Here is a 461,373-nt window from a genome sequence, read left to right as displayed (position 1 = left end):
AAATTGATCATTACCTGTATAACCTATAATGTCTATTGTTCTGTTTGCTCCAGTTACTAGGTTAAAAGTTCTAAACTGGCGCTGGTCGTTAACCTGCATTTGCTGAAGTTCTTTCTCTGTAGTAACAATGTCATCACCTATGTAGATACGCTGCTCTACAGTACCATCTGGAAGGTGGAAATCTCCTTTTGTGATAGCAGCTATATCTATAGCCATACCACGCACTTGATCAATAATAGCTTGATCTGTAACCTCAACACGATTGTTTTCGATTACTACTTCTACATTTGCTTGATCGTCTTGAATAGCATCTGCCTCGTCTTTTTCACAAGAGGTAAATGATACCGCTACTAGCGCTAGTGCCATCGCACTAAATTTGAATTGATTTTTCATTTTGGGTTGCATATTTTAGGATTAATATATGATCCAAAATTAACTTATTTTAACATTAATAATCACCAATAATCAAGACTACAACGTTTTCGTAACTATTTTTATCATATAACTATGTTATTTATTGCATTATTAACAATTCAATAAAGGAAATCCTTTATTGAATTTTAACAATCTGATTAACAACAACTTCAAGGATAATGAAGTCGTGATTAATCTAGTAAATTGGTAGAGATTAGCCCCGTTAACGTCAATAATTACATTAAGATGAGTGTAAAGTGACTATTAAGAAAGTGCTAAGAAAATATCATTTTTAAGGATTTGATAATTTATCAGACATTTTATTATAATCCTGTATATTCAATAAGAAAAACCTATTCTAACTTATAATCTTTAAAGTCTAATGGATCAAAGTTTTTAAAATGTCCATTTAGTTTAATAAGCTCTTTTGTTCTATTTACAGATTTAAGTGTAGGTATAGCCGCTTTTAAATGTGCTATGAGGTAATTAAAGCAATCACTTTCTGAAGAAATTTGTAATAATTCATATTGCTGCTGCATATCGAGTCCCATTTTTTGTGCAAACCTAAAAGCACTTATAGTTTGTACAGCAACCTCTGGTGTTTTTACATCAAGTAAGTCATAAAATGTAGTAAGTAGTTTTACAAATTCTTTTTTGAGATCTAGAGATGCATTATGCTCAAAAGGTACGTATACCACTTCACCTCCAGCATAGAGCCGCTCACCTAGCGTGCTGTAAAAGTCCACTAGTTTAAACACGCGCAGTCCTTTACATATAATATCTGCAGCCCCAGATGGGTATCGCTTTACAACCTGCATTACCTGCATCTCTGTACCATAAGATAAGGTGTTATTAATATAAGTAGGAATCCCAAAGGTGATATTACTCTCCTCACAGTCCTTAAGTAATTGCTGGTATCGCTCTTCAAAAATATGTAAAGAAAGTAGCTCACCTTGATAGGCAACCATCTCAAGAGGAAACATAGGTAAAACAGCTGTAGTCATTGTTTTTATTTTGAAATGTACAAAAGCCTATGCAGGCTGTTATATAATGAACATTTTTTAACCTTATTGTTCAACATTTATAACAAAAGTATTCTCTCTATTTATAGAAGACAGTTAATTTTACTTTAAATATAAAGTGATGACTAATAAAGACCTTTTAAACGTAGTAAAAAACTACGGAAGCCCTGTGTATGTGTATGATGCAGACACAATTACAGCACAATATAATAGACTTACAAACGCCTTTAAAAGTGTAAAACAGTTACGCCTTAACTATGCAGTAAAAGCGTTAAGTAACTTGTCTATTCTTCAACACTTAAAAGGACTGGGGTCAGGCCTTGACACGGTATCTATACAAGAAGTGCAACTTGGTCTTAAGGCTGGCTTTACACCAGATCGTATCATTTTTACTCCTAACGGAGTATCTCTGGGAGAAATAGAAGAAGTTGCAGCAATGGGCGTGCAAATCAATATAGATAACCTTTCTATATTAGAGCAGTTTGGGACAAAACACCCAGAGACACCTGTATGTATACGTATCAACCCTCACGTGATGGCAGGAGGAAATACAAATATCTCTGTAGGACATATAGATAGTAAATTTGGGATTAGTATCCACCAGCTACCACACGTACTACGCATAGTAGAAAACACGGGTATGAATATAAACGGTATACATATGCATACCGGTAGTGATATACTAGACATTGATGTCTTTGTGTATGCTACAGAAATCCTTTTTGAGACGGCAAAGCAGTTCAGCGACCTTACTTTTATCGATTTCGGAAGTGGTTTTAAGGTACCTTATAAAGAGGGAGATATTGAAACTAATATTGAGGAGCTAGGAGAAAAACTAGGGAAACGTTTTAACGCTTTCGCGAAAGCGTATAAAAAACCATTAACCCTCACCTTTGAGCCAGGTAAGTTTCTCGTAAGTGAGTCTGGTAAATTTCTGGTACAGGTAAACGTAGTAAAGCAAACTACCTCAACAGTATTTGCACAAGTAGACAGTGGTTTTAACCATCTTATACGACCTATGCTGTACGGTAGCCAGCACGAGATACACAACATAAGCAACCCTAACGGAAGAGAGCGTTTTTATAGCGTGGTAGGCTACATCTGTGAGACAGATACCTTTGCAAACAACAGACGCATCGCCGAAATTTCTGAAGGAGACATTCTCGCTTTTGATAACGCAGGTGCCTACTGCTTTACAATGGCAAGTAATTACAATAGCCGTTACAGACCTGCAGAAGTACTCATAAAAGGCGGTAAAGCTCACCTTATACGCAAGCGAGAAACCTTTGATGATCTTATTGCAAATCAAGTTCTCATAGAAGAATAGTAATGATATATTTTATAAAAAGACCAGCCCTAAGCTGGTCTTTTTTATGAATACTAACTACATTTATAATATGAGATATGTACTTATATTATGTTTATTTATGGCAAGCTGCTCTACACCCATAGAGAAAGCCCTTAACTCATCTAGCCCGCTTATCACAAGGGTTACAGATAGTATAGATAAATACGAAGTCCAGATTCTTTTTACTCAAATTGATACTACAGATAACGGTGATTTACAATTTAAAGATTACAGTTATGGACTCAATGAACAGAACTACTTTTACCCAGCAAGCACTGTAAAACTTCCAGTTGCTGTACTCGCCGCAGAATATGCAGATGCTAGAGAAGATATAACCCTAGATACACCTTACATCATAGACGGTGATAAGGAGTTGCATAGCATAAGTGATGATCTACGACAGATTTTTGCCGTAAGCGATAATAAAGCTTATAACCGTCTTTATGAATTACTAGGTAGAGATTATATAAACTCCCGCTTACGCGAAAAAGGCTACACACAAACTACCATACAACATAGACTAGCTACACCTGAAGCAGCGGTTAATGCTAGAAAAACAATTCAATTTTTCCCAAGCTATACAGCCGAAAGTGTTATTATCACAAATAAAGAAGACAGTGACCTCATTGCTAACAATGTGGTAGGTAATAAAAAAGGACAGGGCTATATAGAAAATGGAAAACTTGTAAATGAGCCTATGGATTTTGGTTTAAAAAATCACTTCCCATTACAGGAGCAACATCATTTTGTAAAAAGTCTGGTATTCCCCAACTCTTTTGAAACCTCAAAAAAGTTTGAATTATCTGAAACATCAAGACAAAGAGTACTTAAGGCTATGAAAACGCTCCCGCGTGATGCAAAGTATAATCAAGAAGAATATTACGACAGCTTTGTAAAATTCTTTATGTACGGAGACGTAACAACGCCCATCCCAGATAATATACATATCTATAACAAAGTAGGGTTTGCATACGGCACGCTTACAGAAACAGCATATATTGAGGATACTCAAAATGATATACGCTTTATAATCTCTGCCACCATACTTGTTAATGACAATCAAATTTTTAATGACGACACTTATGAGTATGAGCAAATAGGTATTTCCTTTCTCGCTCAATTAGGACGTGAATTTTACGAGCAAGAAAAAGAGCGAAAGGAATAACTAGCTTACGGCTAAATTTTGTTTCTTCGCGCTATTACTCTACATATTCTTTTTATCAATAAAAACTAATTGCCTTGAGCTTAAGAGAACTTAATAAACGTACCATCATTTGTGAACTTTGTAGTAGTGAGTATGACCTCTCCCCTTTTATAGTAGTTCCTAAAGAAAAAGATATACTCGCTTGCAAGACTTGTATTACTCAGATAGAAAATCCTGAGGAGGTAGATTTAAATCACTGGCGCTGTCTTAATGATAGTATGTGGAGTACTGTACCAGCAGTACAGGTCGTGGCGTGGCGTATGCTTACTAGACTTCGTAAAGAAGGCTGGCCACAAGACCTTCTTGATATGATGTATCTAGAAGAAGAAACCTTAGAGTGGGCAAAAGCCACAGGTGAGCATATAGAAGAAGATGAGAATACAGTAATACACAAAGACGCAAATGGTACACGCCTAGCAAATGGTGATAGCGTCGTGCTCATAAAGGATCTTGATGTAAAAGGAGCAAACTTTACAGCAAAGCGTGGAGAGTTTATGAGAAACATAAGTCTAGTACACGATAATGCAGAGCATATAGAAGGTAGAATACAAGGACAACAAGTTGTTATTGTAACAAAATATGTAAAAAAGAGCAACTAGTAAATAACAAGGTTAATACATATCAAAAGTGTATAAAACCAATAAAAAAGACCAACTATCACATTAGATAGTTGGTCTTTTTTTAATCTATAATAGTAGTTTTACCAGTTATCAAAATTGAGTAATGCATTTTTTGCCTCCGTATACTCAGCTATCATATCGCTTACTATAGTGGCAGCAGGTTTTATGTCGTTTATAAGTCCAGATATTTGTCCTATTTCAAGTTCTCCTTGTTCTAGGTCTCCCTCAAACATTCCTTTCTTTGCTCTTGCACGACCTAATAGTTGAACTAGTTGCTCTTTAGTAGGTGCAGTAGTATATAAGGCTGCTACCTCTTCATAAAATTTATTTTTTATAAGTCTTACAGGCGCCAGTTCTTTAAGAGTTAATACCGTATCTCCCTCTTGCGTATCTATGATGGCTTGTTTAAATAATTGATGCGCGCTAGACTCATCACTTGCTGCAAACCTACTTCCTACCTGTACACCATCTGCTCCTAGTGTCATTGCAGCAAGCATACCTCTACCCGTAGCAATACCACCAGCTGCAATAAGAGGTACATCTATCTTATCTTTTACCATAGGGATGAGTGTAAAAGTTGTTGTTTCCTCACGACCATTATGACCACCCGCTTCAAAACCTTCGGCTACAACGGCATCTACACCAGCTTCTTGAGCCTTTAATGCAAACTTCACACTACTTACTACGTGTACAACTTTAATACCGTGCTTCTTTAATTCTTTAGTCCAAAGCTTTGGATTGCCTGCGCTTGTAAAAACAATAGGCACCTTATAATCTACCACAGTCTTCATATGCTCTTCTATGTTAGGATACAACATAGGTATATTAACCCCAAAAGGTTTGTCTGTAGCTTTCTTGCACTTCTCAACGTGCTCTACAAGCACATCTGGATACATAGAAGCAGCACCTATGATACCAAGACCGCCAGCATTACTTACAGCACTAGCAAGACGCCATCCAGAGTTCCAAATCATTCCTCCCTGTATAAGAGGATATTTTATTTTAAATAACGAAGTAATTCTATTCATTAGGACTTTATAAATTTTTGTGTAATAAGCGTGGTACCATCATTAATCTGTATGAGATACACTCCTTTTTTTAGATTTGCTACAGGTAGATAACTTGCCTGAGACTCTACTGTTTTTGTCGCTACGAGTTTTCCAAGAATATCATAGATATGTACATCTACTTTGCTTACATCTTCAGGAAATACTATCATCGCGATCTCCGAGGCAGGATTAGGCACGATATGATACGTGCTGTTATTATTATAATCTTCTAGAGTTAATAAATCATCTAGTGCTGCGCCAAAATCTGGTATTCCGTACCCAAGCTGTGCTGTAGGGTTTGTATATAGAGAAGCAGACTGCCTCACTATTTGCATAACATCTGCATTAGTACGTTGCGGGTTTGCTTGCCAAAAGCTTGTGATAGCACCAGCCATTATAGGTGAGCTAAAGCTCGTACCATCGTTTGTAGTTATGTTATTATTTTGATCTATCACAGCGCTACCAGCACCCTTTGCAACCACATCTGGTTTGATACGACCATCACTAGAAGGACCTATACTACTAAAACTCGCATAATCGCCGTTTTCATCTACAGCTCCTACCGTAAAAGATCCCAAAGCATCTGCTGGAGCACTTATCATCCCATTGCCACTGTTGCCAGCACTAGTTACCACGAGCATTCCTTTCTCAAAGGCAAGATTTGCACCGCGCGATATAAAGGTAGTCTGACCATCCATATCTGCATATGTATAATCATAATCTGGATTGTCAAAAGTGCGATAGCCTAGTGAGGTGTTTATAACATCTACACCCAGACTATCTGCTCGCTCTGCTGCTTCTACCCAGTAAGACTCCTCTACAGGATTTTCACTAGCTACATCTTCTGTACGGAAACAATATACAGCAGCATCTGGAGCTGTTCCCACAAACTCATCTTCTACAAAACCTACAATATCGCTCAACACTCGTGTACCGTGACTGCTATTTGAAAATGCAAACTCATTATCTTCTCTACTTACAAAATCATAACCATCCAGTAACTTTCCTGCGTCTCTCAATCGTGCAAAACCTTCATTTTCATCAACTCCAGGAAAACCAGAATCCATAACGGCTATAACCATCCCCTCACCTGTATAATCTTGTAGATGTAACTCATCTACCGATAGCATAGTAACTTGATTATCTGTCGCCCCATAATTAAAAACTACTCTACTTTGAGATTGTAAAGGATCTTCTTTAGAAAAAAGTAATGGTGTCGCAGCTCTGGTAATGTTCTTATTTGCATACTCAATAGTACTAACAAATGATAGGTTTTCAAGAGCAGCTACCTCCGTTTCTGTACCACGTACGTGTACACAGTTCATCCATTTTGATTTTGCAAGCACTGTAATACCTGTTTGTGATTTTATCTCAGTAATGTAACTTTCATTCACAGGGACATCACGCTCATCTATAATAACACCGTGTAGTTCTTTGCGATCAAGTGCTTCTTGTGAAAGTATTGTTATGGGGTTTTCTAGGCTTTGGGTGACATTTTCCTTATCAACAAAATAAACCCAAGCATCTTGCGCCTCTTGGGCATTTGTGTAAAAGCATACAAACAGTAGACTAAAAAATAATAGGGATCTCATAGCGACATAGTTTATGAGCCAAGGCTCGTAGGATTTCGTACGTAAGTTACGAAATAACCCCAGAACCAAGACACTCCTCACTGTGATGCCAGGCTACAAATTGCCCCTCGGCTATGGCTGTTTGTGGGTTGTCAAATATGACATACATACCTCCATCTACTCTATATAAAGTGGCTTTCTCAAGAGGTTGACGGTAACGTATACGTGCCGCTACCTGCATTGTCTCATCTACCGCAAGTGTAAGATCCTCTCGTATCCAGTGTATCTCTTCTTCCTTTACAAAAAGTCCTTTACGATATAAACCTCTATGGTTTTTACCTTGACCGGTGTATATCACATTATCCTTTACATCTGTATCTATTACAAAGAGTGGCTCTACCGTTCCGCCTACGCCTAGTCCTTTGCGCTGGCCTATGGTAAAATAATGAGCCCCTTGATGCTTCCCTACTACTTTTCCTTCGGCTATGGTATATGATGGTTTTTTTACAAGGTTTTCTAATTCCGCTTTCGCGAAAGCGTTACTAGCCTTCTCCCCACCCGCAACTTCAGGTATAACGGTCTCTGGCACCTCAACGATTACACCTTCCTTAGGTTTAAGCTGCTGCTGAAGAAAATCTGGCAGACGTACCTTACCTATAAAACAAAGTCCTTGAGAATCTTTCTTAACTGCAGTAACGAGTTCTTGTTGTAGTGCAATGTCACGTACCTCTGGCTTTTGTAAATGGCCTATAGGAAACAACGTTTTTGCCAGTTGCTCCTGCGATAGCTGACATAAAAAGTAAGATTGATCTTTATTATTATCTGCCCCAGCGATAAGTTGGTATACTGTCTTACCATCTACCTCTATAGACGATTTCTGACAGTAATGTCCCGTTGCGACGTAGTCTGCACCCAGTGAAAGTGCAATTTTCATAAACACGTCAAATTTAATCTCGCGATTACATAGAACATCTGGATTAGGCGTGCGCCCCATCTCGTACTCTCTAAACATATAATCTACAATGCGTTCTTGATACTGCTCACTAAGATCTACCGTTTGAAAAGGGATTCCTAACTTTTCGGCAACAAGCATCGCATCGTTACTATCATCTAGCCACGGGCACTCGTCAGAGATTGTTACAGAGTCGTCGTGCCAGTTTTTCATAAAAAGGCCTATCACATTGTAGCCCTGCTCCTTAAGCAAGTATGCTGTAACACTACTATCTACTCCTCCACTTAGACCTACTACTACCGTTTTCATAACTTTTACTTAGATATTGTATACTCAATAGTCCCTCTTGAGACTCGCATAAAGTGCCTAGAAACACTCAAAAAAATTGTGGCGCAAAATTACAAAATAACAAGCCATTATAAGAATGACAAAATGTTACTTTTATACGCACTGTATAACTACTTATATACTCTAGTCTATTGTAGTAGTAACTGCTATGATTTCCTTACAGAACAGTACTATTGTACGCCTATTTTATTACGAGGATACTTAATCTCCTTGTCTACTTGACCATTTTTGTAATACTTCCAGAGGCCGTGTTTTCTATTATTCTTATAATTACCCGCTACTTCTTTCTCTCCATAACCGTTATAGAAGATGGCTGGTCCTTCTAGCTTATCTTGTTTATAGGTTAGACTTTTAAGCACCTTTCCTTCCTCTGTATAGGTGATAGCCTTTCCTTCTTTATTTCCATCTACGTATTGCTCGGCAAGTGCCGGAAGTCCGCTTATAAAAAAGACATTGCGCTGTCCATCAAGAAGCCCATTTTTATACTGCTCTTTTATCATAATTGTGGAGCCGTCTTGGTGATATGACAGCCACTCACCTTGTCGTTTACGGTTCTTCATCTTACCTGAACTTACTTTCTTTCCCTCTGTTGTATAAAAAGTAACATCTACAAAGGGTGAATCTGTCGTATATTCTTTTATAGCCGTGGGATGCCCACCACTAGAATCAAAAAATTTAAATACGCCTATTTCTTTACCGTGGTTAAAAGATCCAGTATATCTTAATTGTTTTGAACTCTCATAGGTTTTTTGCCATACGCCGTGACGCTTTCCAGCAGCGTCATATTGATTAATCTCCTGAGCGGCTGTAACACACTGAAAATGAACTACTACTAAGAATAAGCAAACTGTTAATTTTGACATTTTAACTATTTATTGGGATTATTTTTTGTTTATCTATTTTAGTTTTACATTAAACAAAAACTACAAACTATGAAAAATCTATTTAATCTTACAAAATTAGTATTTCTTGCTTTAACGCTATTTGTCTCAGTATCGTGTGATGATGATGATGATAATGGAAATATTATCGAAGGAGAAAGCAACACTATTGCAGACTTTGTTGCAGCAAATGAGGACTACAGTTCTTTACTAGCTGCACTTCAACAAACAGATCTTGATGCAACACTTGCTGGTAATGGAACATTTACAGTATTTGCTCCTAACAATGCGGCTTTTGAAACCTTCTTAGACGGAGCAGCCTTAGAAGACGTAGATACAGACGTACTAAGACAAGTATTACTTAATCACGTTCTTAACACGACACTTACATCTACAGACCTAACAACGGGTTATGTAACAAATCTCGCAACAGAGCCTTCTTCTAATGCTAATATTAGTCTATATGTAGACACAACAGATGGGGTGGTTCTAAATGGTCAATCATCTGTGACTACACCAGATATTGAAACTGATAATGGTGTTATACACGCTGTAGATACGGTAATAGCCTTACCTACCATAGCAACATTTGCCACAACAAATCCTGCCTTAACCTCACTAGTTGCGGCACTCACAGATGAGGGAAATACAGCGTTTACAACACTACTAAGCGACACAGAACAAGACTTTACAGTTTTTGCTCCTACTAATGATGCGTTTGACACATTTCTTGATGGTTCAGCACTAGAAGATGTAGATAATGATGTACTAGCACAAGTATTATCTAACCACGTGGTACCAGGCGCAGTTGCCATCTCTGGGACACTTACTAATAGTTATGTAAATACTGCAGCTACCTTTAATGGTGAGGCAGATGCACCTTTAAGCTTATATATTAATACAGATAACGGTGTTACTCTTAACGGTGGGTCTAATGTAATCGTTGCAGATATTGTTGCAGTAAATGGTGTTGTACACGTAGTAGATACTGTAATAGGGTTACCAGATGTAACAACATTTGCTACGGCAGATCCTAACTTTTCTACATTAGTATCAGCGCTTACTGCAGATGCATCATTTGGATACGTAGGTGCTTTACAAACTCCAAATGGAACAGATCCTGCGCCCTTTACTGTGCTTGCTCCCGTAAACACGGCTTTTGAAAATTTACTTACTGATCTTGGTGTAGATTCTCTAGATGATATTGATACTGCTACACTCGCTGCTACACTAGAACTACACGTTATTGCTGGAGCAAATGTAAGAGCAGAAGGTCTTGCTGGTCTTGATGGAATGATGGTAGAAACACTAGGCGGTACAAATATTACTATACAGGCAGATCCTGCAGCGGCAATTGATCCAGATAATGGTGAGAACCCAATAGTTGCTACAAATGTACAGGCCGCAAATGGCGTTATACACGCTGTAAGTAGAGTATTAAGAGATTTATAATATCCCTCAAAACTTTGTTTAGATAAGCTCCATTGTACTTCTCATACGGTGGGGCTTTCTTTATTTTATGAATTAAAAAAGGCTCTCTTTTCAATGTTGAAAGAGAGCCTTTTTACTTTTTTCGAAAGCGTTATAACACTATTTTAGTGATCCATACTTAGATGCATACTCTAGCATTTGTGACTCAAAGCTTTCTGGCTGCTGGATAGAAAAGCCAGTGATTTCCTCACCATCCATAGTAGGCACAATAGCTGGGTTTACAAAACCGCTGTAAGGTGCGCTTTTAAACTGGCTGTTACGAGCGAGTACTTCTTTATGAATATCTTGATCTACTTGTACTCCATAATCTTCTACAAGATTTTTTGCAGCTTCATAATCTCCTTCAGAAGTGATGCGTTGTGTCTCTCTAAGAAGTTCTCCAAAAATCTCACGCAGCTTTACATAGTCATTTATGTTATAGTACGTCTTACCATCTCTAGTAACTTTTTCTATCACATTATCTTCTAGACCGCGCTCGTAAGACCAAGCACTCACCCACTGGCGATTTACCATATGTGCTTCTTCTACCATATCACCAAGCTCTAAACGTATAAGTTGCGTCATAAGACCGTTACGTATGTAACCGTCATAGGCCGCCTTACCCGTTTTCTCCCAGTCTTCTACAAGACCTAGTTCTTGAAGTTTTGGATCCATAAGGTAGTATAGCCCAAAAAGGTCTGCTCTACCCTCTTCTATGGTAGATTTATAACGTTTAAGCGTTTCCTTAGGTGTCCCTACTCCTTTATTAATTTGTCCAGAGGCGTGACCTACTACTTCGTGTAGCGCTGTGTGAAGTTTATCTCCTAGTTGACCATACTCCTCCTCTAGCGCAATCTCTTCTTCATCGTGTGCAAATTCTTTAAGACGTCCAGAACCTCCCGCATTGTTATATGCGTTTATAATGTTACCTAGCGATACAGACTTACTACCGTGCGTCTGGCGTATCCAGTTATTGTTAGGTAAGTTTACTCCTATAGGTGTAGAAGGTGATGCATCTCCGGCCTCACCAGCAACAATTACTGTTTTATAAGAAACACCTTTTACAGTTTCCTTTTTATGCTCTGGCATAAGTGGTGAGTTATCTTCAAACCATTGTGCCTCTGTAGAGAGTACAGCCATCTTTTTTGACATATCAAAATCTTTGATTTGTACGATGGTTTCATAAGATCCCTTATATCCCTTAGGGTCATTATATACTTCTATAAAACCGTTTATCCAGTCTATATTTCCCTCGGTAGAAGTTGCCCAGGCAATACAGTAATCATCCCAAGTGTCTAGACTTCCAGTCTGGTAGTACTCGATAAGTAAACCTAAGGCTTTTTCTTGTTGCTCATTTTCGGCAACAGTTTTTGCCTTTTCTAGCCATCCTATAATATTATCTATCGCCTCTCCATAAAGACCACCACTTTTATAAACTTGCTCTACAAGTTTTCCGTTTTCTTTTACTAGACGGGTATTAAGTCCTTTTTCTATAGGCTCATTTGCATCTACTTTTATGGCGTCATAAAACTGCTCTGCCTCTGCTGTGGTAACATCTGGGCCATAAAAATTTATCGCACTCTCAAGTACAATATCTGCATCTTTAGAGAGGTTTACTTTCTTGCTGTCTTTATCATTAAAAAGCACATCAAAAGCTTCACCTTCGAGCGTAGCGCCGCTCTCTGCGAGTACTTTTTTAAGATATTCTGGTGAGAAGTCAGGTTTCATCTTTGCATTACTATAGTGGTGGTGTATCCCGTTTGCAAACCAGATTCTCTTTAGGTATGTTTCAAACTGTGCCCACTCTTCGCCTGTTTTTTCAACCTTATCTGATGTATATACAGTCTCAAGAGCCTCTCTAATAGCAAGATTATGTCGGTAGTTTTGTGCCCACATAATATCACGACCAGCAAGACCAGCCTGTGTCATATAGTACACTAGCTTTTGCTCTTTTAGTGTAAGATCTTCAAATCCTGGTATTTGATAACGTAGTATTTTAATATCTGCAAACTGACCTACTGTAAAATCAAAGCCTGTGGTGGCGGTTTTTTCCGCTTTCGCGAAAGCGTTATCACCCTTCTTTTCTTCTGCGCATCCTACTGCCACCATAGCGGCAATGGCAAGTGCGTATACTCCTTTATATTTCATATGTTTTGTGTAAATAATGGTCGTAAATATAACGAAATTCCACACGATGAATTTTATTATCTTTACCCATAAACCAAAACATCACCAATGAAATTTTTAAAATTCTTCCTCTTTCTTATTCTTATCGTAGTTATAGGAGGTGCTATTTATTTTGGTACACAAGACGGCACCTATCAAATAGAATCTACACGCACGATGAATGCACCAAAAGAGGTGATTTATGATATTGTAAACGAGTATAAAACTTGGGAGGACTGGGGACCTTGGAAAAAAGAAGAGCCTACAATGGTTTTTAACTATGCAGATAAAACATCTGGCGAGGGAGCTTCATATAGCTGGCAAGGTGAGATGGATGGCAGTATGACTACTACAGAGGCTATACCTCATACTTCTATAAAACAGGATATGACTTTACAAACTCCAGGTGGAGAGCGCAAGCCAGAGGTTTACTGGACTTTTGAAACTACACCAGAACTAGCAACCATCGTTACCTGGGGAATACAAGGAGAGCATACACTTATGGATAAGGTATACTATGCCATCACAGGTATGGACTTTGATGGTGATATGATGGCGATGTATGATGAAGGGCTTACAGGACTGGAAGCTGCAGCCAGAAAAGAAATCTCAAAATACACTGTTAATGTAGATGGTATCACGCAATACAGCGGCGGTTTTTACCTTTATAGAACTACCTCTGCAAAGGCTAATAAAGTATCTCAAATAATGGGTGAGAATTATGGTGGTATTACTGCTTTTATGAATGAAAACAACATTGCAATAAGTGGGATGCCATTTACTATATATAATGAGACGCTAGATAATGGTGATGTTATTATGACTAATGCCTTACCGGTAAGAGAAAAAATAATTGTTGCAGGTGATGCAAACGTCTTTAGTGGTTATATGCCTACGGTTACTGCTGTAAAGGCAACCTTACGTGGCAATTATGTAAACCTAGGTGAAGCCTGGGCAACAGCGATGCAATATGTACAAGATCAAGGATACACCTTATCAAGCGAAAAGCCATTTGAGGTGTACGTAACAGATCCTCAAAATCACCCTAACCCTGCAAACTGGGTGACAGAGATTTATGTACCTATAGAAGATATAAAATAAACCAATTTGAAATCGCTCTTACTCGTTTTTATAGGTGGTGGCACTGGCAGTGTAGCCAGATATCTATTAGGTAAATACCTCAACAGCCCAACGACGGGAATACCTTATGGGACCTTTGCTGCAAACGTGCTGGGTAGTTTACTTATAGGCATCATTTTAGGGTGGGCGCTTAAAAACAATTCGCTTTCTAGTAATACAGCTTTGCTACTAGCTACAGGATTTTGTGGCGGGTTTACGACTTTCTCAACCTTTGCTTATGAGAACCACGTATTTCTTAAATCTGGAGACTTTATGACCTTTGCACTTTATGCTATCGCTAGTTTTGCGCTAGGGATACTTGCGGTCTTTGGAGGTATGGAAATTACTAAGGCTTTATAGCTTTAAAGTTATATTATTACAACTTAATACGCTTTTTCATTTCTTCTACGATATTAAAGGCAGCTGGGCACATTTTTACGTTTTCTAACGTGAGCTTAGAGATTTGCTGAAACTTTTTTCTATCCGTGTGTGGAAACTCTCTGCAAGCCTTAGGGCGTACCTCATATATAGAGCAGTAATTATCTGCTCCTAGAAAAGTACACGGGGTTTCCTGTAGCACATAGTCCTTATCTTCATCTACTCTCAAATAAGTTTTAATAAAATCAAATTCCTTCATTCTGAAGTGTTTTGAAATACGCTGTATGTCCTTATCTGTAAATAAAGGTCCCGTGGTTTTACAACAATTTGCACACGTAAGGCAGTCTGTTCTTTCAAACTCCTCTTCGTGCAATTCTTGCATTATGTAGTCAAGTTTTTTTGGCGGTTTATTACGCAGCTTTGCAAAGAATTTTTTGTTCTCATTCTGCTTATCTTTGGCCAGCTGTGGGAGGCTTTTTAATACTTCTTCCATCGCGCAAAGGTAATAATAAAGGTATGGGTACAAAGGCAGATATTTTTGGGGCAGCGCTTCTTGATTTTATGAATGATGAGTATACAGAAGATATTGTGGTACACTCCTCTATAGCCGAAGATGATGTGATACCCGTTCCTTATCTATTCAGAGATTTTAAAGCAATGCCCTTACTTGAACAGAAAGCTTTAGAACTTTCTAATGGTAAAACGCTTGATATAGGCAGTGGTGCCGGTAGCCATAGTCTCTGGTTACAAGAGCAAGGTCTTGATGTCACTGGTATTGATATAAGTGAGGGGGCTGTTACGCTTTCGCGAAAGCGTGGTCTTAGAAATTCTATACACGAGGCTATACTTGATCACAAGGGCACTTATGACACGTTACTATTACTAATGAACGGCACGGGAATATTTGAAAAAGTGCAGAAAATAGATAGCTACTTAAAACATCTCAAATCACTTCTATCGCCTGAAGGGCAAATTCTCATAGATGGTTCTGATATAGCCTATATGTTTGAAGACGAAGATGGTGGTTTCTGGGTAGATACACATCGTGATTATTATGGTGAGGTCACTTATAGTATGAGTTACAAGGGTGTACAGGGAGACACTTTTGACTGGTTATATCTAGATTATGCAAAGCTTGAGTGGTATGCAAAAAAAAATGAGCTCAAGTGTGAGCTCATTTTTGAAGGTGATCATTATGATTATCTTGCAAGGCTATCGCTTACATAGAGTATCCCTTTTCGGCAAGTTTATCTACCATAGAGCGATATAAATCTCTACTCCATATTTGAGAAATCTCACCTACATTTTGTGCGATATCTGGTTCTACCATTAATATTTTTTGACCAGTAGGTGTATTGTAAAATACAGAGGCCTCTTTTTGCTGCTCATAGCTTAAGGCTGTTCTGTCTGCAAGTAACTGTCGTCCCGTACCAGTTTCATAAAAGGCAAGCATATTTTGTATATCTTCTTGATTATAGCTACCTCTGTATGCAGATACGAGCATATTTAAAATGCGTTCTACTTGTTTTGGAGTTTCTGCTTTTAGTTCTGTCCAGACTGTTTCTGGCACATTCTGACTTTCGTATTGCTTTTTAAGAAGATCAAAAAGACCATCTGTAGCATTACTATATTGCGCCTCTGTTCCGTTTACTTTAAAATAAGCAAGTACATCTTCGTGATAACTAGTATCTTGAGCCTGAATAGTCAGAGAAGAAATAAAAAATATGGCTAAAAGTAATTTTTTCATCATTTTTACGATTAAATTATAGCCATAAATATAGAACATATAACATATGAAACCCTCACAATATCTCACATTTTTAATACTTATCCTTACTATCGCATTAGGTTGTAGTGACGATGAAACAACAACTGTTCCAGAAACAAATGAAAATGCCGCAAACCAACAACCTCTAGGAAGCTCTGCTGCAGAACTACTATCTAGTGAGGACTTTACAAGTGTGCGTGTAGAGATAGCTTACCCACAAGGTTTTAGACCTACACAGCAAACCCTAGATTTACTCTTACCATTTTTAGAAGAAAGACTGGATAAACCAGACGGCATTACAATGGTAGAATCTATTATAACAACAGATGAAACTGGACCTTATGATATAAACGAGATAGTAGCTATTGAGGATGCGAATAGAACGGTGTTTAACAATGGTGATGAACTAGGCGTGTGGCTTTTCTTTTCTGACGAGCGCAGTGAGGGAGACAGCGGTAACTCTGTAGTACTAGGCTCTGCGTATAGAAATACTTCTATGGTTATTTATGAGAAAACTTTTATTGAACTTGCAAATAACTCTACTACACCTATTAATAGAACACTTATAGAGACCTCTACTATACGTCACGAGTTTGGACACATATTTGGTCTTGTGAATATAGGAACGCCAGATTTATCTGGTCACGAAGATTTAGATAACACTAGACATTGCAATGTAGAGGACTGCCTTATGTATTTTCAGACGGTAACAAATTCCTTTAATACAAGCTCAATAGAAAGCATACCAGATTTTGATGATTTATGTATTCAAGATCTACAGGCCAACGGTGGATTATAGATTGTACTACATAAAAAAATAAAAGGGCGATTGATAACTCAATCGCCCTTTTATTATAGTTTATAATCAACTTCAACTAGTCTTCTAATAAAGATGTTGTCACGACTTCTTCAAGTTGCAACGTGTCTGTATATTTTATTAAGTACACTGCCTGGTTAGAAAAACCACCTGCACCTCTTCTATCATACTTAAATTTATTCTCTACGTAGTCTGTCTCTACTCCAGAAGAAGCTGCACTATATAAGTCTTGAGCATAAGCTAGACGTAGTAGTGTGTCATACATAAGATCATAACCACGTATGGCTTCTTTACTTGGACTCACTCCATACTTAGTCTCATAATTATCTACAAAGGCTTTTACATCTTTATACTTATATTCCTTCTCTACTGATGGAAAGTGAAATGAAAGATTTTTTAAGTGCTCGTGTTGTATCTCGTCACTATTATATGCACTACCTCTATTTGTTGTGAGTAATACGATCTTACGAACCCCCACTTGAGCATTTAGGTTAGTCGTAACATTACTTATTAATGGTACATCGTTAGACTCTAAGAACACCCAGTTTTCAAGCTCGTCTGAGAGTTGACTCGGGATATCATCTGGATATAAAAAGTAACCTTTATCTCCAGATCTAGGGGCAACAGTCTTAGCATTTGGGAAAAGTACCTTAATTTTAGATTTTGTACTTCCGTTTTTAGCATCTGCAATAATGACAATATTTTTGCCCTCTCCATTTTCTTTGAGGAATGATAGCATTTTGTCTCTTAACAATACATCGTTAGGTTTTGAGACAAATATATTACCGCGCCCGATTACCTTATTAGATATAGGGGATATTACAGGAATATTACGCGAGGATAACATAGAAGAAACGCGATCTATATTACTTCCTAAAAGAGGTCCTATTACGGCATTTACACCATTAAAATCATTAGACTGTATAATAGTCTCTACTTTTCTAGCATTTACTGCCTTCCCATCCTTACGGTTATATGCTGTGTCATAAGTATCTATACTTGCAGATATACCTAACTTTTTTGCATCTTCTGCAGCCATAAGGATACCGCTATATAAATCTAATGATAAACGTAGTATACGATCATTTTTAAGTAAATCCTCATTAGTCTCTATATTATCACTTGAAACACGGTTTATACCAAAAGGTAACATTACCGCTATTCGTTTTGTCGAAAAATCTGTTAGGCTAGTTTCAAGACTACCCTTCTTTCCAGGTGCTATCATTACCTCTGGTTGCGTAAAGGTATCGCCATATGCAGGTGTAGGATTATCTGACCCTGGGCTTCCCTTAGGTACTTTAAGTATCATACCTTCCTTAAGACCTTCATCTAATGCTGGGTTAAGCGTTAAAAGTTCATCTGCTTCAAGGTTCAAAGAACGTAGCAAGCTATACATTGTATTGCCTTTCTTAACTTCATAAAAAGCATACTTTTCATTATTAATAATAGTACTTTCTGCAAAGTTTGCCTTAGGCACATTAATCACGTCGCCTATTTTAAGACCATCTTTTACTTGTGGGTTTGCCTGCTCCAGTTCTGCTATTGTGATACCGTACTTTCTGGCAATACCGTATTTAGTCTCTTTTGCAATTACCTTATGTGTGGTTCGCTCTAGTGCGGCTGTTGTAGACTCTGGAAGTGATACTACAGACTCGGTAACTATTTCTGGTTTATAGTTAGTTGGGATACGTAGTTTATCGCCCTTTCTAAGAGTCTCACTATATAAACGCTTGTTATATCTCTTTATAACATCTTGAGGCACACCATAACGTTTTGATAAACTATAAAGCGTCTCCTTTCGTTTTACTTTATGTGTCTTAAAGGTAAGATTATCTTGTTCTACAACTTGCGTGGTTACTTGTGAAGAGGCTGGTAAAATAAGAACTAGACCGTCATAAATTTCCTTCTTGGCATCTGGGTTGAGCTTTGTAATTTCCTTCTCACTTATACCGTACTTCTTTGCAATATCCTTTACAGTCTCACCTCCTTTTACTTGGTGAGATATAAATTTTTGAAAAAAGCTACTAGATGCTTTTGAAACTGCTGTGGTTGAGTTCGCTTTCGCGAAAGCGAAACAAAAAACAACCGCTATTGCTGCAATATATTTAGTCATATTCATATTTTATTCCCACTCTATAGTGGCTGGTGGCTTAGAGCTTATGTCATATACTACTCTATTAACGCCTTTTACCTTATTAATTATATCGTTAGACACTTTTTGTAAAAATTCGTAAGGAAGATTTACCCAGTCTGCCGTCATACCATCTGTACTCTCTACAGCTCTTAATGCTACACATTTTTCATAGGTACGCTCATCACCCATTACTCCTACAGAGTTTACTGGGAGAAGCATTGCTCCTGCTTGCCATACCTTATCATATAATCCCCACTCACGAAGACCACTTATAAATATATGATCTACCTCTTGTAGTATGCGTACTTTCTCTGCAGTGATACCACCTAGTATTCTAATAGCTAGACCAGGTCCCGGAAAAGGGTGTCTCCCTAAAAGCTCTGGAGATAATCCCATACTTGCTCCTACTCTACGCACTTCATCTTTAAATAACATTCTAAGAGGTTCTACTACCTCTAGTGTCATATAATCTGGTAAACCTCCTACATTGTGGTGAGATTTTATGGTAGCGCTAGGACCTCCTGTTGCACTTACAGACTCTATCACATCTGGATAGATGGTTCCTTGCCCAAGCCACTTTGCATTTTCTACGAGCTTGCTCTCATCATCAAAAACTTCTACAAAAACACGACCTATAGCCTTACGCTTTGTCTCTGGGTCGCTTTCTCCCTCAAGTGCTTCCAAGAAGCGTGCCGAAGCATCTACTCCTTTTACATTGAGCCCCATACCTTCATACTGTTTAAGTACTTGAGTAAACTCATCTTTACGTAATAGACCGTTATTTACAAAGATGCAATACAGGTTTTTTCCTATTGCTTTATGTAGTAGTGTCGCTGCAACAGTACTATCTACACCTCCTGAGAGACCAAGTATCACGCGATCCTCTCCAAGTTTATCCTTAAGATCTGCCACAGTGGTATCTACAAAGGCATCTGGTGTCCAGGTTTGTGCTACACCAGCGATTTTTACTAAGAAGTTTTCTAATATTTTCTTCCCATCTGTAGAGTGATATACCTCTGGGTGAAACTGTATACCATAGGTATCTTCACCTTCTATTTTATACCCTGCATTTTCTACATCGTGGGTAGAGGCTATGCGCTTTGCTCCTGCTGGTAATTTTTTTATGGTATCACTGTGACTCATCCATACTTGACTACCCGTAGATACTCCTTCTAAAAAAGTTTCGCCCTCTTCTACCTTAGACAGTTTTGCACGACCATACTCACGTGTGTTAGACTGCCCTACTTCTCCATCAAAAAATTGTGCTAAGTATTGCGCTCCGTAACATACGCCCAGTAAGGGTTTTTTCCCTTTTATCTCTGAAAGGTCAGGATGCGGTGCATCTTCACTACGTACAGAGTGTGGAGACCCAGATAAGATTACTGCCTTGTAAGAAGATAAGTCCTTAGGCTGATTATTAAATGGTTTAATCTCGCAGTAGATATTTAACTCACGCACACGTCGTGCTATTAACTGCGTATATTGAGACCCGAAGTCTAAGATGAGAACGTTATTTTGCATAGGCAAAAATAGCATAATTATACAAAGATACCGGCTATATAATTCGACAAAAAATAACGGAGTTTTTAACAGTATTAATCTGTTGTATTTTTTACTCTAGAGAGCTGCAGGATATCATATTTACATAAATTAAGTAGTTACAACTGTGTCGCAATACGTACAAATACTTTTTAAAATAGAAAAAGCTATCCGCTCATCGGGTGTTTATATCTACTTGTCGAAAAGTACCTTACATACGGCATTACAAGAAACTTAGAAGCCAAATAAGCCGTACATTTATAAGGAACCTCGAGGTAATTATCACCGATTGGATCTAATATTACCAACTTTACTAGCCAATTTATGATAAATGACGAAGATGAACGTTTTAACAGTGAACTAGACGAGTGGCGAAAACTACCTGTTTTTAAACAAGCTCTTGTAATACTGCACCTTGTAGAGCATATTATAGAGGGCATACACCTTGACGACCCTCATCCTAGCACTCACTATAAGCTTAGATTGTACGAACGATACACGAGACAAATGATGGAAAATGCACTTCTTATTCCGTCAGAAATCGCTACGGCAGATAGTACTGATCTTTACGATCATAAAATGGAAAATGCGACCATAATACGCAAAGCAGCAAAAGAAATTATTGCAGATAGTAAGGGATTACAAGCCTCTGGTTATAAAGAAGCAGAGTACTTAGAACTACTTTATGATGCAGTCGAAGAGTTTAGACCACTCTTTGCAAAGTGGGTGCAGTCTTTTAGTACAAAAAACTTTATCATAGATCGCTGGGGATTATTTAATCCACCTGGAGTATCTTATGATGATCCTGTAGATACAATGAGTTTTGACAGTAAGTCCTTCTTAAGAGACTTAGAAGACGACTGGGATGATGGAGATGATGATGACCTTATTTAACAATAGGATTATAAGACACTACGTGAGATAATACAATCTGGGTTTTTGACTCACCATAGGTAATCACTCTATCTATAAGCTCTTCTAGATGCTTCTGGTTACGTAGTACAACTTCCATCACTATATTCTCATTACCAGTAATACGATAACAGTTTACTACCTCTTCCCATTTTTTTACATTTTCTATAAATGGCTTAAGCTTACCCATAAATGCTCGTATCGTTATTATAGCCTTAAGTTGATAGCCCATTGCCTCTGGATTAACTATTGCTTTATACCCTTGTAAAATACCTGCATCTTCCATTTTACGTATGCGCTCACCCACTGCTGGGGAGCTCACGCCCACCTTTTTTGCTATAGCAGTATTAGACTGCCTAGCATCCTCTTGCAAACATTGTAAAATGCGATTATTTAAAGAATCAATCATAGTATTTAAAGTTTATAGTTAAAAATACACTTATTATTAAGTAAAACAATTTTTTCACTTAAAAATCTAAATAGAGTTATCAACTCAAGCTTGTATTTTTACCTTACTGATGGTAACTTTTAAAGACATACAACTTGCAAACACTAAGGATGTTTCTAGATGCACGCTGTATGCAGATGCAGTAGCATTTTTTATGCTTTCGCGAAAGCTGTCTAAAAACAATTTATGCGCCAGTAAATGGAGATGCTTGAAGCAAAGAAAGCTAGCTGCACACCTTACAGAAAATATTTCTACCAGCGCATTATCATTACCTATGACCATCGCCGAAGCTTCTATTACAGTAGATTATGGCAAAAAATTGTTTTTTAAAAACACCATAGAAGAACGTGTAGAAAAGATATTATCTCTATGTAATACCCTTGAGGACTTGTATCAACCTAAAGACAAAAGAGCAATGCAATTGTATAGAGCCGCAAATAAACTACAAGCTGGTGTAAAAAAATGGTCGCTACATCTAACATCTCAAAATTAAAGATGGTAATAAGGCTAGCATTTACCTTGCTAGCGTCTTTTTTATTTTTTTATGATTTTGATGTTAAATATCGTTAAGTCAAAACGGGTTGCTCAAAAACCAATGTACTTTTAATTCAAGATAATGAATGACAACTTCCTTTTACATAGAAGAACATTATCAAAAAAAAAACAAGTAACCATTAAAATCAAACATTATGACAAAGAAATTTTTAACACTAGTAGCCGTAGCCATATTTACACTTTCATTCTCTAGCTGTAGAGAAAAAACAACTGGAGAAAAAGTAGGTAATGCTGTTGAAAATGCAGTAGACGATGTTGAGAACGCAGTAGACTAATCATCTATACATATAAACAAAAAGCCTTTCTATAATAAGAAAGGCTTTTTTATGGTTTAAAATTAGAAAAGGTCTTAGCATATTGTGCTAAGACCTTTTGTTATCCAGAGGAGGGTATAGATAATGATGGCTATTTATTAATCTATTATAAACGAAACCTTATACGCTCAAATAGCATTTACAATTATTATACGATACAAACACCTGTTATGGATCTTACATTTAAAAAAAATAAAAATTAAATACACTCATTTTAAATAGGTTACAGCGTTTTACTCTTAAAGTTCTATAAAACTTGTAAGTGCATTGTAAAACCAGCGTCAAAGAGGTTATTAATAACAAAGCTTCCTAATTGAAGGCTAAAAATCAAAAAAAGAAAAAAATTGCTATGAAAAAATTAATCTCAATGTTCGTTTTACTTTTATCTGTAACATTTGCAGCACAAGCGCAAGATAAAATGATGAAAGACGCTCCTACAAAAGTTATTGCCTTAGAGCAAACTAAAGGTGAGTTTACTCAAAAACAAATTGTTGTAAATGAGGGAACTTACACCTTCTCTATTGCAAATAACAACGTAGGTACAGATGTAGGGTTTGTTTTAGTACCAAAAGGTAAAGACATTTCAAATCCAGAAAATCACATTAAAACGGCTTATGTAACTGCCGTTGTACCCAACAATACGACAGGTAGCTCAAACGCAACTACACTTAAAAAAGGTGAGTACGTATACTTCTGCCCACTTAACAAAACAGCTACAGATAACGTTCTTATAGTAGAATAAGGTACACTACAGCTATCAAAGCCCCATACATAAGGTATGGGGCTTTTTTTTTGATTATTTTTGAACCAGAAAACTACCACTATGAAAAAATACATCGCATTACTATCTCTTTTTGCTATAACGATAAGTTGTAATGAAAATTCAAAAACAGCAACAGCTACTCAAGATGAGGCAGAAGCAACATTTACACCCACTACCGAAGCCGAAAAAATTGCTTATGCAAACGGTATAGAAAACTGGGATAAGGTAACACAGCTAGACTTCACCTTTAATGTAGATCGCGGTGGTAATACCGTCGCAAAACGTTCTTGGTCCTGGAAACCAAAACAAAATGAAGTCACAATGACCGCTGGCAGCGATACCTTTACTTACAATCGTGCAAGCGTAGACAGTACCTCAATGGCGGCAGATCAAGGTTTTATAAATGACAAATACTGGCTACTAGCACCTTACCAGATATTATGGGATGAAGGGACAACAGTAACTGTAAATGATAGTGCTATGAGTCCGCTTTCGCGAAAGCGTAGCAATAAACTTACCTTACTTTATGGTGATGAAGGTGGTTATACACCAGGAGATGCTTATGATTTTTACTACGGTGATGATTACCGTATCACAGAGTGGGTTTTTAGAAAAGCAAATGCTAGCGAGCCGTCTATGATTACCACTTTTGAAGGCTATGAAGATATAAATGGCTTACAGATTGCTACAGATCACAAAAGTGAAGATGGTAGTTTTAGGCTCTACTTTACAGATGTAAAAGCTTACAATTAATATGAGTTTTAGTCAAAAAAGCAAAAGCCCAAAGTGGAATCTAATCACCTTGGGCTTTTTTATATTTCTAAGTTCCTTAATGCTATCATACAGCGATTATGGAACGCTACAGAAGTCTTCACAGTCTATTGTATACATACCTGTTATTATAGGCATTGCAAGCATTACTATTTATGCGCTATCTAGGCTGTTTACAAAGCGTTACAACTGGATTGCAACGCTACTGGGCATTGCTACTATGCTTATGATTGCTATCCCCATATTTTTTGGAGCAGCAAAGCATAATTAATTATTTACTTTTAGACATTGCTCTGTGACGCTCTCTTGCTAGTAATGTATTTTTAAGCAACATAGCAATAGTCATAGGTCCTACTCCACCAGGTACTGGGGTAATAAAACTAGCTTTCTTACTTACAGCATCAAAATCTACATCACCTGTGATGTAATACCCTCTCTCTCTAGACTCGTCTGGCACACGTGTGATACCTACATCTATAATTACTGCATCATCTTTTACCATCTCTGCCTTAAGGAAACCAGGGACACCTAATGCGGTAATAATAATATCTGCTTGCGAGGTAATCTGAGTTATATTTTTTGTGTGACTGTGCGTTAATGTCACCGTAGAGTTTCCTGGAAAACCTTTACGCCCCATAAGGATACTCATAGGTCTTCCTACTATATGACTACGACCTATTACAACAGTATGTTTACCCTTAGTCTCTACACCATAACGATCCATAAGTTCTAATATACCAAATGGTGTTGCAGGTATAAACGTACTCATATCTAGTGACATCTTTCCAAAGTTTGTAGGGTGAAAACCATCTACATCCTTATCTGGATTTACTGCTAGTAGTACTTTTTGAGTATTAATTTGTGGTGGTAATGGTAACTGTACGATAAAACCGTCTATATCATCATTATCATTAAGTTCTTCAATCTTGTCTAGCAACTCTATCTCACTAGTGGTATTAGGCATACGCACCATAGTAGACTCAAAGCCTACACGCTCACAAGCGCGTACCTTGCTACCTACATAAGTAAGAGAAGCACCATCATTACCGACAATTACTGCAGCAAGGTGAGGTACCTTCTCGTTATTTGCCTTCATTTTATCAACGTCGGCTTTGATTTCGTTTTTAATGTCGTTTGAGGTTTTTTTACCGTCGAGAATTACCATAAGTGACTACTTATTATTTTGATTAGTTAGGTATATAAAAGAGCAAAGGCATCCTTTAAGGATGCCTTTGTCTATAATTTATTTCATTTGATTCATCATCTGCATCATCTTTCGGCCACCGCCGCCTTGCATCATTTTCATCATTTTGCTCATTTGGTTAAACTGCTTGAGCAACTGGTTTACTTGTTGTACAGAGGTACCAGATCCTTTTCCTATACGTTTTTTACGACTTGCGTTTATAGTAGAAGGGTTTTCACGTTCTCCTGGTGTCATAGAGTGTATGATTGCTTCTATATGTTTAAAAGCGTCGTCATCTATATCTACATCCTTAAGCATTTTTCCGGCACCTGGGATCATCCCCATTAGGTCCTTCATATTACCCATTTTCTTTACTTGCTGGATTTGCTTTAAGAAATCGTCAAAACCAAACTGGTTCTTTGCTATCTTCTTTTGAAGCTTTCTAGCTTCTTCCTCATCAAACTGCTCTTGTGCTCTCTCTACTAGTGAGACAACATCTCCCATACCTAAGATACGGTCTGCCATACGAGAAGGGTAGAAGACATCTATAGCCTCCATCTTTTCTCCTGTACCTATAAACTTAATAGGTTTATCTACTACAGATTTTATAGAGATTGCGGCTCCACCTCGTGTGTCACCATCTAACTTTGTAAGTATAACTCCGTCAAAGTTAAGAATATCATTAAAGGCTTTTGCTGTGTTTACAGCATCTTGACCTGTCATTGAGTCTACTACAAAGAGTGTCTCTTGTGGTTGTATAGCATTGTGTACATCTGCTATTTCTTTCATCATTGCTTCATCTACTGCTAGACGACCTGCGGTATCAATGATTACTACGTTGTGACCGTTTGCTTTCGCGAAAGCGATACCATCTTGAGCAATTTTTACAGGATTCTTCTCATCACGGTCTGAGTATACATCTACCTTAATCTGGTCTCCCACTACGTGTAGCTGGTCTATTGCCGCTGGACGATATACGTCACAGGCTACTAGAAGTGGTTTTTTAGTTTTCTTAGTTTTAAGAAAGTTTGCCAGTTTACCAGAGAAGGTTGTTTTACCAGAACCTTGCAGTCCAGACATAAGGATAATAGACGGAGTTGCAGAAAGGTTTATGCCTGCAGCATCACCTCCCATAAGCTCTGTAAGCTCATCCTTTACTATCTTAACCATTAATTGACCCGGTTGAAGAGTCGTTAATACGTCAGATCCTAGTGCCTTTTGTTTTACACGATTTGTAAATTCTTTGGCAGTTTTAAAGTTAACATCTGCATCTATAAGCGCACGACGTACTTCCTTAAGAGTTTCGGCTACATTTACTTCTGTAATGCTTCCGTGTCCTTTTAAGACGTGGAGGGCTTTATCTAACTTATCACTTAAATTATCAAACATAGTTTTCTGGTAGTATGTAAAGGTTGCAAATTTAAGAATTTGAAGCGGTTTTGCACAGATTAACAGATGTAGATTCTATAAAAAAGAACCAAAAAAATATGGCTACCTATAAAGATAGCCATATCATATATGTCGCTTACTCAGTACTGCTATAGCCTCACCTATTCACAATCTCTTGGAATTAAGTTTATAGTAGCAACTGTATACTCAAGTGTATCTGGGTTTTCAATACGGGCATAAACTACTTGAGTTCCCGCTATAGCACTTATAATATATTGATCTGCAAGTACATTAATTGCTGCATCTGCATCACTTTGAGAAGCATAGTAGGTAATACCCCACTCTACTAGTGGTGATACTTCACCCGTAACCTCATCTACTTCTTGTTGTGGTGCCGCTATAATTATGACACAATCATCATAATCTGATAATGTAAATGAAGCTTCTCCATCTATAATACAACTCTCAAAGTCTAAAGTTTTACAATAGTCTGCCTCATCACATTCTTTATTGAGCACAAAGGAGACACCCTCATCATTTGTAATTGTCATAGTATCGTTGCTCTGGATGACTGTTTTCCAATCAAAATTCCAAGCAGACTGCACATCACCTTCACCTTGAAGGTTAATGTTTATATGAAGTTCACCTTCTATTAAATAGACCGTCCAAGTACCATTATAAGAGACTCCTCTGTAATATAAATCTGTAGTACCATCATCTTTATTATCAAAAACAGCATTTGTATATGTACTAAAAGCTACATCATCTGGTAATGCTACCTCCCATACGCACTCTAGGAATAACCCAGTACACTCATTTATGAGTTCTTCCTCCTCTTCTGCCTTGCAAGCAAGTATAGCCGCTTCTAGCTCTTCTTTATTATTTACTTGAAAAGTAGTCCCGTCTTCTAGCTCACTCGTGATAGGAAAACTGACATTTATAAACTGATTTGCTTCAATATTGCCCAGTATAGTACTAAACTCTCCATCATTAGATACTGTTTGCGATGATATTATCTGCAAGTCTTCATTATACACTATTACAATAAAAGAGTATATAAAGTCGATACACGTAATGTCTACTTCATTGGGATCATCTTTTACTACCTGATCTAAAAGGTCAAAAAGATTTGATTCTTCGGCAATAAGATCTGCTGTTGTAGTTTGACTTAAATCGTCTACATCTTCATTATCGCAACTAGCAAAAACTAGAAGTGCAAAAATTGAGAGTATTATGTGTGATAGTTTCATAGATAAAATTTAATTGATGATTATTGAATGTTTGTTTATATCTATAAGACTACTATCTACCTATAAGTTGCGTTATTTTTACTATTATCTATAGAAAAATATTATTGTGCAGAATATGTTAATTTTTTACACAAAAAAAAGCCTCCTTGAATAAGGAGGCTTTTTTTATAAATTAAAGTATAAGAATTACTTCTTAAACTTAGCATATTTGTTTTTGAACTTATCAATACGTCCAGCTGTATCTACTAGCTTAGCTTTACCAGTGTAGAATGGGTGTGACGTTCTTGAGATTTCAAGTTTGATTAAAGGATACTCAGTTCCTTCTATCTCAATTGTTTCTTTTGTATCTGCAGCAGACTTAGTTAAGAACACCTCATCGTTAGACATATCCTTAAATGCTACTACTCTAAAATTTTCTGGGTGTATTCCTGCTTTCATCTTAATTCAGTGCTTTAATATTCGATTTTTCGAGGTGCAAATTTACATAATTTTTAAAAAAATACAACTATTATTTAAAATAATTCTCACCTATTATACGAAGTTACGATTTTTATAGGCTCGATGTAACGATATCGTATATTTGTGTACTAACTAGCCATAACCAAACCATCATACTATTATGAAAATTGAAACTACAAACACGACTACTATCAAAGATGTAATGATTAAATTCGGTGTCGTACTTGGTGTAATATCTATACTCTTCAATGTTGTACTTTATGTCACAGATAATTTTCTTGCACCACACTGGTCACTAGGTGTTTTAAACTTTGTTATTACAATCATTATAATTGTAATGGCTCTAAAAGCTTTTAAAGAAGGTAATGGTGGCTTTATGAAGCTTGGCCAAGCGATAAAAATTGGACTTGGCGTATCACTTATAGCAGCACTACTAGGAGGTATATGGCTTCTTATACTCACCCAAGTGCTAGAGCCTAATTATTCTGAACTTGCACTAGATGCGGCTCGTGATCAAATAATCGAGATGTATCCAGATATGAGTGATGCACAATTAGACCAATCTATTTCTTTTCAAGAGCCTTTCACAAAGATTAGCTTTATGTTACCAGTAGCTATAATGATGTCTCTGTTTTTTGGTTTTATCATATCGCTTATAGCTGGATTAATATTAAAGAAAGAGAACCCGCACGCAGACGCTTAGAAAATACATATGCAAATATCTGTTGTTATCCCTCTACTTAACGAGGAAGAATCACTAAATGAATTACACCATTGGATTTCAGAAACCCTGGATTCCAATGGTTTTTCTTATGAAATCATATTTGTAGATGATGGCAGCACAGATGGTTCTTGGGAGGTGATAAGTACGCTTTCGCGAAAGCGTAACAACATAAAAGCGATACGTTTTAATCGCAATTTTGGGAAATCGCAAGCGCTACACGCTGGTTTTAAAGCTGCCGAAGGTGATGTAATTATCACAATGGATGCAGACCTTCAAGATAACCCCGAAGAGATCCCTGAGCTCTATAAAATGATTACAGAACAAAATTATGATCTTGTCTCTGGGTGGAAAAAGAAACGCTACGACTCTGTAATTGCAAAAAACTTACCTTCAAAACTCTTTAATGCCGCCGCTCGCAAAACAAGTGGTCTTAAACTACACGACTTTAACTGCGGTCTTAAGGCTTATAAAAATGAAGTTATAAAAACGGTGGATGTTTATGGCGAGATGCACAGATACATCCCTGTACTGGCAAAAAATGCTGGTTTTTCAAACATAGGTGAGAAGGTTGTACAGCATCAAGCTCGCAAGTATGGGGAGACTAAGTTTGGGATGGAACGTTTTTTAAACGGTTTTCTTGACCTATTGACTATTTGGTTTTTAGGTAGTTTTGGTAAGCGACCTATGCACCTTTTTGGAGCGCTGGGCGTGGTGATGTTTATAGTAGGTTTTGGCTTTGCAGCCTATCTAGGTATTGATAAGCTATTCTTAAATAAAGCCGGGAGACTCATTACACAAAGACCACAGTTTTATATCTCTCTTGTATCTATGCTTATAGGTATCCAACTATTTATAGCTGGTTTTATAGGAGAACTCATCTTACGTACTAAGAGAGAAAAGCAGCGATACCACATTAAGGAAACATTATAAATCACCTCTTGTTATTAAAGTAAAAAAACCATACGTAGTTCTTTCTTCATAGGTGATTTTATACCAGTAGGTATTGGTTTCTAGCTTTTTACCATTGTGGGTACCATCCCACCCTGGGGAGTTACTTGTGAGTGAGGTCATTTGTTTTCCAAATCTATCAAATACCTCTACGGTCAATCCTGGATAATTTTGAGCATTTATAACGTGCCAAGTGTCATTGTAGCCGTCGCTGTTAGGCGTGAAGAACTTAGGTGCACCCCTTACTTCTACCTCTCTTGTAATATAATTACAACCCACCTCATCTCTCACAGCAATTTGATAGATACCGGGAGGCAAATCTGTAAACACATTAGACGTACTAAAAGTACTACCTCCATCTATACTGTAATAAATAGTCCCTTCTGCAAGGTACGCATCTACAGTAATCGTGTTACTCTGTAAAAAATCCTCTACTTCTACCTCTACTTGTAGTTCTAGCCCTGCTACAACTTCATAATATAGTGAACCACTACAACCTGCAAATAAGGTGACATCTAGTGTATAAACTCCAGCTTCTGTTATAAATAAATCTTTTGTGGTCTCTCCTGTACTCCACTCATACTCCATAAACCCTTCTGGACCTTCTAATACAGTACCCTCTTCTGTAAAACAAACCACTAGTTCTTGGTTTTCTAGGTCTAGGGGGTCACTAAGTGTTATCATAATTTTACCTATACCTATACACTCATCTGGCTCACCTAATCTATAATACAAAATGTTAGGATCATTAAAACTAAACAACACAGAACCCACAATTTCATTAGTTTGTAATCCTGCAAATTCTAGAGATTCAAATAGCCTTACTAGAGTATTGGGATATATATCTTGTAAAGCATCGAGAATGTTTTCTACTTGTACGACCGATGAGTTTTCTCCCTCTACAGATGGACATATAAGCAGCTCTATATCCTCTAGAGGCTCACCTAAAACTACATTTAAGGTTACTTCTGTAGTTCGCGCACAGTCTAATGATGGGGCAATGCTAGCGTAAATTACTTGACCATTAGAGAGGTTAACATAATTTGTTGGGTTTGTAATTGGATTTTGAGCAAGTATTGCATCTGTTTCGCTTTCGTAAAAAGTCAAGTTAACACCACCAGTAACGTTAGTATTTTGTATAAATAATACATCAAGAGCATCAAATAAATTAAATTGAGAAATTCCATCAATGTTACCATCTACGTCACATTGAAATAGTTCACCAGGCATAAGATCTGGCGCTACAATACTCTTTACTATAACCCTATAAACTTCAACCTCTCCAGATGCAAAAGTAACTTGAGCCGTGACTGTATATGTACCTACATCAGAAAAAACGTGAGAAGGGGCCAGCTCAGTACTTTGGTTTGCAATGCCAGATGCTGGGTCACCAAAATTCCATTGTACGCCTGTAATAATTTGAGGTGTATTAATACTAAATAGTGTACTATCTCCTCCACATAGGTTTTCATATTCAATAATATTTCTAAAATACTCCTCATTGCTAGGAGGCAAACCTAATGAAGAGGTATTAAGACCTAGCCCCACTGCTCTGTATTGGAAATTACAATCATCACCCACTCTATTTGGTAATGATATAGCAGAGAGTCGTATTCCACTAAAACTATGATACAATTTACCATCTATAGCTAGTTGCAGCAACCCTGCAAGGTTAACAAATGGACTTGATAGATAATCTGCTAGTTGTATACGTGATGCAGGTATATCTGCAGCTTGAAGATTATATTGAAATATACGAGAATTACCGGTCTCTTGGCCTCCATTTATTGGAACTTTACCTGAGGTATACAATACTTGAGAGTTAGGAGAAAAAGACGCTCCGTAGTACACCACGTCATTTCCTAGTAATTGTTCGTTACTTAGAACACCAGTATTTATATTAAAATCATATAATAATAACTCTCCAGAGAGCACTGGCTCAAAATATGAATGACATATAGCAACCTTAGATCCGTCTGGAGAAAATTTTATAGCTCCTCTTATGTTTCTAAAATCTGAAATATCTGGTCCTATAGTTGTAATAACTGGTGTCCCCACTCCTGCTGCTGTAACAGGGTATGCATAAAAGCTATTTTGAAAGTGAGTAAGCAACCAGTAGCCATTGGGACTTTTAACCGCAGTAAGTTTTTCAGAGCCTTGATTTAAGATATTGACATTTTTTTCTATAACAGCTCCATTTCCTCCTCCAGCATTCATATCAACAATTGAGTAATTAATACCATTACCCACGCCATTAACAAAATAGTTTTGAGCAGCGTCTGCTGTAAATATGTAATATCGGGTGAAACTTCCAGGTGCAGGTAGAATTAATGTTCCGTTTGTAGAAGAAAACTCTCCTAGCAATTCCTCTCCATTTTCCATTATCTGGTTGTCTGCTCTATACACTGTGCGACCATCACTATAAAAGAGTAGTGCCCCTAGTGAAGTACTAATAGCACAGCTACTTTCAATGGTATTTATAACACTACCATTAAAAGACATTGCACAACCTTCAGAAAAGTCTAACCCTGCTCCATTACCAAAATACCATTTAGATGCCTCTAGTTGACTAAACGCAACAGTGGTAAATAACAGAAAAACTAATGTCAGACTTTTAAGTGGCATCTTTCAAATATCAAATCTATTTATGAGAAATTGGTATTTCCCGATAAAAATTAACACAAAACCGTACTTTTGTTACTCTAACAAATAGAATATTATGGTATACCACGATCCTGCAATTTTAGAAAAGGCAAATGCCTGGCTTACTGACACTTTTGATGCACAGACACAGCAAAGCATTAAAGATAGCATAGCTCATAACCCAGAGGAGCTAGCAGATAGTTTTTATAAAAATCTAGAATTTGGTACAGGAGGTATGCGCGGTGTTATGGGCGCAGGAACCAATAGAATTAATAAGTATACCCTAGGTAAAAATACTCAGGGACTCTCAGATTACCTATATACTCAGTTTACAGATGAGCGAATAAGTGTCGCCATAGCTTATGACTGTCGTCACAATAGTAAAGAACTAGCACAAGTTGTAGCAGATGTATTTTCGGCAAATGGCATTAAGGTTTTCTTATTTTCAGACCTAAGACCCACACCAGAGCTTAGCTTTGCTGTGAGACACTTAAACTGTCACTGTGGCATTGTACTCACTGCGAGTCATAACCCACCAGAGTATAACGGTTATAAAGTATACTGGCAAGATGGAGGACAACTAGTGCCACCACAAGATGCTGCAATAATTAAAACCATAGATGCATTAGACTTTAGTGATATAAAGTTTAAGGGTAATGATGATCTCATAGAACGTATTGACACCGCAGTAGATAAAGCTTTTATAGACGCAAGTGTTGCAAAGGTATCTTTTGGTCTTGACAATAAAACCAAAGAAGATTTAGGTATCGTATTTACTTCTTTACACGGGACTTCTATAACATTAGTACCAGACACGTTAAAGCAGGCTGGTTTTACAAACCTATCTATTGTAAAGGAACAAGAAGTACCAGATGGTAACTTCCCTACCGTGGTATCTCCTAACCCAGAAGAGACTGCTGCTCTTAAAATGGCTTTAGAGCTAGGAGAAAAAGAAGGAGCAGATATAGTGATAGGTACAGATCCAGATTGTGATCGCCTAGGTATAGCCGTGAGAGGTGATAATGGTAAACTCACTATACTCAACGGTAACCAGACTATGGTCTTAATGACAGATTATCTTTTAGAACGCTTTCGCGAAAGCGCAAACCAGCACCCACAACCATTTGTAGGAAGTACAATAGTATCTACACCTATGATGGACGTACTTGCTGCCTCTTACGATGTAGAGTGTAAAACTGGACTTACTGGCTTTAAGTGGATAGCAAAAATGATTGAAGACTACCCACAGCAACACTTTATAGGTGGTGGTGAAGAAAGCTTTGGTTTTATGGTAGGTGATTTTGTGAGAGATAAAGACGCCGTAACTGCTACCCTACTCGCTTGTACCATTGCAGCAGAAGCAAAGAAAAATGGACAAACACTGTTTGAAAAACTTAAAACGCTTTACCTAAAGCACGGCTTTTATCAAGAAACGCTTATCTCACTTGTAAAAAAAGGACAATCTGGCGCAGCCGAAATAAAACAAATGCTCAAAGACCTACGTGAGAACCCTATGCAAGAAATAAATGGCAGTAAGGTAACTCGCGTAGAAGACTATCAAGCGTCTACATCACTTGATCTAACCACTGGAAAGACTACTACCATTGACATACCTAAGTCTAACGTGCTTATTTATTACACTCAAGATGGTAGTAAAGTAGCTGCTAGACCAAGTGGTACAGAACCCAAAATCAAATTTTATATAAGCGTTCATACACCGCTTACTACACTAGGAGAGTATGACAGTGTTTCTGCTATACTAGAAAAACGCATTGCTGGTATAAAAACTGCATTAGGGGTTTAAACTTTTTTAGCTTTCGCGAAAGCGCACACATACTTTATGGAATATTTTAAGAAGATTATTTCTTACGCAATGCCTTACAAGGGATATGGGATTCTCAATATCATTTGTAATATCTTTTATGCATTATTTAGCACCTTAGGATTTGTAGCACTTATACCTATGCTACAGGTCCTTTTTGATAAAACAAAAACAGTTACCGAAAAGCCAGAGTGGAACGGCCTTCTCAAAGCAAAAGACTTTATGGAAGACTCTCTGGGATATTATGTCACAGAAATTGCAAAAGATGATAAAGTCCAAGCCCTCACGCTAATGATAGGATTTGTGATTGCGGTGTTTTTACTCAAAAACCTTTTCGGTTATCTAGCGATGTACTTCATTACCTTTTTAAGAAATGGCGTCTTGATGGATATTAGAAATGCAATGTATGAGAAAATTGTCTCACTACCTGTGGCATACTTTACAGAAAAACGCAAGGGTGACACCATTGCTCGTGTCACATCAGACGTGCAGGAGGTACAGCATTCATTTTTAAGCATACTAGAGCTCATTGTAAGAGAGCCTCTTACCATCATATTTGCGCTGGGAACTATGTTCTTACTCAGCCCGCAGCTGGCAGTATTTGTGCTTACGTTTATACCTATTATGGGATTTGTAATATCACTCATAGGCAAGCGTCTTAAAAAGAAGTCTGACCGTGTGCAACGTGAGCAAGGAGAGATTTTATCAAAGCTAGAAGAAACTCTTGGCGGACTCAAAATCATAAAAAGTTTTAACGCCGAAGATCGTTTTCAAGATAGTTTTAACACGAGCACAAAACGTTTTAATGATTATGCAAACAGTTTAATGCAACGCCAAGCCCTTGCCTCGCCTACAAGTGAGTTTTTAGGAATTGTGGTGATAGGTGTTTTACTATGGTTTGGTGGTAATATGGTGCTTACAGAAGAAACTCTAGATGGCCCTACATTTATTGCATTTATGGGACTCGCTTATGGGATATTAACGCCAGCTAAAGCATTTTCTAAAGCTAGTTACAGTGTAAAACGTGGTAATGCCTCTGCGCAACGTATTCTAGAAATTCTTGAAACAGAAAATACGATTACAAATAAAGATATCACAACACCAGTAGAAGGCTTTGCAAAGGCTATTGCAATTAATAATATTTCATTTAAGTATGAAGAGCAACTAGTCCTTAAGAATTTCACACTTAACGTCCCAAAAGGTAAAACAGTTGCACTAGTAGGCCAGTCTGGTTCTGGTAAGAGTACCATTGCAAACCTACTTACCCGTTTTTATGATGTCGTTTCTGGTGATATCACAGTAGATGGGGTAGACATACGCGATATGTCTCTTAAAGACTTAAGAAAAAATATAGGTATTGTAACGCAAGATGCCATTCTATTTAACGATTCTCTACGCAATAATATGATTGTAGGTAAAGCAACTGCAACAGATGAGGAAATTATAGAATCACTTAAAATTGCAAATGCTTGGGAGTTTGTAAAAGAGCTTCCAGAAGGTCTTGATACTAATATAGGTGATAGTGGTAACAAGCTAAGTGGAGGACAGAAGCAGCGACTGTCTATCGCGAGAGCAGTGCTTAAAAACCCGCCTATTATGATACTTGATGAAGCTACCTCTGCTCTTGATACAGAGAGTGAGCGTCTCGTGCAAAAGGCGCTAGAAAATATGATGAAGAATCGCACCTCTATTGTGATTGCTCACAGACTCTCAACTATTCAAAATGCAGATGAGATTGTGGTTATGCAAAAAGGTGAAATTGTAGAACAAGGAAAACATCAAGAATTAATAGATCAGAAAGGAATGTACCACAAACTGGTATCTATGCAATCTTTTGAGGAGTAGACTACTCTTCTTTTACTATAATAACGGTTGCGGTAAATCCAGAAGCAAGAAACCAAGAGTTTGACGAGATGACCTGTCGCTCATCATCATACATTACAAACTGTGCAGTATTTGCTCCTACAGAACCTTGATTTAAAGCTTTTACTTCTATTTTATTAAACCCTTTTACAAGATCAAGATAAAAACCTTGAAACTCTCCTTCTAAAAAGATACGAGGGTGAATTACTGTACCATTAACGCTTACACTCACAAGGTCACCATCTACAGTACCGTGATCACGATATGTAAAGTTTACAAACTTAGAACCACTTTTAAAATCTCCTAGATATTGATCTCTATAATACTCTGGCCTTAACTTTTCTTTATCTTTTGCATTTGAGTTATTCATTTTATTCTCAAGTGCACTAAAGTCTTTTTTTGCAAAATCGTCTCCTTTTATAAGATTGATTTCACGTTTTTCTTTTGCAGCAAAAGGGTCGCTTAATTTTATCTTACTCTTAAAAACAAGAGATCCAGACTGTATCGTGTTATCCTTTTTTGGAGCTGTAGGTGAGATAAAAACCTCTGTAGGCACCTCATTGGGTTGTTCTCCTTTTATTTCTATAGAGGCTCTGGGCGCATCTATCTGTGCTGTGGCAGTGGTTGTAACGCATACAAGTAGCAATGCTACAATGAGAGATAACGTTATGGGAGAAAAGGTTTTCAAGGGATGTAATACGTTTTTACAATATGACTTTATGTAATTAGGGTATTACACAAAGTGTGCCATTAGTTACTATTAGTACGCTTTCGCGAAAGCGTAATCACTTTTACCAACATTCAAATATAAAATATTTACAACTCATTAGCCCTTAATTGAGTAGTGAAAAAGATGCATACATTACAGAAAGGAAGAAATAAATAGAAAAGTAAGACGTTCTCTAAGCATCAATCCCAAATGAATAATTATGAAATTATACATCGCAATTTTTGCCCTTTTAAGTATTTCAATTTTAACCTCTTGTAGCTCAAGAGACGATGACGGAGGTGGTGATGATAGCATAGCCTGTCTTAATTTAGGCTCTCAAGAATTAGATATTACAATTCAAGAATCTTACACAACCTTACCCTCTAAGGTTTCTGTGTTTTTTAAAGTAAATGGCTCAGATGGAAGCCCTGTGGCCGGATTAACTCCTTCTAACTTTACCATATTTGAACAAGGTCGTAATGATGATTGTTATAATGAGATTTCTAGCTCAGAAGCATCTGCCGCGATATCACCCAGTGCTCAAATATTTTCAAACAACACACTCCTTGTACTGGATTTAAGTAACAGCGTGTTGAGTTCAAGTCTACAAGAATTAAAGCAGGCCTCTACCAGTTTTATTACTAATGTGATGCCAGCCGTACCTACAGAATCTTTTAAAATGGCTATTTATTGGTTTGATGGAGAAGATGTACTACACGAGTTACAACCACTCACTACGAGCGCTACTCAACTTCAAGAGGCTATAGATGGCATTACAGATGATATAAGTAATGACCCCTCTACAGACTTGTATGGAGCTGTAATAAAAGCAGCTACAAATGCCGAAAATATAGTAGATACCTTAGAAAATGAAGATTTATTTGCAGCTGCATCTGTCGTAATATTTACAGATGGAACAGATCAAGCTGCTAGATATAGTGAGCAAGAAGCACTAGATGCCGTAAGTAACGCCGGAGAAGATATAAGTTTTTTTACCATAGGTTTAGGCTCAGAAATAGATGAGGAGGTTCTCACAGCTATAGGTAAAACGGGTAGCGCTTTTGCAGAAAACAGTAACGAACTGGAAGCTGTTTTTAATGACATATCAAACGGAGTCGCTGGGCAGGCAAATAGTTTTTATCTTTTTGAATATTGTAGCCCAAAACGCGATGGTAGTGGTGAGAATGATCTTATTATACAAGTCATAACTGGTGACAGAGATGGTGTTGTTCAAACATCTTTTGATGCAACAGGGTTCACTAGTGGTTGTGAATAATGTAATATTTCACTCATTTATAGCACTTTATCGGGTTTTTTAATCTTGTTATCTATTGACACATTCATCATAAATTTTTAAATTTGAGATTATTACTAAAGATTTAATTTTGACATATGTTAGTATCCGAATCAAATCTTAATTACGAATTACAAGACATCTATATTCTAGATAATGGCACTTTTTACTTCTTTGATAATTTTATCATATCAGAAGTTAAAGAAGGGGTGTTGTTTGACTGGGAGATGGCTCAAGAAATTATTGCTATTGCAGAGTCATACTATGGAGTAGGTCAAAAGATAGCTTATATTTCTAACAGAGTACATCCATACTCACTTGTTCCTCAAGACTGGCTTAAGTTTTTTAAAGCTAGAAACTCTATTAGTGCATTTGCTGTGGTATCATACAGCCAGCAAGAACGATCTAATATTTTACTAGAACGTTTATTTTTCAAATCAAAAATTAAAAAATTCTTTGATTTAGAAGAGGCTGTAAAATGGGCTATAAGTGAGCAACTAAAATATGATAATCGCAGAACTACTGCTTAAGAGAAGTTTGAATAAGTGAAGATTTATAGAAATTTATTCCTAGTATTTCCATTCTAGCATAGTGTTTTTGTAATCTCACTCGGTAATTATCCCAATTATAATTTGCTGCATTACTCCAGCCTAATTCTGCGTGTCCTATAACTCTAGGAAAGGCCAGATACTCAATATCGTCTGATGTTTGTATTGTCTCTGCCCATAATGGTGATTCTAAACCTAGTAATTGCGAGGTATCTATATCCTTAAAAATAGAAGACGGTTGCCAGATGTAAGCACTATCTACCTCTACCATACCCGCCCAAGTAAGACCTATGGGAGACAGTTTTGTATATTTCATATCTAAGTACATCTTCTTAGCCGGTGAGAGAATCACTTTTGCCCCTTTATGGATTCCTTTTTGAGCGGTAGCTTCTTTTTGCCAGTGCTGTATTACGTAGGTACTATCTATATTTGCACTTTGTATTTCTTCCCAGCCCACAACACTTTTACCATACTTTTTTACGATAGGAAAAACCTTATTTAAAAATATATTATAGTCCTTTTTTGAAGTAACGTGAGATTCATCACCACCTAGGTGTATATACTCTCCAGGAGTTATTGCTGTTACTTCTCTTATTACATCATCTATAAACTTATACGTGATATCTTTATCTACACATAGCGTACTAAAACCTACACGCATACCTCTATAAAGTTTTGTCGCTTTGCCATTGCAATTAAGCTCTGGGTATGATGCAAGAGCTGCATTAGTATGACCTGGCATATCTATTTCGGGAATAACCGTAATATATTTACTTTGTGCATAAGCCACAATTTCCTTGTAATCTTCTTGTGTGTAAAAGCCTGGACTCTCATCACGTACAGATGAGCTTCCTCCTATCTCTGTAAGTTTGGGCCAAGATTTAATTTCAATACGCCATCCTTGATCATCTGTAAGGTGCAAGTGTAGCTTGTTGAGCTTATAAGACGCCATTTGATCTATGACACGCTTTACTTGGTTTACGGTAAAAAAGTGTCTGGCTACATCAAGCATCATCCCTCTATATGCAAATCTAGGCTCATCTACAATACGTATACCCGGTATAACAAGACTATCCATAGGCTTAGCAGCTATAAGACTGTCTGGAAGTAGCTGGGTTAATGTTTGCACACCTTTAAAAATTCCCGCTTCTGTAGATCCTGCAAGAGCAATTTTATGATGTGATATGTCTAGCACATAACCCTCTTCAGATTGAATACTATCTGGAGAGACCAGAGAAAATGAGATAACATTTTCTTCTTTCTGTGTGGTTTGTATGGCTTCTTTTAAAAATGGTGTTGTTTTAAAGTACTTTTTAAAATCACTAGCCATCTTTCTAACTTCTGTGAGCGTGTCACTTACTATTACTGTTTCTATATCAAAAAGAAAACCATAGGGGTGCGCTTTTACCTCATTAGGTATAGGGATAAAATTTACATCTTCTATAGTGGTTTCTAAAAGGGGTTTTTCTTCTTTACAAGAAAGTATAGTTATCGATATAAAAAGAACCAGTAGGCAACGCATATGTTTATTTTTAGTGTAATTAATTAAGCCTATAGTAACCACATTTGAGATAAGCACCTTCTGAAAAACCTATAGGATGATCTATGTCGTGGTAGGTTTTATCTTCTACATTAAAAGTTCTATTAGACTTTCTTATATGTGCCTCACATATATCAAAAAATACCTGAGCCTCCACTCTAGAAGAGCAAGACGCTAGTACCAATAACCCATTTCTCTTAGTGAGCTGCGCTCCCAGTTGTGCCAGTCTTGCATAACTATTTCTAGCAGTAGGCACTTCTCTCGCACTTTTTGCAAAACTAGGAGGGTCTATCACTACAATATCAAACTGCTGTTGCTCATCTATGAGTTGCTGTAATCCCACAAAAGCATCTATAGCCATCGTTTTATGTGTACCCTTATGCGGGTTTAACTTTCCGTTTTGTACTGCCACTTCTAGAGCCTGTGCGCTTATGTCAAGACTCACTACCTCTTTTGCTCCACCAGCAAGCGCGTGTACAGAAAATCCTCCGGCATAACTAAAAACATCAAGTACGCTCTTTCCTCTAGAAAGTTCTCCCACACGCTTACGGTTGTTGCGATGATCTAAAAAGTAACCTGTTTTATGACCATAAATCACATTTGCCGAAAATTTTACACCGTGCTCCACAAAAGTGACAACCTCGTTTTTAAGTACGCCGTGTATCACCTGTCCATCTGTAAGACCGTAAGTGTTGCCTTTACCCACATTACGACTCAACCGTAACACCATAGTCTCAGTATGAGAAATAGCTAGTAAATGTGGTAATACCATCTCTAGATATGGAAACCAGATAGCGCTATATACTTTTACTACAATTACGCTATCGTACACATCTGCAATGAGACCCGGAAAACCATCATTCTCACCAAAAAGAAGTCGATAACTATTAGTGTCTGTACGTAAGAGTTTAGCTCTTTTTTTAAAAGCTTCTTGAATTTTATCCTTAAAAAATGCTTCGTTTGCTGTTGCTGGGGTACTACTTAGTACCTTAAGACGTATGGGTGAATCTGGATCATAAAGAGCTATACCATACACCTTATCTGCCCTGTTATCAAAAAGAATAGCAAGATCTCCAGCTTGACCTTCCTTATTGAGTTTTGCAATACTATTATCAAAAACCCAAGGGTGCCCTTGTTTAACAAGCTTTTCGGCTCTAGCAGTGAGCTTTACGGCAAGACGTTTGGTTTCAATTTTAGGTAAATCAATCATTAAGGAGCGTTGTATTATTAAAATTACGCTTTCGCGAAAGCGTAAAAAACCAAATTAATCGTAATTTTCCAGTATGAAGATATATCGCACGTTTTTTTTAGTACTATCAGCACTTTTTTTTCTTGCAATGCAAAGCGACCAAAAAAGTCCGCTGGTTAATATAGCCGAATTTGATTCAAAATTTTCATATGATGTACGCTATGCTACAGATGATAATTTTCTAGAACAAACCGTTTACGACTGTGTGCAATGTCTCCTTATACCAGAGGTTGCAGAGGCGCTCGTTGAGGCAAATAATTACTTTTGCGAGCTAGGATATATGATACAACTATATGATTGCTATCGCCCACTCTCTGTACAAAAAAAGATGTGGGAGATTTACCCTAACCCTGGCTACGTGGGCAACCCATACGGTAGTGGGTCTATACATAACCGTGGTGCAGCGATAGATATGACCATTGTAAAGCTGGATGGCACACCGCTAGATATGGGTAGTGACTATGACTTTTTTGGAAAAGAAGCTCATATAGACCACCCACATAACGATACCATTACGGCAAATAGAAAACAGCTCTGGTCTGTGATGAAAAAATTTGGCTTTTCACCTATACGCACCGAATGGTGGCACTTTAACTATGATGCAAAAAATTACGGGTTAAAAGTGCTTGACATAGACTTTGACTGTGAGTAATTATTTTGGATCAAGTAATTGATCTATACGTGCAATTGCATCTTCATAATGATACTTAGTCATTGTATCTACACTTGCATTGCGCGCTGACCTTAATGTCTTTTTAAGTTTTTGTAACTCTCCGCGTACAAGGGGTCTTACATCTGATGCGCTTACATCATAACGTAAAGCTCCTTCAAAACCTGGTCTTCCAGATCTTGATTTTGGCCCTTCGTCTGTCATTAAAAACGCCATACGATCTAAGTATGATCGCTGTAAGTTACGACGATAAATGTCTACAGAAGTACCTCTTCTTGTCTCAGACCAGATACCAGACCTCAGGTCTGAAAGCATCTCTAGAGCGCTATAATATTCTGTCTGTGTAGTCTCTGCATCTATTAATCTCCCTAATCTATCAAAACTTAAAAGTCTATTTAAGTATCTAGATTGTGTTCTTCTTATTTTTTCTGCATAACCGGCGTGGTCTATATTTTGTAAGATAGCAGGGTCTACAAGCCAGGTAGGTGTTTCAAAAAGGTTATTCTGTAACCATTGCATAGACTCCTTTTGTGATGCTTCATCTAGGTGCGTGTACACCACGCCACCCTGTGCAGGAGTTTTTATATTTTCATATACACCACCTATGTTAGTCACCACGTGACCTACAAATCTACTATACACCCCTATAAGTTCTCCATAGAGTTCTTCTAGGTCTTGGTAATCGTTTGTTTTGCTAGATGTCCACGACGGTAAGTTTTGCGCTACGTAGCGTAGGTTTTTAATACCATACGTACTTGCCTTTACAGGATCATTACCTATCGCCTCCGTTTGTGATTGTGGGTCAAAGCTACTAGACTGTCTCCCGAATTTATAGATTGGATCTCCTGCTTTTTCCTGAATCCACTGGTTAAGGGTTGCTTTCTCCATTAACGGTGAGGTAGCATCTGGTATCCATCTATAACCCCAGTTTGTAGCATAGTGATCATAAGGTCCCATCTGTCTCACAAAGCGAATGTTTGTGTCTCCCGGCTGTGCGATATAGTTATAACGAGCATAGTCCATAAGACTCGCTGCGATACCATTTTTTTGAGTAAATGCCCCATCACGGTATGACTCTACATTATATGCATAACTTGCCGCCATATTGTGAGGAAAACCAAGTGCGTGGCCTACCTCGTGAGCTATCACCATACGCATCATCTCCCCTATCTCCTCTTCTGGAGTATCTAGTGTGCGTGCGCTTGGATTTGCTGCTCCAGTCTCTAGTAAATAACGGTTTCTATAACTTCTTAGGTGATTGTGATACCAGATAATGTCACTTTCTATAATCTCCCCGCTACGTGGGTCAGACACGCTAGGGCCTACGGCATTACGAGTTGTACTGGCTACGTAGCGCACTACAGAGTAACGTATATCTTCTGGACTAAACTCTGGATCTTCTCCTGGTGTAGGAGCATCTTTTGCTATAATGGCATTTTTAAAACCAGCAGTTTCAAACGGTTTTTGCCAGTCCTCTATACCTTGTTTTATATACTCCTTAAGTGACTCTGGCGTTCCAGGATCTAAATAATATACAATAGGTTTTACAGGGTCTACAAGTTCTCCTCGCTTATATGCTTCTACATCACTAGGCTCTAGTCTCCAGCGACGTATGTATGTTTTTTGATCTGCCTTGAGCGCCTCACTACCGTAATCATATTGCTTTACTGTAAAGAAGCCTACTCTTGGATCATACAATCTAGGTTGCATAGGTTGCTCTGGCAGTAATATCATAGACTGGTTTACCTGAAGGCTTATACTCTCTGCAGCCCTCTCTGTAGGTGGCTCTGCCGCGTCATATGTAAAGTCTTGTTTTACCTCTATATTTTCTGGAAAACTCTTAACACTGTTTATAAAACTACGATTAGCATCTAGCTTTTTTACTTTATACTGTTTACGTAAACGACCAGAGAGTGCACTTATACCCTTTACATCAGACGAGAATAGCTTTGTTACATTAATGACTGCTGCTGTAGAGTCTTTATCAAAAGCCTTGATATCAAAGGCGTAGAGTGTAGGCTCATAATTATTTACACGTACAGAATTACTTATTGCCTTTGTACTATCTGCTACACTGGCATACGATTTAATTTTAATAAGTATTTTATCTTGAAAACGCTCCCACTGCACTACTTGCTCATTGGTCTTTGAGCCAGCATTTATATAACCTCCTCCTAATCCATTAGGAATTTGAGCAATACGGGTTACCCACAGCATATCTTTGTTAAGCTGTGAGAAAGGAACCTCATAAAAGAACTCATCCTTAACTTTATGTACTTGAAATAATCCAGAATCTGTAACCGCTTCTTTTGTGATTACTTTGTTGTATGGTTTAAAACCACTCTTATCTGGCTTTTCTTCTGGAGCCTTCGTTTCAGTCTTATTTTTAGATTTTTTACGGCGTGTTTTTTTGCCTTGTGCAAAGGAATCTTGTGCTGTAAAAAAAGTGGCTAGTAAACAAAGGAGTAGTATTCTTTTCATCGATAGTGTATTTCTACTCGAAAATAAGAATTGACTGCTGGGAGTTAATTTAATTTAGATAATATTAACAATTGGGTATTACGCTTTCGCGAAAGCGTAAACATATCATTGCTTTGTAAATCTATAAGTAAACTCTCTCACGTTATTGCCTAACTGTCCATCCCAGCCCTCATAACCTATCACAATAGTCATATCAAATACGGTATCATCTATAAGGTTAAGTTGCCCGAAGGATGTCTCGCTAGGTCCAGTAAGAAGATGCAGTGTAGAGTCCCTACAAAAACCATTATATGATCCATAAATTTTTGGATAAATAGAAGTTCCAGCAATAGTAAATTCTAACGCATCTGTATATAATGGCATAGTGCGTACATTAGGCATAGTCGTACTAGATATTGTAATAAAACCTTGTTTAGGAACTCCATCGGCATCATCTCCACCTATTATTTCATAAAAATAGGTACCTGTAAAATCTGCATCTGCGATGGGTTCTATCACATTAATCACATAACGATATGGGGATTTAAAAAAACAAAAGTCTGTAAGTATAGAAGCAGAGCCACTATCATTACTATAACTACGACCGTCTGTTAAGAAAACTTCTAGCCTTACCTCAAACTGATCTCCAGGCTCTATATTATCCAGATCTAAACTATGTGCATTTATCATCTCCTCATAGCTTACCTCAATGATATCTCTAGGCAAACCAAAAAGACCGGCAGTAAAACTCAACGCTTCTATATCTGACAGTATAACCTCTGCTGTACTATCGTTGCCATTAGACAAATCTCGGTCTATAAACTTTGTGTAGACGCGCACAAAATCTAATAAAGCTCCGTCTTCTTCATCTTGCTCCTCAATCTCAACTGCAAAGGTGCTGGTAAGATCTCCATCTACAAAATTCTTTTCTATGCGATTTATGTTTCTCAACACAGCACCACGTTCTATTCCCTCAGTAACAACCTCTATCGCCTTTTCATCATCACTACAGGCCGTTAAAATGCCTACTAAGATTATAAAGTATATTTTTTTCATAATTTATTGTTTTGTAAATCTATATCTAGATGGTGCAGTGTTAAATCCACAACCCCCATCAAAGTTAAGGTAACCCTCTACAAACCAGAGTTCAAAAACAGTATCATCTATAATATCTGCACTCCCATTTTCTATATCAGGCCCTAGTAAAATAGGCGCTGTAGAGCTGCAATAACCTTCTGGTGAAGACAGCTGATTTTTACCAAAAACAATCTCATCTCCCACTACATTAAACTCCCATCTTCGTTTTTGCTCTATTCCCCTATGATACCTCCAGTGCCAGGCATAAAATTGCCTTGTGGTATTAGAGCGCCCTTTTGTAATTTCTACCGTATAGCAATCTACAAAGGTTTCTCCATCTGGACCGGGTCCATCCAGAATAGACTCTACGGCATACACCCCCGTATATGCCGTGTCATCTATGGGTGATACTACATTAATAGTATAAAGAAATGGGGAACTATAGAACGTATCATAAGCGATAATTATAGAGCTAGAAGTGCCGGTGGTAAAGTTTCTACCATCAGTAAGTTTTAAATTAAGTCTGTATATAAATTGATCTTTTACAGCAACATCACTAAGCTGTAAGTCTACAAAGGAAAGTGCCTCTTGAAATGATATATTAAGTTCATATCGAGGTAAACCAAATTCGCCTTCATAAAAATCTGAAGCCGGTATAACATCATATAATACCTCTTGTGTAGAAAGTGCCTCTGTGACCGAAGTATTACCTATGTACCGTATATAAACCTCAACCTCCTCTAGCAAGTCTCCATCTTCAAGATCTTGCTCTTCAATTACAACGTGAAAATCACTTTGCACATCTGTAATTAAGTAGTCATTATTTATATATTCCTGCGTTCTTAAAACAGCACCTCTTGTAATCTCCTCTGCAATAGTTTCGGTAGAGACGATATCTCCCTCATCACAAGATGTGATAATAATAAGTAATACAAGTAGTACTAGTTTTTTCATTTAGTAAAGCATCATTTTGATACTATAAAACTAAACGTAAAATATTCATTTATAGGTGCAACCGATAAGAGTTAACCCATTCTTAAGAAGAATTACCTTCTCTACTCTGTAGATGCACCCAGTCTATTTTTTACATACTCTATTTCTGTCTTACCGTGTGGTTGGGGCTTACCTTCTTCATCTAGCCCTACCATCACAATACGTTCTATAGTAATAATAGTCTCTCGTGTCATTTTATTTCTCACCTCACACTTAAGAGTAACAGATGCTGTCCCAAACTTAGTAGCCTCAAGACCTATCTCAATAATGTCACCTTTTTTTGCGCTTGCGCGAAAATCTATCTCACTCATATACTTTGTGACAGATCGAGGGTTTTCTATCTGAATTATAGTATATAATGCGGCTTCTTCATCTATCCACTCTAATAACCTTCCTCCAAACAAAGTTCCATTTGGGTTTAAGTCTTCTGGTTTAATCCATTTACGTGTGTGAAAATTCATAGGCTTTTCTTTTTTATATTTTTAATCTACTCGTATAAAACTAAGATAAAATGGAGCTTAAAGATCTAGCATCTTCAAGACTTTTAAAACGCTCGTGAGACACTTCTATATCTACCTGCTCGTGAGCCCAAGTAGTATGAAAAGGAATATGCACCGCATAACTACCTACCTCAAGCACCGGCAACACATCAGACTTTAAAGAGTTCCCGACCATTAGAAATGAAGTAGGGTCTATATCTAGATGTTTTATAAGCTTTAGATAATTTGCCGGTTGTTTATCAGACATCACCTCTATGTGGTGAAAATACTTTGATAGACCAGATTTCTCGAGCTTACGTTCTTGATCTAGTAAATCACCCTTAGTAGCAACTACAAGCTTGTAATGCTTTGATAGCTCCTCTAGCACTTCTTCTATATGAGGCAGTAAGGTAACAGGCGCGTTGAGCATATCCTTACCTAGATCTATAATATCACCTATAATGGCATTAGAAACTTTTCCGTCAGACACCTCTTGAGCACATTCTATTAGTGATAATGTAAAAGGCTTGATACCATAACCATACAGTGCTAGATTGCGCATCTCCATTTCAAAAAGGCGCTTCTGGCAATTATCGTAGTCTATATAATCGCTTAGCAGTTCACAAAACGTATGTTCTGCATCTCTAAAGAAAGTTTCGTTTACCCATAGAGTATCGTCCGCATCAAAAGCAATAGTCTTTATATTCTTCATTAGTTTACAATCATCTTAGTGACTATAAAAGTACAGAATACAAGAAGAAAATCTCCTAAAACTACAATACTAGACTCGCAAAAAACGACGCAATAAACCTTCTTAAATTATGATATTGATAATGACAAATAAAAGCTAGTGCTTCTACCCCTTATAGTTGTCATCCCAGTCTTTTACCTTAGGATCACCTAGCTTATCTACAGACTTTGCAACTACCATAGATACCGCAGCATCACCAGTCACATTTACTACTGTACGACACATATCAAGAGGTCTATCTACCGCAAAAATAAGTGCAAGTCCTGCCTCAGGTATTCCTGCATAACCTAGTACACCCACAAGCATTACCATACCTGCACCAGGTACTGCAGCACTACCTATAGAAGCCAGTGTTGCTGTTGCTATTATACCTAGCTGGGTTCCCAGTGTAAGATCCATTCCAAAAGCTTGTGCTATAAATACTGCCGCTACTGCTTGATATAAACTAGTACCATCCATATTGATAGTCGCACCTACAGGTAATACAAAACTAGCCACCTCTTCCTCTACACCTAAGTGTTCTGTAACTCGCTCCATTGTTACTGGTAATGTAGCTGCACTAGAACTTGTTGAGAATGCTAATAATTGTGCCGGAGAAATACCATTAAGAAATGATGCTGGACTTCTTTTTGTAAAGATGATAACGATGAGGATATACACGCCTATCATAGACAATAAACCAAGTACGACTGTAAATGCATACCAGCCCAGAGCTTTAAAAAGATCTGCGTTAGGCGACTCTACCACAAGGGCTGCAAGAAGTGCAAACACACCGTAGGGTGCTGCGAGCATAATGAGATCTACCATTTTAAGTATCACTTCATTTACACCATTAAAAAAGCTTTTTACCGTCTTACTCTTTTCTTCAGGTATTAAAATAAGCCCTATACCAAAGAATACTGCAAAAAAGATTACCTGCAGCATATTACGATTACTAGTCGCTGCCGAAAATATATTTTGTGGAACAAGATCTTCAAGAGCTTGCAATGGTCCTGTTTCTTTCTGTGCCTTTGCAGTTTCTTTATATTTATTTGTACTATCTGTATAACCGTCTACAAGCTCTGTACGCGTCTCATCAGAGATAGATTTACCTGGAGATACAATATTTACTAACACAAGCCCTATAGAGACTGCAATAACCGTAGTGACAACATACGTCCCTATAGTACGCCCTCCCATCTGTGAGAGCTTAGATATATCTTTAAGATCTGACACTCCTTTGATAAGTGCGGCAAGTATTAATGGTATTGCAATTAACTTTAAAGAGTTAATAAAGATGGTTCCAAAGGGTTTTATCCAGTCACTTACAAAGTCCTTTCCCCACTCAAAATTTGTCATAATGAGAGCAAAAACAACTCCTAAAACCATTCCTATTAATATTCTCCAGTGTAACGCAAGTTTTTTCATAAAGGTCTTAATATTTACTAAGCGTGATGTAAAGCCACGCTATATCGATATAGTTTATACAAAAGCCTACTTTTTAGTAAGTGAGCTTTTTATTAAATAAATGAATTATGCTACAATCTAACAGATTTATCTCGTAGTACAAAATCTGCAATCACAAGTGCTGCCATCGCTTCTACTATAGGCACCGCTCTAGGGACTACACAAGGATCGTGACGGCCTTTACCTTGCATCTCTACAGTTTCTCCAGCGGCATTAATCGTTTCTTGCTTTTGCATTACTGTTGCTACCGGCTTAAACGCTACTTTAAAGTAAATATCCATCCCGTTTGAGATACCGCCTTGCACGCCGCCACTAAGATTGGTCTTTGTGGTACCGTCATTATTAAAATGGTCGTTATGAGCTGAACCCTTCATCTTTGCCCCCTCAAAACCGCTTCCATACTCAAAGCCTTTTACAGCGTTTATAGAAAGCATAGCCTTGCCTAACTCTGCGTGTAGTTTATCAAACACAGGCTCTCCTAACCCTGTAGGTACATTTTGTATCACACAGGTTATAACACCTCCTATGGTATCACCTTGCTTTTTTATTACTTTAATTTTTTCTTCACACGCTTTCGCGAAAGCGGGATCAGCACATCTCACATCATTTTTTTCAATCTCATTGAAGTCAAGTTCTTGATATGGAGTATCCATAGATAGATCTCCTACCGCACTTGTAAATGCGTGAAAGGTTATGCCTTTTAAAAATTGCTTTGCAATCGCCCCAGCTACTACTCTACTCGCAGTCTCTCTAGCCGAAGATCTCCCACCACCACGATAATCGCGGTTACCATATTTTTTATCATACGTATAGTCTGCGTGGCTTGGTCTATAGGTGTCTTTTATATGACCGTAATCTTTAGATTTCTGATTTGTGTTTACAATTTGAAAACCTATAGGAGTCCCTGTAGTCTTTTCTTCAAAAATACCAGATAAAAAGTCTACCGTATCTGGCTCCTTACGCTGGGTTACAATTTTAGATTGTCCTGGTTTACGACGATCAAGATCTCTTTGTATTGCATCAAAATCTATCTCAAGACCTGCAGGACATCCATCTATGATTCCTCCTATTGCCTTACCGTGAGACTCGCCAAAAGTGGTGAGTTTAAATATCGTTCCGTAGGTATTACCAGCCATTGTACTTGTTTTCAACAAATGTAAATTGAAAAGCTCATAATCAAAAACTAATAACTCACTTAATGATTAATTAAAGTAGCTCAAAAATCATAACAAAAACTTTTTGAGCACTTAACCGCTTATTAACAACTACATTATGTTTTATAAAGAACTTGCATTCAAAACGATACATTGAAGAGACCTGTAGAAATAGTTGTACTTTCAGACATACATTTAGGCACTTACGGCTGTCACGCTACAGAGGTTTTTCAATATCTAAACTCAATAAAACCAGAAATTCTTATCCTTAACGGTGATATTGTAGACATCTGGCAGTTTAGAAAACGGTTTTTCCCAAAAGAGCATCTTAAGGTTATTAAAAAGATTATCACACTCGCCTCAAAGGGTACCAAGGTCTATTATATTACGGGTAATCACGATGAGATGCTTCGTAAATTTAGCGATGCTGTGATGGGTAATATCCATCTCATAGACAAGTTAGTACTTAACCTAGATGGTAAAAAAGCGTGGTTTTTTCACGGAGATGTTTTTGATGTTTCCATACAACACACCAAGTGGATTGCAAAACTAGGCGGATGGGGTTACGACTTTTTAATACTATTTAATAGACTACTTAATAAATGGCTTGTAAAAATGGGAAGAGAGAAATACTCGCTTTCTAAAAAAATAAAGAATAGTGTAAAAGGAGCTGTTAAGTTTATAAACGATTTTGAAAACACGGCTACAGATCTTGCTATAGAAAACAAGTTTGATTATGTAATATGTGGCCACATACACCAGCCTGCTATACGTAAGGTAAAAAATCATAAAGGAAGTACCTTATATCTTAATAGTGGAGACTGGATTGAAAATCTTACATACCTAGAATATCACGATAAAGAGTGGAGTCTCAAAAACTACAGAGCAGAGTTTGATAAAACCTCTTACGTTGAAGAAGCTTTAGACCCTATGTATGATCTTAGCGCGTTGTTACCTAATGTTCTAAAATAGCAGCAAGGCATTGTTTACTATATTTGTTTTAAAGCAAATAAGTACATTATGAAATTTTACACACTACTCGCCTTATCCCTTTTTATAACTTTTATAAGTTGCAGTGACTCAGATGAGGATACTCAGAGCACTACAGATATGGGTGAGAGTGAGGACCAGATGGAAGATGCTCTAGTATATAGCTACTACTCTTTAACCACTGGAGATAACTGGCAGTATGACGTCACCACAGATGATATGGAAACTACACAAGACAATCTTGAGGTAATAGGACTCACCGAAATTAATGGAACAAGCTTTACAGATTTTGAGTCAAATGTAGATAGCGCAGGCTTTATTACAAATCTTATCGCTGCTGGTGGACTTATAGAAAGTGAAGGTACCTTACGTTACTCTGGCGAAGTGACTATACCACTAGATGAGACTAATAATATCTCACTGCTAATACCAGTAATAAAATTATATGATCAATCCATTACGACAGCAGGCACACAAGTAGATCAGATTACACAAACTATTACTCAAGAAATAGAAGGAATCCCTGTTACTATAGATGCACTTGTTACATCTACTAGTGGTAATACAATAGAAAATAGTAGTATAAATGGAGTGACATTTCCGCGTGTTCTGACGGCAACACTTACCATTAATGCTACTATAAGTGCATCTATACTAGGTGTACAAGTAACGCTTCTTGAGTCACAAGATGTTATAGTAACTACAAACACCTATGCTCAAAATATTGGTCTTGTAAATTCTGATCTTGATTTTCAATATGAATTTGAGGACTTAAGCAGCTTTGGTGTAACACTGCCATTTCCTGAGAGTGCTTCTAGTTTTACTAATCAAGTAATTACTACCTATGATGTCGCTGGTGATGATTAAATAAGCGCTTGTCTTAAAACTGTAACAGGATGTAAAGCTACACGTTGTGTACCATCCTTAATTTGGTGTCTACAGCTAGTCCCGTTTGCAACTATAACAGTGTCATTACCTGCCTTACGCACTGCGGGAAATAAGGTTTGCTCACCCACCTTCATACTCACTTCATAATGCTCCTTCTCATACCCGAAGCTGCCCGCCATACCGCAGCAGCCAGATGGTATAATGGTAGGCACATAGTTTACCGGTAAATTAAGTATTGCAAATGTGTGTGATACAGATGAGAGTGCCTTCTGATGGCAATGCCCGTGTATTTTGAGTTTTTTCGCTTTCGCGGAAAACTGCTCTGCGGTAATGACTCCTTTTTTAATTTCATTATGTAAAAACTCTTCTATAAGAAAAGCCTTTGCAGCTATTTGTGTTGCTATCTGAACGTCATCTGCCAGTCGAATATATTCATCTCTAAACGTAAGCAACGCCGAAGGTTCTATACCCACTATGACAGTTTGATCCCCAATATTTTTAAACGCCGCAATGTTCTTATTTGCCAAAACTTTTGCTTCATCTAAAAATCCTTTTGAGATGTAAGAACGACCACTATCGTGGTTTGTAATTACCTGCACGTTGTATCCAAGCTTAATTAAAAGTACAACAGCATCTTGCGCTATTGATCCATCTAGATATTGAGAGAATTCATCTACATAAAGAACAACTTTAGTTTTGGATATAGCTGGAGTACTCAAATTAGTATAGCTAGCTACATTACTCTCTTGAGGATTTAAAAACACCTCAAGTTTAGGCAAACTACGCTTTTTTGCAATACCTAAAGTGGCTTTTGCAATACCACCAGTTACCGCTAGCAATGTATTATAAAACCTAGGAGCTGCAGCTCCTAACTTATTAATCTTTGTGTTATGCGCAAATAATTTGGTACGTAAACTACTCCCATTAGATTTTTGATATTGATACTCAAACTCTGCTTTGAGCGTAGCAACATCTACATTACTTGGACACTCACTTGCACACGCTTTACAACTAAGGCATAAGTCAAAAACATCCTTGAGTTCCTTGTGATTATACTTATTTGCCTTCTCTGAAGTTGTTAAAAACTCACGTAAGGTATTGGCCCTCGCTCTAGTTGTATCCTTCTCATCACGAGTTGCACGGTAACTAGGGCACATAGCCCCACCAGCGCTAGGCATCTTTCTACAGTCGCCACTACCATTACATTTTTCGGCTAGGCGTAGTATACCTTGATTGTCATTAAAATTTAATAGCGTCTCTACCTCTGGTTCTTGACGACCTACTTCATAGCGTAAATTTTGATCCATAGGGAAAGCATCTATTATCTTTCCGGCATTAAAAATATGATGAGGGTCAAAAGCACTTTTAACTGCTTTCATCATCTCATAGTTTTTTTTACCCACCATAAGTGGTATAAACTCTGCACGTACAATACCATCACCGTGCTCACCACTCATTGAGCCATTATATTTTTTAACCAGATGCGCAACATCTGTAGTAATCTGTCTAAAGAGCGATACATCTTCCTTTTTCTTTAAATCAAGTATAGGTCGTAAATGCAACTCTCCAGCGCCCGCGTGTGCATAATACACTGCATCTTGCTCATAACGGTCCATAATAGCTGTAAACTCGTCTATATAAGCCGCAAGATCTTCTAGAGCCACTGCCGTGTCTTCTATACAAGCTACTGCCTTTTTATCTCCTATTATATTTCCTAAGAGACCCAGGCCTGCTTTACGCAACTCCATAGCTTGAGCTATTTCTGGTCCTTCTAGTATTGGGAAGGCATAACCTATTTGCTCTTTTTGTAAATCTGTAATAACAGCACTTGCTTGTGCTCTTGCTCCTTCTAGTGTATGGTCACAAACTTCTAGCATTAATATTGCTGCCGGATCACCATCTACAAAAAATCTATTTTTGAGCTGATCACGATTGTTTTTTGTACAGTCTAAAATCACTTTATCCATCATCTCGCAGGTAAAGAGATTATGACGCATCGCAGGTACAACAGCTTTAAGACAACTAGTTAAATCCTCAAAATGCGCGGCTACAAGTACATTATATGCAGGAGGTAACTCGTCAAGTTGTAAAGTGATTTCTGTAGTAAAAGCAAGCGTGCCCTCACTTCCTGCCAGTAAACTACACATATTAAAATCTTTTCCACTTACGTGAAAAGGGTTCATTTGTGCCAAGTAATCTAAGGCATAGCCCGTATTTCTTCTATGTATCTCAGGTTTTGGAAAATGTGCTGCTACCTCAACTCTTGATTCCTCGTCTTTTAGTGATGTATAAATTGTGTTGTATATACTTCCTTCTAGGGAGTTGTGTGTTAACTTTTCGCGAAAGCGTACTTCATCTAAATTTTCAAAAGTAGCCTCACTCCCATCAGATAATATAGTTTTAAGTTTTATCGTCTTATCTCTGGTCACACCGTACTGAATACTAGTGGTTCCAGAAGAGTTATTACCTACCATACCCCCTATCATACAGCGGTTTGCAGTAGATGTATTAGGTCCAAAAAACAAGCCGTGAGGCTTTAAAAATAAATTAAGCTCATCGCGTATCACTCCGGGCTGAACAACAACCTGTTTCTTTTCTTTATCAAAAGAGATGATGTTTGTAAAGTGTTTTGACACATCTACCACAATCCCATCTCCCACGCACTGTCCCGCTAGGGATGTTCCTGCGGTGCGCGGTATGAGTGTGATGTTATTTTGTAAAGCAAACTCACATAAAACTTTAATATCCTGCCCTGTTTTAGGAAGAGCAACAGCTAGCGGAATTTTACGATATACAGATGCATCTGTCGCATAAATAGTTTTATGAAGGTTATCATAGTGAAGTTCTCCTTCTAGCTGCTGCTGTAGTTTTTGTAATAGTAAGTTCACAAGATTAAAAATAGATAAAATTTTATGCAGTCGTTAACGTTATAGAGGTAGTGTTCTTAATAATTTTACACTTAAAATAAATAACTATGAAATATACAATATATACCCTACTTCTCTTTATAGGACTTAGCGCTACAGCTATAGGGCAAGAGATCTCTCCAAATGCTATAGGATTAAGACTAGGCGATAATAACGGTTTTAGTACAGAAGTAAATTACCAGCGAGCATTAAGTGAGAATAATAGACTAGAGCTAGGCCTCTCGTGGAGAACGGGTAATAACTTTGATGCTATAAAAGGTACAGGTATTTATCAATGGGTATGGAATATAGATGGTGGCTTAAACTGGTATGCCGGAGCAGGTGCATCTGTAGGATCTTTTGATGTAGATGACGATTTTCCTGGATTTGACAATAACGACAGTGAGTTTTTTCTCAACGCGGCTGGTGATATCGGGATTGAATATAGGTTTGACTTCCCACTACTACTCTCTCTAGATTTTAGACCAGAGGTAGCAATACTTAATGACTTTGATGATAGTCTTGAGTTTGATGTAGCACTAGGTATTAGATACCTTTTTTAATAGAAATCTAAGCTTTTACTAAAGCTCTTTCATATAACTCCTCATAAAGCGGTACAATGTTTTGAATATCAAACTTGGCCGCTTCTTTTTTGGCATTAGTTTTAAACTGTTCCAAGGTAGCATCATCCTCAAGTATGCGTATAGCATTTTGAGCCATATCTGCAATGTTACCTACGTTACTTAAATAACCGGTTACACCATCTACATTTACTTCTGGTATACCACCGGCATTACTTGAAATAACTGGTACACGGTTTACCATAGCCTCTAGCGCTGCAAGCCCAAAACTCTCTGCCTCAGATGGCAGTAAGAAAAGATCAGAAAAGCAAAGTATTTTATCTACCTCATTACTATTACCTAAAAATCGTACTTTCTCCTCTATACCTAGTTCTCTCACGCGCTGCTCTGCCGCTTCACGTTCTGGTCCCTCACCTACCATAAGAAGCTTAGAAGGAATCTCAAGTTGTAATCGATAAAACACTTCAATAACATCAGAGATACGCTTTACCTTCCTAAAGTTACTTATGTGAGTTACTATGCGCTCATCTTCATTTGCCATAAGGCTGCGCTGGCAGTCTGTAAAACTATCATCTACAGCGGTATAGTCTATAAAGTTAGGCACTACATCTATTTCTTTTGTGATATCAAATAAGCGTAGTGTATCCTGCTTTAAACTTTCTGATACAGAGGTAACAACATCACTATTATTAATACTAAAACTTACTGCTGGTCTATAAAAAGGGTGACTCCCCACAAGAGTTATATCTGTACCGTGAAGTGTGGTTACCATAGGCACTTCTATTCCCTCTTGCTTGAGCATTTCTTTTGCCATATAACCCGCATATGCGTGTGGTATTGCATAGTGCACGTGTAAGATATCAATGCTCTCTTTTTTTATAATACGTACTAACTTACTAGACAAAGCAAGCTCGTAAGGTTGATAATGAAACAGCGCATAGTCTGGTACATTTACCTCGTGAAAATGAATATTGTCATTAAGCAATGCAAGTCTCACTGGCTGCTTGTAAGTAACAAAGTGTACCTCGTGACCTCTTTTTGACAAAGCGATTCCAAGTTCGGTTGCTACTACACCACTTCCTCCAAAGGTTGGGTAACAGACAATTGCAATTTTCATAGTACGGTTTTTTGGGTTGTTTCTTTTACGCTTTCGCGAAAGCGGACTCATACACTTTATAAGTAGTATAAGTAGCTCATAGCCTTACAAATTTAATCAATTAAAGATTGATAAATCACCTCTTGAATGGTGGTTCTCAATCCTGATTTTATAAGTGCTCTATTCTCCATAGTAGGGAATGTTCTGTTAGATAAGAACACGTAAACTAACTCATTTTCTGGGTCTGCCCAGGTGTATGTCCCTGTAAAACCACTATGTCCAAAACTCGTCATAGGGACACACCCGCAAGTAGGACCTCCACCACTAAGTTGTGGTTTATCAAATCCTACACCTCTGCGCACTTCATTATCACAATAATTACAGGTGTTAAAACGATCCATAGTTTCTTTTGAGAAGTAGCGTTTACCTCCATAATAACCATCTTGAAGATACATTTGCATCAACTTTGCTACATCATTTGAATTTGAAAATAAACCTGCGTGGCCACCCATATTGCTTTGCATCGCTGCTCCCATATCGTGCACGTAACCTTGTACTTTCTGGTTGCGCCAGTAAGTGTCATTTTCTGAGGGTACAATCATTTCTTTCTCAAATTTTCTAAGGGGTCTATATCCAGTGTAGTTTGCACCTATTGAGTTATAAAAATGACTGCTTGTAATCTCTTGAAGATTCTTACCATAGTAATCTTCTAGAAATTTTTTCATCAGGTAGTAAGGCAAGTCGCTATACTTATAAGATAAGCGAGAGCGCAAGTCACTGTCTGCTATTTTCTTTATGATGGTGTCTGTGTATCCGGTGCGCAGGTACATCTTCTCTGCCACTTTAATGTTATAATTAGGCGAGTATGAGGTACTGTAGTAATCATCTAGCGGTTTTTTTGTAACCGAGTCTAGCGTGCTCACGTAAAACGGAATCCACGCCTTGAACCTACCATAATGAGAAAGCGCCTTCTTAAGTGTTATGTTTGCTTTATTACTACCCTTTAGTTCTGGTATAAGCGTTCCTAATTTATCTTCTAGATCGATACTTCCCTCGCTCTCAAGCTCCATTAACAGCGGTAAAGAGGCAAGAATTTTTGTCATAGAGGCGATGTCATACATACTCTCTGGACGTACAGGTTGTTTTTTATTATAGGTGTGATAACCAAAACTTTTATCATATATCACCTTACCCCTGCGCGCTACAAGCACCTGTGCTCCAGGCATCATTGCTCTTTTAATTCCTAGATTAACAAGAGAGTCTATCTTAATATTGAGCGTGTCTGAGTCTACACCTACCTCTTCTGGTATACCGTAAGACATTCTTCTTAAGGTTCCAGACTGTAACCCTGTGCGTATAGGTGTTTCCCCTAGCGATACGGGTAATCTTCCTTTACTGGGGATTGCTCCAAAAATGAGCTGTGCACTTTTTTCTTGTGCGAGTTTACTGTTCTGGTAACTATGTATTATCGCTTCTATATCTTGTGTGTCTTGCAAGTCTAGCATTGCATACGGACGCACAAAAAGGTCTAATACTACCGTTTTTGTTTTGGCTATCTCCTTAATCCAGCGTATGTTTTCTTTTGTAAACTTATAGGACTTCCAAGGGTTTGCATTAGATCTATGATAACCAATAATTACATAGTTAAAATCGGTTAGTTTTTCTTGAGTGGCCTCTAGGGTTTTTGTAGTAATATTTTCAATAGAAGCATACTTGCGTAGTTGCTGTTTAAAAGCCGAACCGTCATCATCACCAAGACCTACATAAGCTATCTTTTTCTGATCAATATTTGTAACTGGGATAACGTTATTATTGTTTTTTGTAACGGTAATTGCATTTTCGATTGCCTCGCTATATACGATATCGTCATATCTAGAATTCAGGTCATTTACTAGATTTTTAGTTGAGACAGGTGTATAATTATGTAGTCCTACTTTGTATTTTGCATATAGTATCTTCTTAACAGAATGGGCTAACCGTTCTTCTGTAATCTCACCTTGTTGTAATGCATTTAAAATTTTGGCGGAAGCCGAAGGAACATTTTCACTTATAAGTAAGATATCATTACCTGCCTTAAAGGCTGCAAGATCAATATCTCCAGGTTCTTTAAAGTTTGCAGCGCCTTTCATATTAAGGGCATCTGTAAATATCAAACCGTGGAAGAGGTAATCTTCCTTGAGCATTTTTGTAACCACCGTAGGTGATATACTTGTGGGTACACCTTCTTCTGGAACAAGTGCTGGTACATTGAGGTGTGCTACCATAATGCTGGCAATACCATTTTCTATAATAGGTTTATAGGGATACATCTCTACACTCTGAAGTCGTTCTTTTGTAAAATTGAGAGTAGGAAGCGTTTTATGACTGTCTTTATCTGTATCTCCGTGACCAGGAAAATGCTTTGCACTGCCTAAGACACCCGCCTCTTGCATTCCTTCCATAAAGGAAATTGCCTTTTCTGTAACATTTATTTTATCTTCTCCAAAAGAGCGGTTACCTATAATAGGATTTGCAGGGTTTATATTTATATCTACTACAGGAGCAAAGTTAATGTGTACACCAAGACGCTTTGAATGCTCGCCTATGCGTCTTCCCACTTTCTTTACAATATTATTATCTTGTATGGCACCTAGTGTCATATTCCAAGGGAAAGCATATGTGCTATCTAGTCGCATTGCAAGTCCCCACTCTGCATCCATACCCACGAGGAGTTTTGTTTTTGACATTGCTTGAAACTCATTATTGAGTTTTGCCTGTCGCATAGGGCCACCTTTAGAGAAAATAAGACCGCCTATGTGCTCTTCTTTAATGAGCTTTTTGATTTTATCTATCTTGACTTGAGGATCACTTGAGAATATGTCCACCATAAATAGTTGACCTATTCGCTCTCTTGGAGTCATTTGTTGATAGACAGAATCAACCCAAGCGCGTTGAGCCACAATATCATTTGCATATAAGGGGTATCGCTCTTGACCGAAAGCAAAGGTGGTAAATAAAAGAAATAATAGTATGGTAAGATTGCGTGTAAACGCCATATAATCTAAGTTTTTAAGTTGTCTTGTAGAAATCAAAAATAACGCCAAGGAGTGCTTTCTAATTACTAATATAAAAATAGGGGGTTTATTGTAACCCTGTTCTTAAAAATTAGAAATCTTAACAACATCTTATGAACTAAGAGAGACTAGCTATTTTCCTTTTTTAAGAAAGCGAGAATGCCAGCTATCTTTTGCAGCAATCTCCCAGTTTACTTTATACTCACCTACAGTAGCTACAAGATTATTAAACACTATAGTGTTCTTACCTACGGCACCGTCTTTAATCATTTTTTTAAAATCAAGAAGTGTTTTATAGTGTATGCGATCATTTTGATAATAGGTCACATTCATTTTATCAAGAAGATCTACACCGAGCTCCTCTTGTAATGATATAATAAATCGCACCTGGCTATCTATAGAGCATCCACTAGCGGCAGCTTCTGTTTGATCAAGTCCTATCGCTATAAAACGATTATATTTTATTTCAAAACCTGCCTTAAGACTTGCTCCGTGCGCTGTCCAGCCAGTTAAAAATGTACTCAAATCTTTCTCTAGTTGAGCTACTTGCTCATCTGTAAATTTTTGATCAGACTGGTATAACCAGATTCTTGATGTGTCTGAAAGTGAATTAAAATCTACAAGCATACTATTCTATTTAAAAGTAAAAAAAGCGGATGTCACATCCGCTTTGAAAATAAATTGATATTAAAGTGCACGTTAAAACGATACCATAACCGCACTCTTATTTCTTGAAATGCCAGGTGCTCTACAATTCTTCTGCAGAGGCAATCATCTCTGCAACATCCATTACCTCGATGCTATCTTCTTTTTCTTTATTCTTAACACCGTCTGTCATCATTGTGTTACAAAAAGGACATCCTGCTGCTATCACGTCTGGCTTCACCTCTAGTGCTTGCTCTGTACGCTCTATGTTTACATCTTTATTACCTGGCTCTGGCTCTTTAAACATTTGTGCTCCACCAGCTCCACAACATAAACCATTAGTTTTACACTTGCGCATTTCTACAAGCTCTACATCAAGTTTGCGTAGTAATTCTCTAGGTGCTTCATAGACTCCATTTGCACGTCCTAAATAACAAGGATCGTGGAAGGTGATACGCTTTCCTTTAAACTTACCTCCCTCTACTGTAAGACGACCGTCATCAAGTAGTGATTTTAAGAACTGTGTATGGTGTACCACTTCATAGTTTCCACCTAGTGATGGATACTCGTTTTTAAGTGTATTAAAACAGTGCGGACAAGCCGTTACTATTTTTTTTACTTCATAACCATTAAGCACTTCAATATTTGTAACTGCTTGCATCTGGAACAAGAATTCATTTCCTGCTCTTTTTGCTGGATCTCCAGTACAACTTTCTTCTGCGCCTAAAACTGCAAAATCTACGTTTGCTTTATTTAATATACGAGCAAATGCTTTTGTAATTTTCTTTGCTCTGTCATCAAAACTCCCTGCACAACCTACCCAAAAGAGTACTTCTGGCTGCTTTCCTTGCGCCAGATATTCGGCCATTGTGGGTACTTTAAGTGTCTCACTCATATGCGTTTATTACTATGTAATCTAATTATAATTTAATCTTCAAAGACCTCTATGGTCACTTTCTTTTCTACTAGGTCTGTAAATTTACCTTTGTAGCGTGTTGCTTTTACTAGGTGATTATCTACCCAGTGATAATTTCCTCCTCTAGGTTTCCCCATCAAAAGGCTATGAAATTTAAACCCGTGACGATTTAACCACTCTGTAGTTACATCTCTGTGCTCTTCTGTTCTTGAAGTAAAGAAACAGATAATGTGACCCTCATCATACCACTTATTAAGTGTTTTTAATGCATCTGGAAAAGGCTCACAAGTACCCATACGCTCTGGCTCCTCATTAGGAACATCTTCGGTAATGGTACCATCTATATCTATAAGATAATTTTTAACCCCTTCTGGAAGTACTGGACTTACGTGCTCTCCATCTTCTAACTTCTCGCTTAATAGCTTGTCTACGTCTTCTTTATTCATTGGTATCGTTTAGGTTTTTAAAATCTTCTTTACTAAATCTTACGTAGAGGGCCAGTCTATGCTCTCCAGGTTTTTTATATCTAGGGTTGTGACGCTCTATCATAGATTGTCGCATTGCCTCATCTCTTAAGACTTGCATCTGGGTCTCTGTACACCAATCACAAAATATCTTTTTGACGGTAATACTATCTACTTGTAACTGCGGCCCTACGAAGAGACGTGTGTACATCTTAAACTGTAAACTATCTATTTTATAATTTTTTGTAGGGGTTTGCGCTTTCGCGAAAGCGAAAAAAAACACTCCAACTATTATAAAAAGTTTACGCCTCATTGATCCAGTTTCCTCTATCTAACTGATTAAACGGCCACGGTGCACCATTATTCTCTATGTTAGTCATTGCATTATTTAAATCTGTAGGTGCTGCACTTTCTTCCATCACCATATAACGTCTCATATCTACAATGATACTCAATGGATCAATACCTATAGGACAAGCCTCAACACAAGCATTACACGTAGTACAAGCCCAAAGCTCCTCTTTTGTGATATAATCATCTAGCAACTGCTTGTTATCTGGTACAAACACGCCATTATTGCTATCTATATTTTTACCAACTTCTTCAAGACGATCACGGGTATCCATCATAATCTTACGAGGGCTTAGTTTTTTTCCTGTTTGGTTTGCAGGGCACTCACTCGTACAACGTCCACACTCTGTACAACTGTAAGAGTTCATAAGCTGTACCCAATTAAGATCTGTCACATCACTTGCTCCAAATTTTCCTACCTCTGCCTCTTCTGCTCCTTCTGGTGGTGCGGCAAATGGGTCTGCATTAGGATCCATCATAAGCATTACTTCATCTGTAACAGCTTGTAGATTATTAAACTCACCTTGTGGTTTAAGTTTTGCATACCAAGTGTTTGGGAATGCAAGTAAGATGTGTAAGTGTTTTGAGTAGTATAGGTAATTTAAGAAAACTAATATTCCTAGGATGTGTATCCACCAGGCAGCACGCTCTACGATAATAAGAGCACTCTCAGACATTCCTTCAAAAAGTGGTGCTATAAAACTACTTATTGGGAAAGAACCCATTATACTACCATCTGCAGATGCATAGTGAGCAGCTCCCATAGTTTGTAATTGTAAGTCGGCAGCGTTCATAGTGAGGAAAAGCCCCATTAATACTACTTCAAAATATAGTATGATATTACCATCAGACTTAGGCCATCCCTTCATCTCTGGTTTTAAGAATCGCTGTATTTTAATCACATTACGACGTAACCAGAAAATGATAACCGCTACAAGTACTAAAAATGCAAGAATCTCAAAGCTACCTATAAGAAAATCATATAACCCTCCTAAGAAGCTAAATACTCTGTGTGTACCAAAAAGACCATCTATAATGATCTCAAGCACTTCTATGTTTATGATGATAAAACCTACGTAAACAACAACGTGTAGAATACCAGATACTGGTCTTTTTACCATCTTGTACTGGCCTAAGGCAATCTTTGCCATATTCTTCCAGCGCTGTGGCTTGTTATCAGAACGATCTACATCTTTTCCCAGATTTATATTACGGGAAAGCTTTTTAATGTTTTTTACAAAGAAACCAACCCCAAGAACTAGGGCTACAAGGAAAATAAAATTTTGAATGTATTGCATAAAATTCGTTAGTTAAGCTCGCGCCTACTGTAACGAATCTTTAGGCGGAGTGTACGCTCCCGGTTTTTTACCAAAAAGCGAAAAATGAACATATCTCTTAGGGTTGAGCTTCATATCCTGAAGTAAGTCCCCCATCTGATTTGCTGTACGATCCAAATTTAAGTAAAGTTGCTCATCATTCAAAAGTTTACCTACGGTTCCTTCTGGAGAATTTAACTTATTAGAGATTTCTTGAAAATCTGCTATAGTCTTTTCTAAATCTGCAACCATTGTCCCCATTTGTATCTGTGACAACGAATCTGATAATGTTGCAAAATTACCACTCATTTTGTCAAGATTTGCTATGGTACGGTCTAATTTTACTTGGTTTTCTGATAATAAAGCATTTACAGACCCAGATATTCCTTTAAGCTCTCTAGAAGCTGTTGTAAAGTTTGCAATCGCGTCTCTTAAGTTTGCTCTTGTATCTCTATCTAGTACAGAATTTACGTTTACTAGAAGAGAATCTGTGTCACCTATTACCTTCTCAACTTGATTTTGTAATGGCGTAAGGCGCTCGTTTACCAGCTCCATAATTCCTTCTCCCATCTCACCTGGCAGTGTATCTCCAGTTTTTGCATTTTGTCCCTTCTCATAGGTAGGAACTATCGCTAGTGACTTACCTCCTATTAAGCCTCCACCGTAGACTCTAGCAAGACTCTGGTTTGAAAACTCAAAATCTTTCTCAACCACAAACTTTACGACAAGCTTACCAGAACTGTCTGCAAAGTCTATAGATAGTACTCTACCTACTGGCAACCCATTAATAGTCACTTGTGATGAAGGTGCAAGACCTTCTACATTATCATACTTTGCGTAGAGAATTTTACTCTTATCTAGTAGATTATTTCCTTTAAGATAATTGTAGCCAAAAATAAGTAACAGCAATGCTGCAATTACTAGTATGGCGGTTTTGATTTCTTTAGACATTAATTGAGATGATGGTTATGTACACAAATGTAGGTGAATTGTTAAAGCTCTCCCTTACAGATAAGACTAATTTAACACTTGCTTAAGCTGTAACTTGTTGTTACTTTTATCAAAAGGTACAATAAAAGCTTCCTTATACCCCTTTGCTTTTGCATCTTGTAAAAATCTTCTAGCCAGCGTATAGTCTGAGGTTGCTTCATAAAAATATTTATAAAGTCTCCCATCTTTAATACGGCTCACATTCTTAAGTCCTTTAAAATTGTAAGATTTAGTCTCAAGCTTGCGCTTACTTGCCGCTAGCTGTACTTTAAAAGTAACATCTTTATAAACCTTAGATTTTTCAACACGTACTGGTTTATTTGCCACAGGCGCATCTGCCGCCACGGTAATACTTTCTGTCGCTTGTATAGCCTTCTTATAATTAGTCACCGCGGTACTTATAGCCTTTGCCATCTTAACTCTACCAGCATTTGAATTTAAAAATCTTCCCTCTTCATTGTTAGTAAGAAAGCCAGTCTCTACAAGCACACTAGGCATTACAGACCTGTGCAGTACCCAGAAAGGTCCTTGCTTTACACCTCTACTGCTTCTTTTTACAGCGCTCGTAAATTCTTTTTCTATAAAACTCGCTAGATTTAAACTCTGGTCAAGATACTCCTCTTGCATAAGCTCAAGGCCTATCATTGTTTCTGGTTTATTAGGGTCAAAACCGGCATAGCGCTCCTCATAATTATCTTCTAGAAGGATTACCGCATTTTCCTTTTTGGCGATGCGCATATTTTTTTCATTCTTATCGATACCCATTACAAACGTCTCTGTACCCTTTGCCTGGCTAGAGTGCGAGTTGCAGTGCACACTTATAAAAAGATCTGCATTTGCCTCGTTTGCAATATCTGCTCTGGTTGCTAGTGGTATAAAGACATCCTTCTTTCTAGTATAGATTACTTCTACGTCTTTTTGCTTTTCAAGTTCGGCACCTACGGCAAGTACAATGTCTAGCGCAATATTTTTTTCATAATACCCATTACCACGGTTTCCGCTGTCGTCACCACCGTGACCGGCATCAAGCACGACCTTAAATTTCTTACTGGTTGAGGATGATTGCGCTTTCGCGAAAGCGCCATTAAGACAACTCCACACGAGTAGCCCAATGGTTAAATAAATCTTAAATGTGTCTTTTTTACGCATCCTTTGTATCAAATCTTACTCTTTTAAGCGTTAGGTATAAAATTAAACTCGTTTACTGATGTAACGTACTGAATACGGGTGTTATTTTCAAAAAATATTTTCTAAGGCAAAAGCCGAAAAAAATATACGTAATTTTGGCACTTTAATTGATTGATATTCGCACAAAAATAGGCTAATCCCATTGCAAACAAAAACTGGACTCCTTCTTATTATCTGCTCACTTTGCTTGCTGCCGCTTCTTACAGTAAATGCTCAGGACGTTCCACCCAAGAATGATGCCAGACGTGTACCGCCTCAAGACACCACGCTTATGCAGAGTGCTACAGAGGGTTTTCAAACTCTTGCTAAACCAGTAGACACTCTAACGACAAAAGACATCACCGTAGAGGAACTACTCTCAACACCTCAAGATTCTATAAAGAAAAAACCAGAAACACTCACAGATAAGGTAACCTATAAGGCTACAGACTACCAGCGTATCTCACAGCGCAAAAAGAAAATATACCTATATAACGAGGCAGAGATTCTTTATGAGGATATGAAAATTAATGCCGGAGAGATTATACTTGATTATGAGTCTAACACGGTTTTTGCAAAAGGTATAAAAGACTCTGCTGGTAATTATTCTCAAATACCAGTCTTTATACAGGGTGTGAATGAAGTACAGCCAGACTCTATAAAATTTAATTTTGACACACAGCGCGCCCTCATCTATGGCTCACGCGTAGAAGGTGCTGGAGGGCAACAAATAAACCTCAAAGCCGAACGTAGTAAACGTGTAAACGACTCTGTGGTGTTTATGAGCAATGTAAAAATCACCACCTCAGAAGATCTAGACAATCCAGAATATTACTTTTATGCAAGGCGTGTAAAGTTTGTACCTGGTAAAAAGCTAGTTGCGGGTCTTACTAATATGTACATCGCAGATGTACCTACACCCATTGGGATTCCTTTTGCATTTTTTCCTATGGAGAAAGAGCGCAGTGTGTCTGGCTTTATTGTGCCTGGTGTGGGTGAGAGTAATGAGCGCGGCTACTCTGTAACAGATGGTGGTTATTACTTTGCGCTAAGCGATTACTTTAACCTTGCACTTACTGGAGACTATTATACAAATGGTAGTTATGCCCTACGTGCAGATAGTGAGTATAAGGTGCGTTACAAATTTAGTGGGCGTTTTAGTTTTAGCTCTGAGCGTATTCTTTTTAGTGAGCGAGGCTTACCAGACTTTTCTGAAACAAATACCTATAACATACGCTGGAACCACTCGCAAGACACAAAGTCTAGTCCTAACAGTAGATTTTCTGCCTCTGTAAACTTAGGTAGTAGTAATTTTTACAGACAGTCGTTAAGCCAGGCCAACACGGGTAACTTTTTAAATAACAACTTTAGTTCTTCAGTCTCTTACTCACGTACCTTCCCGGGTACGGTGCCTGTAAATCTTACGGTAGCAGCAACACACTCCCAAAACTCACAGACAGAGCAAATTACAATGTCGCTACCTACCACACAGCTCAACGTAGATAGAATCTATCCCTTTGCAGGTAAGTCTGGGTCTAAAAAAGGACTTATTAAAAATGTAAACCTAAGCTATGCTCTGCGAGCAGATAACCGTTTTAATACCACAGATGATGAGTTTTTTACCTCAGAGATGTTTGAGAGTGCTCAGACAGGTATAAGGCACAGCATCCCGATCTCTACTAACTTTAAGCTCTTTAATTACATAAGTGCTTCTGTGAGCGGTAATTTTGAAGAGAGCTGGGTTTTTAAGACTATAGATCAGCGTTTTGATCAAGACACAAAAACTGTGGTGCGCGATACTGTAAACGGGTTTGATGCCTACCGCACTTATAGAGGAGGTATAAGCTTAGGTACAACGGTATATGGTACTTTTAACTTTAAAGAAGGTAGTAAAATACAAACCATACGCCACGTAGTAAGGCCTTCTATAGGGTGGTCATATACTCCTGCCTTTAGCCAGTTTTATGACACCTATCAGCGCAATGACCCTAACGACCCATTGAGTGACGTTTTTGATGAAACAGTTGAGTACTCGCGTTTTGATGGAGGTTTTTTTGGAGCACCTAGTAACCAGATATCTAACTCACTTTCTTTTAGTCTAGCAAATACACTTGAGGCTAAGGTGAGAAGCAAAGACAGCACAGCTACAGAACCCCGTAAAATTAATCTTATAAACAACCTTAACATAAGGACCTCTTATAATATTGCGGCAGATAGTCTCAGGCTTTCTCCTATAAATATTAATGGCTCTATACCTATTATACAAGACAAGCTCGATATCAACTTTGGTGGAAATCTAGATATCTATGCCCTTAATAGTTCTAATAGAAGAATAGACAGACTCAACATAAATAATGGTGGTAGTCTTTTTAGACTAACTTCTGGGCAAGCGAGTTTTGGTTACAGTTTTTCAAGTAGAGACTTTGAGAAAGGCGGTAAAAAAGATCCCGGTCGTAATACAGATCGTACAGAAAACTCAACCTTTGCTGGTGGTGGCCGTCCAGATGACTTACTGGGTCAAGGAGTAGATATTACCGGAAATAGAAATGCCGGAAGAGATGAACCAGATGAGGAAGAGGAAGAAAAAGAAGTAGAATTTTACACCTTTAAAGTGCCGTGGAATTTACGTTTTGGCTATCAAGTAGGTTATGCAAACAGTGCCAGACAAGACCAGATAAGCACCCACTCTATTGTAATAAGTGGTGATATAAAGCTAGGTAACCGCTGGACCGTAGGAGGATCTACTGGGTATGACCTTGCAAACCCTGGTATTACTTACACCTCACTTAACTTTGCGAGAGATCTTGAGAGTTGGAATATGCGCTTTAGCTGGGTACCACCCGTAAATAATGACCTGAGTAGAACCTCGTGGAATTTCTTTATTGGGATTACCGGTAACCTGCTTAGTGATATAAAATATGACAAACGTCGTACCCCAGACCAGCAATTATAATAGAGATAGCAGTAATTACGCTTTCGCGAAAGCGTTCTAAAAACCATACTAATGAAAAAAATAATCACAACTTCAAACGCCCCAGCACCTATAGGACCGTACAATCAAGCAACTCTTGTAAACGGAATGTTATATACTAGCGGGCAAATTGCCATCATACCAGCAACTGGCGAACTTTTTAAAGGAAGTATAGAAGAGGAAACTGAGCTTGTAATGCAAAGTGTAAAAGCGATTCTTACCGAAGCAGGAATGACCTTTGAAAATGTGGTAAAGACTTCCATCTTCATAAGTGATATGGAAAACTTTGGGAAGATAAACAGTGTGTATGGTAAGTACTTTAACGAGGCAACAGCACCTGCTAGAGAAACCGTAGAAGTAGCAAACCTACCTAAATACGTAAATGTAGAAATAAGCGTAATCGCCGCCGAATAATAGGTTGCTAGCCCTTAGTTCATAATCTTTACGAGCAATTCTTTGAGTAAATCATTACTTGCAAAGGCACTTGCTCCTACTCCTTTACTTTTTACATCTACCTCTCTTATGAGGGCGATGCAGGCGCTCACCTTTTTCATAGGGTAGTTACGAGCGGCAGTGATGTACTCACCTACAAAAAAGGGAGAGACTCCTAGCGTTTTTGCCACAGTTGCTTTATCCTTTTGCGGTAAGCCGTGATATTTTAATATACTTGAGAAAAGGCTAAAAAGTTGGCCCACGGTAAGTACTAGCGGGTTATCTTTTGGGTTTTGTGTAAAGTACTGTGCGATGCGCTGTGCTTTTACAACGTCTTTTTCTGAGATGGCTTTACGAAGCTCAAAAATATTAAAGTCCTTACTTATCCCTATGTTCTCCTCTATGGCTTGTGGGGTGATCTCACTTCCCTTAGGTAAAATAAGCATCAATTTATTGAGCTCATTTACTACTTTACTTAAATCGTTACCTAGATAATCTACTAGCATTTGTGCCGCCTTAGGCTGTATGTGGTAGCCTTCATCTATAAGTACACGGCGCAGCCAGTCACCTACTTGATTTTCATAAAGCTTCTTACTCTCATAATGCACTCCGTGAGTTTTAAGTGCTTTTGAGAGTCCTTTGCGCTTGTCTAGTTTCTTATACTTATAAGCCACAACCAGTACTGTAGTAGGCTGTGGATTTTTTACATAATCTGCAAGCTTTTCTATTGTACGAGAGAGGTCTTGTGCTTCTTTTACAATCACCACCTGTCGCTCTGCCATCATAGGGTATCGCTTTGCATTGCTCACAATATCTTCTATAGAGACATCACGACCATAAAGTACTACTTGATTAAACCCTTTTTCGGCTTCATCAAGGAGGTTATGCTCTATGTAATCTGTGATTTGATCTATAAAATAGGGTTCCTCTCCACTTAAAAAATAGATAGGTTTTATGATCCCATTTTTAATATCGTCTACTATGTTTTTTGCGTGCTTCACCTTTGGCTTTTCCCGTAGAACTCGTACTATTGTGGTATGCAACAGCTCTCTTTTCCTGCATACTCCTTTAGGCTCAAAAATAGCGAAAACAAACCGTATATATTTGACCTCATACGCAAAAAATTCTTGGTGTTAACTCCAGAAGAATGGGTGCGACAGCACGTACTTCAATGGTTAACAAACGATAAGGGATATCCCATAAGTCTCATTAATGTAGAAAAAGAGATATGCGTAGGAAATACTCGTAAACGTTATGACATTGTCGTTTTTAAACCAGATGGATCTCTGTATATTATAGTAGAGTGCAAGGCGCCAAAAGTGCAAATCACACAAGCGACCTTTGACCAGATAGCCAGGTATAATCTAGAGTTGCAAGCAGACCTGCTTATGGTTACAAATGGTCTCTCACATTACTATTGTAAAGTAGATAGCGTTGCAGAGCGTTATGACTTTTTAAGAGAACTACCAGATTATAAATAACTTAATGGCTTTTATTATGCTTTCGCGAAAGCGTATTAACATAAAAAAGCTTTTATTTGCACCGTGAAAATTGCAATCGTCATCCTCAACTGGAATGGTAAATCGCTACTAGAACGATTTTTACCTTCTGTAATAGCCTATAGCCCAAACGCCGAAATCTATGTCGCAGATAATGCGAGTACAGATACTTCTGTTGCTTATGTTCAAGAGCAATTTAAAGAGGTAAAAATCATCCAAAACTCAGAAAACGGTGGTTATGCGAAGGGGTATAATGATGCCCTTAAACATATTATGAGTGATGTGTATGTCTTGCTTAACAGCGACGTAAAGGTTACCGAAGGCTGGTTAAAACCTATGATTGCATTATTTGATAATCCGCTAGTAGGTGCTGCACAACCTAAAATAAAAGATCTTAAGAAGCCTACACACTTTGAGTATGCTGGCGCGGCCGGCGGCTATCTAGATGCATTTGGTTATCCATTTTGTCGCGGGCGAATTTTTGATACCTGTGAAGAAGATACAGGGCAATATAATGACACAAGGGAGGTACAGTGGGCAAGCGGAGCTTGTCTTTTTGTACGAGCACCTTACTTCTGGCAAGCAGGGGCGCTAGACGAAACTTTTTTTGCACATCAAGAAGAGATAGATCTTTGCTGGCGTTTACGTAATATGGGGTATCAAGTGCTCGCAAGTTGTGCTAGTGAAGTATTGCATCTAGGTGGCGCTACACTTCCATCAGAAAATCCTAAGAAGACATTTTATAATTTTAGAAATACCTTGTTTAACGTGATGAAGAACGTAAAGGGAATAAGAGCTTTCTTTATCGTTTTCTCACGACTTATATTTGACGGTATTGCTGGTCTTAAATACCTATTTGCAGGAAAGCCCAAGCATTTACTTGCCATTATAAAAGCGCACTTTAGTTTTTACTACCACCTACCTTCCTTGCTCGTTAAACGTATGACGCTTAAACATCCTACACCTTACGCGCAGACCTTCTCAATAGTCTGGAAGTACTTTGTTCAAAAAAAGCAGTACTTTAAGGACCTGTAAGAAATCTATAAATAAGTGTTAACAATGATCCACAAGCAAGTGGGTTTCGTACATTTATCAAACATTTAAAAGTTATACAACATATGAAACGATTATTGATTGCTGGTATCACCAGCGCTTTACTCTTAACTTCTTGCGTTTCTAAAAAAGAATATGCTGCGCTAGAAGCAAGACAGCAAGAAACTCAAGACCTTTTAAACTCTGCTACGGTTAAGCTCAACGCTTGCCTTGAAGAAAAAGCTAGTGCAACTACTCGTGTAAAATCACTTGAAGAGCGTGTAGCCGAGATGAGAAAAGATAAGAACAATCTTATACAAAGTTCTAAAGATCTTACAGTTCTTACTAAACAAGGCGCTGTAAATCTTGAGAAATCACTAGAGAGCCTAAAAGAAAAGGATCTTAAGATTAATAGATTACAAGATGCACTTACTAAAAAGGACAGTGTAACCCTTGCTCTAGTAACTAGCCTTAAACGTGAGGTAGGTATAAATGATCAAGACATTGAGATTAATGTAGAGAAAGGAGTCGTATTTATATCGCTTTCTGACAAAGTACTCTTTAAGAGTGGTAGCTACCAGATTACCTCTAGAGCAGAAGAGATTTTAGGCAAAGTGGCTACAGTTATAAATAGTAAACCAGATTTTGAAGCGTTAGTAGAAGGTCACACAGATAACGTACCTTATAATAGAGGTGTCCTTATAGATAACTGGGACTTAAGTGCAAAAAGAGCAACAGCTATTGTGCGTAAGCTTGTTGAGCTAGGTGCAAACCCTGCACAACTTATTGCAGCTGGACGAAGCGAGTTTGTGCCACTTGTACCAAATGACACACCAGAAAATAAATCTACAAACAGAAGAACTAAGATTTATGTACTTCCTAAAATTGATCAATTTTATAATATGATCGAGGAGGAAATGAAAAATATGTCTGAAGAAGAAGGGAACTAATTCACCTTCATTTTAACAAGATTTCATCAAAGGCTACCGATTAACGGTAGCCTTTTTTCGTTTATATACACAGTTCTTACTCGATAAAAGACACTGTTAAATCCAAAATCATCGATTAAATACACAAATTATACGATTAAATGTTAAAATTTTGTGCTTTTCGTCGATAATCGAGAAAATGGTGTTGTTTACCGATTAAACATACTTACATTTGAGTAACCCAATCATAAACAAGAGAACTATGAAATCAATTACACTAACGATCCTTTGCTTCTTTTTTACAGCTTTTGCAATTGCAGAAATTACTCCTGCTCAAAAACAAGCGCTTGTAGATTTATACAACAGCACAAACGGTAATGAGTGGACAAACTCTTGGGATCTTAATGATTCTCCAGAAAACTGGAAAGGTGTAACTATCTTTAGAGATCAAGTTCTTGCAGTAAGTTTAAGAGACAATAACTTAACGGGTACATTACCTACTTCTTTAAGTAACTTAACTTCTCTTAAAGTACTTAATTTACACAACAACAAACTAGAAGGAACAATACCAGCAAGTCTTGCTACTATAAAAGGGTTAAAAACAATTAACTTATCTCTTAATAGACTAGAAGGAACAATACCAACAAATATTCTTGCAATGGGTTCGCTTGAGTATTTAGATCTTTTCTTTAACCGTCTTGAAGGTTCTTTACCAGCAGATCTTTCTGGATTAAAGAAACTGAAAAGATTAAGTATTTACAGCAATGATTTAGAAGGTGAGTTACCTAGTTCTATCACAAGCCTTACTAACTTAAAAGAATTACAAATTAACAGTAACAAGTTTACTGGTGAGTTACCAGAAGGAATCGCAATGTTACCATCATTAAAGAAATTAAGTGTTTTTGATAACGATTTTAGCGGTGAATTTCCAAACAGAATCAACACATTAAGCTTAGATGAGTTAGTTTATCACGATAACAACTTCTCTAAAATAGCAACAGACGCCCTAGCTGGCGGAGAATAATTTACTAGCTTACGAGCTAGTAAGCCCCCCAAATCTTTTTATTAGATTTAGTTAAGAGCCTCTTCTTTTGAAGAGGTTTTTCTATTTATAGCTCTGGGCTTCCTTTTCCTTCTCTTATAAGAATAGGCTCATCACCAGTAAGATCAATTACGGTAGAAGGTATATTACCACCATAACCTCCATCAACTATTACGTCTACCCTATTTTGCCATTTCTCAAAGATGAGCTCTGGATCTGTGGTATATTCTATTACCTCATCTTCATCATAAATAGAGGTAGATACAATAGGATTACCTAGTGCACGTACAATGGCTCTTGTAATCTCATTATCTGGTACACGTATCCCCACTTCCTTCTTTTTCTTAAAAGAGCTAGGCAAGTTATTATTACCAGGTAATATAAAGGTGTACGGTCCCGGCAGGGCACGTTTTAATATTTTAAAGGTCTTTGTATCTATCTGTCGTACATAATCTGAGAGATTACTTAAATCTTCACATACAAAAGAAAAGTTTGCCTTTGCAAGCTTTACGCCCTTTATCTGCGCCACCTTTTCTAGTGCTTTTGCGTTTGTGATATCACAGCCCAATGCATATACAGTATCACTTGGGTAAATAATAAGACCACCAGCTTTTAAGATCTTTACAATTTGCTTGAGATCTTTAGGGTTTGGGTTTTCTTCGTAGAGTTTTATAAACTGTGACATAGCATAACATTTAGATAGGTTAAAATTACAAAGAATAACAGCGCCATAAAGACGCTGTGTATAATTAAAAGATGTTATGCGTCTGCGCGCTCTACTTCACTTTCTAGCTTGAGTACATTTGTACCGTCTTCTTGCTCTATGTAGAGGGCTTTATTCCCTTCTTCGCCGTCGCGGGTGACCTCGTTTCCTTTTATGGTGCGGGTGACACTCTTTGTAAATGTAGACTGTACTTTACCCTCTGCTGTGCCGTTTCCCCAGCTCCATTTTACTTTTGTTCCTTCTTTAATCATCTTCTTTTTTATTTAAAGTTAGGGAGTTTGCCACAAACTCTTTAAAAAACTAACGCAACCTTAACATAAAAAGTACATCTACACGTTAATACTTAAAACTATCTTAATGAGACCACTACACACACTCCTACTTGCTGTATTACTATCGTTCTTAACGATAAACTGTTCTGATAGCGAGGAGCTAGCACCAGAGGTTATCACAGATGATGTTGTTGCCACAGATGACGGTCCTACAGAAGAGGCAGACCTAGAAGCCGTAGTACTCACAGATGTATCGTATGGTGATGACCCATTACAGGTGTATGACATCTACCTCCCTGCTGGTCGTAAGGCTACTAAGACTAAAACCATTATCCTCATACACGGTGGGGGCTGGGTAGAAGGAGATAAGGAAGATGTAACTGCTTTTATAGACCTTGTGCAATCGCAACATCCAGACCACGCAGTGGTAAATATGAATTATGTACTGGCAGACCCTCCTAGTGTGCCTGCGTTTCCTAACCAGTTTCTAGATGTGCAGGCGGTGGTAGATCAACTAGACGACACCCACGAGGAGCTAAGTTTTCTTAACGAGTATGGGTTTATAGGCCTTAGTGCTGGGGTACATCTCGCTATGATGTATGATTATACCTATGATACACAAGACCAAATAAAATTTGTAGCAAACATAGTGGGACCCGCAGATTTTACAGATCCTTTTTATGCAGATGAGCCTGGTTTTGAGCAATATCTAGATGCACTTACAGATGAGAGCGCATACCCGGCAAATACAAACCTTGCCGAAGCATTAAGTCCTGCCATCGTAGCAAATGTAGATAGCAGCCCTACCCTACAGTTTTATGGTAATGAAGACCCGCTGGTACCCCTCACAAACGGGCAGCGACTAGACACGGCATTGTCTAACAATAATGTACCTCACATCTTTACAGTATATGATGGTGGTCACGGTAACTGGGACGAGACAAGTTACCTAGACGTACGTACCAAGATAGGGCAATACATAGATATCTACCTTGCTATAGAAGAATAAACAACGGTGTTGCGAGTAAGATGTAATGAGGCTGTTTACGCTTTCGCGAAAGCGTAACAAAAACCCTTATCACTCCTCACCTACTACTCTACAATCTTAAGTTTTGCAAAGCGCAGAAGCAGTTTTTTAAGTCCGCCGTTTTCAAAATTGATTTCGGCTTTTTGATCTTGACCTTTACCTTCTATACCGGCTACAATCCCTTTTCCAAAACGTATGTGCTCTACGACAGTACCTGGTTCTAGGCTACCTGCCAGTGATGGAGTAGCGCTATCTCCTGCGGCTGGTCGTATCTTTCTGAGTTTGCGTAGTTGGTCTTGTGTAGGTGTTCCTACCTTAGGCGGTGTGCCACTTACCGGCTTCTTGAGACGCAGTTTACTCTTATCTACATCGCCAAAGATATCTGCATCTATAAGCGGTTTATAGCGGTAACTCTCCATAGGTGTCTGGTAGTCCAGATACTTGTCATCTATCTCCTCTATAAAGCGGCTAGGCTCTGCATCTACCAGTTTACCCCAGCGATAGCGAGACTCTGTGTAGGTAAGGTATGCTTGCTTCTCTGCTCTGGTGAGTGCTACATAAAAGAGACGTCGCTCCTCCTCTAGCTCACTACGTGTGCTCATACTCATACCAGAAGGAAAGAGATCTTCTTCCATCCCCACGATGTATACAAATGGGAACTCCAACCCCTTTGCAAGGTGTATAGTCATAAGTGCCACACGATCATCATCACCCGTATCATTATCTAGAGTGGTAGCCAGCGCTACATCTTCTAGAAACTCTGCCAGCGAGCCAGTGGCATCTGCCAGCTCTTTTTGCTCTTCTACAAAGTCGCGCATACCGTTAAGAAGCTCCTCTATATTTTCTATACGAGCAATTCCCTCTGGGGTACCGTCTTTTTTAAGTTCTTGTAATAGACCTGTCTTTCTTGCAACCGTCTCTGCTACAGTAAAAGCGTCACTCTCTTCATTAAGAATCTGGAAACTCTTAATCATCGTGACAAAGTTTTTAAGCTTGGTCTGTGTACCGCGATTTATATTCATCGAGGGACCTAGCTGTTCTATTTTATCCATCACCTCAAAGATGGAACGGCCATAATGCTTTGCCGCCACCGTAAGTTTGTCTAAGGTGGTACCGCCTATACCACGGGCAGGGTAGTTTACCACACGCTTAAGTGCCTCCTCATCTTTTGGGTTAACCAGTACACGCAGGTAGCCCAGTACATCCTTTATCTCCTTGCGCTGATAAAAGGAAAGTCCACCATAAATACGGTATGGGATGTCACGCTTGCGCAGGGCATCCTCCATTGCACGAGACTGTGCATTTGTTCTGTACAGTATCGCAAAGTCACCATTGTTAAGCTGGTGGTTCATTCTATTTTCAAAAATGGAACTTGCCACATAGCGTCCCTCCTCACCATCTGTAGGCGAGCGGTGCACGATAATCTGGCCTCCATCTTCGTTTGCCGTCCATACGGTTTTATCAAGACGGGTTTTATTTTTTTCTATCACGCTGTTTGCCGCCTCCACAATATTTTTTGACGAGCGATAGTTTTGCTCCAGGCGGTACATTGCCACATTCTCATAATCCTTCTGGAAGTTCAAAATGTTATTAATGTTTGCGCCTCTAAAGGCATATATACTCTGCGAGTCATCACCCACCACACAGATGTTTTGAAACTTATCTGAGAGTGCCTTTACAATAAGGTACTGGCTATGGTTTGTATCTTGATACTCATCTACCAGTATGTATTTAAAACGGTTTTGGTATTTATTAAGCACCTCTGGAAAGCGGTTGAGCAACTCATTTGTGCGTAGCAGTAAATCGTCAAAATCCATTGCGCCAGCTTTAAAACAGCGATCTACATACTCTGCATAGATCTCACCCATACGTGGGCGTTTTGCCATTGCATCTGCCTCTACCAGCTCTGGATTATTTGCATAGGCACGCACGGTGATCAAGCTATTTTTAAAAGAAGAGATACGGTTTTGTACCTGCTTGTACTTGTAGATATCCTTATCTAGCTGCATCTCCTTGATAATGGCACTTATAAGACGTTGTGAGTCTTGGGTATCATAAATAGTAAAGTTAGACGGGTAGCCTAGCTTATCTGCCTCGATACGCAATATTTTGGCAAATATGGAGTGGAAGGTTCCCATCCATAGGTTTTTTGCCTCATTGTTACCCACAATACTGGCAATACGTTTTTTCATCTCACGTGCCGCCTTATTTGTAAAGGTGAGCGACAAGATATTAAAGGCATCTACCCCTTGTGACATCAAGTATGCGATGCGCATTGTGAGCACACGTGTTTTACCAGAGCCCGCGCCCGCAATCACAATAAGGGCACCATCTTTATGTAGTGTAGGTGCACGCTGGGCATCATTTAAGCCCTCAATATATACTTCTAATTTTGAATCCATAGCAGGGATCTAAATTACGGACTCCACCCGTGAATTAAAACCCAAAAAGAGACTTTTATAGCCATTTTTTTAACAATGGATATGGGTACGCTTTCGCGAAAGCATACACCCCACAACCCCACCTACCCCGAGACAGATGGCCGCACCACCGGCTTGCTTGTGCCCAAAAAAATGATGATCTTTAAACCTCACAATCATCACCTATGCATACATTTACCTTTAACCATATAGCGCTCTCTGTGACAGATGTGGCGGCGGCTGTCGCTTTTTACCAAAACGTTTTTGGCTTTACCGAGATAGAAAACACCGCCTCTGTCTCTCCCACCCGCTGGCTCGCGATGGGTAATGGCAAACAACTACACCTCATACCGCGCCCAGATGCCGAAATAAAAACCAATAAAGCAGTACACTTTGCCCTAGCCACAGATGACCTAGGCGGTTTTATCACCCACCTCAAAACCCTCGCCATAGATTACTCAGACTGGCGCGGCACACCTACTAAAGATTATGTGCGCAATGACGGCATACAGCAGGTGTACTTTCAAGATCCAGATGGCTACTGGGTGGAGGTAAATGATGATGTGTAACCTCTCCGTTTTTTACTAATACTTATTTTAAAGAAATATTAAGACCCGCTTTACGGAAATCCGTAACAGTGAGAGAGTTGTATGGGGTATATTAGCTTTATAGAAAGTGAATGAGTGATTTTACTTTTTAAAATTGAAGACTTAACAATTAATAAAATAGGTCACCTTGCTCTTGGTTTTACTGGACTTAGGTGATGTAAAAAACAAACTTGCTTATAGACGCAAGTTGTAACCAATACCAGAAAAACCCGAACTGAAAATGACTCTAGGATTAATAATTTCAATTTTAGCTTTATGTATTGCTCTTTTTATTGTCATAAATCAATGTAAAAAAGCGAAAATTAAGCTTAACGCAGAAATTGAAAATAAAAAGGGAGAATTATCTACAAAGATTGAAGAAAACAACAAACTGAATTCTGATTTAGAAAGATTTAGCGGAATTGTATCAATCGAAAATGAAATTGAATCAAAGAACAAAGAATTTTCAAAAATTCAAGCGAGTGCAACTGAATTGAACGATAAGTTTATTAATGCTAAATCAATCTTCAAAGAATTGGAGAAAGACATCAAACTTTATCAAAACGATTTAGAATTTATTGAGCTCGGAATTTATGAACCGATTTTTGATTTAGAAACGTCAGAAGAATACAAAGAGAAAATAACGGATGTTGTAAACAAACAAAAACAACTTATAAAAGGAGGAAATGCTTGTGTTTGTAATACAGAATGGGTAGTTGGAAATAGTCGAAAACAAGGAGAAATAATGACTCGAAGATATATTAATTTAACTTTGAGAGCATTTAATGGAGAATGTGATTCCTTAATTTCCAAAGTCCGCTGGAATAATATAAAGCGTTTTGAAGAAAGAATAAAAAAAGCTTTTAACGCAATCAATAAACTTGGGAAATCGAATAATACATTTCTTACTGATAAATATTTAAAGTTAAAGATCGATGAACTTCAGTTAGTTTATGAGTTAGCTCACAAAAAATATCAAGAAAAAGAAGAAGCAAGAGAAATAAGAGCTCAACAGCGAGAAGAAGAAAGAGCACAACGTGAATTCGAAAAAGCTCGAAAAGATGCTGAAATGGAAGAAAAGCGTTATCAAAAGGCATTAGAAAAAGCAAAAAAGGATTTAGGACTAGTAAGTGGTGAAAAGTTGGACGAACTAAATTCTCAAATCGTACGATTGGAACAGAATCTAAAAGAGGCACACGAAGCTAAAGAAAGAGCTATTTCAAGAGCGCAAGAAACAAAATCTGGACACGTTTATATAATTTCTAATCTTGGCTCATTTGGAGAAAACGTGTATAAAATAGGAATGACAAGAAGGCTTGAGCCAATGGATAGAGTAAAAGAATTAGGAGATGCATCTGTTCCTTTTACTTTTGACTTACACGCAATGATATTTTCAGAAAATGCACCTGAACTTGAAAACCTTTTGCATAAGGAATTTGATGACAGACGCATAAATAAAGTAAATTACAGAAAAGAGTATTTTAAAGTTACATTAGATGAAATCGAACAAGTAATAAAAGAAAAGTATGAAAAAGAAGTCGATTTTATAAAAGTTTCAGAAGCGCAACAATTTAGAGAAACACAGTCAATAATAAAACAAATCCAACAAGCAAAAAATGAAAAAACTGAAAGTGAAATTGAAAAATATCCTGACAGTTTGTTCTGAAAAAAGTACTGGCTACAACAACTTATATAACTCATAGATAAATAGTTGCTTAATTGAAATTAAAGCATATTTGGAAAGTCGTCAAATATTTAAATTTGACGACTTTCCAATAAAAAGATAAATAGTAAAATTTAAAAATCTGACTTGTGCTTAACCGAAAACGATTTAATATCTTGATAAATTAATATAGAAGACTAAAAGATGAAGAAAATAGTATTCATAATTATATCCATACTAATTTATAACAGCGGCTTCTCTCAAAATTTGACCGAAGATGATTTAATAGGAGAATGGGAATTCATAGAATTACAGGATGAGAATGGAGATAAGCAAACCAAAATTCCGCTTATCCGTTTTGGAAGAGATATGGGTATTGAAAATGTAAATAGAGATAGTTACATTTTTAAAGAAGACGGAACTTATAAAAGTTTTAACCCATTAAATGTCTCTGTGGGTACTTGGTATTTCGATAAAAAAACAAAAGAAATTAACCTAGAACTTCAGATTGCACCAGACCATAAGTTTCTACCTTCACTTAAAAAAGCAAAACTAGTAAAAAAAAGAAAGGACGGTTTTTACTACCAGAAACCAGTTATACGTAAAATACTTATGTACTCAGATGACGCAATGACAATTGCTGATAGAGAAAAATATGTCTTGATTTATAAACGAAAAGAGTAATATAAATTAGTAGGTAAACTTCTACCCCATAAATGCACAACAAACCATCTACAGTACCACTTGCCATCTACGGTGTCACAGCGCTTCTGGCACTTGTGACGCTCTTAGACTTTGCGCTACCAGGTACGGTGTATACAGAAGAGGTCACTCGTGTTCAAAAAAAGAAACAGCGGTACTATAACGCGGGTGGCAACTCACACAACTCTTATGAAGTTGTAACGCCAAAACACCAATTTTCGGTAGCAGAGGATATTGCAAAGTCTGCAGAAGGTACATCTGTGAGCTATACCGTCTCTTTACTATGTAAAGAAGTAAACAGCTATAGCATACTCCCCTCGGAAGATCGCACCATTTACTCGTTTAGGCTTGTCTCTGGGTTTGTGCTTCCGCTGCTGTTGTTGCTAGTCATTGGTATCAAATTTCGCTTTAAGAAGGACCTCAGCATCTTGCTTTTTGTGCTTCAGCTGCTTGTGGTGGGTAATTTTATATGGCTACTCTTCTGGTAAATGAGTTTTAAGGGTGTGAATCCTGCTTTCGCGAAAGCGTAATATCCCCTATTATACAGCTTGTAAGCAGTGCTTAGCCTCGCCGCCCAAATACGATTTATTAAAAAAACACTATCTTACATATTAATATACAGAATTTTAGCGTTTGTATATGAAGTAACATCCCTATGTACTACAATTTTTATCCAAACATCTAAGTTGTAGTTAGTAATACCGAGATCTATACCAAGGGTCAATCAAACAAATATGTCCATTTAAAATGTGCGCACTGCTACGGCAAATGCGATGGGCTATTAGTTTGTAATCTTTAAAAACCCTTATATATGAAAACTTCACAAATCAAAGTGATAGCGATCTTGCTATTTCTCTTTCTGTATGCCTGTGCAGATGATGATGACAACACCACAACAACCACCACTACCCCAGCCGATGATGATCCCATAGCCCTTACAGATCAAACCGCACAACTCATTACAGAGTGGAGCGACCTCTGGGTGAGCATAGACCAGTTTACTAATAATATGCGCCCTAACACCATCACACGCTCCCTGGCCTACATACACCTTACAGGCTACGAGACCGCCGTACCGTTTATGGATGGGTATACCTCAAATAATGAGAGACTAGACGAACTAGATGTAGATGTAAACGAGCTAGAAGATAATGTAGATCTAGATCTAGCACTTAACCGAGCGTATGCGATTGCGTTTGACCACTTTATGTTTAGCATCGCGCCAAATGCCAGAGAAGATGTCTTTAGATTTAGAAATAACAAAGAAGAAGAGCTGGAGCAAGGCCTTAGTGAAGATGTGATAGACAACTCTAGAAGATGGGGAAGACACGTGGCAAGACGTGTTATTGCATACAGCGAGACAGATGAGGCTGGTGAAGAGCAAGTGCGAGATCAAACTCCGGCAGACTATGTAGCTCCCGTAGGTGATGGCCTCTGGGCAGCTAGTGATGATGAGGATGCGTGGTTTCCTTACTGGAGAGAGGTGCGCGCCTTTGTGATAGAACCAGAAGAAACGAGTAGTACAGACTTTAGCTCCTTACTTACTTATAGTGAAAACGCAGCAAGTGATTATTATACGAGTATGACTAACGTGTATGACGTTGCTACCGCCGCTGCAAATGGGGATGATGAAAACCTATGGATTGCCGAGTTTTGGGCAGATGATGTAGAGGGTATTATGATAAGCCCACCTGGAAGACAATTTTCTATCGCAAACCAACTTATAGAGCAATATGACCTTGATTTTGATCAAACTCTGGAGTTATTATTGCGTCTTAGTTTTGCTATAAATGACGCAGCCGTGTCTGCTTGGGATGATAAGTACACCTATAACACGCAGCGACCTAGCACCTACATTAATGAGTTTATAGATGAAGACTTTACGACTAATCTTGCGAGATTTGTGGTGGCACCTAATCCGGCTTTTCCTAGTTATCCTTCTGGCCACGCAACATTTGCAGGAGCAGCTGGAGGGGTTTTTATAGACTTTTTTGGCACAGATGCTATAGACTTTACAGACAACACCTACCTAGGTTTTGATTACATTACAGACTTTATAGGCACCCCACGTAGTTATACCTCGTTCACCGAGATGGCTTCAGAAAATGCTTTTTCTAGAGTACCGCTGGGAGTACATATACAAGAGGACTCTACAGAGGGATTACGCCTAGGCTATGAAATTGCAGATGCTGTAAATGCACTAGATCTTTCTAATTAAAAAACAGCCGCTGGCTTAGCACTATATCATACTACAACCACTGTGATGTACTATTGCAGTGGTTTTTTTACGCTTTCGCGAAAGCGGATACCTACACAATACTAAAAAAATGCTAAACTCCCTTTAAAACAACCTCACCACTACACCGGCTATTACATTTGCCCCTTATAATCACAGCAAACAACAACCTTATGACTTTAAAAACGACGCTAGGCATTCTTATTGCCCTCATATCCATATCGTGTAATAACACAACGAAGCAAACCCCAACAACAACCGAAAATGTTGTAAAAGAAGAAACACCCACGTTTACAAATAAAGGCCACGAACTTGTATATACAATGATGCAAGAAGTAGGTGACTATGCAACGCTAGCTGCAAAAAATGATGTTGTTTATACCTACACGTATCAAACGCCAGACGGGCAAAAGGACGTCTCTACAGAAAAATACATCTTTGACGGTGAGTACTCTTATGGATTATATAACACCCACCAGCGCACACTTCCAGAACTAGAAGGCACCATAGAGCAAGGGTATGATGGTAAGGAATACTGGCTTAAAAATGAAGGAACCATAATTACAGATGAGGCTGCGCTTAAGCGTGTAGCCTTTAACAGACCTACTAACTACTACTGGTTTACAATGATGCAAAAACTAGGAGATCCAGGTCTTGTGTATGAATATGTAAAACAACAAACGGTAAACAACATTAACTACGATGTGGTAAAAGTAAGTTTTGAAAGCACTGGAGATAAACCTCAAGATATCTACCAAGTGTACATCAACCCTGAGACAAAACGTGTAGATCAATTTTTATTTACAGTGGTAGACTTTGGCGTGACAGACCCTTACCTTATGGAGATAAGCTATGAAGAAGTAGATGGTTTACAAATCCCTACAAAACGTCGTTATAAAAAATCAGATTGGGACGCTACGGTTACAGATGCACCGTGGATCACAGTAGACTGGACAGATATCACCTTTGATAATGGTCTAGAAAAAAGCTTATTTGTAAAATAATCGATAAGTAGTCAAGTAGGATTTGACACTTTTTTGACAGTTGCAAGAGCGCATTGTTTAAAGTTTGGCTTACATTTAATGTAAATCTCTTTAGATGATGCGCTTTTCTATTTACCTACTTATAACCTCACTAGCCATACTAAGCTATAGCTGTACCTCTCAAAATAAACAAAGAGATATACAAGAAGAAGCACCATCGCAAGAAGCTAGCCGTATCTCCACACAAGCTCCTGCACAGGATTATAACTTTAATTTGAGTCCGCCTCCATTAAGCCAATTTATACGCAGGATCTTTCAAGATTCTCAAGGTAGCTTATGGATGGGAACTAATGGTGATGGCGTGATACGATATAATGGAACGAGCGTAGACTACTTTTCTATAGACGACGGTTTTAATGGCGAGGCAGTGCGAGCAATTCTGGAGGATAAAGATGGTACACTTTGGTTTGGGACCAATCGAGGGCTTGTAAGTTATGATTTGAATACAGAGAAATCTAGCGATAAACCTTCTTTTAAAAACTACGCAGAAGCGCAGGGACTCACAGGAAATAATATCTGGAGTATGTTACTAGATTCAAAAGGAACCTTATGGATAGGCGCTGTGAGTGGCATAAACACCTATGACGGAACAACTTTTACTCCTTTCCCGCTACCAGAAACCAGCGTAGATAATTCTCGTGGTGTCTCAAGTACGACCATTGTGCATAGCATAATGGAGGATACAAAAGGACAGCTTTGGTTTGCCTCAAATGGTGGTGCTTTTATATGGGATGGCAATATGCTAGATACCTTGAGCACCAGAGACGGTCTCGCAGGTAATAATGTGAATGATATGCTAGAAGACCGCACGGGTAATATCTGGTTTGCAACACACCATAAAGGCGTGAGCCGTTATGATGGAACAAAGTTTACAAACTTTACTACAGATGGAGCGATTACAGGAGAAGAAGTGTGGAGTCTCTTTGAAGATTCAAAAGGGAACATCTGGTTTACTGCCGAAAATGCAGGCGTATACAAATACGATGGTAATAGCTTTACAAATTATAATGAGAACGATGGCTTACAAAGCAATGCTATCCAGACCATTTATGAGGATGCTACAGGCACCATCTGGCTAGGTGGATATCAAGGCCTTTCTAGATTAAAAGGTGATAAGATCATACCCGTCACAGAAAGTGGCCCGTGGAAGGATTAAGCAGGTCATAGATTATTCAAAAACAAAAAAGGCGACCATACGGTCGCCTTTTTAATAACTATCATCTCGTAGTATTACATATTACGTCTGTACTGCCCTCCTACTTCAAAGAGCGCACTTGTGATTTGTCCTAATGAGCAAACTTTTGTTGCTTCCATAAGTTCTTCAAAAATGTTGCGGTTATTAATCGCTGCATCTTGAATTTTTGCAAGCTCTGCTTCTATTTTATCTGCTTTTTCCTTGTGGAGGTTTTCTAGCATTTCGATTTGATATTGCTTCTCCTCTTCGGTAGCTCTTATTACTTCGGCTGGACGTACTGTAGGACTTCCTTTTGAACTTAAGAAGGTGTTTACTCCTATAATAGGGAACTCACCGTTGTGCTTAAGCGTTTCATAATACAAGCTTTCTTCTTGTATTTTAGAACGCTGGTACATTGTCTCCATCGCTCCTAGTACACCACCACGCTCTGTGATTCTGTCAAATTCTAGTAAGACTGCCTCTTCTACAAGTTCTGTAAGCTCTTCTATAATAAATGATCCTTGTATTGGGTTTTCGTTTTTAGTAAGTCCTAGCTCTTTATTGATAATAAGCTGGATTGCCATCGCACGACGTACACTCTCTTCTGTAGGCGTTGTGATAGCCTCATCATAAGCATTTGTGTGTAGCGAGTTACAGTTATCATAAATCGCATACAAGGCTTGCAAGGTTGTACGTATGTCGTTAAAGTCAATCTCTTGTGCGTGTAAACTACGCCCAGATGTCTGGATGTGATACTTAAGCATCTGTGCACGTGAGTTTGCTTTATATTTCTCCTTCATTGCCTTTGCCCAGATCTTACGAGCAACACGACCTATGACCGCATATTCTGGATCGATTCCGTTTGAGAAAAAGAATGATAAGTTAGGACCAAATTTATTGATATCCATTCCACGGCTTAGGTAGTACTCCACATACGTAAATCCGTTAGATAATGTAAGTGCAAGTTGTGTGATAGGATTTGCTCCTGCCTCTGCAATGTGATATCCAGAGATAGACACACTATAGAAGTTACGCACTTTTTGCTCGATAAAATACTCTTGTACATCACCCATTAATCGCAGTGCAAACTCTGTAGAGAAGATACACGTATTTTGCGCTTGATCTTCTTTAAGAATATCTGCTTGTACCGTACCACGCACTTGTGTAAGTGTCTCTACTTTTATACGGTTATACACATCTGCTGGGAGTACTTGGTCACCTGTTACGCCTAGTAACATTAATCCTAGACCATCATTTCCTTCTGGAAGATCACCTTGGTATGCAGGACGTGTTTTTCCTTTATAGATAGCTGCAATCTTTGCTTCTACCTCTTCTTCTAGTCCATTTTCTTTAATGTACTTCTCACAGTTTTGATCTATAGCGGCATTCATAAAGAAACCTAACAGCATAGGCGCAGGTCCGTTTATGGTCATACTTACAGAGGTCATTGCGTGACTTAAGTCAAAACCAGAGTACAATTTCTTTGCATCATCAAGACAGCAAATACTCACTCCCGCGTTACCTATCTTACCATAAATATCTGGACGGTGACCTGGATCGTTACCATATAAGGTTACCGAGTCAAAAGCGGTACTTAATCGCTTAGCCGGCATTCCTAAACTCACGTAGTGAAAACGCTTGTTTGTGCGCTCTGGTCCTCCTTCTCCTGCAAACATACGTGTAGGATCTTCTCCCGTACGTTTAAAAGGATAGAGTCCCGCAGTGTATGGGAATTCTCCCGGTACATTTTCTTGTAAACACCAGATTAAGATATCTCCCCAAGCTTGATACTTTGGCAAGGCTACCTTAGGTATTTCTGTATGTGATAATGAGGCACTGTGCGTAGGGATTTTAATCTCCTTGTCTCTTACCTTAAAGGTATACACAGGCGCCTTGTATCTATTTACTTTCTCGTCCCAACCCGTAATAATCTCCCAGTTGTACGGATCGAGATCCATTTTTTTACGGTCAAACTGTGCCAGCAACAACTTGACAAGATCTTTATCTTCTTCGGTAGTTTCGGCGGCAAAGTCTGTGATTTGTAAACCTGCTTTGTCAAGTGCTGGAGTAACTCCTGCTATGGTCTCGATGGTTTTAAATATTCCGTAGAGACGTTGTGCTGTTTCTTGTTGTGCTTTCGCGAAAGCGTCATACCCTCTATTGCTCTCTGCAATCTCGCTCAGGTAACGTGTACGCGCTGGAGGTATTACAAAGATCTTCTCACTCATCTCCTGGCTTATCTCAAAAGTACTCGTAAGATCTGCCTCGTTTACCGTGTTTACCTTTTCCATTATACGCTTGTAAAGCGTGTTCATCCCTGGGTCGTTAAACTGGCTTGCAATGGTTCCAAAAACTGGCAACTCATCTTGCGGTGTATCCCACAAGTTATTGTTGCGCATATATTGTTTCTTAACATCACGTAGCGCATCTAGCGACCCACGCTTGTCAAATTTGTTTATCGCAACGAGATCTGCAAAGTCTAGCATATCTATTTTCTCGAGCTGCGTAGCTGCGCCAAATTCTGGTGTCATCACATAAAGCGACACATCACTATGCTCTAGTATCTCTGTATCTGACTGCCCAATACCTGATGTCTCAAGGATGATTAAATCATACTCTGCTGCTTTAAGTACTTCTATGGCTTCCCCTACATACTTAGATAGTGCGAGGTTACTCTGTCTCGTAGCCAGCGAGCGCATATACACACGCTCATTGTTAATCGCATTCATACGGATGCGGTCACCTAGTAAGGCTCCACCCGTTTTACGCTTAGAAGGATCTACAGAAATAAGACCAATGGTCTTCTCTGGAAAATCGATAAGAAATCTACGCACCAGCTCATCTACTAGTGAAGATTTACCTGCACCTCCAGTACCTGTAATACCAAGTACGGGTGTCAGTGAAGATTCATTCTTTTTATGAATTGCATCAAGGGTATCTTTTGCAACCTCAGGAAAGTTTTCGGCAGCAGAGATTACTCTGGCTATAGCCGTAGGTACTTTATCACTAAGTTGAGACGCTTGGTTGTCTAGCTTATCTCCTATGGCATAATCAGACTGCTGTACAAGGTCATTAATCATTCCTTGTAACCCCATCGCACGGCCATCATCTGGAGAGTAAATACGAGTAATCCCGTAATCCATAAGCTCCTTAATCTCTTCTGGAAGTATCACACCACCTCCTCCACCGAAGATTTTAATATGTCCCGCACCTTTCTCTTTAAGAAGGTCGTACATATATTTAAAATACTCATTGTGCCCTCCTTGATAAGAGGTCATTGCAATGGCATTTGCATCTTCTTGTATGGCAGTATTTACTACTTCTTCTACACTGCGGTCGTGACCTAAGTGTATTACCTCAACACCGGTACTTTGTATAATACGGCGCATAATATTTATCGCGGCATCGTGTCCGTCAAAAAGGGAAGCAGCAGTTACTATTCTAACTTTATGCTTAGGAGTATAAGGAGTGGCTTGTTCCATCTGTAATTTTAAGTATGTATAACGATGTAAATTTACGTAATATTCAATAATAAAGCGAGTTGAATATGAATTACACAAAAAGTAATCTACATAACAGATTTATGTTATAATATGTGCAATTTAGGGGTCACAAAACCAATGATATGGCACATCTTACCTTACTGATACACTGCAAAGACCAAAAGGGAATTATCGCCTCGGTGACCAATTTCATTTTAGAAAACGAGGGAAACACCACCTATATAGATCAGCACGTAGATGCGGTGGCAAATGTATTTTTTATGCGCCTTGAGTGTGTATTTACAAATGCTTCTTTTAACACTGCACAGTTTAAAGCAGCTTTTAAAGAAAAGCTGGCAACTCCCTTTGAGATGCAATGGCAACTTTATCCTGCTACACAAAAACTCAAAATGGCCATTTTTGTGTCAAAATATGATCACTGCCTCTATGATATACTAGGCCGCTACAACGCTGGCGAGCTTAACGTAGATATCCCTTTTATCATAAGTAACCATAGTGATCTCGCACATATTGCGGCAAATTTTGACATCCCTTTTTATCACATCCCAGTGACAAAAGACACCAAAGCTGCCGCAGAGCAAGAACAGCTCAAACTACTCAAAGCACACCAGGTAGACTTTATCGTACTAGCTCGCTATATGCAAATTGTCACGTCTACGGTAATAAATGAATTTCCGCATCGCATTATAAACATACACCACTCTTTCTTACCTGCCTTTGTAGGTGCAAAACCTTATCACGCTGCCTTTGCTCGCGGTGTAAAAATTATAGGCACCACCAGTCACTACGTCACCGAAGAGCTAGACGCAGGTCCCATCATCGAGCAAGACACCATACGTGTGACCCACAGCCACACCATTCCAGACCTCATTGCAAAAGGTAGAGACCTAGAGAAAATCGTACTCTCAAGAGCGATAAAATTACACGCTCAACATAAATGCTTTGTGTATGGCAATAAGACGATAATTTTTACTTAAAAGAAATGAATAAGCAGGGTTACGCTTTCGCGAAAGCGTAATTATCAATTATATTTACCACAATACTTAAATAACATTATTATGAAAAAGATCATCGCTGTACTCGTTTTATTTTCACTCGTTTCTTGTGCCGAATTACAAGGCGTTATAGACGGGCTTCCTGGTGAGTCTGGATTGCCTGGCATAGATAACCAGATGATAGGTAATGGACTTAAACAAGCGCTTGATTTTGGGATTGATAAGCAAGTGACAAAACTTACTTCTACAGATGGTTTTTATAAAAACGAACTCGTAAAAATTTTGCTTCCAGAAGAATTACAAAAAGTAGATAATACCTTAAGAGCTATAGGCCTAGGTAAACTAGCAGATGAAGGTATAAAAGCCCTTAATCGCGCTGCCGAAGATGCTGTAAGTGAGGCTACGCCAATCTTTGTAGACGCGGTGAAGCAAATTACCTTTAATGATGTGCGTACCATTTTACTAGGTACAGATGATGCGGCAACTCAATATCTAGAAGGAAAAACAAACGCTGCACTGTATAATAAATTCAACCCTGTAATTAAAAATAGCTTTGCAAAAGTAGGGGCAGATCAAATCTGGACAAACCTCATCACAAAGTATAATGACTTACCTCTTACAAATAATGTAAATCCAGATCTTACAGATTATGTAACGCAACAAGCGCTACAAGGTGTGTACACAATGATTGCTGTAGAGGAAAAAGAAATAAGAACAAAAACACAAAGCAGAACTACAGATTTACTTAAGCGCGTGTTTGCATTACAAGATTAACAAGTTTAATCCTACATTAATTACTTGATTTTTACATAGTTATAACATTTTGGTTTGGATTTTTTTTTTACATTTAATGTGTGTATAAAAATCCCCTTAACTAATTAATCAATTATGACTAATGTTGCCTCAAAACACAAGCGCCTCAAATCTTTTATGCAACGTAAGCACAAGAAACTCGTAGAGGAGTCTTATAATATAATGTATACAGATCACGAAAAAAGTGACGTACTCACCTATGAAGCCTTACAACTGGATAAAAAGATTAAGTTTTTAAAGTTTTAAGCGCTTAGATAAGCTCGTAAAATAGGGAAAGGCTTTTATGAGCCTACTCCCATACCAAGAAAAATACTCACCATCTACAAGTACAACTTGTGCGGTGGTCTTTTTTTGAAACGCTTCTATATGCTTTTCTGAGAAAGGAAATGGCTCCGAAGACAAGAACACATAATCTAAGTCTTTGAGATCTTGTTCGGTAACTGTAGGATACCTTCCTTCTTTATTTTTAAATGCGTTTACAAAACCGAGTTCCTCTATTAGGTGATCTATAAAGGTATCATCACCTACAACCATAAGCGGCTCTTGCCATATAAAATAGCCTACTTTAAGGGTGTTAATGGGGTTTGTTATGCTTTCGCGAAAGCGTTCTTGCTCTTCTTTAATGCGAGTTGTGATTGCTGTAGCACGTTGAGTCACATTAAAAATAGTACCATATTGTATAATCAGATTGTGAGCATCTTGAAGCGTCAAAACATCAGATAGGTGTACAGTTGCAATGTCTTGCAGTATACGAACCATCTCCTCTGTATTTTCTTCTTTATTACAAAGTATGATATCAGGTTGTAGTGCCTTAATTTTATCAAAATGCACTTGCTTTGTACCTCCCACAACGCTTACTTCATTGCGTAAAGTCACTGGGTGAACACAAAATTTTGTAATACCTACAAGTGAAGATTGTAAACCGAGATCTACCAGCAGCTCTGTCTGGCTAGGCACTAAGGAGACGATGCGCACAGGCGTATGATCAAAAGTAAGGGATCGCCCCATCTGATCTACTATCTGCATCTCTAGCTGTTTTGAACTAAAATCTCTTGCATTTCTGACTGCATTTGCTGGGCAACATTACGTGCTGCAATGGCAAAATCTTCTCCTTGAGAATTATAGATAATCCCTCTTGAAGAATTAACTAGAAGCCCAATATCTTCTGTCATACCATATCTACATACTTCACGCAAGCTACCTCCTTGTGCTCCTACACCAGGTACAAGTAAGAAAGCTTCTGGTATGATGGCTCTTATATCTGTAAGATACTCTGCTTTTGTCGCACCTACTACATACATAAGTTGGTCACTATTTTCATAGCTCTTAGAAGTCTCAAGTACGTGTTTATATAGCTCTTGCCCATTAATAGTCTGGGTCTGAAAGTCAAAAGCACCTTGGTTAGACGTAAGGGCTAGTATTATGGTATGCTTATCTTTAAAAGCGAGAAAAGGCTCTACAGAGTCTTTACCCATATAAGGCGCTACGGTAACTGAGTCAAAATTAAGATCTTCAAAAAAGGCTTTTGCATATCGTGTAGATGTATTACCTATGTCACCACGCTTTGCATCTGCTATGGTGAATTGCTCTGGGTAGGTTTCATTAATATAATTAATGGTTTTCTCTAGCGCCTTCCAGCCCTTAAGACCATAAGCCTCATAAAATGCCGTGTTAGGTTTATAACCTACACATAGGTCTTGAGTCGCATCTATAATGGCTTTATTAAAAGCAAAGATGGGATCTTCTTCTTTTAATAAGTGCTTAGGTATTTTATCAAGATCTGTATCTAGACCTACAATAAGAAAAGATTGTTTCTTTTTAATCTGCGAGATAAGATCTTCTGTCTTCATTGTGTGCTTATAATTCTCCTTCGGTGAACTTGAGTTTTTCTGTATTTTCTACAAGTCTTAACTCTTCTAGTATTTTTTGAATATCTCCATTTATAATGTTTTGGAGATCGTATAATGTAAGTCCTATACGGTGGTCTGTTACACGTCCTTGTGGATAGTTGTAGGTACGTATTTTTGCACTACGGTCACCACTACTTACTTGAGAGTTACGCTTTGCAGCATCTTCTTCTTGTTTTTTTGCAAGTTCAAGATCATATAAACGTGAGCGTAGTACTTTAAAGGCTTTCTCTTTGTTTTTGTGTTGTGATTTTTGATCTTGACACTGTGCTACAAGTCCTGTAGGGATGTGTGTTAATCGTACTGCAGAGTAGGTTGTATTTACAGACTGCCCTCCTGGCCCTGATGAACAGAAAAAGTCAACACGTACATCTTTAGGCTCTATTTGCACATCAAACTCTTCGGCTTCTGGAAGTACCATTACTGTAGCAGCACTGGTGTGCACACGACCTTGAGTTTCTGTCTGAGGTACACGTTGTACACGGTGCACTCCAGCCTCAAACTTCATTGTACCATATACATCTTGACCTGTAATCTCAAACTGGATTTCTTTAAATCCTCCAGAGGTACCCTCTGAGTAGTCTACCGTACTGTGTTTCCACCCAGGTACGCTATCTACATACTTAGTGTACATTCTGTAAAGATCTCCTGCAAAGATACTTGCCTCGTCACCACCGGTTCCCGCACGTATTTCTACTACGACGTTTTTGGCGTCTTCTGGATCTTTTGGGATAAGCATCATTCTGATTTTTTCCTCTAGTTCAGGAATACCAGATTTTGCTTCTTCGTATTGCATTTTTGCCATTTCAACCATCTCGGCATCACTACCGTCTGCTATGATTTCTTCGGCTTCTTTAAAATTATCTGTAAGTTCTATATATTCTTCACGCACATCCATTAGTGCCTTTAAGTCACTATACTCCTTGTTAAGAGAGACATAACGTTTTTGATCTGATATAATATCTGGCTGTATGATAAGGTCACTTACCTCATCAAAACGCTGCTTTACTATCTGTAATTTTTCTAACATCTACTTTCTATAATAAGAAGCGAATTTACGATAATTTAAGCAAGGTATGAAAGGGAAATGGGCGTTAGTATGCTTTCGCGAAAGCGTAAAAAAAAGAAAATCAATATCTAGAGCATACTTTTGAGGAGTTCCTTATCCTCACGTTCTCCACGTACATTTAAAACGGTATGTATAAAAAATGATAAGCCTAGTGTTGCACCTACAAAGTTTATATAGTAGAAAAAGCGCATATTAAAATAATATCCTAAAAGAGAGGACACGTCTGAAAAGATCATACAGAAAACAAAAAACAAAAATGTGAGTGATCTATCACTATTTACGACTTGATTGTATAAAACAGCTACCGCCCCTAGTAAGGTGATGATAATGCCTAAAAGAAATGTTAAACTTGCCTGAAACGATCCATCATAACTATCTTTAACCATACTAATAAGTTCGTTGATCATAAACAGGTTAAGTATCACGAAAAGAAAAGTACAGACAATAGCAATTTTATCCCTGGCTAATACTTGTATCGTATCTAAACGCTTGACACAAATGAGACCATATACTAGACACCCTAAAGTTAAATAGGCAATTTGACCAAGACTATTACCGTAGTAAAAAATAGAAATTTCTCTTAGCAAAAACATCCCGAGTATAATAACTATGAGTATGCGCACTTTTAATGTATGGACAAGGTAGTATAGTATAAAGATAACTATGGTGAAAATCTGGACATACCTGAGGAATCTAACCTCTCTCATATAGTAAAGAGAAATCACATTGAGAGCTACCAAAAAGATGGTTAATAGCGGTAATTTACTCCACAAGTCACTTAGCGAGAATTTCATTTATTTCTTAATTAGTAGGGAACTTAGATGCCTAAAAATTAAACACTAAGCGTATTAAATATACTAATTTTAGTTTCAAAACAAACGAATCTTCCTACACTATTTAACTATTAACTAGCTAGTAACCTTAATATTACAAATTATTAATATGTAAAATCACCGTGAGCACTATGTATACTGAGTTTTTTACCAGAAGGTGAATCTTCTACCCTACCTACTATTTGTGCATCTACATTATAAGATTTTGATATGGCAATAAGATCATCTGCCACCTCTTGAGGGCAATAAATCTCCATACGGTGACCCATATTAAAGACTTGATACATCTCTTTCCAGTCTGTGCCACTCTCCTCTTGAATTAATTTAAACAAAGGTGGTGTGTCAAAAAGGTTATCTTTTATAATGTGTAGATTTTCTACAAAGTGTAAAATTTTAGTTTGTGCTCCTCCACTACAGTGCACCATACCGTGTATGCTGTCTGACTTATATTTAGATAGTATATCTTTTATAATAGGTGCATAGGTTCTAGTAGGTGATAATACAAGTTTACCAGCATCTATGGGACTATCTGTAACAGCGTCTGTAAGTTTTTTTGAACCACTGTACACTAGATATTCTGGTACTGCTGCGTCAAAGCTTTCTGGATACTTTTGGGCCAGGTAGTTATCAAAAACGTCGTGACGAGCAGAGGTAAGACCATTACTTCCCATCCCACCGTTATATGAGGTCTCATAACTAGCTTGACCAAAAGATGCTAGACCTACAATTACATCACCAGGAGTGATATTTGCATTATCTATCACATCGCTACGCTTCATTCTTGCCGTTACTGTAGAATCTACTATAATTGTGCGCACAAGATCACCCACATCTGCCGTTTCTCCACCCGTACTGTGTATGGTTACACCGTATGACTTAAGCTCTTCTAGTAACTCTTCAGATCCATTAATAATAGCCGAAATTACTTCGCCCGGTATTAAGTTCTTATTACGCCCTATGGTAGAAGATAACATTATATGGTCTGTAGCACCTACACATAGTAGGTCATCTATATTCATAATGAGCGCATCTTGAGCAATACCTTTCCATACAGAGATGTCTCCCGTTTCTTTCCAATACATATATGCCAGTGCAGATTTTGTCCCTGCACCGTCTGCGTGCATCACGAGGCAATAATCATCATCTCCTGTAAGTGCATCTGGTACGATTTTACAAAATGCTTTAGGAAACAAGCCCTTGTCTACATTTTTAATCGCGTTGTGTACATCTTCTTTACCAGCAGATACTCCGCGCTGTGCATATCGTTTAGAAATTTCTTGGCTCATTAGGTAGATTTTATGGCGCAAAAATAGGGATTAATTAATGAGAGGTAAAATAGACTAGCCTGCAGTTATAAACTATTTGTAAAATGTGGCGGGTTGTTGTTATTACGCTTTCGCGAAAGCGTAAAATAGACGCTAAAAATCAGTTTTTTCTTACAGCAATATTTTACCAAACTCTCTTCATTCCAGTAATTTATGCCTTAGTCTATTTGAGTTTTTTCTTTGCTTATTTATGTCTACTTTCAAGGTTCATTAACCATTCTATTTATTAAATCTTATACACCTTGAACAACTTTCTTTTTAATAAAAGTTACTACATATTACATATCGCCCTCCTTTTAAGCTCACTCTCTGCGATGAGCCAAGATGATGGACCCAAACGACAAGATGTTTTGGGGCACGGCTTTGATGTGCGCTATGTAGATGCCCTAGACTGGGGCTCCTCATCAAAAGGTAAACTCCTTTTTAAGGGTGGCTCCTCTACAAGTAAGATTACCTCATCTCCCGCTGTATCTTATCATTTTGTCACCACACCTTATGAGTATGAGAAGGAACTCTTGCGCACAGACTCTCTAGACAGCCCTTTTCAGGCTATAAATAGTCACGCATATTATGAAGCCTTTGAGGCAGACGGCAGCGACAAGCTACTCTTTGTATATACTCAAAAGAGAAAACCTATAGAACGTAAATCTCTACGTACAAGCTCTACAAAAACATTAGACAGTGCGATGGTGGCAGATTTTTCAAGACTGGGGCGTGATATTACACCAGAGGGTTTTATACACAGATACGGGACTCATTATGCAGACCAAGTTGTATACGGTGGTATATTTTTAAAAAGAAACCTCATTAAAAACACAGATTATATTTACTCACCCTATGAGAAAGATGAGTTTCAACAACAGGTTGTAAAAGATATTATTGCAACTCATACAGGTGCTAGTGATCCAGATCCTTATATAAATGCTGGGCAAAGCAACACCTATACCATAGGAGGAACAAAAGATGCCCAGTGGTTTACAGACTGGGAAGGTACCGTATCTCAAAATAGTAAGCCCATAGAGGTCACATTGCAAACGTTTTCAGAACTCTTTAGAACGGTATCTATGCCAGAGGTTGAAGACAAGGCAAAAAAAGTGAGAATGCTAGATAGTGTTATAGAAGTCGCAACTGCTTATGCTCAAAAGGCCGTACAGCGACCAGTAGCAAGTAAATATTATAAAAAGTACTCCCTACGCTTTAAGCAAGATCTCACTAAGATTATAAAAAAAAATATGGGCGGTGAGAATGCAACGAGCACAGACTACACGGGAGATATATTTTTTGGTGGCTTTTCAAAAGACGATGCTATACTTGATATAAAACCGCTTATTGAGTTGGGTGGACTCCGTCTTGAAACCCTTATTACAGACGAAGAAGTGCTTCTAGATAGAAACGTCATAATAACCATAAAAGCCGAAGACCTAAAAAGAGGCTACCTAAGTGTATGGGATGATGCAAAAAAACTAGTAAAAGGAGGTGGTAGGACACGCTTGCGAGTTTCTGGTACAGAAGACGCAAAGACCTATTACAAAGACATATTAAAGCAAAAAGTAGAAAAAACCATCGAGCTAGAAACGATTGATAAGGACATCTATGATATCACCTACACTGCAGAGCTTATTAAAGACGAGGGACTTATTGAGAACATCACAACTACTTATAATTATGTACTAGATACAGAACTTGTTGCTGCTGCTGCGACCGGTAATATCCCGTTACTAAAAGACTTATTTAAAAAAAATGGAAACGTAGGAGCAAATGGATTACTACAAGCCATCATTACTAATAAACAAGATAACGATGTTCTTAACTTTGTACTAGATAATGGCGTGGTACCTACTACCGAAGATCTGGATGTAGCTTTTGAACCTAGAAATTTTGAGAGAGAAAAAGCACTCATTCTCTTAGAACGAGGAGCTAAGCCTAAAAATAATATGATTTATAAAGCGGTTGCTTATAAAGAGGCAGATGTAATTTATGCACTCTTTAGAGAAGGAGCCATACCGAGAAATAACGATCTAGCTTATGCACTCGAGCTCTACCACTACCCTACTGTAAAAGCGTTAATGAGTGAAGAGTTTGAAGAATTTGTAGCTGGTAAAAACGAACTACTTCTCGCTGCCGAAAATAATGATGAAGATCTCGCTCAGAAATTTGTGAAGCTAGGCTCTACCGCAGATGCCTACATACTAGACAGAGCTACCCAGCACGATAATATGGCTTTGCGTAATGTTATTGTACCTGTTACCGAAGCAAGCGGAGAAACGCTTGAGGTCGTAGCCAAACTAAATGACACAGATCTCTTTAATTATTTCGTTAAGAAAGAAGCAAAACTTGATTCTAATCTTGCAGCAGAAGTTGCGGTAGATAACAGTAACACAGCCATACTTGATATGGCGCTTAAAAATGGAGCTCAAGCCACAGAGATACTCACCTATGCAATTGAGAAAGATAACAAACCAGCAATAGAAGTGTCATTAAAAAACAAAGCCGTTGCAGATGAGGTTTTCTCATATGCCGCAAAGTCTCAAGATACACAGCTCTTTAATGATGCCCTTAATACGTACAACGGTACTCCGGCTGTAGCGCTAGAGGCTGCTGTACAAGAAGACCGTGTGATGCTGGCGCAATCTGTGATAAGCACAAAAAGTGCCTCTATAGACGCCACTCAAACATTAGACCTTGCCGTTTCAAAGGAAAATCTAGAGATGGTTGAATTACTTGTGCAAAACGATGCAGACCCTTCTCAAGGTATTAAAACGGCCGTATCTAGAGAAAATGAATCTATTACCGCTTTTCTAGTGACCAAGGGAGCAGCTACTGCCGACCCAGCGCTATTACAGGAAGCTGTAAAAAAAGAGAACCTAGCCATATCAAAAATCCTTATAGAACAGGGACAGGCTAATGTAAGCGAGGCTATTGTAGATGCTACAGAGACTGGTAATAAAGAAATTACTGGCTACTTACTAGAGAAGGGTGCAGATACAGAAGAGGCTCTAAACGCTGCGATGGAAACTAAGGACGAAGACATCATTCTTCTCATCTTAGCAAAAACAGAGCATATCGACCCGTCGTTTATCTCTACTGCTGCAAGAAAAGGAAATCTTAAAGTTGTACAAAAACTTATAGAACGAGGTTTAAGTACAAGTATCGCTCTAGAAGACGCGATGCGTTACAAACAACTAGACGTTGCAAAGCTATTGCTAGAAAGTGGAGCAAAACCCACACAATATGACTTAGAACTAGCTATCAAATTTAACTTCATAGATGGCACCAAGTTAGTTCTAGAAGAAGGTGTCACACCTACCCAAGCCTTTGGGAATGGATACTACCCATTACATCTAGTTACAGAAACGTATGAAGCAACAGATAGTGCATTAATAGCGCTATTAGTATCCTACGGAGCAGATGTAAACGCACAAAACAAAAGAGATGAGACTCCATTACACCTAGCTGCTAGTGGCAACGAGAATGCACTACCCACTGTAATGGCTTTACTTGAGGCAGATGCAAATGCACTACTCACAAATAAGAACAATCTTACTGCTTTGGATTACACCACTAACAAAACCCTAAAAAACGTTATCAAGAAAGCACAAAAAGAGGCGCGCAAAAAGTCTTAAGGTGATATTGTATTTTAATGTTTATAGGTGCGCTTTCGCGAAAGCGTAATTATATTGATAATACGAAATGAATCACCGCAAGGTTTGGTTAGCGAAAACACCATAAGAGAGCTAAATAATCAAAACAAAACTCTTTGATTTTACTTGAACAAAAAAAGCTCCTTTATAATGATATAAAGGAGCTTTTAGTATAATATCTCTAGCTTATTGCCAGTCTGGCATAGCGCCATCCTCTACAAGGGTTGTTCTGGATGCATCGCCTAGTTGTGATGTTACAATATCACGTACAGATACCTCATCATTAGGCGTATTGGTATAAACAATACCCGCATTAGTAGGTGTAAAGCGAGGGTCTAGATCATTTGTTCCGGCAGGTTTATCTCCAGACTGGTCTACTGGAGCATTGCCCGTGCCTAACTCGTAGGTAAATACACGTGTGTCTAGTTGTAAATAGTTAGGATTTTCAAATTCTGAAATGTCTCTTGTAAACACGATAGTACTACCGGTGATAGAAATATCAAGGCCTCCTAGCGCTCCTTGAAAACCGGTTACAGCAGTCTCTATAAGGTTACCATCTAGATCTAGCACAAGAATCTCTGCCGCATAACCAGATACGTTATTAGTTTTTATAACGAAAAAGTCGTCAAATCTCGCTCTTTCTACCTCTGTGATAAAACTACCATCTGGTGTGGTATAAACGAGCTCTAACCCTCCTCCATCTGTGTTTATAGAAAATAATTTATCAAAACTAGGGAAGTATAATTTCTCTCCAGTAGGCTCCCAGGAGAAATCTACTTCTTCTAGATTAAAACCATTTACGGGTTGTGATGCTGTTACTTGAAAAACGTCACTCCCATCCTCATTCATTGTAAATAGTTGTGTCTCTCCTCCTACGGTGCGTAAGAAAGCGATTTTATTTACTTCTGTATTACGTCTAGGTCTAAAACTATTAGACGATTGCGAGGTAAGAGCGAGGGGGCCTAATCCTGTTTCTGAACCGTCATCTGTAGAGTAGATTACATTATTACCGTTACTCTCTTTACGTACAAATACTAATCTATTATTAGGCTCATCAATGGTATTAAAAGAGCTAAACTCACTATTTACATCTGGATTTATACCATCGTTTACGGTTACTTGCCAGAAGTACTTAGTAGAAAATGCAAGATCATTTACTGATAAGAAGGTATCACTCAAGTTTTGAAAATTGAGTATTTCATTAGTCATATCATTACGTAGTTCTAGTTGATACACTAGCTCATCAAAAGGATCTGGATCTGTTACTGTCCAGGTAAAAAGAACGTCTTGAGCCACATCTTCTGCCTCATCTGCCGGAGTGACTAAAATTGGTATAGACGGTGCTACATTATTGGCTGTTTCTGGTTGTAATTCAAAAATAACGTTTGTAGTAGCTCCCTCTGTAACCGTTGCAGGCTCAAAAGCGGTTATAAAATCACTCTTTTCTGCTTGCACAGAATAATCTCCTACTACTACTTCACCTAGATCAAAGCTTCCATCTTCACCTGTAAAAACAGTATTTGATGGTGGATTTGTAGATATTTTTACATTTGCCTGTGGGGCATTATCTCCTTCAAAGACTACCACCCCCGTTATATTACCGATACCTGTTTCTCCTAATGTGTCTTCACTACAACTTACTAGTAAGCTTAGTGTACAACATAAAAAGAATATATATAAACCTGTTTTCATTTTGATTAATTTAATGGGATTACCTCGTCTTCTACCTCTTCTTTTTTATCTTTTAAAATGCTATATCTCAAACCAAAACCAAAGTTGAAGTGAAAATCATTTCTTCTACCATTTATGGCAAGGTCTACATCATCTACAAAAGTCAAGTTCTGTTCGGCAAATAACTTGAGCCCTACTCTATCACTTACTTTGTAAAGTACGCCGCCACCGTACTGCATTTTGGGAGCGCTTACATCATTATCTCCAAAAAGGTAACCACCTCCTGCATAGATAAAGGGTGTAAAATTATCTGTAGGTAAAATTTCATAAGTAAGATTGAGGTTAAGACTTGTATATGCTTGCTCAAACTCATTACCCGCTTTAAATCTTTGATACCTCCCGTTAAAATGTAACCCAAATGTAGAGCCAAGAGCGGTCTCGTAACCGAGCTGTGCAAATTCACCAAATTTCTTATCTGCCAGATCACCATCAAAAAGGTTTGCTCCTATAGCAAAGTCAAAATGTGAGTTTGCAACATTAGGCTTATACACTCTATCATATAAACGTGTAGATTCTTCTAGCTCTTTTTCTTTATAATATTGTGCTACTACCTTTTCATTAAGTTCTCTACCCTTACTAGTAGACCATAAATTATCTTCTATACCTTCTATAATAAGACCTCTTACAGACTTTTCTATAGCCTCCTTTATTGCTAGTTGTACAGGTTCATTACGTGTAAAACCAGTCTCTACCTCTAGCAGCCTCTGAAAGTTTACATATTTAAACAAACTAGCATCAAGTGATTGTGACAATATGGTTTTTGACACGTAAATAGTTTTTAAAATCTCACCACTTTGAGTATTTATTGCTCGTAAATAAACTGTGACTCTATCCTGACGGTACTGTGTAGAACCACTTATACCAAAGTATCTTGCACCTAGTCCTCCTGTTACAATATTTGTATCATAAGAAACGATACCTCCTTCAAGCAATATACCTGCAAATAAGAGACCTGGTAATCTAGGTTCGTTTGGGTTTGTGGTTTTTCTAGCTTCTTCTCTGGTTTGCTTTATGATATTACGCTCTTGTAATAAATTACCCAGGTTTTCCCTTTCTAAGGTTCTAAACCACTTAGAATCTTCAAGCGCTTTTAATAATATAGCGGTTGACCCTTGCGTTACCGCTGTACTGAATGTACTTGCAGTCGCACTTGCCTTAAATTGCCCTGTAAGATCTCTAAAATTATATACACCTACGTCTATCCTTCTAGATGTAGGAGGTAACGCCATAAGAGAATCTGTAGTTGCGAGTTTTTCTCCAGTTCTTGCCTCTTCTGGACCCAATGGCTGGTTGAAATAAGTACCACAGCTTGAAAGCGTGCTAAGCATTAAAACTAAAAGACCTGTTTGTAAGATATACTTCATAATTGCTTTTAGTTAGGAACAATAACCTGTGTGGTCTCCCCTGTATTTATATCTAATATGTTTATAACAAGTCCTTCTGCAGTTTGAAAAGCCTCTACTTCTAGACTACCAAATGTAAACGTACCTTCTTGTAGCTCTCCATCTTCTCCAAATAGTGACCTTGTGATACTATTACTTATATTGTTAAGTAGTGTTCTATTAATATCTTCTGTAAATCGCTCAAGGTCGGTTTGTTGTGCAAATGGATCTACCGCATTAGGATCTGTAAATGAGTTTTGAGCATCTGCAGATGATTGTAGCCAAGCATAGTTAAATGAGCTTCCTCCAAAGTTCGGGTTTTTAGGAGTATATACAAGCTGCTGTGAGAAGCAACCACCTGTTACAAACAGTCCTGCGATAAGTATAAAACTTTTCATAAGTAGTCTGGAATTAATATGATGTTAAGAGTTGTTTTGTTCTTGCTAGTTGATTAAAATGTCCTTGAACCTGTCGTATGCACTCCTCTGAGGCTTTCCTCAAAAACTCATCTCTAGGCTGTGCATTAAACTTTACAATTGTAGTCGTTCCTTCTATTACTTTGATAACGGTACTCCTACCTAGTCCAAAATCTTCTTTTATAATAATATCCTTAGACCATTTTATATTATCGATACTACACTTTTGAAAAAAGTATCTATAAAAATCACGACCTGCTTTTGTTTTAGTATCTTCTATAATTAAACCCGTGAGACCTATAGATTGCCCTTGTTGTAATGCCTGGCTTAATATAGTACGCTCTCCTACTTTGGGTATCTCATCCATAATTTCGGCAACGATGACGCGATCCTTACCTATTAAATTTTCTCCATCGTAAACGAGAAGTAGGATAAGTGCGTTCTTACTTTTTTCAATAAGCATTGCATAGTCATTGAGTATGACTTTTTGTGAAGGCTCAATTACAAACCTTCCTTCTGCCTCTTCTTTTTTGGGGTTATTTGTACCATCTCTTTGTATAATTGAGAATTTGTACCGTATGCTTCTGTTTAAACCTGTTAGGTTAGAAGCATTTGCTGTTATTAAATAAAGTCCATTAGACTCAACTATTTCAATTTTTGCAGCAATTTCTGTATTGTAGAATTTTTGCGCCTTCACCGTATCTGTTAAGAATATGAGCGCAATAAGTAATATGTATGTACTATAGCGTAACATCATTAAAGTATGCTATTATGAGCTAAGTAATAAACTAGTTAAACTGACGAACTATCACTGCTTGACCTGAACCATTACCTGTCTGAGTTACTTTTATAGGTCCAGAGGTGCGGCTGGTGCCATATCTTTCTAATTCTAAATTATTTCCTTTTTGAATCACTTGCATACCAGATCCAGATGCATTGCTTGTAGAAACATCTATTACTGAATTTCCATTTCCTAATTGATACACGCTCTCTGAAATATTATTACCTCTTAAGGCAATTGCAACATCATTACTATTACCATTTTGAGAAACTGTAACAGAAGAACTAGATGAAGCAATATTTACATATGATGAGTTAGCTTGACCTACTTGTTGAATCAATACGCTATTATTAGGAAAATTATTATTTACTCTAGGTAATTGCTCTGTAGCTACAAGGTTAACAATATTAGAACGAGTTATAGTTTCTGGTGCAGCCTCATTAGTCTGAGCAGCTAGTGACACAGTAAAAAGAAATGCGAAAATTAATAAACTATAGATTTTCATAATTTTTTATATAAAGAAAAGGGTGTGTGAGATTTATTGATCACTACACCCTTTTCAGGTTATTTTTAATCACTCTTAAATGTAGTGATTATTTGTGTCTTAAGAAATATTATTTCTTAGAATCCAGCTTGAAGTGTAATAGATCCGTTTCCAGCTCCTAATTGCTTAGTATCTGCGTTGTGACCAGTTCCTAACTGTCCAGTTACTTGACCGTTTAAGAAACCATCTTGATCAACATTTGAAGTGTTTCCAGCTCCTAATTGTCCAACTGCAGATCCATTAAGAATACCGTTCTGATCTACTGTAGATGTATTAAACCCACCAGCTTGACCTACTAATGATCCGTTAAGCGCTCCTGTTTGAGTAACTGAAGAACCATTTCCAAGACCTAACTGCCCTACTATAGAACCATTTCCAAAACCTGTTTGAGCAACAGTAGATCCGTTTCCAAGACCAGCTTGTGCTACTAGAGAACCGTTTGCAACACCTGCTTGTGCTACTAGTGATCCATTAAGGCCTCCTACTTGACTCACTGTTGAATTGTTAAGAGCTCCTGCTTGTAATACTGCAGATCCGTTACCACCTCCATTTTGTGATACTGTAGAACTGTTTGCAGCTCCTAATTGTGCTACAAAAGATCCATTAGAAGTTCCTACTTGATCAACATCAGAATTATTTGCAACTCCTAATTGTAATACTAAAGAACCGTTTGTTGTTCCATCCTGCTTTACGTCAGAAATGTTTCCTATACCAGCCTGCGCTACAAAAGAACCGTTACCTGTTCCATCCTGCTCTACGTCAGAATCATTTGCAGAACCTAATTGAGCTGTAATAGCACCGTTACCTGTACCATCTTGATCAATACTACTGTCATTAAAAGTTCCTGTTTGCGTAGTAGATGCAAAGTTAGAATCACCTTTCTGTGCGTGATCTGTCATATTATCATCTCCTAACTGTGTATTAATAGAAACGTTTAAGTTTCCATCTTGACTTTCTAAAGAAGTATTACGGTTACCTGTTTGAGTACTAGTTGCAGAGTTCATATCTCCAGTTTGAGTCTGTGTAGCATCATTACGGTTTCCATCTTGAGTAATAAATGCATCATTTGCCTCTCCTCTTTGTGTTTGAGATGCCATATTACGGTTACCATCCTGATCAATATCTGCAAAGTTTCCAGGAGCATTCTCACTCATACTAGATTGATCTTGCATAGCTGTATTACGATTACCATTAGAGTTTATAAACGCCTGGTTATTATCGTAACGTTGTTTTTGTGAAGCAGTGTTTCTGTTTCCAGTTTGGATAGTAGAAGCAATATTATCTTCTGCATAACCTACTCCTTGATCTATAGTAGCACCGTTACGGTTACCTACCTGTAATACACCTGCAGCGTTACGATCACCTTGAGAAGATACGTCTGATGCATTACGATTACCTAGTTGTACTACAAGAGCACTGTTTGAATCTCCACCAGCTGCATTGTTTCTACCATCTTGGTCAACTACAGAAGTGTTGTTTCCTCCTACTTGAAGAACTCCAGATGTGTTAAGTGTTCCTCTTTGATCTACATCACTGTCATTGTTTTGTGCAAAACCTACAGTGCAAAATGCGAGTGCCGCAGCACTTAATAATAATTTTTTCATAATAAAAAGGTTTAATTAAAAAATATATAAATGGTTAATAAATACAGTTTAATAATGGCCATACGCGTCAACAGCATCATCTATAATGTGCGCTATACCAATACTTTTATTACGGGGGAGTTATATTACGTGGGGGAAGATCGTTTTGTAATACAGTGCTAAATTATGCAAATTGTTGTCTTAGTCAACATCGAAACCTAAGTTTTCGACAAAGGGAAGCCTACTGTATAACTTAAATCTTTAAACCACCAGTAAAAACAGGGTCTCACAAAGAAGGGGCAAATACCCTTTAATAAACACGGTCTAATGAGATTAAGATAATTCTTACAGATACAACTGTTTTTTATTATTCAAAATCAATTAGTTACAAGTTAAAAATTCACTTCACACAAGTGACATATTGTAAGTTATTACCTTACTTATAGCACTTATTTTATTAATCATTACATATACTCTAAGTCTATGGACCTACTCCAAAGTACCTTGCAATGAATTACGCTTTCGCGAAAGCCTAAATAAACAATATAAATTCTTAACTAGGCTTTCCAACTTAAATGAAAAAAGCACCGCGAGGCGGTGCTTTATCCATTCATATAATTATTATGAAATAATTATGTAGTTGGGTACGGAGATTCTAAGGGTATACTGCGCATACCCACGCAGTATGCGATTATCATTTATTAGAACCCAGCTTGTAGTGTTATAGAAGTGTTACCTGTTCCCACCTGAGTAGTAGTAGCTGTGTTACCAACTCCTAACTGGCCAGTTGCCTGAATATTAAGCACCCCTGTCTGGCTAACTGTTGAAGTATTACCCATACCAAGTTGACCAACTAATGAAGCGTTTGCACTCCCGTTTTGTGTTACTGTAGATGTATTGTTCATACCATCTTGCAATGTGATAGACGCATTACCAAGACCTAAAAACACTCCTGTAGATGTCTGACTAACTGTAGATGAGTTTCCTGTACCTACTTGACCTGCATAAGAGAAGTTTACATCACCAGACTGATCTATATCTGCCACGTTTGATGTACCGTCTTGCGCTACTTGAGAAAAATTTAAGTTACCTACTTGATCTACATTTGTAAGGTTTGCATCTCCATCTTGATCTACATCAGAAACGTTATCGTCACCAGTTTGTACAATGTACGCTTGGTTACCATCTCCCATTCTTTGTAAGACATCAGAATCATTATTATCTCCTGTTTGACTAACTGTAGCAGTCTGATCATCTCTAAACTGACGTACCACTGAGTTGTTACTTTCTCCATTTTGAGCAACTATAGCGCTGTTATCATCGCCAAAACCTGCACCTTGTATAATTCTTGAGTTGTTATCATTACCTATCTGACTAGCATCTGCATAATTATTGTTTCCTCTCTGGCGTGTATATGCTGTATTATCATCTCCTAAAAAGTTATCTGCAGCATAACCTACTTGTCTATTTGAAGCAAAGTTTCCATTTCCTACTTGCTCAATCTCGGCATCATTGCTACCTATCTGGTAAGCTCTAGCAGTGTTACCATCACCTGTACTTTGTGATAATGACACGTTATCACTACCATATTGCTGTGTAGCTGCAAAGTTGCCATTTCCTGTCTGGCGAGTTATCGCATCTGCTCCATCACTCTTAAAGAAAGATGAAGAAGGATCTCCTTGTAATGTAACTGCAAAGTTACTATTTCCATTTTGGTCTGTTACAGAACGGTTAAGATCTCCATCTTGTTCAACTATAGATGTATTCATATCTCCTCTTTGACGTGTCCAAGAATAATTGTTGTCTAGTAATTGTAAAGTAGAAGAGTTGTTTCCATCCCCTTTTTGAATAGCTACTGCTTTGTTGCTAAAACCGTTTTGATCTACACTTGCAATGTTCATATTACCATCTTGATCTACACGAGATTCATTCTCGTCTCCCATCTGGTCAACATCACTATCATTTCCATCACCTACTTGTAGCACATCACTGTCATTACGATCACCTGTCTGGTTTTCTGTACTTGTGTTATCATCTCCAAATTGCACAAGAGTTGCTAAGTTTTCTTCACCTCTTTGTACTTGTGTACCCGTATTATCATCACCGTCTTGATCTATAGTAGCTGTACTACCCATAGCGCCGTTTGTTAATGTAGACTGGTCTTGTGTTGCCGTGTTATCATCTCCTACTTGAAGAATTCCTGCAGTATTGTTATCATAACGTTGCTTTTGTGAAGCTGTATTATCATTTCCTATTTGAAGTGTTCCAGCAACGTTATCTTCAGAATAACCTACACCTTGATCAATATTTGCACTGTTACCTAACCCAAACTGAGCAACCCCAGCTAGGTTACGATCTCCTAGTTGAGATATAGTAGATGTACTAGCTCCTACTTGCAGTACTCCTGCCACGTTACTGTCTCCTCCTGCCGTAGCCCCAGAGTTTAATCCATCTTGTGTAATTGTAGATGTGTTACTTCCTAATTGTAAGGTAAGTTGTCCGTTTGTTGTTCCCGTCTGGCTTACTGTACTAGTATTCTGTCCAAAAGTAACAGAACAAATAGCAAGTGCAGCAGCGCTCATTAGAATTCTTTTCATAATAAAAAAGTTATTGATTAATATATAAATGGTTAATAAAAACACGTCAATATAGGCCAACAACAAAAACGTCATCATCATCAAAATGTGAAAGCCAAAACTTACATACTACGGGGGAAGAATACTCAAAGAGGGAAAATATAGATAAAAGTATATGTGCAAGTTAAGAGTGATTTTATAATATATGATTATAAAATGCAATGTTTTCGACTAAGTGTAAATTATTCATTTACAAGCACACCAAAAACTCAGTAGATATGCTAAGTCTCAAAAACACAAAGCTTATCACCGAGAAATAATTTCAAAAAATAATTGAAAAATCTTACAGAAAACTATACTTAATTTACAAAAAGAAGCTCTCTATATTTTGGTAAAGGCCACAAATCGTCTTCTACAAGTAATTCTAGCTTATCACATTGTTTCCTTATAAGTTCAAAATAAGGCTTTACTTTATCGGCATAGTCAGCTGCTTTTTTCTCTAACTCAAGACCATTAGATTTTTTACGTACATCAATCATTTCTGTAATAAGTGTATTAACACTAGCAATGTGATCTGATAGGGCTTTTATGATGGATGTTTGCGCTTTCGCGAAAGCGGAAAACTCTTCTCCATAAATACTTTTAAGTCCTTGTACATTATCTATAAGTACATTTTGATAACGCAAGGCTGTAGGGATAATATGATTACGCGCTACATCTCCAAGAACACGGCTCTCTATCTGTATGCGTTTTACATACTCCTCGAGCTCTATCTCATAACGCGCTTGTATTTCAACCGTATTCATAATTTGTAGCGAGTCAAAAAGCGCTACACTAGCTTTACTTACTCTAGCCTTTAGAGCCTCTACTGTTGTTCTGTTATTACTAAGCTTACGTTTTTTTGCTTCCTTTTCCCAAGAGTCACCGTACCCGTCACCTTCAAATCGTATCTTCTTGCTGTCCTTAATATACTCGCGCAGTACATTAAAGATGGCATCATCCTTTTTCATATCCTTCGTATCTACCAGAGTGTCTACTTCTTTCTTAAAAGCTATAAGCTGTTGTGCTACTATAGCATTAAGAACTGTCATAGGGTTTGCACAGTTTGCAGTAGCTCCTACTGCTCTAAACTCAAACTTATTACCTGTAAAAGCAAAAGGTGAGGTACGGTTGCGATCTGTATTGTCAAGTAAAATCTCGGGTATTTTACCTATAACATTCAGTTTAAGGTCTGTTTTCTCTTGTGGAGAGAGTTTTCCATCTGTTACCTTCTCTAGTTCGTCTAGTACTCTAGTAAGTTGTGACCCTATAAAGACAGAGATGATTGCCGGTGGCGCCTCGTTTGCTCCCAGTCTATAATCATTTCCGGCACTGGCAATAGATGCTCGTAGTAGTGCCTCGTGTTCATAAACAGCTTTTATAGTATTTACAAAAAAGGTTAAAAACTGTAAATTCTTCATAGGTGTGCTACCTGGGCTTAAAAGGTTGACACCCGTGTCTGTAGCTAGCGACCAGTTATTATGTTTACCACTACCGTTTATACCATCAAAAGGTTTCTCGTGAAAGAGCACCTTAAAATGGTGACGCTGGGCGACCTTTTGCATAATATCCATAAGTAGGGCATTATGATCTACCGCAAGATTTGCCTCTTCATATACCGGAGCCATCTCAAACTGATTAGGCGCTACCTCATTATGTCTTGTTTTTACAGGGATACCTAGCAGGAGACATTCTTGCTCTAGCTCTTTTAAGTATGCTAGCACACGAATAGGAATGGAACCAAAGTAATGATCATCCAGCTGCTGGCCTTTTGCCGCGGCGTGACCTAGAAGCGTTCTCCCTGTAAGTGTTAAGTCTGGTCTCGCAGCGGCAAGTGATGCATCTACAAGAAAAAACTCTTGCTCCCAGCCTAATGTGGCAGTTACCTTATTTACGTTTTTATTAAAATAGCGAGCAACATCTGTCGCGGCCTCATCTATTACATTAAGTGCTTTGAGTAGCGGAGTCTTAAAGTCAAGAGCCTCTCCAGTATAAGCTACAAAAACTGTAGGTATACAAAGTGTGTTATCATATATAAATGCAGGCGACGTAGGGTCCCAGGCGGTATAACCACGTGCTTCAAAAGTATTGCGTATTCCTCCGTGAGGAAAACTTGAGGCATCTGGTTCTTGCTGTGCAAGCTGTGCCCCGTCAAATTTATCTATGACGTGCCCCTCTGGTGTAACTTCAAAAAAAGCATCGTGCTTCTCTGCAGTAGCACCAGTAAGCGGTTGAAACCAATGTGTGTAATGAGTTGCTCCTTTTTCTAGCGCCCAAGATTTCATACCCGTCGCTATAGCATCTGCAGTGATGCGATCTATATTATCTCCTTTACGTATAGCCGTTTGCACACTATCAAATGTAGATTTTGATAAATACTGTCGCATAGCTTGCTCTCCAAAGACACTTGACTTATATAAAGACGATGGTCGTCCTAGTGATTCAAAAGTAACTGAAGGTCGATGTTGTACATCGTGTAGTGCTTGAAAACGTAATTTTGACATAACTTTTTATGACTATATGATAGTGGTTCTCATTAATATAGGTCACTATCGTGTTTATTTAAATTGTTTATACTATTAAGATTTACTCTTCTGCATTAAATAAAGAGTTTACAGATTCAACCATTTGAGACCTTAAAAGCATTGCAAATATAAGGGATTTACAAAAATATGTCTCTTTTTTTACATACCCCCTAAAATTTAAGGGGTTGTTAATAAGATGGTGTAATTTTTAATAAATCAACCCTATAAATAGCACTGCATTTCAAAATTATTTTATCTTTGCCCTCGTTAACTCAAAACATTAATGCTATTATGAGCAAGTCAAAATTAGAATACATTTGGTTAGACGGGTATGCACCGACACAAAATATGAGAAGTAAAACTAAGGTTGTAAATGACTTTAGTGGTAAACTAGAAGATTGTCCAGTATGGTCTTTTGATGGTTCTTCTACAAAACAAGCTTCTGGAGGAGATTCAGACTGTCTTTTAAAGCCAGTTGCAATTTACCCAGATCCACTACGTATAAATGGATTTTTAGTAATGACTGAGGTTTTAAGTGCAGATGGTACTCCGCACGAGTCAAACCATAGAGCAAAAATAGATGATAACGATAATGACTTCTGGTTCGGTTTTGAGCAAGAGTACTTCATTATGGACACGGCTACACAACTACCATTAGGATTTCCTATAGGTGGATACCCTGGACCACAAGGTATGTACTACTGTTCTGTAGGTGGTAAAAACACTCACGGTCGTGACTTTGTAGAAGAGCACGCAGATCTTTGTATCGAGGCTGGTCTTAACTTTGAAGGAATTAACCAAGAGGTTGCTTCTGGACAGTGGGAATTCCAACTTTTTGCAAAAGGAGCAAAAAAAGCAGGAGATGAGATCTGGATTGCTCGTTACCTACTAGACCGTCTTACTGAGCAGTACGGATGGTACATAGATTACCACCCAAAACCAATAAAAGGAGACTGGAATGGTTCTGGAATGCACGCAAACTTCTCAAATACAACATTGAGAACGTGTGGATCTGAAGAGACTTACAATACAATATGTGAGGCTTTCCGTCCATTTACAAAAGAACATATAGAAGCATACGGAGCTCACAATGAGCAGCGCCTTACAGGAGATCACGAGACTGCATCTATAAATGACTTCTCTTACGGAGTATCAGATAGAGGAGCATCTATACGTATCCCTATTATCACTGTAGAGCAAGGATGGAAAGGATGGCTAGAAGACCGTCGTCCAGCTTCAAACGCAGACCCATACAGAGTAGCAGGTCGTATTATCGAGACTGTAAAAACAGCAAAGGTTTAATTCTGATTTAATTATATTGTGAAAAATGCTCAACTTAGGTTGGGCATTTTTTTTTGCGCTTTCGCGAAAGCGTAAACACGTCTTATATAATAAAACAAGGAGTTTTATCTATATCTATAGACAGTATACAATAACTTAAAATTGCCTATAGAAGACAATGTACATTCATTATAATCAAATAATTGAGAAGCCTGATATTTACTTTAGAAACGAAGCCAAGAAACTAAGCCGCAAATGCAAGCGCAATAAATAAGATATAGGCACCTACAAGAAATAAGCCCTTAAAACGACCTATTTGTAATGTTTTTGGTATAAATGCTAGTGGTAAGAGTACAATAGCAAAGCCTAGCATCCAGTAAATATTAGTCCCTAAAATAGCATCATCAACAACATTTATATCCTTTATAAGCGATGTAATGCCTAGTACAGAGGCAATATTAAAAATATTAGAACCTATAAGGTTACCTAGTGAGATTGCTTTTTCCTTTTTGAGCGCAGCGATTACAGAAGCCGCAAGTTCTGGCACACTCGTGCCTATGGCAATCACGGTAACAGAGATTGCATACTCACTTATACCTACTGCTGTAGCAAGATCTTTTGCTCCAGAGACTAGCCATTCTGACCCAAAATATAGCGCAAGTGCACCTATAAATAGCCATATAAAAATTTTGAAATAAGACGCCTGCCCTAGTCCTTCATCTACACCATCTGCATCTTCTTCTTCTCTACTTTTGCGAGCGCGACGTATTAAGAAAAACAAGTACACACCCAGCGCCGCAAGTAAACCACCACCCTCTACTGCTGTGAGCTTACCATCATTAGAAAGTAAGAAGTAAAGTGCAAGTGAGAATAGCACCATCACCGGCCAGTTAAACCTGTAAAAATCTCGGTCTATCGCCAGTGCAGATATTACCGCGGTTATACCTAGCACAAGCCCTATGTTTGCAATATTAGACCCTATTACATTACCAAGTGCAATGTCTGAGCTCCCATCTAGCGCTGCCTGCACGCTTACCAGTAGTTCTGGAGCAGAGGTTGCAAAAGATACAACTGTAAGCCCTATCACCATTTTAGAAAGGTTGAGTTTAAAAGATAACCCTACAGATGCTCGTACCAAAAACTCCCCTCCTACTACTAACAGTACTAATCCAACTAGGATAAAAAATATGCTCATATAATGTTTTTTATTACGGCGAAGATAATAATTATACTCGCTCAGTATGCTGTCATTTATAAGTAGGTGATGTGGTATTATTGTTACGCTTTCGCGAAAGCGGAAAAAGATACTTTTTGAAGAATTATCAAATAATCGGCAATTTTTAAAACTACTCAAGATGTCGTAAAAATGTGTTGTTCATAAAAGAGAATTTGGTACTTTTAGTATATCATATGGAGTTAACCGCAGAATTTATAGAAGCAGAGAATAAAGAGCTGACAAGACAGTACAAAAAGCTCTTGCGCATAAGTTATCAAACCTTGACCGATGAGGACAAGAAGATGATAAGAAAAGCGTTTGAGGTGGCGGTAGATGCGCATAAATCGCAACGCCGCAAGTCTGGTGAGGCTTACATCTTTCACCCACTTGCTGTGGCTCAAATAGTTGCAAGTGAGATAGGACTTGATGCTACCTCTATAGCGAGTGCACTACTACACGATGTGGTAGAAGATACAGAGTACACCCTTGCAGATCTTGAACAAATGTTTGGCGAGACGGTTGCCCGTATTGTAGATGGCCTTACAAAAATATCAAGTCTTAAAAAGGATAGGGACGTATCGCTGCAAGCAGAAAACTTTAGAAAAATGCTCCTAACTATTAATGATGACCCGCGTGTGATCATCATTAAAATAGCAGATAGATTGCACAATATGCAAACTATGGATGCTATGCGTGCAGATAAGCAATCTAAAATTGCCAGTGAGACACTTTATATCTACGCTCCACTTGCTCACAGAATGGGCTTGTATAATATTAAAACAGAGCTAGAAGACCTTAGTCTTAAATATACAGAACCAGATGTATATAAAGATATTGCGAGTAAAATCACAGAAAGCAAAGCGCAGCAAGATCAATATATCAAAGACTTTAAAAAAGTTATAGAAGACTCTCTAGATGAAGAAGGTCTTAATTATGAGATAAAAGGTAGACCAAAATCTATATACAGCATACGACGTAAAATTCTTGCTCAAGGAGTTACCTTTGAGGAGGTTTATGACAAGTTTGCTATACGTATTATCTATAAAAGCGATAAGGCTAATGAAAAGTTCCTTGCTTGGAAAATTTACTCTATTGTTACAGACCACTTTAGACCTAACCCTACGCGGCTACGCGACTGGATTTCTTCACCAAAATCTACGGGATATGAGGCCTTACACATTACTGTAATGGGGCTTAAAGGTAGATGGGTAGAAGTACAAATACGCTCTGACCGTATGAATGAAATTGCCGAAAAAGGATATGCGGCACACTATAAATATAAGGAAGGTAAAGAAGGAGAATCAAGCCTAGATGAGTGGATAAACAGACTTCAAGAAGCACTAGAAAATCCGGACCAAAATGCGGTAGACTTTGTAGAAAACTTTAAACTCAACCTTTACAATAAAGAGATTTTTGTATTTACCCCACAAGGAGATCTTAAATCTTTACCTAAAGGCGCTACACCCCTTGATTTTGCTTTTAGTGTTCATACTGAGGTAGGCTTACATACACGTGGCTCAAGAGTAAATGGGAAGCTAGTGCCACTTAGTCATACACTTAAAAGTGGTGATCAAGTTGAGATTATTACTTCTGAGTCTGCGCAGCCTACAAACAACTGGTTAGACTATGCAACTACGGCTAGAGCGAGAGCAAAGATAAAATCTTCACTCAAAGACGAGAAAAAAGAACTAGCAGATGATGGAAAGGCGATACTCTCCAGAAAACTAAAATCGCAAAAAATCCCGCTTAACGAAAAAACTATAAATGAGCTCGTTTCTTACTTTAAACTCAATACGAGCTTAGACCTCTTTTACCGTGTAGGTAATGGAACGATTGATAATAAAATGATTAAAGAGTTTGCAGCACAACGCAGCAATGCCTTAATGAGTTTTATTAAAAGTAAGATCAGAAAACCTAACACTCCGCCAGATATTCACAAAGATGAGATTACAAATAATTTTGACTCTCTTGTTTTTGGACCGGAAGATCAAAAACTAGATTACACCTTTGCAAAGTGCTGTAGCCCTATACCGGGTGATCCGGTTTTTGGGTTTACTACTATAAAAGATGGTATAAAGGTTCATAAGAATAACTGCCCCAATGCAATTGCTATGCGTAGCAACTACGCCTATAGAATTATAAAAGCAAAGTGGGTAGACTCATCAGACACGGGTTATCAAACAGATATCGTACTTACAGGGATAGATAATCTTGGTCTAGTAAATACAGTTACAGCAGAGATATCAAACCATCTTAATGTAGATATAAAAGGCCTGAGCTTTACCACACAAGGAGGTATTTTTAAGGGTAAAATAACCGTTGTTGTAAGAAACAATGCATTGTTGAAAACCTTAATAGAAAATCTCAAAAAAATAGATGGTATCGATCAAGTGACTAGAGTTTAAATCCGTAAATTCGTCCTTTATTATAAACGATGCCACTAAAAGCTACTATCAATAAGGATCAAGACGTTGTAAAAGGCGTTTTTACAGCCTATCTAGAAGAAAAAGGCCACCGCAAGACGCCAGAGCGTTTTGCCATACTACACGAAATATACAGCAATGAAGAGCACTTTGATATAGAAGCGCTTTACATTAGTATGAAAAATAAGAACTATCGTGTGAGCCGTGCAACACTATATAACACTATAGAACTTTTATTAGAATGTGGACTCGTGCGCAAGCACCAGTTTGGTAACAACCAAGCGCAGTATGAGAAATCATATTTTGACAAGCAGCACGATCACGTAATTCTAACAGATACTGGAGAGGTTATAGAATTTTGTGACCCTCGCATACAGTCTATAAAAAAAACCATAGAAGAGGTTTTTGATATTACTATAGACAAGCACTCCCTATACTTTTACGGAAAGAAAAACACGACTAACTAATATAACAATGGCAGTAGATTTACTACTAGGCCTCCAATGGGGCGACGAAGGAAAAGGAAAAATTGTAGATGTCCTTACAAAAGACTACGATATCATTGCACGTTTTCAAGGAGGACCTAACGCTGGTCACACCCTTGAGTTTGATGGTATAAAACACGTACTACATACAATTCCTTCTGGAATATTTCACGACAATGCTATGAATGTCATAGGTAATGGTGTGGTGATAGATCCAGTGATTTTTAAGAAAGAGCTACAAAACTTAGACAAGTTTGAAGGTCTTGATTATAAAGCAAAAATGGTAATCTCGCGTAAAGCTCACCTTATACTTCCTACCCACCGCTTACTTGATGCTGCTTCTGAAGCCTCAAAGGGAAAAGCAAAAATAGGATCTACTCTTAAAGGAATAGGACCTACTTATATGGATAAGACAGGTCGTAACGGTATACGTGTAGGTGATCTAGAACTTGCAGACTGGAAAGATCGTTATGCAACTCTTAGAGATAAGCATATCTCTATGATAGACTTTTATGATGCAAAAATTGAGTATGACCTAGAAGAACTAGAATCAGAATTTTTTGCAGCAATAAAGACGCTTAAGACCTTACAATTTATAGACTCAGAAGAGTACCTATACCAAGCTCAAAAAGGCGGTAAATCTATACTTGCAGAGGGAGCACAAGGATCACTTCTAGATATTGATTTTGGTACATATCCTTTTGTAACTTCTTCAAACACGACTGCGGCTGGTGCTTGTACCGGTCTTGGAGTTCCTCCTAATCAAATAGGGGAAGTATTCGGGATATTTAAAGCATACACTACTCGTGTAGGCTCTGGACCGTTTCCTACAGAACTTTTTGATGAGGATGGTGAGACTATGGGGCGTGTAGGTAACGAGTTTGGAGCAACTACAGGTAGAGCGCGTCGTTGTGGATGGCTCGATCTAGTAGCACTTAAATATGCTGTGCGCGTTAATGGTGTAACACAACTTATGATGATGAAAGGTGATGTGCTTTCTGGTTTTAAAACCTTAAAAGTATGTACGGCTTATAAATATAAAGGAGAGACTATTGAGCACCTTCCATATAACATAGAGCCAGAAAACGTAGAGGTTGTTTATAAAGAAATGCCAGGATGGTCTGAAGACCTTACAGGTATGACTAAGGCAGACCAACTACCTAAAGAGCTTAATGACTATATAGACTATCTAGAAAAAGAGCTAGAGACTCCTATCAAGATAGTATCTGTAGGACCAGATAGAACACAAACTATCCTTAGATAGTAAGTATTTACAATACGTAAAGAGCCTTCAGACACAAGTCTGAAGGCTCTTTTTATATATAAACACATTGCTACATACGCTTTGACTTATAGCAACGTTTTAATCTTTACAATCTATTTTTTGATAAAGCGCTAACGGTTAAGGCTAGCAATTTGATTATTTTTGGAATTAATGAACTACAAGCACTACATCTTACTAGCTGGGATTATATTTTTTTCCGCTTTCGCGAAAGCGCAAGAACAACCCTCAAAGCTCATCTATATAGAATCTCCCATAGAGCGTATAAATGAAGAGGAGTTTCCTGGGGCAATCCTTTTACTGAAAAACAATAATGAGCAAGTTTACATAGAGCACGAAGGTGCAGAGATGTGGTGTGATCTTGCCTTTTTTTACAAAGAAGAAAACTTTGTAAAGGCTTATCGAAATGTAAGGCTCAAACAAGGCGACTCTGTCTCTATGCGTAGTAAATACATCGAGTATAATGGTAAAACAAAATTTGCCTATGCCGCCGGCGATGTATTTCTAAAAAAGGATACAACCACCGTCACTACAGATACAATGTATTTTAACCGTACTACACAGCAGGCATATTACAGAACTGGTGGTGTTGTAACCTCTCCTAATAGCAAGATTACAAGCCGTGTGGGCCGTTATTATATAGAGCAAGATAAAATCTCATTTATAAGCGATGTGGTCGTAAAAAACCCTGAGTATACTATAAACAGTGAGCAACTAGATTTTTATAGTGTGCCAGAGCACGCTTATCTATACGGCCCTACAACGATTACAAGTAAGACTTCTAAGGTGTATTGTGAACGTGGGTTTTATGATACCGCAAATGATTATGGCTATTTTGTAAAAAACTCTCGTATAGATTATGATAACAGGCAAGTATATGGGGATAGTCTTTATTTTGATAGAAACCGCAATTTTGCCAGCGCTACTAATAATATAAAAGTACTTGACACCCTTAATAGAAGTCTAGTAAAAGGGCATTATGCAGAGGTTTATAGAGCAAAAGACTCCGTACTCATAACGCAAAGAGCCGTTGCTATTACTGTAGAAGATAATGACTCTGTATATGTACACGGCGATAAACTGCTACTTACAGGTAAGCCAGATAATCGTATACTCAGAGCTTATAAAAATGTAAAGCTCTATAAGAGTAATATGAGTGGTAAGAGTGACTCACTACACAGTAACCAGCGCACAGGTCTTACACAAATGATTCGTAAACCTATCTTATGGAGTGAAGAAAGCCAGATCACGGGTGATAGCATACACCTCATAAGCAATACAGAGACAGAAAAAATAGATTCGCTTAAAGTTTTTAATAACGCTTTTATTGCTCAAAAGGATACTATCTCTGGTTTCAATCAGATTAAGGGCCAGAAACTTTATGGTTTTTTTGATGATGACAATGCACTTAAGCAGGTAGATATTATAAACAATGCCGAGACCATAATGTATATGCGTGAAGATAATGGAGATCTCACAGGGATAGATAGAGGCAAATCTGCAAGGATAGAAATCACTTTTTTTGAGAACACCATAGATGAGATTAATAAAATAAAGAGTCCTGGCGGGAATATTTTTCCTGAGTCTCAATTTTTAGACGAGCCACAAACCTTTGAAGGGTTTAACTGGCGTGGCGATGAGCGACTTCTTAGTAAAGAAGATATTTTTAAAGGTGAGGCACCTTTTACACTTACAAAAATACAGGGAATACCTCTTCCAGAAATAGATGAAGGTTTCTTTAGCACACCAGATGATGGCGAGAAACCTCCACTTTCAGAAAACTCTGATATAGATGAAGGCACCTTGCAAAACAGAGAGGAAAACAAACCACAATACGGTACTGAATCTTCTGATGATGAAAGCACAAAACAAAGAGAGTCATTAATAGAACGTAATCAAAAGGCAGCGCTAGAAAGAGCAAATACTGACAAACCAACCAAAAATAAACCAAATGTGTCTCCTCTTATAAAAAAGGGCGGGAACAACTAAACCCCTTGACAAATATCATATTCTTAATAAAAATAGATTTCACCAGCTATTTATCACTATTTTGATTAATTAAGTGCCAAAAATTTACTTGTTAACCCGATTTTTGAGCGCTTGAGCGAAAAAATTTCTTTTTTACATCCTACTCACATACCTTGCTAGTATAAAGGTATAATTATGGGAAGATTATTACTTACACTCCTTCTTACTGCGCACGTTACACTATCGGCTCAAAACTCTCAACTGTTTTTTTCTGATGTGCTAGACACGCACCTACCTGCCTATCTTTTACAAGCCGAAGACGCGATTAGAAATTTAGAACAAGACAAAGTCAAAGTACTTTTTGATAATCTTGTTCAAGATAAAATCGCAGGGTCTCTAATGGACAATTTTACGGTGACTAAACTTTCTAAAAAAGCGGTAACACTTAATGACTATACAAAACCAGTAATGCTACTCACCTACTCTAGCTGGCGTATAAATTGTAAAGGAGAACAAGCAGCTCTTAATGAACTAGCAGCCCAGTATGGAGATGACATATCTATAATATTACTGCATTGGGGAAACAACAAGGAGGTAAAAAAACTAGCAAAAGGATATCATCGTAACATTGACGTGCTTTATGTAGATGACTCAGATAACAAGTACACACAGATTATTAAAAATCTTAAGCACTCCTTAGGCCTGCCTCTTGCTTATACCATCACATCAGACAAGACAATTATTAATATAAAAAGAAGACTCTCTAATAAAATGGCAAAAGATGAAAAAGATGCCGCCCTTGAGAATTATGACCTTTACAAAAACTTACTCACAGAGCTTCTTTTTAAACAAGAAACACTGAGCGAGGCTCCCATCGTGATAAACAAATAACACCTTCATTATATCTTGAATAATAGAAAAAGCCTGACAGTAATATTTCTGTCAGGCTTTTCATTTACAACGATGTGTTATTACATTGTTATCTCCCTAAAGAGTATGCTCCTTGTTTAGGTATCTCTATATAATATTTCTTTCTTGAGCTATTATTGAGCTTAGGCTCCCTCAACCAAGGGTTATGTATTTTTAAAATCTTATAATTAATCCCAAAACGCTCAGCAAATTTTACAAAATCTGTGACTGCTGTATCAACTTCTACCTTGTATGTAGGTACAGCGGTATATAGGTCTTCTGTTCTAAAATTAAATCCATACTTTTTTGGGTTATTAAGAATCTCCTTAAGCGCGATAATTCTAAAAACATATCTACCTGTCTCTTCACCTAGAAGTAAGTCATAATAATCATCTACATTTTGCTCCTCAAAGCGACGTGACACACCATAGTTACCTGCATTATATGCAGCAGCAGCAGCCGTCCAGTTTCCAAAACGCTCTTTAGACTTCTTTAAGTACTGGCAAGCAGCCCTTGTAGACTTCTCTATGTGGTAACGCTCATCTACATTGCTGTTTACTTCTAGACCGTACTCTTTACCCGTTTCTTTCATAATTTGCCAGAAACCTGTAGCTCTTGCAGGTGATACCGCCTGTGTAAGACCACTCTCAATAACTGCAAGGTATTTAAGATCATCTGGTACGCCCTCTTCGGCAAGTATGGGCTCTATGATAGGAAAGTATTTGTGCGCTCTTTTAAAAAGCAATAACGCATTAGACTGCCAGTAGGTATTTACCAGAAGTTCGCGATCCATACGTTCCTTAATGTCTGGATTTTGTACAGGCACTTCCTCTCCAGCAAAGTTGAGTCCATCTGGCATAGGGATGGCATATACGTTATAGTCGTTTACAAGTTTTTCGGTTTGTACTTTTTCATCTTTTACGGGTACTTGTTCTTCCTCTTGCTCTTGTGGAGCTTTTGCAGAGTTTATAACAAGACCGGCAACTGCGACTATCGCCACACCTGCAAAAATTTTCTTCATCATTATCATCGTCTTTTCTATTTTAAATCAATTTACTCATTTTCAATGAGTTTTGGCAAATGTTCATTAAACCATTTTGCACGAGTTATCACCATTATATGTGTTCCCTCTTGAACCTTTATACAATTATCTATATACTTGACTGGAAACACTTTATCTGCTGTGCCGTGTATATGTATTGCATTTTCTGTAGGGGTTTCTTGATCCCAGCACACCATTTCTTTTACTGCCCACTTCATATATCTTCTATCATTCATAGATAGATATTTCTGATACAAATCTAAGCGGTTTTTTATGGTTTCTCCAAAGGCATATTTAGCAAGTTTATCAACATCTTCTATAAGACTGGCTGGAAGTGCTTTGTAGAGTTTTAGCTTTCGCGAAAGCTTCATTCGCCTCGGTAATTCATACTTACTTTTTACAGTGCTTACTAGTATGAGCTTGCGCACATTGATGTGCTTTGCCATCTCTTGTACGAGCACTCCACCAAAACTCACGCCTAGCAATACAATATCATCGTGCTCTATAAACTGTGTCATACGGAGGGCATACTGTGATAGTGACTCCCCAGGTTCTGGCAGCTGCCATTCTAGTAAATGCGTAGTATAAGAAGCACTCGGTAAGCTTATATTTTCAAATATAGAAGGATTTGCAGCCATACCAGGCATCAAATACACGTGTATCATCTTACTTAGGAATAAGGGTTTAACATAGAAGTAGTGGCCTATTTCGGGAATTTTTTGTAAATTTGCAACACTTTCTTATTAAGAAATTCATATGTTTTAAAAATATTCTCAAATACCAGCGTTTACAGCGCATAAAACTAAAGACTGATTTCTTATTACGTGTTAATTATATTACAAATACTAAATATTTTTCAAAATTTATGGAGGCTACAACAGCAATTGAATTGACAGACAATGAGTTTCTAAGACAATTCGAAACTACCTTTGACGGAAAGCTTGCAAAAATGGAATATTCCTTACAAGAGCGTAAGATCTTCCTCACTAAAATATTTATGCCAGAAGGCACAGAAGACCATATGAACGAGTTTATAGTAGCCGTTTTTAAGGAAGTAGCAGATAGAGAGATTAACCTCGTCCCAACAAGTCCAGAAATTGCAAAATTTATGCGCTCTAACCGCCGTAAGTACAAAAAGCTACTACCAGTAGGTATTAACATATAAGTTGCTCTCAAAGCAACCTAAAACCACTCTATCGAGTGGTTTTTTTTATGCCTTATTACTAACAAGATTCTACAAGCTTTTCTACTTTTATCACCTATGGAAGAAAATAGTATAACCTACACACATACTAATACGTATACCACACTTAATGATGTAACCTCACAGACTAAAAATGTATGGATAGCACTACACGGTATGGGGTATTTATCAAAATATTTTATCAAGTACTTTAAGGCTCTAGATACTACTGAGAATTATATCATAGCACCACAGGCGCCTAGCAAGTACTATCAAGATAAACGTTTTAAATACATAGGTGCAAGCTGGCTTACTAGAGAAAATATAGAAACCGAGAAGGAAAATCTCTTTGCCTATCTAGATGCAATGTGGAGCAAAGAACTTGAGAAAATAGGAAATCAAGAAGTACGCTTTATCTTTATGGGTTACTCGCAAGGAGTCTCTATACTCACCCGCTGGATGGCACACAGAGCGCTATCTTGTGATTATCTACTGCTACACTCTGGTGCGATACCTCAAGAACTCGAAGCAACAGACTTTAATTTTCTACCACAAAGCACTACGGTAACTTATCTCTATGGAGATGAGGATGAGTACATCACAGAAGCCCGTAAGACAGAGCAACAACTTAAAGGCTCCGCACTTTTTGGAGAAAGGTTAAATGTGCAGGTTTTCAAAGGAAAGCACGAGGTGCACGTTCCGTTTATAAATGAGATAAGTACTCAACTTATGTAAGTACTGGTTATGAGTACGCTTTCGCGAAAGCGTAAACCCAAAAAAAAAGCAACATAAACTGTTGCTTTTTTTATGAATGATTATATCTCTAGTAACCTGTTATCTCAAACTCACTACGCCTATTGAGCTGGTGCTCTTCTTCTGTACATTGCCCCGCTGGACAATCTACTATTGGCTGGCTGTTACCATAACCTTGATACTGTATGCGAGTAGGGTCTATTCCTTTTTCTACAAGATAATCAAATGTAGCTTTTGCTCTGTTTTGTGATAACGGAACATTATATGCCTCTGGCCCACGACTATCTGTATGAGATTGTATTTTCATTTTGATACGTTTATACTTTATAAGCTTTGCAGCAAGCTCATCGAGTACAACTTGAGAATCTTCTCTTATACCGTATAGATCAAAATCAAAGTAAATAGGAGCTACATCTATAAATAGCTTACCTTCTTTTTCTACCACTTGTGGCGACTGTGTGTCTGTGAGTAACTCAAAACGGCTAGGGTCTTTATCTTTAAGATCTTTTGCAAGATTCTTTTGTTTCATCATCGTGAGTTCTGACTCGGTAAATATGCGATTTACTTTAATCACATAAGGAGCCTCTTGCACGCCTCTTATCTGGAAGTCTAAGCTACCTTGATCGTGGTTAACTCCAGAGCCTATAAATGTATAATCATCTACAGTAAGTGGCACGGTAAAAGTGCCCGCAACGGCTTGTGTCTTCTTGTAAATTTCTTTTCCTTGATATCCTATAATCTTAATAGTTGCATCACTTATTAACTCATTTGTTACAGCATCTCTTATTTCAAATCGTGTGTTAAACTTTCTAGTAATAAGCTCACCTGTCTGGACAAAACTATAAATATCGTCATCTTTTCCGCTTCTGCTTGTTGCAAAAAGACCTTCATTTTGAGCGTAGTATGTGAGACTAAAGTCATCATAAGGCGAGTTTACAGGTGCGCCTAGATTAATAGGTTCTGTAAATCCTTTTACGGTAAGTGGGGCTACAAAGATGTCTAACAATCCTAGTCCTAATCTTCCGTCTGTAGCAAAGTATAAGTCCCCACTGTCTGACACATAAGGAAATTGCTCTCTGTGAACTGTATTTATAGTAGGTCCTAAATTTACGGGTGTACCATAAGAGCCATCAAGATGTACCGTGACATAATAAATATCATAACCACCTAGACCGCCATCCATATCTGAAGCAAAGTAAAGTCGCTTACCATCTTTAGTGAGTGTAGGGTGCATATATGAAAATTGCTCTTTTACAAAAGGTAGACGCTCTGCTTCTCTCCAAATCTCGTCTATGCGCACACTTTTATATAAGTGAACACGATTCGTCCCTTCTTCATCAAAAATTCTTTTTGAATCACTTTTTTCATAAGCACTACGCGAGATGTACATCTCATCACCTGCTGCGTTAAAGCTTATATTACCATCGTGTAATGAAGAATTTACACCTTGACCTAAACGAACGGCTTCACCAGCTAGTTCATTTTTATCATTAACACGTACTCCATAAATATCAAGAAAAGGTCTTTGTGTAGACTTAAAACGTTTTGCAAATAATGTTTTAAAAACATCATCATTGAGACGATCTGAGGTAAAGAATACACTATCACCTACACGTACAGGTCCAAAATCATCTGCCTCAGAGCTTATGTTACTCTTTGTAGCATCAAATTTAGGATTACTGCTAGATAAGGCTTTGACTGTTTCTAGCGCTTTAGTTTTATCAAAATCTTCTCCTTTGTTTTTATAATAAGCTTCAAGGTAGTTTAATGCTTCTACGCCCTCACCGGTGACCGTTAGTGCGTGGTACATTTTAAAATTAAATTCATTATCAAACGTTCTATTTTGATCATTAAAACGCTCATTTACAAGTTGATTAAGATATAAGGCTGCGCTTTTATAATCTTGACCTAAGTAGTAGGCATCTATTACTTTACTTAAATTTTCTTTAGAGTTATTATCCTTAAGTGCTTGCTCATAATAATGTGCAGCACCTATATAATCTCCTCTCTTAAAGAACCGATCTCCTTTTTTAGATTGTGCAATGACTGTTGTACTCAGGCACAGTATTGCAAGTAGTAGGTATATATTTTTCATCTTAATAAAATCTAGGTGAGATGTATCTTTTCTGTAAGCCTAATATGTCAAAAGTGTATAACAATACAATCTCGTGACTCCCATTATTAAAGCTGTTAAGATCACTTACATTAAAATCGTAGCTATAACCTAATTTGAGACTGTTTGTGATATTAAAGCCGGCAAGAGCTGCGATAGCATCTTGATGTCTATATGAGACACCTAGCTCAAATTTATCATCATAAAGTGCGTTTACAGAGAGGTCAAAAGTAAGTGGTGCACCACTCACCCACTTTGCTACACCAGAAGGCTTGATCTTGAGCATATCTGTCACCTCATAAACATATCCAGCCATTAAGTAAGCAGTAGGATCCTTTTTATAAAGTACAGAGCTTCCTCCATCTTCAAATCTATTTTCTATCTTATAAGGAATTACACTAGGAGAACTTAAGCCTACATAATAATTTTCTTTAAAGAGAAATACCCCAGCACCTACATTAAGAGATGTTGTCTGGCCATTTTGAAAGGCTTGGTCACTAGTAATATTTTGCCCCGTAAAATCAAGACTCTGGTTATCTACTCCTAGTTTTAAACCAAATGATAGATTAGTACTTTCTGCTACATTAATTCTGTAAGCAAAGTTTACATTAAAATTATTTGTAGTAAGTACATCTCCTATCTGGTCATTTACATAATTAACACCTATCTCTACGCGCTCGTTGAGTGGGATGTTTGCAAAAACATTTGCTGTGGTAGGAGCTCCTTCAAGACCTACCCATTGCGATCTGTATAGACTCCCTATACGTATGAGTCCTGGCTCATTAATCATATATGCAGGGTTTACCACACCCTGATTGTACATATACTGTGTGTACTGCGGTTCTTGTTGTGCGAGCGTAGATAAACTACAAAATGCCGCTAGTATGAATAATCTAAATTTCATAATATGCTTTTTATTTTATCTACTTAAGTAAAAATTACCGTCTATAGGTTCTGTCTCCGAGTCGTTTGGATACAGGATATAGAAATACACACCCGTAGGTAATTGATCTCCTAGTCCTGAGCCAGTGTTTGCACTTCCGTCAAAGGCTGGAGTATTTTTATTTCCTCTATACACAATGGTACCGTATCTATTAAAGATTTGAATATCAAAATTTGGATATAAATCTGGGTACGTTCCTAAGTCTAGAAAATCGTTTTGACCATCACCATTGTCAGACACCCCGTCAGATATCTCTTGCTGGCAGCTACCATCAGTAAGTGGCAAGATATCGGCTAGGTATGAAACTCTTTCAGACTCACAACCATTTTCATCTATGGCAGCCACATAATACGTGACATTATTTTCTAGCAATGTGGATAATGGTAAGGGGGAGCCCGCTTCCGCGAAAGCGTACCAATTATAAACTGCCGCTCCAGTAACTAAAATATCTCCCAAAGTCTGATCATCATTAATACAAAACGTCTCTGGATCTGCTACCGAAGGCGCATCTATCGCTGTTATAGTAAAAGTGATAGTCGCATCATCATCACCACAGTTGTCATTTTCTACGAGGTACATATATGAAAACGTCCCAGGTTCAAAATCGACTATAGATAGTAGCCCATCCTCTATGATGAGCGATGTATCAAGATTTATAAACTGTCCCGTTACATCTGCCCCTTCACTCAAAAAGTCAAAAAGCGAGAGTGTATAATCACCAGGACAAACAAAGGTGTCTAGATCTTCTCCTGCATTTGCGATTCCGTTTACAGTGACATTTACCCAAGCAAAAGCCTCTGGACACACATCTGTAGCAGCAATGGTATAAATATAATCTCCGTCTAGCGCAGTCATAGGGTCTAATATCGCCTCGCTTGAAGAAGAAAAATAACCACCAGGGCCTGTCCAAGTTCCTGTTGTATCTGGAGTACCAGAGAGTGATAAAAATAAATCAAGTGGCGCATCATCTTGGCACAGTACAATACTTGATGTAATACCCGGATCTTCTTGCTCAAAGACTGTAAAGTCTAATGTAGCTTGGGCATCACAACCATTTTCTGTAGTGGTCGCATAAATAAAACTAAAATCCTGCTCACCATCTATCTCCGGAAAGAAAAAGAAGTTATCTACCACTTCACCTGTTACCGCATCTGTAAACTCACCTAGAGGTCCAGAATAAATAACCTCAACACCGTTTGTTTCTAGCAAAGAGATAAGACTCACAAATCCAGCCTCGTCACAAATAGTAACACCAGCAGTATCTTCTCCAGGATAATTATTTTCAAAAAAGGAAACCGTAACTGTTGCACTTAACGCTTCGCAAACACCATTTGCTGGTGTAGTATATATATAGTTACCCTCGGCGTTTATTGTAGGGTCAAAAATTGCTTCATTATCTGTGGTTATATATCCCTCAGGACCTGTCCAAGTTCCCGTTGTAGCAGGAGTACCTTCTAAAAAGTCAAATAAGTTTACAACATCATCTACAGCACAGGTCTCATAAATTGCGTCTACACCTGGACTTACACTTTCAAATATGGTAAACTCTAGTGTCGCAATATCTATACAACCGTCGTCTGATGTTGTCGTATAAGTAAAATTAAAGGTTGCTTGCCCATCTATTTCTGCATATAAAAATGGATTTGCAACTTCCTCGCCACTTACCGTATCTGTCCACACTCCTTGTGTTCCTTCATAAATAGTATCTGTACCATTTGTATCTAATAAATTGATAAGATTAATAGGAGACTCTGCATCTACATCACATATCTCTACGCCTGCAGTATCTTCTCCTGCATACAGAAACTCGAGTAGCGTTATACTTAATGTTGCCATATCTTCATCACAACTTTCATTGCTAGGCACGGTGTATACATAATCTCCTGCGGCATTAGTCGCTGGATCATAATTTGCAACATTATCTGTAGTAGTGTATCCTTCTGGACCCGTCCAAGTTCCATTAGTATCTGGACTACCTTCTAGTAGTGTAAAAAGATCTACCTCTTCACTATTTGCACAAATATCTACTAGAGTATCTTCCCCAGCATCATATTGCTCATAAATAGTAAAGCTCAATGTAGCGCTATCTGCACAGTCACTAGCGCTAGTTGTTGTGTTGTATACAAAATCAAAGGTTTGTGAACCTCCAGTAATTTCAGGAATAACAAAGTTATTATCTATCACAGTAGATGTTGCTGTGTCTGTCCATACACCATCTGGCCCAACATATACTGTTTGTACACCATCTGTCTCTAGTAAATCTGTAAGTGTAAGTGTTTCTTCATTCTCACAAAATTCAAGATCTGCAGTGTCTTCTCCTGCATAGTTTGGATTTGTAATAACTATAGTAATTTGAGCGGTTTGAGTATCACAAGGGTGATTCTCATTTATTTCTGAAGAACAACCGTCAGGAATATCAAAAACTTGTTCTTCTATTGCCTCTGCATTATACTCCTCATCTACAGTAAACTCAAAAACATATGTTCCAGCAGCGGTGAGAGGATCGAGATTTGATAAATCTATAGTACCTTGACTTGTATACCCTGGATCTTCTGTCGTTGTAGCGATATCACCTGTGTTAGAAACTAATCCTAAATCTGAAGGTCCAGAAATCAATGTCCAGTTAGTGTAATCATTATTAGGATAATCATAAAGCACTCCATTTTCTGTAGTAAATTCTACATAATCATATAGATTAACACTTCCTAATGTTTCATCTGTAGTACAAAATGTTGCTTCATTTTCGTTTTGACTAAACGGTCTTACAGATTCATAAAATGTAAAACCTATGGTACTTGTCGCATCATTACAAACGGTAGACCTACTTTCTACAAAATATTGGTACTCGTAAGTTTGTGATCCAAACCTAGGGTTACTCATTACAAGATCTGCATACACCTGAGCAAGATTAATTACAGAATCTCCTGGACCCGTGATTTGACCTGTAGGGTCTGTCGCATCTAGCCATATTCCTTCTATATTTTCGTTTACTAGAAACTCATCTTCTAGTAAATCAATATCTCCATCATAATTACCAGCTATAAGTTCTGTATCACAGATATTAAATTGATTTGCAAATCCAGCAAAAGGCTCCCTAACCACAGATACTGTAACGGTTGTAGATTGCTCTGCATCACAAGGTGTTATACCTGGCACTGTATAAACTAGCTCAAATGTCTCTTCATCTACTAGCGGTGGACCCTCTTGATATGGAATGTTTACGTTAAGAAAACGGTTGCCACTTATAGAAACAAAGTTAGCACTCGACCCAGTATATGTCCACTCCCCATTGCTATGCGGACTAGGGTTAGAAAGCATAGTTTGAAACAAGTCAATCTCTGTAAACTGCATACACTCTGCTGGTGGAGCTGGTTGACATACCTGTAAGTTTATGGCACCATCCATCGTGTTTGCAACAGTTCCAGAATAAGGACCTAGTACGATATTAAATAAGTATTGCACATCTTCTGGACAGCCAGATGTACCGCTCAAAAATTCAAATTGATAATCTGTATCAAGTTCCGAAGAGCTATCAAGATCCCATAAATAAAGCTCACCAGTAACTACATCTAGGGCAAAGTTAAAGTTTGGATCAAACCACATACCATCTGCAGCAGTAATCGTTGTACCGCTCAGTGTAGAGAACTCTTCATATAGATTTATGATTCCATCTGGAGTACCGTTGTTATCACCGTCTACAACAGTCATATCACAAACAGTAAAAGTCTCTGTGTCACCACATTGTGCAAATGTTGTTGTAGTTACGGTTACAAAAAAGATAAGAAACAGGTATAATTTCCCCATAATTAGACTGGTTTAGTGTCGCAAATATAGGTGAGACCTCTATAAAAAACTCGTTATAGTGCATATTTATACAGCTGTACTACACTATTGTATGATTTATACTACAAAAAGCTATACATTATCTTCTATAAATTAGATTTTGTAAAGATGCGTGTAATACCGCTTTCGCGAAAGCGCAAAAAAAATCCCTTTAACTTCACGTCAAAGGGATTTCATTATATATAGTGTCTCAATAAATTACCGATTTTTGTTAAGCAAATATTTTACCTCTTCAAAATCTATACTTCGACTACACTTAGTAAATAGTACTTAACTTCTTCGAAGTCTATACTTCGACTACGCTCAGTACAGGCTACTTGACTTCTTCGAAGTCTACGTCTTCTACATCACTAGCAGTATCTCCACCAGCATCTGGTCCAGCTTGTGCATCTGGTCCTGGTTGCCCAGCACCATCTGCTTGCGCTTTGTACATCTCTTCAGATGCAACTTTCCAAGCTTCGTTGATTTTATCTAGTGCTGGAGTAATCGCGTCTACAGACTTAGTCTCGTAAGCTGCTTTAAGCTCTGCAAGTGCATCTTCGATAGGCTTCTTCTTATCGTCAGATAACTTATCACCAAACTCAGTAAGTTGTTTTTCCGTTTGGAAAATCATACCATCTGCCTCGTTTATCTTATCTGCGGTTTCTTTTGCTTTTTTATCAGACTCTGCATTTGCTTCTGCCTCTGCTTTCATCTTTGCAATTTCTTCTTCAGATAGTCCAGAAGATGCCTCGATACGGATATCTTGAGATTTTCCAGTTGCTTTATCTACTGCACTTACTTTAATGATACCATTTGCATCAATATCAAAAGTTACTTCAATTTGTGGTACACCTCTTTGTGCTGGTGGGATATCAGTTAACTGGAAACGACCTATCGTTTTGTTATCTGCCGCCATAGGGCGCTCACCTTGTAGTACGTGTATATCTACACTAGGCTGATTATCTGCCGCTGTAGAGAATACTTGTGACTTCTTAGTAGGTATTGTAGTGTTTGCTTCTATAAGTTTTGTAAATACGTTACCCATAGTCTCAATACCTAATGAAAGTGGTGTTACATCTAGTAGTAATACATCTTTTACATCTCCAGTAAGTACTCCTCCTTGTATTGCTGCTCCTACGGCAACAACCTCATCTGGGTTTACTCCTTTTGATGGTGCTTTACCAAAGAACTTCTCTACCGCTGCCTGTACTGCAGGGATACGAGTAGATCCTCCTACAAGAATAATCTCATCGATATCTCCTGTACTTAATCCAGCAGATTTAAGTGCTGTCTGGCAAGGCTCTATTGTTCTTTTTACTAGGTCGTCTATTAACGCTTCAAATTTTGCACGGCTTAAAGTACGTACTAAGTGCTTAGGCCCAGAAGCCGTAGCAGTTACATAAGGAAGGTTAATTTCTGTCTGTGTAGAAGAAGAAAGCTCAATCTTAGCCTTTTCTGCAGCTTCTTTAAGACGTTGTAAAGCCATTGGGTCTTTACGTAGGTCCATATCCTCATCTGCAATAAACTCTTCTGCTAGCCAGTTTATGATTTTTTGATCTACGTCATCACCACCTAAGTGTGTATCACCATCTGTAGATAATACTTCAAAAACGCCATCTCCTAGTTCTAGTATAGATACATCGTGTGTTCCTCCTCCAAAGTCAAAAACAACGATTTTTTGATCTGTATCTTTTTTATCAAGACCATAAGCAAGTGCTGCTGCTGTAGGCTCATTTATGATACGCTCTACTTTAAGACCTGCAATCTCTCCAGCTTCTTTTGTAGCCTGACGTTGAGAATCGTTAAAGTATGCTGGAACTGTAATTACAGCTCTTGTTACATCTTGTCCTAAGTAATCTTCTGCAGTTTTCTTCATTTTTTGAAGAGTCATCGCAGATAATTCTTGAGGTGTATATAAACGGCCATCTATGTCTACACGTGGTGTATCATTGTCACCTTTTACTACTTTATATGCTGCACGCTCTGCCTCTTTGCTAGATTCAGAAAACTTGTTACCCATAAAACGCTTTACAGAAGCGATAGTCTTTGTAGGGTTTGTTACAGCTTGTCTTTTTGCAGGGTCTCCTACTTTAATCTCACCACCTTCTACAAAGGCAATGACAGATGGAGTAGTTCTCTTACCTTCTGCATTAGGGATTACCGTAGGCTCGTTACCTTCCATTACAGCAACGCACGAGTTGGTAGTACCCAAGTCAATTCCTATTATTTTACTCATTATATATGTATTTAAGTGTTATTTAATTTTTTCAACACTCACAAATAGACAAGGAGTATGCCATCGGTCAAAGTATGACAAGGTGTCATTATTAAAAAATAAAGGTTTTAATTACGCTTTCGCGAAAGCGTAAAAATACATAGCACCACCCACTACTCTAATCAACCAACTATTAAACATCACAAAGCAAACATCTTACAAGCAACTACAAAAAGGGATTTCATATAATTTGAAATAATTTTAACGTAACTTTTGTTTAATAGTATTGTTGCAAGGTTAAACATAATGTATCTTTACATAAAACAACAAATATTATGGCAACTGTAAAGAAAACGACTAAAAAGACTACTGCCAAGAAGAAGACAGTAAACGCTCAAATGCTCATTACAGCATATATGGAGTATGTGCTAGAGCACGGAGAAGAACCAAAAACGATTTACAAGTTTTGTAAAGAGCACAATATAGAAGAAGCAGAGTTTTATAAATTCTTTGGCTCTTTTCAAAATCTTCAAGCAGGTATATGGAATGCTTTCCATACAAATACTGTAGGTGTGCTTCACAAAAACAGTGATTTTGAATTGTACACCAATAAAGACAAAATGCTCTCATACTTTTTTACAATGTTTGAGATGCTTACTGCAAACAGAAGTTATGTGCTTGTAGCACTAGACCAGCATAAAAATATGCTCAAAAATATGAGCCAGCTCAAGGAGTTGAGAGGTCACCTTACCTCTTTTGCAGCAGACCTTATAGAGGCTGGTAATGATGATAAAAATTATAAGATTACAAAAAATCCTGTACGTCTTTTTAAAGAAGGAGCTTGGGTACAGTTCTTATTCTTACTTAAATACTGGATGGAAGATAACTCTCCAGCCTTCGAAAAAACAGATGTGGCTATTGAAAAATCTGTAAATGCAATTTTTGACATTTTTGAAACCACACCGCTAGAAAGCATCATAGACTTTGGAAAATTTCTTTTTAAAGAAAATTTCACAATGGCAAAGTAGTACTATAAGTACGCACGAGGTTTTACCTCAACTCAACAAGATAATAAGCCCTATGGGCATCAATATATGAAAACAATAGACCACATACCTACTAACAAACTCCAGAGAGCCTCAAAGCTTGTAAAGACTGGCGTAAAGGTGGGTGCAAACTATGCAAAATATTACGGTAAGAAGGTCGTTAACCCATCGCTCACAAAAGAGCAACTTAATGAAGATAATGCCGAAGATATTTATGATGGCTTAAAAAGTCTAAAAGGTAGCGCACTTAAGGTGGCGCAAATGCTTAGTATGGAGAAAAACATTATGCCTAAGGCATATGTAGAAAAGTTTTCTCTATCACAATTTAGTGTTCCTCCCCTATCTCCACCTTTAGTGCGTAAAACCTTTAAAAAATATTTGGGTAAATACCCAGAAGATCTCTATGATACGTTTGCGGCTCAGAGTGTTAACGCGGCCAGTATAGGCCAAGTGCACCAGGCGACATTAAATGGGAAAAAACTTGCTGTGAAAATCCAATATCCAGGAGTCGCAGACAGTATCAGTAGTGATCTTGCTCTTGTAAAACCTATTGCAAAGAAGATGTTTAATCTTCAAGGCGAGGGTAAAGAAAAATTTTTTCAAGAGGTAGAAGATAAACTACTAGAAGAAACAGATTACAATCTAGAGCTAGCACAAAGTATCGCAATGACAGAAGACTGTGCTACCATACCTAATCTTGTATTCCCAAGGTACTATCCAGACCTATCTAGTGAGCGTATACTCACTATGGACTGGATGGATGGGGAACACTTAAGTGAGTTTGTAGCACATAATACAGATCAAGAAGCGGCAAACAAACTGGGACAAGCGCTATGGGATTTTTATATGTACCAGATGCATATTTTAAAGCGCATACACGCAGACCCTCACCCAGGTAACTTTATGGTAGATAAAGACCACAATCTTATTGCCATAGACTTTGGTTGTATTAAGCACGTACCGCAAGACTTTTACATACCTTACTTTGACCTTGCAGAACCGTCAAATATAAATGACCCTAATATTTTTAAGCAAAAATTATATGAGCTAGAAATATTACGAGATGATGATGATGCAGAGACCGTAAAGTTCTTCTCGGCACTATTTCACGAGATGCTCAGCCTCTTCACACAGCCTATGCATCAAGAAGAATTTGATTTTAGAGACAGTACATTTTTTGATCAGATTGCCGTATTAAGTGAGAAGTATAGTAAGGATACAGAAATACGTAAGATGAATGGTAATAGAGGTAGTAAACACTTCTTATATATAAACAGAACATTTTTTGGACTTTATAACTTGATGCACGATCTCAAAGCACAAATAAAGGTCAATAATTTTAAGAACTATGTACCCACAGACTCTGTGGCATAAAGGTTAATAATTGTGTTACTTTTTGTGACATGTTATTGGTTAGGTTGTTTTTTGAAAAGAGCGCTTTTAGTCGGGCGCTCTTTTTGTGTTTATATGTTATGCTGTGCGTGCATACTAAAATTATGAGAGACACTTTATCTACCCCTTAAGATAAAGTATATTTACACGCTGAGAGTTTTACGCTTTCGCGAAAGCGTAATTACCCTCAAACAATTTTCAAACACAGCTTATGTATAATTCTAAAATTACCGGACTAGGTAAATATGTCCCAGAAAATGTGGTGACAAATGATGATCTATCAAAACTGATGGATACTAATGATGAGTGGATACAAGAACGCACCGGAATAAAAGAGCGTAGACATATCAAAAAAGGAGATGGTAACTCTACCGCAAAGATGGGTGTAAAAGCAGCAACCATTGCTATAGAGCGTGCTGGACTTACTAATAAGGATATAGATATGATAGTCTTTGCGACACTCAGCCCAGACTATTACTTCCCTGGCTGTGGTGTGCAAGTACAGCACTTAATGGGTATGGAAACCGTACCTGCACTAGATGTAAGAAACCAGTGTTCTGGATTTATCTATGCACTTGCAACGGCAGACCAGTTTATAAAATCTGGTATGTATAAAAATGTACTGGTTATAGGATCTGAAAATCATAGTGGAGGTTTAGATTTTACCACTAGAGGACGTAGTGTGTCTGTAATATTTGGTGATGGTGCAGGTGCTGCAGTACTTTCTAGAGAAGAAGATACGACTAAAGGTGTATTATCATCTCACCTACACAGTGAGGGAGAGCACGCACTAGAGCTATCTCTTAAAGGACCAAGCACAGAGCAATGGGTACCAGAACTTATAGAGACTAACCCGCAAGAAGATATCCCTTACTACCCGTATATGAATGGGCAGTTTGTATTTAAAAACGCCGTGGTACGCTTTTCTGAGGTGATTATGGAAGGTTTACAGAAAAACAAACTTGATGTAACAGATATCGATATGCTTATACCGCATCAAGCTAACTTACGTATCTCACAATTTGTCCAGAAAAAGTTTAAGCTTAGTGATGATAAGGTGTATAATAACATCCAGAAGTACGGAAACACAACGGCTGCTTCTATCCCTATTGCCCTAACAGAAGCTTGGGAGAATGGGAAGATAAAAGAAGGAGATACTGTAGTGCTAGCTGCTTTTGGCAGTGGGTTTACGTGGGCCAGCTCTATTATAAAGTGGTAATATAACCTCGTATTGAGATTTTAATAAAAAAAAGTCCGCAGTAGTATGATACTACTGCGGACTTTCTTTTTGTGCTAGGTCTATAATTATTTCCAGCCTTTCTCTTTCACTAGGTTTGCAATGTGCATATAGTGATGCATACTGTGCCAGGCATATTGCCCTACATTTTGTTTCAAGTTATAGGTTTTATCACCTGCAGGGTGAATAAATGTTTTAGACAGTTGCTCATCTGTGAGCGTTCTTAATAATCGTACCAGTTTATAATGAACCACTTCAAGGTGACGTAGTGACCACTCTACTGGCATCCCTTCTAGATCTGGGAGTGCCGTCCAAGCATTTTCATCATAGGGTTTTATAACTGGGTTTTCTTCTGTGAGTGCCCATTTAAAACGCGTATAGCTGTTGTGATGACTATCTGCTAGATGATGTACTACTTGTCTCACGTTCCATCCTTCTGGTCTGTAAGGTGTGTTTAACTGCTCATCACTCATCTCGCTTGTCATATCTCGTAACTGAGCTGGCATTACTTCTAGAATGTTAATCCACTCTGTAAGCTTCTCGTTTGAGATATCTGTGGGCATCGAATATTTTCCTATTGGGTATCTTAACTTTTCCATAGTCTCAAAAATAGAAAAGTCTCTGCGCCTTTACACATAATTGTTATCACACCTTATTAACAACCACGAGGCTATGTAAATATAGAAGCTATTAAAAACAAAAAAGGTCTGGCATAACACCAGACCTTTTAAAACTATTATAAGTGTACTCCTTACTTTACAGCAACAAGCTCTACATCAAATACGAGTGTAGCGTTAGGTGGTATTACACCACCAGCTCCTGCACTACCGTAAGCTAGATCTGAAGGGATTACTAAACGTGCTTTATCTCCTACATTTAATAAAGCGATACCTTCATCCCATCCTGGGATTACTTGACCTACTCCTAGTTGAAAATCTATAGGTTGGTTTCTTTTAAAAGAACTATCAAAAACAGTTCCGTCAGGAAGTGCTCCTTTATAGTGTACAGAAACTGTTTTACCTTTTTCTGCTTTTACACCATCTCCTTTTTGAATAATCTGGTAGCGTAGTCCGCTTTCAGTAGTATCAAATCCTGTTGCTAGTGCTTCTATCTCTGCTGCTTGTGCTGCTCTCTCTTCTTCTATACGCTTAGCTCTAGATCCTTCAAAGGTTCTAAATGCTTCTACCGCGTTCCAAGCCTCTGCCTCTGCTCCTACACGTATGATTTCGATTTTTTCCATCTCATCACCTTGTGCTACGCTATTTACTACGTCTTGCCCTTCTACTACGTTTCCAAAAACAGTGTGCTTACCGTCTAACCAGTCTGTAGGGATGTGTGTTATGAAGAACTGAGTTCCATTTGTTCCTGGTCCAGCATTTGCCATAGATAATTTCCCTGGAGCATCGTGCTTAAGATCTGGATGAATCTCATCGTCAAATTTGTATCCTCCATCACCAGTTCCAGTTCCCAGTGGGCAACCTCCTTGGATCATAAAATCAGGAATGACACGGTGAAATTTTAATCCGTCATAGTAAGGTGTTCCTTGAGGTTTTTGAGAGTTCTCTAGGTTTCCTTCTGCTAGGGCAACAAAGTTTCCTACTGTTCCAGGAGTTTTCTCGTGCTCAAGCTTAAGTGTTATTTCGCCCTTTGGCGTATGAATTTTTGCGTAAATACCGTCTTGCATTATCCTTGTTTTTAATGAGGTGCAAAGATACTATTTACCTTTGGGAAGGCAAATGAGCAGGTTTAAAAATATACTAAGTTTAATATAATCTTAGCACTTACCTTAAAGACTGGTACTCTTATAATTACCTAGCAACCTCTATTACTTCAAGATTCTCAATGCGACCCTCGTGTATGGTAAACCTGAGCATTGTGCGCACTTTATGAAAACCGTGCTTCCCTATTGCACCCGGATTCATATGTAATAGTCCCAGTTTTTTATCTGGCATCACCTTTAAGATATGACTATGCCCGCATATAAACAGTTTAGGCGGTCGTGCATAAATTTCTTCCCTTATAGCAGGAGAGTATCTACCAGGATAGCCTCCTATATGAGTAATTAATACTTCTACGCCTTCACAAATAAAACGATTGTTAAGCGGGAATTCTTGTCGTGCTTCTGTGGTATCTATATTGCCATAAACGGCACGTAGCGGCTTTAATTTTTTAAGCGTGTCTGTTACTTTTAGATCACCTATATCACCCGCGTGCCAGACCTCGTCTGCCCATTTTACGTGGCCTAGAATGTGGTCATCTATATAACTATGTGTATCGCTAAGGAGGAGGATTTTTTTCATTTGAGTGCGCTTTCGCGAAAGCGTATATTTGCTACAAAAATACAACACGGTGCGCTATTTTATTGAGCTTTCTTATTTTGGAAAAGACTACCACGGCTGGCAGCGGCAACCTAATGCTGTTACCGTGCAAGAAACCATAGAAAAAGCACTGAGTACCATCTTAAGAAAACCTGTACTCATAATGGGTGCAGGACGTACAGATGCCGGGGTGCACGCTACGCAGATGTATGCCCACTTTGACTGGGATGATGATTTAAGTCTTGATAATAAATTAAAAAACCTCACCTATAAACTCAATAGGTTTTTGCCTCCAGACATTGCCATAAATCGCATTTTTAATGTGCGTGATGAGGCTCACACACGTTTTGACGCGACATCGAGATCTTATCTATATCGCATTGCAAAATGTAAAAATCCCTTTAGTACAGAACAAGCACACGCTATAGCATATGATATAGATCTAAGCCTTATGAATGAAGCAGCGGTAGCGTTACTAGATTATTCAGATTTTGAATGTTTTTCTAAATCAAAGACAGAGGTCAACACGTATCTTTGTGATATTACTAGAGCGCAGTGGCTAGAAACCGAAGATGAGTACCACTTCCATATTACAGCAAACCGATTTTTGCGCAATATGGTACGTGCCATTGTAGGTACATTACTAGAGATAGGTCAAGGCAAAAAACCTGTCTCGTGGATACACGAAGTAGTAAAAGGAAAGAGTAGATCACAAGCAGGGTCCTCTGTACCGGGACACGGCTTATATTTAACAGAGATTATATATCCAGAAACAATTTATATAAACAATGGGAGAGACTAAAGGAAAAGCTTTTGACACACAGTTGTTCAAACGATTACTTGCCTTTACGAAACCTTATCGTAGCAGGCTTTACATAGCCGCAGCGGGAGCGATTATCTTATCTGTTTGTGCAGCGCTACGCCCTTACTTTTTAAAGAACGCCATAGATCTAGGGATCTCACAACGCTCTGCCACAGACTTATTTTTTTACTTACGCCTTATGGCGGTTGTACTGGTAGGTGAGGTCGTTTTCCAGCTTATGTTTATCTACTTTTCAAACTGGATAGGCCAGCAGGTTATAAAAGATATACGTGTTAAACTCTTTGACCATATGCTTGGGTTCAAAATGCAATATTTTGACAAATCTGCAGTGGGTCGTCTAGTGACTAGAGCTGTAGGTGATATAGAGACCATCTCTAGTATTTTCTCACAAGGACTCTTTATGATTATTGCAGACTTACTTAAAATGAGCGTAGTCTTAGGTTTTATGTTTTATGAGAGCTGGAGACTCACACTTATTGTACTTGCGGTATTCCCCATTATATTATATGCCACCCGCGTTTTTCAGCGAGCGATGAAGCTTGCCTTCGAAGAAGTGCGCACACAGGTTTCTAACCTCAACACCTTTGTACAAGAGCGCGTGACAGGTATGAAAATTGTACAAATTTTTAATCGAGAAGCCATAGAGCACAAAAAATTTAATGCAATTAATAACAAGCACAGAGATGCCTGGAACAAGACGGTGTGGTATAACTCTATTTTCTTCCCTATTGCAGAGATTTGTACAGCCGTGACTATAGGTCTTATTGTGTGGTATGGCGGTCTTAAAGCAGCACAAAGTGATATTGTAACGATAGGTTTAATTACTGCTTTTATAAGTTACATACAGATGCTTTTTACACCACTACGCCAGATAGCAGATAAGTTTAACACCTTACAAATGGGTATGGTGGCCGCAAATAGAGTATTTACCATACTAGATACAGAGTCTTCTATTACAAATACAGGTACTCTAGAATTAAACGATGTAAAAGGTGTTATAGATTTTAAGGATGTACACTTCTCGTATGTACCCGGTGAAGAAGTACTTAAAGGAATATCGCTAGAAGCTGCTGCTGGAGAAACCATTGCTATTGTGGGCTCTACTGGTGCAGGCAAATCTACAATTATCAACCTGTTGAGTAGATTTTATGAGATAGATAGCGGGCAGATATTACTAGACGGCACAGATATAAAAGACATAAAGCTTACAGATTTACGTAAGGAAATTGCTGTGGTATTGCAAGATGTATTCTTATTTGCAGATACCATTCTCAATAACATCACGCTACAAGACCCATCTATCACAGAAGAGGAGGTTATAGAAAGTGCTAAGGCTATAGGCGTACATAAATTTATATCTAGTCTACCAGATGGATACCACTATAACGTAAAAGAGCGTGGCTCTATGCTCTCTAGTGGCCAGCGACAGCTTATTGCTTTCTTAAGAGCTTATGTAAGTAATCCATCTATACTTGTGCTAGATGAGGCTACCTCATCTGTAGATTCACACAGTGAGCAGCTTATACAGAAAGCTATTAAGAAAATAACAAAGGGACGTACCTCTATCGTTATTGCACACCGTCTAGCAACCATCAAAAAGGCTGACCAAATTATCGTGATGGAGAAAGGAAAAATCATCGAGCAAGGCACACATAAAGAGCTACTTAAAAAAGAAAACGGTCATTATCGCAATCTTTATGAAGTACAGTTTATGCAGGCTGAGGCAAGCTAAATCAAACTACACGTTACTTTGCAGAAATATCTCTGTCAAATGTAACGAGCGATACTTGCTCAGACTTACCCTTGAGAAGTTCATCTCCTACTTTTACCACTCTTGTGTTTTTAGGTAGTTTTTTAAGCAAGTCTGCAAAGGCTTTAGACGCCAGTATATCTACGCCTTTATCATTACACATACCTTGTATACGTGCTGTTGTATTGAGTACGTCTCCAGAAAATGCAATGTCACGCTTTATCTTGCCCAGCTCCCCTACCATTACTTGACCATAGTGAAAACCTACCTTAAAATCTGGTAATGCATTATAGCGTTTATAATAGCGTACAGATTTCTTATAGATAATATTTTTCATACGGTAATAGCAACGTAGCGCATTTGCGTTTTTAACACCGTTTTTCATCTTCCAGGTGATAACCACCTCATCACCCACATATTGATACACTTCGCCCTTTGTTTGCATTATAGCAGGAGCGATATCATTAAAAAAATCTTTGAGAAAGTTAAAATACTCTTGCTCGCCTAGCTTCTCTGCAATGCGTGTTGCATCTCTTATATCTGCAAACATAAAGATACGGGTTTCGTTTTTTGGCAAGAAGTAACGCCCCATCAAGTAGTCTGGAAAAACGCCTGGACCATACTTATCATTTATCATTAAAACGATAAGTGTGAGCAATACGATAAACAACCATATTACAAAGTTCTTTATAAATATGTGCTCTGTATAAAACTGTAATACTCTATCTAAAAGCTCTTGACTACCTACGGCTAGACCTAGCGAATCACTATAAAAATAATAAGCCCCTATGGTACCCACTACCATAGCAATCACCACATAAAGTATGGTGATAAAAATAAGCGCCTTCCAGAAGGCATACTTACGTAGCCAGAGCTCCATTATATTTACCGTAAAAATGCCACCAAAAAGTCCAGCAACGATAGACACAAGCAAGTTAGCCTTAAATGACACTTCCAAATCAAAATTAGACGTAAGCGCATTTGCAGATACTAGCGTCGCATAATCATACAAGAAAATAATATTTGATATAAGTGTCCACGCAAGCAAGATCCACAGTGCTCTACGCACATAAAATATGATCTCATTATTAGTTAACTCTTTTCTAAAAATCTTCATACTACAATATCTGGTATCAATATAGGTATACTCCTATCAGAATGGTCTACTTATTAAGAGAGATTTATGAAGTTTTAATAACGCTTTCGCGAAAGCGTACTCCTACTGCGGTCTATTTTTAATCATATCTGGAGTGATCTCCAGTATATCTTCAAGTCGCTTTACACTGTCCTGCTCAATAGAGTCTTTGACTTTCTTCTTTCTAGACATTTCTTCACCTTTTCTTTTACCCTGCTCAAAGGACTCTCTCATAATTTTTACAAATGACGATTCATTTTCTGTCGGTTGCCCATCATTTTTGAGAAGATTAAAAATAAGCAACCCACCAAAAATTCCGCCTACCACTGCGGTGATTGCTGTTAATACTACTCCAAACAATGCCGTTTTAAGTATAATCCCAGCTGCATCTAATTTAAAGAGTCTTTTAAGTACATAACCTATATAAAGAACAGCAAGTGGCATCCCAGCAAAACCTATAATTTGAAAAGCAGTCTCACTCCACATAAAACATATATATAATACTGAGGTTATCATAGCTGTATGTGAGTAGGCATATAAATAGATGACCAGATGCTCAACAAAATTATACTTCTTATAGTTCCAGAAAACAATTCTTGAGATAACTGCAAGTAGAGGTATTGCAGCAAAATAAAACATAGACTGGTAGTCTGTAGCTAGCTCTATCCACTCCTCTGCCCATCCCTCTGCAAATTCCTTTTGCATTGCGAGTTGTTCTGGGTCTGAAACGAACATTGTAGATGCATCTGCCTGCATACCTGTAAATACATCTGCAAAATAGTTTTTAAGTAAAAAACTATAAACTCCTGCAATGGTAAGTGCAATAGCAAAGTAACTGAATGCGGGTAAGTACTTCTTACGCATTCCGTTCATATAACCTCCTATAACCTCATCTGGGCGTGTAAACATCGCTACAAATGTTCTAAGAAAGGAGTTTTCCAGATTTAAAAAACGATCTACAAAATCTTCTATAAGATTACGCCAGGTGAGTCTATTATAAATACGTTTACCACCACAGTGCGAGCAAAAACGCTGGTCTAGGGCTATATACTCTGCACAGTTTATGCAGGTATCCTCTACTTTTAAAAGACTGTTTTGCTTCTTTAAAGCTTTTTTTTCTGCCCTGGAGAGTTTACTCATTTGATTGATTGATTTAGAATCACAATAATACTAAAATTACAAGTATGTTAAAGTCACTCTATACTATCTTGAGTTTTCTGTAATGGTATTGGCAAAGATTGTGGGGTAAGAGATTTAAGCCTTAGGCTATCTTGCTTTATGCTATCTCTCTTTGCTCTTCTTGGATCGTGAGATTTCTTTACAGATTCTATAAGCGGGTCAAAAGAACCTGCTGTATACATTGCTGTACCTATAATGGCACTTAACAAAATGCTGAAAGGGACTATAATTAACAAGAAAATACCTGTTTTAAGAACCAGACTTTTGATACTTAAATTAAACACGCGATACAAGACATATGCCGTGTAAAAAAACGGTAACGTAGATACAAACAGACTTACTATAATTTGCCCAGCAGCAGACCAGCCCGCAAGTATAAAAAGTACATTAGTTATAATTTGTGTTTGTGAGTATGCATAGAGATATATCACAATGTGCTCTATAAAATTTACCTCCTTATAATTCCAGAAAACAATTTTTGAAATCACTGCAAAAAATGGAATGTATAGAAAGCTTATAAAGGAGTTATAATCAAATATTAAATTTACAAGCTCCATCACACCATCACCTCCATTAGATTGTGCGCCGGCTTCTAGGCCTGTAAAGAATCCATTATACAGTCCATTTTCTGTATCTAAAAACCAATTTCTAAATAAGAAAATGTAAATACTCCCTATAGTAAGTGCCACCGCAAAGTAGCTAAAGGCAGACATATAGCGCTTTCGCAACCCACCTATATAACCATTTATAACATCTTCTGGCTTTGTAAAAAGGTCAATAAACGTTTTGAGAAAGACATTTTCTATATTGAGAAAACGCTCTGTAAAATCTTCTAGTAAGTTGCGTGTATTAAGCCTGTTGTGCATACGCTTTGCGCCACAATGAGAACAAAAGCGCTGGTCTAAGTCTAACGGAGTACCACAGTTTTTACAACTCTCTGAGATTACAAGCAGCTCTCGCTTTTGCTTCTTAGGCGTTTTTGCTTTTGCCTTTTTAGGGAGCTTTTTAGACTTTTTATCTGCCATTGTTTACGTAAGTTCTGTCTCTAGTAGTATGCGTAAATCGTCTATCGTTTTATAGAGTACAAACTCTCCGTCCTTTATATAGCTTATTGCACCAGACTCCTCACTCACTACCAGTGCGAGCGCATCTGTCTTTTCTGTAATACCTACGGCAGCTCTGTGTCTAAGTCCAAAACGTAGTGGGATGTCACGCTCTTGTGTTACGGGTAATATGACTCTTGTAGCTGTAATTTTATTTTCTTCTATAATCATCGCCCCGTCGTGTAGGGTTGAGTTTTTATAAAAAACACTTTCTATAATAGGTCTGTTTACTTCTATCTCCATCCTGTCTCCCGTATCTTTTACAAACTCTAGACTGGTATCTCTTCTTATGATAATAAGTGCTCCCGTTTTTGAAGCAGCCATATTCTCGCAAGCAGTGAGAACTGCATTAAGATCTAATGCCAGTGTACCTTCCTTTTTAGAAAAATTAAAGTTTTTAAAGAGCCCGCCCTTAGTGAGGTTTGTACTCCCTATGAGGAGTAAAAATTTACGTATCTCCTGCTGGAAAACGACTATAAGCGCAAACATTCCCACACCTATAAACTGCCCCAAGATGGTGCTAAGCATCTCCATCTTAAGCAAGACGGTAAGTTGCCAGATCAAGTAGATGACTACAATACCTATAAAAATGTTAATCGCAACCGTACCTTTTACCAGTCTATAGAGGTAAAACATTAAGATGGCTACGAGTAAAATATCGATGCCGTCTAGGATGCGTAAATTTTCTAAGATTTCCAAAAATGTGAGATTTACGTAAAAATAGCAGAAATAGCCTAAGCACAAAATACTAAGCCATAAAAAGCGAGGATAATAATTACTCAATTATATGACATCAAGTTTAATAGTATGCCTACACTTACGTTTTCATTCTTAACGATCACTGCAATTAATAGTGGTTTTGAGTGCGCTTTCGCGAAAGCGTACCAAGTAACTCTCCCCTACTATTTCCACTTAATGTTGCAACCCATACTTGGTTTTTGCAGTGTTGCTTGTGGCTTGCTGTTAAAGATATTATCTAGAGCCTCTCTCAGGTCTCTGCCGTTTACCGGGATGCCATTACCTGGCCTACTGTTATCTAGCTGCCCTCTATACACAAGGCGATTATCTGGTCCAAAAACAAAGAAATCTGGCGTGCAGGCAGCATCATAGTTTTTTGCCACCTCTTGTGTCTCATCAAGTAGATACGGAAATGTAAAGCTGTTTTTACGAGCATTTGCCCACATCATCTCTGGACCATCTTGCGGGTATGCTACAATGTCATTACTACTTATCGCCACAAAGCCAAAACCGAGCACACGATAATCGTTTGCGATGCGCACAATCTCATCTACCACGTGTACTACAAAAGGGCAATGATTACATATAAACATCACCACTGTGCCGCGCTCACCCTTAATATCGTGATAACTGCAAAGCTGGTTTGTAACCGTATCAAGCAGTTGAAACTCTGGAGCCTTTGTACCTAGCGGTAACATATTAGATGGAGTAAGTGACATATAATTTCTTTTGTAATCTTAATAATTAACACCTGCACTATGTAGGTGTTCTCATACTGTATGATAAGACGCAACAATATGCTAGACGTTACGTATAATCATAGCTAAAATAAAAAAACCACCTTTTCAAAAATGAAAAAGGTGGTTTACATCAATGTGCTGTGCTAGGCACTCTCACATTATTTAATCATCTCATAAGAGCGTTTTATAAAGCTAGTAAGCTCTTCACCCTTAAGTAGATTTTGAGATAGTTTTGCAAGGTCAAAAGACTGCGTGATCAGACGTTTTTTAGTCTCATCTGTATCTGCATTGAGTATTTCTGTCACCAGCTCGTGGTTACCATTTACTACTAGGTTGTACATCTCTGGCATATTACCAAACATATTCATACCTCCGCCACCACCGGCTTGTTGCATCTCCTTCATACGGCGCATAAACTCTGGCTGTGTAATAATAAATGGTGCAGCATTACTATCCATCGCTTCTACTTGTACCGTATAAGACGTGTTTGCAATAGCATCTGTAATTGCTGTTTTTACAGTCTCCTTCTCTTCGTCAGAGAGTTTTGAGATTTGCTCTTCGTCCTTTTTGATAAGGTTATCTATATGATCACCATCTACACGTACAAAAGTTACGTTTTCTTTGCTAGTCTCTAGCTTCTGGATTAAGTGAGATACAATAGGAGAATCTAGTAATAACACTTCATATCCTTTGTCTTTTGCGCTCTGTATGTATGAGTGCTGTGCATCTGTATCACTTGCATAAAGTACAACAGTCTTCCCGTCTTTATCTACTTGGTTTTCTTTGATTTTTGCTTCAAGCTCTTCCCAAGTAAAGAAGGTATTATCTACTGTAGGGTATAGTGCAAACTTATCTGCCTTCTCAAAGAACTTATCTTCAGATAACATCCCATACTCTATAACGAGTTTGATGTCATTCCATTTCTTTTCAAAATCTTCTCTGTCGTTATTAAAGAGTGACTTAAGCTTATCTGCCACCTTACGAGAGATGTAACCAGATATTTTCTTTACTGCTCCATCTGCCTGTAAGTAACTACGAGATACGTTAAGTGGGATGTCTGGAGAGTCTATCACTCCACGTAGCATCGTTAAGAATTCTGGCACGATACCCTCTACGTTATCTGTAACAAAAACTTGGTTTTGATATAACTGTATGCGATCCTTCTGCATATTCATATCCTGCCCAAGTTTTGGGAAGTATAAGATACCTGTAAGGTTAAAAGGATAATCTACATTGAGGTGTATATTAAATAATGGCTCGTCAAAGTTTGCTGGATACAACTCCTGGTAGAAGTTTTTATAATCTTCTTCTTCAAGATCTGCTGGTTGCTTTGTCCAGGCTGGGTTAGGGTTGTTTATAATATTATCAACCTCTTGTGTAGGAGCTGGATCTTCTTCCTTTGCATCTTCTGGCTTAGGAAGCGTCTCTGTTTTCATACCAAATTTAATAGGCACTGGCATAAACTTGTTGTACTTAGAAAGCAGTCCCGCGATGCGTCCTTCTTCGAGAAACTCTGTACTATCTTCTGCGATGTGTAAGATAATCTCTGTACCGCGCTCTGTCTTATCTGCCGCTTCTAGTGTAAAGTTAGGACTACCATCACACGTCCAGTGTGCTGCTGGCTCATCTTTATGTGATTTTGTAATAATCTCTACCTTCTCTGCCACCATAAATGCCGAGTAAAAACCAAGACCAAAGTGCCCTATGATTCCTGTATCTTTTGCACCATCTTCATACTTGTTTAAAAACTCCTCTGCTCCAGAAAATGCAAGTTGGTTAATATACTTCTCAACCTCTTCTTGCGTCATACCAAGACCTTGATCTATGATATGAAGCTTCTTCCCTTCCTTGTCTATTTTTACTTCTATCTGAGGATTTCCATACTCAGCACTAGACTCACCTATTGAGGTAAGGTGTTTTAACTTAAGGGTTGCGTCTGTTGCGTTTGAGATAAGCTCACGTAAGAAAATCTCGTGATCACTATATAAGAACTTCTTAATAAGCGGAAAGATATTCTCTACCGATACATTAATTTTTCCTGTTGACATTGTATATATGTTTTAAAGTGTAAAATTTGAGTCTTGCTTAAAGCGAAAAAAGTACCACAATGCGATATGTGACAAACTGACATTTTACGACAGTACTTTATAGAGATTACTGTCTAGTAGCAATGGCTTTATGAAGTGCTGGTGAGGTGGGTTATTACGCTTTCGCGAAAGCGTAATAAAAAGAAACCCCAGCATCATAATGATACTGGGGTTTATATATAAGTGTATGTTTATGCTATTATAAACTAGCAGATAAATTTTCTAATGAAGGCTTTTTAATCGCTTCTATATTTGACACATCATAGCCAGAAAAACGCTTCATATAGCTACGTATACTTGTACCAAAGGCATCTTGAAAACCAGTAGCTCCACCAGAGCGTAAAAACTTCTTTACACTACCAGGCCCAGCAAGGTGTGCTGCTGCAAGTATACCAGACTCGGTAACGCGCACGCCAGAAATCCAGCGACCTTCATATCGTTTTATATCACGGCGTAAGACCCATTTATTACGAGAGGCATTAAGTAAAAAGGCTTGCTCTTGCAATACAGGATTCTCTAGAAACTCAGAGCCATCTTGAATACCTAAAAGATCTAATGTAGATACACCAAACTGGTACTTACCTAGATATCCAAATCTGTTTATAGTAAGGTAATCACCGCGAGATTCTTTAAAAGCAAGTGCTTCTTTAAAACCGGTATAATTTTTACCAGTAAGCGGTGTAGGGTTAAATACAAAAGGGGTTTGAATCGTCTCCTCCGGAAGAGGAACACTAAAGTCCATAGCTATACCATCTGTGGTATAGTGAGAAAAATCATATGTTTTTTCTGATTTGTTTGACACTATCAGAATACCTAACATAAGAGGCAATACAGTAACTTTTATCAAGTTCCTAACCATATAAATACATTTCGACAGCCAAGAAATTACTATTTAAATTTCTCTTAGGGTGCTATCTGTTTCGGCGCGCAAAAATACAACCTTTAAAGATTACCAGAAAAACTTATTTTAATTTTTTAGCAAAACTTTATGAGTCACTGATTTTATGACACTTACACTCACAAAATAAGTTCAACTATAACGTTTTAGCATATTTTAATGTAATTTAATACAAGTATAAAATTACTTAAAACGTCAATTGTCACATACTACAACGCAAAAATAATTCAGAAAATACAACCAACTCTAAGGTATAACACCATTTTAACATACGGGCATCTACCTGTTTTTGCACCTCTCTAAGCTCGGGTATAAAAAAACCCAAACACTAGGTTTGGGTTTATATCATTTTATGAGATGCTATCTTAACGATGGATCTTCTTGCTGTTTATCCACCTTCTATATGCGGCACTATTTGCATTATGTTGCGATAGTGTCTTTGCAAACTTGTGATAGCCAAAATTTTCTACATCTGCCACAAAGTAATAGTAGTTGTGCTTCTCTGGGTTAAGAACCGCCTGTATTGCTGTTACGTCTGGCATAAATATAGGTCCTGGTGGTATCCCTCTATTTCTATACGTGTTATAAGGAGAGTCTGTCTCTAGGTCTTTATAGAGTACACGCTTTATCACCATATCCCAGTCATTTTTAGTGCGCTTTACGGCATATATAACGGTAGGGTCTGCGTCTAGTTTTATTCCTTTTTTAAGTCTATTAAGGTATACGCCTGCTACTCGTGGTCGCTCATCTGTCTTTGCGGTTTCCTTCTGTACGATAGATGCAAGTGAGTACACCTCTGCTGGTGTGAGGTTTAATTTTTCGGCTTTTGCGAGTCTGGTTTTATTCCAGAATTTTTTGTGCTCACTAAGCATTCTCGCTCTAAAATCTTCGGCGCTGGTGTTCCAGAAAAATTCATAGCTGTTAGGAATATACATAGTAAGTGCCGTGTCCTTATTAAAATCGTGCTCACGTAAAAAGTTTACATCTAGCATTGCATTAATAAGTGAGGTACTGTCTGCCTCTATCTGTGTAGCGATACGGCCGGCCATATCCTCTAGGCGCTCTTGATTATTAAAAGCCACCTTTACAGGCGCATTTTTAACACGAATGGTATTAATAATATCATTATTACTCATACCCTTCTTAATGATATAGTGACCCGGTTTTACGTTAGACACATATCCCTTTTTCTGAGCGACAGATGCAAATGCATCTACATCTTTAAGTAATGGCGTAAGCTCTGCCGTTACATCATTAAAATCTGCTCCCGTAGGGATGTATAAATGAGCGCGCTCATTATTAAACGCTGTGTTATCAGAAAAAATAGCGTCGTAAACCGTGTAGGCAAAAATACCGCCTACTACTACGCCCACTATCCCGATGATTAAAAGTATTCTCTTGATGTACATTTATAATATGTGTTGATATAATAATTCGTTTGTAAATGATTCTTCACCTGTGGTGAGGTCACGCCTGCGTCTCCATTCTTTTTTTACACCCACAAGCTCAAACCCTGCTTTTTCAAAAAGTGCTATGCTTGCTTTATTCTCATCTCCTATGTTTGCATATAACTGGTGCATATGGAGATGTGTCTTTGCATACTTTTTAAGTAAGGCTATCGCCTCACTAGCATATCCCTTGCGCTTTTCTGTTTCTGTTGCAATCACAACGCCCACTCCCGCACGTAAATTATGAGGATCAAAGTCAAAGAGGTCTATAAGACCCAAAAAAGCTCCAGAAGTTACATCACAAATAGCAAGACGCAACTGTCGCATCTCAAATATATCTTTGTGCGCATTTGCCAGGTATTCTTTAAGTACAAACTTTGAGTAAGGCGCTAGCGTCTCCCCTACAAACCAGAGTGCCTCATTATTTTCTATCTCATAAAGTGCCTCTAGATCTTCTAGCTCTAGCGCTCGTAAAGCCGTACGTGTACCTCGTAGTGTTAACATTGCCACTCCCCTTTAAAAACAAAGGTCGCAGGACCTATAAGATATACATCTGTATAACCCATCGCCGTTTTTGTAAAAGACACCGCTAGTTTACCACCCTCTACATCTAGTTGTATGTTATTTTTTGAAGTTACACCATTATTATGTGCTGCAATTGCCACGGCGGTAACTCCCGTACCACAGCTCAAGGTCTCATCTTCTACACCACGCTCATAAGTGCGCACGGCAAAGTGACCATCGTCTAGCTCTTGCACAAAGTTTATATTACTCCCAGCCTCTCCATAAAGCGCTCCATAACGTATGGCTGCACCTTCTTCTTTTACCGCAACGGTTTTTACGTCACTCACCATTTTAATGTGATGTGGCGATCCGGTATCTAGAAAGCTATATTCTGGTGTTGTTTTAATTTCTGCAACATCTTGCATTTTAAGGTGTACAATTCCATCCCTTACGGTGGCCTCGTGCATTCCATCTACCGCTTCAAAGGTAGCGTGGGTATCTATGAGTGATAACGCTTTCGCGAAAGCGACCAAACATCGCCCACCATTACCGCACATACTACTCTCATTACCATCTGCATTATAATACACCATTCTAAAATCTGCCGAAGGGTGACTTTCTAGCAGCATTAAACCATCTGCCCCTATGCCAAATTTACGGTCACAGAGTTGTGCAACAAGTTTGGTATCATCTTTGGGAAATATATCTAGACGGTTATCTATGATTACAAAATCATTACCGGTGCCTTGATATTTTGAAAAAGAAATTGTCATTTATGCTCAATATAAGCGACAAAAGTAGCAAATATCAAACTCCTTTTTGATGTTAAATGCCAGTTAAATAGAAACCGACAGAATACTAAATTTTTAATTTTAACGATTATTGATAAAATGCTAAGGACTATGAAAAAAATCGGAGGAACATTCTTAATCGCCTTACTAGCCGGCGCAATAACGCTAGGATCTTATAAATTATTTATAGAAGAGCCTACACAAGTAGTCTCAACCCCAGTACAGACCCAAACCACCCCTGCCTATACCCCTGTAAATTATGAAGCACTCGCGGCAGCTGCCAGCGGTGTAGATTTTACAGAAGCGGCAGAGCGCACGGTAAATGGTGTGGTGCACGTAAAAAATGTACAAGTGTACAAGCAACCGCGCAATATGATGGAATATTTACGTGGTGGCGGGCAAACTAATAAAGGCATTGTAGGTGCCGGTAGTGGTGTGATTATCTCTGGAGATGGATATATTATTACAAATAACCACGTGATAGATGGCGCCTCTGAGGTAGAGGTCACGCTTAATAACAATAAAACCTTTATGGCAGAAGTGATAGGCAAAGATGCAAAGGCAGATATTGCCATCCTTAAAATAGATGCTGGTGAGGAGTTGCCTTATATCCCCTTTGGCGATAGTGATGCTACAAAGGTGGGAGAATGGGTACTTGCCGTAGGTAACCCTTTTAACCTTACCTCTACCGTTACCGCAGGTATAGTCTCTGCAAAGGCTAGAGATATAGATGAGCGTGATGCAAACTTCCAGTCTTTTATACAGACAGATGCGGCTATTAACCCTGGTAACAGTGGTGGAGCACTTGTAAATATTTTTGGTGAGCTGGTAGGGATTAACACGGCCATCACCTCACAAACGGGATCTTATGTAGGGTATGCCTTTGCCGTACCGTCTAACAATGCGCGTAAGATTATGGAAGACATTATGCAATATGGCTCTGTACAAAAAGGAATACTAGGTGTTACTGGAGGCACCCTTAATGCTGCCATTGCAAAAGATCAAGATCTTAACACTACACAAGGCTTTTATGTAGCCAGTGTAGAGTATGAGAGTGGTGCAGAGCAAGCAGGTATCACCACTGGTGATATTATCAAGAAGCTTGATAATGTAAATATCACTAAGTTTTCTGACCTCTCTGGATACATTAATACCAAACGACCTAATGATATTATACAAGTAGAGATTTTACGAGATGATGAACTTATGACCCTACCCGTAAAACTAGTAAAGTCTGTCACTTTTGACATAGAGCGACTAGGGATACAGGTTAAAAATGCCTCTCCAAAAGACCTTGACAAGTACAAAGCCAAAAATGGTGTTGTGATAAGCGATAAGTTAGGGGAGTCTATGAAACGTTATGATATTGTAGGTTATGTAATTTCTGAAATAGATGATATACCCGTTAACTCTATAGATGACGTAAAAGAAATATTTAAAAATAAAAGCCCAAACGAGCCTGTAAGCATTGTTTTTAATGACAAAAGAGGCGAGCGCAACCGCTTTATTTTTGACTAAGCAATACACGCTTTAATATTATAACCCTTTCAGTTTCTGGAGGGGTTATTTTTTTGTGTGAGAAATTCATTTACGAAAACGTTTGAGTAACAGACAGAAATGGCTACTTTTGCACAAAATTTGAAAAATTACGCTTTCGCGAAAGCGTACAAAAAAAACAATGTAACGTTTAGTATCTTACTATGAGTCAATCAGAAACATACGAAAAAGAACTTTCCTTTCAAGCAGACCGCCGAAGAGCCACTGTAGAATTTATTAAAATAGCTAGCGACCTATGGTATGACAATGCTATAGAGCTTGTTTTATTTAGAAACCAAGTGATGGATCGCAACGTGAGTCAGATTTTAGACCTACACGAGTATGCAGGAGCCTTTGTAGGGAAGCCTATCTCTATATTTGATAGTGTAGAGATTGCGCAGGCTATAAAGCAACTAGACTTGCCACCATCTAAGCTAGATATAGGTAAACTTACGTATGAGTACCACCTAGAAGAAAATGAAAACGCAACGAGCTTTATTGCACAACGCCTTAAACCTGCACAGCAGGCAGCGCCTATTGAGCCTAAGGATGTGGTGCTTTACGGTTTTGGCCGTATAGGGCGTCTTGTAGCCAGAGAGCTTATGACACGCACGGGTAAAGGTAGCCAGTTACGCCTAAGAGCTGTGGTTACAAGAGGTAAGATAGATACCGGTATACTTGAGAAAAGAGCAGGTCTTCTTAAAAGTGACTCTGTACACGGTGACTTTACAGGTACTGTCTCTGTAGATGTAGAAAATCAAGCCCTCATTATAAACGGTACTACGGTAAATATTATAAGTGCAAATGCACCAGAAGATATAGACTATACCGCTTATGGTATAAAAGATGCCCTTGTGATAGATAACACGGGTGCCTTTAGAGATAAAGAGCAACTAAGCAGGCACCTAGTAAGCAAGGGTGTGGCAAAGGTATTACTTACCGCTCCCGGTAAAGGAATCCCAAACATTGTGCACGGTGTAAACCACCAAGAGCACAACCCAGATGAGGTACAAATCTTTAGTGCAGCATCTTGTACTACAAATGCAATTACACCTATTCTTAAAGCCATAGATGACACCCTAGGTGTACAAACAGGTCACCTAGAGACCATACACGCATACACAAACGACCAGAATCTGGTAGATAATATGCACAGTAAGTACCGCCGTGGTAGAGCCGCTGCTCTTAATATGGTGATTACAGAAACTGGTGCTGGCGCGGCAGTGAGTAAGGCGTTACCACATTTTGAAGGGAAGCTTACCTCAAACGCGATACGTGTACCTGTGCCTAACGGATCTCTAGCAATACTTAACCTTGAGCTTACAAAAGAGACAAGCATAGAAGGGATAAACACACTTCTTAAAAAGTATGCACTAGAGGGTGAGCTTGTAGAGCAAATTAAGTACTCTATAGATAATGAGCTTGTGTCTAGCGACATTATAGGCTCATCTGCCCCTAGTATTTATGACAGTAATGCCACTATCGTACGTAAAGATGGTAAAAACGTACTTCTTTACATCTGGTATGATAACGAGTATGGATACAGCCACCAGGTGATACGCCTTGCAAAATACATTTCTAAAGTACGTAGGTTTACGTATTACTAGAATGAGACGTTCTTCCATTAAGTATGTGATTGTAACATACTTTTTAAGTAAAGCCATCTTTATAAGATGGCTTTACTGTTTTTAAGAAGTGAGATATATGTTTAAGTAGGTTGTGTAGCTAGTTTGTTTGTTTTTACGCTTTCGCGAAAGAAAATAAAAGATGCAATACAAGTAAACCTGCTAGTGATTGAGATAGCCAACTGTGAGAGTTGTGTTAGAAAACCAAAACATTCGTTTATACGCCGAAAATCGAGATTGGTAAAAAACCGTCAAAACATTCGTTTATACAACTAGTATGGGTATGATAAGTATTAAGTTTTTAATAACTTGCGTTTATATATACGTGGCGGCTGATTGCCCAAGGGCTCACAGTTCACGACAAAATAAGCCACACAAAAGGCAGTTGCATTCTTGGTTATTACCGCAATCGTATGGCTACGCTTCAAAATCGGTTTAAGAGCGATTGTATGAGCTATAATCAAGGATTTGGTACAGGTAGATCATAGAGCAAATCTGCTAGGATTTTAAAGCTCCCACCCTACTCAATCAGCCGCCACAGGCCACTACTCAAAAATGCCTAAAGGTTGCAAATCTCAATTATAGAAAGCTCAGACGTAGTTGCAACCAGCCACAACTATTACATAACGCGAATACGACATTTTTGAAAGCTCTATGCGCGGCGACAGATTCACAAATAAGTGTATATTTAGACAATCAATTAAAAAACAAATAAATACAGGCTATCCAGCAAAATGCCGCACTCGCTTTATGTAGTGGCCTGTTGTGCGTCATTTAAGAAAAACTGTGAGATACAAGAAAATCAGAGGTTTAAAAAGAAAGGTAGCTAATATTCAGAATTGGGTAAATGGATATTCGGAATTGAATATTGGACATCTGACTGAACACAAATATGAATATGCAAAAGTATATGTTGACCCTTGGGACAATTTGACTTTGACAGACAGCCAAATTCCTGAACCAAAAGGAAAAGCTAAAAAAGAAATTATAAACGGACTTGAAAAAATCTATGACAGTTGGAAAACTGAATTGGAAAAACTAAACAAACCGTATTATTTAAAAATTTGGCTTTACGAACCAAGGATTTCAAAATCTCAAGTGGTCTGTGCAATTGATGACAAAATTGAGTATTACGAAAACATATTTGAAAAAGCGGATTTTAAAGAAAATAGCTCATCATTTACCAATCAAATAAGTTCTGATTTTAGTTGGCAACCGAATATTGACGAAGAGCCTTATTGGGAAAGTGATTTGCTTTGGCCTATTGACCAATACGAACGAATTGAAGACAGTTATTCGGACAGAAGACTTTTGACCAAATTGAAAAAAGGGAATTATAAGAATAAAGAAATTGACAGCCCAAACGGAAATAAAGACACGATATATTTCTTGCCAAAAGGTAAAATTTGGGATGGAGAAAAATAAAAACGAACGCACAACAATGTATAAAAATAATTGCTAGATTAGTGCTCAAACAAAGGTAGTTGCGCGTTTGCTACATCTGATTTTCCTGCGGAAAATCCTCGCACGCAAACCCGCAACTATTCTTATACGAGACCGTGGCGGCTGATTGCCCAAGGGCTCGCAGTTCACGATAAAATAAGCTACACAAAAGGTAGTTCCATACTTGGTGATTACCGCAATCGTATGGCTACGCTTCAAAATCGGTTTAAGAGCGATTGTAAGAGCAAAAAATCAAGGTTCTGGTACAGATAGATCATAGAGCAAACCCGCTAGGATTTTAAAGCTCCCACCCTACTCAATCAGCCGCCACCTTATGCCTTCCTCTCGGTCGTTCCTCACTCGTCGGAGGCAGGACTCAAAAATGCCTAGGGCATACATCTTAATTATAGAAAGCTCACACGTAGTTGCAAGAGTGCATTCCTCTCGGTCGTTCCTTCCTCGTCGGAGGCAAGAACTATTACATAACGCGAATTTATGCCTTCCTCTCGCTACGCTCGTCGGAGGCAGGTTTGAAAGCTCTATGCGCGGCGACTAATCCAAAATTCATTGTATATTTAGATCAAACAAATCAAGACCACAAAGTAAAGCAAACCAGCAATCCCGATAGCTATCGGGAGCCGCACTCGCTTTATGTAGTGGCCTGTTGGCTACAATTTGAAAATTAGCATAATTATAAAAAACATTGGAATATTTTAAACCTAAATATTTTGAAACATACAATCAAAAAACCATCTATGAATATTTGGGAATAAAGCATTTCAAAAAATATTTGATTACTGATGGAGATTTAGTTAGAAAATGGAGAAACGTAAAGCAGATTAATTTAAATCGAAACAGTAGAATATTAGAATTACAGAAAGCAGAAAAGGAAACAAGAAAATATGAAATAATACACTTGATTTTCATTTTGGTTAGTGTACTGATTGTTGTTTTTAAGTATGACCAGTTATCGGTCGTACAATGGATATTGATAATTGCAATTAATTTATATGCAAATGTTTACCCAATATTTCTGCAACGATATAACAGAATTAGAATATTGAGAATTTTAGAAAAAAAATAAAAGTGTTAGTGGAACTAAAGCGGAATTGAATATTAAAACCTAAAATCAAAACAAAATTCTAAACCGAACTAAAAATAAATTGGAACGGAACTGAAAAAAATGAATAAAAAAACTGTAGCCAACAATGTATAACCGCAATTACGGCGGATTCGACTACGTCCGAATCCACTCGGAATTGCTAAAGCCAGTTCTAAACTGAAAATTAACGCATACAAACCCGTAACTGACGGTTATACGAAACCGTGGCGGCTGATTGCCCAAGGGCTCGCAGTTCCCGATAAAATTAGCTTCACAAAAGGCAGTTGCATACTTGGTAATTACCGCAATCGTATGGCTACGCTTCAAAATCGGTTTAAGAGTGGTTGTAAGAGCAATAATCAAGGATCTGGCACAGATGGATCATAGAGCAAAACTGCTAGGATTTTAAAGCTCCCACCCTACTCAATCAGCCGCCACCTTGTGCCTTCCTCTCGGTCGTTCCTTCCTCGTCGGAGGCAGGACTCAAAAATGCCTAGGGCATACATCTCAATTATAGAAAGCTCACACGTAGTTGCAAGTGTGCATTCCTCTCGGTCGTCCCTCACTCGTCGGATGCGAGAACTATTACATAACGCGAATTTATGCCTTCCTCTCGCTACGCTCGTCGGAGGCAGGTTTGAAAGCTCTATGCGCGGCGACAGATTCACAAATAAGTGTATATTTAAACAATCAATTAAAAAACAAATAAATACAGGCTAACCAGCAAAATGCCGCACTCGCTTTATGTAGTGGCCTGTTGTGTGTAATTTAATGCACCCAAAATTATGACTTTAAAAGAAATTTTCCCAAAAGCTACTTATTCTGAACCAAAGTTTTTTTTAATTCCCCAAATCGAAATGGAACTAGAATTGAAAATGCCCCAAAAACTCAAAAAGCTTTATCTGGAAACTGACGGATTTAGAGAAAATATTGGCAATTCTAAATATCTTTTTTCACTCAAAGATGATGATGGAATAGGCTCTTTACTCAGTACCACCAAATTTTTTCACAATGAAAAAATCTTTCCAGATATTCATAAATATATTTTTTTTGGTAGTTCAAGTGCAGGTGAATATTGGGCAATAAATACACAAAATTCTACAGTTATCTCTTATCATTATAGTATGGGAAATGAATTTGAAAAGTTGGATAACGATATTGTTGAACTCTATAAAAAGGACTATAGCTTATATAATTTATAAATGTCTAAAAAACTAGACACAACAATGTTTGAGTATAATATAAGAAACACAAATTATGTCAATATTCAAGATTTTTTTTGGAAGAAATAAAAACTTTGATTTTAATAAAGATATTAAAACTGTTGAAAAAGAAAAGCTCTTACCAAATAGTAAAGCTCACGGATTCCCAATTCATAGAAGATATCGAGAAAAAATAGTCAACAAAATAGTTGAGATAGATGCAAAGGAATTCGTTGGTTCATTTTTAGAATGTCATTTTATAGATTGTAAAATAAAAATTCGTTGCTCTGCCAAGTATACCTATGTCTTAACAAACAAATGCATATTCGAAAATTGTCTTATTTGGGCACATACAAAACAAATTGGCGGTAATTGGAATCCTAAATTTAAAAATTGCTCATTCAAAGGACGTTTTGAATTAAGGTTTGAGAATAAATTATTCAATTGTGACTTTTCTCAAGCCAAAATAAGTTCAGTTGGTCTACTTGAAAATAATACTCTAGATGAAATTACTGGAGTGAATTATCCTATTGTTGCTATATCAGATTTAAAAAACAATTTGCAAGAATTAGATAAAATTGAAACACCTGACACTTTTAAAGACATTATTTGGGCGAGTAAGAGATTTTCTGGACTATTAATTATAAATATCGAAGAATTTACATCTGAACCAAATAAATTATGGAATTCAATGAAACACTTGGAATTCATAAAAACTACACACAACATTGTATAAAAATAATAGCGCATTAATCGCTAAAATGAAAGTAAGTAAATATAAAAAAGGTCTGTGTTTAAGCGAAAAGTTAGTGCGTGAAAATCCGCTACTATTCTTATACTAGACCGTGGCGGCTGATTGCCCAAGGGCTCGCAGTTCACGACAAAATAAGCTTCACAAAAGGCAGTTGCATACTTGGTGATTACCGCAATCGTATGGTTACGCTTCAAAATAGGTTTAAGAGCGATTGTAAGAGCTATAATCAAGGATCTGGCACAAATAGATCATAGAGCAAATCTCCTAGGATTTTAAAGCTCCCACCCTACTCAATCAGCCGCCACCTTGTGCCTTCCTCTCGGTCGTTCCTTCCTCGTCGGAGGCAGGACTCAAAAATGCCTAGGGCATACATCTCAATTATAGAAAGCTCAAACGTAGTTGCAAGAGTGCATTCCTCTCGCTCGTCCCTCTCTCGTCGGATGCAAGAACTATTACATAACGCGAATTTATGCCTTCCTCTCGCTACGCTCGTCGGAGGCAGGTTTGAAAGCTCTATGCGCGGCGCACAAATTCAAAATTCATTGTATATTTAGTCCAAACAAATCAAGACCACAAAGTAAAGCAAACCAGCAATCCCGATGGCTATCGGGAGCCGCACTCGCTTTATGTAGTGGCCTGTTACCTGCAAGCTAAAAACTATGTTCCAAAATCATATAACAGTTAAAAATCGACATAAGAAGTTTATAACAACAGTATGTGAGACTGAAATTGTTTACGGATTGAAAAACAAAGATGGATTTGCAACATCAAGTTCAGTTCATTATGATGACGAAAATGGAGAACCTGTTAGAATGATTTGCTTTTGGGCTGAAAAGGCAAGGGTAAAGTCTTGTATAAAAGACGGATGGAAAAACTATGACCCAATTGAAATTCCACTATCTGAATTTATGGAAAACTGGTGTGTTGGAATGGAAAATGACGGACTTTTAATTGGAACTCAATTTGACAAAAATATGTTCGGATTTGAAGCAGAGCCTTTGGAATTAATAATAGACCTATCTACTGAATTAAAATCAATCAGAAAGGAATTGAATTTTAGAAAGTATAACGGAATAAATGACTTGGAAAATCAAGTTAAAGAAGTAATCGAATGAAAAAAAGCCAGCAGGTAACAATGTATAACCGCAATTACGGCGGATTCAACTACGTCCGAATCCATCCATAATTGCTAAGGCGTGTCCTAAGCCGAAAAACATTAACTTTAATCCCGTAACTTCGGTTATACTTAACGTGGCGGCTGATTGCCCAAGGGCTCGCAGTTCACGACAAAATAAGCTACTCAAAAGGCAGTTGTTTACTTGGTTATTCCTGCAATTGTATGGCTACGCTTCAAAATCGGTTTAAGAGCCATTGTAAGGGCAATAATCAAGGATTTGGTACAGGTAGATCATAGAGCAAATCTGCTAGGATTTTAAAGCTCCCACCCTACTCAATCAGCCGCCACAGGCCACTACTCAAAAATGCCTAAAGGTTGCAAATCTCAATTATAGAAAGCTCAGACGTAGTTGCAACCAGCCACAACTATTACATAACGCGAATACGACATTTTTGAAAGCTCTATGCGCGGCGACAGATTCACAAATAAGTGTATATTTAGACAATCAATTAAAAAACAAATAAATACAGGCTATCCAGCAAAATGCCGCACTCGCTTTATGTAGTGGCCTGTTGTGTGCAATTTGAGGCAAATTTTGCTATTATACCAATTTTTGGTATATTTGAGCTAAATTTGTATCAAATGAACAAAAACACATCAATATCACTCGGAAATTATTTCGACCAATTCGTGCAAAGCCGAATTAGTGAAGGAAGATTTAAAAACGTCAGTGAAGTAATTCGTGCTGGATTGAGACTTTTAGAGGAAGAAGAAAGTAAAGTAATTGCTTTGAAAACTGCAATACAAGAAGGAATTGACAGCGGAATAGCTCACGATTTTGAACCAAAAAAGCATCTTGAATCTCTAAAAGCGAAAAAGCACTCGAATGGCTGAATATAAGTTGACGAACAAAGCAGTTGAGGATTTATCAAAGATTTGGGATTATACCTTTGAGGTTTGGTCGGAAAAACAAGCTGACAAATATTACGATGGACTAATTTCTGATTGTCAAGAAATTGCAGAAAATCCTCATTTAGGAAAAAACTACGAAGGAATATCAAAACAACTTCTCGGAATTAAGGTAAATCGACATATAATTTTTTACAGAACTCTGAATGAAAATTATGTAGAGATAACAAGAATACTGCACGAAAGAATGGACTTAAAGAAAAGAATAGCGGAATAAAAAACTGCACACAACACCGTATAAAAATAATTCCGGTTTAGTGCTTAATCAAAGGTCGTTGCGTGTTTGTAACGTCTAATTTTCCTTCGGAAAATCCTCGCATACAAACCACGCAACAAACCATATACAAACACGTGGCGGCTGATTGCCCAAGGGCTCGCAGTTCACGACAAAATAAGCTTCACAAAAGGCAGTTGCATACTTGGTGATTACCGCAGTCGTATGGCTACGCTTCAAAATCGGTTTAAGAGTGATTGTAAGAGCTATAATCAAGGTTCTGGCACAGATGGATCATAGAGCAAATCTGCTAGGATTTTAAAGCTCCCACTCTACTCAATCAGCCGCCACCTTGTGCCTTCCTCTCGGTCGTTCCTTCCTCGTCGGAGGCAGGACTCAAAAATGCCTAGGGCATATATCTTAATTATAGAAAGCTCACACGTAGTTGCAAGTGTGCATTCCTCTCGGTCGTCCCTCTCTCGTCAGATGCAAGAACTATTACATAACGCGAATTTATACCTTATTATAAATCTCATCCAGCATCATTCTCTAAGTCGCTAACTCCTTCGTCGATGATGAGAGAGGCAGGTTTGAAAGCTCTATGCGCGGCGCACAAATCCAAAATTCATTGTATATTTAGTCCAAACAAATCAAGACCACAAAGTAAAGCAAACCAGCAATCCCGATGGCTATCGGGAGCCGCACTCGCTTTATGTAGTGGCCTGTTGGCATTCATTAAAAAAACATAGAAATGAAAAAAACATTTTTACTAATATTAGTAATTTCAAGTTTAAGCTTAACTGCTCAAAATGATGGTTGGCATATAAGCACAAATGATAAATCAGATTATACAGGAATTGCTATTGCAAATGGCAGAATTGGAATGCTATCATCTTCAAAACCTCTACAAATACAGCACATTGTACTAAACAATGTTTATGATGTTGACCCCACCCTAAAAGTAAGTCAAATTCTTCACGGTATGAATTTTGGAAACCTTGATATGTACATTGATGGTGAAAAAATCACAGAAGACAATATTAACAATTGGCAGCAAACAATGGATATTAAAAATGCTGCCCTAACTACAAGTTTTGACTATAAAGACAAGGCAAAAATTTCTTGCACAATCTACGCACTTCGTAATTTGCAATTTACTGGATATATAGATATTGGTGTTGAGGCTGTAACAGAAATTGATTTAACGGTTACGGGAAAAATACAAATCCCTAAAGAATATCAGACTCCTACAAATACATTTCAAATATTAAAAGATGTAGAGACAACAATGCCCATTTTACAATCTGTTGCAAAAAGTCCATTTGGCAAGCATCTTGTAAGCACATCTGGAACTTTCATTTGGCATAACATAAACTCTTCACGAGAAAACCAAAGACCAGAATTAAAGCATAAGATTATATCTGAAAATGAAAACACATTATCATTTGATTATAAAATCAAGAAAAATCAAAATCTAGATTTTGCTTGGACTGGTGCTCAATGCACTACTAAAAATTTTTCTGACCCAAAATCAGAATCTGAAAGAATGGTAATTTTTAACTTACTAAACTCTAAGGACGTTCTTTTAACTCAACATAAATCACAATGGAATAAATTATGGCAAGGGGATATAATTATTGAGGGCGATTTACAATCTCAACAAGATGTGCGATTAGCATTATATCATTTATACGCATTTGGTCGGGGAGATTCTGACCTAAGCATTGCCCCAATGGGCCTTTCACTACAAACACCTTACAATGGACATATATTTTGGGATACAGAACTGTGGATGTTCCCACCTCTGCTAATGCTAAATCAGGATATTGCACGTTCTTTAGTTAATTATCGTTCAGACCGTTTAGAGCCTGCAAAAAACAGAGCTATAAATTACGGTTACCAAGGAGCAATGTTTCCTTGGGAAAGTGATGATACTGGAGAAGAGGCTACACCACCTTTCGCACTTACAGGTCCATTTGAACACCATATAACAGCTGATATTGGAATAGCCTTTTGGAACTATTATCGTGTTACTCAAGATAAAAAATGGCTATCTGAAAAAGGATTTCCTTTAATGAAAGAAGTAGCGGATTTTTGGGTAAGCCGTGTAACCGTTAATAATGATGGTAGTTACTCAATTAATAATGTTGTTGGTGCAAATGAATTTGCACCTAATGTAAATGATAACGCTTTTACTAATGGTGCTGCAATTACTGCTTTAAAATTTGCAACCAAAGCCGCAAATGAAATTGGTATTTCACCAAATCCAGAATGGCAATTGGTATCTGAAAAAATTAAAATCCTAAAACTTAAAGATGGTACAACCAAAGAACACGAAGATTATGATGGAGAAATCATTAAACAAGCAGATGTAAACCTACTTTCTTTTCCTTTAAATATTGTAAATGACAAAGAGACTATAATCAAAGATTTGAAATATTACGAACCAAAATTATCAAAAGAAGGACCTGCAATGGGTAAATCTATTTTTTCAATATTATATGCAAAACAAGGAGATGTAGATAATGCATACAGGCTTTTTAAGGAAAGCTACGTGCCCAATCAACAAGCTCCTTTTGGTGCATTATCAGAAGTGGCAAATTCTAACTTTTCATATTTTGCTACTGGTGCTGGAGGTATGCTACAAAGTGTACTGTTTGGTTTTGGTGGACTGGAATTTACCGATAATGGAATTATTCAAAAAGACCCAATCCTTCCAAAAGAGTGGAAATCCTTAACCATAAAAGGTGTAGGAGTTGATAATAAAACTTATAGAATTGACTGATGATTTAATCAATGAATGTAGAAAAACGAAATGCCAACAATGGCTATAAGTAATTACTTGTTCTCGCCTACTTCTGAAAATCCTCGCGGATTTTCAGTTTGGTATGTACTTGCAAAGTTAAGTGCTAACCCACGCAACTACTAATAGCCGAAACCGTGGCGGCTGATTGCACAAGGGCTCGCAGTTCACGATAAATTAAGCTACACAAAAGGCAGTTGCATACTTGGTGATTACCGCAGTCGTATGGCTACGCTTCAAAATCGGTTTAAGAGTGATTGTAAGAGCTATAATCAAGGTTCTGGCACAGATGGATCATAGAGCAAATCTGCTAGGATTTTAAAGCTCCCACTCTACTCAATCAGCCGCCACCTTGTGCCTTCCTCTCGGTCGTTCCTTCCTCGTCGGATGCAAGAACTATTATATAACGCGAATTTATGCCTTCCTCTCGCTACGCTCGTCGGAGGCAGGTTTGAAAGCTCTATGCGCGGCGACAGATTCACAAATAAGTGTATATTTAAACAATCAATTAATAAACAAAAAATACAGGCTATCCAGCAAAATGCCGCACTCGCTTTATGTAGTGGCCTGTTGTGTGTAATTTGTAATTGATTCGTATTTGGTGTATATTTACATCAAACAATTAAATTATGGCAAGACAAAGCATATCATTTACAAAGCCAAACGATGAATGGTTGAAAACTCAAGTAGATAAAAAAGAGTATTCAAGTAAAAGTGAACTCGTAAACGACTTAATTAGACAAGCTCGAAAACAACAAGTTGAAATTAACTGGATTCGTGCTAAATTGGAGAAAGCCGAAAATAGCGGATTTACAAGTGAAAGTAAAAATGAAATTTTAGAGCAATCAAAGTCTTTACTTAATGACTAAATATAGATTAAGCAATGAGGCAAAAAACGACTTGATACGGATTCATCATTACGGTGTGAAAAAATTTGGAATGACTCAAGCGGACAAATACTTTGAATCATTTTTTAAATATTTCGAAATAATTGCCCAAAGACCTTTTTCATTTGAATCAGTTGATTATATAAAAAAAGACTACAGACGCTGTGTTTGTGGAGTTGATAGCATTTATTTTAAAGTAAATGAGGATATTGTAGAAATAATGGCAATTGTTGGAAGACAAGATTTGAATGAAAAACTGTAACTTGAATTAATAAAAACTGTTGCCAAAAATGGCTATAAGTAATTGCTTGTTCTCGCCTACTTACGAAAATCCTCGCGGATTTTCTATCGGTGATTTATTTGCTAACTTTAGTGCTTAAACACGCAACTTTCTATATACAAACACGTACCGGCTGATTACCAAAAGCCTCGCAGTTCACGATAAAATAAGCCACACAAAAGGCAGTTGCATACTTGGTAATTCCTGCAATTGTATGGCTACGCTTCAAAATCGGTTTAAGAGCGATTGTAAGAGCTATGATCAAGGTTCTTTACCCCTATCTTAATTACTAACTCTTATAGTAGAGCCTTCCTGATTTTACGCTTTCGCGAAAGCGTCAACTTTCTCAAATACTCGTATATTTAGAAAATCAATTAAAAAACAATCAACAGAGCCACTCCATCAATCCCGATAGCTATCGGGAGCCGCACTCGCTTTACCTACTGGCCTGTAACAAGTAATTATGAAAAAATACATCTGTATATTAATGGCAGTTATCGGCTGGAGTTGTTCATCTTCAAAGGATGTGATTATAGAACCAAAGTATTCTGATTTTAAAATAGTAAATACACCAGTAGTCGTGGAAAACGATACAATTTATGTAAACGAACTTCGATTTTACGAAATGGAATCAGCAACAGATGCAAAGAAACTAATGCGTCAGAATTATGGTAAATGGAGCGAAAAGCTAAGTGGATTACATCACCAAATTATTAAAAGAATTGTTTGGCAGGATGTAAAGCTCATAGACGGAAATGATAAAACCTTTACTGTAGTAACTGACGGAACTGAATCGATGTATGATTATTTTACTTGCCTAATCGTTTTTGATTCTGAAAAGAAGGATTGCTTTAAAGATGGACACCCTTATAAAGAGGAATTAATTAATTTATTTACCGACAAAATGGATAAAATTAAATAGGCCCTCTTTGTGTCAATAATTTAGAAGAATCAATTAAAAATTAAAACCTATAATCCCGATAGCTATCGGGAGCCGCACTCGCTTTATGTAGTGGCCTGTTTTAAAACATTTAAAAACAATGAAACAATTACTATATTTAATATTACTAATTGTAATTTCCTGCTCGAGCACATCTCAATTGCCAAGACCTGAAATACAATCCGAAATTCCAGTCTCCAAATTGAATTCAAATGGAATTGCCGCCATTAATCCAAACTATAAAAACTCATATTTTAGACTCTTACCTTACTTGTTTTTTAATGAAAGTAGCACTTTTAATGAAATTCAAGGTGATTTTTACAATGTAAAATTCAAGGCCAATTCTAACTTAAATATAATGCCGGGATTTTGGAGTGAATATGGAAATTACAAAAATTCTTTAATAGTTCTAATCGCAATGAGTGAGACATCAACCTTACCGATTAAAGATATACCCATTTCTGTTGAATCAAGTAAGAATGGAGCTTTTAAACAGGAGAAATTGATTGGAAATAATCAAATCAATAAATCACAGCAGCGAGTTTTATTTGTAAAAAAACTGGAATTAGAAAATCGATTTGATGTTTTAAATAAAATTAATGATGACGTAATATCTGTTAAGATTGGAGAACAGATTTATACATTCTTAAACCCTGAAATTAAACTTGATTAAAACGTTTTACAGCAAAACCTAAACGCAGTGCGGTCTTTAAGGCAAAACCGAAAGGTTTGAGTTTATTAATGAAGTTGCTATATCTTATAAATTTAGCTTCGTGCGCAGACGGAAATAAAAAGGTTTGCTTGTCACCGAACTAATCATAGCCGAGACCGGTGCCTTCCTCTCGGTAGTTCCTCTCTCATCTGATGCAAGAACTATTACATAACGCGTCCCGAAGTGCATCGGGATTTGAAAGCGCTATGTGCGGCGACAGATTCACAAATAAGTGTATATTTAGAAAATCAATTAAAAAAACAATCGACAGAGCCACACCATCAATCCCTATAGCCATAGCGAGCCGCACTCGCTTTATGTAGTGGTCTGTTGTACCCAATTTAATTAGACTCTTTGGTCAAATCAAAAATTAGTTCAATTACAAGTTCCGGGAAAGCTTGCTCAATATATCCAAGAAGACGATTAATAGTCGGCCAATAATCATCACCTGAACCACCATTAATTAGTTGTGTCCACTGCGTTGGATAATACCTTACCAACATTCCTAAATAATAAGATGACAAAAATGTTATTCCAAGTTGAGAATAACAAACATCAGGTTCAAAAGGTTTACTTAGGTAAAGAGAAGGTATGGAACCAAATGTCTTTTGAACATAAGAATGAACAAACTGAGGTGAATTAGATTCAAAGTTTTCAGATTCAGACTTTATTGTAGTCCAATCTCCTGCTTCTAAAACTTCATAGCCATTTTCACTAAACCAATCTTTAAATGGTTTTAAACTACTTGTTCGAACTTTACAATTGAAACCTGCTTCAGTTGAAAATGTCATTCCATTAATGTTTGTATAAAGAGCGTCTTCAGAAAGCTGATTAAAACCTTGTTGCAAATCTGGTAATCTAGAAAGTAATTGGGAAAAAGTAATTATATGATCTTGAGGTGGTTTAGAATAATTTAACTTCCAATCAATTCCAGAAGATCTAACATGACAGTTCATTATATTATCTGTTTCCTTAATAAAATCTGTAAAAAGCCCAGAAGTTGTTTTCACCTTTAAATTACCTATCTTTTTAAGTGAAGTATTCAAATCTCCAGATAATTCATTTGACCAATCCTCTGTCGTTATTCCGTGACCTGCTGTAAGACGTTCTTCTCCTCCTCGCTTTTTCATTATTAATGTTAAAGAACGACTTAAGCTTGATACACCATAAAAAACTAACAATGGTCTTACTGAAAAACTTGATAAGCTTGCATTTCTAAAATATTCACGAGCTTGTTTGGCAGAGGAATTTATTTCTTTGGCTCTTTTGGTATTCAATTCATTACCGTGAATTTTTAAAAACATCTTTTTTACTACTTCTTGACTTTCTAGAGAAAGAAGTTGCTGCCATACTTCGATATTCATATTAATATTTTTAGTAAAGTTACTTTCTTAATAATGAAAAACAAAACTGGGTACAACAATGGATATAATCCATTGCTAGTACTAGCCTACTTACGAAAATCCTCGTGGATTTTCAGTTTGGTGTGAACTTGCAAAGTTTAGTACTAAACCACGCAACGAGCCATATAAAAGACCGTGCCGGCTGATTGCCGAAGGGCTTGCAGTTCACGATAAAATAAGCCTCACAAAAGGTAGTTGCATACTTGGTGATTACCGCAATCGTATGGCTACGCCTCAAAATAGGTTTTAGAGCTAGTCTTAATCAAATCTGCTCTGTCATCTCAGGCAAAACCCCTCTACTATTTCCCTCCTACTACATAAAAAGAAGCAACATCTTGAGATATAATTTTATTTAAAAAGTCCAAAAGATGTATTTTCACGTACTTTTGTAAACTGCGATGGGGTACATCGTCGTTTTTATATAAAATATCATTTAATTTTTCAGATTTATGAACGCTATTACAAAGGCTTTTGCTTTTATATTCCTCCTTTCTTTTACCGCCGTACAAGCACAAGATGCCTCAAAGAGCATTGATGATCAATTTACAGAGGTTATAGATGGTTCAAACAATTACCAGCAATTTAAGGTGATTGAAAAAGTAAAAATGACCCGCCTACAGCAAAACACAAAAAAACGCATAGACGGCCTACAGGCAGAGATAGAAAATCTTAAGTCAGAAATGGCACAGCAGCAAGCGGCTGCAGCACAGGTAAGCACAGACCTTGCTCAAACGCAGGCTACACTAGAAACAACAGAAGGTGAGAAAGACTCAATGAACTTTTTTGGCGCTCAAATGAGTAAAGGCAACTACAACACGATGGTATGGAGTATTGCTGGAGTATTATTACTTGCGTTGTTATTTTTTATATTCAAATTTAGAAGTAGTAACGTACTTACTAAAACGGCACAGCACAAACTAGATGAGACAGAGGCAGAGTTTGAAGATTACCGCCGTAAAGCCTTAGAGAAAGAGCAAAAACTAGGTCGCCAGCTACAAGATGAGCGCAACAGAGCGCTTAAATCTTCAAAAGGGTAAGCACTCGTTTTATTAATACTATAAAATCTGTACTTTAGGGTATAGATTTTTTTTATGCATATACGCCAGGCTACACTTACAGATCTTGAGTTTATTATCCCGCTCTTTGATGGGTATAGACAGTTTTATAAACAACCGTCAGATATAGAAGGGGCTCGCTCCTTTCTTAAAGAACGGTTTACACAAAATGAGAGTACCATTTATGTCGCTCATACTGCAAGTAATCCGCAGGAGCTAGTAGGTTTCACGCAAGTGTACCCCCTATTTTCTTCGGTAAGTATGGAGCGTATGTTATTGCTCAATGATTTATATATTCATCCAGACCACAGAGGAAAAGGTATAGGTACCTTGCTTATAAACCGTGTTAAAGAATTATGTACAGCCACTGGGCAAAAAGGCATTGCATTACAAACGGGTACTACAAACCCGGCACAAAAACTTTATGAGCGTCTAGGCTTTACAAAAGACCCCGATTTACATTACTTTTGGGCTCGCTAGCGCAAGACTCGCCTCGCATTACAATTGTATACTTATGAGAATAGATATTATTACCGTCGTACCAGAGTTATTAAAGAGTCCTTTTGAGGCCTCTATAATGCAACGCTCTATCGCAAAAGGTCTAGTAGAAGTACAGTTTCACAATTTGCGAGACTATACAGATACTAAGTATAAGCAGGTAGATGACTACCAGTTTGGCGGAGGTGCAGGTATGGTAATGCAAATTGAGCCTATAGATAAATGTATCTCTAAGCTCAAATCTGAGCGTGATTATGACGAGGTGATTTATATGACTCCAGATGGTGAGACGCTAGACCAAGGGATGGCAAACACGCTATCGCTCAAAGGCAACATTATCATTCTATGTGGTCATTACAAAGGTGTAGACCAGCGTGTAAGAGATCATTTTATTACCAAGGAAATCTCTATAGGAGATTACGTACTAAGCGGTGGCGAGCTAGGCGCTCTGATACTCTGTGATGCTGTGATACGTTTAATCCCTGGGGTGCTAGGTAATGAGACTTCGGCGCTTACAGATAGTTTTCAAGATGGATTACTGGCCCCACCTATTTACACGCGCCCAGCAGATTATAAAGGCTGGAAAGTTCCTGAGATTCTCACCAGTGGCAATACTCCTAAGGTAGAAGAGTGGCGAGAAGAACAGGCATATATAAGAACAAAAGAAAGAAGACCAGACTTACTAGAGGAGTAATGAGTACGCTTTCGCGAAAGCGTAACAACCCACATTCTCAACACCTAGAAGTTTATAGCATTTTAAATTACAGACCCAGCAAGGGAAGCATATGATTACAACAGACCACATAAAATCACTCCAAGAGCGCGTAGACGGCTTAAGGAGATATCTTTGACGTAGATCGCAAACGCATCGAGATACAAAACGAAGAAGAAAAAACCTTTGACCCAAATTTCTGGAACGACCCAAAAGAGGCTGAGGCCTTTATGAAAACCTTACGTTCTAAAAAGAAATGGGTAACAGATTATGAGGAGGCTCAAACCTTTGTAGAAGACCTAGAGGTGCTCTATGAATTTGCAAAAGAAGGCGAAGCTCCAGAAGAAAATGTACAAGCACGCTATGAGAAAGCGGCTAGTTTTATAGAAGATATCGAGTTTAGAAATATGCTCTCTGAAGAGGGTGATGAGCTAAGCTGTGTCTTACAGATTACCGCCGGAGCCGGTGGTACAGAGAGTTGCGACTGGGCATCTATGCTTATGCGTATGTACTTAATGTATGCAGAAAAACAAGGCTGGAAGGTAAAAGAGCTTAACTTTCAAGAAGGTGATGTAGCGGGTGTAAAAACGGTATCGCTAGAGATAGAAGGTGAGTTTGCCTTTGGCTGGCTTAAAGGCGAAAACGGTGTACACAGACTGGTGCGCATCTCCCCTTTTGACAGTAATGCAAAGCGTCATACCTCATTTGCCTCGGTATATGTATATCCACTTGTAGATGATAGTATTGAGATAGAACTCAATCCAGCAGATTATGATATTGTGACGGCGAGATCTTCTGGTGCTGGAGGGCAAAACGTAAACAAGGTTGAGACTAAGGTCCAACTTACTCACCACCCTACGGGTATACAAATCTCTTGTTCTGACTCACGATCACAACACGATAACCGCGCAAAAGCGTTACAAATGCTTCGTTCTCAATTATACGAGCTAGAACTACGCAAGCAAATGGAAGCTCGTAACGCGATAGAAGCAGATAAAAAGGCCATTGAGTGGGGATCACAAATACGCAATTACGTATTACATCCTTACAAACTTGTAAAAGATGTGCGCACCGCTGTAGAGACAGGTAACACAGATGCTGTACTGGATGGTAACATAGACCTCTTCTTAAAAGGATACCTAATGATGATGGGACAAGAAGAAGCAAGTGATGAGCTATAAAGAATCTGAAGTATAATTATAAAAAGCCAATCGAGAGATTGGCTTTTTATATATCTGAGAAGTATTTTTTTAACACGCCTCCATCCCTGGGAAGGCAAGCATCTGCCCCATCCCTACTGTAAATAACCAGTTACCATATAAAGCGTGCTCTATAGATACTAGTGTGGTAGATCTAGTTTTCTTAAAGGTATAAGCAAATAATAATCCGCCTATAAAGGTGAGTACAATGACTAAGGTATTGCGTAAAAACAAGTGTGCCATTGCAAATACAATCGCATTTACCACGATAAGCAATCGCTTGTCTTTAAAGAAACCATCATAACGGTTAAAGAAAAAAGTTCTATAAATCACCTCTTGCGGCCATACAGATAAGAAAGTGTACACCAGCAATATCATCACCCATAATTTTGGGTTGTTCTGTGGTACACAAAACAAGCTAGAAGGCTGTAATATGTACACGTAAATGGTAGTAACAATGGCTATAACAACAAACTTCACAGCTGTCTCCTTAAAAAAAGACGGCCAGTTTATTGACCGCTCAAGCTTAAACTTTACCGCCCTACTTCTATAAAGCATCACCAGTAAATATGTAAAACCTATTAAAACCGAAGCTACCTTGATTTTAAAGTCATAGGGTAATAATAGACTTAATGGTAGTATTATGAATAATATAAAAAACTCTGTGAGTACATAATACTTGCCATTCATCATATCGTGATTGTTGTAGTGTTTTTTACCTCGCTTATAGTAAACGAGCTCTGTGTACTCCCTATATACTTAAGAGTCGTAAGCTTACTTACCATAAAATTACGAAAATGCTCCATATCTCTTACCAGCACTTTGAGTAAATAATCATAGTCCCCACTTACGTGAAAACACTCTAACACCTCATCTAGCGCGGTCACCTCTTTTTCAAAAGAGTCTATTGCATTTTGCGCGTGCTTCTCTAGCTTTACGTGGCAAAACACCTGAAAACCTAGCCCTACGATATCCTTATTAAGAAGTGTGATATACTGTGCGATCACTCCAGAGCGCTCCATCTTTTTTACACGCTCATAAATAGCAGTTACAGAAAGATTAAGCTTTGCAGAAAGCTCTTTGTTTGTGATTTTGGCATCCTGTTGTAGGTATCCTAAAATCTTTTTGTCTAGTTCGTCAAGTTTCATCATAGAAAAATTATCAGTATTTGGGGTAAACTTATGCTTTCGCGAAAGCGAAATTCTAATTATTTACAATAATACAGTTTAATTATCTATATATCTAACTCACTATTGATTAAATATCTACATATACATACATTTACGTTATAAATAACAAGTATTTACACAAACTAATCTATTCAAACACTTAGCGCCTTATGAAATTTAAACCCGCAAACGAGATCCAAGATTTACAGTATTTTGGAGAATTTGGAGGAGTAAATCCTTCTATTTCAGATAGCTCAACCTACACTTTTTTATCGGCAAAAACAATGTTTGACACCTTTGAAGGAAATGCAGATGGTTGTTATTTATACTCAAGACACAGCACACCGTCTAATCTTTATCTAGGTGCAGCCCTAGCCGCAATGGAAGGAACAGAAACGGCAAACGTTGCTGCCAGTGGGATGGGTGCTATCACTCCTACGCTATTACAACTATGCCAGGCTGGTGATCACGTAGTGTCAAGCCGTACCATTTATGGAGGAACATATGCCTTCTTAAAAAACTTTGCTCCTAGACTAAGCATCACGACGAGCTTTGTAGACATTACAAATCTGGAAGCTGTAGAAGCTGCTATTACAAAAGACACGAAGGTGCTCTACTGTGAGTCTGTGAGCAACCCACTACTTGAGATTGCAGATATTGAAGGGCTCTCTGCCATTGCAAAAAGACATCACCTTAAACTAGTGGTAGATAATACATTCTCACCGCTCTCTATATCTCCTGTAAACCACGGTGCAGATGTGGTGATACACAGTCTTACTAAGTTTATAAACGGATCTTCAGACACGGTAGGTGGCGTGGTGTGCGGTACACAAGAATTTATAGATGAGTTACGTAATGTAAATGATGGAGCAAGTATGCTACTAGGTCCTACTATGGATAGTCTGAGAGCAGCCTCTGTACTTAAGAACTTACGCACCCTGCATATACGTATGATGCAACATAGTCACAATGCTATGTATCTCGCAGAGCGTTTTGAAAATCTAGGACTAAGAACGGTATACCCAGGACTCCCTTCTCACCCTAGTCACGAGGTGTTTAATAGACATATGAATGAAAAGTACGGCTACGGCGGTATGCTTACAGTAGATGTAGGTTCACTAGATAAGGCAAACGCACTTATGGAGTTAATGCAAGAAAAGAACCTAGGTTACTTAGCCGTAAGTTTAGGATTTTACAAAACCCTCTTTAGCGCTCCAGGAACTTCTACTTCATCAGAAATTCCAGAAGATGAGCAAGCAGCTATGGGACTTACAGATGGTCTCATAAGGTTCTCAATAGGCCTTGATGCAGATATAGAACGTACTTATGAAATGATGAAATCTTGTATGGAAGAGATAGGCGTTTTGGTTCCAAAAATGGCATAACACATTACCGCCATTAAAATCTTTGCGAGCTTATAGTAACCTACTGTAAGCTCGCATTGTTTTTTTTATAACATAACAAGCGTTGCACTACACAGTCTAACTAACTATAACAAAGAGTGATAGATTCTCACCTCTTTTAATCTAAGAGATGAGCTTGTAATGAGAGCTATGAGCTATTTGCTCTCACACCTTGCAAAATACAGGCTATTATTGTAACATTACCTATACAAAACACACACAATGAATAACAATCTAGAAGAGCAAAAAAACCATCATATTGTAGATAACCGTGAACTAAATTTGTGGGAGGCTCTTATCCCAGTTGTTATTTTAATGGGGCTTCTAGCGTATAACATTTTTCTTAAAGATGGTGTGTGGCTTGGTGAGTATTCTAATCAATATATCCTTCTTATGGGAGGAGCTGCAGCCGCAGTGGTAGGCTTTCTTAATAAATCTACACTAGGCACAATGCTCGCCGAAGTTTGGGAAAACCTCAAAAGTGTTTTTGTACCTATAATCATATTATTTCTAGTAGGAGCACTTGCCGGTAGCTGGCTTGTGAGTGGTATTATTCCAGCAATGGTATATTATGGCCTCCAGGTGTTAAACCCTACTATCTTTTTACCAGCCTCTGTCATTATTGCTGCCATTATCTCCATTGCAACAGGAAGCTCTTGGACCACCTCTGCCACTGTAGGTATTGCTCTTATAGGTATAGGTCAAGCGCTGGGTATAGATGCAGGTATGATAGCTGGAGCTGTGATTTCTGGTGCATACTTTGGTGATAAAATGTCACCACTAAGTGATACAACTAACCTAGCTCCAGCGATGGCAGGTACAGATCTTTTTACGCATATAAAATATATGACGCTTACTACGGTACCTACTATAGTTATCACGCTACTCGTATTTATTATTATAAGCCTTAATATAGACACCACAGGTACGGCAGATGTCACAGAGTTACTAGGTGTAATAGATGACACCTTTAATATTACTCCTATGCTTTTTATCGTTCCAGGTGTGGTAATTGCATTAATCGTTACAAAGACAAAACCACTCATCGCCTTAGGAATAGGTGTTGTACTTGCAGCAGTGTTTGCATATATCTTTCAACCAGAAATACTAGAGGGATTATCTACATCAAAAATAAATGCCATAGCCACAGCTATCTGGACAGATACTGCTATAGAAACACCTAACGCTACACTTAACGAACTCTTTAGCGCGGGAGGTATACTTGGTATGCTATGGACGATATTACTTATATGTTGTGCGATGGTTTTTGGAGGGATTATGGACGGTATAGGTGCACTATCTAGAATTACAAAAGCCCTACTGAGTGTCGCAGACACGGTTTTTGGTCTTTTTGCAAGTACAGTGATTTCTTGTCTGGGTCTCAATGCTATTGCATCAGATCAATATCTTGCGCTTGTCATCCCTGGTAAAATGTTTAAGAAAGCATACGAAGACAAAGGACTTGCTCCAGAAAACTTATCTCGTACGCTAGAAGATTCTGGTACGGTAACCTCTGTTCTTATCCCTTGGAACACTTGTGGAGCATATCAAAGTGAAGTACTTAATGTAGGCGTGGCTGAGTACTTTGTTTTTGCCATCTTTAACTGGCTCTCGCCATTTATGACACTCATTTTTGCAGGATTTAATATTAAAATCAGACAAATTAAGGATGCAAAGAAAGCATAAGTATATTTTTTTTACGCTTTCGCGAAAGCGTAACACACACGCTTACAACGCCTCATAATCCAGTATAAGAAATACTAATACTACTATCAACTTATTACATTAAAGGTTTTTTTTAAAGCTCTATTTGGGAGGTACTTTTGCACTCTCAAATTACGAACATAAAAACCTTAAAATAATGACACTAGTTGGAAAAAAATTCCCAAACCTTGCCGTAGATGCAATGGATGAAATGGGAGATACTTTTAAGATCAATATCTTAGAAAAAGCAAAAGAAGAAGGAAAGAAAATCATTCTTTTCTGGTACCCAAAAGATTTTACATTTGTTTGTCCTACAGAGCTTCACGCTTTTGAAGCAGCAAAGCAAGCATTTGCAGACCGTAATACAATCGTAATAGGTGCATCTTGTGATACTCCAGAAGTACACTTTGCGTGGTTAAACACTGCAAAAGATAACGGAGGTATAGAAGGTGTAACATACCCTATACTTGCAGACTCTAACCGTAACCTTGCAAACCAGTTAGGTATTCTTGACGTGACTAACGAGCGTTTTGATGAAGAGACTGGAAATGTACTTGTTGATGGTGACAATGTAACTTACAGAGCGACATACCTTATTGATGAAGAGGGAACTGTTTTTCACGAAGGTGTAAACCATATGCCACTGGGTCGTAACGTATCTGAGTTTTTAAGACTTGTAGATGCATACACGCACGTACAAGAAAAAGGAGAAGTTTGTCCTGCAAACTGGGAAGATGGTAAAGAAGCGATGAACGCAAACCGTGATGGTGTAGCTAGCTACCTTGCAGCTCACGCAAACTAAAAAAACAGAAGCTATGATTCAAGAATTAGATCAAGATAATCTTAACCAGATTGTTGCCGAAAATGAGACCGTTGTCGTACAATACAGTGCTACCTGGTGTGGTAACTGTCGTATTATGAAGCCTAAGTTCAAGAAACTAGCTTCAGAAAATAAAAACGTAAAGTTTGTTATTGTAGATGCCGAGAAGAATCCTGAGTCACGTAAAATGGCTACAGTAGATAACCTTCCTACATTTGCAACGTTTACAAAGGGATCATTTACTAATCAAGTGCAGACCAATAAATTTGATGTACTTAAAGACCTTGTAAATGAAGTTACCAGTAATTAAGCACCTCGTAGGTTTTATAGAAGAAAATGATCAAGATTTTCTTATTGAAACGGTAGAGACACTTGAGCACCTTACAGAGGTTCCTTCTCTTAAAGATGAAGAGCTAGATGTGATAGGTGAACTTATCTCAAATATGTATGGAGCGCTAGAAGTGCATAAAGATATGCGTAGCGGTACCGCAAAAAAAGAGGCTCTTAACGGCTTTATGAAACGTGTAATGGGGTCTATAGATAACTAAGATTTCCTACTCACACAACCTTATTAAAAGTACAACCGCCTCTGGCAGTTGTACTTTTTTTTTATTCTTAATGTAAGTATACCAGAGCAACTTGATAAACAATTGTTAAGCGAGTGGTAAATGGTAGTTTTTGTTTTACTTTTACGAGACAACAAAAAAAATAAAATGGCAACAATAACATTAGGCGGCAACGCAACACAAACCGTAGGCGAACTTCCAAAAGTAGGAACAGCAGCTCCAGATTTTACGTTATCAAAAAACGATCTTTCTCCAGCAAGCTTATCAGACTATAAAGGGAAGCGTGTGGTACTTAACATCTTTCCATCTATAGACACAGGTGTATGTGCACAATCTGTACGTACGTTTAATGAAAAAGTTTCTAGCGCAGAAAATACGGAGGTACTTTGTATCTCTCGTGACTTACCATTTGCTCAAGCGCGTTTTTGTGCAGCAGAGGGTCTAGATAATGTACACACCTTATCTGATTTCAAGACAGGAAAATTTGGTGAAGACTATGGGGTTACTATCGCAGATGGTGGTTTTGACGGCTTACACTCAAGAGCCGTAGTTGTTCTTAATGAAGAAGGGCAAGTAGTTTATACAGAGCAAGTTCCAGAAGTAGGTCAAGAGCCTAACTATGAAGGTGCAATGAACGCTCTTAAATAATATAGAATATACATAAACCTGCCTGAGCTTGTACAACTGCGTGCAATCTGGCAGGTTTATTTATGTACTATTGTAACCACTTTACACCATAAAAAACCAAACACACGTGCCTATAAAATTTATAACGGGAAGACTCAAAGGGATGAAATACTCGCTACAAGGCGGTATACAACTCATACGCTCTGAGGCAAGCATACAAGTACAATTTGGTGTGGCTATACTTATTACCATTGCTGGTTTTTACTACAACATAAGCCGCACAGAATGGATTGCTCAAACCCTATGCATAGGCTTGGTTATGACCGCAGAAGGACTTAATACCGCGATAGAAGGTATTGCAGACTTTATACATCCAGACTTTCACGAGAAAATAGGAAAAATCAAAGATATTGCTGCAGGTGCTGTAGGTATCGCTGCTTTAATAGCTGTTATAATTGCCGGCATTATCTACATCCCTAGAATTTTTTAAAAAATCTACATACATTTTTTGTGACAAGCCGCTTTTAAATAGCAGCATCTCAAGAGGATATTACCCTAAAAATACACTTAAACAGAAACGTTAAACAAGGGCGCATAAACCCATAAAAATTCCGTTTCAATATTGTATTTTTATATCCACTCAAAAAACAACCTCGAGCGCTTCTATGGCAAAAAAGAAAACCACGGCAAAAAAAACCAAACCTAAAACCCCTAGAAAACCTATTTCCTTTAAACTGTCGCGCCAGCAACAGATTATACTTGGGAGTTTTCTATTCTTTTTAGGCCTTGCCCTACTCTTTTCTTTTATCTCGTATCTCTTTACGTGGAAAGCAGACCAGAGCCTACTACAAACAGGTACTAGAGAAGATAATGCGTCTAACTGGCTCTCGCTCGTAGGAGCTCGCATAAGTCACTTCTTTGTCTACAAAGGTTTTGGGATCCCTGCACTCACCATCGCTATACTCACTGCCTTAACAGGTGTCTATTACTTTTTTGATTATGCAAAAGCTGCACTTAAGAAATTTTGGTTTTGGGGTATCCTTTTAATGTTATGGCTTGCTGTTTTTCTAGGCTTCTTTAGTAACAGTAATGACATACTGGGTGGTACAGTAGGTTATGAAATAAACGATTTTTTACAAGACTACCTAGGGCTTACAGGTGCCATTATCGTGATGACTTTCCTCGCGATTATTTACCTCGTGCTACGTTTACGACTTACACCAGAGCGTGTGAGCACCTATTTTAAAGAAAAGAAAAATGCCCTTGCAGGCGAGTTTGCTTCAGATGCGACTCCAGAGCCTGTTATTTTAGATAACTCATCTACTTATGAGGCACAAGAAATACTTAAGGGAAGTACTACTGGTGGAGATGAGACCGCTTTCGCGAAAGCGGAAACAGAAACACCTCCTACAACCACCTCTACATTTGAACAAAATGTACAAAACTTGCAACCTACACTTACTAAAAAGACACCTGAGGTAGAGAGCAGCTTTGAAGTAACCCAAGCTCCAGAAGAGGAAGAAGTCATCCCTACCCCAGAAACTGTAGTCGAGGTAGAGGTCGAAAAACCAGTCGAAGAAGAAGAACTTACAGATAACCTGAGCTCAAAACTGGTAGAAGATTTTGGTGAGTTTGACCCTACGCTAGAGTTGGCAAAATTTAAATTCCCACCTATAGACTTATTAAAAGACTACACAAACGGACAAGGAATTACCATTAATCAAGAAGAACTTGAAGAGAATAAAAACCGTATTGTAGAGACACTCAACAACTACAAAATAGGAATCTCAAACATAAAGGCAACCGTAGGTCCTACCGTAACCCTATACGAGATTGTACCAGAAGCGGGTGTACGTATTTCAAAAATTAAGAATCTGGAAGATGATATTGCACTATCACTAAGTGCCCTTGGTATACGTATCATTGCTCCTATTCCTGGTCGTGGTACCATAGGTATTGAGGTTCCTAATAAGAATCCTCGTATTGTAAGTATGCGCTCTGCGGTGGCTAGTAAGAAGTTTCAAGAAGCAGAGATGGAGTTACCACTTACACTAGGTAAAACCATCTCAAACGAGACTTTTGTAGTAGATCTTGCAAAGATGCCTCACCTACTTATGGCAGGTGCTACGGGACAAGGTAAATCTGTTGGTCTTAATGCAATCCTTACCTCACTACTATACAAAAAGCACCCTGCAGAGGTAAAATTTGTACTGGTAGATCCAAAAAAGGTGGAGCTTACTTTATTTAATAAAATAGAACGCCACTATCTGGCAAAACTACCAGATACAGACGAGGCCATTATCACAGACAACTCTAAGGTGATAAACACACTCAACTCTATGTGTATAGAGATGGATGCGAGATATGACCTTCTTAAAAATGCAATGTGCCGTAATATTAAGGAGTACAATGCAAAGTTTAAAGCAAGAAAACTCAATCCAGAAAACGGCCACAAGTTTTTACCATATATCGTACTTGTAGTAGATGAGTTTGCAGATTTGATTATGACTTCTGGTAAAGAGGTTGAGACTCCTATTGCTCGTCTGGCGCAGCTTGCTCGTGCCATTGGTATACACCTTATAATCGCAACACAACGTCCTTCTGTAAATGTTATTACAGGTATTATTAAGGCAAACTTCCCGGCGCGTATCGCCTTTAGAGTAACTTCAAAAATTGATAGTCGCACCATACTTGACACCTCTGGAGCAGACCAGCTTATAGGTCGTGGGGATATGTTATACACTCAGGGTAATGATGTTGTGCGTATACAATGTGCCTTTGTAGACACTCCAGAAGTAGAGCGCATTGTAGAATATATAGGTAATCAAAAAGCATATCCAGATGCACACTTACTGCCAGAGTATGTAGGTGAAGAGAGTGGCACAAGTCTTGATATAGATGCATCAGATAGAGATGCACTTTTTCGTGATGCTGCCGAAGTTTTGGTAATAGCTCAACAAGGTAGTGCCTCACTATTGCAACGTAAACTTAAATTAGGATATAATCGAGCAGGTAGAATCATAGATCAACTAGAAGCTGCAGGTGTGGTAGGACCTTTTGAAGGTAGTAAAGCACGACAGGTTCTGGTTCCAGATATGGTGGCTCTCGATCAACTCCTTAACAATGAATAAACCAAGATGAAGAAGAGATTAATTTTTTGGCTGGCACCTATACTATTTAAGAAGGTCTTAGTTCCAGTCGCAGTAAAAGGGTACAGAAAATTTGCAAAGCGTGCAATGCCAGTGGTATTGTTGTTATTTATGACCGCTTTCGCGAAAGCGCAATCTGTACAAACACTCCTTAAAGAGGTAGATACTAAAGTTAAGAGCTACGATAATATAGCAATAGACTTTAAGTATGCCCTTAGCAATGAAGCCGAAGGTGTAAATCAAGAGACTAAAGGTAACGTAGTAATGGCAGGTGATAATTATAAGTTATCACTTATGGGTACGACACAATTATTTGACGGGACAAACGTCTACACGATTGTACCTGAAGATGAAGAGGTAACCATAAGCGCGATGAGTGATCAAGATGAAAATGCGATCACACCGTCTAAGATGCTTTCTTTCTTTAATGAAGGATACACGCAAAAGATGGACATCAAGCAAAAAGTAAATGGTAGAGAGATACAATTTGTAAAACTCACACCTATGGATTCTAATAGTGATGTGAAGTATACTTTGCTAGGTGTAGATGCTCAGACTAAGCATATACACAAACTTATTATTACCCAAAACAATGGTACTAAAGTGACTATAACGGTAAACTCTTTTAAGACTAACCAGCCACTTGCAAAGAATACCTTTACTTTTGATAAGGGTAAATACACAGACTATTATATCAATAAATTATAACAGTAGATACTAGAGCTAAGGGCGCAGACTTCTTATTTTTGTCTGCGCCCTTATCATTTATAGATGAAAATACTTGACCGCTATATCTTCTTTACGTTTGTAAAAACGTTTCTGAGCATCTTTTCTATATTGATGTTCATTTTTGTTTTACAGAGTGTATGGTTATATATACAAGAACTAGCAGGTAGAGATCTGGACTTTGATGTGATATTAAAGTTTTTACTCTTTGCAATGCCTAGTCTTGTAACACTTGTATTGCCTCTTTCTGTGCTACTTACGAGTATAATGACCTTTGGGAATTTTGCCGAGAATTATGAGTTTGCAGCAATGAAGTCTACGGGGATCTCACTACAGCGGGCAATGAAGAGTGTTATATTCTTCATTATATTTTTAGGTATCGCATCCTTTTTATTTGCAAATTATGTGATTCCCGCATCACAGGTTGAGTTTAGAAACCTACGTAATAACATAGGTAAGATGAAACCTGCTATGCTCATACGTAGTGGCCAGTTTAATGAAATAGGTGACGACTTTAATATGCGTGTTGCAGAGAAGTATGGTGATAGAGATCAATATCTCAGAGATGTTGTCATACATCAAAAGGAAAAAGGACGGCTTGGTAATTATACGGTTATCGTTGCAAAAGAAGGAGAGCTCATAAGTTCTATAGACTCCCCTACTCTGTCACTACAACTCAAGGAAGGTAACTACTATACAGAAGTACAGAAGAAAAAGACTAAGGAAAAACTTAAAGAGCCTTTTGCAAAGAGTTATTTTGAGACCTACACGCTCAACATAGACCTAAGCGCCCTAGGCAATGAAGATCTAGATGCCAGAGATATAAACAACACCTACCAGATGATGGATATTGTACTACTAGATTCTAGTATTACAGCCCTATCTGAAAGATTTGTTGAAGACAGAACAAAGTTTACAAACAAGTATGTAAGCCGCATAAAACCACCGCCTGTAGATACTCTTTATCAAGGTAATGTAAAACAACAAAGCGCAGAGATAAAAGAGGCCATATTAGACAACTACGAGATTAAAGACCGCGTGCGTATCTTAGAAATTGCAAAGTCTAATATAAGCAACACCATTGCAGATATAGAGAACAGAAAAAAGATTCTCAAAATTGATGTAAAGCGATTAAGCAAATTTGAAATCTCACTACACGAGAAATATGTATTAGGCTTTAGCTGTATTCTTCTCTTTTTTGTGGGAGCTCCACTAGGCGCTATTATACGTAAAGGTGGACTTGGCTTGCCTATTGTAATAGGTGTGGTGCTCTTTCTTACCTTTCACTTCATAGGTATTTTTGCAAAAAATAGTGCAGAAGACAACTCAATTAGTCCGTTTATAGCGAGTTGGTTAAGTACATTTATTTTGTTCCCACTTGGGGTGTATCTCACCTATCGCGCAACGACAGACCAAGGCATCTTTGATGTAGACATTATGCCTACGTTTATTAAAAAACTATTTGCAAGACCTAAAAAGAAAGCTATCAATATTGACGCGCTAGACTTAAGCTACTCAATAAGCGATGAAGAAGAAAAAATGCTAGACAGCCTTTCTTCAAACCAGCTCAAGGACGTTGTAAAAAACTATAAAGAATCTGGACACTCTACAGATGTACGCAAGGCTGCCATCTCAAGACTAGGTAAGCTAGGTATTACCTTAGATAATTTAAAAACTCAAGGGTATTTTACAGATAATCTATAGGGCTATCTGAGCTAAATGAATATCCATTATATACACACGTTCTTGTATCTTTGTGCAAAACGTTACTCATACAAATGACAGCACCCAAAACGATACAACTACACACTATAGAAGAAGCCATAGAAGATATTAAAAATGGCAAAGTAATCATAGTAGTAGATGATGAAGACCGAGAAAATGAAGGAGACTTTGTAGCGGCAGCAGAGACAGTAACACCAGAGATGATTAACTTTATGGCTACGCACGGGCGTGGTCTTATCTGTGCTCCTATTACTGAAGATCGTTGTGAAGAGTTGCAACTCAATATGATGGTAACGAGCAACACAGACCCTATGGAGACGGCCTTTACCATCTCTGTAGATTTAAAAGGTCAAGGGGTAACCACCGGTATATCTGCCTCAGATAGGGCAAAAACCGTACAAGCACTTATAGACCCGCACACTAAACCTTATGATTTAAGTAGACCGGGACACATTTTTCCGCTTAAGGCAAAGGAAGGTGGTGTACTGCGTCGCACAGGTCACACAGAAGCCGCAATAGATTTTGCTAGACTTGCTGGTTTTAAACCTGCAGGAGCCATCGTAGAGATAATGAATGAAGATGGTACAATGGCACGACTCCCTCAACTTATGGAGGTGGCAGAAAAGTTTGACCTCAAAATTGTTTCTATAGAAGATCTAGTGGCCTACCGTATGAACCACGATAGCCTTATAGACAAGAAAGAAGACTTTGAGATAAAAACTCGTTTTGGAGATTTTAGACTTCGCGCTTATGAGCAAACCACAAATGACACTGTGCACATCGCACTTACAAAAGGTGGATGGGAAGATGATGAGCCAGTACTAGTGCGTGTAAACTCTACTCAAATTAACAACGACCTTCTAGGCACGCTTACCAATAATCCAGACGCCAAACTAGACGATATGTTTAAAGCCGTAAATGAGGCTGGCAAAGGAGCTATAGTTTTTATAAATCAAGAAAATGCCTCGGCAAATTTATTGGGACGATTAAGTGAGCTCAAAAACATTCAAAAAGATGGAGTAATGAAAGCTCCTAATATTGTTATGGACTCAAAAGACTTTGGTATAGGTGCACAGATTTTACACGATCTACGCATTTCTAAAGTAAAACTTATGACTAACAGCGAGGGACTTAAACGTATCGGTATCGTAGGCTACGGTCTTGAGATTGTAGAACGCGTAGGGTACTAAGACCTATTTATCATATACTTAAAAAGCTATCTCAATAAAGAGATGGCTTTTTTTATGGGTTTTAATTACGCTTTCGCGAAAGCGTAAAAAAGAAAATCTCAAACATCATTACTGAGATTTGAGATTGTTATATATCATTGTCAAATTACTTGACTTGTGCGCACAAAAAAAGGCAAGCTACCTACATCACACCGCTACGACCATCTACCCTTGCTGCGTTCCCACCCTGGGGGATTCGACAGGAGCTGGTTGTGTAGGACTTGCCGCTGCAAAGATATAGCTTCTTTGAGAAGTCACAAGGTTTTTTAGCCCGATTTTTTGTTTTAAATTGCTGTAAAATTCAACAGAAAATGACAGCAAAAGCTAAGCACCTCATTCTATTCATATTACCGCTACTTTTAATCGCTTGTAGCGACACAGGTTCTCTAGATGGAAACTATACTATTACAACAGATGCACAAAAAAATGCTATCAAAAATGGTGGAGAAATAACCATCTCGCTTAAAGCGAAAAAAAATATCGCCTTTGACTCTGTTTCATACGCTTTTGACGGGAAGCGCATAGGTTCAAGTAACGGTCTTGAGGGGCTCACCACTACCCTATCTTCTCAAAAACTTGGGCAACGCGAGTTGAGTGCTACTATTTATGCCGGAGGAGAAAGTACGACCACCACACAAAAACTAAACATTTTACATACAAAAGCGCCAAAAGTATATGGCTATAAAATCATAAACAGATACCCACACCAGACAGATGCCTATACACAGGGGCTAGAATTTGTAGGTGATACACTATATGAAAGCAATGGTAGTTATGGCGAGTCTAACCTGAGAAAAGTAGACTACAAAACTGGAAAAGTACTTAAGGAAGAAAAACTAGACAAGGCATACTTTGCCGAAGGGATGACCATTATAGGAGATAATATATACCAGCTTACCTGGAAGGGTAATACTGGCTTTATTTACAACCGTAATACATTTGAGACTACCGGAACTTTTACCTACAATAAAAGTAGAGAAGGCTGGGGACTTGCAAATGACGGTAAAGTAATTTACAAGTCTGATGGAACTAGTAAAATCTGGACCTTAGACCCTTCTAATCTATCTGAACAATCGTATATAGAGCCTACTGACAATACAAAGGTTACTAGCAAACTCAACGAACTAGAATGGGTAAATGGTAAAATATATGCAAACAATTATCAAGTAGACCTTATCTCTATAATTGACCCTACAACAGGGGCGCTAGAAGGTCTTATTGATTTACGCACGCTCAAAAACGAAGTGCAAAAACTTACAGATCCAGCAAATGAGGTACTTAATGGTATTGCCTATAAAGCAAACGAGGGGCGCCTTTTTGTAACCGGTAAACACTGGAACACACTTTTTGAAATAGAGATTGTAGAAAAATAGGTCGTTCACTCACCACAACAGCCCGTTTACTCATTTATGATACTGGCAAGGTGCTTGATTAACTAGATTTACATCAGTTAATCAAGACATTATGAAAAAGCCTATTGCCATCACCATCCCAAAACCTTGTCACGAAGACTGGGCAAAAATGACACCTGTACAGCAAGGTAAACACTGCGCTGTATGCAGCAAAGAGGTTGTAGACTTTACAGCCTTTACTAAGGATGCCCTGTATAAACGCGTCACTAAAGTCGATCATCTTTGTGGTCGTTTTAGAAAAGACCAGCTCGATACACCCATCTATGCAACGCGTGATAAAGGCAGGAGCTTTGCTCAAGCAGCAGCGGCACTACTTGTCCCTATGGCAATGCTTTCGGTTGCAGAGGCATCTGGACAGGCTACACCTGAGACTATTATTATGGGTGATATTGCACCGGTAGAACTTCCTATAAAAAAATATGATAGTTTGGGTATAGGTACGCTTTCGCGAAAGCAAAATACACCGCAGAAACTCATTACAATCACTGGTACTGTAACAGACTACAATGGTCCTCTTGCCGGTGTAAACATAAGCGTAGAAGGGACCTCTAGAAATTACAAAACAGACCTAAATGGCAACTATAGTTTAAATGTGTTTTCTGGGGAGATAATAACTTACAGCTATCTAGGTTTTGAAAATCGAGAAATAAAAGTAGGTTCACAACTGGAGATTAATGTAAACTTTAAAAAAGAAGAGCGTGGCCTTCCTCAAATTATTATGGGCAGAGTAAGCACAAAAAGCCACAAGCAGCTAGAAAAAGAACTACGCCAAAAGAAAAAAAACAAGAAGCAATAACACCGCTCTTAAAAAGTTATATTTGTTACAAACTATAACTTAATGCGCAGTCTCTACTTTCTTATTGCGCTTGCCGGTATAATTACGGTAAGCTCTTGCCGTAATGATTTTGAAACCACTCCTAGTACAGGTAATCTAGAATTCTCAAGAGATACCATTTTTCTTGATACGGTATTTACAAACATAGGCTCTAGCACGTATAACCTTAAGGTGTATAATCGCAGCGATGAGGCAATCTCTATACCATCTGTACGACTAGGTCGTGGTCAAGACTCAGACTATAGACTTAATGTAGATGGTATAGCTGGCAAAGAATTTGAAGAAGTAGAAATTCTCGCAAACGACAGTATTTTTGTTTTTGTAGAGACCACACTAGATATCAATGAAGTAGGCAATGCCTCTGAAGAGTTTTTATATACAGACGCTATAGAATTTAATAGCGTGGGTACAACACAAAATGTAGAACTCGTAACGCTTGTAAAGGATGCCATTTTTCTATTTCCGGAGCGTGATGGTGCTACAGGTATGGTAGAAACACTTACTGTAAATAATGTAGAAACTACACTAGAAGGACGTTACCTTATGGACGACGAACTTACTTTTACAAATGATAAACCTTACGTAATATACGGTTATATGGCTGTAGGTGATCCAAATGGTTCAACAGCAAAAACCTTAACGATAGAAGCTGGAGCCAGAGTGCATTTTCACGCAGATAGTGGTTTACTCATAGCAGATAATGCAACACTAGCTATAAATGGTGCACTAAGCGCAGATCCCATAGCGCTAGAGAATGAAGTGATTTTTGAAAGTGATAGACTAGAGCCTGCATTTTCTAATGTGCCTGGCCAGTGGGGAACTATCTTGCTTACAGATGGTAGTGTAAATAACACGATAAACTATGCAACCATAAAAAATGCAACTGTAGGTATACTTAATGAGGCGAGCCCTAACGCCGCTTCACCTAGCCTCACTCTTACTAACTCTCAGATTTATAACGCCTCTGCTGTAGGCTTACTTAATAGATTTACCTCTGTTGAGGCTTCAAATACGGTAATTAACAACTGCGGGCAATTCTCTATGCTGGTACAACTAGGCGGTATTTACAATTTTACACACTGTACCTTTACAAACTACTGGACGCAAAGCTTTAGAGATACCCCTGCTGTATTTTTAGACAACACCTTACAAACGCAAGAAACCTTACTCGTAGGAGACCTTGCTCAAGCTAATTTTACTAATTGTATAGTGTACGGTAATCAAGGCGAAGAAATAGGCTTTAACCAAGATACAGCTGCAAATTTCAATTTTAAATTTACAAACTCACAAATACGATTTGATGATGTTTTTGGTGATTTTATAGGGGAGCCACTTTATGATTTTACAAATGTAAATTTATATCAAGATATCATACGTGGTGAAGAACCAGACTTTTTACTCCCCACAGAAAATATGTTACAAGTAGGTGAAGATACTGCTGGTAACGGTTTTGGTTTACAGAGCGCTGCAAATGCAGTTCCTACAGATATTATTGGGACTAACAGAACACTGGCTCCAGATATAGGTGCTTATGAGAGCATCCTTTTTCCAGAATAAATTATAGACTCAAGCCTATAAGAAAAGTACCCTTATTTCCTCCTAGTGCACCTTGACCATAAACGTAGTCTACACGCAGTAATCTAAACTTACCCCAGCCTACATTGCTTAAACCTACATTAAACTCACGATACAGTCTTTGGTCTTGAGTACCTAAAAGATGTGCGCCGGCTACAAGGTTAAAATTGAGTTTATTTATACCTGGTATTTTACCTAGAATCCAACCTTTAAAATTGTGCTCTGCGTGTGCCTCAAAGTAACCGGTATTTGTACTGCGCTCATAATAAGGCAAGACATTAAACCTATTTATAGCACCAGGCTCAAAGAGCACTGTCTCATTACCATTAAAGTGCTGCCTATCTACAAAACTTATCTCTTCTCCAGTGCCCAAAAATGTACCTGCACGCAAATCATATGATAACCTACCTTTATTACCCACATTAAACTCTTGCTGAGCAACAACGCGCAATTGATCAAAATTATAATCGGCTACCGAGGCTCCAAAGCCTTTCTCATATACTAGCGTTATAGCTGGATATCTTTCAGACTGTACATTAAACTTTCCGCTAGGGTAACTATAATATTTTTGCCCAAAGTTTATCGTTGCACTTGTAAAAAACTTCCCTATGCGATGTGTTGTGATTGCAGCGCTCCCGTTACTTGATGGAGCTAGAGGATTATTGCTGGTAAACTCGCGATCATCACTAGGAAAAAATGTTTGATCTGTCGTATTAAAAACAGGATTACGTTTCTCATAAGCTAGAATTGCATTTACTCGTAAACCATTAACGAGCTCTTGCCCGTAGCCTATTTGTGCAAATTCTTTTTCGTAATACTTAGCAAAATTTTTCTCTCTAAGGAGTGAGTATGCAGTATTAAATATAGGGCGTATAGGTTCGGCGTTATTAAACTGTTGTAGATCTACACCTCCTGTAAGGCTCACCACTGCCCTATTTGTTCTATTAAAACGCCTTGTTATTCCTAAGGTATAACGCAGTTGGTCTTCAGAAAAGCCGTAATTCGCTTTCGCGAAAGCGTAAAAAGTCTTTGTATAATCATCATCACTCCAGTTTGAATAACTGGCTTGCAGGCTACCATTCCAGCCCTGTACGGTATTGAACTGAATAGCCTGTAAAGGTGAAGAAACTCCCACTCTCCATCTATTATATGTGTCTGTATAATCGTACCCAAAAATAGGTGAGGTTATCTTAAAACGATTACCACGTGCATCTATACTATCTAGGTACTTCTTTGATTTTCTAATGACCTGTATGCTATCCTTTTTCACATAATCTTCTTGCTCTAACAGTGTGAGTGGTACTGGGCGTCTTTGATCCCAGAAGGTACTGTCTTTTTTGTTTGCATTTTGAGAAAAAGACAAGATCTCTGCCGAAAATGAGTCTTTGCCAAATGCGGGTTTGAAATTATAATCTGAGTAACCAGCTGTAAATCTCCCGTCACCTTTAAGCCCTAAAAATCCAAAACTAAAATCTATGACCTGAGAGATTTTCACCCACTGCTTAAGCTCGTCCTCATATTTAAAATTCTGTTTAAAATTAAGAGATTCTATAAAAGGCACTTGTATGGCGGCACCATCTGTATGTAAATCTACACCGTACAATTGCCAGCTATCTTCTACTATATAAATGGTGCCTGTAAACACACGGTCATTAACACGTCTAGGTGTTACAGTTACCTTATTTATGAGCTGGTTGTTTTCATAAAAGGTACCTTCTAGGGTGTATTTGTAATAAGCAAACGCATTTGAAGCGATGGGTGATACGATTTGAGCATTGAGATTTAATGTATTTTCATAAAAAGAAAAATTTGCATCACTAGCGGTATTAAAGCTAAAACCGTTGTCATCACCACTTACCTTACTTGCCACAATAACCTCACTAAAGTTATCTGGACGCTGGTATTTTATATCTGATATAGTCTCACTAAGATAGATAATACCAGTACGTGTGGAATCTAGACCACCACCCAGATCACCTACTTCTTGCCCTAGTATTTTATCTGGAGCATCTTGTACTTGCCATAGCCCACGAGAGTAAAACTTTGCAGTATACTCTCCTATGACGTCAAGATTCTTCTTTCGGTTTGCTATGGTTGCACGTATTATTCTATCGGCAGGGTTGACACCTGCTTCAACAATAACTTCATCTAGAGAGGTTGTTGCCTCTATCATTACAATGTCTAAGACTACTTGTGGCGACCCTATCTCAACCGTACGTGTGATGGTCTCAAAACCTAAAAATTGAAAAACCACGACCATCTTCTTACCTTGATCTTCTCTTTCTAGAAGGAGCTCGTAAGCCCCATCACCATTTGTAGTAGTTCCTCTATTTGAGTTTTCTATGTATACGTTTACAAATGGGAGTTGCTCTCCATTTTGGCTTGTCACAACACCTGTAATTTGTGCTGTGAGGGTTGATGAAAACAGTGTTAGGAAAATGATAAAGTAATGTGAACGCATATGCTGATTTTTGACTTGATGAAATGTTTACTCTTTTACAAGCCTAAGATACTGCTCACAGAGCCAAAGCTGTACCTGCAACTCATTTTCTTGATGCGCTTTACTTTGAAACTCTGGTAGATCTACCAGGTAATTTACAAACTGTTTAAGCTCATCTTGTGTAAGCTCAAAACGTTCTCTCAAAAACTGTGCATATTTTTCCATCATAAGGTCATATGCTGCTATTTCTTTATCTATAGCCACATATTTTTTGAGTCTTTTGGTACGACCGCTTATAGCATTTATAATAGGGTCCAGCTGGAGACTACCCCCTAGAAGACCTAGTAGATGAACTGGTTTAAAATCACCAGCAGTTTGTAGCCTGCGCTCATTTGTGGTGGGGATGGGGCGCTCTCCTTGTATAATCCCCACGCTTTGAACGGTGATTTTATCACTACTATTTAAAACGACTTCATCAAGGGTGTTCTCTTTTTCTTTAAGTGTTATATTTAAAAATGGATGTGATGCCAGCTCTTCAAAGATTACAACATATTGATCTCTGGCACTTAAGTGAGTAACAAGTAATACGTCACCTTTATTTACAGCCATCACAAAACGGCCATCACTATCTGTAGTAATACTTTGTTGCGAGTTAAGATTATTTACGTGTGCGCCTTCTAGTTTAAAGTCGCCTATTTTAACCTCTCCTTGGGTAGATAGTGGGAACTGGGCAAGGCATACCTGAGCACAGCATAAAAAGAGAACAAAAAGCCTAATGACCATAAGAAGATTTCTAACTCAAAAAAAGCTAGAAATTTATAAAGAGCTGCCCAACAAATTGTTAAACTCTTAACTGTGGTCGTTAATTATTAAAAGCCTTTTTAATTCTATCAAGATTTTTCTTGTTGTCACGATCCTTAATGGTCTCGCGCTTGTCGTAGGTTTTCTTACCCTTAGCTAGTGCAATCTCGAGTTTTGCAAAACCCTTCTCATTTGTAAAAAGTCTTAAGGGCACAATGGTAAGACCAGATTTATTAACCTCACGCTCCCATTTTTTAAGTTCGCGCTTGTTAAGAAGTAACTTGCGCTCACTCTTAGGGTTATGATTAAAGTAAGTAGCGTGTGAGTACTCTTGTACGGTCATATTAATTACAAACATCTCCCCTTGATCATTAAACTCACAAAAACTTTCGGCTATAGAGGCTTTACCCTCTCTTATAGCCTTAATCTCTGTACCAGCAAGTACAATACCTGCAACGAGCCTATCAAGTATCTCGTATTCAAAACGAGCTTTTCTGTTCTTTATGTTTACCGTATTTGACATTCTTACAAAGATACAATGTTACACGATTAATACTCATTTACACTCTTAAAAAATACTAATGCACAGCCCGTCTTGAGCACTTTTAAAATTATGGATTGTATTTTTGCATCCCTTTCATATAAATGTAAGCACATCTATTATTCCTCGACTATATCCTCCATATAACTAGTATTATGCACAGATTATTTTATATCGCCTTTTTATTACTACTTGCTACAAGTTGTACAACGCCAGCGCCTACTGCACAAGAGATTATAGATAAGGCAATCGCCGCGTCTGGTGGCGAGGTAATTGCAAACTCTAGCATACATTTTAAATTTAGAAAGTATTACTATAGAGCTACTAGAAAAGACGGGTTGAGAACATTAGAACGTTGCACAGACGCTGCTTGTCAAGTACAACAGGATGTTATAAAAAATAATGGGGAGTTTGTACGCTTTCGCGAAAGCGCACCTACACCCCTTCCAGATAGTATGAAAAATCGCTATGCAAATAGTGTTAATTCTGTACACTACTTTTCTGTATTACCTTATGGTCTTAATGACCCAGCGGTGCGTAAATCACTTGTAGATGAAAGCGTTGTAAAAGGAGAGCCTTACTACCGCATCAAGGTAACTTTTGCCCAAGAAGGTGGTGGTGAAGATTTTCAAGATGAGTATATGTACTGGATACACAAAAACCGCTACACGGTAGACTATCTTGCATATAATTACCAAACCGCAGAAGGTGGGACACGTTTTAGAGAGGCTTACAACGAGCGCATTATAAACGGCATACGCTTTGTAGATTATCGCAATTACAAGCCAGAAGAGCAGTATCCACCATTGCAAACACTAGATGCACTTTATGAAAACAATAATCTTGATTTACTTAGCATTATTGAACTAGAGGATGTGGAGGTATCTAGTTGTCCCGCTTGCTAGTCTATAACTAGCGCTTCTTTTTTCTTAACCAGATCTTTACCTTCTCCCGCAAGCTGCACGTGGTAGAGATGAAAATACTCAGACTCGTCTATTTCTTTAAACGCGTCTGGCTCACCGTAGACAGCATTTGCAAAGTTTGGTGTTGTATTACTGTGGCCTACTACCACAACATTAAGTCCCGTAGTCGCAAGTTTAAAAGCTTCGTCGTTTAAAGCTCTGGGATCATATTTTTTTATAGCTAGGCTATTTGCCTTTGCCGTAGGCTCTGCCGTGCGCATAGTACGTAAATAGTTTGTAGAGTAAACAGCATCTATATCCTTATCTGTAAAAAAATCTTTCCAGCGCTCTGCTCGCGCCTCTCCTTCTGGAGTGAGATCTGGATTACTATTAGACGGATCACTTAGCACTTTTTCGGCGTGACGAATGAAGTAATAATTAGTCACCTGCTCGGTAGTTGCGTTGTTTTTCTTCTGTCCATCACAGCCTACAGAGACGGTAATTAATACGAGTAATACTAAGAGTTTGCGCATCTTTAAAATTATTTTATACTCAAATATACATTTTTGTAAGGTCTTCTCTTTCTTAGCGACTTATATTATGTCATTCGCCCTTATATGCGTGACAGATAAAAAAATCTGCTATGAAAGAGCAAAATCCGTTTCTTATTAAGAAACGGATTTTGTGTTTTAATACATTAAGGAGTATTACGCTTTCGCGAAAGCGTGAAAAGAAAAAACACAGCTTGATGAAGGCTGTGTTTTTTTAGTTTGTCTGATTTACTCTACATTGAGAAATACTGTACCAGTGTGTAGGCAGAAATGAAAAATGTTGAGAGGACTACATATATCCCCAAAATGGTGTTTCTTCCCTGTCTAGGATCTCGTGCTGTTGCTGTTTTTGCTTGCGTTTTCATAATATCTGTTTTTATTGATTGATACTATAAAGACGAAGCACGAGGGCAATTGTTACAATTATGCTTCAGAATTATCTTCAGAAGTCTCATTTTGAGCATTTTCTGCGGCTTCTTGAGCAGCAGCTGCCTCCTCTTCGGCTTTTTGATTTTGAGCTACTAAGGTTTTTATCTTACGTAGTTTTGAAGTCCATACATTAAGTTCTTCTTTATGACGTGCAATGTTTTTATGCACCTCTACTACCATCGGGTTATCGTCTGCCACGTGCTGGAAGAAACCTAGATTGTTCTCTAGCTGGTTAATCTCTGCTTTAGTCTCATCTATTTTCTTTCTAATAAAGAAACGTTCCTTTTCTATAGCGCGGTCATCTGCTCCGCCTGCCATAATTTGCACACGGTTTTCATACTTAATGAGCTCTGCTTCTTTCTTGTCTATATCAAGTTGTTTAAAGAGGCCGTCTAGTACTTTATTAAAGTCTTGATCTATATTCTTTTTTGAATAAGGAACACGACCTATACCTTTCCACTGGTCTATAAATTCTTTAATAGTCGCAAGGTCTGCGGTGCGCTCACCCGTCATCTTTGTTTCCTTAACAGTATTCATTAAGGCCTGTTTTTTATCAAAGTTTTCTTGCTCGCCTGCACTTGCCTGCTTTTTAGAATCTTTAAGACGGTCAAAAAAGTGATTACAAGCATCTTTAAACTGCTTCCATACCTTATCGCTCTCTTTACGTGGTACGTGACCTACCTTTTTCCAGTCTGCCTGTATGCGCTTCATCACATCTAGCGTTCCCTTTATATCATCGCTATCTTTGTGTTCTTCGGCTATTTTTACAAGCTCTTTCTTTTTTGCAAGGTTATCGTACTGCTCTTGTTTTTGAGATTTATAGAAGCCATTCTTTTTCTGGTTAAAAAGCTTTGTAGCTGCTTTAAAAGATGCCCAGGTGTCTTCATTATTTTCTTTTGGGACTTTACCTGCCTTAAAGAATTGCTCGCGTAGTGCTTCTACTTTTTTAATCTTCTCTTGTACGCTCTTGTGAGATTTAATATCATCTTGTGCTACTTCATTAATTTGCGCTATGATATCATTTTTAGTCTCAAGATTCTTCACCCATACGAGCTCTATCTCCTTTTGCTTTTCATCACGAGCATCGTGTATTTTTTTTGTAGCAGCGCTAAATTTATCCCAGATAGCGTCACTGTGCTCACGTGCTACAGGACCTATTTCCTCCTTCCACATACGGTGTAGGAGTTGTAGTTCTTTAAAAGCCTTATTAATGTTAGGCTCTGCTCCAAGCTCCTCTGCTCTTTCTATAAGAAGTAGTTTTTTATCTAGGTTTTCTTTAAAGTGTTTATCTCTAAAGTCACGGTTAAGGTGCAGCAGTTCATAAAACGCATCTACGTGAAAATAGTAGTCATTCCACACAAGGTTATAACGATCTCTCGGTATGTTACCCGCATTATTCCAGCGCTCTTGTATTTCTTTAAATTTATTAAATGTCGTGTTTACACTCTCAGCCCCACCTAGCTCATTGCGCAAAGCTTTTACTTCATCAATAAGAGATTGTCGCTCTGCAAGGTTTGCATTTTGATCTTTACGCTTGCGCTCATAAAACTCTTGGCGCTTGTTTCTATACTCATAGTATACCTCATTATATGCCTTTTTAAGTGGCGAGAAGTATCTAAAATCTATAATGTTACCACCTTCCTCTAGAAAAGCAGCCTTAGCCTCTTCTTGCTCTTTATCAAACTGAGCATTTATAACTGTACTTATCTCCTCTACGTGTTCTTTTATAGCGGTTACTTTCTCACTTTTAATAAGCGATTGTAACTCCTCTATAAGCTCTTCTTTTGTAAGAGTTGCATAGTCTTTTTTAGGGATTTCTTTTACCACTGGAGCAGCCGGTGCCACTTCTGTAGTTTCTGGTGTTGCAGCAGCCTGATCTGGAGAAGCAACTTCTTCTGCATCAATCTCAGATGCTACCTCAGCGTCATCTGGAAGTTCTGTAGCATTTGCTTCTGCCGCCAGTGCTTCTATTTCATCATTCATAGTGCGATCTGTTGCTGGCGCTGTTTCTTCTAGATGTTCTTCTACTTTTGAGTCTTGAGGTTTCTTCTCTTCAGACATATCTTTCAATGTTAGGGTTCTAATTTATGAGGAGTAAATATACTATTTAGTGCGCACATAGGACAATAATCTAGTGCTAGCTATTCCAGATGCTCCAAGAGGCCTCTGCTTGCAATTCTAACATTCTAAATCCGTTTATAATTTGAGCACCTTGCTGCAATGCTTTTGTAAGAAAAGTAGATTGCTCAGGATTATAAATAAGGTCAAAAGCTATATGAGAATCACCTATATATTGATACGGTATCGCTGGCGCCATCTCAACCTCGGGAAAAGTTCCTACGGGTGTTGTATTTACTATAAAGGTGTGATCTTTTATAATTTGCTCATTGAGATCTTCATATTGTAATGAGTTATTAGAACGCTTTCGCGAAACAAAGGTGCTCTCTACCCCTAGCTGTTGCATTGCATAATGCACGGCTTTTGACGCCCCTCCAGTACCTAAAATCAAACATTTATAAGAAGATGCTGAAAGAACTGTCTCGTCAAAATCAGAAAAATGACTCTCACCAAAACGTTCTAATAATGAATCTCTAAAACCTACATAATCTGTATTATACCCCGTAAGTGTGCCATCATCTTCTGTCTTTACGGTATTTACAGCACCTATAGCAGCAGCGTGTGTGTCAAGCCTATTTAAAAATGGAATAATATCCTGCTTGTAAGGAATAGTAACATTGTAACCTATTGCAGATTGCACTAGGAGTACCTCGTGTAAAGCCTTTGCATCTGGCACATCAAAATTTACATATTGTGCATTAATTTGAAGCCTATCAAACTTTTCCTTAAAGTATCCTCTAGAAAATGAATATCCTATATCCTTACCAAAAAGGCCATATTTATTTACTTTGTCTTGTTCTCTCTCCATATTTACCTAGTGCAACAATCATAAAGATACCAGCGAGTATAAAAAATATAGCAAGCACATTTTCTATATTAAAAGCTGTGGGTAAATAACGATCGTAATTATCTAAAATTGGGGTTCCGTTTATATCTAGTGCAATCTCTCCCGATAGATCGCGCTCAAAGACTTCTGTTTTCCAAGGCCATACAACACCTAGCGAACCTATTATGAACCCAAGTATAGCAGCGTTAGTAGCCCACTTAAACTTTTTTAATAAAAAAGTTAAGAAGTGCGATATCGTCACTAGCCCTGTAAGTGAGCCTAAGGCAAAAACAGCAAGCACTGTAAGGAGTCGCATATGTATAGGGTCATCTATAAAAGAAAAGTCTCCAGAAAATGTTTTTGTAATCGTTACAAATAATGCGTTTACAGAATCTACAAGCAGTAGTACATAATTACCTAATAAGATAAGTATAAAGGAACCAGAGAGGCCTGGTAATGTCATCCCAGAAACACCTATAATACCACAAATAAATACAAAGAGAAGATTATCATTTTCTTGTGCGGGCTCCATAAGACTTATAGCTACACCAAAAACAACCCCCGAAATAAGCATTACAATATTGCGATTAGTCCACTCTTCAAAATCTTTACCTATATAATAGATAGAACCTATTATCATACCAAAGAAAGCACTCCACACTAACAAGGGGTAATTTCTTATAGCTAGATCTAGTAATAATGAAACACTAAAATAACTTATGAGCATTCCTAAAATAAGGAGTCCTAAAAATCGTCCATTTATGTATTGCCAGAAACTACGAAACCGCCCTCCAAAAAGTAGTCGTAAAGCTTTTCCATTTACCTTTTGGAGCGAATAAATAAACTCTTCATAAAATCCTGCAACATAGGCTACAACACCTCCAGATACTCCCGGAACTTTATTTGCAGCACCCATAGCAAGACCTTTAAGAACGAGCCAGAGCTTATCAGAAAGCGATCTAGTCTCAGTCTGCATATACCTTCTTTTTACCTGCTGCTCTTTCCAGCAATAGGATTAATGCAAATCCAACAATAGCAAATATCACTGCATATAGCACCTGCGGATCTCCATCAAAGTTCGACGGGAGTATACTCTTTGCCTCTATTGCAACCTCATCTCCGTGCCTATCTATGCGTGTAGATAATACTTTTTTCCAAGGCCATATTTTATTAAGAGACCCTATCATAAAACCAGTAAGTACAGCAAGTGTAATTTCTTTTTTATGCTCAAACATCCATTTGAGAATTTTTGAAAAGAGTTTGAGACCCACAATACAGCCTAAACCGAAAAGTATAATTTTCCAGATGGCACTTCTTAGCAGGGCCCAGTCTCTGGTAAGTAATGCATCTTGCGCATCTGTAATAGTACCTAGAACCATCCCATAAGAACCCAGTAATACGAGTATAAATGAACCAGAAACTCCTGGTAAAATCATTGCGATAATAGCAATACAACCAGAAACAAAATAAAACCACCACGCGTTAGGCGCTTCTGTAGGTACGGCTATTGTGATAAAATATGCTACTGCAACACCTGCTATGAGGGCAATAATAGTAGCCACATTCCATTTTGTAATTTGTTTTCCTATATAAACAATACTTGCAAGTACAAGACCAAAGAAAAAAGACCAGACTAGTATAGGGTACGATTCTAAAAGGTAAGATATAACCCTAGCAAGTGAAAGTATACTTATAGCTACTCCTAAAAATAAACTTCCTAAAAATTTAAGATTGTATTGCGCTATTGCAGCTTTTACTCCTTCCTTTTTCCAAACTTTAAAAATTCCAAAGTCTAGTTTATCTATTGTTTCTATAAGTTCTTGATAGATACCAGATATAAATGCAATGGTACCACCAGATACCCCAGGAACTACATCTGCCGCTCCCATCGCCATTCCTTTTAAGATAACAAATACGTAAGCGAGTGAAATTTTTGGCATAGGATTATTTTTAAAGTCTAAGCTAAAATACTAGCTTTCACTTTATGCACCTATTTTTAAACAAAATTTTAGAATTTGCTAGTTTGAGTGTTTCTCAATTAACTCACGCACTTCCTTCTTTGCCGCCACATAAGGAAAAAGTTCATCTATAATGATAGAAAATTCGGCATCTAGTTTTAGACCATTTTTCAAAAAGTAGCGTCCTTGTATATCACTTCCTTGCATATAATTAAGACCTGCCAGTCTAAAAGCTACCTCGGCATTTTCTGGATAAAACTCCATAGCCTGCGTTAGATTAATAACTGCAGCATTATGTTCACCTAGCTGTATAAGTATATCTGCTCTGTTTAACCAGGTATCAAGTTCATAATTACCCAGTTCTAGCGTACGGCGATACCCTTCTTCTGCCTCTTCATAAAACTTAAGCCTATGATTAATTTTTGCATAACGTTTCCAGTAAAGAACGTTATCACTATCTATATTAATAGCTTTATTTATATAGTACAGTGCCTTCTGAAAGTTGAGACGTTTTTTATAAAAATCTGTAATGGCAATCCATCCATTATCCAGTAAAGGATCTTCGTGCACACAGCGCTCAAAATGTTTTAAAGCAAGCTCATCACTACCAAGTTTATCATAGCACTTACCCATACGAAGTAATGCAAAAGACGTAGGGTCTTCAAGCTCAAGTGTAATCTGGTAATTTTCTAATGCCTCATTATAACGCCCTAATTTTTCTAGCACTTTACCTTTCTCAAGGTAAGCTCCTACAAAACGGTCATCACTTATGATGGCAAAATCATAGGCAGAAAGCGCTTTTTCATACTCCTTAAGTCCAAAATATTGTTTACCCACTTGATGCCACGCTACTTCACAATAAGGATTATTGTTTAAAAACATATTGAGGTAATCTATAGCCTCTGTATGTTGCTCCAAAAAATCAAAACAATAAATTACATTATAAAGCGCACTATAATCTTGATCATCTACCTCTAGGCATTTCATAAAATTAACCTTGGCATTTTGAAAATCTTCTATAAAAAGATATTCCATCCCTATGAGGTTATAAACATCTGCAGGATCATTAGTAAGATCTATAGCCTGCTCTAGTAAGTAAATAGCCTTTTTGTGATCATCCTGCTTGCTATAAATATTTGCCTTCTGGATAAAAACTTCTTCATTATGTGGTTCTAGCTCGTGTAGCTCTGTGAGAATTTGTTCGGCTTTTTCAAATTTATTTTCAAAGATGAAAAGCTCTGCTTTAAAAAGTCTAAGATTTGATGATGTGGGATGCTGCTCTAGACCAAGCTTTACAGCTTTTCGCGCAAGCGCAATTTTACCACTCTCGATATAGTAATTTGCAATATTCTCAAACTCCTCTGCGTCAAAAAAAAGAACATCATTAGTCTTTAACATAGACTCAAAGCGAGTGAGCGATACACTATTTCCTTCTTGGCTAAAATCCATAGGCGACATTTTAAAAATTACTCTTACTATAAATGTAATAATAGTTAAGAGTGATGTTGAGCTTCTACTACTTAGTTGTCAACATAGTAATGAACAGCCAATAATCGCGCCAAACTGAATATATGACAATCACAACGTTAACCTTCTGATTATGAGATGAAAATATATTCGCAAAAAGATTATTTGTAACATATTACATTAATTTGCATCATATCATTACAAGAAAAGTTATGAAAACCATCTTATATAAGGAGACACAATACTTTCGCTCGCTCATTATTATAATGATTATAATAACTACTTTACTCGTGGGTGTATCTGCATTTTTTAGTACGGAAGCATCTAGCGGAAGCTCTGTTTACATAGCGACGTCCCTATTATTTATTGTAATAATTATATTGTTTTATAAGCTAGATATAATTATCACAGAAAGGAATGCGATTTTAAGTTTCGGAGTGGGTCTGGTAAAAAGAAAACTCCCTGTAAACCAATTAAATCTTGAGACCGCTCAAATAGTAAAGACAACATTGCTCTGGGGAATAGGCTATAGATTTACACCTCACGGCACACTGTTTAATACACGTGTGGGTGGGGCTCTTCACATTAAAACTAAAAATAAAAGCTCAGAGTTTTTTGTAGTAACAGACCGTACTGATGCCATAAAAGAGGCTATAAAAAAAGCTCAAGGCATTAGTAATACTTAGACTTACCTAGGTAATCTTTTATAATCTCATTCCACTCAGGGCCTATGCGTAAAGCTGTTGTGTAAGGGATGGCATATAGATTTTCATAATTTGTATATCCAGATTTTAATAATTCTTCTAGATAAAAAAGAGAAGCATTAATATCTCCCTCGCGAGCACTAAGTCCTATAACTTGTATAAAAGCATCTTGGTTAGACGGGTTTACTAGTGTGCGTAAAATATTTACAAAAAGTAGTTTTTCTGGGGTGCTATTTTGTGCCTTTACAATCTCATATTGCTGCTCTACACTGTTTTGTACAAATCCTTTGAGACGTATAGCAGCCTTACGCTCTTGTTTACTGCTTGCAGTACTATCTATTTTTACATCTAGCTCATCCATCTGGTAACTCCACCAGCCTAGGTTATCAAAAAACGCCTTTTGCGTATCTTCTGCTAGGTAATACTTAAAATCTTCTGCTAGTAGACCTTCACCGTAGGTAATTACAGTACTCCTATCACGCTTAGCGCGAAAAGCTTTATTAAAACGTATTTCCTTTGCGAGTTCTTTCTGACTGTCTATATCAAGAATCTTTTTGTACTTATCTTTAAGCGCTGTCACAAAGTTATATGCATAAACGTGCTTTTGCTTTTTGTACAATAAATCTGCAAAGGCCATATCTGTATCATAAAATTGCTGCACGCGCTCTTCTTTTACGTCCTCGTCTATTAGAATGTCTGTAAGCGCTGTCGCGAGGTAACCAGATTCTGGTAAGTCGCCTCCATCATACACGTGATAACCCTTTATAAATTTATCTAAGCTATACCCTGTACCATAAGCACGTAGCTTATAAAACTGCTTACCCTCATCTGGTGAGAGTATAGACACCTTAAGTTTTGGGTTTTTACTAAGAAGCTTCTTGTCTAAAAATGCATCTCCTACCGCAATAAGACCATAAGTACTATTAGACAACTGCGCGCTGGTACTCGTCACTAAACTTGCATAGCCAAAACCCGCAAGAATGATCTTGTCACGATCTATAGCATACTCATCATAAGAGCGGTTTATCAAATCCTCCATCTGTTTTAGTGCCGGCTTTATCGTGCTATCTAGCTCATAATTTGCTCCTATAACAATACTACTAGTGAGCGCGGCACCTATAGAAAACTGTTGCGTAATGAGATCTCCCCTTCCTTTCTCATCAAAAACAAAAACTACAGGATATTTACTCTGTGCATCATAATCTCTAGGTAGATATATCGCATACGTTTTATCAGAAGTAGGGTCTTGCTTCACCTTGGGGTGCACCATACCAGGCGTAATGGCAGATTGCCCAAAAGTGATAGATGTAATAAGGAGTAAAAAATAAAAATTGCGCATACAGTATAAAATGAATATTGCAGGTATCAAAAACCGTGCACAAAATAAAGGTAGCACATTCTAAACGTTCTTTTAAGATGATTGTACAATAATTATTTCCGTATTTTTAGGAGTACAAATCAATCCAAATGAAACACAAGATTCTATTACTGACTGTGGTTTTTTACGCTTTCGCGAAAGCGTTATCACCACAACTACACGCACAAGATTATTTTACAGGCAAGTATGCTCCTTTTGACTCCGCCATCCCTTCACCTGCAGAGTTTCTGGGGTACGACATAGGCGAGCAACATACACGTCACGACCAGATTGTAGCCTACTTGCAAGAACTAGCAGAGGTATCAAACCAGGCTACAATAGCACAATACGGCAAGTCACACGAAAGCCGAAAGCTGGTGATGCTCACCATATCTACTGCAGAAAACCTTGCAAACTTGCCGGCCATTAAAAAACAACATCTCGCCTTTGTAGACACAAAGCAAAATGTGACTAATTATAATGAAGTACCCGTTTTTATACAACTAGGGTATAATGTGCACGGTAATGAACCATCAAGTTCTGAGGCGGCATTACTTACCGCATACACACTAGTAGCATCACAGCATCCAGATATTGTAAACTACCGTAAAAACAGTGTTATCTTTTTAGACCCTACCATAAACCCAGATGGTCGCGATCGCCACACACAGTGGGCAAATAGTTATAAAGGCTCACCACTAGTATCTGATAATATAGACGCAGAGCATACAGAGATGTGGCCACGTGGAAGGACAAATCACTACTGGTTTGACCTCAACAGAGACTGGTTACTCGCTATTAACCCAGAGAGCCGTGGCAAACTAGACTGGTATCACGACTGGTATCCTAACGTGGTTACAGATTTTCACGAGATGGGCACAAACAGCACACACTTCTTTGAGCCTATGTTGCCTATAGGAAGTAAAGACCCTATTATGCCTAAGGAAAATTATGAGGAGCTCAACAACCTTTTTGCGCCATACTTTTCTAGCGCGCTAGATGAGATAGGGAGTTTTTATTTTACAAAAGAAGCCTTTGACGGCACCTACCCAGGCTACGGATCTTCATATCCAGATTTACAAGGAGCGCTCGCCTTACTTTTTGAGCAAGCAAGTAGCCGTGGTCATTTACAAGACACAGATTTTGGCACCATTAGTTTTCCATTTACAATAAGAAACCAGTTTACATCTGGAATGGCTACTGTAAAGGCCGCTGTAGAGAACAAAGCAAGACTGCGAGAGTATCAACAAGAGTTCTTTAAAAGCGCCTTTAAGAAAGGAAAAACAGATCAAGCAGCCGCATACGAGTTTGGTGATCCTTATGATGCAAATAGAACAAAGGCTTTTATAGATAAACTCTTAAAGCACCGTATTAAACTATATGATAAAGGTGATGGTCGTTATGTAGTACCTACTAACCAAGCTCAAAAAAGAATGGTTCAATCATTTTTTGAAACTTATAGCACCTACCGTGATAGTGTATACTATGATGCCAGTGCGTGGTCTGTAGGTAACTTTTACAATATGCGTTATAAAGGTTTAAACAGCACACCAAGTTTAGGAGAAGAGATCACCACAACAGATAATTTAGTACGCGTAGCGCCACTTACAAAAACAAGCTATGCCTACCTTATCGATTATGATGATTATAATGCACCAGCACTACTTAATTACCTACAAAAAGAAGGACTCGTGCTTGCCACCGCTTTTAAACCATTTACAGCAAATACTACAAGTGGTATAAGGGATTTTAATTATGGTACACTTATGCTACCAGTAAGTCGTCAAGATGAGACCGAAGATGAAGTATATGACATACTAGCAGCTGCACAACAAAAATATCAAGTACCTATTTATGCGGCAAATACTGGTTTTAGCATAAAAGGAATTGATTTAGGAAGCCGCAACTTTCAAAAAATAGACGCTCCTAAGGCACTTATGGTTATAGGTAATGGTACTAGCTCTTATGAGGCTGGAGAAGTATGGCACTTGCTTGACACACGTGTGCATATGCCTATCACAAAAGTGATGATGAGCAACTTTAATCGTGTAGATTTAAGTAAGTACAACACGATAGTGATGGTGTCTGGTAACTACAACGCCATATCAGATAGACAGCAAAAAAACCTGAAAGCTTGGATTGCTCAAGGCAATACTCTTATTACTTCTGGAACTGCGAGTAGCTGGGCTATAAAATCAAAAATTGCTACGGGTAAACTCACAAAAGATAAGAAAGAAGACTCTACAAAGACCGAAGAGCGCAAACCTTATGTAAATAAAGGTCCTAACCGTGGTAAGGAGCGTCTAGGCGGAGCCATTTTTGAGGTAGATCTAGACTTAACACACCCACTCGCTTTTGGCTACAGATACAATACACTACCTGTTTATAAGAACAATAACGTGTGGTTACAACCTTCAAAAAGTGAGTATAATACCGTTGCACAATACACAGACACACCGCATATAGACGGATTTATATCTGATAAAAACTTAAATGACTATATGAAAAAGAGTGCCTCACTTATCGTTTCTCCGCAAGGTAGAGGTCGCGTAGTCCTTTTTGCAGATAATCCTAACTTTAGAGGAAGCTGGTACGGTACCAATAAACTCTTTCTTAACGCAATCTTCTTCGGGAGTTTAATAAACTAGTTATGTATAAATCAATTATCACATTTATATGCGGAGTGTTGTTTTTTTCCGCTTTCGCGAAAGCGCAATCACCCCTACAAGAAGGTCCTTTTAATCAACTCATCATACGTGGCGTAACGCTCATAAATGGTAATGGAGCACCACCGATAAGTCCTGTAGATATCGTAGTAGAAGGAAATAAAATCACCGAAATTAAAGTAGTAGGATATCCAGGTGTAGCGATTAACGAAGCAAAACGCCCAAAACTACGTGCAGGCGGAAAAGAGCTAGATGCAAATGGGATGTACCTTTTACCAGGGTTTGTAGACTGTCACGTACACATAGGCGGAGAAGCTCAAGGAGCAGATTCAGATTATGTTTTTAAATTATGGATGGCGCACGGCGTTACAACCGTACGTGAGGTTTCTGGAAGAGGAAGAGACTTTACCCTAGACCTCAAGAAAAAATCTGCACGCAATAGCATCATCGCACCACGTATCATCTCGCATACAGGCTTTGGCCAAGGTAGTAAGGAGACTATAACTACTGCACAACAAGCAAGAGAGTGGGTTCAAAATAATAGCAAAAATGGTTCAGACGGGATTAAGTTTTTTGGTGCTCCACCAGAGGTTATGCAAGCAGCTCTTGAAGAAAACAAGAAACTGGGACTTACCTCATCTATGCACCACGCTCAAATGAGCGTCGCACGCTGGAATGTACTTAACAGTGCACGTGCTGGACTTACGTCTATGGAGCACTGGTACGGACTACCAGAGGCACTGTTTGAAAACACGACGGTACAAAACTATCCGCTTGACTATAATTATAATAATGAGCAACACCGTTTTGGCGAGGCAGGACGCCTATGGGCACAAGCGGCTAAGCCAGGGTCTGAAAAATGGAATGCAGTGATGAAAGAGCTTATCGCGCTAGATTTCACACTAGATCCTACCTTTAATATTTATGAAGCCAGTCGTGACTTAATGAGAGCAAGAAGAGCCGAGTGGCACGAAGACTACACCCTTCCTTCCTTATGGAGGTTTTATCAACCTAGTAAAATTTCACACGGTAGCTACTGGCACTTCTGGGGCACAGAAGAAGAAGTACACTGGAAAAACAACTACCGTATGTGGATGGCTTTTGTAAATGAATATAAAAACAGAGGTGGTCGTGTAACTGTAGGCACAGATTCTGGCTTTATTTTTCAGTTATATGGATTTGCATACCCTAGAGAGTTAGAGCTACTTAGGGAAGCAGGTTTTCATCCTCTGGAAGTGATAAGAGCGGCAACCCTCAATGGCGCAGAATTGCTTAATATGGACGACCAAGTAGGCTCTGTAGAAGTAAATAAACTTGCAGACTTTGTCATTGTAGAAGAAAACCCATTACAAAATCTCAAAGTACTTTATGGAACAGGCGCTATAAAACTAACAGATGATAATGAAGTAGTGCGCGTAGGTGGAGTTAAGTACACCATAAAAGACGGGATAATCTATGATGCAAAAGAACTTTTGAGAGATGTAAAAAGCCAAGTAGATAAGGCAAAAAAGGAAGAAAACTTCACACTAAAACAACCAGGTGTTAATGATTAAATAATCTCTTTTTATCTCTAGAAGAAGATAAACTGCATAATTTTATCGCTGTAACGAAATTAATCGTAAAATGTAGTGTTCAAAAATTTTTAAATTACTTAGACGCAACCTTTTACATATTTTAGTATCTATAAAGTGAAACCATAAAACTATCAAGATGATACGCATTGAATTTAATAACAAACTGATCCTAATTAATAAGTCAATACTTATTGTATCTGTTATTATACTCGCCTTATGTGCTATGCTATTTTTCTTTATGTAGCGGTATTTTACAATTAACATTTAAAATAAAAACGCCCCATACATAACTGTATGGGGCGTTTCTTATTGTATGTAATTACTTACCTTACTAACTTCTTGTATTTAATACGCTTAGGCATTAAATCACCACCTAATCTCTTTTTCTTATTAGCCTCATATTCTGAGAAGCTACCTTCAAAGAAATACACTTGACTATCTCCCTCAAAAGCAAGAATGTGAGTACATATACGATCTAAGAACCAGCGGTCGTGACTAATTACTACGGCACAGCCTGCAAAGTTCTCTAGCCCTTCTTCTAGCGCTCTTAGTGTGTTTACATCAAGGTCGTTTGTAGGCTCATCCAGTAATAGTACGTTTCCTTCCTCTCTTAAAGTCATCGCGAGGTGTAAACGGTTGCGCTCACCACCAGATAGTGTTGCTACTTTCTTATTTTGCTCACTACCTGAGAAGTTAAATCTACTTAGGTAGGCTCTAGAATTTACTTCCTTACCTCCCATCATTACAAGCTCTTGCTCGTCGGAGAAGTTTTGCCAGATAGTTTTCTCTGGGTCTATATTGCTGTGACTCTGGTCTACATATGCGATTTGAGCCGTCTCTCCTACGTTAAAGGTTCCTTTATCTGGAGCCTCTTCACCCATTATCATTTTAAAGATAGTAGTCTTACCAGCTCCGTTAGGACCTATAATACCTACGATACCAGCCTGCGGCAGGTTAAAGTTAAGGTCTTCATAGAGTAACTTATCGCCAAAGGCTTTACTCACTCCAGATGCCTCAATAACATTAGTACCAAGACGTGGCCCATTAGGGATATAGATCTCAAGCTTCTCATCTACTTGCTTTTGATCTTGACTCATCATCTTGTCATAGTTCTGTAGACGAGCTTTTTGTTTAGTCTGGCGCCCTTTTGCTCCTTGACGTACCCACTCTAGTTCACGCTCTAATGTTTTTTGTCTTTTTGAAGCGGTCTTGCTCTCTTGGGCCATACGCTTAGACTTCTGATCTAGCCAAGAAGAGTAGTTTCCTTTCCAAGGGATTCCCTCTCCTCTATCCAGCTCTAATATCCATCCTGCTACGTTATCAAGGAAGTAACGGTCGTGTGTTACAGCTATTACCGTTCCTTTATATTGTGCAAGGTGGTGCTCTAACCAGTGCACAGACTCTGCGTCAAGGTGGTTAGTAGGCTCATCTAGTAATAACACATCTGGCTCTTGTAATAATAATCTACATAAAGCCACACGACGCTTTTCTCCTCCAGAGAGTACACCCACTTTTTGATCTGCCGGTGGGGTGCGTAGTGCATCCATCGCGATCTCTAGTTTTGTATCTAGCTCCCAGGCACCGCGAGCATCTATCTCATCTTGTAAAACTGCCTGGCGTGCCATAAGCTTATCCATCTTATCTGCATCTGAGTATACCTCTTCTAGACCAAATGAATCATTGATTTTATTGTACTCATCAAGAATAGCAACCGTTTCGGCAGCTCCTTCTTTTACAATCTCAAGAACCGTTTTTTCTGGATCTAGCTTAGGCTCTTGTTCAAGATACCCTACAGAAAATTCTTTATCTGAAGTTACATCTCCCTGAAAGTTTGTATCTAATCCTGCGATGATTTTCATCAAGGTAGATTTACCAGAACCGTTAAGACCTAAGATTCCTATTTTTGCTCCATAAAAGAAGCTTAGGTATATCTTTTTAAGTACAGGTGTCTGTGCTCCAGGAAACGTTTTTGAAACGCCCTGCATTGAAAAAATGATCTTTTTATCGTCGCTCATAATTTGGCTTTTGGCTCTAAGCTGTATGCTTTAAGCTAGTTGGTTTATTGTTAGTACGCTTTCGCGAAAGCGGAAGGCAAAAATACAAAATATCGTTACTATTCTCCCTCTAAAACGGCTCTCATCGCCTTAGCCTTGAGTAAGCACTCTTCATACTCACTATCTGGGTCAGAACCAGCAGTGATGGCCCCGCCTACTGAGTATGAGATGTATTGATTCACTGCATTGTAGAGTATACTGCGTATGATTACATTAAAATCAAAATCGCCTGCCGGGGTAAAATAGCCCACTGAGCCGCTGTATAAACCCCGCTTTGACTCTTCTAGTGACTCGATGATTTGCATTGCTCGCAATTTTGGCGCACCGGTCATACTTCCCATTGGGAAGGTACTACGTATCACATCTACCGGTGAGATACCTACGGCTAGTTGTGAGGTAACGGTAGAGATCATTTGGTGAACTTGCTTAAAGGGGTATACCTCGCATAACTCCTCTACTACAACAGATCCTCTGCGAGCTGTGCGAGACAGGTCGTTGCGCACGAGATCTACAATCATTATGTTTTCTGAGCGCTCTTTTGGGTTTTGTTGTAACGCTTTCGCGAAAGCGTAGTCCTCCTCCTCATTATCACTACGTCTAGCCGTTCCCTTTATGGGCTGGGTAACAATCTTCTCTCCTATTTTTTTAATATACCGCTCTGGTGTTGCCGAAAGTAAGTACTGATCTTCAATCCTTAAATAGGTGGCAAACGGTGGAGTGCTTATCGCATTGAGTCGCTCATAGGTTTCTAGAGGATCGATGGTGCCTGTTGCGTAAAACTCTTGACACATATTTGCCTCATAAATATCACCTCTGTGTATGTGGGCAAGCATCTCACGTACCTTTTCTTTATAAGCTTCTTTATGAATCTTGAGTTTAATAGATAATGGGTCTGCAGGGATATATGGTTGATAGTTTACACCATTTATTATCTCCTTAAAGTCCTCTTCTATCTCATCATCTACCATACCTAGGTAGTGCATCTCGAGGGCGCCACCTTTGAGTAAAAAAACCTTTTTGGGCTGAAAGAAATATAAGTCTGCAAAGTCGAGACGGTCATCATTTTTTGACGTAAGTCGCTCATTATCATTCTTAAGATCATAACTAAGGTATCCAAAAATCCAATCTTTTGTTGTACTTTGATACTCCTCCAGTTGATCAAAAGCTCCTTGATAGTCAGTCTTTAAACTTGTAAAAGCATCTACTGCTAGTATGGCCTCGTACTCAGGATAATTTTGTCGCTCGTAACTGTTACTATCAAGCCACACAATGTCCTCATACTGCTGTGCCCAAGAAAGTAGTAGTTTCTTAAAGGCATTGAGGTCTATTATAGTTATGGTTTTGGTAGTACGATTCACAGCGGTAAAAATACACAAGAATGAGACGGATATAAATTGATGTTAAAAACATTTTTATTTGAAAAAAAGTTATTAACCTAGTGGTTTGGTAGACTAATAAATATTCAAACACATAACACACTGATACTATGGTATCCAAAGCATTGCAAGCCACCTATAGAGAGCGACTTTTTAGACACTTAGACGGTATCGTTACCGCCCCATCTGCGTTTTCGCTTCACAAAAAGGGCGTGACCACATATATATTAGACAAAAAAGAGGTCACAATTGGTGATTTGACATCAACCTTTGATGCAAATGAGGGATACCTCAACGTGGCATTGCGACTACTAGCCTCACAAGGATGGCTCGTACAGCACATAGATAACAGCACAAATACGGTTACCTATAGTATAAATGAGCATACAGCAATTGCTTTTGCACTATTCCCGATTTATGAAGAGGTAACAGCATTACAAAAGCTTTCTGAAAATTACCATTTTAGAAAATTTGAGGTTGCTCCTTTTAAAATGTTACAAGATATTTTTTCAAAATACTGCAATCATTATGGTATCACGCTATCACAAGATCCAGCAGAAAGAGCAATACAAGAACAAGTACTTGCTCATATAGAAGGAAGTATACTAGGTCCTACTCTTGTACACCTGTCTATGAATGGGGCTTTTCATAAATACTTTATGCAGGCAAGCTTTAGGCCAGAAGAGTTTCACGCAGATGGAGAGAACTTTAAAAAACTATTAGACATACTCACTTATTTTAAACTGTTTACTCGCAAAGAACACACGTATCAATTTACAGACAAAGGACTGTTTTTTGCAAAGAGAGCCAGTGCATACGGCGTGACTGTTTCTTACATACCTACCTTACGTAAGCTTGACGACCTGCTTTTTGGTAATGCGCTGGCAGCAAAATCACAAGGTGACGGTAGCCAAGAAGGGCACGTAGACAGAGCTATGAATGTATGGGGAAGCGGTGGTGCGCACGCTACCTACTTTAAAGTGGTAGATACTATCATACTAGATATATTTAACAAACCTCTAGACGAGCAACCTAAAGGAATATTAGATATGGGCTGCGGTAACGGTGCTTTTTTAATACATCTTTATAATCTTATAGAGCGTCACACACTACGTGGCAAGCATCTAGATGAACATCCACTTATACTAGTAGGAGCAGATTATAACCAAACAGCGATAGATATTACGAAGCAAAATCTGATCCAAGCCGAAATATGGGCAAAAGTGATGTGGGGAGATATAGGTGACCCAGACAGACTCGCTGCCGACTTACAGGAGGAGTATGACATCACGCTAGGAGATCTTCTTAATGTGCGTTCTTTCTTAGATCATAATCGTGTATGGAAAGCCCCCGCGCAATCTACAAAGAGTCCAAGCACATCTACTGGAGCCTTTGCATATGAGGGCGCTCGCATTTCAAATAACGATGCTGAAGCCTCACTTGCAGAACATTTTGGAAAATGGTCTCCATATACTGGAAAACACGGTTTATTACTCATAGAGTTACATAGTGTACCTCCAGCAATCGCAGCAGATTATATAGGAAAAACAGCCGTAACTGCCTATGATGCTACGCACGGCTACTCAGACCAATTTATAGTAGAAGTACCTGTTTTCCATAAAGTGTTAGATAGTATAGGTATGAAGAGAGATGAAAAACTAAGTAAAAAATTTCCAAATAATGATGCTGCAACGGTAACCGTAAATCTATTTAGACACTAGATTGCGTTATCTTTGCTATTATGGAAGAGAAGCAGCAACAACCTAATAACCCGTTACACGGGGTAAAATTTGTAGACATCTTAGAGTTTCTAGTAACTAACTATGGCTGGAAGGAAATGAGTCTACAGGTAGATATAAATTGTTTCAAAAAAGATCCTTCTATAGAGTCTAGTCTCAAATTTTTGAGACGTACTCCTTGGGCTAGAGAAAAAGTAGCGCAATTATACCTGCAGTCTATATAAAAAAAACGCGTTATCAATAAGTGAATAACGCGTTTACAAACAAACTAAAAAACAGTCCTTTTATAAGACGCTCTCTACACCCGCATAGTTCTCAATGAGACGTACTATGAGGTCGTTAAGCTTTTCTACTTTTACATCTTCTGTGGTAGGATCCATATGGTCATTACCTATACCGCTATCATCTGTAAGGAAAACATAAGTTCCATTTGTAGCAACGCTAAATGATCGCATCAAGAATTCTACTTCTTTATTTGCTCCACTAGCAACGACAGGTATTATTTTTATGCCCATCTCTTGAGCTTTTTTAATCTGTAATTTTATGAGCTCCACATTTTGCTTCGTGTAGTGTGGAGGTGCGTCTAGCATCAAAAATAGTAGCTTTGCCTTCGCATCCACATTCCAAGATTGAGAGAGGGATACTTTTAAAGCTTCCTCTACTGCCTCTTCATAATCTCCACCTCCATTTGCATCTTGCTGTGATAAAAAGTCTTTTACCTCATTTATATTTTCTTTAAAATCTATCGATCTAGTTACATAGCTATCACCGTGATCTCTATACACTGTGAGCGCTACTCGTTTTTGTGCGATTTGTGCATCTATTCTATTCATAATATTTTTAAGCTCAGATTTGAGATAAGTAATCTCATCACCCATAGAGCCTGTAGCATCTACAGCAAATAGAACGTCTACTGTATTAGTCGCAGCAACACTTGACGCTATGGTAATGTCTACCGCCTGTTGTCCTCCAGTTATAGATTTTCCTACTACAGTGCCTTCACTGTACACCTGTAATAAGAAGCGATCACTCAGGTTGTGTACTCCTTTATAAAGTACTAGTGACCCATTAACATCTGTACGCCCTTTCATAAGCTGCTTTTTATTTTTATAGAGAGCAACCATTGTATTTGCTACCGGAGTGTGATCTTTATTCTTGAGGGAAATGTCTATTTTATTTTTATGGAAAAATCCCCAGCGGCCGGCAACTTTTTGTGCCTCCCCACTTGAGAAAATCTCATAATACTCAGACCACTTTTCTAAGTCATTAATCTCACCTGCCGTAAGCTGTCCATAAGCAGGGTCATTATATCTAGAAGGATGACTAGAACCTTCTGTTACTGCAACGCCAGAAACTTTACCTCTTATAACGATACTAGCATCTGAGGTGGCATACCCTACAGCACGTTTCTCTCTCTTTACTCCAGAAGCTGTAACAATTACTTCTTCTAGCTCAGGACTGCCTAGCATCGCGACATTGATTACGGCAGCATCTCCTACAATAATTTCTTGAGTATCAAAACCTACAAATGAAAATACGAGCGTATCCAGCTTTGCCACCTTAATCTCATAATTACCCTCAAAATCTGAGACTGATTTACGATCCTTCCCCTTTACTAAGATATTTACACCCGGAAGAGGGTTACCCTCTGCAGTGATTGTTCCTGTGATGTTTACTTCTTGAGCATAAGTAACAAGACTAAGAAATACTAAGATAGATGTGATGATGGCTCTCATAATGTTTGGTTTTTAAGTATGAGGTAAAACTACCTTAGCTATACTCTAAACTAAACCTATAATGAGTGAATGCATCTTTTGAGCTAGGCAAGTGCCCTAAGGCTCATCATAATCATCAAGATTATATCGCCTTTACAATTGCTTTGCCTCTTCCCAGAAGATATCCATCTCTTTAAGCGTCATATCTGAAAGGTCTTTATTAAGTTCTTTGGCTTTACCTTCTAGATACTGAAAGCGTTTTATAAACTTCTTATTAGTGCGCTCAAGAGCGCTTTCTGGGTCTACTTTTAAGAAACGAGCATAGTTTATCATAGAGAACAACACATCGCCAAATTCGGCTTCTATCTTCTCTTGATTATTTTCGTTTACTTCGTGTTGTAGTTCATCTAGCTCTTCTTGTACTTTTTCAAAAACCTGCTGTGGCTCTTCCCAGTCAAAACCTACACCTGCTACTTTATCTTGTATGCGGCTTGCTTTTACAAGTGCCGGTAGGCTTCTAGGCACACCTTCTAGCACAGATTTTTTACCTTCTTTGAGTTTGAGTTTCTCCCAGTTAGTAGCTACTTCATCAGCATTTGCTACATCTATATCACCATATATATGTGGGTGACGAGAGATAAGCTTTTCTGAGATACTGTTTGCCACATCTGCTATATCAAAGTCTTGGGTCTCGCTTCCTATTTTTGCATAAAATACAATGTGTAATAAGAGGTCTCCCAGTTCCTTTTTTACTTCTTCTAGGTCATTATCTAGTATGGCATCGCCTAGCTCATAAGTCTCCTCTATGGTGAGGTGGCGCAGGCTCTCCATCGTTTGATTTTTATCCCAAGGACATCCTACTCTAAGCTCATCCATAATGGTGAGTAATCTATCTATGGCTTTGAGCTGTGCTTCTCTTGAGTACTTCATAATGGTTCTTTTTATAGTAGATATAATGAGGGTTTATGTTACGCTTTCGCGAAAGCGTACTAAAGTTTAAAACTAAAAAAGCCTTCACATATAGATTGTAAAGGCTCTTTAATATTATAAAAAGTTATGCACTATTCTTCTTCGTCTGAAGCTACAGGAGCTTCAAAGTTGAGCATTTCCTTTTGTTGTAAGATGTTGTACCACTGCACTACCTTCTTTATATCGCTGGCATACACGCGGTCTTCATCATAATCTGGCACTACGTTAAAGAAAAACTCTTCGAGCTCATCTTTTGACACCTTGTGGTGTATGGTAGGACCACCGTTTTCTTTTTCCTTTATAGCTTGAAAAACCTCTCTTAACGGCTTTTCTGCACTTAGTGTATAGATGGCTATCTCAGACAGAACACTCACATTGTGACGAATCCCTACGGTAATTCTCTTACCATCCACGAGTGACTCTGCTACAAAACCACTACGTGTTTGTTGCTTTAACTCATATATACCAGGCTTTCCTGCGATTGCGATTACTTTATCTAAACTCATATATTATTTTATTGGGTGGCAAAGATGCACTTTGCACCACATATTTACAAATTAGTTTTTTGGGTTTAACGTTTTAGCGTTTTTTTGACGCCGCCGGAAAACGCATACGGTAGTCTGCACTGCACTTCCCTTTTGAGATATTTGCTAGCTTTCCTTTTATTAAACGTTTTTTAAGACTCGATAGTTTATCTGTAAAAAGTATACCGTCTATGTGATCATACTCGTGCTGTATCACACGTGCTATAAGCCCCTCATAGGTCTCTGTATGCTCCTTAAAGTTTTCGTCTTGATACTTGATGGTTACCGTAGGTTTTCTAAAAACATCTTCGTTTATACCAGGTATACTCAAGCATCCTTCAGAAAAAGCCCACTCCTCGCCTTCTTCTTCTAGAATCTCTGCATTTATGAAGGTTTTCTTAAAGCTAGATAGTTGCTTTTGCTCCTCTGGTGTGAAGCTCTCATCATCTGCAAATGGTGTTGTATCTACAAGAAAGATGCGTATAGGTAATCCCACTTGTGGTGCAGCAAGGCCTACGCCGTGTGCTCCATACATTGTCTCATACATATTCTCTAGGAGCTCACTCAGGTTAGGGTACTCTGGAGTAATATCTTTTGCTTTTTTCTTAAGCACGGGACTCCCGTATGCTACTATAGGTAATATCATATCTATTTATTATACAGGTAATCCTGCAGTATAATGGTGGCACTTATTTGATCTACAAGTGCTTTATTTTGTCTTTTCTTTTTACCAATGCCGCTATCTATCATTGTCTGGAAGGCCATCTTTGAGGTAAAACGCTCATCTTGCCTAATGATTTTAAGCTCGGGGTGTTTTTTTTCTACGCTTTCGCGAAAGCGTACTATATGCTCCTCAACATCACTCGCCTCATTGTTCATACGTTTAGGCTCTCCTATGACCATTGCCTCTACTTTTTCTTCGGCTAGGTAGGTGGCTAAAAATTTAAAAATATCTTTAGTCGGTACCGTGGTTAAGCCAGAAGCAATAAGTTGCAACTCATCTGTCACCGCGACTCCCGTGCGCTTTGTTCCATAATCTATTGCAATGATGCGTGCCATCTGTAAAATTTGGTGCAAAAATAAGTAAAAACAAGCAAGAATATAAGCGATATGCACACCGATACATAAACCCACACCCATAAGCAACAGTCTATTACTCACTATAGGCTTTGCTTATTGTAACATATATAACAAAAAAGCACTTCCTTGTGCAGCTTTTACAACAAAGAGTACCTTTATAAACTCAATTGATACTTTATCTTTGGGCCAAAGATTATAGCACTGTGAGCCACTATACTCACTTGTAAAACTTAAAAGAATATACAATGACACAACTTCAGAATATTATTGAAGAAGCGTGGGACGACCGTACGCACCTTACTAACCCAGTAACTATAAACGCCATACGTGAGGTGGTAGATATGCTAGACCGCGGGACCCTGCGTGTTGCAGAGCCTACAGAAAATGGATGGCAAGTAAACGAGTGGGTAAAGAAAGCCGTAGTACTTTATTTCCCTATCCAAAAAATGGAAACTCTTGAAGCTGGTATATTTGAATATCACGACAAAATTCCTCTCAAAAGAGACTACGAAAACCGTGGTATACGTGTAGTACCTAACGCTGTCGCAAGACACGGAGCATACATATCAAAAGGAGTAATCCTTATGCCTAGCTATGTAAATATAGGTGCCTATGTAGACGAGGGTACAATGGTAGACACCTGGGCAACAGTAGGTAGCTGTGCTCAAATAGGTAAAAATGTTCACCTTAGTGGTGGTGTAGGTATAGGTGGTGTCCTTGAGCCATTACAAGCCTCTCCCGTAATTATAGAAGATGGTGCTTTTATAGGATCTAGATGTATCGTAGTAGAAGGCGTACACGTAGAGAAAGAAGCCGTACTAGGGGCAAACGTAGTACTTACTATGAGTACAAAAATTATAGACGTTACTGGTGACGAGCCAGTAGAGATGAAAGGCCGCGTGCCAGCTCGCTCAGTAGTGATACCAGGAAGTTATACAAAAAAGTTTGCCGCCGGAGAGTACCAAGTACCTTGTGCACTTATTATAGGTAAACGTAAAGAAAGTACAAATAAGAAAACATCTCTTAATGACGCACTAAGAGAATATGATGTAGCCGTATAAACGATCTATTGAAAAAAGTTCTCATCATACAACAGAAAATGATAGGCGATGTCTTGACATCGTCTATCTTATGTGAAGCGATAAAATTACGCTTTCGCGAAAGCGAGATACACTACCTCATAAACGCTCACACTACACCCGTACTTGAGAATAATCCTTTTATAGACAAGCTCATTATCTATACACCAGAGATAGAAAAGAGTGCAAAGGCAAAATCACAATTTAAAAAACAGCTCAAGACAGAAGCCTATGACACCGTTATAGATGTGTACTCTAAAATAGGTAGCGCTTTTTTAACTAAAGCTACTGGAGCAAAAAACAGCGTGGGTTATCATAAATGGTATACCCACCTTTTTTATACAGACACCCTACGTCGCCGAAAGAAGTCTTATACCCTAGCTGGCCTCGCCATTGAGAACAGAATGCTCTTACTAGAGCAAATCACAGGTAAACAATTTGATGCTATTGCACCAAAAATTTACCTCACTGAAAAGGAAAAGGCAAACGCAAAACATATTATAGAATCTTGCGGTATTGACCTTTCAAAAAAGTTGTACCAGATAAGTGCCCTAGGCAGCGGATCTACAAAAACATATCCACTACCCTATCTAGCAACCTTACTAGATTATATTGTAGAAAGCACAGATGCACAACTCATCTTTAATTACATACCCTCACAGGTAGATTTAATAACTACCTTATACAATCTCTGTACAGTAAAGACCAGAGCTCATATATTTTTAGACTGTTATGGTAAAAGCCTTAGAGAGTTTATAGCGATCACAAGTCACTGTGATGCTATTATAGGTAACGAGGGCGGAGCTATAAATATGGCAAAGGCTATAGACATCCCTACGTTTGCCATCTTTTGCCCGTGGATTAATAAAGAAGAATGGAGTGTGTATGACGATCATAAAAGACACGTCTCTGTACATCTATATGACTACATAGATTATAATCCTAAATTTAATAAACGTGAGCGAGCACCTCAAAAGGTAGCTTCAAACTACCAGCAGTTTAAACCAGAGCTCATTGTACCAAAACTCAGTGCCTTTTTAAAAGAAAGCGCGGTGGTTAACGATGGTAGTATAAAGATGTCTGCTACAATTATCACCTATAATGAAGAAAGGAACATTGCAAGGTGTATAGAGTCGCTACTACCCGTGGTAGACGAAGTTGTGATAGTAGATTCATACAGTACAGATAAGACCCAATATATCTGCGAGCAATATCCTGTGCGATTTATACAGCATACATTTGAGGGACACATACAGCAAAAAAACGTAGCCCTTGACCTTGCTACCCATAACCATATTGTATCTCTAGATGCAGATGAGGCTTTGAGCAAAGAATTACAAACTGCTATACAGCGTGTTAAAAGAGATTTTAACAAGGACGGCTACATCGTAAAACGATACAACAACTACTGCGGCCAGTGGATTAACCATACAGACTGGAGTCGTGATAAAAAATTACGTGTTTTTGACAAAACAAAGGCTCGATGGGGCGGTGTAAATCCGCACGATAAAGTACAAATGAGTGATGGGGCTACAGTAGGCTCTTTAAAGGGAGAGATACTGCACTGGGTACACGCAACTCACGAGGAGCATAGACAAAAGACAGAAAAATTCTCCACCATCGCTTCAAAAGAGTATTACAAAAGAGGGCGTAAAGCCAATATACTTGACCTCATTATAAAACCCTCGTGGATTTTTATTCGATCATACATTATAAGGATGGGATTCTTAGATGGGCGTAATGGTTTTATTCTTTGTACATTTAGTGCAAAGACAACCTACTTAAAGTACTGCAAGCTACGCAGGCTTAGATTACAAAAGAAAACACCCAACTAGTGAAAACAATCATTCTCGCAGCTGGCATAGGCTCACGCCTAGGCAATCCCTACCCTAAAGCACTTACCCCTCTCAAGAATGGAAAAAGCATTATGGAAATGATGGTAGAGAGCATATCATCTTACTTTTCTATAAATGACTTATTAACCGTAGTAGGCTTTAAGAAGAATAGTATTATGGAACGTTTTCCGGATATTACTTATATCTATAACCCCTATTTTGACACCACAAACACCTCTAAGAGTCTTTTATGCGCGCTTAAAAAATGTCGTGATGAATCTGTATTATGGTTAAATGGAGATGTGGTTTTTGACCCATTACTACTTAACGAGCTTGTACCATATATAGAAAAGGATCAAAGTTTTGTAGCGGTAAACACCTGCTCTGTAGCAGATGAGGAGGTAAAGTATACTCTTGAAAATGGGTATATACAAAATCTTTCAAAAGAAGTAATAAATGGACTGGGTGAAGCTGTAGGTATAAATTACATCTCGGCAAAAGATGTTCCGCTCTTTATAAAAGAACTAGAAGCCTGTGAAGCACAAGACTATTTTGAAAAAGGACTAGAGGTTATGATTGCCAAGCATCAAACTAAAATAAAGGCGGTAGACATATCAAAATTTAACTGTATGGAGGTAGATTTTAAAGAAGATCTAGAACACGTAAATAGTTTTTTATAAATGAAAGTGATTCTCTTCTGTCAAAACGCATATGCCTTTGGGATTATGCAAACCATAAGAGAAGAACTCGCTCAAAGTGGAGACCAAGTACTATGGTTTATAATGCCAAAACTTCTTGATATATTTCCTTTTCATAACGATGCTGTAACTACGAGCATACAGGAATTAGTAGCCTTCAACAGTGACGCTATAATTTGTCCTGGTAATGAAGTACCTTATTACTTGCGTGGTCTTAAGGTGCAAATCTTTCACGGACTTGCTGGAGAAAAAAAAGGGCATTTTAGAGTACGTGACTACTTTGATCTTTACCTTACCCAAGGCCCTTATTTTACAAAAGGTTTTAATAAGCTCAAGAAAAAGCACAACAATATATCTGTAATAGAAACTGGCTGGCCCAAGCTAGATAGCTATCAGAAAATCAAAGATGATACTTCTGCATCCAAACTAGAAATACTGGATCGCCATAATGCTAGTAACATCATTCTCTACGCACCTACATTTTCTCCATCACTCACCTCTGCCCACGTTTTAAAGAAAGAAATTGAGACGCTCGCATCGCATAAAGAATATGTGATACATATTAAATTTCACGATTTAATGCATCCAGAGCTTATTTCTTACTACAAAGATCTAGCTGCTCGTTATGATACTATTTATTTTATAGAAGAAAAGGATATCGTAAAACAACTTGTCCTGGCAGATCTCTTAATAAGTGACACCTCTTCTGTGATATATGAATTTTTACTTTTAGACAAGCCGGTTATCACTCTCAACAATATTTCGGATGCTATACGGTGGGAAAATATCAGAAACCCAAAAGATTTAATTCCCAGTATCTTAAAAATACGTACTCAAGATAATTTTGCCTCAGAGCGTGCCAGTATTATAGCTCAATATCATCCTTATACAGATGGAAAATCATCGGCAAGAGTAGTCGCTGCAATTAAGGAGCATATCTCTGAGCACGGTGTGCCAGAAAAACGTAAAATTTCTTGGCTACGAAGACGTAAGATTAATAAGCTGTTTGATAGAAAGTCTTAGTACGCTTTCGCGAAAGCGTAATAAACACAAACACATCTGTTTCTAAGTTATTATAACAAAAAAAACCTCTCAATTACTTGAGAGGTTTTCTGTATTAAAATGTGTGGTTGAGATTACTCTCCTCCTTCCATTTTCTTTTTAAGAGCTGCAAGAGCATCGTTTGCATCACCTAGTGTAGGCTTAGACTCATCTGCTTGAGCTTTAGCTTTCTTAGCTGCTTGTTTAACGATTTTTGCTTCTTCTTCTTTATGGATTACCATATGTGAAGCTACTACACGCTTGAAGTCTTTGTTGAATTCTATAATCTGGAATTCAGCCTCTTCTCCTTTTCCTAGTTTTGTACCGTCTTCTTTCTCAAGGTGACGTGTAGGAACAAATGCAGTAATATCTTCATTAAAGTCTATTGTAGCACCTTTGTCTACTATCTCTGTGATAGCCGCTTTGTGTGTTGTACCTACTTTAAACTCATCTTCATACTTATCCCAAGGGTTTGCCTCGATCTGTTTGTGTCCTAGTGAAAGTTTACGTCCATCTACGTCAAGTTCAAGAACCACTACTTCTAGCTTATCTCCTACCTCACAGAATTCTGATGGGTGCTTCACTTTCTTAGTCCAAGAAAGGTCTGAGATGTAAATTAATCCATCAATTCCTTCTTCTAGTTCTAAGAACACTCCAAAGTTTGTAAAGTTACGTACGATACCCTCGTGACGTGAACCTACTGGATACTTAGAAGTAATATCTGTCCAAGGATCTTGCGTAAGTTGCTTGATACCTAGGCTCATCTTACGATCTTCACGATCTAGTGTAAGAATTTGTGCGTCTACTACGTCTCCTACTTTTACAAAGTCTTGAGCGCTACGTAAGTGTGTAGACCAAGACATTTCAGATACGTGTATAAGACCTTCTACTCCTTCTTCTACTTCGATAAATGCACCGTAATCTGCGATTACAACTACCTTACCTTTTACGTTATCTCCTACTTTAAGCTCGTCTCCTAAAGCTTCCCAAGGGTGCTTAGAAAGTTGCTTAAGACCTAACTGGATACGTGTTTTATCCTCATCAAAGTCAAGGATTACTACGTTTAGTTTCTGATCAAGCTCAACGATTTCATTCGGGTGGTTGATACGTGACCAAGAAAGGTCTGTAATGTGTACCAGTCCATCAACACCTCCAAGATCAACAAATACACCGTAAGAAGTAATGTTTTTAACAACACCTTCAAGTACTTGTCCTTTCTCAAGCTGCCCGATGATCTCCTTCTTCTGCTCTTCGATATCTGCTTCGATAAGCGCTTTGTGAGATACTACAACATTTTTAAACTCGTGGTTGATTTTTACAACCTTGAATTCCATAGTTTTATTTACATACTGATCGTAATCACGTATAGGCTTCACATCAATCTGTGATCCTGGTAAGAATGCTTCGATACCGAAAACATCTACGATCATACCTCCTTTAGTACGTGCTTTTACAAATCCGTTTACGATAGTTCCCTCATCGTGTGCAGCGTTAACGCGATCCCAAGCCTTGATAACACGTGCCTTACGGTGTGATAATATCAATTGCCCAGTTGCATCCTCACGTACATCGATAAGTACTTCTACTTTATCACCTACTTTAAGGTCTGGATTGTAACGGAACTCGTTAAGAGAGATTACACCTTCAGACTTTGCGTTAATGTCGATAATTGCATCACGATCAGTAATTGTAATCACTGTTCCTTCTACTACGTCGTCATCAAGAGTGTCTACAAAGTTGTTTTCTACAAGTGCTTCAAACTCTTCAAGCTGCTTGTCATCTACTGTATCGATTCCTTCTTCGTACTTCTCCCAGTTAAAGTCTTTAAGAAATTGCTCTGGGTTTTCTTGAGCTGGAGATAGCTCAACTGTTGGTGCTGCCACTGCAGCTTCTTCCTGAACTTCAGGATTTTTTGTTTCTTCAGCCATTTGTGCTAAAATTACATCTCACTTAAAACTAGCGCCTTAAAGCGGGATGGGTTTTGTATTTTACGTTTCTCCGAAAGCTAGATAAACCAAGAAACCGTAAAAGGGTTTGTTTTGTTTTTTATAAATCCTCTGTGACAGCTTTCTACCGGTGGTCAAAAAGGTGTGCAAAAATACACCCTTTATATTGATTTACAAAGGGGTTACAAGATAAAATATGATGAGTACTCGATGTAGTTTTACAGCTATAAGAATTTACGTGTTAGATTTAGTGTTTTTTATGCTTTCGCGAAAGCGTAAAACTTACACATACCTGTATATTTAAAAAATCAATCAAATCAAATGAAAGGTACCTTATACATAATCTTTACGCTCTTTTGTGCTCTAAATCTAAACGCCCAGAACTATGATTTCCCTCTAAATGCTCAATCTGGCAAATGCTATGAGCGCTGCTTTGAGTATGACAAAAAATTTACTTGGAAAGAAATAAACTGCGACACTCTTGCAATGCGCGCCGAAAAGAGTAAGACAAAAGAAGCCATTATAAAAGCTCCTCAAGCCAAAATAAAATTGACGAAATACCAAGAGAAACTTAAAGACTTAGGATATAAAATAGAGATCACGGGTAAACTCAATAATCAAACAATTAAGGCCCACCATAAATATCTCAAAAGGCAAAAAAAGAAAAAGAGAAAACAGCAGCGTCTATAATAGACATTACAAACCTTTATCTACTTTTTTACTATTTTAGTCTGACTAATTCCCTACACAATGACATATCTAGAGCCTTCATATTTTTTTGATTACAACAGTAGCCCTATACAGCAACTCATAGCAGAGTTTGATATAGATACTTTATCTAAAAAGGAGAAGGCAGTGGGCATTTATACAAAGATACGTGATGGCTATATGTATAATGCATATGCTATAAGCCTCAACCAGAATAATTATAGAGCTAGTATAATTGCTCAAAAAGAAATAGGTAATTGTGTTACAAAATCCATCTTACTCATTGCTTGTTTACGTGGCTTAGGAATACCTGCACGTCTACACTTAGGAAAGGTGAAAAATCACATTGCTGTAGAGCGTCTGGTAGAAAAATTTGGCTCAAATGAGCTAACTCCTCACGGTATGGTAAATGCCTATATAAATGGTAAATGGCTAAAAATGTCACCAGCCTTTAATGCCTCATTATGTCACAAGATGAATGTTGCTCCGCTAGAATTTGATGGTGAAAATAATTCTTTCTTACAGCAATATAATGATGATGGCAATCGCTTTATGGAGTATATAGACGACTATGGCTTTTTTGACGATGTACCGCTAGTGTTTATGATGAATAATATTAAAGAACATTACCCACATATTTTTGATACGGGAGATGCTACTACTGAGTTTAGTCTATAAATGTAATACTTAACAAATTTTTAATCGTAATAGCATTTTCGCGAAAGCGTAATTGTTTATCTTTAATATACAACGGTAAAACTAATATTATGAAACTTACAGACGATCAGATTAAAAACAGATTAGAGGATTTTCCAGATTGGGAGTTTGATGATAACGCCATCCATACCACAATAGAGTTTGAAAACTTTAGAGAAGTATTTGCCACTATGACACGTATTGCTTTTGAGTGTGAAAAAATGGACCACCACCCTACTTGGACTAATACGTATAATGAGCTGGAAATAACGCTAAATACACACGATGCAAATGGTGTGACAGAAAAAGATTTTGATCTTGCTGCGGCAATAGATGATATTTTGGGCGCTTAAGGAACTATAAATTTTAAAGAAATCAAGCGATTTCATATTTTTACAGCGATCTGTGCAAAAGTGCAGATCGTTTTTTTAGTTTATACAATTACATTTAACACGAGATATCTGCCTTTGCAGGTATAATCACTATATCCTTATTATTTATGGGAAGAGCATTTGAGTTTAGAAAAGCACGTAAAATGAAGCGCTGGAGCGCAATGTCTAAAGCCTTTACACGTATAGGTAAAGATATCGTGATGGCGGTAAAAGAAGGAGGACCAGATCCAGACTCAAACTCAAGGTTACGTGCCGTGATACAAAATGCTAAGGCCGTAAATATGCCTAAGGATAATGTAGAGCGTGCAATAAAGCGTGCCTCAGATAAGAGCCAAGGTGATTATAAAGAGGTAATCTTTGAAGGCTACGCACAGCACGGTATTGCAATACTTGTAGAAACGGCTACAGATAATAATACCCGTACGGTAGCAAATGTGCGTGCAGCGTTTAATAAATGTGATGGTAACCTAGGTACTTCTGGATCTGTTGTATTTATGTTTGATCACACGTGTACCTTTAGAGTTAATGCAGAAGGACAAGATGTAGATGAGATAGAGCTTGAGTTTATAGATTTTGGTGCCGAGGAGGTTTTTCAAGATGAAGATGGCATACATATTTATGCTCCTTTTGAGAGTTTTGGAGCAATACAAAGCGCTCTAGAAGAAAAGGGTATAGAGATATTAGAATCTGGTTTTGACCGCATACCTCAAGTAACAAAAACACTTACACCAGAGCAAGAGGCAGATGTAAACAAGCTTATAGATAAGCTAGAAGAAGATGATGATGTACAGAATGTGTTCTCAACAATGCAAGCAAACGAGGTAGAAGAATAAATCTACCAGATAATATAAAGTAAAAGGCGCGCTAGATATCTAACGCGCCTTTTTTATTTGATCCCATAATGGCACAATAAAAAGCCTCTCAGAAATACTGAGAGGCTTTTATTATAAAATAATCATTGGGTAAATGATTACTCGTTTAGGTATAATGAAGAAGCTCCTTCTAGTTCATTATTTACAGATGGAGTAAGGTTACCTCCAGCTTGTGCGTTTGAGAAAGCAAGAATTCTTCCGCCACCGTTTGCACGCTCTGCAATAAATACTACGTTAGACTCTGCATCATACTCGGCTGCAACTGGGTTTCCTAAAAATGTTGCGTCACCCGCCACACGTACTTGGTTACCTACTACTGCAAGTGTCTCACCGTTTGCTACACCAGCAAATTTTGAAGCGTAGTCAGATATGATATGAAAAGCACCATCTGCATCATCCATTGCGCTACCTACATCTGTAAGGATAAGTGTACCACCATCTACAGCAAGACCGTGAGTTCTTACAATACCTTCTATAGTTATTCTTTTTGTAGCTTCTACTGTAGCATCTGTTGTGTTTGAGTCTGCAAAGTTTTCGAAGATTGCTACGTCAGACGTTTTATCTACAACTGCGATTAGAGTATCTCCATCAAACTCGATTCCCCAGACAGCAAAGTTTACTGTCACTGTGTTTCTTAATGTGATAGATCCATCATCACCTCTTGTATAGATAAATAAACGACCATCATCTGTACTATCATCACCATCTACATCTGCATTATCTGCCACAACATAAATATTATCATTTACGGCAAGATCACGAGGGCTTGATAAAGAAGCTGTACTACTTACAGTTGCACTAAGTGTAATCCCTGCAACATTAAGAGAGAGATCGCTAAAAGCTTGTATCTGTGACTCAGAGCGTGAGATCTGTATCACCTCATCATCACTACTATCATAATAGATACCCTCTGTATCTGTAGCTGCTGTCCCAAAAGTAGATGCCGTAACACTCGCTATATCTTCTACATCATATACTGTAATGTCACCACTTGTGTTACTTGTTGCAAACAGTGAGTTATCTAATTCTAGGTTTGCAGATCCATCATCATCTGTTGTTGATAATCCGTTATCATCAGTTTCACAGGCTATAAATCCTGCAGATGCGATAAGTAATATTCCTAATTTGCTAGTTAATTTCATAAATAAAAAGTTTAATTGTTTGTTATTTCTAGCATAGTTACGCAAGGATTTGAGCTTTGGTCTTAGCAACATTACACTATTAACATTCTTTAACTTTTTGAGAAATAGGAGCCACTCTTTTTACGATAATTTAACTAAAAACCACATTTACGCTTTAACGATAATTTTGTAATTATTTTTTGCGCTACGAGCCTGTAGGGTAGTTTTTATAAGTACGCTTTCGCGAAAGCGGCAAAAATCCTCCTCATTACCAGCAGTAAGAAACCCAATATTTAAAGGGCTTAACAACCACTCGCAGAGAAATTATAACTTATATTCACTTTTTTTTATGCGTTATTGTAACCTTATCTATATTAATAACGTATAAGGTGCAGGGTAAAATCCTAGGTTGGGAAATCTGAACAATAGTGGTCGCACACGCGGCTTTTTGAATTAACAAACACTTTTAATTTACACTATTATGAAAACACTTTTTATTGCCTTATTTACACTTGCTACTATTGCTTACAACACAACTTCTGAAACAGTAACCGCAACCTTTACTGGCTATAGTGACGAGACGTATTACTTTACAGATAGCGACGACTTAACTTATGCTTTTGAGTCAATAAGTGCTACAGCTGCTCAAGAATTTGACCTTACCCAAGACATTTATAAAGGACAGCAGTTTAAAATTACATTTACAAGTTCTACAGAACTTAATGAAGATGATGAGGAATATGATATGCTCTCTATCACTGCTCTAGAGCTCGTGAAGTAAAAGAATAATTATAAAGGCTATTAATAAAAAAACCTACGATCTAAATCGTAGGTTTTTTTTGTGTATAATAACTGAGGTTCCACAAACCCCATACGGTGAGTAAGGCTTCTCCTATCATACCTAATCCATATTGTGGAGACCAGCCGTCTAGCAAAGTGCTTATAAGCCTGCCTGCAGTAAGACCTCCCATAAATAATACATTAAATAAAGTAGCGCGCTCCCAGTGCGTAGGCTTTATAACACCATAAAGCCAGTAAACTCCTAGTGTAAGGTATACACCCATTATAGATCTAAAGATATTTTTGAGCTCAAGATCTTGGACCTTAAATCCAAAAATATCAAACAGTATAACACTGGGGTTTGCTCCATAAACAAATGCCATCACGATAACTATGCTCGCTGAGAGTATAAGGTGGGCTTGTTTAGGAAGTTTTGACATTATATACGTTGTGCAATGCGATCTTTTGCGAGTTGTAAGATAGTATGGAACTGGTCTTCTATATTAGTTTCTGTATTATCTATCTCAATAGCATCTGTTGCTTTTACTAGTGGAGAGTCTTCTCTAGTGGTATCTATGTGATCACGCTCTACTACGTTAGATAGCACGGCATCATAGTTTACATCATCACCGCGCTCTACAAGCTCATTGTAACGCCTTTTTGCACGCTCTTCTGCACTGGCTGTCATAAATATCTTAAGCTCTGCCTTGGGAAATACTACAGTACCTATATCACGACCGTCCATCACAATACCTTTTTCTTCACCCATACGTTGCTGCTGCTCTACAAGCTTTGCTCGCACTTCTGATACGGTGGCTATAGGACTTACAAAAGAAGATACCTCTAGCGTTCTAATATATTGCTCTACATTTTCTCCATTAAGACAGACTTCTGCCTTTCCAGAAGTGGTGTCTCTGGTAAATGAAATATTAATGTCTGATAATTTATTGATAAGTGAGTCTTTATCAAAAAAACCATCAGATATAAGACCTTTACGCATTGCATAAAGGGTTACTGCACGATACATCGCGCCGGTGTCTACATATATGTATTCTAGCCAGTCTGCTAGTTGTTTTGCTACGGTACTTTTTCCGGTTGAGGAATATCCGTCTATGGCGATGGTTATTTTCACGTATGGTGTGTTTTGAGCAAAAATAGGGATTATGATTATGAGATGTAAGGAACTCTAAAAGTACTTTTAAAAGGTATACAGATACGTACAATACGACTATTACAAACACGCACTATCTCAAGTCTCTAGCCCCGATTGTAATGAAAATCCCGCAACAAGCGTGAGCGCCGTGAGGAATTGTAATGTAAAGCGGGATACTGCCGTGAAGATTCAAAAATAAGTGTGTGCTCCAACAAAGAGAATTACTGCAAATCTATACCTATGCCAAAAAAGCTACTAGCGGCAGCACTATTGTAACGTGCGTAAGCATAGTTAAATCGGATCTTATTAATCTTAATACCAAAACCGGCGCTTATCCCTGCAAAGCTGCGCTGGTTAATAATACGCAACTCCTCACTACGTCTAAAGTTATAACCTAGTCGCAGGTTAAAGCCTCCTCGTGGAAAGAGTTCTACACCCACAATGGCGTGGCGTATAACGTTATCTAGAATACCTATTTTCTCAGCAGTAGTGTTTCCGTCTAGATCTGTGGTGCCGCGGGCTTCATTCTCAAAAGCGATGTTCCAGAGTTGTAAGTTTTCAAGGGTAAGGTGCCAGCGTATGGGTACATTAGGCACTATCTGGGAGATACCAGCATCTATCTCTAGTGGCAACTTCTCTATGGTGTCTACATAGGGTGTAAACTGCGTGCCTATATTGCGCACTACTACGGCTGCGTTAAGATCCCAGTCTTCGTAATTATAAGTTAGACCTAGGTCTATCGCTCCGCCGGCAGAGGTATACTCGGCCAGTGTGGAAGTGATGAGTTTTACATTTGCTCCTACATAAAAGTCTGTGTAAGGAATATTAGTCGCATAGCCTAGCGAGAGCGCTGCCTCACTACCACCAAATTCTCCTGTTGCATTTCCGTTTTCGTCTCGCCCGTCAAAGCTCCCGTAGTTTACATACGTTATGCCGGCGTGAAGTACTTGTGTGCGTCTGTCCCATAAATAGGCATATGAGGCGGTACCATAGTTTATATCTGCAAGGTAGTTTACATAGTTTACAGAGAGCTGGTTATCCATTCTGTAATTAATATTTGCAGGGTTGTAAAGTGCAGAGTCTGGATCATAATCATAGTTTGTGATTATTTTTCCGCCCAGGGCTGCTTGTCTAGGTGATGACATTAAATTGAGAAACTGGTATGTTGCTCTCCCTCCTAACTGCCCGTAAGCAGATACTGCGGTTAGAAATAAGAGTATGTAACAGGCTTTTCTCATCATACAAGGTAGCAACACAATGGTAAACGATTGCAATGATAGTATATTTTGATAGGGATGGGAAATAATTAGCCTTTTGTATGCTTGGTATCTTTATTATAACCTCATAATATTTACTTAAGCAAAAGTGCGCTTTCGCGAAAGTGTACAATTTCTTAGCAATTGCTTAACATACAAAACACTGGTTACGTAGTTATTATGTTAATTTTATGCCTAAAATCACAAACAATGGCAAAACTTTTACTTACAAAAAAACTTTTTTTATTGCTTCTTTTTGCAATGAGCTATTCTGGAATAGCCCTTGCGCAAACAAATGCTTGGATTAATGAGTTTCATTATGATAATAGTGGATCTGATGTTGATGAAAGTATAGAGGTAATTATAGAAAACCCTGGAAATCTAGCAGACTATGCTTTGATACGTTATAATGGCAATGGTGGCGTTACTTATGGCAGCACTACGCTAGATGAATTTACTGTAGGAGAAACTTCAGGCTCATTTACAGTTTACAGTTTTATATTTCCATCAAATGGATTACAAAACGGACCAGATGGCTTTGCACTCACTTATGAAGGCACACTTATTCCTGGACAATTTCTAAGTTATGAAGGAGCAATTACGGCTACAAATGGTCCAGCAAGTGGAGTTACCTCTACAGATATAGGTGTAGCAGAGAGCGGATCTACCCTGGCCACAGAATCCTTACAGCTCACCGGTACGGGTAGTGCATATACTGATTTTACGTGGTCTGCTCCTTCCACATCAAGCCTAGGGAACTTAAATACAGGGCAGACACTAGGAGCTGGAGCAAATATTGCGCCTGCAATCACAAACATCGTTGCATCTCCAGAGGATGCAACCTCGACAGATGTTGTGACCGTGAGCGCAACCATTACAGATGCTCAAGATAATATAGATAGTGCAAACTTATCGTGGGGTTTACAAGACGGTGGTCCCTATCCTAATACAATAGTATTAAATAACACTGCTGGAACAACTTATGAAACAAGTACAGCAATCCCCGCACAAATGGATGGAACAACTGTTTATTATACCCTAAGCGCTACAGATGATAATGCAATGCCAGAAACAGCTGTGAGTATGCAACTTACATACACCGTAAATGATATGACTCAGCTAGGGTTTCAATTAAACAATACAGATTTTAATTATGCTATAAATTTTGATACAAGTCTAACAGGAGTGAATGAAGGTGGTTTTACGGGTGATGGATTATCACCAGCACCGTCTTCAGGTCAATTAGACTCAAATACCTGGCTCATAGAAGGATTAAGCGATGGAGACTCTAGTTTTGGCGATACAAATACCTCATCAGACTTTACGGGTACTGCAAACTTTGGGTCTGCAGGTAGTGGTATAAATTCTTATACTATTGCCCCAGAAGATTATGCACTCGGTTTTCAACCTGCTGGATCTGATCTTACACCAGGTATCATCGCTTTTAGATTTCAAAACAATACAGGTGAGGTTATAACTAATCTACAAGTGGCATATGATTTATATGTCTATAATGATCAACCTAGATCTAATAGTGTCACACTTGTACACGGTACTGAAACAGATCTCACAAACTCAAGTCTAAGCACTCCAGGCGAGGTGTACCTTAACAGTCCTGAGGTAGATGACCTTTCTCCAAGCGCTCTAAAATCTGTACTTACCTACGATATAAATACGAATACTGCTGGTGATGCAACCTTAAATATAGCACCTGGCGAGACGTACATCATAGCTTGGCAAACTGATGATGTCTCTGGAGGTGGTAGTAGAGATGAGTTTGCAATAGATAATATACAATTCAAGGCAAACGCAACAACTCCTGGTTTCAGTTTTATAGGGGGACCTGTAGAAAATTTAATTCTAGGTACCAATTATTCAATTCTTAATGAAACAAATCTCTTTAATGAATTACGTGTTGTAGCGGGTACATTACAAACTAACAATAACTTAACGCTACGAAGTACAGCAGATCAACAAGCCTATACTGGCGCATTCACAAATGGGGCGATAGTAGTAGGAGATGTTACTGTAGAAAGATATATCCCTGGTAAACGTGCTTTTAGAATACTATCTAGCCCAGTAAACACGAGTTCTACCATACAGACAAACTGGCAAGAGGGTGCCACCAGCGCAACTCAAGACCCAAATCCAGGTTACGGTATACATATAACTGGTAGTGAAACTGGTGCAAACGGTTTTGACGCATCACCTTCTGGTAATGCTTCTGCTTTTACTCTTAATAACGCAACTCAAGCCTTTGAACCTATACCAAATACCAATATAGATGTGCTCGAAGCTGGTAAACCTCTCCTTACATTAATACGTGGTAGTAGAGCAATAGACGTTACAGATAATGAAGCTATGGCAGACGATACCGTACTTAGAACTACCGGAACACTAGAACTCGACGCTGTTACACAATCTTTTACAACTACAGCGGCAACGCAAGATGCTTCTGGAGGTGACGGTACGTTTTTCCTTTTTGGAAATCCATTTGCGAGAACCGTAGATATGAATGCTGTTTTTAATGGAGATGCTACTAATGGTGCACAACAAAACCTTAACCCTAATTTTTACTACATATTTGATCCTCAAATAAATGGCGATAATGGGCGCGGTGGTTATGTAACTATAGATTTATCTGACGGAAGTAACAATACAGCTGGAGTATCTGCTGCAAATGGTTCACTACAAGCATACCAAGGTGGCTTTGCTCAAATAGTAGATAATACACCTGGCACACTTACGAGTATCACCTTTGGAGAAAATGCCGAAGGGCCAACCGGTGAATCTCAGACAAACACCTTCAATTCAAACACGATACCGACTATCATAGCAGGTAAGCTCTCACGCGTAGAAAGTGGCATATCAACATTTTCTGATGGATTTAAAGTTACAGCTAGTAGTGACTACACATCTCAGGTAGATTTATATGATGCGCAAAAACTAGCAAACCTAGATGAAAATATTGCCATAGCAGTAGATGATAATTTGCTCGCCATAGAAAAACGAGACGCGTTTACCGAAAACACTGTGGTGCAATTACACATAGATAATTACAGATTTGCCAATTATGACCTAGAGCTTACTCTAGATAATGTAGAGATTCCGTCATATCTGCACGACAGATATTTAGACACCGTATCACCACTAGAAAGTGGTGAAAACCATATAGCCTTTACAATATCTGACAATGAGCAGAGCAGTGCTGCAGATCGTTTTGCTATTATTTTTAATAGTGAACCTCTAGCAACTGAGACATACACAACAAATGAATTATTAATAGCTCCAAATCCGTTTAATGATAATGGATTTACAATACGTATCCCAGATGCTACAACTACAACTGCGACAGTGCAAATAGTAAATGTGCTAGGTCAAATTGCATATCAAGCTCAAGAGACACTTATAAATAATGAGATTACTATCTCAAAAGTAGATGCACTCCCTACTGGAATTTACTATGTAAAAGTAAAAAGTGGAACAATGACAGCAGTGCGTAAACTGATTAAAAACTAAAAAGAAAATTATGAAAATTACACATAAATATATCACCCGAGTTTTAGCTATTGCTTTGTTTTGCTTTTGCTTTCAGAGTGCACAAGCTCAAATCTCTTTTCCAGATAACGTAAATGATGAAGCTCCTGCGGCTCCCATAAATGGACTCATTGCTCTCGGCCTTGCGGCTGGAGCTGCCCTGGGACTTAAAAAAACCAATAAAGATTTATAATACCCACAGCACTATAAAAAAGGGAACCTACTTTTAGGTTCCCTTTTTTATTTACGCTTTCGCGAAAGCGGTCTTATTTATAGTCTCAAGTTTATAACTTCTTTGCGTTTTTAACCTTTTGCTTAGTAAGGGCAAGTTCTAATACCTCACTCATATCTTTTACATAGTGGAAGGTAAGACCTTTTAAGTAATCTGGCTTTATCTCTTCTATGTCGCGACGGTTTTGCTCACAAAGTAAGATCTCTTTAATTTTTGCACGCTTTGCAGCAAGAATCTTTTCTTTGATTCCTCCTACTGGTAATACTTTACCTCGCAGGGTTATCTCACCTGTCATTGCGATGCTCTTCTTGACTTTGCGTTGTGTAAATAATGATACTAGAGAGGTAAGCATTGTGATACCCGCACTAGGGCCATCCTTAGGAGTCGCTCCTTCTGGCACGTGAATGTGTACGTTATAGCTGTCAAATATTTTTGAATCTAGACCAAGAAGTTCTGCATTTGCTTTTATATACTCCATTGCAATGGTAGCACTCTCCTTCATAACCTTACCAAGGTTACCTGTGATAGATAGTGTTCCTTTTCCTTTTGATAAGGCAGACTCGATAAATAAAATATCACCACCTACACGTGTCCAGGCAAGACCTGTTACTACTCCAGCAACATCATTGTTTTCATACTTGTCACGCTCCATTCTAGGAGATCCTAAAACTTCTATGATGTCTTCGTTAGAAACTTTTACGTTGTACTCCTCCTCCATTGCAAGATTTTTGGCACCGTAGCGCACCATCTTTGCAACTTGCTTCTCAAGACCACGTACTCCAGACTCACGAGTGTACCCCTCAACAATTTTTTCTAGTTGTGGCTTTGCAATCTTAAGCTGCTCTGGTGTCATACCGTGCTCCTTAAGTTGCTTAGGTAATAAGTGTCTCTTTGCAATCTCTGTCTTTTCTTCTATAGTATAACCCGTCACATTTATAATCTCCATACGATCGCGTAATGCTGGTTGTATGGTATTAAGGCTATTTGAGGTTGCGATAAACATTACCTTAGAAAGGTCAAACCCCATCTCAAGGAAGTTGTCGTGAAACTCACTATTCTGCTCTGGGTCAAGTACCTCTAGTAATGCAGAAGATGGATCTCCCTGACTCCCCATACTTAACTTATCTATCTCATCTAGTACAAAGACTGGGTTACTTGTACCCGCCTTACGAAGGCTCTGTATAATACGGCCCGGCATTGCTCCTATATAAGTCTTTCTGTGACCACGTATCTCAGACTCGTCACGCATACCACCTAGACTCATACGTATGTACTCTCGCCCAAGTGCCTCTGCAACAGATTTACCTAGTGAAGTTTTACCCACACCTGGAGGTCCGTAAAGACAGAGTATAGGTGACTTCATATCGTTACGTAATTTTAATACCGCTAGGTACTCTATAATACGACGCTTTACATCATCAAGACCATAGTGATCGCGGTCTAAGATTTTCATAGCACGTTTTAAATCAAATTTATCTTTACTAAACTCGTTCCAAGGAAGGTCTAAAAAGAGGTCAAGATAGTTGCGCTGTATGCTATACTCCGCTACTTGGGGATTCATACGTTGCATCTTAGAAAGCTCTTTCTTAAAATGCTTTTCTACTTTTTCTCCCCATTTTTTTGTCTTTGCACGCTCGCGCATCTCTTCAAGATCATCCTCAGAGGTAGATCCTCCTAGTTCTTCTTGAATAGTCTTCATTTGCTGGTGCAAGAAGTACTCGCGCTGCTGCTGGCTCATATCATTTTGAACCTTGTTTTGAATATCATTTTTGAGCTCCAGCTTCTGGCGCTCCATATCCATAAACTTAAGCGTCTCGATAGCGCGTTTATGTAAATCGTTTATGTGAAGTAACTCCTGCTTCTCAGCCACTGTGAGATTCATATTAGAACTCACAAAGTTTATTAAGAAAGAATCGCTCTGTATGTTTTTTATTGCAAAAGATGCCTCAGATGGGATATTTGGCGAGTCTTGAATAATTTTAAGAGCAAGATCTTTTATAGAGTCTATCGCAGCCTTAAACTCTTGACTTCCTTTATCTGGACGTGTTTCTGGAAATTCTTTTATCGTGGCTCTTAAGTAAGGTTCGGTTTGAGTCACTTCATTAATCTCAAAGCGTTTTTTACCTTGTATGATTACGGTTACATTACCGTCAGGCATTTTAAGAACACGCAGTATACGTGCTACCACGCCTACTTTATTTATATCATCTGCCGTAGGGTTTTCTACAGACTCATCTTTTTGAGCCACTACTCCTACTACCTTTCCTCCTTTATTTGCCTCGTCTATAAGTTTTATAGAAGTGTCTCTTCCTGCCGAAATAGGAATCACAACCCCAGGAAAAAGTACCGTATTACGTAAAGGTAATATCGCTAGACTTTCTGGGAGCTCTTCATTATTAATCGCCTCCTCATCTTCTGGGGTCATTAACGGGATAAGCTCTGCATCTCCATCTATCTCTTGCAGTGACAATCTGTCTAATGTTGTAAATTTTGGTTTTGCCATATAATATATGTGCCACAATGTCGGGTATTGCTACGCTCATTATGACTATCTAAGTATTACTATTCTATTAAAATCGGCGAGTGACGCTGTAATGTATGGTATATAGTCACTCACCATTACATTAAGTCAATTCTTATGCCAAGTGATGTACGCTTTCGCGAAAATGTAAACCACAACCCTTATCTTTCCTTATAGTTATAGTAAAACCTTTGGCCACAAGAACCATCTTTAGGCAGACTAGCCCGCTAGTGGTCAAAAGGAGAATCAAAAAAATAAAATAAACTTTTCACGAAAGTGTAACAACTTAAAAATTACCACATCTTTACTATAGAATTAACCAAAAGTGAATTTTACCAACCATCAAATAACCGATCTATTATCACTATGCCAGCAAGGTGAGCAGGGTGCACAAATGGAAGTTTATAATCGCTACTACAAGGCGATGTATAACACCTCATTGCGCATTGTAAAACACGAAGCAGAAGCAGAAGATATTATGCAGGAGTCCTTCTTAAGTGCTTTTACAAAACTAGACAGCTACAAGGGTGAGGCATCTTTTGGGAGTTGGTTAAAACGTATCGTTGTAAATAATAGCCTCAATGCTTACAATAAAAGTAAGCGACTAGATGAAACCTCTATAGATGACCATCTATATAAAATAGAAGACGATGCAGCTGGTGTAGCAGAGATGGATCTCTCTAGTGTACGTGCTCAAGAAGTGGTAAACGCAATGAGTGAATTAAAGGACAACTACAGACAGTCTCTGTCATTACATCTTATAGAGGGTTATGACTATGAAGAAATGAGTGAAATAATGAATGTAAGCTATGCAAACTGCAGAACGATGGTGTCAAGAGCAAAAGACAGCTTACGAAGAATTTTAAATAAAAATGAAAAAGGAACCTATAGATCAAGTATTTAAGCGCCTAGAAGGCAAGCTAGATACAGCTGCACCTAGTGCAGATCACAAAGCAAACTTTCTTGCAAAGCTTCAGGCGCAAGCTGCTCCCGTAACTCCAGAGAAAGAAACTAAAGTCATAAAGTGGATGCGTCCTCTTTTTATAGCAGCGAGTATGCTCTTGCTTGCCGGAGTCATTTTTACTCAGTTCAATACGAGCTCGAGTGATAAAGAACTTGCAGATGTATCTCCAGAAATGCAGGAAACTCAAGACTTCTTTACAAAGACTATAGAACGAGAGCTTTTTGACATCAAAGAAAAGATGACTCCAGAAAACCAAGCTATGGTAGAAGATGCCATAAGCCAGCTGGAAGTGCTAGAGCAGCAATATGATAAACTTAAAATTGACCTTTCTGAGAGTGGTGAAGATAAGCGCGTGATCTACGCTATGATAGACAACTTCCAGAACCGCATTGACCTCCTACAAAATGTAGTAGAGCAAATGAAAGCCATCGAAGAATTAAGAAAAATTGAAAAAGCAGTAACTCTCTAGTTACTTAAATAATATACTATTACTATGAAAACAAAAATTACACACCTCCTACTCTTTGTACTCGCTATGCCTTTTATGGTAATGGCAAGTGACAACTACCCTAAAGGGAAATATACTAAGGAGAAAAGAATTAAAAAAGAATATAACGTTAATGCAGATGCAAAACTGGTTATAGATAACTCCTACGGTAATGTAAATATGGTAAGCTGGAATGAAAACCGCATTGTTATAGAAGTGCTAGTAAAAACTAATGGAAATGATGAAGAGCGCGTGCAAGAAAAGCTAGATGAGATAGATGTACGTTTTGAAGGCTCTCCGTCTTATGTAAGTGCTAAGACTAATTTTGAGAGAAGTAGCAGTCGCTCGTGGTGGAATAGCTGGAAAAACAATAATGTAAATATGGAAATTAACTACACCATAAAACTCCCAGCTACTAATATGATAGATATAAGCAATGATTACGGGGGTATAAGCCTTGACCGTCTTGAGGGCAATGCAAAAATAAACTGTGACTATGGTAAAATTACTATAGGCGAGTTACTTGCAGAGGATAACTACCTCAACTTTGACTACACAAAAAACAGTACCATCTCTTATATGAAAAGTGGCCGTATTAATGCAGACTACTCAAGCTTTATGTTAGAACGTGGTGGTGATATAGAACTCAATGCAGATTATACGAAGTCTGAATTTGGAAAAATTGAAAATCTCAACTACAACTGTGATTATGGATCTGTAAAAACAACAGAAAGTAATGACGTTATAGGTCGTGGTGATTACCTCTCTGCAAAGATAGGAGTTGTACACGGTGATTTAAATATCAACGCAGATTATGGGAGTATACGTGTAGAAGAACTTGCTAGTGATGCTGGAGACGTCAAGATTCAGAGCGATTATACAGGCATAAAGGTGGGATACAGTCCTGCTTATGATTTTACCTTTAATATAAAACTTGAGTATGCAGGCTTAAGCGGTAAAGATGAGCTTACTTTTAAAGTAGAGCGCGTAGAATCTTCAGACAAATATTATGAAGGGTACAAAGGATCATCTTCTACTAATAACAACATAAACATCAACTCAGAGTATGGGGGTGTTACATTATTTAAAAACTAAATTCAATCATCAACTAAACAATCTATTATGAAAAAATTAATCACACTCAGCTTAGTCCTTTTTGCAAGTACTCAAATACACGCACAATGGTGGGGAACGAGTGTAAAAGGTAACGGCGAACTAGAAACTATAACTCGCAATGTAGGTGACTATGATGAGATAAGTGTTGCTGGCTTTTTTGACGTGACACTTGTTGCCGGTAATGAAGGAGAACTTACTATTGAAGGAGAGAGTAACCTACTTGAATACATTGAGACCGAAGTAGATGGGGACAGACTTACTATCAAGGTAAAAAACAAGCAAAACCTGAAAACGAGCTGGGGAAAAGATATTAAAATACGAGTGCCTTTTAGAGATTTAAACCAAGTATCATTATCTGGATCTGGCGAGATTATGAGTACAGATGTTATCAAAGCAAATAACTTTAGAGTTTCAGTATCTGGTTCTGGTGATATAAATCTTGTAGTAGAAGCTAGCAGCACAGAGAGTCGTGTTACTGGATCTGGTGATTTGGTATTACGAGGTAGCACAAGAGATCACGAGACAAGTGTAACGGGATCTGGAGATCTTGAAGCAGGACGCTTTAAAGCAGATAATGTAGATGCAAAGGTTACAGGGTCTGGAGATATAAGAGTAAGTTGTGAGAAGAGCATACGCGCTCGAGTAACAGGATCTGGAGATATAGAATATGTAGGTAACCCTACAAAGCAAGACACAAAGGTTTCTGGATCTGGAGATATCTCTAGAGGATAAAACTATTTTGTCCCAAATACAATAAAAGCCCTCTTGCGAGGGCTTTTTTACTTATAACATATTACAGTTCTTTCTTAAGTAGTCTCGTGGTACCTGAAAATCGTTCTACTATAATTTTTGGCTCGCCATATAGTTGCACCATACTCTTATCTGAAAGGTCAAGTGTTACCTTCTCATCTACACTAAGCGTCACGCTACCGCTTTCTCTTCCTACTATCTGCACTATGTCTGCATCAAAGGAGAGTCCTTTACATTGAGCGGTTTCATTTACTGTAAAAGTAGCTTCACTAGCATTTCCTGTAAACGCTATGTCAGATCTTCCTGAAGCAATTATTGAGAGTTTTACGGTGTTTATATCCGCTTTCGCGAAAGCGTTATCACTTAAATTCACACGTATATCGTCTCCAGTGTAATCTATCTCAAACTTTGAGTTGCCGTTTGCCATAATATCTGCCTCTCTCGTTTTGAGCTCTCCGTTGAAACGACTTCCATCCAGAAAACTACCCGTAAACATATCTCCCTCTATGGCTGTAGATACAAAGGCACTACTTTTTGAATCTAAACTTACAGCGCTCAGTGCTGTATATCGCACAGTAATGTTAAGTCTTTTTGCACTACGTATATCCTTGCGGGTTGAAACCACAAGTAGACTATCTCTAATGTCAAAATCTATAAGTTCAACCAGGTTATCATCCATCTCTAGGTCATAACCGGTTTTAGAATCTGCCATAAGTGTCACCTCTAGGCCATCTGTTACCTTGATTGCGGTAAAGCCATCTAGTCTCTCAGAAACATCTATAACATTACGACTACCTTTTACTCGCTCGCGTTGTGCAGCGACACTTGTAGTTACAACTAGAAGTATTGCAACCACAAAACTCTTTATATATCTATTCTTCATAAAATTAAAAGTACAATAAATGAGCCATCCTTAATAACCGCACATAAAAAAAGCACCTGGTTACAGATGCTCTTTAAAAATATGTCGTTTATGGATACTAATAGGCAATATTAATCACTCCATCTACTGTGAGTACTTCTTCGTTATCTGGGTTTGTAAATGTTCCAGAAAAGGTTCCTACTATTGTAGTACCATCGTTTTCCGTAATTGTATTAATAAAAGGTGATGTCCCTCCGGGTGCTGCTGTAAGTACTACACCATCTATAGTAATAAGTGTGTTTTGCATCACATTATCTCCAGTTTGTTGTAATACAATATCAAAAGTGAAGGTGTCGCCAGTATCTGTATCTGTTGCTACAACGCTTAATAGAGAACCATCTATAGTTACTACTGCATTATCAAAGTTTGTAAACGTTCCGCCTATAGTTCCATACACCGGTCCATCATCTTCTGGTGGGCTACAATCTCCTAGCTCTTGAACAATTGCATCTAGACTTCCATCTGGATCTCCACAAGCTGTAATCTGTTCTTGCAGTGCAAATGAGTAATCTGCACAGGCAGCCGTATAAGCATCACTATCTTGAGGATCTACTGCGTTAAAAATTTCTTGAGCTTCTGCTGTTGCAATTTCGGCAGCGGCACACTCTCCACCACAGTTAAGACTATCTATAGTTGCTTGCAAACTACCATTTGCATCTCCGCACGCTTCTATTTGTGCGCTTAACGCGGCGCTATATGCAAGGCATAATTGCTCTTCATTTTCAGCTGTAGCATTGTTAAATGCCTCCAGCGCTGCCTCCGTAGCTAGCTCTGCTTGTAAGCACGGGTCTGGTGTTGTACAGTCGCCTAGCGTAGTAAGTATGGATTGTAGCTCTCCAGAACTATCACCGCATATTTCTATAGTTGCCTCAAGTGCAAGCGCATAGGTCGTACAGGCCTGTGTATAATTTGCTTCAGAAGATGAAGCAAATACTGCTTGTGAAGTTTGCAATACATCAAATGCTGTTTCACACGTATCACTATCTGGATCTGTCTCTCCAGGCTCAGAACCATCTCCGGTTACAGAAAACTCGCCCTCTAGTTGTTCATCATCACAAGAGATTACTGTGACTGAGGCTAGCATTATAAATAAGAGTAGGTAGTGTAGCTTTTTCATCGATGTAGGATTTTGTGAACCTTAAACGCAAACATAAACATTTTATTGGACTGTTATACAAGCAATTTATGACTCCTTATGTGATCTAAGAATCTTGTTTTGCTCTTGCATTAGGTGTTCAATATTTGCTAAGAGTTCAATGTTTTTTGGTGTTTTTTCTTCCGTATTTTTTGGGTCCTCAGATTTTTCTTTAAATCTGTTAATCCCTTTTATGACTATAAATATAGTCAAAGCTATGATAACAAAATCTATCCCCACCTCTATGAGCTCACCATAGCCTATCGCAACTACATCTGCCTCATTTTCGGCATCTCGTAAAATGTACTTACGCTCTCGTAGGTTTATGCCATCGGTAAGTAAAGAAAGTGGTGGCATTACCACCTTTTTTACAATGGTATTTACCACATTATTAAAAGCAGTACCTATGATGATACCCACAGCCATATCTACCATATTACCTTTTACGGCAAAATCTTTAAATTCTTGTATAAAACTCTTCATAGTATATAAATGTTAGAAAAACGCTTCAAGCCATTCTAGGCTGTTTAATAAACAGATTAATTGCTTGCAAAGATTGTTTTGTTGTACGCTTTCGCGAAAGCGGAAACCTTATGTTTATTTATTCTCTTTTGGGACTCTGTACAGAAGCACTACTCCTACTGCAAAAAACAGTATAAGAAATACAATAGAGTAACGCATACTCCCAGTAATCTCTTCTATAAAACCATATAAGAACATCCCGATGATGATCCCTATTTTTTCGGCAACATCATAAAAGCTAAAGTATGATGTCGTGTCTTCTGTCTCTGGTAAAAACTTTGCATACGTAGACCTTGAGAGTGATTGTATGCCCCCCATCACAAGACCTACAAAACCAGCAGTAATGTAAAACTGGAAGGGTGTATATACAAAGTAGGCCCAAGCACAAATTACAATCCAGATCACATTAATAATGACCAGTGCTTTTATATTACCCACACGTGCCGAAAGTTTTGAAGTAAGTATGGCACCCAGTACTGCCACAAGTTGTATTAAAAGTATACTCACAATTAATCCCGTCGTGCGCTCGCTATCACTCCCCCACTCTAGTTCTTGCTCTCCAAAATATGCTGCAGCAAGCATCACTGTCTGTACCGCCATACTGTATACAAAGAAGGCAATAAGATATTTTTTAAGACGTAGCTGGTCTTGCATAGAAGACCAAATAGCTCTTAGCTCCTTAAAGCCATTAAAGAACACATCTTTGGTAAGTTTTCCTTGCGCTTGATTTCCTTGAGGTAAATAAGCGTACGTATACTGGCTAAAACCTATCCACCAGACACCAGTAAGCACAAAGGATAAGCGTGTAGGGAAACCTTCGTCTTCAAAACCAAATGTTTCATACCCAAGTATCATTGCTAGACAAGCTATAAGTAGCAACACACTCCCTATGTAACCTAGGGAATACCCTTTTGCACTTATCTTATCGTGTTGTTCTGGATAGGCTATATCTGGCAAGTATGAATTGTAAAAAACGAGACTCCCCCAAAAACCTATAAGTCCCAGGGCATATAACGTAAGGCTCAGATATATATGCTCAAGGCTAAACCAGTACAAACCTATTGTAGAGAAAGCTCCTAGATAGCAGAAGAGTTTTAAAAAGAACTTTTTGTTACCCAGATAATCTGCCACACCAGAGAGTATGGGAGATATGATAGCCACGACTAAAAAAGCAATGGCAGTGGTGTAAAAAATAAGCGGACTACGACGTAACATCATCCCAAAAACCTCAATCTCTTCTATACCTGCTCCTCTAAACAGCGCACCATAAAACAAAGGGAATATAGCAGATGCGATGACAAGACTGTATGTAGAGTTTGCCCAGTCATAAAACGCCCAAGCGTTTAATAACTTCTTATCGCCTTTTTTGAGTTGTTCTTTCATAGCACTAAAATAAAAAAGCTGTGCGAGTGCACAGCTTTTTAAACTATATATTATTGTAAATTCTTATTTGAAACTTGTCACTCCAAACTTTGCTGCCTCTGCTCTTGCCATAGGCGCTTTTGCAGTAAGGTTTGCAATACGCGAGTCTGATGACGGGTGCGTGCTTAATATTTGTGGTGGTGCTTGACCTCCACTAGCAGCTTTCATACGTTTCCATAACTCTGCAGCCTCATCTGGGTTGTAACCTGCTATTGCAGCAATTACAATACCTATCTCGTCTGCTTGTGTCTCGTGACTACGTGAGAAAGGAAGCATACCCCCTACTTGTGAACCTACACCGTACAGTTGCATTATCTGTTGTTGCTTGCTTTGCTCTTGCCCACTTACTGCTACTGCAGTGGCTACGGCACCAAATTGCTGTAACTGTGCAGCACTCATACGCTGTGCACCGTGATCTGCAAGTGCGTGAGCAAGCTCGTGCCCCATCACCATTGCAAGACCTGTTTCAGACTGTGTGATAGGTAATATACCTGTATACACTACAATTTTTCCACCTGGCATACACCACGCATTTACAGCTTCGTCTTTTACTAGGTTATATTCCCAGCGGTAATCTTGTAAATAACCTGGCTCTCCCAGAGCCGTAAGATAACGCTCTGCAGCTACAGCAATTTTCTCACCTACACTCTTTACCATATTTGCATCTGCCGTACCGGTGATGACATTATTTTCTGAAAGAAAGGCATCATATTGTTGAAAAGCCATCGGAAATAGCTGATCGTTACTTACGAAGTTAAGTGTCTTTTTTCCTGTAAAAGGGCTCGTCTTACAAGCACATACTAAGAGTACGGTCATTATAAGAACAAATGTATTTTTAAGTTTCATTGTAATAAGGTTTGATATTCTTTATAAAAATACACAAATGTTAAATACCGCTTAGATGAAGCTCTGTGAAATCTTTCTTAATGATTAAAGCACAGGCTTTCGGGTCAAACTGCACATCTTCCATAGAAATCACTTCATTATCTAACTCTATAGTCGTTATCTCAAATGGTAATCCTATGAGGTGAATTCTAAAGGTATCATATGTAGTGATAAAGTCACCACGCTTGTGTTGCTGTATAATCCAGTCTTTTTCTCTACCTACCATTTTAAAAGTGCGGTAACTGTAACGATCCTTTTTATAATCGTATCCATCTTGAGCATCTTCATATAATTTTGAAGCATTTTTACCAAGACCGTAATACACCTCAAGTTCTACTTGCTCTATCTCGAGCTCACCTACATATTGCTGTATAGGGTACTTAGGTAAGATAGTTCCTTCTTTTACAAACATTGGGATTTCATCTATATCTGCATCTACCCATTGCTCCTTACCTCCTTTTACAGGAGTTTTTGTCCAGTAGTTATACCATTCTCCTCGAGGCACGTACATACGCCTACCTTTTGCATTAGGTTCTAAAATAGGACATACAAGGATGTGGTGCCCAAAGATAAACTCATCTGTACGATAGTGCGTTTGTGCATCTTCTTGATCAAAATATACAAGAGGCTTTAGTAAAGGGGTTCCCTTCTTTATATACTCATAAAACATTGTATATAAATATGGGAGTAACCTATACCGTAAACTTATAAACTTACGTGCAATGTCTGTCACACCTTCATCAAAAGTCCACGGCTCTTGATCACCGTGATGACCAGAAGAGTGTGTTCTACAAAATGGATGAAAAACACCTAGCTGTATCCATCTTGCATATAGCTCACCTGTAGGCTGCTCTGCAAAGCCTCCTATATCTGTTCCGGTAAAGCTCATACCAGAGATACACATACGCTGTACCTGTATATTTGCTACCCATAGGTGCTCCCAGCTTGCGATATTATCTCCCGTCCAGCTACTTGTATAGCGCTGTGCGCCAGAGTATGCAGATCGTGTGATTACAAATGGTCTCTTAGGGTAGGCAAATTTTTTAACACCCTCATAAGTGGCTCTCGCCATCTGTGTACCATAAATGTTATGTGCTTTATTATGACTACAAGGGTGCCCATCATAGTTATGTCTCACATCTGCAGGAAAGGTTTTTCCTGGAACCTCCATCACTGCAGGCTCATTCATATCATTCCAAACACCTTTTACACCTACTTCTTGTATGAGTTCTTTAAATAATCCAGCCCACCAGTCACGTACTTCAGGATTTGTATAATCTGGGAAGTTACACTCACCTGGCCATACTTTACCTTTCATATAAGGACCATCTGCGCGTTTACAGAAGTAGTCATTTTCTATTCCTTCTTGATATACCCAGTAATCTTTGTCTATCTTAATACCTGGATCTATTATAACGACTGTCTTAAAGCCGTCATCTGCAAGCTCCTTTACCATACGTTTTGGATCTGGAAAGTAATCTTTGTTCCAAGTAAAACATCTCCACCCGTCCATATAATCGATATCTAGGTAAATACCATCACAAGGTATTTTAAGTTCTCTAAACTTATTTGCTACCTCCTTTACATTACTTTCTGGAAAATAACTCCACTTACACTGGTGATAACCCAGTGCCCATAATGGTGGCAGCTCTGGCACTCCTGTTAGGTTAGTATAACTACCTACTACATCTGCCATTTCTGGGCCATAAATAAAGTAGTAATTCATCTCACCACCTTGTGCCCAAAAACTTGTTACACCCATACGCTCTTGACAGAAGTCAAAAAATGTTTTAAATGTATTATCGAAAAATATCCCGTAAGCTCTCTTTTGAGTAAGACCTATATAAAAAGGAACCGACTTATAAATAGGATCTTGATCCTTGCCAAAGGCATACTGGTCTGTCGCCCAGTTGTGCACTCTCTTTCCTCTTAAGTTTGAGTGCATAGGCTTATCACCCAGCCCATAATAGGACTCTGCGTGTTGTGCCTTTTTACTCATTTTTACAATATTCCCTCCGTATTCAAAGCTCTCCTCAAAGTGAAAACCTAACTCATCTTCATTTATAAGATTACCTTCTATGTCAAATATGGAAGTTTGTAAACTATTTTTTTCTATCCTTATTTTGAGCTTTGCAGTATGCACAAAATAATAAGCATCATCTTCCTCAAGCTCGAGGTGGTTGTACCCTCGTATACCATCTTCATCTATCGCATAAGAGAAGTCTGGCTCAAAGACACCACCTGTTCCAAAACGAAATCTAATCACACTGTCACGCAATACCGTGAGCTGGAGAATTACTTCATTTTCGGTTGTAAAATATAATATATCTGCATCCTTCTTAAAATCAACGACTTTATTTGGAAACTGGTTGCCTTTTTGCTGCAACTCTGTATTTGTAATCATATTTCTAAAATTTGGAGATTTCAAAATAAGGTTAACTCTTTGAGTTACCTCGCTAATACTTAAATACTTATTAACTCTAACGTTTTCGTACTATAATAAGCTACGTTGATTTCCGCTTTCGCGAAAATTATATCACATTCAATCTCTTTTAACCCTATTATTATGGCATTATTAATCTGCCTTTAATTCAAAAATCACTCCCGATAAGGGCGGTACTGTAATAGATGTACTATGTGTTTTTCCGTTCCAGCCTTCGTTTATAACAGTTAGGTCTACATTTTTATAAGCCCCTGTACCCGAAAACTCTAACGCGTCACTATTGAAAATTTCGCGAAAGCGTCCAAAAAATGGTACTCCAATGCGGTAATCTTCTCTCGGTACTGGTGTCATATTAAACACGCACACAATTACCGTTTTTGGGTCATTACCCTTACGTATGTAACTCAGTACGGCATTCTTACTATCATCGTGAGCAATCCACTCAAAACCTGCGGGATCAAACTGCTTTTCATACAGTGTAGGTGTACTTGTATACAACCCATTTATAGCTGCAAAGGCCTTTTGCATATTGCTGTGTATTTCATAATCTAGCACATACCAGTCTAACTGATCTTGAAAATTCCACTCTGTACCTTGTCCAAACTCGCTCCCCATAAAGAGTAACTTTGCTCCTGGATGAGTATACATATATGTGTAGAGTAATCTAAGGTTTGCAAAGCGTTGCCACTCATCACCAGGCATACGCCCCAATATAGAACCCTTACCATATACCACCTCATCGTGTGATAATGGTAGCATAAAGTTTTCTGTAAAACCATAGGTCATTGAGAAGGAAATCTCATTGTGATGGTGATTTCTGTAAATAGCATCTCTCGTAAAGTAGTTAAGTGTATCGTGCATCCACCCCATCATCCACTTCATACCAAAGCCTAAGCCTCCAGAAAAGACAGGCCTGCTCACCATAGGAAAACTAGTAGACTCCTCTGCTATAATCTGAATATCTGGAAAAGCGCCGTAGAGCGCCTCGTTGAGTTCTTTTAGCAATGAGATAACGGCTAGGTTTTCTCTACCTCCTTGATCATTAGGTTCCCACTCTCCATCTTCTCTACTATAATCTAGATATAGCATAGATGCCACTGCATCTACCCTAAGACCATCTACGTGGTATTGCTCTAGCCAGAACATTGCGTTACTTATGAGAAAACTACGTACCTCGTTGCGTTCATAATTAAAGATGAGTGATTTCCAGTCTTGATGATATCCTTTTTTTCTATCTGGATGCTCGTAACAGGCTGTCCCATCAAAGTTACCCAGCCCGTGCGGATCTTCTGGAAAATGTGATGGCACCCAGTCTAAAATCACACCTATATCACTTGCGTGCAAGGCATCAATAAGTGTCATTAATTCCTCTGGATATCCAAATCTTGAGGTAGGTGCAAAATAACCAGTTACTTGATATCCCCAGCTAGGGTCATATGGATACTCCATAATAGGCATAAACTCTACGTGTGTAAAGTTTAGCTTTTTTACATAGTCTACAAGTGCTGTTGCTAGCTCTGAGTAACTCAGGCTGCGATTACCCTCTTCTTGCTTGCGTCGCCAGGAGCCCAAGTGTAGCTCATAAACAGAAATAGGCGCATCTAGGCCGTTGTGTTTATGACGCTTGTCCATCCACTTTTTATCCTTCCAGGTGTGGTTTGTTTTATAAACTACAGATGCTGTTTGTGGAGGGTGCTCTGCTCTACGTGCATAAGGATCTGCCTTTTCTGTCACGACACCGTTGTGCGTAGCGTGAATTTTATATTTGTATAACTCTCCGTGGCCGATACCTGGTATAAAGCCTTCCCAAATACCGCTACTATCCCAGCGCACGTTAAGCTTATGCTCTCCGTCTTGCCAGTGATTAAAATTTCCTACTACAGAAACTTGTTGAGCACTAGGTGCCCATACTGCAAAGTAGGTTCCTTTTACACCCGCTCGCTCGCAAATGTGGCTTCCCAGTTTTTCATATAGTTTGTAATGCTTACCAGATTTGAATAGATCAACATCAAAATCTGTAAGCAAGCTATGTGCTAGTACGTTGCTCATTAAATAATAGTTCCAGAAGGTATGGTAGCTCCGTTTCTAATCACAACAATACCGTCACGCACCACGTAAGTATCTGTCTCTATATCCTTGAGGTGCTTGCCACCAGTGATACGCACGTCGTCACCTATTTTTGCATTTTTATCTACAATACAATTGGTAAGAAAACAGCGATCACCTATCCCTACGTGCGGTACTCCCTTTGCTCTGGCTTGATTGATTTCTTCTAGATCTAGAAATCTATTACTTCCCATTACATAACAACTCTCTAAAACAGTGCCTTTTCCTATACGTGATCGTATGCCTATAATTGAGTTCTCAATACGGCTGCCGTGCACGATACTCCCTTCTGCCACGATAGATTTTTCAAGCGTAGTTCCAGAGATTTTTGTGGGAGGTAATACACGAGGTCGTGTAAGAATGTTTTGCCCTTTGTTAAATAAATTAAACTTTGGTAAATCTGATGTGAGATCAATATTTGCTTCAAAAAATGAATCTATATTTCCTATATCTGTCCAGTATCCCTCGTAGGCATAGCTTAGCACCTTGTGATTCTCTATAGACTGAGGAATGATTTCTTTACCAAAATCATTTGTATCTGTTCCCTCTAGCAACTCGATAAGTAAATCTTTATTAAAGATATAAATACCCATAGAGGCTAGGTAGTGTTTACCCTGTGCTGCCATAGCATCTGAGACTGGTGACTCCCAGTCTGGAAGTAGATCTGCAGATGGTTTTTCTATAAAGGATGCTATGGTATTATCTTCGGCAGTTTTGAGAATCCCAAAAGAAGTAGCGTCTTTTGCATTAACAGGTAGTGATGCGATACTAATCTTTGCATCTGCTTCTATATGCGCCTCAAGCATAGCATTAAAATCCATCTGGTACAGCTGGTCTCCAGAGAGTATCAATATATACTCAGACTCATATCCTTTAAAATGATGTAAACTTTGCCTTACCGCATCTGCAGTACCTTGAAACCAACCCTTATTATGCGGTGTTTGTTCTGCTGCAAGTATATCTACAAAAGCCTCAGAAAAGTAAGAAAACTGATAGGTATGTTTGATATGCTTATTAAGCGATGCAGAGTTAAACTGCGTGAGCACAAACATTCTCTTTATATTAGAATTTATACAGTTTGAGATAGGGATATCTACAAGGCGATACTTCCCAGCAATAGGCACGGCAGGTTTTGAACGCTCTGCTGTGAGTGGATATAGTCTTGTTCCTTGACCGCCTCCTAATATAATGGCTACTACTTTTTTATTCATTTCTAATCGTTTTTTGAGGTTGGATTACTTGCTATTTTTTTATTGACTTGCCTGTTTTTACTGCTACTGGCTTAGGTTGTAATTCTTCATAGAGAGTCACATAAGTTCCTGCTGTATTCTCCCAGCTATGATCTATCTCCATCATTTGTTTTTGATTTGTTTTAAACTGTTTCTCTTCTCTAAAAAACACTTCGGCTCTGCCTATGCTATAAACAATATCAAACACAGAAGTCTGGTCGTGGCATAGACCGTGACCACCATCTCCTATATCTACCACTGTATCTTTAAGCCCTCCGGTACGTCTTACAATGGGTACACATCCATAACGCAGGCTATAAAGCTGGTTAAGACCGCAAGGCTCTACTCTACTAGGCATTAAGAGAAAATCTGCTCCGGCATAAACCTGGTGTGACATACGCTCCTCATACCCTATATGGGCATTAAACCTTCCCTTATGGGTAAATTTTAATTGTTCTAACTGTCCCTCAATCTCTGGTGCCCCACTACCTAGTAAAATGATGTTTATATCATACTCATTGAGCGCTTGCTCTATGGCTTCTGGAAGCAAGTCTGCTCCTTTTTCCCATACAAGCCTGCCTATAAACCCAAAAAGCGGTTTTGTGGCATCAAGTCCAAACTCTTCACATAAAGCTTCTTTATTTGCTTTTCTACCAGAAGCTCTTGATCTAATGGTAAAATTTTTAACTAAATATTCGTCTGTTTTGGGATTCCAAGTTTCAGAATCTATACCGTTGAGGATACCTACGCATTTTTGAGACTCGCTTCTTAGTAAACCTTCCAGTCCATTTGCCTGCTCTTTTAATTCTTCCATATATGATGGAGAAACCGTGTTTACTCTCCAGGCGCATTTTATCGCAGCAGCCAGAGGATTAATCTGTCCATACCAGTCGAGGAGTCCGTACCTGCTTTCGCGAAAGCGTGGTAACATCGCAACACCGCTTTTATCAAAATTACCTTGATACTGGGCATTGTGTATGGAGAGTACTGTAGGGACAGACATTAACTTGTCAAACGCAGGACAATACTGCATCATAAACGGTATAAAACCTGTGTGATGATCGTGGCAGTGTACCACTTCTGGTAAGTTCTCAAAGGTGAGTATCCATTGCAAAGCCACACGCTGGAAAGCAATAAAACGCAGCGCATCATCTGGATGACCATACACGCCAGCCCTATCTGTAAGCCCTTGCACGCGTATCACAAATAGCGGGAAACCCAACTCATTATCTACATCTATAACTTCTGCTAGGTACGTTGTGCCATCTACTACAAGTTGGTGCGTAAAAACCACTCTACCGGTAGCGCGCTCCACCCACGTTGTTTTGTAATAAGGCATAATTACGGCAGCCTTGTGGCCTATACGGTTTTGATATTTGGGAAGTGCTCCCACAACATCTGCCAGACCTCCTACTTTTGCAACAGGATAACACTCGGCGCTTATGTGAAGTATTTTCATAGAGAGATTGTTAGTTATAGTCTTGTTAAATTTAACGTAACTATTTAATCTATAGGCATCCTTTGGCTTAAAATATGGTTAAATACGTCAATCTTTTGCTATTTCTACGCTTCCGCGAAAGCATACACCCTCACAGTTACATTTAAGGGATGTAATTTTCTGAGTTCATTAACGACTCACTTTATAGCTTTACAGTAACTTTACATAAAAAAAGAACATACGATGAAAAAGGTATTTATTTTAATGGCATTTGCAGCACTATTTACAAGCTGTAAGGGATCTGCTCAAGAGACTAAAAAAGAAACTTTTGAGGTAACAAAAACAGATGCTGAGTGGAAAGCGCAACTCACCCAAGAGCAATATTATGTGCTACGCCAGGCGGGTACAGAACGTCCAGGCTCTAGCCCACTTAACTATATAAAGGAGGCAGGCACCTTTCACTGTGCTGGTTGTGACACACCACTTTTTAAAACAGCACATAAATTTGACAGTGGTACAGGCTGGCCAAGTTTTGATAGAGGTATAGAAGGTAACATAGCTTACAGTACAGATCGCAATCTAGGGTATACCAGAACAGAAGAGCATTGTGCTACGTGTGGAGGTCACTTAGGTCACGTTTTTAACGATGGACCAAAAGCAACTACCGGAAAAAGACACTGTATAAACGGTGATGCACTTGTATTTGTACCATCTTCAAAATAAGAATAATGGCATATTCTATACAAAAAACCGAAGCAGAGTGGCTTGAAGAATTAGGGCCAGAGCGTTATAAAATATTACGAGAGAAGGGGACAGAACGTCCTTTTACGGGCACCTATAATTTACATAATGAAGAAGGTGCCTATCACTGTGGTGCTTGTGACCAGAAGCTATTTGAAAGTGCAAGTAAATTTGACAGTGGTTGTGGGTGGCCTAGCTTTGACGAGTCTATACCTGGTACGGTAGAGTATGTACGTGATACCACACACGGTATGATACGTACAGAGATATTATGCTCAAACTGTGGTTCACACCTAGGTCACGTTTTTGACGATGGACCTACAGCTAGCGGGCAGCGCTATTGTGTAAACTCATTAAGCTTAGATTTTGAAAAATAGCACTCTAAGTAAATGAACTTAAATTAATAAAAAACCGAAGGTAAGAGCTTCGGTTTTTGTGTTTTATATATGACGGGATAATCCGTATTTTTGATCTCCAATAATTAGACTTAAAAAATTCTAGATATGAGCAAATATGATGTAATCGTTTTAGGAAGTGGTCCAGGCGGATATGTAACAGCAATACGTGCAAGCCAGTTAGGCTTAAAAACAGCGGTTGTTGAAAAAGAAAGCCTAGGAGGCGTTTGTTTGAACTGGGGATGTATCCCTACAAAAGCACTTCTTAAAAGTGCTCAAGTTTTTGAATACCTAAACCACGCAGAAGATTATGGTCTTAAGGCTACAGGTGTAGATAAAGACTTTACAGCAGTTGTAAAACGTAGTCGTGGTGTTGCAGAAGGAATGAGCAAAGGTGTTCAGTTCTTAATGAAGAAAAATAAAATAGACGTCATCAATGGTTTTGGAAAAATAAAGCCAGGTAAAAAGATAGATGTAGACGGTAAAGAATATAGCGCAGACCATATTATTATCGCAACGGGAGCTCGCTCACGTGAGTTACCTAACCTTAAACAAGATGGTGAGACGGTAATAGGATACCGCGAGGCAATGACACTTAAGGATCAACCTAAATCTATGATTGTTGTAGGTTCTGGAGCCATAGGTGTTGAGTTTGCAAGCTTTTATAACTCAATGGGTACAGATGTGACAATTGTAGAGTATATGCCTCACGTTGTACCAGTAGAGGATGAGGATGTTTCAAAACAATTTGAACGCTCTCTTAAAAAAGCGGGTGTAAAAGTAATGACAGGGTCATCTGTAGAGAAGGTAGAAAAAACTAAATCTGGAGTAAAAGCAACTGTAAAGACTAAAAAAGGAGAAGAAACACTAGAGGCAGATATCGTTCTTAGTGCTGTAGGTATTAAAACTAATATCGAAAACATAGGACTAGAAGATGTAGGTATCGTTACAGATAAAGATAAGATCATTGTAAACGACTGGTACCAGACTAATATGCCAGGTTACTACGCGATAGGTGATGTAACTCCTGGACCTGCACTCGCACACGTTGCCTCTGCAGAAGGTATTACTTGTGTTGAAAAAATCGCAGGTATGCACGCCGAAAAGATAGACTACTCAAACATCCCAGGATGTACTTATGCATCTCCAGAGATTGCATCTGTAGGTATGACAGAAAAGCAAGCAAAAGAAGCTGGTTATGAACTTAAAGTGGGTAAATTCCCATTCTCTGCTTCTGGTAAAGCAAGTGCTTCTGGTGCAAAAGATGGGTTTGTAAAAGTAATCTTTGACGCAAAGTACGGAGAGTGGCTAGGATGCCATATGATAGGAGCTGGTGTAACAGATATGATTGCAGAGGCTGTACTAGGTCGTAAACTAGAAACTACAGGTCACGAAGTACTTAAAACCATTCACCCACACCCTACTATGAGTGAGGCTGTGATGGAAGCCGTGGCAGATGCTTATGATGAAGTAATTCACCTATAAGCCACTTATATTTTAACAACAAAAAAAGCCTCGCAATGCGAGGCTTTTTTATGTTCTACTAACTGGATTGTTATTGTTCCATTAAAAAATTCTCAATTGCAAGATCATAGCTTTTAAGCCCAAAACCTACAATGACACCCTTAGCATACTTAGATAAGTATGAGTGATGTCTAAACTCCTCTCTCGCAAAAGTATTTGAAATATGTACCTCTATCACCGGTATAGAGATAGACGCCACTGCATCTCCTAGACCCACAGAGGTATGAGTATAAGCCGCGCCATTAAGCACTACCCCATCAAAGCTTTCATTTGCCTCGTGCAATTTTGAGATAAGCTCACCCTCTATATTACTTTGATAATAACTAAGCTCCGTGTCCTTAAACCTAAACTGTAATTGCGTAAAATAATCTTCAAAAGTTTCAGAACCGTAAATTTCTGGTTCGCGCTTCCCTAGCATATTAAGATTAGGGCCGTTTATTATAAGAATTTTCATAAAATATTGTTGTGATATACGCTTTCGCGAAAGCATAAAAATACAGTAATCTCACGCATAAAAAAAGCGCCTCATATCGAGGCGCTCTTCTACATTTATCTCTATTAATTTTTAAAATGCAAATCCAGCTCCTATCATAAATACTCTATTACGAGCGTCTATGTCAAAACCACCCAGATCTTCACTACTAAAAACGTCAGAAAGACCTAAATTATAACGTGCATTAAAAAACAAACCATTGTTTAATTTATAACCTAAACCACCTACAACGCCAAAATCAATAGTGTTTATGGCATCACTATTAAAGTTTATATCGCCAGAGTCGCCATCAGGATTAGAATCAATCTCGCTGTTTATGTTAAACCCTATTTGCGGCCCTACTTCACCATAAAACCCATCTACAAAATAATATTTTGCGAGTACAGGCACATTTATATAGTCTAGTTGAAACTCTATATCATCTGCATTGTCATTGCTTTGGATATCATATCCTTGCCCTGAATAATACACCTCTGGCTGAAGTGAAAATTTATCTGTTAATGGCACCTCTACAAAGCCTCCTATATGAAAACTTGTTCTCGCATCTGGATCATCAAAATCATCACCTCCTACGGTTGCAAAGTTAACGCCTCCTTTTGCTCCAAACGACACCTCATCTTGAGCCTGAACTGTTACTACAGAAAATAAAATGGCACTTGCTACTACAATTAATTTTTTCATTTGATTTCTTTTTTAAAGTTTATACAAAGCTACCCAGCGAGTTGTTAATATGGTGTTACGCCCATTGTAAACAGTTGTTAAATGAATTTTACGTTCAAAATGCCTTAATAGGTTTTAAAAGTTAATGTGAGGTTGTATTTTCACTTACGTGAAATGGGAGACCGCAATAACTAATTATAAAAATTACCTACGCATAGAGCGTAGCCTGTCTGACAATACCATAGACAATTATGCCCGTGACCTAAAAAAGCTCACACGCTACCTGGAGCAACTAGACAAGCCTATAGACCCTTTACAGATTACACGTGAAGATTTGCAAGAGTTTATATATACCATTGCAAAAGAAGTTCAAGCGAGATCACAAGCACGTGTTATCTCTGGTCTTAAAGGTTTCTTCAATTATCTCGTATTTGAAGATTATCGCACAGATAACCCCATAGAACTCATAGAATCGCCAAAAATAGGTCGCAAGCTACCAGACACCTTATCTGAAGAAGAAATAGACGCCCTTATAGACGCCATAGACCTAGGTAAACCTCAAGGAGAACGCAATAGAGCAATGCTAGAGACACTTTATTCTTGCGGGCTTCGTGTGACAGAGCTTATCTCTCTTAAACTTTCTGATCTATACTTTGAAGAAGGTTTTATAAACGTTGTAGGTAAAGGAGATAAGCAACGTTTTGTCCCTATAAGCGAGCATACCCAGAAGTATATTAATATCTATCGTAACGAATTACGCAATCACATAGATGTAAAACCAGAGCACGTAGATGTTTTATTTTTAAATAGACGTGGAAGACAGCTCACCAGAGCTATGATTTTTACCATTATAAAAGATCTTGCGGTCAAGGCGGGTATAAAGAAAAATATAAGTCCGCATACGTTTAGACACAGCTTTGCTACCCACTTGTTACAAAATGGCGCCGACTTGAGAAGCATACAGCAAATGCTAGGTCACGAGAGTATCACCACCACAGAAATCTATATGCACGTAGACCGTAATGACCTCGCCCGTGAGATGGCAAAATTTCACCCACGTGGTAAAGAATAGCTAGACTAATCACTTATATTATATGGTATGAAAAAGGTATTGCTACGCTTTCTCGAAAGCGCACTTAAAACTAGTCTACAAGCATAAGTTCTTCTTGTCGTCCAGAGACGTATCTAAAACCGTCTTCGCCCCAAAAGCCTGCTTCTTCTAGCATAATACGTATGTCTTTATTCCACTCTGGTATTTTTACCGTCGTGTTAAGCTCTATGGCGTAGCCCGTATTTTCATAAAGTGGGTAATCACCAGTACCGGGCACACCACCTTGAGAATCCCACATACCTATAGTAGGCCCCGCAGCGTGACCATACATCCCTAGCGGATGCGTATAAATAGATGGTCTCAAGCCTGCTTCTTTACCTTCTTTAAGTGCAGCGAGTAAAATCTCGTTACCAGATCTACCCGTTTCAAAATTTGAGGTAAGTATGTCTTGTATCTTATTACCGTCTTTAAAGGCTTTTATTAAGAAGTCTGGCGCTTTTGACTCACCGTCCTTTGGCACATAAGCGTGCTGCTGGCAGTCTGTATTGAGACGCAAGTAAGTGATCCCAAAATCACAATGTATTAAATCTCCCTGTTGTATAATCTTACCCTCTGGCCTGTTTGAGAAAGAAACGATGTGACTCTCTAGCTTCTCTTCTGAGCGTTGTATATCTACCGTAGGGTGAAACCAGGTCTCAAGTCCCATATCTGTAACGCGCTGTCTTAAATACCACACCACATCATCTGTACTAGTTACGCCTGGCGTTATAACCTTTGCACTAAAGGCATCTTTTATAATATCGTGTGTTATATCTACTAGCTGCTCAAAGTAGCCTACCTCTAGAGCAGTACGAGTTTCTAACCAGCCTACGGCAAGCTGCTCTGCAGAGACTACTTTTGCTTGTTGTGTAGGAGTTAGTCTACTTATAAAAGCATCATAATCTGTTTTTACAATACCATCTGCGAGTCCATAATTATCTGAGTAGTTGAGACCTATTTTAGAAGGGTTACGTTTTTCTATAATCTCTAGTAGTCGCTGCCACTGGTCTGGTTGCTTTTCTTTATCCCAGGCAGAGATAATATTTTTACCCACATTATAACGAGCTACTGCTAGTTTTTCTATCGTGTTTGCCTCTTTATCTCTGTAAAAAACTAAGATTGTTCTCCTACGTGCATTGAGCCAAGTAGATGGTAGCATTGTTTTAAGTACCGGATCTTCATTATACTCCCTAGAGATAACCACCCACATATCTATATCTGCACGATCCATAAGCTTAGGGAGTAAGTTATTAAACCTATCTGCCAGCACCTCATCTATTACCGTTGCTCTATCTCTTTCTGATAAAACTTGACTGGTGCTAATGGTTGTTATAAATAAAAGAGCGAGTACTATTAATCTTCTCATAAGGTGATCTGTTTTATGGACTTAAATGTACTAAAAACAAAAAGGAGCATTTAAAAAAAAATGCTCCTTTTTATAAACTGAGATTAATAAATACTATTTACCATCGTCGTCTTTATTCTTTTTACGCTTTTTCTTCTTGCGCTTCTCTTGTCTTTTCTCTTTATCGTATTTCTTTTTTTCTTTACCAAACTCCTCTTCGGTAAGGATTTTTTCTACTTGCTCTTCTGTAAAAACTTCTTTTAAAGACGTTTCAAATTTTTTGCGCTCTGCATTAATAAGCTCTCTTTTTGCATCAAATTTGAGATTCTCATCATACCCTATATCTACTGTGGCTGTATAATAATCTTTGAGGTAACTTTTAAGCACTTCTTTTGTAAAGACATCTATATCAAGTATTTCTTGATACATATCTGCACGTTCTATACTAAGTAAATTTACGTCTGGCTTTTCTGGTTCTCCAGCGTCTTGCTGTCTTGCAGGTGGTGAGTACCCACGTTGCCCTCTCTGTATACTCCCGAGGTTTTGTGCATATATGGTAGACGAGCCAGCGATTAAAAAGATAAGTGCGAATAAACGAAAATTCATTGTTCTATATTTTGTGCAAATATGCATATTTATTTTTTCTTTTCTCTTTTCAATAATGATGCCTAACTATTTCTAATCCTTAATTACATCTAGAATTTCTGGCAAAATAGTAAGTGCCGTGAGTGCAATAGCACCCCCTAGATTTTTGTGCTCTGCTGCTTTTGCTTGCTTGCGTTGTGCTCTTTGCGCTTGTCTCTCTTCTTTTGGGGTTGTTGTAACCTTGGCTACCTCAACCTCTTGTGCTACAAGATTTGTCTCACTTACTTTTTTATAAACGCTAGTAACAGACTTTGCTTGTGCTGGCTCTTGATGTACGCCACTACCACGTATCATTATCACGTTACTCACTACATCTTCATCATAATTTGCTTCTGTAAGATCATATGCCAGTGCTATACCATCTGCCCCACTAACCTCTTTAAATGCGCCAGAAAACAGCTTCTGCACGCCTTCCTCTATCACTTTGCTTACACTTACCTCTGTAAACGGTAACACAACTGCACTAACAGCACCATAGGTTCCTATAGCAATTTTATCTTCTGGCTCAAGTCTCTTTGTGAGTAGTTTTACACCTTGCTCAATATAAAATTTGTGATCTTGATGTATACCTGCACTGCCCGTCTCTACAAGTATATAAACCTGAACCGGATCATCTGCCGGATAATTATCTGCCGCATAGGTGATTAATTGTTCGGCTTTGAGTACAGTTGTTTGGGTTTGATCTTGAGTCTGCGCAGTCATTTGCATCATTACAAAAAGGACTACTGCCTGTGCTAGATATTTCATACTTGCTTGGTTTTAAATTCAGTATAAACTTATCTCAAATGTAATTTACACCCTATTAGTAATGAGTAAACGAGCCTTTGTGTTGAGTAAAGTGGTATGAATGTGATTACGCTTTCGCGAAAGCGTACTTAAAACCTATATCGTATCTAGGTATTTTGTTAAGGTCTGACCTCGCTGAATTTTACCAGTACTAGTGCGCTGAAATTGAGGAACCGAAATAATTTTACGAGGAAACTCATAAGGCTTAAACACCTTCATATCTTCTTCACTAATGTGAAAATCGTATGGTTCTTCTTGCTCTACAAAGAGAACTAACTGTTCTCCCAGACGATCATCTGGCATACCTGTAATGAAGTAAGGTACATCTATATAGGTAGCTAGTTTTCCTTCTACTTGCTCTGGATGTAATTTAACACCACCACTGTTAATGACATTATCTATGCGACCTAGCCAGATAAATTTTTTATAGGTTATAATTTTTACAATATCATTAGTCACCACAGGATCTGAGCTCACGTACGGTGCTTTTATTACTAAGCAACTGCGCTCATCTGCCTCTATAGTTACTTTATCTAGTACTTTAAAAGGTATAAGGCTGTCTTTATTCTTTTTTGAGTTGACACGCCTCGCGGCTATATGAGTTACGGTTTCTGTCATTCCGTAAGTTTCATAAATCTTTGTTGCGAGTCCCTGCACTCTACTTTTAAGCGCTGGTGAAATTGCTCCTCCACCTACAATGAGTTTTGAGAGCAGATGCAATCTAGACAGGGAGTTATCTAGTTGAAAAGGTGTCATTGCACAAAAGTCGTATCTCCTATAAATATTATCTAACGGATTTGACTTAGGTTGTGCCATATCAATACGCCAGCCTAAAACCATTGCTCGTACAAGCATCATTTTACCTGCTATATAATGTGCTGGCAAACATAAAAGAGCTGTGGTTTTTTCATAAACATCAAAGTGCTTTGCCGTAGCTCTAGCACTATTAATCATATGAAGCTTATCTATTTTAATAGGCTTAGGGTCACCAGTAGAACCAGAAGTTTGTACGGTTACGTACTTCTTTTTATCAAGCCACTCTAGTAAAAACTCGCCTACAGACTCCTCATAAGGTTCTCCTTCTTTTATAAAACCATAGGCCTGCGCCTTGAGCGTGGCCTTAGTATGAGAAGATCCGTTAAGTTTAAACTTAGGGTGCAAAAATTTATGTCTATCTGTTGCATATAACATATGCATTAAAAATAAGTCTTACTTGTAAAATATAAGTTAGTAAGATGTAAACCTTGTATTAAATTATGAAATACTAGTGGCTGGTGGATGTACTGCACCTGTTAATTTTTCTTTCCAGTTAGACCATTTATATTTTTTGGCTAGTATGAAAAGAAATATAGGGTAGACTATAAGTACTGGTAGTACGAGCTCCACACCCGTATCTGCCTGACCTACAGATTTAAAAATAGCATCTGTTTGCAATGCTGAGTACTCATAGGTAAGTAATGTTGCTGCTAGTAAGTTATTACCAAAATGAAAACCTAGAGCTAACTCCATACCATCATCCATAAGTGTCATTATACCTAATAGCAAGCCAGTACCTATGTAGAAGACCATAGTGATTGCCCCCAGCTCTGCCACTTCTGGATTTGCCCAATGAAAAATACCAAAAAGTACCGATGTCAATACAAGTGGGAACCACCTATTGCGCGCCATTATACCTACTTGTTGCATCACATACCCTCTAAAAAGGTACTCCTCTAGACCTATCTGAAAAGGAAAAAACACTAAACCTATAAGAACAAGTATACCAAACTTAGAACTATCAAACTGTAATACATAATCTTCTGGTGTCATATAATATACAATCCCAAAACTTACCACTGTATAAATAAACACCATCATAAAGCTAAACTGTATACGACTCCAGTCTACTTTCTTTCTTGCTGTTGTTAAGCTTAATATACTGCGTTTATGTAGTGCCCACACCAGTAAAAAGAGCACTGCCAGAATGGGAATAAATACGGCAAGATTAAATGCGAGCAATAAGTTTTTTGACTTAAAAAGTCTCATCATATCATCCATCGCAGCTTGCGGGTCTACATCTACAAAAAGGAAAAACAACAGGTTTGATATAAAAATACCCATTGTAAGTATGCAGGTTATGACAAATTTCCAAGTTTCGTTTTCTCCTTTATAGGCTTGTTCTATAAACATAAATTATATTTTAAAATCCCAAGATAGCTCAGGGTTCATTTTTAAGGTCCCGTTTGTTACTTCTAGTGGCGAAGATATATTATTTGTAAATAGGCTCCCCGTGCCTAGACCTTGAGGTCCTTGCGCACCTAGCTTATACGTCCACTGGGCTATGGCATTAAGCCCTATATTACTCTCAAGAGCAGAGGTTATCCACCAGCCTATGTCGCGATTATTTGCAGCTTCTATCCACTCCTCGCTTCCTTTAAATCCTCCTACAAAGCTAGGTTTTAAAATTATATATTGTGGCTTAATACTATCTAGCACCTTGTGCTTATCTTCAAGCTTTGTTACACCTATTAACTCTTCATCTAGTGCGATAGGTACTGGCGTACTTGCACAGAGTGCAGCCATATCATCCCATTGCTTTGTAGCGATAGGTTGCTCAATAGAGTGTATCTCAAGAGCTGCAAGTTCTTCTAATACACTTTGAACCGTTTCCTTTGTAAAACCTCCATTTGCATCTACTCTTAATGTAAGCTTACTTGCACTGTGATCTTTACGTATGGCAGATAGGATAGCTAGCTCTTCTTTAAAATCTATCGCTCCTATCTTCATTTTAATGCAATTGAAACCTTGTGCTATTTTTTCTGAGACTTGCTCACGCATAAAGGACTCATCTCCCATCCACACCAAGCCATTAATGGAGATTGCTTCTTCACCTCTTGTAAATGACGAGCGATATATATCATAAGGATTTTGTGATTTAAGAGACATAAATGCCATTTCTACACCAGCTTGTATACTGGGAAAATCTCTTAGTGCTTCCCATAATTTATCTGGACCCTGTGAGATGTGATCACACGTCCATTTAAGCATAGACTCATATTCTGGAACATCATCATAACTAAGACCCCTTAAAATACCGCACTCCCCTACACCATAATTGTTACCATCTTGTATAATTAAATACCAGGTCTCTTTTGTGCTTAATACACCTCTAGAGGTGCCACTAGGTCTTTTAAACTCTAGTATATGTTTTTTATAGCTTGCTTTCAAAAGTCAATTTTTATCGTAAAAATAGCTATTGAAGTCCACTCTTAACGCTAGTATGAGTAGACATTATTAGGTTTTAACCTAATAAAAATCGCTCTTTTAACACCGTTATACTATGTGTGCATAGTTTAATAAATAGTTATCAAGAACAAATTTTTGATTCCAAAAATTGTATTTTATTGATTTTCAATACCTTAAAAACAAATTTTATGTAACTATTTTTTAATGACAAATAATTTGTATTGCTATAAAAAATAGGTAGCTTTAGTATACAAAAGGCGATAAATATGACTAAACTACCGACCAAAGGACAATTATTAGTTGCCGAGCCATCCGTACTTGGAGATGTTTCTTTCACCAGATCTGTAATTTTACTAGCAGACCATAATGAAGAGGGATCTGTAGGTTTTATACTTAACAAACCTCTAGATATTACCCTAGCAGATTTAATAGAAGGAATGGAAGATTGCGAGATGCCCATCTATAATGGAGGTCCTGTAGAGCAAGAAAATTTATACTTTCTACACACAGCGCCAGAGCTTATTGAAGGAAGTCAAGAGATCTCTTCTGGAATATTCTGGGGAGGTGACTTTCAACGTGCTGTAGATCTTATACTCGCAAAAAAAATAAGCTGCGATAACATAAAATTCTTTTTAGGTTACAGTGGCTGGGGAAGTAAACAACTTGATCAAGAAATAAGTGAGCACAGTTGGGTTATCACAAACAATGATTTATGTAAAGAACTCCTTAAGAGCGATCACCTTGCATTATGGAGTGATAAGTTGAGAGAACTGGGTGGATCTTATGCATTATGGTCTAATGCTCCTGCAAATCCTCAATATAACTAGCCTAAGCGAGCTTTTACGTTTAATTTTTTAAGCAATGCCGCTGCAGTATTTGTTGTATACTGTTTCTTACGGTACTTTGTTATAGGCTGTATACCCTTAATCGTATTTGTTATAAAAAGCTCATCTGCCTTTTGCAGTTCAAAAGGAGAGATAGACGCTTCTTCTAGCGTATACTCATCCATAAGCTCAATAATACCCATTAATTGTTTTCTTATAATACCACGTAAACAACCATCGGCAAGCGGTGGAGTTTTTATAGTTGTACCCTTTACAAGAAAGAGATTACCCTGTAATGCCTCTGCAATATTTTTATCACTATTTACCAGCAGGCAGTTATCATAACCATTTTCTTGCGCATAAATACTACCTGTCACGTGCACGATTTTATTAGTCGTTTTAAGTGTAGAAATAAGATCTGCACTTATGTAGTGGTCTTTGTATAGCTCAACTTCATATGGAGCATCTTTGAGAAGATAAAATGGTTCTGAGTGCGCTTTCGCGAAAGCGTAAAACCCCACACCTCTCTCTTCTGGGAGATAAGTGCCGCCTCCAGATCTATAGACTGTAATACGTACTCGAGCTGTCTCATTGAGTAATCCGGCGGCGTCTATCGTGCTTTTGAGCTGTTCTTCTAGGTACTCTGGTGTAAACTTCATAGGGATATCCATACGCAAGATGCGCATAGAGGCCATAAGCCTGAAGTAATGATCTTCCCAAAAGAGAAGTTTACCATTTACTGCTTTTATAGTTTCAAAGAGTCCATCACCATAGAGAAAACCTCTATTAAATGGGTCAAGCCTAGCTTCTGTTACTGCCGATATTGTTCCGTTGTGATTAATCATAAAAAAACCGCCTATTGTAAGGCGGTGCAAAGATATTAATTAGACACTAGTTAAACTGAGCCTATTACTTGTTTCAGTTCTGAAATTTGATTTTCCCAAAACATTTTACCTTCATCTATTTCATCTTCTTCGGCATAATCTGTAATCATAAGAGATACATCTTTTGTAATCTCGTCTACTTGAATACGTAACTGGAAGAAATACTCCTCTCCCTCGTCATCTAGCCATTGAAATTTTATGTACTCTCCACTCTTTTTACTTAAAAGCTTAGCTTTTTCTTCACTTCCATCCCAGATAAAAGTGTAAAACTCACCTCTAGAATTTACGTTATCTGCAAACCACTCACTCATTCCTGATGGTGTTGCCATATATTGGTATAATAGTGAAGGAGACGCTCTTACAACAAACTCTATCACATATTTCTTTTTATCGCTCATATAAACTTATAATTATAAACGACAATATATTGATATTAAAGTCTACAACAAAGCAATTAAATTAATTTTATTTGAGAAAGAGGTTTGCACTACCGCTATTATATTTTATATTTGCACCCGCTTAGACAGATGCTTTTATAGTTTTATCTTTAAAAACATAAATTTACTTAACCAGTAATTTAAAAATCTAAGTAAGATGGCGAGGTAGCTCAGTTGGTTAGAGCGTCGGATTCATAACCCGGAGGTCGGGGGATCGTGCCCCCCTCTCGCTACTAAGTATAAGGAACAGTTACATTTTTATGTAACTGTTTTTTTGCTTTAAAGCATATCTAGGTTTATCACTACTAGAGTTTCCTTTACACAAAAAACGGGTTTATGATATTTGTCATAAATCAAGTATTGTGCTCCTCCTATTTTTGAAAAAAACCAAAAATAGATGTGCACTCTTATTTCAAAATATAACGTAGCAGGACCTAGATACACCAGTTACCCTACAGTACCCTACTGGGACAAAAAACAATTTACTCTCAAAGGGTGGAAAGAGACCTTTGTAAAAAGTTTTAATGAGAGTAACGCTACAGAAGGTATAAGCTTATATATACACCTTCCTTTTTGCCAGAGTATGTGCACCTTTTGTGGTTGTAATAAGCGCATTACAAAAAATCACAGTGTAGAGATTCCTTACATACAATCTGTACTCAAAGAGCTCACACTTTATGTAAAACTTTTAGGTAGTACTCCACTAGTTAAGCAATTACATCTAGGTGGTGGCACCCCTACTTTCTTCTCTCCAGAGCACTTGGATAGACTACTAGATGGAGTCTTTAGCCTCACCAACAAAGCCACAGAGTTTGAGCTAAGTTTTGAAGGACATCCTAACAATACCACAAAAAAACATCTTGAAATATTACATAAACAAGGCTTTACCAGAGTTTGCTACGGTGTACAAGATTATAATGAAACTGTTCAAAAAGCTATTAACAGAGTACAGCCATATCATAATGTAAAAACGGCAACCACAGCCGCAAGAGAAGTAGGATACAGCTCTGTAGGTCACGATATTATATATGGCTTACCATTCCAAACGCAAGATGATGTGATTTTTACCATCTCACAGACCACACGCTTACGTCCAGACCGCATCGCATTTTATAGCTATGCGCACGTACCGTGGATGAAAGGTAACGGCCAGCGTGGCTTTTCTGATACAGATTTACCCTCTGCAGAGCAAAAGAGAAAGCAATATGAGATAGGCAAAAAAATGCTTGTAGAGGCAGGTTATGTAGAGATAGGTATGGATCATTTTTCCTTAAAAAAAGACAGCTTACACACTGCACAACAAGAAGGTAAAATACATCGCAATTTTATGGGGTACACCTCCAGTAAGACACAAGTAATGATAGGTCTAGGTGTATCTGCTATAAGTGATAGCTGGTACAGCTTTGCTCAAAATGTAAAAAATATTGAGGAGTACCAGCAGCTAGTGGAAGACGGTATTCTTCCTATCTTCAGAGGGCATTTACTTACAGATGAAGACCTCACCATAAGACAGCATATTCTTAACTTAATGTGTGAGTTTAAAACCTCGTGGACAGATCAAAAACTACATTTCCCAGAAATACCGGATGTACTTATAAAGCTTAAAGAACTTGAAAATGACGGATTGGTAATCATAGATAATACTAGTATACAAGTTACAGAAAAAGGAAGACCTTTTGTACGTAACATATGTCTACCATTTGACCTACGCCTGCAGCGCAAAAAACCAGAGACACAATTATTCTCTATGACCGTATAACCTATAAGTCACAATAATGAAAAAAGGAGGAATCACCTATTGAGATGATTTCTCCTTTTTTGTTTTTTTTAATAACGCTTTCGCGAAAGCGTTCTAAACCTAAGCACCTCCTTAGACTTTAATAAACATTAAAGCAATGCGCACATCTATCATTTTATAGACTACTCGGGTACATAAAGCGCCCACTATACTACCCATTCTTTGTATCATCTTCTTCTTGGTTTGTAGCAGATTTACCGTTGCGAGACATACTATATACGATAAGTACCATCGCAATACACACCACGGCGAAAACGCCTATAATCATTGCTCCCATTCCCCAGTCTACGAGTAGTAATAATGAATTTTTCATAAGTTTAAAGTTTAGAGGTTGTAAAAAAATCTATGTTTAGTAATAGCTCTTAGTGACACGCGTGCTGCGCGGCTATTTTTTCTATAAGCACATTTTCTGAGGGAGAGATATAAGGAATCCCTAAGCCCAAACCACGCAGTATAAACAGCACACCTATTATAAGTACAAATACAGGAATCGCTTTTACTATGCGCTGTTTAATCGTTCCTTTTAAAAAGTTACCTAAGTAAATAGCTGTTGTCATAAGTGGTATGGTCCCTAGTCCAAAAATGGCCATATAAAGACCACCCTGTAAAGCATCTCCAGAAGCCAGCGCTCCAAAAACTGCCATATACACAAGTCCACAAGGCAACAACCCATTAAGATACCCGATGGTAAAAAACGTTGCTGGATCTTTCTTTTTAAGCGCAGCTCCCATATTACTTTTTACTTTTCCCACTAGTTTATATATAGGTTTTGAAATGCTATACTTACTTAAAAATCGTGAAGGAATAAGTATTACCGCGATCATTAAAACACCGATAGCAATAGACAAATTTTGCTGAAAACCAAAGAGGTTAAGACTCTTCCCCACTACTCCAAAAATGAGACCTATCACGCTGTAGGTGAGAATTCTTCCTGCGTGATAACTTGATAATTGAAAAAAACGCTTTACGGGGTTTTTACGATCTACAGGTAACATAAACGCAATAGGCCCACACATCCCTACACAGTGAAAACTCCCTAATAAACCGAATATGAGTGCAGACCAAAGCATTTAATAACTTATTGATTTTTTATACATATACTCTTGATCACCATCACTCCAGGTGATTCTGATATTCCATCTTCCAGCAATGAGTTTATGATCTGGTATAAGCTGTTTACCACCTGTGATAGCAAGCGGCATTTCAAAATCTAACAGCTCATTAGACGGTCTATATAAGAAGACAGTACCCTTTATAGAACTAGCATCTATAGATGCTGGAAATGTAAGTAACCATCCCTCTGGAGTAGGTATTCCATTAATTTTACCTTCAAGAAGATTTGCATTAGTTTCGGCATCTATTTCGGTTTGATACTTCATTTCTTTTGCATAATACTCTTCGGTTACCAGATCGTGACTATACTTCTTATCTGTACTCATTGTGATGACCATATATAGTATGAAAGCCATAAATGAGATCATTCCCACTACAATACCTTTTCCCCAGTTCCACTTCATAATTGTTCTTTTTTTGCTTTCGCGAAAGCGTTATACTATCTATACGTTCTTGGTCCTAAAAATGAGGTAACCGTTGTCTCTATAAGCTCATCACCGCTATACACCTCAACCTCTAGTTGTTCTTTATCACTCTTAATAGCGCTTGCATTTATCTCAATAAACAATGTGCCTTCTGCAAGACCTTGACCGCTTATATCAAAAAAATTGCCTGAGACAACCTTTATAGTCCCTTTGTGAGAAGCAAGTTTAAAGTGCACATCATTTATATCTTCTATGGTTTTATTAACTAGCTTAAAGGTGTACACATTGCTTATCATATTATCTGCCTTGTGCTCATAAAGTTGCCCTGGTAATCTTAAGATACGTGCCTCTACATCGTTACGTAAAAAGAGCATCCCTATAAGTACCGCTATGAGAATACCTAATACAGCTGTATAGCCTTTGAGCCTAGATGTAAATTTGAACTTTTCTTTTTTCTCAATATTATCTTCACTTGCATAGCGTATAAGCCCTGTGGGAAGATTTACAGCCTCCATCATATGGTCACAGGCGTCTATACAAGCAGTACAGTTTACACACTCTAGCTGGGTGCCATTACGTATATCTATACCTGTAGGACATACGTGTACACAGGCAAAACAGTCTATACAATCACCTTTACCCGTAGTGGCGCGTTCTTCATTTTTTTTAAATTTTGCGCGACCTTCTTCCTTTTCTCCTCGTTTGTGATCATAAGCCACTACAATAGATTTATTATCTAGCAGTACACCTTGTAGACGACCATAAGGACAAGCGATAATACATACTTGCTCTCTAAACCACGCAAATATGAAATAGAATACACCCGTAAAAATAAGTAATGATACTAGTGTGCTTATATGCTTAGACGGTCCATCTGTGATATATCTTATAAGCTGGTCACTGCCTATGAGATAGGCAAGAAATACATTTGCTATAAGAAAAGAGATGATAAAAAATATAGACCACTTAAGGGCTCTTTTTTTTATTTTCTCCTTTGTCCACGGCATTTTTTTAAGTCGTATTTGTTTCCCTCTATCACCATCTATCCAGTACTCAATACGACGAAAAACCATTTCCATAAATATGGTCTGTGGGCATACCCAGCCACAAAATAATCTACCAAAGGCAACGGTAAACAAAATCACAAAAACCACCCCAATAATCATCATAATTACAAACAGGTGAAAATCTTGTGGCCAAAATGGGTAGCCAAAAATATTAAAGCGACGCTCTAATACATTAAACATCAAAAACTGGTTACCACCTATTTTAATAAAAGGCGCACTAAATAAAAATAAGAGCAATACATAGCTTACATACTTGCGGTACTCATACCACTTACCGTCTGGCTTTTTAGGAAAAACCCAAGCACGTTTACCCTCCTCATTAAGAGTACCTATAGTGTCTCTAAAGTTATCTTGTCCTTGCTCTGCCATACTGGGGTATTATAAGGTGCTTGTTTTTACTAATTACTTACTGCTACTGTAATCTCTTCTACCACTAGAGAGTCTACTTCTTTTACAGGTGTAGGTGCTGCGTCTGGGTCTATCCAGATCTCACCTTCTGCTTGCTTAGGCTCTGCCGGAGTAGTACCCTGTAATGAGAGTACAAAGCTGGCTACTTGAGCCATTTCTGCAGGTTTAAGTTCTGATTTCCAAGAGATCATACCCTTACCATCACGACCACCTTCTGAAATGGTTTTAAATACATTTTTTATACCTCCACCTAGAATCCAGTGTTGATCTGTAAGGTTAGGACCTATACCTCCTCCACCATCTGCTTTATGACAGGCAATACAGTTATTTGTAAAAATGGCTTTACCAGCATTTATATCACTAGCATCTGTAAGTAGTGTTACTGTATTAATATCTACAAGATCCTTAGCTGTTTTTTTCCATTCTTCTATTTCTGCTTTTGCCTCTGCAACCGCAACCTGATATTCTTCTTCTTGATCATAGTCGTTAAACACTTCAAATCGCACTAGGTATATTACCGCAAAGACAATCGTTGCATAAAACATATATACCCACCAAGGCGGTAAATTATTATCAAGCTCCTTGATCCCATCATAATTATGGTCAAGTATTATCTCGTGCTCATCCTCTACTGCTTTACTTCCTAAAGAGGCTTTATACTTCTCCTTAAACCACTTAAACTGGTTTTTTTTTGCAAGAGCTGCCTCTTTATCATATACTTTTTGTGCGTCTGGCTTGAGGCTTTTATAGAGAATACTTCTTAGGGCCTCTATACTTATCTCACCAGCGGTATAAAAAAGGATGATTACTCCTAGTACAGCCCAGATCCAAGGTTCTTGTAAAAAGATAGATATATCTCCAGTAGACCCTGCAATATCTATGATAAAATAACCCAGTATCGAGAAGCCTAAGATTCTTAAAAATGATGCTACTGTTCTCATAGATTTAATTATTTGAATTAAGTGTATTGTCGTTAAGTGGTATGTTGCTCACCTCTGCTATGTGGCTCTTCTTTGCTGTAAACACCCACCAAAAAAGGGCTGCAAAGAAGACAAAGAATATAAGTAGTGAGATGATAGGGTATATTTCAACCCCATCAATATTTTCTAGATTTCCTTTTACAAATTTTAACATCGCTTAGTCGTTTATGATGGTTGTTGTACCGTCTGTGTTTTTAACTTTTATATCTGTTCCTAATCGTTGTATGTAAGCTATAAGAGCTACCACTTCACGATTGCGCATCTCGATAAAATCTAGTCCATTCTCTTCGGCATATTTTTTGTCTGCTTCATAGGTGTTTGCAAAGTCTGGATCTGCATAAAGATTTTTCTCTATTTGCGTTCCTTGTGCTGTCATAAGCTCTTGTGCATTATCTATCTCCTCTTGAGTATAGGGTACACCTAGCGTGACCATTGCTTCCATTTTCTTTTCTGTAAGATCTTTATCTAACTCATTTTTAATAAGCCATTTATAAGATGGCATTATTGAACCTGACGATGTACTCTGCGGATCGTAAAAGTGGTTTAAGTGCCAGTTGTCACTATACTTACCACCTACACGCATAAGGTCTGGCCCCGTACGTTTACTTCCCCATAAAAATGGATGATCATACACATACTCTCCTGCCTTTGAGTACTCACCATAACGCTCTACCTCACTTCTAAAAGGTCGTATCATTTGTGAGTGACACGATACACAGCTCTCTCGTATATAAATATCTCTACCCTCTAGTTCTAGTGGTGTGTATGGTTTTACACTTGAGATTACAGGTACATAATCATCTACCATAAGTGACGGTATAATTTGTACCATACCACCTATAAGGATGGCAATAGTTGCAAAAATGGTAAGTTTTACCGGGCGTCTTTCTAACCAAGTGTGGTATCCCTCTTTTGAGGTACGTTTTCTAGTTACTTTTTGAAGTGGTGCAGCCTCTGCAAGCTCATCTGTTACTTCATTACCCGAGCGTGCTGTCATTATTAAGTTATACACTCCTATAAGCGCTCCTACTATAAACATACTTCCTCCTATAGCACGCATCCAGTACATCGGGATGATCTCACTCACTGTCTCAAGAAAGTTACCGTACGTAAGTGTACCATCTGGATTAAATTGTTTCCACATAGATGCTTGTACAAAACCAGCAACATACATAGGTAAAGCATAAAGTATAATACCTAATGTACCTACCCAGAAGTGTACGTTTGCAAGCTTAGTAGACCACAGTGTAGTTTTAAATAACCTAGGCACCATCCAGTATACCATACCAAATGTTAAGAAGCCATTCCAAGCAAGTGCTCCTACGTGCACGTGTGCTATAACCCAGTCACTAAAGTGAGCGATTGCGTTTACATTTTTAAGCGATAACATAGGCCCCTCAAAGGTTGCCATACCGTAGCCTGTAATTGCTACTACCATAAACTTAAGAACAGGATCTGTACGTACTTTATCCCAAGCCCCTCTTAGTGTGAGTAGTCCATTAATCATACCTCCCCAAGATGGAGCAATAAGCATAATAGAGAAGGCTACTCCTAAGTTTTGTGCCCAGTCTGGTAGTGCAGAATATAGCAGGTGGTGTGGCCCTGCCCAGATGTAAATAAAAATAAGAGACCAGAAGTGTACAATAGATAATCTGTATGAATATACCGGTCTATTTGCCGCCTTAGGCACAAAGTAGTACATAAGACCTAAAAATGGTGTTGTTAAAAAGAAAGCCACCGCATTGTGACCATACCACCACTGTACTAATGCATCTTGCACCCCAGCATACATAGAGTAACTCTTAAGCGCGCTTACTGGCAGCTCCATACTGTTTACAATATGTAATACCGCTACTGTTACAAATGTTCCTAAATAAAACCAGATTGCCACATAAAGGTGTCGCTGTCTTCTTTTAAGAATAGTACCTATTAAGTTTGCCCCAAAAGCGACCCAAATTAATGCGATAGCAATGTCAAAAGGCCACTCTAGCTCTGCATACTCCTTTGAGGTAGTAAAACCTAAAGGTAGCGTGATTGCAGCACCTACAATGATAGCCTGCCATCCCCAGAAGTTAAGATTACTAAGCCAGTCTTTCCACATACGAGCTTTGAGAAGTCGTTGTGTAGAGTAATAAACACCCGCAAAAATAGCGTTACCTACAAAGGCAAAAATCACAGCATTAGTATGCAACGGACGCAAACGACCAAAACTTAACCAAGAGATGCCGTCTGTAAGGTTAGGAAAAAGAAACATAAAAGCTAGAAGAAGCCCCACACTCATCCCTATAATGCCCCAAAACATCGTCGCGATTATAAACTTACGTACGATTTTATTATCGTAATAGAATTTTTGTATTTCCATAAAAAAATGGGTTACTGTTTTAAATTGGTTGAATTTGCTTGATCTTTATTATCACTCTCAGAAGCCTTAGTTGTAATTACCTCATCTTCAAAAAGCATACGCACAGATGGCGTATACGTGTCGTCATATTGCCCTTTTTTTACAGACAATATAAAAGCTGCAAAAAAGATGAGTGCGACAACCACACTTATTGCAAGAAGCATATAAATAATACTCATACCTGATAGGATTATGGTGTAAAACTACGTGTGAACTTCAAGGTGAAATATGACAAATGTCAGTTACTGTTAAATAGTTTTAAATGCGCTTTCGCGAAAGCGTAAAACAACTCTTACACCCACCTTTTACACAATCACTTTTTGAAGTCTTTTTGATACTTTCTGTAGCGATGAAAGCAGCACTCCAGCCCCTTGTACAGCACAAGGACAACTCATCATAAACTGATGCTCAAATCTTGTAATAGCTTGCAATGTGGTTTTAAATTCTTGTAAAATGACACCGTGAGCCTCTAGATAAAAAGATTGATCTCTAGATGGTAATTGCTCTACTACTAAGAGTTGATTTTGCACAGCGCTTAACCAGCTATCAAAACCCTCTTGTGGGTCATTATGGTGCACAGATTTGTAAAACATAGTTATAAGCTGTCTCTCTGTATACACAGGCAATATTCCTATATTATGAGACGTCCCTACTACCGAAGGGATGTGTAAATGTGTAATCATTTTGTTTTAAGTTTTTTACCTAAAATTGAGGTGGCTATCGTCGTAAATACAACGATACTTATAGAACTAAGCGGCATTAATATAGCTGCAACCACCGGTGCTAGATTACCTGTCACAGCAAAACCTAGACCTATGAGGTTATAAAATATTGAGAAAATAAAGGCGTATTTAATGACCTCTACTCCCTTACGTGATAAGCTCATAAAAGTGGGTATATCTTTAAATCTTTGTGCGTCTAGTATACCATCACAAGCAGGAGAAAAGACATTTATATTTTCTGATATAGAAATACCTACATCACTTTGTGCTAGAGCTCCTGCGTCATTAAGACCGTCTCCTATCATCAATACTTTGCGATTACTATCTTGAAGGGACTTTATGAATTGTAACTTGTCTTCTGGCTTTTGATTAAATAGTAACGTAGCATCTTGTGGCAATAATTCTGCAAGATGCTCACGCTCTCCATCATTATCACCAGAGAGAATAATAACCCTAGCTTTTTTACCTATTTGATCAAAAACGGTTTGTACACCAGACCTGTAGTCATTATAAAATAAATAACACCCCTTATACGTACTGTCTGTACTTATATGAACCGCAGTACGGGTATGTGGTTGTGCAGTTTTATGAGCCCCATTATCACTTACAAAACCGTAAGACCCTATCTTAATCTGATGGTTGTTTATTGTCCCTGTGATACCCTGGCCTACATCTTCTGTATATTCATCCAACGTTTGGATATTGTGGGTATTTAATAGTTCATATAGCGATCTACTTAAAGGGTGGTTTGAAGCTCTAAGTGTGCTGGTGAGAAGTGATTTTTCTTGTGTAGTAAGTGCAATACCTTCATAGGTTATTGTGTTCTTTACACTTGTTGTGAGCGTACCTGTTTTATCAAAAACAACGGTGTCTATGTATGACATACGTTCTATGACTGAGCTATCTTTCATATATAGCTTATGACGCCCAAAAATGCGCAGTAAATTACCTAGTGTAAAGGGTGCAGCAAGAGCTATCGCACAAGGACAGGCAACAATGAGCACTGCTGTAAACACATTAAGCGCTGTACTTATATCTATTAATACCCAAACTAAGGTTGCAATAACAGCTATAGCAAGTAGTGATATGGTGAACCTCCTACTTATACGGTCTGTTAGATTTTCAAACGGACTTTGATTTTTTGAACTAAAGATCTCATTAGACCATAACTGAGTAAGGTAGCTCTGCTCCACAGGCTTGAGCACCTCAACCTCGATAGGACCTGCTTGCTGTCTCCCTCCAGCAAAAAGTTGATCACCAGATTGCTTTGTAACTGGAGCTGCTTCCCCCGTCACAAAACTATAGTCTATAAGAGCATTTCCTTTAATAAGAATAGCATCTACCGGTAAAAGCTCTCCATTTCTTATAAGTATGCGATCCTTAGTCTTGAGCTCATAGACTTGTGCTTGCTCTTCTATAACCTTAGACTGGTCTTGCTCGTTACGGTCGTGAGTAACTGAATTTTCGGCTTTATCTTGAACTTGTTTTGTAAGTCTAGTAACAGCAATAGGAAAGTAAGATTTATAATCTCTCTCAAATGATAGAAAGGCATACGTTTTCTGCTGGAAAAATCTCCCCAATAATAAAAAGAAAACGAGCCCGGCCATACTGTCAAAAAAGCCAGTACCCCAGTCCATCATAATCTCAACACTTGACCTTACAAATAGTACCGTAATACCTATGGCTATAGGTACATCTATATTTAAAACTTTAGATCGTAATCCTTTATATGCAGATATAAAATAATCACGCCCAGAATAAAAAACTACCGGCAGAGCAAAGAGGAACATCAACCATCTAAAAACGTACTTAAACTTATCTAACCAGAACTCACCTACCTCAAAATACTCTGGAAAGGATAAGAACATAATATTACCAAAGGCAAAGCCAGCAACACCAAGTTTATAGATAAGGCTTCTATCTACCGTTGTATTCTTCTCTGTTGCGTCCTCTAGCGAGATATATGGCTCATACCCTATTCTTGATAAAAGTATAGCCAGATCTTTAAGTGTAATCTCTGATGAATTATATGTAATACGAACGGTCTTTTCTGGAAAATTTACTTGTGCCGTCTTTACTGCCGCATTAAGTTTATTGAGATTCTCAAGAACCCAAATGCAAGAACTGCAGTGTATAGAAGTTATCAATAAAGAGACAACCTGAGTGTCTTGCTCATCAAACTCTATGAGCTTTGCTACTATATCTTTATTGTCTAAAAAGTCAAACTTTGCTTCTTGATCTAATGGAGATATACCTGGAGCACGCTCAATATCATAATAGTAGGTGAGGTCATTATCATTTAAGATATCAAAGACAGTCTTACAGCCGTGACAGCAAAAAGATTTTTCTTGATGTATGATTTCTGTCTCACAAACATCGCCACAATGATAACAACTTGACATATATACTATTAATTTATACAGGCTTTACAGCCATTATACTTATAGCAAATGTGTGATTATGTAAGTGCTTTTACTATGACATATATCAGCTTTATGATAATAGTTGCTAGGGATTACGCTTTCGCGAAAGCTTAATAAAAAATTTTTACTGCTCCATAGACACAAGTACATCTTGCTCCTCAAGAACCCACACCAGAAGGTTTATGTAGTCCTTTATAGCCTTACGATCACTATCTGGTTCTGTAACATCTATAGAGCCCTTCCAGATAATCTCTCTATCCTTTGTGGGGCAAATACAATAGAGTGCGCTCTCTGCGTGATAGACGGTAAACTTCTCTACTCTCTCGTCTTCTACATAGATGTTTTGACTTGTGTAGTAATCGTCTTCAAAACCGTTGAATCTTTTATCCCAGTTACGATAAGACTGCACGAGTGTTACCTTATCTTCGGCACCTAGTACTTTTGACACCAGTATGGCATCATAGCCCTCTGTGAGCATCTCTCTTTCTAGATTATCGAGTTCCTCTTCTGTTCTAGGCCTTGAGGTAAACTCTGAGTTAAAAAATGCTGTACTATTATAGGCGTTTACTCCTTTTTCTTGTAGTTTTTCGACCAGCCTTTTTTCAAAGAGCTCTCTATTTTTAACATCGCTAGTCATAGCTAGTACGAGCACTTTTTTTGCTTCAAAAGTCTCTATATCTGGATTTTTCCAGTTTTCTATAAGTTCTGAGCTATTGCAACTCCCAAGTAGTAATGTAGTTGCCAGTATGCATAAAGTGTTGAAGTATTTCATTGCTTACATATTAGGTTATTTAATAAAAAAAACAACTCCCATTACCCTCTCTAATGGGAGTTGTATAAGACATTACATAAAGAATTAGTAATGCCAGCAAATGCTTAATGAGTCCAACTGTATAAACTCACTAAGACTTACATTACTTATTATCTTGACACTTATTACTTTTCAAAATAGCGCCGCAATAGTTAAAAATCTCCGTTTTGATTTCACTATAAGTATCTATAAAATCGCGGTACTCTTCTTTTATAGATAGATGTTTTGTCTCAAAAAACACATCACAAGACACGGTATCACATTCTAACATTCCGCTTAGTTCTGCATCGTGTTTTGTAAGTGATTGCACGAGAGTATCAAGTCTATTTTTAATTTTTCTTATATGAGTTTTAAAGTGCTCTAACTTTTCAAATAAGTTAGGTGTACGAGGCTCAAAAATGTATGAATTAGTTAGGTTTTCAATAAAGGCTATCTCGTGATTGATGAGAGAAATATTAGATTTCCATACCTTTACATCATTGTGATAAAGATCTATTGAGAGTGGCAATGAAGTTTCCATAAAACTGATTTTTAATTACTTACACTATAAATGTAAGCCCAGATATAATGGTAGACTATGACAATTATCAGTACTATATATTTTTAACTCATCAAAAAAAATTAGGGTGAGTGTTTTACGCTTTCGCGAAAGCGCATCCAAAAAAAATTAAACACGTACATCGTGCATAACCAGTAAGGGCACTTTACTAAAAAGCCCAAGCTCTTTTACCATAGGCGTAGTAAAGACACTGCCAAAGAATGCGTGCTTTCTATTTATGATAGCAAGCATATCACTATCACGACTCTCTGTAAAATCACGCACGCCAGCAGTAACGTCTATGCCGTGCACGTGATGAAAGCTATAGGTAGCCCCTTCAAGACACTCCTCTAGTAATGTTTTACTTTTTTCTTGTTTTTCTGTCAGAACCTCTGTGGTATTTACGTGTATGACAGAGATAGTTGCATCGTGCAATCTAGCAATCTCTACTAGGTGCGTAAGTTCTCTTCTTTTGTAATACGTTTTATAACTGGTAGGTAATACTATTTCTTTTACATAAGCCACTCTCGCATCTAGCGGGACTCCCATTACGGGGCAAGCCCTTAGTTTTTCCATCGCCATTATGGTATTACTGCCAAATAATGATCCGCGGGAGTTTGAAGCGCCTTTTGTACCCATTACGACAAGTTCTATATCACGCTGCTCTATAAAGTTTTTCATAGCAGTAAGTGGGTCATTAAGCTCTGCTATAAACTCGTATGTATGTTTATGGTTAGTCTCCCTAAAGTCTAGCATATCCATAATTTTTGCGAGTCCATTTACGGCTTGATCTTTTGCACTCTCGTAAGATGGAGATCCTGGCTCTGGCACCATTAAGTCTCCTATACTGTAAGGTTTTGCATCATATGCATTAAGTACATAAAACACACACTCTACGTGCTCAAAAAGATCTGAAGCATAGGTAAGTGCATTCCAGGCATTTTTTGAGAAATCTGTTGGAATAAGTATTTTCTTTTTCATCACAATGGGTATTAAATTATATGATTAATGTAGATTAAGAAGTATCTCGCTACTTTGATAACTATTAGTAGCTCTCTGGTAGTACAAGAAGTGGTATATCTGTATGAAAGCAGCTTGTCTCTACAAATGACTTTTTAAATAGTTTTTTAAGAAAACCTCTTTTATGGAACATAAGTACTAAGAGATTAATTTTATGCTGTGCAACAAAGGTTGCTACCGCTGTTTCCATACCAGTCTCACTAGACAACCAGTGTGTGTTGTACTCTACATCTGCCAGTTTATCTTTGAGTTTTCTGTAATTATTCTCTACCGTGTTACCTGGACTTATTTGATTATAAATGTGTGTAATGTGCAGCTTTGCCTTGTGAGCTCTCATTACCTCTTTTACAATTTCTAGAGGATATTGTGCATAGTCTATCTTGAGGTCTGTGGCATAAGCAATATTTGAAGGCTCGCCCAGCTCTGAGGCTACTGGCACTAAAAATAATGGTATAGGTTTTACTTTATTAATAAGTTTTACAGCTTGACTTCCTACAAAAACTTCTTTAAGACCAGAAGCGCCTTTTGTGCCCATAACTATAAAATCTATAGAGGATTGAGTTATAAGCCTATTTACCATTTTAAATAATGGTTGTGCACTTGCTAGTATATGTACATCAAGATCTATATCATCCCGATCTCTTATAATTTTTTCTTTCTGAGATTTAAGCTTGTCCAGTGCTTTATGTTCTAACTCGTCATAAAGTTTTTCATTACGACCTATATCAATACGACTGGTAGATGTAGAAAATTGATCTTCAAACGTATGTACTAATGTAATCTCGCATTTCTCATTTGGATACAACCGAGTTGCATAGTATAATGCATTATAAGCATAGTCTGAAAAATCTGTGGGTACTAGTATATGTGCCATTATTATTTATTTTATGTGATAAAACTACGCGCATATATCTACCCATTCTATGACATTAATCATCTATGAGAAGGAAGTACTAACAAAGGTAGAGAGGTATGAAAGGACATTTTTTTAATAACAGGCTCTCTCATTAACTTTTCAAAAAATGATTTTGGGTAATCTATCATCACTAGTAAGTCTATTTCCAATTCTTCATCAAAAATATGAATGCAGTTTTCGAGCGTTGAAAACTTTGGAATTACGTGAAAACGATATTTCATTTCCTGCAATAAGGACTCAAGATCTTGTATATGTTCTTTCTGCTTTTGATTAAGGTTATGTTCTTCATAAACCTCAACCATTCTTATAGTAGCCTGCCATAATCGAGTGAGTAATAATAAAGGCTCAAACTCTTCTTTGTGATACGGTTTTTCAAAATCTGTCGCAAAGCCTATACTTTTAGGAATGACAAATGTTGCCTTCTCTGGCACAACAAGCAATGGTATGTTATGGCGATGACTTATCACACTGTGAGTTATTGTTCCTATAAATATCTCCTTAAGCCCTGTTGCACCTTTACTTCCCATAACGATGTAATCAATTTTTTGATCACTCATATTCTTAATTGCATCATTGAGATGACCACCATATGCCACTACCTCATAGCTGTGATGTGCTATTTCATTTTTAATTAATATCTCTTCTTTAAGCGACTCAAGCTCTTCTATAGCTTGTACTTTGAGACTATGATATAAAGATGCTAGCCTTACAGGCGTCTGGTGTCCTAATATTTGTAGCGCAGTAGGTTCATAAGCGTGCAATAGTGTAAAAGTTACAGGCTCTTCTTGAAAAAGCATATGTGCATAAGTCAATGCATTGAGACTGTTTACACTAAAATCTGTAGGAATTAAAACTCGTATCATAACTGTTATTTCTGAGGTGGAAGTATCATAAATGGTGTTGTGGTGTGGTGCACAATCTTACTTACTACAGGAGTAAATAATAAGTTTTCAAAAAAGTTATGTTTATTATGAACCAGTACTAGTAAATCTACTTTATGCCTAGATTGAAAATCATCTATAGCCTCCAGCACATCCATACCATTTGCCATCTCATTGATATGAGCACCTCTTTCAAAATAGGTATCTAACGCCGTTTTATTACTTAATTGCTCAGTATCTAACTCAACTCCAAAATAGGCATTAAGAAATATTAAACGAGATATATGCGTACGGCAGATTTCTTCTAGTAATTTGAGACCTGGTTGGGTAACTCCAGACCTATAATCTGTTGCAAAGAGTATGTCTTTAAGTTGAGTATACTTATATCCCGAAGGCACACCTATAACGGGTACAGTAGCACTTTTTATAACCTGCATAGTTTGTGAGCCTATAAATACTTCTTTAAGACCAGAAGCGCCTTTTGTACCCATAATTATACAGTCTATATGACGACTCTCTACCAGATGTGCTATTTCTTGACTGAGGATATTATAACTGGAGATAGCTTCAAAAGTATGCAATTTATTAGGGTATGCATCTGTCACTTTTTCTATAATCTTAGTTAGATTACTCTCAGAGCTATTTTTATAAAGCTCACCTATATCTACATTAAGTGATGACTGGTGGTCATAAATTGTAGTCGTATATAGTGCTACAGGTGTGTATGTGTTAAGCACATAAAATGTACACTCTTCATTAATAAATAATTGAACCGCATACGTTATTGCTTCATATGAAGTATCAGAAAAGTCGGTAGGTAGTAAGATATGTTTCATAGCGTTTTATCTAGGTAAGTTTTGTAAAATAAGGAAGGGTATTTTGCTATTAAGCCCCACTGTATCTATGGCAGATGTATGAAGTAAGGTTTCCATATACGTATGCTTTGAGTTTACCATAACCAGTAGGTTTACACCTTGGTCTTTGATGTACTCATTTATAATAGAAGCGACATTACCCTCGTCTTTTCTAGTGTAGTTTATTACGCTTTCGCGAAAGCGGTATTCCCACAACGTTTTTACATCTTCTTGTCGTAAGGAGAGTCTATCATAGTTTGAGATATAAAGCAAATCTACCGTTGACCTGAAACTACGTGCTAGGCAACTCACAAGCTTGAGTTCTCTATTTTTATAAGGAATCATAAGTGTCGAAGGGAATAATATACAATCTGGTCTCTGGTACTTATAATCAAGTGGAATTCCTAAAACCGGGCACTTTACATATCGTATTACCTGTAGTGTATTACTACCGTAGGTGATATTTCTGTCTGCAGTTTTACCCTGTGTACCCATAACAACGAGGTCTGCATTTTCTTTATTAACAAGTGTGTTAACCTCATCTAGTAGCTTCCCAAAAAGCGCTAGAGTCTCAAAAGTGTGGTTTGGGTTTGGAGATACTTGACGTGCATTTTCAAGGGTAGTGCTCAGTTTTACCTCGCTTTCTTTTCGTTTAATCTCCTTATACTCATCAAGTATATCTCGAGAGATTACGGCTTTATTTTCATACACCTCATCTGCATACGTATGTAATAAAATAAACTTGCTCCTCTCATACTTAATGTATATCATCGCACAGGTAAGTGCATTAAAAGCGTTTTCTGAAAAATCTGTTGGTACTATAATTACTCGCATAATGTATCCTTTTTTGATACTCAAATCTATGCGCTTTATTAGCCTTAAACTATGACTTATGCCACCTCACAGATCTACTCGTGTACGATGAGAAAGGGAATATTTTTATGATAGTCCATTTCTGTATGAAGTGAGGGAGAGAAAAGTATATTTTCTGATAGGTTTATATTTTTTGCAAATAAAATAACCATATCTACCTGCTGTACATCTATAAAAAACTGTAGTGCCTCATCCATAGTTTTTTGAATCACAAAGTGAAAACTATGCTGTATACTATCTAATGCTCCTTTAAGAATAGACTTATTAGCCTGTTGTGCCGTTGTAAGGGCATTACCTTTTTTTGATAATTGAAGCACATTAAGATGTGCTCTAGTGCGGTTTACAAATTCTTTTATATGATTTGTAGCCTCTGTGCGGTGCTTAAAATTATAGTCTGTAAGTAAGACAACTTGCTGTGGAGTAAAACAACTAAAATCCCTAGGTACGATAAGTACTGGACATTTTACTCGAGCAATAATGTGACGCACGTGACTATCGCTCATATCTTCACAAAATATATTAGGATACCTTGTGCTCATTACTATAAGATCTATTTGATTTTCTGACACGGCAGATCGTACATCTGCTATAAACTCACCCTCCCATTTAAGAGGTATTAATACCTGACCACTAGCTTTCTTAAGTTCTAACTTCTTAACCCAAGAAGAAAGTCTTACTAATGGTGCTTGAGTAATCACATCACTATCACCTTTACAATAGTCGTGCTCTTCAGAAAAAAACAAATAAAACCGTACTCCCGCATTTTTATATAGATTGAGCGCGCACAAGGCAGCTTGCCAAGATTGCTCAGAAAAATCAACAGGAATAAGAATATGCTTCATCATAAATACATTGAGTGGGACAAATGTATTTTATGAAAAGTGGTTAAAGAATGATAAAAATCAGTTTTAGAATAAATTACTCTACACTCTGTAAACCATCTACATCAAGTAGCCTGATATTACGACCCTCTATGGCTATGAGTCCGTCTTTTTTAAATCCAGACAGCGTTCTTATTAAACTCTCTGTAGCAATACCTGCGACACTTGCGAGATCATTTCGCGCTATTTTTATACCTTCTTGTGGTGTCTTATTAAGAATTTCTGCAAACTGTAAAATAGTTTGAGCCGTTTTTTTGCGCACAGAGCTATATGCCATTTGTAAAAGCTGGTCTTTAATATCTGCAAGATTATCTGTGAGGAGCTCCATAAGCTCTAAGGAAACATTTTTACTTTTTTCTAGAATGGCTTTGAGTTCTTTTTTACTCACTCCTACTACTGTCACTTCCTCCATTGCCGTGGCAGACTCTTGATATGCAAGGTTATCTAAAAATGAAGTAAAACCTAAAAAATCGTCTGCCTTAAAGAGAGCTGTAATGAGTTCTTTACCACTCTCATCCATTTTATGAGTCTTAACTATGCCTTTGAGTATGAGGTACACCATATTAGAATGTCCTCCTTCCTTATAAATTTCTTTTCCTTTTTTAAATGTAAACTCTTCACCCTCATCATCAAAAAAGTTTTTGAGCTCATTAAGACTTCTTAGTGACTCATCATCTCCTATTTGAGATTGCTCTTGGTTTTTTGCATTAAGTATAATGGCTTTTGCTATACGACTCTCTATAGCGCTTATCAATTCTTCCTCCTCAAAAGGTTTGGTGAGATAATCATCTGCACCCATATCCATTCCTTTTCTTATCTCTTTGTGCTCAGTTTTGGCAGAGAGAAATATGAATGGAATGTGGCTTGTAGTAGTATTACTAGAGAGTGCCTCTAACACGCCATAACCATCTACCTCTGGCATCATAATATCACAGACAATCACATCTGGTGGTGATGACTTTGCATACTCAATACCCACACGGCCATTGGGCGCAGCGGTTACATCATAATTTGATAACTCAAGCAGCTCTGCTGTGTTTTCGCGTAAAGCGGCATCATCTTCTATAATAAGTACTCTTTTCATAAAATCAGTTTTGAGTGGTAGGTATCATAATGGTAAAGGTAGAACCTTGATTTAAAATACTTTTAAAGGTAAGGCTACCTCCAAGGTTTTCTATATGGCTTTTTACAATATTGAGTCCTATACCTGTACCCGCATTAAGTAATGCATTTTCTGCTCTAAAATAACGGTTGAATATAAACTTTTGTTCGTGCTCTGGTATTCCTATTCCTTGATCTCTTATTGTTATAAAAAGCTGCTTTTCATCCTGTTGTATATCTATATAGACGTTTGTGTTTTCGCCAGAATATTTTACGGCATTATGAACCAGATTTGTAAGAGCAAGTTCTAGTATTTTTTCATCAAACTCAATCACAACATCATCTGCCTCTTTTGGGTAATGTATTTGCTGTCCATCTTTAAGGTGCATATTTGCATCATAAATCACTTCGCTTAGCACTTTACTTAAATAAACTTCTGTAAACTTATAGTTAGTTTTACCAGTATCTAATCGCTCTACAGACAAGAAATCATCAATTATAGTATTAAGATATTTAACCTTACTCTTTATAATATTGAGATGTTTTTCTCTCTTATCTTGCTGGTCTTCTCTTGTATATTTTCCGGCTAGTGTGGCAGAGGTAAGTATACCGCTTATAGGGGTTTTAAACTCGTGAGATACTAGTGATAAAAACTTAGTTTTAAGTTCATTGAGCTCTTTCTCTTTTTGAAGTGCTTCTTTTGCATTATTCTCTGCTTCTACTCGCAGTTGTACCTCTTCTTTAAGCTTACTTACAGCATCTCTAAGAGATTCTGTTCTTAATGCAATTTTTTCTTCTAGAGTGCTATTTAGGTTTAAGATTTGCTCCTCTTGTGATTTACGTACTGTAATATCTGTAACAAGCGCCATCACATATTGTTTATCGTGCAGTACAAATGGATTGAGCCCAGCCTCTACAGGGATTTGTGACCCGTCTTTACGCAAGCCGTACAAGTCTCTCCCAGTACCCATCTCCCGCTTGTCACTATGGTCAATAAATTTTTTAAAATGACCACCGTGTGATCCGTGATAACGCATAGGTATAAGAGTCTCTAGCTTGCTACCTTCTAGCTCATTTGACTCATACCCAAAAATAGTTCTAGCAGACTCATTTGTAGCGACTATAATCTGGGATGAATCTACCACTACAATACCCTCTGAAGCGCCTTCAAATAGAATAAAAAATGCCTCTTCTATACTCTCTTCTAAAAATTTCATAAATTAAAAATACAACTATTAAAACAATCACCTGTTTCCTATTTAAATACTTAAAAAAAGTCTTGTAAATGATATATATCATAGATGGCGGTCAGGCTCAAGACTATTTTTGATTCTTAAAACTAATATTATGGAAACAACTAATAATAAAGATGTTACTTTCTATCATAACCTAGGCAAACTTTTTTATGCCATCGCTGCAGTAGATAAGGTTGTGCGGGATGAAGAGTTTTCTAGATTGCAATATTGTGTTTTAAATTATTGGCTAGAAATAGATGATTTACAAGATGCCTTTGGGACTGATGCGGCATATCTCATCGAGATTGTATTTGAAGGAGTCGAAGCTTTTAATGAAGACCCTCAAAAAATGTTCAGTGACTTTCTAGATTATAAAAATGAGCATCCTCATTTTTTTACCATTGAGATTAAGAACATTATTTTACAAACGGGATGGGAACTTGCTCGTTCATTTTCAGGCGTAAATAAATCAGAACTCATAATGCTAGGTAAGTTGGAACTGGCATTATCGGTTTAAATCCTACAAAAAAGGCTCTCGATTGAGAGCCTTTTTATTAGAACAGATAATTTACAATTACATTTTAAACGTAAACACTGGCATTTTAGAGTGATTAACTAACGCCTCTGCAACGCTACCTCTAAAAAAGTGAGACAAGCCCTTACGACCGTGAGTAGGTATAGCCAGCGCATCTGCATTAACTTTTTCTGCATATTCATAAAGACCACTTTCTATAGAGTATCCATTTATAATCACAAGGTCTTCTTGATGTAACGGTTTTCCAAACTCTGCAATACGCATAAAAGATGTCATATCTTCTTCTATCTCTTTAGAGCTTCTAAAACGATCTGCAGGTAGATTGATATACACCAGGTGTACCCTTGCTCCTAGCTTTTCAAATAATGGGATAGCTTCTCTGTATGCTGTCACATTTTCTGTTTTAAAATCACAAGCAAACACTATATTTTGTGGTATGTACTCCCCTTCTCTATCTTTTATTACCAGCACAGGTATCTCTGAGCTTCTTACTACTTTTTCTGTGTTTGAACCTACAAACTCTTCTCGCAATCCCTTTGCTCCGTGTGACCCCATAATGATGAGATCTATCTTCTGCTCTTTTGCAAGTTTATTTACTTCTTCAAAAATCTTATAATTTTGAAGAACCTCTGTGACCTTTACCCCCTTCATATAGGGTTTATCAAGAAAAGTTTCAAACTGCTTTTCGGCTAGTTTCATATGGTACACTCCTTGAGCAATACTATCACCTTCACCGTGAGTGAGTACAGCATCAGATAAGCCCATCATATGAAGAACTAAAATCTCTGCGTTGTACGCTTTCGCGAAAGCGGAAGCCGTCTCAAGTGCATTTTCTGACTGAGTTGAAAAATCAACTGGAACTAAAATCTTTTTCATTATGAGCTTATATTTTGGTTAGTAAATTGTGCTTTCCGTTTTTTGAGCTGCACATCCAGATCTGAAATGGTTTCCTTTACAGCCACCTCAAAATTTTTCTCTTGTGATTGAGCAAATATGCGGGGCCCAGGCACGCTTAATTCTATCTCACATATAGCGTTATGATGCGTTTGTGCGGTTTCTTTTTTGATAATAACGTTTGCCTTTATGAGCCAGTCATACCTCTTAAAAAGTTTGACTAGTTTATCTTCTATATATGTCGTGAGTGCTTCACTTCTATCTATCTTAACATATGCTATCTGTACATCCATATTTACTTGATTTTAAAAGATTATGAGTTAAAAGTACGGCTCATTTATAAGGTATAATATGATATATATCAGCTACAGTGATCTTCTTATAGCTACTGTAATGGCGATTGTATTAAACGATAATAAGTCATTTCCAGAAGTAGCATCTATACGGTGAGAAGAACTACTGTACCTCAACTCTGGTAGTATGGACCAATGCCCGAGACTCTTAATACTCATACCTAAACCTAATTGCGTCCCTATGGCATTTTTTGATTCAAAATTTGCAGTTTCAATAACGCTACTAGAAGCAATATTTGAGTAGGTAAATCCTGTCCTTACATAAAACAAATGCTTCTGCTTCTCTATAATTTTAAAATTGAAAAGTGCACCTAAGACAACTCCCTTTTGAGTATACTCTATATCTTCTTCATTGCGAGACTCATCGGTATCAAAACGATTCCATCATAAACCTGCATATACACTTGTACGGTTACTTGCATTATAGACACCTGTGAGTTCTATACCATTACCTATACGTAAGTTTTGATCTAGTACAGTACGTGTGGAAAAATGAAGTGTAGGACGTAACTCTACATTATATTGTTGCCCATAACTTTGTAATGCAATAAGATTACATAACATTAAAAAACCAATTTTTATAGCGAGATGATGACGTGATATTTTCATACTCAAATCTAAACGGTGTTACGCCATAAGCAAATGATATTTATCATAGTTAAGATCTCCTAGTGACCCCGTAGTTTCAACCATAATCTACTATCTTGCATACCCAATACCATATATTATGAAAATAGGACTTGCATTATCTGGAGGTGGTATAAAAGGAGTTGCTCACGTGGGTCTCCTCAAAGCTTTTGATGAGTATAACATTAAACCCGCGTTTGTAACGGGTACAAGTGCTGGTGCCATTGTGGGTGGACTTTATGCTGCAGGTTATGACTGGGAGACCATTTTAGACTTTTTTAGAAAAACTTCTATTTTTAAACTAAGCCGCTATGCTCGTAGTAAACCCGGAATACTAGACTCCTTAAAGTTTGCAAATGATCTTGCCACATATTTTCCAGAAGATAGTTTTGAAACCTTGCAATTGCCACTCTCTATAACAGCAACCACAGTCATATCTGGGGAGCAACATATTTTTAATAGTGGTAGCCTCATTAAACCTATTATCGCATCGGCATCTTTTCCTGGAGTGTTTACTCCTATAGATATAGATGGGACTTTATACTTTGACGGCGGGGTGATAGATGATTTTCCTGTAGAGCCGCTAGTTCAAAATTGTGATTACATTATAGGGAGTTATGTAAATCCTCTCAGTGCTATGAGCATCACTGCCCTAAAGCACTCATACCAAGTACTTAACAGAGCTTATGAGATAAACCTACATCATCGTGTAAAAAACAAGTTTGATATGTGCGATATCCTTGTTTGCCCAGATGAGCTCTCTAAATTTGGCACTTTTAGTATGCGCAATGTTGAGCGTATTTTTCAAATAGGTTATGCATCTGCTTGTGAAGCTCTAGAAAAACATTTTACAGTGTCTTAATATAAATGATGTTTAAATGTATTGTGTACCGCTTTCGCGAAAGCATAAATAAACACCTATTCATCACTACAGTCGCATAAAATAAGTAAAGGCACTTCTGTTGAATTTACAATTTTAGAAAGATGAGAGTGTGAGAAGAAACGCTCTAAAAACGTTTGCCTCCTTGCCGAAAGTATTTGAAGCTGTATGCCTTCTTCTTTTACAAAAGCATTTAACTCCTTTATAGGGTCATCACTAGTAATTACGTGATAATGTAATGATACTTCGGGATATAATTGCTGTATCACTTCACTCTCTGCATAACAAGCCTCGGGCTGCATTTCTAACGCAAAGGTTAATCTATGTACACTTACTTTAGGGCTATAACGTGTAATCACCTCATCAAATAATTGTTTGCCACAGCTCTCAAACGTATCATCATAATCAAGCAGGTATTGTATATGCTCAAGTTCTTGATATTTATAATGCTCTGGAATGACCAGTACGGGACAATTTACCTTGTTTATAATGCGTAATGTATGTGAACTAAAAATAGCTTCCAGAATTCCCGAGTTTCCATCTGTACCACATACTATGATGTCTATATTATAATTTTGAACTGCCTGAGTGACAGCATCTGTAAACACATCATAATCTACGTGACTCTCAAAGGTAAAAGTACTGTCTTTAAAGGTGCTTTTATAGGTTTGAAGTTGTGTTGTAAGGTCGCTTCGGTTGTCTTTAAGTAAGGCTACATCTACACTGCTTTTGGGATTTGCAGCCATAAGGTCGTCCATTGTAAAGTCCCACACTTTTTGAATACTAAGCAAGTGAAAGGTACAATCTTGACCTTTAAAAAATTGAAAAGCAAAGTGATGTGCATTATCTGACTTAGGTGTAAAGTCTGTGAGAAGGAGAATATTTTTCATAGTATCCGTTTTACAAGGCCAAATCTAATGGCAACTTTTTATTGAAACTATGATATTAATCAGCCCCGAGGAGATAATTTTTTTACTGGTCTAAGCTATATTATAAGTAAATTTATAATGTGAGTGGGTATTACGCTTTCGCGAAAGCGTACAAAAGCCCCTTTATAACAATGCTCCCTAGTTAGTCAAATTATAGGCGTTAACCGCATCTGAGACTTCATAACCCAGTCGCAATCCTTCTGTACAGTCCATCTCTATATGCACACCTAGCGGTATTCTAGAGTAACCATTTTCTTGTGCCATATCTGTAAAAGATGTAAACTGTCTAGGTGCTCCTCTAAATTCTGTCCTCCCCTCGTGAGATCTATCTGTAAAGTTTATATCGTTACCAAATGCATCTATAAAAACTCCTGCCGCTGCAGATGCAAATGCTGAGTGTCCTGAGGGATACCCAGGAAATGACGGGTTAGGCCAGTTTATAAATCTATAAAGGTTAGTTTCATAAGTGGGGTCAATATGTTCTTGTATATAAACACTAGGTCGCATTACCATATACTCATACTTATCTGCCCAAGTAGATACCGCAGCATCATTAAGTGAAAACCCTAATTTGAGTAATAGTACAAGAGATGCTGTAGGGCTAGTATCATACTGCCCTATGAGCTGGTTTGCTATAGACACTTGGTGTCCGGGAGGACTTGTCATAAGTCCCTCTACATCATCAGACCAAAACTCTGCAATCCATAAATCTTCATTATTATCTTCTCTAGCTGTATTATTAGTAGTGTATACATCCATCATTTGAGTATAAAACTCACTCCCTACTTCTGTACTATATGCTACCGGTGGTGCAACTGTAGTAGTCTCTTCTGAAGAGATTATAAAAGTTCTTGCTTGATCCCAATATGGAAACCAAGCTCTTTCCTCATCTGCACTATAGGTCCAGTACCCTTCTCCTACTGGAGGTTCATAACTAAAGGGCTGCGGGTCTGTTATTTGAGATTCGGCAGCTGTATCTGTTTGACTATATGCAATAATTTGTTGTGCAACGTAGGCTCCCCAGCTTTTTGAATTTACGATGGTCTCTGCACTAAGACCTTCTACTAGCTGTGCTTCTTGTGCATCTCTATACTGAGTAATTTTAGCATCGTAATCTGCTTGTACATTATACATAAAATGGTCAAAAACGAGACTGTAACACGTGTTGAGTGCCAGATTAAGAGATATGTTACTAGCTATTTCTGAATTGTTTATAGTGAGACCATTTAAGTTACTAGCATTTGATATATAACCATCTATACTAAATACGGCCGTCTCGTAGCCTGCAAGATGTATATATGCGAGTGCTCTAGAGGTGGCGGTAGGTCTCATACCGTATGCATATTGATCAATTTCTAGCCAAAGGTTAGTCCAATCTGAAACAAGCTGTGTTGTAGGATTACTTACTGTAATTTGATTAAAAGCAATGTCTGAAGGTTCTAGCACCTCAGGTAACGTCACCTCATCATCAGAACAAGATTGCAAGGTCAAAAACACAAGCACTACCGCACCAAAGATTCTTAATTTCATACTTTCTATATTACTCATTGCTGGACTAAAATTATCTAAATTTTAATAAAAAGATCCAATTATACTTCTAAAGTAAGGTAAATATAGTCCTTTACTCACTTTAATTTGACAATTGTGTAGCTACATTATTAAAACTGATATGTCTTTTATTATGTCAATATCACTGGAATCAATACATTAATTATCAAATAGTTACAATTGTCGATATTATACTACAAACGAAAAAAATCACACATACAAATATTCGTTTAGTCGATGAAATACACTAAAGCATCTGTGAAATACACAATTTTAACATTTATCTTAATGTATCGTTAATATATTTAACTAGTTTTACGCGTCTAAAATTCCCAAGATTTTAAACAACCCAAATTAAAAACTAAACCTACTTAAATTATGAAACAAACCTACCTCAAGGTTTTAACCCTTTTTTCTTTACTTATAATTACAACTACTTATAGTAAAGCACAAGAAGTTCATTCACCTTCACAAAGTCATAATCATAATTCGCATAATCAAAGTTCTATGTTGAATAATGATAGTGTTAAGCGTGTTATAATTAATACAACAAACCCTGAAACATTAAAAATGTTATATACAAAAGGGTTTGATTTTGCTTGTGGTAGTAAAGGAGTTGCGACAGGTATTCAAATCGATTTGAATAATAATGAAATTGAGATTCTTGAAGATTTAAATATTCCTTATGAAGTTACTATAGAAAATTTAGTAGACTTTATAAGCGCTAGAAACAATGAAAAACTTCCAGAGGCAAAGGCTCAACTACAACAACTTAAAGACTTGAGTATAGGTTTAAGCCCAAACTCTTCTAAAAGTCTTAACGAGAATACCAGGTCCTTTAGTCAAAGCTCAGAAAGTATTCCTAGTGCAATACAATATGATGGCTGTGCTGAGATAGATTGGACTCCTCAAAACTTCGTACTAGGTAGTATGGGAGGTGCATATAATTATCAGGAGATTTTAGATGAACTAGCAAGGATGCAACAATTGTACCCTAACATTATCACTGTAGTAAAAGATGCTTCACCTACTAATCAAAAAACACACGGCTACACAGGTACAAATCCAGACATAGATCCACAAACTATGTGGTACGTAAAAATTTCTGATAATCCAGATATGGATGAAGCAGGTGAACCTCAATCATTAATTACGGGTGCCGCACACGCAAGAGAAGTGAGCAGTGTTATGAATATAATTTACTATATGTGGTATATTCTAGAGAGCTATGATTCTGACCCACTTATAAAGAGTATGATTGATCATCAAGAATTATATTTTATACCAGTAATTAATCCTGATGGATATATTTATAATGGAATACAAGCTCCTAATGGTGGTGGAAATCAAAGAAAGAATTTAAGACCGGGTACTGGTAATGGACAATACACACAAGGTGTTGATCTTAACAGAAACTCACCTTACTATTGGGGAATAGATGATAGTGGATCTTCACCTTCTGTTACTGCAGGGACTTATAGAGGTCCTACCCCAGCTTCAGAACCTGAAACACAAATTATTGCAGATTTTATACAAACTAAGGATATTAAACTAGCAGTAAATCATCACTCTGGGTTAAACTCTATTGTTACCTCTTCATATAACGGAAGTACTAGCGCTGCTCCTTCTGGAAGAGAAGATGAGTTTCAAGAACTAATGCAAAATGTCACTCACTACAACCGTTACATTCACGGTTCTGCGCCTAACACTTTATATGAGGCAAACGGTGATTTTAATGACTGGATGCTCGGAGGCCCTCCGGTAACGACTAATCCATCTGGTGGAGGAACGTATACAAATTCTGGTTCTGGAAAAAACATCATTGCATTCACACCAGAAAATGGAGATGAGTTTGCTCCAGATCCTTCTCATATTGTCTCTATTGCAAAAAGAGCATTACGTATGAATTTAATTACAAGTCTCTCTGCAGGTAAGTATGCACAACTACACGACCTTACTAATGCAGATATTACTCCCTCTAACCAGACACTTAACTTTGCAGTTGAATATATAGGACAGACACTAGATGACCTTACCCTTACTGTAACACCAGTAAGCTCAAACATTGCCTCTATTACACCACTAAGCGCAACGGCCCTAAACGGAATGGCAAAACTTGAACAACGCGAGGTAAGTTTTCCGATAACATTTAATGGTACGCCACAAGCTAATGAGCTTATTGAATATGAAGTAACATTAAGTAATGGTGATTTTGACATCTATAAGGCGGTATATCGTAAATATTACAATCCGACTGTCGTAATAGATGCAGACGGAATCTCAAACTGGACAGGTAACTGGGTAAATTATACAAATGGATATAATGGTAGTACTAATGCTATATCTGTAGTATCAAGTGGATCTTATGGGAATAATATAGTAAGAACAACAACTTTGAATAATGCACTAGATTTAAGCACGTCAGACGGATTTATGATTCAATTTAATGCCTTCTGGGATATTGAGCGTAATTTTGACTTAGTACAGCTTGAAGCTTCAACAGATGGGACAAACTGGACTGCTCTATGTGGTAAATACAATAAACCAGCTGCTCCTACTTCTGTTAATAATCACTTTAATAACACAAAAGGAGGACCTGGAAATCCAAGTAGTCATCAAGAAGATAATGGAACCTATGTATATGATGGTGATCAAATTGTAGGAGGAGCAAACAAATGGGTGATGGAAGAAGTGTTTATTGACTTCGAGAATAACACTCAATTCTTAGGAGAAACTGGAGTGCAACTTCGTTTTAGGTTTGATAGTGACGTAAGTAACATACAAGATGGATATAACACTGATTTTGCAGGTTTTGTATTTGACAACTTCAAAGTTTTGTCTCTTGACTCGTACGCGCCTGAATTATGTGATGATGCAGTAATTAACAACTTTCCTCACACAGAGAGTTTTGAAAACGGCTTAGGTGAATGGTCACAAAACCAAGAAGATGACGGAGATATGTTTCGTTTTTCTGGGGGAACTCCATCCGGAACCACAGGACCTAATAGCGCAAGTAACGGTTCATTTTACCTTTATACAGAAGCTACCGAGGATACGGATGCACCAGATGAAAATTTAGGTAATAATGCAACTGCTATTCTTACCAGTCCTTGCTTTGATTTATCTAACGCAACAAGTGCCACATTTAACTTTGACTATCATATGTTCGGTAATAATATGGGTAATCTAGTTGTAGAAGTGATAGATGACGAGAGTTTTACTTGGACCCCTCTATTTACACAAAACGGAAGTACTGGAGCACCACAAAACACCTGGAGTTCTGAAAGTGCTGCTCTGACACCATATTTAAATAAGACTATTAAAATAAGGTTTGTTGCGACAACTGGCAATGATTTTTCTAGTGATATCGCAATTGATAATCTAGAGCTTACTGCTATTATAGATGATAGTGTTCCTCCAGTTGCGTCTTGTCAAAATATTACAGTATCATTAGGAGCAGACGGATCAGTAACAATTCTGCCATCTCAAATAGACAATGGATCTACAGATGATAATGCAATATCAGATTTAAGTCTAGATATTGATACATTTGATTGTAGCAATATAGGTAATAACACCGTTACACTTACAGTTACAGACTCTGGAAACAACTCAGATAGTTGTACAGCTACTGTTACTGTCGAGCCATACATCACCCCGCCTGCTAACCTTTCTGCTTCAGCTATTGATGCTACAACGGCAATACTAACTTGGGATGCAACAGTGGGTAGTGACTATAGATTACGCTTTCGCGAAAGCGGAACAACATCTTGGACCGCATCAAATCTTACTACAAATTCATTAAGCTTGGATTCCTTAACTCCAGAAGCCACATACGAGGTACAAGTAAGAGCAAATTGTAGTACAGGTAACACGCCATATAGTGCTATAGTAAATTTTACAACAACGGCAATAATGTATTGCGATGCAGCAAGTGCAGATACCTCTGAAGAGTACATCAGTAATGTAACTCTTTATGATGGTACTAACGATATTATTGATAATGACTCTGGAGCAAATACTTTGGGTTATGAAGATTTTACCGCTATCAATGCAAGTATTAAACAAGGTGCTACCTTCTCAATATCAATAACAAAGGAATGGCCTGGAACAAATTATGATGAAGCGATCGGTGTCTGGATAGATTACAACAGAGATGGAAGTTTTGATGGAGTTAATGAAGAGGTATTTATACAAGCAGGTAATCAAATAACACCTGTAATTGAAAATAACCTCACAATACCTTTAGATGCAACATTAGGAGAGACAAGAATGCGTGTAATAATGCGCTACCAAGTCACTCCTGAAGCCTGCGGAAACTTCGATTATGGTCAAGTTGAGGATTATACCCTAACAATTTTACCAGCATCGACAGATTATGTTTATGACAATGGGTTATGGACACCGCAAGATCCAAGTGGTATTGCAACTATAGATGACAATATTCAAGTGCTATCTGGAACCACAGCCCTAACGGCAAATACTTTTATAAATAATGTAACTGTAAGCCCAGGTGCAACACTTGATCTAGGCACTACTACCTTATCTACTGCAGGTAATATCACAAATACCGGTGCGCTTACGGCTAGCGATGCAACTGTAGAACTAAATGGTACAAGCGCTCAAAGTATTTTTGGTAATGAGTTTGAACTAGGTTCACTTACCTTAAATAATCCAGCAGGCGCTATACTTTCTGCACCATTAAAACTTACAACGTTGCTAACACTTACAAATGGTCAACTTAACACAAGTAACCTACTTACGCTAGGCAGTGATGTAAATGGTACGGCTATGGTAGATGTTATTACTGGAGGGAGCATTGTAGGTAATGTTACAACAGAACGTTATATACCCGCAAGAAGAGCCTTTAGATTACTATCAAGCTCTGTTACTTCTACAACAAGTATTAATATAAACTGGCAAGAAGGTGGTAACAACACGGGTACTAACTACCCAACAGATAATGTAGATCCTAATCCAGGTTATGGTACCCACATCACAGGCTCTACCACTGGAGAAAATGGTTTTGACGCTACAGGTTCTGGTAACCCTTCACTCTTTGCTCTTAATAATGGAGCACAAGCTTGGGAAGCTATTACAAATACAGATGTGACAACACTCACAGCGGGAACTCCATTACGACTTATGGTACGAGGTGACAGAAGTATAGACCTAACAACTAACGCTGCTACACCTTCTAACACGACACTTAGAAGCACTGGAACGCTGGCAACTGCAACTATCCAAACCACTGGAGCAGACCTAAACCATAATGCAGGAGCTTTTAACTTTATTGGTAATCCATATCAGGCATCTGTAAATGTAAACGATGTACTTGCTGGATCTAATAACATAAAGGCAAGTGAAGTATGGGTATGGGACGCAACCCTTGGTGCTAGAGGACAGTATGTAACCGTATTACTAGATGGAACTGGCTCTAGCAATGGTGCTACTTCAAAAAGCTACCATTACATACAACCAGGACAGTCATTCTTTACAGCTACTGAAAATACTGTAGGCGATAACTCTACCTCTGTTGTGTTTAATGAGACAGATAAAGCTGTTGGTAACGATGTAACTGTTTTCAACAATAATGCAACGACGTTTGCTAGCTCGTCACAACTTATCGCAAAACTTTATAGAACTGACAGGTACGGTACTTATGCAGGTTTACAAGACAATTTTGTAATCCTTTATGATAACAATTACAGTAATGAGTTAACTAGTGAAGATGTATCAAAGTTTTATAACATCGATGAAAATATGGGAATCTTAAAAGAAGGTACCCTCCTTAGTGTAGATAAACTTGCTATGCCTACAGAAAATGATGAAGTACAACTCTATAATGCCTTATACAGAGTATCTAATTATACATTAGATATTACGGTAAACGGTTTTAATGAAGTTACACCTTATCTAGAGGATACCTACACAGGGGAGCTTACAATGCTAGAGAATGGTCTTAACACAATAACTTTTTCTGTAGATGAAACTATAGATGCAAGTATAGACGCTACTCGATTTAAAATAGTTTATCAAGCTCAAGCGCTATCTACAGAAGGTAATGAGGCCATAGATTTTGCAATGTACCCTAACCCAGTAACAGATGGGACATTATCTCTTACAGCCACAAAACTTGCAGGATTAACTGTAGATGTTACCATTACAAATCTCTTAGGGCAGCAAGTCATTGCACAACCAGTTTCATTTACTGGCGCTACCGCTACCCTAACTAATTTACATAACCTAAAAGCAGGTGTTTATATCCTATCCATTACAAGTCAAGATGTAGCTATATCGCACAGAATTGTAATTCAATAAAAACACCAACTTAAACTTACAATAATGAAAAATTCAATATTCAAAAAATATATGTTAAGCACCTTGTTTATCGTTTGTATATCAACAAGTGCCTCTGCTCAAATTAGTTTTGGAAATGATGTAAATGATCAGGCGCCTGCAGCACCCATAGACGGTTTTGTAACCTTAGGTATTGTAGCTGGAGCATTCCTAGGCTTACGGAAAAGATTTAAAGATTAATTTTAAATCTTATTAGAAAAAGGAGAGGTTATCTTAGTATAACTTCTCCTTTTTTTTGCGCTTTCGCGAAAGCGTAAACACTCTAATTGTAAAACTCACTGGAATACATATGTATTTCATCGATGATAAAATACACCTTATCTAAAATAAATAAGAATAAATTAAGTGATAATTTTTAAAAAACATCGATGAAATACACAAATTACAGTTGAATTACGCAATTTTAACACATTTTAACTGTTTTGATAATGAAATTTAGTAATTTAGCGATCCCAACTATTTTTGAAGACCCTAAGGCTCCTTTAAAAGACAATATTGTAAGATGAAAAAAAATACTCCCTCTATGCTATTTTGCACGTTTGTGCTTATGGTTATTTTTTCTATTCAACCACTATTTGCTATTTCTATAGTAGATGAAGAAAACTTCTTTGCTTGTACTGGACCAGTAGTTGGTATGGGATATCAAGAGAGTTTTGAAAGTGGATTAGGACAATGGTCTCAAGATATTAGCGATGGTGGTGACTGGACACTATCTACAAATGGTACGCCATCACCTAACACAGGTCCTAATTTTGCAAGTCAAGGCAATAGATATTATTATACTGAGGCTAGTGTTGGGGCGAACCCAGGGCCTAATACTAACACTAAGCTTATTAGTCCTTGTTTTGATCTAGCTGGGGAGACAGATGCTTTTTTTGCTATGGATTATCATATGTATGGTGCAAATCAAGGCACACTTAGCATAGATATCAGTACAGATTCTGGTACAAACTGGACGACTCTTTTCAGCACATCTGGACAATCACAAGTGAATAGTAATGATTTTTGGTCAACAGCTACGGTTGATTTATCAAGTTATACTAATACTACTTTTAATTTAAGAATTTCAGGTACTACAGGCGGTGGCTACCGAAGTGATATGGCAATAGATAACATAAGAGTAAAAAGAACATCAAATTACTGCACTCCATATGCTATTAGAAATCCATCTACAATTACAAGGGTTGCGATAAATACTATTGACAACAATACTCCTATTCAAAATAATGGATATTCTGATTTTAGCTATTTGACTACAGATCTTGAACAAGGTTCTACATATCCACTTACCGTACAGGTAAATACTAATGGGAATTTTGCGTTTAGCACGAGAGCTTGGATTGACTGGAATCAAGATGGTGATTTTAACGATGCCGGAGAAGAATATAACACGGGTACTGCTGTCAATGTTACTAATGGAGCCACTTCAAATTCCCCATTAGGTATAACCGTACCTGCCGGAGCAAACTTAGGTTATACCGTTATGAGAGTACAAAGTAAATGGGACGGTACAGCTGGTCAACCTTCACCTTGCCTAGCAAACAACTCTTATTACGGAGAAACAGAAGACTATGGAATAAATGTTACTTCATCGGTACCTATGCCAGAGATAGCCATCTCTGGACAAGGCATTGTAATACCTGATGGAGATACAACTCCAGCTGTTAATGACGATACAGACTACGGTACAATAACTGCAGGAACTACACTGAATCATACATTTACAATTACAAATTCTGGTACAGCGGTGCTCAACTTGTCTGGCTGGACTCTAGGAGGAACAAACCCAGGTGAATTTACCATTACCACCCCCCCACCGGCCACTATAGCAGCTGGAGCATCTGCAACATTTGTAATAACTTATAATCCTACTCTAGGAGGAACCCACGACGCAACTTTTACTGTTACCAATAATGATAGTAATGAAAATCCTTATAATTTTAATATTACTGGAGAATCTTTAGGGCCAGAGCCAGAAATTGCAATCGATGGCCTAGGAAATCAAGTTACTGATGGAAGTACAACACCTGCAGTAAGTAACGCAACAGATTTTGGAACAAGTCTTATCGGGAACTCTAAGGTTAGTACGTTTAATATTAATAATATAGGTTCGGCTAATTTGTTACTCACTGGTGCTTCCCCGTATGTTCAGATAACCGGTTCTGGATACTTCTCAATTACCCAAATACCCGCTAATAATATAATTCCTGGAGGAGGATCTACAACGTTTGAAATCACTTACACACCCTTATTACCTGGGGTTCATACGGCAACTGTAAGCATAGCAAATAACGATAGTGATGAAAATCCTTTCAACTTTACAATCACTGGACAAGGAGTAATTACTACTTCTCCAGAAATCGATATATCAGGAAACGGCGTAACCATAGTAAATGGCGACACTACCCCTTCTACAGCAGATAATACAGACTATGGTAACACCTTTATAGGCTTATCTACCACTAAGGATTTCCTTATTACAAACTCTGGAACGAGTGACCTCGTACTAAACGGAACACCTTTAGTAGAAATCACTGGTGGAGGTAGTGGAAACTTTAGTGTTTCATCACTTCCAGATACTGTTATTCCCGCAGGAGGATCAACTAGTTTTCAAATCACATATTTCCCAGGAGCTGTAGGAACTCATAATCCAACAGTAAGAGTTAGTTCTAATGACAGTGATGAAGATAATTATACTTTTGAACTTTTAGGAACATCATCTATTGACACTACACCACAATATACTATTTATCACGAAGGCTTTGATATAAACGATGGAGGTTGGACTGCCAGTAACCCTGGAGGGAATTCTGTATGGACATATGGATCAAATGGTATAGAACCAGGTACAGAGGGTGACTACTGGTACACCACAAATTATGCTAATTATGCATCTAATTCTAACACATATGCCACAAGTCCAACAATTGACTTAACTGGATATCAAAATTTAAAATTACAAATAGATATACGATATAGAACCCCTGAGAATAATGATGGGATGCGCGTAGAGTATTTTGATGGCGCAACTTGGACTGTTCTAGGCGCTTATAATGCCACACCCGTTGACAACTGGTATAATTCTACAAATGTTGTTGCTTTTGGTAGTGGAGCAGATGGGTGGTCTGGAGTAAATACAGAAGGTGCAGGCTCTGGTCGTTCTAATTTTGTAAGAGCTTCAATAGCCTTACCTCCCACTCTTAACAACAATGCCTCTACAAGACTTCGTGTACAATTTAGATCTAATGGATCGGCTGAATCTGTAGGAGTTAACTTTGACAATGTAGTAGTACAAGGAGACCCTATAATACCATTTTCAAATCCATCAGAAGGACCAGCTAGTATAACATCCAATCTAAAACTTTGGTTAAAGTCTAATGCAGGTACAGGTGCTACCACTTCAGGAAGTCAAATAAATACTTGGAGTGATATTGCTTTTGATAATGATGCAGAGATTGCTAACAATGCTGCTCCTATTTATTATAATAGTAGTGTTGAAAACATCAATCATAATCCCGTAATAAATTTTGATACAACAAATGATACCCAACTCAAAGGAAAGGGTGGGTACTATACTGACGAATACTGGGTCGTTATACAATCTGATGGAACGATTAATAGTACTACAAATCAAGAAGGTGTTTTAAGTGGGCGAATTACAGATGAGCAATTTGGTGAAGACGGTACAGGGCTATGGATTAATCCAGGATCGGTTCGTTTTACCGGACAAGACAACATCATAAGTCATATGATAGGTTCTACACCATCAAATACTTCATCTGGGAGTGATGGAAGTTACGGTAGAGCATATGTAAGCTCTACAGATTCGATGGATAATGAGGTATTGATTTTAAATGTAAAATATAACTCAGCAACAAACCAGTCTGAAATTTATAGAAATGGTAAGAAAATTGACAACTACACGGGTAGAGCTTATAACCAATCAAACGGTACAATAGGTGGTAATCTAACCTATAGTAAAGTTAGAAACTCAAACTATGTACTGGGAGTGGGAAGAATCACAGTTGCTGGTACGCCATATGACTCTCACTTTAATGGAAAAATGACAGAATTTATTAGCTATGCAGTACCTAATTCTAATTTGGATCAGAAAAAATTACAGTCATATCTTGCTCTTAAAAACGGTGTTACTTTACATAGTATAAATAGTACTACTACTTCTAGAGAAGGTGATGAAGATTATGTTGATACTGATGGTAATGTCATATGGGATACGGCAGTAAATATAGGATATACTTACGACATAGCTGGTATAGGTAGAGATGACGACGCAACACTTAACCAAAAGCAATCTACATCAAGTAATCCAGGCGCTATGATTACTATGGGACTTACGGATATTTATGATACAAATTCTGACAACATTACAAGTAATGCAAATACATTTACAGATAAGAACTTCCTTATATGGGGTAACAATAACGAATCGCTAGCAGCAGCAGCACCTATTTCTGTTGATATGAGTAATGGTATTGCTGGTTTATCTACGTTGGTAGATTTTACCGCCATTAGAAGAACTTGGAAGGTAGTTGAGACTGGATCTGTAGGTGAAGTGAAAATTTCAATTCCAGAAGTGAGCTTAACAGCAACAATAACACCTCCTGGTAGCTTCTTAATGTTTGTATCTGACACTCCCTCATTTAGTCCAACTTCAGAATACAGAATTATGAACGTCGTAGGTGATAACCTTGAGACTACCTATGATTTTGATGGCACTAAATATATAACTTTCGGTTACGCTCCTGAGTACTATTATGAGCGTTCAATTACCTTTGATGGTGTAAGAGATTATATGGATGCAGATGATGTTGCAGATTTAACCGGACCATTTACTATTTCTGCTTGGGTAAAAAGAGGACCCAACTCCGGTAACAGAGAGATTATTTCAAAACGTAATGTTCCTTTTACTGAAGGATACTCTTTAAGACTAAACGGAGCATTTAGACCACGTATATTGTGGAAAGATGCTGGCGGTACAACTCGCGCATTCAATGCGTCTACACCACTACCGCAAGATGAGTGGCATCACGTAGCAGTAATATATAACGGTACACGTGCAACTTTTTATATAGATGGGGTTGAAGATAATGGAAGTAATCTTCCTGCACCTGCGACCTCTAGCCAACACCTTCTTATAGCGGCTACAGACCACGCAAGTCCTTCAAACTTTTTTGATGGAACCATAGACGAAGTAAGGATATGGAATGATGACCTTACGCAACAGCAATTACAGTTCATTATGAACCAAGAAATTGAAAGGTTTACAGATGCCTCTGTAGTAGGGAAAATTATACCTCAAAATATTTCTAAAAATGAAGTAGCTACTATTCCTTGGAGTAACCTAGAATTATACCTACCTATGAATAGGTACACGTTTACAAATGTTAAAGATGAGTCTGACAACAACCACGTGGCTGCTATAAAAAATCTAGAAACTGTAGATTTTCAAACAGCTCCTCTACCATATGTTTCTGAAAATAATGGGGACTGGACTAATAGCAACACTTGGGAGAATGGTAGTACACAACAGATACCTGGCGCTGTTTCCATAGTAGATTCTAATGAGACTATAGACTGGAACATTGTTCAAACTTCACATAATGTAACTACTAATGAAAATAACACAGTCTTAGGCCTAGATGTTATAACAAATGAATTAAGTATTGAGAACGATAGTAAAATTGAAGTCTCTCACTATTTAAAACTAGATGGTTTAATGGATTTAGTTGGCGAGTCTCAACTTATCCAAACAGAAAATAGTGACCTTGACTTAGCTAGTTCTGGTAGGCTAGAAAGAGATCAACAAGGAACATCAGACACCTTCTCATATAACGTCTGGTCTTCGCCTGTTGGTCTTGTAAATACAAGCACTATAAATCAAGGTCATTCTATTTCTACTATAATGAATGATGGTACAGACCCTAATAGCCCAGCAGCAATGACTTTTGCAACTGGATATAATGGAGCACCAACCTCTCCTGTAACAATAAGTGACTTTTGGTTATTTACATACCGAAACAATCTTGCAAATACCTACAGTGCTTGGGAGCATATAGGTAACGCCGGAAACTTAGTTGCGGGTGATGGATTCACGATGAAAGGACCAGGAACTGGAGCAGTACCAGACCCACAGAATTATACATTTATAGGAAAACCTAATAATGGAACAACAGCACAGCCTATAAACAAAACAATTAATGCAGGTAATCAATATCTTGTTGGTAATCCATTCCCATCTGCTATAGATGCAAATACATTTATAAACGATAACCCTCATCTAACTGGAACCTTACTTTTCTGGGAGCACTGGGGAGGCGGTAGTCACTACCTGTCAGATTATCAAGCAGGGTATGCTTTATATACCTTAAGTGGTGGTACACCAGCAGTAAGCCATCCAGCTGTGAGTCAAACTGGATCTGGAACTAAAACACCAACTCGTTTTATAGCAGTTGGCCAAGGGTTCTTTGTCGAGGCTGTATCAACTGGAACTACTACTTTTAACAACAGACAGAGAGCGTTTGCAAAAGAGAGTACCTCTTCTACATTCTTCTTTAATTCTGATCAAGAAGAAGATACAGACGACAGTAACATTGAAGATGCCGTAGTACAGGAAGAAGATCTTAGAGAAAAGTTTAGAATAGGATTTGATTCACCTAGTCAATTCCATAGACAATTGCTTATGACAATTGATGAAAACACAACTTTTGACTACGACAGGGCTTATGATGGCGTTATCACATCAAATCCTACTGAGGATATGACTTGGATGCTCGAAGGTGAAATGGCTATCATACTAGGAGTACCTGCTATCGAAAACGATCGTCAATTTCCGGTAAGAGTTACTTTACCTATAGATGGTGAGATATCAATAGGACTAGATTACTTAGAAAATGTTAATACAGATAATGTATCTGTTTATGTTCTTGATGAACTTTTAGGTACTACAACAGAAATTACAAATCTTCAAGACAAGTATACCATAACACTCTCTGCAGGTACTTATGAAGATAGATTTTACATCGTTTTCCAAAGAGCAGAAAGTGAAGACCAAGAGGAAGAAGAAACTACAGATGAAGAAGAGCAAGAACAAACTGAAGAGGAAACTACAGAAGATGACGAAGTAGCTCAAGATACAGATGTAGAAGAAGAAGTCGTAATAGAAGACACTTTTGAATCTGACTCTATTAGTGTGTATTTTAACACAGATTCACAAGCAATCATAATAGACAAGTCTCAAGATTACGAAATAAAATCGCTGCAGTTGTTCAATATTCTAGGGCAACTTATAAAAGATTGGACTCCAGATAATGAAGCTACACATATAGAACTCCCTGTTCTAGACGTTGCTCCAGGGGCATATATTCTTAATATAGAAAAGCCACAAACTATGGAGACTCAAAAATTAATTATTCACTAGCATTGCTTATATAAGCAAGGTATTATAAAGGCTTTCATCTGGAAGCCTTTATTTTTTTGCGCTTTCTCCCTATTTTAACATCTAGCACTCATAAATCTTAGGGTAAAGTTAATTACAGTATATAGATGTTAAATAACATTCAGTCGGTAGTCCAAAGATTCTCAACTGGCGTAAAACCATTCAAACCATTGTTAAACTTGAATGAATCCAGATATGAATATAACAACCAATCCATCAAGAGAAATTCCCACAACTGTATCTCATAATAAAGAACATAACCCACAAAACTCTTTACAGAAAAACTCAAAAAACCCTTGGGGAGTATTTGTACTTCTAGCAACTTTTTTACTTCTAGCCGTTTCGGCATATATCGCATATATGCTTCGTTATGATTTTTCACAATTAGACTTTGAGCGTAAGAGCTCGATATTTGGTTATGGCTTTATGACCTTTGCTTCTACCCTACTAGTTTTTAAAAGTGGCTTCTTTATCTATACTTTATATCACTATTTCAAATACAAACCTGTAGCATCAGTAAGTGATCAAGAGCTACCTACGTGTACAGTAATAGTTCCAGCATACAACGAAGGAAAACAAGTATATGCAACCCTCAAAAGTCTTGCAGCTAGTGATTACCCTATGCACAAACTAGAACTACTTTCTATAGACGATGGTAGTCAAGACGACACTTGGTACTGGATGCAAAAAGCAAAGAAAGAGCTAGGTGATCGAGTTTCAATCTGCCAGCAGCCTAAAAATATGGGGAAACGTCACGCCTTATACAGAGGTTTTAATGAAGGCAAAGGTGACATCTTCATCACAGTAGATAGTGACTCTATAGTAGATGCAAATACCTTAAGACTATTAGTAAGCCCTTTTATAGGTAATAAAAAGTGTGGAGCTGTAGCAGGAAACATACGCGTGCTCAATAAAGAAAGAGCTCTATTACCAAAAATGCTAGATGTAAGCTTCACCCTTAGTTTTGAGTTTGTAAGAAGTGCAGAGAGTAACGTAAATTCAGTATTATGTACACCAGGAGCACTAGCGGCATACAGAAGAGATGCAGTTTTTGCTTGCCTAGATGAATGGATTGATCAAAAGTTTATGGGCAAATCTTCAGATATAGGAGAAGACAGAGCGCTTACTAATATGATCTTAAAACAAGGACTGCACGTGCTTTTCCAAAAAAATGCATATGCCTATACTAACGTTCCAGAAAAGTACAAAGGCCTTTATAAAATGTACATAAGATGGGGACGTAGCAACGTAAGAGAAAACCTAGCTATGGCAAAGTACGTGTTTACAAACTTTAGAAAAGAGTCTAAAGTAGGCGCAAGATTGTTATTTGTAAATCAGTTTTTAACTATTTTAATGAGCTACCCATTTCTCATATTTATGCTCCTATTTGTAGCAACACATCCCATTTTATTTTTAACGTCAACTCTTGTAAGTATTTTAATTGTCACCACTTTTCCGGCTTTATTTTATGCAAGAAAGTACACTCCATCTGAGTCATTCTGGGCATATACTTACAGTCTTGTCTATACCTTTGGTTTATTTTGGATAACTCCATATGCCATTGCCACCGCAGGTAAAAGCGGCTGGTTAACCCGTAGTTTACCACAAGCAGCATAAGTACGATGTATTAAAAAAAGCCCTCATTATTATTAATGAGGGCTTTTCATTTTTATAGATAATTACGCTTTCGCGAAAGCATAACTCAAACCAATAATTGAAACAACTCGGGTTTATCATTAAGATATTCACCAAAGAACTTACGCTTATGCATTCTCTCTACTAGAGGTTCCAGATCTTCTGGAGATTTTATCTCAATACCCACAATAGCTGGGCCTTGCTCCCTACTGGTCTTTTTTGAATACTCAAAATAGGTGATATCGTCTGTACTACTCAGCACATCTGCCACAAACTCTTTAAGAGCGCCCGCTCGCTGCGGAAATTTAATAATAAAGTAATGCTTTAACCCTTGATATAAGAGTGCTCTTTCTTTAATCTCTGGAGTTCTAGTAATGTCATTATTACTACCACTTACTACACAGGCTATATTCTTACCACGTATCTCCTCTTTAAATTGATCTAAAACTGCGAGAGTAAGCGCTCCAGCAGGTTCTACTACAATGGCATCTCTATTGTACAGATCTAGTATAGTCTGGCAAATTTTACCCTCTGGCACGCTCACAACTTGATCTACAAGCTGCTGGACGATACTAAAGTTGCGCTCCCCTACTCGTTGTACCGCTGCACCATCTACAAATTTGTCTATCTCTGTTAAGGTGGTATTCTCTTTTTGTAAAAGAGAGTTCATCATCGCAGGCGCTCCTCCAGGCTCTACGCCTATAATTTTTGTTTTTGGAGATAGATGATGAAACACACTAGATAATCCCGCGATAAGGCCACCGCCACCTACTGGTACAAATACATAATCCAGAGGCTTTTCTGACTGAGTTACCATCTCAAGACCTACAGTTGCCTGTCCTTCTATAATTTTCTTATCATCAAAGGGGTGTACAAAGGTTTTGTGTTCCGATATACAAGCTTCACTTGCTTTTGCATAAGCATCGTCAAAGGTGTCACCAGTGAGTACAACCTCAACCCAAGTGTCACCAAACATTTGTACCTGCTCTACCTTTTGTTTTGGGGTAGTTGCAGGCATATAGATGGTCCCTTTTATATGAAGTTTTGCACAACTTAGGGCTACACCTTGTGCGTGGTTACCAGCGCTTGCACAAACAATACCTGCTTGCTGCTGCTCATCTGTAAGCGTACTTATTTTATTAAACGCACCGCGTATTTTATAGCTACGTACTTGTTGTAAGTCCTCACGCTTTAAAAACACCTCTGCCTCATACTTTTTTGAGTATGTAAAACTGCGCATAAAGGGTGTCTTTGAGACCACTTTACGCACCCTATTTGCCGCATCTGTTACAGATTTGAGTGTAGGTATGTATGTTTTGAGCGTTTCTTCCATAAGCATCCACGGCGAGGTGGCAATAAGTACTAGCTTAGAACAGCTTCTTGCTCTTCGGTTTTTACTTTTTTCATTGCAACCATTGCTTTACGTAGGGTTGCTCCTATTTCTTCTACAGGGTGATTACGTATAGCATCATTTACAGCAATGAGCTCTTGGTTATCTACTCCATTATCGTGAGCATAAGCAGCGCCTATAATATCTGTATCTACCGTTTTCATAAAGTCTGTAAGGAGTGGTTTACAGGCGTGATCAAAAAGATAACAACCATACTCTGCCGTGTCAGAGATAATACGATTCATCTCAAAAAGTTTCTTTCTTGCGATGGTATTTGCAATAAGTGGTGTCTCGTGTAGTGACTCATAATAAGCACTTTCTTCTATAATACCTGCAGCTGTCATCGTTTCAAAAGCAAGCTCTACACCAGCTTTTACCATTGCTACCATAAGCACACCGTGGTCAAAATACTCTTGCTCACTTATCTCTTGCGATGTGATTTCTTGTTTTTCAAAATTGGTCTCACCAGTTGCTGCTCTCCAGGTGTGAAGATTTTTATCATCTGCAGCCCAGTCTTCCATCATAGTTTTTGAGAAGTGACCAGAGATAATATCATCCATATGCTTCTCAAAAAGTGGTCTCATTATATCCTTAAGCTCTTCTGAGAGGTTATATGCTTTAATCTTAGACGGGTTGTCTAGACGATCCATCATATTTGTAATACCACCGTGCTTGAGTGCTTCTGTAATAGTCTCCCAGCCATACTGAATGAGCTTACCTGCATATGCCGGGTCTATACCCTTCTCTACCATTTTATCAAAACAGAGTATCGATCCTGTTTGTAACACACCACATAAGATGGTTTGCTCGCCCATAAGGTCAGACTTTACCTCTGCCACAAAAGAAGATTCTAGTACTCCTGCTCTGTGACCACCTGTAGCCGCTGCATATGCCTTAGCTTGAGCAAGCCCCTTTCCTTCTGGATCATTATCTGGATGTACTGCAATAAGTGTAGGTACGCCAAAACCTCTTTTATATTCCTCACGTACCTCAGACCCCGGACACTTAGGCGCTACCATAATTACCGTAAGGTCCTCACGTACCTGCATCCCTTCTTCTACAATATTAAAACCGTGCGAGTAAGCAAGTGTTGCTCCTTGCTTCATAAGCGGCATAACTGCTTTTACTACGGCCGTGTGCTGCTTGTCTGGAGTAAGGTTTAAAACTAGATCTGCCGTAGGGATTAATTCTTCATAAGTTCCTACCGTAAAACCATTTGAAGTGGCATTTTTATAAGACTGGCGCTTTTCTGTAATTGCTCCTTCTCTTAATGCATAAGAAATATCACAGCCGCTATCTCTCATATTAAGACCTTGGTTAAGTCCTTGTGCACCGCACCCTACAATCACGATTTTCTTATCTGCAATGGCAGCAATACCATCTTCAAACTCACTGGCATCCATAAAGCGGCATTTTCCCAGTTGTGATAATTGATCCCTTAGTGGTAATGTGTTAAAATAATTTTTCATTGTAATTACATTGCGGAGAATTCTTTTTTTGCTTTCGCGAAAGCGGTCTTACCCTCCTAGGTTGTTGGATTAGTTCGTTTATATAAGTTGTCTAAGCTTGGTCTTTGATAAAGGCGACCTCATTACTCTTTTTTATATGTTGTAACAATGTAGAGATAGGCATCTCTGTTTTTGTGACTGCTATTCTACCAGAGCGTGTAAATTGCATTATCCCAAAAGGTTTAAGCTCTCTATGTACAAGCTCAATCTCTGAGCGTCTTCCTGCTTTTTCAAGCACAAAGAAGTCCTTATTGACAGTCACAATACGTGCCTGACTTTCTTTTATAATATTCTGAATTTGAGGCTCGTCAAAAAGTAAATTTGACTTGATCTTAAATAGCGCACTCTCTGTAAATATCGTTTCTTCGTCTGTATGATAAAATGCCTTTATCACCTCAACTTGACGTTCTATTTGGCCTTGTATTTTTGCCATTTGCTCTTCTGTGACATTTACTACGATAATAAATTTAAACACATCATCTATCTCACTTTCTGAGGCAGAAAGACTCTCTATATTAATCTTACGGCGCTGAAATATTGCCGAAATACGGTTTAACAACCCAATATTATTTTCGGTATATATATTTACGGTAAATGTTTTTACTTCACTCATAGGTAACCTGTTTATGTATACTTTGTACTACTGTATATACTGGTTATTATTCTAATCTTATATCTGATACAGATGCTCCTGTAGGTATCATAGGGAAAACGTTATCTTCTTTCTCTACCATTACTTCTAAGAAGAAACTGTTTTTTGAAGCAATCATCTTCTCTACAGCTGGACCTAGTTCTTCTCTAGTGCTTACCTTCTGGTTATCTATCTCGTAGGCATCTGCTATTTTACAGAAGTTAGGGTTTTTCATAGTGGTGCTGGCGTATCGCTTATCAAAAAATAGCTGTTGCCACTGGCGCACCATTCCTAAAAATTCGTTGTTAAGCACAACTATCTTAACCGGCACCTCTGCTTGAAAGATGACACCTAGCTCTTGTATAGTCATCTGGTAACCACCGTCACCTATAATGGCAACCACTTCTCGCTCTGGTGCTCCCATTTTTGCACCTATGGCTGCTGGTAATGCAAATCCCATTGTACCTAGTCCTCCAGAAGTGATATTACTCTTAGACTTTTTAAAGTCTGCATAGCGTATCCCTACCATCTGGTGCTGTCCTACGTCTGTTACGATAATGGCCTCACCGTTAGTTTGTTTATTGATAAGGTTTACAACCTCACCCATTGTGAGGCCTTCCTTAGTAGGTAAAATGTCATTCTTTATGACCTTCTCATACTCGATAGCATAGAGATCTTTAAATTTTTGGTGCCAGGCCTTATGGCTCTTTTGTTCTATATGAGGTAAAATTTTTGCCAGTGTCTCTTTTGAGTTACCTAGTACTGCAATATCTGCCTTTACATTTTTATTTACCTCTGCAGGATCGATCTCAAAGTGTATGACCTTTGCTTGCTTTGCATAGGTCGCGAGATTACCCGTAACACGGTCATCAAAACGCATTCCAATAGCAATAAGAACATCACAATCATTTGTCAACACATTAGGTGCGTAATTGCCGTGCATACCTACCATACCTACGTTAAGAGGATGCTCTGTATGAATTGCAGAAACACCTAAAATAGTCCAAGCAGCTGGTATACCAGATTTTTCAACAAAGGCTTTAAACTCATTTTCGGCTTCACCTAGTATCACGCCTTGCCCCCATACTATCATTGGTTTTTTGGCCTCATTTATAAGTTGAGCAGCGCGTGCTATTTCTGTTTCATTAATTGCCGGAGTGGGCGTATAACTGCGTATGTATTCACATTTCGCGTAAGCAAAATCAAACTCTGCAAACTGTGCATCTTTTGTGATATCAATAAGTACAGGTCCTGGTCTTCCAGATCTCGCTATATAAAATGCCTTTGCAAGTACCTCTGGTATCTCCTCTGCCCTGGTTATTTGATGATTCCACTTTGTGACTGGCGTAGAGATACCTATGATATCTGTCTCTTGAAAAGCATCACTACCCAATAAGTGAGATCCTACTTGACCTGTGATACAAACCATAGGTGTACTGTCTATTTGAGCATCTGCAATACCCGTAATCAAGTTAGTCGCTCCAGGACCAGAAGTGGCAATGGCAACTCCTACTTTACCCGTCGCACGGGCAAATCCCTGTGCAGCGTGTGTCGCTCCTTGCTCGTGTCTGGTAAGGACGTGCTTGATTTTATCTTGATGCTTGTGTAGCTTATCATAAAAAGGCATTATAGCCCCGCCAGGATACCCATAAATAAGGTCTGCTCCCTCTGCTACAAGACAGTGTATCAATGCCTCACTACCAGTCATTGTGGTAGTCGCAGTGTCTGATGTATTTTGTGTCTTCACGTCCATAGGTTGTACGCTTTAAATGTTATTTCTATTCTATCACGCTCGCTAGGCGTCTGTTTATTGTGCTTGTGTTGTGCTAGAACTCGTCTGTCACGCATCCCTCACTCGCAGATGAGACCATACGAGCATATTTATAAAGTGAGCCACGTTTTACTTTAAGCTCTGGAGCTACCCAGTTCTTTTTACGTGCTTCTAGTTCGCTCTCACTTATCTCAACATTAATGGTATTCGTCTCTGCGTTAATCACGATGGTATCTCCATTTTCTATAAGCGCAATACCGCCTCCTACTTGTGCTTCTGGCGTGATGTGACCTACTACAAAACCGTGTGTCCCTCCAGAAAAACGACCATCTGTAATAAGTGCCACATCTTTACCTAACCCAGCACCCATTATAGCCGCTGTAGGTTTAAGCATTTCTGGCATACCTGGTCCTCCTTGTGGCCCTTCGTAGCGTATAACGACGACATCACCTTTTTTTACCTCTCCTGCACCTATACCCGCATTTGCAGCATACTCACCGTTATAAACTCTTGCGCTTCCGCGAAAGTGTAATCCCTCTTTACCGGTAATTTTTGCCACAGATCCTTCACTTGCAATATTTCCATAAAGAATACGGATGTGTCCCGTCTCCTTAATAGGATTCTCAACCGAATGAATAACATCTTGATGTGCCTGAAGATGGTCTACAACTGCTAGATTCTCTGCAATAGTTTTACCAGTTACCGTCATACAGTCCCCGTGCAACATACCCTGCTCCAGCATATATTTTAATACGCCCGGCACTCCTCCTACATTGTGCAAATCTTCCATAAGGTATTTTCCTGATGGTTTAAGATCTGCTAGAAAAGGTGTGGTATCACTTATTTTTTGAAAATCTTCTAGTGTAAATGATACTTGTGCAGCCTTTGCTATAGCGAGAAAGTGCAGCACAGCATTAGTAGATCCTCCTAGTACTGTTACAAGTCTCACCGCATTCTCTAGTGACTTGCGAGTAACAATGTCTGAGGGTTTTATGTCTTTTTCTATTAGGTTTCTTAAAGCAGCTCCTACTCTAGCACACTCCGCAGTTTTATTAGGTGACACTGCAGGGTTAGAGCTTGTATAAGGCAAGCTCATCCCTAATGCCTCAATCGCGCTAGCCATCGTGTTTGCAGTATACATACCACCACACGCACCAGCACCTGGACAGGCTTTTTTTACAACCGTTTTAAACTCTTGCTCTGTAATACTACCAGCTACTTTTTCTCCCCAAGCTTCAAAAGCAGACACTACATCTAGCTTTTTATCTTCGTGACATCCTGGTGCTATAGTTCCTCCATAGACGAGTATTGATGGCCTATCTAGCCTAAGCTGTGCCATAAGAGCACCCGGCATATTTTTATCACAACCTACTACTGTAACCAGTGCATCATAAGACATAGCTTGTACTACAGTCTCCATTGAGTCCGCAATAATATCTCTACTAGGTAGTGAGTAGCGCATACCAGGAGTACCCATTGAGATACCGTCACTTACACCTATGGTATTATAAATAAGACCTACCAGATCAGAAGTTTGTACTCCCTTTTTAATATCTAGTGCAAGGTTATTTAAGTGCATATTACAAGGGTTACCCTCATAACCTGTACTTGCAATACCTACAAGTGGTTTTTTAAAATCTTCATCTGTAAGTCCTATAGCGTGCAACATAGCCTGTGCAGCTGGCTGCGTAGGATCTTGAGTTACCGCTTTACTATATTTATTAAGTTCTTTCAATGGTTTGTGGTTTTGACTGGTTAAAATTATTACTCTCTTACGGCACCTACGGACACAGTATAAACTACACCCGACGACCAATGTGCCTTTAAAACATCTAAAACACTGAAAATCAGATTTTTAAATCAATTTAAAATAGAATCCTACCCTAATTCTAGTCCTAGCATTTTTATCATAACACTAATTATCGCTTCATAAACTAAGAGATTTTAAATATTTCATAATTTGAGTTATGAGCTGTGATCCTATTTATCACCTAGCATAAAAACTCCTAAAACTTTGTCAATGAAGAAGAGATGCCATAAAAACAGCTTATTTTTATAGAAAACACACATATTTTGAAAATTCCATCCATTCTTGAAAATCAGCGTGCCTTTTTTGCAACGGGTCAAACTAAGGATATCGCTTATAGAAAAGCTGCTTTAGTACGCTTTCGCGAAAGCATAAAAAATCACGAGCAAGATATCATAGATGCACTGGCAGCCGATTTTAAAAAACCAGCATTTGAAACAGTTGCTACCGAAATAAGTGTTGTCATTAAAGAAATAAACCTAGCCATAAAGGAAATCTGGAAATGGCAGATGCCAAAAAAAGTAAAGGCTTCTTTACTTAATTTTCCCTCTAGTGCCGCTGTACACTATGAGCCCTATGGTACTGCATTAATTATTGCCCCTTGGAACTATCCCTTTCAACTTGCCGTAGGACCTATGATAGGCGCTATTGCTGCAGGAAATACAGTAGTCTTAAAACCTAGCGAACTCACACCTAGCACGGCAAATCTCTTAGAAAAAATAATTACCGAAGTATTTGACCCAGCTTACGTACACATTGTACAAGGTGATAAAGAGGTGGCGCAAGAACTTCTAGAACAACGCTGGGATTACATATTCTTTACTGGTAGTGTACCCGTAGGAAAAATAATTTATAAAGCAGCCGCAGAACATCTTACGCCAGTTACCCTAGAACTGGGTGGTAAAAGTCCTTGTGTGGTAGATGAGACAGCACGTATACAACAAACAGCAAGACGCATTGTATGGGGTAAATTTGTAAATGCTGGACAGACCTGTATTGCTCCAGATTATATACTTGTGCACTCCTCTGTTAAAGATGCCTTACTCAAGGCTATAGATATAGAAATTACTAAGGCTTATGGAGCAGACCCAAAGGTTTCGAAAGATTTTGCTCGCATAATCAATGAGAAAAATTTTGATAGACTCTCTGAGATGCTTGAGAATGCAACTATTTATAAAGGTGGGCAAACAGATAAAAATGACCTATATATTGCTCCTACTGTACTTAATGATGTGTCTGTAACAGATACTGTAATGCAAGATGAAATCTTTGGCCCTATACTTCCAGTACTTACTTATGATAAAAAGGAAGATATCTCGCTAGTTATCAACGCTATGGAAAAACCGCTGAGTGCGTACGTTTTTTCGCGAAAGCGTTCTTTCAAGAATTGGTTTAACACAACTTTTTCTTATGGAGGCGGTGCTATGAATGATACACTTATTCATTTTATAAATGACAAGCTCGCCTTTGGTGGTGTGGGACACTCTGGTATAGGTAGCTATCACGGTGAGAAGAGCTTCTACACATTTAGCCACGCAAAGTCTGTGGTAAAAAGAGGCACCTGGCTCGATGTGCCAGTAAGATATGCTCCATATAAGGGTAAATTGAGCCTTCTTAAAAAATTTATGAACTGGCTGTAAAGCTATAAAAATGGGGCATTTACCCCTAGCGAAATGCTCCCCTTCCTGCTATCTTTACGTATGTTTAACTTCCCCCTTATAATCACAGTATTATGGGTAGACCGTCAAAAACAGAACGTTTAAAAAGTGCTAGACCTCTTATTATGCAATCAACATTGACCTTTTGCAAATTAAATTTACAAAAGCTTTATGCACGTAGTAGAAGATTACAACTCACGCACTGGAACGAAGATCAGGATTATGCAGATTATATTAATAATCTATGGGCCACAATGCTCAAGCATAAAGCGCTGAAGGAGGAAGCTTTAAAACTAGAAGAAATGCTAGGTACAGGTGATGCTGTACAAATACTAAGCGATATCGTTATGGAACATCGTCAATCAAGTAACGGACAGTAAAACACTATCGCCTTGTTGTAGCTGTGCAAGAGTATCAATGCTAGGTTGTGCAATCTGAAGAATACGAGGATACCCTCCCGTAGTCTGGCAATCACGCATTAATACTATTATTTTACCTGAGGGAGTGAGCTGCACCGTTCCTGGAATTACAGGGCTCGTCATTATGCCCTCTAGTTTATTATATACTGGCTCTTGGAGCTGGATGGCCATTCTGTTCCAGAGTTTTGAAACGGTAAATGGCTGGTGTAAGAGTTGCTGCTGGTTGTAATTCAGTAATGTATACTCTGGCCCCTTATACGCTTTAATGGTGTGGACCCTACCCGCACTGGCATATGCATATTTATATTTTATATGCGCCCCTTTTGAAATATCATACGTACTAATACCCAACGAGAATGTATCCCCATTTCTAATATGATTATTAGGAGTTATGGGTGTATACCAACTCTTACTATTAAGAGTGATTGCAGATTCTATACCACCGCCAAAGGCTATATAGCACCTAGTTCCCTGGCTTATTTTTGAGGTAATAAGAGTTTGTGACGCACGTGCGAGAGTTGGTACACCTATTTTTACAGGCTCCCCTTCGAGCGTAGCTTTAACGTGAGCACCTGTAATTACAAAATATGTGTCTTGATAATACTTTATAGTAGGCCCTACTAGCGTGCATTCTAGCATCGCTGCATCTTTAGTATTGTTAAGAAGTGCATTTGCCTGAAAAAAAGAGTGCCTATCCATAGCTCCACTTTCTGGCACCCCCATAGCAGCATAGCCAGCACGACCACCATCTTGCACAGTCGTAAAGAAACCTTTATTAATTATCTCTACTCTAACGTTCATAAACTTTATACTCTTCTAATGTGATTGCATAAAACTTTATGGAGTCTCCAGCTTTAAAAAGTGATTGCGGGTTTTTATTAATATCAAATAATTGAACCGGCGTACTTCCTATTACGTGCCACCCTCCTGGACTTCGTTGAGGGTAAATACCCGTTTGTGCACCACCTATAGCCACACTACCCGGTTGTATAAATTGTGATGGTGTAGCCTTTCTTTCTAAATGAAGTTTACTATCAAGCCCATCTAAATATGGGAATCCTGGTAAAAAGCCTATAAAATATACCGGATATACTGGTGATGTATGTAAGGCTACAACTTGGTCTACTCTAAGGTTTACTTGTGATGCATATTCTTCAAGATCTGGAGCTACTTGACTATTGTAACACACCGGCACTTTATGTAATACTCCATTAACGCCTATACTCTCTATAGATGACTTCAATATTTCTTCTACACTAGCTCTAATGGTGTCATATCGACCTTCTAAAGGTAAAAGAAACTTTACCAATATCTCATTATAGGTAAACACAACCTCAACCGTTGGTAAGGATTGTAGTTGTTCTTTTTTACATACAAGCCATTGTAATAAATCTTGTGAAGGTTTTTGTGCTACTTGTATTAACATAGCATATTCTCCTAGTCTTGATGTGGTAAAGTTATACATCACTTATATGATTTGTATCCCTTCTGAGTGTAGTTGCGAGCGAAGTGCACGCACAATATCTATGGCATTTTCTGTATCGCCGTGTACACATATTGTATCAACTTTAAAGGGTAATATGTGACCCTCTAGTGATATCAAATTATCTTTCATAATCATAGGTAAAACGTGAGCAACCACATCTTGCGCATTATTTAAGACCCCCTCTGCGTGTGTGCGTGACACAAGGGTATAATCTTGATGGTATGATCTGTCTGCAAAGCCTTCAATAATGGTGGTTAAATAGGGTTTTGCAAGTTTTGCAATTACAGATTTATAGGGCACATAAATTGCAAGGTTTTCATCTACACTACGTATCGCTTCAATGATGAGCATTGCTACCCTTTTGTCTATTGCTGCTTGATTATACAATGCCCCGTGCGGTTTTACGTGATGTAAATGCTGACCATTTTCTTCGGCAAGATGTTTGAGTTTTAAAATCTGATCAATTATAGATTCTTTAAGTACTTTATCTGAGATTTCCATTATAGATCTACCAAAATTGTCCTTGTCTGGATAACTGGGATGTGCACCTATTTTTACATTATACGCTTTCGCGAAAGCGAGCACCTCTCTCATTATATCCTCATCACCAGCGTGACCACCGCAGGCTATATTACAAGAGCTTAATAAGGGCATTAAAAGAGCCTCATTACCTACTCCCTCACCTACATCACTATTTATGTCTATCGTTTTCATAGTATACCAAAGACTTTGAGAATTGTGCGTGCTCCTAGCATAAAAACCACACCCCAGATAATGACAGAAATAACATTCTGTACAAGAGAATTTGTATAACGCCCCATCACCGAACGTTTATTTACTATCCAAATTAAATATGCAGCAATTACTGGTAATAAAACTCCATTTGCCACTTGAGCAAATTGTATAATCTCAACTGGGCTATAGCCTACAGACGAAAAGAAGACGCCCAGCACCAATATAGAGATCCATATTACTCTAAATCTGGTAGCCTTAAGATTAGACTCCCACCCCATACAACCTTGCACAACATATGCTGCGGCAAGAGGTGCTGTAATTGCAGAGGTTAACCCTGCAGCTCCTAACCCCAAACCTATAAAAGATCTTGCATAATCGCCAAACAGGGGTTCTAAACTTCTTGCAAGATCACCTGCATTATTTACCTCTCCAGCTTGTATGGCAGCTGCACAAACTATAATAGCCATACTCACCAGCCCTCCTAAAACTACTGCCACAATAGTATCTCTACGAGCAGCGGGTATTGCTTCTTTACCACTCCACTTTTCTGATACAAGAGAAGCGTGTAAAAATAAATTATAAGGGACTACAGTAGTACCTATTAAAGCAACAATAGTTAATAAACTCCCCTCTGGAAATGAAGGAGTAAAACTTCCTTTTAAAAGTGCTATTACATCTGGCTTAGTCATCACTGCTGTGATTAAAAAAGCCAAACTCATAATAATTACAAGCGTTACGAGTATTTTTTCTAACACCTTATAATTACCTATAAATAAAATGATAGCAGCAAGTATACCAAGTGAGATACTCCAAGCATTAAAGGTTAAGTTACCTACAGTAAACCCTCCTGAAATCCCTAGAGCTTCAATACCTAAAACTCCACCACTAAGGTTTCCTGCTTCATAAGCAGCATTACCTAGTGTTATAGCAGATAACATAAGCCCTATGGCAAAAGCTTTAAATGTTTTATTTGAGATTGTTTCTCTTATTACTCCTGCTAGTCCTTTACCAGTTACAAGACCTATACGCGCAGCCATCTCCTGTAGTATGATGGTAGCAATAATTGAGAGAAGCATAGCCCATAATAGTGTAAATCCATATGTTGCTCCAGTTATGGTACAAACAGTTACCGTACCAGGACCAATAAATGCAGCAGCAACAAGCACTCCTGGGCCTGATATTGTCTTTCTTTTAATTTTCATTATTTGCAGTATATATACTGCGTCAAGATAATGAACTATGGGAGTTTATTAATAAAACGCACTCTAAATATCGTACCCTCATCCTTTTTACTATCTACAGAAATCTGGTCACCCATATCTTCTATTTGATTCTTTGTCATAAAAAGTCCCAGACCTTGAGCGTCCTCATTGTGATGAAAAGTCTTGTACATCCCGAAGAGTTTGTCTCCATATTTCTCTAAATCTATACCTACTCCATTATCCATTACAGATAATGTAATATCACTTGCTGAGGTAATCTCTGCAGATATGAAGACTTTAGACTGTCTTTCTTTATCACTGTACTTTATAGCATTTGAGATCAAATTAAATAAGATACTCTCAAGATAAGCTGCATTATAATTAATCTGTATATCGTCTGGAATATCATTTACAACAACTACATCCTTCTCCTTAATTTGGGTTTTAAGGTTATTTAATGCACCGTTTACATAATCATTTAAAAAAAGAAGTTTTGGAGTCTCTTCAAGATTTCTATTTGACGTTGCAATCTCGTTCAGATTGCTTATTGTATTGCTCAAGCCAGCAGAAACATCATTAAGGTAGTTAGAAAGCTCAATTTTCTCCTCTTGTGACTCTGCCATATCCATAAGCTGCAATATATTCTTAAGGTTGCCGGCGTGGGTAATTAAGTTATGAGAGACAATAAGCGCAAAATTTTTGAGCCTACTGTTATGACTTTCTATAAGCTTATTTTTTTCTAAAATAAGTTGCTCCCTATGTTTTGACTCTGTAACATCTGTATGTGTACCTATAACTCGCATCGGGTTACCAGAATCATCCCACTTTACTACCTTACCTCTATCTTGTATCCATTTATAACTGCCACTAGTAGTAAATACTCGATGCTCATTAAAATAATATGGAACCTCACCTTTAAAGTGATCTTCTATATCTTTATAATACATCTCCTTGTCATCAGGGTGAACTTGATTGTTCCAGGTATCTTCGTGAGGATCTATACTCTCACGAGTTTTTTCTAAAAGACTCAATGACTTGTCAGAATAAAATACAGTCCCTTTTTCAATATCCCAATCCCATAACCCTAAATCTGAACCTTTGATAGCAAACTCATAACGCTCCTTCATTATAGCATACTCCTCTTCTGTAGCCTTTACATCTGTGATATCAGATACGTGACCTATCCAGTTTGTGCTAAACTCAGAAGAACGCTCAGGTGTTGCAAGAATTTTTATCCAGCCACTTCTACCAGATTTGAGAGTATATCTACACTCAAGTTTAAGTGGAGTTAATTCTTCAAAAGACTTTCTTCCTTTTGACCGAAGTAATTTTTGATCTTCTGGATGTATACTTACATAGGCAGATCTACCATCTTTCAAAAGATCGGGAACATTTAAGTCATAAAGCTCCATAGCATTATGACTTACATAAGGAAAATTGAATTCCTTAGTAATGTGATTAAAATTTAAATCAAAAAAGAAGCCTTCTAAATGATTCAAATATTTTTCTAAACTTTGCTGAGACTCATTAGAGGTCTCATCAAGATTCTGGGTGTTTATTTTTTGAAACATAGGGGGTGCAAGTTTAGGTCAAATTACTTTTAAATTTTGACTTTACATCTGATTTACTTACAAATCAGACAAATCAACAAAATATCGATAAAATTACGTGTTTTATCGACAAAAAGCTTGTTTTTGCTATTTTAACGTTTGTTAAAACTATCCTAACCAGCCATCTCTATCTAAACTTCTGTATTGTATTGCCTCAGATATATGAGTACCCGTTACGACTTTTGAAGCTTCAAGATCTGCAATTGTTCTTGCAACTTTTAAAATACGATCATATGCTCGTGCAGAAAGATTTAATCGCTCCATAGCCGTTTTAAGTAAATCTTTAGATGCGTCATCTAGTGCACAATATTTACGTATTTGCTTTACATTCATCTGTGCGTTATAGTTTGTTTTCTCGCTTTCGCGAAAGCGGTCTACCTGCAACTCTCTCGCTGCTGTCACACGTTTACGTATATCTGCACTAGACTCTGCCTTAGTCTCATCACTCAGTTTTTCAAAAGGAACTGGTGTCACTTCAATATGAATGTCAATACGGTCTAATAATGGTCCAGATATTTTACTCAAATATCGTTGCATCTCTGCAGGACTACTCGTTACCGGTGCGTCTGGGTCATTAAAATAACCTCCGGGGCTAGGGTTCATACTTGCCACAAGCATAAAACTAGATGGATAAGTAACTGTAAATCGTGCTCTAGAAATAGTTACTTCTCGATCTTCTAGCGGCTGTCTCATCACCTCAAGTACAGACCTTTTAAACTCTGGCAATTCATCCAAAAATAAAACACCATTATGAGAAAGCGATATTTCACCAGGCTGAGGGTAAGCACCGCCCCCTACTAACGCTACATCAGATATAGTATGGTGCGGACTTCTAAAGGGTCGCTCGCTCATTAAACCTTGATTATCTTTTACCCTACCTACTACCGAATGTATTTTTGTTGTCTCTAGTGCTTCAAGCAATGACATAGGTGGTAAAATACTGGGTAATCGCTTACTCAACATTGTTTTACCAGATCCTGGAGGGCCTATAAGAATAATGTTATGACCTCCAGCAGCAGCGATTTCCATACAACGTTTTATAGACTCTTGGCCTTTTACATCTGCAAAGTCAAATTCTGGATGTTCTAGACTTTTATAAAATTCGGCACGGGTATCTATTACGGTTACTTCAAGGGGTACATCTTTATCAAAAAATTGTATCACCTCGCTTATGTTTTCTACTCCATAAACCTCAAGACCATCTACTATGGCTGCTTCTTTTGCATTCTGCGCTGGAAGTATAAATCCTTTAAAGCCCTCTTCACGGGCTTTTATTGCGATAGGTAATGCTCCTTTTATAGGTTGTAGTCCGCCATCAAGAGATAGCTCTCCCATTATCACATACTTATCTACCTCGTCACCTTTTATTTGCTCTGTTGCGATTAGAATTCCTATTGCGAGTGAAAGATCATATGCAGATCCTTCCTTGCGAAGATCTGCCGGTGACATATTAAGAATAAGTTTTTTTCCTGGTATTTTATAGCCGTTATTTTGAAGTGCTGCGGCAATACGATAGCTACTTTCTTTTATAGCATTATCTGGAAGTCCTACTAGATGGTATCCTACACCTTTATCTACATTTACTTCGATTGTAATAGTTGTAGCATCCACACCAAAAACGGCGCTTCCATAAACTTTTGTGAGCATTAGCTTTATAATTTGCTTAAATATAGGAAAGTAGATTGAAAGCTTAAAGCACTATCTCCTTATCGTGATTATAATATTAATCTGGGATGCAGCTATTCTTTACCGTTAACTAGCAAATACTGCTTACTTGCTAAAATGTCTTTCTCATCTATATCCACAAGTTTCTTAACATTAAAGGCTGAGTATTTCTAATGAAGTAATACGAGTAAGGAAATTTCTTCGTTACATTATTAAAACTCAAATTATACAAGTACAATACTACAGGGATAGCTTTTACTTTACTTGAAATTTATTTTATAATTCTTAAAACAACAAATTTTTAGGCCTAGTCATACATATAGGGGCAAACACCCCTACTTTGAGAATGTATAGCATATTACATTTACTATAAATTAAAACTACGATTTGTTATAGTAAGTTTTTTTTAGAGTTTGCGTTTCATTTGTCTTATTGCTTAGGTCACAATGAAGATTTAAACTTACAAATTTAGGGGTGAAAGGCATCCTTGCTTTGCAAGGGTGTTTTTCTTTTTTACAAGTTGAAAATTAACTTTTTAACATTTTATTTTAAAAAAAACAAAGCTATATTTGGCCCACCTTAAGACATTAAGGTTTGGGAGCTATTTATTTAGCAATCATAAATTTAGGGGTGAAAGGCATCCCTGCTTAGCAGGGGTGTTTTTCTTTTTTACAAGTAAATTATTAATACATAAAAAAAGGTCTGAGATATATTTTATCTCAGACCTTTTTTTATGTAATAACTCGTCTATACTATTCCACTAAAATACTAAACTCAATCTTAGAATTATGGAATACTGAGTGTGTTTGCTTAGTAAAATCTTCTTCCTTTGCTTCAAAGATATTATCTACATACGTCTGAGGATTCAAATCAATAAGCGGAAACCAAGTACTCTGTATCTGCACCTGTAACTTGTGTCCCTTTTTAAAAGTGTGAAGCACATCTTGTAACTTAATAAAAACCTCATCTTTTTCTCCGGCTACAAATGGTTGAGGACGCTCAAAGCTTTTTCTAAAACGACCACGCATTACCTCACTACGCACCATCTGGTGGTACCCAGCCATCTCTACTCCTTCCTCTGTTTCTTCTGTGTTAGGGACATCATCTGGATAAACATCTATAATTTTTACAATCCAGTCTGCAGATGTTCCGGTGGTAGCTACATTAAGCTTTGCCATTATATCACCTACAAGTGTAAGATCATCTTCTAGCACGGGCGTTTCATAAACAAGTACATCCTCACGAGCCGCAGCAAATCTTTGATCGTCAGACATATATTTACGTGGTGTAAATACCATCTTTTTACCCTCTGCATATGGTACTGGGTTTGCTGGATCACTTACAAACTTTTCTGCATCATATTTTGTAGAAGGACTTCCCGTAAGTGCATTATCTTTTCCTAAAAAGAAAGAAGCTTTCATCGCTTTTTTAGGTGGCCATTGCTCAAAAGACTTCCATTCTTTACTTCCTGAGTCAAAAACGTGTGCTTCTGGTAATCCTGTTGCTCCACCTTTATCACCTCCTTTTAAGAAGTGATTAAAGAATTTTGTCTCAATATCTCTTTGAAAATAGTCTGAAATATTGTCGCCAAAATAAACATTACCTACAGCTTGTCTCTTTTTGTTACGTGCCCAGTCTCCGTGACTCCAAGGTCCAAAAACAACCGTATTGTAATTATTACTACGTTTCTCGATGTTTTTGTACGTCTCCCAAGGTCCGTATAAATCTTCAGCATCATATAGTCCTCCCACAACCATTACGGCTGGCTCTATATTTTCTAGGTGCTGTATAAGCCCTCTAGATTGCCAGAACTCATCATAGTTAGGGTGCTCTTTTAATTGCGTCCAGAACTCATTAGTCTCATCATAGTATTTGTCTAGATTTGATAATGGACCTGTTTTTAAGAAAAAGTCAAACTGGTCATCACTATCTAAATCTGGAAAATCATACCAAGACTCTGTAGTAGGCCCATCTTTTTGATAACCAAAAACCGCAGTAGCTCTCCAGTAACTTAACAAGTAAGCTCCGTTATGGTGAAAATCATCAAAAAAGAAATCACCTATACACGCTTGTGGTGACGCTGCTTTAAGCGCAGGGTGTCCACTCAAGAGTGAGTAGGTTGCATAAAAACCTGGGTAAGAAATTCCCCAAGTACCTACATTACCATTATTATTTTCTACATTGTTAACAAGCCATTCTATAGTATCATAAGTATCACTTGCCTCATCTACCTGAGTACCTGTTTTATTAGGTATAAAAGCGCGCATATTATCATACTTACCCTCACTCATCCAGCGACCACGTACATCTTGATATACTATGATATTACCCTCTTGCATTAAATAAGCATTAGGTGCTATCGCTGTGCGCATCTTTCCTTCTCCATAAGGTTTAGAGCTATATGGCGTGCGCTGCATTAATATAGGATACGTTTTAGATGTATCCTTTGGCGAATAAATAGTTGTATGAAGATGTACGCCATCTCTCATTTTGATGCGTACTTCTTGTTTATTATAATGCTCAGAAACCTGATAAGTAGTGTCTAAGATAGTTTCTCGTGATTGTGCAGATGACGCTTTCGCGAAAGCAAAAAAGCATACTACACAAAGTAGTTTGAAGATGTTATTCATTTATTGATTGTTAAAAGTTATGATGGCTTTTTCTAGCCACTTTTCATATTTTTTTGCGTTAGGTGTGTACCCCACAGGTTTATTTAGGAGTGTTTCGTCGTGATCTAGCATTACGTAATAAGGCGCCGCAACAATGTTATAACGCTCTATCTGGAAGTTGCTCCACTTATTACCTACGGTTTTAATACGACGACCAGATGCACTCACGCCTTGCTCCTCTTTTGGTAACTCCTCTTGTGAGTCTCCATAGAGAGAGATAAGTACAACATCGTTCTTTAGCAAGTTAAGAACCTCAGGCTTAGACCACACCAGCTCCTCCATACGACGACAATTTACACACGCCTTACCTGTAAAGTCAAGTAAAACAGGTTTATTTTCTTGACGCGCATAGGCCATACCTGCTTCATAATCTACAAAAGATAAAAGACCGTGAGGACCTATCTCTGCATTATCTGGAAACTCCTCAGAAGAGTTAGACAGTGTGTTCTGTCCTCCTATACCATAAGGTGACTCGCTATAATTCATAGGTGGCGGGAAGCCGCTTATAAGTTTAAGTGGTGCACCCCAAACACCTGGTATGAGATAAAGAATAAATGCCGTCGTGAGTATACCTAGTAGCAAGCGACCTACCGAGATATGTTTTACTTCTGTATCGTGTGCTAGTTTAATTTTTCCAAATAAGTACAAGGTAAGGCCTATCATTATCGCAATTAAAAGTACTAAAAATACTTCTCTAGGCAAGTAATTACCATCTACTACAAGATCTGCATTTGATAAGAATTTGAGTGCTAGCCCTAGTTCTAAAAATCCTAGAACTACCTTTACTGTGTTGAGCCATCCACCAGATTTTGGCAAACTATTTAACCACCCTGGAAACATTGCAAATAGTGCAAATGGCAAGGCAATCGCACTAGAGAAACCTAGCATACTTATGATAGGTGTGATACCACCCTCTGTTATAGACTGCACTAAAGCGACACCTACTATAGGTCCCGTACAGCTAAAAGAAACAATAGCAAGTGCAAGCGCCATAAAAAAGATACCTAGGTAACCACCTCTATCTGCTTTACGATCTATCTTATTTGCCCATTTTTGAGGAAGCATAATCTCAAATGCTCCAAAAAATGAAATAGCAAACACTACAAGTAATACAAAGAATACTAAATTAAAAGTGACACTTGTAGATACCTCAACAATTGCAGTCGCGCCAAAAATACCAGTTACTGTGAGCCCCAGCACTACATATATAATAATGATAGAGATACCGTAAATAATCGCGTTACGTATACCAGCGGCTCTAGACTTACTTTGTTTTGTAAAGTAACTCACCGTCATAGGGATCATAGGGAACACACAAGGTGTAAATAATGCTGCAAGACCTCCTAAAAATGATAAGAAAAAGACTGTCCACAGCCCTTTGTTGCTTGTGCTTTCATCCTCTTCATAATCATCATCGCTATCGCCTTTATCCTTTTGTGCTGGAGTAGCACCATACTTTTCAAACTCATTATAATCTGTAAAGACCTTTGCCTTTCCAGTTTTTAAGTTGTGAGCAATGTAAAAGTCTTGAGGAATACACACCTCTTTACAGACCTGATAGTTTATAACCGACTTGACAATGGTTATACTCTTATCTGTAAGTGTAATAGGCATAGAGAGCACAGGGTTCTGCCCTACATACTTTATGACATCTTCTTCAAAAATCTCATCAAAAGCTGTCTTTGTCTGACTCTCTTGTGCAAACTTCTCACGAGTAACTCCCGCATCCTTTTGTAAAAACTCAAAATTAAACGGAATACCAGCTGGCGATTTTTGAGCATAAATATACCATCCCTCTTCTATTGTGGCCTCGTAGTTTAAAATATATTCTGTATCAGATTTTTTCTCTACGCTTCCAGCCCATTGTACTGGATCTACAGTAACTTCAGAAATGCCAAAACTAAAATCTTGTGCACTTACAGCAGTCGCCATAAGTACTATAAACGAACTTAATATTATGAATGCTTTACGCGTCATATAGTTGTAAATTTTATCATTTTTTGTGTGTCGTTTGCTACCTTAAAACGGTCATCTGCTCTGTGACCTATCACCCACACAATATCTTTACCATTACAAAGCAGCCATACGTGCTCCTTTGCTATCAAAGATACCTTTTCATCTTTTAAATACTTACTCAACTTCTTTTTTCCTTTCATCCCAAAAGGATAGAAAAAATCTCCTTCTTCCCACTTCCTTATCGTGAGCGGAAATGTCAACTTTGTCGCATCTACCACTATCTCCTTTCTTGAGGTGCTATCAAAAGTATCACTTGTCTCAAGTCTTAATGTACCAAAGTCACCTACTATCTTACTCAGACCAGATCCCCAGGTATAAGTTGTGGGTTGTGCAACGGCATTTTCTGTAAGTAATAGCACGTCTCTATCTTTTACTAAACGATGCGTTTCAGAAAATATTTGCTTACCAGATTGTGCATCAAGCAGCTCATAAACATCACTCCACGCTGTAAAATTATAAGGGTGTAGTAACTGATATAAAACCGCCTGTGGCTCCTCGTGTTTCTTGAGCGCTGGTACGTCTATTACTTGTAGTCCATCTTGTGTTGTCACATACGCTTTCCTTAAAGACGCTGTGTAGATTGCTAGTAACTTATCTGTTTGACGTAAATGTTGCTGCGTGGTCTGTAAACCCTGCAAAGTAGCTGGTTGTGCTGCTACCATACTCGGTATGGCGTGATGCCTCAAGTGGTTGCGCACGTAGTTATCTGTTGCATTACTACTATCCTCTCGCCACGCTAGTTTTTCTTGTAATGCATACGCTTCTATACGCTTTCGCGAAAAAGGTAACAGTGGTCTCACAACCCGTCCGTTTATCTCTGGGATGCCAGTAAGGCCTTTAACACCCGTACCACGACCTAAGTTTATGAGAAACGTTTCTAACTCATCATTGAGATGATGAGCTGTTAAGATATAATCCAAACCTTCGGTAGCCGAAAGTTCTTTAAACCACTGATAACGCAGCTCTCTTGCGGCGATCTGGGTTGATGTTTTTTCAATTTTCGCGTAAGCGGAAGTATCAAAACTCTTTATGTAAATAGGAATGTTATGGAGCTTGCAATAGCTTTCTACAAAAGCTTGATCACCATCACTCTCTACTCCTCTTAAATTAAAATTGCAGTGTGCTACACGTATCTTAAGGTCTGCCTGACGACAGAGCAATAATAGGAGCATACTATCAAGCCCACCACTTACTGTAACGAGTATCTTACTATCAAGAAGAAATGGTAAATCTTGTGCGATATGGTGCTTAAAATCCTCAAGCATCCTTACACATTATACACGACCCTTAAGGGCATTAAAAACCCAAGCAATGGCAAAAAATCCAACACCTACAGAGGCAAATCCCCAGCCAGCAACATCGTTATATTTAAAAACGCCAAGACCTATAAGTCCTAAACCTACTAAAATCATTATAAAAGTGGCCCACGCCAAAACGGTATTTTTATTCATACCCATAGTTTTATTTTTAGGGAAAATCTTATGTAATAAGACAAGCTACAAATATCGGTTATTTATTGGAATTTAGGTAGTAGGTAATTTTTACAATTCTCATTTCAAGCTTGTGCTACAATACTTACCTTTATAGACAGAAAAACATTCAAGCACACACACATTTTATGGATTTAAAATTCAATAAAAACGAAGATCATAATAAGTTACTCTTATCAGAGATGAGAAACCGCCTTGCCGAAGTAAAACTAGGTGGTGGGCAAAAACGTATAGATAAACATAAAGCTAAGGGTAAAATGACTGCCCGAGAGCGCATAGATTACCTAGTAGACAACCCAAAAAAGTGTATCGAGATTGCCGCTTTTGCTGGAGAAGGGATGTATAAAGAACACGGCGGATGCCCTTCTGGTGGTGTGGTTGTAAAAATAGGATACGTATCTGGCAAGCAATGTCTCATCGTTGCAAATGATGCTACTGTTAAGGCCGGAGCCTGGTTCCCTATCACAGGAAAGAAAAATCTAAGAGCACAAGAAATCGCTATGGAAAATAAACTACCTATTATCTACCTAGTAGATAGTGCGGGTGTTTATCTCCCTATGCAAGATGAGATTTTTCCAGATAAGGAGCACTTTGGACGCATCTTCCGTAACAATGCGGTGATGAGTAGTATGGGTATTACACAGATTTCTGCAGTAATGGGAAGTTGTGTTGCTGGTGGTGCATACTTACCTATTATGAGTGATGAAGCGCTTATAGTAGATAAAACAGGAAGTATTTTCCTTGCGGGAAGCTACCTTGTAAAAGCAGCAATAGGTGAATCTATAGATAATGAGACACTAGGAGGAGCCACTACACACTGTGAGATTTCTGGTGTGACAGATTATAAATCTAAAGATGACAAGGACGCTCTTGATACCATTAAAAAATTGATGGGAAAAATAGGCGATTATACAAAAGCAGGTTACAACCGTATTGAACCTGCAAAGCCTGCAAAAGATCCAGAAGAACTTTTTGGCATCCTGCCTGCCTCTCGTGCAGATCAATATGATATGCGAGACATTATAGACAGACTGGTAGACAACTCTGAGTTTGATGAGTACAAGGAGGGCTATGGGCAATCTATACTTACGGGTTATGCTCGCATTAATGGATGGGCAGTAGGTATTGTCGCAAACCAGCGCAAACTTGTAAAAACTAAAAAAGGCGAAATGCAGTTTGGCGGGGTAATCTACTCCGACAGTGCAGATAAGGCAACACGCTTTATAGCCAACTGTAACCAGAAAAAAATACCGCTTGTATTCTTACAAGATGTAACTGGCTTTATGGTAGGTAGTAAAAGTGAGCACGGAGGTATTATAAAAGACGGAGCAAAAATGGTAAACGCTGTTTCAAACTCAGTGGTGCCTAAATTTACTATTGTTATAGGAAATTCTTATGGAGCAGGAAACTACGCAATGTGTGGTAAAGCTTACGACCCAAGGCTTATAGTAGCTTGGCCTAGTGCAGAGCTTGCAGTGATGTCTGGTAATAGTGCTGCAAAAGTATTACTACAGATAGAAACTGCATCTCTTAAAAAGCAAGGGAAAGAAATTACGCCAGAGGTAGAAAAAGAACTTTTTGAGCGTATTAAGTCTCGTTATGATGATCAAGTGTCACCATACTATGCAGCATCAAGAATCTGGACAGACGGCATTATAGACCCACGAGATACGCGTAAGTGGATCTCAATGGGTATCGAAGCCGCAGACCACGCTCCTATCGAGAAGCCTTTTAATCTTGGAGTGATCCAAGTGTAATTACAATAGCTGTAACAGATATGAAGGTTGTTCGTTTACTCTATAAACGAACAACCTTTTTTTATGTCTTATAATAACGAACTCATTACAAAAAAGCCTTGGCTGCATCGCAACTAGAAGTGGTTTGTACCCACCACTCTTATCATTGTTTGTTTTACACTCTTCATTATGGCTGCTGGTGATTTTATAAATGCAATGGGAACTGCAATGGCAGATCCAGAACTTATTGAGAAAGCTAGAGAAGAAGCAGAAAAGAATAAGGAGGTAACAACCTACTTTGGATCACCGTTACAAATAGGCAATATTATAGACGGTGATCTTCTCATAGATGATAAAGCAAAAACCATACGTATTACTGTCCCTCTTAAAGGAAACAAAGGTTCAGGTAAAATTGATATTTATGCACATCTTGCTGAGGAAAAATGGCAGCACGACTCCATAGATGTTCGTCTTAAAAAACCAGAAAAGCGCACCTTTAAGGTATTGCGATAATTAACCCAACTCCTTAAAATACCTCCTTGCTTCCTTCATCACTCTTGGTGCGAGATACAGGGTTGCAATCATTGTTGGTATTGCCATTATGGCAAAAAATCCGTCTATCAAGTTAATCATCATACTAAGTGATGTGGTTGCTCCTATCAAGATACTCGCGATGTAAGCGATGTTATAATACTTCTTATTATGCGCTCCAAAAAGGAAACTTAAGCACTTCGTTCCGTAGTAACTATATGAGAAAAGCGATGAGATACTAAAAACGGCGATGCACAATAGTAAAATGTATTTTCCTGCGGGTGATAACGCTTTCGCGAAAGCGGAAGCCGTAAGCGTAACTCCATTTGCATCTGTCGTTTGCCAAACGTCTGTTACCAAAATTGCAAGCGCCGTAAGTGTACATACCACAATAGTATCTATTGCAGGGCCCAGCATTGCCACCAGTCCTTCACGTATGGGTTGTGCAGTTTTTGCAGCGCCGTGCGCCATAGGTGCCGTACCTACACCAGCCTCGTTTGAAAAAGCACCACGTTTTATACCTAATAAAATCAATCCACCTACCACGCCACCCAGCAGTTTATCTCCCGTATAAAAATCGGCAGAGAAGGCATCTGTAAATATGAGACCTAGATATTTAGGAACTACATCTATGTTTACAAAGAGTATAGCCATTACCGCTACAAAGTAAATAAAGACCATCGCAGGCACTAGTCTTGACGCAGTTTTAGAAATACGATCGAGTCCGCCTAGTATGACAACTGCCGTGATAGCAACAAGCACGAGCCCGATAATCAAGTTAGAAGTAAAACCCACCTCAACACCCTGAGGTACGAGCAGTATATCATTTACCGCCTGCGTGAGTTGGTTTACATTAAAAACTGGCAATGCTCCCACGAGTCCCGCAATACTAAAGATTACGGCAAGTGGTTTCCAAGCTTTACCCATTCCTTCTGTGATAAAATACATAGGTCCTCCCTGTGTTTTGCCCTCACTATCTTCACCTCTATACATTATGGCAAGTGAGCCTGTAAAAAACTTTGTTGCCATACCCACAATGGCACTCATCCACATCCAGAATACAGCACCTGGACCACCTATAGCAATCGCCACTGCTACACCTGCGATGTTACCCATACCCACAGTTGCACTAAGCGCTGTGGTTAGCGCCTGAAAGTGTGTGATCTCTCCTTCATCATTTTCTCCATCATACTTGCCTCGCAGTACTGCAACAGCGTGACCTAGGTATCTAAATGGCAAAAATCTCGAATAGATGAGCAAAAAAAGACCGCCACCTATAAGTAAGCACACGAGCGGGATTCCCCACATAGCGCTAGAAAAATCTGCTATAAGTTCATTAACCTGATCGTAAAATGATGGTTGTGCTTGCATACAAGATCTATTTATATGGTGAAGTAACAAAAATTAAGAGCAGTTTACCAAAACGTTCACATATATTTTTGAACAGGCATTTGTTTTCGTTACTAAATTTACTCTTATGACACTCACCGCCAGCCAAATCGAGAACATCCTGAGAAACCCAGAGGAAACTGCGGCCGCAGCAAATCTCATTTACGTTTCTGATGCAGACCTCAACATAAGAAGGAAAAAGAAGAAGAAAAACTTTCACTATTACTTTAATGATAAGCCTCTTAAAGATAAAAAGGAATTAGAGCGCATCAATAATCTTGTGATACCGCCTAACTGGGAGAAAGTGCGCATTGCGTATCCTCCTAACGGACATTTACAAGTGGTAGGACGCGATGCTAAAAACAGAAAAGTATACCGCTATCACGACCTGTGGTCAAAAATTAGAAACCAAACTAAGTTTTATAAACTAGCCAATTTTGGAAACGCACTGCCTAGCATACGCGAGCGCATAGATGAGGATCTTGATGCTCCAGAGATGTCAAAACGCAAGGTGCTTGCACTTGTCCTCAGGCTTATGGAAGAAACCCACATACGCATAGGTAATGACTACTACGCAAAGCGCAATAAAACCTACGGCCTCTCTACCTTACGCACTCGTCACGTGACTACGACCAAAGAAAAAATCCGCTTTGAGTTTGTGGGTAAAAAAGGTAAAAAGCACAATATCACCCTACGCAATAAGAAACTAGCAAAACTTGTAAACCGTTGTGAGGAAATACCTGGCTGGGAGTTATTTCAATTTTATGATTCAAATGGCGAAAAGCACCGCGTAGATAGCACGATGGTAAACGATTACATACACGAGCTTAGTGGAGACTTATTTTCGGCGAAAGATTTTAGAACTTGGGGTGCTACAAAAACTTTTTTTGAAACCGTGCACGACCTAGGCTACACAGAAGACGAAAAAGAAAACAAAGCAAACATACTCACCGCTTTTGATGCCGCTGCAGAAGCTCTAGGCAATACACGCAATGTATGTCGCAAGTACTATGTGCATCCTCAAATAGTAGATGCATACGAGTCTGGATCTATCGTCGCTGAGTTTAAAAAGGTAGATGCTCATCAAGGTGCAAGACCATTTTTTACAGAAACTGAGGAGGTATTACTGCAAATGATTTCAAAGTTTGAATTAGACTTTAGTAAGTGATATAAGTACGCTTTCGCGAAAGCAAAAAAGCTCTTCTAATAAGAAGAGCTTTTCATAATCAAACAAACTAAAACTTATCGTGCTAATATGAGTTTTCTACTCATAGATTTAGTATTTGTTGTTACTCTAAGTATATACAAACCATTTGCCAGTCCAGTTAGGGGCAATGGCTGCGTGCTTTGCGTTGCCGTAAAATTCCTGACTAGCCTACCCGAGCCCACTTCAATAATTTCAATCTGAGGCTTTTCCCCAAACTGAGGTAATAATCTCACAAAAGATTCTCCATTTGATGGATTAGGATATACTGTAAGGGTCTCATTACTATCAAAATCCTCTGTAGAAAGAATGGCCTGAGCTTCAAATGCTCCAATATCGCGGCGCCCTTCGAAAACATCTTGTCCTATCTGATCCGTGTCCATATTTTCAGGATTTCCAGCATTGTATGCTGGAGATCCTTCTAACAGCGCGTGAGTGAGGGTTATCCCCCCATTATTTGCTAGTACATCTAGTAGTGGATCAACACCCACTAAATCATCTGTATCTGCAGTAAAATCTGCAGCATCATCTGTACCTATTAAATTATAGTTATCAGAAGTAATGATACCGCTCACATCTGTACCGCTAGTTGCCACATTAAGTGCAAAGATACTTGAGGAAAGGTTTGCCGTTCCATCTGAAAAGATTCCACCTCCTATTCCAAAAGCTTCATTTGTTGCTACAGTTGAGGTTTGTACGTTTATAGTCCCCGAATTAAAAATACCGCCGCCATTATCTTCTGATATATTTCCAGAGATGGTAGATCGATCGATTGTCATAATAGCATTTACAATATTTTCAATTCCGCCACCAGTAGTCAATGCTTCATTATTTATTATGGCCGATGTGCTTACATTTAAAGTTCCTCCGTTATTAAATAATCCTCCACCAAAATCTGCATTATTTTCATTAATAGTAAACTCAGCAATAGTCATTACACCTGAACCATTCCATAAGGCGCCTCCTTCATTTGATGCGCTATTATTATTTGCTGTTCCTCCAGAAATTGTTGTAGTAGAGGGACCTGTAATATGAAGACCACCTCCATTTCCTGGGGCTGGTGCATCTGCACCGGCGTTATTCATATTCAAAAGCACATCGGTAAGTACCAGTGTAGCAGGACTGTCGTCAGATAATGCGTTACGCACTTCGATACCACCACCAGCTCTATTTGTTAAGTTACCAGTAATTGTAGTCCCAGTTGCAGTATATGACCCTCCAGCAATTAATAAGCCACCACCAGAACCTGAGGCTCCAGCTACTGCTTCATTATTTGTTATTGAAGTATCTGCATCTGTAGTAATATCGCCTCCTTCATTAAAAATACCTCCACCACCAGAAGCGCCACTGTCATCACCATCTGCATTATTACCATCGATGGTCATTCCTTCTATGGTCATTAAACCTGAACCATTCCATAAGGCGCCTCCTTCATTTGATGCGCTATTATTATTTGCTGTTCCTCCAGAAATTGTTGTAGTAGAGGGACCTGTAATATGAAGACCACCTCCATTTCCTGGGGCTGGTGCATCTGCACCGGCATTATTCATATTCAAGAGCACATCGGTAAGTACCAGTGTAGCAGGACTGTCGTCAGATAAGGCGTTACGCACTTCGATACCACCACCAGCTCTATTTGTTAAGTTACCAGTAATTGTAGTCCCAGTTGCAGTATACGACCCTCCAGCAATTAATAAGCCACCACCAGAACCTGAGGCTCCAGCAACTGCTTCATTATTTGTTATTGAAGTATCTGCATCTGTAGTAATATCACCTCCTTCATTAAAAATACCTCCACCACCAGAAGCGCCACTGTCATCACCATCTGCATTATTACCATCGATGGTCATTCCTTCTATGGTCATTAAACCTGAACCATTCCATAAGGCGCCTCCTTCATTTGATGCGCTATTATTATTTGCTGTTCCTCCAGAAATTGTTGTAGTAGAGGGACCTGTAATATGAAGACCACCTCCATTTCCTGGGGCTGGTGCATCTGCACCGGCGTTATTCATATTCAAAAGCACATCGGTAAGTACCAGTGTAGCAGGACTGTCGTCAGATAATGCGTTACGCACTTCGATACCACCACCAGCTCTATTTGTTAAGTTACCAGTAATTGTAGTCCCAGTTGCAGTATATGACCCTCCAGCAATTAATAAACCACCACCAGAACCTGAGGCTCCTGCTACTGCTTCATTATTTGTTATTGAAGTATCTGCATCTGTAGTAATATCGCCTCCTTCATTAAAAATACCTCCACCACCAGAAGCGCCACTGTCATCACCATCTGCATTATTACCATCGATAGTCATTCCTTCTATGGTCATTAAACCTGAACCATTCCATAAGGCGCCTCCTTCATTTGATGCGCTATTATTATTTGCTGTTCCTCCAGAAATTGTTGTAGTAGAGGGACCTGTAATATGAAGACCACCTCCATTTCCTGGGGCTGGTGCATCTGCACCGGCGTTATTCATATTCAAAAGCACATCGGTAAGTACCAGTGTAGCAGGACTGTCGTCAGATAATGCGTTACGCACTTCGATACCACCACCAGCTCTATTTGTTAAGTTACCAGTAATTGTAGTCCCAGTTGCAGTATATGACCCTCCAGCAATTAATAAACCACCACCAGAACCTGAGGCTCCTGCTACTGCTTCATTATTTGTTATTGAAGTATCTGCATCTGTAGTAATATCGCCTCCTTCATTAAAAATACCTCCACCACCAGAAGCGCCACTGTCATCACCATCTGCATTATTACCATCGATAGTCATTCCTTCTATGGTCATTAAACCTGAACCATTCCATAAGGCGCCTCCTTCATTTGATGCGCTATTATTGTTTGCTGTTCCTCCAGAAATTGTAGTAGTAGAGGGACCTGTAATATGAAGACCACCTCCATTTCCTGGAGCTGGTGCATCTGCACCGGCGTTATTCATATTCAAAAGCACATCGGTAAGTACCAGTGTAGCAGGACTGTCGTCAGATAAGGCGTTACGCACTTCGATACCACCACCAGCTCTATTTGTTAAGTTACCAGTAATTGTAGTCCCAGTTGCAGTATACGACCCTCCAGCAATTAATAAGCCACCACCAGAACCTGAGGCTCCTGCTACTGCTTCATTATTTGTTATTGAAGTATCTGCATCTGTAGTAATATCGCCTCCTTCATTAAAAATACCTCCACCACCAGAAGCGCCACTGTCATCACCATCTGCATTGTTACCATCGATAGTCATTCCTTCTATGGTCATTAAACCTGAACCATTCCATAAGGCACCGCCTTCATTTGATGCGCTATTATTATTTGCTGTTCCTCCAGAAATTGTTGTAGTAGAGGGACCTGTAATATGAAGACCACCTCCATTTCCTGGAGCTGGTGCATCTGCACCGGCGTTATTCATATTCAAAAGCACATCGGTAAGTACCAGTGTAGCAGGACTGTCGTCAGATAATGCGTTACGCACTTCGATACCACCACCAGCTCTATTTGCAAAATTTGATATTATTTCTGTACCCGTTGCCGTAAAACTTCCTCCAGCAACAAGGACACCTCCACCTGAACCAGAAGTACCTCCAGTTGCGAAATTTCCGACAATACGCGAAGCTGCATCAATAGTTATATCTCCTCCTTCATTAAAAATAGCTCCTCCACCAGAGGCTCCATTATCATCACCGTTTGCATTATTATTTTCAAAATCTACATCTGAAATGGTCATAAGACCTGTTCCATTCCAAAAACCTCCTCCTTCATTTGCCGCGATGTTGTTATTCGCCGATCCTCCAGTTATTGTGCTGTTTGCTTCTCCTGTAATATGAAAAGCGCCACCGTTTCCTGGACTCGGTCCCGCTGTATTGGTGTCAAAAACTAAATTATTAAATATAATATCTCCATTAGAGTCTACTTCTACCGCACCCCCAGCACGTATCGCAGTATTTTCCGAAAACAGCGAACCTTCAATTGTAATAAGTCCAGAAGTGGCTTGATATACCGCTCCCCCACTTCCGCCAGCACCTGTTGCTGCATTTCCGGTAAAGCTAGAGCTCATAATTGTTAAATCACTATCAGTACTTGCAATGGCACCTCCACCACCAGAACCTCCGGCCGTATTATTAGTAAAATCACAATCAGAAATTGTGATCAAACCAGCATTAGAAAGGGCTATTGCACCACCGTCTCCAGCCTCTACAGCATTTCTAAATGTAATCATTGTAATAGTAGAAGAAGCTCCGCCGGTAATATTAAAAAGTCGAGCATTATTACTTGCGCCGTCTATTATAGTACCCGTTGTTCCGTTACCAGTTATAATTATATCTTCAGTTATCTCAATTTCTCCTGAAGTGAGTGTGATTACAAAATTTCCATTAAATGTAATTGTATTAACTCCAGTCAAGGTGTTTGCTTGAGCAACGGCATCTCGCAATGAGTTAGGCCCATTATCGTTTCCATTAGAAACTACTAATTGACCAAAACTGGTCATAGTTGTAACGATTGTCAAAAAGAAAAATAAAATTTTTCGAATAGTAGTGTTTCGCATAATGTTTGGTTTTTGTTGTTATAAAAAACCTACGCAATTACCAAAGCTGCGGTTTTATATTAACTTTACAGCTACACTATTTAAACGAAAAAATTAAGAAAATTTTAAGATATTAATTTCCAACTCTAATAAAGGTATTTAACTAGAATACACTGATATGACCGCTACTATAGAGTTTTTAAGATCTTTTACATATAGTCCTTTAATACGATATACTTTTATCAATAATTAGAGAATTTAATATTATTTTAACAAAATAATACTTTAACACATAAAATTTCAAAGTGAATTTAGATATTGCAAAACGTTCTTCTCGATACGCTCTTGAATGTTTGAAGTATCCGCTTTCGCGAAAGCGTCACCTGTAATATTCTCATACAACTCAATATATCTTTCTGATACAGTCTCTATGTACTCATCTGTCATCTCAGGCACCGTTTGTCCCTCTAGACCTTGAAAGTTATTTGAGATAAGCCACTGTCTCACAAACTCTTTAGATAGTTGTTTTTGAGCTTCGCCAGCTGCTTGACGCTCCTCATAACCTTCGGCATAGAAGTAACGAGAAGAGTCTGGTGTATGTATCTCATCTATGAGAACAATCTCACCATCTGCTGTTTTTCCAAATTCATACTTGGTATCTACCAATATAAGTCCTCTAGATGCTGCTATCTCACTTCCTCTTTGAAAAAGCTTGCGTGTGTAATCTTCTAGCACGAGGTAATCCTCTTCTGAAACGATGTTCTTTTTAATAATATCCTCTCTTGAGATATCCTCATCGTGATCACCCATCTCTGCCTTAGTAGCTGGTGTGATGATAGGCTCTGGAAAGGCATCATTTTCTTTCATTCCTTCTGGCATTGCAACACCACAAAGTATTCTCCTACCCGCTTTATACTCTCTAGCCGCGTGCCCAGACATATAGCCACGTATTACCATCTCCACTTTAAAAGGCTCACATCGCTTCCCTATTGCCACATTAGGATCTGGAGTAGCCACGAGCCAGTTAGGCACGAGGTCTTCTGTATCCTTCATCATTTTTGTAGCAATCTGATTTAAGATTTGTCCCTTAAAAGGAATTCCTTTAGGCATTACAACGTCAAAGGCGCTTAGCCTATCTGTCGCAACCATAAGTAATAAATCATCTTCGAGTGTGTAGACTTCTCTCACTTTACCCTTATAGATAGATTTCTGACCAGGGAAGTTAAAATTAGTGTCTGTAATAGTGTTCACTATAGGTTGGTTTGAACGGTTATGTTAATCCTTTTGAGGTATTAAAACAACACGATTAGTTATTCTTCAAAAGTAAAATTCTGAATGATATATTACGAATTAAAAGTATAGAAATATGTTAGTCGTTTCTATTTTCTATCTCTCGATAAGCCGCAATCATTTTCTTTACTAGAGGATGGCGCACCACATCTTTATCATCAAGATAAATCATCCCTACGCCTTTTACGGTTTTGAGGATAAGTAACGCTTCCTTAAGACCACTGGTGACACGTCTAGGTAAATCTATCTGCCCTGGATCTCCAGTAATCATAAACTTTGCATTACGTCCCATACGAGTAAGGAACATCTTCATCTGGGCGTGTGTTGTGTTTTGAGCTTCATCAAGTATCACAAAAGCATTATCAAGTGTACGACCACGCATAAATGCCATAGGTGCAATTTGTATCACTCCTTTCTCAATAAAGGTCTCTAGCTTTTCACTAGGAATCATATCCCTAAGGGCATCATAAAGTGGTTGCATATAAGGGTCCAGCTTCTCCTTCATATCACCAGGTAGAAAACCTAAATTTTCTCCAGCCTCTACAGCAGGTCTCGTGAGTATAATGCGTTTTACTCGCTTCTCCTTAAGCGCTTTTACGGCTAGTGCAACGCCTACATATGTTTTACCAGTACCGGCAGGACCTATAGCAAAGGTTAGGTCATTCTTTTTTGAAAGCTCTACGAGTTTACGCTGGTTTGCCGTTTGTGGCTTTATGAGTTTACCACTCACGCCGTGTACTAGCACATCGCCACTCTCTACAGGCGTCTCATAATCTTCTTTACTCACACTTGTGAGTACGCGCTCTATTGAGTTTTCATCTATCTTATTATACTTCCCAAAGTGATCCATAAGCATCGTCATACGCCTATCAAACTCTTCTAGAAGATCTTCATCTCCGTAAGCTTTGATTTTATTACCTCTAGCTACTATCTTGAGTTTAGGAAAATACTGCTTAAGGAGTTCTATATTAGCATTGCGCTGTCCAAAAAATTCGCGCGGATTGATTTCTGAGAGTTCTAAGATTAATTCGTTCAAAAGGCAGAAGGATTTAGTGAGTTACGTCCGTAAAATATTTTAGCTTTGTTTACTACCAAAATACGCATTTTTTAATCACCAAAACACGAGTACAACACCCTGTTAACGATTAAATAATAAACAATGATGGTTTATAACTATTTTAAACAAGTAACTCTTTAAGAAAACAAAGCACAGTACTTTATATGAAATTAATCACTCTTACAACAGACTATGGCGAGAAAGATCCTTTTGCAGGAGCCGTAAAAGGAGCGATTTACTCAGAGCTAGAGGATGTGCGTATTGTAGATATATCGCACTCTGTATCGCCTTTTCATCTTATGGAAGCAGCTTATATTATTCAAAATGCGTATCAAAATTTCCCGAAAGGGTCCATACACGTTATAGGTGTAGACAGCGAGCTCACCCCAGAGACAAACCACATAGCCGTAAAACTAGATGGTCATTATTTTATATGTGCAAATAATGGTATCATATCGCTACTCACAAAAGATATTGTACCTGAGGAAAAAGTAGAGATAAACATACACGACCGCACACTTACTAACTTTACTGTACTAGATGTGTTTGTAAAGACGGCCTGCCATATCGCACGTGGTGGTACGCTAGGTGTGATAGGTAAAAACATAGATAACATAAGACAACTTACAGGTATCGCACCTGTTATAAACACATCTCGCAACCAGATATCTGGTAACGTCATTTATATAGATAACTATGGTAATGTGGTAAGTAACATCACAAAAAAACTATTTGACGAAGTGGGCAAAGGTCGCAGCTTTAGACTTGAAGCACGTGGTGCAGACATTACAAAAATCTATAAGCAGTATAGCGATGCTATAAACTTTGACATAGAAAAGTCTAAGCGAGAAGAGGAAGGTAAGAAACTAGCCGTTTTTAACTCTGGTGGTTACATAGAGCTTGCCATTTACAAAAGTAATCCTAGTACAGTAGGTAGTGCTGCTAGCCTCTTTGGCCTCAATTATAGAGATACGGTAATGATAAATTTTACAGATAAATGATCGTAAGACTGGTAAAATTACGCTTTCGCGAAAGCGAGATACCCTCTTTTTTAAACAATTTTGAGAAGGTAAAAAGTGATATACGTGCTTTTAAAGGTTGTCTCTACTTAGAACTACTGCAAGATGCCGAAGATCCTTCTATATTCTTTACGCACAGTCACTGGGAATCTAACGAGGCTCTGCAGGGTTATCGCAACTCAGATCTCTTTAAAGGCATATGGGCAAACACAAAACCAAAATTTTCTGGAAAACCAGAAGCCTGGAGTACAAACTCTCTTGATAAACAAGATTAGAGCTCTGGCACCTTGCGCAATGAAGAAGGAGGAATACCATACTTTTCTTTAAAAATTTTTGAAAAGTAGCTCCTACTGGATAGTCCAAGTGCATACACAACCTCAGAGACATTCTTATCTTCTGAGGTGAGCATTGTTAAGGCACGTTTTAATCGATATTCTTTTATATAATCATTTACGGTCATCCCATAATTGCGTTTAAAACCATCTTGTAACCTATAAGCTTCTATACCTACAGCTTCGGCAATTTCTGGTATGGTCTCAAGTTTTGAAATGTTATTTTCTATATAGTTTACGGCAGCTAACACAGTATCCATATCTGATAGTCTTAATGTGGTACGTTTATTACCTTCTAGTGAGTCCTCCCTATACAATTTAAGCATAAGTGAAGTACACTCAAGTGCCTTTGCACCTAGGTAATTAGTACGAACCAGACCTTGATCTTCGTTATTGAGTATACTGTCTATGATATCGGAAATTTGTAGACTGTAATAACCTTTATGAGCAATTTGGGTTAGCCCATTTACATCTGCAAAAAGTGGATAATAAGCTGCATCTATCTTATTAAGGTCATACGATAACTGCTCTTGAAACTTAACTTTATTTATCTCCAAATAACAAATAATGGCAGGACTATCTTTTTTTATAATATAAATCTGGTCTTCCTCATACGTAGGTGCGGCAATAAGATGCTCTGCGCGACGTATGGCAATCTCTTCTTCGCTAGAAGAAAACTTATGAGCAATCTCCCCTTTCATACAGTATATGAACCTAAGAGAGTTTATACCATTATTCTCAAAATAGAACTCGGTATCATCGTGCATATCGCAGTTTATGATATGTAAACCTATACCGTTAGGGAAATTAATACCCTTTATCTCTCCAGTACCTATGTGCGATGGTATCTTTACTGCAAACTCTCCAAAACTATTTGTAAAATTTACGCCAAAGGCCCCTGCAATCTCAGGTACAAAGTCATCTACCTGTTCTATTTTAAGTTTGTAAGATTTCATAAGTCTTTATAAAAAAAGTAAATCGTAGTAATGATATGAGGCGATACTACATTGTGGGCTTTTTATAAGCCTTTTTAAAGTGTTCAAAAATATGAATGGCACTTACACCAGCCTTATCTATATCCTCACTTGTAAACTTGCAACTCAATACAGCTTCCTTAAAGGATTTCCATCTAGTAGCAGCTACTTTTGTATCTGTGTTATAAAAATAATGCGCTTCTATATGTGCCAACTTCTCACAAGATTGTAGTTTTTTACTCATCATCATACCCCCCATCATAGATCCCTCTATTACATATAAAGCTCCTACAAGCGTACCTAAGTCCCGAGGACCTGTTATCGCTGTAGGCTGTGGCAATGGGAAGTTAGAAAAACCAGCAATATCCTTTGCCAGTGCGTTTGTTTTGTGATAACCAGCAAAAGGCTTAAGATCGTCTGGCAAGTTATCATAACGTGCGTTTATAAAATCTTCGACCGCTTTGTAAACAGAAAAGTTTTGCCTCAAGAGCTCTTCGTATTGCGCTTGATTTATACTACCATCCATTATAAATCCCGTAAGGTTATCTTCTTCTACCTCATCGTGTATCGCTTTAGTTTTTTCTTTAAGATGTTCTAATATCATAGGGATTTTTTGATTTTTTCTAGGTGTTCTCTTATTTTGGCAATGCGTTCTTGATGAGTGATATTTTCCTTATTTATATCATCCATATAATTCTTAATATCATTAACGAGATCTGTGCTTTGCTTTATTCTATTTCTCGTATTCTGAACTATAACTGGTCTATTCTTAATTTTATCAATATATGGTGATAGTTTTGAGGCCAGTACGTTTATATGCTTTTTGAGTATGAAGCCATCTGCTCCATTTAAAATAGTCTCTGCCGCCAGCTCCTCATCTTGTAAGGTGCCTGTAACAAATAGAAAAATAGCTGTAGGCGATTTATCTCTAGATACCTCTAGAACCTCCATACCCGTACAAGTAGGCAGGTTATAATCCGAAATTATGAGTTGAGGATTAAATGTTTTTATCGCAACCTCTAGATCAGACAGATTATCTACTACTTGAACTTTATAATTTTTATCTAATTTGTGTATTTGTCTAGTGATAAGAGCAGCATCAGAGTCTGTATCTTCTACTAGTAATATATGTACTTCTGTTGCCATATTTACTTATTTAGGGTTAACCAGTAGTTTGAAATTACTGGTAATATTTCTTTTAACTCTGTATAGCTTTTAGGCTTTTCTAAATAGCTATTTGCACCGTATGCGTAAGCCTTATTTCTATCACTTAGCTGGTCTGAAGAGCTCATTATCACAATAGGGGAATTTGTAAAAAGTGGCAGCTTACGGATTTCTTTTAGCAATGCGAGCCCATCTAATTTAGGCATTTTGATATCTAAGAATATAAGATCTGGAGTATTCTTAACATCATTAAACTCTTGAAACCAATCAAGTGCTTTAAGAGAATCTTCTATAATATGTGTTTTCACTAAAGGCATCTCACGTTCAAAAATACGCTTCATCAATGCACAATCATTAGGGTTATCTTCTACAGAAACTATAAATCCTTTCATTATCTAACTGGAAGTTGAAAATAAAATGTTGCTCCTTGGTGCTCCTTACTCTCTGCCCAAATGACTCCTTGATGCTTATCAATAACACGTTGTGCAATCGCAAGCCCTATACCAGACCCTTCAAATTCGTCTTTTACGAGTCTATTAAAAACACCGAATATTTTTTCCTTATGAGCCTCATTAAAGCCTATGCCATTATCACGCACGTAGTAAACTGCTGGTGATTTATCTTTTAAAACACCTATATGTACAGATGGCTTTTGTACTGTATGGCTATACTTTAAGGCATTACCTATAAGGTTAATTAATAGTTGAAAAATCATACCTCTATCTCCATATGCTTTAGGCAAATCTGCTTCTACCTCTATGATAGCATTGTTATATTTTTTTTCAAGTTGTAAAAATTGTACCACCTCATTTACCAGTTCTTGCATATCAAAAACTCCCATAGCTGTCTGATCCTTGCCTATTCCAGAAAAAGCAAGTATGTCATCTATAAGCGTGTTCATCTTACTTGTTGAGTCTATAATAGTCTGTATGGCATTCTTACCATAATCGTCTAGGGTGTCAAAATAATCCTCTTTAATAATTTGAGCAAATCCATCTATACCCCTTAGTGGCGATCTCAGATCGTGAGAGACGCTATAACTAAAAGACTCTAATTCCTTATAAGCCTCTTTTAATTTATCATTAAGTAATTTTACTTCTTGATATCTACTTATAATGATATTAGATATACTCGTTTTTAAGGCTTGAGCAGATGCAATTTCATAATCTTTCCAAGGCAACGAGGTGAGTACTTGCTCTTGGTTCCACTTTTCAAAAGACTTACGAGGGCTTAAGCGCTTATTTTTTTCGGCAACGGCCTTTTCTGGATTTCCACCCCAAGAAATCACTTGTTTTAGTTCTGGTTTAAACCAAAGAAGGCAGTCCTTTTGTCCTTTTGAAATAAAAACACATAACACGCCAGAAGCCATTTTGGCGAAAGCCTTACCTTTCTCATATACTTTAGTAAGATTTTGAGTTGTATATGTATTACCTAGTTGCGTTGTGTATATCCAGTCTATGAGATTTTTTATGTCTTCTTTACTAGGTGTATCACCCACTGTAGACAGTGTGTTTTCTAAAAACACAGCCCCACCTGTAGCTTCTGTGATGGTTAGCATAGATGTAGGTTTTTTTGTTAAACCTCCCTGCACATCCCACTCATTACTCATTTGTTCTACAAGTTTTGCTCGACTTGCTGTGGTAGCATTAATACGCGCAAGAACCTCGTTTGAAGAACGTAAGGTAAGCTGCGTAGAAAAAACTTGAGTCAAAAATTTTATAGTTTGCCGCTGGTAATAATTTGTAAACTTAGGGCTGTAATGGTGGCAAGCTATAAGCCCCCATAAAGTTCCATTACTTACAATAGCAGCAGTAAGAGTAGCTCCTACTTTCATATTCTCTAGATACTCTATATGTATAGGAGAAGAGGCTCTAGACTCACAATTCGTGAGGTCTAATGGCTGCCCCTGCTCATTAAGCTCTGGAAATACGGCAGATGTCTGAGAGGCAACATCTGCAATGATGCGCACCCCTTGCTTTAAGAAGCTTTTACGAGCCTGCTGTGGAATATCTGTAGCAGGGTAATGCATCCCTAGCCAACTTTCTAATACCTCTTCACGAGACTCTGAGATGATTGTGCCATTCCAGTTTTGATCAAATTTATAAAGCATTACACGGTCATAACCGGTTAAGCTTTTTATGAGATTTGCCGTTTTATCACACATCTCACTCACTGTAATAGCTTGACTAAGATCTGTAATAATATCTGAAAGCTGTCGCTGTACTATATGAGCCTCTGCTTGTGCTACTATAGGCTCTAGCTCTATATAAATAAGATTTTCTCTATAGTGAGTAATCACTACATATCTCTTCCCTTTAACTTCGACTTCAATAGTCTGAGTATTTTTACCTTCAATACACGATGCAATGGTACTAGCACTAGGTCCAAAAATATCTTTAATCGTGATTGTATGAATGTCTTCACGCTTTCGCGAAAGCAAATCAAATACATTTTCAGAAGCCCGCACAAGTTGCTTATTAAGTGCATCTATTACAAAGAGATAAGCGTGTGATTGTACTTGACCTAATAAATGTATAGGCTCCTTGTCACAATTAGTAAGGTCTATTTTTTTTGGATATAAAGTAGAAGGGCCTGACATATATTTACTTTTTTATTTTAAAGTAAAACGTACTACCCACATTAACTTGCGAGTCTACCCAAATGGTCCCGTCGTGCAGTTTTACAATTTTCTCACAATGAGCAAGCCCCACACCGGTACCCTCATACTTGTGCTGAGTAGCAGCTCTACCAAATATTTTAAACACATTATCTAGATCATCTTGAGCGATGCCTATACCGTTGTCATTAATTACAAATGTCCAATAGCCCTCATCTTCAAAAGAAGAAATGCGCACCACCGGGCTCACATCTGGTTTGCAATATTTAAGAGAGTTTCCTATGAGGTTTTGAAACAATAATCTAAGCTCTGTCTTATAAGCCCATATAGAAGGCATCCTGCTTAAGTGTATTTTGCCATTGCACTCTCTAAGGCGCTTACCTAGGTCATATTTTACAATTTCTAATAACTCTTGCACATCTACCTCGGTACGCTCCAGTTCTTGACCTATGCGACTATGTTCTAGTAAGCCTTTAATTTGGTCTGCCATTCTACCAGCGGCACCATATATGTAACCTAGGTACTCTGTGGCTTTTGGATCTAGATTTTCACTAAATTTCTTTAAAATCACATCACTGCTAAAACGTATCGTACCAAGAGGCTCTTGTAAATCGTGTGAGCAAATAGAGACAAACTGCTCTAGGTCTGTATTAATGCGTTGCAGCTCCTCATTCTTATCATACATAAGTTGCTGTGCGCGCTGCAAGTCTGATATATTTATTAAAGTAGATCTAGAGTATGAAGATCCCACCTCTGGAACTACAAGCTCTGAATTAAGAATGATAGGTATATGATTTCCATCTATATCTACAAGTGTCATTTGCTCTCCTTCTATAACCCCAGTTTTTTGGATCTGATCAAGAAGACCCAATCCTTTTGCCTTAGACTGGTCTGTATAAAAGTCAAATATGCGTCTACCTACTGCCTCATCTCTAGACTTAAGTTTAAGAGTGTCTAAGAATATTTTATTACACTCTACTATACGACCGGTAGACGGGTTTACACTAGCGTGCATCACGGGATCATTCTCGTAGAAGTCTTTAAACTTTTGCTGGCTTTCTTTTAATTTTTTTTGTGACTCGACGGTTTTTGTAATATCTACAAATGTGATGACAGAACCTTCTATTTTTTTAGTTCCTGTATAAAATGGAGATATACGCCTTATGTATGAACGCCCATCTTTTTTATTAATCTGGGTTTCGTTTATTATGCCAGTTTCCATTACCTTCTCGATCTTGGTTTTGAGCATAGACTTAGCACCTGTACCCAGCTGGGTTAAGAAATGCTCGATAGGCCTCCCTACATCTTGTTTTATTAACTTAAAATGTTCTTGTATAGAAGGAGTAAACTTTCTTATAGTAAGCTCTCTATCTAAAAATATAGTAGCAATCTGTGTACTATTGAGAATGTTATCCATATCTGCATTGAGCAGGGCAAGATCATCCATTTTTTCTATGTGCTCAACATTAACGGTATGCAGCTCCTCGTTTACACTTTGCAACTCTTCATTAGTACTTTGTAACTCTTCATTTGAGGCTAGTAACTCCTCGTTAAGTGTTTGTAATTCTTCATTGCTACTCTCTGCATCTTCTAAGGCCTTTTTTAACTCTCCTCTAGTCTCCTCGATTTCATCAATGAGGTCTTTAATACGTGCATCTGGTGTAGTAGCAAGGCTCATAACACCCGTCTGTATGGTTGTGTCTGGAGTAAACTCTTGCTCAATAAATGTGATTACATAATCACAGTCATCTGTATTATTTTTAAATATGGGCTTTACGATTACATTTACCATAGTGTCTACACCAGCCTTTTGTGTAGCCACATTTTTATAAATAAAATCGCTCTTAGTGCGCTTAGCCTTTCTGGCCGCACTATTTACAGCAGTCTTAAGATTATCGGGCAACATTTTGAGCAAGTCTAGTGAAAAACCTGTTTCTGGCAACTGAGCATATTTTGCAAAGGCCCCCATTGCATCTACTACTTTAAAATCACTTTCTATATAAACACTAGCGGTATCAAACTGTGAAATAATCGCCTCAGAAATACACATTTTAATATCTCCGTCAAAGGATACCAAAGGTGTAACAGATTTTTGTTTTTGCTTTCGCGAAAGCGTACTACTACCCTTTTTAACCTTTGAGGTAAGAAGCTCACTATGCAATCTTTCTGATGGGATAATGTTTTTGAAAATATTCAACTTTCCATTTACAGCTTCAAAAGAGTTACGTAAAGCTGTATGAGACTCGCTAGAACCCAAAAATAAATACCCTTCACGTTTAAGCGAGTAATGCAGGGTATGCAAAACGGCGGTTTGCACCTCTGGCTTGAGATATATTAATAGATTACGGCATATAACCATATCCATATTTTTAAATGGAGGATCTTTTAAAATATCGTGATTTGAAAAAATAATTTTATTCCTGAGATCTGGGTTGATTTTAAACTCATCACCCTCTTGACTAAAGTATTTATTTAATTTTGAAGGTGGAACGTTATCTACTACTCTCTTTGTAAATACACCTGCAGATGCACTTTGTATATGTTCTTCAGAAATATCTGTAGCAAAAATTTTGAGCGTTATATCCTTGTTTTGCTTCTTAATTTCTTCTTCAAAAAGGATGGCTATAGAGTATGACTCTTCTCCTGTAGAACAAGCCACGTCCCAAACCTTTATAATATCACCATTATGCTTATCACTTACAATTGCAGGTATGGTTTCTGTTTCAAGTAAATCCCACGCTTTTGTATCTCTAAAAAATTTTGTCACACCTATTAAAAACTCTTTATATAAAATAATGACCTCTTCAGAATGCATATGGAGATAGTTAATATACTCATCAAAGGTTTTGATTTTAAGACTATTCATACGTCGCTCTGTACGCCTTAATATGGTAGGTCTTTTATAGTAGTTAAAATTTATTGTAGTGCTACTATGCAATATGTTTAAAATGGTGCGCAACTGCTCATTTACTTTTTGAGAAGTTTCATCATCATAGTTTACAATGAGACCATCATTGTAATATGTATGTATCTCACCTATCATTTCTCTTGCAGGAACGATATAGTCTACATCACCCGTATTTATTGCACTAGATGGCATACCATTAAAGCTAGCATCTTCTGGTTGTTGTACAAGGACTAGTCCGCCTTGTTTTTTTATAGCCTGTATACCACGTGTACCATCACTACCTGTACCACTTAATATAACACCTACAGCATCTCTACCATAGGCCACTGCTAGAGACTCCATAAATAAATCTATGGGTAAATTGAGCGTTTTTGCCTCTGGCTTGTCTAGTAACTTGAGATGTCCATCTTGTATTACAAGATTCATAGTAGGAGGAATCACATAAATGCAGTTTCTCTCAATTATAGAGTCGTCTGTAACTGCTACTATAGGCACTTTAGTTTTCTTTGCCAGTAACTCTGCCATTAAGCTCTTATGATCTGGTGATAGATGCTGTATGATTACATAACTGTAGTCATAATTTTCTACCACATTATCAAAAAAAGCATTGAGAGCCTCTAGACCTCCTGCACTTGCCCCTACAGCAACAATGATGTGTTTTTTATTTTTTGAGATTTTCAAGAAATAGAAATTTAGTGAGAAATATACACTTGTTTAAGTCACTAATTTTCACACTAGAGTCTCAAAAATTATTTCACAATAGAAATTTACGATTTATTTTAACATTTTCATAATGAGCCCATTTAAATTGATTATGATTATAGATGCATTACATTAATAGCATTCATAATTTAGCCAAATGAGAACGTTTTAACAAAAAATTAAGAAATCAAAATTAGCTAAAACAAACCGTTTATAGACAAGATAAAATTAAAAAAATACGACTTAAGCTTGACCTGTAGGTCCAAAATTAAGTGGCACTGGCTGCTTCTCGTAGTCCTTTATCACGCCGTGTGCATTTTCAAAACGTTTTACATTATCTGCTAGTGCCTTAGCAAGTCGCTTTGCGTGTTGAGGAGTAAGAATTATACGACTCTTCACCTTACTTTTAGGGGTGCCAGGCATAATATTTACAAAATCTACCACAAACTCAGATACAGAGTGATTTATAATTGCTAGGTTAGAATAAGTACCCTGAGCCATATCTTCTGTAAGCTCTATGTTTATTTTCTTCTGGTTTTGGTTTTGTTTTTTATCGTCTGCCATTATTGGTGTCTTTGTTAATTTTTAAATTAATTTATGGGAGTGAGCAATGTCCATACATCACTTTATCTATTGTGAAGGTAAGAATTGGTGCGCTTTCGCGAAAGCGGAATAAAAACCCTACCACTTTGTACTGATAGTAGTGTATTACTTAGTCAAAATGCTGTTTACATACTCAATGAAAATAAAAATCCCGTTTGACAAAAAAGTCAAACGGGATTTTATATCTAACTATACTGTTAGTACAATACGTACTAGTTATAGTTTACTTCTTGCTTTTCTTGCATCATATTTGCTAGATCTTCCTTGCTACCTACAAGAATGTCATCATAACGACGCATACCTGTACCAGCTGGAATTTTATGACCTACAATTACATTTTCTTTAAGACCTTCTAAGTAATCTATCTTACCGCTTACAGCAGCTTCGTTAAGTACTTTTGTTGTCTCTTGGAAAGATGCTGCAGAGATAAATGACTTAGTCTGTAGCGATGCTCTTGTAATACCCTGAAGAATAGGAGAAGCAGTCGCTGGTTGTACATCACGTGCAGTTACTTGATTCTTATCTTCTCTTCTTAGTAAAGAATTTTCATCACGAAGTTCACGTGGAGATACTAGCTGCCCTGGTTTAAGGTTTTCAGATTCTCCTGCATCTTCTACGACTTTCATTCCGTACATAGCGTCATTCTCTTCGATAAAGTCTGCTTTGTGAATAAGCTGGTTCTCTAAGAAGATAGTATCACCTGGATCTTGTATACGTACTTTACGCATCATCTGGCGTACTACAACCTCAAAGTGCTTATCGTTAATCTTCACCCCTTGTAGACGATATACTTCTTGTACTTCGTTAACAAGGTACTGTTGTACTGCAGATGGGCCTTTGATATTTAATATATCATTAGGCGTTACAGAACCATCAGAAAGTGGCATACCTGCTCTTACATAATCATTTTCTTGTACAAGAATCTGGTTAGATAATTTTACTAGGTACTTCTTAACTTCACCAAGTTTTGACTCTACGATAATCTCACGATTACCACGCTTTATTTTTCCGAAAGATACTACACCGTCTATCTCAGACACTACTGCTGGATTAGATGGATTACGTGCTTCAAATAATTCTGTTACACGTGGTAGACCTCCTGTAATATCTCCAGCCTTTGCAGACTTACGAGGTATTTTTACAAGAATTTTTCCTTCTTTAATCTTATCTCCATCATCTATCATAAGGTGAGCTCCTACTGGTAAGTTGTAAGAACGTAGCGCGTTTCCTTTGCTATCCTCAATGATTAATGTTGGTATTTTTTTCTTATCTCTAGATTCAGAAATTACTTTTTCTTGGAAACCTGTTTGTTCATCTGTTTCTACACGGTACGTTATACCTTGCTCAATAGACTCAAACTTAATTTTTCCGGCAAATTCTGAAATCACAACTCCGTTAAATGGATCCCACTTACAGATTACCTCTCCAGCTTTTACCTTATCACCAGACTTGGCAAAAATTTGTGAACCGTAAGGAATTGTATTTGTACTAAGTGTGATACCCGTCTTAGGATCTGAAACTTTTGCTTCAGAAGTACGAGAGATTACGATTTCTGCAGGGTTACCTTCATTATCTTCTCCCATTACTGTCTTAAGATCTTCTATCTCCAGTTTACCGTCAAACTTAGCTGTTACGCTAGAGTCTTCAGACACACCTCCTGCAACCCCTCCTACGTGGAAGGTACGAAGTGTAAGCTGTGTTCCTGGTTCTCCAATAGACTGTGCTGCAACTACTCCTACTGCCTCACCCATTTGTACCGTTTTATTAGTAGCTAGGTTACGACCGTAACATTTTACACAAATACCTTTCTTAGCCTCACAAGTAAGCGCAGAACGTACTTCTACAGTTTCTATTGGTGCAGCTCCTATAATCTCTGCGATATCTTCATCTATCTCAACACCAGCCTCAACGATTACCTCGTTAGTAAGCGGGTTTATAACATCATTAAGAGATGTACGACCTATGATACGAGCACTTAGAGATTCTATTACCTCTTCGTTTTTCTTTAACGCAGCTACTTCTACTCCTCTTAATGTACCACAATCTGTACTGTTTATGATTACATCTTGAGATACATCTACTAGACGACGTGTTAAGTAACCTGCATCTGCCGTTTTAAGAGCGGTATCTGCAAGACCTTTACGTGCACCGTGCGTAGAGATAAAGTACTCAAGAATTGAAAGACCCTCCTTAAAGTTAGAAAGAATTGGGTTTTCAATAATAGCCCCACCTCCATCGTTAGATTTCTTAGGTTTTGCCATTAGACCACGCATACCTGTAAGCTGGCGTATCTGCTCTTTAGATCCACGTGCTCCTGAGTCAAGCATCATATACACAGAGTTAAACCCTTGTTGATCCTCACGGATACGCTTCATAGAAAGCTCTGTAAGAGTCGCGTTTGTAGATGTCCATACATCAATAACTTGGTTATAGCGCTCTGTATTAGTAATAAGACCCATATTATAAGATCCTGTAATACCTTCTACTTGCTCATTTGCCTCGTCTATCATACCGTGCTTCTCATCTGGGATAATGATATCTCCAAGTGAGAATGATAATCCTCCACGGAATGCAAATCCATATCCCATAGTCTTAATACGGTCAAGGAAAGCTGCTGTAACTGGCACACTTGTTACCTTAAGAATACGTCCTATAATATCACGCAGTGACTTTTTAGTAAGTACTTCGTTTATATATCCAGCTTCTTCTGGTACAGCCTCGTTAAATAGCACACGACCTACAGTCGTCTCCATTACTTTATAAACAAGCTCTTTGTTTTCATTAAAATCCTTAGCACGTATTTTAATGATCGCATTAATGTCTACACGCTTCTCATTGTAGGCAATGTTTACCTCTTCTGCAGAGTAGAAAGTGATTCCTTCTCCTTTTACGTGAAACTCTGGAGTCGATTTTCTGGCCTTTGTCATATAGTAAAGACCTAATACCATATCCTGAGAAGGTACTGCTACTGGAGCACCATTTGCAGGGTTTAAGATATTATGAGAAGCAAGCATTAATAACTGCGCCTCAAGTATCGCCTCTGGCCCAAGTGGTAAGTGTACTGCCATCTGGTCACCGTCAAAATCGGCGTTAAATGCTGTACACACAAGTGGGTGTAATTGTATCGCTTTACCTTCAATAAGTTTAGGCTGGAATGCCTGTATACCTAGACGGTGAAGCGTAGGAGCACGGTTAAGGAGTATAGGATGTCCTTTAAGAACATTCTCTAATATATCCCAAACTACAGGCTCTTTTTTGTCTATTATTTTCTTTGCAGATTTTACAGTCTTTACAATACCACGCTCTATAAGCTTACGTATTACAAAAGGCTTGTAAAGCTCTGCTGCCATTCCCTTAGGAATACCACATTCAAATAACTTTAATTCTGGTCCTACAACAATTACAGAACGTGCTGAGTAATCTACACGCTTACCAAGTAAGTTTTGACGGAAACGTCCTTGCTTACCTTTTAAAGAATCAGAAAGAGACTTTAATGGTCTGTTAGAATCTGTTTTTACTGCAGAAGATTTACGTGTGTTATCAAAAAGTGAATCTACAGACTCCTGTAGCATACGCTTCTCATTACGTAAGATTACCTCTGGCGCTTTGATTTCCATCAAACGCTTAAGACGGTTGTTACGTATAATTACACGACGGTAAAGATCATTAAGATCTGATGTTGCAAAACGACCTCCATCTAGTGGTACTAGTGGGCGTAATTCTGGTGGAATTACTGGTACAACCTTCATAATCATCCATTCTGGAAGATTCTCACGGTTTTTATTTGCATCACGTAATGCCTCTACAACTTGAAGACGTTTAAGTGCCTCCGTTTTACGTTGCTTAGACGTCTCGTTATTTGCCTTGTGACGTAACTCATAAGAAAGCTCGTTAAGATCTATCCTTCTTAAAAGTTCGATCAAACATTCAGCACCCATTTTGGCGATAAATTTGTTTGGATCTTCATCATCAAGGTATAGGTTTTCCTGCGGTAAACTGTCAAGTATGTTTAAGTACTCCTCTTCCGTAAGGAAATCCATTTTATTAAGGTCTTCACCCTCTTCATTCTTTGCAATACCTGGTTGTATAACCACGTAACGCTCGTAATAAATGATCATATCTAATTTCTTAGATGGAAGACCAAGTAAGTACCCTATTTTATTAGGTAAAGATCTAAAGTACCAGATGTGAGCCACAGGAACCACAAGGTTAATGTGTCCTACACGATCACGACGTACTTTCTTCTCTGTCACCTCTACACCACAACGGTCACAAACGATCCCTTTGTAGCGTATTCTTTTATATTTACCACAAGCACACTCATAATCCTTTACGGGACCAAAAATACGCTCACAGAACAACCCGTCACGCTCTGGCTTGTGCGTTCTGTAGTTGATTGTTTCCGGCTTTAAGACTTCTCCTTTTGATGCCCCAAGAATAGATTCTGGAGACGCAAGACCAATAGAGATAGCGTTAAACTTCGGCTGTTGTACATTGTCATTATTTCTTGCCATAATTCTGTGTATGTCGAATTAATTATTGTTGTGAATGGTTATTGTTACGCTTTCGCGAAAGCGGAATCCCGAGAGACTCCACTTTCCAAAAACCATTTACTTTTCTTCTAGACGAATGTCTAGTCCCAGTCCTTTAAGCTCGTGCATTAATACGTTGAAAGATTCAGGAAGACCTGGCTCTGGCATAGGCTCTCCTTTTACAATACTCTCATACGTCTTAGCACGACCAATCACGTCATCAGACTTTACAGTAAGGATCTCACGCAATGTTGCCGAAGCTCCATATGCCTCAAGAGCCCATACCTCCATCTCACCAAAACGTTGCCCTCCAAACTGCGCCTTACCTCCAAGAGGTTGTTGCGTAATAAGAGAGTACGGCCCGATAGAACGCGCGTGCATCTTGTCATCTACCATATGCCCTAGTTTAAGCATATAGATAACTCCTACCGTTGCTGGTTGATCAAAACGATCTCCAGTACCTCCGTCATATAAATATGTATGACCAAAGCGTGGTATACCTGCCTCGTCTGTAAGTGCGTTAATCTGATCTAGTGTTGCTCCATCAAAAATAGGCGTCGCATATGTTCTTCCTAATTTTTGACCTGCCCATCCTAACACGGTCTCATAAATCTGACCAATGTTCATACGTGATGGTACACCTAGTGGGTTAAGAACGATGTCTACAGGAGTTCCATCCTCAAGGAATGGCATATCCTCTTGACGTACGATACGTGCAACGATACCTTTGTTACCGTGACGTCCCGCCATCTTATCTCCTACTTTAAGCTTACGTTTTTTAGCAATATAAACCTTAGCAAGTTTGATGATACCAGCTGGTAGCTCATCTCCTACTGAGATTGTAAATTTCTCACGACGTAAGTTACCTTGTAGATCGTTTTCTTTAATCTTATAGTTGTGTAATAAGTCTGCAATAAGTGTATTAGTCTTATCATCTGTAGTCCAAGTACCTTGTGTAAGGTGCGTGTAATCTTCTACAGAGTTAAGCATCTTGAGTGTAAATTTCTTTCCTTTAGGAAGTACTTCTTCACCTAGATCATTCATTACACCTTGAGCAGTCTTACCATTTACAAGTTTGAATAATTTTTCAATTAATACCGCCTGTAAATCGTCAAACTTCACATCATACTTATCTTCAAGTACTGCGATGTCTTCTTTATCTTTTGCACGTTTACGTTTATCTTTTATCGCTCTAGCAAACAATTTCTTGTTTATAACTACACCGTGTAAAGATGGTGATGCTTTAAGGGAAGCATCTTTTACGTCTCCTGCTTTATCTCCAAATATTGCGCGAAGTAATTTTTCTTCTGGAGTAGGGTCAGACTCTCCTTTTGGAGTAATCTTACCTATTAATATATCTCCAGGTTTTACTTCTGCACCTATACGGATCATTCCGTTCTCATCAAGGTCTTTTGTAGCCTCTTCAGAAACGTTAGGAATATCATTAGTAAGCTCTTCGTTACCTAACTTCGTATCACGTACATCAAGAGAGTACTCATCAATGTGTATAGAAGTAAAGATATCGTCACGTACTACTTTTTCTGATATTACAATCGCATCCTCAAAGTTATATCCCTTCCAAGGCATAAAGGCCACCTTCATATTACGTCCTAGTGCAAGCTCACCTTTCTCGGTAGCATACCCTTGACATAATACTTGACCACGCTCAACTCTATCTCCTACTTTTACAATAGGTTTAAGGTTGATATTTGTACCCTGGTTAGTCTTACGGAATTTAATAAGATTGTAAGATTTAGAATCCTCGTCAAAACTTACGAGACGCTCATCATCTGTACGATCATATTTTATAGTAATCATATTTGCATCTACATACTCTACTGTACCTGCACCTTCTGCATTAATTAGTACTCTAGAATCTGTAGCTACTTGACGTTCCAGACCTGTTCCCACGATAGGCGCATCTGCCATAATAAGTGGTACTGCCTGGCGCATCATATTCGACCCCATCAGTGCACGGTTTGCATCATCGTGTTCCAAGAATGGAATAAGTGATGCAGAGATAGATGCAATCTGGTTAGGACTAACATCTGCATAATGTACTGTATCTGGATCTACTACTGGGAAATCACCTTCCATACGTGCAATTACTTTTTCTTCAGTAATTGTACCTTCATCATTCATAGGGTTGTTTGCTTGCGCTATTAACATCCCTTCTTCTTCCTCAGCACTTAAGTATTGTGGTTCTGATTTTAAATCTATCTTACCACCTTCAACCTTACGATATGGAGTCTCAATGAATCCCATATTATTCACCTTAGCATAAACAGCTAGTGAAGATATAAGACCAATGTTTGGTCCCTCTGGTGTTTCAATAGGACATAATCTACCGTAGTGTGTATAGTGCACATCACGTACCTCAAATCCTGCACGCTCACGTGATAAACCTCCAGGCCCAAGCGCAGATAGACGACGCTTGTGCGTAATCTCAGCAAGTGGATTAGTTTGGTCCATAAACTGTGATAACTGGTTTGTACCAAAGAACGAATTAATTACAGAAGACAATGTCTTTGCATTAATCAAATCTATAGGAGTAAACACTTCGTTATCACGTACGTTCATACGCTCACGTATTGTACGAGCCATACGAGCAAGACCTACACCAAACTGGGCAGAAAGTTGCTCACCTACTGTACGTACACGACGGTTTGATAAGTGATCAATATCATCAATCTCTGCTTTTGCATTGATTAACTCAATTAGGTATTTTATAATGGTAATAATATCTAGCTTAGTAAGCACCTGCTTATCCATCTCGATATCAAGACCTAATTTCTTATTCATTCTATAACGACCTACTTCACCTAAGTTGTAACGTTGGTCTGAGAAGAATAACTTATCTATAATACCACGTGCAGTTTCCTCATCTGGCGGTTCTGCATTACGTAATTGTCTATAGATATGCTCAACAGCTTCTTTTTCAGAATTTGTTGGATCCTTCTGTAATGTATTATGGATAATCGCATAATCTGCCTGCTGATTATCTTCTTTGTGAAGTAATACAGTTTTTGCTCCAGCCTCAAGAATTTCTTCTACGTGCTCTTTTTCAAGAACTGTATCACGATCAAGTACTATCTCGTTACGCTCGATAGATACTACTTCACCTGTATCTTCATCAACAAAATCCTCGTGCCAAGTGTTAAGAACACGTGCAGCAAGCTTGCGACCAAGATATTTTTTAAGTCCTGTTTTAGATACTTTAACCTCTTCTGCAAGATCAAATATCTCAAGGATATCTTTATCTCTTTCAAAACCGATAGCACGGAAAAGTGTAGTAACAGGTAATTTCTTTTTACGATCAATATAAGCATACATAACGCTATTAATATCTGTCGCAAATTCTATCCACGAACCTTTAAAAGGAATTACACGTGCAGAATATAATTTTGTTCCATTTGCGTGGAACGACTGTCCAAAGAATACCCCTGGAGAACGGTGTAATTGAGAAACAACAACACGCTCTGCGCCGTTGATCACAAATGTTCCGCTAGGAGTCATATATGGGATTGTACCAAGATATACATCTTGTACGATTGTTTCAAAATCTTCGTGTTCCTCGTCTGTACAGTATAATTTTAGACGTGCTTTTAACGGCACACTATAAGTAAGTCCACGCTCTATACACTCTTGTATAGAATATCTAGGTGGATCAACAAAATAATCTAAAAACTCGAGTACAAAGTTGTTACGAGTATCTGTAATTGGGAAGTTCTCCAGAAAAGTATTGTAAAGACCCTCATCACCTCTCTCATCAGACTTTGTTTCCAGCTGGAAGAAATCTTGGAAAGACTTTACTTGAATATCCAAAAAGTCTGGATAATCAGGTCTATTCTTTACCGATGAGAAACTGATTCTTTCTCCTTGTTTTGCATCTTGCATCATCAACGAACGGAATTTGATTAGAACTAAACTTGCCCCTTAGCAAGTCTAAAAAGATTTTATATTAACGACCGAAATCAAGAAAAAGTCGAGTTACAAAAAAAGGTAACTACTTTATACGACAAATGGTTTAGACCAAATTGCGCCTTTGACAGACACAACTAGTCTAAACCTTTATCTATTTATTATGGTAAGCTTACTTAAGCTCAACTTCTGCACCAGCTTCTTCTAACTGAGCTTTAAGTGCTTCTGCCTCATCTTTAGCAACACCTTCTTTAACTGGAGATGGAGCACCATCTACTAATCCTTTAGCGTCTTTAAGACCTAATCCAGTTAATTCTTTTACAAGCTTAACTACAGCAAGCTTAGAAGCTCCAGCAGCCTTAAGGATTACGTCAAATTCTGACTTCTCCTCAGCAGCGTCTCCACCACCAGCTCCACCAGCAGCAACAGCTACAGCTGCAGCAGCAGGCTCGATACCATACTCATCTTTTAAAATAGTAGCTAACTCGTTTACTTCTTTTACTGTAAGGTTAACTAATTGTTCTGCGAATTCTTTTAAATCTGCCATTTTCTATCGTTTTTGAAAATTGTAATTGTTATATAATAAATAATAGTGCGTACTGCTTAACCTTCCTTTTCAGAAAGGGTTTTGATAATACCAGCAAGGGTTCCTCCACTTGACTTAAGAGCGCTAACAACGTTCTTAGCAGGCGATTGAAGTAATCCAATGATGTCTCCAATAAGCTCCTCTCTTGATTTGATATTTACCAGGTTATCTAGTTGATCATCTCCAACGTAGATAGCTTCTTCTATAAATGCTCCTTTTAATAAAGGCTTCTCAGATTTCTTACGAAACTCCTTAATTACCTTTGCTGGTGCATTTCCAGTCTCAGAAAACATAATTGCAGTGTTCCCTTTTAAAACTTCAGGAAGTTCTGCAAAATCTTTGTCTGATGCTTCCATTGCTTTTGCAAGCAATGTGTTCTTAACTACAGATAAACTTACTCCTGCCTTGAAACAAGCACGACGTAAATTTGAAGTCGTCCCAGCATCTAGTCCAGAAATATCAGTAAGGTATATGTGAGCGTTCTCTCCTAACTGCGTAGTTAAATCTTGAATTACTATTGATTTTTCTTCTCTTGTCATAATCTAAAATTTAAACTAGTCAGTAGCAAAACGCTTAGTATCAACCTCTACAGAAGGGCTCATTGTACTTGACATAAAAATACTTTTTATGTAAACACCCTTTGCAGTTGTAGGCTTAAGCTTTACTAATGTTGTTATTAATTCTCTTGCGTTACCAGCAATTTTTTCTGCATCAAAAGATGCCTTACCTACAGAGGCGTGGATGATACCAGTCTTATCAACTTTAAAGTCAATTTTACCAGCTTTTACATCAGAAACTGCTTTTGCAATATCCATAGTTACTGTACCTGTCTTTGGGTTAGGCATTAGACCACGTGGTCCTAAGACACGTCCTAAAGGCCCTAATTTACCCATTACACTAGGCATTGTGATTATAACGTCTACATCTGTCCAACCACCTTTGATTTTCTCAAGGTACTCATCAAGACCTACGTAGTCTGCTCCTGCTGCCTCAGCTTCTCCCGCTTTATCCGGAGTAACAAGAGCTAGCACTTTTACGTCTTTACCTGTTCCGTGAGGAAGAGTTACCACGCCACGCACCATCTGGTTTGCTTTACGAGGATCTACATTAAGACGTACAGCAATATCTACAGAAGGGTCAAAGTTTACGTTACTTACTTCTTTGATTAAAGCAGAAGCTTCAGCTAGATTGTAGGTTTGACCCGCTTCAATCTTAGACTGATTTTCTTTTTGCTTTTTTGTTAATTTTGCCATTATTGTTTTCTTTTTAAGCTGTTAAGCTGGTGCATCTCCACCTTTAACCGTTATACCCATTGAACGAGCTGTACCTGCTACCATTTTCATTGCACTTTCTACAGTGAATGCATTAAGGTCAGGCATTTTGTCCTCTGCAATTGCACGTACTTGATCCCAAGTAACTTTTGCAACCTTCTTACGGTTTGGTTCACCAGATCCACTCTTTACTTTAGCTGCTTCCAATAGTTGAACTGCTGCAGGAGGAGTCTTGATTACAAAATCAAAAGATTTATCCTTATATACAGTTATCGCAACAGGAAGTACTTTACCAGCTTTATCTTGAGTTCTAGCATTAAACTGCTTACAGAACTCCATAATATTTACGCCGGCAGCACCTAAAGCAGGTCCTACTGGTGGAGAAGGGTTTGCGGCACCTCCTCGTACTTGTAACTTTACAACCTTACTTACTTCTTTTGCCATTTCTAAAAATTTAAACTGATCTGTTCATAAAGTGGAAGCAATAGAACAAAATCCAAAATATATTAATGTAACAATTAATTTCTTATACCTTTTCAACCTGCATATAGCTAAGCTCTAATGGTGTTTTTCTTCCAAAAATTTTCACCATCACCTCAAGCTTACGCTTTTCTTCATTTACTTTTTCAACAGTTCCATTAAAACCATTAAAAGGACCATCTATAACCTTGATAGTCTCACCTATAGTAAATGGTATTGCAACGCTGTCTTGTTTTACAGCAAGCTCATCTACCTTACCTAGCATACGGTTCACCTCCGCCTTTCTTAACGGCACAGGATCACCACCTTTCACTTCTCCTAAAAATCCTATAACACCATTAATAGACTTAATGATGTGAGGTATTTCTCCAGCTAGATTTGCTTTAACCATTATGTAACCTGGGAAGTAAACACGTTCTTTGTTTATTTTCTTACCGTTACGTATTTGAATAACCTTTTCTGTAGGAACTAAAACTTCCTCAATGTTATCTTCTAGACTTAATCGTGAAATTTCTTGCTCGATATATGCCTTAACTTTATTCTCTTGACCACTAACGGCCCTTACCACATACCACTGTTTGGTGCTGTTTGCTTTAGCCATATCGTCTTAATTAATTTGTTCCTACTATTTTATCAAAGTATAACTTAATTACATTGCTAAAAACAGTATCAACACCCCATATAGCTAAAGAAAATAGTATCGAAAACACAGCAACTACAACCATAAGACGCTGAGCCTCTGGAAGTGGTGTCCACGTTACGTGATTTTTCAATTCGTTATATGATTCTTGAACGTAATTAATTAATCCAGCCATAATAGTTATATCGTTTTAGAAGTAGATAAGATATCTAATAATCTTCTAGTAAATTCCAAAATTCTAATGAGCAAGACACATTGTGTAAATACTCATAAATTGCACGGGTTGAGAGACTCGAACTCACGACACCTGGTTTTGGAGACCAGTGCTCTACCAACTGAGCTAAACCCGTATCCGTAGGACTAACCTACTTGAGATAATTTTTACGCTTTCGCGAAAGCGCAATAACCTTCTCTTTAACAAAAGTCAAGGCGTTCTGAAAAAACAGAACACCTTTACTTTTATTTATTATCTAGATAAAATTAATCTAAAATCTCAGTAACCTGACCAGCTCCTACAGTTCTACCACCTTCACGTACTGCAAAACGAAGTCCGATGTTAAGTGCGATAGGCTGGATAAGCTCAACAGTAATAGTTAAGTTATCACCAGGCATTACCATCTCGATTCCATCAGGAAGACCGATGTTACCAGTTACGTCAGTTGTACGTACGTAAAACTGTGGACGGTAGTTATTGTGGAATGGAGTGTGACGTCCACCTTCTTCTTTCTTAAGGATATAAACCTCAGCTTTAAACTTAGCGTGTGGTGTTACAGATCCTGGCTTAACGATTACCATACCTCTAGAGATTTGAGACTTCTCAATACCTCTTAATAAGATACCAGCGTTATCTCCAGCCTCACCTCTATCAAGGATCTGACGGAACATCTCAATACCTGTAATAGTAGAAGTAAGTTTCTCAGCACCCATACCGATGATCTCAACAGGATCTCCAGTGTTTGCAATACCAGTTTCGATACGACCTGTAGCAACAGTTCCACGACCAGTAATAGAGAAGACATCCTCGATAGGCATTAGGAAATCTTTTTCAGTCTCACGTAATGGCTCTTCGATCCAAGAATCAACAGCAGCCATAAGCTCTAATACTGTATCAACCCATTTTTGCTCACCGTTTAACGCTCCAAGTGCAGAACCAGCTACAACAGGACCATTATCTCCATCATACTCGTAGAAAGAAAGAAGATCTCTGATCTCCATCTCTACAAGCTCAAGAAGCTCCTCATCATCAACCATATCTACTTTATTCATAAATACAACGATACGTGGAATACCTACCTGACGACCAAGAAGGATGTGCTCACGAGTTTGTGGCATAGGACCATCTGTAGCAGCAACCACAAGAATAGCACCATCCATTTGAGCAGCACCAGTTACCATATTCTTTACGTAATCGGCGTGACCTGGACAGTCAACGTGTGCGTAGTGACGGTTTTCAGTCGCATACTCAACGTGTGAAGAGTTAATTGTTATACCTCTTTCTTTTTCCTCAGGAGCATTATCAATTTGATCAAAAGCAGAAGCTTCTGAAAAACCAGCATCTGCCAATACTTTCGTAATCGCAGCAGTTAAAGTTGTTTTACCGTGATCTACGTGCCCGATAGTTCCAACATTTAAATGGGGTTTCGAACGATCATATGTTTCCTTTGCCATAATGTAATTATTTAATCTTAGTTATTATTAGTGTACTATTTACTAGTGATCGAGTCCCTTCTCATTTAAACACGAAAAGTGAGTGCGACCAGCACTCATTATTAATATTTTGTTTTGAGCCAACGACGGGAATTGAACCCGTGGCCTCTTCCTTACCAAGGAAACGCTCTACCCCTGAGCTACGTCGGCTGGTAAATTTACGCTTTCGCGAAAGCTCAACACCTCAAAGGCATTTAGAGCGGGAGACCAGGTTCGAACTGGCGACATTCAGCTTGGAAGGCTGACGCTCTACCAACTGAGCTACTCCCGCGTTTATAAACTCACCCCATATACATATAGAGTGAGATTAAAGGTGTGGGGAGAGCAGGATTCGAACCTGCGAAGTTAAAAACAACTGAGTTACAGTCAGTCCTCGTTGGCCGCTTGAGTATCTCCCCTATTTGTTATCAAATTTCAGTGCGCAAAACTAAGCAAATCTTTTTGATAATAAAACAATATTTTAAAGAACTTTTTAACTTTATTTTTAAGTTAAAAAAAGAGCCGATGGAGGGACTCGAACCCACGACCTGCTGATTACAAATCAGCTGCTCTAGCCAGCTGAGCTACATCGGCTTTTTACTAACCCATACTTCCCAAAAGAAGCATAAAAAAGTCCGCTATTTCTAACGGACTGCAAATGTAGGTAATTTTTATCCCTACCCAAACTTTTTTTTGAAAAAAAATTACATCACACGTGATCTTATTTTTTCTTTACGTTTTAAAAGTATTCTTTCCATAGACTGAACACACACATCTGTAGCCTCTTCGAAAGATTTTGCCATCTTTTTAACGATAAATTCATCACCAGGCACACTTACTAATAATTCTACAATTTTATTATTTGGCCTTTCATTAGGCTCTAGTTTTAGATAAACATCGGTATGAATAATCTTATCATAAAAATGTTCCAATTTTCCGACTTTCTTCTTTATAAAATTAGTGAGTTTGACATCTGCATCAAACTTTGGAGCTTCTACAGTTACTTTCATAAGAATATGGTTTAATTGGTTACACACAAAACACTCTCGTAGTGTTTCACATATTAAACGTTGTTCTTCTATTTTTTAGTGCGAGGATGGGCTTTTGAGTATACATCTTTAAGAGCCTTTATACTATTATGTGTATATACCTGTGTTGAGGCTAGACTCGCGTGACCCAAAAGCTCTTTTACAACGTTTAAATCTGCTCCTTGATTGAGAAGGTGAGTCGCAAAAGAATGTCTCAATATATGCGGGCTCGTCTTAAACTTATCAGAAGCCTCACTAAAATAGCGATTTATAATTCTGTACACAAGTGTACTATACACTTTTAACCCTTTTAAAGTAACAAGTAAAGGCTCACTATTACCAGACCGAGCCACCTGTGCTCGCTCAACCATATATCTCTCTAGGGTTGTTATTACTCCCGGTAGCAATGGTATAAAACGTTCTTTATCTCTTTTACCTTTTACTTTAAGTATTTTTTGAGAAAGGTCTACACTGCCTATAGTTAGACTAATAAGCTCTGCCCTCCTCATCCCAGTACCGTACAACAATTCTACTATAAGAAGATCGCGCAGTGAAGTAAAGTCTTGAGATTCTCTTAATTCCTCAAGTACAACAGCTACTTCTTTTTCGGAAAATGGAATTTGTACTCGTTTTGAAACCTTAAGAGATTTATGTTTTACAAGCGGCGATACTAAAATATCACCCGTTTTAAGTAAAAACTTATAATATGACTTAAGAGAAGATACCTTTCTATTTACACTCTGACTAGACAGTCCCGCATCAACCAGCGATATAATCCAGGCTCTTATCTGAGCATAAGCTACCTTAACTGGATCCCTTTCTCCATAATTGTTTTCTAAAAAGATAAAAAAACTTGTAACATCCTTCTCATAAGCAAGCACCGTATGCTTACTATAATTTTTCTCAAGATTGAGATATTCTAAGAATGGTTTAAGCGACATTATAAAAACAATATAAACTCACGATTAAATTACAAGCAATAAAAAACCGTTGTACTGTAAAGATACACTTTACAACACAACGGTTATATATGATTGAGAGAGGATGAGTCTCCCTGTTAATCCAGATCACGCTATACGTGACGACGGATTAATAAATACTAGATATTCTCTGCATCTCTCATTCCTTGAATGTATGATGCTTTTTGAATCTCACGTCTTCTTACTACAGAAGGCTTTGTAAACTGCTTGCGCTCTCTAAGATTACGCATAGTCTTTGTGCGATCAAATTTACGCTTAAAACGTTTAAGCGCTCTATCTATATTTTCTCCGTCTTTTACTGGTATAATTAACATAGTGGGACCTCCTTTCTTTAAATTCTTATTCGGTTTTCAGACTGCAAAGATACGCTTAAAAAGCAATCCCGCAACAGTAACCTTTATTTTTTTGAAATTTCTTCAGTTTTAGGCTTATAAGTCTTCTTATCGATAACCATTTTTGCAATGATTTCTCGTAAAATTTCAGATGTTCCCCCACCTATTGGACCTAGGCGACTATCACGTAACATACGTGCTAGCGGATATTCTTCCATATAACCGTAACCTCCTAACATCTGTAAACAATCATAAATTACCTCATCTGCAATTTTTGTTGCTGTAAGCTTAGACATTGTCGCTTCTTTTACAACATACTCGCCATTACCTAGACGATGAGCCACAGTATAATTAAAAGCTTTAGACATCTCCACCTCTGCAGTACGTTCTGCTAGTTTGTGACGTAATGCTTGAAACTTATCTATTGTAACTCCAAAAGCGGTACGCTCTTTCATATAACCTAACGCATACTCTATAGCATACTCTGCTCGAGCGTGTGCATTAATACCCATAATTAAACGTTCTGATGCAAAGTGCTGCATTATGTACCCAAAACCAGCATTCTCCTCCCCCATTAAATTTTCGGCAGGAACTTTTACATTATCAAAAGAAATCTCACCCGTATCTGATGCTCTCCAACCTAGTTTATCAAGTTTTGTAGCATTAATTCCAGGCATATCTCTATCTAAAAGGAATATACTCATACCCTTACCTCCTAGCTCTGGTGCCGTCTTTGCAGCAACCACTAGATAGTCTGAGTAAACACCATTTGTAATAAAGGTTTTTGAGCCATTAATAATATAGTGACCACCTTCTTTTACAGCTGTTGTGCGCATACCAGCCACATCACTTCCCCCAAAAGGTTCTGTAATACACAAACACCCTATTTTATCACCAGCGATACTAGGCGCAAGGTATTCAGATTTTATTCTAGTATCGCCCTCTGCATTAAGGTGCGTCATTGCTAGATAAGCGTGCGCCCATATAGCTGCTGCAAATCCTCCACTATTAATCTTCTGTAACTCCTCTAGTAGTATTACAGTATAAAAGAAATCAAGGTTCATCCCTCCATACTCTTCTGGATAAGCAATCCCGAAGAATCCCATATCTCCAAATTTCTTCCAGATAAAACGTTCTATCTGTCCAGTTTCTTCCCATTTGTCAATATGTGGGACTACTTCTTTTTGAAGAAAATCTTTTAAGCTTTCGCGAAAGAGGTTATGCTCCTCTGTAAAATACATATCTGTCATATTCTTATTTTTACCCCTGCTTACTGAAGATATCGCAGGTAATCATAGCACATTTTAATTTATTTGTAAATATAACGCTATTATGTCATATTTGAAGTCTGTCATACCGTCCAAATCTTTCAATTCTTCTAGTGAGTTAATTCCCTCTCTAAGCGTACGATAGTCTACTATTTCTTTTGCAAGATCAAAATTAAGCAATGGAACGGTAGAAAGGTCTGATGCTGTCGCGGTATTTACGTTTACAAAACGTATTTCTGGCTTATTTTTAACCGTATAATGATTAAGCACAAGTCTCTTTATAGATTTATCTACACCATAGACACTGTAAATCTGAAAATCTACTTGATAACCTCCCACCTTATCACGATGTCGTATAATAGCAGTAGCTGCATTTTCATCTACGCCCTCTATTGCAAGTAAATCTTCATAAGTTGAGCTATTGAGCATTCCTTTCTCTTCGGCGGTTTTCCACTTCTTCTTATAATTATTTTTCTTTTGTGGAGTCTTGCGTTGCTCTAGTAACCACTTAGGCCATTTAAAATAGGGAGATATTTGTGCCAGTAGTGAGTCTGATACTTTTGAGACTTGCTGAAACTCTTCTGTAGAGTTAAACCATTTTCCGCTTTCGCGAAAGCGTACTACTCTATCTATCTCTTCTGTGCTCATCCCGAGTTTATACCCATTATAATCTGTGAGTAATGTAGGGTTAAAAGGATAAATTCTAGGCTTTCTTCTTTCTAGTTCAATCGCTTTAAGCGAGTCTATTTCTTTTTGAAAAGCAAGCACACGAGCATCTTCTTGCAGTGGCGATACGGGTGAATCTGTAAGATTTTTACTAACAGCAATAACTCCTAGACACGCAAGACAAAGTATGGCAAAAAATAAAATCCCATTTCGCTTACGTCTGTCGTAAACAAAATGGGATTTAAATAGTCTCATTTTATATGATATTAGTCTATAGCTTGCTCCTTAAGCTTTATAGCATCAAGGTATCTTTTAAGCTGCTTTTTCACTACTGGGAATAAGAAGAAAAGACCTACCATATTAGGAAATACCATTGCAAATATCATTGCATCTGAGAATGCCCAGATTGAATTCATACTTGCAGAAGCTCCTACCACTACAAAGGTTAAGAATAATATTTTATATACAAGATCTGCTACTTTACCACGCCCGAAAAGGAATTTCCAAGATTGTAACCCGTAGTAAGACCAAGAAATCATAGTTGATACTGCAAATAGTACAACTGCTATCGTTAAGAACACGTTAGAATAAGGAATGTACTCTGCAAATGCCTTCGAAGTAATACCTGCACCCTCAAAAGATTCTCCACCTATTAATACTGCTCCTGTACCGTCTCCTCCATACTCAAAGAATCCTCCGAAATTGAAGATAATGATTACCAAGGCTGTCATAGAACAGATAAGTACTGTATCAATAAACGGCTCTAGTAATGCTACTAGACCTTCACTTGCAGAATATTTTGTGCGTACTGCAGAGTGTGCAATAGAAGCAGAACCTGCACCAGCCTCATTTGAAAAGGCAGCTCTTTTAAATCCAACTAGTAGTACTCCTATAAATCCACCTACACCAATTGCTGTAGGGTTAAAAGCTTCTTGCACTATAAGTGCTACAGCATCATCTATAAGACTAAAGTTACTAAAGATGATATATAAACAAGCAAGAACATACATAACTGCCATAAATGGTACCACCTTCTCAGTTACCTGAGCAATACGTTTTATACCACCTATAATGATAATACCTACTATAATTGCAAGAACAATACCTACTATAAAACCAGAGGCTGCACTTGTCATATTAAACATTTCTTTAAGTACAATGGTTGCCTGGTTAGATTGTGCAGCGTTACCTCCACCAAAAGATCCACCTATACAGAAGATTGCAAAAATTACAGCTGCTACTTTACCTATTGTTGCAAATCCTCTTGCTTTAAGCCCCTTAGTAAGGTAATACATAGGCCCTCCGTATACGGTACCATCTTCACCTACATCTCTGTATTGTACTCCTAGAGTACACTCTACAAATTTTGTAGACATCCCTAATAAACCACAAACTATCATCCAGAATGTTGCACCTGGTCCTCCTAATGCGATTGCTAGCGCAACCCCTGCAATGTTACCATTACCTACGGTACCAGAAACTGCTGTTGCCAGTGCCTGAAAGTGAGAAACTTCACCATCTGAACTTTCATCACGTATTGTGTCTACAATATCACCATCTACAGCGAGGTCGTCATCTATTTTTTCAATATGATTTTCAATGTCTACTTTAGTAAGATCTTGCCCTTGAGCGATACCATCTTCTCCATAAAGCTCTGTAGCCCCGTGTTTTTCAATATCTTCATATTTACCACGTACCGTCTGGATAGCTCTCCAGAAATATCTGATGTTAGGAAAACCAAAGTAAATTGTAAAAAATGCAGCACTTGCTACAAGTAATATAAGTACAAATGGAGTACCTGCTACCTCAAAAAATACGATAGAAGAAAAGAAATCTGAAACAGGCTGGAATGCTTGATCAATTTTTTGATCAATTCCTACTTCTTGGTTGTTTTGTGCAAATGAAATTAATGGAATAAATGCTGATAAAATGAATAGAAGATATTTCTTCATCATATGTATGTGTTTGGTTATAATAAAAATTCAGCTAGCAATATCTAAAAAAATGACCCTTATTCAAAGGAAAGTGTCTTAAAATAGTACACATTTACTAAATACCGAAAGTAGCGTGTAGCTTTTTGATTTGTTCAGGCCTTCCTATAACGATGAGTTTAGATTCTTTTTCTATCCTCATATCTGCTTCAGGGTTAACAATGTACTTGCCAGATGGAGATCTATATCCTATAATAGTACACCCAGTTCTGTACCGTAAATTAATTTCTTTAATAGTCGCTTCTTTACCATCTAGACATACTTGACTAAAACCTATTTCCTCAACATTTATACTATCCTCCTCTCCCACCACAGATAAGTTGTCTAAAAATTCAATAAGATCTGGAACAACCACCAGTGATGCCATATGGTCTCCACCTATGCGATCTGGCATAATCACATTATCTGCTCCAGCTAGTTTGAGCTTTTTTTGTGAAGTTTCTGCCGTTGCTCTACTTATAATTTTTAATGTACTATTAAGCTGCCTCGCACTTAATACAATAAAGAGATTATCTGCATCTTCAGGCAATGCACATAATAATGCAGATGCACGATCTATACCTGCTTTTTCAAGAATTTCATCTTCATTTGCATTACCATTTACAAAATGAATATTCTTATCAGATTCATATTTTTCAATAATATCTGTATCCATTTCAATCACAACAAACTGCTTGTTGTATGCCATTAATTTTTGAACAGCTTCTTGACCATTACGACCATAACCACACACTATAATGTGATCATTCATTTTATCTATTTCTTGTTGCACCTTTCTATGTATTAAATCATTGTAAGAACTTCTGCTCAATATATACTCAGAGATTACGGTAATAGCAAAACCTACAATTACTACACTAAGTAAAATAAGTATTATAGTAAAAATCTTTGCCTCTGGAGTAAGTGGCACCACTTCTCCAAAACCTACCGTGGTAATGGTTATAACCGTCATATACATAGCGTCTACCCAGCTATAGTCTGCAATAAACTTATATCCTAATACACCTATAGTTAAGGTAATTACAAGAAGTATAACAGCTAGATAAATCTTATGTTTAAATAGAGAGAATAGTCTCATAAATCAAAAACAGAGGTTCGTTTTGTATAAATGAGATCTTTAAGTTTAAGCCAGAAGGCTACAGTTAGGTACAATGCAAAACCTGCTCCCAGCGTTGCAAACGATACGTAAATAAAAAAAAGACGTACACTCTTTGCTCGCATACCTAACCTATCTGCAAGCCTCGATGAAACGTAAAAGCCACGTTTTTCAAAATAGTGTCGTATGTTGTAAACAAATTTTAGCATCGTGATACTTAAAAAAACTATTGTAACTAAAAGTGGATGTGCTGGCGATGGTTTTTGTTACGCTTTCGCGAAAGCGTAATTATACACCTCACGCTATAAGAGCCTAGTTTGCGACCTCGCTCATAAATTTAATTCTATACAGACGAAGCTCCTCATCTTCATATTCTCCATCAAACTCTTCCATAGCGACATCTATCTTATCTGTCTCTGCCTCCATAAAATAATCGTGTAACTCCTCTTGTTGATCTTCATCAAGGATGTCATTAATCCAGTAGTCTATATTAAGTCTGGTACCACTAAAAACTATGGCTTCCATCTCTTTAATAAAATCTGGCATTTCCTTACCCTTTGCAGAAGCAAGATCATCTAGCGGCAGTTTACGATCTACATTTTGTATAATATAAAGTTTAAGACCACTGTTTGCTCCTGTACTTTTAACAACAAGATCATCTGGACGAAGGATATCATTTTCCTCCACGTAAGTCTGTATGAGCTTTACAAAATCTTTTCCATACTTTTTTGCCTTTCCATCCCCTACACCGTGTACGTTACCAAGCTCTTGAATGGTAATAGGGTACTTTATAGCCATATCTTGCAATGATGGGTCTTGAAAAACTACAAATGGAGGTACATCGAGCTTTTTTGCAACCTTTTTACGCAAGTCACGTAGCATTTCCATCAGTTTTTTATCTGCACCGCCAGCTTTTTGGGCAGAGATAATTGTATTGTCTGCATCTACCCCAAAGGTATGATCATCTGTCATCATAAATGAAGATGGTTCTTCTATAAAGGAAAGACCTTTAGGTGTCATTTTTATCACACCATAGGTCTCTATATCTTTTTTAATATATCCCGCGACAATAGCTTGTCTTAATAGTGCAAACCAATATTCTTTTTTCTGGTCTTTACCTATTCCAAAGAATGCTTGCTCGTGTGTTTTATGAGAGGTGATGATTGCGTTTTCCTTACCCCTTAGCGTGAAGACTACTTCTTTACTCTTATAAATTTCTTTTGTGTCACGTATTACAGTAAGCACTTTTACAAGTTCATCTTTTGCTTCGTGCTTCTTTTTTGGGTTGCGCATATTATCATCCAGCATCCCACCTTCTCCAGTAGCGTTATCAAACTCTTCACCAAAATAGTGCAGAATGAACTTTCTTCTAGAAATACTTGTCTCTGCAAATGCGACTACTTCTTGCAATAGTGCGTGACCTATCTCCTGCTCTGCTACAGGTTTACCACTCATAAACTTCTCGAGCTTCTCAATATCCTTGTAGGCATAAAAAGCAAGGCAATGTCCCTCACCTCCATCGCGACCAGCACGACCTGTTTCTTGATAATAGCTCTCAATACTTTTAGGTATATCGTGATGAATCACAAAGCGCACGTCTGGCTTATCTATACCCATACCAAAGGCTATAGTTGCAACCACAACATCTACATCTTCCATTAAGAACATATCTTGATGTCTTGCTCTAGTCTTTGCATCTAGCCCCGCGTGATAAGGCACTGCTTTAAGACCATTAACTTGCAGCGTTTGTGCTAGCTCTTCTACGCGTTTACGTGCAAGACAATAGATTATGCCGCTCTTACCTTCATTTTGCTTTACAAAACGAATGATATCTGCATCTACTTGTGCTGTTTTAGGGCGCACTTCATAATAAAGGTTAGGTCTATTAAAGGAAGCTTTAAAAGTATTTGCGTTTGTTATTCCTAAGTTTTTAAGAATATCTTCTTGCACTTTTGGTGTGGCAGTAGCTGTTACAGCTATGATAGGGATATTATCACCTATTCTTCCTATAATCTTTCTAAGATTTCTATACTCAGGTCTAAAGTCGTGACCCCACTCTGAGATACAGTGTGCCTCGTCTATAGCCAGAAATGATATTTTCTGCTCACGTAAGAACTCTACATTTTCTTCTTTGGTAAGTGATTCTGGAGCAACATACAGCAGTTTTGTAACACCTCTTGCTATATCCTCTTTAACTGTTTTAATCTCTCCTTTAGTAAGAGAACTATTTAAAACGTGAGCAATGCCCTCATCTTGTGAGATACCGCGCAAGGCATCTACTTGATTTTTCATAAGAGCTATGAGAGGAGATACCACAATAGCGGTTCCCTCTGCTATAAGAGCTGGCAGTTGGTAACATAGTGATTTACCACCACCAGTAGGCATTATAACAAAGGTGTGGTTTCCTCCTACAATGCTTTTAATTACCTCTTCCTGCAAACCCTTAAACTGACCAAAGCCAAAATATTTCTTAAGTTCTTTGTGTAAGTCTATTTGTTCTGTCTTCATCTATTCAAATGCATTTTTACATACCTTTGTGTTTTCTAAAGATAGTAATTTCCCCACGTTAAACAAATCATAACAAAACCAAGTTTTGAACATTACTCAGCAAATCATTGCTAGCGCACAGAAAACCATTAACATAGAGCAAGCCGCCATTGCAAATCTATCGTCACTTATAGATGAAGAATTTGCTCAAGCAGTACAAGCTATTTACTCATCAAAGGGTAGAGTTGTTATTACAGGTATAGGTAAAAGCGCCATTATAGCTCAAAAAATAGTTGCAACACTTAACAGTACGGGTACTCCTGCACTATTTATGCACGCGGCAGATGCAATACACGGCGACCTAGGGAGTATACTTATAGATGATATTGTGATATGTATCTCAAAAAGCGGTACAACACCAGAGATTAAAGCCTTAGTCCCACTTATTAAGAAAACTGAGAATACACTCATTGCAATTACCTCAAATAAAACATCATTTTTAGGCAATGAGGCAGACTATGTTTTACACGCTTTTGTAAAGGAAGAGGCTTGCCCTAATAACCTTGCCCCTACTACAAGCACAACTGCACAGCTCGTTATAGGTGACGCAGTTGCTGTAGCACTACTAGATCTAAGAGGTTTTACAGAAAAAGACTTTGCAAAGTATCACCCAGGAGGTGCGCTAGGCAAGCGATTATATCTTACAGTACAAGATATATGTGCTACGCACCAAAATCCTGCAGTAACACCAGATGCAAGCATTAAAGAGGTTATCGTTGAAATCTCAAAAAAAAGACTAGGTGTAACCGCCGTCGTTCTAAACGGAGTTATCCAAGGAATAATCACAGACGGAGATCTACGTAGAATGCTTGCAAAAAACGACTCACTAGAAGGGCTTACAGCACAACAGATTATGAGCGAAAATCCAAAAACTGTAAATCACACAGCTATGGCAATCGCTGCAAAAGATATTCTAGAAGAACATAACATAAGCCAGCTACTGGTCGTAAAAGATGGGAACTATGCTGGCGTTGTACATATACACGACCTCATAAAAGAAGGAATTGCATAATGGCAAAAAAAGAAAAAAAACACCCAGATGAGATGTCCTTTCTGGATCATCTTGAAGAATTAAGATGGCATTTAATAAGAGCAACCCTAGCAGTAGTTATCATAGGTGTAGTCGCTTTTATTTTTAAGGGAACACTTTTCAAAATCATCTTTGGTCCACAAAGTCCTGACTTTGTTTCTTACGACATACTATGTGAGATATCACGCTTCTTTGGAGCCGAAAAAGGATGTATTGCAGATGGTGATATGGACTTTATTATACAGAGTAGAAAGGTTGCAGGACAGTTTAGCGCAGCTATATGGACCTCCATTATGGCGGGCGTTGTGATAGGTTTTCCATACATACTTTATGAATTTTGGAAATTTATCTCACCAGGCTTATATGAGAATGAGCGCAAATCTAGTAAGGGTTTTATAGTAGTTGCCTCATTACTTTTCTTTATGGGAGCAGCATTTGGATACTTTGTAGTAGCACCACTTTCTATAAACTTTCTTGCCACTTTTAAAATATCTGAAGCCGTTCAAAATGAATTTGACATAGACTCATTTATAGGGCTCGTGCGTGCATCTGTACTAGCTTCTGGTTTTATATTTGAACTACCTATCATTATGTATTTTTTAACTAAAATAGGCCTAGTTACACCAGAATTTTTAAAGAAAAACAGAAAGTATGCGCTTGTAATTGTATTAATTTTGGCGGCCATAATTACACCGCCAGATATATCAACACAAGTGATTGTTGCTATACCTATAATTATACTTTATGAGGTTAGTATTTTTATCTCAAGAGGTGTAATAAGAAGAGAAAAACGCCGACTCAAAAAAGCCGGTCTCGCATAAGGAACAGGCAAAAATTATTAATAATTAATCGTTGTACGCTTTCGCGAAAGCGTAAACCCCCACTTACATTATGAGTAACAATATAATAGACGACTTTAATAGTTATCGTTCAAAAATGAATGATAAAATACTCGCAGACAATAACAAAATTGTAAAGCGCATCTTTAACCTTGACACAAACGCTTTTACCGCAGGTGCTCTAGACAAAAAGACAAAAGAACTTTTAGGTCTTGTTGCCTCTACAGTGCTACGTTGTGATGACTGTGTAAAATATCACTTAGAGAGCTGCCACGACGAGGGCGTGACTAAAGAGGAGGTGATGGAAACACTTAGTATAGGTACTCTTGTAGGAGGAACTATAGTAATACCACACCTACGCCGTGCTTATGAGTACTGGGAAGCCCTAGATGAAAAGAAAGGAAATCAATAAGCATTTCTTTTTTGTTACAAAGATCTACAATGCTCGTTCTTAATGGGCGTTATAGATCTTTAAAATAAAGGCTTAAACAATACGTATATTTGTTATCTATGAAACTACGCGCAGAAAACTTAATGAAATCTTACAAAGGCCGAAAGGTTGTAAAAGGGATTTCTGTAGAGGTTAACCAAGGTGAAATTGTAGGGCTCTTAGGGCCTAATGGAGCCGGGAAGACTACGTCGTTTTATATGATAGTGGGTCTTGTAAAACCTAATGGCGGTAACATATACCTAGACCAGCAAGATATTACTAAATACCCTATGTATAAGAGAGCGCAAAACGGTATAGGCTACCTAGCGCAAGAAGCTTCTGTTTTTAGAAAACTGAGTATAGAAGATAATATACTAAGCGTTTTACAACTTACTAAACTGTCTAAAAAAGAGCAACTTCATAAGATGGAGGAGCTTATAGAAGAGTTTAGCTTAGGGCATATTCGTAAAAGCCGTGGTGACCTTTTATCTGGTGGAGAGCGTAGACGTACAGAAATTGCTAGAGCCCTTGCTACCTCACCATCTTTTATATTACTAGATGAGCCCTTTGCCGGTGTAGACCCGGTTGCTGTAGAAGATATACAGCGCATAGTTGCACAGCTCAAAAATAAAAATATAGGCATCCTTATCACAGATCACAATGTGCAAGAAACGCTGGCTATCACAGACCGCACTTACCTAATGTTTGAAGGAAGTATACTCAAACACGGAGAGCCAGAAGAACTCGCAGCAGATGAGATGGTGAGAAAAGTCTATCTAGGTCAGAACTTTGAACTAAGAAAAAAGAAGCTCTTTTAATTAAAGCTTACATACAATCTTATAATTAAGAGCACCCTCTATATATCTTGTTATGAAATATACTTATACTCTCATACTTGTAGTCCTATTTTCTGTTTTTTGTAAAGCACAAACACCTATTCCTTCTCAAGAGCAAGATACTCTGGGGATTTTAAAACTTGCTTTTTACGACACAAAGGTGATGCTTAAAGGTATAGGCCACGCATACACAAGCCCTCTGCGATGGAAAAAGGATGACTTTATTGTGGCAGGAGCCATTGTAGGTGGTACTGCACTCCTCTACTTTGTAGATGATGATGTAGAAAACTACTTTATAGATAGAAGAGAAGATATCCCTACGGTACTTGACGAAGCTGGAGAGCGACTAGGGAGCCCTCAAGTAGCTTATGGAATTACAGCCGGCACTTATCTTTTTGGGTTATTTACAAAAAATGAGAAAGTACGTCGTACTGGAGCTTTAATGACCTCATCTGCAGTGACTGCTGGATTACTACAAACACTTCTTAAAGCATCAACAGGAAGAAGTAGACCTACTAATGGTCAAGGTAAATTTAGCTTTAATCCTTATAGCGGCGAGGCTGGCTTTAGAGCATTCCCCTCTGGTCACACCATTCTTTCTGTAACAATGGCTCACGCAGTAGCAAAGCAATTTGATAATGTTTGGGTAAAGGTTGGCATTTATGCTATAGGCTCTATAGCTCCTTTACAAAGGTTATGGGGTGGAGCGCACTGGCTTACAGACGTAGCCCTTAGTGCAGCACTTAGTATTGTAATTGTAGATTCTATAGATAACTATATGAACAAAGCAAATGTATATCCCGACGGCTCTAAGAAAAACAATAGCATTTCTTGGAAATTTAATTTAGGCTTAGGTCGCGCCGGGCTTACTGGTACTTTCTAAATTAACTTACTGGTAAAGTTTCTTGCTTCTGTGCTTTTATAGTAAGCACAAGCATTGCTACCCTGCTTATCACAAAACATAACAATCCAAAAACGGTACATAGCAAGGCTACTTTGAGTCCTCCTGCCATCATAGGCTGTGAGATGTTTCCATTTCCCTCTATAGCATCAAAGGCGGTAATAAGACCTATAGTAGACCCGAGAAGCCCCCACATAAGTGCAAAAAGACTGAGATGACCTATGAGCTCTAGTGTATTTCTTACACGCTTTTTACCTACAAGTGCTAAAATAAATAAGACTACTACTGCAAGTAAAACAAGTAAAATAGGTACCATAAATAATGGCCCTCCTTCATTAATACGATCGATAATTTGTGACATAACTTTAGTTTTTAAGATTACTGTGATGTAAATCTAGAGAGATAAAACACTTCTTAATATTATTTGCGACGAGTACCAGTTTATACTTCCAATATAGCAATTTAAAATCCGTCAACGAATAACCACCAGCCTGTTAGGTTATTGACAGCATATAAAACGTTATTCATCTCAAAATAAATAAGGGCTATCATTTTTTTGTCATCTTTGTGAGATGCTTGCATCTTTGCTTAAAAAAACCATTTACTTCCCTATACATATTATACTATGGGTATTAGTATGGTTATTTTACATTTACTTTTTTAGCTATGCGGCAGATAATGATCAGTTTGTCATACACTTTGCAACTAGCCTCTTACCTATTACTATCGTAGTAACCTACATTATTGCTTATTATCTAATACCACATTTCCTTCTCAAAAAGAGATATATTGTTTTTACTGCATACCTATTATACACTGTAGTAGGCTCACTGTTTTTAATAATTATCATCACCTTCATAAACTTTATCTTCTTATCTAATTATGATATGAAGCAAATGCCCTTGCTCACGCGCAACTTTGTTTTTGTTTTCATACTCGTGTACCTCGTGGCTGGATTAGTCTCACTTGCACAACTCCTCAAATACAACTACAAGGCAATACATCGCAATAGTGTATTGGAAAATAAAATACTAGAAGGGCAATTACTACTTAAAGAAAAGGAACTCCATTACCTTAAAGAGCAAATACACCCACACTTTTTATTTAACACACTTAATACTATTTATGGAGCAGCCCTAAAAGAATCTAAGCACACTCCTGATCTCATTCTTAAATTATCTAATCTACTCGATTACTCACTTAATCAAATAAAGAAAAAGACCGTTGCCATATCTGAAGAGACTAGATATATAGATTCTTATATAGGTCTTGAGCAAGTGCGTTTTAAGGAGTCTCTAAGTGTCACTTTTACAAAAAACATACAGAGAGATATTCAAGTCCCGCCTATGTTATTTATCGCCTTTGTAGAAAATGCTTTTAAACACGGAGGACCTATAGATGAGTTCCTTATTATAAACATACATCTTGAGGTGGTAGATAAGCGATTACATTTTACAATAAAAAATACAGTAAAAGCTGCTCAAAACAACACGCTTAATCACGGTCTTGGGCTTAAAAACAGTAAAAAAAGACTTGATGTGCTTTACCCACAGAGATACACACTCACCAGTGAGCACAAAGACAACTGGTTTTACCTAGATGTAAACATTACATTAGATCAATGAGAACGTACAATGCAATCATAATAGACGACGAGCCTATGGCACGTGAGATTTTAGAAAGTCACCTTTCAAAAATTGAACAAATAAGCGTGAAAGCCTCTTGTAAAAATGCCGCACAGGGTTTTAGCGCTCTAAGTGCTCACGATGTGGACCTTGTATTTTTAGACATAAATATGTCAGAGGTTACAGGCCTTATGTTTGCCAGGGCAATACAAGGTAACACCAAGATTATTTTCACCACCGCTTACCGTGAGTATGCCATAGATGGTTTTGATCTTCAAGCAGTAGACTACCTACTTAAACCTATCTCACTAGAAAGATTAATGAAGGCCCTACAAAAATTTTATAACGAAGTAGAAAAGCCAGCACAAAAAACCATTACAGACACCTTTACCTTTTTTAGATCTGACCGTAAAATGGTGAAGGTAGACTTTGACAGTATTCTTTATATAGAAAGTCTAGGTGACTACCTAAAAATTCACACCAACGATGAGATAATTGTTACCCGCGAGACACTATCATCTGCTATAGAAAAATTGCCCACAAAACAATTCTTCAGAACCCACCGCTCATACGTGGTTGCTGTGCAAAAAATAGATAGCTACACAAATGACCACATCACTATAGATAAAACCGTTATCCCTATAAGTAGAAGCTATCGAGATACAACGCTTCAGTCATTAAGTTCTATAAAATAACGCAGTTTATTGCGTACCTTTGCAAGCCTTTAAAAGTCTTAACGACTGAGGTAAATATAATGTGTTGATTACGCTTTCGCGAAAGCGTAAAAGACCCCATTAAAAGGAGTACCGCATACTATGAAAACAGAATTAGAAAGACAATTAGAACAGATTGAAGCAATAGGTGATGATCACATAGGGACCAGTGCGGTTACCCCATTGCGTGCAGATGCTTTTGAAATGAGCAATGCAGATAAACTTGCAAGCATCCAGAAGGACGTCGCTCACATTATGGAAACCCTAGGGCTAGATATGACAGACGACAGCCTTAAAGGAACACCAAAACGTGTGGCAAAGATGTTTGTAAACGAGATATTTTCTGGTTTACATCCTGATAATAAGCCTAATGTTTCAGTATTTGATAATAATTACAAATACGGAGAGATGCTAGTTGAAAAAAACATCACAGTATACTCTACTTGTGAGCATCACTTACTACCTATAGTAGGTCGTGCACACGTAGCATACATCTCAAACGGAACCGTAGTAGGGCTTAGTAAAATGAACCGCATTGTAGACTACTATGCAAAGCGCCCTCAAGTACAAGAGCGACTCACTATGCAAATCGTGCAAGAATTACAACGTGCTATGGGCACAGAAGATGTAGCCTGCGTTATAGACGCAAAACACCTTTGTGTAAACAGCCGTGGTATACGTGATATAGAAAGTAGCACGGTAACTAGCGAGTTTGGCGGGAAGTTTAAAGAAGAAGCTACACGTAGAGAATTTTTAGACTACATCAAGCTAGACACAGATTTTTAAGAAGCTAAAGCTTGCTTATACATACCTATAAAAAAGCGGTTTCTTTTTAGTGACCGCTTTTTGAGTTTTACAATTAAGATATTTACCTTCGTTACACACATAAATAGCACATAAAATGCCTTTATACCAAGATCAAGAACTCACAGTTTACAACTCGCTTTCTGGAAAGAAAGAAATCTTCACACCTCTACTCGAGGGTTATGTAGGTATGTATGTGTGCGGTCCTACGGTATATAGTAATGTACACTTAGGTAATGTGCGCACCTTTATGAGTTTTGATATGATATTTAGGTATCTCAAACACTTAGGTTATAAAGTGCGCTATGTGCGTAATATTACAGATGCTGGTCACCTCACAGATGATGCAGATCAAGGAGAGGATAAGATTGCAAAAAAAGCAAGACTAGAGCAAATTGAGCCTATGGAAGTTGTACAGAAGTACACGCTAGACTTTCACGACATTCTCAATAAATTTAATTTCTTACCTCCTAGTATAGAACCTACAGCTACAGGTCACATCATAGAGCAAATAGAAATAATCAAAAAGATTATAGACAACGGGTATGCTTATGAGAAAAATGGCTCAGTATACTTTGATGTAATAAAATTTAATGAAGACCACGAGTATGGTAAACTTTCTGGCCGCAAGCTAGAAGATATGATTACAAACACTCGTGCCCTTAGTGCGCAAGATGAGAAGAATAATCCTCAAGATTTTGCACTTTGGAAAAAAGCCCAACCTGAGCACATAATGCGCTGGCCTAGCCCGTGGGGTGATGGCTTCCCAGGGTGGCACCTAGAGTGTACTGCAATGAGTACAAAATATCTAGGAGAACAGTTTGATATACACGGTGGTGGTATGGATCTTAAGTTCCCTCATCACGAGTGTGAGATTGCTCAAAACGAAGCTGCAATAGGTACAGAGCCTGTAAAGTACTGGCTACACGCAAATATGCTCACCCTTAACGGTCAGAAAATGGCAAAGAGTACTGGTAACAGTATCAATCCAGGTGAGATTTTTACTGGAGACAGTCCCCACTTAACAAAAGGATTTGCCCCTAGCGTTGCGAGGTTTTTTATCTTACAGAGTAGCTACCGCAGCATTATGGATTTCTCAAACGATGCATTACTAGCGAGTGAAAAAGGTTTTAACAGACTAATGGAAGCGCTCAAAATTGCAAAAAATCTAGACACATCTAAAGAAAGTAGCTTTAATGTAAACGACTGGAAGGCGTCTTGCTACGCCGCGATGAATGACGATTTTAACACTCCGATACTCATTGCACATCTTTTTGATGCAGTAAAGCAAATACACCTTATTAAAGACGGAAAAGCAACCATCACTGTAAGTGATCTTAAGTTATTACTCGAGACGATTAATGCTTTCGTTTTTGACGTACTTGGACTTGAAGACCATAACGCTTTCGCGAAAGCGGACGACTCAAAATTAAGTGGCACCGTAGAGCTACTTATAAAACTTCGTAAAGAAGCACGCGAAAACAAAGATTTTGCACTAAGCGACAAAATACGAGATGAACTTATAGAGCTAGGAATTCAATTGAAAGATGGTCGTGAGGGTACTACCTTTACCGTAAATTAATGGCTTCTGCAAAGAAAATAGCAATTGCTCCCTTTTTAGGAATCATCTGGTTTTACCAAAAATTTATCTCCTCGTGGACACCAAGCACCTGCCGCTACTCACCCACTTGCTCTCATTACACCAAGACAGCTTTACAAAGGCACGGACTTTTAACAGGTGGAAAGCTGGCATTAAAACGTATTTTATCTTGCCATCCTTGGGGTGGCCAAGGTTATGATCCCGTGCCAGAAAAAGAACCCTTAAATAATGACTAAAGCTTTTTACTATCTGCCATTAAGGTTTTAACTTGCTGTCCATAACTATAAACACAGCGTCATAAGTATGGTGCTAGAAAGATCAAAATAGAAAATATGTTTGCACTCAAATTTACTTGGAACCCAGTATCTGGATTAGATTTAGGTTTTATCACCATTCATTTTTACAGTTTGATGTTTGTAGTGGCATTCTCACTAGGTTTTTACCTAATGAAAAAGATGTTCATACGTGAGGAGGTTGCTATAGAAAAATTAGATAGTCTTTTTATCTACGCAGTTGTTTCTATACTTCTTGGAGCGCGGTTAGGTCACGTATTTTTTTATCAAACAGAACTTTTATGGGGAGACCCGCTATCTGTAATACTTCCGTTTAGGTTTGTGCCAGAGTTTGAGTTTACAGGTTTTAGAGGCCTTGCCAGTCACGGTGCTGCCATCGCGACTATATTTGGCCTTTATTTATACAATAAAAAAATCTTACATAAATCTGTGCTATGGATTTTAGACCGCGTAGTTATTACCTGCGCATCTGGAGCTATTTTTGTGCGCATAGGTAACTTTTTAAACTCAGAAATGGTGGGTAAAATTACAGATGGTCCACTAGGAATACAGTTTGTACAAGATGAGATTTCTGAGCGACGTGCTGTAAGCCTTACAAACATACAAAACCCAAAAAAGGCATATCAAGCCCTTACAGAAGATCCACAATTTGCCGAAATAATAAGTAGTATTCCTTACCGATACCCGGGGCAACTTATGGAAGCATTTGGCTATGTATTTGTATTTATCATATTATACCTTCTATACTGGAAAACCGAAGCGCGTAAAAAACCTGGATTCTTGTTTGGATTATTTCTACTTCTTCTTATGACAGTGCGCCTTGTGGTCGAAAACTTCAAGAGAGAACAAGTAGAAGGTAGAGAAGACTGGATCTTAAATCTTAATACCGGTCAAGTACTTAGCATACCTTTTATATTAATAGGTATCTACTTTGTTATTACTGCTTTTACTAAAAAACCTATTAATGAAACTAATTAAACCCTTTACGCTATCACTCGCAGCCTTATTAACATTAAGTAGTTGTAATAATACTAGTGGCTCTGATAAAGTAATAACTATGGAGACTCCTGCATTTAATAAAGAGGGAGAATTATCACTATACAAAGCTTCTGGAAAACTTATAAGAACAATAGATGTAGAAGTAGCAGATACTGCCTTTGAGCAAGAAACAGATCTCAAAAATAGAGGCCTTTTAAAAGCCCATCAAGGTATGTTATTCTTGTATCCTGAAGAAGATTTACGTGGGTACTTTATGAAAGACATACGCTACCCGCTAGATATTATATTTATAAACGGAGATAATAGAATCGTGAGCTTTGCAGAGAATACAACCCCTCTAGATGATAGTACATTTTTACCCTCACAAGTACCAGCACAACTCGTATTAAAAATAAATGGAGGTCTGTCTGAAGAATGGGTTATAGAAGTAGGCGACTATGTAGAGTGGAAATTTACTAACTAATACGATTTTAATACCCCGTAGTTACAATAAAGTGCTAGTTTAAAATAAACCACATAACAAATCCTCCTATCAAACTTTTGATAGGAGGATTTACTTTTTGTGCTCGCTTATGTTGATAAAGCACAAAAAACCCGTCTCAATAAATGAAACGGGTTTTGAACTATCTTAAAGTAAAGCTTATTTCTTAGCTAAGAAATCGCTTACTTGATCTGGAGACATTACTGACTCAACAAAAGTGTAAGCTCCAGTTTTTGGAGATTTTACCATTTTGATCGCTTTAGTTAAACGCTTTGATCCTGTCTGTAACGATGCAACTGATTTCTTTGCCATAACTTATTTGATTTCTTTATGAACAGTCATCTTCTTAAGTACGTTGTTGAATTTCTTCAACTCCATACGGTCAGGTGTGTTCTTTTTATTTTTTGTCGTGATGTATCTTGACGTTCCTGGTTGACCAGTCGCTTTGTGCTCTGTGCACTCTAAGATTACTTGTACTCTATTCCCTTTCTTTGCCATCTCGGTTTACTTTATGGGATTATTTAGTTAAGAATCCGTTTGCGCGAGCCTCTTTAACAACCGCGTCGATTCCTTTCTTATTGATATTTTTTAATGCAGATGCAGACACTTTCAAAGTGATCCACTTATCCTCTGCTGGAAGGTAAAAACGTTTTTTCATAAGATTCACGTTAAATTTACGCTTCGTCTTATTCATCGCGTGGGAAACATTGTTTCCTACCATTGCTTTTTTACCTGTAAGCTCACAAACTCTAGACATTCCTAAAACTTTAAATAGTTATTTCAAAACAGGGTGCAAAAATACGTAATTTTATAGGTCACTACAAAACTTATTTCTAGTTTTTTCCTGTTAATTTATTTTATGGCTCTTATTTTCTACAACAGAGCCCTCTAATTTATATAATAGAAGGGTTTTTATCACGCTTTCGCGAAAGCGCACCAAAAAACATTTTACCCCTCCTTACGTATCACATCTCTTAATAGCTCAAGTGCTTTATTAACACTCTTACCTATTACTCTCTTGCGGTGATTACCCATCATAAAGTGATGTGCAGTAACTCCTTTATCTGTGGCGATACCTATGTATACTGTACCTACCTCTGCATCACTATCACCCTTAGAAGGTCCAGCATTACCAGTGGTAGATATACCTATGTCTGATTTATAGAGACGCTTTGCGTTTACCGCCATTTGTGACGCAACCTCTGCACTTACTACAGAATGCTTGTTTATAACTGCAGGGTCTACGCCTAGTATATCAATTTTAGACTGTGTAGCATAGGTCACTAGGCTTCCTTTAAGATATTGAGATGCGCCACCGTGCTTTGTAAAACGCTCTACCATTTGACCTCCAGTACAGCTCTCTGCAATGGCTAATGTTTTATTATGATCTACAAGCAGTTTTGCAACAACTTCTTCTAGCTCTCCATCACTTTCAAACCCTACAAAAATATCGTCTATTAGTGGCAAAAGCTTTTGGGTCTGGATAGCCATTTCTTTTTCAAGCACATCTTGTTCTGGTCCAGATGTAGACAGACGTAAGCGCACTCTACCTAGTGAAGGTAAGTAGGCTAGCTTTATAGTAGCGGGCAGCTCATTTTCAAAAGCTTCTATACGCTCTGCGATAGCACTCTCTCCCATTCCATAGGTCAAGAAGGTTTTATGAAGTATGTAGGGTAACTTAAACTGCTCTTGAAGTCTTGGTAGTACTTCGTTTTCCATAAGCCCCTTCATTTCATAAGGGACTCCTGGCATTGAGATAAAGACGGTGTCTTTATCTTCAATCCACATACCAGGTGCTGTACCAAATTTATTTACAAGGATTTGTGCCTTACTAGGTACTAGTGCTTGTGTCTTATTTGCTTCAAGCATCGGTTTTTTTACATACTCCTTAAACAAGTATGTCACGTGATCAAGCACACTCTGATCAAGTAGTAGCTCATCGCTGAAGTATTCACAAAGCGTATGCTTTGTAATATCATCTTTTGTAGGACCTAGTCCCCCTGTGATTATAACAAGGTCTGTACGACTTTGTGCTGCCGCAAAAGCTTCTAAAAGATGTGCCTTATCATCTTGTATAGACGTAATCTGATATACAGAAACCCCTATTTTATTAAGAACAGAAGATATGTATGCACTATTAGTATCTACAATCTGGCCTATGAGTATCTCATCGCCTATTGTAATTATTTCTGCTTTCATCTAGAAGTCTTCTTGTAGCTCTGCAATTACTGTAGTAAGGGTATTTGTGATATCATCTAGCTTAGTCTGTATGGCAGATGTAGGCTTATTTGTATCACTCCACTTCTCCATTGCCTTAATTTGGTCTAAAAGATCTATACCAAACATATCTAAATTAGGTTTCATCTTATGCGCAAACTGATATGCCATTTTATGGTTTACATTCTCAATAGCATTTTGCATAGACTCAAGATCTGGCGGTATTTCTTGTAAGAAAGTTGAAACAATGACTGCTACAAAATCTTCATCACCACCGGCGATCTCTCTTACTTTTTCTAGATTGTAATGTCTTGACATATTATTTTACGTTTATTGAGAACATCTCTGTATCTCCTATAAATCCTTTTAACTTATCGTTTTCTTCTACGCGTGCAACGCCAGCTGGCGTACCTGTAAATATAATATCTCCTATCTTAAGTGTAAAATATTGAGAGACATAGCTTATTAAAGCATCAATTTTCCAGAGCATCTCCTTTGTAGAACCCTGCTGCACAACCTCTCCATTAGACTCTAGTCTAAATGAGATATCATCTACACTCTCAAAGTCTGATACTGGCAACCATTTGGTCCCTATAACCGCCGCACCATCAAATCCCTTTGCTTTTTCCCAAGGCAACCCTTTTTCCTTAAGCTGCGCTTGTAGATCTCTAGCGGTAAAATCTATACCGAGACCTATCTCATCATAATAGGTAGCAGCAAACTTCTCATCTATATGCTTTCCTATCTTTTTAATCTTAACAAGCACCTCAACTTCGTGATGCACATCATTAGAAAATGGTGGGATCACAAAGGGGTGTTTACTTAATAATATAGAAGAATCTGGCTTCAAAAAAACAACCGGATGCTCTGGTCTTTCATTATCTAACTCTTCTATATGCTTTGCATAATTGCGACCTATACAAATAAGTTTCATAAATTATCCTTTAGTATTAAGCTTACGTAGTTTTATTGCTGTAAGCACCTTCTTGGTATATAATGGAAAGTCTGCATTTTGAATCCACCCAAAATATCCTGGCTCTTTCTCTAGCACTTCTTCTACCTTCTTACCCTTGTGTTTTCCAAATGTAAAAATCTCTACATGATCCTTATCATACCCTATAAAACCAGCAAAATCTGCATTTCTTTTACGCGTACTAAAATCGCCTAAAAATTTCATATCGTTCTCCAGCTCATCATATCTATCTAGCTGAGATTTTAAAACCTCATAGGTTGCCCAGGTATCTGCAGATGCGCTGTGTGCATTAGTCAGATCCTTATCACAATAAAACTTGTATGCTGCAACTAGTGTGCGCTGCTCCATTTTATGAAAAATGTTTTGCACGTCTATCGCGTTGCGATTTTTCATATCAAAGTCTATGCCTGATCGCAGTAGCTCCTCAACAAGAAGCGGTATATCAAATCTGTTTGAATTAAAACCAGCAAGATCTGAGTCTTTTATAATATCATAAATCTCCTTTGCTCGCTCTGCAAAGGTAGGCTTGTCTGCCACATCTGCATCACTTATACCGTGTACTGCAGTCGTTACTGCTGGAATAGGCACCGTAGGATTTATACGCTCTGTAAACTCCTCCTCTCTTCCATCTGGAAAAACTTTAAGGATAGATATCTCTACAATCCTATCTTTTGCGACATTAACACCTGTGGTCTCAAGGTCAAAAAAACAAATGGGTCTTGTTATATTTAATTGCATTTCACAAAAATACTTGTTTATAATTACAATATTTAAACCTCTAACTATTAAAAATTTCAGAAATGTTATCTTGGTATAAGATTTGATTTCATTCTGTTATGAATATAAAATACTTAAGTCTCGTTGTTATTTTTTTCGCTTTCGCGAAAGTTTCCTTTGCCCAAACCTCGGCCTTTACTACCAAAGATGTAATAGGGACCTACACAAATGACTACAGAAAAGCGCTCATCACAAACCCCGAAGTGACTAGCCTACCTGTGCAATGGCAACTTATACTATCGCCAGATGGAACTTTTGAATACCACAACTCAAGACAATTAAAAGGACAGCCAGAAGAGCATTGGTATGCAAGAGGGCAATGGACTCTTAAAGGTAAAATAGTGTCATTTACAAGCTCACCACAAGATATAGATGATAAGTACACCATAAATCTAAACGGTTCAAAGGCGCGATTTTTTAAAAAATCACCACGCAATAACTCACCAAAACCTCAACCTACCTACATTCAGTTTTTCAAATCTGACTATGCAGTAACCAATAGCTTAAAACTTCACAAAACCAATGAATAGATTAAAACTTATATACACCGTCTTACTTACTGTGAGTATGGTATTTTTCGCGAAAGCGCAAAACACCTCCACCCCAGATGTAGAGCTCATAGAAGAAAAGCAGCCTAAGCGATGGCTTCTTTATGCCCAAAATAATACAGATCAAGAACAAGAAGCTTTTCTCATTGTACAGGGCGAAGGCTTTAGACGTAGTGCAGATAGACCGGTTATAAAAAAAATACCGCCTAATGAAAAGGTACTTATGATCACGCTAATACCGCTAAGAGGTGCCACACCTACCTATACCAAGATATTTAACTACAACAATAAGCTACAATCTATAAGCAAGCGCAATGGAGAAGACGACGAAGCTTATGTAAACATACTCCCTATTATAGCAAGTGAGTTTACGGTCTTTACAAAAGATAACTGTGACAAATGTGAAGTGCTTATTAATTACCTAAATGACAACCACCTTAAATACCGAACTCTCGTTGTATCAAAACATAAAAAAGTAGCAGATTTTATGTTTCAACATCTTAAAAGTGATGGCCACAATGGTGGTAAAGTAGGTTTACCCGTTATTATGCACAAAGGTAAAAAGAGCTATGATATAGAAGATATAGATGCTTTTATAAATAGTTATGACTGGAGCACCTTAGAATAGAAAACGACAAGTGATCTTATAAAAAAAGCGCAACCTGAGGTTGCGCTTTTTTTAATTATTGAGATAAGAGACTATTATATCTCTCTATTTACATCAAAGTTTTCTAAGTACTCTGCTACTCTCTTTACAAACTGACCTCCTAGCGCCCCATTTACCACGCGGTGATCATAAGAGTGAGATAAGAACATCTTCATACGTATACCTATAAAGTCCCCATCTGGCGTTTCTATCACTGCAGGTACTTTGCGTATAGCTCCAAGAGCAAGTATAGCAACTTGTGGCTGATTTATAATAGGTGTTCCCATTATAGATCCAAAGGTACCTACGTTAGTCACAGTATATGTCCCTCCGGCTGTATCGTCTGGTTTTAACTTACCATCACGAGCTCTACCAGCAAGATCATTTACAGATTTTGCCATTCCTACAAGGTTAAGCTGGTCTGCATTCTTTATAACCGGTACAATAAGGTTACCATCTGGTAAAGCTGCCGCCATACCTAGGTTTATATTTTTACGTTTTATAATACGATCACCATCTACTGCAATGTTTATGAGTGGGTAATCACGTATTGCTTTTGCCACTGCCTCCATAAATATAGGAGTAAATGTAAGGTTCTCACCTTCCTTCTTTGCAAATGCATCTTTATTCTTCTTACGCCAGTTCCAGATATTAGTTACGTCTGCCTCAATAAATGATTGTACGTGAGCACTGGTCTGCACAGATGCTACCATATGGTGCGATATGAGTTTACCCATACGAGTCATCTCTATCACTTCATCTTCACCATTTACACTTACTGGAGCGGCTTTTTTGGCTGGTGCGCTTTTTTGTGCTGGCTGCGGCTTAACAGCTTGTGCTGCTGGAGCGGCTTTTTGAGTACCGCGCTTTGCAAGGTATGACACCATATCATCCTTAGTCACACGACCATCCTTACCAGATCCTTGTATTGCATCAAGTTCAGACTGAGAGATTCCTTCTTGCTTTGCCATATTACGCACAAGCGGCGAGTAAAATCTATCTCCTGAACTTACTGGTGCTGCTACCGCATCTTGGGCTGCTGTTACCGTTTGAGCAACGGCCGCTGCCTCGGCAGGAGCTTCTTCTACAACCTCTTGTACAGTAGTCTCTGTAGTTGCTGCATCACCACCTTCACCATCTGTTTCTATAATAGCTATGGTTTGTCCCACTTCTATCACAGCATCTACATCAAAAAGTTTTTCGACTAGCACTCCGTCTACTTCACTAGGCACTTCACTATCTACCTTATCTGTTGCGATCTCAAGTACAGGCTCGTCTGCCTCTATGACATCTCCTACTTCTTTTAACCACGATGTAAGCGTTGCTTCTGCAACACTCTCTCCCATTTTTGGTAGCTTTAATTCAAATCTTGCCATATTCGTAAAATGTAGCTGTTTTCAATTGTTATTTTTACAAAAATAGTAATTTATTCAGTTTTATGGTGAGAATTAATCACTATTCTATTTGAAACGTGATTACCTCTCCTCTTCCTTCACTACTATTACTGCCTATCGCAAAAGTACTCTTTTTAGGTATTAGTTTATAAGAAACACCACTACTGGCGTGTGTTATAATTTCCTTAATTATTTTCTCATAGCCCGTATGCTGGGCATCAAAGAGTATTTCTTGCCCCTTCTTTGTTGCAGATAGCTTGTTTTGGGTCACTACCGTCTTATTGACACTTTGTGACAATTTTCTCTTCAGGTCATCATTATTAGACAGCAGTATATACTCTTTAATTTTTTGATGATCTTTTATGACCGTCTGGTTTTTAAAATGAGTAATCCAAGACTTGGCTTTTGCAACGCCTAAACCTAGACGTACTAGGGTTTGTTGTAATACATTTTTATACAAATGCTTATCGTAGAACAACTGCATTGCTCCATAAAAACGCTTTCTATAACGTTTATCTTTTACAGTACTTTCTCCCTTAAAGTGTATAATAGCAGTATCCCCAAGGTAATAATTTACATAACCCGCTTGCAATACGGTATACGAGAGGTCTATATCTTCACCATACATAAAATAACGCTCGTCAAAACCGCCTACCTCTGTATAAACTGTGCGAGGCATAAACATAAAAGCACCTACAAGTACAGATACTTTTCCAGTTTGAGTATTTTTAAGGTGTGAAGCATAATAATGTCTAGCATCACCTATCATCTTATTGAGCGATACTTTAAGTGTAGGGACGTTTCTTTTACTTTCTGGTAAAAATCTACCGGTTCCGTCCACCAGTTTTACTCCTATGATGCCTAACTTTTGTTGCGCTTTCGCGAAAGCGTATACATCATTAAACGTGTTTTCACCCACTACCGTATCTGGATTGAGAATACAGACATACTCGCCTTGAGCTACAGCTACACCTTGATTATTTGCTTTAGAAAACCCTACATTATCTTTATTTGCAATAAGAATAACTTGAGGAAACAGGTCTCTTACCATTGCCGCACTACCATCAATAGATGCATTATCTACGACTATAATCTCTGCATCTAGATTTTGTATGCTAGCAGTAACACTATCTAAACAGAGATGTAGATAGTCTTTTACATTATAGTTTACAATGACAATAGATAATTGCAAGCAGGATTTTTTAAAGTGAGTATTCTATAAACTTTCTAACTCTTTAAGGAATTTTCGAAAGGTATGCGATGTAAGATACTTCTTCCTAGGGTAACCTCATCTGCATACTCAAGTTCATCACCTACAGAAATACCACGGGCAATAGTAGAGGCCTTAATGTCATAAGCTTCCAGTTGTCTGTAAATATAAAAGTTTGTAGTATCCCCTTCCATCGTGGAGCTCAATGCAAATATCACCTCCTTTACCTCTCCGCTTTTTGCCTTGTCTATGAGGGAGTAAATATTAAGATCTTGTGGACCTACACCATCCAGCGGACTAATCTTTCCGCCCAGCACGTGGTACAAACCACGATACTGGCTTGTATTTTCAATAGCCATCACGTCTCTTACATCTTCTACCACACAAACTAATGATGCATCCCTATTAGGGTTAGCACAAATCTCGCATAACTCTACATCAGATATATTATGGCATTTTTTACAAAACTTGATGGTGTCTCGCATCGTGTTAAGTGCCTCAGTAAGATGGTGCGTCTGGCTCTCTGGCTGCCTTAATAAATGCAGCACAAGTCGCAAGGCTGTGCGCTTACCAACTCCCGGGAGTTGAGACATCTCATAGACTGCGTTTTCAAGAAGTTTTGAAGAGAATTCCATAGGTTACAAAGATACTTCTTTAGAAAATAAGTAGTAGGCTCGGGACAATAGCCGTCCTTTAATTTTTATCCTCTAGTAATGGCACAAATCTAAACTCTCCATACTCTTTCTTTTCAAAAGAGGTTGCAGAGGTTCTTATATAGCGATGCATTATTTGCGGGTCGTCGCCTACGGGTATCACAAGCTTTCCTCCTATCTTGAGTTGTGCCAGTAATGGTTTAGGTACAAATGGTGCTCCGGCAGTTACAATAATGCTATCAAAAGGTGCATATTCTGGTAATCCTTTATAGCCATCTCCAAAACTTAGATAACGAGGTCTGTATCCCAGCTTTGTGAGAAATAATTTTGTCTTTTTATATAACTCCTGCTGGCGCTCTATAGAATATACTTTTGCACCAAGCTCACACAATACCGCTGTTTGGTACCCGCTACCCGTACCTATTTCTAGTACATTGTGTCCTTTTTCTATCTCTAGCAACTCACTCTGAAAAGCTACCGTATAAGGCTGAGAGATGGTTTGATCTGCCGCAATAGGAAACGCTTTATCTTGGTAAGCGTGATGCTCAAAACTGCTATCCATAAAAAAGTGACGTGGTATTTTACCTATAGCCTTAAGTACTAGACTATTTGTAATGCCCTTATCTTTTAATATTTGTACGAGTTGGCGGCGTTTTCCTTGGTGGCGAGTAGTGTCTTTCATCGGTTACTAAAATAGTTTTTTTACAATAAAACTCACTCTCAATCATAAATGATTTATCAAGAGCACCCAATTTTATTTTCAAAATCAATGCTACCAGCTGCTTACTTAAAATCTTCACACCCTAAAATCAGGACATCATAAAAGCAACTAAAAACCTTATTTTTGTAAAAAACAATATACTATGCTCAAAGCTGGCGTTCTAGGTGCAGGCCACTTAGGAAAAATACACTTAAAACTTCTTAAACTATCAGAAAACTATGAACTGGTAGGCTTTTATGACACCTCAAAAGAGGTACGTGACGCCATATCAACAGAGTTTGGCTACGTAGCATTTGATAGCGAAGAAGCACTTATAGACGCCTGTGATATGGTAGATGTTGTAACGCCAACAACATATCACTTCACAAGTGCCGAAAAAGTAATTAAAGCTGGTAAACATCTCTTTATAGAAAAACCTATCACAAGTACGGTAGAAGAAGCAGAGCAATTACTCGCCCTGGCAATGGAGCATAATGTGCTAGGACAGGTAGGTCAAGTAGAGCGTTTTAACCCAGCATTTATGGCGGTAAATGAAGGTATAAAGAGCCCTATGTTTATAGAAGCGCATAGACTTGCAGAATTTAACCCTAGAGGTACAGATGTGCCTGTTGTGTTAGACCTTATGATACACGACATAGATGCAATATTAAGCGTTGTACAAAGCCCTGTAAAAAGTGTAAACGCTAGCGGTGTCTCTGTTATATCTGAAACACCAGATATTGCAAACGCACGCATCGAGTTTGAAAACGGCTGTGTGGCAAACCTCACTTCTAGCCGCATCTCTATGAAAAATATGCGCAAGGCTCGTTTCTTTCAAAAAGACGCCTACATCTCTGTAGACTTTTTAGAGAAAAAAGTAGAAGTTGTAAAAATGAAGGATGCACCAGAAAATCCAGATGATTTTGCGATGATTCTTCAAAATGCAGAGGGGCTCAAAAAGCAAATATATTTTGACAATCCAGAGGTACCTAGCAATAATGCAATACTTGATGAGCTAGACGCTTTCGCGAAAGCAATAAAAAACAACACCACTCCTATCGTCTCACTTGAGGCAGGTACAGAGGCACTGCGCGTAGCCAAAATGATTATCGCAGATTTTTAAACACACATATTCAAACACACACCCTTTCCCACTGGGGAAAGACACTAAGCATCACAATTATGAAAAACATAGCAGTTATAGGAGCAGGAACAATGGGTAATGGTATTGCTCACACTTTTGCTCAAAGCGGTTACAAAGTACAGCTTGTAGACATCTCACAAGAATCACTAGATAGAGGGATGAACACCATCTCAAAAAACCTAGATAGAATGGTTGCAAAAGAGCGTATCACTGCCATAGAAAAGCAACAAACGCTAGATAATATCACCACTTTTACTAACCTAGAAGAAGGTGTAGAATATGCTGGACTTGTAGTAGAGGCTGCTACAGAAAACGTAGATCTTAAACTCAGAATTTTTGAATCACTAGATGAAGCTACTGGTGATGACTGTATCCTTGCCACAAATACCTCTTCTATCTCAATCACACAGATTGCGGCAGTCACAAAAAGACCTGAACTCGTTATAGGGATGCATTTTATGAACCCTGTGCCTATTATGAAGCTTGTTGAAATCATAAGAGGATACTCTACTAGTGATGCAACTACGCAAACTATTATGGAGCTTTCTGAAAAGCTAGGCAAGGTACCTGTAGAGGTAAATGACTATCCAGGTTTTGTAGCAAACCGCATCCTTATGCCTATGATTAATGAGGCTATTGAGACTTTATATAATGGTGTAGCTGGCGTTTATGAAATAGACACCGTGATGAAGCTAGGTATGGCGCACCCTATGGGACCATTACAACTAGCAGATTTTATAGGTCTTGACGTATGTCTATCTATACTTGAAGTAATGTATGAAGGTTTTAAAAACCCTAAGTACGCACCGTGCCCATTACTAGTAAATATGGTACGTGCAGGAAAGTATGGAGTTAAGTCTGGCGAAGGTTTTTATGATTATAAAAAATCACGCAAGGCAGATAAGGTAGCCGCAATGTTTTCATAATACTACACAACTAAGATACGCATCATATTATGGCAAAAATCTCCCCCTTCTGCGCTGTGCGACCTACAAGAGACAAAGTAGGTCTAGTAGCCACACGTGCATATCAATTTTATGATCAAGAGGGGCGAGATCATCGTATGGCACGTAATCCGTTTTCTTTTTTGCACATTATAAATCCTGGATATAAATTCCACAAAGAGATTACAGGTAAACAGCGATTTGAGCTTGTACGTAATAGATATCAAGAGTTTAAAGAAGATGGCATTTTTATAAAAGAAAATAAACCTGCTTTTTACATATATAAGATTGTAGATAGAGACCAGAACACCTTTCACGGTATTGTGGCAAGTGCCTCTGTAGAAGACTATAAAAATGATGTCATAAAAAAGCACGAAGACACCCTGCAAGATCGTGAACTACTCTTTAAAGACTATCTTGAGACGGTAGGGTTTAATGCAGAGGCTGTATTACTCACCTATCAAGATGACTCTAGCATAAAAGCAATATTGCAAGATGTAATGAGTACACGTGCAGAGTATGAGTTTACAACCACATACCGGGACACACATTACTTGTGGCCTGTTACAGATAACTCAACTATAACAGCACTTCAAGAAGCCTTTGAGCAACTAGGTGATCTTTATATTGCAGATGGGCATCATCGCTCCTCCTCCTCTGCACTACTCTCAGAGGGACATCCAGAGCATCAAGAGACATACCATCACTTTATGAGCTTTTTAATTCCAGAGTCTGAGTTGCTTATTTATGAGTTTAATAGACTTATAAAAGACCTTAACGGTCTTACTAAAGAAGCTTTCCTTATAGCATTAGACAGCCATTTTAGAATTCAAAACAGAGGAAAACTACCCTATAGACCATCTAAGAAATACCACTTTAGTATGTATCTAGATGGTGAGTACTACAGTCTGTATTTACGTCATAAACTTAGAACTTTTGACACACCCCTTGAGCGACTAGATACTCAAATATTATATGAGACTGTGTTAAAACCTATTTTAGGCATAACAGATTTACGCAATGACAAGCGTATAGAATATATAGACGGGAGACGTGATATTGCGAGTCTTACAGACCGTGTAGACAGTAAGGAGTTTGTTGTGAGTTTTGGAATGCTTCCTATCACCATAGAAGACTTAAAAGAAATTGCAGACGCAGGGCTTAAAATGCCACCAAAAAGTACGTATATTGAACCTAAACTACGCAGCGGCGTCACGATTTACGAATTTTAATGAGTATAGCAGATAATATATTACGCTTTCGCGAAAGCATCCCACCACACGTAACACTTGTAGCGGTTTCAAAAACAAAACCCGTAGCAGATCTTATGGAAGCCTATGAGACTGGACAACGCATTTTTGGAGAAAATAAAATCCAAGAAATGACCGAAAAGTGGGAAGAAATGCCAAAAGATATACAATGGCATATGATAGGTCACGTACAGACTAATAAGGTCAAGTTTATGGCCCCCTTTGTAAGTCTTGTGCACGCGGTAGACCGTATAAAGCTCCTCAAAGAAATTAATAAACAAGCCCTTGCAAATGATCGTGTGATAGATGTACTTATACAGGTAAAAATTGCGCGAGAAGATTCAAAATTTGGTATGGCGGTAGATGATGTTATCTCGCTTTTTCAATCCAAAGAGCTTGACAACTATCCTAATGTAAACGTAGTAGGCCTTATGGGTATGGCAACCTTTACAGATGATCAACGGCAGGTACAGGCAGAATTTGAACTGCTTGAAGGATTATTTTTACGCTTTCGCGAAAGCGCAAATCTCACCATTTTATCATCAGGTATGAGTGGTGATTATAAACTAGCCATAGATAACGGCAGCACAATGATACGTGTGGGGAGTAGTATTTTTGGCGCTAGATAGCCATTATACACACAACAATTTAATTATAGTACTCGTTTTACGAGCAAAACAATAGACTTATTTACGCAATACTAGACATAGAAACCACCGGTGGAAAATACAACGAAGAAGGTATTACGGAGATAGCTATTTATAAATTTGACGGGCAGACAGTTGTTGATGAGTTTGTCACCCTTGTAAACCCAGAGCGACCTATACAAGCTTTTGTAGTAGGTCTTACGGGTATAAATAATGAAATGTTACGCAATGCGCCAAAATTTCACGAAGTTGCAAAGCGCATAATAGAAATCACCGAGGGTTGTACCATTGTTGCTCACAATGCACAATTTGACTACCGCATACTTAGTCTAGAATTTGATAGGTTAGGATATCACTTTGATAGAACAACACTCTGTACCGTTGAGCTATCACAAGAGCTCTTACCGGGGCACGACAGTTACAGCTTAGGAAAACTCACAAAGGCATTAGGTATTTCAATGTCTAATCGTCACCGTGCAGATGGCGACGCGATTGCTACTGTAAAACTCTTTGAACTACTACTATCAAAAGATCCAGAGCAAATAGTTTTTAAAAAAGCGACGCGCTCTTTTCCTAAAAAGCATATGGATACTAAGCTCAAGGAGCTTATAAAATCTGTTCCTTCTGAGACTGGAGTGTACTTTATGCATAATGTAAATGAGACCATTATTTACATTGGGAAAAGTAAAAATATGAAGAAGCGGCTTACCCAGCATTTTACAAACGACAACCGCAAAAGTAAAAAAATACAAGACGAAGTTGAGAGTGTCACTTTTATACAAACGGGAAGTGAACTTCTAGCATTACTTAAAGAGAACGATGCTATAAAATACTATAAACCTAAGTATAATAGAGCCCTAAGACGCACAAAATTTAAGGTACAACTTACACACTTTACAGACCAGCAAGGTTACATACATCTTAAGACAGAACGTGCAGATGGACGTAAGGAGTCTATTACTACCTATAGCAATACAATGAGTGCAAAGAGTAGTCTGGAACGTATTATTGCTGCCTACAACCTGTGTATGAATAAAACACAGTTTAACTCAAAATCTGGTAGTTGTTTTAATTATGGGATTGAAAAGTGTAATGGTGCCTGTGTAGAAAAAGAAGATCCAGCTTCATATAACAAGCGAGTACAACAATTTATAGATAAGCATAGCTATAAAAACAAGAGTATGATTATCACAGATCGTGGTCGTAAGTCTAATGAGCGCTCTTTTGTATTAATAGAAAATGGAAAATTTAAAGGAATAGGTTTTTATGATCGCAACAATGATATAAGCAATCTTGACTATTTAAACACTATTATAGAGCCTATGTCTGATAATAGAGATGCAAAGCATATTATACAAACGTATGCTAGAAGTCGCAAGCGATTAAAGGTGATTGCCCTAGAGCATATTTCAAACTCATAGATAAGTAGTACATTTATCACATAATAGGCACAACAAACAGTGACAAAAGACAGTACATCACCCTGGCGTAGAAAACTTCACGATATTATTTATGAGGCAGATACGCCTGCCGGAAAGTTATTTGACGTAGTATTACTCATACTTATACTTGCAAGTATTGCTCTGGTAATGCTTGAGAGTGTAAAAAGCATTGACGCAAGATTTCACGATTATTTTGAGATAGGAGAATGGATTATCACGATATTCTTCACACTAGAATATTTTGCTAGAATAGTTACTATCAAAAAACCTAGCACTTATATTTTTAGCTTCTACGGTCTTATAGACTTCTTCTCTACTATACCGCAATATCTAGCTTTTTTCTTTATAGGCTCAAATGCGCTATTAACCGTAAGAGCACTGCGCTTGCTTAGGGTCTTCAGAATTTTAAAGATTACAAGATATGTAGGTGAGTCTAATAAATTATCTAGAGCTCTTAAAGACTCTAGAGCAAAGATTAGTATATTTTTATTTGCTGTGCTTATACTTTGTATCATAGCTGGTACAATTATGTATATGGTAGAAGGAGAAGAAAGTGGCTTTACAAGTATACCTGTAAGTGTATATTGGTGTATAGTTACCCTTACTACGGTAGGTTTTGGAGATATTGCACCTGTGACACCTCTTGGGCAATTTATAGCTGCCCTTATTATGATTTTAGGTTATGGGATTATCGCTGTACCAACAGGAATCGTAAGCGCAGAGTATGCAAAGGATATGGAACCTTCTAAAGTTACAATAGATGGTGAAGACTATGTACATATGAATACACAGTGCTGCCAAAATTGTAATGCAAAGAAGCATCGTGATGATGCAGAGTTTTGTCATAAATGCGGTAACTCTCTTGATCGTGACTTCTAAGTATCTTATTGCCATTGTAGGCCCTACCGCTATAGGTAAAACGGCTCTATCTATAAAGGTTGCTCAGCATTTTAATACAGAGATTCTCTCTGCAGATAGCAGGCAATTTTTTAAGGAAATGTACATAGGTACAGCTGTACCAGAGCCAGAAGAACTTGCAGCGGCGCCCCATCACTTTATACAACACTTATCTGTAGATGAACCGTACAGTGTAGGCCATTTTGAAAAAGATGCGATACAAAAGATTACAACCTTGCACAAAACGCACAATAAACTCGTTATGGTAGGTGGTTCCGGAATGTATGTAGACGCTGTCATAAATGGTCTTGATGAATTTCCAGAGGTAAAACCTGGCGTGAGAGAAGATCTTAAAACTTTACTAGCAACAGACGGAAAAATAGCTCTACAAAAACTTCTTAAAGAAAAAGATCCCATCTATTATTCTCAAGTAGACATAGATAATACACAACGAGTGATTAGAGCACTTGAGGTCTGCCTATCATCTGGGGAGGCATTTTCATCTTTTAGAGATAAACCTAGACCTACCCGTGATTTTCAAACCATTAAAATAGGCCTTAAGGCAGACCGTGAGATTATGTACGATCGCATTAATAGACGTGCAGATATTATGGTTGAAAATGGACTCGTTGAGGAGGTAGAAAGTTTGCTTTCGCGAAAGCAAAATAATGCACTTATCACTGTGGGTTACAGAGAGCTTTTTGAATATTTTGAAGGTAAGGTGACCCTAGAGCGCGCCATAGAAAATATAAAAACAAACACCCGAAGATTTGCCAAAAGACAAATGACCTGGTACCGAAAAGATACGAGTATACACTGGTTTGATTTTGAAACTCCTTTTGAAGAAATCGCTTCATTTTTAAACAAGAAAACGCACCACTCATAAAAGTGGTACGTTTTATAAATTCACTAATATCTTTTAGATATTAAATGCTTACTCGTCTTTCTTAACCACTAGACGGAAACCTTCTCCGTGTATATTAAGAATCTCAACAACGTCATCTTTCTTTAAGTACTTACGTAGTTTTGCGATGTATACATCCATACTACGTGAAGTAAAGTAGTTATCATCTCTCCAGATCTTTGTAAGTGCTAGCTCACGCGGCATAAGGTCATTCTCGTGTAGGGCAAGCATACGTAATAACTCATTCTCCTTAGGAGATAATTTTATAGGCTCTTCTTCTTTATATGTTAAGAAACGCAACTTAGAGTTAAGGTGGAAGTTCCCTATGTTAAACTCAAACTGCTTAGAGTCTGCAACAGAGTCTACAGCTTTGCGCTGTATGATTGCCTTAATTTTCATAAGTAAGACCTCACTATCAAAAGGTTTATTAAGGTAATCATCTGCTCCTACTTTATACCCTTTAAGAACATCTTCTTTAAGCGCTTTTGCCGTTAAGAAGATAATAGGAATTTCTTCGTTCTTCTCTCTTATCTCTTTTGCCAGTGTAAATCCATCTTTGTAAGGCATCATCACGTCTAAGATACATAGATCGTAATCATCTTTTTTGAATTTTTCAAAACCTTCCATTCCATTCTTTGCGTGAGTGACATCATAGTCATTCATCATAAGGTAATCCTTAAGAACAGTTCCAAAGTTTGGATCATCCTCTACTAGTAAAATCTTTTTGTTTTCAGTTTCCATATTATAATGATATTAGTGGTAATTTGATTATGAATGTGCTCCCCATTCCTTTTTCGCTTTCGACAGAGATTTCACCTTGGTGATCATCTACTATTCGTTTTGCATATGCAAGCCCTAAGCCGTGGCCTTTTACGTTATGTATATCTCCCGTGTGCTCACGATAAAATTTATCAAATACTTTTTTCTGCACAGTTTTAGACATTCCATCACCTTTGTCTTTTATCTTTATGACAATGGAGTCTTTTGTGTTTTCTGTATAAACATCTATTTCTGGCGCTCTATCTTCTGGTGTATACTTTACAGCATTATCCATTATATTGACTAACACATTTGTAAAATGTGACTCATTTGCTAGCACTGGTGTGCGCTCTGCGTCAAGGTGAAGATTAATATAACCTCCTCGATCTTCTACTAGCAGCAATATATGGTTACTTGCATCTTCTACAAGCTCGTGCATATCGAGACGCTCTTTATTAATGTCTAATTCGTTTTTCTCTAGTTTAGATATGCGCAGTACATTTTCTACTTGTCCGTGCATACGTTTATTTTCTTCTCTTATAAGACCTTGATAGTATGCTACTTTTTCTGGACTGCTTGAAATTTTTGAATTTTTTAAAGCATCTAGCGCTAGGTTTATAGTAGCGATAGGTGTTTTAAACTCGTGGGTCATATTATTTATAAAATCTGTCTTAATCTGTGATATCTGTCGTTGCTTATTGAGCTGATGTAATGCACTTGAGTAGGCGATCACTATTATAAGTGTAAAAATTATAGACAACCCTGCCATTCCTAATATAGAAGAGATAACAAACTTCTTCTCACCAGGAAACTGAACATATAATGAGTAATCACTTACGTCTTTATCGTATAGAAATATAGGCTCGCTATATCCCGGTGCAGACTTTCTAAACTTAAAATCTTTAGATCGTACTCTTGTTAATAGATCATTACTATATACTCCAAATTCAAAATCTGTTTCTAGATTACGCTCTACAAGCTCTATGGTAAGAAGTTTACTTATTTCCTCCTCTGTAACACGATTATGTATAGGAATTCTATTTGCTATATCGCTTACAATTCCAGAAAATTGGTATTTCTCGTAATCGAGCAATCTAGAAAATTCTTGTATTCTATTTGATGTTGAACTTTCATTACCGTCTACACTGCCCCTTTTTATAATTTGAGTAGATCTTCTGTTTGCATATCTTTTAAACTCTATACTATCACCTTCTTCTCCTGTAACTCCTGGCGCTGTGATTTTAAAATCTTCCTGTAAAATGCCGCTGCTATATAAAGTAATCTCATTATTTACGAGATCTTCATTAATGTAAAAGTATTCTTCAAAAGACAACTCGTCTGGAAGCCCAATACTATCTACCATTTTCTGTACCGGATAATAGTAATCCTCTAGTTCTCGGTTTTCTATTCTATCTACCACAGCAGATAGTGCTTGCCTAGCGTTAAAGCTAAATTGCTCACGCTTAGCATCTACACTACTAGAAATCCAATAGCCTTGTACAAATATGATACCTATGAGCGACAAGCTCATAAGCACAATTAATAAGTAAAATAGTTTTTTATTCACTACCCAAAAATAAGATTTTAACATTTCAGGCGGTTTCGGTTTAACCAAATGTTAACAAGCGGTAGTTATGCTATGCCCAACCCTTATCTAGACGCACCATAATATGAGTGTGAATGCGTGATACAGCGTTTTTTGCTTCTTCGAGTTTTATATTTTCTACGACAACATCTGCCATTGCAGCCTTACGATCATCAGACCATTGCGCTTTCATTCTCTTAATTACCTCATTTTCGGTCGTACCGTCTCTTTTTATAGTACGAGCGATACGCTCTTTTAAAGGAGCCGTTACGAGTATGGTAAAGTCACATAAATTATATCCCCCGTTTTCAAATAAAATTGCAGCTTCTTGCATAACGTATGGTGCATTTTGAGCTGCAACCCAGTCTTGAAAATGATTTCTAACCGCAGGGTGTACAATTGCATTAAGACTAGACAACATTTTTTTTGAATTAAACACCTTACTCGCTATATAAGGCCTATTAAGTAAACCTTCCCTATATGCTTCTTCTCCAAAAAGGTTAATGATCTCCCTTTGCAATTCCTTGCTTGTGTTCATAAGGAGTTTTGCCTCATCATCTGAAATATAAACAGGTATTCCTAATTCTTTAAAAAAACCTGCAATCGTCGTTTTACCGCTTCCTATGCCGCCTGTAATACCTACTACTATCATAACTAATTAATTACAATAAACTTTACTTGCTTGTTTATAAGTCTCGCAACTTTTACGGTAGCAGGTGCCTTTGCTATTTTGAGCGGTAAATAAGCATCATTATCTGTAGCGTTTTCATAATCACAGGTAACAAGGAAATCTGACGGGGTGATTTTATCAAAATTTTCGAGTTCTACTATATAGCTTACTTCTGCAGTTTTGGGCAAAATTTTAACCTGAGTATCTAGATCATTGAGTATGGTAATAGGCACTACTATTTTACCCTCTGTATACTTAGCCACATCTTGTACCACATTTACCGCAGTTTGTGACAACCGCACATCTTGTGGCAGCTCTTGAGTAGATAGTGCTACTTCTTGCGCTATCTTTTTATCTACCTCCATTAGTTCTTTTCCTATTGTAAAAACTTCTTTGATTGATGTTATAGAAGTCGCTGGACCCACTATGGTAATACTATCTGGCTCGATACGTAGTTTACTTTTTGCTCCATAACCTGTTTTATAAGAAACGGCAACATTAGATTGTACGGGGATACGCTTTGACGCTACAGAATCTACAGCTATACGTATTTGAGGAGGAACGATTGCAAGTACAGCTCCTTCATTATCTACAACTTGTTTTTGTGAAAGTGATCTAGCCGTTACTGTATATTCATACATATGAGACTCTACGCTCTGTAGCTCTGTAAAAGACACTTTTAATGTAGGCTCCTCTATAGCATTTGTAAGTAAGGAGAAACCAGAACCTTCTGCACTTACTTTTACATAGCTAGGTGTTAACTCTTGGATCGTTCGGTCTATGGGGACATCTACCACTTCTATGGCTACCTCAAATTGCGTTTTATATGTTTTAGATAATTTTATGAGGCCAGCAATGATAGTAGTAAACAGCAAGAAGAATAAAAACTCTCTTGCACTCACGCTGTTTATTTTAATTCCTCTCAACATATACGGTGGTTACTTTTGGTTCTCTAATGTACTAAAAAAAAGATGTGGATAACGCTTTCGCGGAAGCTGTCTTAGCCATTTTATTCCTATTGTAGAAGACAGAAAACCCGTACCGTAGCCATAAAACTGAATACCGGTTGCAACAATACTTAGATAACCTATAACGAGGCTTTTATTTATAATACTTGAGTGCACAAAAATAATCGCAACATACAATGCGTAAAACTTGAGCAGTATCGTATTACCAAGCAATGCTACGAGTAAACTTACAGCTAGACCTACGATAAACAAAGTAGGAAACCAATAAGTAAGTTTTGCTGTACTAGGGTGCCACGCATTTAGTATAGGTCGCACTAGTCCAAATTTATGAACTTGAGTGTAAAACTTTTTCCAAGAGATGCGACGTTTATGATAGACAAAAGCCTCTGGTATAAGCGCCGTTTTAAAACCTAAATCCCATAATCGCAATACGAGATCTGGATCCTCCCCGGGATGAATATCTCCAAAACCTTTACTAGTTTGAAAAGCCTTTTTAGACAATCCCATATTAAAACTACGAGGTTGAAATTTCCCGGCATCTTCACTTCCGCCGCGTATGCCGCCCGTGGTAAAAAACGAAGTCATACTATAACTTATAGCCTTCTGCAAGTTAGAAAAGTCTGGATGTGCGGCATCTGGACCACCAAAACAGTCTACATATTGTTCTTTTAACTGCTTATCCATCACCTCAACATACTGCTGAGGCAACATACAATCTGAATCTAGTATGATAAAATAATTACCTCTCGCTCTCTCCATCCCGTAGTTGCGAGAACTCCCTGGGCCTGAGTTAGGCTTTGTTAAATAGGTAATATCAAGATCTGGATAAGCATCTATTACTTCTTTACAAGGTATGCTGGAGCCATCTTCAATAATTACAATCTCATAAGGAATAGCGGTTTCTTGCTCGTCAAAACTAGCAAGGAGTTCGGCCACCTCATCTGGTCGATTATAAACGGGAATAATAAATGAATATGAAAGTTGCATATAAAACAAAGCTAAGACATCCCTAGAGGCTAGGCAATAAAAAACCACCGACATATAGACGGTGGTTGGTATGGGTTTGATTCCGCTTTCGCGAAAGCGTACTAAAGTTTATTCGTGTCCTTCGGCTTTCATAAAAGCGTCCATCACCTCATTGCTTACTCCCGTGTTGCTGAAACCTCCGTCATTATAAAGGTTTTGCATTGTTACACGCTTTGTAAGGTCTGAGAATAGTGAGATGGTATAATCTGCACAGTCTTGTGCCGTAGCGTTACCTAGCGGACTCATTTTTTCTGCATAAGCGATAAAACCGTCAAATCCTTTTACTCCTTGACCTGCCGTAGTAGGTGTAGGTGATTGTGATATTGTGTTTACACGTACGTTCTTTTCTTTACCATAAAAGTATCCAAAACTACGTGCGATAGACTCTAAGTATGCCTTATTATCTGCCATATCGTTATAATCTGGAAATACACGCTGCGCTGCCATATAGGTAAGGGCTACGATACTTCCCCACTCATTCATAGCATCTTGCTTGTAGAGTGTTTGCATAACTTTATGAAAAGACATTGCAGATACATCTGTACCTTTTTGTGTCCAGTCATATTTTTGATCTGTATAAGCACGCCCTTTACGTACGTTTACAGACATCCCGATAGAGTGTAGTACAAAGTCCAACTTACCTCCTAGTATTTCTTGTGCTTTTGTAACAAGGTTTTCTAGATCTTCTAGCGATGTAGCATCTGCAGGAATGATCTCTGACCCTGTCTTTTCTGCAAGCTCGTTAATCTGTCCCATACGCATAGCGATAGGTGCGTTAGTAAGTACAAAAGATCCTCCCTCTTCGTGTACACGCTCTGCTGTTTTCCAAGCGATTGAATTTGCATCTAATGCTCCAAAAATAATTCCGCGTTTTCCTTTAAGTAAGTTATAACTCATAATAACAGTAATGGTTTGATGTATTCTAGTTAGGTTTTCGGCCTGCGCCGTTATGGAGGTGTAAATATCGTGGTTTCTGCTTAAATCACACTAGTTTAGTAGATTTTTTGCGTGAGCAATTGCCGCGTCACTGTGTTGCCCCCCGCCTAGCATAGCTGCTATCTCTACAATACGTTCATCCTCATTGAGTCGTTCTATGTAAGTCTGGGTGCGCTCATCTGTATCTTTCTTATACACTTTAAAATGTGAAGCACCTTGACCCGCAATTTGCGGTAAGTGGGTGATACTTACAAGTTGCATTGTACGCCCCATTTTCTTCAAGATAGCTCCCATCTTTACTGCAATATCTCCGCTCACACCGGTATCAATCTCATCAAAAATGAGTGTAGGCAATTGTTTATGTTTACTAAGAACAGACTTAAGGGCGAGCATTACTCTAGAGAGCTCACCGCCAGAGGCTCCTTTACCTAAAGGTTTTAGATCACTACCCTTATTGGCCGAAAATAAAAATTCTAAGTTATCTGTTCCTGTTGCTGTAAGAGTATCTTGAGAATCTAACTGAACTGCAAACTGTGCATTAGGCATACCAAGTTCAATAAGTAGTTTTTCTACTAGTGAGGTAAGGTGTGGTATTGCAGCAGCACGATCTTTATGTAACTGAGAAGCCAGTGCAAATGCACTTTCCTTTTCTAATTGTATCTGAGCCTCTAGCGCTTCTATCTTATCATCTACCCCTGCGATATCTTGCAGATCATTATCTAGTCTATCTCGTATTTCAATAAGTTCTTCTACGCTACCTACTTGATGTTTTTTAATAAGCGAGTGCAACAACTGCATACGTGTATTGAGTCGTTCTAATGTAAGTGGGTCTGCATCTACATTATCAGAAACCTGACTAAGAACTTCTCCTATATCTTCTAGTTCAAGTAGTGTACTATTAAGTCGCTCATACAATTCTGTATATTGAGTACCATAACTATTTAGTCTACCCAGCGCTGCTCTTGCAGCTGCAAGTTGATCTACAGCTCCAGTTTGTTCTAGAGATATATTTTGCACAGCTGTAGCCAGCTGCTGCATAATCTCATCTGCATTGCTTAATGTGTTAAGCTCCTCTTCTATCTCTGCATACTCTCCTACCTTTAATGCTGCCTCGTCAAGCTCTGTAAAAAGAAAAGATTGATAATCATACTCTAGCTGGGCTTGCTTCTTTTTTTCTAAAAGTTCGACAAGGGCCGCTTTTGAAGTCTTCCACTGAGTGTAAGCCGTTCTATATTTTTTTAATAATGCCACACTGTTTGAGAAGGTATCAATTATCTCAAATTGAAAATCATTTTCAACCACTTGCAGTGTTTTATTTTGGCTATGTATATCTACTAGCCTAGCGCCCAGTGTGGAAAGTTGTGATAGTGTTACGGGCGTGTCATTTATGAAGGCTCTACTTTTTCCAGAAGGTAAAATTTCCCTTCTTATAATAGTAGACGCATCATAATCGAGATCATTAACCTTAAAAAAAGTTTTGAGGTGGTAGTCACTTATAGCAAAAACACCTTCTACTACACATTTTTGAGACGCATCTCCTGCGCTAGACATATCTGCTCTTTTACCTGTAATAAGACCTAGTGCTCCTAGCAATATAGACTTACCAGCACCTGTCTCTCCAGTAATAACAGTAAACCCTTTATCAAACTGTAATTGTACAGATTGAATAAGTGCATAATTTTTTATAGAAAGAGAAGTAAGCAATAATTTTTAGATTTAGTTAAAATAAACGCACAAAGTGAGATGTAATACTCAACAAAAAATTCCCGTTATACGGGAATTTAAAATTAAGGATTGTCTTTATTATATACTATTAAAAAGTGATTTGTCTCCAGTAATTTGATTTAGTTGGTGCAACTTGATTGAGCACCTCTACAAGAGATTTTACATTTACAGAAGGCCCCCCAGAAAAGATAGAAGCAATCTCCTCTCCCTTAGTATCAAAAAATACACGGGTTAAAAAATTATTAGGCCTCTTGTTATACATAGACCTAAATTGAGATAAGGTAGTTGCAAGTGTTTGTTTACTACGCTTTTTATCTTCACCCATAAAATCAAGACCCGTGCGGTGATACGTATACATTATACCTGCAAACTCTCTAAAATTAGGAGAAAGTAAATCTTCATTTAATCTATATCTAGACTGTGACCCGTCTTGAGGACTCCATCCAGTCTCACTACTAGGCTGCGCAGTTGTAACTATTTGCTTTGCAAGCTGAAAATATCCATCGCCATCATTAAGCTTAAACGTATTTGCATCCATACCTAAGATAGTATAAGCATAAAAAGCAATTACAGAAACTAAGTTTGAGTCAAACGTGTTAGGGTTAAAAATAAGCGGCTGAAACTCTGTATACTCAAAATCAAACTGCTTATCATTAAAGTTAAACGTAGGCGTATCATAATTAGAACCAAAAACAGGTCGCGATGCTCCTACTTGTACGCTTGCGCGAAAGTTATTACCATCCTGCTGAGTAATAATCACATTAAAAGAACAGTCTATACGCTCTTGTTGCTTAAAGCGTTTATCTGTCCACTTAGTGGTATTTATAAACTCCGTAAGTGAGCGTTCTAAAGTTTTAAAAACTTGTAAATCTGCTTTATTAGTTTGCTCTGCGTTGATAACCACAACTGCATTAAGCTCTTGTGCTACAAGGTTAAATGAGCAACATAAAACCACTAAGAATGTAAGTACTCTCATCATATTTTTTCAGCTATTTTATCAAATATATCAATAGACACTTCAGCTTTTGTCTTTAAATCATACTCCGTAACCGAACCGTCTTTTTCAATAAACGTAATTTTATTGGTTTTGGTCTGAAACCCTGCACCTTTATCTCGCAAAGAGTTTAAAACAATCGCGTCAAGATTTTTCTTCTCGAGCTTTTTCTTTGCATTTTCTAGTTCATTCTGTGTTTCTAATGCAAAGCCCAAAAGGTATTGATCTTTTTTAATCGCACCTAGCGAAGCAAGAATATCTTTAGTTTTGACTAAGTCTATTTGCATCGAAGTGTCTTTTTTCTTGATCTTCTCCTCTGCTACTTGCGCTGGCTTATAGTCTGCTACCGCTGCTGCTGCGATTGCTACATCTACCTTATCAAATACGGCGTGTGCAGCATCATACATTTGCTCACCGGAGACTACGTTATGAACTGTAATTAGACTATGATTTACTTTTATACCACTAGGTCCCAGTATAAGATCTACTGTCGCACCCAGGTCTGCTGCTCTTAAAGCAAGCTCGCATCCCATTTTACCACTACTGTGATTTCCTATAAAACGTACGGGATCTATTGCTTCATAAGTAGGCCCTGCTGTGATCATCACACGTTTACCTCTTAGAGGCAACTTACCCATTACATCATTCTCTATAAATGTCACGATATCTTCTGGCTCTGCCATACGTCCTTTACCTACTAGACCAGAAGCAAGTTCACCACTGGTAGCCTCTATCATCACATTACCGTAAGACAGCAGTTTCTGAAAAGAATTTGTAGATGAAGGGTGGATATACATATCAAGATCCATTGCTGGAGCAAAATATACAGGACACTTTGCACTTAGATAAGTGGCTAGCAGCAAATTGTCGGAAGCCCCATTTGCCATTTTAGAAAGCGTGTTTGCTGTTGCAGGAGCAATAACCATAAGGTCTGCCCAAAGTCCAAGCTCCACGTGATTTGTCCACACCGCATTATCATCACCTTCAAGTGTAAACGATGAGTGTACCTCATTACGAGAGAGTGTACTTAATGTGAGCGGAGTAACAAAGTCTTTTGCCTTCTCTGTCATTACTACTTGCACAGAAGCGCCAGCCTTTATGAATGCTCTCACAAGACTGGCGCTTTTATATGCTGCAATGCCAGCGGTTACTCCTAAAAGTATTTTTTTACCGCTTAATACTGACATCTATCTAGTCGTTACTTTTTTCTTCAGTAACAGATGGATCTCTGTGGTAAATACGATCTTCTAACCACTCTTGCACTGCTAGTGCGTGAGCCTTAGGAAGGCGCTCATAAAATTTAGACACCTCTATTTGCTCTTTGTTTTCAAAGATTTCTTCAAGACTATCATTAAACGTAGCAAACTCATCTAGTTTTTCTGAAAGCTCCCTCTTGATCTCTGTATTGATCTGTGTAGCACGTTTTGCTATAATAGATATCGCCTCATAGATATTATCTGTAGGGGCATCTACAAGATTCTTGTCAATAGTCGTTGTGCTTAAAGGTGCATCTAAGTCCTTAATATTCATAATATTCTTCTTTAATTTAAAGTTTCCATTGCTAGCAGCGCTTCATTTACAGCTGCTACTTCTTCTGCTGCCTGCTCGCTATACTTTCCTTCTGGAAAATACTTTTCTAAGGCGTTATATGCTTCTTTTGCATCTTCTAGTCTTTCTGCCTTACGACGTCTTACACTTCCTAATGCTAGTTGATATGCAGAGTTAAACTTCCAGTACAAAGCATCTTCACGATACTTAGACCCCGGAAAATCTAATAAAAAGTTATCAAACGCTTTTATCGCGTTTGGAAACGTTCCTCTACTCTCTCCTATTTTATTATATCCTTTTGCAATCTCGTAGGCTTTGCGCTCTATCTTCTGGTTGAGCTCCTGCACCTTAGCATTTGCATCATCGAGACGCTCAGAATCTGGATACTGATTTATAAAATCTTGAAGTTTACCCATTGCTATATACGTATCTCCTTGATCTAAGTTAAATCTTGGTGACCTATTATAATAGCTCTCTGCGCTTTTGTATGCTGCCTCTTCTCTCTTCTCACTCTGAGGAAAAGATTTTACAAAACGTTCAAATTGATACCCTCCTTGATAATAATCTCCTAGCTCATAAAATGTATTTGCATAAAGATATGACACACGCTCTGCTTGTGGGCGTCCTCTGTATAGCGGCACAATCTGCTCCCAAAGCTTTAAGGCTTTTTTGTATTTACCTTGAGAATACAAGGAATCTGCAAATGTGTACTTTGCTTTAATATCATCGTTTTTAAGAACATCTTGATACGCCGAACAAGAGCTCAATAAAACAACTGCAACTAGTAGGAAAAATATATTCTTCATAAGGGTTAAAAACAGCAGGCAAAATTACGTAAAATCAATCACATAACATAACTTAATTAATATAGCCCAAAAATAAACGCTTTCTCCCTAGCATTTATTTTGTTAGCATACGTTTAACAACTTCTACAAAGAGGTTAAAAATGACCCTATCTTTTGGTGTAGATCATCTGTAGCTTTTACCAGTGGTAATCTTACAAAGGGCTTACACACACCTTGATGTGCTAGCAATGATTTTATACCTGCTGGGTTGCCTTCTTCAAAAATAAGGTCTATAAGTTCAAGTATTTTGAAGTGTTCTTTATACGCTTTCGCGAAAGCGTTATTTAAACCATCATTAATGATGGCTGTAAAAACTTCTGGGATACCTTGACCTATCACAGATATCACACCACTACCTCCAGCCGAAACTAATGGCAATGAAAGTGTGTCATCTCCAGAGATCACCATAAAATCATCTGGAGTTTTGTGTATTAGCTCAAGCACCTGTGACATATCACCTGTAGCCTCTTTAATAGCTATAATATTGTCAAAATCTCTAGCAAGTCTCGCCGTAGTTTCTGGCAACATATTGCTAGAAGTTCTACCTGGCACATTATAAAGTACTACTGGCAATGGGCTCGCTGTAGCTACAGCTGCAAAGTGCTGGTATATTCCTTCTTGGGTTGGTTTATTATAAGCCGGAGAGACCGATAGTATGGCGGTTATACCATCATACTTACCATTTTTAAGTTCTGCAACAACTGCAGCTGTATGATTACCTCCTACACCTAGCACGATAGGTAAGCGCCCCTCTGCTACCTTTATGATATGAGCAACTACGGCTTGCTTCTCTTCACTAGATAATGTAGCACTCTCTGCCGTGGTACCTAGTGCAACAAGATAATTTACACTGCCAGAAATACAATATTCTACCAGCTTAGTAAGTCCATTATAATCTATAGACAAATCTTCATTAAATGGTGTAACGAGAGCAACACCTGTACCCCTTAACTCCTGCATCAACTTATAACTTTTAAAATTTTTAAATATTTTTCTAATTCTTTTGTAAAAACCACTTCTTGACCTGTAGCTACGTGTATCGTAAGATCATTGTATGTTTCCATAGCTTGGTCAATCCCTACTTTAAACTTTGCAGCAGAGAGTGCTGTCATTGCTTTAAGTGATAAATTTTCTGGCGTGTAGTAGCTTATTAAAATATCAAAAGGAGTTGCACTAAAATCTTTGAGCGATTTTGTTTTAAAAACTCCTTTCCACCCTACTTGCTTATCTGAAAATAACTGTGGCTGCTCACGCTGCTCTTTTGTTAAGGTTTTTACATACTCAAGTATTGCTACATCTTTAGACTTTACTCCTATTGCTTTGCACAAAGAAGAAAGATTATTTTGATTAAAAGGCTTATCTACATCTTGTAAAATAGCAACGCTAGATACTGCAGTTGTGCTCGCCTTATAATTGCGTGCTTGTTGTGCTTTATCTATTTGTTTAATGATGGATTTTGCTTTTAATCCGGTTAAAAACATATAACTTTACTTTTGAACAAATGTAGAGAAAATTTACTGCTACCTACGCCATAAATTATGAGGAGGACCACGCTTTTAACTATCATCTATGCGATTGTTATATATACAACAGCAATCTCTTGTAAGGAAGAATCTCACTACGCTCCAGAGCGCATAAAAGGTGAAATTATCCCTGTAAATCAAAATAGCCCAACGAGTGAAGAAATAACTCAAGCCATACTTCCATACAAGGAAGCTATACAGGCAGAAATGGATAGTGTGCTAGCCGTTGCACCAGCATCGTACACAAAAAAGGATGGCAAGCTCAACACAGCAGTAGGCAATATGATGGCAGATGCTGTTTATGAAATGGCAAACCCTATATTTCAAAAAAGAACTGGATATCCCTTTAACGCAGTGCTTCTCAATTATGGCGGCATACGCTCTGCTCTTAATAAAGGAAACATCACCACCAGAACCGCTTACGAGTTAATGCCTTTTGAAAACGAGGTGGTTGTCGTAGAGCTTAGTGGTAAGCAAATGAGATCTCTTTTTGAATACTTAAAGGGTGGAAGTGCACACCCCATCGCAGGTATGGAGGTACAACTATCGGCCACAGGTGATCTTCTAAGGACACAAGTACAAGGCCAAGATATTAATGATAACGAGACTTACTTTATCGCAACTAGCGACTACCTCAAGAATGGTGGTGACCATATGACCTTTTTTGAAAACCCGGTAAGCACGCTTCCGCTAGATTACAAAATAAGAAATGTGCTCATCGATTATTTTAAAAAATACGACACCATCGCACCCGTAAGAGATAACAGATTTACAAGAGATAGCAAATGATACGTAGAACTTTTATAAAACAAACCGCCGCAGCAACAAGTCTTGTAGGACTAGGAGGATTAACAATGGGGATGGGTGTAGATACGCTTTCGCGAAAGCAAAAAAAGCACATTACCATTTTACATACTAACGATGTACATAGTCACGTTGAGCCCTTCCCTTCTAACGACCCAAAGTATGCAAATCTAGGCGGTGCTGCCAGAAGAATGGGTGTTATCACGGCCGTACGTAAAGAAAACCCAAACACATTACTTCTTGATGCAGGTGATATCTTTCAGGGCACTCCTTACTTTAATTTTTATGGAGGTGAGCTTGAGTTTAAACTTATGTCTATGATGGGGTATGATGCCGCTACCATAGGTAATCACGATTTTGACAATGGCATAGGTGGGCTAGCCGCGCAAATGCCTAATGCTTCTTTTGAACTTCTTACAGCAAATTATGACTTCTCAAACACCATAATGGATGGGCTTACAAAGCCTTATAAGGTTTTTGTGAAAGATGGAGTACGCATTGGTGTTTTTGGTCTAGGTATAGAACTTAATGGTCTAGTTAATAAAAATATGTTTAAAGAAACCAAATACCTAGATCCCGTCGAGATGGCTACAGACACCGCAAATACACTTAGACAAGAAGAACGTTGTGACATTGTTATTTGTCTTTCTCACCTAGGCTATGAGTATCGCAGTAAAGACATTATCTCAGACGTAGCACTCGCCAGAAAAACAGAAGGAATAGATCTTATTATAGGTGGACACACACATACCTTCTTAAAGAAGCCAACTATCGCACAGAACAAATCAGGGAAGTTTGTGCTTATAAATCAGGTGGGCTGGGGAGGCATTAACCTAGGAAGAATAGATTTTTATCTAGATGATGCAAAAAATATTGAGAGTAGAAGCCTCGTGCTTGATATATAATCTAGATATACTCCTGATATGTACTGTCTTTTTCTATTTGTTTAAACCTAGTTATATAAGTGGCTAAGGTTACTTTCATAAATACCATCATAAATGTGGCCATCATAAGCATAGGAATTTCATTATAAAGAAAGTAGTATATGAAGCCAAATACGGTACCTGCTATATAACTCCCTCCTATCATAATAAGACCCACATTATCTGGATGAAGATTGTAATTAGGTATTATAAAACAAACACTCATTGTGATACCAAAAACCACCACTGTAAGCAAGAAGAGGCTCGTTTCTGGTATATACGGCATTACTAGATAAACAATGTATAGCAGTACAAAACTGAGGGTAATAAACCCCACAATGAGCTCTACGAGATTATGCTTTGAAAAGGCAGTTACTCGTTTTTTTAATACAGGTTTCATTAGAAACAAGAGTGCCGCATACCCTACAATAGATGCTAGGCACGTGAGTGTTATATTTTTCTCATAATCTGTTAAGAACAAATACTCCGCCAGTAGCGTTGCTGCTAAAAATATTAAAAAGGAAATACTAAACTTACCTGTTGCTTTAAAAACGTATATAAATAAGAATAATGACCCAAAGGGAGTCAAGTAAAATATTGCATTCTGATCAAAAAAGACAGGTGTAAGCATCATCATAAATCCTAACAGAATACTGATAGATCTATGTAGCCTATATCCGGTAAAGTTCTCTCTAAGCATTAGTTAAAGCTAAGAATTCTATTTCAGAAATAATAGTAATTCCTAGTTTTTGAGCTTTTTCTAATTTGCTAGGTCCCATTTTTTCGCCAGCAACGAGGTATGATGTTTTAGATGAGATAGAACTTGAGACTTTCCCTCCGTTATCTTCTATGAGTTTTTTAAGATCATTACGTGGCATTTCAAACACACCAGAGACCACAAACGTCTTACCTGCAAGCACATCCGACTGGTTTGCAAGCTTCTCTGCAGAAATTTCTAGCTGTACTCCGTAAGATTTTAAACGTTGTATAAGTGCTATATGTTCCGCTTTCGCGAAAAATGCTACAACACTCTCAGCAATTTTACCTCCTATTTCATCTACAGCTACCAGATCTTCCTCTGTTGCCGAAGTAATCGCATCAATAGACTTATAATGCTTTGCAAGTTTTTTGGCTACGGTCTCTCCTACGTATCGTATACCTAAACCAAACAACACCTTCTCAAAAGGAATCTTAACAGACGCCTGCACACCATTCACTAAGTTTTCGGCACTTTTTTGAGCCATTCTTTCTAACGGAAGCAACTGCGCTACAGTAAGCTCATATAAATCTGCATAATTTGATATAAGTCCCTCATTTACAAGTAAAGCTACCGTCTCACCTCCTAGACCATCTATATCCATTGCTTTTCTAGATATATAATGCTGTATACGCCCTATAATTTGTGGAGGGCAACCCATATCGTTAGGACAGTAGTGCTGTGCTTCTCCTTCTTTACGCACAAGCGGAGTATCACATTCTGGACATTGAGTTATATAATCGGTAGGCTCAGAATCTGCTGGGCGTTTTGTAAGATCTACTGCTATGATTTTTGGAATGATTTCCCCTCCTTTTTCTACAAACACCTCATCACCTTCTCGTATATCTAGTCGTTCTATCTGATCTGCATTATGAAGACTGGCTCTTTTAACGGTTGTCCCGGCAAGCTCTACAGGTTCTAGGTTTGCCACTGGTGTGATAGCTCCAGTACGACCTACCTGGTATGTTATTTCGCGTAAGCGGGTAGACACCTGTTCTGCTTTAAACTTATAAGCTATAGCCCATCGCGGAGCTTTTGCTGTATACCCCAACTCTTCTTGCTGCTGGAGTCCGTTTACTTTTACTACAACACCATCTGTCTCATACGGTAAGTCGTGACGAGCTTTATCCCAGTGATTAATAAAATCTAGCACCTCATCAATACTCTTTGCTAGTACTGCCGCATCTGGCACCATAAAACCCCAGTCTCTAGCTTTTTGCAAACTTTCCATCTGGGTAGTTATTCCTAGATTATTACCAGTGATATTATAAAGTAAGCACTGCAATGGTCGCTTTGCAACCTCTGCACTATCTTGAAGTTTTAGAGAACCACTTGCGGTATTACGCGGGTTACGATATAGCTCAAACCCTAGTTCCTCGCGCTCTGTATTCATCGCGTGAAAACCGTCCCAAGGAAGCACAATCTCACCACGTATGTCAAACTTAGGAGGATAATCTCCTTTTAACTTTAAAGGAACAGATTTTATGGTTTTAATATTAGTAGTTACATCATCTCCCTGTAATCCATCTCCACGGGTAACAGCTCTGAGCAGCTCTCCATTTTCATAGGTAAGACTTATTGAAGCACCATCATACTTAAGCTCGCAGGTATAATGCACTTCACCATCTACCATTTTCTTAACGCGGGCTTCCCAGTCCTCAAGATCTTCCTTTGAGTAGGAGTTATCTAGAGAGTACATTCTATGCTCGTGTACAATAGTCTCAAAATTTTTAGTCACTGCACCACCTACGCGATGTGTAGGCGAGTTAGGATCGTCAAATTCTGGATTTGCAAGTTCTAGTGCCTTAAGTTGTTCTAATTTTTTATCAAATTCAAAATCTGATATCGTTGGCGTATCTAGCACATAATAACTATGATTATGTGTTTGTAATTCGTTGCGTAAAGCGAGGATTTGCTCTTCTATTGTCATAGTAACAAAATTAAAAAATTAAACCTGCGATACTCAGAGAATACCGCAGGTTTAATTAACCATTTTACAAACAGTTTTTAATAAAAACTAAATCGCTGTAAAGCATACCGCTTTGCGCATAACCCACAAGAGCGTTATTACTTTTTTGCCTCTAGTGATGATTTTAACCACTTAGGCATTGCCATAGGCTCAAAGTTCTCCATCTGATCTAGAAGACCATCAATGGTAGTGTCTACAAGAAGGATGTCATAATTTTCTTGTTTAAGAAAACCTTTGTCTACCATATTTTTAAGCGCACTTAAAAGATCATCATAAAAGCCATTTACATTGAGCATCCCCACAGGCTTTTTATGCAACGCTAGCTGGCTCCAAGTAAGCACCTCAAAGAGCTCTTCCATCGTTCCAAAACCACCAGGAAGTGTGATAAAACCGTCAGACAGTTCTTGGAGCTTCATCTTGCGCTCGTGCATCGTCTCATTTACTATAAGCTCTGTAAGGCCTGTATGTACCACTTCTTTAATTTGTAAAAATGCCGGAATCACACCTATCACTTTACCATTTGCATCAAGAGCGCCCTGAGCAACAGCTCCCATCACTCCTATTTTGGCAGCACCGTATACGAGTGTCATATCCTTTTTTGCCAGTGTGGCTCCTAGCAAGCGAGCTTGGTTTATAATCTCTGGATCAGTTCCTGCACTGCTACCACAGTACACACAAATAGATGCTAACTTCATACGATTTCTTTTTTTCTAACAATTGTTTTGATATTTAGACGCACTTAGGTTTAAGCCATACACGCCCTTATCATTCTATCTTTACCAAACATATCTTTTCTCAGCACAACGTCTGTAAAGCCTATATCTTTTAATAACGCTACAGTCTCTTTACCGAGATATTCATTAATCTCAAAATATAGAGCTCCCGCAGGTGCTAAGCTTTTACGGGCCAGCTCACCAATCTTTCTATAAAAAATAAGAGGATCTTGATCTGAAACAAATAGTGCACTATCTGGCTCATTGCTCAGCACATTTGCTCTCATCATTGCCTTTTCTTGCTCACGCACATACGGCGGGTTGCTCACGATAACATTATAAACCTCATCAAGGGCTTGCGTCTCTAGAATATTCTGGTTGTAAAAGTCCACTTTCACACCATTTGCCTTAGCATTTTGATATGCTGTGGCAAGCGCATTTTGAGAGATATCTACCGCTTCTACTGTTGCTTTACTGGTATTTTTTGCAAGTGTAATGGCTATACAACCAGAACCTGTACCTATGTCTAAAAGACGTAGCATATCTTGTGCTTCCTCTTTTAAGAGGCCTTGCGCCACATCATCTATAATCCAGGCAACGAGCTCTTCGGTTTCTGGTCTAGGTATTAACGTAGCAGGATTTACCTGAAAGTCAAGCCCGTAAAATGACGAGCTACCTGTGATATATTGTATGGGCTCACTCTTAGACAGTCTAGCTGTTATTTCTTCAAGCTCCTTACATTGTGATGGGTGTATTTTTTGCTTTCGCGAAAGCGAGATCTCAACCCTATTCATTTTTAATACGTGCTCAAGCGTTAAGAAACATAGGTTCTCGACCTCTTCTGGCTCATAAAGTGCGGCCAGTTGCTTCCTAAAATCTGCACGAAAATCGTCTATACTCATAGTTTTATAAGCATATGAACGGGACACGAAAAGTGACCTGTATTACCCATAGGCCCATCTATATAGTCAAAACCAGTGCGCTTGTATAATTTTTGCGCTGCCTCCATATAAGGCATCGTCTCAAGATAGCATTGCTCAAACCCAAAATCTCGAGCGGTATCTAAACACTTCTTCATCATAGCCGACCCTAGACCCTTGCCTCGTGCTTCTTCTAAGAAGTACATCTTTTGCAACTCACACACATTACCATCATAATTATCAAGTTGTGCGATGCCCGCACAGCCTATTACCGTACCATTATCTTCTACCACAAAATAGGCAGCTTTAGGCCTATCATAATGCTCAAACATTGTGTCTAGCGCCTCATCTGCATAAGCGGTTCCTACCTTTGGAGCACCCATATCTACCAGCACCTTGCGCACTACGGCCGCAACCTGTGCATTATCTTCCTTTTGAATAGGTCTAATGATTGGTTTGTTCATCACTATTAAACGTTTACTTTTGCGATGTGAAGATACACAACACCTATATAAAAAGATGTATTGCCCTAGCAAAAAATGGGCTTCCAGCAGCAATGCCTAATCCCTCGGTAGGAGCCGTTCTCGTGCATAATGACTCGATTATTGCAGAAGGCTATACAAGTGCATATGGCGGTCCTCACGCAGAGGTAAATTGTATCGCTTTCGCGAAAGCGAATACCCCAGAACTCATTGCCAAATCTACCTTATACGTATCTCTAGAACCTTGCTCACACTGGGGAAAAACCCCTCCTTGTGCAGATCTCGTTATAGACTCAGGAATTAAACGCGTAGTGATAGGCACCATAGACCCTTTTGCCAAAGTAGCCGGCGCTGGCATAAAAAAACTTATTCAAGCTGGAGTTGATGTTACCGTAGGCGTGCTTGAAAAAGAATGTCAAGAGGTTAATAAACGCTTCTTTACCTATCACAATGAGAAGCGACCATTTATAATTTTAAAATGGGCCGAAACCGCAAATGGTTTTATAGCTCCTGCTAGCAGAGATAAGCAAGAACCGGTGTGGATTACAAACTCTCACTCTAGACAACTAGTGCACAAACTACGTAGCGAGGAGATTGGCATTTTAGTGGGCGGCAAGACCGTTATAGAAGATAATCCTACACTTACAACACGTGACTGGCACGGCAGCAACCCGACCAGAATTGTGATTGACACACAAGGCAACCTCCCTCAGGAGCTACACATATTTAATAATGAAGCACCTACAATAGTGCTTAATAACAGTGACCCAAAAAGCATCTGTAAAGAACTTTTTGAGCATAACATACAATCTGTTATTGTAGAAGGTGGCGCTGCTACCCTACAACGTTTTATAGATGCGGCTTTATGGGATGAGGCTAGTGTGTTTACAGGCCTTACAAACTTTAACGCAGGTATAAAGGCTCCCAAGAAAACAAGCCAATTTACACTACAATCTAGTCAACACATACAAGGTGACAGGTTAGATACTTACACACGCAGCAACTCTTGATTTACTTATTACTAAGCATAGCGGCTTCCAGTCTCATATTTGTAATCTTCAAGTTATTTTCAAAATTTGAAGTAAATACCTTGCAAGCCATTATCATAAACTATGTGGTCGCCTTTACTTGTGGTATCTTGTTTTATGAGGGCGGTACGACACTAGCTCAAGTTCCAGAACAGGAGTGGTTTTATGCATCTGCTGGGCTAGGTGTGCTCTTTATTATTGTATTTAACTTAATGGCATACACTACACAAAAGAGTGGACTCTCTGTGGTATCGGTTGCGACCAAAATGAGTGTGGGAATTCCCATACTTTTTGGCGTTTTCTATTACAACGAGTCGCTAGGGCTCTACAAAAGCCTTGGGATCATACTTGCTTTAATAGCCGTTTATCTCGCCTCTGTAAAAGCAAAAGATGGGATTGCTATAAAGAAAGAAAACCTCATCTTCCCAATTCTTGTGTTCTTAGGTAGTGGCGCGATAGATACTAGTCTTAAATTTATAGAGGGTGCTTATGTAAGTAATGGAGATGTACCCATTTTTAGTGCAACTATCTTTGGCGCTGCTGCCTGTATTGGCTTTTTAATTATAGGGTATCAAATCATCTCTAAGACATTTACATTTAAGCTCAAAAATATTGTGGCAGGTGTCGGTCTGGGTATACCTAACTATTTTTCTATCTATATGCTTGTACAGGCTTTGCGAGATCCAAGATTTGATAGCTCTACACTTTTTACCATAAACAATGTTGCCATTGTGATGGTAAGTACCTTTATAGGAATTCTGTTTTTTAAAGAAAAACTTCTCCTCAAAAACTGGATAGGCATTGCACTTGCCGTGGTGAGTATTTTGCTAGTAAGTTTATTTAATTAGAAAATAATTATACTTTTTTTTACGCTTTCGCGAAAGCGTACTCAATCACCCTCGCCCTATAATTCTACTAGCCTTGTTTATCTAAACATCACGCTAAAACCTCGTTAACAAAGGGATTACAACATACAAGCTCTGTAACATTTTGTAAATTATCTCAACATATCTATGTAACCAAAATGAAAATGATATGGGATTCGGTGGAGCAGCTCTTGCAGCAAATCAAGTAATGAGGAACAATAGAAACCTTCTTAAGCAAAAGCGTAAGAGAGGTGATCTATCTTTTGTATCTACTGTAAATGAAAAGTGGGTAGACCCTAAAAAAGCGTCTTTTGAACAACTTATGGAAATACGTAAACGTATACGTAGGGACAATAAACGCTATGCACGCAAAGTCATTATCTTAACAATTATAGGCTTTATACTATTAGCGCTTGCGCTAGCTATAATACCTTGGGATCTCATTTTTACAAATGCATTTAATCCGCACAAGAATTAAAATTTTAAACCTTTTTCTTTAAGAGTTTTAGCAATGCAAATACAAATACTGTAAGCGGAGCAACTACGTGTGTTGAGATTGTGGCACAATACTGTTGTACTGTAAAAACCTTTATATACGCTTGTGATGCTCCATTACTTAAACCATAAACTGAGGATATCCCAGATATTATACCTAAACCAGAAACAAAGAGCACTAAAATTAATAAGACAAAAATGGTGGTAAGTGATGGTGTTGTACCCCTATAATATCTTTTATAAACCATTACAAATGCCACACCAGAGAGAATACCTAACAAGATATGTATTACTCCCACTAGGAACGAGTTGTCAAATAGTAAGTTTGAGTTAAGCCCAATGACCCCATCGTTGAACACCTTTACGAGCCCTATAAAAAGTAAGAAAAGTAAAATGGAAGCTAGCGCAATTTTTATTCTAGATTGTTCGTCTTTCATTACCTTACTTTATAAGTCTAGTCTCTACGGTACTGCTTTGTCTCTTCAAAAACGTGATCAAGTATAGCGATGTCTTGTTCTGTAAGTTCTATATCACGACGTGCCATTGCTATTTTTGCCGTCTCGTAGGCCTTATTTGTCTTATGGGTTACAAAGCCACTAGCACCTCCCCAAGAAAATGAAGGAACAAAATTACGTGGGAAGCCACTCCCAAAAATATTAGAAGCTACACCCACTACGGTACCGGTATTAAACATTGTATTAATACCACACTTAGAGTGGTCACCCATCATAAGACCACAAAACTGTAGCCCTGTATTTGCAAAGCGACCTGTCTCATAATCCCATAACTTTACGGGAGCATAATTATTTTTAAGGTTTGAGTTGTTTGAATCTGCACCTATGTTACACCATTCTCCTAGCACACTATTGCCTAAAAAGCCATCGTGACCTTTACTTGAATATCCCATAAGCACGGCGTTATTTACCTCCCCCCCTACTTTACAGTGAGGACCTAAGGTTGTACCGCTATAAATTTTGGCGCCCATTTTCACAGCTCCGTGATCACATACTGCAAAAGGTCCTCTTACGAGTGCACCTTCCATAATCTGCGAATCTTTACCTATATAAATAGGGCCATCTGTCGCATTAAGATGTGAATAGTGAACTGTTGCTCCTTCCTCTATAAATATTTGATCTTTATTTATTGCTATTACGTGCTCTGGAATGTCTTGAGACTCTCTATCCTCGGTAAGCATCTCAAAATCTCTGGTGATTGCTTCTCCGTTTTTGGCAAAAATATCCCAAGTATGGGCTACCGTTAGAATATCTGGAGCAGTGTATTGTATACAGTCATAGGTGTCAAAATCTACTTCTTCACCCTCCTTCACATAAAAGGCAATGATTTCTTCTCCATCAAAAATGGCTTGTTGTGGTTCTAGGCCTTTAATAATCTGGGCGAGATTAGGAGAAGGGAGATAGGATGCATTAATCATCACATTTACCTCCAGCTCTACCATAGGCCATCTTTCTGAGAGATACTCTTCTGTAACGGTAGAGGTTGTTGAACCTAACACAAACTCCCATTTCTCACGTATGGTAAGTATCCCTATGCGCAAGTCTGCAACGGGTTTTGTATAAGTAAAAGGTAAAAGTTGATTGCGTACGTTACCGTCAAAAAGGATATAGTTCATCTCTAAGTACTGTTAGTCTGTTGTAAAAAATCGATTGCAAAAATGAGCATTGACTTATACCGCAAATGTAAAGACTCTTAGATAAAGAAGTGTATCTAGTTATAAAGAATACACACAAGTACAACTGTGTCTTACTTCTTCTTTTTTACAAGAATCGTCCACTCAAAGTTAAACTCAGAAACCTGCACACCGTCTTTGTTTGTCCCTACAGCTTTCATCCAGCAGGTTTGACCCTCACCAGTAGCAACCGCTTTATCTATAGCCTCTTTAATCTGAGGGCCATTATCACACACAAAGTGTATTCTGCCCGTTGCTTTTTTTGTAAAAGTGGCATTATTATTTGCCACAAGCATCGATATTTTTTTTCCGCTCTTTTGTATGTGTGCAATAACAAGTGCTCCTGTAGCAAGCTCTGCCGCCATACCCTGTACTGCCCAAAACATACTATTAAAAGGATTTTGATTAATCCAGCGATGTTTTACTGTGGTTACACAAGACTCTGGTGATAATGACTTAACACGCACTCCCGTAAGCCACGCAGAGGGTAGCTTAAACATTGTGAACGTATTGAATTTACTAGGTGTAGGAAAGGACATATCTATTGCTTTTAGACAAAAGTAACAATATTTATTAATACTATGCGTGCATATTAATATCTTAAATAAATGTTAATATTTAGTACTATGCGTAACAAAGTACCTTTTTTTAGACATATATTTGCATAAGACATTAATAGACTATGGAAACTAGCATACCCACACATAACAAAAATGTAGGAACCTTAATACATCTTTCTACCTTCTGTAAATACCTTTTCCCATTTGGAAATTTTATCGCGCCGCTCATATTATGGAGCGCTCAAAAGCGCAACTCTTTATTTATAGACAAGCACGGTAGAGATGCCATAAACTTTCAGCTCAGTATACTTTTATATTTTATTGCGCTGGCGGTAATAAGCATTCCGTTCTTTATTTATTTTATAGTAAGTGCTGGTGAGGGAAGCGCTAGTTTGCTTAACTATGGATACATAAATGACCCTAGTGACTTTGCAGATCTAGGTGGTTTTCTCATCACTGCCATTGTGGTAGGTGTGCTGGCTATAGGATTATTTCTTATAGAGATCATCACAGTAATTTCGGCAGCAGTGCAGGCATCACAAGGAGGCATTTACAAGTTTCCGCTTCTTATAAATTTTATCAAAGCTTCTGCCGTTGCAGAAACCCCAGATACTCAAGAGGACTAATCAACTCAAGAGCAACCTACTATGTAATGTAGTGGTATGACTATGTACGCTTTCGCGAAAGCGTAACAACAATTAATCAATCACCTGACCCAAATCAGGACCAAAACGAACAGTTTAATGTATTTAAAAATGGAAATCTATGAAGATTGAAAACACCAAAGCGCAAATGCGAAAAGGCGTGCTAGAATACTGTATCCTCTCTGTATTAAAAGACGAAGATGCATATGTAGCAGAGATCTTAGGCACGCTTAAAGACGCCAAGTTGCTGGTGGTAGAGGGTACAATTTACCCGCTTCTCACTAGACTTAAAAACGCTGGTTTACTCAACTATCGCTGGGAAGAATCTACCAGTGGTCCACCACGTAAATATTATGGACTTACCGAAACGGGTAAGATATTTTTAAAAGAACTCTCAACCACTTGGGATGAGTTACAGACAGCAGTAGCCGTAGTTACATCCACTAAAACCACAAAAAAATGAACAAGACAGTTAATATAAATTTAGCAGGAGTATTTTTTCATATAGATGAGGATGCTTACGGTAAATTACAGAGATATCTCGCTGCCATCAAACGTTCTTTTGAAGGTATGCAAGGTGAAGATGAAATTATAGCAGATATAGAAGCTCGTATCTCTGAGCTATTTTCTGAGCGCATTAAAGACGAGCGCCAGGTAATAGGCTCACAAGAACTAGATGAGGTGATTGCTGTAATGGGACAACCAGAAGACTATATGGTAGATGACGATATTTTTGAAGATGAGCCTGCAGCTAGCAGCAACTCCTCAAAAAAGTCAAAACAAGCACCACGTATCGCACAACGCCGTTTTTACAGAGATACAGATAACGCTTACATAGGTGGTGTATCTAGCGGTATGGGACACTATCTAGGTATAGATCCTTTGTGGGTACGTATAGGCTGGGTATTACTTATAGCGCTTACTTGGTTTACACTAGGAGGTACAGCACTTATCTATCTTGCTCTATGGGTATTTGTACCAGAAGCACAAACCACGGCAGATAAACTCGCAATGCGGGGAAAGGCAGTTAACATTGACAATATCACAGAAAAAGTAAAAGAAGGATTTGAAAATGTGGCTGACACCGTAAAGAGTGTAGATTATGATAAGTATGGTAATAAAGTAAAAACAGGAGCTCAGGGTTTTTTCGGGACTATTGGTAAGATTATTATGTTTTTCTTTAAAGTCCTTGCAAAGATTATAGGGGTACTCCTTATTATAACGGGAGCTACCGTGGTTATCTCTTTACTTATCACCTTCTTAACAGGTGGTGTAGTAGATCTATTTACTCCTAATCTAGCCGATTTACCGTGGGTAAATAATGAGACAGGACTGCCTATCTGGCTTGTACTTCTTCTCACATTATTTGCAGTTGGGATACCTTTCTTCTTCCTGTTTTATTTAGGACTTAAGATTGTTTCTTCTAACTTAAAATCTATGCCGGTGAGTGCAAAGCTTAGCCTCTTTGGCCTATGGCTTGTATCTGCGATTGTAATAGGCGTATTTTCTGTAAAAGAAGCTATTAAGTATTCTAACACAGAAACTGGTAAAGTAGTAGAGCGCACAGAGCTTGCGATAACGGCAAGTGACACACTGCGCATACAGATGCGAGAAAGTGATCGTTATGAGATTCCTTTTGGGCGATCTACTGGGTTTATGAGAACGATTAAGAGTGATACAGAAAATGTGACTATAGAGCGTGACGTACGTCTTATTGTGAGAAGTACTAAAGATAGTAATGGCTACATCCAGATAGAAAAACGAGCAGATAACTTCACGTATGAAGAAGCCCGTGAGCTAGCCTCATCTATACAGTATGATTTTAAATTACAAGACGGTGTTTTATCGCTTGATGGTTTTCTTACCTCACCTACTCAAAAATCATATGGCCACTGGAATGATCGCGAGGTACAAGTGATTGTATACCTTCCAGAAGGAACTACCCTCATTGCAGATGATAATACGTACTCATACCACCGCAATGATAGCAGGTACCGTGACATACTAGATAATGGAACAGAAGAGCAATACCTTACCGTAGGTAATGGCAAGCTTCTTTGTGACGGCTGTCCAGAAGATCGCAGTTATGATTACAATGATGATGATAACTCTTGGAAGCAATCTGGTAATGATTCTTGGGAAGAACGCAGTTATGAAGAAGGAGAAAATGCTCCAGAATGGGATCGTGAGCCAGAAACACCCCAGGCTCCTACGCCACCAGAAGCTCCTGACACAGACGCGCTACGAAATAACTAACCTACTATGAAAAACCCAACCAATCTTCTTTGGATCCTGTTGCTACTCCCCTTGATCGGAGTAGCGCAGGTGTCTAAGGATAGCAAACTTTATAAAGAAATTCTTGCTATAGATACTGCTCTTTTTGGCTCGTATAATAATTGTGATCTCGCAACTCACGAAGCTCTCATCTCAGAAGATCTTGAGTTTTATCACGACAAAGGTGGACTTTCTACCAGTAAAACAGATTATATGAAAGCTCTCAAGGAGAATATTTGTAATAAAGTACAGAGAACACTTACTCAAGGTACCTTTGAGGTACACGAAATAGCAGGTTTTGGTGCTGTGTCACTTGGAAAACATAGTTTTCACAACCTAGTAGAAGACAGCCACTCAGAACCATCTAAGTTTATTACCATATTAAAAGACACCCCAAAAGGCTGGAAAATCACACGGGTGATAAGCTTGCACTAGCAATCTATACAACTCAGTCATAAATTATTACAGTTGGGTAGGTTACGCTTTCGCGAAAGCGGACTTATCTACATCTTTACATCATCAATCAAAAACAATCAATCAAACAAACGAACCAATCACCAAAAAACCAATCATTATGACAACGCTCATCAAAACAATTTTAGGAATCCTTACCGCTTTACTCGTCACCTCTTGTCAGTTTGACATTAATCTAGGGCAAATGCACGGCGACGGAAATGTAGTTACAGAAGATCTCAACATCACAGAAGACTTTGACGAAGTAGTCGCTGGAAATGGCTGGGAAGTGTTTTTAGAAAAAGGAAGCACGAACGCCGTAATACTTGAAGCAGACCAAAACCTTGTAGATGCTGCCGAAATTTATGTAAAAGACGGGAAGCTAAAAATATACTGCGAAGACAATATCAAAAGTGCTACCTCAAAAAAGGTGTTTGTAACCTACTCAGAAAATCTTACTGATGTAAGCGTAAATAGTGGTGCAAGTCTCACTACAAAGGAAACACTTACTGGAGATGATATTGAATTTGACGCATCTTCTGGAGGCACAATGCGCGTACAAGTTTCTGCAAAAAATGTAGAGACAGACGTAAGTAGCGGTGGCGTGGCACGTATCTCTGGTAGTGCAGAGCGACTGGATGCTTCGGTTTCTAGTGGTGGTGTAGCGAGAATAAGCCAACTCAAATCTGTGAGTGCAAAGGCAGATGCTTCATCTGGAGGCGTGATGGATGTTTATGCTTCTCAAGATCTTAAGGCAGAAGCCTCTTCTGGAGGAATCATAAATTACTACGGTAGCCCAAGAAATGTGGATAAACCTAAAAAAAGCTACTCTGGTGGAGTTATAAGAAGCAAAGAATAATTACAATAAATAACATCAATCAATCAACACAAAAAATGCTCGATAGTATCGAGCATTTTTTTATGTATATAATAGTCAAGAGTTACAATCCAGCCTTTATTTTCATAAACTGGGCTTCTAGCAGTGCCATCTTTTCTTCTAGACCATCTGCCAGTTCTGGCACTCTGTGATAGAAGACGTAGCGTATGCGCCAGAGTTCTTTAATTTCTTTTATAGGAAACTCTAGGTCGTCTATATTTTTATGATCTGCTCTTAGGGTAATAGTATTTCCGGAGAGATAGCAACGTCTTAATACTAGTCTATCATTAAAAACGGCTAGAATGAGATGTCCATTATTGAGCTTTTTATAAACGTTTTTGGGGATCTGCTCACCTATTACAATATCCTTTGGAAAGAGTCCTTTGTCATTACTACTCATTTCCAAGTTATCTACAGTAAAGGCTCTGAAATCTTTTTCTGGGTTTACGGGTAGTTGTAAGACAGGCATATCTGCTACAAAAGCTTCCCTGTCATTATATAGTAGATAATCGTTTGTGTTTTTTGGGGTAATGCAAGGTATGGTAGCAAAGGTTTCTTTTGTAATCTGCTCGTGATCTGTGGTAAGGTCTGCTTTAAATTTGAGCAAACTATTTACGGTAAGCTCTTTTGTGAGCAAGTCATCTATAGGAATGCTAAAATAATTAGCAATTTTAATTACCGTATCTATTTTAGGTTCACTCCTACCCTCCTCATAAGCCCCTAACGTCCCTCTTTTCAGGTCAAAGAGCTCTGCAAACGACTGCTGACTAAGCGTCTTTACGGTTCTTATTTTTCGAATGTTTTTACCAAAGAATGACATATTTTGCTAATTTTATTTGCAAATGACAAAATTGTTTGTATATTTACCTAACAATTTTAGCAAAAAGAATTCACTTATGCTAATTTATTTAGCTTTTTCACGAAAGCGTAATAGCACAATCAAACATTCATCAATCAAAAATCAAACATTATGACCACTTTAATTATTTACATCCTGAGCCACTTATAAACAATTGGGTATTTACAGAGACAAGTTTTCGTATTATTAACCTTCCAATGTATTGGAACACAACACTGACACTCTTTATGAAGAACCACTTTACAATTACTCGAGATTTTTTATTAGAACTCAACTTTAATATCACTACAGAAAATACGGCAGATGGTATTATGGTTGTACAAAAGGAAAACTCAGGTATCAAAAACCTGATTCTGGGCATTGCTCCTCCTATTCTAATTATCGAGCAATTTATTTTTACCATCAATAACCAGTCAGAAAAGATTTTTAAAAGTCTGCTGCAAAAAAACCGAGATATCATACACGGGGCTTTTGTGCTAGATGATACTGGTAAAAAGGTCATCTTTAGAGATACCCTACAGATAGAAAATCTTGACCTCAACGAGCTAGAGGGTAGCTTGAACTCCCTGAGTTTACTTATGAGTGAGTACTCAGAACAGATTATAGAATTTTCAAAATATTAAAAAACGACATTATGAACATATTTAAACGACTTTTTAAAATAGGACAAGCAGAGGCAAATGCATCTATAGATAATATGGAAGATCCTATCAAGATGACAGAGCAAGGCATACGAGATATGAAAGAAGATCTTGCCAAAAGTGTAGAAGCAATGGCTCAAGTAAAAGCAATGGCCATACGCGCAAAAAACGAGCGTGACGAGCACGATGCAAAAGCAAAAGACTACGAGAGTAAAGCCATCGCTATTCTTAAAAAAGCTCACGCAGGATCTATGGATGCGACAGATGCAGACAGACTAGCCAAAGAAGCCCTGGCCAAAAAAGAAGAAGCACAGTCACACGCTACACGCGCTGGTGAGGATACCTCAAAATTTGAAGGTAATGTAGCACAACTACAAGGCACTATCCAGACTATTAAAGATAACATAAGCAACTGGGAGAACGAGCTTAAAACACTCAAGGCACGTGTAAAAGTGAGCGATGCTACTAAGAATGTAAACAAGCAAATGGCGGCCCTAGATAACACTGGCACCGTGAGTATGCTAGAACGAATGAAAGAAAAAGTAGCGCAAGAAGAAGCTCTTGCAGAGGCTTATGGAGACATCGCAGATACTAATAAAAGTATAGATGATGAGATAAACGCCGCTGCAGATACTAGCGAGGAGAAAGTAGATGACGAGCTAGCAAAACTTAAAGAACAATTAGGGCTAGGTAATGACAACGCCTAGCCATCATAAACCTTAAAACCATCAACCATTGGACAACTTTATAAATCTCATATTTTCAGAAGTTAATATCATCTTGAGCGTCTTATTGATACTCTTGATCATTTACTGGGTACTTACCTCGGTGAGCGGTATTGATTTTGACTACGATATGGACATCGACATAGATCTCGATGTAGATGTAGATGCAGATTTTGACATCAACACCGTAGACTCTGGTAGTATGGATTTTGAAGATGTCTCAAGTGCAGAGGTAGACAGGTCACACGTTGTAAATAAAAGACGTAAACCGCTTAAGTGGTGGCAAGTATTTTTAATTTACTTCAACTTTGTAGGTCTTCCATTTATGTTCACCTTTACGGTATGGGTATTTTTATGGTGGCTTTGCACCCTAGTAACCACAAGTATTACCGGTAGCTATGCAACTAGTTTTGGTTACATACTTATGTTGAGCTGTATGATCCCTGCTTTGTTCCTTACTAAGATATTTACCACTCCATTTAAGTCATTTTTCAAAAATTTGAATAAAGATGGTGATAAAGCTACAGACTTTTTAGGTCGTGACGCAGTGTTGCTATCTACCATTTCTGGAGATAAGATGGGCAATGCAGAGGTACTAGCAGATGGTAACCCTATGAGTATTTATGTAAAATCACTAGATGGGTCAGAAATACGCTTTCGCGAAAGCGTACTCATCATCAAACAGTCACCAGATAAAAATTACTTTTTAGTCAGCAAATATTAATTAAGCGTGTAAACGCACATTCATAATCAACCAAAAACAAAAATCATCAATTTTATGGAAAACCTACCATCTATCGCCATCGCCCTTGTTGTGGGTATTGTGGCACTCATTGTTATTTACTTCCTCATCATCGCGATGTTCTACAAAAAGGTACATCAAGGCCAAGCCTTGGTTCGCACAGGTTTTGGCGGGACAAAAGTAGCGACAGATAAAGGGCTCTATGTGGTTCCTGTCTTTCACCGAGTAGAAGTAATGGATATTTCTGTAAAGAAAATCCAGATTGAGCGTCTTGCATCAGAGGGCCTTATTTGTAAAGACAATATGCGTGCAGATATCAAGGTAGCCTTCTTTGTACGTGTAAATAATGAAGTTGAGTACATTAAGAAAGTAGCTCAAACCATAGGTGTGCAACGTGCATCACGTCAAGAAACGCTAGAAGAGCTTTTTGAGGCAAAATTTTCTGAAGCGCTTAAAACCGTGGGTAAAAAGTTTGACTTTATACAGCTTTATGAGGCTCGTCGTGAGTTTCGTGATGAGATTGTAGACATCATTGGTACAGATCTTAATGGATATACTCTTGAAGATTGTGCGATAGATTACCTAGAGCAAACTGCAGTTACACATCTTAAAGCAGATAACATCCTTGATGCAGAAGGTATTAAGAAAATTACAGATCTTACAGCTGCACAAAACATCAAGGCAAACCTTATTAAACGTGATGAGGAGAAAGTAATACGCAAGCAAGATGTAGAGGCTCGCGAGGCAATACTAGAACTAGATAAGCAACTCGCCGAAAAAGAAGAACAGCAAAAACGTGAGATCTCAAACATAAAATCTCGTGAAGAGGCAGAGATTCTTAAAGTTGCCGAAGAAGAGCGTCTCAAGTCTGAAACTGCTCGCATTGCTACCGAAGAAAAAGTAAAAGTAGCCGAAGAAAATATGCAACGCCAGATCATCGTAGCTGAGAAAAACAAGCAACGTACAGACAAGGTGGAGACAGAGCGTGTGGAGAAAGACCGTATGCTAGAACTTACCGAGAGAGAGCGCGTAGTAACACTGGCTCAAATCGAAAAAGAAAAAGTTGTTGAAGTTGAGAAAAAGAACATTCAAGATGTGATACGCGACCGCGTGATGCTAGAGAAAGGTGTGGTTGAGGAGCAAGAAAATATGAAAGATATTGAGGCTTTTAAAACTGCAGACCGTTCTAAGCAGGTAGCAATCACAAATGCAGAGGCAGCAGCTCAAGAAGATCTTATTAAGACCATAAAAGCAGCCGAAGCATCAAAAGAAGCAGCAAAACAAAAAGCCGAAGAAATTAATATCGAAGCACTAGCGCATAAAGAAGCAAGTGAGAAAGAGGCAGAAGCACGTAAAATTCTTGCCGAAGCACAAGCTAAGGAAGAAGCAACTGTAGGTATGTCTGAGGCACAAGTAATGCACGCTAAGGCAGATGCAAACGAGCGTCAAGGTATTGTTGAGGCAACCGTTATCGAGAAAAAGGCACTTGCAGAAGCTGCCGGAATTGAAGCAAAAGCTGAGGCAAAACGTAAAGATGGTCTTGCAGAGGCAGATGTAATTAAAGAGAAAGCCCTTGCAGATGCCGCAGGTATCGAAGAGAAAGCAAATGCTATGAAGAAACTTGACGGTGTAGGTAAAGAACACGAAGAGTTTAAACTACGTCTTGATAAAGAACTTCAAGTAGATCTTGCAGAGATTAATGTCCAGAAAGATATTGCAGATGCGCAAGCACAGGTTATAGGCGATGCTCTTAAAGCTGCAAATATTGATATTGTGGGTGGTGAGACTATGTTCTTTGACCAGATTATAGGGCAAATTACAAAGGCCAAAGGTTATGACAGACTCGTACACCACTCAGAAACGGTGACAGAGGTAAAAGATGCCATTTTAGGTAGTGATGATGTAAAAGGAAACTTGCTTGAAAAAGTAAAAGAATTTGCAGATAAGTACGGCATATCATCTGAGGATCTTAAAAATGTGACCATTGCAAACTTACTGATGGATTTAAAATCTAAATCTTCAGACAGCGATGAGCAAACCTTATTCAGTAACCTATTTAACCTTGCAAAGAGATTAGGATTATCTGATAAGAAACTGAAATAAAACTCAGTAAACAACGGCAGCTTGCACCCAGTGAGATGGCAAGCTGCTGGTTGTTTTTACGCTTTCGCGAAAGCGTAATTACTACTACATCCCACAACTTTCATCACAAGAATCAATCAACAAACCAACGATTAGTTTCCAACATTTATGGCAAACGAAACTCCAGATATACAACCCAAAGCAACGCAAACTCTTGACGGCGGCACCTATGAGATTATTCAAGGTAGACTGCAAAAACAAAAAACCGACTTACAAAAGCGGTTACAAGAACTTAACGAGGAGCGTAAAAATGTTTTTGGTTCACTAGAAACAAAGCTCATTGCAAATGACCGTATCAATACAGAAAATAACTGTATTGCTCGTGATATTGTATCGCTTAAAAACTTGTGTTTATTTGGCTACAATGTACATTTTGGATTACGCACAGACATACACTTAGGAGATGTTTTTAGTGCCTATGAGTTTAAAGACAATCGTTTTGAACCTCGTGATCTTTCACTTTTACAAGACGATACTTTTCTACTAGACTTTGCAAACCTGTACAAGTATTACCGTAATACCATCTTTTCAAAGTTTGCGATTATAGGTAACTACCTCTATATGGTATTTCAGCTTAGTGATAGTGTTACAGATATTAAAACATTTAAGTGGCTCATAAAAGAAGATACGTTACAGTATGTAGATAACCGTAGTGAGCACGAGTATCGCTTCCCACAGCAACACGATTTTAAGTGGCAAGAGGCTACACGTGATATGCACCGTTATGGTGAGCACGCTCACGTGTCTATTTTAGACAAAGTGTTTGTAGAGACTATAGGTGGTGATCTTACCATAAAAATAGAAGATAATACAGATCAAGGTAAAGGAATACTAGATGAGCCGGTAGAGCTTATAGACCAGACACTAGATGACGGTCAGTATCGCTATGCAGATCTGGGTAACCTACTTGCGCTAGAGATTAAACCATTTCAAGAAGAGCCTCGCTATTTTGTATTTAACAACAAACTAAAGGAAGTTCAAAAAATACAGAGTGTAAAGGACACCTGTGTCTTGCTTCCAGATGATCAAGGTATCATTTTCCCAACAGGCTACTACTTACAAACAGGAGAATACAACATTTTTGACAATGCCATCCCAAATGTAAAATTTCAGCAGAAGGTGAGTTCGCCTAACGGGGAGGACTTTTTATATGTCTTTTACTCCCCAGAAGAGGCGCTGTACAACTTGATGTCATATAATGTGATTACTCAAGAGATAAAAACTCCTATTATCTGTAATGGTTTTACCGTATTGCAAGATGGGCAGCTATGCTATTTTAGAACCGAAAATGAGCAAACCAAGCATCACGTGATACAGATCTGGCAAACCCCATTTTTAAAGGGTGACTATATGCCTTCTCAGCACGAAGACACGTTGCTATATAAAATAGGAAACAAAGATATTGTAAAAGCAATGGCAGAGGTTAATAGCCTCATCACACTGCTCAACAAAGAAGATAATTACGACGGACTGTATAGCGATATTGCTAAGTTCTCAAAAGATATACTTGATGCATATTACTGGCTTCCAGAAGCAGAAACCAAGCAACTCAACGTACCACTTGCAGAAATAAATGGAGCTGCAAATGCCGCTATAGATGAGTTTCAAAAAGTAGTACAGCTCAAGCGTAACGCTGCCAAACAAACTAAAGAAGTTGAGACCAAAGCCTCTGAGATTTTTGGCAAAATAAAAAGCACCTCTTTTAAGTCTATTAATGATTTTGTGGTGCTGCTCACGCAGTTGCGATCATTACGTGGAGAGACCATCTCGCTTAATGATATACGCTATGTAGATCCCACTTTCGTGAAAACGCTAGAGGAAGAAATTGCTGTGCAAACACAAAAAATTTCTGAGAAGTGTGTACAGTTCTTACTAGATGACAAAGCGTTAAAACCGTATCACGATGCCGTAACCGAAAAGAAACAGGCGATGGATGGCATCAAGAAAGTCATTGAAGCCAAAAAGCTCGAAGAAGAAGTAAACCAGATTGCAACAGATCTTGAGTTACTTATCGACATTGTTTCAAACCTCGATATAGAAGACACCTCTCACTCTACTAAGATAATTGATGATATCTCGCTCATTTTTGCGACTATCAATCAGTTAAAGGCTGGGATTAAGAATAAGAAAAAATCATTAGGAAGTGCAGAAGCACAAGCCGACTTTGCTGCGCAACTGAAGCTTATTGATCAAAGTATCATAAACTACCTAGATATTGCCACCACACCAGAAAAGTGTGATGAGTTCCAGACTAAAATCTCTATCCAGCTAGAAGAGCTAGAAGGAAAGTTTGCAGACTGGGATGAGTTTATCACGCTTATTATTGAAAAGCGCGAGGAAGTATACGGAGCTTTTGAAGCACGTAAAAATGCACTGATAGAGAAGCGCAATAAAAAGGCAATGGCATTAAAAAATGCCTCAGAACGCATTTTAAAAGGCGTACGTAAAAAAGCCGAAAGCTTTAAAACAGCCTCTGAAATAAACGGATACTTTGCCGCAGACCTTATGATTAATAAGGTACGCGATATCATACAGCAACTTAAAGAGCAAGAAGATACCGGTAAGGCAGAAGAGATTGAGACTGGACTTAAAACAGCTCGTGAAGATGCGCTGCGCAAGCTCAAAGACAAACTAGATCTCTATGAAGATGGAGATACGGTAATACGACTTGGCAAGCATAAATTTGGTGTAAACAAGCAGCCGCTTGACCTCACTATTGTGCTTAAAGATGGCGCGCTTAACTATCACCTCACAGGTACCGATTTTTATCAAGAACTCTCAAACGAGACCCTTCTCGCCTCTCGCCACATCTGGGATCAAGAATTTGTATCAGAAACTAGCGAGGTGTACCGCAGTGCCTACCTAGCTTATAAATTATTTAATAAACTAGACAAACACACGCTACTAGAAGCTGGTGATGACGCGCTACTTGCGATTGTGCAAGAAGAAAGCCGCAATGATTATGCAGAGGGCTATGTAAAAGGCGTGCACGATGTAGACGCGACTAAAATTTTAAAGGTACTCGTACACAAACACAACGAACTAGGACTACTCACCTACGCCCCAGAAATTAGAGCATACGCTCAGTATTTCTGGAACAGCATTGACCCAAATACTCAAAAAACGCTTAACCAGTCTATAAAGGCTTCAGGAGAGGTGTTGCAGTTTTTTCCAGATGCAAAGGAGTACCAATTTATCGTTGAAACTTTAAGTGAGGAGATACACGCTTTCGCGAAAGCGGAATCCCTTTTCTCACCAGAGTTAAGTCAGACCATTGCGACCTACATCTTTGATGAGCTTCAAGGCGACACAGAGTTTGTGCGTAGTAGTGTTGCGGTGCGTTTAAAAGACGCTTTCGCGAAATCGTTAAAACAACAACAGGCAGATCTTAAGTTTAAGAAAAGTTATGAGTCCCTCCCTAAATTAAAAGGAAAAGTGCAGCTCGTAAAACAGTGGGTGACGGCATTTGTACGCTCCCAAGAAAGCATAACCGATGTGCGCTATGTAGATGAAATGGTGTGTTTACTACTCTTTGAAGATGAGTCGGTTTTAAAAACAAAAGCGGCTTCTCCTAATGAAAAAATCACTGGCTTAAGCGGTGATCACAGCACGATAACCGAAGGTGTTTTTAACTTTAACTACCACGACTTTACGGCAAGGCTCAACTTATTTGTAACAGAGCAAGTACCCGCATTTGAAACATTTAAGAAAGCAAAACACACGGTTACTGAAGAGTTAAAAGAAGCTTTAAAACTGGACGAATTTAAGCCAAGAGTCCTTACATCCTTTGTGCGTAATAAGCTGATTGACCAAGTGTATTTTCCATTGTTTGGTGATAACCTTGCAAAGCAATTAGGAACCGTAGGTGATAATAAACGTACTGACCGTATGGGTATGTTGCTGCTCATCTCTCCACCAGGATACGGAAAAACCACCCTGATGGAATATATCGCAAACCGTCTAGGTCTTGTTTTTGTAAAAATTAATGGCCCAGCCATAGGTCACGAAGTTACTTCTGTAGATCCAGAAAGTGCTACAAATAGCGCTGCACGTGAAGAGCTCAAAAAACTCAACGTCGCTTTTGAAATGGGTAACAATGTGATGCTATATCTAGACGATATACAGCACTGTAATCCTGAGTTTTTACAAAAATTCATCTCCTTGTCTGATGGTACACGTAAGATAGAAGGTGTGTACAATGGGAAGTCAAAAACCTATGACCTCCGTAGCAAGAAATTCTGTGTGATAATGGCGGGTAACCCGTATACAGAGAGTGGAGAGAAATTCCGTATACCAGATATGCTTGCAAACAGGGCAGACATTTATAACCTGGGAGACATCATAGGAGATACGGAACATTTATTTAAATTGAGTCTTATTGAGAACTCGCTCACTGCAAATCCGCTACTGCAGCAGTTGAGTAGTAGTCATTTCGAGGATGTGTATACCTTAGTAGACCGCATAGAAAATGGGACGCAGGACAGTCAGCTCAAAGGAAATCACACTGGGCAAGAAGTGGCAGATTATACAAAGGTACTAGAGAAGGTAATCACCATACGTAACACGGTGCTCAAGGTAAATGCAGAATACATACGCAGTGCCGCACAAGAAGATGCCTATCGTACAGAGCCTTCTTTTAAACTACAGGGATCATACCGTGATATGAATAAACTGGTAGCCAAAGTAGTTCCCATTATGAATGACACAGAGCTTGCGACATTGCTTCTTTCGCACTATGAAAGGGAGTCACAAACTCTCACCTCAAGCGCAGAGGCAAACCTCTTAAAGTACCGCGAACTCATAAATGCGCTGGATGAAACACAGCAACAGCGCTGGAACACGATGAAAGAAACCTTTGTAAAAAATAATAAACTCAAAGGTTTTGGTGACAAGAACGAGATGGCACAAGTACTCTCTCAAATGATGGAGTTTACCGAGAATCTAGAAGGGATTAAGAAAGCGCTGGAGAAGGGGTTGGAGCGATAGCAGAAAACATCTCCCCTCGCCCCTCTTTGAGGATTACCACTGTAAGAAACTTACACCTATAAAAAAGGCACTCAAAAAAAACATCTCCCCTAGCCCCTCTTCGAAGAGGGGAATACTTACAATACTTTTCATTTTGCGAAGCAAAATAAAAAGTATCAAACCGCAACAGTGTCCCTCTTTGAAGAGGGAGTCAGGGAGATGTCCGCAAAGAATCACAAACAAAAAAAACGACAGCTCTCGCTGTCGTTTTTTAATTCTATATAAGATATGTCCTTTACTGACGTGCAGCTGGAACCTCATCCACATAAGTTGAGCCTACTCCTGGCTCGTCTTGTGGAAGCTCGTCTTTTGACGCTAGGTAACGCTCTGCATCTAGTGCAGCCATACATCCTGTTCCGGCAGCGGTAATTGCTTGACGGTACACGTGATCTGCTGCATCTCCAGATACAAATACTCCTGGTACGTTTGTTTTAGAAGTTCCTGGAGTGTTGATGATATATCCAGTCTCATCTAAATCTAAGTAGTCCTTAAAGATATCTGTGTTAGGCTTGTGCCCTATCGCTACAAAAAATCCTGTTGCTGGGATATCGTGCTCTTCACCGGTTACATTATTCTTTACTCTTGCTCCTGTTACCCCTACATCATCACCTAGCACCTCAACGGTTTCTGTGTTGAAAAGGATCTCAATGTTTTCTGTTTTCTGTACACGAGCAGCCATAATTTTTGATGCTCTAAACTCGTCACGACGTACGAGCATTGTTACTTTCTTACATAATTTAGAAAGGTAGTGTGCCTCCTCACAAGCGCTATCTCCAGCACCTACAATTATGGTTTCTTGCCCACGGTAAAAGAATCCGTCGCAAACGGCACAGGCAGATACACCTCCACCCATTTTTAAATACTTCTGCTCAGAAGGTAATCCTAAGTATTTTGCACTCGCTCCTGTAGAAATAATCACAGACTCTGCGTGTATTTCCTTTTCTCCGTTGATCCACGCTTTGTGTACATCTCCAGAAAAATCTACTTTAGTCACCCATCCGTCACGTACATCTGTATCAAAACGCTGTGCTTGTTTCATTAACTGCACCATCATTTCTGGTCCAGTCACACCATCTACATAACCAGGGAAGTTCTCCACCTCGTTAGTCGTGGTAAGCTGTCCTCCTGGCTGCTGCCCTTGGTAAAGAACTGGTGCCATATTTGCACGTGCTGCATAAATTGCTGCGGTATATCCCGCTGGTCCTGAACCTATGATAAGGCATTTTACTTTTTCTACTGACATACTGTATTATTTTTAAGCTTTCGCGAAAGCGTAACAAACACTTTTACAATCGCACAATTCTTATTTATATCTTCCTTACAAAAGTAGGTTTTACAAGCCAAACCTTACAATCAAGTTATCAAGAAAACGAATGGCTTTATCACCAAAAGTGATATAACTGACCACGAGCTTACTCTTGCATAGATTAAAGATAAGATTCTAACCTCTAACGCGTGTTTTCAAATTGTTAATACATCACCGAGTGTGGTGATAATTCTGTAATTTGCCGTTAAAATCTGATACTATGAAAAGTCGTTTTACTTACATCTTATTATTACTTGTTGCAAGTGTGGCTTGCGCGCAAGAAACTAGAGGAAATGATGTCACACTAACCTCAAACCTAGATTATATTTATGAGGTAATTGTTCCAGAACTTACAAATCCTTGGGGACTAGCTGTATTGCCAGATGAGTCTATGCTTATCACTGAAAAAAGTGGAGAGCTCATACACTTTAAGGATGGTAAAAAAACAATGATTACTGGTGCTCCAGAGGTGGTGACGCGTAATCAAGGTGGTTTACTTGACATACGTTTGCATCCAGATTATGCGACTAATGGCTGGATATATATCACATACTCATCGCCACAAGGCGAAGAAGATGGGGCGATGACAGCACTTATGAGAGCAAAATTAAAAGACGGCGCGCTTACCGAAAAGAAGGTATTATATAAAGGAAGTCCAAATACGAGAAAGGGACATCACTTTGGCAGTCGCGTGCGTTTTGACAAAGATGGTTATGTGTACTTTTCTATAGGAGATCGTGGTGCTAGGGATGAAAATCCGCAGGATATTACGCGTGATGGAGGTAAGATTTATAGACTTAATGCAGATGGAAGTATCCCTGCAGATAATCCTTTTGTAGGTAAAGACGGAGCAAAGGAAGCTATCTTCTCTTACGGGCATCGTAATCCGCAAGGAATGACTGTACATCCTGAGACAGGTAAGATATGGATACACGAGCACGGACCTCGTGGTGGGGATGAGATTAATATCCCTGAGGCTGGTAAAAACTTTGGGTGGCCAGTAATCTCATACGGTATTAATTACAGCGGAACTACGTTTACAGAAATTACAGAAAAAGAGGGAATGGAGCAGCCAGTGTATTACTGGGTTCCTTCTATCGCTCCTTCTGGGATGGCTTTTGCAAACAATACTGGTGATGCAAAACTTGATGGTAACTTATTAATAGGTTCGCTTAAATTTGAATACCTAGAACTTGCTATTTTAGAAAATGACAAGGTAGTTGCTCGTGAAAAGTTACTAGAAGATGTAGGTCGTGTGCGCAATGTGATTAATCACAATGGCACTATCTATGTAGGTGTAGAGGGAAAAGGAATCCTTAAACTAGTTAAGAAATAATGAAGCTACTTATAAGTTTATGTACGGCAGGAGTTAGTGTGTTTTTATTTTTCGCGAAAGCGGAAAAAGAAATTTACACCTCTCAAGACCCACTTGCAGAATCTATAGAACGTGGTGCAGAGGTATACCAAGACTTTTGTATACAGTGTCACCTAGGTAAGGGTGAAGGTGTGGCAGGAACTTTCCCGCCGCTTGCTGGATCAGACTGGCTTACAGAAGATCGCTATGAAGAAGCCATAAAAGCTGTAAAATATGGACAGCAAGGTCCTATAACTGTAAATGGTGTTGCATATAATGGCGTGATGGCAAACCTTGAACTTTATGAAGATGAAGTGGCAGATGTAATGAACTACATTATGAACAGCTGGGGCAATAAACAGAAAGAAATGGTTACCGAAGAAGAGGTGAAAGCGGTGACAGAATAATATCAACACACAGAAAGCTTAGGGAGTAAATTAAGATTTTTTAGTAAAGAATTGGCTTTAAAAACGACAAAAAAGTGCTAACTTTTTAGGTAAAAGAAAATACTATGAAAAAAATCATTACATCCCTATTTTTTATGATTGCTTTTTGCTCTGTACTTACAGCTCAAAATTACTCATCGGGAAGCATTACAGTACTTAATAATAATCCACTAGAAGGTAGTGTCGCCATAGATTACCTTGCTCAAACAGTACTTTACAAAAAGAATTATAAAACCACCGTTTATACTTTTGACCAGGTAACTAGTGTCTCTCTCAACAATAGAAACCTTGATAAAATAGAAGTAGATAATATCGTTTATTTTGCCACACCATTACAAGATGGAAAAGCGTCTTTATATCAAATAAGTCCCTCAGAATATCTTATCACAAACGCTACTGGAACCTCTAAGGTTATCAACGTAGATAATGACAGAGCAAATATAGCTGGCACGCTTGCCGTACTTTTTTCTGATTGTAATTCCATACGAAGACCGCTTAATGCTATAGATCAATTTAATGAGTCTGCACTTATTCGTAATGTGCAAGCCTATAATGCTTGTGATTATGAGATTTATGCTCCCACGCCTAATGAGGTAGATGCTGCTGCATCTTATAATACAGATGCTGCTAGTTTTTATCTAGGTGTAGGTACAAGCATTAATAACTTGAAGTTTTTTGATAGTGATGAGTCTGAGTCTATCGTTACAGGGCAGGTGCAACTTGGTGTAATAGCTACTCCAGGCTTTTTAGGTACTTTACAAGGAAACCTTTACTTCTCTCTTGAAGGAAATGCAGCCTTATCTGGTGATAATAGTTTTGACAACTTGCCTAATGATTTAAATTTTAAAATGAGTTCTTTTAGACTGTTGTTTGGTCTAGAATATCAATTTAATAAAGAAGGAAAATTTAAGCCTTTTGTCGCAGCTGCGGTAGGTCCTACTGGTGATTATTATGAAGGAACTCTAGATGGTAATGATTTTGATATAAGCGGTGGTAATCCCATTTTTGTACCGCGTGTAGGCGTGAGATATGAATTAAGCAATGGGCACCATCTGGGTGCTAGCCTAAGTTATATAACCGGTTATGATAATGACTTAACATTTCCTACAGAAGAAGAAGTTATTCCTCTTAAGATTGATGTAACAACACTCACACTAGAGGTAAACTACTACTTTTAAGACCCCTATAACTCACAATATTAAAACCGAGATGCATAATCTCGGTTTTTTCATTTCTAATCCATTTTAATAACCCATTTTAAATTGTATTTTTACCTCCTAATCGTCCTCAAATTTTATGGGTAAAATAATTGCTATTGCAAACCAAAAAGGTGGTGTAGGCAAGACCACGACTTCTGTAAATCTCGCAGCCTCTCTAGGCGTGCTCGAGAAGAAAGTACTTCTCATAGATGCAGACCCACAGGCTAATGCAACCTCTGGCTTAGGTATAGATGTAGAGAGTGTAGAAGTAGGAACATACCAGCTACTAGAACATACTAACAAGGCAGAAGATGCTATTGTAAAAACCTCTTCTCCTAATCTAGATCTTATACCTGCTCACATAGACCTTGTAGCTATAGAAATAGAGCTTGTAGATAAAGAGGCACGTGAGTATATGTTAGAGAAAGCGATTTCTCACCTAAAGGATGTATATGATTACATCTTGATAGACTGTGCGCCATCACTAGGCTTGCTTACTCTTAATGCACTTACCTCTGCAGACTCTGTAATTATCCCTATACAGTGCGAGTACTTTGCACTAGAAGGGTTAGGCAAGTTGCTTAACACGATAAAAAGCGTTCAGAAAATACATAATAAGGATCTTGATATAGAAGGATTACTTCTTACAATGTTTGACTCACGACTACGATTATCTAATCAAGTAGTAGAAGAGGTTCAAAAACATTTTAGCGAGATGGTCTTTGAGACAATCATACAGCGTAATGTACGTTTAAGTGAAGCACCTAGTTATGGAGAGAGTATTATAAATTATGATGCTGCAAGTAAAGGCGCTACTAACTACTTGAGTCTTGCTCAAGAACTTATTACAAAAAACAATAGCTAACAAATGGCTAAAGCAACAAAAAAACAAGCACTAGGGCGTGGTCTCTCGGCTCTGCTCAAAGACCCTGCAAATGATATAAACAGTGCAGAAGATAAAAACGCAGACAAGGTTGTAGGTAACATCGTAGAGCTAGATCTAGAAGATATAGATGTAAACCCGTTCCAACCGCGTACTAGCTTTAATGAAGAAACTCTTAGAGAGCTTGCCTCATCTATAAAAGAGCTAGGCGTGATACAACCTATCACGGTACGTAAGATAAGCTTTGGTAAATATCAACTTGTATCTGGAGAGCGTCGTTATAGAGCTTCTAAGCTTATAGGTAACAAAACAGTACCTGCATACATACGTATTGCAAATGATAATGAGAGCCTCACGATGGCCCTTGTTGAAAATATACAGCGTCAAGATCTTGACCCAATTGAAATTGCCCTCTCCTACCAGCGCTTAATAGATGAGATAAACCTCACGCAAGAGCAAATGAGTGATCGCGTGGGTAAAAATCGCTCTACCATCACAAACTATTTGAGACTACTTAAACTAGACCCAATAGTACAAACAGGTATGCGAGATGGTTTCTTATCTATGGGGCACGGTCGTGCACTCATAAATGTAGAAAACACAGGTGACCAGCTAGATATATACGAGAAGATTTTACAAGAAAAGCTCTCTGTGAGACAAACAGAAGCCCTTGTAAAAAACTATCACGCTACGGCAAATATTGAGACACCAGCAAAGGAAGAAACACCTAAGTTCATAAAGAAAGGCACAAAAGACTTTGCCGAATATTTTGGTGCAAAAGTTGACATCAAAGTTTCAAAAAATGGGCGTGGTAAGATTACCATTCCGTTTTCTTCAGAAGAAGATTTTAGTCGATTACAGAAACTCATTAAGGGTGCAAAATAATAAACTCCTCTTACTGGTAGTACTCTTGTTTTTTTACGCTTTCGCGAAAGCGCAAGAAGACCCAGCATCTACACTTCTAGATCAAGAAACAGTTACTGCCGTGAGTGATAATGATCCCTATGAGCCATTACGACCTGCAAAGGCTGCCTTTTATGGCGCAGTGTTACCGGGTCTAGGGCAACTCTACAATAAAGATTACTGGAAGTTACCACTTGTATATGGCGCACTGGGATCAAGCATCTATGCCGTATCATATAACTCTACACAATCTGAGCGTTTTAGAACCGCCTTTAAAGAACGACTCGCGGGACGTATAGATGAGTTTACTAAAGTAGATGAAGATGGTGTAGCCACCGAAAGATTTTCTGATGACGCCTTACTTAATGGCCAAGAGCAGTTTAGAAAACGTCGTGACCTATTTATTTTAGTATCGGCAGGAGTGTATATACTTCAGATAGTTGAGGCAAATGTAGATGCGCATCTATCGCAATTTGACGTAGATGACGAGCTTACCTTTGGACCAGCAATTTACAATGATGATATGGGCCAAACTATGAACTACGGTCTAACTATAAATTATAAGTTTTAATATGAAAATAGCACTTCTTGGCTATGGTAAGATGGGGCAAACTATAGAAAAAATTGCCGAATCTAGAGGTCACGAGATTGTAGCTCGCGTGAGCTCACCAGAAAATTTCACCCTTGAAAATGCAGATATTGCAATAGACTTTAGCATTCCAGATAGCGCGGTAAACCACATAACAAAATGTTTTGAAGCGGGTATCCCTATTGTCTCTGGCACCACAGGCTGGCTAGATAGTTATGAAGATATGGTGGCGCTTTGTAAAGAAAAAAATGGTGGTTTTATCTATGCATCAAACTTTAGCGTAGGTGTAAATCTGTTTTTTGAGTTTAATAAGAAATTGGCTCAAATTATGGCTCCTCATAACGACTATAAGGTAGATATGACCGAGATACACCATACACAAAAACTAGATGCTCCTAGTGGTACAGCCATCACCCTAGCAGAAGGAATTATAGAGACTACTCCGTATACAAACTGGTCACTTGCCGAAGGACAATCTATAAAAGATAACCACATACCCATCACTGCCGAAAGAGAGGGCACTGTACCTGGTACACATATTATAAATTACAAAAGCGATATAGACACCATAACCTTAAGTCACGAGGCCCACTCAAGACAAGGCTTTGCGCAAGGTGCCGTAGTTGCAGCCGAGTGGTTACTAGGCAAACAAGGAATTTTCTCAATGCGTGATGTTTTAGGTCTATAACCGTAACATAATAGACAAACTTAAGACCTATCACAAACTAAAAGAATACAGATGACACTTACACAATGGTTTATATTTTTTCTCATCGTTCAAGCAGTACACTTTGCCGGAACGTGGAAACTTTACGTACGCGCTGGTAGAAAAGACTGGGAAGCAGGAGTACCTATTTATAATGCCGTAGTACTTATGGGTATCATAAATAGACCTAAGTGGTGGACTATCTTACTCTTTGTACCTATTGTAAATCTAATTATGATACCAGTAGTGTGGGTTGAGACTGCAAGATCTTTTGGGTTTAATAGCTTTAAAGATACAGCGCTCACAGTGCTTACAGGAGGACTTTACCTCTACTATATAAACTATGCAACAGATGCACCACACATAAAAGGGAGAGATATCAACCCTAAATCATCTAGTGGTGAGTGGACGAGTTCTTTACTATTTGCGATCGTTGCAGCGACCATTGTGCATACGTATTTTATGCAGCCTTTTGTTATCCCTTCTTCTTCACTTGAAAAGACGCTACTTGTAGGTGACTGGCTGTTTGTAAGTAAGTTTCACTACGGTGCTAGAACACCTATAACCACAGTAGCAACACCTATGCTACACGATACTATATATGGAACAAAGACTAAGAGTTACTTAACAAAACCGCAACTGCCTTACTTTAGATTACCAGGTTTTCAAGACATAGAGCGCAATGACATTGTTGTTTTTAGCTGGCCTGTAGACACTCTTGTAGATATTACACCTGGTAATATGCGCGGCAGTGTGAGAAAACCTATAGACAAAAAGTCTAACTATGTAAAACGTGCTGTAGGGGTTCCTGGAGATTCTCTCGAAGTACGCGATGGATATGTATATATCAATGGTGAGAAGAATGATTTACCAGACCGTGCACGTATACAATTTAGTTACACAATTGTCTCTAAGGAACTTCTTGTAAAAAGAGCTCAAGATGCAAACGGAAACTATGTATTCCCTTCAGATCTTATGAACGGTCGCTATGAGATTTCTGATATCTACCTCTCTGGTGTACAAGGTGACAATGGACCATATGTACATACTGCTCAAGCAAGTGAAGCTTCTATAGAAAAGCTCAAAAACAACTCAAACATTATAAGTATAGAGCGCACACATTATGATGCGATAGAAAATAACAAAGCGATTTTTGGTGCAAAACCAGGACGCGCATCTAGTGTAGATAACTTTGGCCCTATATACATTCCTGAAGAAGGAAAGACAGTGGCAATAAACCCAGAAAGCCTTCCATATTACAAACGTATCATAGAAGTGTACGAAGGGTATGAAATGGGTAGAGAGCGCGACATCACGGTTAATGGCAATGAGATATTAATGAATGGTGAGCCGCTTACAGAGTACACCTTTGAGCAAGATTATTACTGGCTTATGGGTGATAATCGTCATAACTCTCAAGACGCTAGAGCGTGGGGTTACGTGCCTTTTAATCACGTAGTGGGTAAACCAGTTTTTGTATGGTTTAGCAAAGATGCAAATGTACCTGGTCTTGCTGGGATACGATGGGATCGTGTATTTACCACAGTAGGTGGTGAAGGACCACTAGTGAGCTATAGATACTGGTTTTTAGGAGCGTTACTGCTCTATATAGGTTGGTCATTTTTTAGAAAGAAAAAACAACCCAAAGCATAACCCATTATAATGAAAGCTGCTCTTATCACACACGGCTACTGCGCCCCTATCATTCAATATGCTGTAATTGCTCAAACCGAGCAGCTACATATTGAGGCAAATGGAAATTTCCAGAAGCAGTCATACCGCACCCGTATGAAGATTGCCACATCTACAGGTACGCTCACACTCATTATACCTATCCTCCACCGCAAGGATAAAACAGAGAGACAGCGTTATTATGATGTAAAGATTGAGAATAAATTTCACTGGCAGCGTGATCACTGGAGGTCTTTAAAAATAGCCTACCAGACCTCTCCGTACTTTGAGTATTATGAAGATGAGTTTGAGCCACTTTATCATACCGAGTATGAGACACTCATAGGATTTAATAAAGCGTGTCACGCGATTATTATGGAGTGTTTACAGCTAGAAATAACGCCTATACTAACAGAAGAATATTTTAAAAACCCTGAGCAGGTAGATTGCAGACAGCTTGTAAATGCAAAAAAGGAGCCTCAATATCCTCTACCAGAATATCATCAGCTTTTTAATGAAAATCACGGGTATTTAGAAAACCTCACCATTTTAGATTTACTTTTTAATCTTGGCCCTAGTGCACAAGATTACCTCGAGAAGATTGACCTTACTGGCTTAAGCGCTTAAAGGTTGCCATAGAAGGTTTGTGATCAGAAAGATCTATATCTCCATACGTTTCAAAATCTAAGACTTCTAGTTGCTCATCTGCAAGTATAAAGTCTATGCGTAATGGTATGATGTCAAACCAGAAGGTTGCTCCTGTACCTGATCCCGCTTTCGCGAAAGCGTCAACCTTATCACCACGCACCTTGCGATACATATATGAAGTTGCGCTATTATTAAAATCTCCTGCTACGATAACCTTATGTGGAGAGGCTGCCTCACTCTGTAAAAACTTTTTAACCTGATCTTCTTGTTTTTCGAAAGCAACTCCTAGTCTGCCAAGTAGCTTTTTTGAATTTTCTTTTTGTAGATTATTTAGACTAGGCGACAATCGAAAGGATTGAAAATGCATATTATACGCTCTAATCGTATCCTGCCCCACCTTAATATCTGCATAAATGCCGTTGTTCCCTTTTTTACCAAAATCAAGCGAACCGCTATGAACAATAGGAAACTTTGAAAAAATCACTTGTCCAAATTTGCTGTTTGCAGGACGCATTACTTTATGCTTAAATGGATACTTCTTTGCATCTAGCTCAAAGTCGGGGTGATACTCTTGCAGGCAAACAATATCTGGATTTTGATCTTCTATAAATGCGATGGCGCGTTTGCCAACGTTTGCCTCTTCTACCCATCCATAAACATTAAACTGGCGTACGTTATAGGTTAAAAGTGTGAGTGTGTCAACTTGTTTTGTATTACTACCACCACCAAAGCGTATGAGTGAGAATATATGTGTTATCCCTAATGCTAAGATTACTGCAGACAATAGTAATTGTCTTTTGGCTTTAAATAACCAGAATAAGAAGAATAAAAAATTAATAATAAGCAGCACCGGAAGCAATAGGCTCAGTACTGACAGTGCCGGAAAAATATGTGGCGGAATGTAAGGTAGTAAGTAACTAAAAAGCAATAGCACCGCGCAGATACTATTTATGAGAAAAATAAGCTTCTCAAGAAGATTTAGGTTTTTCATTAGTTACTCCTTACCGGCTTTAAAAAGGAAATCTTTTTCGGCTTTTGAGAGGCTGTCATAGCCGCTCTTACTTATTTTATCAAGTATGGCATCTATGCGCTGTTGTTGCTCACTCTTAGTTGCTGTAGCTGTTTTCTTTACAGAGCTAGCTCTGCTCTTTTTATTTTTATGTACCGTGCGTAGTGGGCTTTTCTTTTGTTTTTTGGGCTTTTTAGTAAACCAGCCACTCACGTTATCTATAAGTCTCTCAAACCACAGGCTTATATCATTGCCTGCTAGTAATTGTTTTGCATAATAAAACCCAAAGGCTGCACCACCCAAGTGTGATATGAGACCTCCAGCGTTACCAGCATCTAGTAATAAAATATCCTTAACTACTATAAATGCAGCAATCCACCATAGTTTTACATTAAATGTAAATATACGTACCTCTGCATCTGGTGTGTATGTACCTATAAAAACTACAATAGCATTTACTGCGGCAGATGCTCCTAAAAGTACACCAGTACCTCTAAAGACGGGTAAAACATTATAGAGTAATGCGAATAGCACACCCCCTGCAATAGCTCCTAAGAGATAAATCGCAAGAAACTTCTTTTCTGAAAACAGATTTAAAACAAATCTCGAAAACACGTAAAGGAAAACCATATTCCAAAAGAGGTGAACAAAACCAGAGTGCAAAAAAGCATAAGTCACAACGCTCCACGGTTGTTGTAAAAAGCGTATCACATCTGACGGTAACACAAAATACTGGCTAAAAGTGCCAGAGCCCAAGCCCACTAGCCACGGGATGATATTAAACAAAACATATACAAGCACATTTACAACAATGAGCTTTATTGCAATATTTGCTGTTTTATATTTATATGCTAGAGATGTGTTTGCCATATGTGAATATTAATACTTTCCTAAGCCTTGTTTTTTCCAGTAGAACATCATTATAAAACCGAATAATGCACCACCTAAGTGTGCCCAGTTTGCAATGTTTGCCCCAAATATTGAGAACCCTGTAACACCAGAAAATAAATCTATCCCTACTAAGATAGGTATAAAGTACTTTGCTTTAATAGGTACAGGTATAAATAGTAGCCCTAGTGACGCGTTAGGAAATAACATACCAAACGCTACAAGCACACCCATTATTGCTCCAGAAGCTCCAACTGCTGGAACAGAAAATGATTCATAAAGCGATTGTGCAGTCTCTCTAGGTATCCTCTCACTAAAAGAGCCAGTAGTAAGAATATCAGTAATATCTTGGGCATTAAACCCTAAAGCCATTATAGCCTCACTCGCATTATTGAAGTGGTAGTAATTAACTAATGTATGTATCAAAGCTGCTCCAAGACCTGCTGAGAAATAAAAGAATATAAAGCGTTTTTGCCCTAGAGCATTTTCTATAGGACTACCAAACATCCATAAAGCATACATATTAAATGCTATATGCATAGGGCTTGACAAGTCGTGCATAAACATATGCGTAAGTGGTTGCCATACCTGCCAGCTAGGATTTTCTACAAACCATAATGCAAATAATTGCATTGCTGGATCTGGCTTTATAATAAACAGTGACCCTAAGTAAAAGATCACATTTACTATTAATAATATTTTAACCGTTTCTGTGATTCTTCCCATAGGTTATTTAAATTTTCTATCAAGATCGTCACCCGTGATGGTGATAAATGTTTTCTTGTTAGTAGGCGATATACTAGGTTCTTTACAAGCAAATAGACTATTTACTAAGTGTTCTCTAGAAAGGCTGTCTAGCGTCTCCCCTCCTTTTACCGCGAGGCTTTTTGCCATACTCTTTGCAAGTGTGTCTGTCTGGCTAAAACCGCTGTCTGGCACCTCGTTTTCTAAATCACTAAGTAATTGATCTATAACAACTGGCACTTGACTTTCTGTTATAGAAGTAGGGATACCGTTTATTTCTAAAATATCTCCGCTTATGAGACCAAAGATAAAACCTGTATTCTCCAGTCCTTCTTTAAGCTCTTCTATTAAAGCAAGCTCTGTTGTAGAATATGTAAGCGTTAACGGAAATAACAATTGCTGACTCACAGATTCCTTTACCGTTATATTACGTAAAAACTCTTCATACAGCACACGTTGGTGCGCCTTATGTTGATCGATAATTACCATACCACTTTTAATGGTACTTACGATGTATTTTTTATTAAGTTGGTATGTAGAAGACTCGTCTTGACTGCCTGCTGTCGCCGTTATAGGTGCACCTGCTTTTGTATTAAGACCGCTCTCAAACATATTACCCGTACTCACTTCCTTCTCAAAAGTCACGGTACTACCCGCAGTTGCTTGCGACTCCATCCCCTCATACATCTTCTCCCAGCCAGTTACGTCTGGCTTTTCATAGTCGGGGCGCTGTGCTCCTCTTTTTGGCGCAGGAACGCTCTCAAAAGGATTAAAAGTGCGATCTACCTCAATCTTAGGAGTTACCACTCCTTTATTTTTGTAATCATAAGGCGTATCGAGTTCGCTATCTCTATTAAAATCAAGCACAGGTGCAATACTAAACTGGCCTAAGCTATGCTTTATGGTACTACGTAACATCGCGTATAAAGCGTGCTCGTCGTCAAATTTTATTTCGGTCTTTGTAGGGTGTATGTTTATATCAATCGTAGCTGGGTCTACCTTGAGGTATAGAAAGTAACTTGCTCTCGCTCTATCTGGAAGTAGTCCATCAAAGGCTGCCGTTACCGCGTGATTTAAGTAAGCACTTTTTATAAATCGATCATTTACAAAGAAAAACTGCTCACCACGCGTCTTTTTTGAAAACTCAGGTTTTACTACAAACCCATTTATGGTAAGTATATCTGTCTCCTCTTGCACGGGAACTAACTTCTCATTAGTCTTCCCGCCAAAAATGCCAACAATACGTTGTTTTAAATTTCCTTTAGGTAATTGAAAAAGCTCCCCCTCGTTATGATACATTGCAAATGCAATATCAGGGTGTGCTAGTGCCACACGCTGAAACTCATCTATCACGTGACGCAACTCAACACTATTTGATTTTAAAAAATTACGACGTGCTGGTATATTAAAAAAGAGATTCTTAACCGCAAGTGAGGTGCCCTTAGGCGTGGCACAAACCTCTTGGGTAATAATCTTACTACCTTCTATCTCTATATGCGTACCCACCTCTGCTCCTTCTGGCCGTGTCTTAAGTGCCACGTGAGCGACAGCCGCTATAGAGGCAAGCGCCTCTCCTCTAAAACCTTTTGTATTGAGGTTAAATAAATCATCTGCCGTGGTAATCTTTGAGGTAGCGTGACGTTCAAAACTCATACGAGCATCTGTATCACTCATACCCTTACCATCATCTATAATCTGGATGAGTGTCTTACCTGCGTCTTTTACTATAAGCTTTATAGAAGATGCTCCTGCGTCTATGGCGTTTTCAAGTAATTCTTTAACCACAGATGCTGGGCGTTGCACAACTTCTCCCGCAGCGATCTGGTTTGCTACGTGATCGGGTAAGAGTTTTATAATGTCTGCCATTGGGACCTACTACTTTATAGAGGGTTGGTAAAGATGGATAAATCAAAATCTATTATCCAGAGAAAGAGAAATATTAAAATGAGTACGATAAAAAATATAGTGCGGTTGTAACCTCCCTTTCGGCTTTCTTGAAGTTCATCCCAGGCGGTTGTAAACTTCTTCTTCAAACCTTTATTATAAGTTAAGGTTTTACGGTGCTCATCAAAGCGCCCTTCTATCTTAAAAGGACTCCCTTCTTTCTCGCTATTATAATAGCGAGGCTCGTAGCTATACTTCTTATTTGTGCGTTTTACAAATCCCATAATATTGTTATTTCAAATATACGATTTCGTATCCAAAAAGCATACCGAATTTGCCCTCGCTATGCGTTAAAGAGATTTGTTTTTGGGATAAGTACGCTTTCGCGAAAGCGTAAAACTACTACGTATTAAAACTTTGCGTCTTTACGTAATTGTGCCATTTTTATAGCTGCAATAGCTGCTTCTGTACCTTTATTACCGTGCTCCCCACCACTACGAGCTCTAGATTGCTCAATAGTATTATCTGTAAGTACACAGAATATAACAGGAATATCTTGCTGAATGTTAAGGTCTTTAATGCCCTGAGTAACGCCTTCACATACAAAGTCAAAATGCTTAGTCTCTCCTTGTATCACTGTACCTATAACGATTACAGCATCGAGCATATCATAAGCCTGCGTCATTTTTTTTGCCCCATAGATGAGCTCAAAAGCGCCTGGCACGTTCCAGCGTACAATGTTATCGTTTATAGCGCCACAATCTTTAAGCGCATCAAATGCTCCTTGAAAAAGTCCTTCTGTAATCTCATCATTCCACTCAGAAACAACAATCCCAAACTTGAAATCTTTCGAGTTTGGGATGGTTGCTTTATCATAGACAGAGAGGTTGTTACCTACTGTTGCCATAATATTATGTTTTAAAAGTTATACCTTAAAGTTACAATATACTTTAAGAATATGACCTCTTAATTAATTTCCTGCTTGTGCTTGACCTAGATAAAGGTCTACCTGCGCAGCATAGTCTGAGGTTGCATACTCTTCTTTTACCTGTGTAAGGTATTTTACAGCAGCATCCATTTTTCCAAGCTCTATAGCCGTTACACCCGCTTTAAATAAGAAACGTGGTGTTGTAAAATCGTTTGCATTAAGTCCAGCTGCCTTCTCGTAGTATCCTAGAGCCTCTTCTGGTTGACCTAGTTGCATAAATGCATCGCCTATCGCTCCTTTTGCAAGTGGCGCAAGCATCTGGTCGTCTGATGAGAAGTCTTGAAGATGCGAGATTGCCTTCTGGTAATCTTTTACCTCAAGGTAAGACATCCCTGCGTAGTAGTTTGCTAGGTTTCCTGCTGCAGTACCACCGTAGTTATCTGCCACATCTAGAAGACCATACTTACCATTCTTTCCTTCTAGAGCCACCATATAGAGTGAGTCTTTTACAGAAGTATTAGTCGCCTCTAGTGCTGTTGTAAAGCTATCTTGAGCTAGTACAAGCTCATTTGCCGCTTCTGCCTCTGCAGGTTCTGCCACAAATTTATTGTAAGCTAGATATAATAATGCAATAACAAGAATACCTACTATGATGCCTATTACTGGTTTCTGATTTTTTTCAAACCACTCCTCTGCTTTATTTGCTCCTTCGTCTAGTGATCCAAAAACCTCTGCAGTTGTACTCTCGCTATCGTCTATAAACTCTTCAACTTCTTCCTTTACGGGCTTTGTTTTCGGTTTATATCCTCTTTTATTATATGTTGCCATATTTCGTCGTTTATTAGTCGGGCAAAAATATAATATTTATTGAATTATGAAAGGGAAATTAATGCTTAATTTTGAAGACTTAATAAGCAATATTACTAGATGTTTACCGCTTTCGCGAAAGCGCGCCACACCTACCCCACCCTATGATCTTAAAATCGCTCTCTCTTATAAACTATAAAAACTTTGAGTCAAAGGCCTTTACCTTTGATGCAAAAATTAATTGTTTTGTTGGAAATAACGGCGTGGGGAAGACAAATGTGCTTGATGCGATTTACCACCTTTCTTTTGGAAAAAGCTACTTTAATCCCGTCACAAGTCAAAACATAAATCACAATGCAGACTTCTTTGTAATAGATGGGTTATATAAAAAAGAAGAACGAGATGAGAAGGTTGTAGTAAGTGCAAAAAAAGGCCAGAAAAAGGTCATAAAACGAAATGCAAAAATATATGACCGCTTTGCAGACCACATAGGTTTTTTACCGCTAGTTATTATCTCTCCGGCAGATAGAGACCTCATCACAGAAGGCAGTGACACCCGCCGTAAATTTATAGATGGCGTGATCTCACAAAGTGACAAAAGCTATCTTTCCGACCTACTAGGCTACTCAAAAATACTATCGCAACGCAACGCCCTGCTTAAATACTTTGCGGCAAATAATACATTTAATGCAGATACGCTTGCTGTATATAACGAGCAACTAGAAGGTTTTGGCACTCCTATTTTTGAAAAAAGACAGCAGTTTTTAGAGCGCTTTGCACCTATTTTTAATGAGCGCTACAAAGCCATAAGTGGCGATACAGAAAATGTAACCCTTACGTATAACAGCTCACTAAGTACAATGCCGCTCAAGCACTCACTTACTAATGCGCTAGCAAAAGATCGCTCTCTACAATATACAAGCGTGGGAATACACAAAGACGACCTACAGTTTGAGATAAATGGCCACCCTGTAAAGAAATTTGGGAGTCAAGGGCAGCAGAAATCATACCTCATCGCACTCAAGCTAGCGCAGTTTGATTTTATAAAGCAAGAAAGTGGTACTACACCGCTATTATTGCTAGATGATATTTTTGACAAGCTAGATGAAAACCGTGTGCAACATATCATCGAGCTAGTAAACACAAACGACTTTGGCCAGTTATTTATAAGTGATACCCACCCGGAACGCACAGAAAATGTGGTAAAAAAAATACACCAGAGTTATGAGCTTTTTCATCTAGAACGAGCACAATAAGCTGTTGTTTTTATCGTAATTTGCAGTACTCATTATTAGAACACTTACGTGAAAAAACTAGTTTATACCCTTCTCGCCCTCCTCATTTTGAGCTGTAGCTCATCACCGCAAGAAAAACTTGCACACATAAACGGTTACTGGGAAATTGCCGCTATAGAGATGCCAGACGGCACCTCAAGAACTTATGGAATGAGTCAAAATATTGACTTTTTTGAAATAAATGAAGACGGGACTGGCGTACGTAAAAAAGTACAGCCCAATGCGCTAGGAGAGTTTATCACGTCAAACGATAGCGAGAACATAAATGCAATTATAGAAGATGATCTTCTTACATTGAGTTATTCAACAGCTTTAGACAGCTGGCAAGAAACTGTAAAAAAAGCTAGCAAAGAAGAGCTCATTCTTATTAATAAAGACGATATTATCTATAAATACCGTAGATATCAACCCCTCATCATAGAGTAATGGCAAAAAGAAACGCAGACCCAATTTCTATAAGTCAAGCGCTGGGAGAATTTGTAGAAAAAAACAAACTAAGCAAAGGTATGGACAAAGTAGATGTCACAGCCGCTTGGTACAAGCTCAATCCAGCATTTGAGACATATACTACTTCTATACGTTTTGACAGAGAGACACTCTTTGTAAACCTAAGCTCTTCTGTTTTTAGGGAAGAACTCTCTTATGGTAAAGAAAAAATACGCACAATGCTTAATGAGGAATTAGGCCGTGAGGTTATTAAAAAACTCATCTTGAGATAACAACTAGCTACATTCTAGCATAAAAAAATGCGAGACTATTGTCTCGCATTTTTTGTTTCCTATTTCCAGTACTAAGGACTACATACGCTCTGGTACGTCTATTCCTAATAATCCAAAGGCACTCTCTATTACCTGCCCTACTTCTTTACTAAGCGCTACTCTAAAGCTTTGGTCTGCCACGTTATCTGTACCAAGAATCTGCACCTGCTGGAAGAATGAGTTATACTCTTTTACCAGATCATAGGTATAATTTGCAATAATAGCTGGGCTCTTCTGGGCCGCGGCAAGCTGTATCGTTGCAGGATAGTCTTGCACAAGCTTAATAAGCTCTTTTTCTTTAGAGTGTAAATCTCTAGCTCCCTCAACACTTGCAGGAACATTAAGCTCCTTAGCTTTGCGTAATATGGCTTGTATACGCACGTATGTATATTGTATAAATGGTCCTGTATTCCCTTGAAAATCTACAGACTCCTTAGGGTCAAAAAGAATTCTCTTTTTTGGATCTACTTTAAGGATGTAGTACTTAAGAGCTCCCAGACCTATCGTTTTATATAGCGCCTTCTTCTCCTCATCTGTATACCCATCTAGTTTACCTAGCTCCTCAGAGATTTCTCCTGCGGTAGCAGCTACTTCATTTATAAGATCATCTGCATCTACTACGGTACCTTCCCGAGACTTCATCTTTCCAGAAGGAAGATCTACCATACCATAACTAAGGTGAAAAAGATTTTCTGCCCAGTCGTAGCCTAGTTTTTTAAGTATCAAGAATAATACTTGAAAGTGATAATCTTGCTCGTTTCCTACTGTGTAAATCATACCACCTACATCTGGATGGTCTTTTACACGTTGTATCGCAGTACCTATATCTTGCGTCATATATACTGCAGTACCATCTGCACGCAACACAATCTTTCTATCTAGACCATCTTCTGTAAGGTCACACCATACAGAGCCGTCTGGATCTTTTTCAAAAACGCCTTTTTTAAGACCTTCTTCTATATTGTCTTTTCCTAGTAGGTATGTGTTGCTCTCGTAGTAGTAGCTATCAAAATCTACTCCTATATTTTTATAAGTCACTTCAAAACCATCATACACCCACTGGTTCATTTTTTTCCATAGCGCGACAGTCTCTGCATCTCCAGCTTCCCACTTGCGTAGCATTTCTTGGGCCTCGAGCAATAAAGGAGCCTCTTTTTTTGCTTCCTCCTCGCTCTTACCTTGAGCAACGAGGGCAGCTACTTCTTTCTTATATTCTTGGTCAAACTTTACGTAGTAATTACCGACTAATTTATCTCCTTTAAGACCTGTAGACTCTGGAGTCTCTCCGTTACCATAACGCTCCCAAGCCAGCATAGACTTACAGATATGAATCCCACGGTCATTAATGATTTGGGTTTTATAAACTTTAGAGCCTGCTGCCTTAATAATTTCTGACACAGAGTATCCTAATAACACGTTACGTACGTGACCTAGGTGAAGTGGCTTATTTGTGTTAGGCGAAGAGTATTCTACCATTACCGCTTTACCGGCTTCTGGTGTTTTTCCAAAATTTTCGGTGGCTTGTATCTCTGCAAAGGCGTTCATATAAAATGCATCTGCCACTACTAAGTTTAAGAAACCTTTTACTACATTAAAAGCAGTAATCTCTTCAACTTGTGCTACGAGGTACTCCCCTATTTGTGTTCCTATCTGTACAGGGTTTCCTTTTACAACACGTAGCATAGGGAAAACCACTACTGTGATATCTCCTTCAAATTCTTTGCGAGTTGCTTGAAATTCTACCGCTGGGAGTTCAGCTTTATAAATTTCGGCAACAGCGGCTTTTACGTGAGTTTCTATAGTAGATTGTAACGACATAGGATCTTGATAGTTGAAAATATAATGGGACTTATCGCGCTTTCGCGAAAGCGTAATTACAACCACGCCACCGCTACACATATTTAAGTCACAGGGTGTCTAAAAATATGGCACAAATATATGTGAAAATTGAAAGAGCACATAGGGAAACACTAGCGAAACTCGTATCTTTAAAAGAAAAAAATGCTTCTTAACGTATCTTACAACAATCCTGATGTAAAGCGCAAAATTAACGAAGAAGTGGGCGAGCCCTACGGATTGCGTGAACGCATTAAACAAGGCGGCATAGGTATAGGTCACCTTGTCATTACAGAATCTAGCATACAGATCCAGAATTTTCTTGCTCTAGATAAATATCGCAATAAGTGCAATATAGAGCTTAGACCCCGTGGTATCATTGTAGGTTTTAGAGCCTTACTAGACAGCTATGCGCTGGTAATTCCCTACTGGAAACTCAACCTTTACAAGGGTCGAGCAGAAGAGTATAGTGTCTATCGCGATAATTATTTTATCAAAATTGAAGCTAAGGCTAAAGATAAAAAAGTGCATAATTTTATGAAGCGTATTCTTGACCAGAAAGCACAGCAATCTCCCACAAACATAGACGACCTGTAAGATTATGAAAATATTACTTACGGGTGCAAATGGATATATAGGGATGCGATTACTCCCTATGCTACTTGAGGCAAATCACGAGGTGGTATGTGTGGTGCGCAATGAGGCGCGGCTGTCTGTAAGTAAAAAAATAAAGGAACAGATTACTATTATAGAGATAGACTTTCTAGACAAACCAGAAGCAAATAAATTACCGAAAGATATAGATGTTGCCTACTACCTCTTGCACTCTATGAGCTCGAGCACATCAGATTTTGACGAGAAGGAAGAGCTCTCTGCGCTCAATTTTAACACCTATCTCGCTCCTACTAGTTGCCAGCAGGTAATCTATCTAGGGGGTATTGCAAATGATAAAAACTTAAGTAAACACCTACGCTCACGTCAAAACGTAGAGAACACTCTAAAAAAAGGTAAAGCTGCTCTCACAGTACTTAGAGCAGGGATCATTGTGGGATCTGGGAGTTCTTCTTTTGAGATTATACGCGACCTATGTGAGAAGCTACCTGTGATGATTACCCCAAAATGGGTCAATACAAAATGCCAGCCTATAGCTATACGCAATGTAATGCAATACCTCACTGGAGTTTTAGGCAACGAGAGCACTTATAATGATCAATTTGATATAGGTGGGCCAGATGTGCTAAGCTATAAAGAGATGATGCAGCGTTATGCAACAGTGCGCAATCTACCATTGTATATTTTTACAGTACCAGTAATGAGCCCAAAAAT

At 38.2% G+C, this 461,373-nt stretch carries 411 protein-coding genes, 6 tRNA genes and 1 other RNA gene (2 of these 418 only partly in view); 178 read left to right on the top strand and 240 right to left on the bottom strand.

The genetic code is table 11. The features are described 5' to 3' along the window. Together ABVM49_RS10355 and ABVM49_RS10350 are read right to left on the bottom strand one after the other, a co-directional pair. Positions 1-393 carry the 5' portion of a M57 family metalloprotease gene (locus ABVM49_RS10355; RefSeq protein ID WP_035324577.1) on the bottom strand. 480 nt of this gene lie to the left of the window's left edge, so 393 of the gene's 873 nt are visible here — the first part of the coding sequence; its start codon is at positions 391-393; its stop codon lies off the left edge, out of view. A gap of 374 nt (positions 394-767) precedes the next feature. Then, positions 768-1,418: an LON peptidase substrate-binding domain-containing protein gene (locus ABVM49_RS10350; protein ID WP_405201786.1), complete on the bottom strand. Its 651-nt coding sequence runs from the start codon at positions 1,416-1,418 to the stop codon at positions 768-770. Positions 1,419-1,557: 139 nt separating this feature from the next. On the opposite strand from ABVM49_RS10350, the gene lysA reads away from it, so the two are divergent. The 3 genes from lysA (at position 1,558) to ABVM49_RS10335 (ending at position 4,587) form a co-directional block, all read left to right on the top strand. After that, the gene (lysA, locus tag ABVM49_RS10345) at positions 1,558-2,763 is read left to right on the top strand and encodes a diaminopimelate decarboxylase (protein ID WP_035324575.1); all 1,206 of its coding nucleotides are present in this window, start codon (positions 1,558-1,560) and stop codon (positions 2,761-2,763) included. A 46-nt stretch (positions 2,764-2,809) separates the two neighbouring features. Beyond that, entirely contained in the window at positions 2,810-3,949 is a 1,140-nt protein-coding gene (locus ABVM49_RS10340; RefSeq protein ID WP_405201784.1) for a serine hydrolase, read from the top strand. A gap of 74 nt (positions 3,950-4,023) precedes the next feature. Beyond that, positions 4,024-4,587 (top strand): PhnA domain-containing protein, encoded by a 564-nt coding sequence (locus tag ABVM49_RS10335; protein WP_405201783.1) that lies wholly within the window; start codon positions 4,024-4,026, stop codon positions 4,585-4,587. Positions 4,588-4,688: 101 nt separating this feature from the next. Here ABVM49_RS10335 and ABVM49_RS10330 read toward each other — a convergent pair whose 3' ends face one another. The 4 genes from ABVM49_RS10330 to ABVM49_RS10315 all read right to left on the bottom strand — a co-directional run bounded on the left by ABVM49_RS10330 (position 4,689) and on the right by ABVM49_RS10315 (position 9,391). Further along, positions 4,689-5,636: a nitronate monooxygenase family protein gene (locus tag ABVM49_RS10330; RefSeq protein WP_021778778.1), complete on the bottom strand. Its 948-nt coding sequence runs from the start codon at positions 5,634-5,636 to the stop codon at positions 4,689-4,691. Further along, complete coding sequence (locus ABVM49_RS10325) at positions 5,636-7,249, bottom strand: S8 family serine peptidase (RefSeq protein WP_405201782.1); 1,614 nt, start codon at positions 7,247-7,249, stop codon at positions 5,636-5,638. Before ABVM49_RS10325 ends, ABVM49_RS10330 begins: the two co-directional genes overlap by 1 nt. Before the next feature lie 46 nt (positions 7,250-7,295). After that, positions 7,296-8,489 (bottom strand): tRNA 2-thiouridine(34) synthase MnmA, encoded by a 1,194-nt coding sequence (mnmA, locus tag ABVM49_RS10320; RefSeq protein ID WP_405201780.1) that lies wholly within the window; start codon positions 8,487-8,489, stop codon positions 7,296-7,298. Positions 8,490-8,698: 209 nt separating this feature from the next. Then, positions 8,699-9,391: a toxin-antitoxin system YwqK family antitoxin gene (locus ABVM49_RS10315; RefSeq protein WP_405201778.1), complete on the bottom strand. Its 693-nt coding sequence runs from the start codon at positions 9,389-9,391 to the stop codon at positions 8,699-8,701. Between the two features lie 69 nt (positions 9,392-9,460). Here ABVM49_RS10315 and ABVM49_RS10310 point away from each other — a divergent pair, with 69 nt between their 5' ends. Next, the gene (locus ABVM49_RS10310) at positions 9,461-10,861 is read left to right on the top strand and encodes a fasciclin domain-containing protein (protein ID WP_405201777.1); all 1,401 of its coding nucleotides are present in this window, start codon (positions 9,461-9,463) and stop codon (positions 10,859-10,861) included. A gap of 138 nt (positions 10,862-10,999) precedes the next feature. On the opposite strand, the gene ABVM49_RS10305 is transcribed toward ABVM49_RS10310, so the two are convergent. Further along, positions 11,000-13,027 carry a dipeptidyl-peptidase 3 family protein gene (locus ABVM49_RS10305; RefSeq protein ID WP_405201775.1) on the bottom strand — a complete coding sequence of 676 codons (2,028 nt, stop codon included), beginning with the start codon at positions 13,025-13,027 and terminating at the stop codon, positions 11,000-11,002. A gap of 87 nt (positions 13,028-13,114) precedes the next feature. On the opposite strand from ABVM49_RS10305, the gene ABVM49_RS10300 reads away from it, so the two are divergent. Both ABVM49_RS10300 and crcB read left to right on the top strand, forming a co-directional pair. Continuing rightward, entirely contained in the window at positions 13,115-14,146 is a 1,032-nt protein-coding gene (locus tag ABVM49_RS10300; protein WP_021778772.1) for a GyrI-like domain-containing protein, read from the top strand. Positions 14,147-14,152: 6 nt separating this feature from the next. Continuing rightward, positions 14,153-14,524 carry a fluoride efflux transporter CrcB gene (gene crcB / locus ABVM49_RS10295; RefSeq protein WP_405201774.1) on the top strand — a complete coding sequence of 124 codons (372 nt, stop codon included), beginning with the start codon at positions 14,153-14,155 and terminating at the stop codon, positions 14,522-14,524. Between the two features lie 16 nt (positions 14,525-14,540). On the opposite strand, the gene ABVM49_RS10290 is transcribed toward crcB, so the two are convergent. Continuing rightward, on the bottom strand, positions 14,541-15,035 hold the full coding sequence (locus tag ABVM49_RS10290; RefSeq protein ID WP_021778770.1) for a YkgJ family cysteine cluster protein: 495 nt from the start codon (positions 15,033-15,035) through the stop codon (positions 14,541-14,543). 23 nt (positions 15,036-15,058) lie between these two features. On the opposite strand from ABVM49_RS10290, the gene ABVM49_RS10285 reads away from it, so the two are divergent. Beyond that, positions 15,059-15,769, top strand: a complete 711-nt coding sequence (locus ABVM49_RS10285; protein ID WP_405201773.1) for a class I SAM-dependent methyltransferase — start codon at positions 15,059-15,061, stop codon at positions 15,767-15,769. On the opposite strand, the gene ABVM49_RS10280 is transcribed toward ABVM49_RS10285, so the two are convergent. Next, on the bottom strand, positions 15,762-16,292 hold the full coding sequence (locus ABVM49_RS10280) for a DUF2059 domain-containing protein (protein ID WP_405201772.1): 531 nt from the start codon (positions 16,290-16,292) through the stop codon (positions 15,762-15,764). The genes ABVM49_RS10285 and ABVM49_RS10280 overlap by 8 nt on opposite strands. A 43-nt stretch (positions 16,293-16,335) precedes the next feature. On the opposite strand from ABVM49_RS10280, the gene ABVM49_RS10275 reads away from it, so the two are divergent. Continuing rightward, the gene (locus ABVM49_RS10275; protein WP_405201771.1) at positions 16,336-17,109 is read left to right on the top strand and encodes a hypothetical protein; all 774 of its coding nucleotides are present in this window, start codon (positions 16,336-16,338) and stop codon (positions 17,107-17,109) included. Positions 17,110-17,185: 76 nt separating this feature from the next. Here the strand turns inward: ABVM49_RS10275 and ABVM49_RS10270 are convergent, their stop codons facing one another. After that, positions 17,186-19,240, bottom strand: a complete 2,055-nt coding sequence (locus tag ABVM49_RS10270; RefSeq protein WP_405201770.1) for a LysM peptidoglycan-binding domain-containing protein — start codon at positions 19,238-19,240, stop codon at positions 17,186-17,188. Positions 19,241-19,249: 9 nt separating this feature from the next. Further along, positions 19,250-20,782: a glutamine-hydrolyzing GMP synthase gene (gene guaA / locus ABVM49_RS10265; RefSeq protein ID WP_405201769.1), complete on the bottom strand. Its 1,533-nt coding sequence runs from the start codon at positions 20,780-20,782 to the stop codon at positions 19,250-19,252. A 342-nt stretch (positions 20,783-21,124) separates the two neighbouring features. Between guaA and ABVM49_RS10260 the strand changes: the two genes are divergently transcribed. Beyond that, positions 21,125-21,694 (top strand): hypothetical protein, encoded by a 570-nt coding sequence (locus ABVM49_RS10260; protein ID WP_405201767.1) that lies wholly within the window; start codon positions 21,125-21,127, stop codon positions 21,692-21,694. Here ABVM49_RS10260 and ABVM49_RS10255 read toward each other — a convergent pair. Next, positions 21,687-22,121, bottom strand: coding sequence for an Lrp/AsnC family transcriptional regulator (locus tag ABVM49_RS10255; RefSeq protein ID WP_021778763.1), 435 nt, complete (start codon positions 22,119-22,121; stop codon positions 21,687-21,689). The two genes, ABVM49_RS10260 and ABVM49_RS10255, sit on opposite strands and share 8 nt — an antisense overlap. A gap of 109 nt (positions 22,122-22,230) precedes the next feature. On the opposite strand from ABVM49_RS10255, the gene ABVM49_RS10250 reads away from it, so the two are divergent. From ABVM49_RS10250 to ABVM49_RS10230, 5 genes are all read left to right on the top strand, one after another. Then, positions 22,231-22,653 (top strand): hypothetical protein, encoded by a 423-nt coding sequence (locus ABVM49_RS10250; RefSeq protein WP_405201766.1) that lies wholly within the window; start codon positions 22,231-22,233, stop codon positions 22,651-22,653. 196 nt (positions 22,654-22,849) lie between these two features. Then, complete coding sequence (locus ABVM49_RS10245) at positions 22,850-22,990, top strand: hypothetical protein (protein ID WP_021778761.1); 141 nt, start codon at positions 22,850-22,852, stop codon at positions 22,988-22,990. Between the two features lie 388 nt (positions 22,991-23,378). Continuing rightward, complete coding sequence (locus ABVM49_RS10240; RefSeq protein ID WP_021778760.1) at positions 23,379-23,771, top strand: hypothetical protein; 393 nt, start codon at positions 23,379-23,381, stop codon at positions 23,769-23,771. An 81-nt stretch (positions 23,772-23,852) separates the two neighbouring features. After that, positions 23,853-24,545 (top strand): hypothetical protein, encoded by a 693-nt coding sequence (locus tag ABVM49_RS10235; protein WP_405201765.1) that lies wholly within the window; start codon positions 23,853-23,855, stop codon positions 24,543-24,545. Between the two features lie 79 nt (positions 24,546-24,624). After that, positions 24,625-24,834 (top strand): hypothetical protein, encoded by a 210-nt coding sequence (locus ABVM49_RS10230; protein WP_405201764.1) that lies wholly within the window; start codon positions 24,625-24,627, stop codon positions 24,832-24,834. On the opposite strand, the gene ABVM49_RS10225 is transcribed toward ABVM49_RS10230, so the two are convergent. The 4 genes from ABVM49_RS10225 to ABVM49_RS10210 all read right to left on the bottom strand — a co-directional run bounded on the left by ABVM49_RS10225 (position 24,835) and on the right by ABVM49_RS10210 (position 28,823). Beyond that, positions 24,835-25,728, bottom strand: a complete 894-nt coding sequence (locus ABVM49_RS10225) for a bifunctional 5,10-methylenetetrahydrofolate dehydrogenase/5,10-methenyltetrahydrofolate cyclohydrolase (RefSeq protein WP_021778757.1) — start codon at positions 25,726-25,728, stop codon at positions 24,835-24,837. Positions 25,729-25,806: 78 nt separating this feature from the next. Continuing rightward, positions 25,807-27,135, bottom strand: a complete 1,329-nt coding sequence (ffh, locus tag ABVM49_RS10220) for a signal recognition particle protein (RefSeq protein ID WP_405201763.1) — start codon at positions 27,133-27,135, stop codon at positions 25,807-25,809. 161 nt (positions 27,136-27,296) lie between these two features. Continuing rightward, the gene (locus ABVM49_RS10215) at positions 27,297-28,385 is read right to left on the bottom strand and encodes a hypothetical protein (protein ID WP_405201761.1); all 1,089 of its coding nucleotides are present in this window, start codon (positions 28,383-28,385) and stop codon (positions 27,297-27,299) included. 186 nt (positions 28,386-28,571) lie between these two features. Next, positions 28,572-28,823 carry a type B 50S ribosomal protein L31 gene (locus tag ABVM49_RS10210; RefSeq protein WP_021778754.1) on the bottom strand — a complete coding sequence of 84 codons (252 nt, stop codon included), beginning with the start codon at positions 28,821-28,823 and terminating at the stop codon, positions 28,572-28,574. A 181-nt stretch (positions 28,824-29,004) separates the two neighbouring features. On the opposite strand from ABVM49_RS10210, the gene ABVM49_RS10205 reads away from it, so the two are divergent. After that, the gene (locus ABVM49_RS10205) at positions 29,005-29,547 is read left to right on the top strand and encodes a DUF4199 domain-containing protein (RefSeq protein ID WP_405201760.1); all 543 of its coding nucleotides are present in this window, start codon (positions 29,005-29,007) and stop codon (positions 29,545-29,547) included. Between the two features lie 9 nt (positions 29,548-29,556). Beyond that, complete coding sequence (locus ABVM49_RS10200) at positions 29,557-30,498, top strand: glycosyltransferase family 2 protein (protein WP_380034231.1); 942 nt, start codon at positions 29,557-29,559, stop codon at positions 30,496-30,498. On the opposite strand, the gene ABVM49_RS10195 is transcribed toward ABVM49_RS10200, so the two are convergent. Continuing rightward, complete coding sequence (locus tag ABVM49_RS10195) at positions 30,493-33,141, bottom strand: T9SS type B sorting domain-containing protein (protein ID WP_405201758.1); 2,649 nt, start codon at positions 33,139-33,141, stop codon at positions 30,493-30,495. The genes ABVM49_RS10200 and ABVM49_RS10195 overlap by 6 nt on opposite strands. A 94-nt stretch (positions 33,142-33,235) precedes the next feature. Between ABVM49_RS10195 and ABVM49_RS10190 the strand changes: the two genes are divergently transcribed. Together ABVM49_RS10190 and ABVM49_RS10185 are read left to right on the top strand one after the other, a co-directional pair. Continuing rightward, on the top strand, positions 33,236-34,963 hold the full coding sequence (locus ABVM49_RS10190) for a phospho-sugar mutase (protein ID WP_405201757.1): 1,728 nt from the start codon (positions 33,236-33,238) through the stop codon (positions 34,961-34,963). Positions 34,964-34,999: 36 nt separating this feature from the next. Further along, positions 35,000-36,826 (top strand): ABC transporter ATP-binding protein, encoded by a 1,827-nt coding sequence (locus tag ABVM49_RS10185; protein ID WP_405201755.1) that lies wholly within the window; start codon positions 35,000-35,002, stop codon positions 36,824-36,826. Between the two features lies 1 nt (position 36,827). Here ABVM49_RS10185 and ABVM49_RS10180 read toward each other — a convergent pair whose 3' ends face one another. Then, entirely contained in the window at positions 36,828-37,532 is a 705-nt protein-coding gene (locus tag ABVM49_RS10180) for a hypothetical protein (RefSeq protein WP_405201753.1), read from the bottom strand. 241 nt (positions 37,533-37,773) lie between these two features. Between ABVM49_RS10180 and ABVM49_RS10175 the strand changes: the two genes are divergently transcribed. Beyond that, positions 37,774-38,829, top strand: a complete 1,056-nt coding sequence (locus ABVM49_RS10175; protein WP_405201752.1) for a vWA domain-containing protein — start codon at positions 37,774-37,776, stop codon at positions 38,827-38,829. 116 nt (positions 38,830-38,945) lie between these two features. Then, the gene (locus tag ABVM49_RS10170) at positions 38,946-39,377 is read left to right on the top strand and encodes a hypothetical protein (protein WP_405201749.1); all 432 of its coding nucleotides are present in this window, start codon (positions 38,946-38,948) and stop codon (positions 39,375-39,377) included. On the opposite strand, the gene ABVM49_RS10165 is transcribed toward ABVM49_RS10170, so the two are convergent. After that, entirely contained in the window at positions 39,367-40,917 is a 1,551-nt protein-coding gene (locus tag ABVM49_RS10165) for a family 20 glycosylhydrolase (protein ID WP_405201747.1), read from the bottom strand. The genes ABVM49_RS10170 and ABVM49_RS10165 overlap by 11 nt on opposite strands. Positions 40,918-40,936: 19 nt before the next feature. Beyond that, positions 40,937-42,145 carry a class I SAM-dependent rRNA methyltransferase gene (locus tag ABVM49_RS10160; RefSeq protein WP_405201746.1) on the bottom strand — a complete coding sequence of 403 codons (1,209 nt, stop codon included), beginning with the start codon at positions 42,143-42,145 and terminating at the stop codon, positions 40,937-40,939. Positions 42,146-42,272: 127 nt separating this feature from the next. Between ABVM49_RS10160 and ABVM49_RS10155 the strand changes: the two genes are divergently transcribed. Further along, a complete protein-coding gene (locus ABVM49_RS10155) occupies positions 42,273-42,836 on the top strand; it encodes a M15 family metallopeptidase (protein WP_405201745.1) in 564 nt (187 codons plus the stop codon). On the opposite strand, the gene ABVM49_RS10150 is transcribed toward ABVM49_RS10155, so the two are convergent. From ABVM49_RS10150 to aroC, 7 genes are all read right to left on the bottom strand, one after another. Next, positions 42,837-45,335: a zinc-dependent metalloprotease gene (locus ABVM49_RS10150; RefSeq protein ID WP_405201744.1), complete on the bottom strand. Its 2,499-nt coding sequence runs from the start codon at positions 45,333-45,335 to the stop codon at positions 42,837-42,839. A gap of 105 nt (positions 45,336-45,440) precedes the next feature. Further along, entirely contained in the window at positions 45,441-46,370 is a 930-nt protein-coding gene (locus ABVM49_RS10145) for a hypothetical protein (RefSeq protein ID WP_405201743.1), read from the bottom strand. Positions 46,371-46,373: 3 nt separating this feature from the next. Beyond that, on the bottom strand, positions 46,374-47,345 hold the full coding sequence (locus ABVM49_RS10140) for a hypothetical protein (protein WP_405201741.1): 972 nt from the start codon (positions 47,343-47,345) through the stop codon (positions 46,374-46,376). 101 nt (positions 47,346-47,446) lie between these two features. Then, on the bottom strand, positions 47,447-47,845 hold the full coding sequence (locus tag ABVM49_RS10135; protein WP_021778739.1) for an acyl-CoA thioesterase: 399 nt from the start codon (positions 47,843-47,845) through the stop codon (positions 47,447-47,449). Between the two features lie 40 nt (positions 47,846-47,885). Next, entirely contained in the window at positions 47,886-48,575 is a 690-nt protein-coding gene (locus ABVM49_RS10130; RefSeq protein WP_021778738.1) for an HAD family hydrolase, read from the bottom strand. Between the two features lie 144 nt (positions 48,576-48,719). After that, on the bottom strand, positions 48,720-50,021 hold the full coding sequence (locus ABVM49_RS10125; RefSeq protein ID WP_405201739.1) for a dicarboxylate/amino acid:cation symporter: 1,302 nt from the start codon (positions 50,019-50,021) through the stop codon (positions 48,720-48,722). Positions 50,022-50,131: 110 nt separating this feature from the next. Next, entirely contained in the window at positions 50,132-51,196 is a 1,065-nt protein-coding gene (gene aroC / locus ABVM49_RS10120) for a chorismate synthase (RefSeq protein WP_405201738.1), read from the bottom strand. Positions 51,197-51,367: 171 nt separating this feature from the next. Between aroC and ABVM49_RS10115 the strand changes: the two genes are divergently transcribed. Continuing rightward, entirely contained in the window at positions 51,368-52,186 is an 819-nt protein-coding gene (locus ABVM49_RS10115; RefSeq protein WP_380034257.1) for a UDP-2,3-diacylglucosamine diphosphatase, read from the top strand. A 48-nt stretch (positions 52,187-52,234) separates the two neighbouring features. After that, positions 52,235-53,071 (top strand): hypothetical protein, encoded by an 837-nt coding sequence (locus ABVM49_RS10110; RefSeq protein ID WP_405201737.1) that lies wholly within the window; start codon positions 52,235-52,237, stop codon positions 53,069-53,071. On the opposite strand, the gene ABVM49_RS10105 is transcribed toward ABVM49_RS10110, so the two are convergent. Then, complete coding sequence (locus ABVM49_RS10105; protein ID WP_405201735.1) at positions 53,068-55,980, bottom strand: FAD-binding and (Fe-S)-binding domain-containing protein; 2,913 nt, start codon at positions 55,978-55,980, stop codon at positions 53,068-53,070. The genes ABVM49_RS10110 and ABVM49_RS10105 overlap by 4 nt on opposite strands. 86 nt (positions 55,981-56,066) lie before the next feature. Between ABVM49_RS10105 and ABVM49_RS10100 the strand changes: the two genes are divergently transcribed. Beyond that, complete coding sequence (locus ABVM49_RS10100; protein ID WP_405201734.1) at positions 56,067-56,561, top strand: hypothetical protein; 495 nt, start codon at positions 56,067-56,069, stop codon at positions 56,559-56,561. Positions 56,562-56,568: 7 nt separating this feature from the next. Here the strand turns inward: ABVM49_RS10100 and bshA are convergent, their stop codons facing one another. From bshA to ABVM49_RS10055, 9 genes are all read right to left on the bottom strand, one after another. After that, a complete protein-coding gene (bshA, locus tag ABVM49_RS10095) occupies positions 56,569-57,696 on the bottom strand; it encodes an N-acetyl-alpha-D-glucosaminyl L-malate synthase BshA (protein WP_035324541.1) in 1,128 nt (375 codons plus the stop codon). A gap of 92 nt (positions 57,697-57,788) precedes the next feature. Next, positions 57,789-60,710 carry a glycoside hydrolase family 3 N-terminal domain-containing protein gene (locus ABVM49_RS10090; protein WP_405201733.1) on the bottom strand — a complete coding sequence of 974 codons (2,922 nt, stop codon included), beginning with the start codon at positions 60,708-60,710 and terminating at the stop codon, positions 57,789-57,791. A gap of 150 nt (positions 60,711-60,860) precedes the next feature. Next, the gene (locus ABVM49_RS10085) at positions 60,861-61,355 is read right to left on the bottom strand and encodes a hypothetical protein (protein WP_035324540.1); all 495 of its coding nucleotides are present in this window, start codon (positions 61,353-61,355) and stop codon (positions 60,861-60,863) included. Positions 61,356-61,476: 121 nt separating this feature from the next. After that, positions 61,477-62,268: a (Fe-S)-binding protein gene (locus tag ABVM49_RS10080; RefSeq protein ID WP_405201732.1), complete on the bottom strand. Its 792-nt coding sequence runs from the start codon at positions 62,266-62,268 to the stop codon at positions 61,477-61,479. A 32-nt stretch (positions 62,269-62,300) separates the two neighbouring features. Then, complete coding sequence (locus ABVM49_RS10075) at positions 62,301-62,735, bottom strand: hypothetical protein (protein WP_021778727.1); 435 nt, start codon at positions 62,733-62,735, stop codon at positions 62,301-62,303. Then, on the bottom strand, positions 62,728-63,066 hold the full coding sequence (locus tag ABVM49_RS10070; protein WP_375251905.1) for a hypothetical protein: 339 nt from the start codon (positions 63,064-63,066) through the stop codon (positions 62,728-62,730). The genes ABVM49_RS10075 and ABVM49_RS10070 overlap by 8 nt, the downstream gene beginning before the upstream one ends. Next, positions 63,056-64,402: a 4Fe-4S dicluster domain-containing protein gene (locus ABVM49_RS10065; RefSeq protein ID WP_021778725.1), complete on the bottom strand. Its 1,347-nt coding sequence runs from the start codon at positions 64,400-64,402 to the stop codon at positions 63,056-63,058. Before ABVM49_RS10065 ends, ABVM49_RS10070 begins: the two co-directional genes overlap by 11 nt. A gap of 24 nt (positions 64,403-64,426) precedes the next feature. Beyond that, positions 64,427-65,371 carry an MlaD family protein gene (locus ABVM49_RS10060; protein WP_021778724.1) on the bottom strand — a complete coding sequence of 315 codons (945 nt, stop codon included), beginning with the start codon at positions 65,369-65,371 and terminating at the stop codon, positions 64,427-64,429. A gap of 66 nt (positions 65,372-65,437) precedes the next feature. After that, complete coding sequence (locus tag ABVM49_RS10055; protein ID WP_405201731.1) at positions 65,438-66,559, bottom strand: N-acetylmuramoyl-L-alanine amidase; 1,122 nt, start codon at positions 66,557-66,559, stop codon at positions 65,438-65,440. A 181-nt stretch (positions 66,560-66,740) separates the two neighbouring features. On the opposite strand from ABVM49_RS10055, the gene ABVM49_RS10050 reads away from it, so the two are divergent. Next, positions 66,741-69,530 carry a putative LPS assembly protein LptD gene (locus tag ABVM49_RS10050; protein WP_405201730.1) on the top strand — a complete coding sequence of 930 codons (2,790 nt, stop codon included), beginning with the start codon at positions 66,741-66,743 and terminating at the stop codon, positions 69,528-69,530. 51 nt (positions 69,531-69,581) lie between these two features. Further along, positions 69,582-69,962, top strand: a complete 381-nt coding sequence (locus ABVM49_RS10045) for a Rid family detoxifying hydrolase (protein WP_021778721.1) — start codon at positions 69,582-69,584, stop codon at positions 69,960-69,962. A 14-nt stretch (positions 69,963-69,976) separates the two neighbouring features. On the opposite strand, the gene holA is transcribed toward ABVM49_RS10045, so the two are convergent. Further along, complete coding sequence (gene holA / locus ABVM49_RS10040) at positions 69,977-70,981, bottom strand: DNA polymerase III subunit delta (RefSeq protein ID WP_299148279.1); 1,005 nt, start codon at positions 70,979-70,981, stop codon at positions 69,977-69,979. Positions 70,982-71,017: 36 nt separating this feature from the next. On the opposite strand from holA, the gene ABVM49_RS10035 reads away from it, so the two are divergent. From ABVM49_RS10035 to ABVM49_RS10020, 4 genes are all read left to right on the top strand, one after another. Further along, the gene (locus ABVM49_RS10035) at positions 71,018-71,461 is read left to right on the top strand and encodes a type I restriction enzyme HsdR N-terminal domain-containing protein (protein ID WP_405201729.1); all 444 of its coding nucleotides are present in this window, start codon (positions 71,018-71,020) and stop codon (positions 71,459-71,461) included. Between the two features lie 63 nt (positions 71,462-71,524). Then, entirely contained in the window at positions 71,525-72,514 is a 990-nt protein-coding gene (locus ABVM49_RS10030) for a glycosyltransferase family 2 protein (protein ID WP_405201728.1), read from the top strand. A gap of 83 nt (positions 72,515-72,597) precedes the next feature. Then, entirely contained in the window at positions 72,598-73,461 is an 864-nt protein-coding gene (locus ABVM49_RS10025; RefSeq protein WP_021778717.1) for an OmpA family protein, read from the top strand. A gap of 241 nt (positions 73,462-73,702) precedes the next feature. Then, complete coding sequence (locus ABVM49_RS10020; RefSeq protein WP_405201727.1) at positions 73,703-74,464, top strand: Two component regulator three Y domain protein; 762 nt, start codon at positions 73,703-73,705, stop codon at positions 74,462-74,464. Between the two features lie 85 nt (positions 74,465-74,549). Here ABVM49_RS10020 and ABVM49_RS10015 read toward each other — a convergent pair whose 3' ends face one another. Both ABVM49_RS10015 and ABVM49_RS10010 read right to left on the bottom strand, forming a co-directional pair. Continuing rightward, positions 74,550-75,167 carry an L-threonylcarbamoyladenylate synthase gene (locus ABVM49_RS10015; RefSeq protein WP_021778715.1) on the bottom strand — a complete coding sequence of 206 codons (618 nt, stop codon included), beginning with the start codon at positions 75,165-75,167 and terminating at the stop codon, positions 74,550-74,552. Positions 75,168-75,241: 74 nt separating this feature from the next. After that, entirely contained in the window at positions 75,242-75,457 is a 216-nt protein-coding gene (locus ABVM49_RS10010) for a DUF2945 domain-containing protein (protein WP_021778714.1), read from the bottom strand. Between the two features lie 106 nt (positions 75,458-75,563). Here ABVM49_RS10010 and ABVM49_RS10005 point away from each other — a divergent pair, with 106 nt between their 5' ends. Then, positions 75,564-76,487, top strand: a complete 924-nt coding sequence (locus tag ABVM49_RS10005; protein ID WP_405201726.1) for an alpha/beta hydrolase fold domain-containing protein — start codon at positions 75,564-75,566, stop codon at positions 76,485-76,487. 83 nt (positions 76,488-76,570) lie between these two features. On the opposite strand, the gene ABVM49_RS10000 is transcribed toward ABVM49_RS10005, so the two are convergent. Then, positions 76,571-78,907: an ATP-dependent helicase gene (locus ABVM49_RS10000; RefSeq protein ID WP_405201725.1), complete on the bottom strand. Its 2,337-nt coding sequence runs from the start codon at positions 78,905-78,907 to the stop codon at positions 76,571-76,573. A 203-nt stretch (positions 78,908-79,110) separates the two neighbouring features. Between ABVM49_RS10000 and ABVM49_RS09995 the strand changes: the two genes are divergently transcribed. From ABVM49_RS09995 to ABVM49_RS09965, 7 genes are all read left to right on the top strand, one after another. Then, entirely contained in the window at positions 79,111-79,494 is a 384-nt protein-coding gene (locus ABVM49_RS09995) for a VOC family protein (protein WP_405201724.1), read from the top strand. 259 nt (positions 79,495-79,753) lie between these two features. Next, entirely contained in the window at positions 79,754-81,178 is a 1,425-nt protein-coding gene (locus ABVM49_RS09990; protein ID WP_405201723.1) for a DUF4041 domain-containing protein, read from the top strand. Positions 81,179-81,442: 264 nt separating this feature from the next. After that, positions 81,443-81,859 (top strand): hypothetical protein, encoded by a 417-nt coding sequence (locus ABVM49_RS09985; RefSeq protein ID WP_405201722.1) that lies wholly within the window; start codon positions 81,443-81,445, stop codon positions 81,857-81,859. A gap of 32 nt (positions 81,860-81,891) precedes the next feature. Beyond that, a complete protein-coding gene (locus tag ABVM49_RS09980; RefSeq protein ID WP_405201721.1) occupies positions 81,892-82,365 on the top strand; it encodes a hypothetical protein in 474 nt (157 codons plus the stop codon). Between the two features lie 323 nt (positions 82,366-82,688). After that, on the top strand, positions 82,689-84,095 hold the full coding sequence (locus ABVM49_RS09975; protein ID WP_405201720.1) for a vanadium-dependent haloperoxidase: 1,407 nt from the start codon (positions 82,689-82,691) through the stop codon (positions 84,093-84,095). Between the two features lie 191 nt (positions 84,096-84,286). Then, positions 84,287-85,117 (top strand): DUF6503 family protein, encoded by an 831-nt coding sequence (locus tag ABVM49_RS09970; protein WP_405201719.1) that lies wholly within the window; start codon positions 84,287-84,289, stop codon positions 85,115-85,117. A gap of 94 nt (positions 85,118-85,211) precedes the next feature. Beyond that, on the top strand, positions 85,212-86,312 hold the full coding sequence (locus tag ABVM49_RS09965; protein WP_405201718.1) for a two-component regulator propeller domain-containing protein: 1,101 nt from the start codon (positions 85,212-85,214) through the stop codon (positions 86,310-86,312). Between the two features lie 74 nt (positions 86,313-86,386). On the opposite strand, the gene ABVM49_RS09960 is transcribed toward ABVM49_RS09965, so the two are convergent. Continuing rightward, entirely contained in the window at positions 86,387-89,812 is a 3,426-nt protein-coding gene (locus ABVM49_RS09960; RefSeq protein WP_405201717.1) for a methylmalonyl-CoA mutase family protein, read from the bottom strand. A gap of 143 nt (positions 89,813-89,955) precedes the next feature. On the opposite strand from ABVM49_RS09960, the gene purU reads away from it, so the two are divergent. The 3 genes from purU (at position 89,956) to ABVM49_RS09945 (ending at position 91,887) form a co-directional block, all read left to right on the top strand. Then, complete coding sequence (purU, locus tag ABVM49_RS09955) at positions 89,956-90,810, top strand: formyltetrahydrofolate deformylase (protein WP_405201716.1); 855 nt, start codon at positions 89,956-89,958, stop codon at positions 90,808-90,810. Between the two features lie 81 nt (positions 90,811-90,891). Continuing rightward, entirely contained in the window at positions 90,892-91,602 is a 711-nt protein-coding gene (locus ABVM49_RS09950) for a DUF4197 domain-containing protein (protein ID WP_375253258.1), read from the top strand. A 114-nt stretch (positions 91,603-91,716) separates the two neighbouring features. Next, complete coding sequence (locus tag ABVM49_RS09945) at positions 91,717-91,887, top strand: Lacal_2735 family protein (protein WP_152594935.1); 171 nt, start codon at positions 91,717-91,719, stop codon at positions 91,885-91,887. Here ABVM49_RS09945 and ABVM49_RS09940 read toward each other — a convergent pair. The 5 genes from ABVM49_RS09940 to ABVM49_RS09920 form a co-directional block, all read right to left on the bottom strand. After that, positions 91,876-92,667, bottom strand: a complete 792-nt coding sequence (locus ABVM49_RS09940) for an ABC transporter substrate-binding protein (protein ID WP_405201714.1) — start codon at positions 92,665-92,667, stop codon at positions 91,876-91,878. The two genes, ABVM49_RS09945 and ABVM49_RS09940, sit on opposite strands and share 12 nt — an antisense overlap. A 2-nt stretch (positions 92,668-92,669) precedes the next feature. Continuing rightward, on the bottom strand, positions 92,670-93,491 hold the full coding sequence (pyrF, locus tag ABVM49_RS09935) for an orotidine-5'-phosphate decarboxylase (RefSeq protein ID WP_405201713.1): 822 nt from the start codon (positions 93,489-93,491) through the stop codon (positions 92,670-92,672). 7 nt (positions 93,492-93,498) lie between these two features. Continuing rightward, on the bottom strand, positions 93,499-94,578 hold the full coding sequence (gene prfA / locus ABVM49_RS09930) for a peptide chain release factor 1 (RefSeq protein WP_021778694.1): 1,080 nt from the start codon (positions 94,576-94,578) through the stop codon (positions 93,499-93,501). A 107-nt stretch (positions 94,579-94,685) separates the two neighbouring features. Continuing rightward, entirely contained in the window at positions 94,686-95,024 is a 339-nt protein-coding gene (locus ABVM49_RS09925; protein ID WP_405201712.1) for a hypothetical protein, read from the bottom strand. A gap of 530 nt (positions 95,025-95,554) precedes the next feature. Further along, positions 95,555-96,736, bottom strand: coding sequence for an AIR synthase related protein (locus tag ABVM49_RS09920; protein WP_405201711.1), 1,182 nt, complete (start codon positions 96,734-96,736; stop codon positions 95,555-95,557). 353 nt (positions 96,737-97,089) lie between these two features. Between ABVM49_RS09920 and ABVM49_RS09915 the strand changes: the two genes are divergently transcribed. Beyond that, the gene (locus tag ABVM49_RS09915) at positions 97,090-100,398 is read left to right on the top strand and encodes an ankyrin repeat domain-containing protein (protein WP_405201710.1); all 3,309 of its coding nucleotides are present in this window, start codon (positions 97,090-97,092) and stop codon (positions 100,396-100,398) included. A 204-nt stretch (positions 100,399-100,602) separates the two neighbouring features. Here the strand turns inward: ABVM49_RS09915 and ABVM49_RS09910 are convergent, their stop codons facing one another. The 8 genes from ABVM49_RS09910 to ABVM49_RS09875 form a co-directional block, all read right to left on the bottom strand. Beyond that, complete coding sequence (locus tag ABVM49_RS09910; RefSeq protein ID WP_405201709.1) at positions 100,603-102,108, bottom strand: carboxypeptidase regulatory-like domain-containing protein; 1,506 nt, start codon at positions 102,106-102,108, stop codon at positions 100,603-100,605. 5 nt (positions 102,109-102,113) lie between these two features. After that, the gene (locus tag ABVM49_RS09905) at positions 102,114-103,511 is read right to left on the bottom strand and encodes a CsgG/HfaB family protein (protein WP_405201708.1); all 1,398 of its coding nucleotides are present in this window, start codon (positions 103,509-103,511) and stop codon (positions 102,114-102,116) included. A gap of 8 nt (positions 103,512-103,519) precedes the next feature. Continuing rightward, the gene (locus ABVM49_RS09900; RefSeq protein WP_021778685.1) at positions 103,520-103,927 is read right to left on the bottom strand and encodes a curli production assembly/transport component CsgF; all 408 of its coding nucleotides are present in this window, start codon (positions 103,925-103,927) and stop codon (positions 103,520-103,522) included. 13 nt (positions 103,928-103,940) lie between these two features. Then, positions 103,941-104,702: a CsgE family curli-type amyloid fiber assembly protein gene (locus ABVM49_RS09895; RefSeq protein ID WP_405201706.1), complete on the bottom strand. Its 762-nt coding sequence runs from the start codon at positions 104,700-104,702 to the stop codon at positions 103,941-103,943. Positions 104,703-104,733: 31 nt separating this feature from the next. After that, positions 104,734-105,231, bottom strand: coding sequence for a hypothetical protein (locus tag ABVM49_RS09890; protein WP_405201705.1), 498 nt, complete (start codon positions 105,229-105,231; stop codon positions 104,734-104,736). Positions 105,232-105,347: 116 nt separating this feature from the next. Then, positions 105,348-106,874, bottom strand: a complete 1,527-nt coding sequence (locus ABVM49_RS09885) for a beta strand repeat-containing protein (RefSeq protein ID WP_405201704.1) — start codon at positions 106,872-106,874, stop codon at positions 105,348-105,350. A gap of 680 nt (positions 106,875-107,554) precedes the next feature. Beyond that, positions 107,555-109,450 (bottom strand): beta strand repeat-containing protein, encoded by a 1,896-nt coding sequence (locus ABVM49_RS09880; protein WP_405201703.1) that lies wholly within the window; start codon positions 109,448-109,450, stop codon positions 107,555-107,557. A gap of 338 nt (positions 109,451-109,788) precedes the next feature. Then, positions 109,789-111,972 carry a glutamine synthetase III gene (locus ABVM49_RS09875; RefSeq protein ID WP_405201702.1) on the bottom strand — a complete coding sequence of 728 codons (2,184 nt, stop codon included), beginning with the start codon at positions 111,970-111,972 and terminating at the stop codon, positions 109,789-109,791. A gap of 312 nt (positions 111,973-112,284) precedes the next feature. On the opposite strand from ABVM49_RS09875, the gene ABVM49_RS09870 reads away from it, so the two are divergent. Next, positions 112,285-113,295 carry a glutamine synthetase beta-grasp domain-containing protein gene (locus ABVM49_RS09870; RefSeq protein ID WP_375253292.1) on the top strand — a complete coding sequence of 337 codons (1,011 nt, stop codon included), beginning with the start codon at positions 112,285-112,287 and terminating at the stop codon, positions 113,293-113,295. Between the two features lie 223 nt (positions 113,296-113,518). On the opposite strand, the gene ABVM49_RS09865 is transcribed toward ABVM49_RS09870, so the two are convergent. Beyond that, complete coding sequence (locus tag ABVM49_RS09865; RefSeq protein ID WP_405201701.1) at positions 113,519-114,469, bottom strand: calcium/sodium antiporter; 951 nt, start codon at positions 114,467-114,469, stop codon at positions 113,519-113,521. 215 nt (positions 114,470-114,684) lie between these two features. Here ABVM49_RS09865 and ABVM49_RS09860 point away from each other — a divergent pair, with 215 nt between their 5' ends. From ABVM49_RS09860 to ABVM49_RS09840, 5 genes are all read left to right on the top strand, one after another. Next, the gene (locus tag ABVM49_RS09860; protein ID WP_021778677.1) at positions 114,685-116,895 is read left to right on the top strand and encodes a bifunctional (p)ppGpp synthetase/guanosine-3',5'-bis(diphosphate) 3'-pyrophosphohydrolase; all 2,211 of its coding nucleotides are present in this window, start codon (positions 114,685-114,687) and stop codon (positions 116,893-116,895) included. A gap of 29 nt (positions 116,896-116,924) precedes the next feature. Beyond that, positions 116,925-117,380 carry a Fur family transcriptional regulator gene (locus ABVM49_RS09855; protein ID WP_021778676.1) on the top strand — a complete coding sequence of 152 codons (456 nt, stop codon included), beginning with the start codon at positions 116,925-116,927 and terminating at the stop codon, positions 117,378-117,380. Between the two features lie 7 nt (positions 117,381-117,387). Continuing rightward, entirely contained in the window at positions 117,388-118,662 is a 1,275-nt protein-coding gene (locus ABVM49_RS09850; protein ID WP_021778675.1) for an adenylosuccinate synthase, read from the top strand. 171 nt (positions 118,663-118,833) lie between these two features. Further along, a complete protein-coding gene (locus tag ABVM49_RS09845; RefSeq protein ID WP_405201700.1) occupies positions 118,834-120,669 on the top strand; it encodes an OstA-like protein in 1,836 nt (611 codons plus the stop codon). Between the two features lie 174 nt (positions 120,670-120,843). Further along, positions 120,844-121,539 carry a TlpA family protein disulfide reductase gene (locus ABVM49_RS09840; RefSeq protein WP_405201699.1) on the top strand — a complete coding sequence of 232 codons (696 nt, stop codon included), beginning with the start codon at positions 120,844-120,846 and terminating at the stop codon, positions 121,537-121,539. An 88-nt stretch (positions 121,540-121,627) separates the two neighbouring features. Here the strand turns inward: ABVM49_RS09840 and ABVM49_RS09835 are convergent, their stop codons facing one another. Together ABVM49_RS09835 and ABVM49_RS09830 are read right to left on the bottom strand one after the other, a co-directional pair. Further along, positions 121,628-122,581, bottom strand: a complete 954-nt coding sequence (locus ABVM49_RS09835; protein ID WP_405201698.1) for a lytic transglycosylase domain-containing protein — start codon at positions 122,579-122,581, stop codon at positions 121,628-121,630. Between the two features lie 29 nt (positions 122,582-122,610). Then, positions 122,611-123,264, bottom strand: coding sequence for an alpha/beta fold hydrolase (locus ABVM49_RS09830; protein WP_405201697.1), 654 nt, complete (start codon positions 123,262-123,264; stop codon positions 122,611-122,613). 200 nt (positions 123,265-123,464) lie between these two features. Between ABVM49_RS09830 and ABVM49_RS09825 the strand changes: the two genes are divergently transcribed. Both ABVM49_RS09825 and ABVM49_RS09820 read left to right on the top strand, forming a co-directional pair. Beyond that, positions 123,465-123,764, top strand: coding sequence for an N-acetyltransferase (locus ABVM49_RS09825; protein ID WP_298348275.1), 300 nt, complete (start codon positions 123,465-123,467; stop codon positions 123,762-123,764). Positions 123,765-123,860: 96 nt separating this feature from the next. Then, positions 123,861-124,517: an alpha/beta hydrolase gene (locus ABVM49_RS09820; RefSeq protein ID WP_405201696.1), complete on the top strand. Its 657-nt coding sequence runs from the start codon at positions 123,861-123,863 to the stop codon at positions 124,515-124,517. An 88-nt stretch (positions 124,518-124,605) separates the two neighbouring features. On the opposite strand, the gene ABVM49_RS09815 is transcribed toward ABVM49_RS09820, so the two are convergent. From ABVM49_RS09815 to dnaK, 4 genes are all read right to left on the bottom strand, one after another. Further along, the gene (locus tag ABVM49_RS09815) at positions 124,606-126,630 is read right to left on the bottom strand and encodes an OmpA family protein (RefSeq protein WP_405201695.1); all 2,025 of its coding nucleotides are present in this window, start codon (positions 126,628-126,630) and stop codon (positions 124,606-124,608) included. A 1-nt stretch (position 126,631) separates the two neighbouring features. Then, on the bottom strand, positions 126,632-127,552 hold the full coding sequence (locus tag ABVM49_RS09810) for a type IX secretion system membrane protein PorP/SprF (RefSeq protein WP_021778667.1): 921 nt from the start codon (positions 127,550-127,552) through the stop codon (positions 126,632-126,634). A gap of 15 nt (positions 127,553-127,567) precedes the next feature. Next, the gene (locus ABVM49_RS09805) at positions 127,568-131,395 is read right to left on the bottom strand and encodes a gliding motility-associated C-terminal domain-containing protein (protein WP_405201694.1); all 3,828 of its coding nucleotides are present in this window, start codon (positions 131,393-131,395) and stop codon (positions 127,568-127,570) included. Positions 131,396-131,747: 352 nt separating this feature from the next. Next, a complete protein-coding gene (gene dnaK, locus ABVM49_RS09800) occupies positions 131,748-133,652 on the bottom strand; it encodes a molecular chaperone DnaK (protein WP_405201693.1) in 1,905 nt (634 codons plus the stop codon). A gap of 314 nt (positions 133,653-133,966) precedes the next feature. Here dnaK and ABVM49_RS09795 point away from each other — a divergent pair, with 314 nt between their 5' ends. The 3 genes from ABVM49_RS09795 to ABVM49_RS09785 all read left to right on the top strand — a co-directional run bounded on the left by ABVM49_RS09795 (position 133,967) and on the right by ABVM49_RS09785 (position 137,288). Then, positions 133,967-134,659 (top strand): TetR family transcriptional regulator C-terminal domain-containing protein, encoded by a 693-nt coding sequence (locus tag ABVM49_RS09795; protein ID WP_405201692.1) that lies wholly within the window; start codon positions 133,967-133,969, stop codon positions 134,657-134,659. A 66-nt stretch (positions 134,660-134,725) separates the two neighbouring features. Continuing rightward, positions 134,726-136,051: an ABC1 kinase family protein gene (locus ABVM49_RS09790; RefSeq protein ID WP_405201691.1), complete on the top strand. Its 1,326-nt coding sequence runs from the start codon at positions 134,726-134,728 to the stop codon at positions 136,049-136,051. Between the two features lie 229 nt (positions 136,052-136,280). Continuing rightward, positions 136,281-137,288: a 3-oxoacyl-ACP synthase III family protein gene (locus tag ABVM49_RS09785; protein WP_298348260.1), complete on the top strand. Its 1,008-nt coding sequence runs from the start codon at positions 136,281-136,283 to the stop codon at positions 137,286-137,288. 86 nt (positions 137,289-137,374) lie between these two features. On the opposite strand, the gene ABVM49_RS09780 is transcribed toward ABVM49_RS09785, so the two are convergent. From ABVM49_RS09780 to ABVM49_RS09770, 3 genes are all read right to left on the bottom strand, one after another. Next, a complete protein-coding gene (locus ABVM49_RS09780; protein ID WP_035324490.1) occupies positions 137,375-137,905 on the bottom strand; it encodes a YfiT family bacillithiol transferase in 531 nt (176 codons plus the stop codon). A 152-nt stretch (positions 137,906-138,057) separates the two neighbouring features. Continuing rightward, complete coding sequence (locus ABVM49_RS09775; RefSeq protein ID WP_299148351.1) at positions 138,058-138,990, bottom strand: peptidylprolyl isomerase; 933 nt, start codon at positions 138,988-138,990, stop codon at positions 138,058-138,060. A 124-nt stretch (positions 138,991-139,114) separates the two neighbouring features. Beyond that, positions 139,115-139,606: a metallophosphoesterase gene (locus ABVM49_RS09770; protein WP_298348251.1), complete on the bottom strand. Its 492-nt coding sequence runs from the start codon at positions 139,604-139,606 to the stop codon at positions 139,115-139,117. 49 nt (positions 139,607-139,655) lie between these two features. On the opposite strand from ABVM49_RS09770, the gene truA reads away from it, so the two are divergent. Further along, positions 139,656-140,426, top strand: coding sequence for a tRNA pseudouridine(38-40) synthase TruA (gene truA / locus ABVM49_RS09765; protein ID WP_405201690.1), 771 nt, complete (start codon positions 139,656-139,658; stop codon positions 140,424-140,426). Continuing rightward, positions 140,413-142,179: an ABC transporter ATP-binding protein gene (locus ABVM49_RS09760; RefSeq protein ID WP_405201689.1), complete on the top strand. Its 1,767-nt coding sequence runs from the start codon at positions 140,413-140,415 to the stop codon at positions 142,177-142,179. The genes truA and ABVM49_RS09760 overlap by 14 nt, the downstream gene beginning before the upstream one ends. A gap of 13 nt (positions 142,180-142,192) precedes the next feature. On the opposite strand, the gene ABVM49_RS09755 is transcribed toward ABVM49_RS09760, so the two are convergent. The 10 genes from ABVM49_RS09755 to dapF form a co-directional block, all read right to left on the bottom strand. Beyond that, positions 142,193-143,314 (bottom strand): adenylate/guanylate cyclase domain-containing protein, encoded by a 1,122-nt coding sequence (locus ABVM49_RS09755; protein ID WP_405201687.1) that lies wholly within the window; start codon positions 143,312-143,314, stop codon positions 142,193-142,195. A gap of 102 nt (positions 143,315-143,416) precedes the next feature. Next, positions 143,417-144,472 (bottom strand): DUF3667 domain-containing protein, encoded by a 1,056-nt coding sequence (locus ABVM49_RS09750; RefSeq protein WP_405201686.1) that lies wholly within the window; start codon positions 144,470-144,472, stop codon positions 143,417-143,419. A 53-nt stretch (positions 144,473-144,525) separates the two neighbouring features. Then, on the bottom strand, positions 144,526-145,536 hold the full coding sequence (locus ABVM49_RS09745) for a DUF3667 domain-containing protein (protein WP_405201685.1): 1,011 nt from the start codon (positions 145,534-145,536) through the stop codon (positions 144,526-144,528). A gap of 3 nt (positions 145,537-145,539) precedes the next feature. Next, positions 145,540-146,313, bottom strand: a complete 774-nt coding sequence (locus ABVM49_RS09740) for a diadenylate cyclase (protein WP_021778653.1) — start codon at positions 146,311-146,313, stop codon at positions 145,540-145,542. Between the two features lie 203 nt (positions 146,314-146,516). Then, positions 146,517-147,071, bottom strand: a complete 555-nt coding sequence (locus tag ABVM49_RS09735; RefSeq protein ID WP_405201684.1) for a thioredoxin family protein — start codon at positions 147,069-147,071, stop codon at positions 146,517-146,519. Between the two features lie 179 nt (positions 147,072-147,250). Further along, positions 147,251-149,140 (bottom strand): molecular chaperone HtpG, encoded by a 1,890-nt coding sequence (gene htpG, locus ABVM49_RS09730; RefSeq protein ID WP_405201683.1) that lies wholly within the window; start codon positions 149,138-149,140, stop codon positions 147,251-147,253. 238 nt (positions 149,141-149,378) lie between these two features. Continuing rightward, entirely contained in the window at positions 149,379-150,038 is a 660-nt protein-coding gene (locus ABVM49_RS09725) for a peptidoglycan-binding protein LysM (protein ID WP_405201682.1), read from the bottom strand. A 404-nt stretch (positions 150,039-150,442) separates the two neighbouring features. Beyond that, positions 150,443-151,486, bottom strand: a complete 1,044-nt coding sequence (mltG, locus tag ABVM49_RS09720) for an endolytic transglycosylase MltG (protein WP_299148368.1) — start codon at positions 151,484-151,486, stop codon at positions 150,443-150,445. Beyond that, positions 151,487-152,029 carry a GNAT family N-acetyltransferase gene (locus ABVM49_RS09715; protein WP_405201681.1) on the bottom strand — a complete coding sequence of 181 codons (543 nt, stop codon included), beginning with the start codon at positions 152,027-152,029 and terminating at the stop codon, positions 151,487-151,489. After that, positions 152,023-152,802: a diaminopimelate epimerase gene (gene dapF / locus ABVM49_RS09710; RefSeq protein WP_405201680.1), complete on the bottom strand. Its 780-nt coding sequence runs from the start codon at positions 152,800-152,802 to the stop codon at positions 152,023-152,025. The genes ABVM49_RS09715 and dapF overlap by 7 nt, the downstream gene beginning before the upstream one ends. Before the next feature lie 129 nt (positions 152,803-152,931). On the opposite strand from dapF, the gene ABVM49_RS09705 reads away from it, so the two are divergent. From ABVM49_RS09705 to ABVM49_RS09640, 14 genes are all read left to right on the top strand, one after another. Next, entirely contained in the window at positions 152,932-154,338 is a 1,407-nt protein-coding gene (locus ABVM49_RS09705; protein WP_405201679.1) for a trypsin-like peptidase domain-containing protein, read from the top strand. Positions 154,339-154,520: 182 nt separating this feature from the next. Continuing rightward, on the top strand, positions 154,521-155,963 hold the full coding sequence (locus ABVM49_RS09700) for a glyceraldehyde-3-phosphate dehydrogenase (RefSeq protein WP_405201678.1): 1,443 nt from the start codon (positions 154,521-154,523) through the stop codon (positions 155,961-155,963). Between the two features lie 804 nt (positions 155,964-156,767). After that, the gene (locus ABVM49_RS09695) at positions 156,768-157,406 is read left to right on the top strand and encodes a hypothetical protein (RefSeq protein ID WP_405201677.1); all 639 of its coding nucleotides are present in this window, start codon (positions 156,768-156,770) and stop codon (positions 157,404-157,406) included. A gap of 721 nt (positions 157,407-158,127) precedes the next feature. Beyond that, entirely contained in the window at positions 158,128-158,508 is a 381-nt protein-coding gene (locus tag ABVM49_RS09690) for a hypothetical protein (protein WP_365336435.1), read from the top strand. An 803-nt stretch (positions 158,509-159,311) separates the two neighbouring features. Beyond that, complete coding sequence (locus ABVM49_RS09685) at positions 159,312-159,728, top strand: SMI1/KNR4 family protein (RefSeq protein WP_405201676.1); 417 nt, start codon at positions 159,312-159,314, stop codon at positions 159,726-159,728. Between the two features lie 55 nt (positions 159,729-159,783). Continuing rightward, entirely contained in the window at positions 159,784-160,464 is a 681-nt protein-coding gene (locus ABVM49_RS09680; protein ID WP_405201675.1) for a hypothetical protein, read from the top strand. A gap of 677 nt (positions 160,465-161,141) precedes the next feature. Then, entirely contained in the window at positions 161,142-161,597 is a 456-nt protein-coding gene (locus tag ABVM49_RS09675; protein ID WP_405201673.1) for a DUF2750 domain-containing protein, read from the top strand. Between the two features lie 644 nt (positions 161,598-162,241). Further along, positions 162,242-162,493, top strand: coding sequence for a type II toxin-antitoxin system ParD family antitoxin (locus tag ABVM49_RS09670; protein WP_405203672.1), 252 nt, complete (start codon positions 162,242-162,244; stop codon positions 162,491-162,493). Next, on the top strand, positions 162,486-162,785 hold the full coding sequence (locus ABVM49_RS09665) for a type II toxin-antitoxin system RelE/ParE family toxin (protein WP_179314848.1): 300 nt from the start codon (positions 162,486-162,488) through the stop codon (positions 162,783-162,785). Before ABVM49_RS09670 ends, ABVM49_RS09665 begins: the two co-directional genes overlap by 8 nt. A gap of 748 nt (positions 162,786-163,533) precedes the next feature. Further along, positions 163,534-165,567, top strand: coding sequence for a glycosyl hydrolase family 95 catalytic domain-containing protein (locus ABVM49_RS09660; protein WP_405201672.1), 2,034 nt, complete (start codon positions 163,534-163,536; stop codon positions 165,565-165,567). Between the two features lie 647 nt (positions 165,568-166,214). Continuing rightward, positions 166,215-166,454: a type II toxin-antitoxin system ParD family antitoxin gene (locus ABVM49_RS09655; protein WP_405201671.1), complete on the top strand. Its 240-nt coding sequence runs from the start codon at positions 166,215-166,217 to the stop codon at positions 166,452-166,454. After that, on the top strand, positions 166,447-166,734 hold the full coding sequence (locus tag ABVM49_RS09650; RefSeq protein ID WP_084063132.1) for a type II toxin-antitoxin system RelE/ParE family toxin: 288 nt from the start codon (positions 166,447-166,449) through the stop codon (positions 166,732-166,734). The genes ABVM49_RS09655 and ABVM49_RS09650 overlap by 8 nt, the downstream gene beginning before the upstream one ends. A gap of 481 nt (positions 166,735-167,215) precedes the next feature. After that, positions 167,216-167,674, top strand: coding sequence for a hypothetical protein (locus ABVM49_RS09645; protein WP_405201670.1), 459 nt, complete (start codon positions 167,216-167,218; stop codon positions 167,672-167,674). Between the two features lie 118 nt (positions 167,675-167,792). Next, on the top strand, positions 167,793-168,365 hold the full coding sequence (locus ABVM49_RS09640; RefSeq protein WP_405201669.1) for a hypothetical protein: 573 nt from the start codon (positions 167,793-167,795) through the stop codon (positions 168,363-168,365). A 380-nt stretch (positions 168,366-168,745) separates the two neighbouring features. Here ABVM49_RS09640 and ABVM49_RS09635 read toward each other — a convergent pair whose 3' ends face one another. Continuing rightward, on the bottom strand, positions 168,746-169,768 hold the full coding sequence (locus ABVM49_RS09635) for a YaaC family protein (protein ID WP_405201668.1): 1,023 nt from the start codon (positions 169,766-169,768) through the stop codon (positions 168,746-168,748). 488 nt (positions 169,769-170,256) lie between these two features. Between ABVM49_RS09635 and ABVM49_RS09630 the strand changes: the two genes are divergently transcribed. From ABVM49_RS09630 to prfB, 4 genes are all read left to right on the top strand, one after another. After that, positions 170,257-170,844: a hypothetical protein gene (locus ABVM49_RS09630; RefSeq protein ID WP_035325080.1), complete on the top strand. Its 588-nt coding sequence runs from the start codon at positions 170,257-170,259 to the stop codon at positions 170,842-170,844. Between the two features lie 54 nt (positions 170,845-170,898). Beyond that, positions 170,899-171,342: a GNAT family N-acetyltransferase gene (locus tag ABVM49_RS09625; RefSeq protein WP_405201667.1), complete on the top strand. Its 444-nt coding sequence runs from the start codon at positions 170,899-170,901 to the stop codon at positions 171,340-171,342. A 34-nt stretch (positions 171,343-171,376) separates the two neighbouring features. Further along, positions 171,377-172,054 (top strand): tRNA (guanosine(37)-N1)-methyltransferase TrmD, encoded by a 678-nt coding sequence (gene trmD / locus ABVM49_RS09620; RefSeq protein WP_021778625.1) that lies wholly within the window; start codon positions 171,377-171,379, stop codon positions 172,052-172,054. A 91-nt stretch (positions 172,055-172,145) separates the two neighbouring features. Beyond that, a protein-coding gene (gene prfB / locus ABVM49_RS09615) for a peptide chain release factor 2 (protein WP_405201666.1) occupies positions 172,146-173,253 on the top strand; the annotation gives its coding sequence in 2 pieces (ribosomal slippage) (positions 172,146-172,208 and positions 172,210-173,253; 1,107 coding nt in all). Positions 173,254-173,322: 69 nt separating this feature from the next. On the opposite strand, the gene ABVM49_RS09610 is transcribed toward prfB, so the two are convergent. Then, a complete protein-coding gene (locus tag ABVM49_RS09610) occupies positions 173,323-173,964 on the bottom strand; it encodes a CPBP family intramembrane glutamic endopeptidase (protein WP_405201665.1) in 642 nt (213 codons plus the stop codon). Beyond that, on the bottom strand, positions 173,961-174,419 hold the full coding sequence (locus ABVM49_RS09605; protein WP_405203671.1) for an Lrp/AsnC family transcriptional regulator: 459 nt from the start codon (positions 174,417-174,419) through the stop codon (positions 173,961-173,963). Before ABVM49_RS09605 ends, ABVM49_RS09610 begins: the two co-directional genes overlap by 4 nt. Before the next feature lie 191 nt (positions 174,420-174,610). Between ABVM49_RS09605 and ABVM49_RS09600 the strand changes: the two genes are divergently transcribed. The 11 genes from ABVM49_RS09600 (at position 174,611) to ribB (ending at position 186,350) form a co-directional block, all read left to right on the top strand. Beyond that, on the top strand, positions 174,611-175,825 hold the full coding sequence (locus ABVM49_RS09600; RefSeq protein ID WP_405201664.1) for an aminotransferase class I/II-fold pyridoxal phosphate-dependent enzyme: 1,215 nt from the start codon (positions 174,611-174,613) through the stop codon (positions 175,823-175,825). A 240-nt stretch (positions 175,826-176,065) separates the two neighbouring features. After that, entirely contained in the window at positions 176,066-177,529 is a 1,464-nt protein-coding gene (locus ABVM49_RS09595) for a Na+/H+ antiporter NhaC family protein (protein WP_405201663.1), read from the top strand. Positions 177,530-177,704: 175 nt separating this feature from the next. Continuing rightward, positions 177,705-178,349 carry a peroxiredoxin gene (locus ABVM49_RS09590; RefSeq protein ID WP_405201662.1) on the top strand — a complete coding sequence of 215 codons (645 nt, stop codon included), beginning with the start codon at positions 177,705-177,707 and terminating at the stop codon, positions 178,347-178,349. Between the two features lie 13 nt (positions 178,350-178,362). After that, entirely contained in the window at positions 178,363-178,677 is a 315-nt protein-coding gene (locus ABVM49_RS09585) for a co-chaperone YbbN (RefSeq protein WP_298348172.1), read from the top strand. Beyond that, the gene (locus tag ABVM49_RS09580; RefSeq protein ID WP_021778616.1) at positions 178,658-178,915 is read left to right on the top strand and encodes a DUF6952 family protein; all 258 of its coding nucleotides are present in this window, start codon (positions 178,658-178,660) and stop codon (positions 178,913-178,915) included. Before ABVM49_RS09585 ends, ABVM49_RS09580 begins: the two co-directional genes overlap by 20 nt. Before the next feature lie 165 nt (positions 178,916-179,080). Then, complete coding sequence (gene tpx / locus ABVM49_RS09575) at positions 179,081-179,581, top strand: thiol peroxidase (protein WP_405201661.1); 501 nt, start codon at positions 179,081-179,083, stop codon at positions 179,579-179,581. Positions 179,582-179,723: 142 nt separating this feature from the next. Then, positions 179,724-180,050 (top strand): diacylglycerol kinase family protein, encoded by a 327-nt coding sequence (locus ABVM49_RS09570; protein WP_405201660.1) that lies wholly within the window; start codon positions 179,724-179,726, stop codon positions 180,048-180,050. A gap of 175 nt (positions 180,051-180,225) precedes the next feature. Further along, the gene (locus ABVM49_RS09565) at positions 180,226-182,691 is read left to right on the top strand and encodes a DNA translocase FtsK 4TM domain-containing protein (RefSeq protein ID WP_405201659.1); all 2,466 of its coding nucleotides are present in this window, start codon (positions 180,226-180,228) and stop codon (positions 182,689-182,691) included. A gap of 6 nt (positions 182,692-182,697) precedes the next feature. Beyond that, the gene (locus tag ABVM49_RS09560; RefSeq protein WP_084811635.1) at positions 182,698-183,417 is read left to right on the top strand and encodes an outer membrane lipoprotein carrier protein LolA; all 720 of its coding nucleotides are present in this window, start codon (positions 182,698-182,700) and stop codon (positions 183,415-183,417) included. Between the two features lie 63 nt (positions 183,418-183,480). Continuing rightward, a complete protein-coding gene (locus ABVM49_RS09555; protein ID WP_405201658.1) occupies positions 183,481-185,139 on the top strand; it encodes an LptF/LptG family permease in 1,659 nt (552 codons plus the stop codon). A 74-nt stretch (positions 185,140-185,213) separates the two neighbouring features. After that, the gene (ribB, locus tag ABVM49_RS09550; RefSeq protein ID WP_298348156.1) at positions 185,214-186,350 is read left to right on the top strand and encodes a 3,4-dihydroxy-2-butanone-4-phosphate synthase; all 1,137 of its coding nucleotides are present in this window, start codon (positions 185,214-185,216) and stop codon (positions 186,348-186,350) included. Positions 186,351-186,517: 167 nt separating this feature from the next. Here the strand turns inward: ribB and ffs are convergent. After that, positions 186,518-186,616: signal recognition particle sRNA small type (gene ffs, locus ABVM49_RS09545), an RNA gene on the bottom strand. 84 nt (positions 186,617-186,700) lie between these two features. Here ffs and ABVM49_RS09540 point away from each other — a divergent pair. The 3 genes from ABVM49_RS09540 (at position 186,701) to ABVM49_RS09530 (ending at position 190,193) form a co-directional block, all read left to right on the top strand. Next, the gene (locus ABVM49_RS09540) at positions 186,701-187,762 is read left to right on the top strand and encodes a glutaminyl-peptide cyclotransferase (protein ID WP_405201657.1); all 1,062 of its coding nucleotides are present in this window, start codon (positions 186,701-186,703) and stop codon (positions 187,760-187,762) included. A 91-nt stretch (positions 187,763-187,853) separates the two neighbouring features. Next, a complete protein-coding gene (locus ABVM49_RS09535) occupies positions 187,854-188,597 on the top strand; it encodes a carboxypeptidase-like regulatory domain-containing protein (protein ID WP_405201656.1) in 744 nt (247 codons plus the stop codon). 42 nt (positions 188,598-188,639) lie between these two features. Continuing rightward, entirely contained in the window at positions 188,640-190,193 is a 1,554-nt protein-coding gene (locus ABVM49_RS09530; protein WP_405201655.1) for a hypothetical protein, read from the top strand. Between the two features lies 1 nt (position 190,194). Here ABVM49_RS09530 and ABVM49_RS09525 read toward each other — a convergent pair whose 3' ends face one another. The 3 genes from ABVM49_RS09525 to smpB all read right to left on the bottom strand — a co-directional run bounded on the left by ABVM49_RS09525 (position 190,195) and on the right by smpB (position 193,975). Beyond that, positions 190,195-192,672, bottom strand: a complete 2,478-nt coding sequence (locus tag ABVM49_RS09525) for a DUF5686 and carboxypeptidase regulatory-like domain-containing protein (protein WP_405201654.1) — start codon at positions 192,670-192,672, stop codon at positions 190,195-190,197. A 27-nt stretch (positions 192,673-192,699) separates the two neighbouring features. After that, complete coding sequence (locus ABVM49_RS09520; RefSeq protein WP_405201652.1) at positions 192,700-193,434, bottom strand: hypothetical protein; 735 nt, start codon at positions 193,432-193,434, stop codon at positions 192,700-192,702. 79 nt (positions 193,435-193,513) lie between these two features. Further along, positions 193,514-193,975 (bottom strand): SsrA-binding protein SmpB, encoded by a 462-nt coding sequence (gene smpB / locus ABVM49_RS09515; protein WP_021778605.1) that lies wholly within the window; start codon positions 193,973-193,975, stop codon positions 193,514-193,516. Positions 193,976-194,148: 173 nt separating this feature from the next. Here smpB and ABVM49_RS09510 point away from each other — a divergent pair, with 173 nt between their 5' ends. After that, complete coding sequence (locus ABVM49_RS09510) at positions 194,149-194,898, top strand: DUF6503 family protein (RefSeq protein WP_405201651.1); 750 nt, start codon at positions 194,149-194,151, stop codon at positions 194,896-194,898. Here the strand turns inward: ABVM49_RS09510 and ABVM49_RS09505 are convergent. From ABVM49_RS09505 to ABVM49_RS09475, 7 genes are all read right to left on the bottom strand, one after another. Further along, positions 194,895-195,428, bottom strand: coding sequence for a SixA phosphatase family protein (locus tag ABVM49_RS09505; protein ID WP_405201650.1), 534 nt, complete (start codon positions 195,426-195,428; stop codon positions 194,895-194,897). The genes ABVM49_RS09510 and ABVM49_RS09505 overlap by 4 nt on opposite strands. 251 nt (positions 195,429-195,679) lie before the next feature. Beyond that, the gene (locus ABVM49_RS09500; RefSeq protein WP_262485472.1) at positions 195,680-195,811 is read right to left on the bottom strand and encodes a hypothetical protein; all 132 of its coding nucleotides are present in this window, start codon (positions 195,809-195,811) and stop codon (positions 195,680-195,682) included. A gap of 58 nt (positions 195,812-195,869) precedes the next feature. Continuing rightward, positions 195,870-197,936, bottom strand: coding sequence for a DUF349 domain-containing protein (locus ABVM49_RS09495; protein ID WP_405201649.1), 2,067 nt, complete (start codon positions 197,934-197,936; stop codon positions 195,870-195,872). Between the two features lie 76 nt (positions 197,937-198,012). Then, positions 198,013-198,801 (bottom strand): shikimate dehydrogenase family protein, encoded by a 789-nt coding sequence (locus ABVM49_RS09490; protein WP_405201648.1) that lies wholly within the window; start codon positions 198,799-198,801, stop codon positions 198,013-198,015. Further along, on the bottom strand, positions 198,773-199,795 hold the full coding sequence (locus ABVM49_RS09485; protein WP_405201647.1) for a DUF368 domain-containing protein: 1,023 nt from the start codon (positions 199,793-199,795) through the stop codon (positions 198,773-198,775). Before ABVM49_RS09485 ends, ABVM49_RS09490 begins: the two co-directional genes overlap by 29 nt. Then, on the bottom strand, positions 199,785-200,759 hold the full coding sequence (locus ABVM49_RS09480; protein ID WP_405201646.1) for a DUF368 domain-containing protein: 975 nt from the start codon (positions 200,757-200,759) through the stop codon (positions 199,785-199,787). The genes ABVM49_RS09485 and ABVM49_RS09480 overlap by 11 nt, the downstream gene beginning before the upstream one ends. A 78-nt stretch (positions 200,760-200,837) precedes the next feature. Continuing rightward, positions 200,838-202,226 carry a tetratricopeptide repeat protein gene (locus tag ABVM49_RS09475; RefSeq protein WP_405201644.1) on the bottom strand — a complete coding sequence of 463 codons (1,389 nt, stop codon included), beginning with the start codon at positions 202,224-202,226 and terminating at the stop codon, positions 200,838-200,840. A 230-nt stretch (positions 202,227-202,456) separates the two neighbouring features. Between ABVM49_RS09475 and ABVM49_RS09470 the strand changes: the two genes are divergently transcribed. Next, positions 202,457-202,930: a hypothetical protein gene (locus tag ABVM49_RS09470; RefSeq protein ID WP_405201643.1), complete on the top strand. Its 474-nt coding sequence runs from the start codon at positions 202,457-202,459 to the stop codon at positions 202,928-202,930. On the opposite strand, the gene ABVM49_RS09465 is transcribed toward ABVM49_RS09470, so the two are convergent. Further along, positions 202,917-204,287, bottom strand: coding sequence for a hypothetical protein (locus ABVM49_RS09465; protein WP_405201642.1), 1,371 nt, complete (start codon positions 204,285-204,287; stop codon positions 202,917-202,919). The two genes, ABVM49_RS09470 and ABVM49_RS09465, sit on opposite strands and share 14 nt — an antisense overlap. Positions 204,288-204,415: 128 nt before the next feature. Between ABVM49_RS09465 and ABVM49_RS09460 the strand changes: the two genes are divergently transcribed. Both ABVM49_RS09460 and ABVM49_RS09455 read left to right on the top strand, forming a co-directional pair. Further along, complete coding sequence (locus ABVM49_RS09460; protein WP_405201641.1) at positions 204,416-206,953, top strand: M14 family zinc carboxypeptidase; 2,538 nt, start codon at positions 204,416-204,418, stop codon at positions 206,951-206,953. A 2-nt stretch (positions 206,954-206,955) separates the two neighbouring features. Then, positions 206,956-208,524, top strand: coding sequence for an amidohydrolase family protein (locus ABVM49_RS09455; RefSeq protein WP_405201640.1), 1,569 nt, complete (start codon positions 206,956-206,958; stop codon positions 208,522-208,524). Between the two features lie 344 nt (positions 208,525-208,868). On the opposite strand, the gene ettA is transcribed toward ABVM49_RS09455, so the two are convergent. Together ettA and ABVM49_RS09445 are read right to left on the bottom strand one after the other, a co-directional pair. Then, positions 208,869-210,560: an energy-dependent translational throttle protein EttA gene (gene ettA / locus ABVM49_RS09450; RefSeq protein ID WP_035325109.1), complete on the bottom strand. Its 1,692-nt coding sequence runs from the start codon at positions 210,558-210,560 to the stop codon at positions 208,869-208,871. A 98-nt stretch (positions 210,561-210,658) separates the two neighbouring features. Continuing rightward, positions 210,659-211,957 carry an anthranilate synthase component I family protein gene (locus ABVM49_RS09445; RefSeq protein ID WP_405201639.1) on the bottom strand — a complete coding sequence of 433 codons (1,299 nt, stop codon included), beginning with the start codon at positions 211,955-211,957 and terminating at the stop codon, positions 210,659-210,661. Positions 211,958-212,085: 128 nt separating this feature from the next. On the opposite strand from ABVM49_RS09445, the gene ABVM49_RS09440 reads away from it, so the two are divergent. Then, positions 212,086-213,696 carry a class I SAM-dependent methyltransferase gene (locus ABVM49_RS09440; protein WP_405201638.1) on the top strand — a complete coding sequence of 537 codons (1,611 nt, stop codon included), beginning with the start codon at positions 212,086-212,088 and terminating at the stop codon, positions 213,694-213,696. Positions 213,697-213,716: 20 nt separating this feature from the next. After that, a complete protein-coding gene (locus ABVM49_RS09435; RefSeq protein WP_405201637.1) occupies positions 213,717-213,938 on the top strand; it encodes a VF530 family DNA-binding protein in 222 nt (73 codons plus the stop codon). Between the two features lie 60 nt (positions 213,939-213,998). On the opposite strand, the gene ABVM49_RS09430 is transcribed toward ABVM49_RS09435, so the two are convergent. The 5 genes from ABVM49_RS09430 to ruvX form a co-directional block, all read right to left on the bottom strand. Beyond that, positions 213,999-215,450 carry a carboxypeptidase-like regulatory domain-containing protein gene (locus ABVM49_RS09430; RefSeq protein WP_405201636.1) on the bottom strand — a complete coding sequence of 484 codons (1,452 nt, stop codon included), beginning with the start codon at positions 215,448-215,450 and terminating at the stop codon, positions 213,999-214,001. Positions 215,451-215,582: 132 nt separating this feature from the next. Continuing rightward, the gene (gene mazG / locus ABVM49_RS09425; RefSeq protein WP_405201635.1) at positions 215,583-216,359 is read right to left on the bottom strand and encodes a nucleoside triphosphate pyrophosphohydrolase; all 777 of its coding nucleotides are present in this window, start codon (positions 216,357-216,359) and stop codon (positions 215,583-215,585) included. Between the two features lie 131 nt (positions 216,360-216,490). Then, positions 216,491-216,904, bottom strand: coding sequence for a DUF5606 domain-containing protein (locus tag ABVM49_RS09420; RefSeq protein WP_021778587.1), 414 nt, complete (start codon positions 216,902-216,904; stop codon positions 216,491-216,493). A gap of 73 nt (positions 216,905-216,977) precedes the next feature. After that, entirely contained in the window at positions 216,978-217,568 is a 591-nt protein-coding gene (gene def, locus ABVM49_RS09415; protein WP_021778586.1) for a peptide deformylase, read from the bottom strand. A 2-nt stretch (positions 217,569-217,570) separates the two neighbouring features. Continuing rightward, positions 217,571-217,981 (bottom strand): Holliday junction resolvase RuvX, encoded by a 411-nt coding sequence (ruvX, locus tag ABVM49_RS09410; protein WP_038600903.1) that lies wholly within the window; start codon positions 217,979-217,981, stop codon positions 217,571-217,573. Between the two features lie 266 nt (positions 217,982-218,247). On the opposite strand from ruvX, the gene ABVM49_RS09405 reads away from it, so the two are divergent. From ABVM49_RS09405 to ABVM49_RS09390, 4 genes are read left to right on the top strand one after another with little or no spacing between them, the layout of a single operon-like run. Beyond that, positions 218,248-219,063: a 2,3,4,5-tetrahydropyridine-2,6-dicarboxylate N-succinyltransferase gene (locus tag ABVM49_RS09405; RefSeq protein ID WP_035325115.1), complete on the top strand. Its 816-nt coding sequence runs from the start codon at positions 218,248-218,250 to the stop codon at positions 219,061-219,063. A gap of 8 nt (positions 219,064-219,071) precedes the next feature. Beyond that, the gene (locus ABVM49_RS09400; protein ID WP_405201634.1) at positions 219,072-220,916 is read left to right on the top strand and encodes a glycosyltransferase; all 1,845 of its coding nucleotides are present in this window, start codon (positions 219,072-219,074) and stop codon (positions 220,914-220,916) included. Beyond that, positions 220,916-221,596: an NTP transferase domain-containing protein gene (locus ABVM49_RS09395; RefSeq protein WP_405201633.1), complete on the top strand. Its 681-nt coding sequence runs from the start codon at positions 220,916-220,918 to the stop codon at positions 221,594-221,596. Before ABVM49_RS09400 ends, ABVM49_RS09395 begins: the two co-directional genes overlap by 1 nt. Further along, positions 221,597-222,637 carry a CDP-glycerol glycerophosphotransferase family protein gene (locus tag ABVM49_RS09390; RefSeq protein ID WP_405201632.1) on the top strand — a complete coding sequence of 347 codons (1,041 nt, stop codon included), beginning with the start codon at positions 221,597-221,599 and terminating at the stop codon, positions 222,635-222,637. 113 nt (positions 222,638-222,750) lie between these two features. Here the strand turns inward: ABVM49_RS09390 and rpsA are convergent, their stop codons facing one another. Further along, entirely contained in the window at positions 222,751-224,583 is a 1,833-nt protein-coding gene (rpsA, locus tag ABVM49_RS09385; RefSeq protein WP_405201631.1) for a 30S ribosomal protein S1, read from the bottom strand. 339 nt (positions 224,584-224,922) lie between these two features. Here rpsA and ABVM49_RS09380 point away from each other — a divergent pair, with 339 nt between their 5' ends. From ABVM49_RS09380 to ABVM49_RS09365, 4 genes are all read left to right on the top strand, one after another. Continuing rightward, the gene (locus ABVM49_RS09380; protein WP_405201630.1) at positions 224,923-225,291 is read left to right on the top strand and encodes a hypothetical protein; all 369 of its coding nucleotides are present in this window, start codon (positions 224,923-224,925) and stop codon (positions 225,289-225,291) included. A gap of 60 nt (positions 225,292-225,351) precedes the next feature. Next, positions 225,352-225,987 carry a transglutaminase family protein gene (locus ABVM49_RS09375; protein WP_405201629.1) on the top strand — a complete coding sequence of 212 codons (636 nt, stop codon included), beginning with the start codon at positions 225,352-225,354 and terminating at the stop codon, positions 225,985-225,987. A gap of 89 nt (positions 225,988-226,076) precedes the next feature. Continuing rightward, positions 226,077-226,358 (top strand): 4a-hydroxytetrahydrobiopterin dehydratase, encoded by a 282-nt coding sequence (locus ABVM49_RS09370; protein WP_375253157.1) that lies wholly within the window; start codon positions 226,077-226,079, stop codon positions 226,356-226,358. A 146-nt stretch (positions 226,359-226,504) separates the two neighbouring features. Next, positions 226,505-227,230 carry a YebC/PmpR family DNA-binding transcriptional regulator gene (locus ABVM49_RS09365; protein ID WP_021778575.1) on the top strand — a complete coding sequence of 242 codons (726 nt, stop codon included), beginning with the start codon at positions 226,505-226,507 and terminating at the stop codon, positions 227,228-227,230. A gap of 137 nt (positions 227,231-227,367) precedes the next feature. Here ABVM49_RS09365 and ABVM49_RS09360 read toward each other — a convergent pair whose 3' ends face one another. After that, positions 227,368-228,411 carry a hypothetical protein gene (locus tag ABVM49_RS09360; protein WP_405201628.1) on the bottom strand — a complete coding sequence of 348 codons (1,044 nt, stop codon included), beginning with the start codon at positions 228,409-228,411 and terminating at the stop codon, positions 227,368-227,370. A 460-nt stretch (positions 228,412-228,871) separates the two neighbouring features. Here ABVM49_RS09360 and ABVM49_RS09355 point away from each other — a divergent pair, with 460 nt between their 5' ends. Next, positions 228,872-229,171: a hypothetical protein gene (locus ABVM49_RS09355; RefSeq protein WP_021778573.1), complete on the top strand. Its 300-nt coding sequence runs from the start codon at positions 228,872-228,874 to the stop codon at positions 229,169-229,171. 40 nt (positions 229,172-229,211) lie between these two features. Here the strand turns inward: ABVM49_RS09355 and ABVM49_RS09350 are convergent, their stop codons facing one another. The 3 genes from ABVM49_RS09350 to porQ all read right to left on the bottom strand — a co-directional run bounded on the left by ABVM49_RS09350 (position 229,212) and on the right by porQ (position 231,564). Further along, on the bottom strand, positions 229,212-229,610 hold the full coding sequence (locus ABVM49_RS09350; protein ID WP_405201627.1) for a DUF4345 domain-containing protein: 399 nt from the start codon (positions 229,608-229,610) through the stop codon (positions 229,212-229,214). Then, positions 229,610-230,302: a (d)CMP kinase gene (gene cmk / locus ABVM49_RS09345; RefSeq protein WP_405201626.1), complete on the bottom strand. Its 693-nt coding sequence runs from the start codon at positions 230,300-230,302 to the stop codon at positions 229,610-229,612. The genes ABVM49_RS09350 and cmk overlap by 1 nt, the downstream gene beginning before the upstream one ends. A 242-nt stretch (positions 230,303-230,544) precedes the next feature. Next, positions 230,545-231,564: a type IX secretion system protein PorQ gene (porQ, locus tag ABVM49_RS09340; protein ID WP_405201625.1), complete on the bottom strand. Its 1,020-nt coding sequence runs from the start codon at positions 231,562-231,564 to the stop codon at positions 230,545-230,547. Positions 231,565-231,789: 225 nt separating this feature from the next. On the opposite strand from porQ, the gene ABVM49_RS09335 reads away from it, so the two are divergent. Both ABVM49_RS09335 and ABVM49_RS09330 read left to right on the top strand, forming a co-directional pair. Beyond that, entirely contained in the window at positions 231,790-235,098 is a 3,309-nt protein-coding gene (locus ABVM49_RS09335; RefSeq protein ID WP_405201624.1) for a T9SS type A sorting domain-containing protein, read from the top strand. Between the two features lie 10 nt (positions 235,099-235,108). Further along, positions 235,109-235,309 carry a hypothetical protein gene (locus ABVM49_RS09330; RefSeq protein ID WP_405201623.1) on the top strand — a complete coding sequence of 67 codons (201 nt, stop codon included), beginning with the start codon at positions 235,109-235,111 and terminating at the stop codon, positions 235,307-235,309. Between the two features lie 91 nt (positions 235,310-235,400). Here the strand turns inward: ABVM49_RS09330 and lon are convergent, their stop codons facing one another. Next, on the bottom strand, positions 235,401-237,851 hold the full coding sequence (lon, locus tag ABVM49_RS09325; RefSeq protein ID WP_405201622.1) for an endopeptidase La: 2,451 nt from the start codon (positions 237,849-237,851) through the stop codon (positions 235,401-235,403). Positions 237,852-238,194: 343 nt separating this feature from the next. Here lon and ABVM49_RS09320 point away from each other — a divergent pair, with 343 nt between their 5' ends. Genes ABVM49_RS09320 through ABVM49_RS09305 form a run of 4 tightly spaced genes read left to right on the top strand, consistent with a single transcriptional unit; the run spans position 238,195 to position 241,168 of the window. After that, positions 238,195-238,773: an RNA polymerase sigma factor gene (locus tag ABVM49_RS09320; RefSeq protein ID WP_035325130.1), complete on the top strand. Its 579-nt coding sequence runs from the start codon at positions 238,195-238,197 to the stop codon at positions 238,771-238,773. After that, positions 238,742-239,302 (top strand): hypothetical protein, encoded by a 561-nt coding sequence (locus ABVM49_RS09315; protein ID WP_375252587.1) that lies wholly within the window; start codon positions 238,742-238,744, stop codon positions 239,300-239,302. Before ABVM49_RS09320 ends, ABVM49_RS09315 begins: the two co-directional genes overlap by 32 nt. A 24-nt stretch (positions 239,303-239,326) precedes the next feature. After that, on the top strand, positions 239,327-240,415 hold the full coding sequence (locus ABVM49_RS09310; protein WP_405201621.1) for a hypothetical protein: 1,089 nt from the start codon (positions 239,327-239,329) through the stop codon (positions 240,413-240,415). A gap of 27 nt (positions 240,416-240,442) precedes the next feature. Next, on the top strand, positions 240,443-241,168 hold the full coding sequence (locus tag ABVM49_RS09305) for a head GIN domain-containing protein (protein WP_405201620.1): 726 nt from the start codon (positions 240,443-240,445) through the stop codon (positions 241,166-241,168). Between the two features lie 61 nt (positions 241,169-241,229). On the opposite strand, the gene ABVM49_RS09300 is transcribed toward ABVM49_RS09305, so the two are convergent. The 9 genes from ABVM49_RS09300 to ABVM49_RS09260 all read right to left on the bottom strand — a co-directional run bounded on the left by ABVM49_RS09300 (position 241,230) and on the right by ABVM49_RS09260 (position 253,309). After that, entirely contained in the window at positions 241,230-242,069 is an 840-nt protein-coding gene (locus ABVM49_RS09300) for a GIN domain-containing protein (RefSeq protein ID WP_405201619.1), read from the bottom strand. A 97-nt stretch (positions 242,070-242,166) separates the two neighbouring features. Further along, a complete protein-coding gene (locus ABVM49_RS09295; protein WP_405201618.1) occupies positions 242,167-243,225 on the bottom strand; it encodes a hypothetical protein in 1,059 nt (352 codons plus the stop codon). Between the two features lie 66 nt (positions 243,226-243,291). Next, positions 243,292-243,726: a large-conductance mechanosensitive channel protein MscL gene (gene mscL / locus ABVM49_RS09290; RefSeq protein WP_035325136.1), complete on the bottom strand. Its 435-nt coding sequence runs from the start codon at positions 243,724-243,726 to the stop codon at positions 243,292-243,294. Positions 243,727-243,840: 114 nt separating this feature from the next. Then, positions 243,841-245,148, bottom strand: coding sequence for an MFS transporter (locus ABVM49_RS09285; protein ID WP_405201617.1), 1,308 nt, complete (start codon positions 245,146-245,148; stop codon positions 243,841-243,843). Between the two features lie 63 nt (positions 245,149-245,211). After that, on the bottom strand, positions 245,212-246,033 hold the full coding sequence (locus ABVM49_RS09280) for a M48 family metallopeptidase (RefSeq protein ID WP_021778560.1): 822 nt from the start codon (positions 246,031-246,033) through the stop codon (positions 245,212-245,214). 40 nt (positions 246,034-246,073) lie between these two features. Continuing rightward, positions 246,074-248,476: a glycoside hydrolase family 31 protein gene (locus tag ABVM49_RS09275; protein ID WP_380032855.1), complete on the bottom strand. Its 2,403-nt coding sequence runs from the start codon at positions 248,474-248,476 to the stop codon at positions 246,074-246,076. Between the two features lie 171 nt (positions 248,477-248,647). Next, entirely contained in the window at positions 248,648-250,564 is a 1,917-nt protein-coding gene (glgB, locus tag ABVM49_RS09270) for a 1,4-alpha-glucan branching protein GlgB (protein WP_405201616.1), read from the bottom strand. Further along, on the bottom strand, positions 250,564-251,832 hold the full coding sequence (locus tag ABVM49_RS09265; RefSeq protein WP_405201615.1) for a glucose-1-phosphate adenylyltransferase: 1,269 nt from the start codon (positions 251,830-251,832) through the stop codon (positions 250,564-250,566). The genes glgB and ABVM49_RS09265 overlap by 1 nt, the downstream gene beginning before the upstream one ends. A 31-nt stretch (positions 251,833-251,863) precedes the next feature. Then, positions 251,864-253,309 (bottom strand): glycogen synthase, encoded by a 1,446-nt coding sequence (locus ABVM49_RS09260; RefSeq protein ID WP_405201614.1) that lies wholly within the window; start codon positions 253,307-253,309, stop codon positions 251,864-251,866. 222 nt (positions 253,310-253,531) lie between these two features. Between ABVM49_RS09260 and msrB (ABVM49_RS09255) the strand changes: the two genes are divergently transcribed. From msrB (ABVM49_RS09255) to lpdA, 3 genes are all read left to right on the top strand, one after another. After that, positions 253,532-254,011 carry a peptide-methionine (R)-S-oxide reductase MsrB gene (gene msrB, locus ABVM49_RS09255; protein ID WP_038597101.1) on the top strand — a complete coding sequence of 160 codons (480 nt, stop codon included), beginning with the start codon at positions 253,532-253,534 and terminating at the stop codon, positions 254,009-254,011. 5 nt (positions 254,012-254,016) lie between these two features. After that, the gene (gene msrB, locus ABVM49_RS09250; protein WP_405201613.1) at positions 254,017-254,406 is read left to right on the top strand and encodes a peptide-methionine (R)-S-oxide reductase MsrB; all 390 of its coding nucleotides are present in this window, start codon (positions 254,017-254,019) and stop codon (positions 254,404-254,406) included. Positions 254,407-254,532: 126 nt separating this feature from the next. Beyond that, positions 254,533-255,909: a dihydrolipoyl dehydrogenase gene (gene lpdA, locus ABVM49_RS09245; RefSeq protein WP_405201612.1), complete on the top strand. Its 1,377-nt coding sequence runs from the start codon at positions 254,533-254,535 to the stop codon at positions 255,907-255,909. Between the two features lie 70 nt (positions 255,910-255,979). Here the strand turns inward: lpdA and aroQ are convergent, their stop codons facing one another. Both aroQ and ABVM49_RS09235 read right to left on the bottom strand, forming a co-directional pair. Further along, positions 255,980-256,402 carry a type II 3-dehydroquinate dehydratase gene (gene aroQ, locus ABVM49_RS09240; RefSeq protein WP_405201611.1) on the bottom strand — a complete coding sequence of 141 codons (423 nt, stop codon included), beginning with the start codon at positions 256,400-256,402 and terminating at the stop codon, positions 255,980-255,982. Between the two features lie 111 nt (positions 256,403-256,513). Further along, a complete protein-coding gene (locus tag ABVM49_RS09235) occupies positions 256,514-257,122 on the bottom strand; it encodes a porin family protein (RefSeq protein WP_405201610.1) in 609 nt (202 codons plus the stop codon). Between the two features lie 148 nt (positions 257,123-257,270). Here ABVM49_RS09235 and xerD point away from each other — a divergent pair, with 148 nt between their 5' ends. Further along, the gene (gene xerD, locus ABVM49_RS09230) at positions 257,271-258,173 is read left to right on the top strand and encodes a site-specific tyrosine recombinase XerD (protein WP_405201608.1); all 903 of its coding nucleotides are present in this window, start codon (positions 257,271-257,273) and stop codon (positions 258,171-258,173) included. A 70-nt stretch (positions 258,174-258,243) separates the two neighbouring features. On the opposite strand, the gene ABVM49_RS09225 is transcribed toward xerD, so the two are convergent. The 6 genes from ABVM49_RS09225 to ABVM49_RS09200 form a co-directional block, all read right to left on the bottom strand. Beyond that, positions 258,244-259,557, bottom strand: coding sequence for a M24 family metallopeptidase (locus ABVM49_RS09225; RefSeq protein ID WP_405201607.1), 1,314 nt, complete (start codon positions 259,555-259,557; stop codon positions 258,244-258,246). A gap of 93 nt (positions 259,558-259,650) precedes the next feature. Next, on the bottom strand, positions 259,651-260,142 hold the full coding sequence (locus ABVM49_RS09220) for a hypothetical protein (protein ID WP_035325148.1): 492 nt from the start codon (positions 260,140-260,142) through the stop codon (positions 259,651-259,653). Positions 260,143-260,214: 72 nt separating this feature from the next. Continuing rightward, positions 260,215-260,928 (bottom strand): hypothetical protein, encoded by a 714-nt coding sequence (locus tag ABVM49_RS09215; protein ID WP_405201606.1) that lies wholly within the window; start codon positions 260,926-260,928, stop codon positions 260,215-260,217. A 135-nt stretch (positions 260,929-261,063) separates the two neighbouring features. Continuing rightward, a complete protein-coding gene (locus tag ABVM49_RS09210) occupies positions 261,064-262,164 on the bottom strand; it encodes an AMP-binding protein (RefSeq protein ID WP_021778546.1) in 1,101 nt (366 codons plus the stop codon). A 57-nt stretch (positions 262,165-262,221) separates the two neighbouring features. Beyond that, positions 262,222-263,136 carry a CPBP family intramembrane glutamic endopeptidase gene (locus ABVM49_RS09205; RefSeq protein ID WP_405201604.1) on the bottom strand — a complete coding sequence of 305 codons (915 nt, stop codon included), beginning with the start codon at positions 263,134-263,136 and terminating at the stop codon, positions 262,222-262,224. A gap of 3 nt (positions 263,137-263,139) precedes the next feature. Continuing rightward, a complete protein-coding gene (locus ABVM49_RS09200) occupies positions 263,140-264,174 on the bottom strand; it encodes an o-succinylbenzoate synthase (RefSeq protein ID WP_405201603.1) in 1,035 nt (344 codons plus the stop codon). 284 nt (positions 264,175-264,458) lie between these two features. Between ABVM49_RS09200 and ABVM49_RS09195 the strand changes: the two genes are divergently transcribed. Then, positions 264,459-265,019, top strand: coding sequence for a YqgE/AlgH family protein (locus ABVM49_RS09195; RefSeq protein WP_405201602.1), 561 nt, complete (start codon positions 264,459-264,461; stop codon positions 265,017-265,019). Here ABVM49_RS09195 and ABVM49_RS09190 read toward each other — a convergent pair. Together ABVM49_RS09190 and ABVM49_RS09185 are read right to left on the bottom strand one after the other, a co-directional pair. After that, a complete protein-coding gene (locus tag ABVM49_RS09190; protein ID WP_405201601.1) occupies positions 265,016-265,861 on the bottom strand; it encodes an aminotransferase class IV in 846 nt (281 codons plus the stop codon). The genes ABVM49_RS09195 and ABVM49_RS09190 overlap by 4 nt on opposite strands. 50 nt (positions 265,862-265,911) lie before the next feature. Continuing rightward, entirely contained in the window at positions 265,912-266,298 is a 387-nt protein-coding gene (locus ABVM49_RS09185; RefSeq protein WP_021778541.1) for an START-like domain-containing protein, read from the bottom strand. Between the two features lie 198 nt (positions 266,299-266,496). On the opposite strand from ABVM49_RS09185, the gene ABVM49_RS09180 reads away from it, so the two are divergent. Both ABVM49_RS09180 and hemN read left to right on the top strand, forming a co-directional pair. Continuing rightward, positions 266,497-266,570, top strand: a tRNA-Met gene (locus ABVM49_RS09180). Between the two features lie 164 nt (positions 266,571-266,734). Next, a complete protein-coding gene (gene hemN, locus ABVM49_RS09175; protein WP_405201599.1) occupies positions 266,735-268,096 on the top strand; it encodes an oxygen-independent coproporphyrinogen III oxidase in 1,362 nt (453 codons plus the stop codon). 190 nt (positions 268,097-268,286) lie between these two features. Here hemN and ABVM49_RS09170 read toward each other — a convergent pair whose 3' ends face one another. The 20 genes from ABVM49_RS09170 to ABVM49_RS09075 all read right to left on the bottom strand — a co-directional run bounded on the left by ABVM49_RS09170 (position 268,287) and on the right by ABVM49_RS09075 (position 286,766). Beyond that, on the bottom strand, positions 268,287-268,448 hold the full coding sequence (locus tag ABVM49_RS09170; protein ID WP_405201598.1) for a hypothetical protein: 162 nt from the start codon (positions 268,446-268,448) through the stop codon (positions 268,287-268,289). Positions 268,449-268,497: 49 nt separating this feature from the next. Then, a complete protein-coding gene (locus tag ABVM49_RS09165; RefSeq protein WP_405201597.1) occupies positions 268,498-269,205 on the bottom strand; it encodes a sulfite exporter TauE/SafE family protein in 708 nt (235 codons plus the stop codon). Continuing rightward, positions 269,206-269,652 (bottom strand): FixH family protein, encoded by a 447-nt coding sequence (locus ABVM49_RS09160; protein WP_405201596.1) that lies wholly within the window; start codon positions 269,650-269,652, stop codon positions 269,206-269,208. It lies immediately after the preceding gene. A gap of 35 nt (positions 269,653-269,687) precedes the next feature. Further along, positions 269,688-271,109 carry a cytochrome c oxidase accessory protein CcoG gene (gene ccoG / locus ABVM49_RS09155; protein WP_405201595.1) on the bottom strand — a complete coding sequence of 474 codons (1,422 nt, stop codon included), beginning with the start codon at positions 271,107-271,109 and terminating at the stop codon, positions 269,688-269,690. 29 nt (positions 271,110-271,138) lie between these two features. Continuing rightward, a complete protein-coding gene (locus ABVM49_RS09150; protein WP_405201594.1) occupies positions 271,139-272,089 on the bottom strand; it encodes a cbb3-type cytochrome c oxidase N-terminal domain-containing protein in 951 nt (316 codons plus the stop codon). Between the two features lie 4 nt (positions 272,090-272,093). Beyond that, positions 272,094-272,282, bottom strand: a complete 189-nt coding sequence (locus tag ABVM49_RS09145) for a CcoQ/FixQ family Cbb3-type cytochrome c oxidase assembly chaperone (RefSeq protein WP_021778534.1) — start codon at positions 272,280-272,282, stop codon at positions 272,094-272,096. A 3-nt stretch (positions 272,283-272,285) separates the two neighbouring features. Then, positions 272,286-274,490, bottom strand: a complete 2,205-nt coding sequence (gene ccoN / locus ABVM49_RS09140) for a cytochrome-c oxidase, cbb3-type subunit I (RefSeq protein ID WP_021778533.1) — start codon at positions 274,488-274,490, stop codon at positions 272,286-272,288. Between the two features lie 11 nt (positions 274,491-274,501). Further along, on the bottom strand, positions 274,502-274,708 hold the full coding sequence (ccoS, locus tag ABVM49_RS09135; protein WP_021778532.1) for a cbb3-type cytochrome oxidase assembly protein CcoS: 207 nt from the start codon (positions 274,706-274,708) through the stop codon (positions 274,502-274,504). 126 nt (positions 274,709-274,834) lie between these two features. Then, on the bottom strand, positions 274,835-275,212 hold the full coding sequence (locus tag ABVM49_RS09130) for a hypothetical protein (protein WP_405201593.1): 378 nt from the start codon (positions 275,210-275,212) through the stop codon (positions 274,835-274,837). Further along, entirely contained in the window at positions 275,209-277,653 is a 2,445-nt protein-coding gene (locus ABVM49_RS09125; RefSeq protein ID WP_405201592.1) for a heavy metal translocating P-type ATPase, read from the bottom strand. Before ABVM49_RS09125 ends, ABVM49_RS09130 begins: the two co-directional genes overlap by 4 nt. 145 nt (positions 277,654-277,798) lie before the next feature. Then, positions 277,799-278,446, bottom strand: a complete 648-nt coding sequence (locus ABVM49_RS09120) for a hypothetical protein (RefSeq protein ID WP_405201591.1) — start codon at positions 278,444-278,446, stop codon at positions 277,799-277,801. A gap of 142 nt (positions 278,447-278,588) precedes the next feature. Beyond that, positions 278,589-279,005 (bottom strand): hypothetical protein, encoded by a 417-nt coding sequence (locus ABVM49_RS09115; protein ID WP_021778528.1) that lies wholly within the window; start codon positions 279,003-279,005, stop codon positions 278,589-278,591. 147 nt (positions 279,006-279,152) lie between these two features. Next, a complete protein-coding gene (locus ABVM49_RS09110; protein ID WP_405201590.1) occupies positions 279,153-280,004 on the bottom strand; it encodes a universal stress protein in 852 nt (283 codons plus the stop codon). Between the two features lie 64 nt (positions 280,005-280,068). Continuing rightward, on the bottom strand, positions 280,069-280,917 hold the full coding sequence (locus ABVM49_RS09105) for a universal stress protein (protein WP_405201589.1): 849 nt from the start codon (positions 280,915-280,917) through the stop codon (positions 280,069-280,071). A gap of 59 nt (positions 280,918-280,976) precedes the next feature. Further along, positions 280,977-281,822 (bottom strand): universal stress protein, encoded by an 846-nt coding sequence (locus ABVM49_RS09100; RefSeq protein ID WP_405201588.1) that lies wholly within the window; start codon positions 281,820-281,822, stop codon positions 280,977-280,979. A gap of 5 nt (positions 281,823-281,827) precedes the next feature. Further along, positions 281,828-282,676 (bottom strand): universal stress protein, encoded by an 849-nt coding sequence (locus ABVM49_RS09095; RefSeq protein ID WP_405201587.1) that lies wholly within the window; start codon positions 282,674-282,676, stop codon positions 281,828-281,830. A 6-nt stretch (positions 282,677-282,682) separates the two neighbouring features. After that, positions 282,683-283,528: a universal stress protein gene (locus ABVM49_RS09090; protein WP_405201586.1), complete on the bottom strand. Its 846-nt coding sequence runs from the start codon at positions 283,526-283,528 to the stop codon at positions 282,683-282,685. A gap of 74 nt (positions 283,529-283,602) precedes the next feature. After that, the gene (locus ABVM49_RS09085; RefSeq protein WP_405201585.1) at positions 283,603-284,412 is read right to left on the bottom strand and encodes a universal stress protein; all 810 of its coding nucleotides are present in this window, start codon (positions 284,410-284,412) and stop codon (positions 283,603-283,605) included. Positions 284,413-284,485: 73 nt separating this feature from the next. Beyond that, positions 284,486-285,532 carry a response regulator gene (locus tag ABVM49_RS09080; RefSeq protein WP_405201584.1) on the bottom strand — a complete coding sequence of 349 codons (1,047 nt, stop codon included), beginning with the start codon at positions 285,530-285,532 and terminating at the stop codon, positions 284,486-284,488. 4 nt (positions 285,533-285,536) lie between these two features. Continuing rightward, positions 285,537-286,766 carry an ATP-binding protein gene (locus tag ABVM49_RS09075; RefSeq protein ID WP_405201583.1) on the bottom strand — a complete coding sequence of 410 codons (1,230 nt, stop codon included), beginning with the start codon at positions 286,764-286,766 and terminating at the stop codon, positions 285,537-285,539. A gap of 130 nt (positions 286,767-286,896) precedes the next feature. Here ABVM49_RS09075 and ABVM49_RS09070 point away from each other — a divergent pair, with 130 nt between their 5' ends. Then, entirely contained in the window at positions 286,897-287,301 is a 405-nt protein-coding gene (locus tag ABVM49_RS09070) for a hypothetical protein (RefSeq protein ID WP_405201581.1), read from the top strand. Between the two features lie 57 nt (positions 287,302-287,358). On the opposite strand, the gene ABVM49_RS09065 is transcribed toward ABVM49_RS09070, so the two are convergent. The 4 genes from ABVM49_RS09065 to ABVM49_RS09050 all read right to left on the bottom strand — a co-directional run bounded on the left by ABVM49_RS09065 (position 287,359) and on the right by ABVM49_RS09050 (position 289,175). Beyond that, a complete protein-coding gene (locus ABVM49_RS09065; protein WP_405201580.1) occupies positions 287,359-288,195 on the bottom strand; it encodes a universal stress protein in 837 nt (278 codons plus the stop codon). Further along, on the bottom strand, positions 288,195-288,506 hold the full coding sequence (gene hpf, locus ABVM49_RS09060; RefSeq protein ID WP_021778516.1) for a ribosome hibernation-promoting factor, HPF/YfiA family: 312 nt from the start codon (positions 288,504-288,506) through the stop codon (positions 288,195-288,197). Before hpf ends, ABVM49_RS09065 begins: the two co-directional genes overlap by 1 nt. Before the next feature lie 72 nt (positions 288,507-288,578). Further along, positions 288,579-288,836, bottom strand: a complete 258-nt coding sequence (locus ABVM49_RS09055; RefSeq protein ID WP_405201579.1) for a hypothetical protein — start codon at positions 288,834-288,836, stop codon at positions 288,579-288,581. A 114-nt stretch (positions 288,837-288,950) separates the two neighbouring features. Beyond that, positions 288,951-289,175 (bottom strand): hypothetical protein, encoded by a 225-nt coding sequence (locus tag ABVM49_RS09050; RefSeq protein WP_405201578.1) that lies wholly within the window; start codon positions 289,173-289,175, stop codon positions 288,951-288,953. A 118-nt stretch (positions 289,176-289,293) separates the two neighbouring features. On the opposite strand from ABVM49_RS09050, the gene ABVM49_RS09045 reads away from it, so the two are divergent. Further along, positions 289,294-290,055 carry a patatin-like phospholipase family protein gene (locus ABVM49_RS09045; RefSeq protein ID WP_375252909.1) on the top strand — a complete coding sequence of 254 codons (762 nt, stop codon included), beginning with the start codon at positions 289,294-289,296 and terminating at the stop codon, positions 290,053-290,055. A 56-nt stretch (positions 290,056-290,111) separates the two neighbouring features. Here ABVM49_RS09045 and ABVM49_RS09040 read toward each other — a convergent pair whose 3' ends face one another. Beyond that, positions 290,112-290,963, bottom strand: a complete 852-nt coding sequence (locus ABVM49_RS09040) for a universal stress protein (protein ID WP_405201576.1) — start codon at positions 290,961-290,963, stop codon at positions 290,112-290,114. A gap of 177 nt (positions 290,964-291,140) precedes the next feature. Continuing rightward, on the bottom strand, positions 291,141-292,532 hold the full coding sequence (locus ABVM49_RS09035; protein WP_405201575.1) for a vanadium-dependent haloperoxidase: 1,392 nt from the start codon (positions 292,530-292,532) through the stop codon (positions 291,141-291,143). Positions 292,533-293,120: 588 nt separating this feature from the next. Between ABVM49_RS09035 and ABVM49_RS09030 the strand changes: the two genes are divergently transcribed. The 4 genes from ABVM49_RS09030 (at position 293,121) to ABVM49_RS09015 (ending at position 307,983) form a co-directional block, all read left to right on the top strand. Next, complete coding sequence (locus tag ABVM49_RS09030) at positions 293,121-298,871, top strand: M14 family zinc carboxypeptidase (protein ID WP_405201574.1); 5,751 nt, start codon at positions 293,121-293,123, stop codon at positions 298,869-298,871. 24 nt (positions 298,872-298,895) lie between these two features. Next, positions 298,896-299,090 carry a PID-CTERM protein-sorting domain-containing protein gene (locus ABVM49_RS09025; protein ID WP_405201572.1) on the top strand — a complete coding sequence of 65 codons (195 nt, stop codon included), beginning with the start codon at positions 298,896-298,898 and terminating at the stop codon, positions 299,088-299,090. A 322-nt stretch (positions 299,091-299,412) separates the two neighbouring features. Further along, complete coding sequence (locus ABVM49_RS09020) at positions 299,413-306,348, top strand: choice-of-anchor D domain-containing protein (protein WP_405201570.1); 6,936 nt, start codon at positions 299,413-299,415, stop codon at positions 306,346-306,348. 201 nt (positions 306,349-306,549) lie between these two features. Beyond that, on the top strand, positions 306,550-307,983 hold the full coding sequence (locus tag ABVM49_RS09015) for a glycosyltransferase (RefSeq protein WP_405201569.1): 1,434 nt from the start codon (positions 306,550-306,552) through the stop codon (positions 307,981-307,983). An 85-nt stretch (positions 307,984-308,068) separates the two neighbouring features. Here the strand turns inward: ABVM49_RS09015 and ilvA are convergent, their stop codons facing one another. From ilvA to ilvD, 5 genes are all read right to left on the bottom strand, one after another. After that, positions 308,069-309,334, bottom strand: a complete 1,266-nt coding sequence (gene ilvA / locus ABVM49_RS09010) for a threonine ammonia-lyase IlvA (protein ID WP_405201568.1) — start codon at positions 309,332-309,334, stop codon at positions 308,069-308,071. 29 nt (positions 309,335-309,363) lie between these two features. Continuing rightward, complete coding sequence (gene ilvC, locus ABVM49_RS09005) at positions 309,364-310,860, bottom strand: ketol-acid reductoisomerase (protein WP_375252270.1); 1,497 nt, start codon at positions 310,858-310,860, stop codon at positions 309,364-309,366. 91 nt (positions 310,861-310,951) lie between these two features. Then, the gene (gene ilvN / locus ABVM49_RS09000; protein ID WP_405201567.1) at positions 310,952-311,512 is read right to left on the bottom strand and encodes an acetolactate synthase small subunit; all 561 of its coding nucleotides are present in this window, start codon (positions 311,510-311,512) and stop codon (positions 310,952-310,954) included. A 46-nt stretch (positions 311,513-311,558) separates the two neighbouring features. Beyond that, positions 311,559-313,283, bottom strand: a complete 1,725-nt coding sequence (gene ilvB, locus ABVM49_RS08995; protein ID WP_405201566.1) for a biosynthetic-type acetolactate synthase large subunit — start codon at positions 313,281-313,283, stop codon at positions 311,559-311,561. A 73-nt stretch (positions 313,284-313,356) separates the two neighbouring features. Then, positions 313,357-315,036: a dihydroxy-acid dehydratase gene (gene ilvD, locus ABVM49_RS08990; protein ID WP_299148581.1), complete on the bottom strand. Its 1,680-nt coding sequence runs from the start codon at positions 315,034-315,036 to the stop codon at positions 313,357-313,359. A 338-nt stretch (positions 315,037-315,374) separates the two neighbouring features. On the opposite strand from ilvD, the gene ABVM49_RS08985 reads away from it, so the two are divergent. Together ABVM49_RS08985 and ABVM49_RS08980 are read left to right on the top strand one after the other, a co-directional pair. Then, a complete protein-coding gene (locus ABVM49_RS08985) occupies positions 315,375-316,748 on the top strand; it encodes an aldehyde dehydrogenase (protein ID WP_405201565.1) in 1,374 nt (457 codons plus the stop codon). A 143-nt stretch (positions 316,749-316,891) separates the two neighbouring features. Continuing rightward, complete coding sequence (locus tag ABVM49_RS08980) at positions 316,892-317,146, top strand: hypothetical protein (RefSeq protein ID WP_148305631.1); 255 nt, start codon at positions 316,892-316,894, stop codon at positions 317,144-317,146. Here ABVM49_RS08980 and ABVM49_RS08975 read toward each other — a convergent pair. From ABVM49_RS08975 to ABVM49_RS08930, 10 genes are all read right to left on the bottom strand, one after another. Further along, positions 317,129-317,986 (bottom strand): biotin-dependent carboxyltransferase family protein, encoded by an 858-nt coding sequence (locus ABVM49_RS08975; protein WP_405201564.1) that lies wholly within the window; start codon positions 317,984-317,986, stop codon positions 317,129-317,131. The genes ABVM49_RS08980 and ABVM49_RS08975 overlap by 18 nt on opposite strands. Then, on the bottom strand, positions 317,976-318,650 hold the full coding sequence (gene pxpB / locus ABVM49_RS08970; RefSeq protein ID WP_405201563.1) for a 5-oxoprolinase subunit PxpB: 675 nt from the start codon (positions 318,648-318,650) through the stop codon (positions 317,976-317,978). The genes ABVM49_RS08975 and pxpB overlap by 11 nt, the downstream gene beginning before the upstream one ends. Positions 318,651-318,653: 3 nt before the next feature. Next, entirely contained in the window at positions 318,654-319,385 is a 732-nt protein-coding gene (gene pxpA, locus ABVM49_RS08965) for a 5-oxoprolinase subunit PxpA (protein ID WP_405201561.1), read from the bottom strand. After that, the gene (locus ABVM49_RS08960) at positions 319,382-320,608 is read right to left on the bottom strand and encodes an Nramp family divalent metal transporter (protein ID WP_405201560.1); all 1,227 of its coding nucleotides are present in this window, start codon (positions 320,606-320,608) and stop codon (positions 319,382-319,384) included. The genes pxpA and ABVM49_RS08960 overlap by 4 nt, the downstream gene beginning before the upstream one ends. 35 nt (positions 320,609-320,643) lie before the next feature. Further along, positions 320,644-322,179: a PAS domain-containing protein gene (locus ABVM49_RS08955; RefSeq protein WP_405201559.1), complete on the bottom strand. Its 1,536-nt coding sequence runs from the start codon at positions 322,177-322,179 to the stop codon at positions 320,644-320,646. A gap of 147 nt (positions 322,180-322,326) precedes the next feature. Next, entirely contained in the window at positions 322,327-323,865 is a 1,539-nt protein-coding gene (locus tag ABVM49_RS08950) for a YifB family Mg chelatase-like AAA ATPase (RefSeq protein ID WP_405201557.1), read from the bottom strand. Between the two features lie 770 nt (positions 323,866-324,635). After that, positions 324,636-326,513 carry a CocE/NonD family hydrolase gene (locus ABVM49_RS08945; protein WP_405201556.1) on the bottom strand — a complete coding sequence of 626 codons (1,878 nt, stop codon included), beginning with the start codon at positions 326,511-326,513 and terminating at the stop codon, positions 324,636-324,638. Next, on the bottom strand, positions 326,514-328,529 hold the full coding sequence (locus ABVM49_RS08940; RefSeq protein ID WP_405201554.1) for a cytochrome c biogenesis protein CcdA: 2,016 nt from the start codon (positions 328,527-328,529) through the stop codon (positions 326,514-326,516). It lies immediately after the preceding gene. After that, on the bottom strand, positions 328,526-329,833 hold the full coding sequence (gene tilS / locus ABVM49_RS08935; RefSeq protein WP_405201553.1) for a tRNA lysidine(34) synthetase TilS: 1,308 nt from the start codon (positions 329,831-329,833) through the stop codon (positions 328,526-328,528). Before tilS ends, ABVM49_RS08940 begins: the two co-directional genes overlap by 4 nt. A gap of 9 nt (positions 329,834-329,842) precedes the next feature. Next, on the bottom strand, positions 329,843-330,025 hold the full coding sequence (locus tag ABVM49_RS08930; RefSeq protein WP_021778491.1) for a CAL67264 family membrane protein: 183 nt from the start codon (positions 330,023-330,025) through the stop codon (positions 329,843-329,845). Between the two features lie 161 nt (positions 330,026-330,186). Between ABVM49_RS08930 and ABVM49_RS08925 the strand changes: the two genes are divergently transcribed. After that, a complete protein-coding gene (locus ABVM49_RS08925) occupies positions 330,187-331,815 on the top strand; it encodes an acyl-CoA carboxylase subunit beta (protein ID WP_405201552.1) in 1,629 nt (542 codons plus the stop codon). 168 nt (positions 331,816-331,983) lie between these two features. Next, the gene (locus tag ABVM49_RS08920; protein ID WP_405201551.1) at positions 331,984-332,307 is read left to right on the top strand and encodes a hypothetical protein; all 324 of its coding nucleotides are present in this window, start codon (positions 331,984-331,986) and stop codon (positions 332,305-332,307) included. Here the strand turns inward: ABVM49_RS08920 and ABVM49_RS08915 are convergent, their stop codons facing one another. Continuing rightward, positions 332,308-333,696, bottom strand: a complete 1,389-nt coding sequence (locus ABVM49_RS08915; protein WP_405201549.1) for an alanine/glycine:cation symporter family protein — start codon at positions 333,694-333,696, stop codon at positions 332,308-332,310. It lies immediately after the preceding gene. Positions 333,697-333,802: 106 nt separating this feature from the next. Between ABVM49_RS08915 and ABVM49_RS08910 the strand changes: the two genes are divergently transcribed. Then, positions 333,803-334,882 (top strand): DNA topoisomerase IB, encoded by a 1,080-nt coding sequence (locus ABVM49_RS08910; RefSeq protein ID WP_405201548.1) that lies wholly within the window; start codon positions 333,803-333,805, stop codon positions 334,880-334,882. Between the two features lie 74 nt (positions 334,883-334,956). Here the strand turns inward: ABVM49_RS08910 and ABVM49_RS08905 are convergent, their stop codons facing one another. The 3 genes from ABVM49_RS08905 to ABVM49_RS08895 all read right to left on the bottom strand — a co-directional run bounded on the left by ABVM49_RS08905 (position 334,957) and on the right by ABVM49_RS08895 (position 341,767). Further along, positions 334,957-339,405 (bottom strand): choice-of-anchor Q domain-containing protein, encoded by a 4,449-nt coding sequence (locus tag ABVM49_RS08905; RefSeq protein ID WP_405201547.1) that lies wholly within the window; start codon positions 339,403-339,405, stop codon positions 334,957-334,959. 336 nt (positions 339,406-339,741) lie between these two features. Further along, complete coding sequence (locus tag ABVM49_RS08900; RefSeq protein WP_405203670.1) at positions 339,742-340,695, bottom strand: phosphoribosylaminoimidazolesuccinocarboxamide synthase; 954 nt, start codon at positions 340,693-340,695, stop codon at positions 339,742-339,744. 115 nt (positions 340,696-340,810) lie between these two features. Next, on the bottom strand, positions 340,811-341,767 hold the full coding sequence (locus tag ABVM49_RS08895) for a PhoH family protein (protein ID WP_035325186.1): 957 nt from the start codon (positions 341,765-341,767) through the stop codon (positions 340,811-340,813). 185 nt (positions 341,768-341,952) lie between these two features. On the opposite strand from ABVM49_RS08895, the gene ABVM49_RS08890 reads away from it, so the two are divergent. After that, positions 341,953-342,789 carry an S-adenosyl-l-methionine hydroxide adenosyltransferase family protein gene (locus ABVM49_RS08890; RefSeq protein ID WP_405201546.1) on the top strand — a complete coding sequence of 279 codons (837 nt, stop codon included), beginning with the start codon at positions 341,953-341,955 and terminating at the stop codon, positions 342,787-342,789. Next, a complete protein-coding gene (locus tag ABVM49_RS08885) occupies positions 342,786-343,082 on the top strand; it encodes a putative quinol monooxygenase (RefSeq protein WP_021778483.1) in 297 nt (98 codons plus the stop codon). The genes ABVM49_RS08890 and ABVM49_RS08885 overlap by 4 nt, the downstream gene beginning before the upstream one ends. Here the strand turns inward: ABVM49_RS08885 and ABVM49_RS08880 are convergent. The 30 genes from ABVM49_RS08880 to ABVM49_RS08735 form a co-directional block, all read right to left on the bottom strand. Next, on the bottom strand, positions 343,079-344,095 hold the full coding sequence (locus ABVM49_RS08880; protein WP_405201545.1) for a helix-turn-helix domain-containing protein: 1,017 nt from the start codon (positions 344,093-344,095) through the stop codon (positions 343,079-343,081). The two genes, ABVM49_RS08885 and ABVM49_RS08880, sit on opposite strands and share 4 nt — an antisense overlap. Positions 344,096-344,141: 46 nt before the next feature. After that, positions 344,142-344,717: a biliverdin-producing heme oxygenase gene (locus ABVM49_RS08875; RefSeq protein ID WP_405201543.1), complete on the bottom strand. Its 576-nt coding sequence runs from the start codon at positions 344,715-344,717 to the stop codon at positions 344,142-344,144. Beyond that, positions 344,714-345,259: a response regulator gene (locus ABVM49_RS08870; RefSeq protein WP_405201542.1), complete on the bottom strand. Its 546-nt coding sequence runs from the start codon at positions 345,257-345,259 to the stop codon at positions 344,714-344,716. The genes ABVM49_RS08875 and ABVM49_RS08870 overlap by 4 nt, the downstream gene beginning before the upstream one ends. A gap of 2 nt (positions 345,260-345,261) precedes the next feature. Further along, positions 345,262-345,669, bottom strand: a complete 408-nt coding sequence (locus ABVM49_RS08865; RefSeq protein ID WP_405201541.1) for a response regulator — start codon at positions 345,667-345,669, stop codon at positions 345,262-345,264. Beyond that, positions 345,669-347,876 carry an ATP-binding protein gene (locus ABVM49_RS08860; protein ID WP_405201540.1) on the bottom strand — a complete coding sequence of 736 codons (2,208 nt, stop codon included), beginning with the start codon at positions 347,874-347,876 and terminating at the stop codon, positions 345,669-345,671. Before ABVM49_RS08860 ends, ABVM49_RS08865 begins: the two co-directional genes overlap by 1 nt. Before the next feature lie 4 nt (positions 347,877-347,880). Further along, entirely contained in the window at positions 347,881-351,483 is a 3,603-nt protein-coding gene (locus tag ABVM49_RS08855) for a CheR family methyltransferase (protein ID WP_405201539.1), read from the bottom strand. Positions 351,484-351,747: 264 nt separating this feature from the next. Further along, positions 351,748-352,068, bottom strand: coding sequence for a DUF3467 domain-containing protein (locus ABVM49_RS08850; RefSeq protein ID WP_021778476.1), 321 nt, complete (start codon positions 352,066-352,068; stop codon positions 351,748-351,750). Between the two features lie 251 nt (positions 352,069-352,319). Further along, a complete protein-coding gene (rpoC, locus tag ABVM49_RS08845) occupies positions 352,320-356,621 on the bottom strand; it encodes a DNA-directed RNA polymerase subunit beta' (RefSeq protein WP_375252878.1) in 4,302 nt (1,433 codons plus the stop codon). Between the two features lie 96 nt (positions 356,622-356,717). Further along, the gene (rpoB, locus tag ABVM49_RS08840; protein WP_021778474.1) at positions 356,718-360,539 is read right to left on the bottom strand and encodes a DNA-directed RNA polymerase subunit beta; all 3,822 of its coding nucleotides are present in this window, start codon (positions 360,537-360,539) and stop codon (positions 356,718-356,720) included. A 193-nt stretch (positions 360,540-360,732) separates the two neighbouring features. Next, entirely contained in the window at positions 360,733-361,107 is a 375-nt protein-coding gene (gene rplL / locus ABVM49_RS08835; RefSeq protein WP_021778473.1) for a 50S ribosomal protein L7/L12, read from the bottom strand. 56 nt (positions 361,108-361,163) lie between these two features. Continuing rightward, positions 361,164-361,685 carry a 50S ribosomal protein L10 gene (rplJ, locus tag ABVM49_RS08830; RefSeq protein ID WP_021778472.1) on the bottom strand — a complete coding sequence of 174 codons (522 nt, stop codon included), beginning with the start codon at positions 361,683-361,685 and terminating at the stop codon, positions 361,164-361,166. 15 nt (positions 361,686-361,700) lie between these two features. Further along, positions 361,701-362,399, bottom strand: coding sequence for a 50S ribosomal protein L1 (gene rplA / locus ABVM49_RS08825; RefSeq protein ID WP_021778471.1), 699 nt, complete (start codon positions 362,397-362,399; stop codon positions 361,701-361,703). Between the two features lie 21 nt (positions 362,400-362,420). Further along, positions 362,421-362,861: a 50S ribosomal protein L11 gene (gene rplK / locus ABVM49_RS08820; protein ID WP_021778470.1), complete on the bottom strand. Its 441-nt coding sequence runs from the start codon at positions 362,859-362,861 to the stop codon at positions 362,421-362,423. A gap of 82 nt (positions 362,862-362,943) precedes the next feature. Beyond that, positions 362,944-363,498, bottom strand: a complete 555-nt coding sequence (gene nusG / locus ABVM49_RS08815; protein ID WP_405201537.1) for a transcription termination/antitermination protein NusG — start codon at positions 363,496-363,498, stop codon at positions 362,944-362,946. 10 nt (positions 363,499-363,508) lie between these two features. Then, the gene (gene secE / locus ABVM49_RS08810) at positions 363,509-363,712 is read right to left on the bottom strand and encodes a preprotein translocase subunit SecE (RefSeq protein ID WP_021778468.1); all 204 of its coding nucleotides are present in this window, start codon (positions 363,710-363,712) and stop codon (positions 363,509-363,511) included. 102 nt (positions 363,713-363,814) lie between these two features. Continuing rightward, positions 363,815-363,887: transfer RNA gene (locus tag ABVM49_RS08805), tRNA-Trp, on the bottom strand. Positions 363,888-364,017: 130 nt separating this feature from the next. Continuing rightward, entirely contained in the window at positions 364,018-365,205 is a 1,188-nt protein-coding gene (tuf, locus tag ABVM49_RS08800) for an elongation factor Tu (RefSeq protein ID WP_021778467.1), read from the bottom strand. Positions 365,206-365,322: 117 nt separating this feature from the next. Further along, positions 365,323-365,394 (bottom strand) — tRNA-Thr (locus tag ABVM49_RS08795). Between the two features lie 48 nt (positions 365,395-365,442). Next, positions 365,443-365,515, bottom strand: a tRNA-Gly gene (locus ABVM49_RS08790). Positions 365,516-365,560: 45 nt separating this feature from the next. Beyond that, positions 365,561-365,642 (bottom strand) — tRNA-Tyr (locus ABVM49_RS08785). A gap of 101 nt (positions 365,643-365,743) precedes the next feature. Then, positions 365,744-365,817 (bottom strand) — tRNA-Thr (locus tag ABVM49_RS08780). Positions 365,818-365,927: 110 nt separating this feature from the next. After that, complete coding sequence (locus tag ABVM49_RS08775) at positions 365,928-366,233, bottom strand: HPF/RaiA family ribosome-associated protein (protein WP_021778466.1); 306 nt, start codon at positions 366,231-366,233, stop codon at positions 365,928-365,930. Between the two features lie 68 nt (positions 366,234-366,301). Then, on the bottom strand, positions 366,302-367,192 hold the full coding sequence (locus tag ABVM49_RS08770) for a tyrosine-type recombinase/integrase (protein ID WP_405201536.1): 891 nt from the start codon (positions 367,190-367,192) through the stop codon (positions 366,302-366,304). Positions 367,193-367,350: 158 nt separating this feature from the next. Then, a complete protein-coding gene (gene rpsU / locus ABVM49_RS08765; RefSeq protein WP_013749868.1) occupies positions 367,351-367,545 on the bottom strand; it encodes a 30S ribosomal protein S21 in 195 nt (64 codons plus the stop codon). A gap of 83 nt (positions 367,546-367,628) precedes the next feature. Next, the gene (locus tag ABVM49_RS08760) at positions 367,629-368,813 is read right to left on the bottom strand and encodes an acyl-CoA dehydrogenase family protein (protein WP_405201535.1); all 1,185 of its coding nucleotides are present in this window, start codon (positions 368,811-368,813) and stop codon (positions 367,629-367,631) included. A 54-nt stretch (positions 368,814-368,867) separates the two neighbouring features. Then, positions 368,868-369,752 (bottom strand): ComEA family DNA-binding protein, encoded by an 885-nt coding sequence (locus tag ABVM49_RS08755; protein ID WP_405201534.1) that lies wholly within the window; start codon positions 369,750-369,752, stop codon positions 368,868-368,870. An 11-nt stretch (positions 369,753-369,763) separates the two neighbouring features. Then, positions 369,764-371,449 (bottom strand): alanine/glycine:cation symporter family protein, encoded by a 1,686-nt coding sequence (locus ABVM49_RS08750; protein ID WP_405203669.1) that lies wholly within the window; start codon positions 371,447-371,449, stop codon positions 369,764-369,766. 97 nt (positions 371,450-371,546) lie between these two features. Continuing rightward, positions 371,547-372,566 carry a TrkA family potassium uptake protein gene (locus ABVM49_RS08745; protein ID WP_035325202.1) on the bottom strand — a complete coding sequence of 340 codons (1,020 nt, stop codon included), beginning with the start codon at positions 372,564-372,566 and terminating at the stop codon, positions 371,547-371,549. Next, positions 372,563-372,793: a PspC domain-containing protein gene (locus ABVM49_RS08740; protein WP_405201533.1), complete on the bottom strand. Its 231-nt coding sequence runs from the start codon at positions 372,791-372,793 to the stop codon at positions 372,563-372,565. The genes ABVM49_RS08745 and ABVM49_RS08740 overlap by 4 nt, the downstream gene beginning before the upstream one ends. A 103-nt stretch (positions 372,794-372,896) precedes the next feature. After that, complete coding sequence (locus ABVM49_RS08735) at positions 372,897-375,092, bottom strand: RecQ family ATP-dependent DNA helicase (protein WP_375253096.1); 2,196 nt, start codon at positions 375,090-375,092, stop codon at positions 372,897-372,899. Between the two features lie 85 nt (positions 375,093-375,177). Between ABVM49_RS08735 and ABVM49_RS08730 the strand changes: the two genes are divergently transcribed. From ABVM49_RS08730 to ABVM49_RS08710, 5 genes are all read left to right on the top strand, one after another. Next, entirely contained in the window at positions 375,178-376,143 is a 966-nt protein-coding gene (locus ABVM49_RS08730; RefSeq protein ID WP_021778458.1) for an SIS domain-containing protein, read from the top strand. After that, the gene (tatC, locus tag ABVM49_RS08725; RefSeq protein ID WP_298347891.1) at positions 376,143-376,982 is read left to right on the top strand and encodes a twin-arginine translocase subunit TatC; all 840 of its coding nucleotides are present in this window, start codon (positions 376,143-376,145) and stop codon (positions 376,980-376,982) included. Before ABVM49_RS08730 ends, tatC begins: the two co-directional genes overlap by 1 nt. Positions 376,983-377,052: 70 nt before the next feature. After that, positions 377,053-377,412 carry a carboxymuconolactone decarboxylase family protein gene (locus tag ABVM49_RS08720; RefSeq protein WP_021778456.1) on the top strand — a complete coding sequence of 120 codons (360 nt, stop codon included), beginning with the start codon at positions 377,053-377,055 and terminating at the stop codon, positions 377,410-377,412. Between the two features lie 98 nt (positions 377,413-377,510). After that, the gene (gene lptB / locus ABVM49_RS08715; RefSeq protein WP_021778455.1) at positions 377,511-378,248 is read left to right on the top strand and encodes an LPS export ABC transporter ATP-binding protein; all 738 of its coding nucleotides are present in this window, start codon (positions 377,511-377,513) and stop codon (positions 378,246-378,248) included. Between the two features lie 52 nt (positions 378,249-378,300). Further along, the gene (locus ABVM49_RS08710; protein WP_405201532.1) at positions 378,301-379,149 is read left to right on the top strand and encodes a phosphatase PAP2 family protein; all 849 of its coding nucleotides are present in this window, start codon (positions 378,301-378,303) and stop codon (positions 379,147-379,149) included. 1 nt (position 379,150) lies between these two features. Here ABVM49_RS08710 and ABVM49_RS08705 read toward each other — a convergent pair whose 3' ends face one another. After that, positions 379,151-379,528, bottom strand: a complete 378-nt coding sequence (locus tag ABVM49_RS08705) for a MotA/TolQ/ExbB proton channel family protein (RefSeq protein ID WP_405201531.1) — start codon at positions 379,526-379,528, stop codon at positions 379,151-379,153. Between the two features lie 211 nt (positions 379,529-379,739). Between ABVM49_RS08705 and ABVM49_RS08700 the strand changes: the two genes are divergently transcribed. From ABVM49_RS08700 to ABVM49_RS08670, 7 genes are all read left to right on the top strand, one after another. After that, positions 379,740-380,792 (top strand): sensor histidine kinase, encoded by a 1,053-nt coding sequence (locus ABVM49_RS08700; protein WP_405201529.1) that lies wholly within the window; start codon positions 379,740-379,742, stop codon positions 380,790-380,792. Next, positions 380,789-381,487: a LytR/AlgR family response regulator transcription factor gene (locus ABVM49_RS08695; protein ID WP_405201528.1), complete on the top strand. Its 699-nt coding sequence runs from the start codon at positions 380,789-380,791 to the stop codon at positions 381,485-381,487. The genes ABVM49_RS08700 and ABVM49_RS08695 overlap by 4 nt, the downstream gene beginning before the upstream one ends. A 120-nt stretch (positions 381,488-381,607) precedes the next feature. Continuing rightward, positions 381,608-382,291, top strand: coding sequence for a GTP cyclohydrolase I FolE (gene folE, locus ABVM49_RS08690; RefSeq protein ID WP_405201527.1), 684 nt, complete (start codon positions 381,608-381,610; stop codon positions 382,289-382,291). A gap of 115 nt (positions 382,292-382,406) precedes the next feature. After that, entirely contained in the window at positions 382,407-383,891 is a 1,485-nt protein-coding gene (gene cysS / locus ABVM49_RS08685) for a cysteine--tRNA ligase (RefSeq protein WP_405201526.1), read from the top strand. After that, positions 383,891-384,145, top strand: a complete 255-nt coding sequence (yidD, locus tag ABVM49_RS08680; protein ID WP_021778447.1) for a membrane protein insertion efficiency factor YidD — start codon at positions 383,891-383,893, stop codon at positions 384,143-384,145. The genes cysS and yidD overlap by 1 nt, the downstream gene beginning before the upstream one ends. A gap of 96 nt (positions 384,146-384,241) precedes the next feature. Further along, positions 384,242-385,180 carry a prolipoprotein diacylglyceryl transferase gene (lgt, locus tag ABVM49_RS08675; RefSeq protein ID WP_405201525.1) on the top strand — a complete coding sequence of 313 codons (939 nt, stop codon included), beginning with the start codon at positions 384,242-384,244 and terminating at the stop codon, positions 385,178-385,180. After that, positions 385,167-385,664 (top strand): DUF192 domain-containing protein, encoded by a 498-nt coding sequence (locus tag ABVM49_RS08670; protein WP_375251951.1) that lies wholly within the window; start codon positions 385,167-385,169, stop codon positions 385,662-385,664. Before lgt ends, ABVM49_RS08670 begins: the two co-directional genes overlap by 14 nt. 177 nt (positions 385,665-385,841) lie before the next feature. Here ABVM49_RS08670 and ABVM49_RS08665 read toward each other — a convergent pair whose 3' ends face one another. From ABVM49_RS08665 to ABVM49_RS08635, 7 genes are all read right to left on the bottom strand, one after another. Then, positions 385,842-385,994: a DUF4295 domain-containing protein gene (locus ABVM49_RS08665; protein ID WP_021778444.1), complete on the bottom strand. Its 153-nt coding sequence runs from the start codon at positions 385,992-385,994 to the stop codon at positions 385,842-385,844. Positions 385,995-385,997: 3 nt separating this feature from the next. After that, the gene (gene rpmG / locus ABVM49_RS08660) at positions 385,998-386,180 is read right to left on the bottom strand and encodes a 50S ribosomal protein L33 (protein ID WP_013749890.1); all 183 of its coding nucleotides are present in this window, start codon (positions 386,178-386,180) and stop codon (positions 385,998-386,000) included. A 19-nt stretch (positions 386,181-386,199) separates the two neighbouring features. Continuing rightward, positions 386,200-386,439, bottom strand: coding sequence for a 50S ribosomal protein L28 (gene rpmB / locus ABVM49_RS08655; RefSeq protein WP_021778443.1), 240 nt, complete (start codon positions 386,437-386,439; stop codon positions 386,200-386,202). A 191-nt stretch (positions 386,440-386,630) separates the two neighbouring features. Then, the gene (locus ABVM49_RS08650) at positions 386,631-387,881 is read right to left on the bottom strand and encodes a competence/damage-inducible protein A (RefSeq protein ID WP_405201524.1); all 1,251 of its coding nucleotides are present in this window, start codon (positions 387,879-387,881) and stop codon (positions 386,631-386,633) included. Continuing rightward, on the bottom strand, positions 387,882-388,217 hold the full coding sequence (locus tag ABVM49_RS08645) for an Hpt domain-containing protein (RefSeq protein ID WP_021778441.1): 336 nt from the start codon (positions 388,215-388,217) through the stop codon (positions 387,882-387,884). Between the two features lies 1 nt (position 388,218). After that, the gene (locus ABVM49_RS08640) at positions 388,219-388,833 is read right to left on the bottom strand and encodes a fumarylacetoacetate hydrolase family protein (protein WP_405201523.1); all 615 of its coding nucleotides are present in this window, start codon (positions 388,831-388,833) and stop codon (positions 388,219-388,221) included. A 3-nt stretch (positions 388,834-388,836) separates the two neighbouring features. Next, the gene (locus tag ABVM49_RS08635) at positions 388,837-389,610 is read right to left on the bottom strand and encodes an exonuclease domain-containing protein (protein WP_405201522.1); all 774 of its coding nucleotides are present in this window, start codon (positions 389,608-389,610) and stop codon (positions 388,837-388,839) included. 98 nt (positions 389,611-389,708) lie between these two features. Here ABVM49_RS08635 and ABVM49_RS08630 point away from each other — a divergent pair, with 98 nt between their 5' ends. Both ABVM49_RS08630 and ABVM49_RS08625 read left to right on the top strand, forming a co-directional pair. Beyond that, positions 389,709-390,179, top strand: coding sequence for a hypothetical protein (locus ABVM49_RS08630; protein WP_405201521.1), 471 nt, complete (start codon positions 389,709-389,711; stop codon positions 390,177-390,179). Then, on the top strand, positions 390,172-390,825 hold the full coding sequence (locus tag ABVM49_RS08625; RefSeq protein WP_405201519.1) for a hypothetical protein: 654 nt from the start codon (positions 390,172-390,174) through the stop codon (positions 390,823-390,825). The genes ABVM49_RS08630 and ABVM49_RS08625 overlap by 8 nt, the downstream gene beginning before the upstream one ends. A 74-nt stretch (positions 390,826-390,899) precedes the next feature. Here the strand turns inward: ABVM49_RS08625 and ABVM49_RS08620 are convergent, their stop codons facing one another. From ABVM49_RS08620 to ABVM49_RS08605, 4 genes are all read right to left on the bottom strand, one after another. Beyond that, positions 390,900-392,219, bottom strand: coding sequence for a dihydrolipoamide acetyltransferase family protein (locus ABVM49_RS08620; protein ID WP_405201517.1), 1,320 nt, complete (start codon positions 392,217-392,219; stop codon positions 390,900-390,902). Positions 392,220-392,298: 79 nt separating this feature from the next. After that, positions 392,299-393,429 carry a glycosyltransferase family 2 protein gene (locus tag ABVM49_RS08615; RefSeq protein ID WP_405201516.1) on the bottom strand — a complete coding sequence of 377 codons (1,131 nt, stop codon included), beginning with the start codon at positions 393,427-393,429 and terminating at the stop codon, positions 392,299-392,301. A gap of 35 nt (positions 393,430-393,464) precedes the next feature. After that, positions 393,465-394,082, bottom strand: a complete 618-nt coding sequence (gene recR, locus ABVM49_RS08610; protein ID WP_405201515.1) for a recombination mediator RecR — start codon at positions 394,080-394,082, stop codon at positions 393,465-393,467. Positions 394,083-394,140: 58 nt separating this feature from the next. Continuing rightward, complete coding sequence (locus tag ABVM49_RS08605; protein ID WP_405201514.1) at positions 394,141-394,782, bottom strand: protein-L-isoaspartate(D-aspartate) O-methyltransferase; 642 nt, start codon at positions 394,780-394,782, stop codon at positions 394,141-394,143. Between the two features lie 181 nt (positions 394,783-394,963). Between ABVM49_RS08605 and ABVM49_RS08600 the strand changes: the two genes are divergently transcribed. From ABVM49_RS08600 to miaA, 7 genes are read left to right on the top strand one after another with little or no spacing between them, the layout of a single operon-like run. Further along, complete coding sequence (locus tag ABVM49_RS08600; protein ID WP_405201513.1) at positions 394,964-395,923, top strand: Gfo/Idh/MocA family protein; 960 nt, start codon at positions 394,964-394,966, stop codon at positions 395,921-395,923. Between the two features lie 59 nt (positions 395,924-395,982). Then, entirely contained in the window at positions 395,983-396,870 is an 888-nt protein-coding gene (locus tag ABVM49_RS08595; RefSeq protein ID WP_405201512.1) for a 3-hydroxyacyl-CoA dehydrogenase family protein, read from the top strand. Between the two features lie 29 nt (positions 396,871-396,899). Beyond that, positions 396,900-398,120: a DUF1015 domain-containing protein gene (locus tag ABVM49_RS08590; RefSeq protein WP_405201511.1), complete on the top strand. Its 1,221-nt coding sequence runs from the start codon at positions 396,900-396,902 to the stop codon at positions 398,118-398,120. Beyond that, positions 398,120-398,767 carry a YggS family pyridoxal phosphate-dependent enzyme gene (locus tag ABVM49_RS08585; RefSeq protein ID WP_405201510.1) on the top strand — a complete coding sequence of 216 codons (648 nt, stop codon included), beginning with the start codon at positions 398,120-398,122 and terminating at the stop codon, positions 398,765-398,767. Before ABVM49_RS08590 ends, ABVM49_RS08585 begins: the two co-directional genes overlap by 1 nt. 59 nt (positions 398,768-398,826) lie before the next feature. Beyond that, on the top strand, positions 398,827-400,206 hold the full coding sequence (locus tag ABVM49_RS08580; protein WP_405203668.1) for an exonuclease domain-containing protein: 1,380 nt from the start codon (positions 398,827-398,829) through the stop codon (positions 400,204-400,206). A 39-nt stretch (positions 400,207-400,245) separates the two neighbouring features. Further along, positions 400,246-401,106: an ion transporter gene (locus ABVM49_RS08575; protein WP_375251940.1), complete on the top strand. Its 861-nt coding sequence runs from the start codon at positions 400,246-400,248 to the stop codon at positions 401,104-401,106. Then, positions 401,057-402,010, top strand: a complete 954-nt coding sequence (miaA, locus tag ABVM49_RS08570) for a tRNA (adenosine(37)-N6)-dimethylallyltransferase MiaA (protein WP_405203667.1) — start codon at positions 401,057-401,059, stop codon at positions 402,008-402,010. Before ABVM49_RS08575 ends, miaA begins: the two co-directional genes overlap by 50 nt. A 48-nt stretch (positions 402,011-402,058) precedes the next feature. On the opposite strand, the gene ABVM49_RS08565 is transcribed toward miaA, so the two are convergent. The 13 genes from ABVM49_RS08565 to ABVM49_RS08505 form a co-directional block, all read right to left on the bottom strand. Continuing rightward, on the bottom strand, positions 402,059-402,769 hold the full coding sequence (locus tag ABVM49_RS08565) for a response regulator transcription factor (RefSeq protein ID WP_021778425.1): 711 nt from the start codon (positions 402,767-402,769) through the stop codon (positions 402,059-402,061). A gap of 1 nt (position 402,770) precedes the next feature. Next, complete coding sequence (locus ABVM49_RS08560) at positions 402,771-404,354, bottom strand: sensor histidine kinase (protein ID WP_405201509.1); 1,584 nt, start codon at positions 404,352-404,354, stop codon at positions 402,771-402,773. A 70-nt stretch (positions 404,355-404,424) separates the two neighbouring features. Continuing rightward, positions 404,425-405,024 carry a dephospho-CoA kinase gene (coaE, locus tag ABVM49_RS08555; protein WP_405201508.1) on the bottom strand — a complete coding sequence of 200 codons (600 nt, stop codon included), beginning with the start codon at positions 405,022-405,024 and terminating at the stop codon, positions 404,425-404,427. A gap of 2 nt (positions 405,025-405,026) precedes the next feature. Next, entirely contained in the window at positions 405,027-405,971 is a 945-nt protein-coding gene (locus tag ABVM49_RS08550; RefSeq protein WP_405201507.1) for a hypothetical protein, read from the bottom strand. A gap of 9 nt (positions 405,972-405,980) precedes the next feature. Beyond that, positions 405,981-406,997, bottom strand: a complete 1,017-nt coding sequence (locus ABVM49_RS08545) for a glycosyltransferase (protein WP_405201506.1) — start codon at positions 406,995-406,997, stop codon at positions 405,981-405,983. 108 nt (positions 406,998-407,105) lie between these two features. Then, positions 407,106-407,933, bottom strand: coding sequence for an enoyl-ACP reductase (locus ABVM49_RS08540; protein ID WP_021778420.1), 828 nt, complete (start codon positions 407,931-407,933; stop codon positions 407,106-407,108). Positions 407,934-408,023: 90 nt separating this feature from the next. Then, positions 408,024-409,676 (bottom strand): DNA repair protein RecN, encoded by a 1,653-nt coding sequence (recN, locus tag ABVM49_RS08535; RefSeq protein WP_405201505.1) that lies wholly within the window; start codon positions 409,674-409,676, stop codon positions 408,024-408,026. A gap of 109 nt (positions 409,677-409,785) precedes the next feature. After that, on the bottom strand, positions 409,786-410,676 hold the full coding sequence (locus ABVM49_RS08530; RefSeq protein ID WP_405201504.1) for a DUF4835 family protein: 891 nt from the start codon (positions 410,674-410,676) through the stop codon (positions 409,786-409,788). Further along, positions 410,673-411,878 carry a bifunctional phosphopantothenoylcysteine decarboxylase/phosphopantothenate--cysteine ligase CoaBC gene (gene coaBC, locus ABVM49_RS08525; protein WP_405201502.1) on the bottom strand — a complete coding sequence of 402 codons (1,206 nt, stop codon included), beginning with the start codon at positions 411,876-411,878 and terminating at the stop codon, positions 410,673-410,675. Before coaBC ends, ABVM49_RS08530 begins: the two co-directional genes overlap by 4 nt. 4 nt (positions 411,879-411,882) lie before the next feature. Next, positions 411,883-412,221: a DNA-directed RNA polymerase subunit omega gene (locus ABVM49_RS08520; protein ID WP_375251931.1), complete on the bottom strand. Its 339-nt coding sequence runs from the start codon at positions 412,219-412,221 to the stop codon at positions 411,883-411,885. An 11-nt stretch (positions 412,222-412,232) separates the two neighbouring features. Then, positions 412,233-413,045, bottom strand: coding sequence for an outer membrane protein assembly factor BamD (locus ABVM49_RS08515; protein ID WP_375251930.1), 813 nt, complete (start codon positions 413,043-413,045; stop codon positions 412,233-412,235). A gap of 123 nt (positions 413,046-413,168) precedes the next feature. Then, positions 413,169-414,044 carry a 4-hydroxy-tetrahydrodipicolinate synthase gene (gene dapA, locus ABVM49_RS08510; protein WP_405201501.1) on the bottom strand — a complete coding sequence of 292 codons (876 nt, stop codon included), beginning with the start codon at positions 414,042-414,044 and terminating at the stop codon, positions 413,169-413,171. After that, positions 414,044-414,565, bottom strand: coding sequence for a DUF6913 domain-containing protein (locus ABVM49_RS08505; protein ID WP_405201500.1), 522 nt, complete (start codon positions 414,563-414,565; stop codon positions 414,044-414,046). The genes dapA and ABVM49_RS08505 overlap by 1 nt, the downstream gene beginning before the upstream one ends. Before the next feature lie 57 nt (positions 414,566-414,622). On the opposite strand from ABVM49_RS08505, the gene ABVM49_RS08500 reads away from it, so the two are divergent. Both ABVM49_RS08500 and ABVM49_RS08495 read left to right on the top strand, forming a co-directional pair. Next, positions 414,623-415,396, top strand: coding sequence for a 5'-nucleotidase C-terminal domain-containing protein (locus ABVM49_RS08500; protein ID WP_405201499.1), 774 nt, complete (start codon positions 414,623-414,625; stop codon positions 415,394-415,396). After that, the gene (locus ABVM49_RS08495; RefSeq protein WP_405201498.1) at positions 415,393-416,316 is read left to right on the top strand and encodes a bifunctional metallophosphatase/5'-nucleotidase; all 924 of its coding nucleotides are present in this window, start codon (positions 415,393-415,395) and stop codon (positions 416,314-416,316) included. The genes ABVM49_RS08500 and ABVM49_RS08495 overlap by 4 nt, the downstream gene beginning before the upstream one ends. A gap of 1 nt (position 416,317) precedes the next feature. Here ABVM49_RS08495 and ABVM49_RS08490 read toward each other — a convergent pair whose 3' ends face one another. The 5 genes from ABVM49_RS08490 to ABVM49_RS08470 all read right to left on the bottom strand — a co-directional run bounded on the left by ABVM49_RS08490 (position 416,318) and on the right by ABVM49_RS08470 (position 421,157). Then, complete coding sequence (locus tag ABVM49_RS08490; RefSeq protein WP_405201497.1) at positions 416,318-417,034, bottom strand: hypothetical protein; 717 nt, start codon at positions 417,032-417,034, stop codon at positions 416,318-416,320. Further along, positions 417,027-419,021: an NAD-dependent DNA ligase LigA gene (gene ligA / locus ABVM49_RS08485; RefSeq protein ID WP_405201496.1), complete on the bottom strand. Its 1,995-nt coding sequence runs from the start codon at positions 419,019-419,021 to the stop codon at positions 417,027-417,029. The genes ABVM49_RS08490 and ligA overlap by 8 nt, the downstream gene beginning before the upstream one ends. Before the next feature lie 137 nt (positions 419,022-419,158). Beyond that, positions 419,159-419,755 carry a TIGR00730 family Rossman fold protein gene (locus tag ABVM49_RS08480; protein ID WP_375251923.1) on the bottom strand — a complete coding sequence of 199 codons (597 nt, stop codon included), beginning with the start codon at positions 419,753-419,755 and terminating at the stop codon, positions 419,159-419,161. A 50-nt stretch (positions 419,756-419,805) separates the two neighbouring features. Then, a complete protein-coding gene (gene prmC / locus ABVM49_RS08475) occupies positions 419,806-420,675 on the bottom strand; it encodes a peptide chain release factor N(5)-glutamine methyltransferase (protein ID WP_405201495.1) in 870 nt (289 codons plus the stop codon). Then, on the bottom strand, positions 420,672-421,157 hold the full coding sequence (locus ABVM49_RS08470; RefSeq protein WP_405201494.1) for a GNAT family N-acetyltransferase: 486 nt from the start codon (positions 421,155-421,157) through the stop codon (positions 420,672-420,674). Before ABVM49_RS08470 ends, prmC begins: the two co-directional genes overlap by 4 nt. Positions 421,158-421,183: 26 nt before the next feature. On the opposite strand from ABVM49_RS08470, the gene ribD reads away from it, so the two are divergent. The 3 genes from ribD to ABVM49_RS08455 all read left to right on the top strand — a co-directional run bounded on the left by ribD (position 421,184) and on the right by ABVM49_RS08455 (position 423,547). Further along, positions 421,184-422,185 carry a bifunctional diaminohydroxyphosphoribosylaminopyrimidine deaminase/5-amino-6-(5-phosphoribosylamino)uracil reductase RibD gene (gene ribD, locus ABVM49_RS08465; protein ID WP_405201493.1) on the top strand — a complete coding sequence of 334 codons (1,002 nt, stop codon included), beginning with the start codon at positions 421,184-421,186 and terminating at the stop codon, positions 422,183-422,185. Further along, a complete protein-coding gene (locus ABVM49_RS08460; protein ID WP_405201492.1) occupies positions 422,182-423,051 on the top strand; it encodes an EamA family transporter in 870 nt (289 codons plus the stop codon). The genes ribD and ABVM49_RS08460 overlap by 4 nt, the downstream gene beginning before the upstream one ends. A gap of 187 nt (positions 423,052-423,238) precedes the next feature. Further along, positions 423,239-423,547 carry a hypothetical protein gene (locus ABVM49_RS08455; RefSeq protein ID WP_405201491.1) on the top strand — a complete coding sequence of 103 codons (309 nt, stop codon included), beginning with the start codon at positions 423,239-423,241 and terminating at the stop codon, positions 423,545-423,547. A 4-nt stretch (positions 423,548-423,551) separates the two neighbouring features. Here the strand turns inward: ABVM49_RS08455 and ABVM49_RS08450 are convergent, their stop codons facing one another. The 3 genes from ABVM49_RS08450 to ABVM49_RS08440 all read right to left on the bottom strand — a co-directional run bounded on the left by ABVM49_RS08450 (position 423,552) and on the right by ABVM49_RS08440 (position 425,790). After that, complete coding sequence (locus tag ABVM49_RS08450) at positions 423,552-424,001, bottom strand: hypothetical protein (protein WP_405201490.1); 450 nt, start codon at positions 423,999-424,001, stop codon at positions 423,552-423,554. 17 nt (positions 424,002-424,018) lie between these two features. Further along, a complete protein-coding gene (locus tag ABVM49_RS08445) occupies positions 424,019-425,194 on the bottom strand; it encodes a GlmU family protein (protein ID WP_405201489.1) in 1,176 nt (391 codons plus the stop codon). A gap of 131 nt (positions 425,195-425,325) precedes the next feature. Further along, complete coding sequence (locus tag ABVM49_RS08440) at positions 425,326-425,790, bottom strand: DUF4442 domain-containing protein (protein ID WP_405201488.1); 465 nt, start codon at positions 425,788-425,790, stop codon at positions 425,326-425,328. A 143-nt stretch (positions 425,791-425,933) separates the two neighbouring features. Here ABVM49_RS08440 and ABVM49_RS08435 point away from each other — a divergent pair, with 143 nt between their 5' ends. From ABVM49_RS08435 to ABVM49_RS08415, 5 genes are all read left to right on the top strand, one after another. After that, positions 425,934-426,437: a DUF4870 domain-containing protein gene (locus ABVM49_RS08435; RefSeq protein ID WP_405201487.1), complete on the top strand. Its 504-nt coding sequence runs from the start codon at positions 425,934-425,936 to the stop codon at positions 426,435-426,437. Positions 426,438-426,576: 139 nt separating this feature from the next. Then, the gene (locus ABVM49_RS08430; protein WP_021778399.1) at positions 426,577-426,918 is read left to right on the top strand and encodes a PadR family transcriptional regulator; all 342 of its coding nucleotides are present in this window, start codon (positions 426,577-426,579) and stop codon (positions 426,916-426,918) included. Beyond that, positions 426,915-428,711 (top strand): PspC domain-containing protein, encoded by a 1,797-nt coding sequence (locus ABVM49_RS08425; RefSeq protein WP_405201486.1) that lies wholly within the window; start codon positions 426,915-426,917, stop codon positions 428,709-428,711. Before ABVM49_RS08430 ends, ABVM49_RS08425 begins: the two co-directional genes overlap by 4 nt. Positions 428,712-428,717: 6 nt before the next feature. Then, positions 428,718-429,164 carry a nuclear transport factor 2 family protein gene (locus tag ABVM49_RS08420; RefSeq protein WP_405201485.1) on the top strand — a complete coding sequence of 149 codons (447 nt, stop codon included), beginning with the start codon at positions 428,718-428,720 and terminating at the stop codon, positions 429,162-429,164. A 139-nt stretch (positions 429,165-429,303) separates the two neighbouring features. Then, on the top strand, positions 429,304-430,041 hold the full coding sequence (locus ABVM49_RS08415) for a head GIN domain-containing protein (RefSeq protein WP_021778396.1): 738 nt from the start codon (positions 429,304-429,306) through the stop codon (positions 430,039-430,041). Between the two features lie 82 nt (positions 430,042-430,123). Here the strand turns inward: ABVM49_RS08415 and ABVM49_RS08410 are convergent, their stop codons facing one another. After that, positions 430,124-430,879 (bottom strand): helix-turn-helix domain-containing protein, encoded by a 756-nt coding sequence (locus tag ABVM49_RS08410; RefSeq protein WP_405201484.1) that lies wholly within the window; start codon positions 430,877-430,879, stop codon positions 430,124-430,126. 266 nt (positions 430,880-431,145) lie between these two features. Between ABVM49_RS08410 and ABVM49_RS08405 the strand changes: the two genes are divergently transcribed. The 5 genes from ABVM49_RS08405 (at position 431,146) to ABVM49_RS08385 (ending at position 440,154) form a co-directional block, all read left to right on the top strand. Then, positions 431,146-431,541, top strand: coding sequence for a hypothetical protein (locus ABVM49_RS08405; protein ID WP_035334318.1), 396 nt, complete (start codon positions 431,146-431,148; stop codon positions 431,539-431,541). A gap of 11 nt (positions 431,542-431,552) precedes the next feature. Then, positions 431,553-432,266 (top strand): PspA/IM30 family protein, encoded by a 714-nt coding sequence (locus ABVM49_RS08400; RefSeq protein WP_405201483.1) that lies wholly within the window; start codon positions 431,553-431,555, stop codon positions 432,264-432,266. A gap of 28 nt (positions 432,267-432,294) precedes the next feature. Further along, the gene (locus tag ABVM49_RS08395) at positions 432,295-433,008 is read left to right on the top strand and encodes a hypothetical protein (RefSeq protein WP_021778392.1); all 714 of its coding nucleotides are present in this window, start codon (positions 432,295-432,297) and stop codon (positions 433,006-433,008) included. 54 nt (positions 433,009-433,062) lie between these two features. Then, positions 433,063-435,129, top strand: coding sequence for an SPFH domain-containing protein (locus tag ABVM49_RS08390; protein WP_405201482.1), 2,067 nt, complete (start codon positions 433,063-433,065; stop codon positions 435,127-435,129). A gap of 147 nt (positions 435,130-435,276) precedes the next feature. Further along, a complete protein-coding gene (locus ABVM49_RS08385) occupies positions 435,277-440,154 on the top strand; it encodes a DNA repair ATPase (protein ID WP_405201481.1) in 4,878 nt (1,625 codons plus the stop codon). Between the two features lie 274 nt (positions 440,155-440,428). Here ABVM49_RS08385 and trxB read toward each other — a convergent pair whose 3' ends face one another. Beyond that, entirely contained in the window at positions 440,429-441,436 is a 1,008-nt protein-coding gene (trxB, locus tag ABVM49_RS08380) for a thioredoxin-disulfide reductase (RefSeq protein ID WP_021778389.1), read from the bottom strand. 283 nt (positions 441,437-441,719) lie between these two features. Here trxB and ABVM49_RS08375 point away from each other — a divergent pair, with 283 nt between their 5' ends. From ABVM49_RS08375 to ABVM49_RS08335, 9 genes are all read left to right on the top strand, one after another. After that, positions 441,720-442,835, top strand: a complete 1,116-nt coding sequence (locus ABVM49_RS08375) for a PQQ-dependent sugar dehydrogenase (protein WP_405201480.1) — start codon at positions 441,720-441,722, stop codon at positions 442,833-442,835. Further along, positions 442,835-443,260: a c-type cytochrome gene (locus ABVM49_RS08370; RefSeq protein ID WP_405201479.1), complete on the top strand. Its 426-nt coding sequence runs from the start codon at positions 442,835-442,837 to the stop codon at positions 443,258-443,260. Before ABVM49_RS08375 ends, ABVM49_RS08370 begins: the two co-directional genes overlap by 1 nt. A 104-nt stretch (positions 443,261-443,364) precedes the next feature. Beyond that, the gene (locus ABVM49_RS08365) at positions 443,365-444,477 is read left to right on the top strand and encodes an outer membrane beta-barrel protein (protein WP_405201478.1); all 1,113 of its coding nucleotides are present in this window, start codon (positions 443,365-443,367) and stop codon (positions 444,475-444,477) included. Positions 444,478-444,595: 118 nt separating this feature from the next. Then, the gene (locus ABVM49_RS08360; RefSeq protein WP_405201477.1) at positions 444,596-445,363 is read left to right on the top strand and encodes a ParA family protein; all 768 of its coding nucleotides are present in this window, start codon (positions 444,596-444,598) and stop codon (positions 445,361-445,363) included. A 3-nt stretch (positions 445,364-445,366) separates the two neighbouring features. Continuing rightward, positions 445,367-446,266: a ParB/RepB/Spo0J family partition protein gene (locus ABVM49_RS08355; protein WP_021778384.1), complete on the top strand. Its 900-nt coding sequence runs from the start codon at positions 445,367-445,369 to the stop codon at positions 446,264-446,266. Beyond that, positions 446,256-446,855, top strand: a complete 600-nt coding sequence (locus tag ABVM49_RS08350) for a DUF5683 domain-containing protein (RefSeq protein ID WP_405201476.1) — start codon at positions 446,256-446,258, stop codon at positions 446,853-446,855. Before ABVM49_RS08355 ends, ABVM49_RS08350 begins: the two co-directional genes overlap by 11 nt. A gap of 1 nt (position 446,856) precedes the next feature. Next, positions 446,857-447,561, top strand: coding sequence for a 4-hydroxy-tetrahydrodipicolinate reductase (dapB, locus tag ABVM49_RS08345; protein ID WP_405201475.1), 705 nt, complete (start codon positions 446,857-446,859; stop codon positions 447,559-447,561). Positions 447,562-447,612: 51 nt separating this feature from the next. After that, positions 447,613-449,232 carry a signal peptidase I gene (gene lepB / locus ABVM49_RS08340; protein ID WP_405201474.1) on the top strand — a complete coding sequence of 540 codons (1,620 nt, stop codon included), beginning with the start codon at positions 447,613-447,615 and terminating at the stop codon, positions 449,230-449,232. A gap of 9 nt (positions 449,233-449,241) precedes the next feature. Further along, on the top strand, positions 449,242-449,877 hold the full coding sequence (locus ABVM49_RS08335) for a WbqC family protein (RefSeq protein WP_405201473.1): 636 nt from the start codon (positions 449,242-449,244) through the stop codon (positions 449,875-449,877). Here the strand turns inward: ABVM49_RS08335 and ABVM49_RS08330 are convergent. The 7 genes from ABVM49_RS08330 to ABVM49_RS08300 form a co-directional block, all read right to left on the bottom strand. After that, entirely contained in the window at positions 449,858-450,889 is a 1,032-nt protein-coding gene (locus tag ABVM49_RS08330; RefSeq protein WP_405201472.1) for an endonuclease/exonuclease/phosphatase family protein, read from the bottom strand. The genes ABVM49_RS08335 and ABVM49_RS08330 overlap by 20 nt on opposite strands. A 3-nt stretch (positions 450,890-450,892) precedes the next feature. Next, a complete protein-coding gene (locus ABVM49_RS08325) occupies positions 450,893-451,777 on the bottom strand; it encodes a rhomboid family intramembrane serine protease (protein WP_405201471.1) in 885 nt (294 codons plus the stop codon). 9 nt (positions 451,778-451,786) lie between these two features. Then, complete coding sequence (locus tag ABVM49_RS08320; protein ID WP_405201470.1) at positions 451,787-452,521, bottom strand: rhomboid family intramembrane serine protease; 735 nt, start codon at positions 452,519-452,521, stop codon at positions 451,787-451,789. A 3-nt stretch (positions 452,522-452,524) separates the two neighbouring features. Further along, positions 452,525-454,405: a DNA mismatch repair endonuclease MutL gene (gene mutL, locus ABVM49_RS08315; protein WP_405201469.1), complete on the bottom strand. Its 1,881-nt coding sequence runs from the start codon at positions 454,403-454,405 to the stop codon at positions 452,525-452,527. Positions 454,406-454,419: 14 nt separating this feature from the next. Beyond that, entirely contained in the window at positions 454,420-454,707 is a 288-nt protein-coding gene (locus tag ABVM49_RS08310; RefSeq protein WP_021778375.1) for a hypothetical protein, read from the bottom strand. A 125-nt stretch (positions 454,708-454,832) separates the two neighbouring features. After that, on the bottom strand, positions 454,833-455,330 hold the full coding sequence (gene ribH / locus ABVM49_RS08305) for a 6,7-dimethyl-8-ribityllumazine synthase (protein ID WP_021778374.1): 498 nt from the start codon (positions 455,328-455,330) through the stop codon (positions 454,833-454,835). Positions 455,331-455,393: 63 nt separating this feature from the next. Then, positions 455,394-456,179, bottom strand: coding sequence for a tetratricopeptide repeat protein (locus tag ABVM49_RS08300; RefSeq protein ID WP_405201468.1), 786 nt, complete (start codon positions 456,177-456,179; stop codon positions 455,394-455,396). 143 nt (positions 456,180-456,322) lie between these two features. On the opposite strand from ABVM49_RS08300, the gene recF reads away from it, so the two are divergent. Genes recF through ABVM49_RS08285 form a run of 3 tightly spaced genes read left to right on the top strand, consistent with a single transcriptional unit; the run spans position 456,323 to position 458,172 of the window. Then, a complete protein-coding gene (gene recF / locus ABVM49_RS08295; protein ID WP_035325278.1) occupies positions 456,323-457,414 on the top strand; it encodes a DNA replication/repair protein RecF in 1,092 nt (363 codons plus the stop codon). 48 nt (positions 457,415-457,462) lie between these two features. Further along, on the top strand, positions 457,463-457,879 hold the full coding sequence (locus ABVM49_RS08290) for a hypothetical protein (RefSeq protein WP_038597195.1): 417 nt from the start codon (positions 457,463-457,465) through the stop codon (positions 457,877-457,879). After that, the gene (locus ABVM49_RS08285; protein ID WP_035325280.1) at positions 457,879-458,172 is read left to right on the top strand and encodes a DUF721 domain-containing protein; all 294 of its coding nucleotides are present in this window, start codon (positions 457,879-457,881) and stop codon (positions 458,170-458,172) included. The genes ABVM49_RS08290 and ABVM49_RS08285 overlap by 1 nt, the downstream gene beginning before the upstream one ends. Positions 458,173-458,250: 78 nt before the next feature. On the opposite strand, the gene argS is transcribed toward ABVM49_RS08285, so the two are convergent. Then, complete coding sequence (gene argS / locus ABVM49_RS08280) at positions 458,251-460,029, bottom strand: arginine--tRNA ligase (RefSeq protein WP_405201467.1); 1,779 nt, start codon at positions 460,027-460,029, stop codon at positions 458,251-458,253. A 183-nt stretch (positions 460,030-460,212) separates the two neighbouring features. On the opposite strand from argS, the gene ABVM49_RS08275 reads away from it, so the two are divergent. Both ABVM49_RS08275 and ABVM49_RS08270 read left to right on the top strand, forming a co-directional pair. Continuing rightward, the gene (locus tag ABVM49_RS08275; protein WP_375252113.1) at positions 460,213-460,644 is read left to right on the top strand and encodes a hypothetical protein; all 432 of its coding nucleotides are present in this window, start codon (positions 460,213-460,215) and stop codon (positions 460,642-460,644) included. Between the two features lie 4 nt (positions 460,645-460,648). Further along, on the top strand, positions 460,649-461,373 hold the 5' portion of the coding sequence (locus ABVM49_RS08270) for an SDR family oxidoreductase (RefSeq protein WP_405201466.1). 712 nt of this gene lie beyond the right edge of the window; only the first 725 of its 1,437 coding nucleotides appear in the window; it begins with the start codon at positions 460,649-460,651; its stop codon lies off the right edge, out of view.

Source organism: Dokdonia sp. LLG6352-1 (assembly GCF_045055815.1).
Taxonomy (GTDB): Bacteria; Bacteroidota; Bacteroidia; order Flavobacteriales; family Flavobacteriaceae; genus Dokdonia; species Dokdonia donghaensis.
The sequence above is the reverse complement of the archived record's forward strand: the minus strand, read 5'-3'. Positions and strand labels throughout refer to the sequence as shown.

Excerpts from the sequence above, each read along its gene's own strand:
- msrB (WP_405201613.1), top strand. The coding sequence starts at position 254,017 with ATGGCATATTCTATACAAAAAACCGAAGCAGAGTGGCTTGAAGAATTA.
- ABVM49_RS10260 (WP_405201767.1), top strand. The coding sequence starts at position 21,125 with ATGATAAATGACGAAGATGAACGTTTTAACAGTGAACTAGACGAGTGG.
- ABVM49_RS08635 (WP_405201522.1), bottom strand. The coding sequence starts at position 389,610 with ATGCAATTAAATATAACAAGACCCATTTGTTTTTTTGACCTTGAGACC.
- ABVM49_RS09210 (WP_021778546.1), bottom strand. The coding sequence starts at position 262,164 with ATGCATATGTTATATGCAACAGATAGACATAAATTTTTGCACCCTAAG.
- ABVM49_RS10210 (WP_021778754.1), bottom strand. The coding sequence starts at position 28,823 with ATGAAAGCAGGAATACACCCAGAAAATTTTAGAGTAGTAGCATTTAAG.
- ABVM49_RS10125 (WP_405201739.1), bottom strand. The coding sequence starts at position 50,021 with ATGAAAAAACTTGCGTTACACTGGAGAATATTAATAGGAATGGTTTTA.
- pxpB (WP_405201563.1), bottom strand. The coding sequence starts at position 318,650 with ATGTATAACTTTACCACATCAAGACTAGGAGAATATGCTATGTTAATA.
- ABVM49_RS08545 (WP_405201506.1), bottom strand. The coding sequence starts at position 406,997 with ATGCAACTTTCATATTCATTTATTATTCCCGTTTATAATCGACCAGAT.
- ABVM49_RS10045 (WP_021778721.1), top strand. The coding sequence starts at position 69,582 with ATGAAAAAAATAATCACAACTTCAAACGCCCCAGCACCTATAGGACCG.
- ABVM49_RS10190 (WP_405201757.1), top strand. The coding sequence starts at position 33,236 with ATGGTATACCACGATCCTGCAATTTTAGAAAAGGCAAATGCCTGGCTT.
- ABVM49_RS08490 (WP_405201497.1), bottom strand. The coding sequence starts at position 417,034 with ATGCTTAGAGAGAACTTTACCGGATATAGGCTACATAGATCTATCAGT.
- ABVM49_RS10200 (WP_380034231.1), top strand. The coding sequence starts at position 29,557 with ATGCAAATATCTGTTGTTATCCCTCTACTTAACGAGGAAGAATCACTA.
- ABVM49_RS09500 (WP_262485472.1), bottom strand. The coding sequence starts at position 195,811 with ATGAAAACGCAAGCAAAAACAGCAACAGCACGAGATCCTAGACAGGGA.
- ABVM49_RS08405 (WP_035334318.1), top strand. The coding sequence starts at position 431,146 with ATGAAGAACCACTTTACAATTACTCGAGATTTTTTATTAGAACTCAAC.
- ABVM49_RS10215 (WP_405201761.1), bottom strand. The coding sequence starts at position 28,385 with ATGAAACTATCACACATAATACTCTCAATTTTTGCACTTCTAGTTTTT.
- ABVM49_RS09075 (WP_405201583.1), bottom strand. The coding sequence starts at position 286,766 with ATGAAATTTTTAGAAGAGAGTATAGAAGAGGCATTTTTTATTCTATTT.
- ABVM49_RS09945 (WP_152594935.1), top strand. The coding sequence starts at position 91,717 with ATGACTAATGTTGCCTCAAAACACAAGCGCCTCAAATCTTTTATGCAA.
- ABVM49_RS09145 (WP_021778534.1), bottom strand. The coding sequence starts at position 272,282 with ATGTTAAAATTTGTAAAAGGAAATCTAGAAAATATTGATGGGGTTGAA.
- ABVM49_RS09840 (WP_405201699.1), top strand. The coding sequence starts at position 120,844 with ATGGGAAGATTATTACTTACACTCCTTCTTACTGCGCACGTTACACTA.
- ABVM49_RS09670 (WP_405203672.1), top strand. The coding sequence starts at position 162,242 with ATGAACAAAAACACATCAATATCACTCGGAAATTATTTCGACCAATTC.
- ABVM49_RS09680 (WP_405201675.1), top strand. The coding sequence starts at position 159,784 with ATGTCAATATTCAAGATTTTTTTTGGAAGAAATAAAAACTTTGATTTT.
- ABVM49_RS09165 (WP_405201597.1), bottom strand. The coding sequence starts at position 269,205 with ATGCTTTGGTCTGCACTCATATTCGGTTTATTAGGGAGTTTTCACTGT.
- ABVM49_RS09300 (WP_405201619.1), bottom strand. The coding sequence starts at position 242,069 with ATGAAGAATAGATATATAAAGAGTTTTGTGGTTGCAATACTTCTAGTT.
- ABVM49_RS10195 (WP_405201758.1), bottom strand. The coding sequence starts at position 33,141 with ATGCCACTTAAAAGTCTGACATTAGTTTTTCTGTTATTTACCACTGTT.
- ABVM49_RS09465 (WP_405201642.1), bottom strand. The coding sequence starts at position 204,287 with ATGCGCAATTTTTATTTTTTACTCCTTATTACATCTATCACTTTTGGG.
- ABVM49_RS08590 (WP_405201511.1), top strand. The coding sequence starts at position 396,900 with ATGGCAAAAATCTCCCCCTTCTGCGCTGTGCGACCTACAAGAGACAAA.
- mazG (WP_405201635.1), bottom strand. The coding sequence starts at position 216,359 with ATGAAGTACTCAAGAGAAGCACAGCTCAAAGCCATAGATAGATTACTC.
- recF (WP_035325278.1), top strand. The coding sequence starts at position 456,323 with ATGATCTTAAAATCGCTCTCTCTTATAAACTATAAAAACTTTGAGTCA.
- ABVM49_RS10150 (WP_405201744.1), bottom strand. The coding sequence starts at position 45,335 with ATGAAAAGAATACTACTCCTTTGTTTACTAGCCACTTTTTTTACAGCA.
- ABVM49_RS08620 (WP_405201517.1), bottom strand. The coding sequence starts at position 392,219 with ATGGCAAGATTTGAATTAAAGCTACCAAAAATGGGAGAGAGTGTTGCA.
- ABVM49_RS10350 (WP_405201786.1), bottom strand. The coding sequence starts at position 1,418 with ATGACTACAGCTGTTTTACCTATGTTTCCTCTTGAGATGGTTGCCTAT.
- recR (WP_405201515.1), bottom strand. The coding sequence starts at position 394,082 with ATGGAATTCTCTTCAAAACTTCTTGAAAACGCAGTCTATGAGATGTCT.
- ABVM49_RS09965 (WP_405201718.1), top strand. The coding sequence starts at position 85,212 with ATGATGCGCTTTTCTATTTACCTACTTATAACCTCACTAGCCATACTA.
- ABVM49_RS10075 (WP_021778727.1), bottom strand. The coding sequence starts at position 62,735 with ATGAATAAAGAAGACGTAGACAAGCTATTAAGCGAGAAGTTAGAAGAT.
- ABVM49_RS09705 (WP_405201679.1), top strand. The coding sequence starts at position 152,932 with ATGAAAAAAATCGGAGGAACATTCTTAATCGCCTTACTAGCCGGCGCA.
- ABVM49_RS08880 (WP_405201545.1), bottom strand. The coding sequence starts at position 344,095 with ATGAAATCTTACAAACTTAAAATAGAACAGGTAGATGACTTTGTACCT.
- ABVM49_RS09260 (WP_405201614.1), bottom strand. The coding sequence starts at position 253,309 with ATGAAAATACTTCACATAAGCGCCGAGTGTTATCCTGTTGCAAAAGTA.
- ABVM49_RS09860 (WP_021778677.1), top strand. The coding sequence starts at position 114,685 with ATGGAGTTAACCGCAGAATTTATAGAAGCAGAGAATAAAGAGCTGACA.
- ABVM49_RS09285 (WP_405201617.1), bottom strand. The coding sequence starts at position 245,148 with ATGAAAGAACAACTCAAAAAAGGCGATAAGAAGTTATTAAACGCTTGG.
- ABVM49_RS09205 (WP_405201604.1), bottom strand. The coding sequence starts at position 263,136 with ATGTTTATAGAACAAGCCTATAAAGGAGAAAACGAAACTTGGAAATTT.
- ilvA (WP_405201568.1), bottom strand. The coding sequence starts at position 309,334 with ATGGAAGAAACGCTCAAAACATACATACCTACACTCAAATCTGTAACA.
- rplL (WP_021778473.1), bottom strand. The coding sequence starts at position 361,107 with ATGGCAGATTTAAAAGAATTCGCAGAACAATTAGTTAACCTTACAGTA.
- ABVM49_RS10000 (WP_405201725.1), bottom strand. The coding sequence starts at position 78,907 with ATGGATTCAAAATTAGAAGTATATATTGAGGGCTTAAATGATGCCCAG.
- ABVM49_RS08870 (WP_405201542.1), bottom strand. The coding sequence starts at position 345,259 with ATGGCAACAGAAGTACATATATTACTAGTAGAAGATACAGACTCTGAT.
- ABVM49_RS08365 (WP_405201478.1), top strand. The coding sequence starts at position 443,365 with ATGAAAAAAATCATTACATCCCTATTTTTTATGATTGCTTTTTGCTCT.
- ABVM49_RS09330 (WP_405201623.1), top strand. The coding sequence starts at position 235,109 with ATGAAAATTACACATAAATATATCACCCGAGTTTTAGCTATTGCTTTG.
- ilvC (WP_375252270.1), bottom strand. The coding sequence starts at position 310,860 with ATGAAAAATTATTTTAACACATTACCACTAAGGGATCAATTATCACAA.
- ABVM49_RS10225 (WP_021778757.1), bottom strand. The coding sequence starts at position 25,728 with ATGGTAATTCTCGACGGTAAAAAAACCTCAAACGACATTAAAAACGAA.
- ABVM49_RS09485 (WP_405201647.1), bottom strand. The coding sequence starts at position 199,795 with ATGCAGACTGAGACTAGATCGCTTTCTGATAAGCTCTGGCTCGTTCTT.
- ABVM49_RS09295 (WP_405201618.1), bottom strand. The coding sequence starts at position 243,225 with ATGAAAAAGCTACACTACCTACTCTTATTTATAATGCTAGCCTCAGTC.
- ABVM49_RS08515 (WP_375251930.1), bottom strand. The coding sequence starts at position 413,045 with ATGAAGAATATATTTTTCCTACTAGTTGCAGTTGTTTTATTGAGCTCT.
- ABVM49_RS08890 (WP_405201546.1), top strand. The coding sequence starts at position 341,953 with ATGAAATTAATCACTCTTACAACAGACTATGGCGAGAAAGATCCTTTT.
- ABVM49_RS09890 (WP_405201705.1), bottom strand. The coding sequence starts at position 105,231 with ATGAAAATCTATAGTTTATTAATTTTCGCATTTCTTTTTACTGTGTCA.
- ABVM49_RS08445 (WP_405201489.1), bottom strand. The coding sequence starts at position 425,194 with ATGAACTATATCCTTTTTGACGGTAACGTACGCAATCAACTTTTACCT.
- ABVM49_RS09160 (WP_405201596.1), bottom strand. The coding sequence starts at position 269,652 with ATGAAGTGGAACTGGGGAAAAGGTATTGTAGTGGGAATGATCTCATTT.
- rplK (WP_021778470.1), bottom strand. The coding sequence starts at position 362,861 with ATGGCAAAAGAAGTAAGTAAGGTTGTAAAGTTACAAGTACGAGGAGGT.
- ABVM49_RS08600 (WP_405201513.1), top strand. The coding sequence starts at position 394,964 with ATGCTCAAAGCTGGCGTTCTAGGTGCAGGCCACTTAGGAAAAATACAC.
- lepB (WP_405201474.1), top strand. The coding sequence starts at position 447,613 with ATGACACTTACACAATGGTTTATATTTTTTCTCATCGTTCAAGCAGTA.
- smpB (WP_021778605.1), bottom strand. The coding sequence starts at position 193,975 with ATGTCAAATACGGTAAACATAAAGAACAGAAAAGCTCGTTTTGAATAC.
- ABVM49_RS10175 (WP_405201752.1), top strand. The coding sequence starts at position 37,774 with ATGAAATTATACATCGCAATTTTTGCCCTTTTAAGTATTTCAATTTTA.
- ABVM49_RS10080 (WP_405201732.1), bottom strand. The coding sequence starts at position 62,268 with ATGAGTGAGACACTTAAAGTACCCACAATGGCCGAATATCTGGCGCAA.
- ABVM49_RS10310 (WP_405201777.1), top strand. The coding sequence starts at position 9,461 with ATGAAAAATCTATTTAATCTTACAAAATTAGTATTTCTTGCTTTAACG.
- ABVM49_RS08755 (WP_405201534.1), bottom strand. The coding sequence starts at position 369,752 with ATGAGACTATTTAAATCCCATTTTGTTTACGACAGACGTAAGCGAAAT.
- ABVM49_RS09750 (WP_405201686.1), bottom strand. The coding sequence starts at position 144,472 with ATGAGTAAACTCTCCAGGGCAGAAAAAAAAGCTTTAAAGAAGCAAAAC.
- ABVM49_RS08375 (WP_405201480.1), top strand. The coding sequence starts at position 441,720 with ATGAAAAGTCGTTTTACTTACATCTTATTATTACTTGTTGCAAGTGTG.
- htpG (WP_405201683.1), bottom strand. The coding sequence starts at position 149,140 with ATGTCAACAGGAAAAATTAATGTATCGGTAGAGAATATCTTTCCGCTT.
- argS (WP_405201467.1), bottom strand. The coding sequence starts at position 460,029 with ATGTCGTTACAATCTACTATAGAAACTCACGTAAAAGCCGCTGTTGCC.
- ABVM49_RS08500 (WP_405201499.1), top strand. The coding sequence starts at position 414,623 with ATGAGGAGGACCACGCTTTTAACTATCATCTATGCGATTGTTATATAT.
- ABVM49_RS08605 (WP_405201514.1), bottom strand. The coding sequence starts at position 394,782 with ATGAAAGACACTACTCGCCACCAAGGAAAACGCCGCCAACTCGTACAA.
- ABVM49_RS08455 (WP_405201491.1), top strand. The coding sequence starts at position 423,239 with ATGGGATTCGGTGGAGCAGCTCTTGCAGCAAATCAAGTAATGAGGAAC.
- purU (WP_405201716.1), top strand. The coding sequence starts at position 89,956 with ATGGCACATCTTACCTTACTGATACACTGCAAAGACCAAAAGGGAATT.
- ABVM49_RS08540 (WP_021778420.1), bottom strand. The coding sequence starts at position 407,933 with ATGAGTTATAACTTACTTAAAGGAAAACGCGGAATTATTTTTGGAGCA.
- ABVM49_RS09590 (WP_405201662.1), top strand. The coding sequence starts at position 177,705 with ATGACACTAGTTGGAAAAAAATTCCCAAACCTTGCCGTAGATGCAATG.
- ABVM49_RS10135 (WP_021778739.1), bottom strand. The coding sequence starts at position 47,845 with ATGAATTTTCACACACGTAAATGGATTAAACCAGAAGACTTAAACCCA.
- ABVM49_RS08435 (WP_405201487.1), top strand. The coding sequence starts at position 425,934 with ATGGAAACTAGCATACCCACACATAACAAAAATGTAGGAACCTTAATA.
- rpoC (WP_375252878.1), bottom strand. The coding sequence starts at position 356,621 with ATGGCAAGAAATAATGACAATGTACAACAGCCGAAGTTTAACGCTATC.
- ABVM49_RS09555 (WP_405201658.1), top strand. The coding sequence starts at position 183,481 with ATGAAAATACTTGACCGCTATATCTTCTTTACGTTTGTAAAAACGTTT.
- ABVM49_RS09835 (WP_405201698.1), bottom strand. The coding sequence starts at position 122,581 with ATGATGAAGAAAATTTTTGCAGGTGTGGCGATAGTCGCAGTTGCCGGT.
- ABVM49_RS09455 (WP_405201640.1), top strand. The coding sequence starts at position 206,956 with ATGTATAAATCAATTATCACATTTATATGCGGAGTGTTGTTTTTTTCC.
- mltG (WP_299148368.1), bottom strand. The coding sequence starts at position 151,486 with ATGTACATCAAGAGAATACTTTTAATCATCGGGATAGTGGGCGTAGTA.
- ABVM49_RS08850 (WP_021778476.1), bottom strand. The coding sequence starts at position 352,068 with ATGGCAGACGATAAAAAACAAAACCAAAACCAGAAGAAAATAAACATA.
- ABVM49_RS08975 (WP_405201564.1), bottom strand. The coding sequence starts at position 317,986 with ATGAACGTTAGAGTAGAGATAATTAATAAAGGTTTCTTTACGACTGTG.
- ABVM49_RS08750 (WP_405203669.1), bottom strand. The coding sequence starts at position 371,449 with ATGAAGAAATATCTTCTATTCATTTTATCAGCATTTATTCCATTAATT.
- ABVM49_RS09850 (WP_021778675.1), top strand. The coding sequence starts at position 117,388 with ATGGCAGTAGATTTACTACTAGGCCTCCAATGGGGCGACGAAGGAAAA.
- ABVM49_RS08650 (WP_405201524.1), bottom strand. The coding sequence starts at position 387,881 with ATGAAAGCAGAAATAATTACAATAGGCGATGAGATACTCATAGGCCAG.
- ABVM49_RS10235 (WP_405201765.1), top strand. The coding sequence starts at position 23,853 with ATGAAAAAATACATCGCATTACTATCTCTTTTTGCTATAACGATAAGT.
- ABVM49_RS08550 (WP_405201507.1), bottom strand. The coding sequence starts at position 405,971 with ATGTTGAGAGGAATTAAAATAAACAGCGTGAGTGCAAGAGAGTTTTTA.
- ABVM49_RS09885 (WP_405201704.1), bottom strand. The coding sequence starts at position 106,874 with ATGAAAAAATTATTATTAAGTGCTGCGGCACTCGCATTTTGCACTGTA.
- ABVM49_RS08495 (WP_405201498.1), top strand. The coding sequence starts at position 415,393 with ATGATACGTAGAACTTTTATAAAACAAACCGCCGCAGCAACAAGTCTT.
- ABVM49_RS09995 (WP_405201724.1), top strand. The coding sequence starts at position 79,111 with ATGCATACATTTACCTTTAACCATATAGCGCTCTCTGTGACAGATGTG.
- ABVM49_RS08355 (WP_021778384.1), top strand. The coding sequence starts at position 445,367 with ATGGCTAAAGCAACAAAAAAACAAGCACTAGGGCGTGGTCTCTCGGCT.
- ABVM49_RS09170 (WP_405201598.1), bottom strand. The coding sequence starts at position 268,448 with ATGAAAAATTCATTATTACTACTCGTAGACTGGGGAATGGGAGCAATG.
- ABVM49_RS08565 (WP_021778425.1), bottom strand. The coding sequence starts at position 402,769 with ATGGAAACTGAAAACAAAAAGATTTTACTAGTAGAGGATGATCCAAAC.
- ccoN (WP_021778533.1), bottom strand. The coding sequence starts at position 274,490 with ATGGAAATACAAAAATTCTATTACGATAATAAAATCGTACGTAAGTTT.
- ABVM49_RS10015 (WP_021778715.1), bottom strand. The coding sequence starts at position 75,167 with ATGTCACAGTTTATAAAACTCTACGAAGAAAACCCAAACCCTAAAGAT.
- ABVM49_RS09120 (WP_405201591.1), bottom strand. The coding sequence starts at position 278,446 with ATGAAATACTTCAACACTTTATGCATACTGGCAACTACATTACTACTT.
- ABVM49_RS10065 (WP_021778725.1), bottom strand. The coding sequence starts at position 64,402 with ATGCAATACATTCAAAATTTTATTTTCCTTGTAGCCCTAGTTCTTGGG.
- ABVM49_RS09225 (WP_405201607.1), bottom strand. The coding sequence starts at position 259,557 with ATGAGAAGATTAATAGTACTCGCTCTTTTATTTATAACAACCATTAGC.
- ABVM49_RS09950 (WP_375253258.1), top strand. The coding sequence starts at position 90,892 with ATGAAAAAGATCATCGCTGTACTCGTTTTATTTTCACTCGTTTCTTGT.
- ABVM49_RS08865 (WP_405201541.1), bottom strand. The coding sequence starts at position 345,669 with ATGAAAGGATTTATAGTTTCTGTAGAAGATAACCCTAATGATTGTGCA.
- ABVM49_RS09215 (WP_405201606.1), bottom strand. The coding sequence starts at position 260,928 with ATGAAATATCTAGCACAGGCAGTAGTCCTTTTTGTAATGATGCAAATG.
- ABVM49_RS10100 (WP_405201734.1), top strand. The coding sequence starts at position 56,067 with ATGAAATATACAATATATACCCTACTTCTCTTTATAGGACTTAGCGCT.
- lon (WP_405201622.1), bottom strand. The coding sequence starts at position 237,851 with ATGGCAAAACCAAAATTTACAACATTAGACAGATTGTCACTGCAAGAG.
- ABVM49_RS08950 (WP_405201557.1), bottom strand. The coding sequence starts at position 323,865 with ATGCTCACAAAAGTTTATGGAAGCGCCGTTTTTGGTGTGGATGCTACA.
- ABVM49_RS09805 (WP_405201694.1), bottom strand. The coding sequence starts at position 131,395 with ATGGGGAAATTATACCTGTTTCTTATCTTTTTTGTAACCGTAACTACA.
- ABVM49_RS09570 (WP_405201660.1), top strand. The coding sequence starts at position 179,724 with ATGAAATACTCGCTACAAGGCGGTATACAACTCATACGCTCTGAGGCA.
- ABVM49_RS10090 (WP_405201733.1), bottom strand. The coding sequence starts at position 60,710 with ATGGCGTTTACACGCAATCTTACCATACTATTATTTCTTTTATTTACC.
- ABVM49_RS09110 (WP_405201590.1), bottom strand. The coding sequence starts at position 280,004 with ATGAAAAAGAAAATACTTATTCCAACAGATTTCTCAAAAAATGCCTGG.
- ABVM49_RS09150 (WP_405201594.1), bottom strand. The coding sequence starts at position 272,089 with ATGAGAACAGTAGCATCATTTTTAAGAATCTTAGGCTTCTCGATACTG.
- ABVM49_RS08670 (WP_375251951.1), top strand. The coding sequence starts at position 385,167 with ATGAAACTAATTAAACCCTTTACGCTATCACTCGCAGCCTTATTAACA.
- ABVM49_RS08625 (WP_405201519.1), top strand. The coding sequence starts at position 390,172 with ATGAATAGATTAAAACTTATATACACCGTCTTACTTACTGTGAGTATG.
- ABVM49_RS09355 (WP_021778573.1), top strand. The coding sequence starts at position 228,872 with ATGAAAACACTTTTTATTGCCTTATTTACACTTGCTACTATTGCTTAC.
- ABVM49_RS08640 (WP_405201523.1), bottom strand. The coding sequence starts at position 388,833 with ATGAAACTTATTTGTATAGGTCGCAATTATGCAAAGCATATAGAAGAG.
- ABVM49_RS09490 (WP_405201648.1), bottom strand. The coding sequence starts at position 198,801 with ATGGAGAGAGAACAAGACAAAGTAAATAAATATGGCCTTTTTGGTAAG.
- ABVM49_RS09605 (WP_405203671.1), bottom strand. The coding sequence starts at position 174,419 with ATGAAACTTGACGAACTAGACAAAAAGATTTTAGGATACCTACAACAG.
- ABVM49_RS09305 (WP_405201620.1), top strand. The coding sequence starts at position 240,443 with ATGAAAAAATTAATCACACTCAGCTTAGTCCTTTTTGCAAGTACTCAA.
- ccoG (WP_405201595.1), bottom strand. The coding sequence starts at position 271,109 with ATGGCAGAGCAAGGACAAGATAACTTTAGAGACACTATAGGTACTCTT.
- ABVM49_RS09595 (WP_405201663.1), top strand. The coding sequence starts at position 176,066 with ATGAATAACAATCTAGAAGAGCAAAAAAACCATCATATTGTAGATAAC.
- folE (WP_405201527.1), top strand. The coding sequence starts at position 381,608 with ATGAAAACAGAATTAGAAAGACAATTAGAACAGATTGAAGCAATAGGT.
- ABVM49_RS10145 (WP_405201743.1), bottom strand. The coding sequence starts at position 46,370 with ATGAAAAAAATATACTTTATAATCTTAGTAGGCATTTTAACGGCCTGT.
- ABVM49_RS09755 (WP_405201687.1), bottom strand. The coding sequence starts at position 143,314 with ATGAAGATTTTTAGAAAAGAGTTAACTAATAATGAGATCATATTTTAT.
- mnmA (WP_405201780.1), bottom strand. The coding sequence starts at position 8,489 with ATGAAAACGGTAGTAGTAGGTCTAAGTGGAGGAGTAGATAGTAGTGTT.
- ABVM49_RS09130 (WP_405201593.1), bottom strand. The coding sequence starts at position 275,212 with ATGATTACACATTTACACATCCCTTCGGTAGTAGGGACGTCTCATAAT.
- porQ (WP_405201625.1), bottom strand. The coding sequence starts at position 231,564 with ATGATGAGAAAAGCCTGTTACATACTCTTATTTCTAACCGCAGTATCT.
- ABVM49_RS09380 (WP_405201630.1), top strand. The coding sequence starts at position 224,923 with ATGAAAGGTACCTTATACATAATCTTTACGCTCTTTTGTGCTCTAAAT.
- ABVM49_RS09525 (WP_405201654.1), bottom strand. The coding sequence starts at position 192,672 with ATGCGTTCACATTACTTTATCATTTTCCTAACACTGTTTTCATCAACC.
- ABVM49_RS09880 (WP_405201703.1), bottom strand. The coding sequence starts at position 109,450 with ATGAAAAGAATTCTAATGAGCGCTGCTGCACTTGCTATTTGTTCTGTT.
- mutL (WP_405201469.1), bottom strand. The coding sequence starts at position 454,405 with ATGGCAGACATTATAAAACTCTTACCCGATCACGTAGCAAACCAGATC.
- glgB (WP_405201616.1), bottom strand. The coding sequence starts at position 250,564 with ATGAGCAACGTACTAGCACATAGCTTGCTTACAGATTTTGATGTTGAT.
- ABVM49_RS08720 (WP_021778456.1), top strand. The coding sequence starts at position 377,053 with ATGAGTAACAATATAATAGACGACTTTAATAGTTATCGTTCAAAAATG.
- ABVM49_RS10020 (WP_405201727.1), top strand. The coding sequence starts at position 73,703 with ATGAAATCAATTACACTAACGATCCTTTGCTTCTTTTTTACAGCTTTT.
- ABVM49_RS09870 (WP_375253292.1), top strand. The coding sequence starts at position 112,285 with ATGAGCAAGTCAAAATTAGAATACATTTGGTTAGACGGGTATGCACCG.
- ABVM49_RS09560 (WP_084811635.1), top strand. The coding sequence starts at position 182,698 with ATGAAGAAGAGATTAATTTTTTGGCTGGCACCTATACTATTTAAGAAG.
- ABVM49_RS10035 (WP_405201729.1), top strand. The coding sequence starts at position 71,018 with ATGCAACAGCTCTCTTTTCCTGCATACTCCTTTAGGCTCAAAAATAGC.
- ABVM49_RS09630 (WP_035325080.1), top strand. The coding sequence starts at position 170,257 with ATGAACGCTATTACAAAGGCTTTTGCTTTTATATTCCTCCTTTCTTTT.
- tilS (WP_405201553.1), bottom strand. The coding sequence starts at position 329,833 with ATGCTTGAGGATTTTAAGCACCATATCGCACAAGATTTACCATTTCTT.
- ABVM49_RS08430 (WP_021778399.1), top strand. The coding sequence starts at position 426,577 with ATGAAGATTGAAAACACCAAAGCGCAAATGCGAAAAGGCGTGCTAGAA.
- ABVM49_RS08440 (WP_405201488.1), bottom strand. The coding sequence starts at position 425,790 with ATGTCCTTTCCTACACCTAGTAAATTCAATACGTTCACAATGTTTAAG.
- ABVM49_RS08915 (WP_405201549.1), bottom strand. The coding sequence starts at position 333,696 with ATGCAAGCACAACCATCATTTTACGATCAGGTTAATGAACTTATAGCA.
- ABVM49_RS09725 (WP_405201682.1), bottom strand. The coding sequence starts at position 150,038 with ATGGTTAGGAACTTGATAAAAGTTACTGTATTGCCTCTTATGTTAGGT.
- ABVM49_RS09865 (WP_405201701.1), bottom strand. The coding sequence starts at position 114,469 with ATGAGCATATTTTTTATCCTAGTTGGATTAGTACTGTTAGTAGTAGGA.
- ABVM49_RS09095 (WP_405201587.1), bottom strand. The coding sequence starts at position 282,676 with ATGAAACATATCTTACTACCTACCGACTTTTCTGATACTTCATATGAA.
- ABVM49_RS08920 (WP_405201551.1), top strand. The coding sequence starts at position 331,984 with ATGGCTGCTGGTGATTTTATAAATGCAATGGGAACTGCAATGGCAGAT.
- ABVM49_RS09065 (WP_405201580.1), bottom strand. The coding sequence starts at position 288,195 with ATGAAAAAGATTTTAGTTCCAGTTGATTTTTCAACTCAGTCAGAAAAT.
- miaA (WP_405203667.1), top strand. The coding sequence starts at position 401,057 with ATGCAGAGTTTTGTCATAAATGCGGTAACTCTCTTGATCGTGACTTCT.
- ABVM49_RS09960 (WP_405201717.1), bottom strand. The coding sequence starts at position 89,812 with ATGGAACAAGCCACTCCTTATACTCCTAAGCATAAAGTTAGAATAGTA.
- ABVM49_RS08775 (WP_021778466.1), bottom strand. The coding sequence starts at position 366,233 with ATGAAAGTAACTGTAGAAGCTCCAAAGTTTGATGCAGATGTCAAACTC.
- ABVM49_RS09735 (WP_405201684.1), bottom strand. The coding sequence starts at position 147,071 with ATGTCACTTACTCCATCTAATATGTTACCGCTAGGTACAAAGGCTCCA.
- ABVM49_RS10255 (WP_021778763.1), bottom strand. The coding sequence starts at position 22,121 with ATGATTGATTCTTTAAATAATCGCATTTTACAATGTTTGCAAGAGGAT.
- ABVM49_RS10170 (WP_405201749.1), top strand. The coding sequence starts at position 38,946 with ATGTTAGTATCCGAATCAAATCTTAATTACGAATTACAAGACATCTAT.
- rpmB (WP_021778443.1), bottom strand. The coding sequence starts at position 386,439 with ATGTCTAGAGTTTGTGAGCTTACAGGTAAAAAAGCAATGGTAGGAAAC.
- ABVM49_RS09310 (WP_405201621.1), top strand. The coding sequence starts at position 239,327 with ATGAAAACAAAAATTACACACCTCCTACTCTTTGTACTCGCTATGCCT.
- ABVM49_RS09565 (WP_405201659.1), top strand. The coding sequence starts at position 180,226 with ATGGCAAAAAAGAAAACCACGGCAAAAAAAACCAAACCTAAAACCCCT.
- ABVM49_RS09025 (WP_405201572.1), top strand. The coding sequence starts at position 298,896 with ATGAAAAATTCAATATTCAAAAAATATATGTTAAGCACCTTGTTTATC.
- ABVM49_RS10025 (WP_021778717.1), top strand. The coding sequence starts at position 72,598 with ATGAAACGATTATTGATTGCTGGTATCACCAGCGCTTTACTCTTAACT.
- prfA (WP_021778694.1), bottom strand. The coding sequence starts at position 94,578 with ATGTTAGAAAAATTACAGATAGTAAAGCAGCGTTTTGATGAGGTAAGT.
- trxB (WP_021778389.1), bottom strand. The coding sequence starts at position 441,436 with ATGTCAGTAGAAAAAGTAAAATGCCTTATCATAGGTTCAGGACCAGCG.
- ABVM49_RS08310 (WP_021778375.1), bottom strand. The coding sequence starts at position 454,707 with ATGGGATTTGTAAAACGCACAAATAAGAAGTATAGCTACGAGCCTCGC.
- ABVM49_RS09220 (WP_035325148.1), bottom strand. The coding sequence starts at position 260,142 with ATGAATTTTCGTTTATTCGCACTTATCTTTTTAATCGCTGGCTCGTCT.
- ABVM49_RS09510 (WP_405201651.1), top strand. The coding sequence starts at position 194,149 with ATGCACAGATTATTTTATATCGCCTTTTTATTACTACTTGCTACAAGT.
- ABVM49_RS09855 (WP_021778676.1), top strand. The coding sequence starts at position 116,925 with ATGCCACTAAAAGCTACTATCAATAAGGATCAAGACGTTGTAAAAGGC.
- dapF (WP_405201680.1), bottom strand. The coding sequence starts at position 152,802 with ATGACAATTTCTTTTTCAAAATATCAAGGCACCGGTAATGATTTTGTA.
- ABVM49_RS08505 (WP_405201500.1), bottom strand. The coding sequence starts at position 414,565 with ATGTTTTTAACCGGATTAAAAGCAAAATCCATCATTAAACAAATAGAT.
- guaA (WP_405201769.1), bottom strand. The coding sequence starts at position 20,782 with ATGCAAAATAACGTTCTCATCTTAGACTTCGGGTCTCAATATACGCAG.
- ABVM49_RS09335 (WP_405201624.1), top strand. The coding sequence starts at position 231,790 with ATGGCAAAACTTTTACTTACAAAAAAACTTTTTTTATTGCTTCTTTTT.
- ABVM49_RS09125 (WP_405201592.1), bottom strand. The coding sequence starts at position 277,653 with ATGTCAAGTTGTTATCATTGTGGCGATGTTTGTGAGACAGAAATCATA.
- ABVM49_RS08390 (WP_405201482.1), top strand. The coding sequence starts at position 433,063 with ATGGAAAACCTACCATCTATCGCCATCGCCCTTGTTGTGGGTATTGTG.
- ABVM49_RS08595 (WP_405201512.1), top strand. The coding sequence starts at position 395,983 with ATGAAAAACATAGCAGTTATAGGAGCAGGAACAATGGGTAATGGTATT.
- ABVM49_RS09315 (WP_375252587.1), top strand. The coding sequence starts at position 238,742 with ATGAAAAAGGAACCTATAGATCAAGTATTTAAGCGCCTAGAAGGCAAG.
- mscL (WP_035325136.1), bottom strand. The coding sequence starts at position 243,726 with ATGAAGAGTTTTATACAAGAATTTAAAGATTTTGCCGTAAAAGGTAAT.
- ilvN (WP_405201567.1), bottom strand. The coding sequence starts at position 311,512 with ATGAGTGAAGTAAAAACATTTACCGTAAATATATATACCGAAAATAAT.
- ruvX (WP_038600903.1), bottom strand. The coding sequence starts at position 217,981 with ATGGCACGCATCATTGCAATAGATTATGGAACAAAGCGCACGGGAGTC.
- ABVM49_RS08425 (WP_405201486.1), top strand. The coding sequence starts at position 426,915 with ATGAACAAGACAGTTAATATAAATTTAGCAGGAGTATTTTTTCATATA.
- ABVM49_RS09745 (WP_405201685.1), bottom strand. The coding sequence starts at position 145,536 with ATGGCAGATAAAAAGTCTAAAAAGCTCCCTAAAAAGGCAAAAGCAAAA.
- ABVM49_RS09780 (WP_035324490.1), bottom strand. The coding sequence starts at position 137,905 with ATGGAAAAGTTAAGATACCCAATAGGAAAATATTCGATGCCCACAGAT.
- ABVM49_RS09640 (WP_405201669.1), top strand. The coding sequence starts at position 167,793 with ATGAAACAATTACTATATTTAATATTACTAATTGTAATTTCCTGCTCG.
- rplJ (WP_021778472.1), bottom strand. The coding sequence starts at position 361,685 with ATGACAAGAGAAGAAAAATCAATAGTAATTCAAGATTTAACTACGCAG.
- ABVM49_RS09185 (WP_021778541.1), bottom strand. The coding sequence starts at position 266,298 with ATGAGCGATAAAAAGAAATATGTGATAGAGTTTGTTGTAAGAGCGTCT.
- ABVM49_RS08745 (WP_035325202.1), bottom strand. The coding sequence starts at position 372,566 with ATGAGACTATTCTCTCTATTTAAACATAAGATTTATCTAGCTGTTATA.
- ABVM49_RS09645 (WP_405201670.1), top strand. The coding sequence starts at position 167,216 with ATGAAAAAATACATCTGTATATTAATGGCAGTTATCGGCTGGAGTTGT.
- rpmG (WP_013749890.1), bottom strand. The coding sequence starts at position 386,180 with ATGGCAAAGAAAGGGAATAGAGTACAAGTAATCTTAGAGTGCACAGAG.
- ABVM49_RS08875 (WP_405201543.1), bottom strand. The coding sequence starts at position 344,717 with ATGATATTAGAACATCTTAAAGAAAAAACTAAAGCGATACACGATGAG.
- ABVM49_RS09085 (WP_405201585.1), bottom strand. The coding sequence starts at position 284,412 with ATGATGAAGCATATTCTTATTCCTGTTGATTTTTCTGAGCAATCTTGG.
- ABVM49_RS09795 (WP_405201692.1), top strand. The coding sequence starts at position 133,967 with ATGGCAACTGTAAAGAAAACGACTAAAAAGACTACTGCCAAGAAGAAG.
- pxpA (WP_405201561.1), bottom strand. The coding sequence starts at position 319,385 with ATGAAAACGATAGACATAAATAGTGATGTAGGTGAGGGAGTAGGTAAT.
- ABVM49_RS08885 (WP_021778483.1), top strand. The coding sequence starts at position 342,786 with ATGATCGTAAGACTGGTAAAATTACGCTTTCGCGAAAGCGAGATACCC.
- ABVM49_RS09280 (WP_021778560.1), bottom strand. The coding sequence starts at position 246,033 with ATGAAACTTAAAAATACATTTGTTCTTATAATGACCGTACTCTTAGTA.
- ABVM49_RS09665 (WP_179314848.1), top strand. The coding sequence starts at position 162,486 with ATGGCTGAATATAAGTTGACGAACAAAGCAGTTGAGGATTTATCAAAG.
- ABVM49_RS09480 (WP_405201646.1), bottom strand. The coding sequence starts at position 200,759 with ATGCCAAAAATTTCACTCGCTTACGTATTTGTTATCTTAAAAGGAATG.
- rpsU (WP_013749868.1), bottom strand. The coding sequence starts at position 367,545 with ATGTTAATTATACCAGTAAAAGACGGAGAAAATATAGATAGAGCGCTT.
- ABVM49_RS09435 (WP_405201637.1), top strand. The coding sequence starts at position 213,717 with ATGGAAGAGAAGCAGCAACAACCTAATAACCCGTTACACGGGGTAAAA.
- hpf (WP_021778516.1), bottom strand. The coding sequence starts at position 288,506 with ATGGATGTACAGATAGCATATGTTAAGATAGATAGAAGTGAAGCACTC.
- ABVM49_RS09080 (WP_405201584.1), bottom strand. The coding sequence starts at position 285,532 with ATGAAAAGAGTACTTATTATAGAAGATGATGCCGCTTTACGCGAAAAC.
- prmC (WP_405201495.1), bottom strand. The coding sequence starts at position 420,675 with ATGAGTATAGACGATTTTCGTGCAGATTTTAGGAAGCAACTGGCCGCA.
- ABVM49_RS09265 (WP_405201615.1), bottom strand. The coding sequence starts at position 251,832 with ATGAATAAAAAAGTAGTAGCCATTATATTAGGAGGCGGTCAAGGAACA.
- ABVM49_RS10140 (WP_405201741.1), bottom strand. The coding sequence starts at position 47,345 with ATGAAAAAACTAGTACTACTTGTATTACTTATTATTATCACATCTTGT.
- ABVM49_RS08630 (WP_405201521.1), top strand. The coding sequence starts at position 389,709 with ATGAATATAAAATACTTAAGTCTCGTTGTTATTTTTTTCGCTTTCGCG.
- ABVM49_RS08285 (WP_035325280.1), top strand. The coding sequence starts at position 457,879 with ATGGCAAAAAGAAACGCAGACCCAATTTCTATAAGTCAAGCGCTGGGA.
- lgt (WP_405201525.1), top strand. The coding sequence starts at position 384,242 with ATGTTTGCACTCAAATTTACTTGGAACCCAGTATCTGGATTAGATTTA.
- ABVM49_RS09980 (WP_405201721.1), top strand. The coding sequence starts at position 81,892 with ATGCACAACAAACCATCTACAGTACCACTTGCCATCTACGGTGTCACA.
- ABVM49_RS09915 (WP_405201710.1), top strand. The coding sequence starts at position 97,090 with ATGAGCCAAGATGATGGACCCAAACGACAAGATGTTTTGGGGCACGGC.
- ABVM49_RS09440 (WP_405201638.1), top strand. The coding sequence starts at position 212,086 with ATGGTATCCAAAGCATTGCAAGCCACCTATAGAGAGCGACTTTTTAGA.
- aroC (WP_405201738.1), bottom strand. The coding sequence starts at position 51,196 with ATGGCTGGTAATACCTACGGAACGATATTTAAACTCACCACTTTTGGC.
- ribH (WP_021778374.1), bottom strand. The coding sequence starts at position 455,330 with ATGGCAACAGTAGGTAACAACCTCTCTGTCTATGATAAAGCAACCATC.
- ABVM49_RS08980 (WP_148305631.1), top strand. The coding sequence starts at position 316,892 with ATGCAATCAACATTGACCTTTTGCAAATTAAATTTACAAAAGCTTTAT.
- ABVM49_RS10165 (WP_405201747.1), bottom strand. The coding sequence starts at position 40,917 with ATGCGTTGCCTACTGGTTCTTTTTATATCGATAACTATACTTTCTTGT.
- ABVM49_RS08705 (WP_405201531.1), bottom strand. The coding sequence starts at position 379,528 with ATGTCACAAATTATCGATCGTATTAATGAAGGAGGGCCATTATTTATG.
- ABVM49_RS08910 (WP_405201548.1), top strand. The coding sequence starts at position 333,803 with ATGACACTCACCGCCAGCCAAATCGAGAACATCCTGAGAAACCCAGAG.
- ABVM49_RS09020 (WP_405201570.1), top strand. The coding sequence starts at position 299,413 with ATGAAAAAAAATACTCCCTCTATGCTATTTTGCACGTTTGTGCTTATG.
- lpdA (WP_405201612.1), top strand. The coding sequence starts at position 254,533 with ATGAGCAAATATGATGTAATCGTTTTAGGAAGTGGTCCAGGCGGATAT.
- ABVM49_RS09475 (WP_405201644.1), bottom strand. The coding sequence starts at position 202,226 with ATGGATTTTAGCCAAGAAGGAAATAGTGTATCGCTCACTCGCTTTGAG.
- ABVM49_RS09045 (WP_375252909.1), top strand. The coding sequence starts at position 289,294 with ATGAAAATAGGACTTGCATTATCTGGAGGTGGTATAAAAGGAGTTGCT.
- ABVM49_RS10185 (WP_405201755.1), top strand. The coding sequence starts at position 35,000 with ATGGAATATTTTAAGAAGATTATTTCTTACGCAATGCCTTACAAGGGA.
- ABVM49_RS09015 (WP_405201569.1), top strand. The coding sequence starts at position 306,550 with ATGAATCCAGATATGAATATAACAACCAATCCATCAAGAGAAATTCCC.
- bshA (WP_035324541.1), bottom strand. The coding sequence starts at position 57,696 with ATGAAAATTGCAATTGTCTGTTACCCAACCTTTGGAGGAAGTGGTGTA.
- ABVM49_RS08700 (WP_405201529.1), top strand. The coding sequence starts at position 379,740 with ATGCTTGCATCTTTGCTTAAAAAAACCATTTACTTCCCTATACATATT.
- ABVM49_RS10305 (WP_405201775.1), bottom strand. The coding sequence starts at position 13,027 with ATGAAATATAAAGGAGTATACGCACTTGCCATTGCCGCTATGGTGGCA.
- ABVM49_RS08665 (WP_021778444.1), bottom strand. The coding sequence starts at position 385,994 with ATGGCAAAGAAATCAGTTGCATCGTTACAGACAGGATCAAAGCGTTTA.
- pyrF (WP_405201713.1), bottom strand. The coding sequence starts at position 93,491 with ATGAAGACAGAAGATCTTATCTCGCAGATTAAAAAGAAACAATCTTTT.
- ABVM49_RS09105 (WP_405201589.1), bottom strand. The coding sequence starts at position 280,917 with ATGGCACATATACTAGTACCCACAGATTTTTCAGACTATGCTTATAAT.
- ABVM49_RS09895 (WP_405201706.1), bottom strand. The coding sequence starts at position 104,702 with ATGATGTTACGCTATAGTACATACATATTACTTATTGCGCTCATATTC.
- coaE (WP_405201508.1), bottom strand. The coding sequence starts at position 405,024 with ATGATAGTAGTAGGTATTACAGGCGGCATAGGAAGCGGTAAAACGACG.
- ABVM49_RS08330 (WP_405201472.1), bottom strand. The coding sequence starts at position 450,889 with ATGAAAAACCTAAATCTTCTTGAGAAGCTTATTTTTCTCATAAATAGT.
- ABVM49_RS09875 (WP_405201702.1), bottom strand. The coding sequence starts at position 111,972 with ATGTCAAAATTACGTTTTCAAGCACTACACGATGTACAACATCGACCT.
- tuf (WP_021778467.1), bottom strand. The coding sequence starts at position 365,205 with ATGGCAAAGGAAACATATGATCGTTCGAAACCCCATTTAAATGTTGGA.
- ABVM49_RS08530 (WP_405201504.1), bottom strand. The coding sequence starts at position 410,676 with ATGATGAGAGTACTTACATTCTTAGTGGTTTTATGTTGCTCATTTAAC.
- coaBC (WP_405201502.1), bottom strand. The coding sequence starts at position 411,878 with ATGTCAGTATTAAGCGGTAAAAAAATACTTTTAGGAGTAACCGCTGGC.
- ABVM49_RS08905 (WP_405201547.1), bottom strand. The coding sequence starts at position 339,405 with ATGACCAGTTTTGGTCAATTAGTAGTTTCTAATGGAAACGATAATGGG.
- ABVM49_RS09070 (WP_405201581.1), top strand. The coding sequence starts at position 286,897 with ATGGAAACAACTAATAATAAAGATGTTACTTTCTATCATAACCTAGGC.
- ffh (WP_405201763.1), bottom strand. The coding sequence starts at position 27,135 with ATGTTTGATAATTTAAGTGATAAGTTAGATAAAGCCCTCCACGTCTTA.
- ABVM49_RS09785 (WP_298348260.1), top strand. The coding sequence starts at position 136,281 with ATGTATAATTCTAAAATTACCGGACTAGGTAAATATGTCCCAGAAAAT.
- ABVM49_RS08360 (WP_405201477.1), top strand. The coding sequence starts at position 444,596 with ATGGGTAAAATAATTGCTATTGCAAACCAAAAAGGTGGTGTAGGCAAG.
- ABVM49_RS08955 (WP_405201559.1), bottom strand. The coding sequence starts at position 322,179 with ATGTTTCAAAAAATAAACACCCAGAATCTTGATGAGACCTCTAATGAG.
- ABVM49_RS09460 (WP_405201641.1), top strand. The coding sequence starts at position 204,416 with ATGAAACACAAGATTCTATTACTGACTGTGGTTTTTTACGCTTTCGCG.
- ABVM49_RS08740 (WP_405201533.1), bottom strand. The coding sequence starts at position 372,793 with ATGCTAAAATTTGTTTACAACATACGACACTATTTTGAAAAACGTGGC.
- ABVM49_RS09035 (WP_405201575.1), bottom strand. The coding sequence starts at position 292,532 with ATGAAATTAAGAATCTTTGGTGCGGTAGTGCTTGTGTTTTTGACCTTG.
- ABVM49_RS08940 (WP_405201554.1), bottom strand. The coding sequence starts at position 328,529 with ATGACGCGTAAAGCATTCATAATATTAAGTTCGTTTATAGTACTTATG.
- ABVM49_RS09350 (WP_405201627.1), bottom strand. The coding sequence starts at position 229,610 with ATGTCAAAACTTCCTAAACAAGCCCACCTTATACTCTCAGCGAGCATA.
- ABVM49_RS09635 (WP_405201668.1), bottom strand. The coding sequence starts at position 169,768 with ATGAATATCGAAGTATGGCAGCAACTTCTTTCTCTAGAAAGTCAAGAA.
- ABVM49_RS08300 (WP_405201468.1), bottom strand. The coding sequence starts at position 456,179 with ATGGCAACATATAATAAAAGAGGATATAAACCGAAAACAAAGCCCGTA.
- ABVM49_RS10270 (WP_405201770.1), bottom strand. The coding sequence starts at position 19,240 with ATGACTAAATATATTGCAGCAATAGCGGTTGTTTTTTGTTTCGCTTTC.
- ABVM49_RS10340 (WP_405201784.1), top strand. The coding sequence starts at position 2,810 with ATGAATACTAACTACATTTATAATATGAGATATGTACTTATATTATGT.
- ABVM49_RS10240 (WP_021778760.1), top strand. The coding sequence starts at position 23,379 with ATGAAAAAATTAATCTCAATGTTCGTTTTACTTTTATCTGTAACATTT.
- ABVM49_RS08735 (WP_375253096.1), bottom strand. The coding sequence starts at position 375,092 with ATGAAGACAGAACAAATAGACTTACACAAAGAACTTAAGAAATATTTT.
- ABVM49_RS09715 (WP_405201681.1), bottom strand. The coding sequence starts at position 152,029 with ATGTTAACACTACGAGGTACACGTACGGCTTTACGAGCGCTAGAGCTA.
- ABVM49_RS09370 (WP_375253157.1), top strand. The coding sequence starts at position 226,077 with ATGAAACTTACAGACGATCAGATTAAAAACAGATTAGAGGATTTTCCA.
- ABVM49_RS09920 (WP_405201711.1), bottom strand. The coding sequence starts at position 96,736 with ATGAGCCAAGAAATTTCTAAACGATATGCACAGCGCGGAGTATCTGCT.
- ABVM49_RS10010 (WP_021778714.1), bottom strand. The coding sequence starts at position 75,457 with ATGATTAAAGAAGGAACAAAAGTAAAATGGAGCTGGGGAAACGGCACA.
- ABVM49_RS08695 (WP_405201528.1), top strand. The coding sequence starts at position 380,789 with ATGAGAACGTACAATGCAATCATAATAGACGACGAGCCTATGGCACGT.
- ABVM49_RS10250 (WP_405201766.1), top strand. The coding sequence starts at position 22,231 with ATGGTAACTTTTAAAGACATACAACTTGCAAACACTAAGGATGTTTCT.
- ABVM49_RS10160 (WP_405201746.1), bottom strand. The coding sequence starts at position 42,145 with ATGATTGATTTACCTAAAATTGAAACCAAACGTCTTGCCGTAAAGCTC.
- ABVM49_RS10325 (WP_405201782.1), bottom strand. The coding sequence starts at position 7,249 with ATGAGATCCCTATTATTTTTTAGTCTACTGTTTGTATGCTTTTACACA.
- ABVM49_RS08860 (WP_405201540.1), bottom strand. The coding sequence starts at position 347,876 with ATGTCAGGCCCTTCTACTTTATATCCAAAAAAAATAGACCTTACTAAT.
- secE (WP_021778468.1), bottom strand. The coding sequence starts at position 363,712 with ATGGCTGGATTAATTAATTACGTTCAAGAATCATATAACGAATTGAAA.
- ABVM49_RS09495 (WP_405201649.1), bottom strand. The coding sequence starts at position 197,936 with ATGTCTGAAGAGAAGAAACCTCAAGACTCAAAAGTAGAAGAACATCTA.
- rpsA (WP_405201631.1), bottom strand. The coding sequence starts at position 224,583 with ATGGCTGAAGAAACAAAAAATCCTGAAGTTCAGGAAGAAGCTGCAGTG.
- ABVM49_RS09585 (WP_298348172.1), top strand. The coding sequence starts at position 178,363 with ATGATTCAAGAATTAGATCAAGATAATCTTAACCAGATTGTTGCCGAA.
- cysS (WP_405201526.1), top strand. The coding sequence starts at position 382,407 with ATGCCTTTATACCAAGATCAAGAACTCACAGTTTACAACTCGCTTTCT.
- nusG (WP_405201537.1), bottom strand. The coding sequence starts at position 363,498 with ATGGCTAAAGCAAACAGCACCAAACAGTGGTATGTGGTAAGGGCCGTT.
- ABVM49_RS09810 (WP_021778667.1), bottom strand. The coding sequence starts at position 127,552 with ATGAAATTTAGATTATTCATACTAGCGGCATTTTGTAGTTTATCTACG.
- ABVM49_RS09790 (WP_405201691.1), top strand. The coding sequence starts at position 134,726 with ATGAAAACAATAGACCACATACCTACTAACAAACTCCAGAGAGCCTCA.
- trmD (WP_021778625.1), top strand. The coding sequence starts at position 171,377 with ATGAGAATAGATATTATTACCGTCGTACCAGAGTTATTAAAGAGTCCT.
- ABVM49_RS09910 (WP_405201709.1), bottom strand. The coding sequence starts at position 102,108 with ATGAAAACAGGTTTATATATATTCTTTTTATGTTGTACACTAAGCTTA.
- aroQ (WP_405201611.1), bottom strand. The coding sequence starts at position 256,402 with ATGAAAATTCTTATAATAAACGGCCCTAATCTTAATATGCTAGGGAAG.
- ABVM49_RS10070 (WP_375251905.1), bottom strand. The coding sequence starts at position 63,066 with ATGAGGCGTAAACTTTTTATAATAGTTGGAGTGTTTTTTTTCGCTTTC.
- ABVM49_RS09505 (WP_405201650.1), bottom strand. The coding sequence starts at position 195,428 with ATGCGCAAACTCTTAGTATTACTCGTATTAATTACCGTCTCTGTAGGC.
- ABVM49_RS09190 (WP_405201601.1), bottom strand. The coding sequence starts at position 265,861 with ATGATTAATCACAACGGAACAATATCGGCAGTAACAGAAGCTAGGCTT.
- ABVM49_RS09820 (WP_405201696.1), top strand. The coding sequence starts at position 123,861 with ATGGAAGAAAATAGTATAACCTACACACATACTAATACGTATACCACA.
- ilvB (WP_405201566.1), bottom strand. The coding sequence starts at position 313,283 with ATGGACGTGAAGACACAAAATACATCAGACACTGCGACTACCACAATG.
- ABVM49_RS09650 (WP_084063132.1), top strand. The coding sequence starts at position 166,447 with ATGACTAAATATAGATTAAGCAATGAGGCAAAAAACGACTTGATACGG.
- ABVM49_RS08335 (WP_405201473.1), top strand. The coding sequence starts at position 449,242 with ATGAAAGCTGCTCTTATCACACACGGCTACTGCGCCCCTATCATTCAA.
- hemN (WP_405201599.1), top strand. The coding sequence starts at position 266,735 with ATGTGCACTCTTATTTCAAAATATAACGTAGCAGGACCTAGATACACC.
- ABVM49_RS09700 (WP_405201678.1), top strand. The coding sequence starts at position 154,521 with ATGAGTCAATCAGAAACATACGAAAAAGAACTTTCCTTTCAAGCAGAC.
- ABVM49_RS09520 (WP_405201652.1), bottom strand. The coding sequence starts at position 193,434 with ATGGTCATTAGGCTTTTTGTTCTCTTTTTATGCTGTGCTCAGGTATGC.
- ABVM49_RS08960 (WP_405201560.1), bottom strand. The coding sequence starts at position 320,608 with ATGAAAATTAAAAGAAAGACAATATCAGGCCCAGGAGTGCTTGTTGCT.
- ABVM49_RS08320 (WP_405201470.1), bottom strand. The coding sequence starts at position 452,521 with ATGGGAAGAATCACAGAAACGGTTAAAATATTATTAATAGTAAATGTG.
- ABVM49_RS08520 (WP_375251931.1), bottom strand. The coding sequence starts at position 412,221 with ATGAATATTAAGGACTTAGATGCACCTTTAAGCACAACGACTATTGAC.
- ABVM49_RS08370 (WP_405201479.1), top strand. The coding sequence starts at position 442,835 with ATGAAGCTACTTATAAGTTTATGTACGGCAGGAGTTAGTGTGTTTTTA.
- ABVM49_RS09770 (WP_298348251.1), bottom strand. The coding sequence starts at position 139,606 with ATGAAAAAAATCCTCCTCCTTAGCGATACACATAGTTATATAGATGAC.
- ABVM49_RS08450 (WP_405201490.1), bottom strand. The coding sequence starts at position 424,001 with ATGAAAGACGAACAATCTAGAATAAAAATTGCGCTAGCTTCCATTTTA.
- ABVM49_RS09090 (WP_405201586.1), bottom strand. The coding sequence starts at position 283,528 with ATGCGAGTAATTATAGTACCAACAGATTTTTCAGAAAACGCTTTTAAT.
- ABVM49_RS08415 (WP_021778396.1), top strand. The coding sequence starts at position 429,304 with ATGACAACGCTCATCAAAACAATTTTAGGAATCCTTACCGCTTTACTC.
- ABVM49_RS09275 (WP_380032855.1), bottom strand. The coding sequence starts at position 248,476 with ATGATTACAAATACAGAGTTGCAGCAAAAAGGCAACCAGTTTCCAAAT.
- ABVM49_RS08930 (WP_021778491.1), bottom strand. The coding sequence starts at position 330,025 with ATGGGTATGAATAAAAATACCGTTTTGGCGTGGGCCACTTTTATAATG.
- ABVM49_RS08480 (WP_375251923.1), bottom strand. The coding sequence starts at position 419,755 with ATGAAGTTAGCATCTATTTGTGTGTACTGTGGTAGCAGTGCAGGAACT.
- ABVM49_RS09470 (WP_405201643.1), top strand. The coding sequence starts at position 202,457 with ATGAAAACCATCTTATATAAGGAGACACAATACTTTCGCTCGCTCATT.
- ABVM49_RS09115 (WP_021778528.1), bottom strand. The coding sequence starts at position 279,005 with ATGGAAACTTCATTGCCACTCTCAATAGATCTTTATCACAATGATGTA.
- def (WP_021778586.1), bottom strand. The coding sequence starts at position 217,568 with ATGATATTACCTATAGTAGCATACGGGAGTCCCGTGCTTAAGAAAAAA.
- ABVM49_RS09925 (WP_405201712.1), bottom strand. The coding sequence starts at position 95,024 with ATGATCAACGAACTTATTAGTATGGTTAAAGATAGTTATGATGGATCG.
- ccoS (WP_021778532.1), bottom strand. The coding sequence starts at position 274,708 with ATGAGTATTATTTATATGCTTCTTGCAATAAGTGTGGTTGTCGCACTC.
- ABVM49_RS09830 (WP_405201697.1), bottom strand. The coding sequence starts at position 123,264 with ATGATACACGTGTATTTGATGCCTGGTATGGCTGCAAATCCTTCTATA.
- ABVM49_RS08470 (WP_405201494.1), bottom strand. The coding sequence starts at position 421,157 with ATGAACAAACCAATCATTAGACCTATTCAAAAGGAAGATAATGCACAG.
- ABVM49_RS10285 (WP_405201773.1), top strand. The coding sequence starts at position 15,059 with ATGGGTACAAAGGCAGATATTTTTGGGGCAGCGCTTCTTGATTTTATG.
- ligA (WP_405201496.1), bottom strand. The coding sequence starts at position 419,021 with ATGACAATAGAAGAGCAAATCCTCGCTTTACGCAACGAATTACAAACA.
- ABVM49_RS09940 (WP_405201714.1), bottom strand. The coding sequence starts at position 92,667 with ATGCAGATAGTAGATCAGATGGGGCGATCCCTTACTTTTGATCATACG.
- ABVM49_RS10280 (WP_405201772.1), bottom strand. The coding sequence starts at position 16,292 with ATGATGAAAAAATTACTTTTAGCCATATTTTTTATTTCTTCTCTGACT.
- ABVM49_RS09375 (WP_405201629.1), top strand. The coding sequence starts at position 225,352 with ATGACATATCTAGAGCCTTCATATTTTTTTGATTACAACAGTAGCCCT.
- ABVM49_RS09235 (WP_405201610.1), bottom strand. The coding sequence starts at position 257,122 with ATGAAAAAATTAATTGTAGTAGCAAGTGCCATTTTATTTTCTGTAGTA.
- ABVM49_RS10130 (WP_021778738.1), bottom strand. The coding sequence starts at position 48,575 with ATGAAGAATATAAAGACTATTGCTTTTGATGCGGACGATACTCTATGG.
- ABVM49_RS08585 (WP_405201510.1), top strand. The coding sequence starts at position 398,120 with ATGAGTATAGCAGATAATATATTACGCTTTCGCGAAAGCATCCCACCA.
- ABVM49_RS09420 (WP_021778587.1), bottom strand. The coding sequence starts at position 216,904 with ATGAGTTTAGATAAAGTAATCGCAATCGCAGGAAAGCCTGGTATATAT.
- ABVM49_RS09530 (WP_405201655.1), top strand. The coding sequence starts at position 188,640 with ATGCGCAGTCTCTACTTTCTTATTGCGCTTGCCGGTATAATTACGGTA.
- ABVM49_RS09195 (WP_405201602.1), top strand. The coding sequence starts at position 264,459 with ATGACTAAACTACCGACCAAAGGACAATTATTAGTTGCCGAGCCATCC.
- ABVM49_RS08275 (WP_375252113.1), top strand. The coding sequence starts at position 460,213 with ATGCTTCTTAACGTATCTTACAACAATCCTGATGTAAAGCGCAAAATT.
- ABVM49_RS09625 (WP_405201667.1), top strand. The coding sequence starts at position 170,899 with ATGCATATACGCCAGGCTACACTTACAGATCTTGAGTTTATTATCCCG.
- ABVM49_RS10230 (WP_405201764.1), top strand. The coding sequence starts at position 24,625 with ATGCTATCATACAGCGATTATGGAACGCTACAGAAGTCTTCACAGTCT.
- ABVM49_RS09365 (WP_021778575.1), top strand. The coding sequence starts at position 226,505 with ATGGGAAGAGCATTTGAGTTTAGAAAAGCACGTAAAATGAAGCGCTGG.
- ABVM49_RS09990 (WP_405201723.1), top strand. The coding sequence starts at position 79,754 with ATGACTCTAGGATTAATAATTTCAATTTTAGCTTTATGTATTGCTCTT.
- ABVM49_RS09660 (WP_405201672.1), top strand. The coding sequence starts at position 163,534 with ATGAAAAAAACATTTTTACTAATATTAGTAATTTCAAGTTTAAGCTTA.
- ABVM49_RS10055 (WP_405201731.1), bottom strand. The coding sequence starts at position 66,559 with ATGCGTAAAAAAGACACATTTAAGATTTATTTAACCATTGGGCTACTC.
- ABVM49_RS09900 (WP_021778685.1), bottom strand. The coding sequence starts at position 103,927 with ATGAAAAGTTTTATACTTATCGCAGGACTGTTTGTAACAGGTGGTTGC.
- ABVM49_RS09905 (WP_405201708.1), bottom strand. The coding sequence starts at position 103,511 with ATGAAGTATATCTTACAAACAGGTCTTTTAGTTTTAATGCTTAGCACG.
- ribB (WP_298348156.1), top strand. The coding sequence starts at position 185,214 with ATGACAGCACCCAAAACGATACAACTACACACTATAGAAGAAGCCATA.
- ABVM49_RS09815 (WP_405201695.1), bottom strand. The coding sequence starts at position 126,630 with ATGAAAAATATATACCTACTACTTGCAATACTGTGCCTGAGTACAACA.
- ABVM49_RS09050 (WP_405201578.1), bottom strand. The coding sequence starts at position 289,175 with ATGAAAATATCACGTCATCATCTCGCTATAAAAATTGGTTTTTTAATG.
- ABVM49_RS08385 (WP_405201481.1), top strand. The coding sequence starts at position 435,277 with ATGGCAAACGAAACTCCAGATATACAACCCAAAGCAACGCAAACTCTT.
- ABVM49_RS09360 (WP_405201628.1), bottom strand. The coding sequence starts at position 228,411 with ATGAAATTAACTAGCAAATTAGGAATATTACTTATCGCATCTGCAGGA.
- ABVM49_RS10155 (WP_405201745.1), top strand. The coding sequence starts at position 42,273 with ATGCAAAGCGACCAAAAAAGTCCGCTGGTTAATATAGCCGAATTTGAT.
- ABVM49_RS09040 (WP_405201576.1), bottom strand. The coding sequence starts at position 290,963 with ATGAAAAATATTCTCCTTCTCACAGACTTTACACCTAAGTCAGATAAT.
- ABVM49_RS10275 (WP_405201771.1), top strand. The coding sequence starts at position 16,336 with ATGAAACCCTCACAATATCTCACATTTTTAATACTTATCCTTACTATC.
- ABVM49_RS09685 (WP_405201676.1), top strand. The coding sequence starts at position 159,312 with ATGACTTTAAAAGAAATTTTCCCAAAAGCTACTTATTCTGAACCAAAG.
- ABVM49_RS08760 (WP_405201535.1), bottom strand. The coding sequence starts at position 368,813 with ATGACAGATATGTATTTTACAGAGGAGCATAACCTCTTTCGCGAAAGC.
- ABVM49_RS09825 (WP_298348275.1), top strand. The coding sequence starts at position 123,465 with ATGGAGGCTACAACAGCAATTGAATTGACAGACAATGAGTTTCTAAGA.
- ABVM49_RS09975 (WP_405201720.1), top strand. The coding sequence starts at position 82,689 with ATGAAAACTTCACAAATCAAAGTGATAGCGATCTTGCTATTTCTCTTT.
- ABVM49_RS08645 (WP_021778441.1), bottom strand. The coding sequence starts at position 388,217 with ATGTCAAGACATTACAATCTAGAAAAAGTAAGAGAGATCGCCGGTGGT.
- ABVM49_RS09580 (WP_021778616.1), top strand. The coding sequence starts at position 178,658 with ATGAAGTTACCAGTAATTAAGCACCTCGTAGGTTTTATAGAAGAAAAT.
- ABVM49_RS09540 (WP_405201657.1), top strand. The coding sequence starts at position 186,701 with ATGACAGCAAAAGCTAAGCACCTCATTCTATTCATATTACCGCTACTT.
- ettA (WP_035325109.1), bottom strand. The coding sequence starts at position 210,560 with ATGAGCGACGATAAAAAGATCATTTTTTCAATGCAGGGCGTTTCAAAA.
- ABVM49_RS10205 (WP_405201760.1), top strand. The coding sequence starts at position 29,005 with ATGAAAATTGAAACTACAAACACGACTACTATCAAAGATGTAATGATT.
- ABVM49_RS09405 (WP_035325115.1), top strand. The coding sequence starts at position 218,248 with ATGACACAACTTCAGAATATTATTGAAGAAGCGTGGGACGACCGTACG.
- msrB (WP_038597101.1), top strand. The coding sequence starts at position 253,532 with ATGAAAAAGGTATTTATTTTAATGGCATTTGCAGCACTATTTACAAGC.
- tpx (WP_405201661.1), top strand. The coding sequence starts at position 179,081 with ATGGCAACAATAACATTAGGCGGCAACGCAACACAAACCGTAGGCGAA.
- ABVM49_RS09775 (WP_299148351.1), bottom strand. The coding sequence starts at position 138,990 with ATGCAAGACGGTATTTACGCAAAAATTCATACGCCAAAGGGCGAAATA.
- ABVM49_RS09100 (WP_405201588.1), bottom strand. The coding sequence starts at position 281,822 with ATGATACGAGTTTTAATTCCTACAGATTTTAGTGTAAACAGTCTCAAT.
- ABVM49_RS08400 (WP_405201483.1), top strand. The coding sequence starts at position 431,553 with ATGAACATATTTAAACGACTTTTTAAAATAGGACAAGCAGAGGCAAAT.
- rplA (WP_021778471.1), bottom strand. The coding sequence starts at position 362,399 with ATGGCAAAATTAACAAAAAAGCAAAAAGAAAATCAGTCTAAGATTGAA.
- ABVM49_RS10330 (WP_021778778.1), bottom strand. The coding sequence starts at position 5,636 with ATGAATAGAATTACTTCGTTATTTAAAATAAAATATCCTCTTATACAG.
- dapB (WP_405201475.1), top strand. The coding sequence starts at position 446,857 with ATGAAAATAGCACTTCTTGGCTATGGTAAGATGGGGCAAACTATAGAA.
- ABVM49_RS10290 (WP_021778770.1), bottom strand. The coding sequence starts at position 15,035 with ATGGAAGAAGTATTAAAAAGCCTCCCACAGCTGGCCAAAGATAAGCAG.
- ABVM49_RS08945 (WP_405201556.1), bottom strand. The coding sequence starts at position 326,513 with ATGAATAACATCTTCAAACTACTTTGTGTAGTATGCTTTTTTGCTTTC.
- ABVM49_RS09675 (WP_405201673.1), top strand. The coding sequence starts at position 161,142 with ATGTTCCAAAATCATATAACAGTTAAAAATCGACATAAGAAGTTTATA.
- yidD (WP_021778447.1), top strand. The coding sequence starts at position 383,891 with ATGGCTTCTGCAAAGAAAATAGCAATTGCTCCCTTTTTAGGAATCATC.
- ABVM49_RS09760 (WP_405201689.1), top strand. The coding sequence starts at position 140,413 with ATGGGAGAGACTAAAGGAAAAGCTTTTGACACACAGTTGTTCAAACGA.
- ABVM49_RS10060 (WP_021778724.1), bottom strand. The coding sequence starts at position 65,371 with ATGTCTAAAGAAATCAAAACCGCCATACTAGTAATTGCAGCATTGCTG.
- dapA (WP_405201501.1), bottom strand. The coding sequence starts at position 414,044 with ATGCAGGAGTTAAGGGGTACAGGTGTTGCTCTCGTTACACCATTTAAT.
- rpoB (WP_021778474.1), bottom strand. The coding sequence starts at position 360,539 with ATGATGCAAGATGCAAAACAAGGAGAAAGAATCAGTTTCTCATCGGTA.
- tatC (WP_298347891.1), top strand. The coding sequence starts at position 376,143 with ATGGCAAAAAAAGAAAAAAAACACCCAGATGAGATGTCCTTTCTGGAT.
- lptB (WP_021778455.1), top strand. The coding sequence starts at position 377,511 with ATGAAACTACGCGCAGAAAACTTAATGAAATCTTACAAAGGCCGAAAG.
- ABVM49_RS10005 (WP_405201726.1), top strand. The coding sequence starts at position 75,564 with ATGAGACCACTACACACACTCCTACTTGCTGTATTACTATCGTTCTTA.
- ABVM49_RS10110 (WP_405201737.1), top strand. The coding sequence starts at position 52,235 with ATGAAATTTTACACACTACTCGCCTTATCCCTTTTTATAACTTTTATA.
- ABVM49_RS09430 (WP_405201636.1), bottom strand. The coding sequence starts at position 215,450 with ATGAGAGCCATCATCACATCTATCTTAGTATTTCTTAGTCTTGTTACT.
- ABVM49_RS09390 (WP_405201632.1), top strand. The coding sequence starts at position 221,597 with ATGAAAGTGATTCTCTTCTGTCAAAACGCATATGCCTTTGGGATTATG.
- ABVM49_RS08770 (WP_405201536.1), bottom strand. The coding sequence starts at position 367,192 with ATGTCGCTTAAACCATTCTTAGAATATCTCAATCTTGAGAAAAATTAT.
- ABVM49_RS09030 (WP_405201574.1), top strand. The coding sequence starts at position 293,121 with ATGTTATATACAAAAGGGTTTGATTTTGCTTGTGGTAGTAAAGGAGTT.
- ABVM49_RS08420 (WP_405201485.1), top strand. The coding sequence starts at position 428,718 with ATGAAAAACCCAACCAATCTTCTTTGGATCCTGTTGCTACTCCCCTTG.
- ABVM49_RS08325 (WP_405201471.1), bottom strand. The coding sequence starts at position 451,777 with ATGGCAAACACATCTCTAGCATATAAATATAAAACAGCAAATATTGCA.
- ABVM49_RS10300 (WP_021778772.1), top strand. The coding sequence starts at position 13,115 with ATGAAATTTTTAAAATTCTTCCTCTTTCTTATTCTTATCGTAGTTATA.
- ABVM49_RS09845 (WP_405201700.1), top strand. The coding sequence starts at position 118,834 with ATGAACTACAAGCACTACATCTTACTAGCTGGGATTATATTTTTTTCC.
- ABVM49_RS09600 (WP_405201664.1), top strand. The coding sequence starts at position 174,611 with ATGAAATTTAAACCCGCAAACGAGATCCAAGATTTACAGTATTTTGGA.
- ABVM49_RS10085 (WP_035324540.1), bottom strand. The coding sequence starts at position 61,355 with ATGCTTGTAGATTTTAATTCACTTTCAGACACATCAAGAATCTGGTTA.
- ABVM49_RS08925 (WP_405201552.1), top strand. The coding sequence starts at position 330,187 with ATGGATTTAAAATTCAATAAAAACGAAGATCATAATAAGTTACTCTTA.
- ABVM49_RS09970 (WP_405201719.1), top strand. The coding sequence starts at position 84,287 with ATGACTTTAAAAACGACGCTAGGCATTCTTATTGCCCTCATATCCATA.
- ABVM49_RS08410 (WP_405201484.1), bottom strand. The coding sequence starts at position 430,879 with ATGTCATTCTTTGGTAAAAACATTCGAAAAATAAGAACCGTAAAGACG.
- ABVM49_RS09655 (WP_405201671.1), top strand. The coding sequence starts at position 166,215 with ATGGCAAGACAAAGCATATCATTTACAAAGCCAAACGATGAATGGTTG.
- lysA (WP_035324575.1), top strand. The coding sequence starts at position 1,558 with ATGACTAATAAAGACCTTTTAAACGTAGTAAAAAACTACGGAAGCCCT.
- ABVM49_RS10315 (WP_405201778.1), bottom strand. The coding sequence starts at position 9,391 with ATGTCAAAATTAACAGTTTGCTTATTCTTAGTAGTAGTTCATTTTCAG.
- ABVM49_RS09535 (WP_405201656.1), top strand. The coding sequence starts at position 187,854 with ATGAAAAAGCCTATTGCCATCACCATCCCAAAACCTTGTCACGAAGAC.
- ABVM49_RS08710 (WP_405201532.1), top strand. The coding sequence starts at position 378,301 with ATGAAATATACTTATACTCTCATACTTGTAGTCCTATTTTCTGTTTTT.
- ABVM49_RS10245 (WP_021778761.1), top strand. The coding sequence starts at position 22,850 with ATGACAAAGAAATTTTTAACACTAGTAGCCGTAGCCATATTTACACTT.
- dnaK (WP_405201693.1), bottom strand. The coding sequence starts at position 133,652 with ATGAGTAAAATAATAGGAATTGACTTGGGTACTACCAACTCGTGCGTT.
- ABVM49_RS09610 (WP_405201665.1), bottom strand. The coding sequence starts at position 173,964 with ATGATGAATGGCAAGTATTATGTACTCACAGAGTTTTTTATATTATTC.